Origin of the sequence: Sphingobium sp., assembly GCA_035196065.1 — a bacterium.
GTDB classification, from domain to species: domain Bacteria; phylum Pseudomonadota; class Alphaproteobacteria; order Sphingomonadales; family Sphingomonadaceae; genus Sphingorhabdus_B; species Sphingorhabdus_B rara.
Window position 1 is genome coordinate 902,380 of sequence record CP136575.1, and the last position, 454,024, is coordinate 1,356,403.

At 59.3% G+C, this 454,024-nt stretch carries 454 protein-coding genes, 6 tRNA genes, 4 pseudogenes and 1 riboswitch (2 of these 465 running past the window's edge); of the genes and pseudogenes, 282 read left to right on the top strand and 182 right to left on the bottom strand.

The features are described from left to right. Positions 1-1,137: the 3' portion of a 1-deoxy-D-xylulose-5-phosphate synthase gene (gene dxs, locus RSE16_04300; protein ID WRH76695.1), read on the top strand. Its footprint begins 795 nt before the window's first position; the window shows 1,137 of its 1,932 coding nt (coding positions 796-1,932); its start codon lies beyond the left edge, outside the window; the stop codon is at positions 1,135-1,137. Positions 1,138-1,155: 18 nt separating this feature from the next. Here the strand turns inward: dxs and RSE16_04305 are convergent, their stop codons facing one another. From RSE16_04305 to purE, 10 genes are all read right to left on the bottom strand, one after another. Beyond that, the gene (locus RSE16_04305; protein ID WRH76696.1) at positions 1,156-1,596 is read right to left on the bottom strand and encodes a DUF3035 domain-containing protein; all 441 of its coding nucleotides are present in this window, start codon (positions 1,594-1,596) and stop codon (positions 1,156-1,158) included. 12 nt (positions 1,597-1,608) lie between these two features. Continuing rightward, positions 1,609-1,854, bottom strand: a complete 246-nt coding sequence (locus tag RSE16_04310; protein ID WRH76697.1) for a DUF3035 domain-containing protein — start codon at positions 1,852-1,854, stop codon at positions 1,609-1,611. Then, complete coding sequence (lspA, locus tag RSE16_04315) at positions 1,851-2,381, bottom strand: signal peptidase II (GenBank protein ID WRH76698.1); 531 nt, start codon at positions 2,379-2,381, stop codon at positions 1,851-1,853. The genes RSE16_04310 and lspA overlap by 4 nt, the downstream gene beginning before the upstream one ends. Further along, a complete protein-coding gene (ileS, locus tag RSE16_04320; protein WRH76699.1) occupies positions 2,374-5,136 on the bottom strand; it encodes an isoleucine--tRNA ligase in 2,763 nt (920 codons plus the stop codon). The genes lspA and ileS overlap by 8 nt, the downstream gene beginning before the upstream one ends. A 74-nt stretch (positions 5,137-5,210) precedes the next feature. Further along, positions 5,211-6,047 carry a hypothetical protein gene (locus tag RSE16_04325; protein WRH76700.1) on the bottom strand — a complete coding sequence of 279 codons (837 nt, stop codon included), beginning with the start codon at positions 6,045-6,047 and terminating at the stop codon, positions 5,211-5,213. After that, positions 6,044-6,976 (bottom strand): bifunctional riboflavin kinase/FAD synthetase, encoded by a 933-nt coding sequence (locus RSE16_04330; GenBank protein WRH76701.1) that lies wholly within the window; start codon positions 6,974-6,976, stop codon positions 6,044-6,046. The genes RSE16_04325 and RSE16_04330 overlap by 4 nt, the downstream gene beginning before the upstream one ends. Then, positions 6,973-8,160, bottom strand: coding sequence for a dipeptidase (locus RSE16_04335; protein ID WRH76702.1), 1,188 nt, complete (start codon positions 8,158-8,160; stop codon positions 6,973-6,975). Before RSE16_04335 ends, RSE16_04330 begins: the two co-directional genes overlap by 4 nt. Positions 8,161-8,163: 3 nt before the next feature. Continuing rightward, the gene (locus RSE16_04340) at positions 8,164-8,658 is read right to left on the bottom strand and encodes a dihydrofolate reductase (GenBank protein WRH76703.1); all 495 of its coding nucleotides are present in this window, start codon (positions 8,656-8,658) and stop codon (positions 8,164-8,166) included. Positions 8,659-8,711: 53 nt separating this feature from the next. Next, positions 8,712-9,782: a 5-(carboxyamino)imidazole ribonucleotide synthase gene (locus tag RSE16_04345; protein WRH76704.1), complete on the bottom strand. Its 1,071-nt coding sequence runs from the start codon at positions 9,780-9,782 to the stop codon at positions 8,712-8,714. Continuing rightward, the gene (gene purE, locus RSE16_04350; GenBank protein WRH76705.1) at positions 9,779-10,270 is read right to left on the bottom strand and encodes a 5-(carboxyamino)imidazole ribonucleotide mutase; all 492 of its coding nucleotides are present in this window, start codon (positions 10,268-10,270) and stop codon (positions 9,779-9,781) included. The genes RSE16_04345 and purE overlap by 4 nt, the downstream gene beginning before the upstream one ends. Before the next feature lie 180 nt (positions 10,271-10,450). Here purE and RSE16_04355 point away from each other — a divergent pair, with 180 nt between their 5' ends. After that, entirely contained in the window at positions 10,451-11,044 is a 594-nt protein-coding gene (locus RSE16_04355) for a GGDEF domain-containing protein (protein ID WRH76706.1), read from the top strand. A gap of 30 nt (positions 11,045-11,074) precedes the next feature. Here RSE16_04355 and gpmA read toward each other — a convergent pair whose 3' ends face one another. The 4 genes from gpmA to RSE16_04375 all read right to left on the bottom strand — a co-directional run bounded on the left by gpmA (position 11,075) and on the right by RSE16_04375 (position 14,326). Then, entirely contained in the window at positions 11,075-11,761 is a 687-nt protein-coding gene (gpmA, locus tag RSE16_04360; protein ID WRH76707.1) for a 2,3-diphosphoglycerate-dependent phosphoglycerate mutase, read from the bottom strand. Between the two features lie 277 nt (positions 11,762-12,038). Beyond that, entirely contained in the window at positions 12,039-12,494 is a 456-nt protein-coding gene (locus RSE16_04365) for a GNAT family N-acetyltransferase (GenBank protein ID WRH76708.1), read from the bottom strand. A gap of 10 nt (positions 12,495-12,504) precedes the next feature. Continuing rightward, complete coding sequence (locus RSE16_04370; protein ID WRH76709.1) at positions 12,505-13,641, bottom strand: M14-type cytosolic carboxypeptidase; 1,137 nt, start codon at positions 13,639-13,641, stop codon at positions 12,505-12,507. 103 nt (positions 13,642-13,744) lie between these two features. Beyond that, entirely contained in the window at positions 13,745-14,326 is a 582-nt protein-coding gene (locus tag RSE16_04375; GenBank protein ID WRH76710.1) for a DUF4136 domain-containing protein, read from the bottom strand. 120 nt (positions 14,327-14,446) lie between these two features. On the opposite strand from RSE16_04375, the gene ykgO reads away from it, so the two are divergent. The 7 genes and pseudogenes from ykgO (at position 14,447) to RSE16_04410 (ending at position 20,194) form a co-directional block, all read left to right on the top strand. After that, positions 14,447-14,572, top strand: coding sequence for a type B 50S ribosomal protein L36 (gene ykgO, locus RSE16_04380; protein ID WRH76711.1), 126 nt, complete (start codon positions 14,447-14,449; stop codon positions 14,570-14,572). Positions 14,573-14,671: 99 nt separating this feature from the next. Beyond that, positions 14,672-15,233: pseudogene (locus RSE16_04385) on the top strand (HAD family phosphatase). 89 nt (positions 15,234-15,322) lie between these two features. After that, positions 15,323-16,528 (top strand): ADP-forming succinate--CoA ligase subunit beta, encoded by a 1,206-nt coding sequence (gene sucC / locus RSE16_04390; protein WRH76712.1) that lies wholly within the window; start codon positions 15,323-15,325, stop codon positions 16,526-16,528. Positions 16,529-16,654: 126 nt separating this feature from the next. Further along, on the top strand, positions 16,655-17,401 hold the full coding sequence (locus RSE16_04395; protein ID WRH76713.1) for an electron transfer flavoprotein subunit beta/FixA family protein: 747 nt from the start codon (positions 16,655-16,657) through the stop codon (positions 17,399-17,401). Next, positions 17,398-18,327, top strand: a complete 930-nt coding sequence (locus RSE16_04400; protein WRH76714.1) for an electron transfer flavoprotein subunit alpha/FixB family protein — start codon at positions 17,398-17,400, stop codon at positions 18,325-18,327. Before RSE16_04395 ends, RSE16_04400 begins: the two co-directional genes overlap by 4 nt. A 139-nt stretch (positions 18,328-18,466) precedes the next feature. After that, entirely contained in the window at positions 18,467-19,372 is a 906-nt protein-coding gene (locus RSE16_04405) for an energy transducer TonB (protein WRH76715.1), read from the top strand. 42 nt (positions 19,373-19,414) lie between these two features. Further along, positions 19,415-20,194, top strand: a complete 780-nt coding sequence (locus RSE16_04410) for an enoyl-CoA hydratase (protein ID WRH76716.1) — start codon at positions 19,415-19,417, stop codon at positions 20,192-20,194. Here the strand turns inward: RSE16_04410 and RSE16_04415 are convergent. The 4 genes from RSE16_04415 to RSE16_04430 form a co-directional block, all read right to left on the bottom strand. Beyond that, positions 20,191-21,234, bottom strand: a complete 1,044-nt coding sequence (locus RSE16_04415) for a hypothetical protein (GenBank protein WRH76717.1) — start codon at positions 21,232-21,234, stop codon at positions 20,191-20,193. The genes RSE16_04410 and RSE16_04415 overlap by 4 nt on opposite strands. 82 nt (positions 21,235-21,316) lie before the next feature. After that, on the bottom strand, positions 21,317-21,733 hold the full coding sequence (locus RSE16_04420) for a hypothetical protein (protein ID WRH76718.1): 417 nt from the start codon (positions 21,731-21,733) through the stop codon (positions 21,317-21,319). Between the two features lie 28 nt (positions 21,734-21,761). Next, complete coding sequence (locus RSE16_04425) at positions 21,762-22,142, bottom strand: hypothetical protein (protein WRH76719.1); 381 nt, start codon at positions 22,140-22,142, stop codon at positions 21,762-21,764. A gap of 65 nt (positions 22,143-22,207) precedes the next feature. Beyond that, positions 22,208-22,684: a LuxR C-terminal-related transcriptional regulator gene (locus RSE16_04430; GenBank protein WRH77297.1), complete on the bottom strand. Its 477-nt coding sequence runs from the start codon at positions 22,682-22,684 to the stop codon at positions 22,208-22,210. A gap of 124 nt (positions 22,685-22,808) precedes the next feature. Here RSE16_04430 and RSE16_04435 point away from each other — a divergent pair, with 124 nt between their 5' ends. After that, positions 22,809-23,012: a DUF2093 domain-containing protein gene (locus RSE16_04435; protein ID WRH77298.1), complete on the top strand. Its 204-nt coding sequence runs from the start codon at positions 22,809-22,811 to the stop codon at positions 23,010-23,012. Between the two features lie 10 nt (positions 23,013-23,022). After that, positions 23,023-23,937: a M23 family metallopeptidase gene (locus tag RSE16_04440; protein ID WRH76720.1), complete on the top strand. Its 915-nt coding sequence runs from the start codon at positions 23,023-23,025 to the stop codon at positions 23,935-23,937. Between the two features lie 6 nt (positions 23,938-23,943). Here RSE16_04440 and RSE16_04445 read toward each other — a convergent pair whose 3' ends face one another. Further along, a complete protein-coding gene (locus RSE16_04445; GenBank protein WRH76721.1) occupies positions 23,944-24,474 on the bottom strand; it encodes a hypothetical protein in 531 nt (176 codons plus the stop codon). Between the two features lie 307 nt (positions 24,475-24,781). Here RSE16_04445 and RSE16_04450 point away from each other — a divergent pair, with 307 nt between their 5' ends. The 3 genes from RSE16_04450 to RSE16_04460 all read left to right on the top strand — a co-directional run bounded on the left by RSE16_04450 (position 24,782) and on the right by RSE16_04460 (position 30,499). Further along, positions 24,782-27,745 carry a TonB-dependent receptor gene (locus tag RSE16_04450; GenBank protein ID WRH76722.1) on the top strand — a complete coding sequence of 988 codons (2,964 nt, stop codon included), beginning with the start codon at positions 24,782-24,784 and terminating at the stop codon, positions 27,743-27,745. An 85-nt stretch (positions 27,746-27,830) separates the two neighbouring features. Then, positions 27,831-28,964, top strand: a complete 1,134-nt coding sequence (locus RSE16_04455) for an aspartyl/asparaginyl beta-hydroxylase domain-containing protein (protein ID WRH76723.1) — start codon at positions 27,831-27,833, stop codon at positions 28,962-28,964. After that, complete coding sequence (locus RSE16_04460) at positions 28,961-30,499, top strand: putative 2OG-Fe(II) oxygenase (protein WRH76724.1); 1,539 nt, start codon at positions 28,961-28,963, stop codon at positions 30,497-30,499. The genes RSE16_04455 and RSE16_04460 overlap by 4 nt, the downstream gene beginning before the upstream one ends. Here the strand turns inward: RSE16_04460 and clpB are convergent, their stop codons facing one another. Both clpB and RSE16_04470 read right to left on the bottom strand, forming a co-directional pair. Then, a complete protein-coding gene (clpB, locus tag RSE16_04465; GenBank protein ID WRH76725.1) occupies positions 30,500-33,079 on the bottom strand; it encodes an ATP-dependent chaperone ClpB in 2,580 nt (859 codons plus the stop codon). It lies immediately after the preceding gene. 274 nt (positions 33,080-33,353) lie between these two features. Continuing rightward, positions 33,354-34,916: a leucyl aminopeptidase gene (locus RSE16_04470; GenBank protein ID WRH76726.1), complete on the bottom strand. Its 1,563-nt coding sequence runs from the start codon at positions 34,914-34,916 to the stop codon at positions 33,354-33,356. A gap of 145 nt (positions 34,917-35,061) precedes the next feature. On the opposite strand from RSE16_04470, the gene RSE16_04475 reads away from it, so the two are divergent. The 6 genes from RSE16_04475 to RSE16_04500 all read left to right on the top strand — a co-directional run bounded on the left by RSE16_04475 (position 35,062) and on the right by RSE16_04500 (position 42,134). After that, positions 35,062-37,176: an acylase gene (locus RSE16_04475; protein ID WRH76727.1), complete on the top strand. Its 2,115-nt coding sequence runs from the start codon at positions 35,062-35,064 to the stop codon at positions 37,174-37,176. A gap of 143 nt (positions 37,177-37,319) precedes the next feature. Next, positions 37,320-40,196 carry a pitrilysin family protein gene (locus RSE16_04480; protein WRH76728.1) on the top strand — a complete coding sequence of 959 codons (2,877 nt, stop codon included), beginning with the start codon at positions 37,320-37,322 and terminating at the stop codon, positions 40,194-40,196. Between the two features lie 26 nt (positions 40,197-40,222). Continuing rightward, positions 40,223-40,525 carry a hypothetical protein gene (locus RSE16_04485; protein WRH76729.1) on the top strand — a complete coding sequence of 101 codons (303 nt, stop codon included), beginning with the start codon at positions 40,223-40,225 and terminating at the stop codon, positions 40,523-40,525. A 120-nt stretch (positions 40,526-40,645) separates the two neighbouring features. Continuing rightward, positions 40,646-41,200 (top strand): TspO/MBR family protein, encoded by a 555-nt coding sequence (locus RSE16_04490; GenBank protein WRH76730.1) that lies wholly within the window; start codon positions 40,646-40,648, stop codon positions 41,198-41,200. Positions 41,201-41,203: 3 nt separating this feature from the next. Then, positions 41,204-41,500 carry an accessory factor UbiK family protein gene (locus RSE16_04495; protein WRH76731.1) on the top strand — a complete coding sequence of 99 codons (297 nt, stop codon included), beginning with the start codon at positions 41,204-41,206 and terminating at the stop codon, positions 41,498-41,500. A 121-nt stretch (positions 41,501-41,621) separates the two neighbouring features. Continuing rightward, positions 41,622-42,134, top strand: coding sequence for a YbjN domain-containing protein (locus RSE16_04500; GenBank protein WRH76732.1), 513 nt, complete (start codon positions 41,622-41,624; stop codon positions 42,132-42,134). Positions 42,135-42,161: 27 nt separating this feature from the next. On the opposite strand, the gene RSE16_04505 is transcribed toward RSE16_04500, so the two are convergent. Both RSE16_04505 and RSE16_04510 read right to left on the bottom strand, forming a co-directional pair. Continuing rightward, complete coding sequence (locus RSE16_04505) at positions 42,162-42,575, bottom strand: PaaI family thioesterase (GenBank protein ID WRH76733.1); 414 nt, start codon at positions 42,573-42,575, stop codon at positions 42,162-42,164. Beyond that, a complete protein-coding gene (locus RSE16_04510) occupies positions 42,572-43,039 on the bottom strand; it encodes a PaaI family thioesterase (GenBank protein WRH76734.1) in 468 nt (155 codons plus the stop codon). Before RSE16_04510 ends, RSE16_04505 begins: the two co-directional genes overlap by 4 nt. A gap of 83 nt (positions 43,040-43,122) precedes the next feature. On the opposite strand from RSE16_04510, the gene RSE16_04515 reads away from it, so the two are divergent. Beyond that, positions 43,123-43,608, top strand: a complete 486-nt coding sequence (locus RSE16_04515) for an MmcB family DNA repair protein (GenBank protein ID WRH76735.1) — start codon at positions 43,123-43,125, stop codon at positions 43,606-43,608. Positions 43,609-43,641: 33 nt separating this feature from the next. On the opposite strand, the gene RSE16_04520 is transcribed toward RSE16_04515, so the two are convergent. The 3 genes from RSE16_04520 to RSE16_04530 form a co-directional block, all read right to left on the bottom strand. Continuing rightward, a complete protein-coding gene (locus RSE16_04520; protein ID WRH76736.1) occupies positions 43,642-45,570 on the bottom strand; it encodes a DUF3604 domain-containing protein in 1,929 nt (642 codons plus the stop codon). Positions 45,571-45,646: 76 nt separating this feature from the next. After that, complete coding sequence (locus RSE16_04525; protein ID WRH76737.1) at positions 45,647-46,435, bottom strand: sterol desaturase family protein; 789 nt, start codon at positions 46,433-46,435, stop codon at positions 45,647-45,649. A 3-nt stretch (positions 46,436-46,438) separates the two neighbouring features. After that, positions 46,439-47,533: an alkene reductase gene (locus RSE16_04530; GenBank protein ID WRH76738.1), complete on the bottom strand. Its 1,095-nt coding sequence runs from the start codon at positions 47,531-47,533 to the stop codon at positions 46,439-46,441. 74 nt (positions 47,534-47,607) lie between these two features. On the opposite strand from RSE16_04530, the gene RSE16_04535 reads away from it, so the two are divergent. The 9 genes from RSE16_04535 to RSE16_04575 all read left to right on the top strand — a co-directional run bounded on the left by RSE16_04535 (position 47,608) and on the right by RSE16_04575 (position 56,002). Next, complete coding sequence (locus tag RSE16_04535; GenBank protein WRH76739.1) at positions 47,608-48,495, top strand: DMT family transporter; 888 nt, start codon at positions 47,608-47,610, stop codon at positions 48,493-48,495. 9 nt (positions 48,496-48,504) lie between these two features. Further along, positions 48,505-49,173 (top strand): COQ9 family protein, encoded by a 669-nt coding sequence (locus RSE16_04540; protein ID WRH76740.1) that lies wholly within the window; start codon positions 48,505-48,507, stop codon positions 49,171-49,173. A gap of 88 nt (positions 49,174-49,261) precedes the next feature. Continuing rightward, positions 49,262-49,504 (top strand): FeoA family protein, encoded by a 243-nt coding sequence (locus RSE16_04545; GenBank protein ID WRH76741.1) that lies wholly within the window; start codon positions 49,262-49,264, stop codon positions 49,502-49,504. Further along, positions 49,501-51,354 (top strand): ferrous iron transporter B, encoded by a 1,854-nt coding sequence (locus tag RSE16_04550; GenBank protein WRH76742.1) that lies wholly within the window; start codon positions 49,501-49,503, stop codon positions 51,352-51,354. The genes RSE16_04545 and RSE16_04550 overlap by 4 nt, the downstream gene beginning before the upstream one ends. A 40-nt stretch (positions 51,355-51,394) precedes the next feature. Further along, on the top strand, positions 51,395-51,910 hold the full coding sequence (gene ssb / locus RSE16_04555) for a single-stranded DNA-binding protein (GenBank protein WRH76743.1): 516 nt from the start codon (positions 51,395-51,397) through the stop codon (positions 51,908-51,910). A 28-nt stretch (positions 51,911-51,938) separates the two neighbouring features. After that, positions 51,939-52,619, top strand: a complete 681-nt coding sequence (locus tag RSE16_04560; GenBank protein ID WRH76744.1) for a TVP38/TMEM64 family protein — start codon at positions 51,939-51,941, stop codon at positions 52,617-52,619. Next, the gene (locus RSE16_04565; GenBank protein WRH76745.1) at positions 52,609-54,081 is read left to right on the top strand and encodes an FAD-dependent oxidoreductase; all 1,473 of its coding nucleotides are present in this window, start codon (positions 52,609-52,611) and stop codon (positions 54,079-54,081) included. The genes RSE16_04560 and RSE16_04565 overlap by 11 nt, the downstream gene beginning before the upstream one ends. A gap of 272 nt (positions 54,082-54,353) precedes the next feature. After that, a complete protein-coding gene (locus tag RSE16_04570) occupies positions 54,354-55,538 on the top strand; it encodes an integrase arm-type DNA-binding domain-containing protein (GenBank protein ID WRH76746.1) in 1,185 nt (394 codons plus the stop codon). A gap of 170 nt (positions 55,539-55,708) precedes the next feature. Beyond that, complete coding sequence (locus RSE16_04575) at positions 55,709-56,002, top strand: hypothetical protein (protein WRH76747.1); 294 nt, start codon at positions 55,709-55,711, stop codon at positions 56,000-56,002. A gap of 155 nt (positions 56,003-56,157) precedes the next feature. Here the strand turns inward: RSE16_04575 and RSE16_04580 are convergent, their stop codons facing one another. From RSE16_04580 to copC, 4 genes are all read right to left on the bottom strand, one after another. Continuing rightward, the gene (locus tag RSE16_04580) at positions 56,158-56,370 is read right to left on the bottom strand and encodes a helix-turn-helix domain-containing protein (GenBank protein ID WRH76748.1); all 213 of its coding nucleotides are present in this window, start codon (positions 56,368-56,370) and stop codon (positions 56,158-56,160) included. Further along, entirely contained in the window at positions 56,367-56,573 is a 207-nt protein-coding gene (locus tag RSE16_04585) for an AlpA family phage regulatory protein (GenBank protein WRH76749.1), read from the bottom strand. Before RSE16_04585 ends, RSE16_04580 begins: the two co-directional genes overlap by 4 nt. Positions 56,574-56,932: 359 nt before the next feature. After that, positions 56,933-57,850 (bottom strand): copper homeostasis membrane protein CopD, encoded by a 918-nt coding sequence (gene copD, locus RSE16_04590; GenBank protein WRH76750.1) that lies wholly within the window; start codon positions 57,848-57,850, stop codon positions 56,933-56,935. Between the two features lie 3 nt (positions 57,851-57,853). Beyond that, on the bottom strand, positions 57,854-58,231 hold the full coding sequence (copC, locus tag RSE16_04595) for a copper homeostasis periplasmic binding protein CopC (GenBank protein WRH76751.1): 378 nt from the start codon (positions 58,229-58,231) through the stop codon (positions 57,854-57,856). 129 nt (positions 58,232-58,360) lie between these two features. Here copC and RSE16_04600 point away from each other — a divergent pair, with 129 nt between their 5' ends. The 11 genes from RSE16_04600 (at position 58,361) to RSE16_04650 (ending at position 66,503) form a co-directional block, all read left to right on the top strand. Further along, entirely contained in the window at positions 58,361-58,615 is a 255-nt protein-coding gene (locus RSE16_04600) for a hypothetical protein (protein ID WRH76752.1), read from the top strand. After that, complete coding sequence (locus RSE16_04605) at positions 58,615-59,055, top strand: periplasmic heavy metal sensor (GenBank protein ID WRH76753.1); 441 nt, start codon at positions 58,615-58,617, stop codon at positions 59,053-59,055. The genes RSE16_04600 and RSE16_04605 overlap by 1 nt, the downstream gene beginning before the upstream one ends. Next, positions 59,052-59,615 carry a sigma-70 family RNA polymerase sigma factor gene (locus RSE16_04610; protein WRH76754.1) on the top strand — a complete coding sequence of 188 codons (564 nt, stop codon included), beginning with the start codon at positions 59,052-59,054 and terminating at the stop codon, positions 59,613-59,615. Before RSE16_04605 ends, RSE16_04610 begins: the two co-directional genes overlap by 4 nt. Before the next feature lie 156 nt (positions 59,616-59,771). Next, a complete protein-coding gene (locus RSE16_04615) occupies positions 59,772-61,442 on the top strand; it encodes an SEC-C domain-containing protein (protein ID WRH76755.1) in 1,671 nt (556 codons plus the stop codon). Positions 61,443-61,580: 138 nt separating this feature from the next. Continuing rightward, positions 61,581-63,413 (top strand): copper resistance system multicopper oxidase, encoded by a 1,833-nt coding sequence (locus RSE16_04620; protein WRH76756.1) that lies wholly within the window; start codon positions 61,581-61,583, stop codon positions 63,411-63,413. Beyond that, a complete protein-coding gene (locus RSE16_04625; protein WRH76757.1) occupies positions 63,410-64,498 on the top strand; it encodes a copper resistance protein B in 1,089 nt (362 codons plus the stop codon). The genes RSE16_04620 and RSE16_04625 overlap by 4 nt, the downstream gene beginning before the upstream one ends. After that, a complete protein-coding gene (locus tag RSE16_04630; protein WRH76758.1) occupies positions 64,498-65,217 on the top strand; it encodes a PepSY domain-containing protein in 720 nt (239 codons plus the stop codon). Before RSE16_04625 ends, RSE16_04630 begins: the two co-directional genes overlap by 1 nt. Beyond that, complete coding sequence (locus RSE16_04635) at positions 65,214-65,570, top strand: hypothetical protein (GenBank protein WRH76759.1); 357 nt, start codon at positions 65,214-65,216, stop codon at positions 65,568-65,570. Before RSE16_04630 ends, RSE16_04635 begins: the two co-directional genes overlap by 4 nt. Continuing rightward, positions 65,567-65,770, top strand: a complete 204-nt coding sequence (locus RSE16_04640; GenBank protein WRH76760.1) for a hypothetical protein — start codon at positions 65,567-65,569, stop codon at positions 65,768-65,770. The genes RSE16_04635 and RSE16_04640 overlap by 4 nt, the downstream gene beginning before the upstream one ends. A gap of 61 nt (positions 65,771-65,831) precedes the next feature. Further along, a complete protein-coding gene (locus RSE16_04645) occupies positions 65,832-66,260 on the top strand; it encodes a DUF411 domain-containing protein (GenBank protein ID WRH76761.1) in 429 nt (142 codons plus the stop codon). Positions 66,261-66,350: 90 nt separating this feature from the next. Further along, positions 66,351-66,503: a hypothetical protein gene (locus RSE16_04650; GenBank protein ID WRH76762.1), complete on the top strand. Its 153-nt coding sequence runs from the start codon at positions 66,351-66,353 to the stop codon at positions 66,501-66,503. 72 nt (positions 66,504-66,575) lie between these two features. Here RSE16_04650 and RSE16_04655 read toward each other — a convergent pair whose 3' ends face one another. Beyond that, on the bottom strand, positions 66,576-67,352 hold the full coding sequence (locus tag RSE16_04655; GenBank protein ID WRH76763.1) for a glutaredoxin: 777 nt from the start codon (positions 67,350-67,352) through the stop codon (positions 66,576-66,578). Between the two features lie 71 nt (positions 67,353-67,423). On the opposite strand from RSE16_04655, the gene RSE16_04660 reads away from it, so the two are divergent. From RSE16_04660 to RSE16_04670, 3 genes are all read left to right on the top strand, one after another. Continuing rightward, positions 67,424-67,813 carry a MerR family transcriptional regulator gene (locus RSE16_04660; GenBank protein ID WRH76764.1) on the top strand — a complete coding sequence of 130 codons (390 nt, stop codon included), beginning with the start codon at positions 67,424-67,426 and terminating at the stop codon, positions 67,811-67,813. Positions 67,814-68,366: 553 nt separating this feature from the next. After that, the gene (locus tag RSE16_04665; GenBank protein WRH76765.1) at positions 68,367-68,555 is read left to right on the top strand and encodes a hypothetical protein; all 189 of its coding nucleotides are present in this window, start codon (positions 68,367-68,369) and stop codon (positions 68,553-68,555) included. Then, positions 68,552-68,746: a hypothetical protein gene (locus RSE16_04670; protein ID WRH76766.1), complete on the top strand. Its 195-nt coding sequence runs from the start codon at positions 68,552-68,554 to the stop codon at positions 68,744-68,746. The genes RSE16_04665 and RSE16_04670 overlap by 4 nt, the downstream gene beginning before the upstream one ends. A 10-nt stretch (positions 68,747-68,756) precedes the next feature. Here RSE16_04670 and RSE16_04675 read toward each other — a convergent pair whose 3' ends face one another. Genes RSE16_04675 through RSE16_04690 form a run of 4 tightly spaced genes read right to left on the bottom strand, consistent with a single transcriptional unit; the run spans position 68,757 to position 70,483 of the window. After that, positions 68,757-69,374: a class I SAM-dependent methyltransferase gene (locus tag RSE16_04675; GenBank protein WRH76767.1), complete on the bottom strand. Its 618-nt coding sequence runs from the start codon at positions 69,372-69,374 to the stop codon at positions 68,757-68,759. A 13-nt stretch (positions 69,375-69,387) separates the two neighbouring features. Then, positions 69,388-69,732 carry a YnfA family protein gene (locus tag RSE16_04680; protein WRH76768.1) on the bottom strand — a complete coding sequence of 115 codons (345 nt, stop codon included), beginning with the start codon at positions 69,730-69,732 and terminating at the stop codon, positions 69,388-69,390. Beyond that, a complete protein-coding gene (locus tag RSE16_04685) occupies positions 69,729-70,079 on the bottom strand; it encodes a DUF3147 family protein (protein ID WRH76769.1) in 351 nt (116 codons plus the stop codon). The genes RSE16_04680 and RSE16_04685 overlap by 4 nt, the downstream gene beginning before the upstream one ends. Beyond that, positions 70,079-70,483, bottom strand: coding sequence for a helix-turn-helix domain-containing protein (locus RSE16_04690; GenBank protein WRH76770.1), 405 nt, complete (start codon positions 70,481-70,483; stop codon positions 70,079-70,081). Before RSE16_04690 ends, RSE16_04685 begins: the two co-directional genes overlap by 1 nt. Before the next feature lie 70 nt (positions 70,484-70,553). On the opposite strand from RSE16_04690, the gene RSE16_04695 reads away from it, so the two are divergent. The 11 genes from RSE16_04695 to RSE16_04745 all read left to right on the top strand — a co-directional run bounded on the left by RSE16_04695 (position 70,554) and on the right by RSE16_04745 (position 80,927). Then, the gene (locus RSE16_04695) at positions 70,554-71,180 is read left to right on the top strand and encodes a cation transporter (GenBank protein ID WRH76771.1); all 627 of its coding nucleotides are present in this window, start codon (positions 70,554-70,556) and stop codon (positions 71,178-71,180) included. Beyond that, positions 71,177-71,530 (top strand): DUF3703 domain-containing protein, encoded by a 354-nt coding sequence (locus RSE16_04700; GenBank protein WRH76772.1) that lies wholly within the window; start codon positions 71,177-71,179, stop codon positions 71,528-71,530. Before RSE16_04695 ends, RSE16_04700 begins: the two co-directional genes overlap by 4 nt. Positions 71,531-71,574: 44 nt before the next feature. After that, the gene (locus RSE16_04705; protein ID WRH76773.1) at positions 71,575-71,913 is read left to right on the top strand and encodes a hypothetical protein; all 339 of its coding nucleotides are present in this window, start codon (positions 71,575-71,577) and stop codon (positions 71,911-71,913) included. Between the two features lie 65 nt (positions 71,914-71,978). Next, positions 71,979-73,217, top strand: coding sequence for a TolC family protein (locus tag RSE16_04710; protein ID WRH76774.1), 1,239 nt, complete (start codon positions 71,979-71,981; stop codon positions 73,215-73,217). Beyond that, positions 73,214-74,455, top strand: a complete 1,242-nt coding sequence (locus RSE16_04715; GenBank protein WRH76775.1) for an efflux RND transporter periplasmic adaptor subunit — start codon at positions 73,214-73,216, stop codon at positions 74,453-74,455. The genes RSE16_04710 and RSE16_04715 overlap by 4 nt, the downstream gene beginning before the upstream one ends. Positions 74,456-74,470: 15 nt before the next feature. After that, the gene (locus RSE16_04720) at positions 74,471-77,644 is read left to right on the top strand and encodes a CusA/CzcA family heavy metal efflux RND transporter (protein WRH76776.1); all 3,174 of its coding nucleotides are present in this window, start codon (positions 74,471-74,473) and stop codon (positions 77,642-77,644) included. Continuing rightward, positions 77,644-78,360, top strand: a complete 717-nt coding sequence (locus tag RSE16_04725; GenBank protein WRH76777.1) for a HupE/UreJ family protein — start codon at positions 77,644-77,646, stop codon at positions 78,358-78,360. The genes RSE16_04720 and RSE16_04725 overlap by 1 nt, the downstream gene beginning before the upstream one ends. Before the next feature lie 12 nt (positions 78,361-78,372). Then, complete coding sequence (locus RSE16_04730; GenBank protein ID WRH76778.1) at positions 78,373-78,987, top strand: transmembrane anchor protein; 615 nt, start codon at positions 78,373-78,375, stop codon at positions 78,985-78,987. A gap of 52 nt (positions 78,988-79,039) precedes the next feature. Next, complete coding sequence (locus tag RSE16_04735; protein ID WRH76779.1) at positions 79,040-79,423, top strand: DUF305 domain-containing protein; 384 nt, start codon at positions 79,040-79,042, stop codon at positions 79,421-79,423. Continuing rightward, positions 79,410-80,339, top strand: coding sequence for a cation diffusion facilitator family transporter (locus RSE16_04740; protein ID WRH76780.1), 930 nt, complete (start codon positions 79,410-79,412; stop codon positions 80,337-80,339). The genes RSE16_04735 and RSE16_04740 overlap by 14 nt, the downstream gene beginning before the upstream one ends. 252 nt (positions 80,340-80,591) lie before the next feature. Then, positions 80,592-80,927, top strand: coding sequence for a single-stranded DNA-binding protein (locus RSE16_04745; GenBank protein ID WRH76781.1), 336 nt, complete (start codon positions 80,592-80,594; stop codon positions 80,925-80,927). A 142-nt stretch (positions 80,928-81,069) separates the two neighbouring features. Here RSE16_04745 and RSE16_04750 read toward each other — a convergent pair whose 3' ends face one another. After that, positions 81,070-81,300: a conjugal transfer protein TraD gene (locus RSE16_04750; GenBank protein ID WRH77299.1), complete on the bottom strand. Its 231-nt coding sequence runs from the start codon at positions 81,298-81,300 to the stop codon at positions 81,070-81,072. Between the two features lie 22 nt (positions 81,301-81,322). After that, positions 81,323-81,628, bottom strand: a complete 306-nt coding sequence (locus tag RSE16_04755) for a conjugal transfer protein TraD (GenBank protein ID WRH76782.1) — start codon at positions 81,626-81,628, stop codon at positions 81,323-81,325. Between the two features lie 172 nt (positions 81,629-81,800). Between RSE16_04755 and traA the strand changes: the two genes are divergently transcribed. Together traA and RSE16_04765 are read left to right on the top strand one after the other, a co-directional pair. Continuing rightward, entirely contained in the window at positions 81,801-84,686 is a 2,886-nt protein-coding gene (gene traA / locus RSE16_04760; protein ID WRH76783.1) for a Ti-type conjugative transfer relaxase TraA, read from the top strand. A gap of 10 nt (positions 84,687-84,696) precedes the next feature. Next, complete coding sequence (locus RSE16_04765; GenBank protein ID WRH76784.1) at positions 84,697-85,470, top strand: DUF6118 family protein; 774 nt, start codon at positions 84,697-84,699, stop codon at positions 85,468-85,470. Between the two features lie 147 nt (positions 85,471-85,617). On the opposite strand, the gene RSE16_04770 is transcribed toward RSE16_04765, so the two are convergent. The 8 genes from RSE16_04770 to RSE16_04805 all read right to left on the bottom strand — a co-directional run bounded on the left by RSE16_04770 (position 85,618) and on the right by RSE16_04805 (position 94,855). Continuing rightward, positions 85,618-85,692, bottom strand: a tRNA-Glu gene (locus RSE16_04770). Positions 85,693-85,720: 28 nt separating this feature from the next. After that, positions 85,721-85,795 (bottom strand) — tRNA-Glu (locus tag RSE16_04775). Between the two features lie 69 nt (positions 85,796-85,864). Further along, positions 85,865-87,628 (bottom strand): single-stranded-DNA-specific exonuclease RecJ, encoded by a 1,764-nt coding sequence (gene recJ / locus RSE16_04780; GenBank protein WRH76785.1) that lies wholly within the window; start codon positions 87,626-87,628, stop codon positions 85,865-85,867. Between the two features lie 76 nt (positions 87,629-87,704). Continuing rightward, entirely contained in the window at positions 87,705-88,676 is a 972-nt protein-coding gene (locus RSE16_04785) for a nitronate monooxygenase family protein (GenBank protein ID WRH76786.1), read from the bottom strand. Positions 88,677-88,781: 105 nt separating this feature from the next. After that, positions 88,782-90,464 carry a BamA/TamA family outer membrane protein gene (locus RSE16_04790; protein ID WRH76787.1) on the bottom strand — a complete coding sequence of 561 codons (1,683 nt, stop codon included), beginning with the start codon at positions 90,462-90,464 and terminating at the stop codon, positions 88,782-88,784. A gap of 17 nt (positions 90,465-90,481) precedes the next feature. Beyond that, positions 90,482-91,840: an HlyD family type I secretion periplasmic adaptor subunit gene (locus tag RSE16_04795; protein WRH76788.1), complete on the bottom strand. Its 1,359-nt coding sequence runs from the start codon at positions 91,838-91,840 to the stop codon at positions 90,482-90,484. Then, the gene (locus tag RSE16_04800; protein ID WRH76789.1) at positions 91,837-93,642 is read right to left on the bottom strand and encodes a type I secretion system permease/ATPase; all 1,806 of its coding nucleotides are present in this window, start codon (positions 93,640-93,642) and stop codon (positions 91,837-91,839) included. The genes RSE16_04795 and RSE16_04800 overlap by 4 nt, the downstream gene beginning before the upstream one ends. A gap of 4 nt (positions 93,643-93,646) precedes the next feature. After that, positions 93,647-94,855, bottom strand: a complete 1,209-nt coding sequence (locus tag RSE16_04805) for a sigma-70 region 4 domain-containing protein (GenBank protein ID WRH76790.1) — start codon at positions 94,853-94,855, stop codon at positions 93,647-93,649. A 369-nt stretch (positions 94,856-95,224) separates the two neighbouring features. Here RSE16_04805 and RSE16_04810 point away from each other — a divergent pair, with 369 nt between their 5' ends. From RSE16_04810 to RSE16_04850, 9 genes are all read left to right on the top strand, one after another. Beyond that, the gene (locus RSE16_04810) at positions 95,225-96,790 is read left to right on the top strand and encodes a TolC family protein (GenBank protein ID WRH76791.1); all 1,566 of its coding nucleotides are present in this window, start codon (positions 95,225-95,227) and stop codon (positions 96,788-96,790) included. Positions 96,791-97,047: 257 nt separating this feature from the next. Further along, entirely contained in the window at positions 97,048-99,237 is a 2,190-nt protein-coding gene (locus RSE16_04815; protein WRH76792.1) for a calcium-binding protein, read from the top strand. Positions 99,238-99,544: 307 nt separating this feature from the next. After that, positions 99,545-100,393, top strand: coding sequence for a hypothetical protein (locus RSE16_04820; protein ID WRH76793.1), 849 nt, complete (start codon positions 99,545-99,547; stop codon positions 100,391-100,393). 25 nt (positions 100,394-100,418) lie between these two features. Beyond that, a complete protein-coding gene (locus RSE16_04825) occupies positions 100,419-101,441 on the top strand; it encodes a M23 family metallopeptidase (protein ID WRH76794.1) in 1,023 nt (340 codons plus the stop codon). Between the two features lie 503 nt (positions 101,442-101,944). Next, the gene (locus tag RSE16_04830; protein ID WRH76795.1) at positions 101,945-111,349 is read left to right on the top strand and encodes a DUF5801 repeats-in-toxin domain-containing protein; all 9,405 of its coding nucleotides are present in this window, start codon (positions 101,945-101,947) and stop codon (positions 111,347-111,349) included. 58 nt (positions 111,350-111,407) lie between these two features. Beyond that, positions 111,408-112,805: a TolC family outer membrane protein gene (locus RSE16_04835; protein WRH76796.1), complete on the top strand. Its 1,398-nt coding sequence runs from the start codon at positions 111,408-111,410 to the stop codon at positions 112,803-112,805. Continuing rightward, entirely contained in the window at positions 112,802-114,988 is a 2,187-nt protein-coding gene (locus RSE16_04840) for a type I secretion system permease/ATPase (GenBank protein WRH76797.1), read from the top strand. The genes RSE16_04835 and RSE16_04840 overlap by 4 nt, the downstream gene beginning before the upstream one ends. Further along, positions 114,985-116,070, top strand: a complete 1,086-nt coding sequence (locus RSE16_04845; GenBank protein WRH76798.1) for a cell wall hydrolase — start codon at positions 114,985-114,987, stop codon at positions 116,068-116,070. Before RSE16_04840 ends, RSE16_04845 begins: the two co-directional genes overlap by 4 nt. Continuing rightward, complete coding sequence (locus tag RSE16_04850; GenBank protein WRH76799.1) at positions 116,067-117,335, top strand: HlyD family type I secretion periplasmic adaptor subunit; 1,269 nt, start codon at positions 116,067-116,069, stop codon at positions 117,333-117,335. The genes RSE16_04845 and RSE16_04850 overlap by 4 nt, the downstream gene beginning before the upstream one ends. A 106-nt stretch (positions 117,336-117,441) precedes the next feature. Here the strand turns inward: RSE16_04850 and RSE16_04855 are convergent, their stop codons facing one another. Further along, on the bottom strand, positions 117,442-118,062 hold the full coding sequence (locus RSE16_04855) for a response regulator transcription factor (GenBank protein WRH76800.1): 621 nt from the start codon (positions 118,060-118,062) through the stop codon (positions 117,442-117,444). A 979-nt stretch (positions 118,063-119,041) separates the two neighbouring features. Next, positions 119,042-120,289, bottom strand: a complete 1,248-nt coding sequence (locus RSE16_04860) for a cytochrome P450 (protein ID WRH77300.1) — start codon at positions 120,287-120,289, stop codon at positions 119,042-119,044. 203 nt (positions 120,290-120,492) lie between these two features. Between RSE16_04860 and RSE16_04865 the strand changes: the two genes are divergently transcribed. Together RSE16_04865 and RSE16_04870 are read left to right on the top strand one after the other, a co-directional pair. Further along, on the top strand, positions 120,493-121,845 hold the full coding sequence (locus RSE16_04865) for an LLM class flavin-dependent oxidoreductase (GenBank protein ID WRH76801.1): 1,353 nt from the start codon (positions 120,493-120,495) through the stop codon (positions 121,843-121,845). A gap of 169 nt (positions 121,846-122,014) precedes the next feature. Next, entirely contained in the window at positions 122,015-122,737 is a 723-nt protein-coding gene (locus tag RSE16_04870; GenBank protein WRH76802.1) for a TetR family transcriptional regulator, read from the top strand. A gap of 25 nt (positions 122,738-122,762) precedes the next feature. Here RSE16_04870 and RSE16_04875 read toward each other — a convergent pair whose 3' ends face one another. From RSE16_04875 to RSE16_04940, 14 genes are all read right to left on the bottom strand, one after another. Beyond that, positions 122,763-123,629: a DMT family transporter gene (locus tag RSE16_04875; protein ID WRH76803.1), complete on the bottom strand. Its 867-nt coding sequence runs from the start codon at positions 123,627-123,629 to the stop codon at positions 122,763-122,765. Positions 123,630-123,806: 177 nt separating this feature from the next. Beyond that, the gene (locus RSE16_04880) at positions 123,807-124,031 is read right to left on the bottom strand and encodes a hypothetical protein (GenBank protein WRH76804.1); all 225 of its coding nucleotides are present in this window, start codon (positions 124,029-124,031) and stop codon (positions 123,807-123,809) included. A gap of 183 nt (positions 124,032-124,214) precedes the next feature. Beyond that, positions 124,215-124,337 (bottom strand): hypothetical protein, encoded by a 123-nt coding sequence (locus tag RSE16_04885; protein WRH76805.1) that lies wholly within the window; start codon positions 124,335-124,337, stop codon positions 124,215-124,217. 415 nt (positions 124,338-124,752) lie between these two features. Then, complete coding sequence (locus RSE16_04890; protein WRH76806.1) at positions 124,753-126,171, bottom strand: TolC family protein; 1,419 nt, start codon at positions 126,169-126,171, stop codon at positions 124,753-124,755. A gap of 24 nt (positions 126,172-126,195) precedes the next feature. Next, positions 126,196-129,246: an efflux RND transporter permease subunit gene (locus RSE16_04895; GenBank protein WRH76807.1), complete on the bottom strand. Its 3,051-nt coding sequence runs from the start codon at positions 129,244-129,246 to the stop codon at positions 126,196-126,198. A gap of 32 nt (positions 129,247-129,278) precedes the next feature. Then, positions 129,279-130,349, bottom strand: coding sequence for an efflux RND transporter periplasmic adaptor subunit (locus RSE16_04900; GenBank protein WRH76808.1), 1,071 nt, complete (start codon positions 130,347-130,349; stop codon positions 129,279-129,281). Positions 130,350-130,411: 62 nt separating this feature from the next. After that, the gene (locus RSE16_04905; protein ID WRH76809.1) at positions 130,412-131,053 is read right to left on the bottom strand and encodes a TetR/AcrR family transcriptional regulator; all 642 of its coding nucleotides are present in this window, start codon (positions 131,051-131,053) and stop codon (positions 130,412-130,414) included. A gap of 168 nt (positions 131,054-131,221) precedes the next feature. Beyond that, entirely contained in the window at positions 131,222-132,964 is a 1,743-nt protein-coding gene (locus tag RSE16_04910; protein ID WRH76810.1) for a gamma-glutamyltransferase, read from the bottom strand. Between the two features lie 13 nt (positions 132,965-132,977). Then, on the bottom strand, positions 132,978-134,357 hold the full coding sequence (locus tag RSE16_04915) for an FAD-dependent oxidoreductase (protein ID WRH76811.1): 1,380 nt from the start codon (positions 134,355-134,357) through the stop codon (positions 132,978-132,980). Continuing rightward, a complete protein-coding gene (locus tag RSE16_04920; GenBank protein ID WRH76812.1) occupies positions 134,354-136,528 on the bottom strand; it encodes a DUF6605 domain-containing protein in 2,175 nt (724 codons plus the stop codon). The genes RSE16_04915 and RSE16_04920 overlap by 4 nt, the downstream gene beginning before the upstream one ends. Next, complete coding sequence (locus tag RSE16_04925) at positions 136,525-137,934, bottom strand: aminotransferase class III-fold pyridoxal phosphate-dependent enzyme (protein ID WRH76813.1); 1,410 nt, start codon at positions 137,932-137,934, stop codon at positions 136,525-136,527. Before RSE16_04925 ends, RSE16_04920 begins: the two co-directional genes overlap by 4 nt. A gap of 40 nt (positions 137,935-137,974) precedes the next feature. Then, entirely contained in the window at positions 137,975-139,399 is a 1,425-nt protein-coding gene (locus RSE16_04930; protein ID WRH76814.1) for an MFS transporter, read from the bottom strand. A 62-nt stretch (positions 139,400-139,461) separates the two neighbouring features. Then, entirely contained in the window at positions 139,462-142,062 is a 2,601-nt protein-coding gene (locus RSE16_04935; GenBank protein ID WRH76815.1) for a TonB-dependent receptor, read from the bottom strand. Positions 142,063-142,162: 100 nt separating this feature from the next. Beyond that, positions 142,163-143,353, bottom strand: a complete 1,191-nt coding sequence (locus tag RSE16_04940; GenBank protein ID WRH76816.1) for a saccharopine dehydrogenase NADP-binding domain-containing protein — start codon at positions 143,351-143,353, stop codon at positions 142,163-142,165. 128 nt (positions 143,354-143,481) lie between these two features. On the opposite strand from RSE16_04940, the gene RSE16_04945 reads away from it, so the two are divergent. Further along, a complete protein-coding gene (locus RSE16_04945; GenBank protein WRH76817.1) occupies positions 143,482-144,084 on the top strand; it encodes a TetR/AcrR family transcriptional regulator in 603 nt (200 codons plus the stop codon). 35 nt (positions 144,085-144,119) lie between these two features. Here RSE16_04945 and RSE16_04950 read toward each other — a convergent pair whose 3' ends face one another. Next, entirely contained in the window at positions 144,120-144,437 is a 318-nt protein-coding gene (locus tag RSE16_04950; GenBank protein WRH76818.1) for an SCP2 sterol-binding domain-containing protein, read from the bottom strand. Positions 144,438-144,574: 137 nt separating this feature from the next. On the opposite strand from RSE16_04950, the gene RSE16_04955 reads away from it, so the two are divergent. Further along, positions 144,575-146,038, top strand: coding sequence for an NAD(P)/FAD-dependent oxidoreductase (locus RSE16_04955; protein WRH76819.1), 1,464 nt, complete (start codon positions 144,575-144,577; stop codon positions 146,036-146,038). A gap of 166 nt (positions 146,039-146,204) precedes the next feature. Then, entirely contained in the window at positions 146,205-146,414 is a 210-nt protein-coding gene (locus tag RSE16_04960) for a hypothetical protein (protein ID WRH76820.1), read from the top strand. On the opposite strand, the gene RSE16_04965 is transcribed toward RSE16_04960, so the two are convergent. Then, complete coding sequence (locus RSE16_04965) at positions 146,411-147,127, bottom strand: IS6 family transposase (GenBank protein WRH76821.1); 717 nt, start codon at positions 147,125-147,127, stop codon at positions 146,411-146,413. The genes RSE16_04960 and RSE16_04965 overlap by 4 nt on opposite strands. A 42-nt stretch (positions 147,128-147,169) precedes the next feature. Between RSE16_04965 and RSE16_04970 the strand changes: the two genes are divergently transcribed. Further along, entirely contained in the window at positions 147,170-148,024 is an 855-nt protein-coding gene (locus tag RSE16_04970) for an alpha/beta hydrolase (GenBank protein ID WRH77301.1), read from the top strand. 531 nt (positions 148,025-148,555) lie between these two features. Next, the gene (locus RSE16_04975) at positions 148,556-149,143 is read left to right on the top strand and encodes an integrase family protein (protein WRH76822.1); all 588 of its coding nucleotides are present in this window, start codon (positions 148,556-148,558) and stop codon (positions 149,141-149,143) included. A 302-nt stretch (positions 149,144-149,445) separates the two neighbouring features. Here RSE16_04975 and ald read toward each other — a convergent pair whose 3' ends face one another. The 5 genes from ald to RSE16_05000 form a co-directional block, all read right to left on the bottom strand. Then, the gene (gene ald, locus RSE16_04980; protein WRH76823.1) at positions 149,446-150,558 is read right to left on the bottom strand and encodes an alanine dehydrogenase; all 1,113 of its coding nucleotides are present in this window, start codon (positions 150,556-150,558) and stop codon (positions 149,446-149,448) included. An 87-nt stretch (positions 150,559-150,645) separates the two neighbouring features. Continuing rightward, a complete protein-coding gene (locus RSE16_04985; protein WRH76824.1) occupies positions 150,646-152,028 on the bottom strand; it encodes an MFS transporter in 1,383 nt (460 codons plus the stop codon). Positions 152,029-152,067: 39 nt separating this feature from the next. Beyond that, complete coding sequence (locus tag RSE16_04990; GenBank protein WRH76825.1) at positions 152,068-152,913, bottom strand: fumarylacetoacetate hydrolase family protein; 846 nt, start codon at positions 152,911-152,913, stop codon at positions 152,068-152,070. A 31-nt stretch (positions 152,914-152,944) separates the two neighbouring features. Then, positions 152,945-153,673 (bottom strand): SDR family oxidoreductase, encoded by a 729-nt coding sequence (locus tag RSE16_04995; protein ID WRH76826.1) that lies wholly within the window; start codon positions 153,671-153,673, stop codon positions 152,945-152,947. 35 nt (positions 153,674-153,708) lie between these two features. Next, the gene (locus RSE16_05000; protein ID WRH76827.1) at positions 153,709-155,949 is read right to left on the bottom strand and encodes a TonB-dependent receptor; all 2,241 of its coding nucleotides are present in this window, start codon (positions 155,947-155,949) and stop codon (positions 153,709-153,711) included. Between the two features lie 187 nt (positions 155,950-156,136). Between RSE16_05000 and RSE16_05005 the strand changes: the two genes are divergently transcribed. From RSE16_05005 to RSE16_05020, 4 genes are all read left to right on the top strand, one after another. Then, complete coding sequence (locus tag RSE16_05005; protein ID WRH76828.1) at positions 156,137-157,528, top strand: amidase; 1,392 nt, start codon at positions 156,137-156,139, stop codon at positions 157,526-157,528. Between the two features lie 86 nt (positions 157,529-157,614). Next, the gene (locus RSE16_05010; protein ID WRH76829.1) at positions 157,615-158,373 is read left to right on the top strand and encodes a TetR/AcrR family transcriptional regulator; all 759 of its coding nucleotides are present in this window, start codon (positions 157,615-157,617) and stop codon (positions 158,371-158,373) included. 202 nt (positions 158,374-158,575) lie between these two features. Beyond that, positions 158,576-159,910 carry an aspartate aminotransferase family protein gene (locus RSE16_05015; GenBank protein WRH76830.1) on the top strand — a complete coding sequence of 445 codons (1,335 nt, stop codon included), beginning with the start codon at positions 158,576-158,578 and terminating at the stop codon, positions 159,908-159,910. Continuing rightward, the gene (locus RSE16_05020) at positions 159,907-161,037 is read left to right on the top strand and encodes a P1 family peptidase (GenBank protein WRH76831.1); all 1,131 of its coding nucleotides are present in this window, start codon (positions 159,907-159,909) and stop codon (positions 161,035-161,037) included. Before RSE16_05015 ends, RSE16_05020 begins: the two co-directional genes overlap by 4 nt. A gap of 54 nt (positions 161,038-161,091) precedes the next feature. Here RSE16_05020 and RSE16_05025 read toward each other — a convergent pair whose 3' ends face one another. From RSE16_05025 to RSE16_05035, 3 genes are read right to left on the bottom strand one after another with little or no spacing between them, the layout of a single operon-like run. Then, complete coding sequence (locus tag RSE16_05025; protein WRH76832.1) at positions 161,092-162,198, bottom strand: serine hydrolase domain-containing protein; 1,107 nt, start codon at positions 162,196-162,198, stop codon at positions 161,092-161,094. Positions 162,199-162,225: 27 nt separating this feature from the next. After that, positions 162,226-164,817, bottom strand: a complete 2,592-nt coding sequence (gene pepN / locus RSE16_05030) for an aminopeptidase N (GenBank protein ID WRH76833.1) — start codon at positions 164,815-164,817, stop codon at positions 162,226-162,228. Continuing rightward, positions 164,814-166,235, bottom strand: a complete 1,422-nt coding sequence (locus tag RSE16_05035; GenBank protein ID WRH76834.1) for a serine hydrolase domain-containing protein — start codon at positions 166,233-166,235, stop codon at positions 164,814-164,816. Before RSE16_05035 ends, pepN begins: the two co-directional genes overlap by 4 nt. Positions 166,236-166,340: 105 nt before the next feature. Between RSE16_05035 and RSE16_05040 the strand changes: the two genes are divergently transcribed. Next, positions 166,341-167,921, top strand: a complete 1,581-nt coding sequence (locus RSE16_05040; protein WRH76835.1) for an AMP-binding protein — start codon at positions 166,341-166,343, stop codon at positions 167,919-167,921. Between the two features lie 32 nt (positions 167,922-167,953). On the opposite strand, the gene RSE16_05045 is transcribed toward RSE16_05040, so the two are convergent. Further along, on the bottom strand, positions 167,954-168,247 hold the full coding sequence (locus RSE16_05045; GenBank protein ID WRH76836.1) for a DUF1330 domain-containing protein: 294 nt from the start codon (positions 168,245-168,247) through the stop codon (positions 167,954-167,956). Continuing rightward, positions 168,244-169,479: a pyridoxal phosphate-dependent aminotransferase gene (locus tag RSE16_05050; protein WRH76837.1), complete on the bottom strand. Its 1,236-nt coding sequence runs from the start codon at positions 169,477-169,479 to the stop codon at positions 168,244-168,246. The genes RSE16_05045 and RSE16_05050 overlap by 4 nt, the downstream gene beginning before the upstream one ends. A 109-nt stretch (positions 169,480-169,588) precedes the next feature. Here RSE16_05050 and RSE16_05055 point away from each other — a divergent pair, with 109 nt between their 5' ends. The 8 genes from RSE16_05055 to RSE16_05090 are packed head-to-tail and all read left to right on the top strand — an operon-like array spanning position 169,589 to position 178,231. Beyond that, on the top strand, positions 169,589-170,398 hold the full coding sequence (locus tag RSE16_05055) for an enoyl-CoA hydratase/isomerase family protein (protein WRH76838.1): 810 nt from the start codon (positions 169,589-169,591) through the stop codon (positions 170,396-170,398). 34 nt (positions 170,399-170,432) lie between these two features. Then, positions 170,433-171,614, top strand: coding sequence for an acetyl-CoA C-acyltransferase (locus RSE16_05060; protein ID WRH76839.1), 1,182 nt, complete (start codon positions 170,433-170,435; stop codon positions 171,612-171,614). A gap of 1 nt (position 171,615) precedes the next feature. Then, positions 171,616-172,602 (top strand): dipeptide epimerase, encoded by a 987-nt coding sequence (locus RSE16_05065; GenBank protein ID WRH76840.1) that lies wholly within the window; start codon positions 171,616-171,618, stop codon positions 172,600-172,602. Between the two features lie 36 nt (positions 172,603-172,638). Beyond that, complete coding sequence (locus RSE16_05070; protein ID WRH76841.1) at positions 172,639-173,604, top strand: asparaginase; 966 nt, start codon at positions 172,639-172,641, stop codon at positions 173,602-173,604. A gap of 27 nt (positions 173,605-173,631) precedes the next feature. Then, positions 173,632-174,423, top strand: a complete 792-nt coding sequence (locus RSE16_05075; protein WRH76842.1) for an SDR family oxidoreductase — start codon at positions 173,632-173,634, stop codon at positions 174,421-174,423. Positions 174,424-174,465: 42 nt separating this feature from the next. After that, positions 174,466-175,788, top strand: coding sequence for an aminotransferase class III-fold pyridoxal phosphate-dependent enzyme (locus RSE16_05080; GenBank protein WRH76843.1), 1,323 nt, complete (start codon positions 174,466-174,468; stop codon positions 175,786-175,788). Between the two features lie 10 nt (positions 175,789-175,798). Next, complete coding sequence (locus RSE16_05085; protein ID WRH76844.1) at positions 175,799-176,938, top strand: alpha-hydroxy acid oxidase; 1,140 nt, start codon at positions 175,799-175,801, stop codon at positions 176,936-176,938. Between the two features lie 36 nt (positions 176,939-176,974). Then, entirely contained in the window at positions 176,975-178,231 is a 1,257-nt protein-coding gene (locus RSE16_05090) for a 3-hydroxyacyl-CoA dehydrogenase NAD-binding domain-containing protein (GenBank protein WRH76845.1), read from the top strand. Between the two features lie 26 nt (positions 178,232-178,257). Here the strand turns inward: RSE16_05090 and RSE16_05095 are convergent, their stop codons facing one another. Next, on the bottom strand, positions 178,258-179,679 hold the full coding sequence (locus tag RSE16_05095) for an MFS transporter (protein WRH76846.1): 1,422 nt from the start codon (positions 179,677-179,679) through the stop codon (positions 178,258-178,260). Positions 179,680-179,910: 231 nt separating this feature from the next. On the opposite strand from RSE16_05095, the gene RSE16_05100 reads away from it, so the two are divergent. Next, a complete protein-coding gene (locus tag RSE16_05100) occupies positions 179,911-180,498 on the top strand; it encodes an alpha-hydroxy acid oxidase (GenBank protein ID WRH76847.1) in 588 nt (195 codons plus the stop codon). A 59-nt stretch (positions 180,499-180,557) separates the two neighbouring features. Here the strand turns inward: RSE16_05100 and RSE16_05105 are convergent, their stop codons facing one another. The 4 genes from RSE16_05105 to RSE16_05120 all read right to left on the bottom strand — a co-directional run bounded on the left by RSE16_05105 (position 180,558) and on the right by RSE16_05120 (position 185,083). Then, positions 180,558-181,847 (bottom strand): DUF4147 domain-containing protein, encoded by a 1,290-nt coding sequence (locus RSE16_05105; GenBank protein WRH76848.1) that lies wholly within the window; start codon positions 181,845-181,847, stop codon positions 180,558-180,560. Beyond that, positions 181,844-182,821, bottom strand: coding sequence for a D-glycerate dehydrogenase (locus tag RSE16_05110; GenBank protein WRH76849.1), 978 nt, complete (start codon positions 182,819-182,821; stop codon positions 181,844-181,846). The genes RSE16_05105 and RSE16_05110 overlap by 4 nt, the downstream gene beginning before the upstream one ends. Positions 182,822-182,854: 33 nt before the next feature. Beyond that, positions 182,855-184,165, bottom strand: a complete 1,311-nt coding sequence (hisD, locus tag RSE16_05115) for a histidinol dehydrogenase (GenBank protein WRH76850.1) — start codon at positions 184,163-184,165, stop codon at positions 182,855-182,857. An 81-nt stretch (positions 184,166-184,246) separates the two neighbouring features. Then, complete coding sequence (locus RSE16_05120) at positions 184,247-185,083, bottom strand: acetoacetate decarboxylase family protein (protein ID WRH76851.1); 837 nt, start codon at positions 185,081-185,083, stop codon at positions 184,247-184,249. Between the two features lie 111 nt (positions 185,084-185,194). On the opposite strand from RSE16_05120, the gene RSE16_05125 reads away from it, so the two are divergent. The 10 genes from RSE16_05125 (at position 185,195) to RSE16_05170 (ending at position 193,270) form a co-directional block, all read left to right on the top strand. Next, positions 185,195-185,932 carry an SDR family oxidoreductase gene (locus RSE16_05125; protein WRH76852.1) on the top strand — a complete coding sequence of 246 codons (738 nt, stop codon included), beginning with the start codon at positions 185,195-185,197 and terminating at the stop codon, positions 185,930-185,932. Next, positions 185,917-186,261, top strand: coding sequence for a hypothetical protein (locus RSE16_05130; GenBank protein ID WRH76853.1), 345 nt, complete (start codon positions 185,917-185,919; stop codon positions 186,259-186,261). Before RSE16_05125 ends, RSE16_05130 begins: the two co-directional genes overlap by 16 nt. A gap of 89 nt (positions 186,262-186,350) precedes the next feature. Further along, positions 186,351-187,889, top strand: a complete 1,539-nt coding sequence (gene istA, locus RSE16_05135; protein ID WRH76854.1) for an IS21 family transposase — start codon at positions 186,351-186,353, stop codon at positions 187,887-187,889. After that, positions 187,879-188,658 carry an IS21-like element helper ATPase IstB gene (gene istB, locus RSE16_05140; protein ID WRH76855.1) on the top strand — a complete coding sequence of 260 codons (780 nt, stop codon included), beginning with the start codon at positions 187,879-187,881 and terminating at the stop codon, positions 188,656-188,658. Before istA ends, istB begins: the two co-directional genes overlap by 11 nt. 206 nt (positions 188,659-188,864) lie before the next feature. Continuing rightward, complete coding sequence (locus tag RSE16_05145) at positions 188,865-189,536, top strand: LexA family transcriptional regulator (GenBank protein ID WRH76856.1); 672 nt, start codon at positions 188,865-188,867, stop codon at positions 189,534-189,536. Between the two features lie 15 nt (positions 189,537-189,551). Then, positions 189,552-190,019 carry a hypothetical protein gene (locus RSE16_05150; GenBank protein ID WRH76857.1) on the top strand — a complete coding sequence of 156 codons (468 nt, stop codon included), beginning with the start codon at positions 189,552-189,554 and terminating at the stop codon, positions 190,017-190,019. A 310-nt stretch (positions 190,020-190,329) separates the two neighbouring features. Then, positions 190,330-190,791, top strand: a complete 462-nt coding sequence (locus RSE16_05155; protein ID WRH76858.1) for a DUF2924 domain-containing protein — start codon at positions 190,330-190,332, stop codon at positions 190,789-190,791. Further along, positions 190,788-192,104: a recombinase family protein gene (locus RSE16_05160; GenBank protein ID WRH76859.1), complete on the top strand. Its 1,317-nt coding sequence runs from the start codon at positions 190,788-190,790 to the stop codon at positions 192,102-192,104. The genes RSE16_05155 and RSE16_05160 overlap by 4 nt, the downstream gene beginning before the upstream one ends. Beyond that, positions 192,101-192,502 carry a hypothetical protein gene (locus RSE16_05165; GenBank protein WRH76860.1) on the top strand — a complete coding sequence of 134 codons (402 nt, stop codon included), beginning with the start codon at positions 192,101-192,103 and terminating at the stop codon, positions 192,500-192,502. Before RSE16_05160 ends, RSE16_05165 begins: the two co-directional genes overlap by 4 nt. A 21-nt stretch (positions 192,503-192,523) precedes the next feature. After that, a complete protein-coding gene (locus RSE16_05170; GenBank protein WRH76861.1) occupies positions 192,524-193,270 on the top strand; it encodes an alkylmercury lyase family protein in 747 nt (248 codons plus the stop codon). Between the two features lie 314 nt (positions 193,271-193,584). Here the strand turns inward: RSE16_05170 and RSE16_05175 are convergent. Next, positions 193,585-193,677: transfer RNA gene (locus RSE16_05175), tRNA-Ser, on the bottom strand. A 214-nt stretch (positions 193,678-193,891) separates the two neighbouring features. Between RSE16_05175 and RSE16_05180 the strand changes: the two genes are divergently transcribed. Continuing rightward, positions 193,892-194,596, top strand: coding sequence for a DUF1134 domain-containing protein (locus RSE16_05180; GenBank protein ID WRH77302.1), 705 nt, complete (start codon positions 193,892-193,894; stop codon positions 194,594-194,596). 54 nt (positions 194,597-194,650) lie between these two features. Here RSE16_05180 and RSE16_05185 read toward each other — a convergent pair whose 3' ends face one another. The 5 genes from RSE16_05185 to ppa all read right to left on the bottom strand — a co-directional run bounded on the left by RSE16_05185 (position 194,651) and on the right by ppa (position 197,612). Then, the gene (locus RSE16_05185; protein WRH76862.1) at positions 194,651-195,271 is read right to left on the bottom strand and encodes a riboflavin synthase; all 621 of its coding nucleotides are present in this window, start codon (positions 195,269-195,271) and stop codon (positions 194,651-194,653) included. Then, the gene (ribD, locus tag RSE16_05190; protein ID WRH77303.1) at positions 195,244-196,224 is read right to left on the bottom strand and encodes a bifunctional diaminohydroxyphosphoribosylaminopyrimidine deaminase/5-amino-6-(5-phosphoribosylamino)uracil reductase RibD; all 981 of its coding nucleotides are present in this window, start codon (positions 196,222-196,224) and stop codon (positions 195,244-195,246) included. Before ribD ends, RSE16_05185 begins: the two co-directional genes overlap by 28 nt. 26 nt (positions 196,225-196,250) lie before the next feature. Continuing rightward, a complete protein-coding gene (locus RSE16_05195; protein WRH76863.1) occupies positions 196,251-196,667 on the bottom strand; it encodes a hypothetical protein in 417 nt (138 codons plus the stop codon). A gap of 100 nt (positions 196,668-196,767) precedes the next feature. Beyond that, positions 196,768-197,079 carry a hypothetical protein gene (locus RSE16_05200; GenBank protein ID WRH76864.1) on the bottom strand — a complete coding sequence of 104 codons (312 nt, stop codon included), beginning with the start codon at positions 197,077-197,079 and terminating at the stop codon, positions 196,768-196,770. Then, entirely contained in the window at positions 197,076-197,612 is a 537-nt protein-coding gene (gene ppa / locus RSE16_05205; GenBank protein ID WRH76865.1) for an inorganic diphosphatase, read from the bottom strand. The genes RSE16_05200 and ppa overlap by 4 nt, the downstream gene beginning before the upstream one ends. A gap of 241 nt (positions 197,613-197,853) precedes the next feature. On the opposite strand from ppa, the gene hisS reads away from it, so the two are divergent. From hisS to nadA, 4 genes are all read left to right on the top strand, one after another. Further along, positions 197,854-199,122 carry a histidine--tRNA ligase gene (hisS, locus tag RSE16_05210; GenBank protein ID WRH76866.1) on the top strand — a complete coding sequence of 423 codons (1,269 nt, stop codon included), beginning with the start codon at positions 197,854-197,856 and terminating at the stop codon, positions 199,120-199,122. A 171-nt stretch (positions 199,123-199,293) separates the two neighbouring features. Beyond that, on the top strand, positions 199,294-200,367 hold the full coding sequence (gene prfA, locus RSE16_05215) for a peptide chain release factor 1 (GenBank protein WRH76867.1): 1,074 nt from the start codon (positions 199,294-199,296) through the stop codon (positions 200,365-200,367). Positions 200,368-200,673: 306 nt separating this feature from the next. Beyond that, the gene (locus tag RSE16_05220; protein ID WRH76868.1) at positions 200,674-201,582 is read left to right on the top strand and encodes an MBL fold metallo-hydrolase; all 909 of its coding nucleotides are present in this window, start codon (positions 200,674-200,676) and stop codon (positions 201,580-201,582) included. A 156-nt stretch (positions 201,583-201,738) separates the two neighbouring features. Continuing rightward, positions 201,739-202,752, top strand: a complete 1,014-nt coding sequence (gene nadA, locus RSE16_05225) for a quinolinate synthase NadA (GenBank protein ID WRH76869.1) — start codon at positions 201,739-201,741, stop codon at positions 202,750-202,752. Between the two features lie 54 nt (positions 202,753-202,806). Here nadA and RSE16_05230 read toward each other — a convergent pair whose 3' ends face one another. From RSE16_05230 to RSE16_05240, 3 genes are all read right to left on the bottom strand, one after another. After that, on the bottom strand, positions 202,807-204,195 hold the full coding sequence (locus RSE16_05230; GenBank protein WRH76870.1) for a 50S ribosomal protein L11 methyltransferase: 1,389 nt from the start codon (positions 204,193-204,195) through the stop codon (positions 202,807-202,809). Then, positions 204,192-204,416, bottom strand: coding sequence for a hypothetical protein (locus RSE16_05235; GenBank protein WRH76871.1), 225 nt, complete (start codon positions 204,414-204,416; stop codon positions 204,192-204,194). Before RSE16_05235 ends, RSE16_05230 begins: the two co-directional genes overlap by 4 nt. Before the next feature lie 86 nt (positions 204,417-204,502). Then, on the bottom strand, positions 204,503-206,083 hold the full coding sequence (locus RSE16_05240; GenBank protein ID WRH76872.1) for a hypothetical protein: 1,581 nt from the start codon (positions 206,081-206,083) through the stop codon (positions 204,503-204,505). Between the two features lie 366 nt (positions 206,084-206,449). On the opposite strand from RSE16_05240, the gene nadC reads away from it, so the two are divergent. Continuing rightward, entirely contained in the window at positions 206,450-207,298 is an 849-nt protein-coding gene (gene nadC, locus RSE16_05245; protein WRH76873.1) for a carboxylating nicotinate-nucleotide diphosphorylase, read from the top strand. Further along, entirely contained in the window at positions 207,288-208,028 is a 741-nt protein-coding gene (locus RSE16_05250) for a ribonuclease T (protein WRH76874.1), read from the top strand. The genes nadC and RSE16_05250 overlap by 11 nt, the downstream gene beginning before the upstream one ends. On the opposite strand, the gene RSE16_05255 is transcribed toward RSE16_05250, so the two are convergent. The 8 genes from RSE16_05255 to aroA form a co-directional block, all read right to left on the bottom strand. After that, a complete protein-coding gene (locus RSE16_05255; protein ID WRH76875.1) occupies positions 208,025-208,447 on the bottom strand; it encodes a DUF4112 domain-containing protein in 423 nt (140 codons plus the stop codon). The genes RSE16_05250 and RSE16_05255 overlap by 4 nt on opposite strands. Positions 208,448-208,465: 18 nt before the next feature. Beyond that, a complete protein-coding gene (locus RSE16_05260; GenBank protein ID WRH76876.1) occupies positions 208,466-209,920 on the bottom strand; it encodes an ABC transporter substrate-binding protein in 1,455 nt (484 codons plus the stop codon). Next, the gene (locus tag RSE16_05265; protein ID WRH76877.1) at positions 209,917-211,452 is read right to left on the bottom strand and encodes a peptide ABC transporter substrate-binding protein; all 1,536 of its coding nucleotides are present in this window, start codon (positions 211,450-211,452) and stop codon (positions 209,917-209,919) included. Before RSE16_05265 ends, RSE16_05260 begins: the two co-directional genes overlap by 4 nt. An 82-nt stretch (positions 211,453-211,534) precedes the next feature. Next, a tRNA-Leu gene (locus RSE16_05270) sits at positions 211,535-211,620 on the bottom strand. A 67-nt stretch (positions 211,621-211,687) separates the two neighbouring features. Further along, positions 211,688-211,966, bottom strand: a complete 279-nt coding sequence (locus RSE16_05275) for an integration host factor subunit beta (protein WRH76878.1) — start codon at positions 211,964-211,966, stop codon at positions 211,688-211,690. Between the two features lie 184 nt (positions 211,967-212,150). Continuing rightward, the gene (gene rpsA, locus RSE16_05280) at positions 212,151-213,857 is read right to left on the bottom strand and encodes a 30S ribosomal protein S1 (GenBank protein ID WRH76879.1); all 1,707 of its coding nucleotides are present in this window, start codon (positions 213,855-213,857) and stop codon (positions 212,151-212,153) included. A 246-nt stretch (positions 213,858-214,103) separates the two neighbouring features. Continuing rightward, entirely contained in the window at positions 214,104-214,730 is a 627-nt protein-coding gene (locus RSE16_05285) for a d(CMP) kinase (GenBank protein WRH76880.1), read from the bottom strand. Further along, on the bottom strand, positions 214,727-216,058 hold the full coding sequence (gene aroA, locus RSE16_05290; GenBank protein WRH76881.1) for a 3-phosphoshikimate 1-carboxyvinyltransferase: 1,332 nt from the start codon (positions 216,056-216,058) through the stop codon (positions 214,727-214,729). The genes RSE16_05285 and aroA overlap by 4 nt, the downstream gene beginning before the upstream one ends. A 192-nt stretch (positions 216,059-216,250) precedes the next feature. Here aroA and RSE16_05295 point away from each other — a divergent pair, with 192 nt between their 5' ends. Further along, complete coding sequence (locus tag RSE16_05295; GenBank protein WRH76882.1) at positions 216,251-216,568, top strand: TIGR02300 family protein; 318 nt, start codon at positions 216,251-216,253, stop codon at positions 216,566-216,568. A gap of 112 nt (positions 216,569-216,680) precedes the next feature. Continuing rightward, positions 216,681-216,756, top strand: a tRNA-Ala gene (locus tag RSE16_05300). Positions 216,757-216,820: 64 nt separating this feature from the next. On the opposite strand, the gene RSE16_05305 is transcribed toward RSE16_05300, so the two are convergent. The 3 genes from RSE16_05305 to RSE16_05315 are packed head-to-tail and all read right to left on the bottom strand — an operon-like array spanning position 216,821 to position 218,601. Next, the gene (locus RSE16_05305; GenBank protein ID WRH76883.1) at positions 216,821-217,591 is read right to left on the bottom strand and encodes a SprT family zinc-dependent metalloprotease; all 771 of its coding nucleotides are present in this window, start codon (positions 217,589-217,591) and stop codon (positions 216,821-216,823) included. Next, the gene (locus RSE16_05310; GenBank protein ID WRH76884.1) at positions 217,548-217,982 is read right to left on the bottom strand and encodes a YcgN family cysteine cluster protein; all 435 of its coding nucleotides are present in this window, start codon (positions 217,980-217,982) and stop codon (positions 217,548-217,550) included. Before RSE16_05310 ends, RSE16_05305 begins: the two co-directional genes overlap by 44 nt. Position 217,983: 1 nt before the next feature. Further along, on the bottom strand, positions 217,984-218,601 hold the full coding sequence (locus RSE16_05315; GenBank protein WRH76885.1) for an SCO family protein: 618 nt from the start codon (positions 218,599-218,601) through the stop codon (positions 217,984-217,986). A gap of 69 nt (positions 218,602-218,670) precedes the next feature. On the opposite strand from RSE16_05315, the gene RSE16_05320 reads away from it, so the two are divergent. Next, entirely contained in the window at positions 218,671-219,312 is a 642-nt protein-coding gene (locus RSE16_05320) for an ankyrin repeat domain-containing protein (protein WRH76886.1), read from the top strand. Between the two features lie 6 nt (positions 219,313-219,318). Here the strand turns inward: RSE16_05320 and msrB (RSE16_05325) are convergent, their stop codons facing one another. From msrB (RSE16_05325) to RSE16_05340, 4 genes are all read right to left on the bottom strand, one after another. Further along, a complete protein-coding gene (msrB, locus tag RSE16_05325) occupies positions 219,319-219,792 on the bottom strand; it encodes a peptide-methionine (R)-S-oxide reductase MsrB (GenBank protein WRH76887.1) in 474 nt (157 codons plus the stop codon). Positions 219,793-219,856: 64 nt separating this feature from the next. Further along, the gene (locus RSE16_05330) at positions 219,857-221,149 is read right to left on the bottom strand and encodes a cytochrome P450 (GenBank protein ID WRH76888.1); all 1,293 of its coding nucleotides are present in this window, start codon (positions 221,147-221,149) and stop codon (positions 219,857-219,859) included. An 80-nt stretch (positions 221,150-221,229) separates the two neighbouring features. Further along, positions 221,230-222,465 carry an ABC transporter permease gene (locus RSE16_05335; protein WRH76889.1) on the bottom strand — a complete coding sequence of 412 codons (1,236 nt, stop codon included), beginning with the start codon at positions 222,463-222,465 and terminating at the stop codon, positions 221,230-221,232. Beyond that, positions 222,462-223,394 (bottom strand): ATP-binding cassette domain-containing protein, encoded by a 933-nt coding sequence (locus RSE16_05340; GenBank protein ID WRH76890.1) that lies wholly within the window; start codon positions 223,392-223,394, stop codon positions 222,462-222,464. The genes RSE16_05335 and RSE16_05340 overlap by 4 nt, the downstream gene beginning before the upstream one ends. 68 nt (positions 223,395-223,462) lie before the next feature. Between RSE16_05340 and queG the strand changes: the two genes are divergently transcribed. Further along, complete coding sequence (gene queG, locus RSE16_05345; GenBank protein ID WRH77304.1) at positions 223,463-224,575, top strand: tRNA epoxyqueuosine(34) reductase QueG; 1,113 nt, start codon at positions 223,463-223,465, stop codon at positions 224,573-224,575. On the opposite strand, the gene RSE16_05350 is transcribed toward queG, so the two are convergent. Together RSE16_05350 and RSE16_05355 are read right to left on the bottom strand one after the other, a co-directional pair. Next, positions 224,553-224,948, bottom strand: a complete 396-nt coding sequence (locus RSE16_05350; GenBank protein WRH76891.1) for a hypothetical protein — start codon at positions 224,946-224,948, stop codon at positions 224,553-224,555. The genes queG and RSE16_05350 overlap by 23 nt on opposite strands. After that, a complete protein-coding gene (locus tag RSE16_05355) occupies positions 224,945-225,616 on the bottom strand; it encodes an EI24 domain-containing protein (protein ID WRH76892.1) in 672 nt (223 codons plus the stop codon). Before RSE16_05355 ends, RSE16_05350 begins: the two co-directional genes overlap by 4 nt. A 110-nt stretch (positions 225,617-225,726) precedes the next feature. Here RSE16_05355 and RSE16_05360 point away from each other — a divergent pair, with 110 nt between their 5' ends. Together RSE16_05360 and RSE16_05365 are read left to right on the top strand one after the other, a co-directional pair. Then, positions 225,727-226,725, top strand: a complete 999-nt coding sequence (locus RSE16_05360) for an adenosine kinase (protein ID WRH76893.1) — start codon at positions 225,727-225,729, stop codon at positions 226,723-226,725. A 96-nt stretch (positions 226,726-226,821) separates the two neighbouring features. After that, the gene (locus RSE16_05365; GenBank protein WRH76894.1) at positions 226,822-227,256 is read left to right on the top strand and encodes a hypothetical protein; all 435 of its coding nucleotides are present in this window, start codon (positions 226,822-226,824) and stop codon (positions 227,254-227,256) included. Positions 227,257-227,260: 4 nt separating this feature from the next. Here RSE16_05365 and RSE16_05370 read toward each other — a convergent pair whose 3' ends face one another. Continuing rightward, a complete protein-coding gene (locus tag RSE16_05370) occupies positions 227,261-227,596 on the bottom strand; it encodes a hypothetical protein (protein WRH76895.1) in 336 nt (111 codons plus the stop codon). 237 nt (positions 227,597-227,833) lie between these two features. Beyond that, a complete protein-coding gene (gene uvrA, locus RSE16_05375; GenBank protein ID WRH76896.1) occupies positions 227,834-230,809 on the bottom strand; it encodes an excinuclease ABC subunit UvrA in 2,976 nt (991 codons plus the stop codon). A 155-nt stretch (positions 230,810-230,964) separates the two neighbouring features. Here uvrA and RSE16_05380 point away from each other — a divergent pair, with 155 nt between their 5' ends. Beyond that, positions 230,965-231,831, top strand: a complete 867-nt coding sequence (locus tag RSE16_05380) for a murein L,D-transpeptidase catalytic domain family protein (protein WRH76897.1) — start codon at positions 230,965-230,967, stop codon at positions 231,829-231,831. Here RSE16_05380 and RSE16_05385 read toward each other — a convergent pair. The 3 genes from RSE16_05385 to RSE16_05395 all read right to left on the bottom strand — a co-directional run bounded on the left by RSE16_05385 (position 231,828) and on the right by RSE16_05395 (position 234,009). Then, positions 231,828-232,436 carry a DUF4126 domain-containing protein gene (locus RSE16_05385; protein ID WRH76898.1) on the bottom strand — a complete coding sequence of 203 codons (609 nt, stop codon included), beginning with the start codon at positions 232,434-232,436 and terminating at the stop codon, positions 231,828-231,830. The genes RSE16_05380 and RSE16_05385 overlap by 4 nt on opposite strands. A gap of 74 nt (positions 232,437-232,510) precedes the next feature. Next, on the bottom strand, positions 232,511-233,434 hold the full coding sequence (locus RSE16_05390) for a hypothetical protein (GenBank protein ID WRH76899.1): 924 nt from the start codon (positions 233,432-233,434) through the stop codon (positions 232,511-232,513). Continuing rightward, positions 233,431-234,009 (bottom strand): sigma-70 family RNA polymerase sigma factor, encoded by a 579-nt coding sequence (locus RSE16_05395; GenBank protein ID WRH76900.1) that lies wholly within the window; start codon positions 234,007-234,009, stop codon positions 233,431-233,433. The genes RSE16_05390 and RSE16_05395 overlap by 4 nt, the downstream gene beginning before the upstream one ends. A gap of 95 nt (positions 234,010-234,104) precedes the next feature. On the opposite strand from RSE16_05395, the gene RSE16_05400 reads away from it, so the two are divergent. Both RSE16_05400 and RSE16_05405 read left to right on the top strand, forming a co-directional pair. Continuing rightward, complete coding sequence (locus RSE16_05400) at positions 234,105-234,905, top strand: NUDIX domain-containing protein (protein ID WRH76901.1); 801 nt, start codon at positions 234,105-234,107, stop codon at positions 234,903-234,905. A gap of 4 nt (positions 234,906-234,909) precedes the next feature. Then, positions 234,910-236,175, top strand: coding sequence for a nucleoside transporter C-terminal domain-containing protein (locus RSE16_05405; GenBank protein WRH76902.1), 1,266 nt, complete (start codon positions 234,910-234,912; stop codon positions 236,173-236,175). A 19-nt stretch (positions 236,176-236,194) separates the two neighbouring features. Here RSE16_05405 and RSE16_05410 read toward each other — a convergent pair whose 3' ends face one another. Further along, entirely contained in the window at positions 236,195-236,512 is a 318-nt protein-coding gene (locus RSE16_05410) for a 2Fe-2S iron-sulfur cluster-binding protein (GenBank protein WRH76903.1), read from the bottom strand. A gap of 167 nt (positions 236,513-236,679) precedes the next feature. On the opposite strand from RSE16_05410, the gene trxB reads away from it, so the two are divergent. Both trxB and RSE16_05420 read left to right on the top strand, forming a co-directional pair. Then, on the top strand, positions 236,680-237,630 hold the full coding sequence (gene trxB / locus RSE16_05415) for a thioredoxin-disulfide reductase (protein ID WRH76904.1): 951 nt from the start codon (positions 236,680-236,682) through the stop codon (positions 237,628-237,630). A gap of 72 nt (positions 237,631-237,702) precedes the next feature. Beyond that, positions 237,703-238,872: a M48 family metallopeptidase gene (locus RSE16_05420; GenBank protein WRH76905.1), complete on the top strand. Its 1,170-nt coding sequence runs from the start codon at positions 237,703-237,705 to the stop codon at positions 238,870-238,872. A gap of 3 nt (positions 238,873-238,875) precedes the next feature. Here RSE16_05420 and RSE16_05425 read toward each other — a convergent pair whose 3' ends face one another. Next, a complete protein-coding gene (locus RSE16_05425; protein WRH76906.1) occupies positions 238,876-240,018 on the bottom strand; it encodes a glutathione S-transferase family protein in 1,143 nt (380 codons plus the stop codon). Positions 240,019-240,039: 21 nt separating this feature from the next. Then, a complete protein-coding gene (locus RSE16_05430; GenBank protein WRH76907.1) occupies positions 240,040-242,124 on the bottom strand; it encodes a malate synthase G in 2,085 nt (694 codons plus the stop codon). Between the two features lie 110 nt (positions 242,125-242,234). Here RSE16_05430 and RSE16_05435 point away from each other — a divergent pair, with 110 nt between their 5' ends. Beyond that, positions 242,235-243,032, top strand: a complete 798-nt coding sequence (locus RSE16_05435) for a class I mannose-6-phosphate isomerase (GenBank protein WRH76908.1) — start codon at positions 242,235-242,237, stop codon at positions 243,030-243,032. Positions 243,033-243,147: 115 nt separating this feature from the next. After that, a complete protein-coding gene (locus RSE16_05440) occupies positions 243,148-243,288 on the top strand; it encodes a hypothetical protein (GenBank protein WRH76909.1) in 141 nt (46 codons plus the stop codon). A gap of 7 nt (positions 243,289-243,295) precedes the next feature. Here the strand turns inward: RSE16_05440 and RSE16_05445 are convergent, their stop codons facing one another. Then, positions 243,296-243,724 carry a DUF1801 domain-containing protein gene (locus tag RSE16_05445; protein ID WRH76910.1) on the bottom strand — a complete coding sequence of 143 codons (429 nt, stop codon included), beginning with the start codon at positions 243,722-243,724 and terminating at the stop codon, positions 243,296-243,298. Between the two features lie 33 nt (positions 243,725-243,757). Continuing rightward, positions 243,758-243,953: riboswitch (yybP-ykoY riboswitch) on the top strand. A 12-nt stretch (positions 243,954-243,965) separates the two neighbouring features. On the opposite strand from RSE16_05445, the gene RSE16_05450 reads away from it, so the two are divergent. The 6 genes from RSE16_05450 to RSE16_05475 all read left to right on the top strand — a co-directional run bounded on the left by RSE16_05450 (position 243,966) and on the right by RSE16_05475 (position 251,199). Further along, a complete protein-coding gene (locus RSE16_05450) occupies positions 243,966-244,529 on the top strand; it encodes a TMEM165/GDT1 family protein (protein ID WRH76911.1) in 564 nt (187 codons plus the stop codon). A gap of 171 nt (positions 244,530-244,700) precedes the next feature. Continuing rightward, positions 244,701-246,287: a CHASE domain-containing protein gene (locus RSE16_05455; GenBank protein ID WRH76912.1), complete on the top strand. Its 1,587-nt coding sequence runs from the start codon at positions 244,701-244,703 to the stop codon at positions 246,285-246,287. Positions 246,288-246,357: 70 nt separating this feature from the next. Next, complete coding sequence (locus RSE16_05460) at positions 246,358-247,578, top strand: argininosuccinate synthase (GenBank protein ID WRH76913.1); 1,221 nt, start codon at positions 246,358-246,360, stop codon at positions 247,576-247,578. A gap of 54 nt (positions 247,579-247,632) precedes the next feature. Then, positions 247,633-248,988, top strand: coding sequence for an isoprenylcysteine carboxylmethyltransferase family protein (locus RSE16_05465; protein ID WRH76914.1), 1,356 nt, complete (start codon positions 247,633-247,635; stop codon positions 248,986-248,988). A 67-nt stretch (positions 248,989-249,055) separates the two neighbouring features. Then, the gene (locus tag RSE16_05470) at positions 249,056-250,804 is read left to right on the top strand and encodes a D-aminoacylase (GenBank protein ID WRH76915.1); all 1,749 of its coding nucleotides are present in this window, start codon (positions 249,056-249,058) and stop codon (positions 250,802-250,804) included. 152 nt (positions 250,805-250,956) lie between these two features. Further along, positions 250,957-251,199, top strand: a complete 243-nt coding sequence (locus RSE16_05475; GenBank protein ID WRH76916.1) for a hypothetical protein — start codon at positions 250,957-250,959, stop codon at positions 251,197-251,199. A 122-nt stretch (positions 251,200-251,321) separates the two neighbouring features. Here the strand turns inward: RSE16_05475 and RSE16_05480 are convergent, their stop codons facing one another. Further along, positions 251,322-252,305: a hypothetical protein gene (locus RSE16_05480; GenBank protein WRH76917.1), complete on the bottom strand. Its 984-nt coding sequence runs from the start codon at positions 252,303-252,305 to the stop codon at positions 251,322-251,324. A 230-nt stretch (positions 252,306-252,535) separates the two neighbouring features. Between RSE16_05480 and RSE16_05485 the strand changes: the two genes are divergently transcribed. Then, positions 252,536-253,903: a cytochrome P450 gene (locus RSE16_05485; protein WRH76918.1), complete on the top strand. Its 1,368-nt coding sequence runs from the start codon at positions 252,536-252,538 to the stop codon at positions 253,901-253,903. A gap of 149 nt (positions 253,904-254,052) precedes the next feature. On the opposite strand, the gene RSE16_05490 is transcribed toward RSE16_05485, so the two are convergent. Then, on the bottom strand, positions 254,053-255,885 hold the full coding sequence (locus RSE16_05490; GenBank protein ID WRH76919.1) for a DUF885 domain-containing protein: 1,833 nt from the start codon (positions 255,883-255,885) through the stop codon (positions 254,053-254,055). Positions 255,886-256,054: 169 nt separating this feature from the next. Between RSE16_05490 and RSE16_05495 the strand changes: the two genes are divergently transcribed. After that, on the top strand, positions 256,055-257,161 hold the full coding sequence (locus RSE16_05495; protein WRH76920.1) for a hypothetical protein: 1,107 nt from the start codon (positions 256,055-256,057) through the stop codon (positions 257,159-257,161). On the opposite strand, the gene ppc is transcribed toward RSE16_05495, so the two are convergent. Both ppc and RSE16_05505 read right to left on the bottom strand, forming a co-directional pair. Further along, a complete protein-coding gene (ppc, locus tag RSE16_05500; GenBank protein ID WRH76921.1) occupies positions 257,158-259,839 on the bottom strand; it encodes a phosphoenolpyruvate carboxylase in 2,682 nt (893 codons plus the stop codon). The two genes, RSE16_05495 and ppc, sit on opposite strands and share 4 nt — an antisense overlap. 58 nt (positions 259,840-259,897) lie before the next feature. After that, positions 259,898-260,419: a hypothetical protein gene (locus RSE16_05505; GenBank protein ID WRH76922.1), complete on the bottom strand. Its 522-nt coding sequence runs from the start codon at positions 260,417-260,419 to the stop codon at positions 259,898-259,900. A 238-nt stretch (positions 260,420-260,657) separates the two neighbouring features. Here RSE16_05505 and rplU point away from each other — a divergent pair, with 238 nt between their 5' ends. The 3 genes from rplU to RSE16_05520 all read left to right on the top strand — a co-directional run bounded on the left by rplU (position 260,658) and on the right by RSE16_05520 (position 262,157). Beyond that, positions 260,658-261,065: a 50S ribosomal protein L21 gene (gene rplU, locus RSE16_05510; protein WRH76923.1), complete on the top strand. Its 408-nt coding sequence runs from the start codon at positions 260,658-260,660 to the stop codon at positions 261,063-261,065. Positions 261,066-261,083: 18 nt separating this feature from the next. Continuing rightward, positions 261,084-261,353 carry a 50S ribosomal protein L27 gene (gene rpmA, locus RSE16_05515; GenBank protein WRH76924.1) on the top strand — a complete coding sequence of 90 codons (270 nt, stop codon included), beginning with the start codon at positions 261,084-261,086 and terminating at the stop codon, positions 261,351-261,353. Positions 261,354-261,557: 204 nt separating this feature from the next. Then, a complete protein-coding gene (locus tag RSE16_05520; protein WRH76925.1) occupies positions 261,558-262,157 on the top strand; it encodes a GNAT family N-acetyltransferase in 600 nt (199 codons plus the stop codon). 10 nt (positions 262,158-262,167) lie between these two features. Here the strand turns inward: RSE16_05520 and RSE16_05525 are convergent, their stop codons facing one another. Together RSE16_05525 and RSE16_05530 are read right to left on the bottom strand one after the other, a co-directional pair. Next, positions 262,168-263,070, bottom strand: a complete 903-nt coding sequence (locus RSE16_05525; GenBank protein ID WRH76926.1) for a metal-dependent hydrolase — start codon at positions 263,068-263,070, stop codon at positions 262,168-262,170. Between the two features lie 149 nt (positions 263,071-263,219). Then, positions 263,220-264,110, bottom strand: coding sequence for a metal-dependent hydrolase (locus RSE16_05530; GenBank protein ID WRH76927.1), 891 nt, complete (start codon positions 264,108-264,110; stop codon positions 263,220-263,222). Between the two features lie 59 nt (positions 264,111-264,169). On the opposite strand from RSE16_05530, the gene RSE16_05535 reads away from it, so the two are divergent. Next, a complete protein-coding gene (locus tag RSE16_05535; GenBank protein WRH76928.1) occupies positions 264,170-264,790 on the top strand; it encodes a helix-turn-helix domain-containing protein in 621 nt (206 codons plus the stop codon). A gap of 172 nt (positions 264,791-264,962) precedes the next feature. Here the strand turns inward: RSE16_05535 and RSE16_05540 are convergent, their stop codons facing one another. Next, the gene (locus tag RSE16_05540; protein ID WRH76929.1) at positions 264,963-265,259 is read right to left on the bottom strand and encodes a hypothetical protein; all 297 of its coding nucleotides are present in this window, start codon (positions 265,257-265,259) and stop codon (positions 264,963-264,965) included. Between the two features lie 98 nt (positions 265,260-265,357). Then, the gene (panC, locus tag RSE16_05545) at positions 265,358-266,200 is read right to left on the bottom strand and encodes a pantoate--beta-alanine ligase (protein WRH76930.1); all 843 of its coding nucleotides are present in this window, start codon (positions 266,198-266,200) and stop codon (positions 265,358-265,360) included. 97 nt (positions 266,201-266,297) lie between these two features. Between panC and RSE16_05550 the strand changes: the two genes are divergently transcribed. The 5 genes from RSE16_05550 (at position 266,298) to RSE16_05570 (ending at position 272,548) form a co-directional block, all read left to right on the top strand. Then, on the top strand, positions 266,298-267,080 hold the full coding sequence (locus tag RSE16_05550; GenBank protein WRH76931.1) for a division plane positioning ATPase MipZ: 783 nt from the start codon (positions 266,298-266,300) through the stop codon (positions 267,078-267,080). Positions 267,081-267,088: 8 nt separating this feature from the next. Then, on the top strand, positions 267,089-267,505 hold the full coding sequence (locus tag RSE16_05555; protein ID WRH76932.1) for a hypothetical protein: 417 nt from the start codon (positions 267,089-267,091) through the stop codon (positions 267,503-267,505). Between the two features lie 82 nt (positions 267,506-267,587). Continuing rightward, a complete protein-coding gene (locus RSE16_05560) occupies positions 267,588-268,979 on the top strand; it encodes a phosphomannomutase/phosphoglucomutase (protein ID WRH76933.1) in 1,392 nt (463 codons plus the stop codon). Positions 268,980-268,985: 6 nt separating this feature from the next. Further along, positions 268,986-271,487 (top strand): ligase-associated DNA damage response DEXH box helicase, encoded by a 2,502-nt coding sequence (locus RSE16_05565; GenBank protein WRH76934.1) that lies wholly within the window; start codon positions 268,986-268,988, stop codon positions 271,485-271,487. A gap of 68 nt (positions 271,488-271,555) precedes the next feature. Next, entirely contained in the window at positions 271,556-272,548 is a 993-nt protein-coding gene (locus RSE16_05570; GenBank protein ID WRH76935.1) for a retroviral-like aspartic protease family protein, read from the top strand. Between the two features lie 12 nt (positions 272,549-272,560). Here the strand turns inward: RSE16_05570 and RSE16_05575 are convergent, their stop codons facing one another. Continuing rightward, on the bottom strand, positions 272,561-273,292 hold the full coding sequence (locus tag RSE16_05575; protein ID WRH76936.1) for a rhodanese-related sulfurtransferase: 732 nt from the start codon (positions 273,290-273,292) through the stop codon (positions 272,561-272,563). On the opposite strand from RSE16_05575, the gene pdeM reads away from it, so the two are divergent. Continuing rightward, positions 273,291-274,040 (top strand): ligase-associated DNA damage response endonuclease PdeM, encoded by a 750-nt coding sequence (gene pdeM / locus RSE16_05580; protein WRH76937.1) that lies wholly within the window; start codon positions 273,291-273,293, stop codon positions 274,038-274,040. The genes RSE16_05575 and pdeM overlap by 2 nt on opposite strands. A 9-nt stretch (positions 274,041-274,049) precedes the next feature. Here the strand turns inward: pdeM and RSE16_05585 are convergent, their stop codons facing one another. Then, positions 274,050-274,727 carry a YggS family pyridoxal phosphate-dependent enzyme gene (locus RSE16_05585; protein WRH76938.1) on the bottom strand — a complete coding sequence of 226 codons (678 nt, stop codon included), beginning with the start codon at positions 274,725-274,727 and terminating at the stop codon, positions 274,050-274,052. 71 nt (positions 274,728-274,798) lie between these two features. Between RSE16_05585 and RSE16_05590 the strand changes: the two genes are divergently transcribed. Further along, positions 274,799-275,296: a thiamine phosphate synthase gene (locus tag RSE16_05590; protein WRH76939.1), complete on the top strand. Its 498-nt coding sequence runs from the start codon at positions 274,799-274,801 to the stop codon at positions 275,294-275,296. Positions 275,297-275,309: 13 nt separating this feature from the next. Here the strand turns inward: RSE16_05590 and RSE16_05595 are convergent, their stop codons facing one another. Continuing rightward, positions 275,310-276,059, bottom strand: a complete 750-nt coding sequence (locus tag RSE16_05595; protein WRH76940.1) for a hypothetical protein — start codon at positions 276,057-276,059, stop codon at positions 275,310-275,312. A gap of 254 nt (positions 276,060-276,313) precedes the next feature. Here RSE16_05595 and RSE16_05600 point away from each other — a divergent pair, with 254 nt between their 5' ends. Genes RSE16_05600 through RSE16_05615 form a run of 4 tightly spaced genes read left to right on the top strand, consistent with a single transcriptional unit; the run spans position 276,314 to position 280,838 of the window. Beyond that, positions 276,314-276,742, top strand: a complete 429-nt coding sequence (locus tag RSE16_05600) for a DUF3576 domain-containing protein (protein WRH76941.1) — start codon at positions 276,314-276,316, stop codon at positions 276,740-276,742. A 60-nt stretch (positions 276,743-276,802) separates the two neighbouring features. Next, a complete protein-coding gene (gene leuS / locus RSE16_05605) occupies positions 276,803-279,313 on the top strand; it encodes a leucine--tRNA ligase (GenBank protein ID WRH76942.1) in 2,511 nt (836 codons plus the stop codon). Continuing rightward, complete coding sequence (gene lptE, locus RSE16_05610; GenBank protein WRH76943.1) at positions 279,310-279,804, top strand: LPS assembly lipoprotein LptE; 495 nt, start codon at positions 279,310-279,312, stop codon at positions 279,802-279,804. Before leuS ends, lptE begins: the two co-directional genes overlap by 4 nt. Before the next feature lie 8 nt (positions 279,805-279,812). Then, a complete protein-coding gene (locus tag RSE16_05615; GenBank protein WRH76944.1) occupies positions 279,813-280,838 on the top strand; it encodes a DNA polymerase III subunit delta in 1,026 nt (341 codons plus the stop codon). A 12-nt stretch (positions 280,839-280,850) separates the two neighbouring features. Here the strand turns inward: RSE16_05615 and RSE16_05620 are convergent, their stop codons facing one another. After that, positions 280,851-281,363, bottom strand: coding sequence for a DUF4402 domain-containing protein (locus tag RSE16_05620; protein ID WRH76945.1), 513 nt, complete (start codon positions 281,361-281,363; stop codon positions 280,851-280,853). Between the two features lie 94 nt (positions 281,364-281,457). On the opposite strand from RSE16_05620, the gene msrB (RSE16_05625) reads away from it, so the two are divergent. From msrB (RSE16_05625) to RSE16_05680, 12 genes are all read left to right on the top strand, one after another. Then, positions 281,458-281,850, top strand: a complete 393-nt coding sequence (gene msrB / locus RSE16_05625) for a peptide-methionine (R)-S-oxide reductase MsrB (GenBank protein WRH76946.1) — start codon at positions 281,458-281,460, stop codon at positions 281,848-281,850. Between the two features lie 84 nt (positions 281,851-281,934). Next, positions 281,935-283,965: a PBP1A family penicillin-binding protein gene (locus RSE16_05630; protein WRH76947.1), complete on the top strand. Its 2,031-nt coding sequence runs from the start codon at positions 281,935-281,937 to the stop codon at positions 283,963-283,965. A gap of 120 nt (positions 283,966-284,085) precedes the next feature. Continuing rightward, a complete protein-coding gene (locus RSE16_05635) occupies positions 284,086-284,982 on the top strand; it encodes an AraC family transcriptional regulator (GenBank protein WRH76948.1) in 897 nt (298 codons plus the stop codon). 75 nt (positions 284,983-285,057) lie between these two features. Further along, positions 285,058-285,465: an Rrf2 family transcriptional regulator gene (locus RSE16_05640; GenBank protein WRH76949.1), complete on the top strand. Its 408-nt coding sequence runs from the start codon at positions 285,058-285,060 to the stop codon at positions 285,463-285,465. Next, positions 285,465-286,961 (top strand): Fe-S cluster assembly protein SufB, encoded by a 1,497-nt coding sequence (gene sufB, locus RSE16_05645; protein ID WRH76950.1) that lies wholly within the window; start codon positions 285,465-285,467, stop codon positions 286,959-286,961. Before RSE16_05640 ends, sufB begins: the two co-directional genes overlap by 1 nt. A gap of 114 nt (positions 286,962-287,075) precedes the next feature. Continuing rightward, the gene (locus tag RSE16_05650) at positions 287,076-287,339 is read left to right on the top strand and encodes a hypothetical protein (protein ID WRH76951.1); all 264 of its coding nucleotides are present in this window, start codon (positions 287,076-287,078) and stop codon (positions 287,337-287,339) included. A 90-nt stretch (positions 287,340-287,429) separates the two neighbouring features. Next, on the top strand, positions 287,430-288,173 hold the full coding sequence (sufC, locus tag RSE16_05655; protein ID WRH76952.1) for a Fe-S cluster assembly ATPase SufC: 744 nt from the start codon (positions 287,430-287,432) through the stop codon (positions 288,171-288,173). Then, entirely contained in the window at positions 288,170-288,919 is a 750-nt protein-coding gene (locus tag RSE16_05660) for a SufD family Fe-S cluster assembly protein (protein WRH76953.1), read from the top strand. The genes sufC and RSE16_05660 overlap by 4 nt, the downstream gene beginning before the upstream one ends. A gap of 5 nt (positions 288,920-288,924) precedes the next feature. Then, positions 288,925-290,115 carry a SufS family cysteine desulfurase gene (locus RSE16_05665; protein ID WRH76954.1) on the top strand — a complete coding sequence of 397 codons (1,191 nt, stop codon included), beginning with the start codon at positions 288,925-288,927 and terminating at the stop codon, positions 290,113-290,115. Continuing rightward, entirely contained in the window at positions 290,112-290,579 is a 468-nt protein-coding gene (locus RSE16_05670) for an SUF system Fe-S cluster assembly protein (protein ID WRH76955.1), read from the top strand. Before RSE16_05665 ends, RSE16_05670 begins: the two co-directional genes overlap by 4 nt. Then, the gene (locus tag RSE16_05675; GenBank protein WRH76956.1) at positions 290,579-290,941 is read left to right on the top strand and encodes an iron-sulfur cluster assembly accessory protein; all 363 of its coding nucleotides are present in this window, start codon (positions 290,579-290,581) and stop codon (positions 290,939-290,941) included. The genes RSE16_05670 and RSE16_05675 overlap by 1 nt, the downstream gene beginning before the upstream one ends. A gap of 91 nt (positions 290,942-291,032) precedes the next feature. Then, a complete protein-coding gene (locus tag RSE16_05680) occupies positions 291,033-291,404 on the top strand; it encodes a hypothetical protein (protein WRH76957.1) in 372 nt (123 codons plus the stop codon). 3 nt (positions 291,405-291,407) lie between these two features. Here the strand turns inward: RSE16_05680 and RSE16_05685 are convergent, their stop codons facing one another. Next, positions 291,408-293,735 (bottom strand): S8 family peptidase, encoded by a 2,328-nt coding sequence (locus RSE16_05685; protein ID WRH76958.1) that lies wholly within the window; start codon positions 293,733-293,735, stop codon positions 291,408-291,410. Between the two features lie 112 nt (positions 293,736-293,847). Between RSE16_05685 and RSE16_05690 the strand changes: the two genes are divergently transcribed. The 3 genes from RSE16_05690 to RSE16_05700 all read left to right on the top strand — a co-directional run bounded on the left by RSE16_05690 (position 293,848) and on the right by RSE16_05700 (position 295,790). After that, positions 293,848-294,534 carry a pyrimidine 5'-nucleotidase gene (locus RSE16_05690; protein ID WRH76959.1) on the top strand — a complete coding sequence of 229 codons (687 nt, stop codon included), beginning with the start codon at positions 293,848-293,850 and terminating at the stop codon, positions 294,532-294,534. Continuing rightward, positions 294,531-295,370: a 2,3,4,5-tetrahydropyridine-2,6-dicarboxylate N-succinyltransferase gene (dapD, locus tag RSE16_05695; GenBank protein ID WRH76960.1), complete on the top strand. Its 840-nt coding sequence runs from the start codon at positions 294,531-294,533 to the stop codon at positions 295,368-295,370. Before RSE16_05690 ends, dapD begins: the two co-directional genes overlap by 4 nt. Before the next feature lie 234 nt (positions 295,371-295,604). Then, entirely contained in the window at positions 295,605-295,790 is a 186-nt protein-coding gene (locus tag RSE16_05700) for a YdcH family protein (GenBank protein WRH76961.1), read from the top strand. Between the two features lie 63 nt (positions 295,791-295,853). Here the strand turns inward: RSE16_05700 and RSE16_05705 are convergent, their stop codons facing one another. Genes RSE16_05705 through RSE16_05720 form a run of 4 tightly spaced genes read right to left on the bottom strand, consistent with a single transcriptional unit; the run spans position 295,854 to position 298,430 of the window. Next, positions 295,854-296,177: an HNH endonuclease gene (locus RSE16_05705; protein WRH76962.1), complete on the bottom strand. Its 324-nt coding sequence runs from the start codon at positions 296,175-296,177 to the stop codon at positions 295,854-295,856. Positions 296,178-296,185: 8 nt separating this feature from the next. Further along, positions 296,186-297,325 (bottom strand): serine hydrolase domain-containing protein, encoded by a 1,140-nt coding sequence (locus tag RSE16_05710; protein WRH76963.1) that lies wholly within the window; start codon positions 297,323-297,325, stop codon positions 296,186-296,188. Continuing rightward, complete coding sequence (locus RSE16_05715) at positions 297,322-297,879, bottom strand: DUF3617 domain-containing protein (GenBank protein WRH76964.1); 558 nt, start codon at positions 297,877-297,879, stop codon at positions 297,322-297,324. The genes RSE16_05710 and RSE16_05715 overlap by 4 nt, the downstream gene beginning before the upstream one ends. Further along, positions 297,876-298,430, bottom strand: a complete 555-nt coding sequence (locus RSE16_05720; GenBank protein ID WRH76965.1) for a DUF3617 domain-containing protein — start codon at positions 298,428-298,430, stop codon at positions 297,876-297,878. The genes RSE16_05715 and RSE16_05720 overlap by 4 nt, the downstream gene beginning before the upstream one ends. Positions 298,431-298,586: 156 nt before the next feature. Here RSE16_05720 and RSE16_05725 point away from each other — a divergent pair, with 156 nt between their 5' ends. Together RSE16_05725 and queA are read left to right on the top strand one after the other, a co-directional pair. Further along, positions 298,587-299,237 (top strand): peptidylprolyl isomerase, encoded by a 651-nt coding sequence (locus RSE16_05725; GenBank protein WRH76966.1) that lies wholly within the window; start codon positions 298,587-298,589, stop codon positions 299,235-299,237. A gap of 9 nt (positions 299,238-299,246) precedes the next feature. Then, positions 299,247-300,275 carry a tRNA preQ1(34) S-adenosylmethionine ribosyltransferase-isomerase QueA gene (queA, locus tag RSE16_05730; GenBank protein WRH76967.1) on the top strand — a complete coding sequence of 343 codons (1,029 nt, stop codon included), beginning with the start codon at positions 299,247-299,249 and terminating at the stop codon, positions 300,273-300,275. Between the two features lie 4 nt (positions 300,276-300,279). On the opposite strand, the gene pyk is transcribed toward queA, so the two are convergent. Further along, on the bottom strand, positions 300,280-301,707 hold the full coding sequence (gene pyk / locus RSE16_05735; GenBank protein ID WRH76968.1) for a pyruvate kinase: 1,428 nt from the start codon (positions 301,705-301,707) through the stop codon (positions 300,280-300,282). 106 nt (positions 301,708-301,813) lie between these two features. Between pyk and RSE16_05740 the strand changes: the two genes are divergently transcribed. The 13 genes from RSE16_05740 to pal all read left to right on the top strand — a co-directional run bounded on the left by RSE16_05740 (position 301,814) and on the right by pal (position 310,567). Next, positions 301,814-302,116: a DUF1244 domain-containing protein gene (locus RSE16_05740; GenBank protein WRH76969.1), complete on the top strand. Its 303-nt coding sequence runs from the start codon at positions 301,814-301,816 to the stop codon at positions 302,114-302,116. Positions 302,117-302,171: 55 nt separating this feature from the next. Next, positions 302,172-302,414 (top strand): DUF2312 domain-containing protein, encoded by a 243-nt coding sequence (locus RSE16_05745; protein WRH76970.1) that lies wholly within the window; start codon positions 302,172-302,174, stop codon positions 302,412-302,414. 146 nt (positions 302,415-302,560) lie between these two features. Further along, a complete protein-coding gene (locus tag RSE16_05750) occupies positions 302,561-302,881 on the top strand; it encodes a heavy metal-binding domain-containing protein (GenBank protein ID WRH76971.1) in 321 nt (106 codons plus the stop codon). Positions 302,882-302,956: 75 nt separating this feature from the next. Next, positions 302,957-303,700 (top strand): YebC/PmpR family DNA-binding transcriptional regulator, encoded by a 744-nt coding sequence (locus tag RSE16_05755; GenBank protein ID WRH76972.1) that lies wholly within the window; start codon positions 302,957-302,959, stop codon positions 303,698-303,700. Between the two features lie 95 nt (positions 303,701-303,795). Then, entirely contained in the window at positions 303,796-304,263 is a 468-nt protein-coding gene (ruvC, locus tag RSE16_05760; GenBank protein ID WRH76973.1) for a crossover junction endodeoxyribonuclease RuvC, read from the top strand. Positions 304,264-304,352: 89 nt separating this feature from the next. Continuing rightward, positions 304,353-304,961, top strand: a complete 609-nt coding sequence (ruvA, locus tag RSE16_05765) for a Holliday junction branch migration protein RuvA (GenBank protein ID WRH76974.1) — start codon at positions 304,353-304,355, stop codon at positions 304,959-304,961. After that, positions 304,958-305,980 carry a Holliday junction branch migration DNA helicase RuvB gene (gene ruvB / locus RSE16_05770; protein WRH76975.1) on the top strand — a complete coding sequence of 341 codons (1,023 nt, stop codon included), beginning with the start codon at positions 304,958-304,960 and terminating at the stop codon, positions 305,978-305,980. The genes ruvA and ruvB overlap by 4 nt, the downstream gene beginning before the upstream one ends. Before the next feature lie 144 nt (positions 305,981-306,124). After that, positions 306,125-306,583: a YbgC/FadM family acyl-CoA thioesterase gene (locus tag RSE16_05775; GenBank protein ID WRH76976.1), complete on the top strand. Its 459-nt coding sequence runs from the start codon at positions 306,125-306,127 to the stop codon at positions 306,581-306,583. 10 nt (positions 306,584-306,593) lie between these two features. Then, the gene (gene tolQ, locus RSE16_05780; GenBank protein WRH76977.1) at positions 306,594-307,286 is read left to right on the top strand and encodes a protein TolQ; all 693 of its coding nucleotides are present in this window, start codon (positions 306,594-306,596) and stop codon (positions 307,284-307,286) included. Positions 307,287-307,296: 10 nt separating this feature from the next. Beyond that, entirely contained in the window at positions 307,297-307,773 is a 477-nt protein-coding gene (gene tolR, locus RSE16_05785) for a protein TolR (GenBank protein WRH76978.1), read from the top strand. A gap of 5 nt (positions 307,774-307,778) precedes the next feature. Continuing rightward, positions 307,779-308,627, top strand: a complete 849-nt coding sequence (locus tag RSE16_05790; GenBank protein ID WRH76979.1) for a hypothetical protein — start codon at positions 307,779-307,781, stop codon at positions 308,625-308,627. 14 nt (positions 308,628-308,641) lie between these two features. After that, a complete protein-coding gene (gene tolB / locus RSE16_05795; GenBank protein ID WRH76980.1) occupies positions 308,642-309,994 on the top strand; it encodes a Tol-Pal system beta propeller repeat protein TolB in 1,353 nt (450 codons plus the stop codon). A 42-nt stretch (positions 309,995-310,036) separates the two neighbouring features. Further along, a complete protein-coding gene (gene pal / locus RSE16_05800) occupies positions 310,037-310,567 on the top strand; it encodes a peptidoglycan-associated lipoprotein Pal (protein WRH76981.1) in 531 nt (176 codons plus the stop codon). A gap of 34 nt (positions 310,568-310,601) precedes the next feature. Here pal and RSE16_05805 read toward each other — a convergent pair whose 3' ends face one another. Beyond that, complete coding sequence (locus RSE16_05805; GenBank protein WRH76982.1) at positions 310,602-311,024, bottom strand: DUF6491 family protein; 423 nt, start codon at positions 311,022-311,024, stop codon at positions 310,602-310,604. Between the two features lie 88 nt (positions 311,025-311,112). On the opposite strand from RSE16_05805, the gene RSE16_05810 reads away from it, so the two are divergent. Continuing rightward, entirely contained in the window at positions 311,113-312,294 is a 1,182-nt protein-coding gene (locus RSE16_05810) for a CoA transferase (GenBank protein ID WRH76983.1), read from the top strand. Between the two features lie 33 nt (positions 312,295-312,327). Here RSE16_05810 and RSE16_05815 read toward each other — a convergent pair whose 3' ends face one another. Then, on the bottom strand, positions 312,328-314,085 hold the full coding sequence (locus tag RSE16_05815; GenBank protein ID WRH76984.1) for a DUF885 domain-containing protein: 1,758 nt from the start codon (positions 314,083-314,085) through the stop codon (positions 312,328-312,330). 193 nt (positions 314,086-314,278) lie between these two features. On the opposite strand from RSE16_05815, the gene RSE16_05820 reads away from it, so the two are divergent. Beyond that, positions 314,279-315,448, top strand: coding sequence for an alkaline phosphatase D family protein (locus tag RSE16_05820; protein WRH76985.1), 1,170 nt, complete (start codon positions 314,279-314,281; stop codon positions 315,446-315,448). Positions 315,449-315,458: 10 nt separating this feature from the next. On the opposite strand, the gene RSE16_05825 is transcribed toward RSE16_05820, so the two are convergent. From RSE16_05825 to RSE16_05840, 4 genes are all read right to left on the bottom strand, one after another. Next, the gene (locus RSE16_05825) at positions 315,459-316,997 is read right to left on the bottom strand and encodes a PH domain-containing protein (protein WRH76986.1); all 1,539 of its coding nucleotides are present in this window, start codon (positions 316,995-316,997) and stop codon (positions 315,459-315,461) included. A gap of 71 nt (positions 316,998-317,068) precedes the next feature. Beyond that, positions 317,069-317,536, bottom strand: a complete 468-nt coding sequence (locus tag RSE16_05830; protein WRH76987.1) for a PH domain-containing protein — start codon at positions 317,534-317,536, stop codon at positions 317,069-317,071. 63 nt (positions 317,537-317,599) lie between these two features. Beyond that, positions 317,600-318,598, bottom strand: a complete 999-nt coding sequence (locus RSE16_05835) for a nitronate monooxygenase (protein ID WRH76988.1) — start codon at positions 318,596-318,598, stop codon at positions 317,600-317,602. Positions 318,599-318,632: 34 nt separating this feature from the next. Continuing rightward, on the bottom strand, positions 318,633-319,889 hold the full coding sequence (locus RSE16_05840) for an aspartate kinase (GenBank protein ID WRH76989.1): 1,257 nt from the start codon (positions 319,887-319,889) through the stop codon (positions 318,633-318,635). A gap of 56 nt (positions 319,890-319,945) precedes the next feature. On the opposite strand from RSE16_05840, the gene ubiG reads away from it, so the two are divergent. Beyond that, complete coding sequence (ubiG, locus tag RSE16_05845) at positions 319,946-320,692, top strand: bifunctional 2-polyprenyl-6-hydroxyphenol methylase/3-demethylubiquinol 3-O-methyltransferase UbiG (protein ID WRH76990.1); 747 nt, start codon at positions 319,946-319,948, stop codon at positions 320,690-320,692. Between the two features lie 26 nt (positions 320,693-320,718). Here the strand turns inward: ubiG and RSE16_05850 are convergent, their stop codons facing one another. Next, the gene (locus RSE16_05850) at positions 320,719-322,224 is read right to left on the bottom strand and encodes a replicative DNA helicase (protein WRH77305.1); all 1,506 of its coding nucleotides are present in this window, start codon (positions 322,222-322,224) and stop codon (positions 320,719-320,721) included. A gap of 124 nt (positions 322,225-322,348) precedes the next feature. Here RSE16_05850 and RSE16_05855 point away from each other — a divergent pair, with 124 nt between their 5' ends. The 7 genes from RSE16_05855 to RSE16_05885 all read left to right on the top strand — a co-directional run bounded on the left by RSE16_05855 (position 322,349) and on the right by RSE16_05885 (position 328,021). Continuing rightward, the gene (locus tag RSE16_05855; protein ID WRH76991.1) at positions 322,349-322,831 is read left to right on the top strand and encodes a UPF0262 family protein; all 483 of its coding nucleotides are present in this window, start codon (positions 322,349-322,351) and stop codon (positions 322,829-322,831) included. Positions 322,832-322,859: 28 nt separating this feature from the next. After that, the gene (locus RSE16_05860; GenBank protein WRH76992.1) at positions 322,860-323,546 is read left to right on the top strand and encodes a GH25 family lysozyme; all 687 of its coding nucleotides are present in this window, start codon (positions 322,860-322,862) and stop codon (positions 323,544-323,546) included. Further along, positions 323,543-323,983 carry a cytidine deaminase gene (locus tag RSE16_05865; GenBank protein WRH76993.1) on the top strand — a complete coding sequence of 147 codons (441 nt, stop codon included), beginning with the start codon at positions 323,543-323,545 and terminating at the stop codon, positions 323,981-323,983. The genes RSE16_05860 and RSE16_05865 overlap by 4 nt, the downstream gene beginning before the upstream one ends. 62 nt (positions 323,984-324,045) lie before the next feature. Then, positions 324,046-324,600 carry a dCTP deaminase gene (dcd, locus tag RSE16_05870; GenBank protein ID WRH76994.1) on the top strand — a complete coding sequence of 185 codons (555 nt, stop codon included), beginning with the start codon at positions 324,046-324,048 and terminating at the stop codon, positions 324,598-324,600. Positions 324,601-324,725: 125 nt separating this feature from the next. After that, a complete protein-coding gene (locus tag RSE16_05875; GenBank protein ID WRH76995.1) occupies positions 324,726-325,901 on the top strand; it encodes an acyl-CoA dehydrogenase family protein in 1,176 nt (391 codons plus the stop codon). Positions 325,902-326,005: 104 nt separating this feature from the next. Beyond that, positions 326,006-327,169: a saccharopine dehydrogenase NADP-binding domain-containing protein gene (locus tag RSE16_05880; GenBank protein WRH76996.1), complete on the top strand. Its 1,164-nt coding sequence runs from the start codon at positions 326,006-326,008 to the stop codon at positions 327,167-327,169. An 87-nt stretch (positions 327,170-327,256) separates the two neighbouring features. Next, a complete protein-coding gene (locus RSE16_05885; protein WRH76997.1) occupies positions 327,257-328,021 on the top strand; it encodes a metallophosphoesterase family protein in 765 nt (254 codons plus the stop codon). 95 nt (positions 328,022-328,116) lie between these two features. Here RSE16_05885 and RSE16_05890 read toward each other — a convergent pair whose 3' ends face one another. Then, a complete protein-coding gene (locus tag RSE16_05890; protein WRH76998.1) occupies positions 328,117-328,824 on the bottom strand; it encodes a response regulator transcription factor in 708 nt (235 codons plus the stop codon). Positions 328,825-329,168: 344 nt separating this feature from the next. Between RSE16_05890 and RSE16_05895 the strand changes: the two genes are divergently transcribed. The 4 genes from RSE16_05895 to RSE16_05910 all read left to right on the top strand — a co-directional run bounded on the left by RSE16_05895 (position 329,169) and on the right by RSE16_05910 (position 334,160). Next, a complete protein-coding gene (locus tag RSE16_05895; GenBank protein ID WRH76999.1) occupies positions 329,169-332,141 on the top strand; it encodes a TonB-dependent receptor in 2,973 nt (990 codons plus the stop codon). Then, positions 332,138-333,196, top strand: coding sequence for an LD-carboxypeptidase (locus tag RSE16_05900; protein ID WRH77306.1), 1,059 nt, complete (start codon positions 332,138-332,140; stop codon positions 333,194-333,196). Before RSE16_05895 ends, RSE16_05900 begins: the two co-directional genes overlap by 4 nt. Before the next feature lie 63 nt (positions 333,197-333,259). Further along, positions 333,260-333,661 (top strand): alternative ribosome rescue aminoacyl-tRNA hydrolase ArfB, encoded by a 402-nt coding sequence (gene arfB, locus RSE16_05905; protein WRH77000.1) that lies wholly within the window; start codon positions 333,260-333,262, stop codon positions 333,659-333,661. A 13-nt stretch (positions 333,662-333,674) separates the two neighbouring features. After that, positions 333,675-334,160, top strand: a complete 486-nt coding sequence (locus RSE16_05910; GenBank protein WRH77001.1) for a GAF domain-containing protein — start codon at positions 333,675-333,677, stop codon at positions 334,158-334,160. A gap of 8 nt (positions 334,161-334,168) precedes the next feature. Here RSE16_05910 and RSE16_05915 read toward each other — a convergent pair whose 3' ends face one another. Together RSE16_05915 and RSE16_05920 are read right to left on the bottom strand one after the other, a co-directional pair. After that, a complete protein-coding gene (locus tag RSE16_05915; GenBank protein ID WRH77002.1) occupies positions 334,169-334,480 on the bottom strand; it encodes a hypothetical protein in 312 nt (103 codons plus the stop codon). Continuing rightward, positions 334,477-334,686, bottom strand: coding sequence for a hypothetical protein (locus tag RSE16_05920; GenBank protein ID WRH77003.1), 210 nt, complete (start codon positions 334,684-334,686; stop codon positions 334,477-334,479). Before RSE16_05920 ends, RSE16_05915 begins: the two co-directional genes overlap by 4 nt. 140 nt (positions 334,687-334,826) lie before the next feature. Between RSE16_05920 and RSE16_05925 the strand changes: the two genes are divergently transcribed. Continuing rightward, the gene (locus RSE16_05925; GenBank protein ID WRH77004.1) at positions 334,827-335,471 is read left to right on the top strand and encodes a S24 family peptidase; all 645 of its coding nucleotides are present in this window, start codon (positions 334,827-334,829) and stop codon (positions 335,469-335,471) included. Positions 335,472-335,513: 42 nt separating this feature from the next. After that, positions 335,514-336,194 (top strand): MBL fold metallo-hydrolase, encoded by a 681-nt coding sequence (locus RSE16_05930; GenBank protein ID WRH77005.1) that lies wholly within the window; start codon positions 335,514-335,516, stop codon positions 336,192-336,194. 52 nt (positions 336,195-336,246) lie between these two features. Here RSE16_05930 and RSE16_05935 read toward each other — a convergent pair whose 3' ends face one another. Next, on the bottom strand, positions 336,247-336,642 hold the full coding sequence (locus RSE16_05935) for an MAPEG family protein (protein WRH77006.1): 396 nt from the start codon (positions 336,640-336,642) through the stop codon (positions 336,247-336,249). A gap of 197 nt (positions 336,643-336,839) precedes the next feature. Between RSE16_05935 and rpmF the strand changes: the two genes are divergently transcribed. The 5 genes from rpmF to RSE16_05960 all read left to right on the top strand — a co-directional run bounded on the left by rpmF (position 336,840) and on the right by RSE16_05960 (position 339,837). Then, positions 336,840-337,016, top strand: a complete 177-nt coding sequence (gene rpmF / locus RSE16_05940) for a 50S ribosomal protein L32 (GenBank protein WRH77007.1) — start codon at positions 336,840-336,842, stop codon at positions 337,014-337,016. A gap of 68 nt (positions 337,017-337,084) precedes the next feature. Continuing rightward, positions 337,085-338,092 carry a phosphate acyltransferase PlsX gene (gene plsX, locus RSE16_05945; GenBank protein WRH77307.1) on the top strand — a complete coding sequence of 336 codons (1,008 nt, stop codon included), beginning with the start codon at positions 337,085-337,087 and terminating at the stop codon, positions 338,090-338,092. 8 nt (positions 338,093-338,100) lie between these two features. After that, the gene (locus RSE16_05950) at positions 338,101-339,057 is read left to right on the top strand and encodes a beta-ketoacyl-ACP synthase III (protein ID WRH77308.1); all 957 of its coding nucleotides are present in this window, start codon (positions 338,101-338,103) and stop codon (positions 339,055-339,057) included. A gap of 102 nt (positions 339,058-339,159) precedes the next feature. Then, positions 339,160-339,450 (top strand): integration host factor subunit alpha, encoded by a 291-nt coding sequence (locus RSE16_05955; protein WRH77008.1) that lies wholly within the window; start codon positions 339,160-339,162, stop codon positions 339,448-339,450. Between the two features lie 6 nt (positions 339,451-339,456). Beyond that, positions 339,457-339,837, top strand: a complete 381-nt coding sequence (locus RSE16_05960) for a MerR family transcriptional regulator (protein ID WRH77009.1) — start codon at positions 339,457-339,459, stop codon at positions 339,835-339,837. Here the strand turns inward: RSE16_05960 and RSE16_05965 are convergent, their stop codons facing one another. The 6 genes from RSE16_05965 to RSE16_05990 form a co-directional block, all read right to left on the bottom strand. Further along, positions 339,838-340,572: a proteasome-type protease gene (locus RSE16_05965; GenBank protein WRH77010.1), complete on the bottom strand. Its 735-nt coding sequence runs from the start codon at positions 340,570-340,572 to the stop codon at positions 339,838-339,840. Positions 340,573-340,609: 37 nt separating this feature from the next. Next, on the bottom strand, positions 340,610-341,416 hold the full coding sequence (locus tag RSE16_05970) for a transglutaminase family protein (GenBank protein WRH77011.1): 807 nt from the start codon (positions 341,414-341,416) through the stop codon (positions 340,610-340,612). After that, positions 341,409-342,350: an alpha-E domain-containing protein gene (locus RSE16_05975; GenBank protein WRH77012.1), complete on the bottom strand. Its 942-nt coding sequence runs from the start codon at positions 342,348-342,350 to the stop codon at positions 341,409-341,411. The genes RSE16_05970 and RSE16_05975 overlap by 8 nt, the downstream gene beginning before the upstream one ends. Further along, positions 342,350-343,777 (bottom strand): circularly permuted type 2 ATP-grasp protein, encoded by a 1,428-nt coding sequence (locus RSE16_05980; protein ID WRH77013.1) that lies wholly within the window; start codon positions 343,775-343,777, stop codon positions 342,350-342,352. Before RSE16_05980 ends, RSE16_05975 begins: the two co-directional genes overlap by 1 nt. 80 nt (positions 343,778-343,857) lie before the next feature. Next, positions 343,858-344,403, bottom strand: coding sequence for a histidine phosphatase family protein (locus RSE16_05985; GenBank protein WRH77014.1), 546 nt, complete (start codon positions 344,401-344,403; stop codon positions 343,858-343,860). After that, a complete protein-coding gene (locus RSE16_05990; GenBank protein WRH77015.1) occupies positions 344,400-347,147 on the bottom strand; it encodes an ATP-dependent DNA helicase in 2,748 nt (915 codons plus the stop codon). Before RSE16_05990 ends, RSE16_05985 begins: the two co-directional genes overlap by 4 nt. 45 nt (positions 347,148-347,192) lie before the next feature. Between RSE16_05990 and RSE16_05995 the strand changes: the two genes are divergently transcribed. Genes RSE16_05995 through RSE16_06010 form a run of 4 tightly spaced genes read left to right on the top strand, consistent with a single transcriptional unit; the run spans position 347,193 to position 350,812 of the window. Next, complete coding sequence (locus tag RSE16_05995; GenBank protein ID WRH77016.1) at positions 347,193-348,779, top strand: lysine--tRNA ligase; 1,587 nt, start codon at positions 347,193-347,195, stop codon at positions 348,777-348,779. After that, positions 348,776-349,303 (top strand): DUF1003 domain-containing protein, encoded by a 528-nt coding sequence (locus RSE16_06000; GenBank protein WRH77017.1) that lies wholly within the window; start codon positions 348,776-348,778, stop codon positions 349,301-349,303. Before RSE16_05995 ends, RSE16_06000 begins: the two co-directional genes overlap by 4 nt. A 43-nt stretch (positions 349,304-349,346) precedes the next feature. Beyond that, positions 349,347-349,835, top strand: a complete 489-nt coding sequence (locus RSE16_06005; GenBank protein ID WRH77018.1) for a DUF3291 domain-containing protein — start codon at positions 349,347-349,349, stop codon at positions 349,833-349,835. Next, positions 349,832-350,812 carry a magnesium and cobalt transport protein CorA gene (locus RSE16_06010; protein ID WRH77019.1) on the top strand — a complete coding sequence of 327 codons (981 nt, stop codon included), beginning with the start codon at positions 349,832-349,834 and terminating at the stop codon, positions 350,810-350,812. The genes RSE16_06005 and RSE16_06010 overlap by 4 nt, the downstream gene beginning before the upstream one ends. Here the strand turns inward: RSE16_06010 and RSE16_06015 are convergent. Then, complete coding sequence (locus RSE16_06015) at positions 350,790-351,842, bottom strand: fatty acid desaturase family protein (GenBank protein WRH77020.1); 1,053 nt, start codon at positions 351,840-351,842, stop codon at positions 350,790-350,792. The two genes, RSE16_06010 and RSE16_06015, sit on opposite strands and share 23 nt — an antisense overlap. A 217-nt stretch (positions 351,843-352,059) precedes the next feature. Here RSE16_06015 and RSE16_06020 point away from each other — a divergent pair, with 217 nt between their 5' ends. Continuing rightward, positions 352,060-352,602: a winged helix DNA-binding protein gene (locus tag RSE16_06020; protein ID WRH77021.1), complete on the top strand. Its 543-nt coding sequence runs from the start codon at positions 352,060-352,062 to the stop codon at positions 352,600-352,602. Between the two features lie 36 nt (positions 352,603-352,638). Here RSE16_06020 and RSE16_06025 read toward each other — a convergent pair whose 3' ends face one another. The 7 genes from RSE16_06025 to aroQ form a co-directional block, all read right to left on the bottom strand. Further along, the gene (locus RSE16_06025; protein WRH77022.1) at positions 352,639-354,459 is read right to left on the bottom strand and encodes a DUF885 domain-containing protein; all 1,821 of its coding nucleotides are present in this window, start codon (positions 354,457-354,459) and stop codon (positions 352,639-352,641) included. A 123-nt stretch (positions 354,460-354,582) separates the two neighbouring features. Then, positions 354,583-355,299, bottom strand: a complete 717-nt coding sequence (locus RSE16_06030) for a 2OG-Fe(II) oxygenase (GenBank protein WRH77023.1) — start codon at positions 355,297-355,299, stop codon at positions 354,583-354,585. A gap of 85 nt (positions 355,300-355,384) precedes the next feature. Beyond that, a complete protein-coding gene (locus RSE16_06035; protein ID WRH77024.1) occupies positions 355,385-356,656 on the bottom strand; it encodes an amidohydrolase family protein in 1,272 nt (423 codons plus the stop codon). A gap of 114 nt (positions 356,657-356,770) precedes the next feature. Continuing rightward, complete coding sequence (locus tag RSE16_06040; GenBank protein WRH77025.1) at positions 356,771-357,559, bottom strand: RcnB family protein; 789 nt, start codon at positions 357,557-357,559, stop codon at positions 356,771-356,773. A 137-nt stretch (positions 357,560-357,696) separates the two neighbouring features. Continuing rightward, entirely contained in the window at positions 357,697-359,046 is a 1,350-nt protein-coding gene (accC, locus tag RSE16_06045; protein WRH77026.1) for an acetyl-CoA carboxylase biotin carboxylase subunit, read from the bottom strand. Positions 359,047-359,055: 9 nt separating this feature from the next. Next, positions 359,056-359,517, bottom strand: coding sequence for an acetyl-CoA carboxylase biotin carboxyl carrier protein (gene accB / locus RSE16_06050; GenBank protein WRH77309.1), 462 nt, complete (start codon positions 359,515-359,517; stop codon positions 359,056-359,058). A gap of 39 nt (positions 359,518-359,556) precedes the next feature. Next, complete coding sequence (gene aroQ, locus RSE16_06055; protein WRH77027.1) at positions 359,557-359,997, bottom strand: type II 3-dehydroquinate dehydratase; 441 nt, start codon at positions 359,995-359,997, stop codon at positions 359,557-359,559. A gap of 75 nt (positions 359,998-360,072) precedes the next feature. Between aroQ and thiS the strand changes: the two are divergent. Together thiS and RSE16_06065 are read left to right on the top strand one after the other, a co-directional pair. Further along, positions 360,073-361,088, top strand: a pseudogene (gene thiS / locus RSE16_06060) (sulfur carrier protein ThiS). A 270-nt stretch (positions 361,089-361,358) separates the two neighbouring features. Continuing rightward, positions 361,359-361,676 (top strand): UrcA family protein, encoded by a 318-nt coding sequence (locus RSE16_06065; GenBank protein WRH77028.1) that lies wholly within the window; start codon positions 361,359-361,361, stop codon positions 361,674-361,676. Positions 361,677-361,739: 63 nt separating this feature from the next. On the opposite strand, the gene RSE16_06070 is transcribed toward RSE16_06065, so the two are convergent. Together RSE16_06070 and RSE16_06075 are read right to left on the bottom strand one after the other, a co-directional pair. Further along, positions 361,740-362,486, bottom strand: a complete 747-nt coding sequence (locus RSE16_06070) for a LytTR family DNA-binding domain-containing protein (GenBank protein WRH77029.1) — start codon at positions 362,484-362,486, stop codon at positions 361,740-361,742. Beyond that, positions 362,483-363,640: a histidine kinase gene (locus RSE16_06075; GenBank protein ID WRH77030.1), complete on the bottom strand. Its 1,158-nt coding sequence runs from the start codon at positions 363,638-363,640 to the stop codon at positions 362,483-362,485. Before RSE16_06075 ends, RSE16_06070 begins: the two co-directional genes overlap by 4 nt. 175 nt (positions 363,641-363,815) lie before the next feature. Between RSE16_06075 and RSE16_06080 the strand changes: the two genes are divergently transcribed. Continuing rightward, the gene (locus tag RSE16_06080) at positions 363,816-364,364 is read left to right on the top strand and encodes a hypothetical protein (protein WRH77031.1); all 549 of its coding nucleotides are present in this window, start codon (positions 363,816-363,818) and stop codon (positions 364,362-364,364) included. Here RSE16_06080 and RSE16_06085 read toward each other — a convergent pair whose 3' ends face one another. The 3 genes from RSE16_06085 to lnt form a co-directional block, all read right to left on the bottom strand. Next, complete coding sequence (locus RSE16_06085; GenBank protein ID WRH77032.1) at positions 364,365-365,081, bottom strand: tRNA (guanine(46)-N(7))-methyltransferase TrmB; 717 nt, start codon at positions 365,079-365,081, stop codon at positions 364,365-364,367. Between the two features lie 120 nt (positions 365,082-365,201). Further along, complete coding sequence (gene metK / locus RSE16_06090) at positions 365,202-366,419, bottom strand: methionine adenosyltransferase (protein WRH77033.1); 1,218 nt, start codon at positions 366,417-366,419, stop codon at positions 365,202-365,204. 62 nt (positions 366,420-366,481) lie between these two features. Then, positions 366,482-368,140: an apolipoprotein N-acyltransferase gene (lnt, locus tag RSE16_06095; protein ID WRH77034.1), complete on the bottom strand. Its 1,659-nt coding sequence runs from the start codon at positions 368,138-368,140 to the stop codon at positions 366,482-366,484. Between the two features lie 99 nt (positions 368,141-368,239). Between lnt and RSE16_06100 the strand changes: the two genes are divergently transcribed. Both RSE16_06100 and RSE16_06105 read left to right on the top strand, forming a co-directional pair. Continuing rightward, positions 368,240-368,662 (top strand): hypothetical protein, encoded by a 423-nt coding sequence (locus RSE16_06100; GenBank protein WRH77035.1) that lies wholly within the window; start codon positions 368,240-368,242, stop codon positions 368,660-368,662. After that, positions 368,659-369,078, top strand: a complete 420-nt coding sequence (locus RSE16_06105; protein ID WRH77036.1) for a VOC family protein — start codon at positions 368,659-368,661, stop codon at positions 369,076-369,078. Before RSE16_06100 ends, RSE16_06105 begins: the two co-directional genes overlap by 4 nt. 17 nt (positions 369,079-369,095) lie before the next feature. On the opposite strand, the gene RSE16_06110 is transcribed toward RSE16_06105, so the two are convergent. Then, complete coding sequence (locus RSE16_06110) at positions 369,096-369,746, bottom strand: DedA family protein (GenBank protein ID WRH77037.1); 651 nt, start codon at positions 369,744-369,746, stop codon at positions 369,096-369,098. 235 nt (positions 369,747-369,981) lie between these two features. Here RSE16_06110 and RSE16_06115 point away from each other — a divergent pair, with 235 nt between their 5' ends. The 15 genes and pseudogenes from RSE16_06115 to RSE16_06185 all read left to right on the top strand — a co-directional run bounded on the left by RSE16_06115 (position 369,982) and on the right by RSE16_06185 (position 378,942). Next, positions 369,982-370,620: a glutathione S-transferase family protein gene (locus tag RSE16_06115; GenBank protein WRH77038.1), complete on the top strand. Its 639-nt coding sequence runs from the start codon at positions 369,982-369,984 to the stop codon at positions 370,618-370,620. Positions 370,621-370,783: 163 nt separating this feature from the next. Beyond that, entirely contained in the window at positions 370,784-371,248 is a 465-nt protein-coding gene (locus RSE16_06120; GenBank protein WRH77039.1) for a hypothetical protein, read from the top strand. A gap of 46 nt (positions 371,249-371,294) precedes the next feature. Beyond that, positions 371,295-372,542: pseudogene (locus RSE16_06125) on the top strand (terminase family protein). A 125-nt stretch (positions 372,543-372,667) separates the two neighbouring features. Further along, the gene (locus RSE16_06130; GenBank protein ID WRH77040.1) at positions 372,668-373,768 is read left to right on the top strand and encodes a phage portal protein; all 1,101 of its coding nucleotides are present in this window, start codon (positions 372,668-372,670) and stop codon (positions 373,766-373,768) included. Continuing rightward, positions 373,768-374,028 (top strand): DUF6127 family protein, encoded by a 261-nt coding sequence (locus RSE16_06135; GenBank protein WRH77041.1) that lies wholly within the window; start codon positions 373,768-373,770, stop codon positions 374,026-374,028. Before RSE16_06130 ends, RSE16_06135 begins: the two co-directional genes overlap by 1 nt. Beyond that, the gene (locus RSE16_06140; GenBank protein ID WRH77042.1) at positions 374,025-374,474 is read left to right on the top strand and encodes an HK97 family phage prohead protease; all 450 of its coding nucleotides are present in this window, start codon (positions 374,025-374,027) and stop codon (positions 374,472-374,474) included. The genes RSE16_06135 and RSE16_06140 overlap by 4 nt, the downstream gene beginning before the upstream one ends. After that, positions 374,464-375,531 (top strand): phage major capsid protein, encoded by a 1,068-nt coding sequence (locus RSE16_06145; GenBank protein WRH77043.1) that lies wholly within the window; start codon positions 374,464-374,466, stop codon positions 375,529-375,531. The genes RSE16_06140 and RSE16_06145 overlap by 11 nt, the downstream gene beginning before the upstream one ends. 110 nt (positions 375,532-375,641) lie before the next feature. Continuing rightward, positions 375,642-375,983, top strand: coding sequence for a hypothetical protein (locus RSE16_06150; protein WRH77044.1), 342 nt, complete (start codon positions 375,642-375,644; stop codon positions 375,981-375,983). After that, positions 375,980-376,177: a hypothetical protein gene (locus tag RSE16_06155; protein ID WRH77045.1), complete on the top strand. Its 198-nt coding sequence runs from the start codon at positions 375,980-375,982 to the stop codon at positions 376,175-376,177. The genes RSE16_06150 and RSE16_06155 overlap by 4 nt, the downstream gene beginning before the upstream one ends. Positions 376,178-376,224: 47 nt before the next feature. Continuing rightward, the gene (locus RSE16_06160; protein WRH77046.1) at positions 376,225-376,677 is read left to right on the top strand and encodes a hypothetical protein; all 453 of its coding nucleotides are present in this window, start codon (positions 376,225-376,227) and stop codon (positions 376,675-376,677) included. Positions 376,678-376,757: 80 nt separating this feature from the next. Further along, on the top strand, positions 376,758-377,369 hold the full coding sequence (locus RSE16_06165; protein WRH77047.1) for a hypothetical protein: 612 nt from the start codon (positions 376,758-376,760) through the stop codon (positions 377,367-377,369). Between the two features lie 43 nt (positions 377,370-377,412). Continuing rightward, positions 377,413-377,952 carry a hypothetical protein gene (locus RSE16_06170; protein ID WRH77048.1) on the top strand — a complete coding sequence of 180 codons (540 nt, stop codon included), beginning with the start codon at positions 377,413-377,415 and terminating at the stop codon, positions 377,950-377,952. Between the two features lie 77 nt (positions 377,953-378,029). Beyond that, positions 378,030-378,353, top strand: coding sequence for a head-tail adaptor protein (locus RSE16_06175; protein ID WRH77049.1), 324 nt, complete (start codon positions 378,030-378,032; stop codon positions 378,351-378,353). Further along, entirely contained in the window at positions 378,353-378,547 is a 195-nt protein-coding gene (locus RSE16_06180) for a hypothetical protein (GenBank protein ID WRH77050.1), read from the top strand. The genes RSE16_06175 and RSE16_06180 overlap by 1 nt, the downstream gene beginning before the upstream one ends. Further along, positions 378,544-378,942, top strand: a complete 399-nt coding sequence (locus tag RSE16_06185) for a DUF3168 domain-containing protein (protein WRH77051.1) — start codon at positions 378,544-378,546, stop codon at positions 378,940-378,942. The genes RSE16_06180 and RSE16_06185 overlap by 4 nt, the downstream gene beginning before the upstream one ends. Positions 378,943-378,978: 36 nt before the next feature. Here the strand turns inward: RSE16_06185 and RSE16_06190 are convergent, their stop codons facing one another. Continuing rightward, complete coding sequence (locus RSE16_06190) at positions 378,979-379,236, bottom strand: hypothetical protein (GenBank protein WRH77052.1); 258 nt, start codon at positions 379,234-379,236, stop codon at positions 378,979-378,981. A gap of 50 nt (positions 379,237-379,286) precedes the next feature. On the opposite strand from RSE16_06190, the gene RSE16_06195 reads away from it, so the two are divergent. The 10 genes and pseudogenes from RSE16_06195 (at position 379,287) to RSE16_06240 (ending at position 388,347) form a co-directional block, all read left to right on the top strand. Continuing rightward, entirely contained in the window at positions 379,287-379,694 is a 408-nt protein-coding gene (locus tag RSE16_06195; GenBank protein ID WRH77053.1) for a phage tail protein, read from the top strand. Next, complete coding sequence (locus RSE16_06200) at positions 379,691-379,993, top strand: GTA-gp10 family protein (protein WRH77054.1); 303 nt, start codon at positions 379,691-379,693, stop codon at positions 379,991-379,993. The genes RSE16_06195 and RSE16_06200 overlap by 4 nt, the downstream gene beginning before the upstream one ends. 22 nt (positions 379,994-380,015) lie before the next feature. Next, complete coding sequence (locus RSE16_06205) at positions 380,016-380,228, top strand: phage tail assembly chaperone (GenBank protein WRH77055.1); 213 nt, start codon at positions 380,016-380,018, stop codon at positions 380,226-380,228. Then, complete coding sequence (locus RSE16_06210; GenBank protein ID WRH77056.1) at positions 380,221-380,808, top strand: tail tape measure protein; 588 nt, start codon at positions 380,221-380,223, stop codon at positions 380,806-380,808. Before RSE16_06205 ends, RSE16_06210 begins: the two co-directional genes overlap by 8 nt. Before the next feature lie 3 nt (positions 380,809-380,811). Further along, positions 380,812-383,141: pseudogene (locus RSE16_06215) on the top strand (DUF2460 domain-containing protein). Further along, positions 383,141-383,962 carry a DUF2163 domain-containing protein gene (locus tag RSE16_06220; GenBank protein WRH77057.1) on the top strand — a complete coding sequence of 274 codons (822 nt, stop codon included), beginning with the start codon at positions 383,141-383,143 and terminating at the stop codon, positions 383,960-383,962. Before RSE16_06215 ends, RSE16_06220 begins: the two are co-directional and overlap by 1 nt. Beyond that, positions 383,962-384,381 carry a peptidoglycan endopeptidase gene (locus tag RSE16_06225; GenBank protein WRH77058.1) on the top strand — a complete coding sequence of 140 codons (420 nt, stop codon included), beginning with the start codon at positions 383,962-383,964 and terminating at the stop codon, positions 384,379-384,381. The genes RSE16_06220 and RSE16_06225 overlap by 1 nt, the downstream gene beginning before the upstream one ends. A 1-nt stretch (position 384,382) precedes the next feature. Next, the gene (locus RSE16_06230; protein ID WRH77059.1) at positions 384,383-386,557 is read left to right on the top strand and encodes a phage tail protein; all 2,175 of its coding nucleotides are present in this window, start codon (positions 384,383-384,385) and stop codon (positions 386,555-386,557) included. A 30-nt stretch (positions 386,558-386,587) separates the two neighbouring features. Then, positions 386,588-387,037, top strand: coding sequence for a DUF2793 domain-containing protein (locus RSE16_06235; GenBank protein WRH77060.1), 450 nt, complete (start codon positions 386,588-386,590; stop codon positions 387,035-387,037). A 179-nt stretch (positions 387,038-387,216) separates the two neighbouring features. Further along, entirely contained in the window at positions 387,217-388,347 is a 1,131-nt protein-coding gene (locus RSE16_06240) for an OmpA family protein (protein ID WRH77061.1), read from the top strand. 111 nt (positions 388,348-388,458) lie between these two features. On the opposite strand, the gene RSE16_06245 is transcribed toward RSE16_06240, so the two are convergent. After that, positions 388,459-391,191, bottom strand: a complete 2,733-nt coding sequence (locus tag RSE16_06245) for a [protein-PII] uridylyltransferase (protein WRH77062.1) — start codon at positions 391,189-391,191, stop codon at positions 388,459-388,461. A gap of 39 nt (positions 391,192-391,230) precedes the next feature. Further along, positions 391,231-392,937, bottom strand: coding sequence for a class I adenylate-forming enzyme family protein (locus tag RSE16_06250; GenBank protein ID WRH77063.1), 1,707 nt, complete (start codon positions 392,935-392,937; stop codon positions 391,231-391,233). Positions 392,938-393,015: 78 nt separating this feature from the next. Between RSE16_06250 and lgt the strand changes: the two genes are divergently transcribed. Both lgt and RSE16_06260 read left to right on the top strand, forming a co-directional pair. Next, positions 393,016-393,882, top strand: coding sequence for a prolipoprotein diacylglyceryl transferase (gene lgt / locus RSE16_06255; protein ID WRH77310.1), 867 nt, complete (start codon positions 393,016-393,018; stop codon positions 393,880-393,882). Then, positions 393,872-394,948 (top strand): SAM-dependent methyltransferase, encoded by a 1,077-nt coding sequence (locus RSE16_06260; protein ID WRH77064.1) that lies wholly within the window; start codon positions 393,872-393,874, stop codon positions 394,946-394,948. The genes lgt and RSE16_06260 overlap by 11 nt, the downstream gene beginning before the upstream one ends. Here the strand turns inward: RSE16_06260 and RSE16_06265 are convergent. From RSE16_06265 to RSE16_06280, 4 genes are all read right to left on the bottom strand, one after another. Beyond that, on the bottom strand, positions 394,941-395,444 hold the full coding sequence (locus tag RSE16_06265) for an ABC-type transport auxiliary lipoprotein family protein (protein WRH77065.1): 504 nt from the start codon (positions 395,442-395,444) through the stop codon (positions 394,941-394,943). The two genes, RSE16_06260 and RSE16_06265, sit on opposite strands and share 8 nt — an antisense overlap. Positions 395,445-395,551: 107 nt before the next feature. After that, positions 395,552-396,526 (bottom strand): MlaD family protein, encoded by a 975-nt coding sequence (locus RSE16_06270; GenBank protein ID WRH77066.1) that lies wholly within the window; start codon positions 396,524-396,526, stop codon positions 395,552-395,554. 54 nt (positions 396,527-396,580) lie between these two features. Then, positions 396,581-397,363, bottom strand: coding sequence for an ABC transporter ATP-binding protein (locus RSE16_06275; GenBank protein WRH77067.1), 783 nt, complete (start codon positions 397,361-397,363; stop codon positions 396,581-396,583). Continuing rightward, positions 397,363-398,475 carry an MlaE family lipid ABC transporter permease subunit gene (locus RSE16_06280; protein WRH77068.1) on the bottom strand — a complete coding sequence of 371 codons (1,113 nt, stop codon included), beginning with the start codon at positions 398,473-398,475 and terminating at the stop codon, positions 397,363-397,365. The genes RSE16_06275 and RSE16_06280 overlap by 1 nt, the downstream gene beginning before the upstream one ends. Positions 398,476-398,556: 81 nt before the next feature. Between RSE16_06280 and RSE16_06285 the strand changes: the two genes are divergently transcribed. Beyond that, positions 398,557-399,261, top strand: coding sequence for an HAD-IB family hydrolase (locus RSE16_06285; GenBank protein ID WRH77069.1), 705 nt, complete (start codon positions 398,557-398,559; stop codon positions 399,259-399,261). 122 nt (positions 399,262-399,383) lie between these two features. Here the strand turns inward: RSE16_06285 and RSE16_06290 are convergent, their stop codons facing one another. Then, positions 399,384-400,799 (bottom strand): DASS family sodium-coupled anion symporter, encoded by a 1,416-nt coding sequence (locus tag RSE16_06290; protein WRH77070.1) that lies wholly within the window; start codon positions 400,797-400,799, stop codon positions 399,384-399,386. Between the two features lie 46 nt (positions 400,800-400,845). Further along, complete coding sequence (gene pgeF, locus RSE16_06295; protein ID WRH77071.1) at positions 400,846-401,628, bottom strand: peptidoglycan editing factor PgeF; 783 nt, start codon at positions 401,626-401,628, stop codon at positions 400,846-400,848. A gap of 74 nt (positions 401,629-401,702) precedes the next feature. On the opposite strand from pgeF, the gene RSE16_06300 reads away from it, so the two are divergent. After that, a complete protein-coding gene (locus RSE16_06300; GenBank protein ID WRH77072.1) occupies positions 401,703-402,527 on the top strand; it encodes an SDR family NAD(P)-dependent oxidoreductase in 825 nt (274 codons plus the stop codon). On the opposite strand, the gene RSE16_06305 is transcribed toward RSE16_06300, so the two are convergent. Continuing rightward, the gene (locus tag RSE16_06305; GenBank protein ID WRH77073.1) at positions 402,524-403,447 is read right to left on the bottom strand and encodes a DMT family transporter; all 924 of its coding nucleotides are present in this window, start codon (positions 403,445-403,447) and stop codon (positions 402,524-402,526) included. The two genes, RSE16_06300 and RSE16_06305, sit on opposite strands and share 4 nt — an antisense overlap. Next, on the bottom strand, positions 403,444-404,445 hold the full coding sequence (locus RSE16_06310; GenBank protein ID WRH77074.1) for a beta-eliminating lyase-related protein: 1,002 nt from the start codon (positions 404,443-404,445) through the stop codon (positions 403,444-403,446). Before RSE16_06310 ends, RSE16_06305 begins: the two co-directional genes overlap by 4 nt. A gap of 132 nt (positions 404,446-404,577) precedes the next feature. On the opposite strand from RSE16_06310, the gene RSE16_06315 reads away from it, so the two are divergent. From RSE16_06315 to RSE16_06325, 3 genes are read left to right on the top strand one after another with little or no spacing between them, the layout of a single operon-like run. After that, positions 404,578-405,033 carry a MaoC family dehydratase gene (locus RSE16_06315; GenBank protein ID WRH77075.1) on the top strand — a complete coding sequence of 152 codons (456 nt, stop codon included), beginning with the start codon at positions 404,578-404,580 and terminating at the stop codon, positions 405,031-405,033. Beyond that, entirely contained in the window at positions 405,033-405,929 is an 897-nt protein-coding gene (locus RSE16_06320) for a CoA ester lyase (GenBank protein WRH77076.1), read from the top strand. The genes RSE16_06315 and RSE16_06320 overlap by 1 nt, the downstream gene beginning before the upstream one ends. A 30-nt stretch (positions 405,930-405,959) precedes the next feature. Beyond that, positions 405,960-407,186: an FAD-dependent oxidoreductase gene (locus tag RSE16_06325; protein ID WRH77311.1), complete on the top strand. Its 1,227-nt coding sequence runs from the start codon at positions 405,960-405,962 to the stop codon at positions 407,184-407,186. Between the two features lie 70 nt (positions 407,187-407,256). On the opposite strand, the gene RSE16_06330 is transcribed toward RSE16_06325, so the two are convergent. Further along, positions 407,257-407,331: transfer RNA gene (locus RSE16_06330), tRNA-Thr, on the bottom strand. Positions 407,332-407,361: 30 nt separating this feature from the next. Between RSE16_06330 and RSE16_06335 the strand changes: the two genes are divergently transcribed. From RSE16_06335 to RSE16_06350, 4 genes are all read left to right on the top strand, one after another. Further along, positions 407,362-407,559: a hypothetical protein gene (locus tag RSE16_06335; protein ID WRH77077.1), complete on the top strand. Its 198-nt coding sequence runs from the start codon at positions 407,362-407,364 to the stop codon at positions 407,557-407,559. A gap of 342 nt (positions 407,560-407,901) precedes the next feature. Beyond that, complete coding sequence (locus RSE16_06340) at positions 407,902-408,942, top strand: quinone-dependent dihydroorotate dehydrogenase (protein ID WRH77078.1); 1,041 nt, start codon at positions 407,902-407,904, stop codon at positions 408,940-408,942. A gap of 39 nt (positions 408,943-408,981) precedes the next feature. Beyond that, positions 408,982-410,730 (top strand): gamma-glutamyltransferase, encoded by a 1,749-nt coding sequence (gene ggt / locus RSE16_06345; protein WRH77079.1) that lies wholly within the window; start codon positions 408,982-408,984, stop codon positions 410,728-410,730. A gap of 133 nt (positions 410,731-410,863) precedes the next feature. Then, positions 410,864-412,621, top strand: coding sequence for an AMP-dependent synthetase/ligase (locus RSE16_06350; protein ID WRH77312.1), 1,758 nt, complete (start codon positions 410,864-410,866; stop codon positions 412,619-412,621). Positions 412,622-412,656: 35 nt separating this feature from the next. On the opposite strand, the gene ung is transcribed toward RSE16_06350, so the two are convergent. Together ung and gltX are read right to left on the bottom strand one after the other, a co-directional pair. Next, a complete protein-coding gene (gene ung / locus RSE16_06355) occupies positions 412,657-413,343 on the bottom strand; it encodes a uracil-DNA glycosylase (protein ID WRH77080.1) in 687 nt (228 codons plus the stop codon). Next, positions 413,340-414,854, bottom strand: a complete 1,515-nt coding sequence (gltX, locus tag RSE16_06360; GenBank protein WRH77081.1) for a glutamate--tRNA ligase — start codon at positions 414,852-414,854, stop codon at positions 413,340-413,342. Before gltX ends, ung begins: the two co-directional genes overlap by 4 nt. 128 nt (positions 414,855-414,982) lie before the next feature. Between gltX and RSE16_06365 the strand changes: the two genes are divergently transcribed. Both RSE16_06365 and RSE16_06370 read left to right on the top strand, forming a co-directional pair. After that, positions 414,983-416,335 (top strand): DUF839 domain-containing protein, encoded by a 1,353-nt coding sequence (locus tag RSE16_06365; GenBank protein WRH77082.1) that lies wholly within the window; start codon positions 414,983-414,985, stop codon positions 416,333-416,335. A 61-nt stretch (positions 416,336-416,396) separates the two neighbouring features. After that, a complete protein-coding gene (locus RSE16_06370) occupies positions 416,397-417,014 on the top strand; it encodes an SOS response-associated peptidase family protein (GenBank protein ID WRH77083.1) in 618 nt (205 codons plus the stop codon). 13 nt (positions 417,015-417,027) lie between these two features. On the opposite strand, the gene RSE16_06375 is transcribed toward RSE16_06370, so the two are convergent. Next, on the bottom strand, positions 417,028-418,665 hold the full coding sequence (locus tag RSE16_06375; GenBank protein WRH77084.1) for an alkaline phosphatase D family protein: 1,638 nt from the start codon (positions 418,663-418,665) through the stop codon (positions 417,028-417,030). Further along, positions 418,666-419,769 carry a DUF3667 domain-containing protein gene (locus RSE16_06380; protein WRH77085.1) on the bottom strand — a complete coding sequence of 368 codons (1,104 nt, stop codon included), beginning with the start codon at positions 419,767-419,769 and terminating at the stop codon, positions 418,666-418,668. It abuts the gene before it with no gap. Positions 419,770-419,898: 129 nt separating this feature from the next. Between RSE16_06380 and RSE16_06385 the strand changes: the two genes are divergently transcribed. The 36 genes from RSE16_06385 to rplQ all read left to right on the top strand — a co-directional run bounded on the left by RSE16_06385 (position 419,899) and on the right by rplQ (position 443,765). Beyond that, positions 419,899-420,786 (top strand): alpha/beta hydrolase, encoded by an 888-nt coding sequence (locus tag RSE16_06385; protein ID WRH77086.1) that lies wholly within the window; start codon positions 419,899-419,901, stop codon positions 420,784-420,786. Then, complete coding sequence (locus RSE16_06390) at positions 420,783-421,724, top strand: septation protein IspZ (protein WRH77087.1); 942 nt, start codon at positions 420,783-420,785, stop codon at positions 421,722-421,724. The genes RSE16_06385 and RSE16_06390 overlap by 4 nt, the downstream gene beginning before the upstream one ends. 473 nt (positions 421,725-422,197) lie before the next feature. Next, entirely contained in the window at positions 422,198-422,569 is a 372-nt protein-coding gene (gene rpsL, locus RSE16_06395; GenBank protein ID WRH77088.1) for a 30S ribosomal protein S12, read from the top strand. Between the two features lie 19 nt (positions 422,570-422,588). Then, positions 422,589-423,059: a 30S ribosomal protein S7 gene (gene rpsG / locus RSE16_06400; protein ID WRH77089.1), complete on the top strand. Its 471-nt coding sequence runs from the start codon at positions 422,589-422,591 to the stop codon at positions 423,057-423,059. Positions 423,060-423,168: 109 nt separating this feature from the next. Next, positions 423,169-425,241 carry an elongation factor G gene (gene fusA, locus RSE16_06405; GenBank protein ID WRH77090.1) on the top strand — a complete coding sequence of 691 codons (2,073 nt, stop codon included), beginning with the start codon at positions 423,169-423,171 and terminating at the stop codon, positions 425,239-425,241. 89 nt (positions 425,242-425,330) lie between these two features. Further along, positions 425,331-426,521 (top strand): elongation factor Tu, encoded by a 1,191-nt coding sequence (tuf, locus tag RSE16_06410; GenBank protein ID WRH77091.1) that lies wholly within the window; start codon positions 425,331-425,333, stop codon positions 426,519-426,521. Between the two features lie 167 nt (positions 426,522-426,688). Then, positions 426,689-427,000: a 30S ribosomal protein S10 gene (rpsJ, locus tag RSE16_06415; GenBank protein ID WRH77092.1), complete on the top strand. Its 312-nt coding sequence runs from the start codon at positions 426,689-426,691 to the stop codon at positions 426,998-427,000. 202 nt (positions 427,001-427,202) lie between these two features. Next, positions 427,203-428,024: a 50S ribosomal protein L3 gene (rplC, locus tag RSE16_06420; protein ID WRH77093.1), complete on the top strand. Its 822-nt coding sequence runs from the start codon at positions 427,203-427,205 to the stop codon at positions 428,022-428,024. A 3-nt stretch (positions 428,025-428,027) separates the two neighbouring features. After that, positions 428,028-428,654 (top strand): 50S ribosomal protein L4, encoded by a 627-nt coding sequence (gene rplD, locus RSE16_06425; GenBank protein ID WRH77094.1) that lies wholly within the window; start codon positions 428,028-428,030, stop codon positions 428,652-428,654. Continuing rightward, entirely contained in the window at positions 428,647-428,955 is a 309-nt protein-coding gene (locus tag RSE16_06430; GenBank protein ID WRH77095.1) for a 50S ribosomal protein L23, read from the top strand. Before rplD ends, RSE16_06430 begins: the two co-directional genes overlap by 8 nt. A 10-nt stretch (positions 428,956-428,965) precedes the next feature. Beyond that, a complete protein-coding gene (gene rplB / locus RSE16_06435) occupies positions 428,966-429,802 on the top strand; it encodes a 50S ribosomal protein L2 (GenBank protein ID WRH77096.1) in 837 nt (278 codons plus the stop codon). Positions 429,803-429,805: 3 nt separating this feature from the next. Further along, complete coding sequence (rpsS, locus tag RSE16_06440) at positions 429,806-430,084, top strand: 30S ribosomal protein S19 (protein ID WRH77097.1); 279 nt, start codon at positions 429,806-429,808, stop codon at positions 430,082-430,084. Further along, on the top strand, positions 430,084-430,464 hold the full coding sequence (gene rplV, locus RSE16_06445; GenBank protein WRH77098.1) for a 50S ribosomal protein L22: 381 nt from the start codon (positions 430,084-430,086) through the stop codon (positions 430,462-430,464). Before rpsS ends, rplV begins: the two co-directional genes overlap by 1 nt. A gap of 3 nt (positions 430,465-430,467) precedes the next feature. After that, a complete protein-coding gene (rpsC, locus tag RSE16_06450) occupies positions 430,468-431,172 on the top strand; it encodes a 30S ribosomal protein S3 (GenBank protein WRH77099.1) in 705 nt (234 codons plus the stop codon). Positions 431,173-431,192: 20 nt separating this feature from the next. Then, positions 431,193-431,630 carry a 50S ribosomal protein L16 gene (gene rplP, locus RSE16_06455; GenBank protein ID WRH77100.1) on the top strand — a complete coding sequence of 146 codons (438 nt, stop codon included), beginning with the start codon at positions 431,193-431,195 and terminating at the stop codon, positions 431,628-431,630. Continuing rightward, complete coding sequence (gene rpmC, locus RSE16_06460; GenBank protein ID WRH77101.1) at positions 431,627-431,836, top strand: 50S ribosomal protein L29; 210 nt, start codon at positions 431,627-431,629, stop codon at positions 431,834-431,836. Before rplP ends, rpmC begins: the two co-directional genes overlap by 4 nt. 14 nt (positions 431,837-431,850) lie before the next feature. Then, a complete protein-coding gene (gene rpsQ / locus RSE16_06465; GenBank protein ID WRH77102.1) occupies positions 431,851-432,123 on the top strand; it encodes a 30S ribosomal protein S17 in 273 nt (90 codons plus the stop codon). A 3-nt stretch (positions 432,124-432,126) separates the two neighbouring features. Then, on the top strand, positions 432,127-432,495 hold the full coding sequence (gene rplN, locus RSE16_06470; protein ID WRH77103.1) for a 50S ribosomal protein L14: 369 nt from the start codon (positions 432,127-432,129) through the stop codon (positions 432,493-432,495). 2 nt (positions 432,496-432,497) lie between these two features. Then, positions 432,498-432,821 carry a 50S ribosomal protein L24 gene (gene rplX, locus RSE16_06475; protein WRH77104.1) on the top strand — a complete coding sequence of 108 codons (324 nt, stop codon included), beginning with the start codon at positions 432,498-432,500 and terminating at the stop codon, positions 432,819-432,821. Beyond that, the gene (gene rplE, locus RSE16_06480) at positions 432,814-433,395 is read left to right on the top strand and encodes a 50S ribosomal protein L5 (protein ID WRH77105.1); all 582 of its coding nucleotides are present in this window, start codon (positions 432,814-432,816) and stop codon (positions 433,393-433,395) included. Before rplX ends, rplE begins: the two co-directional genes overlap by 8 nt. Before the next feature lie 44 nt (positions 433,396-433,439). Next, positions 433,440-433,745, top strand: a complete 306-nt coding sequence (gene rpsN, locus RSE16_06485; protein WRH77106.1) for a 30S ribosomal protein S14 — start codon at positions 433,440-433,442, stop codon at positions 433,743-433,745. Between the two features lie 12 nt (positions 433,746-433,757). After that, on the top strand, positions 433,758-434,153 hold the full coding sequence (rpsH, locus tag RSE16_06490; GenBank protein ID WRH77107.1) for a 30S ribosomal protein S8: 396 nt from the start codon (positions 433,758-433,760) through the stop codon (positions 434,151-434,153). Continuing rightward, positions 434,153-434,686, top strand: a complete 534-nt coding sequence (gene rplF, locus RSE16_06495) for a 50S ribosomal protein L6 (protein ID WRH77108.1) — start codon at positions 434,153-434,155, stop codon at positions 434,684-434,686. Before rpsH ends, rplF begins: the two co-directional genes overlap by 1 nt. A 3-nt stretch (positions 434,687-434,689) precedes the next feature. Then, positions 434,690-435,043 carry a 50S ribosomal protein L18 gene (gene rplR / locus RSE16_06500; protein ID WRH77109.1) on the top strand — a complete coding sequence of 118 codons (354 nt, stop codon included), beginning with the start codon at positions 434,690-434,692 and terminating at the stop codon, positions 435,041-435,043. Positions 435,044-435,045: 2 nt separating this feature from the next. Then, on the top strand, positions 435,046-435,735 hold the full coding sequence (rpsE, locus tag RSE16_06505) for a 30S ribosomal protein S5 (GenBank protein ID WRH77313.1): 690 nt from the start codon (positions 435,046-435,048) through the stop codon (positions 435,733-435,735). Positions 435,736-435,741: 6 nt separating this feature from the next. After that, entirely contained in the window at positions 435,742-435,918 is a 177-nt protein-coding gene (gene rpmD, locus RSE16_06510; protein ID WRH77110.1) for a 50S ribosomal protein L30, read from the top strand. Positions 435,919-436,102: 184 nt separating this feature from the next. Further along, positions 436,103-436,618, top strand: a complete 516-nt coding sequence (gene rplO / locus RSE16_06515) for a 50S ribosomal protein L15 (GenBank protein ID WRH77111.1) — start codon at positions 436,103-436,105, stop codon at positions 436,616-436,618. Between the two features lie 167 nt (positions 436,619-436,785). Then, positions 436,786-438,162: a preprotein translocase subunit SecY gene (gene secY / locus RSE16_06520; protein WRH77112.1), complete on the top strand. Its 1,377-nt coding sequence runs from the start codon at positions 436,786-436,788 to the stop codon at positions 438,160-438,162. A 57-nt stretch (positions 438,163-438,219) separates the two neighbouring features. After that, the gene (locus RSE16_06525; protein WRH77314.1) at positions 438,220-438,864 is read left to right on the top strand and encodes an adenylate kinase; all 645 of its coding nucleotides are present in this window, start codon (positions 438,220-438,222) and stop codon (positions 438,862-438,864) included. Positions 438,865-438,925: 61 nt separating this feature from the next. Next, positions 438,926-439,681, top strand: coding sequence for a hypothetical protein (locus RSE16_06530; GenBank protein WRH77113.1), 756 nt, complete (start codon positions 438,926-438,928; stop codon positions 439,679-439,681). Between the two features lie 8 nt (positions 439,682-439,689). Beyond that, positions 439,690-440,181: a RimK/LysX family protein gene (locus RSE16_06535; protein ID WRH77114.1), complete on the top strand. Its 492-nt coding sequence runs from the start codon at positions 439,690-439,692 to the stop codon at positions 440,179-440,181. Further along, positions 440,178-441,083, top strand: coding sequence for a 30S ribosomal protein S6--L-glutamate ligase (rimK, locus tag RSE16_06540; GenBank protein WRH77115.1), 906 nt, complete (start codon positions 440,178-440,180; stop codon positions 441,081-441,083). Before RSE16_06535 ends, rimK begins: the two co-directional genes overlap by 4 nt. 179 nt (positions 441,084-441,262) lie before the next feature. Continuing rightward, positions 441,263-441,631 (top strand): 30S ribosomal protein S13, encoded by a 369-nt coding sequence (gene rpsM, locus RSE16_06545; protein ID WRH77116.1) that lies wholly within the window; start codon positions 441,263-441,265, stop codon positions 441,629-441,631. A gap of 48 nt (positions 441,632-441,679) precedes the next feature. After that, the gene (gene rpsK, locus RSE16_06550) at positions 441,680-442,069 is read left to right on the top strand and encodes a 30S ribosomal protein S11 (GenBank protein WRH77117.1); all 390 of its coding nucleotides are present in this window, start codon (positions 441,680-441,682) and stop codon (positions 442,067-442,069) included. A gap of 103 nt (positions 442,070-442,172) precedes the next feature. Further along, complete coding sequence (locus tag RSE16_06555; GenBank protein ID WRH77118.1) at positions 442,173-443,234, top strand: DNA-directed RNA polymerase subunit alpha; 1,062 nt, start codon at positions 442,173-442,175, stop codon at positions 443,232-443,234. 114 nt (positions 443,235-443,348) lie between these two features. Further along, a complete protein-coding gene (gene rplQ, locus RSE16_06560; GenBank protein ID WRH77119.1) occupies positions 443,349-443,765 on the top strand; it encodes a 50S ribosomal protein L17 in 417 nt (138 codons plus the stop codon). A 62-nt stretch (positions 443,766-443,827) separates the two neighbouring features. Here rplQ and RSE16_06565 read toward each other — a convergent pair whose 3' ends face one another. Together RSE16_06565 and RSE16_06570 are read right to left on the bottom strand one after the other, a co-directional pair. Beyond that, entirely contained in the window at positions 443,828-444,274 is a 447-nt protein-coding gene (locus RSE16_06565) for a hypothetical protein (protein ID WRH77120.1), read from the bottom strand. A gap of 3 nt (positions 444,275-444,277) precedes the next feature. Then, positions 444,278-444,721, bottom strand: a complete 444-nt coding sequence (locus RSE16_06570; protein ID WRH77121.1) for a hypothetical protein — start codon at positions 444,719-444,721, stop codon at positions 444,278-444,280. A gap of 190 nt (positions 444,722-444,911) precedes the next feature. On the opposite strand from RSE16_06570, the gene RSE16_06575 reads away from it, so the two are divergent. From RSE16_06575 to RSE16_06605, 7 genes are all read left to right on the top strand, one after another. Continuing rightward, positions 444,912-446,003 (top strand): transcriptional regulator, encoded by a 1,092-nt coding sequence (locus RSE16_06575; GenBank protein ID WRH77122.1) that lies wholly within the window; start codon positions 444,912-444,914, stop codon positions 446,001-446,003. A 61-nt stretch (positions 446,004-446,064) separates the two neighbouring features. Beyond that, a complete protein-coding gene (locus tag RSE16_06580; GenBank protein ID WRH77123.1) occupies positions 446,065-448,293 on the top strand; it encodes a prolyl oligopeptidase family serine peptidase in 2,229 nt (742 codons plus the stop codon). Positions 448,294-448,330: 37 nt separating this feature from the next. After that, positions 448,331-450,124 (top strand): hypothetical protein, encoded by a 1,794-nt coding sequence (locus tag RSE16_06585; GenBank protein WRH77124.1) that lies wholly within the window; start codon positions 448,331-448,333, stop codon positions 450,122-450,124. Positions 450,125-450,161: 37 nt separating this feature from the next. After that, complete coding sequence (locus RSE16_06590) at positions 450,162-450,818, top strand: class I SAM-dependent methyltransferase (GenBank protein WRH77125.1); 657 nt, start codon at positions 450,162-450,164, stop codon at positions 450,816-450,818. A 36-nt stretch (positions 450,819-450,854) separates the two neighbouring features. After that, entirely contained in the window at positions 450,855-451,709 is an 855-nt protein-coding gene (locus tag RSE16_06595; protein WRH77126.1) for a diacylglycerol kinase family protein, read from the top strand. 135 nt (positions 451,710-451,844) lie between these two features. Then, entirely contained in the window at positions 451,845-452,378 is a 534-nt protein-coding gene (locus RSE16_06600; protein WRH77127.1) for a hypothetical protein, read from the top strand. A gap of 116 nt (positions 452,379-452,494) precedes the next feature. Further along, positions 452,495-453,022, top strand: coding sequence for a hypothetical protein (locus RSE16_06605; GenBank protein ID WRH77128.1), 528 nt, complete (start codon positions 452,495-452,497; stop codon positions 453,020-453,022). A gap of 43 nt (positions 453,023-453,065) precedes the next feature. Here RSE16_06605 and RSE16_06610 read toward each other — a convergent pair whose 3' ends face one another. Further along, positions 453,066-453,950 carry a phosphoadenylyl-sulfate reductase gene (locus RSE16_06610; protein ID WRH77129.1) on the bottom strand — a complete coding sequence of 295 codons (885 nt, stop codon included), beginning with the start codon at positions 453,948-453,950 and terminating at the stop codon, positions 453,066-453,068. Continuing rightward, positions 453,943-454,024, bottom strand: the end of a protein-coding gene (locus RSE16_06615) for a DUF934 domain-containing protein (GenBank protein ID WRH77130.1). It continues 332 nt past the right edge of the window; the window shows 82 of its 414 coding nt (coding positions 333-414); its start codon lies beyond the right edge, outside the window; it ends in the stop codon at positions 453,943-453,945. Before RSE16_06615 ends, RSE16_06610 begins: the two co-directional genes overlap by 8 nt.

Sequence of the window (454,024 nt, forward strand, 5' to 3'; positions counted from 1 at the left end):
CTCGAAAATGTCCGTGATGCCGCAGAAGGCCCGTGCCTGATTCATGTCGTCACCAAAAAGGGCCATGGCTATGCGCCTGCAGAGGCGGCAGCCGACAAATATCATGGCGTCGTCAAATTCGACGTGGTCACCGGCAAGCAGGACAAGGGCCCGGGCGGCGGTCCGCCAGCCTATCAGAATGTCTTTGGCGAAACACTCGCAAAACTGGCCGAGACCGACGACCGGATTGTCGCGATCACCGCCGCCATGCCCAGCGGCACCGGCGTTGACAAATTTGCGCAGGCACACCCCGACCGCGCCTTTGACGTAGGCATTGCCGAACAGCATGGCGTAACCTTTGCCGCTGGCCTTGCCGCACAGGGCATGCGTCCCTTTGCCGCAATTTATTCGACCTTTCTGCAGCGCGCCTATGATCAGGTGGTGCATGATGTCTGCATCCAGAATCTGCCGGTGCGTTTCGCAATTGACCGGGCCGGGCTGGTCGGGGCCGATGGCAGTACCCATGCCGGATCGTTCGACGTTACCTATCTGGCGACACTGCCCAATATGGTGGTGATGGCCGCCGCGGACGAGGCGGAACTGGTGCATATGACCTATACTGCAGCCCTGCATGACAGCGGCCCCATCGCCTTCCGCTATCCGCGCGGAAATGGCGTCGGTGTGCCGCTGCCCGAAGTTCCGCAACAGCTGGAAATCGGCAAGGGCCGGGTCGTCCGCGAAGGCAAGACTGTCGCGATCCTCTCACTCGGCACCCGCTTGGCAGAGGCATTGAAGGCGGCCGACACGCTCGATGCCAAGGGCCTGTCGACGACAGTTGCCGATATGCGCTTTGCAAAGCCATTGGATGAAGAACTGATCCGTCGCCTGATGGCGACCCATGAAGTGGTCGTGACGGTGGAGGAGGCCGCAATTGGCGGGCTCGGCGCGCATGTGCTGACGCTGGCCAGTGATCTTGGCCTGACCGACGCCGGCCTGAAGATCCGCACGATGCGCCTGCCTGACATTTTCCAGGAACATGAAAGCCCGCAACAACAGTATGACGAAGCCGGCCTCAACGCGCTGCATATCGTCGAAACCGTTCTGAAGGCACTGCGCCACAACAGCGCGGGCGTGGAGGAAGCCGGGGTTCGGGCGTAAAGCCCGGACCGCTCAATTTTACTGCGGAATGGCTGCCTGTGCGGCCTGACCATCGCCTTCGGGTGCGGCGATGATGTCACGCGTAACGGCGCCCTTGTTGACTGTTGTCGTTTCGGGGTCACCTACGGTCGAACGGATGCCCATTTCAGCGGCGCCAGCCGCCGCAACCACGGCGCGTTCACCGGCTGACCGTTGCGCCGGGCCACCAAACATTGCTTCCAACACCTGATCAGGTGTGGTGCCATCCTGGCTGCGCGTCAGGGTAATCTGACCTGGCTTCAAGGCAAAATCTGGCGGGACGACAAGCGGTGCAACGCGGCTGGTGGTTGGCTGCGTTGGGGCGCTGTCCCCGCGAACATCGAGGTTGTAAAGCGACTGATAGGCGTTGCCGATCGACTGGCAACCACTGAGCCCTGTGAGCATGATGGCTGCACCAGCGAGCAAATATTTCCGCGACATGGGTAAGGGTCCTTATTGCTTCGGGGCGCCGAACATGGCTTCGAGTACGGCAGCCTTGCTGTCGCCATCCTGCGGGCGGGCAGCACCTGGTTGCGGCGCGGGCAGAGTGGAAAGATCCTGCGGGATGGCAAGCGGCGCTGCACGGCCGACGGCGAATTCATCGGGCCGGTCGCGATCAAAAACGCCACTGGAACCGCAACCCGAAAGCGTGGTCAGCGCCAACAGGCTTGATGAAGCGATGATCAATTTGCGCGTCATGGTCTCTCCGCTATGTCCGCGTCGCTTGACGCAGGCTGAACGTCCTTGCTTTCGCGGATAAGGAAGGCGCGGGCAAGCAATATCAGCACGCCGATGGTGATGCAGGCATCGGCAAGGTTGAAAATCCAGAAAGGCCGAAAGCTGCCGAAATGCAGGTCGGCATAATCGACCACATAACCATAGCGCACCCGGTCGACGATATTGCCGAGCGCCCCGCCCAGCACCATTGAAAGCGCCAGCACATCGCCGCGCAGTTTTTCGCGCCACATCCACATTGCAACCACGCCGGCGATCAGCGCGGTCAGTCCGACCAGCAACCAACGTTCCAGCTCGCTCCCCGCTTCCAGAAAGCCCATCGATACGCCGCGATTTTCGGCATAGGTCAGGTCGAAGAAGGAGACGATGTGGATTTGCCGCCGGCTTTGCAGCGCGAGCGGGCCGAGCATGACATATTTCACCACCTGATCGGTGATGAACAGCAGGCTGGCGAGCATCAGGCCCTGGATGCGATATTTGGGGTTAGCCATTTAATACCTCGTCGCAACGCCCGCACAATGTGCCATCTTCGCTCACGTCAGGCAAATGCCGCCAGCATCGGCCGCATTTGTGGTTGGTTGTCTTCGCAGCTTTGTCCTCCGAACCGCCATGTACTGCCGAGACAATGAACACTTCTGCTAGATCAATGTCGCCGAAGTTGCCTGCATAGGTGTATTCAACTTCAAGGCTGGAGCCGACGATCTTTTCGCGTCGCATCGGCTCAATGATTTCGGTCGCCAAGGTACGCGAAGCGCGAATTTGTAACCAGCGATCGGCCAACTCAGCGTCGGTGGCGGTATCAACCTCCGGCCATTCCAGCAAATGCACACTGCCGGCCTCAGGGTAACGTGTCCCCCACACTTCCTCCGCCGTGAACACCAGCACTGGTGCGGCATAGCGCACCATCGCATGGAACAGCGTGTCGAGCACGGTGCGATAGCTGCGGCGCTTCAAGCTCTCCGGTGCGTCGCAATAGAGGCAATCCTTGCGGATATCGAAGAAGAAGGCCGACAGGTCGTTATTCGCGAAGTCGCTCAGCAGGCGGACATAGCTGTTGAAATCGAAATCATCGACCGCTGTTTTCAGCTTCGCATCCATGTCGGCGAGCAGGTGAAGCACATAACGCTCCAATTCCGGCATGTCCGCCACATTGCTGACTCGTTCCTCCTCGCGGAACCCGTCGAGCGCGCCGAGGAGGTAGCGGAAGGTGTTGCGTAGCTTGCGATACTGGTCGGCCACGCCTTTTAGGATTTCATCGCCGATGCGGTGATCCTCGGTGAAGTCGACCGACAGCGCCCACAGCCGAATGATGTCCGCGCCGTTGGTTTCCATCACCTTCAGCGGGTCGACGGTGTTGCCGACCGACTTGGACATTTTCAGGCCCTTCTGGTCCATGGTGAAGCCATGGGTGAGGACGGCATTGTAAGGCGCGCGGCCGCGTGTGCCGCAGCTTTGCAGCAGTGAGGACTGGAACCAGCCGCGATGCTGGTCACTGCCTTCAAGATAGAGGTCGGCGGGCCAGCTCAGTTCAGGCCAGCGTCCGCTTTCCAGCGTGAAGACATGGGTACAGCCCGAATCGAACCAGACGTCGAGTATGTCGAACACCTGCTCATAATCTTCGGCCTTGTAAGCGTCGCCCAGATATTCCTGCGCGCGGGCGGCTTCCCAGGCATCGACGCCCTCTTCGCGCACCGCAGCAACGATACGGGCATTGACCTCTGCGTCGTTGAGATACTGTCCGGTCTTGCGATCGACAAATAAAGTGATCGGCACGCCCCATGCGCGCTGGCGCGAAAGCACCCAGTCTGGACGGCCTTCGACCATTGAGCCAATGCGGTTGCGGCCCTTTTCGGGCACCCAGCGCGTGTCTGCGATCGCGGTCATGGCCTTTTGACGCAGGCTGTCGTCGCCCTTGTCCATCGGCACAAACCATTGCGGGGTGCAGCGATAGATGACCTTGGCTTTGGAGCGCCAGCTATGCGGATAGCTGTGCTTGTAATCCGCGCTGGCGGCGAGCAGCCCGCCCGCCTCGCGCAGCGCCTCACAGATGGGGCCGTCGGGCGCGTTGAATTTGGGGTTTATGACGCTGCCCTGCCCGCCGAGCCAAGCCCAGTCGGCGCGATATTTGCCATCGCCCTCGACTGCGAATTGCGGCTCCAGCCCGTTGGCTTTGCACAGGTCAAAATCATCCTCGCCATGGTCGGGCGCCATATGGACAAGGCCCGTGCCGCTGTCGGTGGTAACGAAGTCGCCGGGCAGGAAGGGGCGGGGCTTGGCAAAAAAGCCGCCCAGATGGTGCATCGGGTGGCGGGCGACTGCGCCCCTCAATGCAACATCAGATAGTGCAGATTCTAAAGTAAGTTCCAAGCCAGCTCGAGCAGCGAACGCAGAAGCTAGCGCTTGAGACAATATGTATCGGCGACCATCCGAAGCTGCGTAAACTCCGTAACAGGCTTCGTAGCTTAGCTGTTCAAAAGCCGGGTTGTAAGCGATCGCCTGATTAACCGGGATCGTCCAAGGCGTTGTTGTCCAGATTACTGCAAATGCCCCGACTAGCTTTGGAACTTCGGGCGATTCAACAATCTCAAACGCCACATCGATTTGCGTCGAGGTGATATCTTCATATTCGACCTCGGCCTCGGCCAGCGCGGTCTTTTCGACCGGTGACCACATCACCGGCTTCGCTCCACGATAGAGCTGGCCGCTTTCGGCGAATTTCAGCAGTTCGGAAACGATCGTCGCCTCGCTGTCGAAATCCATCGTCAGATAGGGCTTGTCCCAATTGCCCAGAATGCCCAGCCGCTTCACCTGTTCGCGCTGTACATTCACCCAATGCTGGGCATAGGCGCGGCATTCGGCGCGGAATTCCTTGACCGGAACCTCATCCTTGTTCAGCTTTTTCTTGCGATATTGCTCCTCGACTTTCCATTCGATCGGCAGGCCATGGCAATCCCAGCCGGGCACATAAGGCGCGTCTTTGCCGAGCAGGCTTTGCGTGCGGCAGACCATGTCTTTGAGGATATGGTTGAGCGCATGGCCGATATGCATGTCGCCATTGGCATATGGCGGCCCATCATGGAGAATGAACTTCTCCCGCCCGGCGCGTGCTTCGCGCAGCTTATGGTAGAGGTCGTCGGCTTCCCATTTGGCAAGAATGCCCGGCTCCTTCTGCGGCAGGCCAGCCTTCATCGGGAAATCGGTCTTGGGTAAGAAGACGGTGTCTTTATAGTCTTGCTTTTCGGTCATATCGCGCGGGTGCTTAGGGGATTACGCGGCAGGGATAAAGCCCTAGAAGTGCCTCTCCCAAGGGCAGAGGGAATTCACCGCCGCAAGGCGGGGCCCAGTTCCTCGATCTTGTCCACCCAGATATAGCCATTAAAATCTTTGGCGATCTCACCATATTGGCTGGGTTCGGTGAGGCCCTTGATCGTCGCGCCCTCCACGCTCTGCGCGATGATCACCATGGTCTTCGCTTTTGCCATGCGGTCGAGGAAGCGGTTGGGCCAACCCCAGAGCGTGAAGCCAAGATCATCAAGCGTCAGCAGCATCACGCCATTGTTGCAGCTTTCGGGGACCGAACCGAGCAGCGAACCGCGATAGTCCGCCGCGCATTTACGTGCAGCGGCGATGGTGAAGGCGCGCATGGCAGGGCGTTCAGCTTTGGCTGCCTGCACAGCGGCATCATCGCCGATCAGCATATGTCGTAGGTCCCCTGCTGGCAGGGCCGCGACTAGCGCGCGGGCCGCGTCGACACCCTCGGCCTGCCAGAACAGGTCGGGGCGTGAAAGGCTATAGGCGGTGGTGGCAATATCGGGCCGGGGCTGGGCAAGATCGGCGGCGCACTTGCTTTCGAACTGCCGCGCGGGGACCAGCCTGCGGCCTTCGCTTTCGAGGGGAATGTGGATGGCTTGTGCACCCGCGCCTGCCGCAAGTTGCAGCGCGGCAAGATCCGGCCCCACCGCGACCGCGCCATAGCCCGCATTCGCCGCAGAGACGCAGCCATCATTGCCAAGAACCGGCGCAACACCGCGATCAGCGACCAGCCTTGGCCCGCCCGTCGGCGCGTCTGCCCGCCAACTTGCATGGTGCAGCGTGAAGGCAAAGAACAAAGCGACAAGCGCGAGGATGATGATGGTGGTGCGTTTAGAGACTGTCATCTCTGCAAAGCCACCTTCGCATCCGCGCAATCCTGGGCGATTTGCGCAGTCAGCGCCTTTAGGCTTTCATATTTGCCCTCGGGTCGCAGGAAAGCGTGGAATTCGACCTCGATCGTCTGGCCATAAAGGTCCTCGGCGAAATCGAAGAAATGGGGCTCTAGCAATTCCTTGGGCGGCTCGAATTGCGGACGGATGCCGACATTGGCCGCGCCATCGAGCAACCGGCCATCTGGCAGGCGGCCGCGCACCGCATAGACGCCGTAGCGCGGACGCAGATATTTGCCGAGATCCATGTTTGCCGTCGGAAAGCCGAGCAGGCGGCCATTTTTGTCGCCATGCTGGACGGGGGCTTCGACCGCAAAGGGACGGGTGAGCAGGCGGTTTGCACTTGCAAGGTCGCCGCTGCGCAGCGCGTCGCGGATGCGGCTGGAGGAAATCACGCCGCCTGCGTCAGTCACCGGGCCGACCGCAAGGCTTGAAAGGCCCTGTGCCGCGCCGCGTTCGCGCAGCACGCCAATATTGCCGCCGCGCTTTTTTCCAAAGGTGAAGTCTTCGCCAGTAACAACGCCGGCAAGGCCGAGCCGTTCGATCAGCAGCCTGTCGATGAAATCCTCTGCGGATGTGCCCGCAAGCGCCGCATCAAATTCGAACACCAGCATCGCATCGGCCCCAGCCGCTTCAAACAGCCGCTGGCGCTGGTCAAGCGTGGTCAGCCGGAAGGGCGGCGCATCCGGTGTGAAATAGCGCACCGGGTGGGGATCGAAGGTTGCGATGATCGCAGGTCGGCCTTGCGCCTTTGCTTGCGCAATTGCTTCTCCAGCGACCGCCTGATGACCCAAATGGAAACCGTCAAAATTGCCAAGCGCAGCGATGCCGCCACGCAAGGCATCGGGGATAGAGTCACGCGACGAAAGACGGGGAATAGTCATGCGGCAGGTTTGGCCTTCGCCATGGGTTTCAATCCTTCCCGGATCACGCGCAAGGCATTGCTGCCCATGACGGCCCGGATTTCATCATCGGTGAAGCCTGTATCGATCAATGCCTGTGTGACCTGCACCAGTTTCGAGGTGTCGAAACGCACCGTAGTTGCGCCATCATAGTCGGAGCCGAGCGCGACATGGTCGATACCGACAAGGTCGCGCACATGTTTCATTGCCTTCGCAATAGAGGCGGGTGACGTATCGCAGATGGCCGCATCCCAATAACCGATCCCGATAATGCCTCCGGTTTTCGCGACCCCACGAATATGTTCATCCGAAAGATTGCGGTTGACCTTGCAAGTCGCCTGCACCCCGCCATGGCTGGACACGACCGGACGCCGCGCCATCGCCAATATCTCGGTGACGCATTGCTGGCTGCAATGGGCGATGTCGACGATCATGCCGATATCTTCCATTCGCTGAACGACTTCGCGGCCCATAGGCGTCAGCCCGCCTTTTTTGAGGCCGTGCATCGATCCGGCCAGTTCATTGTCGAAGAAATGGGTCAGCCCCGCCATGCGGAAACCGGCGGCGTAGAGCTTGTCGAGGTTCGATGCCTTGCCTTCGAGGTTTTGAAGGCCTTCGATGGAGAGGAGGGCACCCATGGCAGGGCCACCTGCTGCACGCCGCGCCAACATCGCGTCAAGTTCCGCCGGGCCGACTGTTTTGACTAGAGTTGCGTTCGATGCGGCGACTGCATGGTCGAGTTTGGTCGCATGCCAGAGTGAGCGTTCGAGCAGCGACCCCCAAGTCCGCATCGGTTGCAGCTGGGCGATGGTGAGCAGTGTGATATTGTCGCTGTCATCGCTGTTTGCGTCATAATTTTGACCCTTGGGGGTCTTGGTGACGCTGGAAAACACCTGCAGTGTGACATTGCCTTCGGACAGGCGGGGCAGGTCCATATGGCCGCGGTCGGCCCGGTCCATCATATCGCGTTTCCACATCAGCGTATCCGAATGCAGATCGACGATGGTCAGCGTCTCGTGCAGCGCGATCGCCCGATCGCTCACCTTGGGCAGCGGTTTGCCGTCAATCCGGTTCATTGACGATTCGACATAGCCCGGCGCAAAGCCGAAAAAGCCTATCCCTGCCACCAGCAACAGGATGGCCAGCCCCCATAGCCATTTACGCATGCGCTACCCCTCCTTGCGCACCAAGGTTACAAAATCGAACGCGGGCTGGCCGTTTTCGGCCGGGTTCGCAACCCGCATCAATTCCCGCCAGACACTCATGTCGAACGGTTCGAGCACGGTATCGCCCGCAGGATTTGCTTTCACCTCAGTCAGTTCGATCCGGTCTGCATGGGGCAGGAACAGTCGGTAGATTTCGGCTCCGCCGATCACGCATACGTGCGGCCCATTGGCCAGTTTCAGCGCTTCATCGACCGAATGGGCGACTTCCGCTCCCTCTTCTTCCCAGTCAGCATTGCGGGTGAGCACGATATGGCGGCGGCCTTCGAGCAGGCCGGGCAGGCTGTCAAAAGTCTTGCGGCCCATAATCATCGGGCGGCCTTTAGTGATCTGCTTGAAATGGCGAAGGTCGGCAGGGATGCGCCAGGGCAGGTCGCCATCAACGCCGATCACGCCATTGTCGGCCCGTGCAGCTACCATGATAATGACCGGATGATCCATCACGTCCTGCTCTGCCCTAAGCGGGGCCGCCTGACAAGACGCCGATCGCTGCCTTAGCGATAGAGGCGGGTGACATGCCCCATCTTGCGACCCGGTGAGGCTTGGCCCTTGCCGTAAAGATGCACATGGGCGTCATTATCTGCAAAAAGCATGGGCCAGCGATCAGCATCGGCGCCGATTAGATTTGCCATTTCGACGCGCTCAGCCACCAGTTCGGTTGCTCCCAGCGGAAGGTTGCAGACTGCGCGGATATGGTTCTCAAACTGGCTCGTTGCCGCACCCTCGATCGTCCAATGGCCGCTATTATGGACGCGCGGGGCCATTTCGTTGAACAGTGGGCCATCCGCGGTGGCGAAAAATTCCATCGTCATGACGCCGACAAAATCCAGCTTTTCTGCAGCTGCTGCGGCCAATGCCCGCGCAACGCCGACTTGGCTTTCGATCAGCGGGCCTGCCGGTAAGGTCGATTGCGAAAGGATGCCGCCTTCATGGCGGTTGCGCGGGCTATCCCAATAACGGATGTCGCCTGCCGTATTGCGCACCAGGATTACTGAAAACTCGGCGTCGAAATTGACCACCGCCTCGACGATGGACGGCTGGCGGCCAAGCTGGTGCCAGGCTTCGGAAATCTGGCCGGGCTCGGCGACGCGGATCTGGCCCTTGCCGTCATAACCCATGCGGATCGTTTTCAATATTGCGGGAAAGCCGACTTTTTCGAGCGCAGGGCTCGCTTCCTGTCTGTCACCGACAATTTCGAATGATGCCGTGCGGCCGCCCAGTCCAATTGCGAACAGCTTTTCCTCTACCCTGTCCTGCGCAATTTCCAGCGCGCGAATGCCCGGGCGGATCGGCACCAGTGCTTCAATGGCATGCAGCGGGGCAACCGGCACATTTTCAAATTCATAGGTCACGACGTCGCAGCTTTTGGCAAAGGCTGTCAGCGCCTCGACATCGTCATAGTCGGCGCAGGTGAAATGCGCCGACACCTCTGCCGCCACCGATACCGGTTCGGGCGCATAAATGTGGCAGCGATAGCCCATTTGGGCAGCTGCCAGCGCCATCATCTTGCCTAACTGGCCACCGCCCAAAATGCCGATGGTCGAACCGGGAGGCAGCGCGCTCATTCGGGTGTCTCGCTAACCGAATCGCTCTGTTTTTGCCGCCAGGCGTCGAGCCGCTCCGCGAGTGCGGGGTCGCTGGTTGCCAGCATCGCCGCAGCCATCAGGCCCGCATTGGTCGCGCCGGCCTTGCCGATCGCCAATGTACCGACTGGAATGCCGGCAGGCATCTGGACGATAGACAGCAGACTGTCCATGCCATCCAGCGCCTTCGACTGTACGGGGACGCCGAGTACTGGCAATCGCGTCATTGAAGCGACCATACCGGGCAGATGCGCCGCGCCGCCTGCGCCGGCAATGATCGTTTTTAACCCGCGGCCAACCGCGCCTTTGGCATAGGCATATAGCCGTTCGGGGGTGCGGTGCGCGGACACCACCTTGCATTCGTGCGGAACACCGAGCGCCGCGAGTACAGACGATGCCTCGCGCATCGTTTCCCAGTCCGAGCGGCTACCCATGATGATGCCGACCAAAGGTGCCGAATTGTCCACCATTCATCCCCTGTAATGCGCCGCGCGCCTTTCCTGCTCTCTAGCGGCGGTGTGCCGCGCGCGCAATCGCTCGCAGATTTTACCTTTGTTCTCGCGTAAATTGTTGCAATTTTTGGGTAAATCGGATTGAATGCAACAAGAGCCCAAGGCTAACCGGGTCGCGATTGATAAACCGGAGCCGCCATGCTGAAGCTAGAAGATGGGTTTGGAAACGCTGTGTCCGGCGTATCGACACATGATCTTGAATCCGAAAACCGGCGGTTGCGGGGACGGGTAGCCGAGCTTGAACGGCTGGCAACCACGGACACGTTGACCCCGCTTTTCAATCGCCGCTATTTCATGAATGAACTGGATCGCTGGTGCTGGCGCGCCCAACGTTACGGCGGAAGTTACGGGCTCTTGTTCCTCGACATTGATCAACTGAAGCTGATCAATGATACCCATGGCCATGCCGCAGGCGACGCCGTGATTTGCGGCGTCGCACAGGCCATGGCGTCCACCACGCGCAAGTCAGATATCGTTGCACGGGTCGGCGGCGACGAATTTGCAATCCTGCTCGACAACATCTCTGCCGACAAGCTTGGGGACAAAACGGCCGCGATGCAGCAGTTGCTTGCCGACTTGCCGGTGAAGACTGCCGGACCGGTGCTGAAGGTCAATGTATCGATCGGCCATTATCTGATTCAAAGCAGTAGCCGCGCGCCTGATGCGCTCGCCGAAGCCGACCAGTCAATGTATGCAAACAAGCGCGCCAAATATGCCCAAGGCGCGGGCTAGGCCCTGGTTCTGCCGCGCTTGGGTAAGCGATTACCGCTCTGACAGATAATAGCGGTCGGTCGCGTTCAGCGCGTCATCCAATTCATAGACAATCGGCTGGCCGGTCGGGATTTCAAGCCCGGTGATATCCGCATCGGAAATGCCCGACAGATGCTTGACCAGCGCGCGCAAGCTGTTGCCATGTGCTGAAATCAGCACAGTCTTTCCAGCTTTGAGTTCGGGCGCGATCACGCCTTCCCAATAAGGCAGCACGCGGGCGATGGTGTCCTTCAGGCTTTCGGTATTGGGGATGGCGATCCCGGCATAGCGCGGGTCGCCTGAAAGGTCATAGGCTGATCCCGCCTCTAGCGGCGGTGGCGGAATGTCGAAACTGCGGCGCCAGATATGCACCTGCTCATCGCCATGCTTCGCCGCTGTCTCCGCCTTGTCGAGCCCGGTGAGGCCACCATAATGGCGCTCGTTCAGATGCCAGTCCTTGGTCACTGGCAGCCACAGGCGGCCCATCGCCTCCAGCGCGAGATTGAGTGTCTTGATCGCGCGCGTCTGTACGCTGGTGAAGCAGGTGTCAGGCGCGATCCCCTTGGCCTTCATCAATTCGCCCGCTGCCCATGCTTCGGCCGCGCCCTTTTCAGTCACGTCAACATCCCACCAACCGGTGAAGCGGTTTTCGAGATTCCATTGCGACTGGCCGTGGCGGATCAGGATGAGTTGGGGCATTTTCGGTCCTTGCAGTTTTGCTTTGCCTGCGCCTGTAGCGGGGAGAGTGGGGCTGTACAATTGGGGTTGTGCTAGAATGCAAACGACGTGCAATTGGTTTCATACAAAGGCAAAAAGCAAAACAAGACAAAAGAGGCCGAGTCTCTATTTTTCGGCTCATGATTGGCGATGCAATGCCATGCTCTGGTGAAGGGCATGTGCCCTTATTTTCTTGTTTTTCTTCGGGTCTTTGTTTGAAATAAATGGCGCGGCCGCTCCGCTAGGCGCCACTCCTCTGCTACAACTTCAGCGTCATGAAGCGGCTGAAGGGGTCGTCCTTATAGTTGGCAAAGGCTGGGCAATATGTGAAGCCGTGGTGCAGATAGAGCGCATGGGCGGCATCAAAGGCGGTGCTGGATCCGGTTTCGAGGCTCAGCTGCTTAAGCCCGCGTTCGCGCGCGGACGCAATGATATGGACCAGCATTGCGGCACCCGCCCCCTTGCGCAAATGATCGGCGTGGGTGCGCATCGATTTGACCTCGCCCAGATCGGCATCATGCTGCTTCAACGCGCCGCAGCCCATCAGCTCGCCCTTGTCCCAGATCGACCAGAAAGTCACGCCCGGCGCTTTCAGACCTTCAAAATCGAGGAAATGGCAGCTGTCCTTCGGCGAATTGGCAAGCATCCCGGCAAAGTGGGTTTCAAGAAGAGCGCGAATTTCTTTTCCGCTCAGATCGTCCTCGATGATGTGCATCGCCCGGTGCTCAAACCATCTCCGCTAGGGTTGCGAGGCATTCACGTGCAAGCAGCTTGCTCCGTTCGGGCGACCAGCCCTGTTCGGCATCATTGCCGTCGATCGTATCTTTGAACGGCATTTCGAGCGTCATTGAAACGCAGCTATGCGAAGGTCCGAATCGCTCGGCGAGCTGGTTGGTTGACATGGTGAGGTTTGCCTTGCCCGGTGCGGCGATCCCATAGCCCAGCTTCGTCTGGAAATCGGGGGTGCGTTCGGCAAGGCGGGTGATGAAGCGGGTGTAGCGCGCGCCCTGACCGTCGGTCCAACTGGGGATGCCTTCAAAACCCGCCATGAATGCGGCGGGGATGGCTTCATCACCATGCACGTCCATTGCCCAGTGCACGCCCGTCTCGTCCATCGCATTGCGGATGGCGAGCACTTCGGGGCTGCGTTCGGCGCTGGGTTCTGCCCATTCGCGGTTGAGGTTCACGCCGGCATAGTTGGTGCGCAAATGGCCGCGGCAGGACCCGTCCGGATTGCAATTGGGCACGACATGGATACGGCATTTTTCCAGCAAGTGGCGGGTGTGCGGATCGGTGGGATCGGTCAGCATGTCCAATGCGCCCTCCATCCACCATTCGGCCATGCTTTCGCCCGGATGCTGGCGTGCATAGAGCCAGACCTGCACCTCGCCGGTGCCCATCGAAAGACAGTCGATCGGCTGGCCTTCGATGCTGGTGCCAAGGCAGCGATAATCGACGCCCTCGCAAGATGCGGTTTCGGACACCAGGTCGTGGTGGCGTTCGATCGAATAAGGCGCGAAATAGGCAAACCAGGCGATGCCCGAAACACTGGTGTATCGGATGGTCAGCGTGCCGCCATCTTCGGCCTTGTTATAGCTGGTCTCGGCGCGGCCCCAATAATCGCGGTCTTCGGAAACGCAGGCGCGATAATCGGGCCAGCCCCCGGGATAGGCGCTTTTTTCAAGGTCGGTGATGCGTAGCACAAATTCTTCGCCAGCCTCTGCGACGACGCGGAAGTGGAACCATTGGAAGAATTCCGATTCGCGGTCCTTGCGAATTGTCAGCGTGGCGGTGTTGTCGGTGATCGATACGACGTCGATGTTTCCGCTGTCGAAGGCGGCGTTGATGCTGTGGATGCTCATAGACGGCGGGTTAACGCCTAGTTCCGTTCGTGTCGAGCCAAGTCGAATTGCGCGGGGTGCCGCCACAACCTATCGCCTGCGCCTGACGCAAATGGACGTCCAATCAGGGGATCGTCACGGCCTCGCCATTGGCGCCCGGAAAATCCTTGAACAATGCGCCGGCCAGCTTCGAGGCCGCGATTCCGGGTTGGGCAGCGGGCGAATTTGCGGCGCCTCGCTGGCTGGCGGTGCCCTCCCAGATCACCAGATTGTCGCTGCGACGGATGATACGGACGCTTAAAGTTGTGACGATGCCGCGTTGATCGCCGAGTGAATTGAGGTTCACACCCACACCCACGCCGACGCCGGACCCATAGCTGCCGGTCGATCCCCCAACGCCCACCGAGACGGGCCCGCGATTGTCCCCGCGAAATTCGTTACGACTGACTGAAACATCTGCGCGGACATCGCCCTCAGCCAACGCTTGATTATAACCGACTCGCGTCATTTCTCGCTGGACCGCGGCGATATAAGGCGAAAGGGACAGGTTATCGCCCAAGGAGCGGACGTTGAAGCTGCCCTGGCCGTAAACGACGCCCTCTGCCGCGCGATTGAACCGGGTCACCTCGACCGGACCGGTCGGGATCATGCACGCTGAAAGCGAAAGCGGCAGGGCGAGCAGCGCGAAGCGGCGGAAAACATCCATGCAGTAATCTTAAACCCATCGGGCAAAAGCCGCAATGCCGCTTGACTTTGCACCGACTCACCCATAGATGCGCGCCTTCAAATCCGGCCAACGGCCCACAGAAACAAACGGAAAAGTCCGATGAAGATCGTCAACTCCCTGAAGTCCCTGAAGGGCCGCCACCGCGACAACCGCGTGATTCGCCGTCGTGGCCGCACTTATGTAATCAACAAAACCAATCGCCGTTTCAAGGCGCGCCAGGGCTAATTGCTTTTTGGTGTGGCGCATGGGCGCCAGCAGTAACCGCCCCGGTCTTTCCGCGGGCGGTTTTTTGCGTTCAGAGCTGGGGCTGCTGGGGAGGATGAGATGATTCGCGCAGTGGTTTTTGATGTGGGCAGGGTGCTGGTGCAGTGGGATCTGCGCCATCTGTTCGTAAAATTGATCGACGATCCGGAAGAGCTCGAATGGTTCGTGACCCATGTTGTCACCCCTGAATGGCATTTCCAGCATGATGCCGGCCGGCCGCTTGCCGAAATGCTGCCTGAACTGAAGGATCCGGTTCAATGAGACGATTCCTGGCCCAGTGCCGGGATCGTTCGAGATTGTCGAGGAGTTGGCAGCGCGCGCTGTGCCGCTCTATGCGATCACCAATTTCGGTAGTGAATTTTGGTTGCAATTCCGCCCGCGCTATCCGCTGTTCGATCATTTCCGCGATATCGTCGTGTCGGGCGATGAAAAGTTGCTGAAGCCCGATCCTGCGATTTACCGGCTTGCGCTTGCCCGTTTTGGTCTGGCTCCGGGCGAGGGGTTGTTCATTGACGACAACTTGCCCAACATTGTCGCCGCACGGGAAAACGGCTTTCAGGGTCATCATTTTGTCGATGCGCCGACATTGCAGGCCGAGTTGGCAAAGTTGGGGCTGCTCTAGCGAAAAAAGCGGGCCCCAACTACTTCCATTGCGTGCCAAGCTGTGCTTAAGGCCCTTTCGACTCTGCCATCTGGAAGGACGCTTTTTCCATGAATATCCACGAATATCAGGCCAAGGAATTGCTCGCGAAATTTGGCGTAGCGGTGCCCAAGGGCATTGCCGCACTTTCTGTTGAGGAAGCCGTTGCGGCTGCAAAGCAGCTTCCCGGGCCGCTTTATGTGGTGAAATCGCAGATCCATGCTGGTGGCCGCGGCAAGGGCAAGTTCAAGGAACTCGGTCCCGATGCCAAGGGCGGTGTCCGTCTGGCCAAGAGCATCGATGAAGTCGAAGCCCATGCCAAGGAAATGCTCGGCAATACGCTCGTCACGATTCAGACCGGTCCTGACGGCAAGCAGGTCAATCGCCTTTACATCACCGATGGGGCAGACATTAAGAAGGAATTCTACCTCGCTTTGCTCGTCGATCGTGCGACCAGTCGAATCGCTCTGGTGGCTTCGACCGAAGGCGGGATGGACATCGAAGAAGTCGCGCACAACACGCCCGAAAAAATCCACACCATCACTATCGACCCTGCAACCGGTCTTATGCCGCACCATGGCCGCAGTGTTGCCCATGCGCTGGGCCTGACCGGTGATCTTGCGAAGCAGGCGTCAAAGGTTGTTGCTGGCCTTTATGCTGCATTCCTGGGCTGCGATGCCGAACAGATCGAAATCAACCCGCTCGCAGTTTGCGAAGGCACCAATGGTGACGAACTGCTGGTGCTCGACGCAAAGGTCGGCTTCGATGGCAATGCAATGTTCCGCCACAAGGATCTCGCCGAACTGCGCGACCTGACCGAAGAAGACCCGGCAGAGGTTGAGGCCAGCGAATATGACCTCGCTTATATCAAGCTGGACGGCAATATTGGCTGCATGGTCAATGGTGCCGGTCTTGCGATGGCCACGATGGACATCATCAAGTTGAACGGCGAATTCCCGGCGAACTTCCTCGACGTAGGCGGCGGCGCCAACAAGGAAAAGGTAACCGCTGCGTTCAAGATCATCCTCAAAGATCCCGCGGTGAAGGGCATTCTCGTCAATATCTTTGGCGGCATCATGAAGTGCGACATCATCGCCGAGGGCATCGTTGCTGCGGCAAAGGAAGTGAATCTCTCGGTTCCGCTCGTCGTCCGCCTCGAAGGTACCAATGTCCAGCAGGGCAAGGATATTCTCGCGAACAGCGGCCTTCCCATTGTAGCCGCCAACGACCTTGGCGATGCAGCGAAGAAGATCGTCGCGGAAGTGCGCGCGGCTTGAGTAAATGCCCTCTCTCAGCGAGAGAGGGTCTGCGCTTGACGTTAACGTAAACGTCATTCATAGTGCGTCCGTTTTTGGGGGCTATCCTGCCCCAGTTTTAAGTCGGTTAGGAAAGGGAGAGACCCCATGAAGATTCTCGTCCCCGTGAAGCGGGTGATCGACTATAATGTGAAGCCTCGCGTGAAGCCGGATGGCAGCGGTGTTGATTTGTCGAATGTGAAGATGTCGATGAACCCCTTTGACGAGATTGCTGTGGAAGAGGCGATCCGATTGAAGGAGAAGGGTTCAGCGACGGAGATTGTTGCGGTTTCGGTGGGTCCGGACAAGGCGCAGGAAACGCTGCGTACTGCGCTTGCTATGGGTGCGGATCGTGCGATTCTGGTGGTTGCCGAAGATGTTGAGCCTTTGGGCGTTGCCAAGATCCTTGCCAAGATTGTCGAGGAAGAGGCTCCGGGTCTTGTGATCCTTGGCAAGCAGGCGATTGATGATGACAGCAACCAGACCGGCCAGATGCTGGCTGCGCTGACCGGCCGTCCGCAGGGCACATTTGCCAGCGCGGTTGAAGTTGCCGGTGACAGCGTCAAGGTGACGCGTGAAGTTGATGGTGGTCTTGAAACGGTGAGCCTGAAGGCGCCGGCGATTGTTACCACCGATCTTCGTTTGAATGAGCCGCGCTATGCGAGCTTGCCGAACATCATGAAGGCAAAGTCAAAGCCGCTCGCGCAAAAGACGCCTGCCGATTATGGCGTGGATGTCAGCCCGCGTTTGAAGACGTTGAAGGTGTCCGAACCGCCGGTGCGCAGCGCTGGTATCAAGGTTGCCGATGTTGATGCGCTTGTTGCCAAGCTCAAGGAAATGGGAGTCGCAGAATGAAGACGCTCGTTTATGTCGAACATGACAATGCCTCGATGAAGGATGCGACGCTTGCTGTCGTGACTGCTGCTGCGCAGCTTGGCGAAGTGCATGCACTTGTTGCCGGTCATGGTTGCGGCGCGGTTGCCGAGGCAGCGGCCAAGGTTGCCGGTGTCACCAAGGTGCATGTTGCCGATGACGCGGCTTATGCCAACCAGCTTGCGGAAAATGTTGCACCGCTGGTGGCTGATCTGATGGGTCATCATGATGCGGTTCTGTTCCCGGCGACGGCGCATGGCAAGAATATCGCGCCGCGCGTTGCAGCCCAGTTGGATGTGATGCAGATCAGCGATATCCTCAGCATTGAAAGCGCTGATACCTTCACCCGCCCGATCTATGCCGGTAACGCGATTGCGACCGTGCAGTCTTCGGATGCGAAGAACGTGATCACCGTTCGCGGTACCGCCTTTGCCAAGGCGGAAGCAACCGGTGGCAGCGCGGCTGTTGAAGCTGTGTCGGGCCCTGGCGATGCTGGTACCTCGAGCTTTGTCGGTGCGGAAATCGTCAAGCTGGAACGCCCCGAGCTGACCAGTGCCAAGATCATCGTCTCGGGTGGCCGTGCGCTGAAGGACGGCCCGACGTTCGAAGCCACCATCTTCCCGCTGGCGGACAAGCTGGGCGCGGCTGTTGGCGCCTCGCGCGCTGCGGTTGATGCAGGCTATGTGCCCAACGACTATCAGGTCGGCCAGACTGGCAAGATCGTCGCCCCCGAAGTTTATATTGCGGTCGGCATCTCCGGCGCGATCCAACACCTTGCGGGGATGAAGGACTCAAAGACCATCATCGCGATCAACAAGGATGAAGACGCACCGATCTTCCAGGTTGCAGATATCGGTCTCGTCGGCGATCTCTTCAATGTCGTGCCGGAACTGACCGGCAAGCTTTGAGGCGACAGCCCTTGTAACGACAGGAAAGGCGGCCCTTGTGCCGCCTTTTTTGTTGGATGCTTGTTTGCCTAAAGTCAGTTGTCCTTGGGCGAGAGTTGCCGTTAATCTGCATTGTAGTTCATTCGGGGGAGAAATTTCGATGCACCGCCGTTTCGGATGGGCCATTGCCCTGACCTTGGCGCTTTCACCTTCGCTGGTGCTGGCGGCCCGCGAGCCGTTGAAACTGGTTCCGGTATCGAAATGGCATGTTGATTATGCCGAGGAGCGCTGCCGTCTGGCGCGCGAATTTGGTGATGGCACCACAAAAGCGACTGTCTTTTTCGACAAATATGGCCCGGGCGAGAGCTTCCGGATGGTGATTGCGGGCGATCCCGTCAAAACCGATGTGCAGCAGGCCGATATCGCGGTGCGCTTCGGTCCTGGCGAAGCGCAGCAGCAGCTATTCTTTCTCAATGGCAATCTTGGCGGGTCGAGTGCGCTTGTCTTTGGCGGGGATATTCGCATCGCTGGCCCGAGCGCGTCGGAGGTGGCCGCGATCAGGGCGAAAAAGCGAGGCGATCCGTGGATCGATCTCGCACCGATTGCGCCCGAACGCTATTCTGCCGTCCGCTATATGGAATTAGGCTGGCCGTTGCGCCGCCCGGTGCAGCTGGAAACAGGCCCGCTCAAATCCGCCTTTGCTGCGCTTGATAAATGTGTCGACGATCTCGTCACCCGGTGGGGGGTTGATATCGAAAAGCACAAAACTCTGACGCGTAAGGCAACGCCTGTCGATAATCCTGGAAAGTGGGTGGTCTCGTCGGACTATCCGACTGAAATGTTGATGGCGGGGCAACCTGCATTTGTCGATTTCCGGCTGAGCGTCGGTGCGGATGGCAAGCCGACCCAATGCTATATTCAGGCAACGACGCGGCCCAAGGCATTTGACGACGCGGTTTGCCAGTCATTGATGCGCCGCGCGGCCTTCCTGCCGGCGCTTGATGCCGAAGGCCAGCCCATCGCATCCTGGTGGCGCAGCAGGGTCAGGTTTCAGTTGCCACGATAAGCGCCGCTTGCCTGTGGGGAGCGCTCTGGCTAACCGGGAAGTATGACACTCGTTACCACTCAGATCGAAGATGGCATTGCCATTGTTACCTTGAACCGGCCCGAGGCGATGAACGCTTTGTCCCGGGCCTTGCGCGCCGAACTTGCCGCTGCGATGCGTGCAGTGGATGCCGATGATGCCGTGCGTTGCGTGATCCTGACCGGCGCGGGCGAACGGGCATTTACGGCGGGCCTCGACCTCAAGGAATTGGGGACGGATACCAGCAATCTGGGCGCTGCCAATGCGACGAGTGCCGAAGAAAATCCGGTGAAGGCAATTGAGCAATGCCGTAAGCCCGTAATCGGCGCAATCAACGGCGTTGCGATCACTGGCGGTTTTGAAGTCGCGATTGCCTGCGACATATTGATCGCATCAACCAATGCCCGCTTTGCCGACACCCATGCGCGGGTGGGCATATTGCCGGGCTGGGGCCTTTCGCAAAAATTATCGCGGATGATCGGCATTTCGCGGGCCAAGCAATTGTCGTTTAGCGGCAACTTCCTTGATGCCGATACCGCCTGCGCCTGGGGTCTGGTCAATTCCGTCGTCCCGGCTGACGAGCTGATGACGCATGCCAAGGGACTGGCGCGTGATATCGCATCGGTCGATTCCGGGATGGTCGCCACATATAAAAAGCTGATCGATGAAGGCTATGGGATGTCCTTTGGCGATGCGATGGCGCATGAACATGCCTATTCCAGCGCAGCCAACGCTCGCGTCAGCGCTGAAGAAGTCGAAGCCCGTCGCCTTGCCGTGATCGAACGCGGGCGCGGGCAGGGTTAGAATCCCGTTGCTATGGTGAAGGCCGGGCCGCTGCCCGGAAGTGCCGATCCGGCGATCTTTTCGCGCCAATCCAGCCGTAGGTCGAAGGTCATAGAGCCTGCGGGGATTTCAGCAGCGATGCTGGGGCCGATATCGAGACGCTGTGCGCCATCCTGCCCGGCGGCCCAAGCGCCGATGCCCGCGCGCAGCGTCGCCGATCCGATGCGGGCGAGCGGGCGACTGAGGCGGCTTTGCGCATCAAAAAAGGCAGTCGCGTCACGCCCCCCAACCCATCCGGCCTGGGCATAGCCGTCTATCGTGAAATCCAGCGGCAGCGGTTGGGGATCAAAACCTCCCGCGGCATAGGCCGCCCATCGGTCTGGCCCCGCAGGGTCGATGCGCCGTTCGGCGGTCAGGCTGAGCGGCAAGCGTGTCGGTCGTTGCCAGCGCAGGCCGAGGGCGACTTCGGCTTCCTTGCCGCGCGGCGCGAAGGCGGCTCTTCCTTGAAGCGCCATGCCCTCGTTCACGTTACCGCCAAGATCGTAGATCGCCTGCACGCCGGATTGGCTTCCGCCATATTGGCCCGCTGGAGCAATCCCGCTTCGCGCAGATCTGAGGCGCCAGAAGCTATAGCCATATCCGTTGAACCGCCGTCCAGTCGCGGGTGCGGGCGATCCGTTAATGCTGATCGGCGGAGGAAAGGCGAGCGGCTGTGGCGCATCATGCCGACCAGCAGTCCGCTGCTCCGGTAGGAATATCGGCGATATGGAGCCCATGGCCAGCGGGATTGGCCGAGCCGAAGTCGGTGAGGTCGGATTTGTAGGTAGCGGGCGATGCATCCTGGAATGCCGAGCGGGCGCGGTTCGGTTGATTGGCCATGCGCCAATGGATCCAGCCGTGCGCAAAGCGGGTATGACCGCTCCCCCTTCCGCCAAGAGTGCAGTCGGTGCGCGTGTCGGTTCTTCACTGTGGCTGTTGCCCAGGATCGCCGCGCGTCCGACAACCCAGCCCGCGATCAGAATCAACGGGTAATAGAGGGCGCGCCCGCGAATATCAGGCACAGCCCGCCCTTTTGGCAGGACGCAGCGCGCCTGCCATTGGTTTGGAAACCAACGTCATTCCATTCCCCTGTCGCTTTTGAAATCAGCTATGCGCAGTGCGCGACTGGCCACTCCCTGCGATTGAGGCCAGCAGGATCAATGCCAGCATCGGATAGGCCAGATACATGCTCAGCAGCGCATAAGGTTCTGGCAATATGTCGATAAACAATGCGCGCTGCAGATGTGTCAGCACCGCCACCAATTGCCAGCCCGTCACCCAATAGGGCCAGAAACGGTCGCTGGTCAGCGACAACCACCAGAAACTGGCAAGTACCGCGCAATCGATGAGAAACAGTTCGACGGCAAGATAGGCCCAGCTCTGGTTGAGTGCCACCAAGGTTGATCCGATTGACCCGGCCAATGCTGTGACTGCGCCCCATTTCTCAATATCGCGGCCCCGCCAGAATGCGGCTGCGACGGTAATCGCCAGAATGATATAATAGGCAATTTTGTGATCCATGGGGCGCTGTACAGCAGACGGTCCTTAATCAGCCGACCATTGAAATGGGCTCAACATCGGCTTCGGCATTCTGGTTGGTGGGTAGTGGCGCAACAAGGCTGCCTTTTGGCGGTTTGTTCATGCCTGCGCCAAACATGCGGGCACCCAGCCCGACCTGTTTCTGCGTCTCGCTGAGCGCGACATGCGCCTCTGCCAGCATTTGGCGAACTGTCCCGGCAGCGGCGACCGCTTGGGTCACTTTCCCGACCGCATCCTGGCCGACAATGGCCGACATGTTGGTGTCGAACCGCGCGGTGGGCAGGGTGACGGCAAGCTTCGCAATTTTGATGATCGCTTCGTCGATCGCCTTTTCGGCATCATGAAGGTCGGTAGTGATGCGCTTTGCAGCGGCAACTCGTTCTTTAAGCATCAGCGGTTATTCCTGTCATGGGCGATCTTCGCGTCCATCGCGAAGCGCAGTTGGTAATCGCTCTGTCAGGAAAGCATCGCTCCCAGACCGAGCAGGACGGAATAGAGGGCGGCAAATGCCATGATCGTTCCTAAGGCTATCAGTATCGGCCACAAGATCCGCTCCCTCAGGCCATGCATGTTGTATGGCCGTTCGCTCGTCGGAAAAGGTGCGCCAAGGTGAAAAAACCCTGAAGCCCCGGTTTCATCGGAGACAAGGCCACTCTGCGCCGACCTGGATGCCGCTGCCAGTTCCGGGGATTGGTATATCAATGGCTGGTATTCCGCCTCGATCCCGGCTGCGGCGATTACTCGTGCGGCTTCCTGCCGTGAATTCACTCCAAGCGCACGGATTGACGCCTTTATGCGCGCATCGACCGTGTGCGGCGACACGCCCATGATCCGGCCGATTTCCTTGGAATTTCGATGCGCCAAAACATGCCGCAAAGTTTCAACTTGCACGGCGTTCAGTGTGTCAATGCCCTGGCCCTGCGATTTGCCCACAACACTAAAATAGCGCAAAACATTAGTTTATCACTACAGAAATATGTTTAGGCGAATCCGCCCGGATATGGTTGCCCCGATTGCAACCATTGCCGTTTGTCCCTTTTGCGCCCATAATGATGCCATGTTGATGATGAACCGAGGCAAGGCAGCCAAGCTGCATTATATGGCCAATGGCTTTCGCATGTTGTCGAGCGGCGACCATGTCGTCTGCGCAGTTTCGGGTGAACAAATTCCCCTTGATGAATTGCGTTACTGGAGTGTGGTGCGGCAGGAGCCTTATGCCAGTGCCGAAATCTCCACCCGGGCCGCGCTGACGAAAAGGTGATGGCCGGGCCATGCTGCTGAACCGCCCGTCGCTTTTCGGCCTGCTACTAGCTGCAGGCGCAAGTTGCACGGCAAATCCGGCACCGGTTCCGACAGGCGGCACCCAAGCCCCTGTTCAGAGCAAGCAGACAGATGCAGTTCCGCTGAGGCAGCATTCACCGCAAGCAAGGATGCAATTCTGGCTGGCACGGCCAGCGGCGCAAGGCGTGGTGATGATCGCCCGCGCGCCCGAAGGCGCGGTGTCGGTGACGTTCAATGGCGCACCCTTGCCCCTCACGTCCGACGGCTTTTTCCTGCTGGGTTTTGATCGTGATGCTGAAAACAGCGCAAGCCTTGCAGCCACCCTCGCTGATGGCCGTAGCATCGAACAATATGTGCCGGTGTCACCTGGTACATGGGACATCCAGCATGTTGCCGCAAATCCGCTGGGCGGTGCGCGCACAAGTGCGGAATTTCAGGCGCGGCGCGGCGCCGAACTGGCGCAGATCAACGCCGCGCGCGCGCGCCGGATCGAAAGTGACGGCTGGCGACAGGATTTCATCTGGCCGGTCGAGGGACGGATTTCGGGCAAGTTCGGCTCGCAGCGCGTCTATAATGGCACGCCGGGCAGTTATCATAGCGGTCTTGATATTGCGCGTCCCGCCGGCACGCCCTTTGTTGCCCCTGCTGATGGCGTCGTGACGCTGGCGGCGGCAACGCCCTTCACGCTGGAAGGGCATTTGCTGATGATCGACCATGGCATGGGGTTGAGCAGTGCGTTTTTGCACTGTTCAGAGTTGTTGGTCGAAGTTGGTGATTTGGTCCGCCAGGGCCAGGTGATCGGAAAGATCGGCGCAACCGGCCGGGCAAGCGGGCCGCACCTTCATTGGGGCATGAAGTGGAACGCCGCGCGTGTCGATCCGCTGCTGCTGCTTTCGCAGCCCTGATGCGCTTCAGTTCAGCCGCTTCATCCGTATTGCCGGCCCGCCGTCAAAACTGACCAGATAGCTTCCCATCGTCGCTTTGCGGATGCGCGCGACCGAGCCTATGCGCGGTTCGCGATTGAGAACCTTTGTATCGACCTGCTGCCAGCGTGCGCCATCTTCGAGCATCATCAAGATCATGCCCGCGCGCGTAAAGCTGATCGACTTGACCTTGGCCTCGATTTCCTCAACATCCTCGCCATTGCCGAAAATTCGGATCTTCGGCACATCAAAGCCGAACAGACCGCGCTTTGCCTCTTTCACTGCCGCCTTGTCGGTCAGGATGATGTCTTCTTTCTTTGCGGCCTCATCCAGCGCGGCAACCTTTTCGTCGTAACAGGCAAGGCGTGCCAAAGGTTCGGCGATCGATTTGCACGCAACGACATCGTCAAACGCCTTTGGCCGAACCATTTCGGGACCCTTCGGATCAGCCGCAACCAGCGCCGATCCAATCAATGTTGCGACTGAAATCGCGCCCAACATGCGCAAAGATTTTGACATGGTCTGTCCTCCTGCCCGGCGATAATGCCGGGGTTGCCGATTGCAGTGCTGGTAACGCCAGTTGTGCCATTTGGTCAAATTTACCACTGTTGCAAAATGGTGACATTGTGGAAAAAACGGCGCGCGAACGGCGCAAATGCTTTGCTCATCGCGGCAAAATCGGTCAGTCACCGTGCCAATCTGAACCGTCGTGCCTGCTTCGCACCCCTTAAGTGGGGGCGCAAAAGGCTGGTGCAGAGAGGGAAACACAGGCGCAACTCGGCCCTTTGGGCTTGGGGATCGCCTCTTTTTGATAGGGGCTGGAAACGTGAAAATCGCACGTCTAAGCAAATTCAAATATACTGCCGCGCCGGTTGCGCTCGGTCTGGCGCTCATCTCGACGCCGTCTTTCGCTCAGGATAATGCTGGCGAAGAAGCCGACAGCGCACCGATCGTTGTCACCGGTTCGCTCGTCAAGCGTCCCAACGAAGAATCGGCTGCGCCGGTTACCGTCGTTGGCGGCGAAGACTTTAAGGGCCAGGGCGCGACCAAGGTCGAAGACCTTCTGAACTCGCTGCCGCAGGTTCTTGCAACTCAGAACTCGGGCGTTTCGAACGGCGCAGACGGTACTGCTACCGTTTCGCTCCGCGGCCTGGGTACCAGCCGTACGCTGGTTCTCGTTGACGGCCGTCGCCTGATGCCGGGTGGCATTGGCGGTGGCGCTGCTGCCGACTTGAACTTCATCCCTTCGGCGCTGATCTCCAGCGTTGAAATCCTCACCGGTGGCGCTTCGTCGACCTATGGTGCGGACGCTGTTGCCGGTGTCGTCAACTTCAAGATGAACCGCGAATTCCAGGGCGTTCGTGTTGATGGCCAGTACAGCATGTACCAGCACAACAATAACAACGAAGTCCGCAGCATCGTGAACAGCCGCTTCTCGGCGCCTGAAGGTTCGACGATCAATGGCGGCGCCTATGACGTCTCGATCGCAATCGGCTCTTCGCTTGCTGACGATCGCGGCAACATCGTTGCTTATGCCGGTCTGCGTCATGAAACTGCGATCACGCAGGACAAATATGACTACTCGATCTGCACTCTGAACCCGAGCGGCCAGAACACCGGCGGCGTTGCCGACTTCTTCTGCGGCGGTTCGGGCACTCCGGCCGTGACCCGCATCGGCGGCATCTCGGCTGCCAATGCTGCTCTTGCCGGCCTTCCGACTGCCAGCAGCTACACCATCACTTCGACGGGCGCGCGTCCGTTTGTTTCGAGCGACCAGTTCAACTTCGCTCCGGCAAACTACTTCCGTCGTCCTTCGACCCGCTACACAGCGGGCGTGTTTGCGGATTATGAAATCAGCGAGAATTTCAATCCGTATCTCGACGTGATGTTCATGGACTACTCCACCGAAGCTCAGATCGCTCCTTCGGGCGCCTTCTTCGGTCCGCGTACCGTGAACTGCGACAACCCCTTCCTGACGGCGGGCAACCCGACCATCGGCCGCGCGATCTGCGGTACCAATCTGGGTGTTGCTGGTACGACGGCGACTGCTTTGATCGGTAAGCGTAACGTTGAAGGCGGCAACCGCTTTAACGATATCGGTTTCAACCAGTTCCGCGTCATCACCGGTATCAAGGGTGAGATCACCGACAACTGGTCGTACGACCTTTATGGCCAGTTCGGTCAGATTAAGGCTGCTAACACCTATCGTAACGACGTTTCGAGCGCACGTATCAACGACGCTCTGCGCGTTGGCGGCACGCTGGCCAACCCCGTCTGCCTCAGCGGCAACGCGGCTTGCGTTCCTTACAATGTGTTCAGCGTTGGTGGCGTTACCCAAGGTGCTGCCGACTATATCGGCATTCCGCTGGTACTGACCGGCACGACCAAGGAAACGATCGTCAACGGTACCGTGTTCGGTGACCTTGGCTTCACTCTGCCTTGGGCGGCTGATACCGTTGCTTCGGCGTTCGGTTTCGAATGGCGCAAGGAAGAACTCGCTACCCAGCCTGACCTCGCCTACATCAATGGTGACGGTGCTGGCCAGGGCGGCCCGACCCTTCCGATCGACGGTGCCTATTCGGTCCGTGACCTTTTCGGTGAAGTCGTTGTTCCGCTGGTGCAGGACAAGAGCTTCTTCCAGGACCTCAGCCTCGAACTCGGTTTCCGTAATTCGAGCTACTCGGTCCGTGGTGGCGCTGGTTCGAACAGCGAAAACACCTGGAAGATCGCTGCCAACTGGAGCCCCATTGAGCTGCTCAAGCTCCGTGGCTCGGTCAACCGCGCTGTTCGTTCGCCGAACATCGGTGAGCTCTTCTCGAACTCGTCGGTTGGTCTGTTCGCAGGTACCGATCCGTGCGCCGGCGCCACGCCGACCGCGACTCGCGCCCAGTGCGCGCTGACCGGTGTATCTTCTGCGCAGTACGGCACGATCCTGTCGAACTCGGCTCAGCAGTATAACGGCTTCTTTGGTGGTAACCTCGGCCTCAGCCCTGAAAAGGCTGACTCGTGGACTGCAGGCTTCGTACTGACGCCTACCCGCAACATCTCGCTTTCTGTCGACTATTACGACATCAAGGTGAAGAATGCTGTCGGTACCATCGGTGCGCAGGTGATCCTGAACCAGTGTATCGCAACCGCCGATCCGTTCTTCTGCTCGAAGATCAATCGTTCGACTGTGGCAGGTGCCGCTGGCTCGCTCTGGCTTGATGAATCGGGCTTTGTTGACGACCGCACCACCAACACCGGTTCGGTTGCCACCTCGGGTATCGACATCAATGCCGATGCACGCTTCGAACTGGGTACCAACAATGTTCGCGTGTCGCTGGTCGGCAACTATGTGGACAGCTTTGTCTCGCAGCCGATCACTGGTGGTTTCACCTATGATTGCGCTGGCTTCTACGGCCTGACCTGCGGTAACCCGCAGCCGACCTGGAAGCATGCAGCCAAGGTCCGTTTCAGCACTGCGAACGATTTCGCAGCTACGCTGACATGGCGCTATGTTGGCAAGGTGAAGGCTGACTACACCAGCGCCGATCCCGATCTGAACGCTCCGGGTTCGGGTCCGGCAACCGACGATGCTCTGGCAGCCGAAAACTATTTCGACCTGCTCTTCTCGGTTCCGCTGAAGGACACGATCGGTTTCCGTCTGGGTGTGAACAACATCCTCGACAACGATCCGCCGCTGATCAGCCAGTCCTCGCTGGGCGGCTTCGGCAACGGCAACACCTTCCCGGGCTCGTACGATCATCTTGGTCGCTATCTGTTCGTGGGTCTGACCGCCGACTTCTAAGTCGCAGACAGACTGAACCAAATGAAGGCGGCGGGGCGAAAGCTCCGCCGCTTTTCTTTTGCTTACACTATGTTAGTGTATTTTCATGACCGCGGGAGAGCTGGAACAACAGGCAGACACACTGGCTATGAACCGCGATTTTGCGGGCGCGCGCAGGTGCCTTGCAGAAGTGGTTCAGCTTGATCCGAAACGCTTTGCTGCATGGATGAAGCTGGCGGCGATGGCCAATGCCATGGGCGATGCGGCCGCCGCCCTGCGTGCCGCCAATGGCGCGCTTGCCGTGCAGCCGCTCGACTCCACCGCCTTGCTGATGCGCGCGATGCAGCTTCACAATCTGGGCAGTAAAGATGAAGCGGGCATGGCCTATGGCCGCGCGCTCGCGCAATTGCCCGATGCCTATGCGCCACAGATGGAACCGGTAATCGACATTGCGCGTGCCCGCTATCGCGCCTGGCAGCAGCGTCAATATGACGATCTGGCCGCCAAGGTGTCGGCAACAACGCCGATGACGGACAAGTTGGATCGGTTCATTGGATCCGCGCTGCATATCGAACCGTTCGAGCGGGAAGGCCCGACCCATTATTGCTATCCCGGTCTGGGCAATGCCGGCTATTATGACGATGCCCTGTTCAGCTGGATGGCTGAACTGGAGGCCGCGACCGACAGGATTTCCGCCGAATTTGAAGCCGCCATCAGTGCAGAGGCGGCGCAACTCGTTCCCTACATAAACTATCCTGCCGGCGTTCCCCTCGACCAATGGGCAGCGCTTAACAACAACCGCGACTGGACAGCGATCCACCTGCTGCAAAATGGCCGTCGGATAGATGCCAATGCACGCCATTGTCCGGAACTGATGGCATTGTTGGCGCGGATGCCGCAGCCACATGTTACAGGTGCCGGGCCGAATGCGATGTTTTCCCTGCTCGCTCCTAGCGCGCATATCCCGCCCCATACGGGGATCACTAACAGCCGTCTGGTCTGTCATTTGCCGCTGATCGTGCCGGAGGGATGCTGGTTCCGTGTCGGCGATGAAACGCGTTTGTGGCAGCGCGGCAAGGCATGGGTGTTTGACGATACTGTTGATCATGAAGCGATGAACCCTTCGGCGGAACTGCGCGTCGTGATGATCTTTGATATCTGGCACCCAGCGCTCGACCCGGCCGAAAAAGCGGGGATCAAGGCGGCGATCGAAGCTGGCGGACAGTTGCACGGACTATGACTGACACGCCGCTGGAGCGCCGATTCGATCAGTTGCGACAGCAATTGACGGCGATGCCTGCGCTAACCGGCGCGGATGTGGACGCTGCAACCGATTTTGCCATCGATGCCAATGCTGCCCATCGCGCTGACCTGGCCCTTGCGCTGCTGGAGCCGCTTGTTGCCAAGGCGCCCAATGTTGCCAAAATCTGGCAGTTGATTGGCCTCGCCGCGCGCGACGAGCAGGCAATGGAGACGGCAGCCAATGCATTCGCGCGGGCTGCGCAGCTTGCCCCGCAAGATCCGCGCATCGCACTTGGCAAGGCACAGGTCGCGTTTGAAAGCGGAGAGGCTTCTGCCGATCAGTTCATTGCCGTGCGGCGGATCGCTCCGCAGGATGGGGAGCTTGCCTTATCGACCGCAGCGGCATTGGTACAGGAAGGTCGCAGCGGAGATGGCGTCGCGCTTGTGACCGACCTCATTCGGCAAAATCCGGGCTGGCTGCGTGGGCATGAATGGCTGGCAAGCAACCGCTGGATTTCGGGTGACCCTGATTATGCCGGCGAGCTGGAAACCGCGCTGACCCGCTTTCCCGATGATCCTGCTCTGTACCTTGCACTCTACCGTGCCGTGTCGCAGGTCGAGGATTGGTCGCGGGCGCAGGCGATCCTTGCCAGCGCCCGAGCCCGGTTGGGCGATCGCATCGAATGGGATGCGGCAGAGGCGCATATCGCCACCGAAAGCGGCGCCGATGATCGCGCGGAGGCACTGTTCAGCCGGCTTGCCGACCTTGCCGATCCGGGCGTCGCGCTCTCTGAAATTCGCCACTGTCTGCGTACGGGGCGGGTGGATCGTGCCGAAAAGCGGGCGCATGGCTTGTTGGGCGGACCGGCCGCGCGGGCGGCATGGCCCTATATGGGTACGATTTGGCGACTGCTGGGGGATCCACGCGCGGCTTGGCTCGACGGCGATCCGCCGTTCGTTCGCCATTTCGACCTGCCGCTATCGCACACCGAACTTGACCAACTGGCGACATTGCTGCGCCGCCTGCACCTTTCGACTCACGCACCGCCCGAACAATCGCTGCGCGGCGGCACGCAGACGCAGGGGCATCTTTTTCTGCGCACCGAGCCGCAACTGCTGGCGATCCGTGCGCATATTGTCGATGCAGTGCGCGCTTATGTTGATGTCTTGCCGGCGCATGTCGAAGGCCACCCCCTTCTTGGTACATTAAGAGGGGCGGTGCATTTCGAAGGCGCCTGGTCGGTCCGGCTGGGCGCGCAGGGCTTCCATGTCGTCCATACCCACCCGGTCGGCTGGATCAGTTCGGCGCTCTATGTCGCGCTGCCCGACGATCTGGGGGCTGCGCCTGCCGGTTGGCTCGAGCTGGGTGCGCCGCCGCCCGACCTGCGTCTCGATCTTGCGCCTTATCTGCGGATCGAACCCAAGCCCGGACGGCTCGCACTGTTCCCTTCAACAATGTGGCACGGGACGGTGCCGTTTGACGATGGCGAGCGGCTCACCATCGCTTTCGACATCCGCACCCCATCGCGCTGATCAGCTGACCGCAAACTTCAACGCGCCGTCGCCTTCGTCGATGTGAACCATTGATCCATCGGGCACGTCGCCGCGCAGGATCAGGTCGGCCAGCGGATCCTGTACATGACGCTGGATGGCCCGTTTCAATGGCCGCGCGCCATAGACCGGATCATAGCCGACCCGGCCTAGCCAATTGCGCGCAGCTTCGGTCAGTTCGATGACGATCTTGCGATCTTTCAGCAGTTTGCTGACCCGGCCGAGCTGGATGTCGACAATGGGGGCCATATGTTGGGCCGCCAGACGGTGGAACAGGATGATCTCGTCTAGACGGTTCAGGAATTCGGGGCGGAAATGCGCGCGAACGACTTCCATCACCTGCGGCTCGGCTTTTTCGACATCTTCGTCATCGCCCAAGGCGGCCAGATATTGGCTGCCCAGGTTCGAGGTCAGGATGATTAGCGTGTTCGAGAAATCGACCACACGGCCCTGACCATCGGTCAGCCGACCATCGTCAAGCACCTGCAGCAGCACGTTGAAAACGTCGCTATGCGCCTTTTCAACCTCGTCGAACAATATCACCTGATAGGGCCGACGGCGCACAGCTTCGGTCAGCACCCCGCCCTCGTCATAGCCGACATAGCCCGGAGGCGCGCCGATCAGCCGAGAGACGCTGTGCTTTTCCATGAATTCGCTCATGTCGATGCGCACCATCGCATTATCATCGTCGAACATGAATTCGGCGAGCGCCTTGGTCAGCTCGGTCTTGCCGACACCCGTCGGGCCAAGGAAAAGGAAGCTGCCCAGCGGCCGGTTCGGATCCTGCAGGCCCGCGCGCGAACGGCGAACAGCTTTTGCCACGGCCCCGACCGCATCCTGCTGTCCGATCACCCGTGCGCCGAGCCATTCTTCCATCTTGAGCAGTTTTTCGCGCTCGCCCGCCATCATCTTGTCGACTGGGATACCGGTCCAGCGGCTGACCACGGAGGCGATATCCTCAGCGGTTACTTCCTCGCGCAGCATGGCATTGCCGGCAACTGCAACGGCATCAGCAAGCTGCCGTTCAAAGCCCGGGATCGTGCCATATTGCAGCTCGCCCGCCTTGGCGAGATCGCCACTGCGTTGCGCCTGTTCCAACTCGATACGGGCCGCATCGAGTTGTTCCTTGATTTGCGCCTCGGCCGAAATCTTCTCTTTTTCGGCCATCCAGCGGCTGGTTAGGTCGGCCGATTGCTGCTGCAGCACAGCAAGATCTTCTTCGAGCGTCGCCAGACGGTCCTTCGATGCGGCGTCGGTTTCTTTCTGCAGCGCCTCTCGCTCGATCTTCAGCTGGATGATCCGCCGGTCGAGATTTTCGATTTCTTCGGGCTTGGATTCAACTTCCATGCGCAGCCGCGACGCGGCCTCGTCCATCAGGTCTATCGCTTTGTCGGGCAGGAAACGGTCGGAGATATAGCGGTGCGAAAGCGTCGCTGCGCTCACCAGCGCGCCGTCGGTGATCCGTACGCCATGGTGCAGTTCATATTTTTCCTTCAGACCGCGCAGGATTGAAATGGTGTCCTCGACCGTCGGTTCCCCGACAAAAACCGGCTGGAAGCGCCGTTGCAGTGCGGGGTCTTTCTCCACATGCTTCTGATATTCGTCGAGCGTGGTGGCACCAATGCAATGCAGTTCACCGCGCGCCAATGCCGGCTTTAGCAGGTTCGACGCGTCCATCGCGCCCTCGCCCTTGCCGGCACCGACAAGCGTGTGCATCTCGTCGATGAACAGGATGATATCGCCTTCGGCCTGTTTGACCTCGTCCAAAACACCTTTCAGCCGTTCTTCAAACTCGCCGCGATATTTGGCGCCGGCAATCAGGCTGCCCATATCGAGCGCCATCAGCTTGCGGTCCTTCAAGGAATCGGGAACGTCGCCATTGGCGATGCGCAGTGCGAGGCCCTCGGCGATTGCGGTTTTTCCGACACCGGGTTCGCCGATCAGCACGGGGTTATTCTTGGTACGGCGGGCAAGGATCTGGACAGTACGGCGGATTTCCTCGTCACGGCCGATCACCGGGTCGAGCTTGCCCGCGCGTGCCACCTCGGTCAGGTCGCGCGCGAATTTCTTCAGCGCGTCATAGCGATCCTCTGCGCCTGACGTATCTGCGGTGCGGCCGCCGCGCAGTGCATTGATCGCGGCATTCAAACCTTCGGCGCGAACGCCCGCTGCGGCGAGTGCCTTGCCCGCACTGGTCGAGGTCGCTAGCACCAGCGCGAGGAGCATGCGCTCAACGGTGACAAAGCTGTCGCCAGCCTTTTGCGCGACCTGTTCGGCCTGATCGAGTACGCGTACCGCATCATTATCGAGGCCCGGGGGTTGCTGTGCGCCGCCACCGGTGACAGCAGGCACCTTGGCCAGTGCCGCATCGGTTTCCCGCAGCGCCGTTGCGGCGTCGCCGCCCGCCGCGCGGATCAGCCCGGATGCCATGCCCTGCTCATCTTCAAGCAGCGCCTTCAGCAGATGCTCGGGTCCGATCCGTTGGTGGCTCATCCGGATCGCAACTGTCTGCGCCGATTGCAGAAAGCCCTTTGCCCGATCAGTAAATTTTTCGAGATTCATATCTGCCAGTCCCTCATGTCATCGCTTCCCCAAAAACAATTTAGGAAGCCTCCTGCGCAGATGTAATGTTGCATTTATGTCACACAAGGGGGTGGGTTGTCCAAATCCGGCATTTGCGGGATTGGAACTTCAGTTTATTCAGATGTCTTTGCCGATTGAATATCGTCGCGGCTGCTTCGACACGCCGGTCGATAAGACCAATCCCGTCAGCGATCTGTGAGCAATGATCGGGAGATAGGAAGGTCCCCTCCCGCTGGCGGGAGGGGGAAAAGCGTTACTTCGCCGGCTTCCAGTTGCGAGCTAGTTCATCCAAGATGCGAACGCCCCAGCCCGAGGCCCCCTTCGGGGTCAAGGCGTCGCTGCGATCGGCCCAGTTGACGCCGGCAATGTCGAGATGCGCCCAGGGGGTTGCCGGGTCGACAAAAAAGCCGACAAAGTGCGCGCCAAGGCCTGCGCCCGGTCCGCCGCCTTCGACGACATTCTTGATGTCGGCAATGTCGGATTTCATGTCGTCACCATAGTTTTTGTGCAGCGGCATCCGCCACACTTCCTCACCAGTGTTCTTCCCCGCCGTGGCAATTGCACTGGCAAGGCTGTCATCGCGCGCGAAAAGGCCGGCATATTCGTCGTTCAAAGCAGCGACGATGGATCCGGTCAGCGTGGCAATATTGACCAAGCCGGCAGGCTTGCGGGTGCTAATGACATATTCATTGGCGTCGGCAAGCACGAGCCTGCCTTCGGCATCGGTGTTGAGGATTTCGATCGTCTTGCCGCTCATCGTACGAACGACATCGCCGGGCCGCTGGGCGTTGCCGCCGGGCATGTTTTCAGCCAGTGCCGCAACCGCGACCACGTTAACCGGGGCCTTTGACTTGGCGAGCGAGAGTGCCGTACCCATCACCGAAGCGGCGCCGGACATGTCGGCCTTCATTTCCCACATGCCTGCTCCCGGCTTTAATGAAGTGCCGCCCGAATCGAAGGTGATGCCTTTGCCGACCAGCGCGAGGGGTGCACCTTCGCCGCCATTATATTCGACAAGAAGCATGCGAGGTGGGCGACGCGAACCCTGACCGACGCCAGCGATGCTGCCCATGCCGAGACGTCGCATTGCAGCCTCGTCGAGCACTTCGATCTTCACATTGGCAACGCCGGTAAAGGCATCGCGAACACGTGTGACAAATGTTTCGGGATAGAGGACATTGGCAGGCTCTGCCGCCAGATCACGTGACAGTGTTACGCCGTCGACAAGTGCACGACCGCGGTTCTGCCATTCACTATCGGCCGCGCGCGGATCGGCGGTTACGACGGTGACCTTCTGCGTGGGCAGGGGGGTTTTGCCGACCGTCTTGTAACGGTCGAAGCGATATTGACCCAGATTATAGCCCAGTGCGACTGCGGCTGCATCGGAAGACGAAAGGCCACCTGAGATCGAAATTGTGTGCGCTTCGTCTTTCAGATCTTGCGCTGCCTTGCCGCCGGCTTCGCGCATCCGCTTTGCTGCATCGCCGTCACCTGCTGTGCCCATCAGGTAAATGCGCGCATAATTGCCGATGCCGCGCAGTGACAGATGGTTGCCGGCCTTGCCCTCGAACTTGGCTGCAGCCACTGCCGCCTTCACCGAGGCCGCACTAGCGGCATCAAGGCCGGTGTCGGGCAGTTCGGCGCTGCCCATGATGATAGCGAGAACGCCGCCATCGCCGGGCTTGGCAGCAAATTCGACCGGACGGGTCTGACTATTGGCCACGGTTGAAGGTTCGATCCCCGATCCGATGGTCGATTGCGCGGCTGCCGGAATGGCAACTGAGGCCAGCGCAAGCGCGATAATGTGACGACGCATTTTACAAGCTATCCTTTCCCTGAAACTCGGTTATTCCGCGACATGTAAGCGAAGCCGCACTTGATACAAGATCACATTTGCAGGACAGGCATGTTTGCTGCCTTCGAGGTCTCAGTCAGCAAGAGCGGTAATGGGGGAGATGGAAATGAAGCGTAAATGGCTTTTGGGCGGCGCGACTGTGATCGCGACGGCGGCTGCAACGGCAATGTTCTGGGAACCACTGGCAGCCGAACAAACTGCACCGCCCGCCCAGCGCAGCTATGACGTAGAAATTGCACGCGATGCCTTTGGCGTTCCGCACATTAATGGCAAAACCGATGCCGATGCCGCTTATGGCCTTGCCTATGCCCATAGCGAGGATGATTTTGTAACCATTGAGGAGGTCGTTGCGATGACGCGTGGCCGCTATGGTGCGCTTGCCGGCCAGGATGGTGCGAAGGTCGATTATGTCTATCATCTGCTCGGCGTGCGCGACACGGTCGAGCGCCGCTACGCCGAAATCCCTGCCGATGTCCGCGCGGTTCTTGACGCTTATGCCGCCGGTCTGAATCATTATGCCGCCAAGCATCCCGAAGAGGTGCGGCTGTCAAAACTTTTCCCGGTCAACGGCAAGGATATCGTCGCGGGCTTTGTGCTGCGCGCACCCTTTTTCTATGGGCTCGACAATTATATCGGCAAACTCACCGAAGGCGAGGATCCGCCAAAGGAGAGTGCGGCTGCAATGACGCCGATCGGTCGCGATCCGGAAATGAACGGCTCGAACGCTTGGGCGGTCGCGCCCAGTCGCATGGCTGATGGCAAGACCTGGCTTATTTCCAACTCGCACCAGCCGCTGGAGGGGCAAGTCGCCTGGTATGAGGCGGTGATGCATTCGGGTGAGGGGCTCGACATGGCTGGCGCGTTGTTCCCTGGCTCGCCCTTTGTGCTGCTCGGCCATAACCGGCACCTTGGCTGGACCAACACGGTGAACCGCCCTGATCTGGTTGATATTTTCAAACTCGTGCTCAACGATGCAGGCGACAAATACCGCTATGATGGCAAATGGTTGCCACTGCAGGCCGAAAGGGTCTGGCTGCCGGTAAAGTTCGGCTGGTTCACCATTCCGGTACCGCAGACCCTTTACAGGTCGGTCCATGGCCCGGTTATCCGTAACGCAAAGGGAAGCTTTGCAATCCGCTATGCCGGTATCGACAATGTGAAGGCGGTCGAACAATATTATCGCAATACCAAGGCGACCAATTGGGAAGAATGGACCCGGTCTATGTCCATTGGCGGCATTACCGGCACCAATTTCATCTATGCCGACAAGACAGGCCGCATTGCCTATGTCTACAATGCGCTGTTCCCGGACCGGAAACCGGGCTTTGACTATACGAAGATACTGCCCGGCGATACTTCGGCGCCAGTCTGGAAAGGCCCTGTGCCCTTCGAGCGCTATCCGAAGATTGTCGCGCCGGCATCGGGCTTTGTGCAAAATGCGAACAACACCCCTTATCTCGCCGCGGGGCCTGGTTCCGAACTCGATCCCGCGAAGCAATCGCCCTATCTAGGCATCGAATTGGGGATGACCAATCGCGGTATCCAGGGCACAGCGCTGATGATGGCCGACCGCTCGATCACGCCTGAGGAGTTGGTCGCGATCAAGATGGACACGCGCTATGCTAAATCGAGTTGGGTCAAGGGCTGGATGGACAGCCTGCTGGCGGCAGACGTCAAGGATGATCCGAAACTCGCCGAGGCGCAGAAACTGCTCGCCGGCTGGGATTGGTCGAGCGACGGTAAGGGTCGGGCCGATGCGATCGCTGAACGGCTGATCCGCCAGGCTGCCCGATTGAACTGGCGGGGTGAACCGCTTCCCGATCCGCGTGAAACGCTGCAGCAGGTGGTTGATGAATTCAACCAACGTTACGGGCGCATTGATCCGGCATTGGGAGATATCCAGCGGTTGCGGCGCGGCAAGGTGGATCTGCCGATAATGGGCGGCAATGATACGCTGCGCGCGACCACGATGTGGGATGCAGACCAACCTGATGGCAAGATGCGTGTGCGCCATGGCGATAGCTTCGTCATGCTGGTCCGCTGGGACAAGGCGGGTAAGGTCGTGTCGGAATCGATCCAGCCCTATGGCGCGGCTACCAGCCGCCCGGAATCGCCCCATTATACCGACCAGATGAAGCTGTTTGTTGCTGGCAAGTACAAGCCGGTGCATTTCGAATGGGCCGACGCGCTGAAAAATGCAAAGCGGCGCTACCGTCCGTGAAACCGATCATGTGAAAACGATTATCGGTGTTGTTCGCCCATTGGTCGAAAAGGGATTTACCCGCATTGGAATCGCCGCATTCGCAACTATATCCATTCGCATTCGCCTGAAAACGGAAGCAAGTTTCGCTGAGGAGAGCATATATGATCCGTAAATTGACGCTGGCGCTTGCCGCATCCACAATCGCGCTCTCGGGTGCTGCGGTCGCGCAAAAGGTGCCGGCACCTGCACCGGTAGCGGACCTGGTCAAGACCGTGAGCATCCCGCACGAGGTGTTCAAGCTTGACAATGGCCTGACCGTCATTGTCCACGAGGACCGCAAGGCGCCGGTTGTTGCAGTGTCGATCTGGTACGGCGTCGGATCAAAGCATGAGCCCAAGGGCCAGACGGGTTTTGCCCATCTTTTCGAGCATATCATGTTCAACGGCAGCGAAAATGCCCCCGGCGACTATTTCCAATATACCAAGCAGATTGGCGCGACCGACCTGAACGGTACGACCTGGCTTGATCGCACCAATTATTTCCAGACGGTGCCGACCGGCGCACTCGAATCCGCGCTCTTCCTTGAAAGCGACCGTATGGGCCACCTGCTTGGCGGGTTGACCGAAGAAGCGGTGAAGAACCAGATCGGCGTCGTTTCCAACGAAAAACGCCAAGGCGACAATCAGCCCTTTGGTCTTGTCGACTATGCCCGCTCGGCTGCGCTTTTTCCCGAAGGCCACCCCTATCATCATGACACGATCGGCAGCCTTGAGGATCTGTCGGCGGCGAAGCTTGATGATTTCAAACAGTGGTTCAAGGATTTTTACGGGCCCAATAATGCCGTTCTGGTGCTTGCCGGTGATGTAAATGCCGCACAAGCTAAGCCGCTGGTTGAAAAATGGTTCGGCGATATCGCGAAGGGTCGCGATGTACCTCCCGTCAATGCGCCGATCACCACGCTCGACAAGCCTGTCCGTATCGACATGAAGGACAAGGTGCCGACCACACGCATCTACCGCAACTGGGTTGTTCCGGGTCTTGCTGATCCTGAATTCACTGCGTTGCGTGCCGGTGCATCGGTGCTTGGTGGCCTCGCAAGCTCACGTCTCGACAATATTCTTGTGCGTGAAGAACAGAAGGCGGTCTCCGTCTCCTCCTTCGTGCTGCCTTTCGTCCACGGCAGCCTTTTCTGGGTGCAAGCTGATGTGAAGCCCGGCGGCGATGCCGATGCGCTTGCCAAGCGGCTCGATGAAGTCATGGCCGATTTCATCGCCAAGGGTCCGACCGCCGATGAGGTCCAGCGCGTTGCGGCAAGCGAGGCTGCTGATCGGATTGACGGCCTTGAACAGGTTGGCGGTTTTGGCGGCAAGGCCGTCGCTCTGGCTGAAGGTCAACTCTACACGGGCGATTCCAACTATTATAAGAAAGAGCTGGAACGGCTGGCCGCGCTGAAGCCGGAAACCGTTACGGCCGCAATGCAGAAATGGTTGACCCGCCCGGTGCTCGAAATCCGCGTCACCCCGGGTGAGCGCGAAGCCTATAAGGAAGTCGCCTCGGGCGGCGGCGCGCGCACCGGAACGCTCTCTGCGCCGGCCTTTTATGTCGCGCCCGGAAGCGACGGGCCGGCGGCTGGCGGCGCAGTAACCGCTGACCGCAGCAAGATGCCCGCGCCCGGCACAAATCCTCCGCTGGATTTTCCGGCGGTTGAAACCGGCACTCTGAAAAATGGCATCAAGGTGCATTTCGCGCGCCGTGCTGCTGTCCCTGCCGTGCGCGTGGCCGTCAGCTTTAACGCTGGCTATGCCGCCGATCCTGTCGACAAGCGCGGCGTATCGAACATCATGGGCAATCTGCTGACCGAAGGCACCACCAGCCTAACGGCAACCCAGCTGGCCGAAACCGAAGAGCGCCTGGGTGCGGACATCAATGTCAGCTCGACCCAGGATCGCACGATTGCCAGCCTGCGGGCCGTAAAGCCGAACCTTGCTGCGTCGATCGATCTTCTGGCTGATGTCGTCAAGAACCCGGCTTTCGCGCCCAAGGATCTGGAACGGGTGCGCATCCAGCAGTTGACGCGGATCGCTGGCGAAAAGAACCAGCCGCAGGGTATCGCGCTGCGCGCGCTGCCGCAGATGATCTTTGGCAAGGCGCATCCCTATGGCGGACCGCAGACCGGTACCGGCGATGAAGCAGCAGTTCGCCAGCTAACCCGCGAGGATGTCGCCGCATTCCACAATGGCTGGATCCATCCTGCAAAGGCCGAGATTTTCGTGGTCGGCGACACCAGCCTGAAGGAAATCACGCAACTGCTCAACAAGCAGTTCGGAAAGTGGAAGCCTGAAAGCGCAGCTGCACCTGCAAAGAATTTCGACGTGGCTCTGCCCGCTCCCAAGGCTCGGGTGATGCTGATCGACCGGCCCAACTCACCGCAGTCGTTCATCCTTGGTGGCAAGGTGCTTGACGCAAAGGGTAGCGACGACTTGCTCACGCTGCGCAGCGCGAACGAGATTTTCGGCGGCGATTTCACCTCGCGGATCAACATGGACCTGCGTGAAACCAAGGGCTGGTCCTATGGCGTCCGTTCGGGCGTGGGCGGGAATGAGGATCGAGTGTCCTTCGTCATTCAGGCGCCAGTCCAGACCAACCAGACCGGTCCGTCGCTCAAAGTGTTGATTGACCAAGCAAAGGATCTGGCGGGTGCCAAGCCGGTGACGAAGGAAGAGCGCGACACAACGGTTGTCAGCAACATTCTGGAACTGCCCGGTAGCTATGAACAGTCGTCGGCGGTGCTCAACCAGATGCGAGCCGATGCATTGTTCAAGCGTCCGTTCGACTATGCTGAACAGTTGGCTGGCAAGTATCAGGCGATGACGCCCGAGGCCATGACCGAAACGTTCAAGTCGAAGATCGATATCGACAATATGACCTGGGTTGTTGTGGGCGATGCGGCCAAGGTAAAGCCGCAGCTTGAGGCGCTGGGATTGCCGATTGAAATGCAGGGTGAAGCTGCTAAGTCTGCTGACACCAATGCAAATTAACCCCCGAAGCAAATAGGAGAAGGTAAATGGCAGCAGTAGATGGCGACTGGGATGTCACTGTAAAGAGCCCGATGGGCGACCAGAAGTCGGTGCTTACCATCAATAGCGATGGCGGCAGCTTCACCGGCAAGATGGCCGGCAGCCTCGGTTCGATGGACATCGCCAGCGGTAGCGTGGACGGCAATACGATCAGCTGGAAGATGGACATGACCGTGCCCATGCCGATGACGCTCGATTGCACCGCCACTGTTGATGGCGACAGCATCAGCGGCGAAGTAAAGGCAGGTGCCTTTGGTTCGATGGGTCTTTCGGGCAGCCGCAAGGCCTGATCCGCGCCAAGCGTTTGAAAACAGGACAGGCCGCTTGCCCCAAAAGGGCGAGCGGCCTTGTCGTATCGGCGTGCCGTGCGTAAGAATTGCCTTTGCAGATGATTCTGTCGGAGGAGAGAAATGAGCCAGCTTGCATCAGCTTCGCAATTGCGCATGTCATTCGTGCGCTGGGCGCTCGTTGTCGTGCCGGCAATCATGCTGCTTGGGTTTTTGTCGGGAACGGTTTCCGGATCGGGTGAGGATAATGCCTGGTTCGCGGAGTTGGTGAAGCCCGAGGCGCAGCCGCCCGGCTGGCTGTTCGGTGTTGTTTGGCCAATTCTCTATTTGTTGATGGGAATTGCGCTCGCGATCATCCTCAACGCACGTGGTGCGCGGCTGCGCGGCATTGCCATCGGCCTGTTCCTGCTCCAACTCGCGCTGAACCTTTTCTGGTCGCCTTTATTCTTTGGCCGCCACGAAGTCAGCGCTGCCTTTTACCTACTGCTGGCAATCTGGATTTCCGCGCTGGTGACGACGTTGGTTTTCGGCCGTATCCGCGCGCTGGCGGCGTGGCTAATGGTCCCTTATCTCGCCTGGCTTAGCTTTGCCGCGATCCTCAATTACCAGATCGATCAATTGAACCCGGATGCAGAGCGCCTATATGTTCCTGCAGCCTCTTCCGAAATCGGAGTTTGACCCATGCAGAGCGACAAGCGCATTTTTGACGATCTTTCGAAATTCATGAACGGCGTTGCCGGAACGGTTGCGGGTATGGGGCGTGAGGCTGAGGCCGGCTTTCGCGAACGCACGCGCGAATGGGTTGCTGGTATGGATCTTGTTAGCCGCGAAGAATTTGACGCGGTAAAGCAGATGGCGGCAACGGCGCGCGCAGAGTCGGAAGAATTGAAGGGCCGTGTTGCCGCACTGGAGGCTGCGCTCAGCACGGCTTCGGCCGGTTCGGCTGCTCCACGCAAGAAAGCCGCGCCACGCAGCTAAGCCCGCCGCGCGGCCTTATCCACAGATCGCCCACAGACTAATGCGCCGTTTCGGCGCAGGTCTATTGCGCGCGAGTCCGTCGAAGGGCATTTACGGAATATAACATAGTAATAGGGCCGTAATGCGCGATCAGGACGAAGATTTTGCCGAGTTCGAGCGCGAAGAAACCGCGCCGCTCGATATGTTGGCCGCGCTGTTCGATGCCCGCGGCTGGGAATTTGAGCCTGTAAGCGACGAAGAAGTAAGCGCCGAGTTCAAGGGCAGCTGGACCAGCTATCAGATCCGGGCGATCTGGCGTGAAGAAGACAATGCCCTGCAATTACTCGTGATGCCGGACGTCACCGTGCCGAGCGACAAGCGCGACGCCGTTTACAAGGCGCTCGGGCTGATCAACGAACAACTATGGATTGGCCATTTCGATCTCTGGTCATCGAACGGGTTACTGCTTTTCCGCCATGGCAGCCTGTTGCCGCCCAATGGTTTGCTGGGAATCGATCAGGCGCAGACGATCATCGATGTTGCGCTCGATGAATGTGAGCGTTTTTACCCGGTGTTCCAGTTCATCATCTGGGGCGGCAAGACCCCAGAAGAAGCTTTGGTCGCCGCTTTGGTCGAAACCCACGGCGAAGCCTGATCTTCGCTATATTTGGGGCGGTAGCGCTTAATCGCGTTTCAGCAGATAGTGCAGATAGGCCATGGCGGTCGGTTTTGCCGGATCATCCTGCCAAGCGCGGGCTTCGACATTGGCCATCGTCCGGCCAAGTCGTACGATTTCACCCACGGCATAGGTCGTTTGGGGAAGGCCGCCCCGCATGAAATCGATTGTCACATTGACCTGCTTGTAACGGGTATCATGATCGCCGCGCTGGTGCAGCGCATGCTGGACAGCAGCCACCGCTGCCATTTCCAGCAAGCCGGAAATCGCACCTCCATGCAGGAAGCCGGGGCGTCCCTGCACCTTATTGGCAAAAGGCATTTCGATCAGCGGTGCGCCATTATGTAGCCCGATGATCGCCATGTCGAGCGCCCGGGCGTAGGGTGGCAGTTGCGCTCTAGTTAAGGGTTGTGTGCTCATCCTAGACGATCCCCCACCCGAATGAAGGTGCCGCTGACATGGGCCAGAGGCTCGTCAATATTGCCATTATGCGCGACACCGCGGACAAAGCCGACGCTGTGGGTCAGGTGATAGCAGACGCCCCGGCCAAAAACCCGTGCGCCTTTTGGTGATGGACGCAGATAATCGACGCGCAGGTCCATCGTTACCTGCGGCCTGAATTCGTTGAGGCGTGTCCAGATCGCCATGCTCGTCGCATTATCCATCAGGCTGATCACCACGGCTGAGGCGAGAACCCCAGTATCGGGGTCGCCGACCAGTTCCTCGCGCCAATTGAGCGACAGTTCAACCCAATCATTGCCGTGGCCGACATAATCCATGCCAAGGAATCCGCCATGCCCGGCCGTGCCCATGAACCTTATAGCAAGTTCGGGATTGAACCCGCCCTGCTCGGCGGCCAACTCGGCGATTGATTTCTCTTTCATAGCGCTGACCCTATCGGTGCGGCGACATGCTGCCAAGCCAGAAAGGGCTTTATCTTGTTCTTCCTTCGTTCTAATTCGTGGTTATGGCAAGCGTATCCTCCATTCCCGCAATCGATTCGGCAGCGGTCGCCCGCGGAGTCAGCCGCCTATTCCTGCGTAACCAGATCATGGTGCAACCCGAAGTGGCGCTGCGCAACAATCGGCGTGCTGATCTGATGGGGCTTAACGCCAAGGGAGAGGTGATCATTGTCGAGATTAAGGTCTCGCGTTCCGATCTGCTCGGCGACCAGAAATGGCCCGAATATCTGGATTATTGTGACCGTTTCTTCTGGGCGGTGCCCGCAGGTTTCGATCATGCGCCGATCGAGGGCGAGGGATTTTTGCCGGCGCGGACCGGATTGATTGTCGCGGATGCCTATGGCGCTGAAATCATCCGTCCGGCTGCACTTGCGCCGCTGGCACCCGCGCGCCGCAAGGTCGAGGTGCAACGCCTTGCCCATATTGCAATGCGCCGCTTGATGGTCATTGTCGATCCCGACATGGCGTTGAACAAGCAATGGGCGGAGTGAAGCTACCCCGCCCGCTCTTTTCGGTGCGCAGGATTACCCCTTCGGAACATACCAGATAGGCGATGTGTAGGCGCGTTCCTGTGACTTCAGTTCAGCGTTCGCCGGCAATTTGGCGCCATAACGTATGCGATCAAACAGTACCCAGCGCGGGGTCGGGATTTCGAGCACGCGGACATAGTAAAAGGCGCGCTGGGCCGGGTTGAATTCCGGGTCGCTCCAAACGGTCCGCAGTTCAGGTGCGCCAATACTGTTGCTGTAGCTTGCCTTGGTAATATCGACTGTATCACCCACCGGTGTCAGCTTGCCGCCGATCAGCTTGCGCTTTTCGGGTGAAGACCAGCTGACATCGAATATCCGTTCCTGCATTTTGCCTGACGCATCGACCCAGCCTTTGACTACCTGCACCCGATCGAGATTGGCGCCATCGGGGTCTTTCAGTGCAGAAATCAGGAAGCTAGGTTTGCCGCGGCCGGGTTTCAAATCTGCACCCATTGGAACGCCACGGGCATAGCCGTTCTTGACCCAATCGCCCACCCAGTCTTTGCTAGTAAAATCCCATCCACCAAAGACACGCACCTGCATCCGCGGGCCGGTGGTCGCATAGACCTCGCGGCGCATCATCGCATCGAATATCGCTGCGCGAGTGTTCGCAGTTGCCCAGACCGCAGCATAACCACCTGCCAGATAATGCCAGCCAATACGCCCTGCACGGGTGCCCAGATTTTGCGGATCAGATGCACGCCGCGCATTGGGTTCGCCGCCCGAATGCTTGCCGAAAAAATTATCCTCGTCACCTGTGGCGAGTGCGGTGTGACTGTCGGTAGAACCGATCATGCCGAGCTTATATGGATTGACGCCGGTTTTCGCTTCGATTGCCAGTCCGCGCTTCAAGGCTTCACGCACATAATCGCCGCCCAGCATGTTGGGCGTCTTGGCGCGCTGCATGGTCAGATTGCCGGTGTCCCACCCGGCGTCGCCAAATCCTGCAAATTCGTCATTGGGTGAGAGAAAGGGATGGCTTTCGCTGTCGCCCTTGATCTGCGTCACTTCGACCAGCGGTTCACGTGAAGCTCTGCGACGTGCATAATCTGCCGTCATCGGTCCGCCGCCAGGGCCGACCATTTCAAACATCAGTCCGTTCGACACATTGCTATTATGGGGGATAGCCAGCATTTTGCCGCCGGTCTTTTTCTCATAGGTATCCATATAGTCCCACAATTTGTCGACCGTTTCGGTCTCTTCTGCTGTGGGATCATATGGCAGCACCGTGTCGGCGCGCGGCTTTCCATCGCGGAACATGACGACGCGGTGCAAATTGTCGCCATTGGGCATCAGCGTATATTCAAAACCCATGAAGGCAGTGAATTTGCCGGGCGTGTTGTAACGTTCGACAATCGCGGTATGCCCTTGCCAGATCTTGGCCGTGTTCTTTCGTGATTCTTCGCGTGGGAATAATTTCCCAAGACCGCCATCGCCGGCCATGTTGATCAACTCAGCGGTGACGCGCTGCATGCCTTCGGGCCCTTCGTGCATCATGTCATGCCAGCGCAGCAGCGTTTTGTCCTTGATCATGAAACGCGGCGCTTCATAGAGCGCGCGGGTCGCGCCAAGGCCGCCCGAATGGTCCGCGATCACAAGGAAGTCGAGCGGGCGGGATAGCTTCGCCTTGATTCCCCAGGTCGAGGTAACTTCTTCGCCGCGCGCAAAGCGCAGAGCCTCTTCGGGACCAAGCTTCACCCCGAAACCAAAGGCGTCGATCGAATTGGCGGTATGAAGATGTGTGTCGCCCCACAGCAATTTGGTCGCGACGCCAATGGTTACTTCGGCGTCATTTGCAGCTTGGACATCGGCAGCGCGGCCGGCCTCACGGCTCTCCGAAAACTTGCCCCAGCCCCAATAAAGCCCCGCTCCGACCGCAACCGCTGCAACGGTACCGAGCGCAATATGACGAAAAGATGCCATTTTCCTATCTCCCATGCGGGAGAACTGCGCTTTTGTCTGGCGATCGTCAACACACTTTAGCGTTGCCTCTATGACGCTACGTCAACGGAAACCGCAATGCATGAAGGATCCTCGTTGGCTGCGTATCCTGGAGTTCGGCAAGCCCAATTGCTTGCATATCGCGCCCACTTTTTGATTCGATGGCATAGGTCCCGAACACGCGGTCCCACAGGCTTAAGGCAAAGCCGTAATTGCTTTGTTGCTCGCCTAATTCGGTGCTGTGGTGGACAAGATGCATGTCCGGCGTAACCAGCAGACGGCGCAGCCAGCGGTCGAGCCTAGGCGGCAATTCGATATTGCCATGATTGAATGCGGCATTGGCCGTAAGCCACGCCTCGAACGCAAGGATGACGAATGCAGGGGTACCGAGCAGGATGACCCATGCCGCCTTCCAGAGCAATGACACAGCGATTTCGAAAGGGTGAAAGCGGATCGCGGTGGACACATCAAGATCGGGGTCCGCGTGGTGCACCTTGTGCATCCGCCAGAGTATCGGCACGCGGTGCATGAGCAGATGTTGCAGCCACATCGCGAAATCGAGCATGATAAAGGCAAGCCCGACTTCGGCCCAAATTGGCAAGTCGACCAGTCGCAACAGGCCGATCCCTTCGCTTTCGGCCCAGAGCGACGCAGCCGGCAGGGTGACGAGCAGCGAAAGCACTCTGATGGTTGCCCGGTTGCTGACGAAAAGCAGTGCTCCGGTGCTCCAGCGCCACGCCCGGTCAAATCGCAGCACCCGCCGCGGCCAGATAAGTTCGGCCAAGGCGGCGAGCGCAAAAATGGAGGCGGGTCCCAGCAGCAGTGGCAGCAGGCCCGCCTCTGTCATGGATCAGGCCGCAGCCGTTTCTAGCGTTGGATAGTCGGTATAGCCTTCGGGGCCAGGGCTGTACCAGGTCTTGAAATTGTCCGGCGCAACCTGTGCGCCCTGACGCAGACGGCTGACAAGATCGGGGTTCGAAATGAACGGCCTGCCAAAGCTGATGGCATCGGCCAGGCCGCTTGCGATGTCGGCCTGTGCGGTTTCCAATGTATATTCCTGGTTGAGGACCAGCGGATTTGTGAAGACCTTGCGGATCGCGGGCGACACCGGCGGCACGTCGGTTGCGCCGAAATCACCGAAGCTTTTCTGTTCGCGCAGTTCGAGGAACGAGATACCGATTTTCTGCAGAGCAGCGGCGGCTGCGGTGAACAGGGCGACGGGGTCTGAATCGTCGCAACCTTGGGTCTCGCCGTTCGGAGACAAGCGCACCGATGTGCGATCGGCACCAATGGCATCGACGACTGCCTGGGTGACTTCGCTGGTCAGGCGGATACGGTTTTCGACAGGACCACCATAATCATCATCGCGCAGGTTCGAATTTTCGCGCAGGAACTGGTCGAGCAGATAGCCGTTAGCGCTGTGGATCTGCACACCGTCAAAGCCCGCGGCCATCGCATTGCGCGCAGCTTTCGCATAATCTTCGATTAACCGCGGGATTTCATCAAGGCGCAGGGCGCGCGCCTCTACATAGGGCTTTTTGCCTTCATGAGTGTGGGCAAAACCAGGCGCGGTGGTCGCCGAAGCAGAAACCGGCTGACCGCCGCCAAGGAAATCCGAATGCACCAACCGCCCCATATGCCAAAGCTGCAGGATGATGCGGCCATTAGCCTTGTGCACCGCATCGGTCACCGGCTTCCATGCCTCCACCTGTTCGGCAGACCAGATGCCCGGGGCGGAGGGCCAGCCAGAGCCTTCCTGGCTGATGCCGGTTGCTTCGGCGATGAGCAGCCCTGCGTCCGCCCGCTGCGCATAATATTCGGCCTTCAGCGCGCTGATCGGAACATGCACACCTTCGCTGCGTCCGCGCGTCAACGGGGCCATCAATATGCGGTTGGGTGCGTGGATCGCGCCAAGTTGGATCGGATCGAAAAGGCTGGTGGTCATATGATTAGGCTTTCCCTATTTGCTTCGCTTTACGCATACATGCGGATACGGGTTGCAAAACGCAACGGGGGTTTATGACTGCGAAGCAAAACTATCCAGCTGCACCGGTGCTTGCATTTGCAGCGCTTATTGCCGGCAATGTGTGCGTCGCATTCGGGGCACCGCTCGTCCGGCTTGCCGATACCGGTCCGATCGCAACCGGTTTCTGGCGGCTGGCGCTGGCTGTGCCAATCCTTGCCTTTATCGGCTATCGTGCGGGCTTTCGCATCAGGGCGATGCCGCGGCCCATGCTCGGGCTGGTGCTGCTGGCGGGGTTTTTCTTCGCGATCGATATCATCGCCTGGCATTTCGGCATCTTCAAGACGAAGCTCGGCAACGCGACTTTATTGGCGAACTGCGCTAGTCTTTTGCTCGCAATTTATGGCATCATCCTCGCCCGCAAATTACCACAGCCCTTGCAGGCGATGGCGATATTGCTGGCCTTTTCCGGTGCGGCGATGCTGATGGGGCAGAGTTTAGATTTATCGCCTGAACATTTTGAAGGCGATGTGCTTAGCTTGATCGCTGGGCTTTTCTATACCTTCTACCTGCTCGCGATGTTGCGGGTGCGCGGAAGCAGCGAAAGCTGGTCTTCCCTGGCGCTTGCTTCGGCTTCGGCGGCAATGTTTATGTTACCGGTGGCCTGGATCGCCGGCGAACAGATCATGCCCGGCAACTGGCTGCCGCTGATTGCGCTCGCCATATCGAGTCAGGTTCTCGGCCAAGGCTTCCTGACCTATGCGTTGCCGCATTTCAGCCCGTTGATCATCGGTCTCGCGCTGCTGCTTCAACCTGCGTTTGCGGCCTTTGTCGGATGGGCGGCCTTTGATGAAGCGTTGACGCTGCTGGATTATGTAGGCGGGGCGATGGTGATGGCGGCGCTGGTGCTGGTGCGGCTTGCCGATGCACGGTCAAAGCCCTAAATGGGACGCATGTCTCTAGCCCCTCTTCCAGCCGACCCCACGCTCGACGAAATCCGTGACGCAATCGCGCCGCGCCTTGCGGCCAATGCGGCCTTTGATGGCTGGAGCGAAGCGGCCGTCGAATCGTCGGCTTTTGAGGTTGATGTCGATCCGGATCTGGCGAACCTCGCGCTGAAAGGCGGAGCGATGGAATTGATCGATGCATGGATCGGCTCTGTTGACGCAGAAATGGTCCGCCGCTTGCCGCCTGACACACTCAATGCCATGAAAATCCGAAATCGCATCACGTCGCTTATTGCTACCAGGCTCGACATCATGGCACCTGACCGCGAAGGGCTGCGCCGCGCGCAAGCAATAATGGCCATGCCCCAGAATCTTGCACGGGCCTCGCGAATCGGCTGGCGCAGCGCCGACCGCATGTGGCGGCTTGCCGGTGACACGGCCACCGATTTTAACCATTATACGAAGCGCGCGACACTCTCGGCGGTCTATCTCTCGACGCTGCTGACCTTCGTCAACGACGACAGCGATGATTATGCGGACACGCGCGCCTTTCTCGACCGTCGGATCGACAATGTGATGCAGTTCGAAAAGGCCAAGACACAGTTGAAAGGCCGCAGTGAACATCGGCCCAGCCTGTCACGCTTCATCGGACGGTTGCGTTATCCGCCGCGGTGAAAGCCGTTCGCGCGCGTCCCTCGCGATCAAAGTGATATAGTCACATTCCCTGCTTGCTTTTATTGAGAAGCGTTTGCAAAAGGGCGGGGTGAATCTGGATATTCTGCCTCTTGGTGCCAGTGCGCGCATCATCTCGATTGATTGGGAATCGATTCCCGATAGCGAAGGGCACCGCCTGCGTTCGCTCGGCGTTGATGCCGGCGCAACCGTCAGCCCGTTGCATCGCGGTATCCTTTTCTGGCGTGATCCTATTGCGGTGCGCGTTGGCCGGATGACGGTCGCGCTGCGCCGTAAGGTCGCGCAAGCGATTATTTGCGAGATTTCTGCATGACCGCCGCTACGCCGCTTGTCGCCCTCGTCGGCAATCCCAATGCCGGCAAGTCGGCTTTGTTCAATGCGCTGACCGGTGCCCGGCAGAAAATTGCCAATTATCCTGGTGTTACCGTTGAACGAAAGTCGGGGCGTGTTGCGCTTCCCGACGGGCGGCCAGTCGAATTGCTCGACTTGCCCGGTGCTTACAGCCTTCTGCCCGACAGCCTGGACGAGGCTGTTACGCGCGACGTCGTCCGGGGCAATTTCGCAGGTCAGCGTCGTCCCGATGCGCTGGTGATCGTTCTCGATGCCGGTAATCTCGACAACCATCTGCGCTTCGCGATTGAACTGATCGCGGAAGGCCTGCCAGTTGTGGTTGCGCTCAACATGGTCGATCTTGCGCAGCGCGATGGCCTTGAATTGGATGCGGCCGTGCTTTCCGCCGAACTCGGTGTGCCGGTGGTGGAAACCGTCGCGGTGCGCAAACGTGGCCTGAACGATCTACTCTCCGCCTTGGGTGATGTCTTGCGTGGGGCTGCGATGCGTGAGGCGCAGCCGGTGGCAGATCGCAAGGCGATCACACAGCGCGCACATGCGATCGCGCGCAAAGCCATCGTCAGGGAAACCCAGACCCGGCAATGGACCCGCCGTCTCGACAATGTGCTGCTGCACCCTGTCGGTGGCATCGTCGTCCTGCTCGCACTGCTTTTCGTGATGTTTCAGGCGGTCTATGCATGGTCCGAAGCGCCGATCGGCTGGATAGAAGGCGGCTTCGCTGTGCTGACCGAGGTGATCAACGGCTATATGCCTGATAACCTTCTGCGCGCTTTCCTGACTGAAGGAATCATTGCGGGTGTCGGGGCCGTGGTGGTGTTCCTGCCGCAGATTCTTATTCTCTTCCTCTTCATCCTGTTGCTTGAGGCAACTGGCTATATGACGCGCGCGGCGTTCGTCATGGACCGGATGATGGCGGCCGTCGGGTTGTCGGGGCACAGCTTCATTCCGCTGCTTTCCTCCTTTGCCTGCGCCATTCCGGGTATCATGGCGACGCGGACGATCATGGATCAAAAAGAACGGCTGGCGACCATATTGATCGCGCCATTGATGACCTGTTCGGCACGTCTTCCGGTCTATACGCTGATTATCGGGGCCTTCATCCCGGCACGTAGCGTCGGCCCCGGTATCGGTCTGCAGGGACTGGTGCTCTTCATTCTCTATATCGCTGGGATTGTGGGGGCGATGCTGGCTGCTGCAGTTATACAGCGCTTCGTAACGGGTAGTCGCGGTGGCAGCTTCCTCATTGAAATGCCGCGCTACCAATTACCGCGTCTGCGCGACATCGCGCTTGGTCTATGGCAGCGTGCATGGCTCTTCCTTCGCCGCGCCGGTACGATCATCTTTGCAGCAACCGTCATCCTTTGGGTTTTGCTCAGTTTTCCGAAAGTGCCTGTCGGTTCAACCGAAAGCCAGGTTGAGTATTCGGCGGCGGGACGGATTGCCTCGGTCATCGAACCTGTGGTCGAGCCTATTGGTTTCAACCATGACATCGCCTTGGCAATCATCCCGGCGATGGCCGCCCGCGAGGTTGCTGTGGCTGCACTGGGCACCGTCTATGCCGTGAATGCGGCTGACGAAGAAGAAGCTGCTGCCAATCTTGGCCCCCAGTTGGCCACAAACTGGTCGTTGGCAACTGCGCTTGCCTTTCTCGCCTGGTTTGTCTTTGCACCGCAATGCATTTCGACCATCGCGGTTACCCGGCGTGAAACTAATGGATGGAAGTGGCCGATCTTCATGGTCACTTATCTCTTTGCGCTGGCATATGCTGCCGCCGGTATAACCTATTGGACAGCCCGCGCCTTCGGCTTATAGCTGATTGCAGAATCCGAATTTCGAAAGACGAGGGACATTCATGGCGGGCAGCGTCAACAAGGTGATATTGGTAGGCAATCTGGGCGCGGACCCGGAAGTCAAAAGTTTCCAGAATGGCGGCCGCATTGCCAATTTGCGTATCGCTACTTCGGAAGACTGGAAGGATCGCCAGACCGGGGAAAAGAAAGAACGTACCGAATGGCACCAGGTGGTGTTGCAGTCGGACGGGCTGGTAGGTGTCGCCGAACGCTATCTGCGCAAGGGGCAGAAGGTCTATATTGAAGGCCAGCTGCGCACGCGTAAATGGCAGGATCAAAGCGGCAATGATCGCTACACGACCGAAATCTCGGTTGGCGGTTTTGACGGCAAGCTTGTCATGCTCGACCGTCTGGGTGGCGGTGAAGGTGGCGGCGGTTCCGGCGGCGGCTGGGGTGGCGGTGCGCCCTCCGGTGGCGGTGCAGGTGGCGGTCAGGGCGGCGGCAACTGGCAGGGCGGATCTTCCGGCTTTGGCGGCGGCGGTTTTGCCGACGACCTTGACGACGACGTTCCATTCTGACCACTGACAGGACAGGGCGGCGACAGCCATGAACAAGCGATTGGCGCTCCTCGCGCTGCTGGCCGCGGCGATTCTTGCTTATTTCTGGTTCGATCTCGGCCAATATCTTAGCCTTGATCAGTTCAAGGCGCAGCAGGCCGAAATCATCGCAGCAAAGGATGCGGCGCCGGCCTTGTATATAGGCGGGTTCTTTCTGCTTTATGTCGGGGTGACCGCGCTCTCGTTGCCTGGGGCGGCAATCATGTCGCTGATTGCCGGCGCGCTCTTCGGGGTCGTGACGGGAACGATCCTCGTTTCCTTCGCGTCGACGATCGGCGCGACGCTTGCTTTTCTGTCTTCACGTTTCGTGCTGCGGGATTGGGTTCAGGGAAAGTTCGGCGATCGGTTGAAAGCCATTGATGACGGCATCGCCCGCGATGGCGCATTCTACCTGTTTACAATCCGGCTGATCCCGCTCTTTCCCTTTTTCGTCGTCAACCTTGTGATGGGGCTGACACGCATTTCTGCGCGCACCTTTTACTGGATCAGCCAGATCGGGATGCTGCCGGCGACGATCGTTTTCGTCAATGCGGGCACGCAGATTGGCGCGATTGATTCGACCGCAGGATTGCTGTCGCCGACACTGATCGGGTCTTTTGTCCTTCTCGGTCTGTTTCCGTGGATTGCTCGGATGCTGGTTGCGGGCGCAAAGAAAATCCGTGCGCGCTGATTGGAAAAAGCCGCGCCGTTTCGATCGCAACCTAATCGTCATCGGGGCGGGGGCGGCGGGGTTGGTCTCCTCCTACATCGCCGCAATGGCCCAAGCGAAGGTCACACTGGTCGAAGCGCACCAGATGGGGGGCGATTGTCTCAACACCGGTTGCATCCCTTCCAAAGCCCTTTTGAAAAGCGCGAAAATTGCGCAGGCTGCCCGCGATGGCTTACGCTTTGGTGTGACTGCCGGCTCTGTCAGTATCGATTTTCCTGCCGTGATGCGTCGTATTCGGGAGGTGATTGATGCAATTGAGCCGCATGACAGCGTCGAACGATTCACGGGTCTCGGGGTGGAATGCCTTTCGGGCTATGCGCGCTTTATCGATCCATGGACGGTCGATATCGCGCTAAACGATGGTGGCACGCAAAGACTGACGGCGAAATCCTTTGTGATCGCAACTGGCGCGGCCCCGATCATTCCGTCGATACCGGGGATCGAGGATAGCGGTTATCTGACCAGTGAAACATTGTGGGATGCGATGTCCGCACGCACGCAGGTGCCGGGACGCCTTGTGATTCTTGGTGGCGGACCGATAGGGTGCGAACTGGCGCAGGCCTTTCAGCGGCTCGGCAGCCAGGTGACTCTCGTCGAGATGGCTGATCGCCTGATGCTCAAAGAGGATGCAGAGGCGGCCGTAATTGTTGGCGCGGCGTTATCGCAGGAAGGCGTCGATGTGCGTGCCGGGCATAAGGCGGTTCGTTTTGAAGCCGGCAAGCGGCTTATGATCGCAGGTCCAGATGGTGAAATCGAATTGGCGTATGACGATGTGCTTGTCGCCACCGGCCGGCGCGCACGCTTAACCGGTTTCGGCCTTGAAGAACTGGGGTTGGTTGAGAAGGGTCGGATTGCCGTTAATGACAGGTTGGCGACTGCCTTTCCGCACATCTACGTTGCAGGCGACGTTGCCGGTAACCAGCAGTTGACCCATGGCGCCAGCCATGAAGCCTGGTTCGCCACGGTCAACGCGCTTGCCCGCCCGTTCAAAAGCTTCAAGGCGGATTATCGCGTGCTGCCCCGGGTCACTTACACCGACCCTGAAGTTGCGAGCGTCGGCCTGACCGAGGCGGAAGCGAATGCCAGCGGTGTGGCTTATGAACTCACCCGTTATGAGCTTGACGATTTTGATCGCGCAATTGCAGATGGGGAAACAAGCGGTTTCGTGAAGATTTTGACGTCGCCTGGCAAGGACAGCATATTGGGTGCGACCATCGTCGGCGCACATGCAGGCGAGATAATCGCCGAACTGGTCTTTGCGATGCGACATAAAATGCCTCTCGGCAAAGTGTTGTCAGTGATCCACAGTTACCCGACATGGAGCGAGGCAAACAAATTTGCGGCTGGGCAGTACAGGCTCGCGCGAAAGCCAGAACGGCTGCAGCGCTTCGCGCGCCGCTGGTTTGATTGGCAGCGCGGTTGAGCAGACCTGAACGCCACGGGTTCAAGTACAGCCGCAGATGACGTTGGCTGGCCTTACGGTTGGTATTTCAGGATGGTTGGAAGTCCGCCGCAATGTTGGTGACCCCTACGAGTGTAGAACTTAAATCTCAAGCAATATCAGGACGTCCCTAAGTCCCCTGTTAAATCAGAGATTTATGTTGTATACCGTTCGCGGTCGGTCGCCCTGATTTGCCCAAATTCCCATGAATATGTGGGAACGAATGTGGGAACGCAAAACAGGGAATCGAACCGATGGCGCTAACAGCATTAAAGGTGAAGAACGCGAAGGCCGGTCGGCATGTCGATGGCCGTGGGCTGTGTTTGCTGGTTAAGGATACCGGCGCGCGAACTTGGGTGCTGCGGATGCAGAAGGACGGCAGGCGGCGCGACTATGGCTTGGGGTCGGCAGCGGATATGTCGCTTGCAGATGCCCGCGACGCAGCGGCAGCTTTGCGCCGACAGGTTCGTATGGGCGCTGACCCCGTTGCCGAGCGGCGGATGGCGCGCAAAGTCATTCCGAGCTTCGAGACGGCGGCGCGCCACTGTTACGAGGCGTTGAAGGAGGGTTGGAAGAACCGGCGTCACACTAGCTGGATTTCCAGCTTCGAGAACCATGTCTTCCCCATCATTGGAACGAAGCCCGTCGATGCCGTGGACAGCACCGCTGTCCTTGAAGTGCTGTCGCCGATTTGGCTCGAAATTCCCGATACCGCGCGCCGCATCCTGCAACGCATCGGCGCGGTGCTAGACTTCGCGCACATCAAGGGTTGGATTTCGGGTGAGGTATCGTTGCGCTCGGTGAGGAAGGGACTGCCTCGGCAAACGGAGAAGGCGGGACACTTGGCGGCGATGCCTTATGCCGACGTGCCTGCGCTAATTGCGAAGCTGACGGCAGCGTCTCCTACAACAGGCCGGGATGCCCTGCGTTTCACTATCTACAACGCCGTCCGGTCGAACGAGACGCGCTTTGCAGTATGGACAGAGTTCGACCTCGACAAAGCCATCTGGACCATCCCCGGCGAGCGGATGAAGGCGCGCGAGACCCATGTCGTGCCTCTGTCGCCGCCCGCCGTGACGTTGCTTCGCAGGCGATGGAATGAGCGAACGAGCGATGACGGGCTTGTTTTCTCAAATGACGGGGACAAGCCGATCAGCGACATGACAATGACCAAGCTGTTGCGCGATGCCGAGATTACGAGCGTGACGGTTCACGGATTTCGTTCGGCATTCACCGATTGGGCAGCGGAAACCACGGACTTTCCTAAAGAGGTTGCCGACAAGGCGCTGGCGCATAAGCTGCCCAACCGGGTCGAAGCGGCTTACCGCCGCACCGACTTCTTCGACAAGCGCCGCGACTTGATGGCGCAGTGGGCCGCGTATCTCGACACAGGCCGCGCGAGGGAAGTCGAAGTTGCTCCGTTGCACGAAGCCGCATAACGACAGCAATGTCAGTGTTTTGGGGATTCCGGACCTTCTGCCTTTGAGCGATAAGCAGGAAAACGGGCCGGTCAGTCTACTCTGGCACGCTCAAAGTGCTGTATAGCGGTCGGAATTTCAACCCAAGCGTGACGCGTTACTCCCCAAACAGAACGGACCGGCTGCATCGAATGCGGATCGTCAAAGAGGCCTATCGGGACACCCGTCACATCGGGGTTTTTCATGCCCCGCATAAACACAGTCGTACCGCATTCCGGGCAAAAAAATTGATCAAAACTTCCACCAAGATCAGTCGGGCGGCTGAAATGTTTCGATTCCCCTTCAATTTTGACCTGATCGTGAGGATAATAGGCCGCTTCTCCAAAGGGCGACCCGGACCGCTTCTGGCAGGCGAAGCAGTGGCAAGCGACAACAGCCACGGTAGGGCCGGGCACTTCAACGTGCAATTGTCCGCACTGACATGAAGCTCTCATGGAATTAACGTATCAGACGCATCTCAAGCCAGCAATCGCTGTTATATCCCGCCGACATCCGAATTCGATGAGCAAGCGCGATTACGCCAACGGCGCAAACGCTGTCGCCATCTGCCACACATTGCATGCCCGCCCCGGACCAAACTTCATTGCAGGTCGAGCGATAACCGCAAAAGGCGCTGTCGCGCGACCAGCGCGTGCAGACTGGCTGTTGTAACCCGTGTCGATTTGCCAAGTTTCACAACGTCGATCTGGTTTGTCGCAATCAACTCATACAGCTTGGTGCGACCGACGCCGATCATGCGGGCAGCGTCGTCTATCTTCACGCAAATCGGGTCGGGGGGAACCGGCGCGATCATGGCACGGCGCTTTCGTTGCGGAAGCCGACCGGATCGGCGATCCAGCGATTGACGGCGGACTCGCGCCAGCCAGCACCGTGAACACTGATCTTCAACTGACACGGGAAGGTCCCTTCGGCGATCTTGCGATACATGGTCGAACGAGACAGGCCGGTTCGTGCCAAAACGGTTTTCAGTCGGATAATTCTTTCTTGGTCGGACATGGGATGCAATTCCATTCGTTGACAGTCATTGGCTCCCCATGAGCTGAGAATTGGCGAGGGTGTTTGACCGCGCAAGAGCCTTTTCGGGGACAGTGAACGCAGGCGCGCGAAAAGCGGCACAGGGTGGCGAACGACAAAGAACGGCTATGAAAGAATAGAGCCGACTATGGACGGTGGCACTTGGCGGGGAAATACGGGCAAAATTTATGCTGTTTGCGTTGATCTTTCGCCATCATCGACAAATTTCGACACCTCTGGCGCAAAACCCAGTCGGCGGAGGGCGGAATCTTCGCCTGAGTCGGACGTTGCCGCCGAACACGAAGCGCAACCGGCAAATGTGCCGCTTCACTTCGTGCGCATCAGTTTGCAGGCGCGAGCGTCCCCAACCAAGCGACCAGCGCCAAGACAGCAGCACCGGCAGCGGCTTCCAGCGCGACCGAGATGCGCAAGCGCTTCCACGCCCCGTCGGAGTGGTCGCTTGCCGCCGTGCGTTCCAGCGTAGGCGTCAATCTCCAACGATTGTTGGCGGCAAGGCTCAGCATTGCGGCAAATAGCACGAGCTTCGCCCCCAGCAGCAGGCCGTAGGTCGATTGGAACAGCTTAGTGAAGTCCGCACCCAGAATCGCGTAGCCGTTGAACAGGCCGGTGAGCAGGATGATTGCGACTGCTACCGTTCCCACCCGCGCGAATTCTGCAAGCAAACGGGCGGCAAGAGTGACCTGCGCCTCGCCTTGCGCGGGGCGCGCGAGCAACAAGCAAAAGGCCGCTATTCCACCAATCCATAAAGCTGCGGCAATCATGTGCGCGATGTCGCTGATCCGGTGCGCGGCTCCAAGCGGGCCTTCCGTCGCGGCGGCGTGACCGGACCACAACAGCGTCGCCAGCGCAATCGAACCACCGACCATAGCTACGACGTATCGAGGCGTTTGCGTTCGCCGCAGCAGGACGAGCGCGGCGAGGGTCGCTACAAGCGCCGCCATCCGGACGAGGAATGCCGCGCCTTGTTCGGTGTTGCCAGCCATCGACACCAGCATTGGAAAGTCTAGTGCGGTTATTGCCACGCCCATCATGGCGGCGCTGGATATTGCGAAACTCGCTGCCGACAGCGGCAATGCAGCCAACGCCAGCCAAAGCAGCTTTCCGCCAAGCGGCAGGACCACGCCGTCTTCGCGTTCGGAACGGGTAAAGCTGTAGAGCGGAAAAGCCGCCAACCCGACAAGCAGCATCAGGTCCGCGTAAAGCGCGAACCGGATCGCAACCAGCCCCCAATCGGCCACGCCTTACTTGACCTTGAAGGCGAACTCGCTGCCCATCCGGTGGCTGTCCGCGCCCGCCGCCGACCATTTGACGGTGTAGCTGCCCGGAACCAGCGCCTTTTTGAGCAGCAACGTCATCGACTTGCCGTCTTTGCCCATTTGCGAACTGTGCGCCATTTTCATCGGTGCATGATCCTTCATGCCTGGCATTCCGGTCATGATGACTTCGGTCTTGATCGTCGGCGCGATCAGCTTTTCGCTGAACTTCAGTTCGATCCGCGCTGGTTTTGAAACCGTTGCGTTCGCGGCTGGAGTAGAGCCAACAAGCTTCACGTGTGCGAGCGCCACGCCGGGGATGGCGACCAGCAACGCGGCGGCGAGCGGTAGGAAATTGCGACGCATTTTTATCTCCTGAAATGCTATGTGTTTGAGTAGGAATACGCAGGAGCGCCCCACACCCCTCAAACTTATTGAGGGGGAAGCGCGCAGCCCGCGTATATAAAGTCACGAAACATTTTGCTGGATACCTATATGGACGAGACCCTCAGGAAACTTGGCGACGCACCGGTCCCGCGCGCGCTGGCGCAGATCGACGATGCCGTGATGTCCGCCTTTACGCAGCGCCAGAGCGAGGCGCGGGCAAACTCGCGGCTGTTTTCTGCGGCGGCGGTGCTTGCCTTGGGCATCGGTTATGCCGGTGGCAGCATCATGCCCGCGCCCGCCAGTGCAAGCGAACTTGCCCTGTCTGAAACCGCGCTAGCGCCCTCGACGCTGCTGGATTTCTGATGCGGTCGTGGCGCAGACTTACGCTCATTGCCCTGATTGCCTTCGCCGCAGCGGTTGCCGGGGTTTATGTCGCTCGCACGTTCAGCGATCAGCCGCGCAAGAGCGAGAGCGAGCTTCATGCCTTTTTGCACAATGAATTAAAGCTGGACACCGCTCAGGAAGCGAAGATCGAAGCCATAGAGGCGCGCTTTGCGGTGCGCAAAAAGGCGCTCGAACTCGACATGCGCGCTGCCAATGCGCGGCTTGCCGAAGCAATCGAGGCCGAACATGGCTATGGCCCCAAGGTTACGGCGGCGGTCGATCATGTCCATCATGTGATGGGCGAAATGCAGAAATCCACGCTCGAACATCTGTTCGAGATGCGCGCCGTGATGAACCCCGATCAAGCGCGGCGCTTCGACAAGACCGTGGTCAAGGCTTTGACCGCCGAAGCGCGGTGAGTCTCGATCTAAGTCAGTGTAGTGATGGCGAGCTGGCGGCGCTTGCGCTTGGCGGACAGGAGCGGGCGTATCGGGAGTTTTTGCGGCGTTATCGTGAGCCTGTCTATCGGCTGGTGCGAAACACCATCCGCGATGGCGATGAAGCGCTCGATGTGACGCAAGAGACGTTTGTGGCGGCCTTCGCGGCGCTGAAACGCTACGATCCGGAGCGCCCGTTCAAAGTCTGGATCGCCCGCATCGCGCTCAACAAATGCCGCGATTGGGGCAGGCGTCGTGCAGTGCGGTCTTTCTTCACTCGCGCCGCGCCGATTGATGATGCCTTCGATCTCGCCAGCGACGCCGCCTCCCCCGAAACCGAAGCCAGCGACCGCGCTGAACTAAAGCGGGTGAGCGCGGGAATCGCCAAACTGCCCGCCCGCCTGCGCGAAGTCCTGATCCTGCGCGCAATCGAAGACATGGCCCAAGCCGAAGCCGCCGAAGCTTTGGGCGTGACCGAGAAGGCGGTCGAGACACGGCTGTATCGCGCGCGGGGGAGGTTGGCGGAGTTGCTTGGGGGTTGAGGGAGTGCGGTGAGTGTGTGCTACCTGCGGCTGCTAAGTTGGGGAGTCCTGACATGCGGGTTTTGTCGCATCCAGCAGAAAAGCGGACATTAAATGCCAGCGATTCTTGTCGACCTCCTTATTTTTTAAGCGCGTAAGACCTATCTGAAATCAACTATGAAGATCGGCCGCAATAAGCCCTGCCCATGCGGCAGTGGGAAAAAATACAAGCGCTGTCACGGGCAATACGGCCTGTTGCCTTTTGGCGGTGCGGGGTTTGCTGATGCAATTCAGCATTCGCGGGAAAAAATGGTAGCACAAAGACGCGTTCAAGAGGCGCAGCAGGGACGCGGGAAACCAATCATTTCGGCCAAGGTCAAGGAGCATCAAATCGTTGCCGTCGGAAATCAGCTCCTTTCCTCGACGACTTGGAAGACCTTTATAGATTTCCTAGGCGACTACATTCGCACGAAGATGGGTCCAGAGTGGGGCAACGCGGAACTCGCAAAACCGCTGGAGGAACGGCACACAATCTTGCAGTGGTATGATGCTGTATGTCGGCTGCAGAAAGAGTCGATCAAAGCCCCTGGTCAGCCTGCCAGCATGGAAGTTGTTGGCGTGCTGGCCTGTTATTATGGGTTGGCATACGCCCTCTACCTTATTGAACATAACGTAGAACTCCAAAATCGGATGATCTTACGGTTGAAGGATCGGTCGAATTTTCAAGGCGCATATTACGAACTTCTGGTTGCACGCGTATTGATTACGGCAGGGTTCGAACTGACACTTGAAGACGAATCTGATCGGCATTCTAAGCACTGCGAATTCGCGGCTGTTTCGAAGGAGACTGGCAAAAAATTCTGGATCGAAGCGAAAATGCGGTCCGTGGCCGGGTTGCTCGGCAAGAACAGCACCGATGGTGTCAATTCAGAGACTGCCAAAAAGCCGACCTCCGAACTCGTCAAGCACCTAAATGCCGCATTTAAGAAGCCAGCAAACGATCAGCGGATGATATTCATCGATCTAAACGCAGATATGTCGGTGGATGCCAGCGACGAGAACCGACCGGCGTTGGTTAATGCGGTCAATCAGCGACTGCTCAAATACGAGAACGAGTCGCTACAAGCCGATAAGGCCGCCTATGTCTTCGTGACAAACATGACATTCCACCGGGATTTGCTCGGCGCAGCGCAGATGCTGTCGATTCCGTCTGGAATGGGTATCTCTGATTTCAACCGCCCGGGGCATATGAAGCTTTCCGAAATCTATAAGCGCGACAAAAAGCACGCGGACGCAATTCAGGTGTGTGATAGTCTGTCTAAGCTGCTCAGTTTCCCGACCACATTTGATGGCTCCATGGCCGCCACTGCGCTCTTTGGCGAACTTACTCCGGTTCAGATTGGCGAAAAATACAAGTTTGAAGGCGCCGGCGAAGACGGCAGCGACATCATCGGTACCGTAACAGATGCAGTCGTTCTTGAAGCGGAGAAGGAAATCGCAGTTGCGATTCAAACCGATGGCGACAAAGCATACCTCTTAAAGGAGAAAATGACTGACACCCAACTATCCGACTTCAAGGCCCATCCAGATGCTTATTTTGGAAAATTGAAATACGTCCCGAAGAGTATCAAGACGCCCTATGATCTGTTTCTGTTTTTCGTCGAAGGGCAGCAGAAGATGGAGCGTACAAAATTGATTGAGCACCTGCATATGAACGATGTTCAAGCTGAAGGCTCATCAGACGAGGACCTGCTGTTAGAGCTTTGTGAACGGCAGGTCTCGGGAAGTGGTATGTTCAAGGTCGTCGATGGTGTTCTAACGAGCGAACCTAATCCCCAAGCAAATTAGAGAATCTATGCCGTGAACGAACGGCAGCTCCTAGCGGCGGGAACTTTGTAGATAATCGTCCGAAATCTTGTCGCTAGCCGCCTGCGCCCCCCAAAAAACACATTGAGGGATAACGCCGACTCCCGCGTATAAGGCTGCATGACCACAACAACATTAAACCGTCGCGCGCTTATCAGGGGTGGGGCGACGCTGGGTGGCGGGGTTGCGCTCGCATCGTTTTTCCCCGCTTGGGCGCAGCCAGTTTCGGCTGGCATCGTCGCGCCTTTGCCGGTCGTTTCGGGCAATGACATCAGCTTGCGGATCGCGCGGCAGACGATGCGGATTGACGGCAAGCTTAGCAAAGCCATCGGGATAAACGGCACCGTTCCGGGTCCGCTGGTTCGGCTGAAACAGGGGCAGACCGCGCGGCTCAGCGTGCGCAACGATCTTGACGTGGACAGCTCTATCCATTGGCACGGGCTGTTGCTGCCGTTCCAGATGGACGGCGTGCCGGGGGTCAGCTTTCCCGGCATCAAGCCGCGCTCGACTTTTGTCTATGAGTTTCCGGTCATCCAGTCGGGGACTTATTGGTATCACAGCCATTCGGGCTTGCAGGAGCAGCTTGGCCATTACGGGCCTATCGTGGTCGATCCCGAAGGCGTGGACCCCATTGGCTATGACCGCGAGCATGTCATCGTGCTGTCCGACCATAGCCCGCTTTCGCCCGAAGCGATCTTTCGCAAGATGAAGGTCAACCCCGGCCATTTCAACATGCAGCGTCAGACGCTGGGCGGGTTGCTCGCTGGCAAGGACCAGTCGGCAAAGGAAAGGCTCGAATGGGGCAAGATGCGGATGGACCCGACCGACATCGCCGATGCGAACGGCTCCACCTACGATTTTCTGGTCAATGGTTATGGTCCGAAGGACAACTGGACGGCGCTTTTCACGCCGGGCGAGCGGGTGCGGCTGAGGATTATCAATGCGTCGGCGATGACCATTTTCAACGTCCGCATTCCCGGCCTGCGGCTGACCGTCGTTCAGGCCGATGGCCTCAATGTCCGTCCGGTCGAAGTTGATGAATTCCAGATCGCGGTCGCCGAGACTTACGACGTGATCGTGACTCCGACCGAGGATCGCGCCTTCACGCTCGTTGCCGAAGCCAATGACCGCTCAGGAATGGGCCGCGCGACACTCGCCCCGCGAGCCGGGATGGCCGCCGAAGTGCCGCCTTTGCGCGAACGCCCGCTTGCCACAATGAAAGACATGGGCATGGGCGACATGGATATGTCGGGCGGCGCGATGGGTGCGTCCGCCGCTGCCGATTGCCCGCCCGAACATGCCAAGATGGGCCATTGCACCCCCGCTCCTGACTCCGCCGCCGCCGCGCCCGCTGCGGTCGATCACAGCGCGATGGGGCATGGCAGCGGCGGCATGGACCACAGCATGCGCGACTTTAGCGTCGCGCCGCAGGTCAAGCGCGACCCGAGCGTCCAGACGATTTCGCCAATGCCGGTGGACCGAATGGGCGAACCCGGCCAAGGACTCGATAATGTGCCGCACAAGGTGCTGACGTATCACGATCTTGTGGCGCTCGACCGCAACCCCGACGTCCGCGCGCCCGACCGCTCGCTCGATATCCATCTGACCGGCAATATGGAGCGGTTCATGTGGTCGTTCGACGGCATGAAGATGTCCGATCATCACGAGCCGATCCCGTTCCTCGAAGGCGAGCGTGTTCGCATCAACCTCATCAACGATTCGATGATGAGCCATCCGATCCACCTGCACGGCCATTTCTTCGAGCTGGTCACCGGCAAGGGCGATCATGCGCCGCGCAAGCATACCGTGCTGGTCCAGCCCGGCGGCACGGCGTCGTTCGATTTTACCGCCGACGCGCTCGGCGACTGGGCGTTCCACTGCCACATGCTCTATCACATGCACGCCGGGATGATGCGCGTCGTCAGCGTGCGCCCGCGCGGAGAAGCGGCATGACCCGCACCGCATTGTTGCTGGCGAGCGCCGCCGTGCTGAGCTTTGCGACACCTGCCTTTGCACAGTCGATGCAGGGCATGGACCATTCGAAATTGCCCGGAATGGCAAAACCCGAAAAGCCAGCGCCGCCTACGAGTGCGCCGCCGCCTTCGGATTGCACGCCGGAACATGCCCAAATGGGTCACTGCACAATGCAAGCCGATAAGCCGGTCGCAGCCTCGCCGCCACCCGAAGCCGTCGTCGATCCCGACTGCCCACCCGAACACGCCAAAATGGGGCATTGCACACCGAAGGCTGCGGCTGATCCCGTCGCCGAAATGTCAAAGACCGGCACCGACCTGCCACCGGGCGACGCACCGGCTCCCGCACCGCCCGACGACTGGTATGCCGACCGCATTTTTCCCGCAGGCGAAATGGAACACGCGCGGCACGAGATGATGAAGGAGAACGGCGCGCAGACGACGGCCTTCCTTAGCTTCAACCTTGCCGAGTATCAGGTTCGCAAGGGCCGCGACGGTTTCCGCTGGGACGGCGAAGGCTGGTATGGCGGTGACATCAACAAGATAACGGTGAAAAGCGAAGGCGAAGGCGCATTTGGCGAAGGCGTCGAGGATGCCGAAATCCAGCTGCTCTACAGCCGCGCCATCGACCCCTATTTCAACTTGCAGGCAGGTATCCGGCAGGATCTGGGTCCGGGGCCAAAGCGCACACATGCGGCGGTCGGCTTTGAGGGATTGGCCCCTTACTGGTTTGAGGTTGAGGGGGCGCTGTTTGTGTCGAACAAGGGCGATGTGCTGGGACGGCTCGAAGGCTATTACGATCAGCGGATTACGCAGCGGCTGATCCTTCAGCCGCGCGCAGAGTTCAATTTCGCGCTTCAGGATGTTTCGGAGAGCGCAATCGGCTCAGGACTTTCCGATGTCGAATTGGGGCTTCGATTGCGCTATGAGATCGTCAAGGAGTTCGCGCCCTATATCGGCGTCGAATGGGCCAAGAAAACAGGGGACACGGCGCGCTTCGCCCGCGCCGCAGGGGAGGATACAGATGTGACGAGTTTTGTCGCCGGAATCCGTTTCTGGTTTTGATGGGAAGCCGCACGCGTCTGCATCTTGCCGCGAGCCGCGTCCACAAATGGCTGGCGCTGATTATTGGCGCGCAATTGCTGATCTGGTTCACCAGCGGCGTCATCATGAGCTTCTTGCCTATCGACAAGGTGCGCGGCGAGCATCTGGTTGACCGCGAAACCGTCGTCGCTGTCCCTGCCGGAATTGCTCTGGCACCGCCACAGCGGATTATCGCGCAGGCTGGCGCTCCGGTTGAAGCGATGACCTTGCACATGCTCGGCAACAAACCCGTAGCCGAAGTGACGACGGCGAAGGGAATTAGGCTTTTCGACGCGGCGAGCGGCGACAGGCTGCCGCCGGTTGACGCTGCGACCGCCACCAGAATCGCGAAGGCAGCTTGGAAATCGGGAGAAAAGCCCAAATCGACAGTGAGTCTCGTTACCAAAGAAAGCCCCGAATACCGCGCCGCGCTTCCAGCATGGCGCGTGGCCTTTGCCGACCCCGATCATACGAGCGTGTTCGTTGCGCGCGACACCGGGCAGATCGCTGCCGTTCGCACCGGCACATGGCGGCTCTATGATTTCTTCTGGAGCCTCCACATCATGGACTGGAAGAACCACGAGAATTTCAACACATGGTGGCTGCTCGCTTTTGCAATCGGCGGATTGCTTTTAGGTTTGGCCGGGACCGCGCTTCTTGTGATGCGTTGGCCGATCCGCCGAAGACGGCGCACGGCATGAAGACACTCGCTGCCTGTTTTATCGCGATTGCGCTCGTGTTGCGGGTAGCACCGATTTGCGCCGCGCCTGTTCAAACAGAAGCCGTAGCAATGATGGGGCATTGCGAGGAAATTCCCAATCATCATGACGGGAAGGGCGGACAGAAAGGGGACGACGCGGCGCGTTCGTGCCATGCGTGTGCCTTTCCGCCCGTGGCAACCGCCGACTTGGCGCAGCCCTTGCGGGTCATCGCGGCCCAGAATTTTTCGGCTAGCACGCAATTAGCGGGCGGCGTACTCAAGCCGCCAACCCCGCCTCCGCGAAGGCGTAGCGCGCACTATTTTTCTCAATCAACAATCGGAGTTAAATCATGAAAACCAAGTATCTTTTGGGTGCTCTCGCGCTCACCATGTCCACCGCTGCCTTTGCCGCCGAACCGGCACCTACCCCTGAAAAGGAGTGCTGCTGCTGCAAAAAGGATGAACATGGCAAGATGGCCTGTTGCAAGGACAAGGACGCCAAGTCCGGTGACGAGCATAAAGGCCATGACATGGGCGGCATGGATCACAAATAAGTAAGATTGCGCGGAGGGCTGGCGACGGCTCTCCGCGTTTCTTCGTTGAAGGAAATTGAACATGCGAAAGTTCTTTTTGGCAATAGCGCTCGTTGCAACTCCGGCGCTGGCGGCAAGCGATGCTGTGATGCACCGCGACCCTGGCTGTGGATGTTGCGAAAAATGGGCTGCACAAGTCCGCAAGGCGTTCGGACGCAGCGTGAAAGTCATCGACGATGCTAACCGCCCGGCGCTGCAACGGCGGGTCGGATTGCCTGCTGGCCTCGCATCATGCCACACCGCGCTTATCGACGGCATGGCTTTCGAAGGTCATGTGCCTATCGCTGATATGAAGCGGGTATTGGCGGAGAAGCCCCAAGGTGTTCGCGGACTGGCAGTTGCCGGAATGCCATTGGGATCACCGGGCATGGAAGCACCCGGTTATCCGGCAGACCGCTATAATGTCATTGCCTTTGGCTCTGGCAAAACGAGAGTATTTGCCAAGCATTGAAAATTGTAACCGTTGCCGTTGCTGGACCGAATATCATTCATAGCGGCGATATATCGCGACGCTATTCCAGCTACCCGACGGAGAGAGTTTATGACCAAATATTTTGCCGCAGCTGCCGCCTTGCTTTTTGTTACGCCCGCTGCCTTTGCAGCCCAAGCCTCGACTGTTGCAGATGCGGTTGACGCCTGTTGCGCGGCACTTGACGCATGTTGTGAGCAGGCGATGGACTGCTGTGACGACTGAATAACTGCGGTGATAGAAGCGCCCGGCCAACTGGCCGGGCGACTTTTGCGAAACCATCGGCAGACCGCGTGATTAGTGGGCGAAAATCATCCAAACTGCCATCCCGACCATCATCACATTCTCGGTGAGCGAGACAAAGCCCAGAGGCACATTACTGTCGCCGCCGACGCAGGCACATTTGAGTTCGCGCTTTTCGATATAAACCGCCTTGAACACAGACATCGCGCCGATGCCGCCGATGAACAATGCGACCGGAATCGACAGCCAGTTGAGCGCGCCAGAAGCCATCAGGACGCCCGCCAGTCCTTCGGCAAACGGATAGATGCGCGAATAAGGCACCCAGCGTTTTGCGAGCAGGTCGTAATTCAAAAACATCGTCGCAAACCTATCGACATTTTGAAGCTTGAGCATCGCAAGGATACACATGCTGAAAGCGATGAACCATTCGCCCGCGTGGATTGTGAAAGGCGTTCCATAAACCGCGAAACTTGCCGCCAGCGCCATCAGCGCGGTCATTGCGAACAGCGCGATCACTGGCTGATACGTCGTTGCCTTGGGATCGGCGACCGACAAACCGAGATAGCGGCGTAGATCGTCATGTCCGCCGATGCGTTCGCCGCCAATAAAGATTTGCGGCGTGGTCTGGACACCGTGTTTGGCCTTGAATGCGTCGGTTTCCTCGCGCGTAGTAAGCCAGCGGTCCTCCAAGGAAAAGCCCTTGCGCTTGAGTAGATCAAGCGCTTTGAGACCATAGGGGCAGGTGTGTTTTGGCATCACCATACGGTAAATGGTGGCGGTCTTGGCGGCTGTGCTGGCCTGCGCCGGTTTTGAAATTGTGGCTTGAGTCATGGGTGTTTCCTCATTGGAATGTAACGTCACCCGACCTATATAGGTTCCGTAGCATAGTACGGAGTCAAGCGATGAATGCGATGACCATCGGAAAACTTGCAGCGGCGGGCGGCGTGGGCGTGGAGACGGTGCGCTTTTACCAGCGCCGGGGCTTGCTCGCGGAGCCGGATCGCAACGGCGGGGTGCGGCGGTATGACCATACCGATCTCAGCCGTTTGCGTTTCATCCGCGCGGCTCAGGCGGGAGGGTTCACACTATCTGAAATCGGGGAGTTACTCGCGTTGGACGCCACCGAAGAACGGGAGCGCGCGCGGGAGCTTGCGAACAAGCGCATCGTCGAGATTGACGAGAAAATCGAGACTCTCAAAACCGCCCGGCGGTCGCTGAGACGTTTGGCCGATGAATGCGCAGAAGGTGGCGACGGGCGGTGCCCTATTATTGAAGCCTTTGAGCCCCAATGATTTTCACACATGGTGCGCTGCCCTTCGGGCGACCCGCTCTATCCGCTGGTGCGGACCGGGCCTGTAGTCCCGGCCCATCCGGGTGACGATCGGGAGCGGTTATGATGAGCGGGACGTCTGAAGGCGCTCCTGAGGGCGCGGCGTTCTTGAGCTGACCCGCAGGCGCACTCGCCTCTCTCCTTGCCGGATGAGCGCCGGGCGCGCGCTCGCTTCGACGGCGGTGCTGCGCTTCGCGCGGGCGGCCGTGTCGTGAACTCGGCTTGCCGGCACATCACCCGTCTGCGTCGCACCGTTGCGAGGGCGCCGTGGGTGGTGATCCGCTGCACGTCTCTGTGAGCGCCTGACCGGCGCTGTTCGCTTGTTTGAGCGTGAACGCCAAGGGCTTCGCCCTCTCGTTCCCAAACCGGAATAGACACCCCCGTGTGGCGGGCATGGCCCGCTGGTCCGCGCCAGGGCATCGATTTCGGTTTTCCCTCCCCCTCCCATCCTAGCCGGAAGGCAGGCCGCATGTCGCATGTCGATTGCGGCTTTCAGCCGAAGGAAGGATTGGGAAATGACCGATTTGCTGTTGCAGTATCGCGCTTGCGGGGCAGAGTGCCGCGACGATTACTTGCGTCAGGTGGCGCATGACAACGGTTTGCCGCTGGCCTGTGTCCGCAGCATTGCCGACCGGCTTGGCGAGCGCGAGGATTTCGGGGCGCTTGTTCTGATTTGCGAGCAACGCCGAGGGCGTTTGCAATGAGTACGCGAAAGCGTGGCCGCGTCAGGGTGGCGAGCGACACCGACCAGATAATGATGACGGGCATAGAGCCAATCAGTCTTGGCGAGCGGCTGACATGGGCCGCGCAGCAGCCGATGCAGCCCAAGCGGACGCAACGCCCGCTCGACATCGGGTTTTGGGACCCGATGCGCCGCCAGTTGGAATTGTTTTGAGCGGACGTTGCTAGGCCGTTCGGCGAAACGTGCTGAACTGGAATTTCTGCACCGAACCGCCGGGCGTCAAATGCTCGTGGCGTCGTTCGGCTATCAGGTCGAAGTCATCGCCTAATATGGCGGCGATGCTGGCAGCGTTGTGTCGGGCGACCGGCAAGCCGCTGCACTTTTCGGGTCCATCCGGCGCGAACGTGCCGATGACCGCAATGCCGCTGGGGTTGAGAGCGGCGCGCATGGCTTGGGCATATGCTTGCTGTTGCGCCGATTCGGTGAGGAAATGAAACGCCGCGCGGTCGTGCCAGACATCAAAGCGGGTCGCAGCGTGCCACGCCGTCACATCGGCGACGATCCATTCGACAAATTCGGCAGCTTTCCCCAGCTTTGCCTTGGCAACAGCGAGCGCGTTGGCCGACAGGTCGAGAACCGCTACCGGCGCGTAACCCGCCTCAACCAGCGCACCTGCAAGCCGCGAAGCACCGCCGCCGATGTCAATAACACCGCCGCGCCCGTCATAAGCATCGGCAATCAGCTCCAGCGACAGCGCAGGGGATTCCTCAAACCAGCTTACCTTTGCGGCATCCTTGGTCGCATATACATTCTCCCAATGGCTGCTTTGTTCGTTCGTCATCGTTTGTCCTCCGTCATGTCGTCCGCCCGGGCCCGAAAAGAATCAACGCGGCTCCTGCCAAGCAAATTGTCGCGCCGATGAAATCCCATCGGTCGGGCCGAACGCCTTCGACACTCCACAGCCAAAGAAGCGAGGCGGCTATGTAAACGCCGCCATAAGCGGCGAACGCCCGTCCGGCGGCGTCGCTGTCGATGCGGGTGAGCATCAGCGCGAAGATTGCCAACGAGATAACTCCCGGCAGCGTCCACCAAGCCGATTTGTCCAGACGTAGCCATGCCCAGAATGCGAAACAGCCCGCTATCTCCGCGAGGGCCGCAGCAGCGTAAACGAACGCGGTCGAGACGAGGGGCGTGGTCACAGCTTCAAACCAACTCTCGGCCCCGCCCAGACCATTGCCGAATACAGCGCCATCGTAAGGACGCAGCCCGCGACAAGCGCGGGCCAGAAACCGAAGCCGCGTTTGAGCAGCACCGGGATGAACAAAAACATCGGCAGGCTCGGCAACACATACCAGAATGTTGCACCCGAATGCTCGGCCATGCGTTCGATGTCTTGCGTATCGCGCCACAGCCAAATCATGCCCAAAACTGAAATCAGCGGCAGCGATGCTATCAGTGCGCCTGTGCCGGGATTCCGGCGCGCAGTTTCGGAAACGATAACGATGATGATGGCCGAAACGACAGCTTTGATAACCAGATACAGCATTAGGAAATGGCCTTTCCGCGCGGGGCGAGGGTTTCGATGATTTTGCAGTCGCCAATCGTGCCGTGACGGCAAGACCCAAGCACACGGTCTAACTCGCTACGCAGCGCGCTAAGATCGCCTATCTTGCGGTCGATTTCGGTCAGGTGGCTTTGCGCGATGCTATCCACCGCCTCGCACGACTGCGCCTTGTTGTCGGAAAGTGTCAGCAGTTCGCGCACTGCTTCGAGCGTAAAGCCCAGATCGCGGGCGCGGCGGATGAAGGAAAGGCGCGCGAGATGCTCAGCACCATAGGCGCGGTAGTTGGCGGATGTCCGGGCGGGCGGTGGCAGGAGGCCGATTTTTTCATAATAACGCACGGTTTCGACCTTGGTCGCGGTTGCGTTTGCCAGTTCGCCGATTTTCATCTCTTGACCCTGTAGTTGCTACAGGGTGTAGCTAGGCGTCCGACTCGGGATTTGTCGAGAAGGATTTGAGATGGCGGACAATTGCTGCGAAAGTGCCTGCGGGAGCGAGACGGCCAAGGCCGATCCGCGCTGGCGGCGCGTGCTGTGGGCGGCACTGATCGTCAATGCAGGCATGTTTCTCGTAGAGATGGCAGCGGGTGCAGCGGCGGATAGCCGCGCATTGCAAGCCGACGCGCTCGATTTTCTGGGTGATGCAGCGAATTACGCGGTGAGCCTTGCGGTGGTGGGCATGGTGCTGGCTTGGCGCGCGCGGGCCGCGCTGCTGAAATCGCTGTTCATGCTTGGCTTTGGGGGCTGGGTGTTTGGCAGCGCGATGTTCGCTTTCGTAAACGGCACTTCGCCTGATCCCGAAATGATGGGTGCGGTCGGCGCTTTGGCGCTGGTTGCCAATGTCGGCGTGGCGCTGTTGCTTTACCGTTACCGAGCAGGTGACGCCAATATGCGCTCTGTCTGGATATGCTCACGTAACGACGCCATCGGCAATGCTGCGGTCATAGTGGCCGCACTTGGCGTGTTTGGCACAGGAAGCGCGTGGCCGGATTTGATTGTCGCATCCGTCATGGCAGCTTTGGCGTTGACCGGAGGTTTGCAGGTGTTCCGGCAAGCGAAATCAGAATTGCGGACGGTGGCAGTATGAAACGGGCGCACGCGATCATGCTCATCGACAATGAAATGGCGGCATATCGTGCTGCCAAGGCAAGCCAAAATATAACCACGGCTTGGGCAGCGCTGGAACGAGCGCATATAGTCTCTCAGCCTTTTCTTGGCCCGCATATCGCCAATCATTGGTCGATGCTGTGCTTTGCTTTCGAGCAACGCGACCTGCGCGAATTGACAGGACAGATCGTCCGACTTGCGCTTGCGCCGCTCGGCGCACTGACCGGCCGCATTCCCGTTGGCAACACGGGACGCTCGAATGTTAGTGCTTTTCTGCCGATGCCAATCGCCGATGACTTGGCGCGTGCGATGGAAGTCGTCTCCGAATGATGAAAAGATTGCTCCGAGTCGATGCGGTGGCTAAGCGGAAAAGCATGATGCAATTCATTGCCCGTTTGATTCTTGCTTTCGCGTTCGTCGCGAGCACGGCTCATACGCCTGCAATCGCGCATGAAGAACCGGCAAGTCATCACGCCGATCATAAGGCGGCATTCGCCTCTGACGCGATAATGGACCATCATGGTGACGCGCCTTCGTCACCCGAAGGCACGGGCGAGGGTGTCCATCACCACCATTGCCCCTCTGCGCTTGATGCGCGCGCGACCGACGTTGCCCTTGGCGCAATGTCCGGCAAAGCCTTATTGCCATTGCAACGCGCGACAGTGCTGACCTCTTTCAGTCAGGCACCACCCACCGAACCACCCTCTACCTGAACCGCGCCGTTAGGGCGGGCTTTGCGCCCGGCCCTTTAACGTGTCTACGGTTCAGGAGTTTTATCATGTTTCCCAAATTGCGCACCGCCTTGCTGGCGGCGGCGCTGGCCTTTCCGGCTACGGCTGCCTTTGCGGAGCCGATCACGCTGGATGAAGCCATTGCCAAGGCCATTGAGGCCGCGCCGTCGATCCGCGCCAATGAGGCGGCGGTCGCTGCCGCACAAGCTGGCCGTGTCCAAGCGGGCGTCCGCCCCAACCCAACCGTCACCGTCGAAGGCGAAAACCTAGTCGGCAGCGGGCCATACAATGTCTTCGGCCAGGCCGAGATTACTGGCACCTATAGCCAGACAATCGAGCGCGGCGGCAAACGTGACGCGCGTGTCGCCTATGCCGAGCGTGACATCGGCGTTGCAGAAGCCTCATCGCGGGTGGCACGGCTCGAACTTGTCAGCGCCGTCCAGCGCGCATTTCTTGATGTTATTGTCGCCGGATATGTCGTCGAAATCGCAGAAACACGACTTGGCGTAGAAGTGGAAATGCAGCGTGAAGCTCTGCGCCGAGTGCGCGGATATAAGGACCCGCTGTTCGTCGAGACGAGCGCATCGGCGCGGGTCACACAGGCACGGCTTAATCTGATCGAGGCGCAGGCGCGGCAGCAGGGTATGCGCGCGGCGCTGGCCGCATATTGGAACGGTGAGGCAGAGGATGTCGAGACGGTCGGAGAAGTAATGTCTGGCATCCCAGCAGCGCGGGAACTTGCGACCGCCGATGCGGAACTCGCGGAGTCTGAGGTCGCGCGAGCGTCGGCAGCGGTGATATTGGAACAGACACGGGCGCGGCCCGACTACACAGTCAGTGGAGGGGTACGCTTCCTGCGCGGCACCAACGATGTGGCGCTGGTTGCGGGTATCACCATTCCATTGGGACGCTTCGACCGTAACCAAGGCAATATCGCAAAGGCCCATGCCGAAAAGCTGCGGATCGAGTTGACTGCCGAGGCGCAGCGGCTCGACAAGCTCCGCCGTCTTGCCAGCCTTGGCGCAGAAGCTGACGCCGCGCGAGCCCGCGCCGACGCTATCGTTCTTGAGGTCTATCCGCAGACTACCAAGGCGCTCCGGCAGGTGCGAGAGGGCTATGCGCGCGGCGGCTTCAACTTCCGCGACATGCAGGGTGCTGCCGACGCGATCATTCAGGCGCAGGCCGAATGGCTCGATGCCGTCATCCGTTACCGTGACTTACAAACAGAAATCGACCGGCTGACCGGGCGCTTCGACGCCGCTGCCGACAGGGGGACTAATCCATGAGAAACAACATCATCAACCGGCTTGCTGTCGCGCTTTTCATCATCGCGCCTTTGGGAGCCTGTGGCAGTAGCAGCAGCGAGCCTACCGCAGAAAGTGGCGAAGCAGGCGAACCGGAAAAAGGGCCGCACAATGGCCGACTTTTGAAGGATGGCGACTTTGCGCTTGAAATGACCATCTTCGAGGACGGTGTGCCGCCGCAATTCCGGGTCTATCCGACCAAGGACGGCAAGCCAGTCGATGCCAAGACTGTGCAATTGACGGTAACGCTCAAGCGGCTGGGCGGTGAGGTCAACACCTTCCCGTTCAAGGCTGAAAAGGATTATCTGACCGGACAAGGTGTGGTCGAGGAACCGCACAGCTTCGACGTCGAGGTCGTCGCGGTTGAAAGCGGCAAACGTCATGTCTGGAAATATGCCAGCCCCGAAGGTCGCACACGGATTACCGCCGAAGCCGCCAAGGCCGGTGGAATCGAGATCGAAACAGTGGGGCCAGCTACCATCGGCGAGACGCGCGAGCTTTACGGGACAGTCCAGTTGGCGACGACCGCACGGTCCGAAATTCGCGGGCAGTTTCCGGGGCGGATTGTCTCGGTCACAAAGCAAGTCGGCGACACCGTGAAGCGCGGTCAATTGCTCGCGCGGATCGAGTCGAGCGAGTCCTTGCAGGTTTATCCGGTCTATTCGACGGTCAGCGGCGTTGTTGCCGAACGCAATGGCAATCCCGGCGATGTGACCTTCGACCGTGCGCTCTACGTCATTACCGACTCGGCGCAGACGACGGTTGTGTTCAACATCTTCCCCAAGGACCTAGGTGCAATCCAGCCCGGTATGGCGGTGCAGATCGAAACGATGGAAGGCACCGCAATCGCTGCGGCACGTCTGGGTCAGTATCTCCCCGATGGCAATGCCGAGGCAGGCACAGCGCTTGTGCGGGCATCGGTCCCCAATCGAGGTGGGCGGTTGCGTCCCGGTATGGCGCTTCGTGGCCGCGTGACAATCAACGCAGTGCAAGTGCCGCTGGCGGTGCGCACCGAAGCGTTGCAACGTTTCCGTGACTTTACGGTGGTCTTTGCCAATTACGGCCAGGATTACGAGGTCCGCATGTTGGAGTTGGGGCGCAAGTCGCCTGAATGGACCGAGGTGCTTTCGGGCATCAAGCCCGGCACGCCTTATGCCGCCAAAGGAGCCTTCCTCATTCGCGCCGACATCGAAAAGTCGGGCGCGAGCCATGACCATTGATCGGGGATAACTGACATGCTTGCCCGTATCATCGGCTTTTCCATCCGCCAGCGCTGGTTCGTGCTTGCTGTCGTCGCGCTGCTTTGCGCGCTCGGCGTCTATAGCGCGACCCAGCTCCCCATCGACGCTGTTCCCGACATCACCAATGTTCAGGTGCAAATCAACACCGAGGCGGAGGGTTTTTCGCCGCTCGAAGCCGAGCAGCGCATTACCTTCCCCATAGAAACCGCGATCTCTGGCATCCCCAAGCTTTCCTATACCCGGTCGATTTCGCGGTATGGCTTGAGTCAGGTCACCGTCGTCTTCGAGGACGGCACCGATACCTATTTCGCGCGCCAACTCGTCAATGAGCGCATCCAGTCGGCGAAATCGCAACTGCCGCCGGGGATCGAACCGCAGCTTGGCCCGCTTGCGACGGGACTTGGCGAAATCTTCATGTATGCGGTCGAACCTAAACCCGGCGCGCGCAAACCTGATGGTTCGGAATATACGCCAAGCGATTTGCGCACATTGTCCGATTGGGTTGTGCGTCCTCAGATGAGGACAATTCCTGGCGTTGCCGAGGTCAACACAATCGGCGGCTATGCGCGGCAATATCATGTCACGCCCAACCCGCAGCAGCTCGCTTCGCTCAAATTGTCGCTAACAGATATTGTCGAGGCGCTTGAAGCTAATAACGCGAACAAAGGCGCGGGCTATGTCGAGCGTGCAGGCGAACAGATATTGATCCGTGTACCGGGTCAGGCAAAGGACGAAGCTGACCTTTCGCAGATAATCGTCGCGACGCGCGGCGGCGTGCCGATCCGCATTGGCGATGTTGCCGAAGTTGTGATCGGTTCCGAACTGCGCACCGGCGCGGCGACCGAGAATGGGCGCGAGATCGTGCTTGGCACGATTTTCATGCTCACCGGCGAGAACCCCCGCGTCGTGGCGCAAGCCGCCGCCGAACGGCTTCAACAGGCGACAAAATCGCTTCCAGCAGGTGTAGTCGCCCACCCGCTCTACGACCGTACCGAGTTGGTCGACCGCACCATCGCGACCGTCGAGAAAAATCTGGCCGAAGGTGCGTTGCTTGTCGTCGTCGTGCTGTTCCTGCTTTTGGGCAATATCCGCGCAGCGCTCATTACGGCAGCAGTTATCCCTGTCGCCATGCTGATGACGCTGACCGGCATGGTGCAGACACGGACCTCAGCCAATTTGATGAGCCTTGGCGCGCTCGACTTTGGTCTGATCGTCGATGGTGCGGTCATCATCGTCGAGAATTGCCTCCGACGATTGGGTGAGGCGCAGCACCGACTGGGGCGCTTGCTCGACCGTGATGAACGCTTCGGTTTGGTGGCAAGCGCCAGCGCCGAAGTGATGAAACCGAGCATTTTCGGCGTCATCATAATCACCGTCGTCTATCTGCCTATTTTTGCTTTGACAGGTATCGAAGGCAAAACCTTTCATCCGATGGCGATCACTGTCGTCATGGCACTCACCGCAGCCTTGCTTCTCGCGCTGACCCTCGTTCCCGCTGCCATCGCGCAGTTTGTGACAGGCCGGGTCGAGGAGAAAGAAAATCGCGTGATGAGTTGGCTCAACCGCCAGTACGCGCCTTTGCTCGATGCGACGATGAAGCGCGGCAAGCTGATTATCGGCGGCGCGGTCGCATTGGTCTTGCTTGCGGGCCTTGGTGCAACGCGATTGGGTTCGGAGTTTATCCCGAACCTAGATGAAGGCGATATCGCGATGCACGCTTTGCGCATTCCCGGCACAAGCCTGAGCCAGGCAATCAAGATGCAGGAAGCGCTTGAAAACCGCATTCGCAAATTCCCCGAGGTCGAAAGGGTGTTCGCCAAGATCGGCACCGCCGATGTGGCGACCGACCCGATGCCGCCTTCGGTTGCAGACAATTTCATCATGCTGAAAGACCGCGATGAGTGGCCCGACCCGCGCAAATCGCGTGACCAGCTTGTCGCCGAACTGAATGCAGCGGTGCAGCAAATTCCCGGCAACAATTACGAGTTCACGCAGCCGGTACAAATGCGGATGAACGAGCTGATCGCGGGTGTTCGTTCTGACGTTGCAGTCAAGCTGTTCGGTGACGATCTCGACCAGTTGCTCGAAAGCGGCGGCGCGGTGGAGGAAGTCGTTGAATCGGTCCCCGGTGCTGAGGACGTCAAGATCGAGCAAGTCACGGGACTGCCCGTTCTTGCTGTGACACCCAAACGCGACATGCTGGCACGCTACGGTATCAACATGAGCGATGTGCAGGATGCAGTGGCGACTGCAACCGGTGGGCGTGCCGCAGGGCAAGTGTTCGAAGGTGACCGCCGCTTCGATGTGGTCGTCCGGCTTCCCGAAGAACTGCGCAGCAACGTCGATGCGCTTGGCAGCTTGCCTATTCCCGTTGGCGGCGATGGCGCGGCAGGCTTTGTGCCGCTCGCGCAGATTGCTGACATCGAGCTTTCGGTCGGCCCAAACCAGATCAGCCGTGAAAATGGCAAACGCCGGGCAGTTATCACCGCCAACGTGCGCGGTCGCGATCTGGGGTCATTCATCGCCGAGCTGCGGACCAAGATTGATGCCGAGGTGACGCTGCCCGAAGGCTATTATGTCGAATATGGCGGGACGTTTGAACAGTTGCAGTCTGCTGCGACACGGCTCCAGATCGTCGTGCCTCTCGCATTGCTTCTGATTTTCGGACTGCTGTTCACGCTGTTCGCGTCTGCCAAAGACGCTGCCATCGTGTTTTCGGGTGTTCCGCTCGCGCTTACCGGCGGCGTAGCCGCTTTGGCGCTGCGCGACATTCCGATGTCGATTTCGGCAGGGATCGGCTTCATTGCGCTGTCAGGCGTTGCCGTGTTGAACGGCGTTGTCATGCTGTCTTTCATCAAGGACTTGCGCGAACGCGGGATGGATCTTGATGCTGCGATCCGTGAAGGCGCGTTGACCCGGCTGCGTCCGGTTTTGATGACCGCATTGGTCGCGTCATTGGGCTTTGTTCCAATGGCGCTAAATGTGGGGGCAGGGTCCGAAGTGCAACGACCGCTCGCCAGCGTAGTCATTGGCGGCATCATCTCTTCGACCATCCTGACGCTGATCGTGCTGCCCGCGCTCTACCGGCTGATTCATGGTCGTGAAGAGCGTCGCGCAATCGAATCTGAAACCCCTCCATCTTCAAATCTCGCGCAAGGAACAGCCTGATGAATCTTTTGATTGTCAGAAAGGCCCAAACCTCGCTGGCGTGGTGGGCTTTGTCGCTTGTTCTGTTCTTCGCGTTCGGAGCCACGGACGCCTTTGCGCACGGCGTTGCAGAGGGCGACCAAGGCTATGTGCAGGAAGTCAGCGGCGTCCAGTTCATGCCTTTCCTATATCTGGGCGCGAAGCATATGGTCACCGGATACGATCATTTGCTGTTCCTGTTCGGCGTCATATTCTTTCTTTACCGGCTTAAGGATATCGGCCTTTATGTAACGCTATTTGCGGTGGGCCATTCGACGACGATGCTGTTCGGCGTGCTGACTGGCATCAGCGCTAATGCTTATATCATCGACGCGATCATTGGCCTGTCGGTAGTCTATAAAGCACTCGACAATCTGGGCGCATACCGGCGCTGGTTCGGGGTGCAGCCGAATACCAAGGCTGCCACTCTGATCTTCGGTCTGTTCCACGGCTTCGGGCTGGCGACGAAGATTCAGGAGTTCGAATTGTCGCCAGACGGGCTGCTCACCAATCTGATTGCCTTCAACATCGGCGTCGAAATCGGCCAGTTGCTTGCGCTGTCGGCCATCCTCATCCTGATGGGCTATTGGCGCAAAAGCCGCAGCTTCGCGCGCCATGCCTTTGCGGTGAACGTGGTGCTGATGGGTGTCGGATTTTTGCTGGTGGGCTATCAGCTTACCGGACTGATTGTTGCTTAAGGAGCTAGACTGATGTTAAATTCCAAACTTCCCGATATGTCCGAGCTTCCGACGACGCGGCAGCTTGTCGGCTCGACCTTGTTAGCGATGGGCGGCGCGGCGGCGATCCTCGTGGCCGTCGTCATGCCGTCGGAATATGGCATCGACCCGACCGGGTTGGGCGGCGTTCTCGGCCTGACCGAAATGGGCGAAATCAAGACGCAGCTGGCCGAAGAAGCAGCCGCCGACCGGGCCGCCGATGACGGGACGATCACTGGCCCAGCCCAACCAACCCCGGTCATCCCCCAAGCAGCCGTTGCCGCTCGCAACGACACGATGACGGTCACGCTCGCGCCCGGTGAAGCCGCCGAAATAAAGGTCAGCGCGGCCAAAGGTGCCAGCATCAGCTTCGACTGGGCCGTCTCAGGCGGAAACGTGAATTACGACACGCATGGCGATCCGGTCGTCCGGCGCAAGGGCTTCTACCACGGCTATGGCAAGGGCAAGGCGTCGACCGGCGAAAAAGGCACGCTGGTCACCGCATTCGACGGCACACATGGCTGGTATTGGCGCAACCGCTCGGATGGGACGGTGACAGTCGTGCTGAAAACCACCGGTGCCTACACCGACATCAAACGGGTCGTCTGACAGATGATGGCGGCTCGCCGAGCCACCAAGTTCGATTGAAAAAGGAATGACGATGAAAAAATTGATCCTGATAGCTAGCCTAGCCGCTGCCGCCTGTTCGCCCGAACCCAGCACGCAGAAGCAAACCGTAACGGCCAATGACAATCCAGCCACCGCCGCATTCAAGGCCGCGAACGACCGGATGCACAAAGATATGACCATGACCTTCACAGGCAATGCCGATGCAGACTTCATGCGGGCCATGATCCCGCACCATGAGGGAGCTGTCGCGATGGCCAAAGTTGCGCTGGAGCACGGCAAGGACCCCGAGGTCCGCAAACTTGCCGAGGAGGTGATAAAAGCCCAGGAATCGGAAATCGCGATCATGCGGGGCTGGCTGGAGAAGAACGGAACGGATGCTGGCGAAACTGCAAAGCCCGATCATGCCAGCCACTGACCACGCCCTCCAAAACCCTGACGAGGGACATGCTGGACATAACCACGGCGCAGGGGCCAGCACCAAAAGGCTGGCTATCGCCTTGTCGCTTACCACCGTGTTTCTTGTTGCCGAATTGGTGGGCGCGTTTGTGTTCGACAGCCTCGCATTGCTTTCGGATGCGGCGCATATGTTCACTGATAGCGCCGCGCTTGCCATTGCGCTTGCTGCCGTAAAGATTGGCCAGCGCCCGCCCGACGACAAACGCACCTTTGGCTATCGCCGCTTTGAAATTCTCGCCGCCGCGTTCAACGCGATCCTGCTTTTTGCAGTCGCGGGCTACGTGTTGTTCGAGGGCATCACGCGCTTCTTTGATCCCCGACCGGTTGAATCGGTTGGAATGCTGATTGTCGCCACAATCGGACTTGTCGTGAACCTGATTTCAATGCGCGTTCTAGCAGGAGGGAAGGATGACAGTCTCAACGTCAAAGGGGCGTATCTCGAAGTCTGGGCCGACATGCTCGGCTCGCTGGGCGTCATCGCTGCGGCTGTTGCGATTTATCTCACCGGCTACAACTGGATCGACCCCATCGTCGCCATTGCCATTGGCCTGTGGGTGTTGCCGCGCACTTGGACCTTGCTGCGCGATACCACGCATATATTGCTGCAAGGCGTCCCGCGCGGGTTCGACTTGAATGCTATCCGCGCTGCGATGGGCGAGGTCGCTGGCGTGACTGGCGTTCACGATCTTCACCTTTGGTCAGTCGCGGGGGATGACGCCAGCCTGACCGCGCATGTCGCGGTGGCGGATGGCAGAGATGCCGAAGTCACGAGGCGGGCGGTGACCGAGATGCTTGAAGCGCGCTTCGACATCCACCACGCCACTATCCAAACCGAAATCGAACCGTGCGGGGACGAAGAGAGCTTGCACCGCTGACCAAAGCCGAAATTGGCTGACCGGTGGGCAACGAGCGACTTTTATTGTGTTCCGCCTGACCGCGCCAGCCATGTCCTTGATCGACGGACGTTTGGTCGCTTTGCACCGCCCTTGTGCGCGCAAGCAAAAAACCGGCGCGAGCGCCTACGGTTTCCATAAATGGAGCCTCCGTTTTTTGGCTTGCGCGCGGGCGGCGCGCGACCCTTCGATGTCCGTCAGGACATTTCGCCTGACGCGATCAGGAGAAGCACCATGCAGAATATCGCTGAATTTCACATCATCGGGCGCATCGGCAAGATTGACTCCGCCAAGGACGTCACCAACATTTCGGTCGCTGCCAACTACAACCGCCGCGACGGCGACGAGTGGAAGACCGACACCCACTGGAACCGCGTCACGCTCTTCGGCAAATTGCGCGACCGTCTCGCCAAAGCCGACACCGGCGATCTTGTCCGCATTACCGGACGCGTGCGGCAGTCGAGCTACGAAGCCGAGGGTCAGACCCGCTACACCGTCGATTTGCTCGCAGACGGCTTAGCCGTCCTTGCCAAGGCGAACGGCAAACCATCGGACCAAGAGCGCGACTAACGCATCGGGCGGTGGCCTCTGGTCACCGCCTTCACGCTCTTTTGCAATGCGGAAGGTGAGCAATTGGTTTACCGAATTAGCAAAAGGCTAAGCCTGACTTAGCGTTTTTCGAATTTTGTAAACCGGATGAAGGTCTAACCCATCATGTGTTTTCGGTCTCAGCTTCAAACGCACGTTTGCCTCTCCGCTTCCAAATCGCCAGCGCCTGCTCGCGATCCTCGCTGCGCAGCTTGACCGCGACTGTCAGGAATGCTCCGTAGAGAGTGGCGCGGTCATCGTCGGTCAATTCGATCAGCCCGGCCTTCGCGACAAGTCCGCCGAGTTCGATCAGTTGCTTCGTGCGTTCGCGTCTTTTGATCTGCCATTCGCGCATGTCGGTTCGTGCCTTTCGTGCCTCAAGCCGGTGCCGCGCTGCTGTCATCCGTGCGAGCGCCACCCGGCTGGCGTTCAGTTCCCGTGCCGCGTTTGCGCTCCGCCCCTTGAAAGAAGGCTGCCCCGCGTTTGCGCCAGCTCTCCTTTCGGGCTGCGTCGCGGTTTCCAACGATTTCGAGCAGTGCGCCCGCGAGCGTTTCGGCGTCCGTTGTGTCGCCTCCTGTGGCAATGACCAGTTCGCCAAGTTGCTGGACGCGGCGTTCTTTGAGTTGCTTTGCCCTTTCGGCAAGTGCCTTTAATTCCGAATCAATATCACGGGGTTTGCGCATCTTCTTTCTCCATTGAGAGTTGATGCACTCATCATAATATCGCGCTGCTCCTATTGCTGTAGAGTTGTCGAGACAGTCTGACACCACCTAGTCCCGAGCAGGATTTTATCGTGGGAGGGCGCGCTTATACGTCGTGCCGACGTGGCTTTGATGGCGTAGATGGATTGCCATCATGGCGATCTTCCATCTCTCGGTAAAAGTCATCAGCCGCGCCAGCGGGCGCAGTGCTGTTGCCGCGTCTGCCTATCGCGCAGGCGAACGGCTGCACGATGAGCGGCTCGACCGTGATCACGACTTCACTAACAAGGACGGCATTGTTCATTCCGAAGTGTTGCTGCCCGAGGATGCGCCGCCTGAGTTTGCCGACCGGGAAAAACTCTGGAACGCGGTCGAGGCAGCAGAGAAGCGAAAGGACGCGCAGCTTTCGCGCGAGGTCGAGTTCGCAATCCCGCGCGAGATGAACAAGAGCCAAGGCATTGCGCTGGCCCGCGACTTTGTGAAGACTGAGTTCGTCGACAAGGGCATGATTGCCGATCTCAACGTACATTGGGATATCGGCAAGGACGGGCTGGCCAAGCCGCACGCACATGTCATGCTCACCATGCGCGAAGTCGGAAAGGATGGGTTCGGCGCGAAGATGCGCGAGTGGAACAAGGCTGAGCTGGTCGAGCAATGGCGCGAGCGCTGGGCCGATCATGTCAATCAACGGCTCGCCGAACTCGACATCGACGCGCGCGTCGATCATCGCAGCCTTGAAGCGCAGGGTATCGACCTCGAACCGCAAGACAAGATCGGCCCGGCTGCCTCACGCATTGGCGGTCGCGGGCTTGAGGCCGAGCGCATCGAAGAACATCGCGCTATTGCACAGCGCAATGGCGAGCGGATCATCGCCAATCCGAACGTCGCGCTCGATGCCATCACGCACGGCCAAGCCACCTTCACGAACCGCGATCTTGCCGTGTTCGTGCACCGGCACAGCGACGGGAAGGAGCAGTTTGACCGGGTGCTCAGCGCGGTGCGCGGATCGCCCGACTTCATCGCTTTGGGAAAGGACGGGCGCGGTAATGACCGGTTCACGTCGCGGCAGATGATCGAGACCGAGCAGCGCCTTCAAAACGCCTCGGAGCTGATGGCGGCGCGCGAGCAGAACGATGTCGATGCGAACGGCAGGGACGGAGCGTTGGCAGACGCTGCTGCACGCGGGCTTGTACTATCCGGCGAGCAGCGCACGGCGTTCACGCATGTGACCGACAAAAGCGGCCTGAGCATTGTCGTTGGATATGCCGGGACCGGCAAGAGCGCGATGCTTGGCGTCGCGCGTGAGGCTTGGGAGAGTGCGGGCTACGCCGTTCGTGGTGCGGCACTGTCCGGCATCGCTGCCGAAGGACTGGAGCAAGGTTCGGGCATTGCCTCGCGCACCATTGCCAGCCTCGAACATCAATGGGGGCAGGGCCGCGAGCATCTGACTTCTCGCGATGTGCTCGTGATCGACGAAGCTGGCATGGTCGGCACGCGACAGATGGAACGCGTGCTGTCCCATGCCGCCGATACGGGCGCAAAAGTCGTGCTGGTCGGCGACCCGCAACAGTTGCAGGCCATCGAAGCTGGAGCGGCGTTCCGCGCTATCCACGAACGGCACGGCGGCGTCGAGATCAGCGAAGTGCGCCGCCAACATGACGGCTGGCAGCAAGACGCGACCCGGCACCTCGCCACCGGTCGAAATGGCCTCGCCATTCGTGCCTATGACGAAACCGGCATGGTCCATCCCGCCGAGACGCGGTTGGCCGCGCGCGAAGACTTGATTGATCGCTGGGATCGTGACCGGCAGGCCAGCACCGGTGATACACGGATCATCCTCACGCACACCAATGACGAGGTGCGCGAATTGAACGAAGCTGCGCGCGGTCGAATGCGCGCGAGCGGAGAGCTAGGTAACGATGTCACGTTGAAAGCCGAACGCGGCGAACGTGCGTTTGCTTCCGGCGACCGCATCATGTTCCTTCGCAACGAGCGCGGCCTTGGCGTGAAGAATGGTACGCTGGGCATCGTCGAGCAGGTGACCCCGCAGCGTATGGCGGTGCGTACCGACGATGGGCGCGCAGTAACGTTCGACACCAAAGATTATGCGCATGTCGATCACGGTTACGCCGCCACGATCCATAAGGCACAGGGCATGACCGTGGACCGGACGCACGTTCTCGCCACACCCGGCATGGACAGCCACGGTGCTTATGTTGCGCTATCCCGCCACCGCGAGCGCGTGGACCTGCACTATGGCCGCGACGACTTCGCAGATCAGTCGAAACTTGTTCGCACATTAAGCCGCGAGCGCGGCAAAGACATGGCGAGCGACTACAGCCCGGAACAGCGATTCGCCGAGCGGCGAGGGATCACCTTCCGTCAACGCATCATCGAGGTCGCGCGGCAGTTGCCCGAACGGGCGAAGTCAATATTCGCCAACTTCCGACCGCAAACGCAGAAGCTGGAACCGCTGCCAACCGAACAGGCCGACCTGTCGAACCAGCGCCGTGCGGTTGAACGCTTTGCCCGCGCCGCCGACGATATGGCGAAGATGCGCGAGCAGGGTTTGCCGGTCCTGCCTCATCAGCGGGATGCGCTGGAGAAGGCAGGGAAGTCGCTCGACGCGATCAGGCCCTACGCTGCCGCCGATCTTACCAGCGCCTTGCAGCGCCAGCCTGAGCTCACTCGCGAAGCAGCCGATGGCCGCAGCCAGGGCGCGATCCGTGCGATGCAGCTAGAAGCTGAAATCCGCGTCGATCCTGTGCAGCGCGCCGACCGCTTCGTCAACGACTGGCAGCGGCTAGGGCAGGCACGCGCTGTCATGCAGCAGAGCGGTAACGACAATGGCGCACGCGTTGTCGCGGGACGGATGGCCGATATGGCGAAAGGTCTGGAACGCGATCCACAGGTGGAATCGCTGTTGCGCAACCGGACGCGGGAACTCGGTCTCGGCAAGGATATCGGGCGCGACTTGTCCCGCGACCTTGCCGCGTCCGTGTCGTTCGAACGGACCCGCTCGATTGGAATGAGCCTTTAGGAGAAATAAAGTGGATAATGCCGATACCGAAGAAGTGATACTCGACATCGAGGCGGAGGCGGAGGCCGAGCCTCAGCCAAAACCCGCCACGGTCGAGAGCGACCCCGCTACCGAAGCGTTCGCAAGGCTTGAAGGTGAAATGGCCCTAATGCGGCGCGCGGTCCAGCATCTTGCCGCCGAGCGGGCGGACATCATTATCCCCGACTATGGGGCGACCCTGACGGAGATGACAAAGCGGCTCGAAGAGATGGTGGAAAATCTCGATTGCATCGAGGAACACCCGGCCATGCAGGTGACTCCCGATAGCTTTGGCAGGCGGGTCGAAGCCGCAGCAGAGGCGGCGCGGCGCGGCGATCAGGCGCGGATCAACGACGCATATAATGAGCTTCGGCAAGCGGCGCAGGATATGCGCGGTGTCACATCCCACGCCCGCAATAGTGTGGACCAGCGCCGCACGGTGTTTCAGGCGGTCGGAGGCGGAGTGCTGGGCGGCATCCTGCTTTGGTCGTTCCTTCCCGGAACCATCGCCCGTTCCGTACCGGAAAGCTGGCACTGGCCTGAGCGAATGGCAGCAAGGATGGTTGGCGAATCGACGCGCTGGAATGCAGGCACGCGGCTCATGCGGAGCGAAAGCCCTCAGGCTTTGAATGCGCTTGTGCAGGCCGCCGACATGCTGCGCGACAATCGGGATGCGATTGACGTTTGCAGGAAATCTGCCGCAACTTCGCGGCAACCGGTGCAATGCAAAGTCAAGATTCGCGCTGAGAGTGAGCCTCGCAATTGACGCCAAGCGGCCTATTGTCCGATTTTCGGCTCCACCAAGACCCAGCACGGCCCGGTCAGTCCCAATCAAAATGTGGGAACGAATGTGGGATCAATTTTGGAAGTTCCACGATTTATTGTTTAGAAACAACAACATAAACCGCTTGACTGGTGACCCCTACGGGAATCGAACCCGTGTTTCAGCCGTGAAAGGGCCGCGTCCTAACCGCTAGACGAAGGGGCCAGAGCACTGTCGTGCAAGGCGTTCCACCTGGTGACCCCTACGGGAATCGAACCCGTGTTTCAGCCGTGAAAGGGCCGCGTCCTAACCGCTAGACGAAGGGGCCGCCACCGATGGAGCCGCGCCTTTACGGATTCGCCTGTAGCTAGTCAAGGTCGGCATTTGTCCGGTAGGACTAATTTGCCAGCGCTATATCATCGATGTGCAATTCGGCCTTGGGCACCGACCCCCAGTCATCAACCTTTGCCCGACCGGCAAGCATATATTTCTGCCCGCGCTCGCCATGCAGCAGTCTTTGACCCAGTTCGGTTTCACCTTGCCGGAAAGCCATTGCCTTGAACGATGCCCCATCGTCGCCGGAGACAATTGCGCGGACATGATCCTTACCGACAATATCGCATTTGATGATCCGCACTGGGCCTGTAACAATGCGCGGTCCCGGCCAGCCTGTGCCATAAGGGCCTGCGCCGTCCATCGCTTCGATAAAGGCAGGCTGCAGGCCGCGCGGTGTAAGCAGTGCGTCGACAAGCAGCGATTTTTCCGCAGTGGCCCGCGCCACATCGCCCGCTAGCCTTTCATCAAGCCAGTCGGCTAGCCCGTCGACCATTGCCGCATCGATGGTCAACCCCGCCGCCATCGCATGTCCGCCACCCGCAACAAGCAGCCCTGCCTCACGCGCGGATATGATCGCCGCACCCAGATCGACCCCAGATACCGACCGTCCCGATCCCTTTCCGGTTCCGTCGGCATCGAGCGCGATGACGATTGCAGGCTTGCCGGTCTTTTCTTTGATCCTGCCCGCGACAATGCCAATCACGCCGGGATGCCAGCCCTCGCCGGAGACGAGTATGACCGAGCGGTTGTGCTGGCCGGCAAGCTGTAACTCGGCTGCCTCTTGCACGGCGGCTTCGATCGCGCGCCGTTCCTCGTTCAGCCGGTCGAGCTCCATCGCGATTTCGCGCGCCTCTTCCGGATCTTCGGTGGTCAGCAGGCGCACGCCCAAATCTGATTTGCCGACGCGGCCGCCGGCGTTGATCCGCGGGCCGAGAGCAAAGCCAAGGTCCGAACAGACCGGCGCACGGTTGAGACGCGCTGCCGCAGCAAGCGCGTTCAGCCCGATATTGCGCCGCGCCGCCATGACTTTCAGCCCCTGCGCGACAAAGGCGCGGTTGAGCCCTTTTAGTTGGGCAACATCGGCAACTGTACCCAGCGCAACGATATCGAGAAGATCGACGAGCCGTGGCTCTGCCCGTCCATCGAAGAAGCCGCGCCCGCGCAGTTCGCGGACAATAGCTGCCGCCAACAGGAAGGCGACACCGACCGCTGCCAGATGGCCATGTGCGGCGGCATCGTCAATTTCATCGAGCCGGTTCGGGTTTACCAGTGCAAAGGCCTGCGGCAATTCGACGGCGCATTTATGGTGATCGACAACGATCACCTCGATCTCCGCTGCCTTGGCTTGGGCCAGTGCATCATAGGCCATCGCCCCGCAATCGACCGTAACGATCAGCTTGCTGCCGCGCTCACCTAGGCGGACGAGCGCTTCCCCAGACGGGCCATATCCTTCGAGCAGGCGGTCGGGGATATAATAGTCGGCGGTGAGCCCTAATTGGCGGAATAGCCGGATTAGCAATGCTGCGCTGGTTGCGCCGTCAACGTCATAATCGCCGTAAACGGTGAGCGCTTCGCCAGATTCCACCGCGTCGGCCAGTCGAACCGCTGCCCGGTCCATGTCGCGAAAGATCGATGGGTCGGGCATAAAGGCACGCAACGTAGGGTTGCGCTGCCGTTCAAGATCGTCGCGCGCTACTCCGCGGCCCAGCAACAATTGGGTGACAAGGTCATCGGGCGTGAAATCGGGGTCGCGGGCGTCTGCGCCATGCGTCCGCCACAACCACTTCTGCCCCAATATCGAATTTTCTACGATGATCTCGCGCATAAGCCCCTGTTAGCGCGCGTGCATGCATCCCGGCAAGCACGCGTATCGACAGGGGCTATATGTGGTGCGATTTCGATCAGGCAGCAACCCGTTTGCGGACCGATTCTGCCTGCGCCATGATGTTCTTTACCAGATCGGCACATGTAGGAATGTCGTGGATCAGTGCCTGGCTCTGCCCGGTCGTCCAGATGCCGCCATCCAGTTCGCCATCGCGCAACACATTTTCGCGACCGCGCACACCAGCCATCAATTCCTTCACGTCAGCAAAGGTCTTGGTCGGGTCTTTCTGGATTTCTGCCACCTGTTCGGAAATGGCATTGCGCGCGACGCGGGCGGTGTTGCGCAAGGATCGGCCCACCAGAACGGTGTCCAACTCATTATTGTCAACGATCTGCTGTTTCACATTTTGGTGGATCTTCGCTTCCTGCGTGGCGCAGAAGCGCGTGCCCATATTCACGCCATCGGCCCCCAGTGCCAGTGCGGCGACAAGGCTACGGCCATCGGCCATCCCGCCACTTGCGATGATCGGCGTATTGGGCAGGGCGTCGACCGTTGCAGGCAACAAAACCACCAGGCCAACATCATCCTCGCCAGGGTGGCCGGCGCATTCGAATCCGTCGATGCTGATAACGTCGACACCCTTGTTTACTGCCGACACTGAATGGCGCACGCTGGTGCATTTATGGATCACCTTGACCCCATTTTCCTTGAAGCGGGGCAGGTGGTCTGTCGGTGCACGGCCCGCGGTCTCTACGATTTTGACGCCCGATGCGATGATCGCCTCGCGATAATCGTCATAGGGAATGGGGTTGATCGAAGGCAACAGGGTGAGGTTCACGCCGAACGGCTTGTCGGTCAGCTTGCGGGTTTTTTCGATTTCATCGAAAAGCGCCTGCCCGCTTTCGAACATATGCGCGGTGATAAAGCCCAGCGCTCCCGCATTGGCCACAGCCGCAACCAGTTCGCCATAGCCTACACCGGTCATCCCGCCCATAACGATAGGCGTTTCCACCCCAAACATTTCGGTGATGCGTGTCTTGATCGTCATTGTCGCTTTGATCCTCCAATAAAATTCATCCCGCCCTTGGTGCAGGGGCTTTGCGAAAAATGCAAATGCGAACATGCGCGTCCGCTCACAAAGGCGGAGCTAGCGCTAGATCGCTGCGCCAAAGGTCAGGGAAAAGCTCCGTGGCCGGTCACCCGGCTGGCTGGCAATGGGCCGCGCATAATCAAGACGCATCGTGCCACCGGGTGTCTTCATCGTGAGCCCGAAGCCGACCGACACGCGCGGCTTGGCCGAATTACCGGAAATGCTTTCGCCGGGCCGCAATGTGTGGCGATGCACGCCGAAAACCGAGCCTGCATCGACGAACAGGCTGGGCTGCAATCCGTAGCGATCGAATAGTCCGCCAACTGGGCCGGAAACCTCTGCGCGGGCGACATAGTAAGCGCGGCCGCCAATCGCGACATCCTGACCCGATGATGCCATTGCAGGTGACAGTTTTGGTCCGACCCCGCGCAGGTCAAAGCCCCGCAAGCTGGTATCGCCAGCATAAAAGCGATCAAACAATGGAACGGTGCGGCGATCGAGCGATGCCATGTAGCCACCTTCTGCATCCAGCATCAGCGTCCACCGATCCGAGATGCCGATATGTGCGTCGCCGCCGATGCGTGTGCGGGTGAAGGGTGCGCTGCCGCCAAGGCCTACATCCTGCCCCAACCTCAACCGGTAACCGCGCATGACAGGCTGGTTCTGGCTACGCCGGTCATAGGCGGCGGTCAGGCTGAGCAGCGAATTGGTCGTCCAGCCGATTTCATCACACAATACGCTACCTAGCGTCGGAGCGTCGCAGATCGCATTCTTGCCGCGCATTCGGAACATATCACGTGACAGACGATAGCTTGCGCTGGTTGACCAATGATCCCCAAATTTGCGGGACAGTTGAACAATGAGGCCATAGGCACTTTGCGAAAAGGGCGACGTGCGCAGATTCTGGCCAAAGCCCCGCGCGGTGGTCCGGTGCGCGAACAATTTGGGCGCGAATGCGAGGCTGGTACCCAGAAAATTGCCGTCGCCATAGCCAGCCTCGGCAATCTGCCGCAGTTGCGACCAACGGAAACTGGCGGCAAGTTCGCGGTTCATACCGCTGATATTCTGGCGCGAAATCTTTGTGCCGACACTGGCGCCTTCGACTGACGAATATCCCGCCGATAAGGTGATGCCGCCGCGCGACAACAGACTGTCTGGCGTGACATCATAGGCCCCATATTCAAGATCCCGATTGCCGCCTTCCACATCGGCTGCAGATTCGCCCGACAATTTGTCCGCCTCGGTCCCAATGGTTTCACTGCGCGGTAAGGTTGCTGACAATGTCGATTGCACTGGGCGTTCTGCACTGACCGATTGCGCGGCGCCAAAGAACAGATAGCCGCCAATCTTGTAAGTGCCAGCCTCGTTCAACGTGGCAGTATCGGGCAGGGGCACCACCTGTTTCGGCGCATCGACGGCGGCCCATTCAACTGCGCGCGCGCCGGCAGCAGCTGAGCTATGCGGACCGGGAAGGCTAAACCTATTACTGCCATTGTCGATTGCGAAAAACTCGTCGGCTGCCCAAGGCGCAAAGCTGCGTCCGCTAGCTGAGCGGCCGGACATGAGCGGTTCGAGCGCTGCGCCATTTCGCTGGACCGATGCAGTGAAATCGCCACGTGCCTCAATCAGCCTCTCTATCGCACCATGCGGTGGCAGATACTGATGACCACAAACGGCGGCCAGACCGATCGTCGCATTTTGAGCCAATTGGCTGACCCCGCTGACCAGTTCGGTGCAGCCTGGCACGATTACCCCACTTTCGCCTATTGTTCGCGGAAGGCGCGGTTGAAGCTGTCGACCATCGGCTGGAAAAGATAGCGCAGCAGCGAATTTGAACCGAGGTCGATAAAGACTTCGGCAGGCATTCCCGAAACTAGGTGGATATCCGGAAGTTCTTTCAACTCACTCGGTTCAATCTCTACCTTGACCTTGTAATAGAGCTGGTTGTTGGTCTCGTCGAAGGTCGCATCGGGGCTGACCTCGCGGACAACAGCACTTAGCCCGCGCAGTACGCGCGCCTTATAGGGCGTCAGTTTTACCTCGGCCTTCAGTCCGGGGCGGACTACATCTATATCCTCTGCGGCCAAGCGCGCTGCGATTACGATTTTCTCGTTCGACGGCACGATATCCAGAACCGGTTGTCCTTGCCCAATGACCCCGCCGGTGGTGATCAGGCGCAGATTAGCCACCCTGCCGCTGACCGGCGCGACAATCCTTGCGCGACTGCGAATATCTTCGCTGATCTTCAGTTTCTCGCGTGCCTCGGCGATCTGCATCTGCACGTCGCGCTGCTGGGTAGCGGCTTCCGTCGCCATCTGACCGCGTAAGAAGGTCATTTGCGCTTGCGTTTCATCGATGGTCTTGCCGATCCGGTCGAGATTATTCGAGAACTGTCCCTCTTGCCCGGCCGCCGCGGCGCGCTGGCGTTGCAATGTTAACAGCCGGGATTTGCGCTCAAGGCCTTCATCGACCAGCATGCCGACTGCCATTTCCTCATCCTCCAGCAGGCGTTTCTGATCGCCAAGCGCGGTGAGTTGGGCATTGGAGCTGCCTATCTCGGCGCGTGATTGGCCCAGTCGCTGACTCAGTACCTGGGTTTGTTGATAAAGGCTGCGTCGGCGTGCGTTGAACAAAGCATTTGATGCGGCGATTACCGATTTGACTTCGGGGTCGTCCGCCAGTGCAAGCAGCTCGGTCGGATAGCGTATGGTTGAAAGCCCCTGCCGTTCCGCAGTCAGTCGGGCATCCTGGGCCAGAAGGCCGTACAGTGCGCTGCGCACGGCATCATCGCGGGCCTCGGTCTGGGTTGTGTCAAGTTCGACGAGCAGTTGCCCCGCCTTGACCATCTGGCCTTCCTTGACCAGAAAACGGCGAACGATCCCGCCTTCAAGATGCTGCACAGTGCGCCGTCCACCGCCGGCCGCTTCCAATATGCCCGATGCTATCGCAGCGCTGTTCAGCGGCGCGGCCCAGCTCCAGAATGTAAACAAGGCGATAAAGGCACCGATAGCCAGGAAGGCAAATTTCAGTTGGCCTCCAATCCGTGGGGCGGCTGCGGGTGTCACTGAGCCATCGGCAAAGGCGGAAAAGTCGCCGCGCTCAAGACGCATCGGTGCGTTCATTGTCCCATGCCCTCCTTGTTGAACATGACGGGGCGCTGGTTGGCCGCTCCTGTGTTTGCAGTGGCGGCCTTGCTGCGCTGGCCATTGGGCGGCAATTTGCGGCCGGCCATATTGTCGATCACTTCGCGCGCCTCGCCGAATTTCACCAAGCGGCCATCCATCAGCATGGCAATCCTGTCCGCAAGTTGCAGGAGGTTCGCCCGGTGCGAAACGATGACCGTCGTCACCTTCATCGCCTTCAGCCGCTGGATGGTAAGGGCAAGGGCGGCATCGCCGCGCGCATCAAGGCTTGAGTTAGGCTCATCAAGAACCACCAGTCGCGGCGTTCCGAAAAGCGCGCGTGCAAGGCCGATGCGCTGCCTTTGTCCGCCCGATAACTGAAATCCGCCATCGGTCAGCATGCAATCATAGCCGCCTTCCAGTTGCAGGATCATTTCGTGACAATCGGCCAGTTTTGCGGCCGCAATCACATCTGCATCGCTCGCATCGACGCGAAAGCGCGCGATATTCTGGCGTACAGTGCCGGGTAACAACTCGATATCCTGCGGCAAATAGCCGACATGCTGCCCGAAATCGCTGCGCATCCATTCGAACGTGTCAGCCCCGTCGAGCCTGACATGTCCCGAATTGGGTTTGAGCACGCCAACCAGCATCCGCGAAAGTGTTGTCTTTCCAGAAGCCGACGGTCCGACAATAGCCAAGGTCGTGCCGGCATCCACGGCGAAGGTGACGGCCTTGAGGATCGCGCCCTTAACGCCAGGAACCATATAGGTCAGCGCTTCGACCGAAAGCTGTCCCGCAGGTTGCGGCAGCGACATTTCGGATGCACGGGGCAGGGGCAGATCGAAAAATTGCAGCAGGCGCTGAAAACTTTGCCGCGCGATGACAAACTGTTTCCAATAACTCATTGACGCTTCAATCGGAGCGAGCAGGCGTGCGGCGATGATCGAACCGGCGATCATCGCGCCGCCGGTCAGTTGATGGTCCAGCACGAGCAGTGTGCCATAGCCGAGCAGTGCAACCTGCACCGCGTTGCGGACGAATTTGGTTATGGCAACGACATTGGCCGAGAAATTCTGTGACTTGTCGGTGGCTTCACTCTCGCTGAAAAAGCGTTGCGCCCAATGGCCCACCGTTTGCTTGGCCATCCCCATCGCGTCGATGACTTCGCTATTGCGGACCAGACATTCGGCATATTGCATGTTGCGCGCCGATTGGATCTGTGCGTCCTGTATATCGGCGCGTGTAGCCCGTTCATTATACCAAGTCAGGCCGAACAGGATTAGCGCGCCAACGCCGGAGATGATTCCGAACGCGGGATGGAGCAGGAATACGACGATAAGGTATAGCGGCACCCAGAGCATATCGACGACGCTAAAAAGCGTCGGCGAAGCGAGAAAGCTCTTCACCTGCGAAAGTTCGCGTAAGGCCTCCAGCCGGGCATTGGGCGATGCAACTTTCTGTTCGAGTGATCGGATCAGCAGTTCGGGGCCGATCTTCTGTGCAAGCCATGTTCCGAGGCGGTTGGCGACATTCTGTCGCACCGCTTCGAGTACACCTGCCAGAAGAATGGCCATCCCGATCGCAAGCGTCAGGAACATCAGCGTATCCTGGCTTCGGCTCGACATTACCCGGTCGAACAATTGCATCATGTAGAGCGACATAGCGAGTGCCGCGAGATTGCTGATCATCGAGAAAAAGACGAGCAGAAGCGCGACTTTCTTATGGGGTCTTAGGCTTTCCTTCAACAGGTTGGTCTTGCCTGCTACCTGAGGGGAAGCGCGATTGAGCACAGCGGCCATGGCATCACTCTCCTGTCGTCGGCTCGGTCGTGCCGTGCAGCGGCAGAACCAGACCGGAAATGAGCCCGGCAAGCTCCATCTGCCGGTGTACCCCAAGCTTTGCGCGGACGCGTTTGAGGTAGGTTCGCGCGGTTTCTTCCGACAGGCCGCAATCAGTTGCGGCGTCGCAGAGGCTGCTTGCCTTTAGGAAATGGCCCAGAAAGCGCTGTTCCGATGGCAGAAGCCCTAATGCTTCGAGCAATTGTGATGGCGCATCCATCCGTCCGGGCGCGAGAATGAAGAGCAGCGCGCAGCGGGCCGCCGCCGCGCCTGATCGGGAGGTGGCCGAGAGCACATAGGCAAGCCGCCATTCGCCATTACCATCGTCGAGACGATAGACATTCTCGATCGGTGCGTCGGGTTCGGCGGCAGCCGCGTTCCGGATGCTGTCCCGCAGCTTGCGCGCCTGTTTCGGGTTGGTGCAGCTGATCGATCCGTCTGCTGACCGGATCAGCCATTTGCGCTCCTGAAGCGAGGCTCTGGCGGCGCTATTCATGAAGATCGGCTGACTTTCTGCGGAGAGCATCATCATCGACAGCGATACACGGTCAAACATTGCTTCCAGTCTGTTTGAGCGGAGTGCTTGTTCGGCAAGTTGTGCGCCGCGTGCGGCGGAATCGGCCAGCAGGGGCAGGATCAGCTGCAGCGATGCAAGCTCGTTTGCGTTAAAGCGGTCGAGCCCATATTTGCGCAAATATATTGCCTGAACGCAGGTCGCGTTGTGCCGTTGCTGCGCCGCGACACCATGTTCATATCCGGCAAGCAGGGCGGAAACAGGCCCTGCATCATGCCGCGCCGGATCATTGCGCCATCTGCAATCTTCGTTCTGGAACGGAACTGCAGTTCGATCACCCATGCGCGACCAGAGTTTTTCAGAAAAATGCAATAACTGCCTTGTGACCCCAGGGTCATTTCGAACCGGGTCAAAACCAATCAGAAAGGCGTGCCGTTTAGGTGGCGACCCGGCAAGCACGACAGACAGTATTGCCGCAGCCACATTGTGCTGGGCGAGAAATTCGTGCCAGACCTTTCGGGTTGCAGACGGAACGTCAAGCGCGCTTTCCGATGCAAATGCGGCCGGGCAGCTCTGATCGCCGCTATCATCGATAGGGTAGGAGAAGAAACTCCTCGACTCTGCATTTTCTTGTGTCGCGTAGTCCATGTTGATCGACATCTTGGCCCCCAGGGAAACCGAATATAGAAGAATTTAAATCTCTATATATTCAGGAAAAACTCGCGACCATTCATGTCATAAGAATCGTCTTGAAGTAGGGTTCAAAACGAGTCTCTTTCAAGGCTCATTTATTTTTATTAAAGCATCGAAGGTATTGTAGAATTAATACGGAGTAACTCTACATTTGCGTTCAAGTTCCAATGGATTCGAACGAGCTATTGTTCTATTTCGATTCGGCTTCGAGAGTCTATTATCCCCTTGGACATATCCGTTAGGGTAATGTTAACTCTCAAGCGCAGGCTGTATTCGTAAAAGAAAAAGACGGGCTCCCTCCCGCGCCCTTTGGTTGCGCAGACAGGAGTGTCAAAAGTGCAGAGAAAATTGCAGTTATTTGAAGGCGTATCGCTCCTTGCCGCCATTTGTGCCGGCTCGGCTATCGCAGTTGCGCCTGCATGGGGCCAAACACCGGGCAGCGTCACTGCGCCGCACGGGACGATGGAATCGCTTGCGCGCCATGTCGTTGCAACCCATCCCGAAATCGAGGCCCAGCGCCAGCAGATCCGGATCACCAAGGCGCGGCAGCAGGCAGCAGAGGCCGGCTATTTGCCGACAATTGCAGCCAATGGTATCGTGCAAAAGCGCGAGATTGACGTGAAAGGCGGTGGCAAGGGCGATGCCAGTTTCGTCGCCGGCCAAGCATCGGTCGAGGCGCGCGTGCGCTTTTACGATGGCGATCGCACCTATAACGCTGTTCAGGCGGCAAAGGCCGAAGTCGAATCAGCGCAGGCTGTACTTGAAGCGACCACGTCTGACATATTGCTTGAACTTCTGTCTTCCGCCGCGGATGTGCAACTTGATCGGAAGGTACGCCAGTTTTCGGAAATGCAGAGCGAGGCGATCGCAGAGCAACTGCGGTCGGTAGGGCGCAGGCTTGAATTTGGCGAGTCGACCCGCACCGACGAAAATCTGGCCAAGGCCCGATTGGCATCGGCGCAGGCAGGGATATTGGCGGCAACCGAACAATTAAACGTCAACGGATATCGCTTTCGGGCCGTGAGCGGCCAATCTGCCACCGCCGTTCCGCCGCTGCCCACGCTGGCGAATGTGCCGGCGTCATTGGCAGCGGCGCAAGCGATAGCGCTTGAAAACAGCCCGCGACTGCGCGCTGCGCGGTTCAATGTCGAAGCGGCGAGCAAAGGCGTCAATCTTGCAGCGGGCGCGCTCTTGCCGCAAGTTGATGCGGTTGGCGGATATGAATATCTGACTGGCGGCGTTGCCAACCTTTTTACTGGAAAGTTGCCCGATGACCGGTCCGCGCTCTATGGCGGGATCGAAGTGCGCGTCCCGATATTCCAGCCGCGCGACTTTGCCGAAATCCGCCGGTCACGTGCAATCCGGGATCAGCGTCTTGCACAAACCGGTGTTGGATTGCGGACAATAAACGAGGAGGTCTCCTCGAGCTGGACGCGCTGGCAATCGGCGAAAAGCACGATCGAGGCTGCCGAACAGGCTGTCACTGCCATCGAAAAGGCGGCGGAGGGCATTCGTAAGGAATCGATCGAGGGCAACCGCACACTGTCCGACGTGCTTGATGCGCAAAATGAATTGCTGGCTGCGCGGATCACGCTTGAGCGCTCAATACGAAATGAATTTGCCGCACGTGCCGGCCTGCTCGCGGCGATGGGCAGTTTGACAGTCGACGCGATCCGTCCTGGTGGCATGGGCATCAACAACGGTGCAAACAGCCCCGGCAGGTCGGTGCTGGGCGCATTGCCTGCTATTGCTTCCCCGCAAGCTGAAGCCGTTCAGGGTGATGCGCGTCCGGGCGTATCTGCGTTGGGCGCAAGGCGACCGACGCCGGTTGCCATTGCCCTTCCACAAACGCCGAATGCGGTTGTCGACACGCGGCCGCCGACCTCCCGTCTCGGGCGTTAGAGTATCTGACGGGCAAGTTCTTTTTCGAATTTAAATATTTATAATTCAGAATGTTATTCGGTAAGTGGCGCTGTGTCACCGTGCCAAATCAGGACATCGATAAAAACTGATTTCATGTCCCCATGCAGGGATATTCGGCGACTCGCCTCCGGCATATCCAGACCCCGTGGCTTCGAGCAATCGCGGCCATTGGAGTGTCTTCCGATCGACCCTTTGGCGGCACTTCATGCGACCCCAATAATGAAAAGGATAGCGAAATGCCTACTGTAACTCCTTCAAGCGCACCGAATACGCCCAAGGCGGCGGTGTCGCGTGGACAGGTGCTTGGCACCAATGCCGTCGACTTTATCGATCTCAATTCGATCACTTCGACCGCAACTCTGCCGTACAATGCGCGCGGCAATGGCGGTGACGATACCGTCTATGGCAACAACTTCGACAACGACCTGTACGGCGATGCCGGTAATGACGCCGTGATTGGCCGTTCGGGCAATGACCGCATTGATGGCGGCGTTGGCAATGACACGCTGATCGGCGACCAGGCTTCGTTCGTCGTCGTCGGACCGGGCAATGTCGTTTACACCGGCATCGACAATGGCGGAGTTGACGGCAATGATACGCTGCTCGGTGGTCTCGGCAATGACACAGCCTGGGGCGGTGGCGGCAATGATTTCATTCGCGGCGATGCCGGGAATGATACGTTGAACGGCCAGTCGGGTGACGACCGTATCGAAGGCGGCACCGGAACCGACACCATTGATGGCGGATCTGGGCAAGACAATCTGTTCGGCGGCGCCGATGCGGATAACATCTCGGGCGGAACCGGTGACGATTATATCGACGCAGGCACCAACACGGTCGGAATCGATTTCGTCAATGCTGGCGACGGCAACGACGTTGTATTTGGCGACGGCGGCCCCGGCCGCAATGCAGATCCCGACTACGCCTATAACCAGAGCGGTTATGATCCGAGCCTCGGTCAGGCGGACAATCTGTTCGGTGGCGACGGCGATGACCAGATGTTCGGCCAGGGTGGAAATGACTTCCTCGATGGCTGGACTGGCGACGATCTCCTCTGGGGCGATGACGGCAATGACACCCTTTGGGGCTTCACCGGTAATGATGCGATTGACGGCGGAGCTGGGAATGACCAGCTGCTCGGCGAAGACGGCGACGACGAACTGAGTGGTGATACCGGCAACGATTTCATCCGCGGTGGTGCTGGCCTCGACTTCGTTCAGGGCGGTGCCGACAATGATGATATTGGCGGTGGTGCTGATGACGATACGCTCAACGGCAATGACGGCGACGATCTTGTCAACGGCGACGCCGGCAATGACACGATCTGGGGCGAAAGCGGCAACGACTTGCTCAACGGCGGCGACGGCGACGATGTCATCCGTGGCAATGGCGATCCCTTCTTCGATCCCTCGGATCCTTCGACCTTCGACGATGACACGATCAATGGCGGCAACGGCAATGACACGGTCAATGGCGACGAAGGCAATGACGTCATCAATGGCGATGCCGGTGACGACACGCTTTCGGGCGATGACGGGGACGACCTGATCTCGGGTGGCCTCGGCAATGACAATATCTCTGGCGGCAACGGCAATGATACTGTCAGCGGCAATGAAGGTAATGATGTCATCAATGGCAATAGCGGCAATGACAATCTGTCCGGCAATGACGGCGACGATTATATCCTTGGCGGCCTTGGCAACGACACGATCAACGGCAATGCCGGCAATGATGTGCTTGTTGGCGAATTCGGCAGCGATTCGATGTTCGGCGGTGATGGCAATGACTTCATGTCTGGTGACGGTCAGTTCGATGGCCTCGGCGTGCCTGGTGGTGGCAACGACTTCATGTCGGGCGGCAACGGCAATGACTTCATGCAAGGTGGCTTTGGCACCGACACGATGAATGGCGATGCTGGCAATGATACGATGTTCGGCGATACCGGTAACGACACCATGAACGGCGGCGTCGGCGACGATTATATCGAAGGCGAACAGGGCAACGACACCATCACCGGAGGTGAAGGCAATGACCATATGTCGGGTGGAACCGGGCGGGACTTCTTCCGCTTTGACTCGACTGACTCATCGCCGGGCTTTGGCGATGACGTAATCGGTGCTCCCGGATTCCTGGGATCGGGACGCGACTTCAACCTCGCCAACCGCGATACGCTGGTGTTCGATGTTGACGCAGGCTTTGATCCGACAGCCGACATCACTGTGCTGACCGGCGACTGGGACGGCCAAGGCGATGCCCTTGACGTCTTGGTCTTCACTGCGGCAGGTTCGGTCATCATCGAGGATTTCTGGGAGGGTGCTTCGGCTCCGATCGAAGCGCTCGCAGCTGCCGGTGCCTATGATTCGGTTGCTGCGATGAACACCTACAGCCAGGGTAACGCCTCGTACGACATGATCACGTTCGTCTGAGGAAATGCTTCGTACGGGGAAGACATTCCTCGACGGACCTCTGCAAGACTTGGGGGAGCGGGCCGCGGCCCGCTCCCTTTTTTAATGTCCTCGTCATGCCCGCTTTGCGTTAAGGTCGGGTTACCTTCCGGGTGATCCTTTGACGAATTTGCTAGGCCGCCTCACGCCGCTGGCCGGGCATCGGTATTACCCCCTTCAGATGTCCCCATAGGGGAATGTCGGCACGTCCCGATTCATATCAGTTTGCAATTCATGCCGACGCGAAAAGATCGGCAGATCCGAAAACCGAACGCAAAGCAGAGTAAAAATGCAGGACAAATTTGCCATAGGCCCCGTGACAATTGTCCAGCTTGTGGGGTTAAACACCAAGCCCCGCATCGCGTCAGCTCAGGTTGACGCAGCCGTGCGCGCCGCCGACCCTCTACCCCCAACCACGTTGGCGGCCGCCGGCATTGGCTCTGAAATTGAAGTAAAGATTGGCGACACTGTCGTCACCCCGTTCAACATAAAGGCCCCGCCCATGTTGAGCCTGACTGCGCCTGATATGCACAGCGCGATCGCATTTGAAGGCGCAGTTGACAGGCCGGTTTCGAACGAAGGTGATGCAAGCCCGCAGGTCAATTTCCCCGACAATTTGCCGTCAAATATCGACATTGCGGCCTTGATCGCGACATTGCGCAACGGCGGTTCGCCAAGCGCGCCGGCGCCTTCGACGCCGCCGGTGGCTGAGGCGCTGGACAAGATTGTGCCGATCAACGACCCTGCGCCGACAAATTCAGTTGCCGATGTTCCGCCTCCTATGGTGTCGGATGCGGCGCCTGTCGTTCCTATTGCCAGCGATGTGGAGGGAGACTCGATCGATCTGGATGCGATCTTCGACGGCGCCTCGGCTTTTGGCGACGATATGATTCTAGATTTTGAGGCCTATTACGCGGAGGCTGGCGTTGCCGCACTGCCGCCCTCTGCCGAAGCCGTAGGTGCTGCAGAGGCGCAGGTTCTGCTGGATCAGCAAGATATCTTCACGGTCGATCTTGGCGGATATTACATCATCGATGCAGCCGGGCTGCTGTCACCTGAACCGCATAATCTGGGGTCGAATAACTTCGAAGCGCCCCAGCATCAACTTTCCGCCCATGACGGCATCGTAGCAATCTGAGCCTGTCCTGCCTTAAGGGGCGAGCATGGAAGTTATTCGTAAAATGATTCTCACCGGGCCGCTGTTCGCCGCCGCAGCGCTGGCTGCGGTATCGACGGCACATGGGACTGCCGTAGCAGACCGGGCCAACGTACCCCGCTTGATCGTGCCAATGGCCTGCGATGTCGGCAAAACCTGCCTCATCCAGAAACTGGTCGATCATGATTCGGGGCCGGGACGGCGTGACCATCGCTGCGGCACCCTGACCACCGACGGCCATGACGGAATCGATATCCGCCTGCGCACGATGCAGGATATGGCACAGGGCTATGCGGTGCTCGCGGCGGCCGGCGGCGTCGTACTGCGCGTGCGGGATGGCGAACCCGATATTAGCATCCTTGAGCGGGGTAACGCCAATGGTCGTGACGCGGGCAATGGTGTTGTCATTGACCACGGCAATGGCTGGGAAACGCAATATAGCCATTTAAAGCGCGGCAGCCTCATCGTCCGTCCGGGCCAGCGCATTGCCGCAGGTGAGAGGCTGGGCCTAGTTGGCATGTCGGGCAATAGCGAATTTCCCCACCTTCATTTCTCCGTGCGGTTGCATGGAAAGCCGGTCGATCCGTTCACAGGCGCAACCGTTCCGGCTGCATGCGATGCGACCAAAATCCGTCCTGGCCTATGGACAACAGACGCAGCGCGCGCGCTGGCCTATACCCCTACGGCGCCGATCACGCTGGGCTTGGCGTCCCGCGTGCCGCCACGTGCGGTCGCTGATCGGGCTATTCCACCTGCCGTTGAGGGGGCAACATTGCCGTTGCTGATCTGGGTCGACCTGATCGGTGCGCAGGATGGCGACGTCCAGATTTTCGAAATCCAGGGACCGGACGGGACGCTGCTTCACAGCCAGACCCTTCCGGTGTCCAAAGGTGGTCTCAGTTGGTTTGCCTTTAGCGGAAAGCGCGCACCAGCGGCTGGGTGGCCGAAGGGTCGCTATGTTGGAAGTTATATTCTAAAACGCGATGGTGCAGCAATTGTTCAGCAACGGACCTTTGCAACGATGCCATGATTTGCCATTTTCAATATTTTTTCAGAAACTAAACTAAAATTGTAGAATAAATTGGAAATTAATATTGAAATACTTTCAATAAGTATTGAATTTTATTCATAATATCACATTTTTGTGAATACTATCGATAAAATAATACCTTAGATACATAAAATATACCAAGGTATAATTTTAACTATCTGAAATTTCCATTGCCGAATCGGCTGGCTGCGCCTGAAATGCCGGTAAGGGTGATGAAGTTCAGGCAATGGTCGCCAACGAGCACTAAGCACAAATCACACGAGCAGAAATCGAGGTTCCGGGCGCCTTGCGGATACGGGACTGAACGGCTGCTCGCGCCCGGCCAAGGGGGGTCCCCGTAACGACCAATACCCCTTCCAGGCGCGAGGAGCGCATGCAGAGGTGTGAAAGCTATGGAGCTAAAGCTCAGCCAAGCGGGCAATCAGAACGAAGGCAGTCGTGAACATTCGCATGGCGATGTCGGTGCTGAAGCAGCGCACAATATGTCAAAGCCATCCGGCAAGGCCGTAGCCGCCGGGGTAGGTCCGGCGACCACCATTCCTCCCGATGCCACGCGCATTGTTCCCGTCGACGGCAAGATCCAGCTTCCTGCAGGCACCCGGCTTGATGCCATTCGTGCGGTGGGTGCTGATTTGGTTGTGACGCTGCCGAACGGTGAAGTGCTGGTGATCGTTGATGGTGCGCTGCGGATGCCGCAGATCATGATTGGCACGATCAACATCCCGCCGGCGAACCTGGCGGCGCTGCTTGCAGGGCAGGAACCGGAACCTGCAGCAGGTGCACCGCAAAGTTCCGGCGGGAATTTCGATGAGCCCGTTGGCGATATCGGAGATTCTTTCGGCCTTGGCGATCTATTGCCACCGACAGAATTTGCCTTTGGTACCAGTGAGGAGCGCGAGTTCATCCCGGCAGTTGCCGACAATGAACCCGAAATCCTGATAGTCACGCCGGATCAGCCTGCCGGTGCGATCTCGGCTACGGCTTCGGTGTCTGAGGCTGCTTTGCCGGCTCGCGGTTCCGAACCGGCAGGTTCCGACCCGGCCTCCACAGCAGAAACCGTATCGGGCACGATCCAGATCATTGCGCTTGATCAGCCCGCGAGCGTAGCCGTCAACGGCACTATTGTGACTGGGGTAGGGCAGACGATCACCACGCCGCTGGGGTTGATCACGATCACCAGTATCGCGCCGGGCGCGGTCGGATACAGTTATACGCTGACCGACAATTCGACCAATCCGGCCGCGAGCGATATTGTTACCATTACAGTCACCGATCGCGATGGTGATGTCGCAACGGGGACGCTGACGCTGACCGTCCTCGACGATGCACCAGTCGCCCGCGCAGATCGTGAGGATGTGGCACCCAACACTTATTCAGCGCAGACAGGCAATGTCATCACCGGCCAGGGTACGGCCAGCGGTTCGGCTGGTGCGGACACGCAAGGTGCCGACAGCGCAACGGTTACCGGCATCCGTTCGGCAACTGCCATCGCCTTTTCCCCTTCGGGAGCGGCAATCGAGGGGGCCTATGGCCGGCTGCTGATCCAGTCCGACGGAAGCTATAGCTATACGCGCAATGCGGGCACGCCTGGCGGCGTTGCCGACGTTTTCACCTATCAATTGACCGATGGCGACGGTGATGTCGCCATCGCGACCCTCACGGTCAATATTGCCGATAGCGGTGTCGGCTTGCTCGTCCCTTCGGCGGGCGATGATGGCACCCGCGTGGACGAGGCAGGCCTTTCCGAACGCGACGGCGGTACGCCAGGATCGCGCGCGGGCGACGGCTCCGACATCACTGTAGGCGCAGTGTTGTTTGATGCGCCGGATGGTCCGGCAACGATCACGATCAACGGCGTCACATTGACCGGCGGCGATCAGGAAATCGAACTGCCCACCGGCATATTATATATATCCGGCCTGACCAACGGGTCGTTTGAATATGTCTTCGTGCTGACCGAAAATGTCGGCGCCAGTCCGGCAGCTCAGCCGGTCACGATTACTGTTACCGACCGCGACGGCGATAGCATTACGGCGACGTTCGACATCGAAATCATCGATGATGCACCACGCGCCGCCGCCGATACCGACAGCGTTGCGGCGGGGACATATGGCCCGGCGACCGGCAATGTCATCACCGATACCGAAAATGATGGCGGCGCGGATGTGCAGGGTGCCGATGGCGCGACTGTTTCGGCCGTTGCAGGCGCTGGCGGAACTGCACCGCCGGGTGTGCCGCTTGCGGGTCTTTATGGCGTGCTGACGCTCAATGGCGATGGCAGTTACAGCTACATCCGCAATCCGGGTACATCGGGCGGGGTTGTCGATACCTTCACCTATACGTTGCGTGACGGCGATGGCGATATTTCGAGCGCGACGCTTACCGTATCGATCCGCGACAGCGGTGTGACAGTGGTCGTCCCCAGCGGCGCAGGCGACGGACAGCAGGTTTCCGAAGCGGGGCTTCCCACCGGCTCGGATCCTGGAAGCGGCAGTGCGACCAACAATGGCAGTTTCACCTTTACGGCGGCTGACGGTCCGGCGCGCGTGACCATTGGCGGCATAGAGGTCATTGCAGTCGGCCAGACATTTGCAGGCAGCTATGGAACACTGACCATCACCTCAATCGATGCTGGGAAGATCGGTTACAGCTATCAATTGACCGTTTCTGCGCAGGGCGACGCTGCCAGCGACCAGTTCGCGATCCGTGTGACCGATGCCGATGGCGACGGTGTGAACGGCAGCCTCAAAATCGATATCATCGATGATGCGCCGATTGCGTTTGACGATGTTGATTTGGTGGATGCTGATGAGGCTGGGCTATTTGCCGATGGTAATGTGCTGACTGGCGCTGGTGGCAGCGACGCCAATGCCAGCGATGGCGCGGCTGACATCCAAGGTGCAGATGGTGCAATTGTCACCGACGTGGCGTTTGGCGGTAATGCAGGCGTGCTCGGCGGCGCGACCGCGGGAAGCTATGGCACACTGACACTCAACAGCGATGGCAGCTATCGCTATGTGCTCGATGCCGGACATCCCGATATCGTCGCGCTCGACAGCAACGACAGCCTGATCGAAACCTTTGAATATCAGATAACCGACGCCGATGGCGATCCCGCGATTGCGACGCTGACCATCGCGATAAGCGGCCGTGATGATGGCGTGATCATCCGGGAACTTAACTTAGATGGTGTCGAACTCAGCCTAAACGAAGCCAATCTGGCCGATGGCTCTGCCCCCGATCCGGACGCTTTGGTCCGCACCGGCAGCTTCAGCATTGATGCACCTGACGGTTTGGCCAACCTTACTATTGGCGGTGCAACTGTCTTTGATGGTGGCATTGTCGATGGCGTCACCGTGACCACTGATCATGGCGTCTTGACGATTACCGGGTTTGAACCGCTGTTTGATGCCAATGGCGATGTGGTCGGTGGCACGATCCATTACAGCTATGAACTGACCGACAATCTGCTGCTGCATAGCGGTGCCAACGACGATGTGTTGACCGAAAGTTTCGCCATCGTCGTTACTGACAGCGACGGGACCGTCGCAAGCGACAGCCTTGATGTGGCGATCGGCGATGACCGTCCGCTCGCCGAAGCCGATAGCGGTGATATTGGGGAAGGGCAGACGCTGGTCGCGGATGCCAATGCGGGCCTTCTGGCGAACGATATTGCAGGTGCAGATGAAACCGAACTGATTGGTGTGCGCGCCGCCGCCGGCAACCTGACCGCTGCTGTGTCAGGAGGGGTCGGTACAGCGATTGCCGGGCTTTACGGCACACTTACCGTCGCGGCGGACGGCAGCTACAGCTATGCCTCTAACCCCAATGTGGTCCCTGCTGCCGGCGGAACCGACATCTTCGTTTATACTCTTCGCGACGGCGATGGGGACCTGTCAACGACGACGCTGACAATCACGCTTGATGATTCCGGCCTGTCGGCAAGCGCTGTGAGCGCGACGGTATCGGAGGCCGCGCTGTCCGATGGCAGCGATCCCGACAGCGAGGCGGAAACAGTCGCGGGTGACCTCAATGGCCATGTGGCGGGCGGCAACGGGCCATACAGCTTTGCGCTGACTGGCGATGGTATCGGCAAGAATGGCGTGCTGATCATCAATGCCGACGGCAGCTATAGCTACACACTCGGCAGCCCCATAACCGGTTTATCCGCCAATGACGGCGCGAACATCGTCGCGGGTGCTGACAGCTTCACCTACACGGTCACCGACGCATTCGGGAACAGCACGCAAAACAGCATCACCATCGATATCATCGATGATGTGCCGATTGCCCGGGCCGATAGCGCGATCATCATAGCCGAAGATGCAGCGACCCTTGCGGGCGACCTTCTTGCCAATGATACCCCGGGTGCGGATGGCGCAAGCCTGACCTCGGTGGTTATCAACGGCGTCACCGTCGCCATTGCAGCATCGGGCACGACGACGCACAGCAACGCCTTTGGCACTTACAGCTTCGATGCGAGTGGCGCTTGGAGCTTCGATCCCAAGCCGTCGTCTAGCGCGTCGGCGCTCGATGCTGGTTTCAGCTATACCATAACCGATGGCGATGGTGACAAGGCAACCGCCACGCAGGCGATTTCGCTGGTTGACGGCCAGGATCCCCGGGCCAGCACACCAATTACATTGACGCTTGACGATCAGAACCTGCTCGAAGGTTCAACGCCAAATGTGTCGCCCAGCTTCCCGCTGCCGGTGACGAGCGGCACGATCAGCTTCACCGCTGGCTCGGACCCGATCGTCTCGATCGGCTTTGGTGATCTTGCAGGGCTGGGCGGCGGACTGACCTGGACGTTCGATTCGCCGACGACGATCATCGGCTGGTATACCGATATCCCCATCGTGCAACTCGACCTTGCCGTTGTTGGCCTGACCGCGACCGTGACCGCAACGCTGCTCACCAACTACCCCTTCCATGGCGACATCACGGCGGATGATCTTGCCGCCATGGGCTTTGCCAAGATTGTAGCGACCGACAGTGACGGTGACGTCGTCGTCGGGCAGGTCAATGTCGCCATTTCCGACGATGTGCCCTCCATTTCCGGGCGCACCGTGGCAGCCGGCCTGCTCAGCGTTGACGAGACTAATCTCGCACAGGATGCGACCGCCAATTTCCAAGCCCTGTTCAATATCGTCAAGGGTGCCGACCAGCCGGCGACGATGGCATACAGCTTTGCCGTCAATCCGGTATCAGGATTGGTCGACGTCGCCACCGGTTCCAGCATCCTGCTCTTTGCATCGGGCAATGTGGTCGAGGGCCGTGTCGGCGACGCGGCTGGGGCCGTTGTCTTCCGGTTGACTGTCGATGCCAATGGCGTTGCCACGCTGGATCAGATGCGTGCCGTCGCGCACCCGGACGCTGCGGACCCGAATGATCCTGTCACCATGATCGCGATGCGGATCAGCCTGACTGCAACGGTCACCGATTCCGAGGGCGATACCGCCAGCGCGACGGTCGACGTCGGCCATACTCTTGTGTTCCGCGATGACGGGCCCTCGATCGATGTCGGCGCAACTGATGGCAATGCGATAGTGCTTACCACACAGGACGCTGATAGCATCGGCCTCGCATCTGATACGGCTACTGTCAGTTTCGCCGCTGCATTTAGCACAGACAGTTTGTCCTATGGGGCAGACGGCGCGCCCAATGGTGCTACGGTCAGTTGGGCCTATGCGCTGGTGTTGGGTGCCGGAGCCGCTGCGACAAGCCTTACCAGCAATGGTGTGCCCATCACACTCGCGCTGGTTGGCGGGGAGATCATCGGAAGCGCAGCAGGAACGCCAATTTTCTCGGTTGCCGTGAACGCCGCAACCGCTGTTGTCACATTGACCCAATTTGGCGAACTTGATCATCCGTTGCCCGGCGCATCGGGTGCCTATGCTGAGCAGTTGCTGGCCTTGCCTGCCGGTCTGATTGAACTGCGCGGAACTGCGACGATCGTGGACCGTGACGGCGACAGTATCAGCGATAGTGCGACGATCGACCTTGGAGGCAATATCCGCTTTGCCGATGATGGGCCGGCGATTTCGGGCGGAGGCAACGCGCCTCTGCTTGAAACAGACGACAGCATGCTCGCCGTTAATGCCAGTGGAAGCTTCGCCGGGCTGTTCTCGCCGGCGCTCAGCTTTGGTGCCGACGGCCCGGGCACTGTCGCCTATGAACTAGGCGTCACCGCGGGACCGAGCGGCCTTGTCGACTCGCTCAGCGGCGAGGCTGTCACCCTCGCGCTTGTCGGCGGGGTGATTGTCGGGAGCACGTCGACGCATGAGGTTTTCCGCATCAGCGTTGACGCGGCGGGGGTGGTCACCTTCGACCAGTCGCGCGCCGTGCGCCATACGCCTGACAGCGGGCCGGACCAGAGCGTGTCGCTTTCGGGCAGCAGTCTCATCACCCTTACCGCAATCGCTACAGACGGCGATGGCGACACTGCCCGTGCGACAGTGGACATAACCGGCCGCTTTGCGATCCGCGACGATGCACCACAGGCGGTTGCCGATAGCGACAATGTCGCGCGCGACGGCGAAATATTCGCCGATGGCAATGTGCTGACCGGAATTGGCGGCGTCGATACCAATGGCGTTGACGGCGTTGCCGACAGCGCCGGTAGTGACGGCGGGTTGCGTGTGACGGCGATTGCCTATGGCAGCACCGTTGGCGCGCTTGGTTCCGCACTCGCCGGTAATTATGGTTCGATTACTGTCGCTGCCGATGGCAGCTATCGCTACGAACTCGACATTGCCGACCCCGACGTCATCGCTTTGAAAGCGAGCGAAACCCTCGCCGAGACCTTCACTTACAGTATCACCGATACGGATGGCGACATATCGACGGCCACGATCACGATCACGATTACCGGCGCCAATGATTTCCCTGTGGCGCGCGCCGACACCAACTGGGTGCTCGATGGGCCGAGCGGCTCGGATCCTGCGACCAGCGGCAATGTGTTGCAGGATATCAGCCACCCCGGCGCACCGTCGGGAAGCTTTGCCGATGTTGGCGATACTGATCCTGACCTTGAGGCGCTCACGGTCTCGACCGCAGGAACCTATGTTGGGATCTATGGCACGCTGGTGATTGGCGGCAATGGTGCTTACACCTACACGCTCAACGAGGACAATGTAGCGGTCAACGCGCTCGATAGCGGACAGTCCTTGTCCGAAAGCTTCGGCTATACAGTTACCGATGGCGCGCTGTCCGTTAGCTCTGCGCTGACGATTACGGTTTTCGGCACCAATGATGCGCCCACAATCGGATCTTCGGTGGCGCGCATTTCGGAAGAGGGGCTTCCCAATGCCAACCCCGACAGCGCCCCCAATGCGACGCTCGATACAACGGATAGCGGGAGTTTCAGCGGCGTCCTCGCCATTGCTGATGTTGATACAGGTGAGACATTGACCGCAACCCTGGGCAATCCGGGCAATGTGCTAAGTGCAGGCGGTGTGCCGGTGAGTTGGAGCGGCATAGGTACCGGAACACTGATAGGTTCAGTCGGCGGCAATGAGGTGATCCGCGTCACGCTGGCGGCAAACGGTGCCTATTCGGTAACGCTGTCGAAAGCGGTCGACCATGCCGACAGCCTGATTGAGGATCTGCGCGAGTTCACTGTCCCGGTCTCGGTCAGCGATGGTACGACCACCACGACCAACGCCAGTGCTATCCGCATCGTCATAGAAGACGATGCCCCGCGTGCATTTGGTGAAAGCGGTTCGTCGACCCAGCCGACGCAGGATGTGAACTCGCTCTTCATTCTCGATTTCAGCGACAGCATCGACGCCGGTGAACTCGACACGATGCTCGATGCAGTCAAGAATGCGCTGACTCTGCTCGACAATGCAGCATTGGGTCAACTCAACATCAAATTCGTGATCTTCTCGTCGGGCTCGTTCGCCTCTCCCAATTTCACCACCGCGGCAGCCGCCAATGCCTATCTCGATTCGCTTAATCCGGTCGATGGCGGGACGAGGCCTGACACCATCGGGCTCAACACCAATTATACTGGTGCGATCCAGACCGCTCTTGCAAACTGGTCGGCCATTCCCGGCGCAAGCAATCAGGTCTTTTTCCTCAGCGACGGCAATCCGAACCAGCAGACGCAGTTCGGTAGTGGTTTTCCGCCGGCGGTTGTCAATTCGTTGCTCAACGCGACCGCAACGGCCTGGAACAGCTATGTCGATGGCAACAATGTCAATGTCACCGTAATCGGTGTCGACAACAACCCGCTGCAGCCGCTGAACCTGCAAAGGCTCGCCGATGTCGATGTTAACAGCGCACCCGACAATGTTCCCATATTGGTCAACAGCTTCAGCGCGCTGGTCGCAACGCTGATCGCGGTGGTGGTGCCGACGCAGGTCGGCGGCGACCTTGACGCGAATGATCTCTACGGTGCCGATGGCGGGCGACTGCTGTCGATCACAATCGGCGCGGTGACCTATATCTGGGATGGTGGATCGACGATTTCTCTGTCCAGCGGCGGCACGATTTCGGGCACGACGCTCTCCAATATCCTGACGCCGATGGGTGGCGCATTGACCCTCAATTTCGCGACCGGACAGTATAGCTATCAGCCGCCAAGTCCGATCACGGTCACCGCGACGGAGGTTTTCAACTATAGCATCGTCGATACCGACGGCGACCGGGCAAGTGCAGCACTGTCGGTAACGATCACTGCAGCAGCGCCGCCAGTGGTTCTCGACCTCGATGGCGACGGGGTCGAGTTTGTCTCGAGCGCCGCCGGTGTGCGCTTTGATTATGACGGCGATGGCCACGCGGAATTGACTGCCTGGGTCGGCCCCGATGACGGTTTGCTTGTGCTTGATCGCAACGGCGATGGCCGGATCAACGAGGGCAGCGAGCTGGTCTTTGCCGAGAAAGGTCTGACCGACCTGCAAGGCCTTGCAGCAAATTATGACAGCAATGGCGACGGCCAGTTCAACGGCTCCGATGCCGAATTTTCCAGTTTCGGCGTTTGGCGCGATGCCAATGGCAATGGCGTAACCGATCCGGGCGAACTGCAAACGCTTACGGAGGCGGGCATTGTCAGCATCGGGCTTGTTTCAGACAGCCGCGGTTATGTGACCGCCGAAGGACAGGTGATCGTGCGCGGTGAGGCGCTGTATCTGCGCAGCGATGGCAGCACCGCCCGCCTGGCCGACGCAGCCTTTGCGACGAATTTAGCAAATGATGCGCAGCGCGCGCTGCTGTCTGGCAGCACCGCCATGTCGGCAGCGCTCGTCGCAGCGGGGTTGGTTGCGGCATTGCCGCTTGCGGCGGCAGATGTCGAACAAGCGCCGCCTTCTGACATATCGGTGATCGGGGTTGCACAAGCGATTGAAGCCGTCGAAGCCGATCCCTTCATGCCGATGTCCGGCGGTGATGGCGAGGAGCTTTGGCTGGGCGACTATCTGATCGTATCCGAGATGCGCGACACCATCGGTACTGAACCCTCTAGCCATCTTGCTGACCAAATGGCTTCGGCCGTGCCCGAAGACCGGTTCGAGGACACGATCCGCGAGCCCGTTTCGATGGTCGAACGCGTCGAACCCCACTTAGCCCCGGCAACACTGGTCACCGATCTGACCAGTCCATTTGCGGCGCCGGCTGATCAATCGCTAATGCGTGCCGTTGATGCCAAGGTCAGCCTTCCGGTCGAACCCATCAGTGCGATCGTCACCAATGCGCTGGAAGGGCAGATGGTCGATTTGGATGCCCTGCTCGGGCCTCAGCAACTGTCTGAACCGTTGACGCCGTTGCTCGACAACCAAGCGCTTGGCGAGATGGCGATGACCTCGCCAACGCTTTTCATTCCTGAATTCATGCAGGTCCAGATTGCTGCGCAGATGGAGCATTCCGCAGCGACCGGCCACGCCTGAATAAAACCGGCCTCGTCCTTCACACCCGTGGGCGAGGTAAGAAAAAAGGGGAAAGACTATGCAGAGACTGACATTTCGCCATGCGTTGCTGATCGCTACCGCACTCATCGTGGCCCCGCGGCAGGCCCGCAGCGAACAGATCGACCTCAAGGCTGCCGTCGAAGCAGCAATGCAAACGCACCCTGAAATCAACCAAGCGGTCGAAAACAAGGATGCCATCGAATTTGAGCGCGAACAGGCGCAGGGTCTTTTCTATCCGCAAATTTCGGTCGAAGGCTCGGCTGGAGTCCGCCGGCTTGAAAATGCAACGCGCCGTTCCCTGAATATTGCCGATCAGGAACTCTATCCGATGGAGGCGGGCCTGCGCGTCCAGCAAATCATCTATGATGGGGGAAGCCGGCGTAGCGAACTGAAATATCAGGCCTCGCGAACCGATGGTGCCGCCTTTCGGGTGGAGGAACGAGCGCAATTTGTCGCCCTGCAGGTTTCTCGCCAATATCTTGATTTCCTGTTGCAGCAACGGATCGTGGCTGCGTCGGAGGACAATATCGCTTTCCATTCCAAGCTGGTCGATGATCTGAAACAGGGTGTTGCCAAAGGTTCGATCAGCGTCGCCGACCAGCAACAGGCCGAGGAGCGGCTGCAGTCCGCACGTACACGGTTGATTGAGGCGAACCAAGATATGGTCAATACCTCCGCCTCTTTCCGCACATTGACCGGCATGGAACTGGTCGATGGCGCAACGCTGCCGCCGTCGCTGGCGGACAATATTCCTCCCAGCCTTGAAGATTCGATTGCCCGCAGTCGCGAGCAGAATCCGCGCGTGCGTGAGGCACGTGCCGATGTCGATGCAGCCTATGCAATGGTTGCGAAAGCCAAAGCGGATTCGCAACCGACCATGTCATTCGAAGGCAGCGCCCGCGTCGGGGACGATATCGATGGTTTCCGTGGCGAAACCAACGACCTTCAGGCTGGCCTTGTCGTTCGCTGGGATGTTTTCAATGGCGGTTTAAAGCGCGCAAAAATCCAAGAGATGTACCGACGCGAGCGCGAAGCCCGTTTCCGTCTCGACCAGATGACGCGCGAGGCAGAGGAAGATGTGCGGGTTTCTTGGAATGCGTGGGATGCGCAGGGCAAGCTGGTGAAGGAACTGGATCAGCAGGCACAAATTTCTGATGAATTGCTGCGTTCATATCGCGCGCAGTTCAATGTCGGCCGCCGCTCGCTGCTCGACGTGCTTGATGCCCAGAACACCCGTTACAATGTGCAGGTGCGCGCTGAAACTGCCCGTTTCGCGCAGTTTTTCGCCGAGTTCAAAGTGCTAGCTGCATTGGACGGTTTGTTGCAGGCGATGCAGGTCAATCCGCCCAGCGCTGCTCAGGCCAGTGCGCGAACACGGTTCAAGGTGGATAATGCGCCGCTGACCGACAGCCCGTCTATGCGGGAACCGAAATGACCGCGCCCGGCCGGAAACCGCAAGCGCGGGGCTGGGCCGGGCCTGACCCCGCACTCGATTTCGATGTCTGGAACGCGCATGTGCCACAGGATGATGAACTGCTCGCCTGTGTCGCGCAACTTGCCGCCATTTTCGAACGTCCCTTTGTCCCGGCAAGGGTGACCCGCGGACTGGCGCTCGACGAACAGGGGTTTGTCCCGCTTGACCAGATCGACCAGGCATTGGACCGGTTGGGACTGCGCTGTGAAGTTACCAATCGCCCGGTCAGTGACTGGAACCGGCATGATGTCCCGGCGCTGCTTGTGCTGGGCAACGGGCGGCCGGTCCTGCTCAACGCGGTGGACGAGGACAACTGGACAATTTGGCTGCCCGGAACCGCGATGAATGTTGCGATGCCGCGCCAGCGTATCGAGGGAATGGCGCCAGGAGCGACGTTGATCATCCGAAATGATCCTGCGCGTGAAATGGCGCGCGAGCGGCCCTGGGATCTGGCCCACAAAAATCACTGGTTCTGGAGCGAGGTTTGGAAGGAGCGCGATCAGGTCAAATATATTGTGCTCGCGTCGCTGCTGATCAACATGGTCGCCTTCGCATTGCCGTTGTTCACGATGAACGTCTATGATCGGATCATCCCGAACAAGGCGGTAACCAGCCTTTGGGTGATGGCGCTGGGCGTCGCATTTGCCATTTCGGTTGAGTATAGTCTGCGGCTTGCGCGCACCAGCCTGATCGACGAAGTTGGACGCGCGGTCGATGCGCGCCTGTCGCAAAGGCTGCTCGACAAGGTGCTGAACCTGCCGCTGGCGACCCAGCGCGGGAGCACTGGGGCACTTGCGCGGCGCGTGACCGAATATGAACAGGTACGCGATTTTTTCACGTCGACCACAGTCGTTCTCATCACCGACATATTTTTCTTGTTCGTTTTTGTTGCGCTGATTGCGTTTCTCGGCGGCTGGCTCGCGCTTATTCCGGTCGTTGCAATGGCGGTGATGTTTGCTGCGGGCTGGGTTCTACAGCGCAAGATGGGCGATTCGATCGCCGATGCGCAAGTAGACGCGAGCCTTTTGCAGACGACGCTATTCGAGGCGATTGGCAGTCTCGAAACCGTGAAGGCGTGCCGTGCAGAGGGGCGCATGCTCGGCAAGTGGCGGCGCTATGCGGCTTCGAATGCACATACGCAGGAAGAGTTGCGCGGGCTTACAGCCAAGGCTGTGAACCTTGCCACTCTGTGCCAGCAGGGCACCAATGTGGCGTTGGTTATCGGCGGTTTTTACCTTTTCAGTGCCGGCAGCATTTCGATGGGTGCAATTATCGCCATTGTCATGCTGGCCAGCCGTTCGCTTGCGCCTGTAGGGCAGCTCGCCTTCCTCATGACACGCGGCCGGCAGGCCTTTGTCACCCTTGGAAGCCTTCAGACATTGATGGATCAGGCCGATGAGCGCGACAAGGGTAGCCACTCGATCGTGCATGCGATCAGGCAAGGCCATATGCAGCTAGACCATGTTGGCTTCGCCTATCCCGAAGCTGGTGGGGAGTCGCTCAGCGAGATTTCTCTGATGATTGCGCCCGGAGAGCGCATCGGCATCATCGGCCGTGTCGCCTCGGGCAAATCGACGCTCGGCCGACTGATATGCGGCCTTTATGAACCGACCGCAGGCAGCTACCGGATTGATGGCCTCGACAGCCGCCAGCACCAGCCGCACGACATGCGCGCCCAGTTGCGCTTTGTCGGGCAGGATGCCGAGTTGTTCAGCGGCACGATCCGTGAAAACCTGCTGATCGGTTCCGAAAATGCCGGCGACGGCGAGATTGCCCTGGCGATCGAACAATCTGGCGTGGGTGCATTTCTGGGCAAGGATGCGAACGGTTTCGATTTCCACATTGGTGAACGCGGATCGCGGCTTTCGGGCGGGCAGCGCAGTTTTCTGGTGCTGGCCCGGGCGCTGGTTGAGCCTGCGCGGCTGCTGTTCCTTGATGAACCCACCGGCGCCATGGACAGCCATAGCGAGAAGCATTTTGTCGATCATTTGCGCGGTTCGCTTGCGCCGCAACAAACGCTGATCATTGCGACGCATCGCATGGCGGTGCTCGAACTGGTCGACCGGCTGATCGTGATGGATAAGGGGCGTATTGTCGCCGACGGTCCACGCGACCAGATTCTTGCCAAAGCCGGTCTGTCATGACGGCGGCCGCGCTTCCCGTCAGCCGGCCTTTGGGCCTTGCGATCTTCGGTGACCGGACTGCCCGGAAACTGACCATGATTTTTGTGCTGGTGACCATGCTGACATCGGAAACGCTATGGGCACATTTCTTGAAACTTGTGGGTGCCGAAGACACATTTCTGGCGGAGCCCGTTCCTCCGTCCGCCTATTCAGACCGCGAAATTGCGCAGCTTGTAAGGTTGACCGAAAGCCCCAATCAGTTCGCAGATCTCTCTGCTGACGAGGCACAAGAACGCAATGAGGCCATCCCCTTTGTCGAAGTGCCGGCCGTCGGGGCCAAGCCGTTTCGCGCGCTCAGCCTTGAAAGCGGTACCGGGCTGACCGCGCTGCGCTGCCTGACACAGGCAGTCTATTATGAGGCGGCTTATGAGCCACTCCAAGGCCGCCGTGCCGTGGCGCAAGTGGTTTTGAACCGGATGCGCCATTCGGCCTTCCCCAAATCGGTGTGCGGGGTTGTCTATGAAGGCGTCAATCGCCCGGTCTGCCAGTTCAGTTTCACATGCGACGGATCGTTGAAACGCAAGCCAAGTGCAGCGGCCTGGCGTGAGGCGGAGGAAGTTGCCGCAGCGGCCCTCGCCGGATATGTGGAACGCTCAGTCGGCCTCGCGACCCATTATCATGCCAATTATGTGTCGCCTTACTGGGCGCCCAAACTTGCCAAGATCAGCAAGATCGGGGCGCATATATTCTACCGATGGCCCGGCAAATGGGGGATGCCGTCCGCCTTTTCCGGTTTGTATTCGGGGAATGAGGCGATCCCTCATATTCTTCCGCGTGCGTTCCTTTCGGCGAAGGGAGCAACTGGCGCGTCTGTTGTTGAATATGAAGCCGAGGAGGCCGCCCGCGCCTATGTCGCATCGCGCCTTCCGGCCGGCCTCATGCCGGAAAGTCGCGCCGACAATGATGTGGGCGGGCGCCTCGACATCTCAAAGGGCTGGGCTGCGTCGATCCCTGAACCCGAAGACACATATCATTCATCCCGTGCAATTGCCCGGCAGCAGGCTGGCGCGTTTGAAATTTCAGAAAAAGGAGGCGGCTCATGATCAGGACGAAACCTTATATCGGTGCGCGGCGTATCATCCTTGCATCGGGCGTTGCCATGTTCGTCTTTGTCAGTTGGGCGAGCTTCGCCCGTGTGGATGAGGTGACGCGGGGGCAGGGCAGGGTGATCCCGTCAAGCAAAGCCCAGATCGTCCAGTCTGCCGAGCCGGCAACCATCCGCGATATTGTCGTTCGACCTGGGCAAGCGGTGCGCAAGGGGCAATTGCTGGTACGGCTCGACGATACCGAATCGTCTGCGCAACTCGGCCAGATAGAGGCGGAAAATCGTTCATTAGAGGCACGGGCTGCACGGCTCTCGCGCGAGGGCACGGGCGGCATGGGGAACGCGGATTGCGCCACCAACCCGACAGCGGCCTGCAGCGAAGAGGCTGCGCTCCAGTCTGTTCGCGCGGCGGCACAGCGTAGCCGGCAGGCGGCACTGAGTGCTGCGATCGAACAGCGCCGCCGCGACTATGGCGAGGCGCAGGCAACCGTTGCCTCGCTGCAGTCGAGCCTGAAAATCGCGCAAGAACAGGTCAGCATGATCGAGCCGCTTGCGGCCCAGTCAATTGTCCCCAAGACCGAGTTGATGAACGCACAGCGCGAGGCGACTGAACTGCGCGGAAAATTGGCAGCAGCGCAGCAGGCGGTGTCACGCGCGCAGGCAGGGATTAGTGAAGCCCAGGCGCAATCGTCCGAGGCAGGTCTGCAATTCCGGCAGGAAGCCTTGAACGAGCGGAGCCAATTGGTCGCCAAGATGGCTGTGAACAGCGAATCGCTGCGCGGTGCAACGGGCCGATTGCAGCGCAGCGAGATACGCTCGCCGGTTAACGGCATCGTCAATGATGTGCAGGTTACCACTGTCGGGGGTTTTCTGCAGGCCGGCCAGAAGATCATGCAGGTGGTGCCGCTTGGCGATAAACTGCTGGTCGAAGCCCGCGTTTCGCCAAAGGATATTGCCTTCATCAAGGTGAATGACCGAGCGAACGTCAAGGTTACCGCTTATGACTTCGCGGTCTATGGCGGGCTCTCCGGCAAGGTTGTACAGATTTCTGCTGACAGCATTTATGACGAGGCTGCCAAGGAAAGTTATTTCAGCGTCGTCGTGCAGACCGATCGCTCCTACCTTGCCAGTGGCGCACGCCGGTTACCGATTAGCCCGGGCATGATCTGCGATGTCGAGATCGTCACCGGCAAGAAGACTATCTTGAGCTATTTGCTGAAGCCGCTGATCCGTGCTCGCTCCGAAGCGCTGAACGAGCGCTGACCTGTCGAAAACCTGCCGGTCGCCTTGATTCTGAAACAAGTTTGCCCCCGTCTGCATTCTGGCCGACGGGGGCATCTGTTTTGAACTATGGTTGCTGCAACCTGTGTCAGGCTGCCTGACCGTAATTGGGTGATGGGCGAATTTCGGCCAACATAGGAAGTGTGGCCGCGCCGGCAGACTGCATGGGTGCAGAGACACTGTGCTTGACTGCCCAAGTCGCCGCCTGTGTGCGGTTCTCGACGCCCAGCTTGCGCAGGATCGCTTTTACATGAACCTTCACGGTTGCTTCGCAGATATCGAATTTGCGGGCGATTACCTTGTTCGCCATGCCGCCCATGATGCTTTCCAATATATCGATTTCGCGCGCCGACAGGCCAGCATCGGAGGCGTTGCCACGCCAGTCGCCAGTTTCGGATGAAGGCACACAGCTTCCGAGATCATCGGCCAATTGTGACGGGAAAACTTTCTCGCCGAGTGCGACCAGACTGATCGATTCAATCAGGGGTTCGCAAGAGATTTCCTTGATGATGACCGCGTCGACACCAATTTGGAAGGCCAGCGCAACATTTTCGAATTCATATTTCTCTGCGAGCAGAACGAGCCTTGCATCACAGGGGCGCGCAGTGAGTAACCGGCAAGCTTCCAAGCTTTCCTCGATTGAACTGTAATCGATCACCACCACATGGGCATCGGCATTATCCGGTGCCTTACTTGCCAGCTGGCTCATTATAGCCGCATCGCTCAGCGAATTTTTGATAATGAAGTTTTCACTCGAGAGAATCTTGCGAAGCCCCTCGCGTGCTATTTCGTTTTTTCCCAACAAGGAAATATGAACAGTTTTTAGCATCTTCGCCCTTTCTGAATAACCAGTCAAAGGCGACCCCAAATTCACGAGCATGTTACCGATCAGGTTGTTCCCGTCAAAACACCCAACTGTTCCAGATCAGCCCTGCTTTTTACTCAAAACGGCGACATTAATCATTTCTGATAATGTGGCACGTAATCAAACTATACAAATTCCAACAATTTATGCCATTGGAAATACAGCGAATACCCATAAAGGATTACATTCCTTCTAAAGTTCGCTGGTTGCACGACCTCACACAGTGTACACAGTAAATTGTGTAAAAAAGCGTAAATTCATTCACTTGCTAGTGATTGTTGTCGCTATCTTATCAAATCGCGGGCCTTTTCATCAACCTAGCCAAAATGGGTGTAATGTCCGCGGTTGACCGCGACAAAGCGGCTTTTGCGTTAACCTCTAAATCACAGGTCGGTCACTGACAGCACATCGTGCCCGCTTACCGATTCGCGTCCCAACCAAGCGCTTCTTGTCGGCTTTGGAACTGTTCGAACCGGGAAAGCGTCCGTCCGCCAGCAAGTGCGGGGTTGCAAGGCTGTTGACTGAAATCGGGATAATGGCGGGGGGCAGTCGACCGGCGTCGAACCTTCTCTGGGGCGTAAGTTGTTGATTTACATAAACCGTAACGACATTTCGAATCTCATCTCGGGACAATTTGAACCTACATCCAAACGCCCAGCGATGCTTGAGCTGCATTGAGCACTTGAAAGGTGCTCGCTGACGATAATTACACAGATAGGTGGGCCGCGTCGATGAGCGCTACGTCTCGCGGATACCCAAACATGACGCGGCCGTCTGGCCGGATTTCTCATTATTTTTGCGCCCCGCCATTTCCCGACGGCGCTCAATAGTGCTCTAGCGTGACCATCATCTTGCTGTACCCATGAACCCAGCAAGCTGGCACGCGCTCGGGCTCTTCGATTACGTTGACGCGCAGCCTTCGCTTGCTCATTTCCTCTAAGAGAGTGTGCAGCTGCACTTCCGCGATCCTTGCTCCGACGCACCGGTGAATTCCGCAGCCGAAGGCCAGATGCCGCCGCGCGTTTGCGCGGTCGATCTTTAGCGCATAGGGATCGTCAAAGACTGTCTCATCATGATTGGCTGAGATGTACCAGAGGACAACTTTGTCCCCCTTATTCATCTGCACGCCTTCGAATACCGTGTCTTCGACGACCGTGCGCCGCGTGTGCGACAGCGGTGTCTGCCAACGGATCAGCTCTTGCACGGCGTTGGGAATGAGAGACGGGTCCGCTTCCAGCTTGGCGCGCTCCTCGGGGAATTTGTGAAGGCCATAGGCAATGGCCGACATGGAGTTCCGAGTGGTGTCATTGCCGCCGACGATCAGCAGGATCAGATTGCCGATAAATTCCTCGGGGCTCATCTCCTTCATCGCGTCGGACTGCATCATGACCGAGATCAGATCCTGGCCCGGATTGGCGGCCTTTTCCTGCCACAACTGGGCAAAGGCCTGGCCCATTTCGTTCATAGCCGCATTGCGGAGGGCGAGGCCGCCCGGCTCCCGGACTAGTTCAACATCGCCGCCAAGGTCGGACCAGTACGTCAGCTTGTGGCGCTCCTCCCAAGGGAAGTCGAACATGCGCGCAAGCATGCCAGTGGGCAGCTCGACCGACACCTTCTCAACCCAGTCAAACGGGGTGCCAATGGGCAGGGAGTCCAATACTTCGGCAGTACGCTGTTGCACATCAGCCTTCATCGCGGCGACCTGGCTCGGGCCGAATGCCGGTGCAACCATGCGGCGCTGCTCGGTATGGCGCGGCGGGTCCATCGCGATGAACATGGGCAAGCGCACTTCGTCTTCAAGCAGATCGTAAGTGTCAAATGCGATCGTGATGCCGCCATATTCCCAAGACGAAGAGAAGATCTGGGGCAGCGCTTCAATGTCCATGATGTGCTGATAGGTCGAGACCGACCAATAATCGCCAAACTTAGAGCCCGTGCAGCGATAGATCGGCGCTTCGGCACGCAACTGGCTGAACGGCTCGCGCCACGTGTCATTGGCGTAAAATTCCGCTCGGGATACGTCGAGTGGGTCAAAGCGCGTCGGCGAAGTATTGACTGTAAGCTCTTTCATCACGTGGCCTCTCATTCAGGGCTTATTTCGCCCGTCAGGACAGTCACGCCTGTTACAGCGATGCCCATCCCTCAGAGCGAAACGACGATCGCTCAGGTTTCAGCCAGTGGGCACACTTTGATGGCGGCTGACCCAAACTTTAGTCATTTGACTAAAAATCACTAGCAGCCTATTTGTCTGGGAGCAATATGGGAGGAAGGTACGTGACCCGAGAGCTTCGCCTGAATGCATTCGCAATGAACTGTGTAGGCCACCAATCGCATGGTCTGTGGCGTCACCCGCGCGACCGGTCTGCCGACTACAAGCACTCACGGCATTGGGTTGAAATTGCGAGACTGCTCGAGAAAGGCAAATTCGACGGGATCTTCTTTGCCGATGTAGTCGGTGTGTATGATGTCTACGGCGGCGGCCCCGACACTGCACTACGCGAGGCTGCGCAGGTTCCCACCAACGACCCCCTTCTGATCATTCCGCCCATGGCGGATGCGACCCAGCACTTGAGTTTTGCCGTTACCGCGAACCTGACCCAGGAAGCCCCGCTCCCGTTTGCCCGCCGGATGTCGACCCTCGACCATCTGACCGATGGCCGGGTCGGTTGGAACATTGTTACCGGTTACCTCGACAGCGGCGCTAAGGGCGCCGGCCAGGCGAAACAGATCACCCACGATGTTCGGTATGATATCGCCGAAGAGTTCATGAGCATTCAGTACGGTTTCTGGGAAGGCAGTTGGGAAGATAACGCGCTGCGCAAAGATGTCGCAGCCGGCGTGTTTGCCGATCCTGAAAGGATCCACCGTGTTGAGCATGACGGGGAATATTTCAAGGTCAGCGGCATCCATCTCTGCGAGCCATCGCCGCAAAGAACACCGGTCCTTTACCAGGCCGGTTCGTCACCGAAAGGCATGGCCTTCGCAGCCCGGCATGCCGAATGCGTTTTCGTGGCTGGAAGGTCGCGCGCAAAGATGGCGGGAGACGTTGCAAAACTCCGCAAGCTTGCGGTTGATGCAGGCCGCGCGGCGTCAGACATCAAGGTTTTTTGCCTTGCAACCGTCATCACCGGCGCGACGAATGAGGAAGCTCAAGCCAAACTTGCGGACTATCGAAAGTATGTCAGTCCCGAAGGGGGGCTCGCGATCGTTTCTGGCTGGACCGGAATTGACTTCTCCAAACCTGATTTGCTGGCATCCGGTGCTGCAAGCAGCAATGCGATCCAATCCGTTGCGGCAGCTTACGCGGGCGGTGCTGACGATGTCGAGGCAATTGGCAGGTCCATAGCGCTAGGCGGGGGCGGCCTGCTCATTGTCGGTGATGGCAAACATGTTGCTGATGAGCTCGAGGCTTGGGCGAACGAAGCTGATCTGGACGGTTTCAATTTCTGCTACGTTGTGATGCCGGAAACCTTCGAGGATATCGTCGAGCATGTGGTACCTGAATTGCAGCGCCGCGGCTTGTTCAAGACTGAATACGAGCCCGGGACCTACCGCGACAAGCTGTTCGGGGGCGGGCCGCGCTTGAAAGACGTTCACCCAGGCGCGAAGTTCCGCAAAGGCCTCTAGCGATTGGTCGCGGTTCAGGCCCTGCGACAGGCTATTTGTATTCCGGTTATCGGGGAAGGTGGTCACTAGCGCAAAATGCGACAGTCATGATAGGCAAGCGTATATGCAGGATCTACCACGCAAAAGAAGCCGTAAGGGTTCCGGGGTCTATCAGACCGGGAAGGAGAGATTGCTCCAGATCCAGGCAGTGGCACTGGGCATTCTGGTTGAAGAGGGCTTCCCGGCTCTGACCCTGCGAGAAGTTGCCAGACGCTGCAACATTCAGATCGGTGCGGTTAGCTACTACTATAAGAGCCGCGTCGATCTCTTCCAGGACACTATCAGTAATGTCCTGAAAGATTATGCTGAAAATTTCCGCTCGATCGTTCAGGACAAGTCGAAATCCGATGAGGATCGGTTGCATAGCCTTATTGAGCTGTTGCTTGATGATATGCAGTCCAAACAGACCACGCGATTGTTTCCGCATCTGTGGATGTTGGCAAACCACGACGATCTGATCGCGCAGACTGTCGATCGCATCTACATTCTCGAACGCAACACGCTCAACATGCTGATCGCGAGGATCAATCCAAAGCTCAGCAAGCAAGAGCGTGAAACGCTGTCTGTATTCCTCTCGGCCTCGATCGCCGGTTCGACCCTGTTCGTCGGTTTCGAAAAACCGTGGGCGCGAGAGCTCCCGCTCTATCGGGCGATTGCGAGCCGGGCGTTGGTGGAAACTGTTAAGACAATAACCTCCGAGCAACTGGCGGCTTACGGTCACAATCCTCAGAGTTCTCGCCCGGCGTGGCGGGCGCCAACAATGCTGTCTGACGACGAGTACGAGGCCTTGCTCGCCAATGACATCGTTGATCTGTACGACCTTGATGCGACCAGTTGCCCCGCTGGAGGATAGTCTTCATCGAGGATCAGAAGTCATCTTAAAGCTGGGGGCGTCTCCGGCCGATAATGACCAGCGCAATACCTCCAAGAATTGTTACCGAAACCAGCACCAGTCGGAGTGAGATCGTTTCGCCGAGCAGCAATGCGCCAGAAATAGCTGTTATGACCGGAACACTCAGCTGAACCGAAGCGCCTTGGGCAGGCGTCAAGCCGCGCAAAGCAGAATACCAGATTGTATACCCAAGTCCGGAAGCGATTGCCCCTGATGCAACCGCACTAACCGCTCCGTATGCCGAAATCTCTCCATGCGAAAGCAAGGCGATGACCAGCAGAAGCAGCGCTGCCGGGGTGGCCAATGCAAAGTTCCCGGCCGTAACGGCAAGCGGGTCTTCGGCACCTCGGCCAAGAAGCGAATACAGCCCCCAGGCAATACCGGCCGCTACCATCAGTGCTGTACCCAGCGGGGGAGGTGAAGCCGTACTGGGCGCAAGCAGTGCCCCAAGCCCCATAATAGCCAGGGCGAACCCCAACCATTGAAGGATGCGAAGACGCTCTCCGCGCAGCAAGCCCGCTGTCACCATGGTGATCTGAACGGCACCGAACAGCAGCAAGGCACCAGTCCCGGCGGCGAGAGAAATGTAGGCATAGGAAAAGGCCGCTGCATAGACAAACAGGGCTCCAGCTCCCCTCCAGGTCCCGGCTCTGAGAGTCAGCTTTGCGGAACGGGAGTTGATCACCGCCAGGACGGCTGCACCGGAGCCGATCCGAATTGCCGTGAAGATCCCCGGATCGCTCGCCGCATTCGCCAGCGCATATCGGCAAAGCAGCGAATTGGCCGCAAACGCGAACATTGCGATGACCGTAAGTCCGACAGTCGTTGAAAACGCGCGCCGATGCTCAGTCAAGGTGATCGCTCATTCCAGAGAGTATGCCTCGCTCATTCTGAGCGGCTGTCGATCGACCATACATTGATCGCTCAAATTTAGTCAAACGAACAAAATATTGCCGCAGCGGTATCAAAAACATGAGAGATCCAGCATTACGCGATGATACAAATGGTGCACTGGGGCAATTCTTGCCGGCTAGGAGGCACTATCCGCCTGTCCGACCGTGCGCGCCAATTTGGCCTTGAGCCTTGCCAGCCCATTCCCCAGAATTTGACGTACCTCGGCCATCCGTTCTTCTGGCGTCATATCATCGGGATGTGGTCCGCCAGGCGACCAAGCCCGATCCGGTTGCGGCTGATAGACATGCCGGTTGGCAAAGAGATCCTTTACCAGTGAAGGCTTCTGCGCGAGTATCGTCAATAGGACCTGTGCTGGGGCAGGTTACGTTGTGCTCAACGACGTCGTCCTCAACCAAGCGTTGTTCCACGCCAGGAGCAATGCGGAGAACGATAGCGATCTCACTGGTGGTTCGCGGCGGTCTGGACCAGCTTGCCTAAGGCCTAACGCAAGTGTCCCCTTGCAAACTAGCAAGGTGAGCGGCTCTCACACGGTAAGCGCGAACTTGATCAGGCGCTGCTTCGCCGCGCGGAGCGCATCATCTGCGACGATCCTGAGCAATGTCTTGATCACGGTGAGTTGCAGACCATCAGAATGGATGTCAGCCATCTCGAGCGGCTCGGCGACCTCCTGGCGCTTCCGCCCTCCGCTCGACCTAAACACGCGGATGGCGTCACTGTAATTGATCTAACCGGTATCGCTGCACAAGATGTTGCCGTGGCGCAGTGCTGCTGGGTAGCACTAGGCGACGGACTGGCCTGGTAACGTTACAAGCAAAGGCGCGGCCCAACACGAATGCGCTGTCGCAGCGCTTCTGCTATGAATCATGATGCTGTAGCGTGCCCAATAACAGGTGCGGCCAAAGCAGAAGACTGAATGGCGATTCTCGACTTGCGTCGGACCTTGCAACGGCTCTTCAATGTAATAGTCCGCAATGTGGGACTTTACGGTCATTCCCGCTTCACGTATTCTAAGACAAGCCCTCAGCCAAAACCTGTCACCCAGCGAATGTCCGTCCGACCCATTAATCGGGTGTCCAGCCAGCCCCAAGAGCGAGGTGGACGTTAGCCCATGCCTCGCGCTGGTTCGCTTCGGCGGTGATGTTTCCCGCCTCTGCAGCGAGGAGATTAGCCTCGGCCTCGGCCAGTTCGAAGGCGCTGGCCGCGCCCGCCCGAGCGCGGGCGCGGACCGTGGCGGCGGCACGCGCCGCGGCGCTGCGAGCGGCCTCGGCCGAGGCGGCGGCGCTTCGGGCGCTGCGCCATGCGTCGATCGCGCCATCGGCTTCCTCGAGCGCGGCGAGGAGGCTTCCCTGCCAATGCGCGGCCGCCGCCTCGCTCGCGGCATCGGAGGCACGGATACGCGCGCGCACCTGACCGAGGTTGAAGATCCCCCAGTTGATCGACGGCCCGATCGAAAAGCGGAACGCCCCGGCTTCGTCGAGCGCACCCGGCGCTGCCAGCAAACTCGCACCCGCACCCAAGGACAGGCTGGGATAGAGCGCCGCGCGCGAGGCACCGGCGCGCTCGAAGGCGGCGATCAAGCGCGCCTCGGCAATCTGCACGTCGGGGCGCAGACGAAGGAGCTGGCGCGGGTCGCCGACAGTCAGAGCCTGCGGAGTCGCGGGCGCGCGGGGGACGCCTGCCGCCAAGGCCCGCGCGCCGGCGACCGGGTCCTCGCCGGTCAGCACCGCGATCCGCCGCAAGGCGTTGCGGGCGGCAAGGTCGAGCAGCGGCAGCTCGCCCGCGGTCTCGGCGCGAAGGCGTTCAAGCGGGGCGACATCGCTCGCCAGTGCCGCACCCCGGGCAGCCCGGCTGGCACCGATCGCGAGCATCCGGTCCATCGCATCGAGCCGCTGGCGCAGGAGCGATGCGAGCTGCTCCGCCCGCGCAAGATCGAGCCACGCGCGCACCACCTGCGCGGCGACCGCGGCCTCGGTGCGGCGTCGCTCCCACAGGGCCGCGACAGCTTCCGCTCCGGCCGCGCGGGCGTTGGCGGCGCTGCCGCCGGCGAGGTCGATCTCCCAAGCGAAATCGACGCCAAGATTGGCGATGGTCTGATCCGGGAAGGGTTCGGGGGTAATGAACACCGGCGGCTGGGCCTGCGAGGATTCGCGCAGGCGCTGCACCCCGGCGCTCGCCCCGCCGCTTACCCCGCGCGCACGGCGCGCCTCGCCAGCGAGCGCGCGCGCGGCCCTGAGGTTGGCCTCGGCGGCGGCGAGATCGTGATTGGCGGCAAGCGCGCGCGCCACCAGCGTGTCAAGCTCGGGCGATCCGAAGGCGTGCCACCAGTCGAGGCGCACCTCGCCGAGAGCGATGGCCGGGTCATCGACCGACCATGCGGCAGGCGGCGGCGGCGGAGCGGGGAGCGGCGGGGGGGCGCCCGCGCATCCAGCGAGCAGCGCGGTGCCGAGCGAGAGGGCGAGAAGGCGGGACGAGAAAGTCATGACGGTAAACTCCGGATCAGGGCGTCAGGCGGCGCTTGCGGCCTGCCGCTCCCGGAACAGCAGGACGTAGAGGGCGGGGATCAGGACGAGAGTGATGAGCGTGCCCAGGGCGAGCCCGCCGATCATCGCTGCCGCCATCGGCCGCCACAGCGCGCCGCCGAACAGGAACAGGGGGACAAGCCCGGTGATGCAGGTGAGCTTGGTCATCACGATCGGGCGCAGGCGCACGGCGGCGGCAGCGGCGACTGCATCGGCAAGGCCAAGCCCGGCCTCGCGTTCCTCCTGCACCCGCTCGAGCAGCAGCACCGCGTTGTTGACGATGATCCCGGCGAGCGCGAGCAGGCCCAGCGTCGCGGTGAAGCTCATCGCCTCGCCGCTCAGTTTGAGGCCCACCGAGGCGCCGATCAGCACGAAGGGGATCGAGGCCATGATGATCGCGGTCTTTCTGAGCGATCCGAACTGCCACAGGAACAGCCCCGCCATGCCGAGGAGAGCGAGCGGGAAGTATTGCTCGATCCCCGCATTGGCATCGGCCGCCTCCTCGATGTCGCCGCCCAGTTCGAGCCGGTGGCCGGGGGCGAGCTTGAGGTCGTCGATGGCGGGCTGCACCGCATCGACGATCCCCTGCGAGGTCATCCCCGGCGCGCGCGCGGTGACGGTAATGACCGGGCTCTGGTTGCGGCGCAGCAGCACACTCGGCTGGTCGTCGAGGCGGATGTCGGCGATCTCGTGCAGGGCAACCGCGCCTTTGGTGCCGAACACCGGCAGTGCGCCGAGCCGTTCGGGCAGGGTGCGGTCGGCGGCGGGCGCGCGCAGCACCACCGGCACCTGCGCCTCGCCCTGGCGTAGGACGGTGACCGGCAGGCCGCTGGTCGCCGTGTCGAGCGCGCGGGCGACCGCGGCCGAGCTGACCCCTGCAGTGAGCGCGCGGGACTGGTCGATTTCTACCGCGAGGCGCACGATCCGCCCCTCGCCATCGTCGCGCACGTCCTCGGCGTCCGGCACCTTGGCGAGCGCCTGTTTGAGCGCCGCGGCACCGCGTTCGAGTTCGGCGCGGTCGGGGCCGGTCAGGCGGAATACCGCGGTGTTGGCCTCCGAGACGCCGAGCGAGAAGCGCTTGGGCTCGATCCGCGCATCGGGAAAGCGCTCGCCCAGCACCTTGCGCAGCCGTGCCACCACTGCGGGCGCATCGGTCCCCTCGGCAAGGTTGACGATGCCATAGGCCCGGTGCGGTGCGGCGAGCGGCGGGTTGAGGCCGAGGATGAAGCGCGGGCCGCCATCGTTGACATAGACCACGTTGCTGGCGATTTCGGGGAAGGCCTTGCGGTCGGCAAGCAGGGCGGAGGCCTTCTGCGCCACCTCCAGCGTCGCGCGGGTCGAGGCGCCGGGGGCGAGCTCGATCGGCACCTGCACCTGCGGGCGGGCGCTTTCCGAGAGGAGTTCGGACGGGATCGTCGCGAACAGGCCGAACGAGAGCGCCAGCAGCCCGGCCATGGCGCCCGCCACCAGCGAGGGATGGGCAATCACCTGCCGGACCTTGCCTTCATACCAGCCGCGCACCCGCGCGAGCCAGCCGCTATCCTCATGGCTATCGTCATGCGCACCGGCGAACATTTCGGCCATCAGCGGGGTTACGGTAAGCGCCAGCAGCAGCGACAGGAGCAGCGTCACCGCCAGCACGATCGCGAGGCTGCGCATGTATTCGGCCGTATCGCTGACCCCGGCGGCGAGCGGCGCGAAGGCAAAGATGATCGCAAGGCTCGAGGTGAGCAGCGGGGCGGCCATGGTGTGGCCGGCCGCAATCGCCGCCGCGCGCCTGTCTTCGCCGAGCGCCAGGCGGCGCTGGTAATCCTCGACCACCACGATCCCGTTGTCGACGAACAGGCCCAGTGCGATGATCACCGCCGCGATCGAGACCATGTGGAGCTCGATGCCGAGGAGGCGCATCACCAGCAGCGTGCCCATTACCGTGAGCGGCACGATCACGCCGGTCACCAGCCCTGCGCGCCAGCCGAGGAACAGCACCACCACTAGCATCACCACCGCGACGGTCTCGAGGAAGGTCTGGCCGACCTTGGTTAGATCGTGCGCCACCACTTCGGACTGATCGGTGACGTCGCCCAGCTTCATCCCGGCCGGAAGATCGGCGGAGACCTCGGCGATCCGCGCGTCGAGCCGGTCGGCGAAGCTCAGGACGTTGGAACCGGGGCGCATCGAGATGCCGAGCACCACGGCAGGCTCGCCATTGTAGAGCGCGGCGAGCTCGGGCGGATCGGCCGGGCCGCGAGCGATGCTGCCGAGCGCGCTCAGCGGCAGGCTGGTGCCGTCGGGCAGCGCGACGGGAATGGCACCGAGCGCGGTCTCATCGGGCAGATCGCCGCTCGGCTCGATCGCGAGCAGGCGGCGTCCGGTGTCGATCGCCCCTGCCGAGGCGACGATGTTGCGTTCGGCGAGCTGCGCGGCGAGACTGTCATAGGTGAGGCCCGTCGCGGCGAGGCGCTGCGGCGCGACCTCGACGAACACCCGCTCGGGCCGCACCCCGTGGAGCGAGATGCGCTCCACCCCCTCGACCGATTGCAGCCGGTCGCGCGCGGCCTTGGCCCAGTCCTCGAGCTGGCCGGCGCTGTAGCCCTTGCCGGTGAGCGCCAGGCTGCGCACCGCGACGCGGGCGAACTCGTCGTTGATCACGTAGTCGCTGGTGCCCTCGGGCAGCCCGGCGCGGGCTTCGGCGAGCTTGGCGCGCAGCTTCTGCCAGATCGCGGGCATGCGCGCCGCCGGGGTGCCGTCGTGCAGCGTCACCGTGGTGATCAGCGAGCCGGGGCGCACTGTCGTCTCGATCGTCTTGATGTCGGCGATCTCGCGCAGCTTGTCTTCGACGGGACGCGCAACGAGCTGCTCCACCCGCGTGCTGCTGGCGCCGGGCAGATAGGCCTCGACGGTTGCCACCCGCACCTCGACGAAGGGTTCTTCGGTGGCGGGAAAATCGAGCATGGCGACCAGCCCTGCGAGGAACAGGGCGATGGCGGCGGCAAGGGTGAAGCGGCTGCGCTTGAGCGCCGCGGCGGTGATCGGCATGGAGACGGTCCTTAGGAGAGGGAGAGGCAGGCTCAGCGCTGGGCGCGCTGCGGCCGGACGGTGAGACCGGGTTCGAGGAACTCGCCGCCCGCGGCGACCACCAGCTCGCCCGGGGCAAGCTTGCCGGTGACCAGCGCCTGCGATCCGGCAAGGCCTTTGAGTGCGACGGGCGCCTGGCGCAGTCGCTTGTCGGCACCGACCACCAGCACGGCCTTGCTCCCCCCGCGCCCCTTGAGCACGGCCGCGAGCGGAACGCTGACGGCCGCGCCCGGATCGCTGCGCAGGGCAAGGTCGACCACGAGGCCGGGCGCGGGATCGCCCGCAATCACCGTGAGCACCGCCATCCGCCCGCCCCCGCCGCCGTGGGCGCGGGCGCTGATGCCGGTGACCCGCGCCTCGCCCGCGCCACCGGGGTGGCGGAAGGCCACCACATCGCCGGGCTTCAGGGTGCGGGCGAGCGTTTCGGGCAGGGCGGCATCGATCAGGCGTTCGCCCGCGCCCTCGATCGCGAAGGCGATCTCGCCGGGTGCGAGCACCGCGCCAAGGCTGGTGCGGCGCTCGGCAATGACCCCGCTGACGGGCGCGCGCAGCACGCCTTCGGCGGCATCGTGCCGTGCTGCGGCGGCGGCGGCGCGAGCGGCATCGCTGGCAGCGGCCGCAGCGCGGGCCTCGCTGCGGGCCGCTTCGAGTTCGGCGTCGGTGGCGGCAGCGTCGGCCTGGAGCTTGGCGGCGCGCTCGGCGTTGCGTGCGCGTTCCTCGGCGACGATTCCGGCCTGACGGGCCTCGGCCTCGGCCTGGCGGCTGCGCAGCTGCGCCGCTTGGGCATCCAGCCGCGCGAGCACTTGGCCTTGCGTGACGCGCGCGCCGACATCGACGTAGAGAGCCTGGACGCGGCCACCCTGGGCGGCCGCGACCATAGCCTGGTTCTCGCCGCGCACGGTTCCGATCGCGAGCGCTTCGCCGCCTTCGGAGGCAGTCGCCGGGGCAACCAGCACGGTGCGCGGGGGATTGGCAACAGGTTCCTCGCCGCCGCTGCAGGCGGAGACCGCGAAGGCGAGAGCGGAGGCGGCCAAGCCGCTTAATATAAGTGATGGCTTGCTCACATTTAGCTCCAAAAAAAGCCCGCCGGAAAGGCGGGGTAGACAAGAGGCTCGGGGGCGCAGCGTCAGACGCTGGGCTGCGACCCCCGGGTGAAGGCGGCGATGATCATCTGGTTTGCGGCAAGGGTCATCGCGACGGCGTTCTCCGAGGAAAAGACAAGTCTTCCGTAGAGCCCGTCATAAAGCGAAAGAATGAGGTGCGAGATGACGAGCACATCCGCGTCCTTGCGTACCTCCCCCTCGCGCTGACGGCGTTCGAGCAGCGTGGCCATTGCCTTGACCATCTTCGCGTCGGCTTCTTCGACGACCGCTGCGATCAGGGGATTGCGCGCGGCTTCGGCAACGATCTCGAGCTTGAGGTGGGTCTGTTCGACATAGTCCGGGTCTGCCGCAAGCAGAACGCCGATCTTCTCGAGCCCTTCGCGCAGGCTGCCCGCCTCCTCGACCAGCCGCACGAGGGCAAGGTCCTCAGCAAGGTCGTCTTCGATCAGGGCTTTGACGAGATCGTCCTTGGTGGGGAAGTACTGGTAGAGGTTGGCGACGCTGACGCCTGCCTTGGCGCTGATCTCCGCCGTCGTGGCGGCATGGAAGCCCTTGCGCAGGAAGCAGGCACGCGCGCCATCGAGGATCTGCGCCCGTCGCTGCGCGCGCGCTTCGGAGTTGACGGGGCGGCCGAGCGCCTTCTGATTTGTCGATTCGCGTGCCATGGCGACTAAAATAAGCAATCGCTCACTTATGTCAATCGACAAGTCGCAGAGATGCAGCGTGCGCGGCCAACCACCTCGTAAGCATTGGTCTAGATTGCAAAAGGGGGCGTCGATGCGTGCGCAAGCGGCAGGCTAGCGCCCCGCAAACCGGCCGTCGGAGGTGGGCCGTCAGAAGCCTATGGCCTCGCAGGGTCGGATCGCGTCGACCCCGCAGCGCATTACCCCTTCTGGATCACGCGCGATGGCGGTGACATTGGCGAATTCGACCCCCAGCAGGTGATGGTCCTCGCGCACCGCCTTCACGCGATGTCCCTTCTCGGCCAGCGTTCCGGGCAAGGCGTCTCCGAGCCGGTCGGACACGAAGGTCGTGCGCTCGCTCGCGTCGATCCGCCCTGCCTCGCACGCCTGCTGGGGCGAAAGCCCGTGATCGACCACGTCGCTGATGATCTGGACGATGGCGCTGATGATCCTGCGCCCGCCGAACGCGCCGGTGCCCATCACGCCGCCGTCCGCGCCATAGACCATCGCCGGGGCCATGTTGGCGAGCGGACGCTTGCGCGGGGCGATGGCATTAGGCCCGCCGGGGCGAGGCGAGAACCATTGCATCCCGCTGTTGAGCAGCACGCCCGGCCCGGCCATGCACTTGGCGCCGAAGACGTCGCCGATGGTGTGCGTGCAGGTGACCAGCATGCCCGAGGCATCAGCCGCCGTGACGTGCACGGTGCCTTGCGGCGATCCCGGGCCGGTGCCCGGCTGGGATTGCGGCCGCGCCTCACCGCTGTAGACCCACGGGTCATGGAGCGGCGCCTCGCGGAACGCGACCCAGGGCTCGGCCTCGGTCTGGAGCGCCGGGTCAAGCCGCGCCGCATCGATCAGCGCGGCGATTTCGTCGGCATAGGCGTCCGAGAGCATGGTACCCAGCGGCACCGCGCCGAACGCCGGATCACCCGCCCAGGCATAGCGATCGGCAAAGGCGTGGCGCAGCGCCGCGATCACGAGGTGGAACCGTTCTGCGGAGGCGCGTGGCAGGGCGGGCAGATCGAACCTTTCGAGCAGCCGCAATGTCTGGAGCACGGTCCAGCCGCCGCAGGGCGAGGCCGGGACGGCGACCCGGCGGCCGCGGTAGCTGCCCCACAAGGGCTCGCCGACGCGCGGGGCATAGGTCGCAAGGTCATCGAGCGACAGGATCCCGCCGCCCGCTGCGACATCGGCCACGATCGCCCGGGCGACATCGCCGCGATAGAACGATGTGCCGCCATCCGCGCCGATCTCTTCCAGAGCATCGGCGAGCGCGGGTTGGGCGATGCGGTGGCCGTAGAGCGAGACGGGCGGCTCACCGCGATGGAGCAGGTTCGCCGCGGACTTATCGAACATCGCGAGCACGGGTTTGAAGGCCGCCGCCAGCGAATCGTAATAGATGTCGCTCGCAAATCCCTCGCGCGCCACCTTCACCGCCGGGGCGACGAGACGCGCCAAGGGCAGGCGCCCGAACATGCGGTGTGCTTCGACCAGACCGGCAACGCTCGCGGGCACGCCGCAGGACCGGAAACCGAAAGCGTTGGCATTGCCCTCGACCGCCTCGGTCGCAAGCATGCCTGAAGGCGAATCCCCGATCACCTTGAACATGTCGGGCTGCGCGGCGGCGGGGGCCAGCGTCGGAAACTCGATCGACCAGCATTTGCTTCCGGCCGGATCGTGCACCAGCATGAAGCCGCAGCCGCCGATCGAAGTGCTGAAGGGCTCGACCACCGCGGCCATGAACGCCGCGGCAATCGCGGCATCTACCGCCGAGCCGCCTTCCTTCAGGCACTCGGCCCCCGCCTCGGCCTCGAGCGCGCGGGTCGCGGCGACCGCTCCGCCCGTTACGGCCACTTCCTCGCGGCGGACCTGTTGCCGGCTGCGCACCATCATTGCCCGTCTCCCCCTAGTGTGTCGCCGCGATCACTTCGTCGGCCGCCCGCTCGCCCGCGCCGAGCGCGCCCTCGACATAGCCGCACCATTCGAGCGCAGTTTCGGTCCCGGCCCAGTGGATCCGCCCGCAAGGCGTGCGCAGCGCCGAGGCGCAGGCGTTGAGGAGGCCCGGGCCGCCGAACCCGCCGTAGCAGCCGCGCGACCAGCGTTCCTCGGACCAGTCGTGATCGACGTAATCGAGCGGCGACAGGGCCTCTGGCCCATAGGCGCTGGCGAGTTGGCGCAGCGTCTCGGCGCGCCGCGCCTCGGCGCCGCGCGGCGACCACGTGCGGGCGTGGGCAGCATCGAAGAAGCCGACGATCAGGCCTTCCGGACGGCCGGGGCGCGACACGTCGAACCAGGGCGAGAACGGCTTGTCGGCGATAAGGCCGAAGCCGTTGCGTCCCGCCTCGCGCCAGAACGGGCGGGCGTAGGCGATCCACACCTTGATGACGCTGCCCATCGCCATGCGCTGATGCAGCGCATCGCGCTGGTGCGGCAGCAGCGGGTCGTAGGCAATCTGGCCCGCCAGTGTCGGGGGCAGCGCGACGATCACGCGCTTTGCCGCAAAGGTCGCGCCCGCGGCCTCGACCCTGACCCCGGCGGCGTCCTGCGTGATCGTCCGGACGGGGGTGTTGAGCCGCACCGCATCGCCAAGCTCAATTGCCATCCGCTCCGGCACTTCGACCAGCCCGCGTTCATAGGCGAACTGCTGCGCGCCGCCGGGTGCGGCCGAGAAGATCACCTCGGCCCCGTCGCCCGCCAGCATGTAGAACAGGAAGAACCGCATCGAGACATCCTCGGGCTCGGCGCATAGCATCGAGCGGGTGAGGAAGGCGAAGGTGGCTCTGGCCCGGCGGGTGCGGGCGTGGCGGCTGACCCAGGCGGCGACCGACCAGCCATCGAGCCATGCCAGCGCCGGGCCCTGCTGCACCTCTTCGAGCGTCAGCCCCCGCGCCAGTGCGAGCAACTTGCCGAAGGTCGCCTTGTAATCGAGCCCGGCGACGAGGCCGAAGGCCGCATCGACATTCTCGCCCTCGCCCGATGCCGCGCGGCCCTGGAAATCGACGATGTTACGGCCGGCAAGGTTGGTCTCGTAGGTCCTGAGCCCGTAGGCCTCGGTCAGTGCCAGCAGCCGCTTCTGGCTCGGCCCCAGCCACATCCCGCCGAGGTCGACCGGCTGTCCAGCGAGGGTGCCGCGCTTCAGGCGCCCGCCGACCCGCTCGCGCGCCTCGAGCACCATCACGCTGAGCCCCGCAGCCCGCAGCCGGCGTGCCGCCGCGAGGCCCGAGGCGCCGGCGCCCACCACGATGCAGTCGCTGGCGAGCGGCACCACCTTGCGCCGCCCGGTCATCGGCCCGCCTCCGGCCAGGCGAAGGGTTCGGGCGAGCGGAACCGGGCAAGGACATTGCCGGTGATGCGCGCAACGTCGTTGTCATAGCCGCCGGTCGCGAGCGCCCCGGCCCAGCCGATCGAGCCGGTGGCAAACACCGCGCCGCCTGCGCGGGTCTCGAAGAAGGTCAGATCGGCGCGGGTGTCGGCGTCCTGCAACACGGGCATTGTGGCGTGGAACTCCTCTTTGACCTTGAGCATGTCGGGGCCGTGCCCCTTCGATGAGGCGATCACCAGCGCATGCGGGGGCGAGCCCAGAAGGGGGTCCCAGCGGTCGATCTCCTCGGAAGCCGCCCCGCCGCCGCGCTCGCCGTGGGCACCGATCACGCTGCCCTCGACGCCTTCGAGGATGAACTGCGCGCGTGGATCGTCCGCCCCGGGGGCGCGGTGATAGGGGGCACCGGTGATGAAGCCCTGCGCGGCAAAGCCCACTCCGACCAGCCGGTTGGGCGGCCGCCCGCAGCGCCGCCACAGCCCGCCGAGCCTGCCGTCGAACTCCTGATGATATTCGCCCGGCTCCTCGATCCAGGCGCGGGTGCCGTCCTCGGCGCGGCGGATCTCGACCGCGGCGGGGAAATGCGGGCTGAGCGCGGTGCGCCAGTAGAAGCCGTTGCCGCCCATGTAGATCAGCCGCCCGCCGCGGGCGAGGAAGGCCTCGAGAGCGTCGAGCATCTCGTCGCTGACATATTCGGGATGGGTGCCGGTCACCACCACCCGCGCGCCTTCCAGCGCCGCGACGCCGCGGGCGTGGAGGCCGTGATCGGTGACCGTGTCATAGCAGGGGGCGACGCGCTCGAGCCAGGCGGTGATCGCGGTGTCGGCGTTGAACGACCACATCCGGCTCTCGGGCCGCAGGTTGACGAGCGGGCGCAGCCACGAAGAGGTGCGCACGCCCGAGCCGTCGGCGTGGTGCTCATACAGCGATCCGCCGAACTCGGGGTGATTGATCAAAGGCATGTAATCGTCGGGCGGCGGCGGCGTGATCCCGTAGAGCATTTCCGGCAGGCGCAGGAACACCGTCTCATTAGCATAGGCGAGATAGGTCGCCGTGGAGGCAAGGAATACCACCTCGTTGCATGGCCCGTTCGGCTCGACGAAGAAGGTGGCATAGGCGCGGCCGCCATCGGGATCGGTGATCCTGGCGGCATAGGCGCCCGAGCGCAGGTCGGCCGGGACGGCCCAGTCGGTACTGCTCTCCCAGCCCATGTCGTATATGTCGTCGCTCCTGAAATGGGCCGCGCCGTAATGCTCGGGCGCGCGCTGCCAGTCATGGACGGTGCCGTCCCAGCGCAGGCCCTTGACCCCGCGCGAGGGCAGGTTGCGGGTGAGCCCGGTCCAGATCGGCCCGGTCTGGCTCGCCACCACCGGGGTCCCGGTGCCGAGCGCGAAGTCGAGCGCGCAGACCAGCGTCTCACTTTCGGGCGCCGGGTCATGGATCAACGCCTCGATCGCCTCGCGGGGGGAGGCCCCGGCGCGCACCCGCAGGGCATCGATCTTGCCGTCGAAGCTCGGCCCCTCGCCGTCGCTGGCGATCAGCATGCCCGAAAGCGCGAAGGGGACGGGCGTCATCGCCTGCGACACCTCGGCAAGGCCGCAAGGGTCGCCTTGCCCCTCGCCGATGATGCGCACGCCGGCGGTGATCATGCCGGCAGCGGCATCGACCGAAAGGCTCACCAGCGCCCAGCGGCGCAGCGGGAGCGCCAGCGGCAGGCGCAGCGGCGCGGTATCACCTGGTGCCCGCACGGCGATGGACAGGCACCCCTGTGCATCGATCCGCAGCGACACCGCCGCCGTCCCCGTGTCATCCTGCAGCGCCAGCACCCCGGCGCTCCCGGGCGGCAGCCGGGTCGGCATCAGCGCCAGCCCGAGACTGAAACTCTCCAGCATCGCGGGCTGCTGCGGCGTGACATGGGCCGAGGACCCGGCCGCGATGGGCTGCGGGTGGACCGCGATCCGGCCCTCGCCGATGGGCGCCGCCACCGGCAGGTCGAGCGGCAGCGCTGGATCGCCCTGCACGATGCGCACGCAGTCGATGGCGCAGTCGAGCGGTGTGTCGGCGTGGGCGTGAAAGCTTATGTCGTTCCCCGGCTGCACCACCAGCTGCGAGGGGTAGGCCGCGACCAGCCGGCTCACGACGCTGCACTCCGCGCATCGGTAGCAAAGCCGAGGCTGCGCTCCCAGATGTCGAGCGTGCGATCCAGCCGCTCGATAAGCAGATCGATCTCCGCCTCGGTGATGATCAGCGGCGGGGAGACCCACATCGGCAGGCCGCGGCTCATCAGCGGGCGGCGGCGCGGGCCGTAGAGCGTCGAGTAGAACGCAAGGCCGTTCTCGAAGGCGATCTTCTGGAACAGCTGCTCGGCGCCGCGCTCGGGGGCGAAGTAGGTGCGGCTCGCCTTGTCCTCGACCAGCTCGAGCACCATGAACAGGCCCCAGCCCCGGACATCGGCGATGCTCGGGTGGGCGAGCAGCCGCTCGCGGTAGGAGAACAGCCGCTCGTGCTTGGCCGCCACGCTTTCGACGAGGCGGTCTTCCTCGAGGATTCGGATGGTGGCGAGCCCGGCCGCGCAGGCCAGCGCATGGCCGCCATGGGTGAAGCCGTGGACGAAATAGGCGCGCCCCTCGTCGAAGGGCGCGCGGACGCGGTCTGAGACCACCACGCCGCCGAGCGGCATGGCGCAGCCCGACATGCCCTTGGCGATGGTCATGAGGTCGGGAACGACTCCGAAATGCTCCATCGCGAACCACGCGCCGGTACGGCCGAAGCCGGTCACCACCTCGTCGGCGATGAAGAGGATGTCGAAGGCATCGCACAGCGCGCGCACCCCCTCCCAGTAGCGGCGCGGGGCGACGAGGCCGTAGTCCGATCCGCAGCCGTGGGGTGTGGCGATGAAGGCGGCGATGGTGTCTGCGCCCTCGTAATGGAAGCAGCGTTCGATCTGCGCGAGGCTCTGGTCGACCCAGTCGTCGATGGTGACATCGTCCGGGCGGCCCGCGAAGGAGAATTGCGGCACCTTGGGCCAGTGCGGTACCATCGGATCATAGGCGCGCAGCACCCCCGGATTGCCGCTCAACCCCATCGTCGCCAGCGTCATGCCGTGGTAGCTTTCGAAATTGCTGACCACCTTGTGCTTGCCCGGCCGGCCTTCGGCGACCCAGTATTGACGGGCGAGTTTCAGAGCGGTCTCGACCGCCTCCGACCCGCCCGACACGAGATAGACCGCCGACAGGCCCGGCGGCGTGTGGCGGGCGATCGCCGCGGCAAGTTCGGCGCGCGGGCGGTTGGCGAGCATCGGGTGGCAATAGGCGAAGTGATCGAGCTGCGCGGCGATGGCCGCCTTCATGCGCGGGTCGCCGTGCCCGATATTCACGGCCATCGGCCCGCCCGAAGCGTCGATGTAGCGCCGCCCGGCGGTGTCCTGCAGCCAGATGCCGTGGGCGTCGGCGAGCTCGATGTTGAAGGGGTGATAGCCGAACACATGGGCAAAATCGCCCTCGGCGCGCAGCATCCCGATGAGGTCGTCAGAGGCGGTCGTCATGAATCAAGGGTCCTTGTGTGTGCGGGTCCGACAGCGCGGCCTAGCGGACGGTTTCGAGAAGAACTTCGCTCTCCTCGGCGGCATGGGCGGCGGCGCGGGCCTGCCTGCCGATGCGCCGGTCGAGCGCGGCGCGGATCACGCGCTGGCGCGCCTCGGTGATCGGATAGGCAAGGATGAAGGGGATCGCGGCGAGCGCGAAGACCGCCGGCAGCAGCACGTTGACGACAATCAGCGCCCATTGGCCCGCGTCGGTGTGGGCAGTGGCCGGACTGAAGCCCATCGCCTCCATCAGCGGCAGGCCGATCCCCACCCCCACCGCTTCGGACAGCTTCTTGCCGATCCCCCAGAAGGCGATGAACATGGCCCCGCGCTGGAACCCGCTGCGCAGCCATTCGAGATCGATCACGTCGGCCGCCATCGACGCCCCGAGGATCAGCGGCCCGGCATAGGCGAACCCGGTGGCGAGCTGGATCAAAGTGAAGCCGGTGACGTCGCCCGCCGGCACCAGCAGGATCGCGAGCGAGGCGACGAGGGCGATCACCGAGGATATCGCGACGACCCGGTGCTTGGCGAAGTGCCGCCCGACCCACACCCAGAAGAACGATCCCGCAACGGCGGCGAGGAAGAAGTAGAAGATCATCACGTCGGCCTGATCCCCCAATGCCGCGCGATAGCGGTAGTAGTGGATCACCGTGGTCTGGTTCATGCCGGTCGAAAGCCCGGCGAGGAACGTGCCTGCGAGCAGCAGCATGAAGGGCCGGTTGCGCAGCGTCTCGCGGAACAATTGCCGGGTGAAGGGCACGTCCTCGGCCGGCGCGCTGATGACGGGGACGAAGCGGATTAGGATGATCGTGAGCAGCGGAAGCAGGATGATCGTCGCCCAGCCGAGCGCTTCCACGTCCGAGACGATCGCCGCCGTCTCGAGCGCGGCGCGATCGGTGATTTCGGCAAGGCTGTCCGGGCGCACGAACAGCGGGAAGGTCACCGCGAACAGCAGGCCGATGACCGAGAACAGCTCGCGCGATCCGGAAATGCGCGAGCGTTCGTGGTAGTCGGGCGAAAGCTCCGCCCCCCAGGCGGCATAGGGCACCACGATCATCGCCCAGCCGAGGTAGAAGACCGAGAGCCACACGAACAGGCCGAGCGCGCTCGCATCGGGGCCGGGCATGAAGGTCTGCCAGGTGCCCAGCATCATCACCGGCACCCCGGCGAGGATCCACGGCACCCTGCGGCCCCACCGGCTGCGGGTCGAATCGCTCAGCCGCCCGATCAGCGGATCGATCACGATGTCGAGTAGCCGGGTGGCCATGATCGCGAGGCCGACCACGGTGAGCCCGAGCCCGACATGGTCGGTATATACCGGCGCGACATAGATCGCGACCGGCAGGCCGGCGACGCCGAGCGGGATGGTGAAGGCACCATAGGCCGTCAGCCGTGCTTTGCCGAGCCTGCCGGTGCCTGCCACCTTGTGTCTGCCCTGACTTCCGGCGGCACGGCCGGCACCGACCGCCGGGCTCGCCGCAGTGCTCAAAACCGCACCCCTGCCACCGCGATGACCCGGCGCGCCGGGAGCAGGAACAGGTTCGTCGGCAGGCCCGATGAGGCATCCGCGACGAACATCCCGGTCGCCCCCGCGCTGTCGAACAGGTTCGATCCTTCCACGCGCAGATACCAGCGCTCGTCGATGTCGGAGAGCTGCACCGTGCCGTTGACCACGCCCCAACCCTCGAGCCGGTCGATCGGATCACGGTTGAAGATGCGCCCCCAGATGTCGGAGCGCTGGGTCACGTCGGCGCGGATCCGCAAGGCGAGCTTGGACGAGAGCTTCTCGTCGAACTGCGCGCCCACGCGCACCGTCCACTCGGGCGCGTTGGGCAGGCGGTTGCCCTTGAGCGCGACGGCATTGCCCGCCGGCAGGCCCAGTGCGGCGCAATCGCCGAACGGCACCCCGCCGAGGAGAGTAACGAGCTGAGCGAAGGTCGCAACGCAATTGGCCGCTGTGTTGATGTCCTTGACAGCAATGGTGCCGGGCACGCCCCCAGTCGGATCGCGCGGATCGATGACGGAAGCCTCTCCGATACGTGAGCCGAGATAGGCGAAGCTGAGATCGAAAGTCAGCTGGCGCGCCGGGCGCAGCTGCAACTCGATCTCGCCGCCCCACATGTCGGCATCGATGTTCGCGTTGACCGAGGTGCGGTTGACGATGTTCGAGACCTGCAGGCCTCTGTAGTCATAATAGAAGCCGGCGAGGTTAAGCGTCGTCCCGCCGCCGAAACTTGATTTGGAGCCGAGTTCGAAGGCGTTGACCTTTTCGGGGTCGAAGGTCGGCGGCACCGCCACCACGCCTTGCGGGTTGAACCCACCCCCTTTGAACCCGCGCGAATAGCTCGCATAGACCAGCGCGTCCTCGGTGAAATCGAAATCGGGGTTCCATTCGATCACCGCGCGCCCTGTCATGGCGCTCTGGGTGAGAGTGTTGATGTCGAACGGCTGGGGCAGGCTGAAGAGCAGACTACGGTTAGACTGGTCCTTGCGGTCCCGACTCCAGCGCAGACCGCCGGTGAAGCGCAGACTGTCGCTGAGCGACACGTAAGCTTCACCGAACACGGCATAGGACTGGAGGTCGGCGACCGGAGTTTCGAGCCGGAAGAACGGCGGGGCGGCACCGAGCACTTGCCCTAGCGCATCCAGCGGCGAGCTGATCAGGTATAGGTTCTCGCTGCGGTCGAAATCGACGAAGAAGCCCCCAACCAAGAAATTGAAGGCCCCCTCGAACTGGGAAGACAGCCGCGCCTCGGCGAGCCACTGGCGGCTTTTGCCGTCAGCGCGCTCGAAGGTGTAGGGACGGTTGAACCGGCCGAGCACCTGCCCGCCGAGCGAGCCAAGATTGCCGGGATCAGGAAGGCTGGTGGCAACGCCGCCTGGAAACAGCGGGGCAAATTGCCCAGCCGCGACTGCGAAGTCGGTATCGGTGGTATAGAAGCCGTCTTCATCCTGGAAAGTTCCAAGCAGGTTCAGTGTGAAGTCACCGAATTTCTGCTCCAGTTCAACTGAGGCAATCCAAATGTCGGTCCCGATACTGGGATCAAAATCAAGCGAGACCTGACGCGGCCGCGTGGCGATCTGCGACCCAGTGAAAGGATCATCGCCGAACGGCACCAGTCCCACCCCGGCAGCGGCAAGCCCGGTCAGGGTCGCAGCGAAATTGGGAATACCCGGCTCCAAGCGGTCCGGTAGACAACCAAGATTGCCGATCGGATCGCGGTTGCAAAGCCGGCGTTGCGCCTGCAATCCGTCGCCGCGCGCATGGAGGTATGTTGCGGTCAGGTCAACGGTCGTATCGGTACCCGGCTGCCAACGCAGCGCAGCACGGCCAGAGACCGCGTCTGTGCCATTGATCCGGTTCCCGTTGGCGATGTTGCGGATGTCCCCGTCATAGGCCTCGCCATAGCCCGCAAGACGGAACGCAAGTTTCTCCGAAAGCGGCACATTAATCACCGCCTGTCCGCGATAGCTGCCGAGCGAGCCGACGCCGACATCGGCGAAGGCCTTAAAGGCGAAACCTGGGCGACGGGTGCGTAGATTGACCGCGCCGCCCGTTGCATTGCGGCCGAACAGCGTACCCTGCGGCCCGCGGAGCACCTCGACCGCTTCTAAATCGTAGAAGATGTTCGTGCTGCCGCCGCTTTGGAGAAAGGCACCATTGTAGTGGAAGGCAACGCCAGTATCCGCTCCGTCCCCAAGCACGCTCGCTCCGATCCCGCGAATGGTGTAGTTCACGCCACCGTAATTGGTTGCTGTGAAGGAGAGGTTGGGCACATAGGCCTGAAGATCGGAAGCGTTGCGCAGCTGCAGCGTGTCGAGCGACTGCTGATCGAGCGCGGTCACTGCAAGCGGCACGTCCTGGATCGATTGCAAGCGGCGCTGCGCGGTCACGAGAATTTCGTTGGGGGCGGGCGGCGTGGGCTCCGCGCTCCCGGCGGCGGCGTCCTGCGCGGCGGGCTGCTCGGCCGGATCCGCCGAACCTTCCGCACCGGGCGTGGCCCAGGCCGGAAGGCTCCACAACGCCGCGCCGAGCATGAGTGCCTGCCGGATGCCTGCGCAGCTGCGCTTACGGGTCTTGATCATGATTGTTCCTCCCCAATATTGCGCCGCCCCCGCAGCGCCTTGCCGTTGTTGTTGATGCCTGCTCCCTCGGGTGCGTGATGACGGTGCGGTGCCGGGCCGCTCAGCTGTCCTGTTCCTCGCAGGTGACGCTGACCAGCTCGCGGCCCGAGGCGAAGTTGCCCGCGCACAGCGGGGCAAGCCGGTCGAGAAAGTCGTCGGGATCGATGATTTCTTCGGGCGCGAAGACGCCATGGCGCGTGCCAAGCCCGTTGGCGAATAGCGGCAGCACAAGAGCGAAAGGTACGCTGGTTGAGCCAGCCATGCCCCCTGCGGGCATGGAGTGCACTTCGGCAGTAGCAATCGCGGGTCGTCCATTGCGCCGACCGCTCGCCCAGGCGAACAGCGGCGGCGCCACGCCCCGCGCCTTTTGCTCCTGCTGGACCGGCGCGGCGGCCTTTTCCTGCATGCTGGCCAGGATCGCGTCGGCGGCCTGGTGGATGGTCAGCGCGCCGCTGTCGACCAGCTGGGCGATCATCGCGAGACCTTCGAAGCTCTCGGGCGGGCCGACCATCGCGTTGGCGCAGTGGATCAGACCCGGCACCGCGCGCGGCAAGGTCACCGCCTCGGGGTGGCCGACCGACCAGGTGACCACCTCGCCCCGGCCCGGATAGTGGATCGTCCGGCTGGTGAGCGGTTTAACGTCCTGAAAGCCGCCGTCGGCGAGCACCCGAATGGCGCCGGTCAGCTGCTGGACCCAGTGGACGACAGCCGCACTGGCCCCGGTCGCGCGCGGACGCTGGCTGCGCATCGCCTCGAGATCCTCGTCGCTTCCCTCGATCGACCAGCAGGTCAGAAGGTCATCGACCTCGTCGAGCGCGCGCGCGGCTTTGAGCGCGATCATGTTGGTGACGCCGGGACTGGCGCCGATGCCGATCACCGCCGTGACCCCGCGCTCCTCGGCGCGGCGCGAGAGCGCCAGCATGTCGAGCGTCGGCTCCCAGTCGTCGCAGATATCAGCGTAGTGCCGCCCAGCATCGATCACCTGTTCGAGCACCGGCAACCCATGGGTGTAGAACGGCCCCACCGCATTGAGGACCACGTCATGCGCGGTGATCGCCGCGCGCATCGCCGTGCGATCATTGATGTCGAGCCCGATCGCGCCCGCTCGCCCGGGATAGAGCGCCGCCACCTCGGCCGCGTGCTCGGCATGGAGATCGGCGACCGTCACGCTTTCGACGAAATCGAACCGCACTGCTTCACGCACGGCGACCTGCCCCATGCCGCCTGCACCCCCGAGAACCAGCACCTTCATCGAATCGTCCCCATCCCTTGTCCCGCGCCTCATTGCGTCAGGATCGCGATCACATCACAACGGTTGTTATGTTGTCAAGGGGCACATAACACTTGTTGTGAGGTGGCGGTCCGGTGTATGGGGAAATAATGAGCGCCCAACCCACCGCCACCCCTGCCGACAGCCGCCGTGACGAGGTTGTTCAGGCTACCTGTGCCGTGATCGCCCGCGAAGGGCTCGACCGCGCTTCGATGCGCGCGATCGCGCAGGAGCTCGGCAGCACCACCGGGGTGCTCACCCACTATTTCCGCGACAAGAACGATCTGCTCGGCTTCGTTCTCAAGGCGATCATCGCCAAGTTGGAACTCGACCGGATCGACCCGAGCAGCGTCGAGGCGTCGCTGGAAGACGTGCGCAATCTGCTCGGCCGCTATCTTCCGGGGTCGGCGGACAATGAACTGTGGTGGCGGGTGTGGCTCGCCTTCACCGTTGCCGCGCTGTCGGACGGCAAGCAGGCCGAACAGCACCGCTCACTCTATGCCCAGATGCGCTCCATGTGGACGGCGCTGCTCACCGCGATGCAGGTGCGCGGCGAGGTGGCGGCGGAGCTTAATCCGGCGATCGAGGCCGACGTGATCCTGTGTATCGTCGACGGGGTCGGCATCCAGGCGCTGATTTCGCCGGAGCTCTATTCGCACGACTACCAGATGGCGATTGTCGAGGCCGCACTGGCGCGCCTCGCCCCGCGCTGAGGCACGAGGTCAAGGCGCCCAGGCGTTGGGCGCCTTCAGCGACCGCGCGACAGCGCCCCGTCGATCCGCATTGCAAGCCCCATGTCACCTTCGATCTTCAGGCGCGCCGTCATCATCGCCTGCGCGGCGCCGAGGGTGCCCTCGCTCATGGCGGCGAAATCGGCGATGCTCTGCTTGAGCGTGCACTGAGCGGGACGGTCCTCGTTGTCGACGACGTTGGGCACCGCGGTCGCATCGATCACCACGACGCCCTCGGGCCCGAAGTCGAACTTCACCACCGCGCCGAGGCCGCAGTCCTCACCCACCGCGTCCTTCAGCCCGGCGGTCACCTGGGCAAGCGCATCACTTGTCATCTCTTCCACTCCCTATCTGCTCTCCCGCAGCGAATCGCGGGCACCGGGTCTTAACGGCTCCCATTCAATCACAACAGTTGTTATTTTATTCCGGTCAGTCTATCTGTTGGCGAAATCCACACGGGAGAGCCCACAGAATGGCCCAGCATTTCGACGTCCTGATCATCGGCGCAGGCATTTCAGGCATCGGTTCGGCCTGCCATCTCAAGACCCAGCTTCCGGGCAAGAGCTTCGCCGTTCTCGAAGCGCACGAGAGCTTCGGCGGCACCTGGCTGATCCATCGCTATCCTGGCATTCGCTCGGACAGCGACCTGTTCACCTTCGGCTACCGCTTCAAACCGTGGGAGGGGCCGCCGATCGCCAGCGGCGCCGAGATCATGCGCTATCTCGGCGAGGTGATCGAGGAATATGCGCTCGGCCCGCAGATCCGCTATGGTCGCCGTGTGGTCTCGGCCGACTGGCGCAGCGCCGAGCGCCATTGGGTGGTCCGCGTCGCGGTCGCAGGGTCGGAGGAGATCGAAGAATATACCGCCCATTTCCTGTGGTCCTGTGCAGGTTATTATCGCCACGATCAGGGCTATACGCCCGACTGGCCGGGGCTTGCCGACTTCGCCGGACGGCTGATCCATCCGCAGGCCTGGCCCGAGGACATCGACCTTTCGGACAAGCGGGTAGTGGTGGTAGGCTCGGGTGCCACCGCGGCAACGCTGGTTCCGGCGCTCGCCGGCAAGTGCGGCGCGCTCACCATGCTGCAGCGCTCGCCGACCTATTTCTATCCCGGCAGCAACCGCAACGAACTCGCCGAAACGCTGCGCGGGCTCGATGTCGACCCAGCGTGGATCCACGAGATCGTGCGCCGCAAGGTTCTGGCCGACCAGAAGGTCGCGACCGATCTCGCGCTCGCCTATCCCGCTGCGGCCAAGCAGATGCTGATCGAGGGCGTTCGCGAACAGGCAGGGCCCGGCGTCGATATCGAGACCCACTTCACCCCGCGCTATGATCCGTGGCGCCAGCGGATCGCCTTCGTGCCCGACGGCGACCTGTTCAAGGCGCTCAAGAGCGGCGCATTCGAAATCGTCACCGACCGGATCGAAAAGTTCGTGCCCGAGGGCATCGTGCTCGAATCCGGCCGGACACTCGAGGCTGACGTGGTCGTCTCGGCGACCGGATTCAATCTCGCAGTGCTGGGGGATGTCACCCTCCATGTCGACGGCGCAGCGGTCGACATTTCCTCAGAGATGACCTGGCGGGGCGTGATGATGACGGGCGTGCCCAACCTCGTGTGGACCTATGGCTATTTCCGCGCGAGCTGGACGCTGCGGGTCGACCTGCTGGGCGATTTCATGTGCCGCATGCTGCGCCATATGGCGGCGAACGGGTGGCAGACCGTCGAGGCGGGGCCCCGTGCGCACGAGCAGGGCATGGTTCGCACGCCCTGGATGGAAGGGCAGGACTTCGCCCCTGGCTACATGCAGCGCGGCGGACACATCCTTCCCCGCCGCGGCGAAGGGCAGGAATGGACCCACACGCAGGATTACTGGACGGAACGCGACGAGCTTCCAAAAATCGACTTCACCGAGGCACCCCTGACGTTCCGCTGAAGGCCGGGCGCAGGTGAACGAGAGTTTCTTCCCTCACGGGCCCCAAGTGGTGTCCGACCCGGCCACGAGTGCCCGTCTCGCCGCGCTCGCGCCTCGATAGCGGGCTTCATCGTTCATTCATCGCCACTAATGCTCCACTTATTCAAATCATGATGGGATTGCCTTTATGTACTGGTACAAATTGATACTCGGGCTGATGCTCTCTGCACAGTCCATGACCGCATCGGCCGATCCGGCCGACACGCCTCAGAGGGACCTCGTGGTTCGCGGCGGTCAGACCATCGCCATGCAGATCAACGACCAGCCAGGGTGCTGTCAGTCTAATGCGAACCGCTCTCCACTGGATGCAATGATCCTCAACTTTGCAATTCTTTAGTTCACAAGGTTTTGCCACTCGACCAGTGCGGCCGAGCGTCGAAGCTTGAATGTGGTTCGGTCGACGAGGTGGCGTTCCTGGGAAAAGTGGTTGTGGAAGGAAGCATGGACTGAAGCAAATTTCTGTAGGGACTTCATTTGCCGAAATCGCAGCATCGCCCGTTCTCGTCGTCGAAAGGGGAGGTGGCTGTTTTCAGCTCGGTTGTTTAGCCAGCGTCCCATCTCCCGCCGCTCTACATTGCCCAGTTCCTTCATGGCGGCAGGGTAGGAGCGTAGTCCATCAGTAACGATTTCTTCTGCCTGTCCATGGCGTTTCATGGCTTTCTTCAGAAAGCGTAAAGCTGCGGATTTGTCGCGTTTCCGAGTGACGTAGCTTTCCAGAACCTCACCCTCGTGGTCTACAGCACGCCATAAATAAACCATCTCGCCGTTGAGTTTGACGTACATCTCATCAAGGTGCCAACGCCAGTGTTTGAAGCCGCGCATCCGGTTTACCCGCTGGCGCCGGATGTCTGCAGCAAACAGTGGACCAAACCTGTTCCACCACAGCCTCACCGTCTCGTGACACACGTCGATGCCGCGCTCGAATAGTAGGTCTTCAACGTTTCGCAGCGACAACGGAAAGCGGACATACAGCATCACCGCGAGACGGATGATCTCCGGTGACGAGTTGAAATAGCGGAAGGGACTGGCGGATTTGCGGCGTCGAGACATGACGCCGCTTAGCCTTCAAACGCCCTCGCTACCAGCAGGTGCATTTGCTTTGACAGTGCCAGCGAGGCGGGGTTCCGGGTGGTCGCCCCGGACATTCGGGGTTTTGGCGAAAGCGGCAAACCCGATCCCGTCGAGGACTACACCCTGCTGCACAGTGCCGGAGATGTGGTTGCGCTGCTGGCTGCCCTGGACGAGCCAGGTGCGCTTCTGGTCGGGCACGATCTGGGTGCATGGATTGCGGCTTATGCTGCAAGGCTCAGGCCAGACCTGTTTCCGGCCCTGGCCCTGATCAGCACGGTCGTCGGCCCGCGGGAAGCGCAGCGTCCCAGCACGGGCTGGGCAGCGCTGGAGGCGCAGTTTGGTGGCAAGTCGCACCACCACTACTTCCAGCAACCGGGTCTCGCCGAAGCCCAGCTTGATGCTGACATCGCCAAGTCGCTGCGGGGCATTCATTTCGCCATTTCAGGGCAGGCCACGGGAGCCCAGCGCTGGCGGCTGTTCGTGAGGCCCGGTGAAACCGTGCTTGATGTGTTGCCGGATCCCGGCTTTACCCCATCATGGCTGGGCGAAGAGGCGTTCGGTGAATACGTCCGGCAATACAGCAAAGCCGGGTTTGTGGCCCCCTTGGCACACTACCGCTGCCGCGATCGCAATTGGGACCTGACCGCCGCCCTGGCCGGGCAACCCGTGACCCAGCCCGCCATGTTCATCGGCGGCGCGGCCGATCCCGTCATGGATCTGATGCATCCACTTTATGATGCGATGGAGCAGACTTACCCCGGGCTGGTCTCCAAGACCCTGCTGGAAAACATCGGCCACAGCGCGCCGGAAGAAGCCCCGGAAGCCGTTTCGAACGCACTGGTGGCATTCTGCACGGCGTATGGGTTGAAGCATTGAAGGATCGGCCGCCCAGACGATGCGCCCGACGGCAATTGCCACTTCCTGACGTCGGCACACGACGAATCCGCACAATCCGTTCAGCAGATCGCAACCCGATTACCGGTGCGGATCCCGAGGCCAAGCGGGACGGAAAACTGCCATGCGAATGATTGAAAAGGTGGTGAGCCCTGCTGGGTTCGAACCAGCGACCTACTGATTAAAAGTTCATATTCAATAGCTTAGCAGAAATTCGCTCTGCAGCGCTATAGTTCGCAATTTCCGACAGTTGGGCCCATCTTGCCGCCAACACCGGATCGCTAAAACACGCAGCAGTTCGAGGGCTTTTTATCCCTCTTGCTTCCACTGTGCTGACGAAAATTCCGCGTACAACAACTGATATCACTTGGGACTCCAGCGGTTCTCTTGTCTGGGATCTACGCAGAAAATCGCACTTCTTCCTTTCTATACTATAAATCAATATGTTGCTTGACCATCCTGGTTAATCTGAGCAGCTGTCCGTCACGATTACATGGCAACGGCAGGTGCAGAATGCCCAGACTGACCAAACGAATTGTGGAAGGCGCAACGCCCAAGGTCAAAGAGTATTACCTTTGGGATGAGGACATTCCGGGCCTGGGCCTGCGTGTGCTGCCTTCAGGTCGGAAGCAGTACATTGTGCAGTACCGGGCGGGGAGACGATCCCGGCGGATCTCGCTGGGGCCACATACCGTACTGACCGCGGAGCAGGCACGCGCCAACGCCTTGGCTATTCTAAGCGATGCACGGAGCGGAAAAGATCCCGCAGCCGCCTGCGAACTGCTGGAGCATGCCCCTTGCCTGCCCGACAACCCTTGGGTAATCACAGGAATGCTGCCGGGTGCCCGGCTAACTGATCTTCAGCCCTTCTGGCAGAGGGTGCGTGCCCGAGCCGGTCTGTCAGAGGTTCGTATCCATGACCTGCGGCACACGTTCGCCTCGACGGCGATTGCGGCTGGCCATTCATTGCCCATCATCGGGAAGCTGCTGGGGCATACTCAGGTGCAGACTACCGCGCGCTACGCTCATCTTGCCGCTCAGCCGGCCATGCTGGCAGCTGAATCCATCACAAAAGTCCTGGACGGCGCGCTGACGGCTTAACATCGGTGTCGAACTTTTCGAAATGTGCCTGGTGGGGTTGGCAACAAGTGGGACATCACCGGCACTCTGCTGGGCGGTCGCTTGGCCGCCGCTGTAGTCTTCGCCCTGATCCGCCGCAGCTACCTTGCCGATCTTGCACAAATGGCCCCCGCGAAAGTCTGACACATAAACCATATTGCTGAACTAACTTAGGCTTATGTCCCGGTGTCGGCTTGGCGCTCATTCTCGCTGCGGCGGAGACTTTCCTATCCGAAAACCCCGCGAAAAGAAGCCTAAAGAAACGTTTTTTATGATATGCACTTTTACAGAACCGAACTGATCGCGATGTGGTGATAGCCGAGGTCACGGGCGACGGCTTCGTGGATGACTTGGCCTGCGTGTACGTTCAGCCCAGCGGCGAGGTGGGGGTCGCTGCGCAAGGCGGCTTGCCAGCCATGTCCAGCTATCTTCAGGGCGTAAGGCAGCGTCACATTGTTGAGGGCATAGGTGCTGGTGCGAGCGACCGCGCCCGGCATATTCGCGACGCAGTAATGCACAATGTCGTCGACAATGAAGGTTGGATCCGCGTGCGTAGTGGCGCGGCTGGTTTCGAAGCATCCACCCTGGTCAATCGCAACATCGACCAGCACGGCCCCCGGCTTCATGGTCTTGAGCATGTCGCGGGTGACCAGCTTGGGCGCGGCGGCCCCCGGCACAAGCACCGCTCCGATGACCAGATCGGCTTCGGCAACCTGCTGGGCAAGGCTGGCCCGGCCCGAAAATAAAGTCCGTGCGCGCCCGGCGAAATGGGTATCAAGCCGCTCCAGCACGGCGGCGTCCCGGTCCAGAATCGTGACATCGGCGCCCAAACCGACCGCCATTTGAGCGGCATTGAAGCCAACCACGCCGCCACCGATCACCACAACTCTGGCGGGCAAAACGCCCGGCACACCTCCCAAAAGGACGCCGCGGCCGCCGTGCGCCTTTTCGAGCGCCGTTGCCCCGGCCTGGACGGCCATGCGGCCCGCCACCTGGCTCATCGGTTTTAGCAAGGGCAAGGAGTTATCGGGGGCGGTCACGGTTTCATAGGCAATTGCCGTGACCCCGCTTTTGACGAGGTCAGCCGTCTGCTCGGGATCAGGGGCAAGGTGGAGATAGGTGTAAAGGATCTGCCCTTCCCGCAGCATGGCACGTTCGCCCGCCTGGGGTTCCTTCACTTTCACGATCATTTCGCAGGCGGCGAAGATTTCCTGCGCAGTGGCTTTTATCGCAGCGCCAGCAGCGATGTAATCGGCATCGCTGGCACCAATCCCGTTACCAGCACTACATTCGACCCAGACTTCGTGCCCATGCGAAACCAGTTCACGCACGCTTTCCGGCGTCAGGCCAACGCGATACTCGTGATTCTTGATCTCTTTGACTGTACCAACACGCATCGCGCACTCCCTTGTTGCGAACGCTTTTGCGCCGCAGTGAAAAGCCTGAAATTTGCTGTTCCGTGGCTCGTTAACCACACGGTCGGGTCAGTTGGGCACCAGCAGTTCTTCCCGCACGATCTGACGCGATTGCAGGCGGCGGGTGATGATCCCGTGGCGCCGACGATCCAAAGGAAAATTCCATGCCAGCGCAGCCATCGCCAGGTGGAACAACAGCGGAATGCCCAGGAAGATCGCGGCCAGTCCCCAATTGGCAAAATCGGTGTTGGGCTGGTTGACCCGGTATCCGACCAGTTGCAACAGGTTGAAGGCCACCGCGCCGCCCAGCGCCATGGCGATCTTGATCAGGACCATCTGGACCGCAAACAGATTGCCCGCCTTGTTCGTCCCGCTTTTCATGGTGTCATAATCAATGACGTCGCCAAGCACCGCGCCGGGCAGAAAGTTGGCCGGAGCCATCAGGAAAGCCTGCACGATGACCAGCGGAAAAAGATAAGGCAGCGCCTGTTCACCCTTGGGCAGGAGCAGCGCGATCGGAGCCAGCAAGGCTGCTGCGCCAATACAGAAAGCCCAGACCCGGTGACGGTCGTACCGCGGCAGTATCCGCGACCATAGCGGCAGCGCCATCACCTGTATCAGGAACAACAGCCCCATGATCATCGCGAACCATTCGTCCAGCTTCATGTAGTAGCTGTAGAAGATGAAGGCACAACCGACGAACACACCCTGGCCCAGTCCCCAAAGCGTGACGATGGTGAAAAGCCTGCGGGCCGGCAACGAGCGCAAGATCGTCTTGCCGACGCCCCTTAGGGTAGTCGGCTTGTGGTCAAGCTTGCGCCCCTGCGGGACCAGCCACAGGCACAGCAATACGGCAACCGGCATGGAAATCGCATAGACCCAAGAGATCAGGCTCAATGCCGCGCCATCAACCTTGGAACTGCCGCCGAACATGCCCAGCGTGATTGGCACCAGGTAAAAGGTCAATGCACCCGCGATATTGAAACCCCCGACAAACATCCCGATCCGGGCCCGTTCGTTATAGTCCCGGCTTAGTTCCGCCCCCCAAGCAGAACGCGGCACTTCGAACATGGTAAAGCCAGTGTAGAGCACTTGCGACCAGATCAGGAAGTACACCCAGGTAGCATCGCGGGGCGGCGAAAAGAGCTGAAACACGGCAATCACGCAAAAGATGATTGCCGCTGCAATCCAGGGCTTGCGGCTGCCGAACCGGCTTCGCGTGCGATCGGACAAATAGCCCATGACCGGATCATTAAGGGCATCGATCACCCGGCTGAGCCCGGCCACGGTCCCAATCTGGGCTAGGGTGATGGCCGTGTTGGCAGCGTAGTGAGTGGGCAGCACGGTATAGACGGCGCCCGCGACCAGGGCATGTGACATTGCCGGCAAGCCGAAAGCGACCAGCTGCGTGCCGGACAGCGATCTATTGTTGTTACTCTCCCCGCTAGCCACGCTTCACTCCATGCTTGTTTCGTGCGACGCGCGGGCCGTCTATCGTGAGTTCACGACCGTTTGCTGCTGAATTCCGAGACCTTCGATCCCCAACTTAATTCGATCGCCAACCTCTAGAAACAACGGCGGCTTCTGCCCCATTCCAACGCCGGGCGGAGTGCCGGTGGAAATCACGTCGCCGGGCATGAGAGTCATGAACTGGGATACATAACTGATGAGAAAGGCCGGCTTGTAAACCATGGTCGAGGTCGAACCGTCCTGAAAACGCTTCCCGTTGACTTCCAGCCACATATGCAGCGCGGTCGGGTCCGCAATCTCGTCGCGGGTTACCAGCCATGGCCCGATCGGCCCGAAGGTGTCGCAGCCCTTGCCCTTGTCCCAGGTGCCAGACCGGTCCAACTGAAATTCACGTTCGGACACATCGTTGATCAGGCAGTATCCGAACAGATGATCCATGGCCTCGGCTTCGCTGACATATTTGGCGCGACGCCCGATGACCAGGCCCAGTTCGACCTCCCAGTCCAGCTTGGTCGAGCCGCGCGGCTTTTGGATGTCATCGTCCGGCCCGCAGATTGCGGAATTGGCCTTTAGGAAAACCACCGGCTCTGGCGGCACCTCGGCGCCGGTTTCACGCGCGTGGTCAGAATAGTTGAGGCCTATACAGACAAATTTGCTGACACCGGAGACGCAAGGACCAATCCGCGTTCCGGCTTGAACAAGAGGCAGAGATTCCAGGTCAATGGCCCCCAACCCCAGATCATGCCCGCGCTCCAACGCAGCGCCGTCGATGTCGCCGATCAGACCTGATAGATCGCGCATGCCTCCCTGGCCATCCAACACGCCGGGCTTTTCCGAACCCGCAGGTCCATGACGGAAGAATTTCACGCGCAGTTTCCTTTTTCGCTTGTTTGCAGGTTCAGATCGCCCAGCCACCGTCAATGATATACGTCTGCCCGGTGGTGAATGCGGCCTCGTCGCTCGCAAGATAGCGGGCCATCGCTGCGATTTCTTCGGGTCGTCCCAAGCGGCCCATCGGTTGGCGCGCGCGAAAATCGACCAGTGCCTGTTCGTAATTTCCGGTTGCACGTAGTCGCTCTTGCAACGAGGGCGATTCAACCGTTCCGGGGCAGATCGCATTGCAGCGGATACCCCGCCCGACGAAATCGGCAGCGATGGACTTGGTCAGGCCGTTTACCGCAGCTTTTGTGGTGGAGTAGGCAAAGCGGTTCGGCACACCCTTGATCGAACTGGCGACCGAGGAAATGTTGAGGATCACCCCTGCTTGGCGGTCCAGCATGGCGGGTAGGAACGAGCGGATCATTTGGTACATCGAAGTGACGTTGATCCGGATCGCCGCATCCCACTCAGCAGGCTCGCACTCCAGGATCGAGCCAGCGTGAACGAAGCCAACAGCGTTGACTAATATGCCGACATCGGGATTGGCCTGCGCTGCCGCAGCAATTGCCGCGGGATCAGTCGCGTCAAGCTGCAACGGGACTACTCCCGCTAGATCGTCCAGCAAATCGCGGTTGATGTCGGCTGCGATGACCTTAGCACCAGCGGCACAGAATGCAGTGGCGATTGCGCGCCCAATTCCCTGACCTGCTGCTGTAACCAGAGCTACTTTGCCATCCAGAGCCGACATCAACCTTTTCCCTTGTTTCCTAACCGCAGTATTGATCAGAACCGGTGGTTCAGATCGACACTGAAGGTCCGCCCAGACGTTACCGTCTGTGCGCCGTTGTAGAAGTAGAACTGGGGGACATGCTCATCGAGCAGGTTCTTGACCCCAACCGTTAGCCGCGTTTTATCGCGCAGCTCCAAGCCAACTTGCAGGTCGATCTTGTTGTAGGCCGGATAGGTTTTGCTGACCCCCACGTAGTCTCCCAGCATGCCGCCCCATTCAAAACGGAACACACCATTGGCAACGAAATCTACGCTGTCAGACATGGGCGCATCTACTGCAAACATCCCCTGGATCGATCCCCGCCGAGTGTAGGGCAGCATCTTGCCATCGAGGGTGAACGCATTAGGACGGCCTGCATTGACCGTGGCCTTGTCGAACTTTGCATCCAGAAGGCCCAATGAAATGCCGCCGGTGAACCATGAAGTGGGCCGCGCCAGCATTTCTAGCTCAAGTCCCTTGGTCTTGCTGGTGCCAACGTTGGCATAGTAGGACTGCGCCAACGGCGTGGACTGCGTCACCAGGACATTGTCCTGAGGCATATAGAACACCGCACCGTTAATCGAGAGCTTGCCGTTCATCATCTGTGCGCGGAAGCCCGCTTCGTAATTCTTGGCGGTTTCTTCGCGGTATGGAATTGTATCGGCAGAGACTGGCGTAAGGTTAAAGGCGCCTGGTCGGAAACCCGTACCGTAAGTCATGTAGAAGTTGAGTTGTTTGCTAGGCATATAACGCAACGTTACGGTCGGAGAAGTAAAGTTAAACGTTGCTTCCGAATTCAAGTTATACGTGGGGAACGTAGAAGAAAAGGCCGCGTTCGCGATATAAGCCAAGGTCGGATTGGCAATTGGCTTGATACCAGACAAGAAGGTGAGGCGCTTACGGTCGGAATTGTAACGCAAGCCTCCGCTCAAAGTAAGTTTCTCAGTTAGATCGTAGGCAGCGGTAGCGAATACGGACTTTGAATCGGTGTAGATCGTTGTCCCAGGCTTTGGCCCGCCAACAGGAACAGTTTGCACACCAAGTCCAAGTGGCATGCGCGTCACTACATCGACATTGAATGTGTAATCGCTGTTAACATCGTAGCCATAATGCTCGTTGAAATAGGAAGCACCGAGCATCCAGGTAAACGGCCCGTCCTGTTTTGAGGTGACCAAGGCTTCGAGATAAGTATCCTCAACCTTGTCTGTCGGTGAGGCGACGCCCTTTATGTTATAAGGCGGTCCAAGATCTGTTTGGTCAAGATCATAGATCGCGTTGAAGCGATATTCCCGATAACTGCCATTGACTGCAAAGGTTGCGAAACCGGCATCATACTCCGTTTTTACAAAGAAGTACGCATTCGACTTTGCTGAAGTCGATCCAGTATCACGAAAAACCTGCGCAAAGGTTTCCTTCTTCGAAGGCATGAAGGTGAGGCCGTTGCCGGTAATGCCGTTTGGCGCAAAGGAGATCAGCGAAGGTCCGTCGTACTCTTGGTATTCGGCAAGGGCTTCGACGGTGAATTCAGGAGCCAAACTTGCACGAAGAGTTCCGCGCACCCCTTTGTCGGTCATCGCGCCAATGTATTCATTAAGGGTGTCGTTCTTCATTTCAGAGCGTGACTGATTAAAATGCCAGCCCGTTACCCGAAGCGCGACTTTATCTGAGATGGGCAGGTTGATTGCGCCTTCAAATTCGCTGCGGCGATAGCTGCCGTAGGAAGCGCGAATATAACCGCCCAGCTCCGCCTTGGGCATGGTAGCGATGATATCAACCGTGCCGCCCAGCGAACTCCGGCCATAAAATCCACCTTGAGGCCCGCGGAGAACTTCAACCTGTTCGATGTCTACTTGGGCACCGAGGCTTTGGCGATGACCGCCCGCGTAAAGGCCATTGCGATAAACACCCACATTTGGCTCTGCCTGGGTATTGACCAACTGCATGCCGCGAATGTTGATGAACGTGTTGAGCCCGTTCGCGGAGTCTTGAATAACCGCATTCGGCACCAGCCCGACAATCTCGCGAATGTTTGAAATGCCCTGATCGCGCAGCATGGTACCGTCGACAACGCTGACAGTCGCAGGAACTTCTGTCAGGATCTCCGCGCGGCGACGTGCCGTAACGACGATCGCATCCGCGCTTTCGGCCTTTGCCGTATCCGTTGCTTCTTCTGCCCGGGCGCCCGTGCCTGCGAATGCCGAAATGCATGCTGCCGCCAACAGGGACGACCGAAAATTCACCTTCGCCACCATCATCCTCTCCTGTCCCATTTCGTCAGCGAATTCTCAGTTAATGTGATCGCTGATCATTTTGGATGTTGAATGCAGATTCGTTTGATGTCAACACTGATCACACTGAAGGCACCCGGTAACGGTTGCGCCCTTGAAAGAAGGGATGCACGTTTACAGGAATTCGCCGATCCATTTTGCGGGGTGTAAAAACATGCAATCGGTAGTCGAAACAGCTGAACAGGTTCGCCAGGGAAAGCTTAAGGCAGTTGCGCGGACCCGTGATGCACTGGACGCAATCGAACGGCTGAATGCGGCGATAAATGCATTTGTCATGCTCGACCCGGAAAGCGCTCTGGCAGCGGCAGAGCAGATCGACCGCAAGGTCGCCGCGGGCGAAGATCCAGGCCCCTTCGCCGGCGTGCCGATCGGGGTGAAAGACATGGAGGCCTGCGCCGGGTTCAGGATGACCCAGGGCAGCTGGTTCCTGCGCGATGCTCCACCGGAGAAGTCCGACTCCCGCCACGTCGCCCGGCTGAGAAGTGCCGGAGCGATTATCGTCGGGACCACTGCCTGTTCCGAATTCGGGATGGATTCGGCCACGACTTCCAAACTGTGGGGAACCACGCGCAATCCGTGGAACCTGGAGAAGACCCCCGGCGGCAGCAGCGGGGGGTCCTCTGCAGCAGTCGCCGCTGGGATGGTGCCACTGGCTACCGGAACGGACGCCGGCGGATCGATCCGCGAGCCAGCAGCTTTCACCGGCATCATCGGCCTGAAGCCGAGCCACGGCCGTATTCCGAAAATGAACGGCTTTGCCAACTGGTCAGTCCATGGTGCCCTGACCCGCACCGTGGCCGATGCGGCGCGTCACCTTGATGTCGCGGGCGGTCCGCATGATGGAGACCGCCAGTCGCTCCCGGCCTTTCCCGGATCGTTCGAGGCCAGCATTGAAACCTTGGACGTCAAAGGCCTGCGCGCCACCTGGACGCCGGATTACGGCTATGCCCCAGTCGAGCCTGAAGTGATCGAGATTGCCCGCGAAGCGGCTCAGCGCCTGATCCGCAACGCCAAACTGGTCGAACGAGATGTGCCTTTCGCCCCAGTCAACATCTATCGCCATTTCGGCGCGATCATGGGCAGCACGCTGGAGGCGGACTTCATCAGGGACGGCATCCTGCCCGATGGCTTCGAAATGCTGTCAGCACCCGTGCAAAGCCTGATCCGCAAGATCCGCGCCCGGCGCGACGAAATCGATGTCCAGAAATCCTGGCAACAGGTCTATCTGCTGGAGCGGCAGGTTGCCGATCTGTTTGCCGAAACCGATCTACTGATGTCGCCTGCGACCTCTTGCGCACCCTACGGCGCTGATGAATTGGTGCCAGAGGTGATCGACGGGCGAGATGCTTCCGAAACCGGGGCCGAACCGTTTGGAATGCTGGCCAATGCGTGCTGGAATCCATCCATTTCCATCCCCGCAGGGTTTACGGCGGCAGGACTACCGGTCGGCCTGCAGATTACGGCGCGGCGGCACCGTGACGATATCCTGCTGCGGCTTGCCCGGATTGCCGAACTGACGGCACCCTGGCCATTCCCGCAAATGTAAGCACTTTTCACATGACGCGAGGCTATTTCCCGACTAGTCCAGCCTCGCCCGCCGCAGCATCGCGATCGGGCAAAGCTTGAACGCTTGTGCAAGTCGTGCTTGAGGCGTTGTGGGCCCGGGCATCGAAGCTGCAGGGCGGATGGGAAATTGAAGATGCTTTACCGCTACCGCCTGGCCACTGGGTGCACCCCGGCATGACCGGCAAGTCCGCATCCGCTGCGGCCATGAAAAGCAAGGCCGCTGAACCCTATCATAAAGGGAACGTCCCGGCGCGACTGATGGAAGCGGCAGAGCGCATCCTTGAAACCGAGATGGTTGAGGATATTACGGCACGTCGACTGTGCCGGGAAGTCGGCGTTACTTCGGCCAATTTCTACAATCACTATCCCAGCCTGGAATTCCTGCTGCTGGAAATTGCCGCCAAGGGCTTTCAGGCGCGCACCCGCATGATGCGAAAGCTGATCAAGAGCAACCTCTCGCGGGAAGAGGCCATGATCGAATGCGCGGTCAAAACGGTGGAACTCAGCCTCAAGCAACCGCAACTGTTCCGCATCATGTTCGGATACAGCAAGGAACCGACACAAAGCGCAAACTACGTGAAGTACGGAGACGAATCGCTCGCTGTACTAACGCACATCGTCTATGGTGAAGATATCTTCCGCACGGATGATATCGCTTGGTCGCACGAGCATTGTCAGAAGGCCTATGCCTTCTTCTCGTTCATTTACGGCCTCGCCGTGGCCATGTCGACGAAGATGATTTCGAACCCGCATGGCACGCGCAAGTCGATGATCGCGATCATCGAAGACGTTACCCGCGCATACCTGCGCGGTCTGGACGGCTAAGCGCCAAACCGGCTGCCAGAACCGTGATCAAGACGCCGATCGCGCCGGACTGGGGTGCGGACCGGGGTGCGTCTTGCGGTGTTCAGGTTGCGGCAGAGACCGTCATTGCGGACAGCAGGGATTGACCGCACGTCCCCAATATGTACACTGATCACATTGACTCGCTAGAGGTCAGTTCGTTCAGTCAGTTGGAGGATGCCGCATGTTTCCGGATCAAGGTTCAAAATCGAGCAGGCTGTTCGAGCGTGCGCTCAAGGTCATGCCGGGCGGAAATTCGCGGCATACGGTCTATTTCCCGCCCTATCCGATCTATGCGGCGAGCGCGCAGGGCGCGCGGGTAACCGATGTGGACGGCGTGACCCGGCTGGATTTCATCAATAATTACTCGTCCCTGATTCACGGCCACTGCCATCCCGAAGTGACCGAAGCGATCCAGCGCCAGGCCGCGCGGCTGACAGCCATTTCCCTACCCACCGAAAGCGAAATCGAACTGGCCGAAATCATCTGCGAACGCCTCCCTTCGGTCGAGCAGGTTCGCTTTGCCAATTCCGGGACGGAAGGGGTGATGATGGCGATCAAGACCGCCCGCGCCTATACCGGCCGGCGGATCATCGCCAAGATCGAAGGCGCCTATCATGGCGGCGACGACACTGCCGCGGTGAGCACTTATCCCCACCCGGCCAAGCTGGCCGAACCCGAAGCGGGCATTGGCATTCCGGAAGTCGGATCAGGCCCCGGTACGGCAGCAGACGTCCTGGTCCTGCAGATGAACGATGTGGAAGGCGGCCGCAAATTGCTGCGTGCGCATGGCGCGGAGCTGGCGGCGGTTCTGGTTGATCCGCTGGTCAAGAACCTCGCCTATCAGCCCGCGTCGCTCGAATTCCTAACCATGCTGCGCGAAGAAACCCGCGCCCTTGGCGCTCTGCTGATCTTCGATGAAGTATATAGCCTGCGTCTCGGCTATGGCGGTGCACAGGAAGCCATTGGAATAATGGCGGATATTACCGCAATGGGCAAGATCATCGGAGGAGGCCTGCCTGTTGGTGCCGTCGGCGGTTCGGCAGAAATCATGTCGGCGGTTTACGATCAGCGCAAGGGCAAGGCCCGGGTTACACATGGCGGCACCTACAACGCCAACCCGCTGACAATGGCTGCTGGCGTTGTCGCCATGCGCCTGTTTGACCGCGCCGCCTTCGACCGCCTGAGTGGCCTTGGAGACCGGCTCCGCGATGGCCTGAACCAAGCCATTGCCGCGACCGGAGCCCACGCCATGGTGCGCGGGGCCGCCTCAATCGTCGGGCTGTTCCACACCGTAGCGGATGGGGCGACCTATCGCGATCTGATCCGCACCAGCATGGCCAACCCCGGCATGGGGGCGAAAGCCGAAACCTTTTTCCATCATATGCTGAACAACGGCGTCCTGATGGGCGCGCCAGGCTTCTTTGTGCTCTCTACTGCGAATACCGAAGCCGACATCGATCATGTTGTCGAGCAGGCCTACGAAGCGTTCAAGATAATCGGAAAGCAGGCGGCATGAAGCAGGCACACCGACAGACGCCTTCGGGCAAAACGCGGGCGCGGGGAGCGGGCGTTCCGTTTGTCGGCACGCCGGGCGAATTCAATGCGATCACCGATGTGCCGGGCGTGGAAGTGGGTTACCAGACCCTGATCCGGGGCCATGGTCCGCTGGTCGTTGGCCAGGGCCCGGTGCGCACCGGTGTCACAGCCATTTTCCCGCGCGGCTACGCCAATCCGGAAGGCGCGGCCTATGCCGGTTTCTTCAACATGAGCGGCAATGGCGAAATGAGCGGCGCCGCCTTCATCGAGGAACGCGGCCGGTTTGATGGACCGATCACCATCACCAACACCCATTCCTGCGGCCTTACTCGCGATGTCACGGCAAAGTGGCTATATTCCAGGCACAACAGCGCGGAAAAAGTCGACCAGCCATTCTATCTCCCGGTTTCTGCCGAAACCCATGATGGCCCGCTCAACGATATCAATGGGCACCACGTCACCGAAGCAGACGTGATTGCCGCATTTGAAGATGCGCGCGGCGGCTGGATCGAGGAGGGCAGTGTCGGCGGCGGCACAGGCATGCGCTGCTTTGAGTTCAAGGGTGGATCGGGCACGGCATCGCGCGTGGTCAACTATGCCGGGCGCGATTATACCGTGGGCGCTTTCGTCCAGAGCAATTTCGGCAAGCGCCACTTGCTCAAGATCGCTGGTGTCCCGGTTGGCCTGGAACTGCCGATTGTCGATTTCTCGCCGCCGGAATTTGGCTCGATCATCGGGGTCGTTGCCACCGATGCGCCCATGGCGCCGCATCACCTGCGCCGCATTGCGCGCCGCGCGGCCTATGGCATTTCCGCGACTGGGGGGATCGCGTCCAACGAATCCGGCGATCTTTTTCTGGCCTTCTCGACCGCGAACGAAGCAGCCGTGCGGCAGCATGAAGGGCTGGTAACCACCGAATTCGTCGGCGAAGCGGCTATGAGCCGGTTCTATGAAGCAACGATCCAGGCGGTCGAGGAAGCGATCATGAACAGCATGTTCGCCAACGAGACGATGACCGGGATCAACGGCTTCACCGTCCGCGCCCTGCCCATTCCCGAAGTGCAGGAAATCATGAAACGCTACAATCGGCTCGTCCCGGTCGATTGATCGGCAGGCAAACCGGGCCGGCATCGCTTGGCACCGGCTTGCCGACCCCAGCCGCTAAGCGGCGGCGCGCTGCTCTGCCGCCCAGCGGAAGACCAGCGGTTGCCACAGCTCATTGGCGCCTTCGGCATTCATCAGCATGCAGATCCCCGAACCGAGCTGAGGGTAGATCGAATAGATGCTGCGCCAGCCAATCGAGCCACCTGAATGATGAACATTCTTCAGCCCGCCGAAATCGAGCAGAATGTGGCCCAGTCCGGCGCCAGCTTTTAACTCGCCGATATCATCGGCATCGCCATGCGCGGTATGCATCGTCTGGACGGAAGCCGGGGTCAGAACCCCTGCGCCCGGACCGGTGCGCGGAGCATACATTCCCGCCCGGGCAAAGGTGGCAAGATCCTCGATCGAGGCATAGGCCCCGCCCGCAGCCCCGCACAGCCAGCGATAGTCCGGGGTAGGCTCTCCCTGCCGGTCATGCGGCGCGGCATAGGGCAGCCCATCGCGGCGGCCATAGCAGGAATTGGTCATGCCCAGCGGCGCAAAGATAGCCCGCTCGACAATCGTGCCAAAATCTTCACCGGTAATATCCTCGATCGCCAGTTCCAGCAGGCCGAAACCGGCGTTGGAGTAATTCCAGCCTGAGCCAGGTTCGTGCGTCACGGTCACGACAGCATCGTCGCGCGGCAGGTTCCAATAGGCATAGTGCTGCTCTTGCTGCGGAGTGGGCGGAGGCAGCTTGCCCTGCATTGCATCGATCAGGGTAAAGCCGGTTTGGTCCAATGCAACGCCGCGAAAGCCTGCCACGGTCACTCCGCCATGGTGGCTGAGCAACCGGCGCGGGGTGACAAGCGCCAGATCGAACTGCGCCGATGGCGGCAGGGTCCAGCGGCGCAGATAGTCGCCGATGGGCCGATCAAGGTCGATACGGCCCTCTTCGACAAGCTTCAGGACCATCCAGGCGGCTATGGATTTCGAAATCGACTGCAGGCTGAAACGGGTCCTGGGCGTCACCGCCTCATTGGCCAGGCGGTCCGCAGTGCCAAAGCACAGCACATCGGCAAGCTGAAAGTCGCGGATCAGGGCGACTGCGCAACCGGGGACGTTGAATTGGTCCATTGCGCCGGGAATTTCAGCCCGCAATATGTCGGCAAATGCGTCAGCCATGTTGGGCAACTCCCGGTTTGATGAAAATCAGGCGAGCGTGCGCGAGACGACTTCGCGCAGCGTGGGCGAGATGTCCGGGTCTTCTGCGATCCGGACCAGCTCGGCGTGCATCAGCGCCTTGCGCCGATCATCGAACCGCCGCCACTGATCCAGCTGAGCCATGAAGTAGGCCGGATGGCCCCGGCCCATCTTGTCCATCATCAGCAAACGGTCTGCCAGGAACCGATACCCCTTGCCCGACAGGTCATGGAACGTGGCGCGGTTCTGCCGGAACAGGCTGCCGTAAAAGGCCACGGCACGCGAGACGTTCTGGATTTCGAAAGCCGGATGGCCTTCCAGATCGATGATCTCGTCAATCACCCGTGGCGCGCGGGACAGGGCATAAGCCTTGAACCACTTGTCGACCACCAGCGGCTGGTCCTTGTACTGTTCGAGAAACCCGTCGAACGCCGCGCGGCGCTGCGGATGATCATGATGACTGATCAGACACAAGGCGTCGAACTGCTCGGTAATCGACGGCCCGTTCCGCACCTGCGCAAGGCAAAGCTCCGCAGCGTGGTCACTACCCGTCGCCAGAAGCAGATCGAGCAGAACCGAACTCAGGTTGCGCTGGGAAATCGTTCGCGGGCTCCGATCGGCCGGATCAAGGCCATCCAGCGCGCGGTAGACAGAACCAAGCAGGTCGCCAAGCGCCATACCGATTGCGCGCTTCACGGCCTCGCGGGCGGCAAGATGCTCGTCCAGCCGGATCCGGTCGAGGCCTTCGCTCAAAGCCGGCTCATCGGGCAGGGACAGCTTCTGGGCGGTCAGGCCCGGCGCAGATACGGCATTGTTGCGGAGCAGATCGGCGACCAGCGCGATCAGCCTTTGCGGAACGTTGGCCACCATCTCGCTGGCGGGCAAATGGCTGAGCGCCCGGATCGTGCGGGTGAACAATTGCTGCACGCTGTTCCAGCCGACAAACGGATCGGGATCATGCAAGGCAAGCTGCACCAGATCCTCATCCGCCAGATCGCATTCCAGAGTGACCGGAGCGGTAAACCCGCGCAGCAGCGAGGGGACAGGCGCACAGGGCACATCCTCGAACACCAGGGTCTGCGACCAGTCGGTCAGCTCAACCAGGTGTTCATCGCCCATCTGCCCCCCAGCAGGGTTGAGCAAGGCGATACGGATCGGGATGTGCAGCGGTCCGCCCGGGCCAGGCTTGTCCGGCACCGTTTGAGCAAGGGTAATCGTGGCCCGCCGCAGGACCGGATCGTAAGTGCGGGTAACGGTTACGGTCGGCCTGCCAGTCTGGTGCAACCACTTGCGGAACTGCGTCAGGTCCTTGCCGCATTCGCTTTCGATAAGGTCGAACAGATCATCAATCGTGGCTGCCTGCCCGTCGAACCGGCGCAGATAGGCCTTGATCGCCGCAATGAAGCGATCCGGCCCGACCATGGTGCGCAGCATACGAAGCGTTTCGGCGCCTTTTTCGTAGATCGTCGTGGTGTAGAAATTCTCGATCTCGACAAATTCCGCCGGCTGGACCGGATGCGCCGCCGGTCCATCGTCTTCGGGAAACTGGTTGCGCCGCAGGGCCTTGACCGTTTCGATCCGGAATGTGCCCGCCTCCAGTTCATCTTCCATGAACAACTGGTCGCGCAGCCGGGTCAGCCCTTCCTTCAGGCTCAGCTGGAACCAATCGCGGCAGGTAACGCGATTGCCAGTCCAGTTGTGGAAATATTCGTGCGCAATGATGCGCTTGATCAGGGTAAACTCCTCGTCGGTGGTAATCGCGGGATCGGCAATCACCCCATCGGCGCCGAACAGATTCAGCCCCTTGTTCTCCATCGCACCGGAATAGCCGGGCAAGGCAACGACGTTGTAGATCGGCAGATCATACTCAAGGCCGAAAACCTGTTCTTCCCAGGCAAAGGCGGATTTGAGGCTGTCCATGGCAAACCGGCAGCGTTCTCGCTCGCCCGGTTCGGCCAGGATCGCAATGTCGACCGGCTGGCCGCTGGCCGTGACATATTGATCCCGCAAAGCGTCAAAGCGCCCCGCCATGATCGCGAAGATATAGCTGGGCTTGGCATGGGGATCGCGCCAGGTCACCCAGTGCCGCGCGCCCTCTGCTCCTTGATCGCCCGGCTCGCCATTCGACAACAGCATGGGGAATGCATCCCGGTCGGCTTCAAGCCGCACGGTATAGACGGTCAGGACGTCGGGCCGGTCCGGGAAATAGGTGATACGGCGGAAACCTTCCGCTTCGCACTGGGTGGCCAGAACCCCGGCATGGAAGAACAACCCCTTGCGCGACACATTGCGCGCCGGATGGATGGCGACTTGCGTGGTCAGCGCAAAGCTGCGCGGCGGAGCGAAGATCACAAGCCGGTCCGGCGTAGCGGAATATTCATCACCGCGCAGCGCGCGGCCATCCATGCTGATCGCGCGTAGCTCAAGGTCCTTGCCGTCCAGAACAAGATCGGGCGCGCCCTCTTGGGTTTCGGGCAGGTGCACCTGCATGGTGGCCTGCACGATTGTCACTTCCGGATCGAGCGCAACGTCCAGTTGCACCGCTTCGATTATATGCGGATAGGGTTGATAATCGGCCAGCCGGGTAACCGTCTTGCTCATTGCACAGCATCCATGATGCGTTCGGCGCGCAGCAGTTCGATATCCTCTCCGGCATAGGCGATCAGAGTCATCGCGCGGCCTTCTCCGTCATACTCCACCACCGTTTCGCCGGGCACTTGCTGCGAGAAGAAGCGCCCGCCTTCATCCATGTAAATCGGACGCGGAGGCAGGATCAGGCCCTGAATGTGGCTGTGCAATTGGCCGTCCTCTACCCAGATATCGATATGCGGGGCATCGATGCCGGATACGATCCGGTAACGCCCGACATAGCGCTGCATCTCATCCCCGATAATCGGCTTGATCCGGCGCGGCGCGCGCAGGTAGCCCTGCCAGTCAAAGGCGCGCGCCATCCCGTTGAGTACTTCGTAATAGAGGATCAGGCCGCTCAGGCTGTTGGTCAGCACGACGCCGCCCCAGCCTTGCTCAAGGTTGCAGGTGGTATTGCACTGATACCCTTCGTTCGATCCGCCGTGACCAAAGCGGGCAGCCGCGCCCTTGCCGAAAACTTCCCAGCCCAGTCCGAACTGACCGCCTGCCTGGTTCTCCATCATCTGCCGCGCGATCTGCTGGCCCAGCAGAACATTGCCGCGCCCCAGCCACGCGTTGCGGCACTCGATCATGAAGCGGGCATAGTCGGGCGCGGTGGTATAGACCCCGCCTGCCGCCAGTTGCGGCGTGAACGTATATTGCCCGTTGACCACGCGGCCATCGGCATGATGTCCCAATGCCGCCAGAGGGCGCAGCGCGTCCGGCAGCGGCTGGGAAAAGGTGGTGCGGTTCATCCCCAGTGGGGCAAAGATCCTTTCCTGCGCCAGAGATGCAAAGTCCGTTCCCGTCATTTCCTCCAGCAACAGTTGCACGACCTGCGTGCCGCCGCCGGAATAGCGCACGGATTCGCCGGGCAGCTTGTTGACCTCGACCCGCGGCGTTGGCGAAGGTTCGCGGCCGTTCAGCACGTCAAGCAACGTGGGGGCAGCCCGGTCATGCGGATAAGCCCCAAAGCCATGCACCGTGGTACCCGCGCGGTGGCTGAGCAGATGGCGCAGGGTTACCGGGACCTGGCGCGTGAATTCGCTTTCCGGCACCTGCCAGCTGCGCAGGTAATCGTTGATCGGACGATCCAGATCGACCCGGCCCTGATCGACCAGTTGCAGGGCGAGAACCGCAGTCAATGGCTTGCTGATCGATGCTCCGGCAAACACAGTTTCGGCACCGACCGGCGCGCCGCCATGGGTAATCGCGCCAAAGCCCGCCGCATCGACGATATCGCCATCGCGGATGACGCAAACTGCAACACCCGGACAATTGTAATGCGCCAACCGTTCCTCGACGGTCCAGCTCACCTCTTCTCCGGCGACCGGATTGACCGGCAACAGGCCGGCCGCGAACTTGTGCATTTCCGATTCCACGGCAGTCATCCAAGCATTCCTTCCCAAGCGCCGTTTATATGATCGCTGATTACATTACGCCTTGTTGATCGCGGCTTGTCAATGTATTCATCGCTCACTTTCGGGAGATCAAGCATGAAACAGGACAACATGCCAGGGCCAATCCATATGTTCACCGGACAGGACCTGCCCCACCTGCTTGAGGCCCGCGCACAGGATCGCGCGGACCACCCCTTCCTGATCTATTCTCCGCCCAAGGGCCCTGCGCAATCCTGGACCTATCACGGCTTTCGCGATGCGGTTGCCGCATTCGCCGGCGGACTGGCGGAACATGGCGTCAAACGGGGCGATTTCGTGGTCATCCACATGGACAACTGCATCGAATTCCTGCTGGCATGGCACGCCTGCTCGCGCCTAGGCGCAGTGGCGGTGACCACCAATACCCGTTCTTCGCAAGATGAACTGGCCTATTTCATTGATCATTGCGGCGCCCGCCATGCAATCACCCAGCCATGCTTTGCCGAGTTGGTCAGCACTGCCTCTCCGCGCCTGGAATGGCTGTGCGTAACCGAAACCGACTGCGGCTTGGCCCCGGATGCTCCGCGCCCGGCGGGAAGCTTGCCGTTCGAGAAACTCGCCGCTGGCGATGCCGCCCGCGCGCCGCTGCGCCCAGCCGATCCGATGCTGCCCAACAGCGTGCAATATACATCGGGAACGACATCGCGGCCCAAGGGGGTGGTCTGGACCCATGCCAATGCCCTGTGGGGCGCACGCCTGGGGGCCTTGTCCAGCCAGGTTGGCCCGGACGACATCGGCCATACCTGCCTGCCGCTCTATCACACCAATGCCCTGTCCTATTCGCACCTTGCGACCTTGTGGGCGGGGGCAACGCTGGTGTTCCAGATGCGTTTCTCGGCCAGCCGGTACTGGCCCTGCGTGACAGAGCACAACTGCACCTGGGGGGTGCAAATCCCCTTCATGCTGAAAGCGCTGATGGCGCTGCCGGTGCCGCCCAACAGGATCCAGCGCTGGGGCCTTGGCGGGATCGATCCGCCCCCTGTGCTGCAAAAATTCGGCATCCCCTGCATCGGCTGGTTCGGAATGACCGAGACCGTATCGCTGCCGCTGATTTCAACCTGGAACATGCCAGGCCGGATCGGCTCGATGGGGCAGGTCGGCCCTGGTTACGAAATCGAAGTGCGGCGCGAGGACGGTTCGCATGTGAGCGCGGGCGAAAGCGGGATGCTCTGGATCAAGGGGAAGCGCGGGCTTTCGTTGTTCCAGGAATATCTCAACAATCCGGAAGCCACTGCCGAAGCCTTTGACGAGAATGGCTGGTTCAAGACCGGCGACCGCGTTACCCCGCACGCCGATGGCAGCGTGGTCTTCGACGGACGTGACCGCGACATGCTGCGGGTCGGTGCCGAAAATGTGGCCGAGTCCGAAATCGAACGGGTCCTGATGGGCACCGGGCTGGTGGTGGAAGTGGCCGTTGTGGGCAAGCCCCATCCGATGCTGGACGAAGTGCCGGTGGCCTTTGTCATCCCGATGCAGCCGGGCACCGATCCGGTGGAACAATTGCTGGCAGCCTGCCAGGCAAAGCTCGCCTCGTTCAAGGTTCCCGACGAAATCTTCGTGGTCGATGATCTGCCGCGCGTAACCCTGGGCAAGATCGACAAGAAGCAATTGCGCAGCCGCATGGCAGAGCGCCAGTAAGCAATCGCCGCCATGATGCAGGGGTCGTTCGACTAGTCGACCCCTTCGACCACGCACAGCTCGATTTCTGCCGCGTTCAACCGGTGGGCACGGGCGGACTGGTATTCTTCGGAATGCCAGTATTCCATAGCCGTGTCGTAACTGTCGAATTCCAGGATGACATTGCGCGGGCGGGCACCACCCTCCAGTCCGGTGTAGCGCCCGCCGCGCGCCAGAATTCGCGCACCGTATCGTTCCATCGCGCCCCGTGCCAACCCTGCATAGATGGCGTAGGCATCCGGATCGGTCACGCTGACCCGCGCAATGATATAGCCCTTCGCCATCATCCGGTCCCTTTTGTCCGATTGTTGCCCACCCAGTCCGCAAGCCGCGCCAGGCCCTCGTTCAATCCTTCTCCACCCGCGGCGAAGCACCAGCGCAGCCAGCCTTCCCCTTCCGGACCGAATGCCGCACCGGGCGCCAGGCCCAATCCGGCCTCGTGGACGAGCCGCTTGGCCAGGGCGACGGAATCCGGCTGTCCGTGAATCCTGAAGAACGCGTACATCCCGCCCTGCGGCAAGGGCGCGGCGATCCCCTCCATCGCGGTGAGCGCCGCAATCACCTGATCGCGATTGGCGGTAAGTTCCGCCTGCAGGGCACGGATGTGCGGTTCCCCCTGGGTCAGCGCGGCGATCCCGGCAGACTGGATGAAGCCCGGCACGCACGAAGTATTGAATTCAATCACCTTGGCCAGATCGTCCGCCAGTTCGGCCGGAGCGACCAGCCAGCCAAGGCGCCAGCCGGTCATCAACCAGGCCTTGGAAAAGCTGTTGGCCCCGATCAGGCGGTCCTGCGGGTCGGCAAGGGCCAGAAACGACGGCGCAGGCCCGGCTTCTGCCCCCAGCATCAGCCGCTCGTAAACGTCGTCGGCCAGGATCCACACGCCCAGGCGGCGACAGTGATCCAGGATCGCGCGTTGCTGCTCTGCCGGGATGATCCAGCCGGTCGGATTGGCCGGAGAATTGATGATCAGCACTTTCGTGTCGGGCGTGATCGCTGCCAGCAACCGATCGAGATCAAGCCGCCATTGCCCTGACGAACCATCCACGGCCACGCGCTCAACCTGCGCACCCAAGGCAACCGGAATTTGCGCGATGTTTGGCCAGATCGGAGTCACGATCACCACCCGGTCGCCCGGATCGATCAGGGCCTGCAGCGCAATCATCAGCGCAGATACGCCCGAGCTTGTGATCGAGGTCCGCTCCAGCGAAAACGGCTGGCGATGCAGCTGCGTCAGATAGCTGGCCAGCGCCGCCCGCAGGTCTTCGCGGCCATTGTTGTGCGTGTAGAAAACCTCGTCATTGGCAATGCCCGCCATCGCGGCCTGCTTGATATAATCCGGCGTCGGGCGGTTGCTTTCGCCGAACCAGAAACGCAGCAGGTCGGTTCGGCCGAACCCGGCATTGGCAATCTCGCGGATCTTCGACGGCGGCAGGTCAGCCACCACGGGCCGGGCGGCAACCGGCCACCTGCCATTATAATCCGGTTGCCCGGACGCCCTATCGCGCAAGTCATTCATTCGATCAGCATCCCTTGCATTGCCAATCCCGTTATGTAATCAGTGCACACATTGAGAGGGCGAGTCAATTCGTCTGTTGGCGGTTTTTAAGGGAAAGGGTGTGCGCGCGATGAGCAAGGATTCCCGGTCGTTCACCGGGCTTCGCCTGGAGCGTGACGGCAATGTGGTTACGGTCACGATTGACCGTCCTGCCGCGCGCAATGCGATGGACGGCGCGCTGATGGACAGCCTGACCGAAGTCGCCCGCCAGCTGCGCCGCGACCCGACCGTTCGCGCCGTGATCCTGACCGGACAGGCGGAATTCTTCTCTGCGGGCGTCGATCTGCAGATGTCTTCCAGTCGCAGTGCCGCCAGCGCAAGCCTGCTGGAACTGCGCTCGGCGGTCGCCGCTGGCCCGGATATGTGCCAGGCCTGGGAAGACATCGAAGCGGTGACGATCGTTGCCATCGAAGGTTTCTGCGTGGGCGGCGGGCTGGCCCTGGCGCTCTCATGTGACTTCCGGATCATGGGCGAAGGTTCGTTCGTCCGCCTGCCCGAAGTGCCGCTGGGCATGAACATGAGCTGGCGATCCCTGCCCCGCCTGACCGCCCTGGTCGGCCCGTCGCGGGCAAAACGCATCGTCATGTTCGGCGACCCGGTCGATGCCGGAACCTGCGCCACCTGGGGGCTGGCGGAACTGACCTGCGCCAAGGGCCAGGCCCTGAGTGAGGCGCGCGCCTGGGCTACCCGCATTTCCGGGCTTCCCCCGATTCCGGTGCGGATGACCAAGGAAGCCATAAACGCCGCCGCGCTCGCCAATGCCGCAGCGGTCAGCTTCATGGACCGCGACCAGTACCTGCTGGCCGCCCGCTCGAACGACTTCCGCGAAGGTGTCTCCGCCTTCCTGGCAAAGCGCCATCCCGAATTCAAAGGCGACTAAGCCTCGCTCCCGCTCAACCGACAAGGAAATCACGATGAAACTAGCAGCAATCGTTTCAACGGCACGCACTCCCATTGGCCGGGCCTACAAAGGTGCGTTCAACGATCTTGAAGCGCCGACCCTGGCCGGTTTCTCGATTGCCGAAGCCGTGCGCCGCGCTGGCATTGCCGCCGATGAAGTCGAAGATTGCATCATGGGCTGCTCGATCCAGCAGGGCACCCAGACCTTCAACATCGGCCGCCTCTCGGCCCTGGCTGCGGGCCTGCCTGTAACGGTCGCCGGGATGAGCATTGACCGTCAGTGCTCATCCGGACTGATGGCGATTGCCACCGCGTCGCGGCAAGTCGCCTGTGATGGAATGCAGGTGATCGTCGCGGGCGGGGTGGAATCGATCAGTCTGGCCCAGACGCCGGCCATGAATATCTCCCGCGTGCCCGACCCGCGCCTGTTCGCACGCCATCCCGCGATCCACATGCCGATGCTCGACACGGCAGAGATCGTCGCCAACCGTTATGGCATCAGCCGCGAGGCGCAGGACCTTTATGCCCTTTCCAGCCAGCAACGCACGGCAGCGGGCATGGCCGCCGGCAAGTTCGATGATGAGATCGTCGCGGTCACTTGCGAGATGTTGGCGACCGACAAGGCCACGGGCGAGCGGACCAAGCAGGAAGTCACAATTGCCCGCGATGAAGGCGCGCGGGCCGATACGACTCTGGAAGGATTGGCATCGCTGAAGGCGGTGCGCGAAGGCGGTTCGATCACCGCAGGCAATGCCAGCCAGCTTTCCGACGGATCTTCGGCCTGTGTCGTCATGGATGCGGATCTGGCGGCGCGGCGCGGCATTCCGGCCCTGGGCTATTTCCGGGGCATGACCGTGGTCGGCTGCGAGCCGGATGAAATGGGCATCGGCCCGATCTTTGCCATTCCCCGCCTGCTGGAACGCAACGGGCTGAAAATGGACGATATCGGCTTGTGGGAAATCAACGAGGCCTTCGCCTGCCAGGTGCTCTATTGCCGGGATTACCTGGGCATTCCGGACGAGCGGCTGAACGTCAATGGCGGAGCGATCTCCATCGGCCACCCCTATGGGATGAGCGGCGCGCGGATGGTTGGCCACGCCCTGATCGAGGCACGCCGCCGCGGCGAAAAATATGTCGTGATCTCGATGTGCGTGGGCGGCGGGCAAGGCGCTGCCGGCCTGTTCGAGGTGGCCTAGGATGGAGCTTCTGTTCGCCTTTCAGGAATGGCCCTACGCGGAAACGTTCCGCATTTCGCGCAGCGCCAAGACCAATTCCGAACTGTTCACGGTCTATGTCCGCGACGGCGGCCATGTCGGTCGCGGTGAATGCGGTCTGTTGCCGCAGTACGGCCAGACCCGTGAGGATGTCGCCGCTGCCCTGCACGATGCCGCAGACCTGATCGCAGCCGGAGCGAGCCGCGCCGAAATTGCCGAAAAGGTCAGCAACACCTCGGCCCGCAATGCCCTGGACTGCGCCTTGTGGGATCTGGAGTGCAAGCGCAGCGGCCAAAGCATCTGGGAGCGCACAGGGGTGGCGCGCAAGGACGCGATCGAGGTCGACCTGACCATCGGGATAAACCCCACGGCCAAGATGCGCGAAGATGCCTTGGCCGCTTTCGCCAAGGGCTTTCGCATCCTCAAGCTGAAGGCCAACCAGGAAGACGTGCTGGAACGGGTTGAGGCGATTGCCGCCGCCTGCCCCGGGGCCTCGCTGATCGTCGATGCCAATGAAGCCTGGGACATTGCCACGCTGAACCGGCTGACCGGTCCACTCGACAAACTGGGCGTAGCCCTGATCGAACAGCCGCTGCATCATCTGGCCGACGAGCCACTGGCCGGATACACCGGCGAGATTGCCCTGTGCGCGGATGAAAGCTGCAGTTCGCTTGCCGATCTGGACCGTCTGGCCAGGCTTTACCAGGCAATCAACATCAAGCTGGACAAGGTTGGCGGGCTGACCCCGGGGCTGGAACTGGAAGCCGCCGCCCATGCCCGCGGCATGAAAGTGATGCTGGGTTGCAGCGGTCCGACCTCGCTTGGCGCGGCGCCCGCTTATGTGCTTGGCACGCGGTGCGACTTCGTCGACCTCGACGGGCCGGCTCTGCTGCTCGACGACCGGGCCGATGCCATGCACTATTCAGGCGGCAATCTGCACTGCTTCTCATCGGCCCTGTGGGGCGGCTGAGCCACGGCAATGCGCGGGACCCGGCGGAAAATAAGCGTGATCGCCCTTGGCGGCACGATCGCCATGGCAGACGGGCCGGGCGGACTTGCGCCTGCCCTTGATGCGGCGCAGCTCACGGCGGAACTGGCCGCAGAACACGCGGGCCTGGACATCGACTGGACCGATTTCGCCAAGCTGCCCAGTGCCAACATTACTTTTGCCGACCTGATCCGACTGGCCAGAACGATCGAGCGGCTGCACGATGATGGCTATCACGGCGTCGTCATTTCACAGGGGACCGACAGCCTGGAGGAAACCTCCTTTGCGCTGGAACTGCTGGTTTGCCGGCCCATAGACATTGCCTTGACCGGCGCCATGCGCGGCAGCAGCGCGCCGGGCGCCGATGGTCCGGCCAACCTTCTGGGCGCCCTGCACTTTCTGGAGGCATCGCCGGGCCTGGGCGAGGTGGTGGTGGTCCTTGATGATTGCGTCCACGCGACGCGGCACGTGACGAAAAGCCATACCACTGCGCTATCGGCATTCAGCTCGGGCGAAGCTGGCCTGCGCGGCCGGATTCACGAAGGCCGCTTCGTGGCCATCAATCCGCCCCGGGCCTCACTGGCCAAAGTGGCGATCCAGCCCGATGCGCCGCCCGCCCATGTCGAACTGGTCAGCATCGCCATCGATCATTCGCCATGGATTTTTCGCGCGGCGGAGAACGCTTCAGTCGCTGGGTGGGTCATCGCAGCGATGGGCGCCGGACACGTGCCTGAGGCCCTGGTTCCCGAACTGGCCCGGCTTTCCGCAAAAGTGCCGGTCGTGCTCTGCTCGCGCGCCGCCTGGGGTGCGGTCTGCACCGCCACCTATGGCTATCCGGGCGCGGAGATCGACCTGCTGCGGCGCGGCCTGGTCCCAGCGGGGAACCTTTCCCCGCTGAAGGCGCGGGTGCTGCTTACCCTACTGCTGATGTCAGGCACGCACGCCTGGCGCGACGAATTTACCAGAACCGCCAGCGCGGTTTGAACTAACGGATTGAAAAGGAACACACCAATGGCAGATATTTTCGCACCCGGCATCTTCAACGGCAAGCGCGCCTTTGTTGCAGGTGGATCAAGCGGGATCAATCTCGGCATTGCCGCACGCCTGGGCGCGCTGGGGGCAGAAGTCGGAATTTTCAGCCGGTCCCAGGAAAAGATCGACAGCGCCCTGGACCTGTTGCGGGAAGCCGGAATAACCGCATCTGGCTATACCGGGGATGTCCGCCAATACGATACGGTTGCAGCCGCCTTCAGCGAGTTTGCCAGCAGCGGTGGCGGAATCGATTTCGTGGTTTCCGGCGCGGCTGGCAACTTTGTCGCCCCGGCCATGGGGATGTCGCCCAACGCGTTCCGCGCGGTGGTAGAGATCGACCTGCTTGGCACCTATCACGTCATGCGGGCAAGCTATGAGCATCTGCGCCGTCCCGGTGCTTCATTGATCAACATTTCCGCTGTCCAGTCCAGTCAGGCGATCCCGTTTCAGTCCCACGTCTGCTCGGCCAAGGCGGGGATCGATATGCTTACAAAGGCACTGGCCGTCGAATGGGGACCGGCCGGAATCCGCGTCAACGCGATCCTGCCCGGACCGATCAGCGACACCGAAGGCATGCGCCGCCTCTCTTCGACGCCCGAAATGGAAAAGAAAATCACCGGAGCGATCCCGCTGCAACGCTTTGGCACCAAGGAAGAGGTCGCCAACCTGGCCGCATTCCTCTGCTCTGATGCCGCTTCCTACATCAGCGGCGCGGTCATGACCTGCGACGGCGGGCAATTGGCCGGAAACCCGATGGGCTTCGTTGGCTAAGCCCCCTCCCTGCAAGCCCGTCTGAACACAAAGGACAGTCCGATGTCAGCCACCGCCATTCCCAACGACCTGTCTGCCTACTGGTTGCCGTTCACTGCAAACAAGGCCTTCAAGGCAGCACCGCGCCTGATCGTCGGGGCCGAAGGACAGTTCTATCATACTGCGGACGGGCGCCGGATCCGCGACGCCTTTTCCGGAATGTGGTGTTCGATCCTGGGGCATGGCCATCCCGGCATTACCGCGGCTATCGTCCGCCAGGCGCAAACCCTGGATTATTCGCCGGCCTTCAACTTCGCCACGCCCGGCGCCTTCGATCTGGCCAGCCAGGTTGCGGCGCAGTTCCCCGATGGGCTTGAGCATGTGTTCTTCACCAATTCAGGTTCGGAAGCGGTCGATACCGCGCTGAAGATGGCGCTGGCCTATCACCGAGCGCGCGGCGAAGGCACGCGCACGCGGTTCATCGGGCGGGTCAACGGCTATCACGGCGTCGGTTTTGGCGGCATTTCGGTCGGCGGCATGCCCAACAACCGCAAGTTCTTTGGCATGGGCCTGCCCGGCGTGGACCACATGCCCTTCCCCTATGACCCCGCACTGGACGGCTTTACCAGAGGCGAGCCCAGCCGCGATCCGATGACCTACCTGAAGGAGCTGGAGGCGATTATCACGCTACACGATCCTTCCTCTATCGCGGCTGTCATTGTCGAACCAATGATCGGTTCGGCTGGCGTGTTCGTGCCGCCCAGCGGCTATCTGAAAAAGCTGCGCGAGATTACCGAGCGGCATGGCATCCTGCTGATCCTGGATGAAGTGATCACCGGGTTCGGGCGGCTAGGCGCGGCCAACGGCGCGACTTTCTTTGGCGTTACGGCAGACCTGTGCACCATGGCCAAGGGGATCAACAATGCCGCCGTGCCCATGGGCGCGGTGATAGCGCATCAGAAGATCCACGACACCATCATCAATGCGACGCCGACCGGAGTGGAATTCTTCCACGGCTATACCTACTCCGCCCATCCGCTTGCCATCACCTCGGGGCTGGCGGCCCAGCAGGCGATCCGCGAAGAGGGCGTTTACGAAAACGTCCGGCAGCTTGCCCCCGTTTTTGAAGAAGCCATGCACAGTCTGCGCGGCGAACCCTATGTAACTGACATTCGCAACCTCGGCCTGGCCGGGGGCATGACCCTGGCCCCGCACAAGGATGGCCCTGGCCTGCGCGGCTATGAACTGTTCATCAAGGCTTACGAACGCGGGGTTTCGATCCGGGCCAATGGCGACACGATCGCGCTGGCACCGATCCTGACCAGCAACCCGTCCGACCTGGAAGAGATCTTCGACCTGGTCCGCCAAAGCCTGCGCGCATTGTAACGAGGCACCCATGATCATCAATTCCGTCAATGACTTTCGTGAACTTGCCCGGCGGCGCCTGCCCTGGCCGGTATTCGACTATATCGATGGCGCTGCCGACGACGAATTGACCAAGGCCCGCAACACTGCCGCGTTTGACAATGTGGACCTGGTTCCCGATGTCCTTGCCGGGGTTGGCGAGATCGACACCAGTTGCACAATCCTCGGCAAGAAGTCTGCCCTGCCGCTTATCCTGTCGCCCACGGCATTACAGCGGGTATTCCACTGGCAGGGGGAACGCGCTGTTGTACGAGCAGCCGAGAAGTTCGGCGTGTGGTGCGGAATTTCCAGCCTTGCGACGGTTTCCATCGAGGAAATCGGTGCAATGATCTCAACACCAAAGATGTTCCAGCTCTATATCCATAAGGACAAAGGGCTCAATCGCAGCATGATCGAACGGTGCAAGGCTGCCAAGTTCGATGCGATCGCGCTTACTGTGGACACGATCGTGGCTGGCAAGCGCGAGCGCTGCGCGCGTAGCGGTTTCACTTCGCCGCCGCGGCTGACACTCTCGTCCGCCCTGTCTTACGCGGTCAAGCCCGCCTGGGCGTTAAATTATATGCTGCGTGAGAAGTTTGCGCTTCCCAATCTCGACACACATGTCAGTGAGGGAACCGGTGAGGCAGTCTCGATCGCCGACTACTTCAACAAGATGCTCGACCAATCGATGGATTGGCAGGTGGCAGAGCATGTCCGCAATGATTGGGGCGGCAAGTTCATCCTCAAGGGGGTGATGAGCGCGGCCGACGCCCGCCGGGCCGTTGAGATCGGGGCAGATGCAATCATGATTTCCAATCATGGCGGACGCCAGCTTGACGGCAGCCGTGCGCCTTTCGACCAACTGCCCGAAATCGTCGATGCCGTGGGCGGTCAGATCGAGATCATCTGCGACGGCGGCATCAGGCGCGGTACCCATGTCTTAAAAGCGCTGTGCGCAGGCGCTTCAGCAACTTCGGGGGGCAGACTCTACCTCTATGCACTCGCCGCTGCTGGACAGCACGGAGTCGAACAAGCACTTGGAATCCTGAAGGACGAGATTGAGCGCGGTATGAAGCTGATGGGGGTCCCTGCGGTAGACCAGCTCAACCGTGAGCGCCTACGCCGTCGCTGAAGCGGCAAAGCCAGCACAAATACTCTGGAGAGATTGATGCAAGAACCGCTTCCCGGTGTGCTGGAGCACATCGAACAAGCTCGCCGCACTGCAAGCGTCGTTAAAGACATTCCAGCTGACACTCCGCTTCTCCCGATCCGCCGCTTGGGAGTGATTGGCGCAGGCACGATGGGCAGCGGGATCACCATGAATTTCTTGACCGCTGGCCTCCCGGTGACATTGCTGGATAGGTCACAGGATGCTCTCGACAAGGGCGTGGCGATGATTGAGCGAAATTATCAAAGCGCGGTCAAGCGCGGGAAGATAGATACCGCGCAAGCCGAAGCAGCCATGACCAATTTGGCAGCAAGTGTCGATTTTGCGGATCTGGCAAACGCCGATCTGATTATCGAAGCCGTCTACGAAAACATGGACACTAAGAAGGGCGTATTTGCCAAACTGGACAAGATTGCAAAGCCGGACGCAATCTTGGCGAGCAATACCAGCAATCTGGATATCGACGAAATTGCGCTGGCAACATCACGCCCGCAGTCCGTCCTAGGGATGCACTTCTTCTCGCCCGCTCATGTCATGAAACTGCTCGAAGTCGTGCGGGGGAAGGCAACGGGCAAGCAGCAGCTTGCAACAGTGATGGCACTGGCGGTGGCGGTTGGAAAGACCCCGGTCGTCTCTGGAGTTTGCTATGGCTTCATCGGCAACCGGATTTTGCACGCGAGGCAAATACAGGCTCAGGCTCTTATTATGGAAGGCGCAAAGTACTGGGACGTCGATGCGGCGTTACTGGAGTTCGGGTTTCCAATGGGACCATGGCAGATGGCCGATCTTGCCGGCATAGATCTTGGCTGGCACCGCGATGCATGCAGGATCGAAAATCTCCAGGATGCACTTTGTGCAGCAGGGCGCTGGGGACAGAAAACCGGCAAAGGTTTTTACGATTACGATGAAAACCGAAAGCCGAAACCATCACCAGAAGTAGAGGCCCTGATTGAAACTTTTGCCCAAAAGACGGGCAAGCCGCAGCGCGAGATCGGCAAGCAAGAAATTCGCGAACGCCTGCTTTATCCAATGATCAACGAGGCCGCCCTGATTTTGCAGGAAGGGATCGCCCAACGTGCCAGTGACGTCGATACCGTCTGGCTTAGTGGCTATGGCTGGCCTGCATGGACAGGAGGTCCAATGTTCTGGGCACACCACCTTGGCCTAAAGGTTATCGTAAAGGGCCTCGAGAAATATAGTCTTCCGGTTGCGCCACTGCTGGCAGAAAAGGCTGAGGCGGGCACACCCCTCGAGTAAACGCCCTGCACAGCACCAGCACTGCGTCAGTCTTTTGGATTTTGCGCAAAGTGTAAGGCGCCGGCTTGGCCGATTGGACTCTCATCGCCGCCGGACATAGCCACAAGACGGCGGTCCAGAACGCGGCGTATGGCGACGTGGCGTGTCCGGGTGATCGGGTAAAGGAGCATCAACAGGCCAGAGATCAACAACAGCGCCATCGGCAGGAACACTGCAAGCGTGATCAGTCCTTGTGTTGCAGCAGCATCATTGTTCCCGCCTGGATCAAAGCCAATCACTCCCAGCATATAGAATGCAAAAGAACCGCCAATCGCGCCTCCAGCCGGGATCAACATGGTCCGCATCGCAAAATAGGCGCCGAGCCGATTGGAACGGGTCTTGAGTGCATCAAAATCAGCGATGTCCGCGAGCAAGGACGGCGAAAACATCATACTTGGTGTGTTCATACTGGCGACAAATGCAATGAAGCCCAGCAAAACATAGAAATCCGCTTGTCCTGCCGGTTCAAACAACAAGTAAAGCGGCAAAAGCGCGCCGCTGAGGATTTGCCCCCAAGCATAAAGAAGGTGCTTGCCAAAGTGCCCTGCAAGCTTTTCGCACAGCGGAATGGCAACAACCTGGAGCGCGGTTGCGGCGAGCAAAACCATCACAATCGCTTCCGCGAAACCAAAATAGTCATCGAGGACGATAGCCATCAAGGCGTATGTGATCGCCCAGCTGATCGAATTGAGCACCTCGGCAGCCATATAAATCCGAAACGGTCCATTGCTGGTTACGATGGTCCTAAGCTCAAGGACTCCGACGCTGTGACCTCGGGTCACCGTGCCGACTGGAACAACAAGAACCGCAATCAGGACGGCTACGGGCATCAAGACCATGCCTACCAAGCCAAGGATTTCCATTGCGCTGCGGTCCAGCGCGGCAGTCCTCAAAATACCTATGGATGGGTGCGAGAGGATTTCAGGAACTGCCATGAACGCTATTCCGCCAACAAGCATGGCGAGAGCCTGCGCTCCACTGATCCGCGAGCGCTGGGCATAGTCTGTGCTAATCTCACCAGACCATGAATTATAGGGGGTCGAGAGCAGGCTTTGGGCAAGATAGAAAGCCATCATACCACAAAGGAACCAGCGGTTTCCGGCGCCCTGCGGTGGGATGAAAATCACCCAAAATGCAAAGACGGAAACGATTGCTCCTGCCACCAACCACGGCTTTCGCGGTCCGAACCGGCCGGAAGTGCGATCGGAAAGATAGCCGATAGGCAGATCTACTGCGCCATTGAACAGACGAGCAATGAGGATGCCAGTGGCAATCCCTGCAGTCGTTGCCTCGGTGTATTTAGCGTAAAATGCCATCAGCAAGGCTGGAAAAGGCGAATTAAGCAACGATTGCGGAATGGATGGCAGGGCATAGGCCCAAAGCACCTTGCGAGGCAATTTAACGCTCACGCCGTGCCGTTTCGCGCAATTGGATAGATCAGGCGGGTCAGGTCGCCAGCGCAATTTTCAGAAGCACGAGATATCATCTGCAGCCCTCCCACGGCGAGCATCTGGCCGTTATATAATCAGTGTATACATAAGCCAGCCGTGGTCAATCTGGTACCTGGTTGCCGATTTCAGCCGACTGGGCTTATCAGAATTACCCTGAAATCATTGACGTTTGTGAGAGTAGGCCTGGTAATGAGCAAGTCACCCGAGGCTGCGAAAAACGAATGTCTGCTGCGAGAGAAGTTTGCCCTGCCCAACCTGGACACCCAAGTATCCGAAGGCACCGGCGAGGCGGTTTCCATCGCCAACTATTTCAATACGATGCTAGATCAGTCGATGGACTGGAAAGTGGCTGAGCAGGTCCGCAATGACTGGGGCCGCAAGTTCATCCTGAAAGGCGTCATGAGCGTGGCCGATGCCCGGCGTGCGGTCGAAATCGGGGCCGATGCCATCATGATTTCAAACCACGGCGGGCGTCAGCTTGATGGCAGCCGCGCGCCTTTCGACCAGTTGCCGGAAATCGTCGATGCGGTTGGCGGCCAGATCGAGATCATTTGCAACGGCAGCGTGCGGCGCGGCACCCACGCGCTGAAAGCGCTCTGCGCGGGCGCCACTGCTGTTTCCGGAGGACGCCTATATCTTTATGCGCTGGCGGCAGCCGGCCAGGGCGGCGTGGAACAGGCGCTGGCGATCCTGAAAGATGAAATAGAGCGCGGCATGAAGTTGATGGGAGTGACTTCGGTCGACCAACTCACTGCAGACCGTTTGCGCCGTCGTTGATGCTTTCAGGCCCGCCGCGCGCGGGCGTGAATTTTCTTCCGGCAAACGCCGGGGTGGAATCACGCCCGCAACGGCTCGATCAGAATCGCCCGAAAGTCGTTGACGTTGGTATAGGTCGGCCCAGTCAGCAAAAGATCGCCAAGGGAAGCAAAGAAGCCATAGCTGTCGTTTTCGGTAAGACTGTGCGCGGCATCCAGGCGCAGTGCCGCCGCGCGAGCAATGCTGGATGGAAAACCCATCGCGCCGGCGTTGGCCTCGCTCCCGTCGATCCCGTCTGTATCGGCAGCCACAACCGCAATCCCAGGCTGACCGCCAAGTTCCAGCAAGGCGCCCAGAACATATTCGCCGTTGCGCCCGCCGCGCCCTTTTCCTCGCACCGTGACCGTCGTCTCGCCTCCGGATATCAGGCAGACGGGCTTGCCCTTGCGCTGCAGCTGCAATGCCAGCCTTGCATGGGCCGCACCCAATTCACGGGCCTCACCTTCCAGATCGTCGCCAAGGATCATCGGCAAATATCCCGAAACTTTTGCAACGCTCGCCGCTGCCGCCAGGGAATCGGCAGGGCGGATAATCACAAAAGCACTATCCTGCAGCCTGCCCGCAGCAACAGCACGCGGCACCGCCTTTCCGGCACTGGCCAGATGGCGCTCGATCGCCGGTGCAGGCATGATGCCGTAGCGGGCCAGGATTCCGAGCGCGTCGACACGCTTGCCCGCATTCACGATTGTCGGGCCAGAGCCGATCGACTCGATGGCATCTCCTGGAATGTCAGAAACCGCCAATGTAACAACGCGCGCTGAACCGGCGAGCCGCGCAAGCTCGCCACCTTTGACCGTAGAGAGTTGCTGTCGCACCATGTTGATCTCGCGGATCGGTACGCCCGAAGCGAGCAATGCTTTTGTCACTGCCTGCTTGTCGGCCAAACTGACACCATCCGGCAAGCCAACCATAAGCGATGATGCTCCGCCGGAAATCAGTGCCAGAATCAGGTCGTCCTCGCCCAGCCCACGAACCAATGCCCGCATATGTTCGCCAGCCGCTACGCTGCTTTCATCAGGAACCGGGTGGCTGGCTTCGAGCACCTCGATACGGCCAGAGTATCCGGGGATTGCACTGCCGCGAGACGTGACCACCGCTCCTTTCAGCGGCGCGCTCCACACGCGATCGAGTTCCGCCGCCATCGCAGCAGCCGCTTTGCCCCCGCCAATCACGACAGTTCGGCCTATGGGAGGAGGCGGAAGAAAACCAGCAAGCTTGCCTTCGATCCGAGCCGCGCCCAAAGCTGCATCGAACAGCCCGCGCAGCAGCTGCCGTTGTCCGGCTTCTTCGTCGCTAGTGCAGACGGTCATGGTATGACGACCCGCGACGCCAGTGGACGCCCTGCGAAAAACGCATCCACATCGCGCACAAGGCTTAAACCCATGGCCTCCCGCGCGCCTGTCGTGGCGCTGCCGATATGCGGTAAAAGGTAAGTGTTTGGCGCCGCCAGAAGCTCTTCGGATACCTTTGGTTCACCCACAAATACGTCCAGCCCCGCCGCTGCGATCCTGCCGCTTCGCAAGGCGTTGATCAGAGCCGTCTCGTCAATCAACCCGCCGCGCGCGGTGTTGATCACGATTGCCCCCGGCTTCAACAGGGCCAGCCTGTCCGCATTCAACCAGGCGTGTGTTTCCGTTGAAAGCGGCAAGTGCAGAGAAATGAAATCGCTCTCCTGCACAACCTCTTCAAGCGAGCCGCACAGGTGCACATTGTCTGCCAGGCCATTCCCGGCGGGAGAGCGGACATAGGTGCGAACCTGCATTCCAAAGCCGCGCGCCCTTTCAGCCACTGCCCGGCCAATCCGCCCGAACCCAAGGATGCCAAGGGTCTTGCCATAAATGTCAGCACCAAGCAGCTGGGTCGGTTCCCAACCGTGCCATTGCCCTTGACGCAGCATGGCCTGTGCTTCCCAGCCACGCCGGGCGGCGCCAAGCAGCAGCAGCCAGGTCACGTCGGCCGTGGCCTGGGTCAAAACATCCGGGGTATTGACCAACACGATCCCGCGCGCCTTGAGCGCGGCGACATCGACATGATCGAACCCGACAGAATAGGTCGCGACAAGCCGGATCGAAGCGGGAAGCCGGGCAACGAAGTCAGGCGTAATCCGGTTCATCAGAGTGCAGACCAGGGCATCGTGACCTGCGCACCGCGCCAGCACCTGTTCCTGATCGCTGACCCCGTCCAGCACGGTCAGGTCGGCGAACTGGCCGAATTGTTCGACCACCGCCTGCGGCATCGCATAGGTTGCCAGCACCTGCGGGCGAACCGGTTGGCTTTTTGGCATCACGGCCGCCTGACTCCTTGCCTCTGGCGTCTCTCAGGACGCAGCCATTCCGTAGCCAACCTCGCGCCGGCCATAACGCCGCACCCGAAGGTTTGCTTGCTCCGCATGGCCCACAAACCCTTCGAGCATACACAGCCGCGAACAGTAAGCCCCTACCTGCGCAGCGGCTTCATCTGTCAGCACTTTTTGATAACTGTGGGTCTTCAGGAACTTTCCGACCCATAGCCCGCCAGTGTAACGCCCCGCGCGCCGGGTAGGCAGCGTGTGGTTGGTGCCGATTACCTTGTCCCCGTTGGAAACATTGGTGCGCGGACCAAGGAACAGTGCGCCATAAGAATGCATATTCTCAAGATACCAGTCATCCCGGTCGGTCATCACCTGCACGTGTTCAGAGGCGATCTGGTTGGCGATTTGCAGCATTTCTTCATGGTTGTCGCACAGGATCACTTCGCCATAGTCCCGCCAGCTCGCTGCGGCAGTTTCGGCGGTGGGCAGGATGGCCAGCAATCGCTCGACCTCGGCAATGGTCCCCTCGGCCAGGCGGTGCGAGGTGGTTACCAGCACGGCGGGCGAATTGTAGCCATGCTCTGCCTGCCCCAGAAGATCGGTCGCACACATTTCCGCGTCGACCGTCTCATCCGCGATGACCATCGTTTCGGTCGGACCGGCGAACAGGTCGATCCCAACCCGCCCGAACAGCTGCCGCTTTGCCTCCGCAACAAAGGCATTGCCCGGGCCGACCAGCATGTCGACCGGCTGGATCGTCTCTGTACCCAAGGCCATTGCGCCGACCGCCTGAATCCCGCCCAGGACATAGATTTCATGCGCTCCGGCCAGCTTCATTGCGGCGACGATGGCGGGATGCGGCGCTCCACCGTGCGGCGGAGCCGATGCCACGATCCGGGGGACACCGGCCACGGCCGCCGTCAATACCGACATATGTGCCGAAGCAACCATCGGGAACTTGCCGCCAGGGACGTAACACCCCACCGACTGCACGGGGATATTCCGGTGGCCCAGGATCACGCCGGGCAAGGTTTCCATCTCAAGATCCCGCAGGCAAGCACGCTGCGCCTCGGCAAAGCGGCGGATCTGGGTCTGCGCGAACTGGATGTCTTCCATATCCCGGGCCGATACGCGCGACATCGCGCTGTCGATCTCGGAATCGCTCAGCCGGTAGGATGGCCGGGACAGGTTGTCGAACCGTTCCGACAGCGCGCGAACCGCCGCATCCCCGCCCGTTTCGATAGCAGCAAGGGTCGTTTCGACCACCTTGCGGACCTCGGCATTCTCCGCCGCCCGGTCCCCTTCGGGCTTGCCCCGCTTGAGATAGGTAATGGGCATGATCAATCCTCCCGGCGACCGGGCCAGACCATCGGCCGGATCGCTGCTACGTGTGTCAGGGTTGCGCCGCGTTGGCGCCGCTCAATCGACGCGCCGCGTCTCGGCAATGCTGGAACCGCCGATCGTTTCGATCAGATGTGCACCCTGAAAACCATGGTTCTCCAGTTCCGCAAAGGCGTTCACGATATGGTACAGGGTCGGCAATTCGTCCCACGAGCAATGCCGGAACGCGAACTCTCCCTTGCCCACCTGGAAATTGGTGATCGAGATGTTCTGGCGCACAACGTCATGAGGTGAGAGCGTCACATATTCCACATCGGCCTCGCCCCAGGAACCAGTCTTGGGAATGTACTTGTAAGACAGCATTCCATGGTGATCGGGATCGAGCGGCGGACTGGTCACCCCCTGAAGCGTAACCAGATCGCTGACACTCAGGTCAAGGAAGGGACTGTCGAGCCAGCTCAGGCGGAGCGACTGGCGCCCGTCGATGATCCGCGGTTCCGGGATTTCGCAATAGAGTTTGTTATGCCCCAGTTCTTCCCGCCCGCTGAGGATCGGATCGCAGAGGTTTTCCCAGCGGACCAGCACCAGCGTGCCATTGACCGGGCCATCTTTCCCGTGAAAGGTGACCTCGAACTTGACGTCGAACAGGTTGTAGCCACGGCCCGCCAACCAGCCGATTTCGGTCATGTAGTTCGCCTCGACAGTCACCACCGGCGGCCCGCGCAATTCAAACCGATCGGGCAGCATGGCCTGCAACTGATCCGCGTTGGTCAGCATCCTGACGCCGATCATCTTCATCCGGGGTGTATAACGGAAATCGAAGTCTCGCTCGTCAGGCCACTGCCGCGGACCCGGCATGGGGCCGAAGAATACAGGCATCCGATAGAACTGCCCAGCCTTTGGCGCGAACGGCATCGTAATCCTCCCCAAAACAATCTTAGCGATGGAACCTGACACAAGGTCAATGTAAGCACTGTACATATCGTGAAGGATCCGTCAATCACGACGCGAACCAGGGAGGGCAGGATGCCGCAACTCACATTTGAATTGCAGGGCAAGGCCGCAGTCGTAACCGGTGCCAGTCGCGGACTGGGGGCTGAAATAGCGGTGGCGCTTGCAGCTGCTGGCGCACAGGTCCTTGCCGTGGCCCGCGACCATCAGGCCCTGGCCGAACTTGCCGCGCGGCAGAAGGGGATTGAACCGTGGCCGATGGATGTTCTCGACCCCCGGTTCCCGGAGAGTCTGGCCAGCCGGAGCGTCGACATACTGGTCAACAATGTCGGGATGAACCGGCCAATGCCGATGGAGGCGGTTCCGGCCAAAGTGCTCGATGACATGCTGAATCTCAACGTCCGCAGCGTCTATCTGGCATCGCAGGCGGCGGTGCAGGCGATGCTAAGGCAGGGCCGGGGCGGAACGATAATCAACATTACCAGCCAGATGGGCCATGTAGGCAGTCCTCAGCGGACGGTTTACTGCATGACCAAACATGCGCTCGAAGGCCTGACCAAGGCGATGGCTGTCGAGCTTGCTCCGCACGGCATCAGGGTGAACGCCGTTGCCCCGACTTTCATCGAAACGCCGATGACCAAACCGATGTTGGCAGATCCAGCATTCAGGAACTTTGTCGAAACCATGATTCCGCTGGGCCGCCTGGGTAGCCCGGCAGACGTTGCCGCGGCGACGCTCTACCTCGCATCTCCGCTATCCAGAATGGTAACTGGGACTAGTCTTTTAGTTGACGGCGGATGGACAGCACAGTAACCTACGTCCGCCGAAAAAAGGATCTCAATCGAGTGATAAGCTCAAGGCAGCAAATAGCAGATGAAGGCTCACTGACGGTACGCGCTATGGAGGCAGAGGACCTACCTGCGGCTTTGGAACTGCAGGCGCAAAACTATCCGCCATTCCTCATCGAAGATAACCAGGCATTTGCAAGCCGGCTGAATGTTGCCGCGCCGTATTGCCTTGTTGCGTTACTGGATGGCACTCTCGTTGGTTATCTACTGGCACATGGATGGCCGCGAAGATCCCCTCCGCCTGTCGGTAAAGTGCTATCAAATGCAGAGTTGTTGATTGTCGTTGAGAAGTGACCCGTTAGGGGCATAAGTTTTCACTGAGATTTGACCCATGTTTGAACCACACCCTGACCGACCGGTTGGGGGGATGAGGAGTGATCAACATGGATTTATTGAGTGTGATACGTCGCTGGCGTTTTCGGCAAGGGATGCCGATCCGTGAGATTGTACGGCGGACAGGATTGTCGCGGAACACGATCCGCAAGTATTTACGTGCAGACACGTTAGAACCGGTATTCAGGGCCTCTGTTCGGCCGAGCAAGCTTGATCCGTTTGCAGAGAAGCTGTCGGGGTGGCTGCGGATTGAGGTTGGCAAGTCGCGAAAGCAGAAGCGCACAGCCAAGCAGATGCACGCTGATCTTGTGGTATTGGGCTATGACGGTTCCTACGAGCGGGTTGCAGCCTTTGTGCGCGCTTGGAAGGCTGAACGCCAACGCGAGCAGCAGACCAGCGGACGCGGCACTTTTGTGCCCTTGGTGTTTGCGGCGGGTGAAGCCTTCCAGTTCGACTGGAGCGAAGACTGGGCCATTATAGGTGGCAGGCAGACCAAGTTGCAGGTAGCGCATACCAAGCTATCATACAGCCGAGCGTTCATTGTTCGGGCATATCCACTTCAGACCCACGAGATGCTGTTCGACGCGCTTGCTGAGGCGTTCAGGGTGCTGGGCGGTGTTCCCCAGCGGGGTATTTTTGATAATATGAGGACGGCGGTCGATCGCATTGGCCGGGGCAAAGTCAGACAGGTCAATGCGCGCTTTGCCGCTATGGCGAGCCATTACCTGTTCGAAGCAGACTTCTGTAACCCGGCCTCGGGGTGGGAGAAAGGACAGGTCGAGAAGAACGTGCAGGATGCGCGGCGGCGGCTGTGGCAGCCCCTTAGTGCCTCTGGGCCCAGCTTCCCCGATATCGATGCCCTGAACGCTTGGCTGGAGGAACATTGCATTGCGCAATGGGGGCATATCAAGCACGGTAGCCTGCCTGGTACCGTGGCTGATGTGCATGCCGAGGAAGTCGCCAGCTTGATGCCGCAGGGCCGTATCTTCGACGGCTTTGTCGAACACAGCAAGCGGGTATCCCCGACCTGCCTCGTGAACTTTGACCGTAACCGTTATAGCGTGCCGGCATCGTTTGCGAACCAGCGGGTGAGCCTGCGGATATACCCGAACCGGGTCGTTGTTGTTGCCGAAGGGCAGATCGTGTGCGAGCATGTTCGGATTATTGAGCGCTCGCACCATATGCCCGGCCAAACGGTGTATGACTGGCGCCACTATCTGGCAGTAATCCAACGCAAGCCCGGTGCCTTGCGTAACGGGGCACCCTTCACCGAACTGCCGCAAGCGTTCCGGCAGTTGCAAGGGCTGATCCTCAAGCGGCCTGGCGGCGACAGGGAGATGGCCGAGATACTGGCGCTTGTGCTGCATCATGATGAGCAGGCAGTGCTATGCGCGGTCGAGCTTGCCCTTGATGCTGGGGTGGCGACCAAGACCCATGTTCTCAATATCCTGCATCGTTTGACCGATGGCAAAGCTATCCCGCCAACCCCTATAGATGCACCACAGGCTTTGCGCCTTGCGCGCGAGCCTCTAGCCAATGTCGGGCGCTACGATGCCCTCCGGAACAAGGAGGCGCGTCATGCGTCATGATCCCGCCAGCGCCGCGATCGTGGTCATGCTACGCGGCCTCAAGATGTACGGCATGGCTGGCGCCGTCAGCGACCTGATCGAACAGGGTGCCCCTGCGTTCGAAGCGGCTGTGCCGATCCTCTCGCAGCTGCTCAAGGCGGAGATGACCGAACGTGAGGTCAGATCCATCGCTTACCACATTAAGGCAGCCCGGTTCCCGGCCTACAAGGATCTGGCCGGGTTCGACTTTGCAGCCAGCGAGGTGAATGAAGCCCTCATCCGTCAACTCCATCGTGGAGATTTTATAGACGGTGCCGACAATATCGTACTGATCGGCGGTCCCGGGACAGGTAAAAGCCACATGGCTACAGCGCTTGGCGTGCAGGCTGTTGAGCATCACCGCAAAAAGGTCCGCTTCTTCTCCACGGTTGATCTGGTCAATGCGCTGGAACAGGAAAAGGCTATGAATAAAGCTGGCCAGGTTGCCGAGCGCCTGCTGCGCCTTGATCTCGTCATTCTCGACGAGTTAGGCTATCTGCCGTTCAGTCCATCAGGCGGCGCGCTGCTGTTCCATCTGCTCTCCAAGCTTTATGAGCAGACCAGCGTCATCATCACCACCAATCTATCGTTCAGCGAATGGGGCGGTGTGTTCGGTGATGCCAAGATGACGACCGCTTTGCTCGATCGACTTACGCACCACTGCCACATCCTTGAGACCGGGAATGACAGCTTCCGCTTCCGCGCCAGTGCCGCAGCGCCCAAAAACAGAAAGGAAAAACCAACCTCTTGACCCAAAACCCGCAACGCGGGATATACCAACCACCCGGGTCACTTCTCAGTGAAAATAACGGGTCACTTCTCAACGACAATCAACAATAATCCTTCTTGATGCGCCCCATTGACGATTCCCTTTGTTCCGCATCTGTTCCAATATCAGCTTGACACAGCCCTCGCAATCCTGTTCTATCCACACCGATCAGATTTCTGAGGATAGTTATGTCGACAACTTTGCAGGAGCGCCTCCGCGCACGCATCCGCCAGCTGGGCATGAACGTCGCTGACGTTGCCTCACTGGCCGGTGTGAACCGGTCGTTCTTGTACGATATCATCCGCGGCCGATCGCAGACGCCCAATCTGGAGCGTCTCAAGAGCGTGGCTGCTGCGGTGAAGGTCGACGTCGAATGGCTGCTTCACGGGCAGGGAGACGTCCAGGGCGAAACCCCGCTGGATGAAGGCGCGCAGTCTGACTTCATTGGAATTGCTTACGTCAATGCTCGCCCGTCGATGGGGGGCGGGTCCATTCTGGATGAAGAGGCAAAGCCGGGGCGTGATTTCCATTTTCGGCGGTCGTGGATCAAGGAACGACTGAAGGCGGCCCCTTCAATGCTACGTGTCATGCAAGTGGAAGGGGATAGCATGAAGCCAACCCTCGAAGATGGCGACACGGTGCTGGTCGACATGTCGCAGAAGATCCCACAGCCGCCCGGGATCTTTGTACTCCACGACGGCCTCGGGCTGGTGGCCAAGCGCTTGGAGCACGTGCCAATGAGCGATCCGCCGCGCGTTCAGATCATTTCGGACAACACCCGTTATCCGCCCTACGATTGCCTGGCCGACGAGGTAAACATCATCGGGCGCATACGCTGGTACGGGCGGGAGATGTTTTGATGGCTGAGGTGGCCGATGAGTGATGGATACAACTTTGCCCAGCTGAAGACTGAGATCCTGAAGCTGAGTAAGGCGACGGATTGGGAGACAGCTCGTAAAGAATGGAGGCTCGTTAGTATCAGCCAAGCTGATGAACCCGAAGCCTGCCTCTGCGGTCACTTTCCAATCATCGACCTCTGCACAATCAAGAACGGCGTAACTGGCCAGTCGGTCGACGTTGGCAATGTCTGTGTGAAGAGGTTTCTGGGCTTTCGCTCTGATTTGATCTTTGCCTCGATCAAGCGGATCAAAAGCAATCCCGACAAGAGCATAGGCCCTGATGCAGCGGCGCTATTCCACCGCCAGGGGATCATCAACGCCTGGGAGTACCAGTTTCAACAGGACACGCATCGCAAGCGCGATCTTACTGCAAGGCAACTTGCCACACGCCATAGTATCAACCGCAAGGTGTTAGCTGCGATTAGACGTCGCGGGATTACATAACGGTATGCAATTCGCTACCAAAGGGTTCCACTTGGGACGCATCTAGTATGTCATCAGTAGGAGGGTTCATGCCTTTAGAGGACTGAGCCAACATGCACGACATCTCCGCGGGCAGCAGCCCGTCTCCCATCAACACCATGACCGATGACGAGCGCTTCACCGAGTTGGGGCAGATCATCGCGGCAGGCATCATCCGGATGCACGCAAAGTCCAGTTCTATATCTGCAGGGGACGCAGATAGTTCACTCGCTATCTCGCGGCCCAAGAGCGTGTGTCGAACCCGGGGACGCCCCCGAGTTGGAGAACGCTAATGCAGAACTATGACGACCCGCAGGTGCTTGCGCGCCTGTCCGCGCTAAAGACCATGACAATGCCGCAGCTACGGCAAGAGTGGGAGAAGCTATTTGCTGCCGCTACTCCCAACAACAGCCGCCCTTTTCTTGAGCAGCGCCTCGCCCACCGGATCCAGGAGCTAGCCTTCGGTGGCCTTAGCAAACCCGTCATCCGCACCCTGGATATGTTGGCCGACGAGGTCGAGGGCAAGAAGGTCAGGAAGTCGGTGATCTCAGATCCCCGCAACCCAATCATTGGCACGCGCCTGATCCGGGATTGGAAAGGGACCGAGCACACGGTCGTGGTTGCCAAGGATGGGTTCGACTGGAATGGTCGGCGGTACAAATCGCTCTCGGCGATTGCCAAATCTATTACCGGCACCAACTGGAACGGATATCGCTTCTTTGGCCTGCGGGCAGCTGAGGGAGGCGCGCGATGACTGAGGCACGACGCCGCATTCGCTGCGCCATCTACACCCGCAAGTCGTCCGAAGAGGGGCTCGAACAAGAGTTCAACAGCCTCGATGCGCAGCGCGAAGCCTGTGAAGCCTACATCGCGAGCCAGCGTCACGAAGGCTGGCTCACCATGCGCGAAGGCTATGATGACGGCGGGTATTCCGGCGGCAACCTTGATCGCCCCGGCCTGCAGAACCTGCTCGAAGACATCCGTGCAGGCCTGGTCGACGTCATCGTAGTCTACAAGATCGACCGCCTGTCCCGCTCGCTGATGGATTTTGCCCGGCTCGTTGAGGTGTTTGATGAGCACAAGGTGACGTTCGTGTCGGTCACCCAGTCGTTCAACACGACGACCTCGATGGGGCGCCTGACCCTCAACGTGCTCCTGTCATTTGCGCAGTTCGAGCGCGAGGTGACCGGTGAGCGCATTCGCGACAAAATTGCGGCCAGCCGCGCCAAGGGCATGTGGATGGGTGGGTTCGTGCCATGGGGCTACGATGCCGTCGATCGGAAGCTGGTTATCAATGAGGCAGAAGCGGCACAGATCCGCTTCATCTTCGAGCGTTTTGTCGAGTTGGGATCAGCCACCAGGCTCACCCGCGAGCTTGTCCGTAAGGGCATTACCAACAAGCGAGGTCGGCCCATCGACAAGGGGTTCCTCTACAAGCTCTTCCGCAATCGTGTTTATCTTGGTGAAGCGGTTCACAAGGGCACAAGCTACCCTGGCGAGCATCAAGCGATCATTGACCAAGATATCTGGGACAAAGCTCACTCGATCTTGAAGATCAGTCCCCGCGTTCGAGCCAACAACACCCGCGCGCAAACACCGGCTATGCTCAAGGGGCTTATCTTCACCGATACCGGCGTTGCGATGACGCCGACGCATACACGTAAGGGTGAAAAGCTCTATCGCTATTACATTTCGATGGATGCTCTGAAGAACCGAGGCGACGAAGGCCAGGGCTCAATTGTTCGCCTCAACGCTGGCGTAATCGAAAGCGCGGTCGTTCAGAATATCCGCCAGCTGCTGCGCGCACCCGAGATTGCAGCCAAAGCTTGCTCTGCGCTAAAGGCAGCGAGGTCGGGCCTTACCGAGGACGATGTAGCGAGTGCTTTGGCAACCTTCGACAGCTTCTGGGACAATCTGTTCCCGGCAGAGCAGGACCGGACCGCCCGGCTGCTCATTGAACGCGTTGTTGTCAGCAAGGAAGGCATGTCGCTTGATCTGCGGACCAGCGGACTTAGCTCGTTGGTCAGCGACATGTTGCAATTGCCCAAGCTGGACAAAGCTGCATGAGTGAAGCCGCCGGCATCACCACGGTCTTTATCCCGCTCGTAATCCGAAAGCGGAACGGACGGCCGCGCATCGCGCCGCCTGACGACTATGCTGTGAACGACGACAATGGCGGTGTGGATCCCCACATCATGCGAGCACTGGGGCTAGCATGGAGCTGGAAACGTAAGCTAGATGCCGGTGAGTTCTCCTGCAACCAGGACATCGCCACTGCTGAGGGATTTACGGCTGCCTACGTCGGACGGGTTGTGAGGCTGACTTACCTCGCGCCCAATGTGCTGCACAAACTGCTGATCGAGCGGAACGCGCCAGCCGTGCGGCTTAAGGACCTATGGTATGCGATCGATCTTCCTTGGGCTGAGCAGGAGGTCGCGATTTTTCGGACGCCTGGCAGCCACTGAAGGCTTCTGCCATAGGATTTAGTGCGCTTAAGCACTCGAAACTCCTCAGCATTGCCGACAAAAACGGATCGTGCGATGCTAGAAGGCATGGACACCAACGATCTCCTGCCATTCGATCTCAATGTTAGGGGCGAACTTACTCGCGCAATAGCGGAATTAGGCCGCGCACCCAGCAATGAGCAGCTTGCTCAGCGACTTGATGCTGACGTCATTGCAGTCGAGCAATCTCTAAGACAATTGCACGACGCCCACGCACTTCAGCTTCATCCGCACCGCTGTGCCCCTTGGGTAGTTCACCCGTTCGCCCTTTCTCCGGGTTCTTGTTGGGTTGAGACTTCCGGTCGTGGTTGGTGGGCCAACTGCCTCTACTGCGGTATGGGTATCGCAGCGGCGCTCAATGAGGATGTGAGCATCCACACTCGGATTGGCGGGGAGCGAGAACCGATAGTCGTTCACGTTTGTGGAGGCGAGGTACAGGAAACCGAACTCCTCTTCCACCTGTCAACACCGGTTCGAGAGTGGTGGGATAATGTCATTCACGCTTGCGCCAGCTTTCAGCCGTTTCACTCCGAGGTTGACGTTGAGGACTGGTGCGCGCGCCATGGCCTGCCTCGTGGTGCAGTCGTACCCATCCAGCAAATGTGGCGGTTTGCGGCCGACTGGTATGGAAGCTACTTAGAGAAGCAATGGCGGAAACGCTCTGTAGCAGAAACAAAAGCACTCTTCGAGAAGCATGGATTTGAGGGCGATTTCTGGCGACTTAGTTGAAGCAGGATCTCCAATTCGGGCGGGTTCGAATACCCTGCGGCGCCTACTATACTGCCGGTTTTGAGTCTCTCGCGCGCCAAAATTGCGCCCGAACAGAAAAGGCAGGGTAGAAAGCAAAAACCCCAGAAATCTGACATTTTCTTGGCCTAAACCTTTTGGGGCGTGGTTTAGGTGAAAAGAGATGGAAGCCGATCTGAGACAGATCTTGGGGGTCTCGCTAGTCTGAACAGTTTAGGAGTCCACGCGAAAACGGCGCAGAACTGCGCCATTTCGAAGCCCCAATTGGGACTGTTCTTTAATTTTCAATTATATAGTGGCGGAGACGGAGGGATTCGAACCCTCGGTACCGGATTTACCAGTACGACGGTTTAGCAAACCGTTGGTTTCAGCCACTCACCCACGTCTCCGCACTTTTGGTGGCTGTCGGGGCCTATAGCGGTGGGTTTCCCAGCCTGCAATGCCTATTCGCCCAGTTCGTCAGACTCACTTGGACGCGAAAGCGAGTCGGCTCATCGCCCGTTCATTGTGCGCGCTCCAAAGCAGGTTCTAGCTTGTCTCACAGTTTAGGAGGATTGCGAATATATGACCGGATTGTCCCTGCGCAGATGGGGAAATGTGCTGATGCTTGCATTGGCGGCCATGATCCTCACCGGCACGCCTGCCCACGCGCAAATCCAGACGATCGACCCCAATGAGGCGATCGACGCGGATCTTGGCACACCGCCCAAGGCCGAATCGCCGCCGAAATTGGAAACGTCTGCCGATCCCGCGATGGACAGCAGCGTTGCGGAGCCTGCGACCGACGTTCCCGCAACAAGTGTTCCATCGCCGGGAGCCGATAGCGCGACCTATCAACAAGATGACCTGATCGGGGCGGCTGAGGGCGTATTCGGCAAAGGTGCCGAGGGTCTTGCCCGGCTGATCGAGGATGTTTTGAAGAAGCAGGGGCAGCCCAATGGCTATATTGTCGGCCGTGAAGGCGGCGGGGCGCTGCTGGTCGGGTTGCGTTATGGATCGGGTACGCTGCACCACAAGGTTGAAGGGGAGATGCCTGTCTATTGGACCGGACCGTCACTCGGATTTGATGCCGGGGCAAATGCGGGTAACACCTTCGTCCTCGTCTATAATCTTTACGATAGCGAAGATCTGTATCGCCGTTTTCCCAGCGGGGAAGGCGTCGCCTATCTGGTCGGTGGTTTCAATGCCAGTTATCTGCGGCGCGGCGATATCGTACTGATCCCGATTCGCGTTGGTGCAGGCCTGCGTTTGGGCGCCAATGTCGGTTATATGAAGTTTTCGAAGAAGCAGCGTTGGCTGCCCTTCTGACGCCCCGGGTCGCACCGTGGTGGGGCATTGGGCGTCCTTCGGGACGCCCTTTTTTTAACGACTGCGAACCTCTTCCATGCGCTTGAGATAGCGGGCGAGGATATCGATCTCTAGATTGACTTCACGCCCCGGCGCCATCTCGGCGAGGGTTGTGACATCCCAGCTGTGGGGAATGATATTGAGCGCGAAATGCGCGCGGCCATCAGTCGCGTCGATCACTTCATTCACCGTCAGCGACACACCGTCGACCGTGATCGATCCCTTCGCAGCGATATAGGCCGCCAATGATGCGGGCGCTGCAATTACGACTTTGTGCGAATCGCCGACCGGTTCGACCGAAACAACTTGGCCGATACCGTCGACATGGCCGGTCACGATATGGCCACCCAGTTCGTCGCCTACCTTAAGTGCGCGTTCCAGGTTCAGGCGTCGCCCCTCTACCCACATGCCGGCTGCCGTCTTACTGACGGTTTCAGCCGAAGCATCAACGGCAAACCAGCCCTGATCGCCGCTGCGTCCTTTGTCGATCACGGTAAGGCAGCAGCCCGAACAGGCGATCGAAGCGCCAAGGTCGACGCTGCCCATGTCATAGTTGCAATGGATGATGAGCCGAAGGTCGCCGCGCTGTTCGGCGCTGGCGATATGGCCTATGTCGGTGATGATGCCGGTGAACATGCCGCCTCGTATACTTCTAACCGGTTGCCATCAATAGCCTTGCTCCCCAGCATGCGTGCGTCTGCAAGATGCCAGCGCCCATGTGCCTGCGACAGGTCGTCAAGGCCAATATCGCCCAGCGCTGGCCGGCCACCGCCAATCAGGATCGGGGCACGATAGAGCATTAGCCGATCGACAAGCCCTGCGCGCAAAAAGGCACTTGCCGTCTGTGCGCCGCCTTCAACGATCAGGCTGTTGCAACCGAGCGAAGCAATATCTTCCGGGGAACGGATCGCTTCCCATCCGGCAGGCGGCTCCCCGCTGCCGAGCATGATCCGGCGGGGGCTGCGCCGCTCCAGCCCCGGCAGGCGGACGTCAAGCGCTGGCACGTCGGCGCGAACGGTGCCGGCACCGACAAGGATCGCGTCGCACCGCGCCCGCTCGAGATGCGCATGCGCGCGTGCCGCCGGGTTGGTGATCCAGCGGCTGCTGCCATCCGCCATGGCGATGCAGCCATCGAGCGAGGTAGCGAGTTTGAGTGTAACATGCGGGCGGCCCGCCTTGATGCGGGTGACAAAGCCGGCAAGCCCGCGCCGGGCATCGTCGGGCAGCCAATCGCGATCAACCTTGATACCGGCGACCGCAAGCCGGTCATAACCTTTGCCGGCGGTACGCGGGTCCGGATCGGTTAAGGCGCCCACGACGCGGGCCACACCCGCGCTGATCAGCGTGTCGGCGCAGGCATCCCCGCGCGGGCTTTCATGCGCGCAAGGTTCAAGGCTAACATAGGCAGTGGCTCCGCGCGCTGCATTGCCTGCTGCGGCGAGAGCCATCGCCTCTGCATGCGGCCGCCCGCCAGGTTGGGTCCAGCCGCGCCCGACGACAATGCCTTGCGCAACGATGATGCAGCCAACCGACGGGTTGGCGTCCGTGGTTCCTCTGTCGCGCTCGGCCAGAGCGATTGCCGCTGACAGCCAGCGGTGATCATCGTCGAACGCTGTTATTTGCCGGCTCCTACACGTTCCGCTATTTCAGCCTCTGCCTCTGCCCGTTTGCGTTCATCGGCAAGCTGAGCCTCGGCGTCCAGCTTTTCGACGTCCATGCCCACCGCGCGACCCAGCGCCTTATAGGCGTCGCGTTCGCGCTGGCGCATTTCCTCTTTCAGTTTCTGAGATTCACGGATCGCAGCGAGGCTCTCATCGACCGAACGGTCGGCGGGCCAGCTTTCAAAATAGGTGACCTGAGGTGGCGGCGGCTTCGACTTGTCGAGCATGTCGAAATAGAACATCGCAATGATGGTAGCGGTCGGCACACAGGCGGCAAGCAGCACCAGCGGCCGCACGCTCCCGCGCTGCCGCATATAACCGACAAGGTCGGAAAGCCCGCCTTTGACCGACGCGTCATGGAAAAAACTCATGCCCTTGTTTAGGGCCTGTGTTGCGTGAATTCCAGTGGGGATGTTCCCCGCTTCGGCCAGCGCCGGAGGCATCGGTCTTGCTCTGCTTGTTCGGCAATACTCAGCGCGTGATCGCGCAGATCACGCCCGAGGAACTGACGACGCCCAATATTTCGGGATCCTGCAGTGCCTTTGTGCGCTTTACAAACTCTTCGATTGTGATTTTGTTCGCCTTTTTGTCGCGCAGCTTCTCAAGCCCGCGCAGCTTGTTGAGCTGACCCAGCGACAGCCGGTCGACCATCCGCCCTGCCATACAACGTGCAACCGGCTTAGGCAGGCCCGCCTCGATTAACGCATTGCGGATCCGGGTTTCGGGCGTTGCACAGCCGGCAAGCAACGCGGCGCAGGCAATGGCGACCAGCAATTGCTTCATACGTCATGTTCCTTGGCGCGTTCGACGCATTCGATGATTATGCGCTTGGCTTCATCCACGTCACCCCAGCCATTGAGCTTGGCCCATTTTCCGGGTTCAAGGTCTTTGTAATGGGTGAAGAAATGCTCGATCTGTTGCAGCACGATCGGTGGCATGTCCTTATAGGTTGCGACGTCGGCATAATAAGGGAATGTCTCGTTCACCGGAACGCAGAGCAGTTTTTCATCGCCGCCCTTGTCATCTTCCATCAATAGCACGCCGACCGGACGGCATTTTACCACCGCGCCGGCGATGATGGGCGAACGGGCAACGACCAGAGCGTCGAGTGGATCACCATCCTCACCCAGCGTATGCGGGACAAAGCCATAATTGGCGGGATAGCGCATTGGGGTGTGGAGGAAACGGTCGACAAATAGCGCGCCCGACGCCTTGTCAAATTCATATTTCACCGGCTCGCCGCCAATGGGAACTTCGATCAGGACGTTGAGGCTTTCGGGCGGATTGTCGCCGGCGGGGATAAGGTCGATGCGCATGGGAGATGGCCTTTTGCTTGTTGTTTGGCGGGGCCCCTAGTCGAATATCGCGGCTTACGGAAGGCTGAATAGGGGGGCGTCGGTAAAGTCCCCCGCCCGCTTGCGGGAGGGGTTAGGGGAGGGGGCGAGCGAAGCGAGCCTTCGGACGTTTCAGGCCCTCCCCCGGCCCCTCCCGCAAGCGGGCGGGGAGAAATTGCTGCTATTCCCCCTTATCACAAAACCCGCTAGGGAACCGCCCAATATGGCAAAGATTCAGACACCCCAGCCCGTGCGTGGCACACAGGATATGTATGGCGAGACTGAAGAGCGGTTCGCACATGTCGTTTCGACCTTTGAACGTGTGCGGCGGCTTTATGGTTTCAAGGGGTTGCAACTGCCGGTGATCGAACCGACCGCAGTTTTCGCGCGCTCATTGGGTGAGGCGACCGATGTCGTGTCGAAGGAAATGTACACCTTCGAGGATCGCGGCGGGGATTCAATCACGCTGCGCCCTGAATTCACGGCCGGCATTGCGCGCGCCTATCTTACCAATGGCTGGCAACAGCATGCACCGATGAAGGTCACGGCGCATGGCCCGCTGTTCCGTTATGAACGCCCGCAAAAGGGCCGTTATCGCCAGTTCCATCAGATCGACGCTGAAATCATCGGTGCGGCGGAACCGGCAGCAGATGTCGAACTGCTGGTGATGGCCGACCAGTTGCTGCACGAACTGGGCATCAAGGAAGGCGTGACGCTTGAACTCAACACGCTGGGCGATGCGGCAAGCCGCGATGCTTGGCGCGAAGCGCTGATCACCTATTTCAATGATCATAAGGATGTCTTGAGCGAAGACAGCCTGTCGCGGCTTGAGAAAAACCCGCTGCGCATCCTCGACAGTAAAGATCCGGACGATCGCGGCGTCGCCCATGCTGCGCCCAAGATTGACGAATTTCTGAGCAGCGAGGCGCAGGACTTTTTCGGTGCGGTGACAGCGGGATTGGATGCCGCCGGTGTCGCCTGGATGCGCAATGCAAAGCTGGTGCGCGGCCTTGATTATTATCGCCACACCGCGTTTGAATTCACCACCGACCGGCTGGGTGCCCAAGGCACCGTGCTCGGCGGCGGTCGCTATGACGGGCTGATCGAAAATCTGGGTGGGCCGCACACGCCTGCTGTCGGCTGGGCTGCGGGCATTGAACGGTTGGCGATGTTGATTGATGCTCCATCAACTCGCGAGATGACTTTTGCCGTGGTAGCCGATGCGCTCGATCTTGATTTGGAAGCTCAGCGATTTGCAAACAAGCTGCGCCGTGAAGGAGTCCCGGTTTTCCGTTCGTTCAAGACAAGTACGAAGAAGCAGATTGAATCTGCGAGAAAAGCTCAGGTCGACGGTCTGCTGTTTATTCGTCCGGGTAAAGAGTTACACGTTACGCAAGTCTCAGGTTCAGTTTACGCCCTTCGAGATTTGCTCACTAAAGCTCTGGCGCACGCCCCAGAAGGGTATCAGGCTGCCAATGGCGATGGTGAATGATCGCCATGGTTCCAACTTATCACTGTCACCCTGAACTTGTTTCAGGGTCCCTTTCGCCTCTCAACTCTTCGGTTGCAGTGGCGGGATGGATGCTGAAACAAGTTCAGCATGACGATCACTTCAAGGCCGTACCAAGCCTCTTGGTGCCTTCGTGTCTTCGAGTGAACTAAAATGACCGCCATCTCCCCCCAACGCATTGCGCAGATCGAGGCGCGCTTTGCCGAGCTTGAGGCGCGGATGGCGTCTGGCACGCTCGAGGGTGATGCCTTTGTGCAGGCCTCGAAGGAATATGCCGAGTTGGAGCCGGTCGCCAAGGCTGCGGCGGAGATGCGGGCGTTGCGCGATGAACTGGTGGGGCTTGAAGAAATGCTCGCCGGGGATGATGCTGATCTGAAAGCCATGGCGGGTGAGGAAGTCGATGCGGTCCGTGAACGGATCGCAACAGCTGAGCATGGCCTCGCTATCCTCCTTCTTCCCCGCGATGTCGCCGACCAGCGTTCGGCGATGCTCGAAATCCGCGCAGGCACTGGCGGGGACGAGGCGGCGCTGTTCGCGGGCGACCTTTACCGCATGTATGAACGTTATGCCGGCCTGCAGGGCTGGAAGGTCGAGCCAATCTCGATGAGCGCATCCGACGTGGGCGGGTTCAAGGAAATCGTTGCCGCGGTTTCCGGTGCGGGCGTTTTTGCCAAACTGAAGTTTGAAAGCGGCGTGCACCGGGTGCAGCGTGTGCCGGTGACCGAAAGTGGAGGCCGCATCCACACCAGTGCGGCGACCGTCGCAGTGCTGCCCGAACCGACCGAGGTCGATGTCCACATCGAGGATAAGGATCTGAAGATCGACGTCTATCGTGCCTCTGGCGCAGGCGGGCAGCATGTGAACACGACCGATTCCGCGGTGCGCATCACCCATGCGCCCACGGGCATTGTCGTCACCTGTCAGGATGGGCGCAGTCAACACAAGAACAAGGAAAAGGCGATGCAGGTGCTGCGCGCCCGCATATACGAAAAAGAACGCGAAGAGGCGCAGGGGGCCGAGGCCGAGGCGCGCAAGGCGATGGTCGGTTCAGGTGACCGCAGCGAACGCATTCGCACCTATAATTTCCCGCAAGGCCGGGTGACCGATCACCGCATCAACGTGACGCTGCACAAATTGCCGGAAATTTTGGAAGGTGGCGGACTGGCTGAATTGGTCGACGCGCTTATTTCAGAGGATCAGGCCGCACGGTTGGCCGGCCTCGAATAAGGCTGTAGCTCTCTCACGCGTTTTTGAGATTTTCGGATGAAATTGCCTGGACGGGTTGGTGCGAGACCAGATAGCAACCAACCCGTCCATGGCATGTGGGTATGTGTGAACGCTGAATATTATGCAGAGGTCGTGCCAGATTAGCTTTATTATATATTTACAAATACATAAATGGTTCTCGCAGCGTTAATCTTTTGCCGCACTGTCAAAAATGCCGACAGTTTGACACACGCCTGCGCCGACGCCCAAAGTCCCATCTTTGCTTTTCCGTTGCCGCCGCTCCGCCATGCTACCATATAGGCGGGCATGTCCGATTGGCCCGATACTATCCGCGCAGGCGAGACTGAGCAGCATGAGCCGCTGGTGCGCCGTCTGCTTGCGCCCAACCCGTCACCTTACACATTCACTGGCACCCAGACTTGGTTGGTCGGTGCAGGCAGCGATATGGCCGTGATCGATCCCGGCCCTGCTGGCAGCGGAATGAGCGTGGGCGATCCCAAGGATGCGAACGGGGAAGGCCATGTCGAGGCGATCCTGCGCGCTGTTGGTGATAAACGCATTGCGGCAATCCTTTGCACGCATACGCATCGCGATCATTCACCGGCAGCTGCGCCATTGAAGGCGATCACCGGCGCACCGATCATCGGTTGTGCGCCGCTGGCCTTGCGTGATGATGGCCCGCGCGCCGACAGTGCCTTCGATCCCGATTATGCGCCGGATCGCATCCTTGCCGATGGAGAGGCGGTTTCGGGCGATGGTTGGACGTTGCAGGCTGTGGCAACGCCTGGCCATACCAGCAACCATCTTTGCTATGCTCTCGTCGAAAGTGGCGCCTTGTTTACCGGAGACCATGTCATGAAATGGTCGACCAGCGTCGTTTCACCCCCTGATGGTGATATGTCCGCCTATATGGCGAGCCTGCAGAAACTCTATGATCGTGAAGACCGCATCTATTATCCGGCGCACGGCCCCGCGGTTGAAAACCCGAAGCAGCTTGTGCGCGGCATGATCGGTCACAGGCGGATGCGTGAACGGCAGATATTGGGCTTGCTCGAACAGAGTCCGCGAGAGATCCCCGCCATGGTCGCGGAAATGTACAAGGGGCTCGACCCTCGTCTGAATGGAGCAGCCGGCCGGTCGGTGCTCGCGCATCTGGTCGATCTGGAGCGGCAGGGGCGAGCACGGGCAAAGGGGGAGCAATGGTCGCTCGCATGATGCCGCTGAACCAGACTTGAATCATTGCCTGGGGCAGGTGATCGACCTAAAAAGTTCCTTCGCTGAACTTGTCGAACCATTTGGCAAGGTCTACGCCATCTGCTGAAACGCCGCTTCGTCCAACCCGAGGCTGTGGCGAAATATCGGAGTAAGTGAATGAACGTCCCCACTCCCCGCGAATCCTTGCAAGGCGTCGATTTGCTCGCTGAAATCCAGCGGCTGAAGAAAGAGCGCAACGCCGTTATACTCGCGCATTATTACCAGAAAGCCGAAATCCAGGATCTGGCTGATTTTGTGGGCGACAGCCTTGAACTGTCGCGCCGCGCGGCGGAAACCGATGCCGATGTGATAGCCTTTTGTGGGGTGAAGTTCATGGCCGAGACGGCAAAGATTCTCTCGCCCGAAAAGACCGTGATCCTGCCCGATATGGCCGCCGGCTGCAGCCTTGAAGACGCCTGTCCACCGGGCAAATTCAAGGCGTTTCGCGAAAAACACCCCGACCATATCGCACTGACATATATTAATTGTTCGGCAGAGGTGAAGGCGCTGTCAGACATCATCGTCACTTCCTCCAGTGCGGAGACAATCCTTGCCCAGATACCCAAAGAGCAGAAGATTATCTTCGGCCCGGACCGGCATCTGGGTGGTTATCTGTCACGCAAGTTCGGGCGCGAGATGCTGCTCTGGCCGGGTGTGTGCATCGTGCATGAAGCGTTTAGCGAAACCGAACTTTTGAAGCTGAAAGCCCAATATCCGGGTGCACCTGTCGCGGCGCACCCCGAATGTCCCCCGCACATTATCGACCATGCCGATTATGTCGGGTCAACCTCTGGTATTCTTAAATATGCGCAGGAAGTGCCGAGCGACACGGTAATCATCGCGACCGAGCCGCACATCATCCACCAGATGCAAAAGGCGCTTCCTGAAAAGAATTTCATCGGCGCACCCGGTGCAGATGGCAACTGTGCGTGCAACATATGCCCCTATATGGCGCTCAATACGATGGAAAAGCTTTACCTCGCCCTGCGCGACCTGCAGCCGCAGATTGAATTGGACGAAGAGGTTAGGCTGGCGGCGAAGAAAAGCCTCGACCGGATGTTGGAAATGGCATCGAAGACGGTCGGCCAGGGTGATCTGGGCCGCAAGGATCTTGCGTTTCCGAATGGGTGAAATTGGGACCGGTTGACACTTTTATGTCGGCCCGGTCCCAAACTGTTGGTCTGTTTAGTGGCGCTGGTACCACAGGAGCAAGCGACCGCCCTCGGTAACCGACCGACTTTCGACAATTTTTGCGCGGCGCGTGACTGCAGCGATAAAATGATCTTCGCTATAGTCTGGGAAGATATCTTCCCGGTTTGAAAGCAGCCGCTGTACCATTGGATCGGTTTTTGGCGGAAATTCGATAATGCCCGCCGGGGCAAGAGAGATCAGCCAGTCGACCGTCATATCGAGCGGAACATTGCGGCCAATGGCAATGTGGTGGACGAATGCCAGTGCAACCAGTGCTTGCGCCGATGCCCGTCGGCCAAAGCCCATGCGTTCCGCCTGTGCCCAGCCTTGTGATGGGCTTGGGTTGGCGGCATCGAGCCATACTGGCAGAAATGGAAGGCCATGGGCGTCGGCTCGCGCAACTGCGGAATCAAGCGCACCATAATCGAAGTCGAAACCGACTACCGACTTGGCGCCACCTTCTAGGGCCGCGACGCTGTAATCGCCTGAATTGCAGCCGATATCGAACATTTGGTCCGGTTTGACCGCAGAGGCCATTTTCACAATGAAATCCCGTTTTATCTGCGCATCACCCTCCGCATAACTGTTGTGATCCGCATAATCCCCCCAAACGGTTGGTTTGATCGGGTTTTTCAATTTCGCGATGTAGCTGCGTAAGCCTTCGAGAATGCCCTTAAAGGCGATTTTGGATAGCTTGGGTTGCTTGCCCGGAGCGATGCTTGCGTCAGCTTTGATCGCACGGCGCTGAAGCGCCGCCTGTCCAGTGACATGTGTCAAGATGGTCCAACTGAGATTGTCTTTCCAATCCAGCAGTTGCGCCAGATCTTCGGGGGAGATGCCTTCCAAACTGCCGCGATACCATGGCGCGGGGCTAATTCCCTTTTTGCTCCACAAGATCAATGGGTTGAGAAACTGCATGCAAAATTGTCGATGCCCGGTCCAAACTTCACTCTCAACGTAGGGCCGGAATGACAGATGGTCGATAAACACTGGACGGGTTGCCAAAAACTGGATGTTATAGGCAGTGGCATCCGATAGCGTGAAGCCACGATCCAAGGCGGTCAGTTGTAAATCGAGATGGAACAGCGCGGCACGTTGCAGCAGGGCAAACGGCCATTCATAAGGATAGCTCAGAAACGGCAGCCGTTCATGTTCGAGAATATAGACGGGTTCTGGCGCGATGTTCACCTCTGCGGGGTCCAGTTCGCGCGTTGCAACCAGCATGCCGCGGTCGACAAGCTCCTGTAGCAGCCCGCTGTCGCGGACGGCTTCATAATCGGCTGCCGAGCGCTGCCATATTGCCCGGAAAATGCGGCCATCGCGTTCAAAGACGCGGCTGCCGGGGTCGCGAAAGGACCCCGGATTAACGATGGGCGCGCTCATTCTTTTTCTGGCGCCACAGGGCTTTTGCCGGTCAGGCGGGCAATGAAAGTTTTGGATTTTGCCAGAAACATCCTCGAGTAAACGAGCCATGTGCCGACAACTCCGACAACGGCCTGCAAGATGATGCTGCCCGTTGCAGGATCGAGATAGGCAAATGCGGGTGAGGAAAGCGTGGTGTACAGGGCGAATAGCGCGCCCATTCTGCTAAGACGATTGGTCATTTCATCTCCTCTCAGCCGGATGAATCCCGAGAGGAGAAATCCAACTAAGCCGTTGTTAAGAAAAAGATTGGTTTTTAAAGACCATGTTACCACTGCGTCGGTAGTGGTTCTTTTGACCTTGGTTTCCAATCTCTATCATCGATAAAGATGTATGGTTGAGAATTTGTTAATGGCACTGGTGCCGTAAGGTAATCGCGTGCCGACAATTGTTGTAATAGTGAAGCAGCGCTTGCCATGCCTTCGCTGTAACGGCCTTCGCCACCGGATATACGGACCGCGAAGAGAGTGGAGAATGATGCAATCAGATCGGAACTGCGAAATTTACCCCGCCTTTCATAAATCGGGTCAAGGACCGTCAGTCGTGAACCATGATCGCCATGCAATATCATGACATAATTGTTGGCCGCTGGCGATTTTTCCAAGGCTTTGAGCAGAAGCTCGATTTGCAACATCGAACAAGAAACTTGTTCATCATAGGCATTGGCGCGATCTGTTAACGGAATGAAGTCCTTTCGATTTTTCCATTCCGACAGTGGTTTCCGATTGCAATTGGCTTCCGTCACATAGGGATAGTGCGGAAATAGAGAATGCATGAAATAGGCTTCGCCAGGACGAGCCGACTCCAAATCACGCGCAAAGTGTTCGAGCGCCTCAAGCGCGGCGGCGGTTCCCGTTCCTTTTAGCCTGAGGAACGCGTAGAAGCCGGGAAGACCTGCTCGCGCGGAAATAACATCGAGGAAAGAGAGTTTGCGGCCCACATAGTCGGAACCCTGAGACATGCCGATGAACTTTGAAAGGATCAGCGCCGTTCGATCTGCTATACTCATATCATAGGCTAGCAAAGGTTGCATGCTGCTGTTCGCGTAGGAAACGCAACGGGCATTACTGTAACCACTGCAAAAGTCAGCAAAGTCGGACTGGTAGATGTTGAGCTTGTAGCCTAGCGCTTCCAACCGATCAAAATGCGCGTTTCTGCCAATCGTGGTACCTTGCCGGCCTGCTGCGTCAGCTTGCTTTGTACCAAAATTGAGGATGTGCGGGACCGCGTTGACCGTATGCAGATGCTGGCTGTACGCTTTGCCGTAAACCGCAAAGCCGTTGCGGGTATAGAACTCGCGCAGTCTGGCGGCAGTGCGCATGCCGGATTCGGTTTTATGAAAGCCACCGACGCCGATATGTTCATCCAGCAAAATGTGGATGATTGCGGGTCGATTGCTCGCCAAGGCCCCGTCTTTTTGCGTCGGCTTGGTTTCGCTGAGCCAAGGCTGGCGTTCGCCGATGCCAATCATTGACGATATCATCACAAAGCCGCCAAATATTGCCAGAAATTGATGCGGCGCTTCCTTCAGCCGAAGACTGATCAGGAAATAGACGCAAGCGCCCAGAACTGGCCACCAGCCGTTGTCGACATTGAGATCGATGACAAAGGCGATCAGCAATACATCTAAAAGCCGCCGACCCCAGATGCCGACACGCGCGTAAATGAATGCCATCATCGCGCAAAACAGGGCAAGCGCCAGAAAGGCCGCGAAAATCTCGGGCCGCAGCATCGGATATTTATCGTACATCAGAAAGTTGACGAGCGAGGCTGCCAACAACAGAAAGCTTGCGAGAAAGGCGAGCGGTGAACGGCTCGCCATTTTGGCCTCAGCTGCTATGTTTTCCAAGATTTTCCCCTGCCTGACACTCCGAATTTCAAGGTCGGCATGAAACCGAAAAGCCGGTATTGTCTGGAAGAACCGATCTCGCCGAAATTCAAAGTAATAATTCTGTGCGAACGAGAAATAACTGCATTTTTGGAAATGACCATATAGACTTGTAAAATCATATCATCACGAATGATTTATCATTCTGAACACACTATTGTTCAGATCGTGCTTTTCGTTTCTGAACATGACAGTTTTGACCAAAAAAACCGATTTTAGGCAATTTAGCGGCAACAAGGCATCCAGGTATTAGCGTTTTTGCGAACCGCCATATCCCCGCGATAAATGCGTTGGCGAACGGGCACGGGCACCGTTAAAGGCAGGGCTATGGCATTTGAACTTTCCGGTTTCGATCTTGTGCAATTCGTCGCAGCAACGCTGGCGGAGGATTTGGGCCCCACTGGCCGGGATGTGACGTCGGAAAGCGTCATTCCCGCGGATGCCTGCTTTAGTGGCGTCATGGACAGCCGCGATGCCATAACGGTTGCCGGATTGCCGATCGCCGCCGCTTTTTTCCGCCACCTCGATCCCGAAATTGAGATCGAACATCTGATTGAAGACGGGCAACAGGTTTCATCGGGTGCAGACCTGATGCGGATCAGGGGCAAGGCGCGCGCGATGCTAACGGCCGAGCGTTCTGCGCTGAACATAGTGCAGCACCTGTCCGGTGTAGCCACGCTAACCAGGCAATATGTCGATGCCATAGCGGGAACCGGCTGCACGTTGCTCGATACCCGCAAGACAATCCCGGGACTGCGCATATTGGAAAAATACGCAACCCGCATGGGCGGCGCGACGAACCATCGCATGGGGCTTTGGGATGCAGCGATGATCAAGGACAATCATGTCGCTGTGGCGGGCGGCGTGGCCGAGGCGGTGCGTCGTGCCCGCGGCCATGGCGTCGAGCGCATCATCCTTGAGGTCGACCGTTTGAGCCAGATCGAACCAGGACTCGAAGCCGGGGCAACACATTTGTTGCTCGACAATATGGACGCTGCTCAACTGACCGAAGCGGTAAAGCTGGTGGCGGGCCGGGTTCCGACCGAAGCAAGTGGCGGCGTAACGCTGGAGACAATCCGGGCCAAAGCCGAAACGGGCGTAACCTATATTTCGGTCGGGCGTTTGACGCAAAGCGCGCCTGCGGCTGACATCGGGCTTGATTTTGATGTGGTCTAGGCTGGCGCTTGCCGGCCTGCTCGCCGTCGGTTTGGCGGCATCCTCTGCTCATGCGCCTGCCCTCGCTCAGGCATGGCAATGCCGCCCCCCAGCCAGCCTGCCCCAACCGGTGGTCGATCAGAGGCAGAGTGGCGAAGTTCGCCGTACTGCGGTTGATGGCTACATCCTGGCGCTGAGCTGGAGCCGCGAATATTGCCGCGGACGCGAGAATAGTGCGCGTGACGCGCTGCAATGCGGCCGCACGATGGGTGAATTCGGTTTCGTGCTCCATGGTCTATGGCCCGAGGCAAAGGGGCCCGATTATCCGCAATGGTGCCGCACTACAGCCCCGCTTCCGCGCAAAGTGGTGGCGCAGAATATCTGCATGACGCCGTCGGTTCAGTTGCTGCAGCATCAATGGGCAAAGCATGGCACCTGCATGACGCGGCGGCCCGAAAGCTATTTCAATGCGGCGCGCACCCTGTTCAATGCGCTGGAGTTTCCGGATATGGATCGCCTTTCGCGGCGCGGCGAACAGGACGGCACGCTGACGGCAGCGAAACTGACTGAAGAATTTGCCCTTACCAATGATGGCCTTCCCGAAGCGGCTATCCGCGTAAAGACAAACCGGCGTGGCTGGTTGGAAGAGGTGCATATCTGTCTCAACCGCAAGTTCAAGCCGCGCACCTGCCCGACTTTCAACAGGGGTGCACCCGGTAATGCGCAAATCAGGATTTGGCGCGGATCCTAAACGTTGATCGTGCGGGTGCCCGGGTGGTGCTTGTCGAGGTGGCGTTTAATGATCCGCAAATTCTTGCTGTTCGACCGCCAGATAAAGTCGAAGGCATCGCCGACAAAGGGGATTGCGCCCAAGGCTGTGTCGATACCAACATTCGCGGTCATCCGCGCCAGCTGGAATTTGCTCATCCCCAGATTGCGGCCTTCCCACACAATATAAGCCCCCATTGCGGCGGTGATCAGGTCGCCGACGACGGGAATAAGGCCAACAATCGAATCAAGCCCTACCGGTACTTTCGTGCCAGGAATATGGAAGCTGCGTTCCAGCAGTTGTTCAAGCGCCTCAACCCTTTGGCGCACCGAATGGGGATCGCGGCCCATCGAGGGAAGCGCTTTTGAGAGTTGGTCAAGTTGATCGGGCGATATCGGCATGGGACGTTCCTTTGCCTATCATGTCGGTTCGCGTCCCAGATATTGCAAGGGATGCCAGCCGCGCGGGTTTTGGGCAAAGCCATTAAGGCCGTCGCGGACCAGTGACCAGCGCACCGGATTGGCAATGGGGATGAAGTTGCGCGTTGCCATCAATTCGACCTCCGCCGCTGCCCACAGGCGAATGCGTTCGTCACGTGCGGCGGCCTGGCGGGCTTCGTTCAGCAGATCGTCGGCCTTCGGACTGCAGATTGGCGTTGCCGAGCAGGAAAGCTGTTCCAGATACCAGGCCGGGCTGGAGATTTCTGCAACACGATCAATTAACAGCAAATCGGCTGCGCTGGCGTTGGTCACGCGCTCAACCACAATCCCGATGCTCGCCATATCTGCACGAATGCGTGCGAACAAGATGCGGCTGCCTGTGCCGCGCGGCATGGCAATGCGCAGCGGACGCATTTCACCATTTGCGTTTTTCCATTGGGCGATTGTCGCGCGTGCTGCCTCTTTGCGGGCGGCCACATTGTCACCCGCCCAATCGGGCCGCGGCAGTTGCGCCCGGTTGCTGAGGGTTTCAGGAGCAAGTGTCAGCGTTTCGCGCCAGTCGGTTATGCCAAAAGATGTGAGCGCTCTTGGGCGGTCAATGGCTTTCGCGATTGCTTCCCTGTTGGCCGTTTGAGAGAGGAATGGACCGTTACCTACGATTAGCAAACCGAACATGCCGGGTACCGCATCAAAGCGGGTTGCGGCAGCATTACCCTTGGTGGCCGTAAGCAATGGCAGATGTTCGAAGCGTCCGTTGAGCACAAGATCGGTCTGGCCGAGGGCATAACGGGCCAGCGCCCGCGAGGGGGTATTGGCCGCCAGTCGCACCCGGCTATCTTCAAGGATGATGTTGCCGCTCGCATCTTCCTCGCGCCGCCGAACGAACAGGTTGCTGCCCGACCGTTCGGCAATCATCGGCCCACTGCCATTGCCTTTTTGCAGAAGCCCGAATTCAGGTTGAGCGAGCAATTCCAGAAGGTTCGGCGCTGGTCCTTTTAGACGGATCTCCACGACCTTGCCGGTCATTGGCAGGATGCGGTCTATATTGGCCAATTCGCGGCGAAAGCGGCTGTTGCGCATTTCGGCGAGCCGAGCGCGCAAGGCGTTGGCAACCTCAACCGAACTCACTTCGCGGCCATTGTTCCAGCGTGTCTTTTGGAGCCGGAAGATATAGCCGCGCTCATCATCGGTGACGATCCAGCGTGCGGCAAGGGCGGGTACGACGCGTCCTTCGGCATCGAACGCGACCAGCCCCTGTGCTGTTGCGCCCCGAAGATAGGCGGATGCCGGCGACAGCGGCGCGCGGGCGACGCTCATCTCGCGCGGACGATCCTCGATCACATCAACGCGCAGGCGGCTATTGTCGATGCCCTGCGAACATGCGGCAAGCATCGCCGCCGCGCCCAATGCAAAGCTGGTTCGGGCCCGCATCATGGTGTGCGCCATAACGTACGGCTGGGATGGATGTTGCCGGGGTTATCCTGCCACCCACGGATATCCGGGCGGACGAGCGCGCGAGATGCGTAGAAATAGAGCGGTAGGATTGGCATGTCCGCCAACAATATCGCCTCTGCCTTGCGCATCAAGGCTGAACGCCGAGCAGGATCTGCCTCTGCCAGCGCCGCGTCGAGTGCAGCGTCATATTGCGGATTGGCATAGCCGGAGTAATTTTGCGCGCCGGCATCGCTGCGGTGGACCGCAAGGAAATTTTCCGGCGCGGGCAGATCGGCAATCCATCCCGAACGGGCAAATTCGAAATCGGCGCGCTTCAGGCTGTCAAAATGCAGGCTGGCTTCGCTGTTAAGCAGTCGTGCATCCACGCCCAACTGCCGCCACATGGTCGCCATCGCAACTGCGGCCCGCCGATGCTCGGTAGAACTGTTGAAGCGGATCTCGAATCGTAGCGGCCGTTGAGGGCCATAGCCTGCCTCTGCCAGCAGTGCGCGAGCCTGCTGCAGCCGCGCCGCCGGGGCGGTCTCTGCCCAAGTCGGACGGTAAGGGGTGCCGCCATCGAGCCCAGGCGGCAATAATCCCCATGCAGGCTGGTTGCCCGCATTGACCATCTTGCGCGCCATCCACTCGCGATCGATAGCCATAGAAAGAGCCCGGCGAACACGTGCGTCGTCAAAGGGAGGCTGGCGCGTGTTGAAGGCAAAGTAGTAGGTTCCCAAATAGGGGCTATTGCGCACCAGATCGGGATGATGCTGGCGCAGCCAGTGATGGCGGCCAGGAGTATATTCTCCGACAGAATCAGCCCCGCCAGATAGAACAAGTCGCATCGCCGAGTTGAGATTGTCCATGGGCTGCCAGAAAATCCGTTTCGTGCGTGGCCGACCGTCATGCCATTGGGGATTGCCGTCCAGCGTCAACCGCTGGTTCAGCCGCCATTCGGTCAGGCGGTAAGCGCCGCTCGACACCAGCGGCCGGTCAGCCGTCCATTCTTGCCCTTTCGTGTCGATACGGTGAAAGGGCAGCGCCGCCATGGCAGGATGTGCTAGCAATGCCGGCAACTGCGGAAAAGGGCTTTTCAGGCTGACCACAACGGTGCGATCATCAGGGGCGGCGATTTTCTCAATAATGCCGAAAAGCGCACTATGGGGCGATCCGCTCTTCTCATCGATGATCCGGTCAAAGGCGCGCGGGAAAACCGATGCGGCGATTGGGCTGCCGTCGGAAAATTTCAGCGCCGGTCGCAACTGGAATGTCCAGCGCAGTCCGTCCGCGCTGACGGCCCATTTTTCGGCAAGGCCCGCCTCTGCACTGCCGCTGGCGTTGAAACGGGTCAGGCCTTCAAACAGGTCTGCGGCGATTCGGATTGATGCAAGGTCGGATACCATCTGCGGATCCAGACTACGCGAATCGGCTTCCGTTAGGCGGATTATTGTTTGGGGATCGCGCTGGCTTATGCCGGTGCCGCCACATGCTGTCAGCATCAGGGCAAGGAATGGAAGCAACCAGCGCATCATTGCGCATGACTAGGCTGAGGCTGGCTTGAGGGCAACTGCGCAATCATTTTGGCAGCACCTCTGCATTGCGTTTTGCAAAAAATGGTGCGGACGGCGGGACTTGAACCCGCACGCCCAAAGGGCGACAGATTTTAAGTCTGTTGCGTCTACCGGTTTCGCCACGTCCGCACGCCGTCGCAAATGGCACAAGGCGTCATCAGATGCCAGTGCTGTATTTGCAGTTGGTCGGAAGGCCTTATTTGTTCAGGCGTTCCCGGATTTCCTTGCCGGGTTTGAAATAGGGAACGCGTTTTGCCGGAACATCAACGGCGGTGCCGGTGCGCGGGTTGCGTCCTTTGCGGGGGTTGCGGCTGCGGGTGGAGAAAGCGCCAAAACCGCGAATCTCGACTCGCCCGCCATCAGCCAGCCTTTGACTGACCTGGCTGAAAAACAGGTCGACGATACGTTCGATTTCATCACCCGTCATTCCCGGGTTTTCTGCTTCCAGTTTTTTGACCAGTTCTGATCGGATCACGGCATTTGCCTCCATTGCGAACCGCGCCCATCCAGACTCGGTTCCATTTCCCCATCACCCTTAAAAAGGTGGCAGAAAAACAGTTCGGTATCAATGCCATTCTCATCAAATGTAACATTGCCCGCACATGAAAAAGGGGGCCGTTTCAGAACGAAACAGCCCCCCTTTTGTTATTTGGATGCGATTATTTCTTCGCGCTCTTCAGGGCTTCCCCAAGGATGTCGCCAAGCGATGCGCCCGAATCCGACGAACCATATTGCTCGACGGCCTGCTTCTCTTCGGCGAGTTGCAGCGCCTTGATCGAGAAGTTCGGCTTTTTCGAACGGTCGAAACCGGTGATCATCGCGTCAAACTTCTGACCAACCTGGAAGCGGTCGGGGCGCTGTTCGTCGCGGTCGCGGCCAAGGTCGGCGCGCTTGATGAAGCCGGTGGCACCATCTTCGCCAGCCTGAACTTCAAGGCCGCCGTCGCGCACTTCAAGAACGGAGACGGTAACCGTCGCGCCCTTCTTCAGGCCGCTTGCCGAAGCTGCACCACCAGCGGACGGGGCGCCCTTTTCAAGCTGCTTGATACCAAGGCTGATACGCTCTTTTTCCGAATCGATGTCGAGGACAATGGCCTTGACGGTTTCGCCCTTGCGGTGAAGGTGAAGCGCGTCTTCGCCCGAAATGCCCCATGCGATATCTGACATGTGGACCATGCCGTCGACATCGCCATCGAGACCGATGAACAGGCCGAATTCGGTCGCATTCTTGACTTCGCCTTCGACGGTCGAGCCGACCGGGTGCTTTTCTGCAAAAGCTTCCCAGGGGTTGGACTGCGCCTGCTTGATGCCAAGGCTGATGCGGCGCTTGTCCATATCGACGTCGAGAACGACAACATCGACTTCCTGGCTGGTCGATACGATCTTGCCAGGGTGGACGTTCTTTTTGGTCCAGGACATTTCCGAAACATGGACCAAGCCTTCGATGCCAGGTTCGAGTTCGATGAATGCACCATATTCGGTGATGTTGGTGACAGCGCCCGACAGACGTGCGCCGACCGGATATTTCGCGATCGCGCCTTCCCAAGGATCCGATTCGAGCTGCTTCATGCCAAGGCTGATGCGCTGCGTATCCTTGTTGATGCGGACGATCTGTACCTTCACCGTGTCGCCGATGTTGATCATCTCGGACGGATGGTTGATCCGCTTGTAGCTGATGTCGGTGACGTGCAACAGACCGTCGATGCCGCCCAAGTCAACAAACGCACCATAATCGGTGATGTTCTTGACGACGCCCTCGATGATCTGGCCTTCGGCGAGATTTTGGATCAGGCCCGAACGCTGTTCAGCGCGGGTCTCTTCAAGGATAGCGCGGCGCGAAACGACGATATTGCCGCGGCGACGATCCATCTTCAAGATCTGGAACGGCTGCGCGATATCCATCAGCGGGCCAACGTCGCGCACGGGGCGAACGTCAACCTGGCTGCCGGGAAGGAACGCAACGGCGCCGCCAAGGTCGACAGTGAAGCCACCCTTGACGCGGCCAAAGATGACGCCTTCGACGCGATTGCCAGCGGCGAATTCGCCTTCCAGCTTGTCCCATGCGGCTTCGCGGCGCGCGCGGTCGCGCGACAGCACGGCTTCACCGTTCATGTTTTCAACGCGGTCGACATAGACTTCGACTTCGTCGCCGACGTTCAGGTCAGCCTTCTGGCCGGGCATCGAGAATTCGCGCAGGGCCACGCGGCCTTCGCTCTTGAGGCCGACGTCGATCATCGCGAAGTCGTTTTCGATTGCGGTTACGGTGCCCTTGACGACGCGGCCTTCAAAACCGCCTTCTGCACCACCGAGTGATTCGTTGAGCAACGCTTCAAAATCGTTGCGTGTAGGGTTCGGCGAACTTGCCATAATTTGGGTGTCCTTGCTTACGCTTTATCCGGCCAATCGGTTGGTTCCGATGGTCTTTGACCAGAATGCCTTATTGACCCCATGCCAATAAAGCGTTCGTTTTAAGAGGGTTAGCGTCTTGCATCATCGTCGTGCTGAACCTGTTTCAGCATCCATCGTGCCACACAGACCAAAGGGTGCAGAGGCGAAATAGACCCTAAAACAAGTTCAGGGCGACGGCGTTGTGCAATGGCAACGCCCCTCCGCTTAGCTGCGTTGGAGGCGAGCCTCCACAGCGGCAATTGCGGCTTGAACGGCTGCGCCTATAGTCAAGTTGCCATTATCTAGCAAGACCGCGTCTTCCGCGGCTTTCAGGGGGGCGTCGGTGCGTTCGCTGTCACGTTTGTCGCGCGCCTTTATATCGGCCAATATGGTTTCATAATTTGCCGCGATCCCGCGTCCACGCATCTCGTCATACCGTCGCGTTGCCCGCACCTCTGCAGAGGCGGTGACGAACAGTTTTGCATCGGCATTTGGTGCGATCACTGTGCCGATATCGCGCCCGTCGAGCACCGCGCCGCCCGGCTGGTTGGCAAAATCAACCTGTCGCTGGTTTAGGGCCGCGCGGACCCGGGGGTGGATCGATACGCGGCTGGCCAGCCCACCGGTTGCTTCGTCGCGCAAGACGGGATCGTCGAGCAGGCTGTCCGGAAAGACACAGGCGGCGAGTGCATCGGCCGGATCATCGGCATTGCCGCCGTTCAGTTCGACCTGTCGGCCGACCGCACGATACAGCAATCCGGTGTCGAGCCAGGGCAAGTCATAATGCGCGGCTAGTGCCCGTGATATCGTACCTTTGCCCGATGCAGTGGGGCCATCGACCGCGATGATCATTGGCCCGAGAGCTCCGCTAACATTGCCTCGAATGTCGGAAAACTGGTCGCAATTGGCGACACATCGTCCACCGTTACGCTATGATAACAATGCCGCCCCGACACCGCAAAGCTCATTGCGATGCGGTGATCGAGCGCGCTGGCGATGGTTGTTCCGCCCTCAAGCGGTTCGCCGCCGCTGCCGTCGATCACAAGGCCGTCCTCACGCTCCTCGACCTTTGCGCCAATCGCGATCAGCCCTGCCGCCATTAACGCAAGCCGATCGCTTTCCTTGACGCGCAGTTCGTCGAGCCCGCTGGTAATGGTGCGCCCCTGCGCCATGCTGGCCGCCACAAAGAAAACGGGGAATTCGTCGATCATGCTCGGTGCGACATCGGGAGGAACTTCGATGCCCGTCAGCGCCGAATGCCGTGCGGTGATGTCGGCGACTGGTTCGCCGCCAACTATACGTTCGTTTGAATAGGTTAGGTCGGCGCCCATCGCCTCCAGCATCTGGAATATACCGGTGCGGGTCGGGTTCATGCCGACATGGGTGACGGTGACTTCGCTGCCCGGGGTGATCAGCGCGGCAACAACCGGGAAAGCAGCGCTGGATGGATCGCCGGGAACCTCGATCACCTGCGGTTTCAGTTCGGCCTCGCCGACAAGGCGGATATGGCGGATGCCTTTCGCATCGGTTTCGACCGAGAGTTCTGCGCCAAAGCCTGCCAGCATCCGCTCGCTATGATCGCGCGTCGGGACTGGTTCGATCACTTCAGTAATGCCGGGGGTATTGAGACCTGCAAGCAGCACCGCCGACTTCACCTGTGCGCTGGCAACCGGAAGGCGATAGCTGATCGGCACCGCGGGGCAGATGCCGCGCACCATCAGCGGCAGTCGGCCACCGGGGCTCGCGGTGAATTCCGCGCCGGTCAGCGACAGCGGATCGATGACCCGCCCCATCGGGCGCTTTGAAAGGCTGGCATCGCCGATAAAGGTGGCGCTGATTGCGTGACTCGCGACCAGACCCATCAACAGCCGGGTCGATGTGCCGCTATTGCCCATGTCGAGCGCGTTTTGCGGCTGCAACAACCCGCCCACGCCGACCCCGTGAATGCGCCATTCGCCTTCGCCAAGGCGCTCGATCGTCGCACCCATGGCGCGCATCGCGGCGGCGGTGGCAAGGACGTCTTCGCCCTCCAGCAGTCCCGTTACCCGGCTTTCGCCAACCGCCAGTGCTGAAAGCATCAGCGAACGGTGACTGATCGATTTGTCGCCGGGCACGCGCACGGTTCCGCGCAACGGGCCGGATGGTGCGAATGAGCGAGGTTGGGGCGTGTTTGCGTGCATTGTCCGGTGCTTTGCTGCGGCTTCACGATCAAGTCAACAATCCCGCTTGCTCAACACAGCAAGCGCTTTCGCCGGCGGAGGAAGAACTCAGATTTTGACAGCCGCGCCAACATGTGGCAGGGGCGGCGCCGATTTGTCGCGAGTCTGATTGACCCGCATCATCAGAAATTTTGAAAGGACAAGAGGCCCACCATGGTGAAGGCTGAATGGGGAACGAAGCGCACCTGCCCGAAATGCGGCACGCGATTCTACGATCTGACCAAAGATGAACCGGTTGAGTGCATTGAGTGCGGCAACCAGTGGCACCCCGAACCTGTGCTGAAATCGAAGCAGCCGCTTCCGTTCGAAGAAGTCGAAAAGAAGCAGGACGATGCCGATCTTGCCGATGACGATCTCGATATCGATGTGGATGCTGTAGATGGCGACGTTTCGCCCGACAATGATGTCGATCTTGGCGGCGACGACGACCTCGGTGTTGCAGGCACTGACGACGACGGCGACGAGCAGTAAGAAATCTGGCGGGGGAATGGTGGCAAAGCCATTTTCCCGCTTGCAAATCAGGGTGCAGTCCGCCTAAAGGCGCGCCTCTAAAATACACATAGCCGCCTTGCTTGCGGCAGATGGGGCCTTAGCTCAGTTGGTAGAGCGCTTGCATGGCATGCAAGAGGTCAGGGGTTCGACTCCCCTAGGCTCCACCATTTCCCATCGAAAAACTGGACTCCGGATCTGAACCCTATTGTGCGAAGGATCCCTTCTGTCCGGTCAGTGCTGTGAACGGCCGACAAGCTGCAATGCGGTACCGTGCATTTTGAGCCAACGGTCAGCAGCCTTGCGGTCGCCTTCAAATATCTCTTCAAACCATCGGTAAAAGGCGGGGCTGTGATCCATGTGGCGCATATGTGCGACTTCATGCGCGATGACGGATCGGCGGACCGACGCGGGGGCCATGATCAGTCGCCAGCTCATCGAGATCGTGCCGCGTGACGAACAGCTGCCCCAACGGCTGCGCTGATCGCCGAGGGACAGCCTGGGCGGAGCCTCTCCTGCTTTGGCGCAATATTCAGCCAAGTCGTCGGTCATGGCGCGGCGCGCCTCTTCCTTCAGCCAGCGGAGCACTCGTGCCCCTGCCATGTCTTCAGGGCCGCCTACGCGCAGCGCGGCACCATCATTGCCGATATAACGCTCTACCCGGCGCGGCGCATCGGCCGACCAGTCGATGCGGTGAGGTTCTCCTTCAAATGCGATCGTCGATCCAGCGGCAATGGGTGCCGCAGCCGGTGCGCTTTCCAGCCGCGCAGCAATCCACTGTTTCTTCGCCTCGACAAATTCGAGCGCGGTCTGGGTCGGTGCATAGACCGGCATTGTGATTCGGATTTCACGCCGCACGGCATCTGCGCGCAGCGAAATGCGCCGCGCTTGTGCCGACCTGCGGATGCGGATCGGCACCTGCTGCCCTTCAATATCGATCAGTGGGTCACCGCCCCGCGGGTCAGAGAGGCTGCTCGACAATATGGTTTTCAAGAGGTCCAGCATGGAGTTCGGACACTGCCCGACCTTTCACCGAAATGCCAGCGCGATGCACAGCATCGCGATCGCCACAGACCAGATAATGCCAATCCTGCAGTGGTTCGCCACGGCTGCGCAGCACATAGGCGCAGCTTTCAGGCAGCCAGGGATATTGATCGATGCTGCGCGGCGTCAGCCGGATGCAATCGGGAACATGCATACGCCGGTGCCGATAATCGGCGCAGCGGCAACTTTCGATATCGAGCAATTTGCAGGCGACATTGGTCGGATAGATGCGGCCTGAATCTTCATCCTCGACCTTGTGCAGACAGCATTTGCCACAGCCGTCGCACAATGCCTCCCATTGCTCACGCGTCAGGCTGGCAACTGGCTTTTCCCAGAAGGGGGTTTCGGTCAAATCAGCGCACCCATTTGGCGAGTTCGGCAGCAACCAGCTCGGGTGCTCCTTCATTGGCCTCGCTGTTCGGGGTGTCGGCAGGGATCAACGCCAGTGGCTTGCCATCCGGGCCCATCAGATAGGGTGTCTGGCTATGGCTCATCAGATAGTTTTCCGGTGATGACCCTTCTACCTGTGCGGCATAGATCGCAAAGGATTTGGTCGCGGCGGCGATCTGTTCTTCGTTGCCGGTCAGGCCGATCAAGCGGGGGTGAAAGGACGAAACAAATTGCTTGAGCACGGCCGGCGTGTCGCGCTTGGGATCGACAGTGATGAACAGCGGTTGCACCTTGGCCCCAAGTTCCGGATTTGCTTTTTCGAACGCCTTCAGACCTGCCATCATGTTCTGCATGTCGGGGGTGCAGATATCCGGGCATTGGGTATAACCGAAATAGACGAGGCGATACTTGCCTTGGAATTCATCATAGCTGCGCTGCTTGCCATCCTGATCGTTCAAGGTGAACGGTCCGCCGATGGCGGCGCCGGCCAAGGGCGCATCAGTCAATGGTGGCTGGCTGGTTTCGGCGTTACAGGCCGAAAGCGCGAGGGCGGCAAGGCAGGGAAGAAAAATTTTGTTCATGACGTAGCCATGAATGGTCTGTTAGGGGCATGTTTTCAAGCTGCGACTTAAAGAAATAGGACAGGGGTTATGGGAAATACCGGTTGGAAACGCATAAGTGTGACGATCGCTGCGTTGACCGTGGCTGTTTTTGCACAGCCAGCGATGGCCCAATTTTCCGATAGCTATAATTTCCTCAAGGCGGTCGAAGATCGCAAGGGTGAGGATGTCGAGCGTTTCATCAACGAGCCTGGATCGGGCGCAGTGATCATCAACACAAAGCGCGATGGCAGCGGTGAGACTGCATTGCATATCGTGACCGCGCGGCGCGACGATGTCTGGCTCACCTATTTGCTCGCAAAGGGCGCAAACCCCAATATTGCCGACAGGCGCGGTACCACGCCGTTGATGGTCGCGACCCAGCTGGGCTTCAGCGAGGGCGTGGAAAAGCTGATCAAATATAAGGCTGTGGTAGATGCCACCAATCGCAGCGGCGAAACCGCGCTGATCCGTGCGGTGCAGCTACGCAATGCAGATATGGTGCGTATCTTGATGCGCGCAGGCGCCAATCCGGACAAGCGCGATACCGTTGCCGGGCTCAGCGCGCGCGAATATGCAGCGCAAGACGGGCGAGCCAGCGCCATCTTGGGTATTATCGAGCGCGGCGGAAAAGCCGAAGAGCCCAAAAAGCCCGCTGAGCTGGATTTTTCGGGTATTGGCGAACCCAAATAAGGCCGGTCAGACCGGCTCGAACTTCATCGCGACGCCGTTCATGCAATAGCGCTTGCCAGTGGGTTTTGGCCCGTCATCAAAGACATGGCCGATATGGCCGCCGCAGTTGGAACAATGCACCTCAACCCGGGGAAGGTGCAGCCCATAATCCATCTTGGTGCCGATCCCGCCGCGGATAGGGGCATAGAAACTTGGCCAGCCAGTTCCGCTTTCATATTTTGTGGCTGAGTTAAAGAGTTTCTGCCCACAGCCGGCACACAGGAAATTGCCGCGGCGCTTTTCCTTGTTCAGCGGGCTGGAAAATGGAGGTTCCGTATCTTCCTCGCGCAATACCCGATAGGCGGCAGGCGGCAGAATCCGCCGCCATTCCGCATCGCTCTTTGTAACCGGAAAGGCGTTGCGCGCGAACGCAGCTGCGCCTGAGGTCAAGGCCAGCGTTGAAGCCAATCCCCATTTGAGGAAATCGCGTTTGCTTAGCATCTCTAATATCCTCTCGCCGTCCTAACCAGACTGGGCAGGACAACCAAAAGCTCTCAGTCGCGGGTCAATATTTGGTCAGTTCGGCCTGCATCGAGCGGTAGCCATGTACGAAGCAGCCGGCGACCCGCACCGGTTCGCCTATCACATTAACGCGCAGGCGGCGGGCAGCCATCTCTTCCAGCAGCACACGGATCTGCAATTCGGCAAGGCGCGCACCGACGCAGCGGTGGATGCCATAACCGAATGACAGGTGGCGACGGGCATTTTCGCGATCGACGACCAGCTTGTCCGGATTGTCGAACACGCTCTCGTCACGATTGGCAGAAAGATACCACATGCCAATCTTGTCGCCCTTCTTGATGGGCGCACCGAACAGGTCATGATCGCGCAGCGCAGTGCGGCGCATATGGGCGAGTGGCGTCTGCCACCGGATGATTTCCGAAACCGCATTGGGGATCAGCGCCGGGTTCTGTTCCAATTTTTCGCGTTCGTCATGATATTGCTCCAGACCATAGGCATAGCCGGACATTGAGTTGCGCGTCGTATCATTGCCGCCGACGATCAGTAGGATCAAATTGCCCATATATTCGAGCTGACTCATGTCCTTCATCGGCGAATGGATCATACGGCTGATAAGGTCAGGTGCTTCGCCCCGATTTTTGCGCTCGTTCCAGAGGTTCTGGAAATAGGCGCCCATTTCGAACATCTTGGCAAGCCGTGCTTTGCGCGTTTCCTCAGTGCGGAACAGTTCAACATCACCTGCCCAGTCAGACCATTCAGTCAGTTTGCGCCGATCTTCCCAAGGAAAATCGAAAAGGATCGCAAGCATTTGTGTCGTCAGTTCGATCGATACCTTGTCGACCCAATCAAAACTTTGGCCCACCGGCAGCGAGTCGAGCAATTCGCTTGTGCGGCGGCGGATATCGATCGCCGTGCGTTCCATTTCACCAGGGGTGAAGGCGGGCGCGATAACGCGCCGTTCCTCTGTATGCTTTGGCCGGTCCATCGCGATGAACATCGGCATGATCACTCGCTCTTCCTCGGGGATTTTGGCGTCTTCATCGCCGATCAGTGTGATCCCGCCATGTTCAAACGACGAGGAATAGATATCTGGCAACGCCTCAACGTGCTGAATTGCCTTCAGCGTGGTAATGTTCCAGAAATCGCCGAAATCGGACCCGACAATCTTATTGATCGGTGCGCGTTCGCGCATCGATTTGAAGATCGGATGCCAGCGGTCCTCGACATAGATTTCAGGTCGCGAAACATCCCATTCGTGGGGTGCCTGGTTGATTTCCCAAGGCAGTTGTTCGGCATTTTCGGTTGCAGGCGTATCGATTGCAGGGGCAGTGGCCATGATTCTGGGATCCTCTTCTCAACATCAAAATTGGCATTGCTGACAACAATGTCAATCCCGTTTCGATAAGCAACCTATCTTTACCTGCCCGACGCGCCCGGCAACCGGACCAGACCGAAAAGCTTACGTCCTTTCGATTCCTTGATGCGCCCTGCACTGCCCGATTTCATGACATTGCGGCGGAACAGAAAAACGCCCAGTCGCAGGATGAGAAGCGCAAACAGTCCCTGTCCGACCAGCGCAACCAGATGATACCAAAGCGTGGCATCCTGCGCGGCGCGGGCGATCATCGCAAAAGGCGAGGTGAAGGGGAAGATGCAGGCGAAGATCTCGATCGGCTGGCCCATTTTCGCAACAGTGTACATTGCGAAAAAGAAGTTGATCAACTGCAGCATCGTGACCGGCATCGAGAGCGTCTGCACCTCGCGCACCGTGGCTGCCATCGCGCCAATTCCCAGAAATAGTGAGCCGAGGATCAGATAGGCGGTCGTAAAATAGGCGATGCCGAGAAGGATGAACATCGGCCAGCCGACTGCGGGCGCAGGGAAATTGGGTAGAGCAGTCTGTGACAAGCTGGACAGCCCGAAACCGACTATCGTCCACACGGTGATGCCTACGAACGCCATGGCGAGCATCGCGAACAGCTTGCCAAGGAAAACCGCGTCCATCGGAACCGAGGCGGCGAGTATCTCGATTATCTTGTTTGCCTTCTCCTCGACCAGGTTCGAAAGGACCATGCCGGCAAGCAATATGGTGAGCATGAAAAGGATCATTTGCGATCCCTGCGCCGTGATCAGCCGTTGCTGTTTTTCATTGCCCGCACTTTGCTGAACAAGGCGCGTTTCCAACTTGGGTAAGGCCAGGGCATCGCCGCTACGCGCATGGGCGCTGAGCAGGGCGACTTCGCCGCGCCAATTGTCAACAGGCCCAGATGTGCCGGTCAAAATCGGTTGGTCTAGATTGCCGCTTAGAACCGCAGCAAGACCGTTGGACTTATCACGCAGCAGCGACTCCGGATCGGTCGCAGCGGTTGCCGGATCGAGCAGCTTCATTTCGGGCAGGCGCCGCTGGCCCATTTCGGTGGCGAGCATCTCCCGCGCGGCAATCAGCTTTTCGCCTTCAGACGCATTCATCGCGATACCGATAACCGGTCGGTCGATATCCCGCGCTACTTGTCCGCCGACCAGCCCCGCGGCTCCGCCGACGAGAAGCGGAAATAGGGGGCCGAGCAAGAAGAAGAAAAAGGCTTTGGAAAAGATGATCGCATTGAAATCCCTGCGACCAATCACGAAAGCAGCGCGAATGGTTTCGATCACAGCAGTTCCTCCGCCGTCGGTTGGTTCATTTCAGCGGCGGCATCCTCGCCGGCAATGGCGACAAAAGCGTCGTGCAGGCCGGGCCGTTCGATTGATAACGACCGAACCCCGGCCTTGCCCTCGACCAGCGCGGTCAGCAGGGGCTCGACGCCGCTATCGGGCAAAGTGAAGTGCCACCAATTGCCTTCATGGCGCGCATCATCGGGCAATGCCTTGCGCCAAGGCCCGTCGGCATTTTCGGTTTCCAGATGCACCTGCGGCTTTAACCGGTCGCGGGCGGTGGATACTAGCCCTTCGAAACTGACTTTGCCCTTTGCGATGATTGCGATCCGCTCACATAATCGTTCGGCATGGGCGATGACATGGGTTGAAAAGATGACGGTGACGCCGCGTTCCGCCTGCGCCCGGATCATCCGTTCCAACTTGGCTTGATTAAGCGCGTCGAGACCGGAGAAGGGTTCGTCTAGGACAATCAATCGCGGATTGTGAACGATCGTGCCCAACAACTGCACTGTTTGCGCCATGCCTTTTGACAATTGCCGGATTTGCCGGTCTGCGGCATAGCCCAGCCCCGCATCCTCCATTAACTGCCGTCCGCGTGCGGCTCCTTCCTTCAGCGGCAGCCCGCGCAGGGCACCCATAAAGGCGATGGTGTCGACCGCGCGCATCGACTGATACAGTCCGCGTTCCTCTGGAAGATAGCCCACGAGTTTCGACTGGCTGAGCGGCCTGTCTGAACCGAGCAGCATGCGTGTGCCTTCATCGGGGTCGATAATCCCCAGCAGCATGCGGATCGTCGTCGTCTTGCCCGCTCCGTTTGGTCCCAATATGCCGTAGATGCTGCCTTCCGGGACGTTCAGGTCGATCCCGTCAACCGCGCGAAAATCGTCGAACTTCTTGACAAGCCCGCGTGCCTCGATTGCATGCATATCGATAACTCATCCTGAAAGTGATGGACCCCAATTAGGGACGGCGCGTGAAAAGACACAAGACAAATATGGTTAACGCGCTGAAGGAGAGGGCGGCGGCCGAAGGCTTTGCCGATTGCCGGATCGCGCCCGGCAGTCTGGCACCGGTCGCCGGCGAACGGCTGCGCCAATGGCTTTCCGAAGGTCGGCATGGCGATATGCTCTGGATGGCTGACCGTGTGGATCAGCGTGCCAGCCCAGACGGCCTTTGGCCCGAAGTGCGCTCGGTGATTATGCTGGGGATGAGCTATGCCCCCGAAACCGATCCGCTGGCTGATGTGCAAGGTGCCGGGCGTATCTCTGTCTATGCCCAGCGCAAAGATTATCACGATGTCGTGAAAGGCGCACTCAAGCGGCTGGCGCAATGGTTTGTCGGGCAGACAGGCGATCAGGTGAAGGTATTTGTCGATACCGCGCCGGTGCTTGAAAAGGCAGTGGCGCAGGCTGCAGGTCTGGGCTGGCAGGGCAAGCACAGCAATTTGGTGAGCCGCGATCATGGCAGCTGGCTGTTGCTGGGTGCGATCTACACCACCGCCGAGCTGGAACCCGATGTTCCGGGCAGCGACCGCTGCGGATCTTGCAACGCCTGCCAGTCTGCCTGCCCGACCGATGCCTTTCCGGCGCCCTATCGGGTCGATGCCCGGCGCTGCGTTTCCTATCTGACGATCGAGCATAAGGGGCCGATCCCGCACGAATTTCGAAAGCCGATGGGTAACCGCATCTATGGTTGTGACGATTGCCTTGCGGTCTGCCCCTGGAACAAATTTGCGCAAACTGCCTCTGTCCATAAGGCGCTGGCGCAGCGACTGGAGCTGTCGAACATGCCGCTATCGGCGCTTCTCGCGCTTGACGATCCTGCGTTCCGCGCGCTCTTTGCAGGGACGCCGATCAAGCGGACAGGGCGAGATCGTTTCGTCCGCAATGCGGTGATCGCGGCAGGCAATAGTGGAGATTCGCGGTTGACCGAGCCATTGACGAGCTTGCTCGATGATGCGAGCCCGCTTGTCCGCGGCGCCGCGATCTGGGCATTGGCGCAGCTTGATTCCGTCCGGTTTGAAAAGGAGCGCGATGTGCGCCGCGCCGCGGAAACGGATCAGTCCGTGTGCGAGGAATGGAGGATCAGCGCGCCATCAGCGCATTGACGCATTGGGCGCGGTCAACCTCGGCGCCATCGCTGCGCCGGGCATCGATATGGGTGACGATTTCGGCACCATTGCGACCATCGGGATAGAGATAGGCGTCAAGAATGCACGCCCGCCCGCTAAATTGCAGCTTGCGGCCCTGCACTTCGATCACATCCAGTCGCGGCTGGCCGAACAAGCGGATCAGCGCATTGGCATCCTTGCCTATCACCGCCTCCAGCCCGCGGGTCGACAGCATCGGTCGGGGCGCTGGGGCCGCGCTGGCGGGCTTGTCGATCGGCACGGGCACAGCCTGCGGACGCGCTTGCGGAGCCGCCCCGCCACAGGCGGAGAGCAGCAGAGTTGCCGCAACCAGGATCATACGCTGTTTCATCGGGCCATGCTCCTCTGCTTTCCATGCGCCAGATGCACAGCGGCGCTGGTGGCCACTACGGGTACCACAAATTGCAGCAGTGGCACCATCATCCCCGCCGATCCGGCAAGCCCGAGCAGCAGCCTTTCGCCTTTGGTAAAGCCGGCAAGGTGGTGGCCGTGCCGGGCGGTCAGCATATCCTCCAGATCGCGGCCCAGCAGGATCGCGTTAACGCCTAGGAACATCAGGGGCGCGCCAAATCCGGTGATCAGCAACATCAGGTAAAAGGGCAAGGCGAGGAGGTTATAACCCAGCGCCCGCGCCGCAGAGCGCAGCCCCATGCGCAGCGATTGGATATTGGTCGGCCGCTTCCCCCGCGCCGCTTCGAACGGGTAATGGCGCGCCTCGATGATATCGATAATATCGTCGGAAAAGACCCAGGTGATTGCTACCGCGATACTGCGAAACAACACCAGCCCCGCAATCGCCATCACCGCAAATGTCGCCACCGCGCTTAACAGGTTGGAATCGGAAAGGCCCAGCGCCTCAACGGCTTGATCGATCCCGAACCACAGGCCGATGCCCAGCACGATCAGCAGCAACAGCGTCAGCACCATCACCGTCAGCAGGATCGACAGAATCCGCCTTTCAGACAGGCTCGCAAAGCCGAGCGAGATTGCACGCAACATGGGTCAGGGGAATAGTCGAGCTGTATTATGGATGCAAGTCACTCCTTGCCCGACTTGCGCAATTCCGGCCGCCGCACTAGGGCGCGACAAACGCTTTTCAGGGATGTTCCATGACCCAGCCGAAATATGATGTCCTCGCCATTGGTAACGCCATTGTGGATGTAATTTCCGACGCCGACGACGCCTTCATCGCCGCACAGGCGCTGAACAAGGGCGGGATGACGCTGATCGATGCCGATCAGGCACAGGCATTATATGACGCGATGGGCCCCGGCCGCGAGGTCAGCGGCGGCAGCGCGGCGAACACGCTGGCAGGGCTTGCCCGCCTTGGCCACAAGACCGCCTTTATCGGGCAGGTTGCCGACGACCAGTTGGGTGAGGTGTTCGCGCATGACATTCGCGCCACCGGCATCGATTTCACCGTGCCTGCCCGCCCCGGCCAGCCGCCGACCGCGCGCTGCCTGATTCTGGTGACGCCCGATGCGCAGCGCACGATGAACACCTTCCTTGGCGCGTCGCAATTTCTGCCCGCGCAACTGATCGACCCCGAATTGATCCAGAGCGCCGCGATCCTCTATCTCGAAGGCTATCTCTGGGATCCGGAAGAACCGCGCGCCGCGATGCGCAGCGCGATCGATCTGGCCCGCGCCGCCGGGCGCAAGGTAGCGCTGACCCTGTCTGACGCATTTGTCATCGCGCGCCACGGCCCCGATTTCCTGGCGGAGATGGATGCAGGGCGGATCGACATTTTGTTCGCCAATGAGGTGGAGATAAAGGCGCTTGCCGGTACCGAAGATTTTGAAGCGGCAGTGGCGCAAATTGCCGCCAAGGTGCCCTTGCTGGTCTGCACTCGTGGCGAAGATGGCGCGATTGCCGTGCAGGGCGGCGAACGGGCCGAGGTCGCGGCGGAACCGGTTGACCGGCTGGTCGATACCACTGGCGCAGGGGACCTGTTTGCCGCGGGCGTCTTTGCCGGCCTTGCGCAGGGCCGTGATCTGCAGGCCTGCCTTACCATGGGCGCTGTCTGCGCGGCAGAGGTGATCAGCCATTATGGCGCCCGGCCAGAGGCCGACATCAAGGCCTTGGTCGACGCACGGCTTGGCAACTGACGCGCCGCACCACCGCGCGGGCGTTGATTGATATCAATTCCCGCATGCGGTGCACTGTGCCACACGGGTTTCGAGGCGGAGGGGCGCAGGCAGGCGATGGATGACAGGCAGGCGAAACGGGCGCTGGTCGAACGCGGACTGGAGCGCGCGGGCGATGCGATTGGCGATATCACTGCGCCGCTAATGGAGCGTTTCTATGCCGCCTATCCCGATGCAGAGGCTAGTTTTGATCATCATGGCCTTGGCCGCCGCGCGCTGCTGGAGGCCGAGATGGTGGGCAATGTCGTCTATTGCCTGATGACCTGGTTTGAACGGCCAGAGGAAATCCGTATCATCCTTTATGATTCGATCCCGCACCATGCCGAAACGCTGAAAGTCGGGGCGGATTGGTATGCAGGGATGATCTGGGCCGGGATCGACCTGATTGAGGTGACTCTGCCAGAGGATGCCGTCGACGAACGCGCGGCATGGGCGGAGATGCGCGCCGGAATGGCAGAGGCCATCGCAAAAGCGCGCAGCTTTATCGGTTAGCCGATCACCCCTCCGGCGCAGGGGCGACGGTGACGGGGCCGATTTCACTTAGGCATTCCTTGATCGGGGCAAGATCCTCGACGCTGGTCGGCGGGTTGGCGACCAGTTCCTGCACGCTCTTGCCCGCCATCAACTTGTCGGCGGCGCAATCGCACAGCTTATCCAGATCGACATTGACGCCCTCCGGCACTTGACCCTCTGCCGTCGCCGCGCAGCTGGAAACGATCGACTGGCGCACGGTTGATTTGAGATTCTCATCCACCATCCCGCCTTCACCACAGGCAGAAAGCGCGAGCAGCGCGACGGGGGCAAAAGCAAGCGAGAAACGGATATGGCGCATCGGGGGGAACCTCCTGTCATTGTTGCGGGCTATATGGGGCGGCGCGGCGCGATGTGAAGGGGGGCTTTCCCTCTCTCCTTCAGGGGAGAGGTGCGAAGTCTTATTGCTGCAAGCAATTAGACGACGTGGAGGGGGCTGGGCATCGCCTCACAGTTTCAGCCCCTCTCCGCTGCGACTAAGCACCTTCGCTAAAGCTAAGGCGCCAAGTCTCGCTCCTCTCCCCTGAAGGAGAGAGGGTTATTTTGATTTGTCGAGCAACGGCTTCAAATAATGCCCCGTATAGCTGCGCGGCTCCTTGACCACCGCTTCCGGCGTGCCCTCCGCTACAATCTCTCCGCCTTTGACACCGCCTTCGGGGCCAAGGTCGATGATCCAGTCGGCGGTTTTGATGACGTCCAGATTATGCTCGATCACCACCACGCTGTTGCCTTGCTCGACCAGCCGGTGGAGCACCTCCAGCAATTTGCGCACATCCTCAAAATGCAGGCCGGTGGTGGGCTCATCCAATATGTAGAGCGTCTGGCCGGTGCTGCGGCGGCTGAGTTCCTTGGCGAGCTTTACGCGCTGCGCTTCGCCACCGGATAGGGTCGTTGCCTGCTGGCCGACCTTGACATAGCCGAGGCCGACCTCTGCCAGCATCGCCATCTTGTCGCGGATCGGCGGCACGGCCTTGAACACCTCCACGGCATCCTCAACCGTCATGTCGAGCACGTCGGCGATCGACAGGCCCTTCCACTTCACCTCCAGCGTTTCACGGTTATAGCGTTTGCCGTGGCATTCCTCGCACGTCACATAGACGTCGGGCAGGAAGTGCATCTCGATCTTGATCAGGCCATCGCCGCTGCAGGTTTCGCAGCGCCCGCCCTTTACGTTGAAGCTGAAACGGCCGGGTTTGTACCCACGCGCGGCGGATTCGGGCAGGCCGGCAAACCAATCACGGATATTGGTGAAGGCGCCGGTATAGGTGGCGGGGTTTGATCGCGGGGTGCGGCCGATGGGCGATTGGTCGATGTCGATCACCTTGTCGCAATGTTCAAGGCCGGTGACCTTGTCATGCGCGCCCGCAATCACCCGCGCGCCGTTCAATGTGCGCGCCGCGGCGGCATAGAGCGTGTCGATGGTGAAGCTGGATTTGCCGCTGCCCGATACGCCGGTGATGCAGCAGAATGTTCCCAAGGGAATGGATGCCGTGACATTTTTCAGATTGTTGGCGCGGGCGCCGTGCAGCGTCAATTTCTTGCCATTGCCCTTGCGCCGCTTTTTCGGAACGGCGATTTCGCGCGTACCGTTCAGATAATCGGCAGTCAGGCTGCCCTTAGCCTTCAGGATTTTTTTCAGCGGGCCTTCGGCAATCACTTCGCCGCCATGCACGCCCGCGCCGGGGCCCAGATCGACGATCCAGTCGGCGGTGCGGATTGCATCTTCATCATGTTCGACAACGATCACTGTGTTGCCCAGATCGCGCAGCCGGCGCAGCGTGGCCAGCAGCCGGTCATTATCCTTTTGGTGCAGGCCGATGCTGGGTTCATCGAGCACATAGAGCACGCCCGACAGGCCCGATCCGATCTGGCTGGCAAGGCGGATGCGCTGGCTCTCCCCCCCGCTCAAGGTGCCGCTGGTGCGATCAAGGTTCAGATAATCGAGCCCGACATTGTTGAGGAAGCCGAGGCGTTCGTTGATCTCTTTCAGGATCGCCTTGGCAATCTGGCTTTGCGTCGGGGTCAATTGCGCGTCGAGATTGCTGAACCAGCCGAGCGCGTCGGCAACGCTCATCCGCGTGGGTTCGGATATGTTCGCGCCGCCCACCCGCACGCTCAGCGCCTCCGGCTTCAGTCTTGCACCATGGCAGGTCTCGCACGGCTGGCTGGTCTGGAACTTGCCCAGTTCCTCCCGCATCCAGGCGCTGTCGGTTTGCAACATGCGGCGGTTCAAATTGCCGATCACGCCTTCAAAGGCCTTGCGCACGGTATATTCTTTGCGCCCGTCGATGAAGGTCAGCTCCACCGGCATGCCGCCGGTGCCGTATAGGATGATCAGCCGCTGGTCGGGCTCCAGTTTCATCCACGGCGTTGTCAGGTCAAAACCATAGGCTTTCGCTAGCGAGCTGAGCACCTGCATATAATAGGGGCTGGGTGGGTTGGATTTCGCCCATGGCACAACCGCCCCCTGCTTCAGGCTCAGCGCTTCATTGGGGACGACCAGCTGCGGATCAAATTCCAGCCGCTCGCCCAGCCCGTCACAATCGGGGCAGGCACCCTGCGGCGCGTTAAAGCTGAACAGCCGGGGCTCAATCTCCGCCAGGGTAAAGCCGCTGACCGGGCAGGCGAATTTCTCGCTGAATACGATGCGGTTGGGCGGCAGGCCGGTGCCTTTCATCGCGCCCCCAGTCACGTTCGTGGTGACGTTGGTAGGGGCAGGAGTGAAGGTCGCCCGTGCCTCGCCGAACGCTGTCGGCACGGCATCTGCGGCGCCCGTCGCCTCTGCAACGGTGGTGTCGGCCAGATCGACATAGGCTAGCCCTTCGGCCAGTTTCAGCGCCTGTTCAAACGAGTCCGCTAGACGCGTCTGAATCCCGTCCTTCACGACGATGCGGTCGACGACGACCTCAATGTCATGCTTATACTTCTTGTCGAGCGCGGGGGCTTCCTCAATGGCGTAAAATTCGCCGTCGATGCGCACACGGGTATAGCCCGCTTTCTGCCATTCGAGCAGTTCCTTGCGATATTCGCCCTTGCGCCCGCGAACCGCCGGGGCGAGCAGATAGGCGCGCGTGCCTTCGGGCAATTGCATCACCCGATCGACCATCTGCGTCACCGTCTGCGCGGTGATCGGCAGGCCGGTGGCCGGCGAATAGGGCACGCCGACCCGCGCCCATAACAGGCGCATATAGTCATAGATTTCGGTGACCGTTGCGACGGTCGAGCGGGGATTGCGCGACGTGGTTTTCTGCTCGATGCTGATCGCGGGGGAAAGGCCTTCGATATGCTCAACATCGGGCTTTTGCATCATTTCCAGGAACTGGCGTGCATAGGCGCTCAGGCTCTCGACATAGCGGCGCTGACCTTCGGCGTAGATGGTGTCGAACGCCAGGCTTGATTTGCCGCTGCCCGACAGGCCGGTGATCACGATTAATTGATCGCGCGGCAGATCGATATCCACGCCTTTGAGATTATGTTCACGCGCACCGCGCACACGGATGTGGGTCAGACTCATGGGATGGGTATGTTCCAGATTTGTTCGCTGCGCGCAAGAGGGCGCCCCTGTTCGCCGCTGAAATGGAACCCGCGAGGGGGTTTGGCAACCCCGCGCTTTTGCTGTAACCTGCGGACATGCATCGTGGGGCAAGATTCGCCGCTTCGTTCGGCGCAATGTTGGTAGCCTTTGGCGCGCCGGTTGACGCGCAACCATTGCCTGCGCAATCCGAAATTCAGTTCGTGCCCGGCACGGGAGAACCTGCCGCCGTTATAACCCCCATGCCGCGACGCCTTGCCTGCCCTGCGCTGCCCGAGCGGCGCCAAAAGTTAGCGCTGCTTTACCTTGAAATGCCGGCTACGCCTGCGACCTCTGCCGAAATGTCCGTGCCCGCCCCCCCGCCCCGCCGCCTTGACCGTGCGTTGCTGGAAGAGGCGCTGGCAAGTTATGACCTGCACGTCTGCCAGCGCGGCAGCGGCATCGGCCCTGCGGAAATAGTCGTGGTCGATTTCGCACGGCACAGCACCGAACCCCGGCTCTACATTGTCGATCTCGAAAAGGGCGATGGCATCGATACGCCGATTGTCGTCGCACATGGAATCGGATCAGACCCCGATGATGATGGCTATGCTACCGCCTTCGGCAATGCCCAAGAAAGCTGGATGTCCTCGCTCGGAGCGGCGCGCGGTGCCGAACTGTATCGCGGTCGCAACGGCCTGTCGTTGCGGCTTGACGGGTTGGACCCTTCGAACAGCGCGATGCGGCCACGCGACATTGTCGTCCACAGCTATGCCCCCGAAAGGCGGCGCTATTTCCATTACAGCCATGTCGCGGCACGCGGCGGTAAGCCGGGGACGAGCGAAGGCTGTTTTGTCGTTGAACCGCACCATCGTGACCGGCTTTATGATCGGCTGCGCGATGGCGGATTCCTCTATGCGGGGCTGGGCAAGGACAGCGCCGCCTGGCGGCAGCAGTTTCTGCCCGTAAGGCCGATCACACCATGGCAGGGCGAAGTGATTTTCGCCCCCGGGACCGGGAACTAGATATCAGGTAATCGCGCTGCCGATCCGCGCGATAGCAATTTTTGGAACATCCGCCGCGCCGCGAACAACCCCCAGATCGACAAGCCAAGCAGCGTGATCCCGATGACCGCTGCGGCAACCGGATTGGCAAAGGCCAGCGCAAGCAAGCTGCCGGTGGCGACGTCCTCTACGGTGGATAGCACGATGTTGCTGACCGGTTCGGGGCTGGTGTTCACCGCTGCGCGCGCGGTTGCCTTGGTCGCATGGCTGGCAAAGGCTGCCCCACCGCCCAAAAGGAAAACGATCACTTGCCAGACGGGATCACCGGCATCGACAACCGCGAGGGCAAGTAGCGCGCCGCCGAGCGGACGGATCAATGTGTTCAGCCCGTCCCAGATCGAGTCGAGCCAGAGGATCTTGTCGGCGAAAAATTCGGCAACCGCCCCGACACCTGCGGTCCCGATCACCCAGGGATTGGCGAGTGCCTCCAGCATTTTCAGATTTTCGGGTAGGTCAACATAACCAAAGTGCATCGCAAGGCCGGTGGCGAACACGGTGAGGTACAGCCGCCACCCGGATAACAGGCTGACGCTGGCTGCAAGGCCAAGCAGTTCGACAATTCCCATCCGGCCTCTCCCTGAAACAAGGTCTGGATCGGGCAATGGTGCCATTATGCCAATCAACTAGCAACCTAGGGACGTTACCGATATTCGGTTTCCGGCATTTCAGCGGACGCCTCCGGCAGCAACGCATCCCTGTTTAGGGTACTTTGCCAGATTTGTCGCATCTCGCGCCGGATCGCCGGGCGCTCGGCAGGCGGTGCATCGCGCAACTGTGCGCGCAGTTCCCGCAGCCGTTGCTGCGCATCGACAGGCATCGCCTGCCACGCCGCCTGCCGCGCAGCCACCCGCTCTGGATCAGGACGCAGGCGAGGCGTTGGATCGATCAGCGACGATGATGACTGGGCGGATGTCGCCCGGCGTTCGGCCATTGAGTTGCGCCGTGCCTCGATCACCTCTGCCCGCCGTGCCTGCATCATAGCCGCGCTGGCCTTGAGGTCATCAATGCTAATTTCGCCACGGTCGATCATCGCGCGCACTTCCTGCCTTGCCATTGCGCGCCGTTCATCGGGCGGCAGTCGGCGGAATTCGGGATTGGCGCGCAAACGCTTGTGCAGATCGCGCAGTGCGTGTCGTGCCTTGATCGGATCGGCTACCGGAATTTGCGCTACGTCCCTAGCCGGCGCTGGGGCTTTGATCGTTTTGCTTTCCACTTTTGGCGCAGCGGCGACTTGTGATGGTAGTTCGACGAATTTTGCCTTTGCCAGCGTCTCGCTGACGACCGGGACATAGATCGGATCGCCAAAGGCGCCGGAGGCAGAGGCGGTCGCAGAGGCGATCCCCAGCGCGGTGACGGCCATCACCAATCGGCCCGAACGCCGCCAGACGCCGGCAGCATGGCGGCGCGAGAACGGTGGAGGCGTGCTGCCTACTTCGACGTTTGCGGGAAGGTCGCCTGCCTCGATCCGTGCAACCAGTCGGTCGGCAAAGCCCCGGGGCAGTGGAGGTGGCGACAACCGGTCAAGCGCGGCGGTGATATGTGATGGGAAAGCGGCATCGCTCATGCGGTGACGCCTTTGCCTTCGATGCAGCTGCGCAGGCTGGCGCGCGCCCGGAACAGTAGCGATTCAAATGCTTTCAACTGCATCGCCAAAACCTCTGCCGCGATGCGGTTCTGTTGTTCCTCATAATAGGTCAGCACCACCGCCGCGCGCTGGCGATCGGGCAGTGCTTCAATACAAGCAGCAACCGCAGCGCGCAGTTGGTTGGTTTCGATTGCGCTATCGGCCAACGGGCTTTCATCGCGGCGTTCTGGCAACGCCCCGTCAGATACGAAGCGCCGCCGCCGCAACCTGTCGAGACTGGCATTGGTGGCAATGCGGGTCAGCCATGCGGCAACGCCAGGGCCGCCGGGCTGCCACCGGTCGGCAAATTGCCACAGTCGCAAAAGTGCATCTTGCGCTACATCCTCTGCCTCCGTCGGGTCTGCCAGCATGCGGTATGCGATACGCCAGGGCAGCTCTGCATGGCGTTCGGCCAGCTGGCGCAGCGCATCCCTATCACGCGCCTCTACGCGCGCCATCAGCGCGTCGTCGCTTTCATGTGCCGATGCCGGCACGGGGGCTGCTTTACTCGTCATGGCCTGTCACCTCCTATAACGCGCGGATTGCCAAAACCCTTCGTGTAAAAAATCATGGCTTGTCAGCGCGTCCTTTTAGTGTTGCAAGGCGTTCGATGTCCGATGAAAAACTGATCCATCCCGTTACTGGCGAAGTGTTGTCGCCTGCGACTCCCGCTGCCACCATGGTGATTTTCCGCAACAATCCCGAGGGGGGTCCGCCATTGATTCTGATGGTCGAACGGGTGAAATCGATGGTCTTTGCCGGGGGAGCGGTCGTCTTTCCGGGCGGCAAGGTAGACGATCATGACCGCGCCTTTGCCGGCATTCTCGATCATGGCCTAGATCTGCATGAAGCCGCAGCGCGGTTGGCAGTCATCCGCGAAACAATCGAGGAGGCAGGGCTTGCCCTCGCGTTGGACGGGGTCAGCAATCCTGCCGATTGCGCCGAAGCACGGGCAGCGTTGCACGATGGCGCGAGCCTCAAGGAAATCTGTGACGACTATGGCTGGACGCCACGGCTGGACCAACTCGTCCCCTGGGCGCGCTGGCGTCCGCCGAGCATGGAAACGCGGGTGTTCGACACGCGTTTTTACCTGCTCGATGCAGGCGACACGCATTTGCCCGCAGTGGTCGATAATACCGAAAACCGGATGCTGTTTTGGGATAGCGCCCAGGGCGTGCTCGATCGGTTGGCGCGCAAGGAGGTGAAGGCGATCTTTCCCACGGTGCGCAACCTTGAACGATTGGCGCTGTTCCAAAGCTTTGCCGAAACGGCAGCCCATGCTGCGGAATATCCTTCCGAACTCATGCTCACTTATGTCGAGGAACGCGACGGGGTGACGCATATCTGCATTCCCGAAGGCTTCGGCTATCCGGTAACGGCTGAGGCAATAACCTCCGCACTGCGCGGTTAAAGGGGTGGGCTGGCTGCTGCAATTTCAGGGGCTGATCGGCATTGCGCTTGTTCTGCTGCTTGCTTGGGGCCTTTCCGAAGACCGGACCGCGCGGCCGGGTTGGCGCTGGATTGCAGGTGCCTTGGCGCTGCAGATCGGGCTGGCGTTGCTGATCGTGCGCGTGCCCTTTGTCTGGGACATGATTGGCTTTGCCAATCATGCGGTGCAGGCGATCGAAAAGGCGACGCTTGTCGGATCGAGCTATATGTTCGGTTATTTGGGCGGCGCGCCCATACCGTTCGATCTGAAAGATGGTGTGCAACCGCCGCTGATTATCGCCTTCCAGATATTGCCGCTGGTGATCGTCTTTTCGGCAATCTCGGCGCTGCTGTGGCATTGGCGCATCCTTGACTGGATCGTGCGGGGGCTTAGCTGGGCGATGCAGCGAACCATGGGGGTCAGCGGCGTTGTCGGGTTGGGCGGTGGGGCCAATATCTTCCTTGGTGTGGTCGAAGCACCGATGGTGCTGCGCGCCTATTTCGAACGGATGAGCCGCGCCGAACTGTTCATGGTGATGGCGCTAACCATGTCGACCATTTCGGGCGCGATCTTGATCCTCTATGCGACGACCTTGTCGAAGACCGTACCTGATGCTGTTGGCCATATGATTTCAGCCTCGCTCATCTCGTTGCCAGCAGCCGTTCTGATTGCGCGATTGATGGTACCGGGCGATGACAAGACCGCGACCAACCCGCAAGACAGCAGTCTGCGTTATGACAGCAGTATCGATGCGATCATCCGCGGCACGATGGATGGTGTGCAGCTGTTCCTCGCGGTGATCGGGGTGATCATTGTGGTGTTTGCGCTGGTTGCGCTTGTTGATCAGATGCTCTCCATCTTGCCGCTCGTGGGTGGAGAGGAATTGACGCTGCGCCGTATCTTCGGTTGGCTGTTCGCGCCGTTGATGTGGGCAATCGGCGTGCCATGGGAAGAGGCTGGAACCGCTGGGGCGCTGATGGGCACCAAGGCGGTTCTCAACGAATATGTCGCCTATCTGGATCTTGCGGCATTGCCTGCGGGCACGCTTGGCTCGCGTTCGATGCTGATTGTCACTTATGCGCTGTGCGGCGTCGCCAACCTGGCGAGCCTCGGCCTGCTGGTTTCAACTATCGGCACGCTCTGCCCCGAACGGCGCGGCGAAGCGGCTGCGCTTGGCATGAAAAGCTGGATTGCAGGCAATTTGGGGTCAGCCATGACCGGCGCCGTCATCGGACTGGTGACGGCGGTTTAGGTCTGCTGAAAAACTGCGATCAATCCTCTGGCGCGATGGTGACGGTCAGGCCGTCAAGCGCATCGCTGACTGGGATCTGGCACGACAGGCGCGACTGGTCGTTCCGGCTGTCGGTCGAATCGAGCAGGTCGTTTTCGTCCTCGCTCATCGTCGGCACTTTGTCGGCAAAACCAGCATCGATAAAGACGTGGCAAGTCGCGCAGCTGCAGCAGCCGCCGCACAGCGCCATCAGTTCGTCAAAGCCATTGTCGCGAATCACTTCCATTAGTGACAGACCATTTTCGGCCTGGACGTCGCGGGCTTCACCGTTGCGGGCAATGACGGTAATGGTGGGCATGCTTTAACTCCCCTGTTCGATCACGGATTTGGCGGCCTGATATAAGGCGCTTGTCGGGAAGGGAAGCCTCTTTTTGGTGTGACTTATTGTGGATAGTTTTAGGCAGGGCTTGGCCGCAGCCGCTGCGCTGCCTATGTGCTGTCGCCAATCAGCAAGGAATCGCCCAAATGTCCGATCGTCACGCCTCCGTCATCATCATCGGCTCCGGCCCGGCAGGCTACACCGCCGCCGTCTATGCGGCGCGTGCCAATCTCTCGCCGATGATCATCACCGGGGTAGAAGTCGGTGGACAGTTGATGACGACCACAGAGGTCGACAACTGGCCAGGTGACGATGCAGGCGTAATGGGCCCTGAACTGATGGAGCGGATGAAGAAGCACGCCGAACGCTTCGGAACACGGATTGAGCATGACTATATCGAAAAGGTCGATTTCTCGAAGCGGCCTCTCGTGCTCACCGGAGGTGCAGGCGACTATACTGCCGACGCCATAATCATCGCGACAGGCGCAAGCGCCCAATATTTGGGGCTGCCATCAGAACAGGCCTTCATGGGCAAGGGCGTGTCGGCCTGTGCGACCTGCGACGGCTTTTTCTATCGCGGAAAGCCGGTGGCGGTGATCGGCGGCGGAAATACTGCGGTTGAAGAAGCGCTCTACCTTGCCAATATCGCCAGCCATGTGACGCTGGTGCACCGCCGCGACAAGTTGAAAGCCGAAAAGATCCTGCAGGATCGCCTCTTTGCGCGCGAAGCCGAAGGCAAGGTCACGATCAAGTGGAACCACAGGCTTGATGAAGTGCTAGGTGATGCAACCGGGGTAACCGGCATGCGTATCGCCGCGACCGACGGCAGCGGGACAGAGGATATTGATCTCCACGGTGTCTTCATCGCCATTGGGCACAAGCCCAACACCCAGATTTTCGAAGGTCATCTCGATATGGCCGGCGGCTATATCAAGGTGCGCGGCGGCGCCGAACAGCAGGCCACGGAAACCAGCGTGCCCGGCGTCTTTGCCTGTGGCGATGTGATGGACCATGTCTATCGCCAGGCGGTCACCAGTGCGGGTACGGGCTGCATGGCTGCGCTTGATGCTGAACGGTTTATCGACGCATTGGGCTGACCGCGCCAACAGGCTTGACTTTATCACCCCTGCTGTATTGTATCGGCAATACAGTTTAAATGGGGGAAGCAAATGGCATTCAATCCGGCAGCGGAAACCGCGCGCTATATCGATAGTCTTGGGCCTGAGGCGCTGCAAAAGGCGGCAGACTATACCAGCGCAAGTCATTGGATGCTGCTCTGGGGCTTCTTTGTCTCGGCAGTTGTTACCTGGATTATTGTCCGCACCGGTATCCTCGACAGAGTAGCGGTCAGGCTTGAAAAGCGCGGCTGGTCGCTGCGCATTTGGCTGGTCGGCCTTACCTATTTCCTTACCTCTGCGATTATCGGTCTGCCTTGGGGCATCTATCAAGAATGGGGTTTTGAGAAATCCTATGGTCGCACTAGCCAGCCGCTTTCCGACTTTCTGATGCAGGATGCGATCGGAACCGTGATTTCCAGCCTGCTTGGCGCGCTGTTCTTTCTCGGCATTTATGCGCTGATCCGCAAGGCCGGAAAACGCTGGTGGCTATGGTCAGGCGGGCTGGCGGCTTTTGCAGGGGCAGCAACGATGATCCTATCACCGGTACTGATAGAACCCTTGTTTAACGAATATAAACCGCTGCAGGATGGCCCGGTAAAAGCCGCGCTGGTCGACATGGCGGCAGAGGCGGGCATCCCTGCCGACCGGATTTTTGTCTATGACGGCTCGCGCCAGTCGAACAATTTCACTGCCAATGTCTCTGGCCTTTTTGGATCAAAACGCATCGCGATTTCCGACGTTGCGCTGAAAGGCGCCTCGCTGGACGAGGTGAAGGCCGTGACCGGTCATGAAATCGGGCATTATGTCAGCGGCCATATCTGGCGGATGGTCGGTGTGCTTGTGCTGCTCTCCATTGCCTTCTTCTTCCTTGCCGACCGGTTGTTCCCGCGTTTTGCGAGGGCGTTTGGCAGCAATGCTGGCATTGGTGACCCACAGGGCTTGCCGGTGCTCATTTTCATAGTCGGCTTGCTGTCGCTGCTCGCCCAGCCGGTGATGAACGCCGTCGTCCGCCAAGGCGAGCGCGAGGCAGACAATTACTCGCTGCGCCATGTTAACCTGCCCGATGCGCTGGCCAGCGCCTTGGTCAAAACCGCCGAATATCGCTACCCACGGCCCAGTGCGCTGCAGGAAGCAATCTTTTACACCCATCCCAGCGTTGAATGGCGCGTGCGCAATGCAATGGAATGGAAGGCGAAGGCGATGGAGAAGTCCGGCAATTAACGGCTAGTCGGCCAGAACAAGTACATTCGCCCGTCGTTCCATCGACCGGTTTAGCTTGAGTGCGAGCACGTCGGATCCTCCTGTCCGGTTCAACAGGGCGTCGGCGGAAGCGCGGTCTGCTGGCGTCATGGCGCGATAATGTTCTTGCGCGGCTGCCAGCATCCAAAGCATATGTGGCTGGCTGCCGCGACGGTAGGTTATACCGCGCCATGAAAACTCGACCGAACCTATATTGGGGTGGACCTGGCGCTTGCCGCTACCCGACACAATCTCGCCCTTCGGCTTGTCGGCTGACCAATCATTGAAACAATGTGCGTCGACAATCAGGCCGGGCAGCCAATCGGCAAAGACGATCTTCATGACCGCTTCCAGCGTTTCCGGAACCGTATCAGATTCGGTATATCTATCGTTATAACTCGGGTACTCACCATCGGTGATCGGAGCGCTATTCATGCGCTCGGTCCAACGGAACAGGTTCGGCGCTTTGGCTTTCATAATCCCTGCCGGAACCGGATCCCGCCCCAGATGCGCGAACAATGGTGCCATCATCCCGAAATCTGCACAGCTTGGACGTCCGCCCAGAAGATAGGGGTGCCATTGAAAATGTTCGTCCAAGGCCTCGATCATATCCAGATAGGCCGCTTCGATTGCAGGAGCGGTTTCCGGAAAAACTCCGAGATTTGGTAAGAAGCCGTTGAAAAAGGACATGGTCCGGGCTGCTGCCTCGCGGCGTTCGGCACGTCCGACATCGGCTTTCATTGTCCGGCCAAATTCGGCACGCAGAAACTCTTCTTGTTCCGCGCGGTAGGACCAGCGGTAGTGCATGGCGGTGGGTAACAAATGTTCTGAGCCAAAGGCATCGAACAGCAACGAAACCAGCTTTTGGACGGGCGTTACAGGGTCGACCTGCGGTTCGGGTAGATATTCTTCGAGCCGAGCGATCATTGCACCGCTATCCTGGATCAGCTCGCCCTGCGGGGTTTCAAGAACCGGTATCACCGCCAATCCGACCTTTGGACCGACATGCGCCGCAAAGTCAGGGTCAGAGGGGCAGCGCTCGCGATAGGGCACGCCCTTCTTGATCAAATAAGAACGGATCTTTCCGGTATAAAGCGAATGGGGTGATCCCCACAGAATATAGGTCATTCATTTCCTCTCCTTGGATTTTCAGGCCATTGCCTTCTTTTCCAGCCGGTATTTGTGCAGCAGTGGTTCGGTATAGCCGCTGGGCTGGACGACGCCTTCATAGACTAACGCCCGCGCGGCCTTCAGGGCGATGCTATCGCCTTCCAACTTCTCGTAGAGCAGGTCGCCAGCATTTTGCGCATCTACCTTGGCGGCCATCTTGGCGAAGGCGGCATCAACCTGATCGGGCGTGCACACGCCATGGAGCAGCCAGTTGGTGATATGCTGCGATGAAATGCGCAGCGTCGCCCGGTCTTCCATCAGGCCGATGTCGTGGATGTCGGGAACCTTCGAACATCCGACGCCCTGATCGATCCAGCGCACGACATAGCCCAATATGCCCTGCGCATTGTTTTCCAGTTCTTCGCGCACTTCCTCGTCAGTCCAGTTATGGCCGCGCGGTGCGGCAGGAATGGTCAGCAGGGCATCGAGCGACGGGGTTTCCCTGTCTGCCAGTTCCCGTTGCACTTCGAACACATCAACCTTGTGATAGTGCATTGCGTGCAGGGTCGCGGCGGTAGGTGAGGGGACCCATGCGGTGTTGGCACCCGATTTGGGATGGCCGATTTTCTGCTCCATCATTGCGCGCATCAGATCAGGCATTGCCCACATGCCCTTGCCGATCTGCGCCTTACCTGAAAGCCCGCATTCAAGGCCGATGGCTACATTGCGTGCTTCATAGGAGTGGATCCAGGCGCTTGCTTTCATGTCGGCCTTGCGGATCATCGGGCCGGCCTGCATCGCACTGTGCATTTCATCACCGGTGCGATCAAGGAAGCCGGTGTTAATGAAGACGATCCGGTCGCGCACGGCATATATGCAAGCAGCCAGATTGGCGCTGGTGCGCCGTTCTTCATCCATCACGCCAACCTTGATCGTGTGGCGATCAAGACCGAGCAGGTCTTCGACAGCATCGAAAAGATCGTTCGTGAAGGCGCATTCATCGGGGCCGTGTTGTTTCGGTTTAACGATATAGATGCTGCCCGCGCGGCTGTTGCGATATTTGCCGAGCCCGAGCAGGTCATGCATCGCGCAGAGCGAGGTGAAAACCGCGTCGAGTATCCCCTCGGGCGCTTCGCTGCCGTCGGGCAGGAGCACCGCCGGATTGGTCATCAAATGTCCGACATTGCGCACAAACATCACCGAACGGCCGTGGAGCAGTTCCTCGTCCCACTCGCGATCATCCTCCAGCGCGCGGGTCATGGTGGAACCACCCTTGTCGAAGCTGGCGGTCAAATCGCCCCGCATCAGACCGAGCCAGTTGCTATAGCCCTTCACCTTGTCTTCAGCATCGACGGCAGCGACCGAATCCTCCAAATCGATAATGGTGGTAAGTGCAGCTTCGAGGATGACGTCTGCAATCCCGGCCTTGTCGGTTTTGCCAACCGGATGGTTGCGGTCGATGCGAATCTCGATGCCAAGACCATTGTTACGCAGCAAAATATCGCTGCCGCGGCGCAAGATGGGGATGGCAGGGTTGGCCAGTTGCAAATCGCCGCCGTCCCAGTCGGCCCACTTGCCGCAAGCAAGTGGCACGGCATCATCAAGGAACGCCTTGGCATAGGCGATCACGGCGTCACCGCGTGCCGTGTCGTACCCGCCGGGTCGCGCAGGCGGCGCGTCCAGCACATCGGTGCCGTAAAGGGCGTCATAAAGGCTACCCCAGCGGGCATTGGCGGCGTTAAGGACGAAGCGGTCGTTGAGCGCCGGAACGACGAGTTGAGGCCCGGCCATGGTCGCGATTTCGGCATCGACATTCTGCGTACCAATCTTGAAGCCCACAGGTGCGGGAGCAAGATACCCGATCTCGGTCAGGAATTTCTGATAGGCCGTCATGTCGGTAATCGGACCGGGATTTGCCTTGTGCCAGTTATCAAGCTGCGTCTGGATTTCGTCGCGCCGGGCCAGCAGCGCCCGGTTGACAGGCGCGCAACGCTCGAGGATGTCGGCAACACCCTGCCAGAAACGGCTTGCTTCGACGCCGGTGCCGGGCAGCGCCGTTTCCTCTGCAAAGCGGACGAGCGCTTCTGCAACCTGAAGGCCGGCGCGGTTGGTATATGCTGTCATTTATTTGGCTCCAATGTGAACAATGGCGCCTGGGGAGAGTTATTTTATGCCAATCCCCTAGCGTTAGTTTGGGCGGTGCAAAAGCGGAAAATCTTTGTTAGGCGAAGGTCATGAAACTCGACAAGCATTTCGTGGAAAAGCCCTGGGGACGCATCGATGTTCCCGCAACCTTTGGTGATTTGGGCGGACGCCAGATTGGCGAGATCTGGTATGAGGCTCCCGATGGCGCGCCGCTGCCGATCCTTGTCAAATGGTTGTTTACATCGGAAAAGCTCTCGATTCAGGTGCATCCTTCCGATGCGCAGGCACAGCAGCGCGGCCTGCCTTCGGGCAAGGAGGAATGCTGGTATATCGTTGATGCAAAGCCCGGTGCAGTACTCGGCATGGGCACATTGCAGCCTATGTCGGCTGACGAATTGCGTGCCGCGTCGCTTGCGGGCGAGATTGAGCAGTTGATGGACTGGAAACCGGTGCGGCCGGGGGATTTCTTTTACATCCCGGCAGGAACCGTCCATGCGATCGGCGCGGGCATCACTTTGGTCGAGGTGCAGCAATATGCCGACATCACTTATCGGCTGTATGATTATGGCCGTCCGCGCGAACTTCATCTGGATGATGGGGTCGCGGTGTCGAAGGCGACGCCTTATGCCGATGCCCGGTCTGGACGGGCAGAAGGGAATATGCGGCTGGTCGATGGACCGTTTTTCGAACTTGACCATGTCAACAGCACATCTGCACTTGCCCGGATCAACGGCGATGGTCCTTTTTGGGTTATCCCGATCAAGGGTGAAACGCAAATTGGTGGTGTGGCGGCAGGGCCAGGGGAATGCCTTTTGCTCGATAGCCTTGCACCGGTTGTCCCCGGCCCGAATGCAACATTGCTGGTCGCACGTGCGGCTGAGGCTTGATCCTTGGGAATTATATGCATTTTGAATACTTGATCGGTCAGCAGGCGTGACCTAAGTGCCTTGAATATACAAAGGTCGGCAAATGACCTGCCACTCATCGGGTAAACGAGTTTAGATGGAAAATCGCGAAATTGTTGGGTTCGCTATTTTGGGCGCAATGGCACTCATTGGCATCGTCATTTATGCACGTTGGGCAAGCAAGAAGCGCGCCTTCCAACGGCGGCAAGCCGGACGCGGCAAGAGTGACGTCAACTGATCGTTAATCAGCTCTCCGGATATTCCGCCGCCATATAGGCAAGCGAAGACCGGCACATGTCTTCGAGCACCACCAGATCGATATCCGAGAGCCGTTTCACATAGAGGCACGACTTACCGGTCTTGTGCTTGCCGAGTTTGGCCATCAGTTCAGCATGGCCTTTAAAGCCGTCAATCAGATACAGCACCGTCTGTCCCTTGCGCGGCGAAAATCCGATCCGGCACATTTCGCCTTCCCGGCCGCTGTTGTAGCGGTAACGGTAGCGGCCGAAACCGATGATCGACGGCCCCCACATTGTCGCAGGTTCACCGCTTAACCGCGTCATCAGTGCGATCAGGCTGCGCGCATCCGCGCGTTGATTTTCGTCCGCTATGCCTGTGACAAAATCTTCGACGCGCGCCACAGTCGCTTGCGTCTTGTTTTCCGCCTTTGTCATGGCTTGCCTCCTTTCAGCCGCTCGACTAGAGGCTAGCGCGTCAACTGGGGAGTAGCCAGCCGTTTTTGGGAACGGGTTGTGTGTCAACATATTTGGCCGAGAGGTCATGGCGCATAAGGGGCGGCGACTGTCGAAAGGCTTGTCGCTCAAGGCGAGACCAATGGCATTGGCGACCTGTTCCGGCCGGACAGGGGTGGCCGGTGACATTGTGTCTGTTTCCTGTCCGGCCCGGAGAATCCGAATGGAAGCCTTTCTTGCCTCGACCGCGGTCGTCACCTTTGCCGAAATCGGTGACAAGACGATGCTGCTCGCCATCGTACTGGCGACACGCTTTCGCGCGCCGCTGCCCATTATCGCGGGGATATTTGCAGCAACACTGCTCAACCACGCGTTGGCGGCCTTTGCCGGGCAGCAGGTGGCGGGCCTGCTTGACGCGCCCTGGTTCCGCTGGGCGGTGGCATTGGGTTTTGTCGCAATGGCGTTGTGGACGCTGGTTCCTGACACAATTGATGAGGATGAAGGCGATGTCGCGCATAGGGGTAGCGTGTTTCTGACCACCGCGATTGCCTTTTTCATTGTCGAAATGGGTGACAAGACACAGGTCGCGACCATCGCACTGGGCGCGCAATATCAATCGGTTTTGTGGGTTGCCGCCGGGACGACACTTGGCATGATGATCGCCAATGTGCCCGCCGTCTATCTGGGCGAGGAACTGGTGAAGCGTGTGCCGCTCCACATCATGCGCTGGACGGCAGCTTTGCTTTTCCTTGTGCTCGGGCTTTGGCAGATCGCTGCCTTGATCTGATGCGCGCAGGACGCGTTGCCCTCTGCTCTGCTGTTTGCCTACCAGCGCCAGTTTCCTGACCGCCCGAACCAAGCGCGGCCCTAAAGCCGGTAACGACCTCACTTGCACGGCGTTCCTTCAACTCGGCGAACTTCGATTGCATAGCCAAGGTGATGAGTTCATACTTTGTCGATGCGGCCGGACATAGTTGCTCCCAAACCCGTCTGGGCCACTTCGCTGTGGCTGTGGTTGGGTATCACCATCTTGGTCATATCGTTCGCGGTAGGCTACCGTGAATATCGCGAAGCACAGGCACTCAACCGGATCAAATTCGAACGGGCAGTCGATAGCAGTGCGTCGACGCTGCGGATCAGCCTGCGCATGCGAGAAAGCATTACCGAGGCCGCTGCGGCTGCCTATCGTCCGGCTGCGCTGCTATTTGATGGTGAACTTGAAACGATCGACGAGAGGCTTCTAGACTATATCGGCAACGTCTATTCGTTTGTTTGGGCGCCGCTGATTACGCCTGCAGACCAAGCGTCGGCCGTTCCCGTGCTTGCGGAAAATGCAGGGCGTCCTGTCCAGCTTTTTGGCGGTCAGCGCAGATCGTTGACACCGGCCGAGCAGAACAAGCCACTGGTCGTGATCGCCGATATCATTCCGCGAACTTATGCCAACCGCTCCTCTATCGGGCTGGCGCTGAACAGCATGCCAATCCCCAGCGCTGCTTTGGCCGATGCACGCAAAAGCGGCAGGGTCACGGCAACCGCGCCGCTGTCTTTGGTTCAACTGCCTGGCGAAAAATCTGTGGTGCTCTATGCGCCGGTGCGGGATCAGCGCAGCCTGATCGGCTATATTGGCATATCCTATCGGGTGAAGGATCTACTCGGCGGTGTGCAGGAGTCCGGCCCAACCGGGTTGCTGCGCATATCCGATGTCGGCCCGGGAACAGGTGGTGGCCTGCTTTTTGAAAGCGACAGCTGGGCACCAATGCGCGCGGTTTCGACCCGGCAGGTCAAATTTGGCGGCCGGATCTGGGAAGTCGCCTATGCCCGTCCCGCGCAGGACGATGCCGCCATCCAGCGGGGTTTTGCGGCGGGCATGGCCGCCATGCTGCTGCTGCTGGCGATTGTTGGCATCGCGCTATATCTGATTGATCGCAACCGACGGTTGCAGAAGGCTTTGATCGCACATGGCGAGGCTGAGGAACAGCTGAAGATCATCGCCGGTGAACTCGCGCACAGGGTGAAAAACGCCTATATGGTTGCGCTTGCGTTGGCTTCGCAAACATTGGGGCGCGATGATCAGGAAGGGCTGCGCAGCTTTTCGGGCCGGATGCGCGCATTGGCAAAGGCTGCCGATGCCCTGACCGACGGGCGCCAACAATCCGCGTCGCTGCGCGCCGTGTTGGAGGCTGAACTTCCGGCAAGCGACCAGATTGCCTGCAATGGCCCAGACATTTCTATGCCTGCGGACGCAGTGCAGAACATCCATTTGATGTTTCACGAACTTGCGACAAATGCCGCAAAACATGGCGCGCTGGCGACGGCCGATGGCAGGGTCAGGGTGGACTGGCAATTGATCGACGGTTCGATCGATTTGGTCTGGCAGGAAGTCTGCGCCTCGGCACCGGCGGATCTCCCATCGCAAAAGGGCTTTGGGCGCAGCCTTTTGGAAACCATGGTGCCCGAACAGTTGCTTGGCACAGGCGAACTTTCGATGACGGCTGAAGGATTGCGCTATGCGATCCGCTTTCCCTTTCCGCACCCTGTGCCTTAGCGCCAGCCTTGCACGGCGCCGCGCCCCCTGCTAGCCGCGCCGCAACAGTGGCTCGCGCAAAGGTTCCCCCATGAAAGATTCGATCAAACGTGTCGTCCTCGCTTATTCCGGAGGGCTCGACACCAGCGTCATCCTGAAATGGCTGCAGGTTGAATATGGCTGTGAGGTTGTGACTTTCACCGCCGATCTTGGGCAGGGCGAAGAACTGGAACCCGCGCGCCAGAAGGCTGTGCTGATGGGTATCCCTGATCACCATATCTATATCGACGATCTGCGTGAGGAGTTTGTTCGCGACTTCGTCTTCCCGATGATGCGCGCCAACGCCCGTTATGAAGGCGATTACCTGCTCGGCACATCGATCGCACGGCCGCTGATTTCAAAACGGCTGATCGAAATTGCTCAGGAAACTGGCGCCGATGCCGTCGCCCATGGCGCAACCGGCAAGGGCAATGACCAGGTGCGGTTCGAATTGTCTGCCTATGCGCTCAACCCCGATATCAAGGTTATCGCCCCTTGGCGCGAATGGGATCTTACCAGCCGCACCCGCCTGATCGAATGGGCCGAACAGCATCAGATTCCGGTGCCCAAGGATAAGCGCGGCGAGAGCCCCTTTTCGACAGACGCGAACCTGCTTCATACTTCGTCCGAAGGCAAATGCCTTGAGGATCCGTGGGAAGAAACCCCCGACTATGTCTATTCGCGCACCGTCAATCCCGAAGATGCGCCGGACAGCCCTGAATACATCACCATCGATTTCGAAAAGGGCGACGGTGTCGCGCTGAATGGTGAGGCGATGAGCCCCGCGACTCTGCTGGCGGCGTTGAACGATCTGGGCCGCAAACATGGCATTGGCCGGCTCGATCTGGTCGAGAACCGCTTTGTCGGCATGAAGTCACGCGGCATGTATGAGACGCCCGGTGGTGAAATCTATGCGCGTGCACATCGCGGTATTGAAAGCATCACATTGGATCGCGGCGCAGCGCATCTGAAAGATGAACTGATGCCCAAATATGCCGAGCTGATTTACAACGGTTTCTGGTTCTCGCCCGAACGCGAAATGCTGCAGGCGGCGATCGATCATAGCCAAGCCAATGTTTCAGGTACCGTCCGGTTGAAGCTTTACAAGGGCAATGCCTCAGTCGTCGGGCGCAAGTCGCCTTATAGCCTGTACAGCGAAAAGGTTGTGACATTCGAGGATGATGCCGGTGCCTATGACCAGAAGGATGCGGCAGGCTTTATCAAACTGAACGCCCTGCGCCTGCGCTTGCTGGCGCGGCAGGGACGCGACTGACGCTGCTGGCAAGGCAATCGCTTTCTTAACCAATTTGCGCTAGGCGCGGTTGCTGTGACACAGCCTGAAACAGCGCCGCACGATCCGCGCCCGATATCTGCCGTCAGTTCGGCGGTCGGGTTGGCGGGGCTTGCCGGATTGGCGCTGGCGATTGTTGTTGCGCGCAATTTCGGCGCGATGATGAATGGCCTTGGCTTTCCGGGTTGGCCCGAACGTGCCGATGGTCCGCTTTCCGCTCTGGTGGCCGTTGCGGCTTGCTGCCTGCCGATGGTGTTTTGGTCGCTTTGGGTTGAAAAAGTGCACCGCCGCGCATCGACCGGGATTGATTGGTCGCTTGCCCGGCCAGTGGCTGAGGTGCTCGACACGAGCATCGTCAAGATTGCCGGGTTATGGGCAACATGGTCCGGGATTGCCGCGCTCTATGCGCTGTGCCGCTGGTATTGGGACGGGCAATATCTGTTTTCGATGGAGATTTTCTCCGCCGCAGCAATTCCGCTGGTGATTGCGTCAGTGCCTTATGTGATCTGGCTCGATCGCTACCTCGTCGATCCGCGCGACGGCAGTTGGCATTTCGGTGCTTGGATTGCCGGCCGTAACGATTGGGATGGAGAGGAAATCCGCCACCATTTGCGGGCGTGGGCCGTTAAAGGATTTTTCCTTGCCTTCATGATCTCGATCGTTCCTGGCGGGTTCAAGGAACTGGTCAATCTGGATGTGGCGGCGGTGCTCGGCAATCCTGTCTTGCTGGCCAGTGCGCTGATCGCCGCGATGTTTGTTGTCGACGTGCAATTTGCAACTGTCGGTTACATGCTGACGATGAAGCCGCTCGACGCGCATATCCGCACTGCCAACCCCTATCTGTCGGGTTGGGTCGCGGCGCTGATTTGCTATCCACCCTTCATTCTGATGAACAATGGCGGGCCATTGGATTATCATGTTGCGACCAGCGATTGGGCCTATTGGTTCGAGGGGCAAACGCTATTGCTCTGGGTCTGGGGCGCGATCCTTGTCCTCCTCACCGCCATCTATGCCTGGGCGACCGTCGCCTTCGGGCTGCGATTTTCGAACCTCACCCATCGCGGCATTTTGACGCATGGTCCCTATCGCTGGACGAAACATCCCGCGTATTTGTCCAAAAATGCTTATTGGTGGCTGGCGACGTTACCTTTTCTTGTTACCAGTGGCAGCATGACCGACATGATCCGCAATACCGCGCTGCTCATCATGGTTAGCGCTGTTTATTACTGGCGCGCAAAGACCGAGGAGAAGCATCTGCTTTCTGATCCGGCCTATGCCGAATATGCCGCATGGATGGATCGCAACGCGCCGGTCACACGTGGCTTCAATCGTTTGCGGGTGTTATTGCGCGCGCGCATCCGGCCCCAATCTGGACCGCATCCAGCCGAATAGGGCTTTAACCGCACGATTAATATGATAGCTTCTCCGCTTGAAATCGAGCGAGGAGGAGAGTCGCGCCATGCATGATATGGTCATTCGCGGCGGTACCATTGTCGATGGTACTGGTGCTGCACGTTTCACCGGCGATATCGCCATTGATAATGGCCTGATTTCGCAGGTCGGCAAAGTCAGTGGCAGTGGTAAGGAAGAGATTGACGCCGCGGGCATGATTGTCGCGCCGGGCTGGGTAGATGTGCATACCCATTATGACGGGCAGGCGACCTGGGATCAGGAAATGGCGCCGTCCAGCTGGCACGGGGTGACAACGGTGATTATGGGTAATTGCGGCGTCGGCTTTGCCCCTGCAAAACCCGACCGGCATGAATGGCTGATCAGCCTGATGGAAGGGGTTGAGGATATCCCCGGGACCGCCCTTGCCGAAGGGATGACCTGGAATTGGGAAACCTTCCCCGAATATCTTGATGAACTGGAGAGGTTGCCACGTACCGTCGATGTTGGCACCCATGTGCCGCATGGCGCAGTGCGCGCCTATGTGCTGGGCGACCGCGAAAAGCCCGGTGCTGTTCCGACGCAGCATGATATTAGCGAAATGTCGCGCATCGTCGAGGAAGGCGTGCGCGCCGGCGCGCTTGGTTTTTCGACATCGCGCACCGTCCTCCATCGCTCGGTCGATGGCGAACTGGTGCCCGGAACCACGGCGACGGCAGAGGAACTGATTGAGATTGGCCGCGGCATGGGCCGTGTCGGCTATGGCGTGTTCGAAATGGCGTCGGACCTGATGCGCGATTGGGACGAATTTGGCTGGATGGGCAAAATGAGCCGCGAAACGGGTCTTCCCGTAACCTTCGCTGCGCTCCAGTCGATTGCCAAGGAACAGCCACTCGATGAGCAGATTCAGCGGATGCGCGCCGAAAATGACAATGGTGCCAATATCGTTGCGCAGATTGCGCTGCGCGGCAATGGCATCATCATGGCATGGCAGGGTACCGTCCATCCCTTCCGCCTTCGTCCCAGTTGGAAGGCGATCGCTGACCTGCCCTGGGCTGAGCAAAAGGCAAAGCTGCTCGATCCGGCTTTCCGCGCACAAATGCTCGCCGATCCGAATGATTTCAGCGAAGTACCCGATGACCTGAAAGGCGTTGCCTTCATAATCGGTGCGGGCTGGACGATGCAGTTCGAAATGGATGATGATTTCGATTATGAACCGCAGGCTGATGCCAGCATCCAGACGCGCGCCGCCGCAAAGGGGATCAGCGCCGATGAATATGCCTATGATCTGCTGTGTCAGAATGATGGCTCTGGCTTCATCTACCTACCGCTTTTGAATTATGCCGACGGAAATCTCGACTTCCTCGAAGCGCTTCAGGAATCGGATGATACGGTGAACTCGCTTTCTGATGGCGGCGCGCACTGCGGCACCATCTGCGACGCTGCCTCGCCCACGTTCATGCTTCAGCATTGGGTGCGTGATCGCAAGCGCGGCAAGCGGATCAGTCTTGAAAATGCCGTCAAGCGCCAGTGCCGGGATACGGCGGTGCTTTACGGTCTTGAAGATCGAGGCGTTATCGCGCCCGGATATCTTGCCGACCTCAACATCATCGACCTGGACCGTCTGAAACTGGGCAAGCCCTGGCTCGCCTTTGACCTTCCGGCAGGTGGCAAGCGGCTGCTGCAAAAAGCGGATGGCTATGTCGCGACGATCAAGACGGGTCAGGTGACATTCCGCGATGGAAAGTGTCAGGGGGCCTATCCCGGTGGTCTCATCCGCGGCCCGCAGCGTGTAGAAATGGCGATAGCCGCCGAATAGGTGATCGGTACCATGCAAAGTTCAGATGGGCGCCCGCGTGGCGCCCATTTTTTTGCTTACTGCCGCGTTAACCCCATCCCTAGGCGGCAAGTTAACTGCAGTCGGCGATAAATTTGTTCATCAGCAAATAGGTCATTGCCGAGGAGGAAGACATGTCGCCCGATTCCACACTGATCGCCGTCACTGCTTTGAGCTTTGCCACGGTGTTTCTCGCGCTCGTCATCGGCATGTCGGGCGGCGACGCCAAGGCGCTGGCTTCCTCGGTTTCGAAGATGACTCCTGCCGCCCGCAAGCAGGCGCGGATAGATCATCTGAATTACCTTACCGAGATTGCCGATGAAGCGATCGAAGCCCGACGAAACGGCAAGAAATTGGGTCGTTGGGACGGCGAATAAGACATTAATCCCTGGGGCCTTGGTCCACGATCCCAGCGGTTTGGCAATTCACGCCACCACCGTTTTTCCCCAGGTATTGGCGGCCGCACGATCCCCCGGTGCGGCCGCCTTTTTTCGAAAGATCAATCTTCCTGACGTCGATCCGGTTCGTCCCGCATGCTGGGCTGTTCGCTGACGGCCCGGTTGGGTCTTGGTGCCCGGGGTTGCGGTGCCGGGGCGGCATTACCCTGCGGTGCCTGCGGGGTCGGCGGTGCTTGCCAGTTGCTGCGATTGCCTTCGCGCATCCGTGGGCGCGGTGCAGCATCGCTGCCTTCATTCATTCCGCCACGGCGCCAACGACCGGGCGAAGGGGGCGCATCGGTTTGTCCGCTGACGGGCGGCGGGGTGGGGATGGCGTTGTTGCCACTGCCTTGCCAGCCATTGTCCTGCCAATTGCGGCGGCCTTCACGCCGGCGATCCTCTCCACGCCGCTGGCGGTCACCATTCCAGCGCGGGGGTGTCGTGCCGACAGCAGGCGCCGCCTGCGCGTCGGGCATGGCCTCCGGTTGCGGAACAGGGATCCCGCCGCGCAGCCGCTCGCCATCGCGCCCGCGATCCCCGCGACCGTCTCCGCGTCTGCGATCGTCGCCGCGCCAGCTTTCACGCCGGTTATCGTCATTGCGCCAACCATCACGCCTACGCTCGCCATCGCGACGATTATCGTCGCCGTTTCGCCAGCCATAGCCACCGCCGCGCCGTTTGTTATGATCACGATACCATTCATAACGGCGGCCGGCCCAGTAGCGACGGTGATTGTCGTACATCTTGTAGCGGCGTCCGCCGCGATCGAAGATGTAGAAGCCATAGCCCGGATACCAGTAATCCTGATACCAGCCGCCGCGATAGCCTATATTGTAAAAGCCGCCGCGATAGTCACAGTCATAATAGCGGTCGAAGGGGCTATAGGGATCGCAGTCATAGCGGCCATAGTCATAGCCGCCATAATCATAACCATCGTCATAATAACCAAGGCCGGCACCAGCGTCGTAATAGCAGGCCGATAGGGCCATCGTTGCGGCACCCAGTGCCGCTATTCGCGCGATCAGCTTTCCACGCCATCCAGCCATGTCATTCACCCCTTATTCCTTGTGCCTGTCCGACATGTTTGGCTTGTCGATTCGAAGGCACTGTCCATCGTAGAATCGGAATTGGACCCCGCCAGTTGAATTCTGTCTGAATGCACCTGTTGGCTGGCGTTCAGCTTCGTAAAGTATTTTATCGTTTGCTTGCCCCTTGTTAACATCAATGGCAGTAAGCATTTTAATCAAATAATTAAATTCGACCGGAGACATGCCCGATGGCCCTTGCCAGCAGTGAAGCCGCAAACCCGCATTGGACGCCCCGTGCAACGCCGCAATCGCTGGACCATATACCCGGCGAAAATGGCCCGCCGATTATTGGCAATACCTTCCGCATTTTGCGGGATCCGCCGGCATTCAATCGTTATATGATCGAAAAATATGGCAGGGTGTATCGCTCCAAAGCCTTTGGCGCTGTCAACCTGACGCTTATCGGGGCAGAGGCGAATGAGCTGATGCTGTTCGATCGGGACAAGCTGTTTTCATCCGAACAGGGATGGGGCCCGGTTCTCAACCTGCTCTTCCCGCGCGGTCTGATGCTTATGGATTTTGATCACCACCGCATGGATCGTCGCGCGCTCGGCATCGCTTTCAAGCCGGAGCCGATGCGCGGCTACGTCGCCGACATGAACCGCATCTTTGCCGAACAATTGCCTAAATGGCGCGGCGATATGCTCTTCTATCCGGCGATCAAGCAATTGACCCTTGATGTTGCCGCCGATGCTTTCCTTGGCGTGCCGCTGGGTCCCGAGGCGGACCGGATCAACACGGCCTTTGTCGATATGGTCGCAGCGTCGGTTTCTCCCGTCCGCCGGCCGCTGCCCTTCACGCAAATGGGTCGAGGTGTTGCGGGGCGCAATTATCTGATCAACTATTTCGGCCCGCAGATCGAAGAACGGCGCCGCAACCCCAATCGGCAGGATATGTTTAGCCAATTCTGCCGCGCCACCCGCGACGACGGCGAATATATGACTGATGGCGAAATTATCGACCATATGAACTTCCTGATGATGGCTGCGCACGACACCATCACTTCGTCGGTGACATCGATGGTCTGGCTGCTCGCTAAGAACCCCGAATGGCAGGAAAGGCTGCGCGCCGAATGTCTGTCGATTGCCCCTGCCGGAAGTGCCATCCCCTCTGATAAACTAGACGATTTTGTGCTTGCGGAATATGCTTTCAAGGAATCGCTGCGGATGATCCCGCCAGTGCCCTCGATCCCGCGTCGCGCGCTGCGCGATTTTGAGTTCATGGGCTACAAGATACCGAAGGGCACAACCGTGAGCATCAACCCGACGGTCACGCACATGATGTCGGAATATTGGGAAAATCCTGAAATATTCGATCCGATGCGCTTCACGCCAGAAAATTCAAAGGGGCGGCACAAATATGCCTGGGTCCCCTTTGGCGGTGGCGCGCATATGTGCCTTGGCTTGCACTTTGCCTATATGCAGATGAAGCTATTCATGCACCATTTGCTGACGCAGGTGCGCGTCGAGATTGCAGATGGCTATACCCCCGAATGGCAGGCTTGGCCGATCCCGAAGCCCAAGGATGGCCTGCGGGTTCGGTTCACGGAACTCTAATTGCTGTTATTCCCGCGAAAGCGGGGATCCATGGTTTCAGATAGCTGCGCCAAAAACGTCGCCAGTCTAAATTCGAATGTCAGGTCATGGATCCCCGATCAAGTCGGGGATCACAGAGATTGCGTTTTAAACTGGAACATCTGACTTTGTTATTTCTGAGCAGCGATCCAAGCGTCCACCTGTTCTTCGAGCACATCAAGCGGCACGGGGCCGGATTTTAGAACGGTGTCGTGGAAACCGCGCACATCGAAACGCTTGCCCAGCGCCTTTTGCGCCTTGTCGCGCAGTTCGCTGATTTTCAGCCGGCCGACCATATAGGCGGTCGCCTGACCTGGATAGACGATATAGCGTTCGATCGCCTTCACGATCCCGCCCGGTGCATCGGCGCTGTTATCCTCGACATATTTGATAGCCTGCTCGCGCGTCCACCGCTTATGGTGCAGACCTGAATCGACGACCAGACGGATCGCACGGTGCAGTTCGAGCTGCAAACGGCCGAAATCGCGTGCCGGATCAGTGTAGAGCCCCATATCCTTGGCAAGCTTCTCGGAATAGAGGCCCCAGCCTTCCGAATAGGCGGTAACGCCGCCAAATTTGCGGAATGCCGGCACGTCTTTCAGTTCGGTCTGGATCGCGAGCTGCAGATGGTGGCCGGGTATGCCTTCATGATAGAACAGCGCGTCGACCTCTGTTAGTGGCATGTCTGACATGCGATAGAGGTTGGCATAATAGGTGCCGGGGCGCGAACCATCGGGGGCAGGGCGCTGGTAAAAGGCCTTGCCGGCCGATTTCTCGCGAAACTCCTCGACGCGTTTCACGACCAGCGGCGCCTGCGGCAGCACGCCGAACCATTGCGGTAGCAGCGGTTTAACCGCGTCATAGGCCTTTTGCGTCTCGGCGAGGTAAAGTGCCCGGCCCTCATCATTCTCAGGTGCGTAGAACTTCTTGTCCTCGCGCATATATTTGAAAAAGGCCTGCAAATTGCCCTTGAAGCCCATTTTCTTGGCGACGCCTTGCATCTCGCGATGGATGCGCGCGACCTGGGCTAGACCAAGTTCATGGATTTGGTCGGCGGTCATGCCGGTGGTGGTGTAATTGGTCAGTCGTTCCGCATAATAATCGGCGCCATCCTTGAACCGCCACACACCGTCATCGCTGCTGGCGACCTTTTCCTGGGTGGCCATTTCCGCGATCAGTGCCTCATAGGCAGGTTTGACGGCGGCATTCAGTGCATCTGCAGCTTCGGCGACCAGAAGTTCCTTTTCGACGTCGCTGATCTTAAGCTTTGTGACCTTGGCCTTGAAATCGGCAAACAGGGGTGCGTCGGGCCCTTCCCCAAATGGCGCCCCGCTGATCACGTTGCGCGCATCGCTGATCACATAGGGATAGACCCATTTGGGCGGCATCACGCCGTTCGCTGCGCGCGCCTTGGATGTCGCGACCGCCTGCGCAAGTGCAGGGCCGATGCCATAAAGGCGATTGATATAGGCCCGGGCGTCGGCCTTGCTGTCGATCCGGTGGATGTTGATCAGAAACGCCGGAATCTGGCTTTGCGCGCCATTCATCTGGTCAAACACATAACCATTATGGTTGAACGCATAGGCCGCGATCCTGCGTTCGGCCTGCTTTTCGTAAAGGTCGAAGGACAGCCGGTTTTCAGGGCTCAGCTTTGCCGGATCGAAACGGGCGCGCAGTTCCTTCAGTGCGGCGACCGTGGCGGCATAGGCGCGGGCGTCGGCTGCCTCGCTATTGTCGTCCCATCGGCCATAATCGGCGTCCTTGATGCCGCGATAGGATTTGGACAGCGGTGAACGGGCAAGCTGCTCTGCATCCTGTTCCTCGAAAAAGGCCGTGATTGCGGCGTTCTGGTCAATTTCGGTAGCAACTGCACTGCTAGCCTTCTGGGCAAATGCAGGCGCGTTCAGGCCCAGACTGGCAACAACCATTGCGGCAGCAGAAAGAGCAGTTCTCGAGATACGCATATAAGTCTCTCCGGATCATTCACTATGCCGTTGCTGTAACAGCGACGGGACCAAGGTGAAGATGTTATCTTACGCCTTGTTACAGTATCTGTGCACGCGATGCGAAAATCCACCTTGTGGGGTGAAAGCGAAATTGCGACACGCCTCCAATGTTTATGGACCAAATCACGTGAGTCTATTTTTCTGGCTCGCTTCAATTGGATCGTTCACCCAGATGGTCAACGATCGGGAGGAAATGCGCTTCTGCGCGGTCGGGACGGAAATTTTCGCAGAAGCTGCGCGCAAACGGGATGGCGCGACAAGCGACGATGCGCAATTTTTTGACATCATCGGTTACCGCTATTCGAACCGACTCGTCGAACTTGGGGGTGCCGACCCTGAAGCGAACCAGCGTCTGAAGGCGCAATTGACCGGACCATTGGCCGGTTTCTTTGCGGATGAGACGGCGACAGAAACCTTCTCGCCGGAAGTTCAGCGCTTTTCAAAATGCCTCAATCTGGCGTTCGGGGCGATGGAGAATGAGGCGATTGTCGAAACCGCAAGGAATCTCGACGCGAATGAGGTCGCGAAATTGCAACCCTCTTTGGAGGCGGCAGATGGAGATATCGTCAAACTTGGCTTTAACCCGATTGAACTGCTTGCGCTTGCAAGTATCGGCGAGGCACGAAAGTTCGAATTGCGCTGCGCGGTATTTGCGCAGGCCTATGTGAATGATCCGAATGCCGTTCCACAACTGGCCCCAGCCGGATTGACGACCGGCAAGGTGGCCGCATTGCGTGACCAGCTTTCAAAGCTGATCATTACAGAAAGCGGCGTCAGCCAGGCGGGTATCGACGGCTTGTTTGCCATGATAGTCAAGGATGTCGGCGCAATTCCGGATGAGGAAGCCAAAGTTTGCACGCCTCTATTCCGGAGCATCGCAACCAGCCCTGAAGGCCTGACAACTATCGCACTTTCGCCTGCCGTGCCACCAGATCAGCCAACCTTGCCGCGCTGCTATGCCATTTTGACGCGGAATGCGGACGGATTGATAGGCGAAGCTGGCGCAGATGCGGAACGGGAGTCGGATTATCGTCTAGCCGAGAGACTGGCCGATGCCTTTCTGATGCAAAATGCAGCCGATCCGGAGCGGGCGGGAGCGGAAATCGGCCTGGCTGTGGCCCATCTGAATGACAATGCGCATAAGGGAATTGTTGATCCCGACCTGCAAACCCGGCTCAATGCATGCCGGACCATCGCCTCTGCTGTGCCCGATGTAGAAGCTGTTTCGAACTAGCCGCTGTTGCGCAGAGCCGTCGCGATGGCATTGATCGTGAGTTGAATGCCTTCACCGATGCGGGCGTCATCCTCACCCGCACGGTGGCGTTTCATCAGTTCGATCTGCAGATGGTTGAGCGGTTCGATATAAGGCATCCGCAACCGGATCGAATTGTTGAGCGCAGGGCTGGCTTCGAGCAGCGCCGACTGGCCGGTCGCGGCGAGCAGTTCGTCATGCGCCGCGCCCCAACCGCTGCGGATCGTCCCGAAAAGTCGGTCGGCCAGCGCGCGATCTTCGACAAGGTCGGCATAATGGGCGGCAATCTCCATGTCCGATTTTGCCAGCACCATTTCCATATTGCTTAGGATCGTCTGGAAAAAGGGCCAGCTTTGCGCCATCGCTCGGGTCAGCCCCTTGTCCTCAAAAGCTGAAAGCGCATGCCCTGCACCATACCAACCGGGCAGCATCACTCGCGCCTGAGCCCAGCTGAACACCCAGGGGATGGCGCGCAGATCCTCGATCCGCTGGCTTTTGGCTCTGCTCGATGGACGCGATCCGATCTTGAGCGTGGCAATTTCCGATATTGGTGTCATTTGTCGGAAGAAAGTTGTGAATCCGTCGGTTTCGTAAACCAGTCCGCGATAGGCGGCAAAGGCTGTGGCCGACAGTTCATCCATCGCGGCGGCAAATCGTTTGGCATCGGCTGCGGGCAGCGGGTCCGGCTCCAGCGAGGCGAGCAAGGTTGCCGCTGCGATCGTCTCCAGATTGGCGACGGCATTGTCGACCGTTCCATATTTCGCCGCGATAACCTCGCCCTGTTCGGTGATGCGGATGCGGCCGTTGACGGTGCCGCGCGGTTGCGCCTGAATCGCGCCAAAGGCAGAGCCGCCGCCGCGTCCCACTGCTCCGCCCCGGCCATGGAACAACTGCATGGTCACGCCTGCTGCGGCAAATACCGGGGCAAGTGCGAGAGAGGCCTGCTGCAGACCCCATGTCGAGGTGAGATAGCCGCCATCCTTGTTCGAATCGGAATAGCCGATCATCACTTCTTGATGGCCGCGCGCTCTGGCCAATGCATGCATCGCGGGTAGCGCAAAAAAGGCCGACATGATCGCCGGCGCGGCTTCAAGATCGCCGATCGTCTCGAACAGAGGCACGACCATGATCGGCGCGTGTGGAGTGCCGTCGCTGCTGATCCGGTACAGTCCCGCTTCCTTCAGTAGGATATAGACTTCTAGCAGATCGGACAGGCTGGTCGTCTTGCTGATGATATAGGTCGTGATCGCTGCGGACCCGAACGTTTCATGCGCTTGCGCCGCGGCACGGATGATGGCTAGTTCGTGCGTGCTTTCTTCGCCCAGTTCGCTGGCGGCACCCACTAGCGGCCGATTATTCCCCAGCTCGCTGCATAGCAGCGCAACCCTTGCGTCTTCGCTCAGCCCGGCATAATCGGCCTCAACGGCTGCGTTGCGGAGCAGTTCGCCGACAACCCGTTCATGCACGTCGCTATTCTGGCGAAGGTCAAGCGTTGCCAGATGGAAACCAAAGGTTTCGACGGTGCGGATCAGCCGGCCAAGCGCGCCGCCGCTGGCCAATGCCCCCTCTCCGGCAGAGGCGAGGGCCGAAGCGATGGTGACCAAGTCGTGGCGAAAGGCTTCGGGCGTTGCATAGGCGTCGCCGTGCTGCCGTGCAGGCCTAGGCGGCGAATCGCCTGCAATTCCGCGAAAAGTGGCATCGAGCCGTGCATAAATGCCCGACAGCGCCCGGCGGTAGGGTTCATCGCTGCGGCTGGCCGCATTGTCGCCGCTTGCATCGGCAAGGTCGAGCACCGCTTGCGGGACGATTGCGAGCTCTGACGAAATCGATATCTCCGCCCCCAATTGGTGGACTGCTTCGAGATAATGACCCAGCACCGTTGCCGCCCCGCGGGTGAGCGCATTCTTGAGAGTGTCTGCATTGACAAAGGGGTTGCCGTCGCGGTCCCCGCCGATCCAACTGCCCAGCCGCAGGAAGGATGGCGGGCGTTGTCCCAGATCACGTTCCCAGCGGGCATATAGCTTGGGCAGGGCGATAAGGAACACATCTTCCATATAGGCGCGTGCATTTTCGATCTCGTCAGCAACGACCAGTTTTTCGCGGCGCAGCGGCCGGGTTTGCCATAAAAGCGCGATCTGCCGGTAAATGGCATTATCGACCTGGTCGCCGGCTTCGGTTACTTCGACCCCGGCATCGCGCATCCGCATCAGTGCCGCGATGCGGTTCTTGTGGTCGATCATGCTCTTGCGCCGCACCTCGGTGGGGTGTGCGGTCAGCACGGGCACGATCAGGCTTTCGCCTAGTAGTTGACCGACCGTGCTTGGCTCAATCCCTTCGGCCTTGAGGCGCGCGACTGCCTCGGCAAGGGTTGCGCCATTCTCCTTCAGATTCGTCTGCCGATCCTCAGCAAGGTTGGCGAGCAGTGAGAACAGCATGAAGCCCCTTACAAAGGCGATTGTATCGTCAAGGTTTAGCGCCTCCAGGCCGGTGTCAACAGGCCCACCCAGCCCGCGATGGCGATCGACGCTGGTCGCGCGGATATATTCAGTCTGGCGGAACAGTTTTTCGCCGCCATAGGCCCGGATCACATCGCCGAGCATCTTGCCGAGGAAGCGTATGTCCGGGTTTTGCTGGATCGGCTGGGGCGCGGTGCGGTTCATGATGCAAAGGATTGTGGGGTGCAGCACCACCCGTCAAGCGGCATAGCTATGCCGAAGCTCAGCCGATCCGGTTGGTCAATTCCATGATGACTGCTGTTTGCGCCTCAACTGCACGCTGCACGCGCTGCTGGTATGCCTCCATCAGGCCAATCACGCCTGCATCGCTGCCGCGCAGGCGCTCGGCTGCGATCAGCTTGTCGATATCGGCAAGCGCCGCCGTCGAATCGGCGCGCATTTTTTCAAGGCGGGTTACCTGGAGGTGCGCATTGACCCAGCTTTCGCTTCCAGTCGCGGCTCCTGCCGCAGCGTTCGCACTTTCGCGTGCTCCGGTTAGCGCGGCTCGAAATGCGGAATCAGCGGCATTATGGCGTGATTCGAGTGCTAGCAGTTGGTTTCGCAGATCATCAGCTAGGCTGGTGCTGAGCTGGGCCGGCTCTGCCGCAGCTTCTGCTATCGGATCGCTGTTCTCATAGGGGCGTTTGGCAAGCGAGGGAAAATCGCCCTTGGGCAGCGAACAGCCACTGGTAAGAAGGCTGCAGCCAGCAAGCAGGGCGAGGGGGATGCGGTTGACGCGATGCATCGGACAGGTTTAGTCGGCACGGACAGCGCAGGCAAGCATCGCGGCATATTTCGGCTGAAACCCGCTTTAAATGCCGATTGGCACGTTGACAAAGCCGACTCAATCAACTAGCTGCGCGCCTTCCAATGCGGGCCTGTGGGACTCGCGTCTTATTGTTGCGCATTGGAAACGGCCCTATTCCTCGGATTAATTCAGGGAAATGGGCGAGAAGCAGATATAAAGAGATTGAGACAAAGCCATGTTCGCTATCGTGCGCACAGGCGGCAAGCAATATCGCGTCGCCGCCGGAGACAAGATTGCAGTTGAAAAGCTGCCCGGAAACGCTGGTGACACCGTGTCGCTGGACGATGTGTTGCTCGCGGGCGACGGTGGCGAGGTCAAGGACGCAAAGGGCCTTGTAGTCTCTGCTGAAATCATCGCGCAGGAGCGCGGCGAGAAGGTGATCGTTTTCAAAAAGCGTCGCCGTCACAATTATCGCCGTAAGCAGGGTCACCGCCAGTCGCTGACTTTGCTCCGCATCACCGCTGTTGGTGGCGCTGCGCCCAAAAAGGCTGCAGCCAAGGCTGAAAAGGCAGATGATGCCGTCGAAGCCGCCCCCGCTAAAAAGGCCGCGCCTAAAAAGGCCGCAGCCAAGACCGCAGAATAAGTTTCAGGAGTTTAGACCATGGCACATAAAAAAGCAGGTGGTTCCAGCCGCAACGGTCGCGACTCAGCCGGCCGTCGCCTTGGCGTGAAGAAGTTCGGCGGTCAGGAAGTGATCGGCGGCAATATCATTATTCGTCAGCGCGGAACCAAGGTGTATCCGGGTGCCAATGTCGGCATGGGCAAGGATCACACCCTGTTTGCGCTGACCGAAGGCCGCGTCCGATTCCATGCCGGCAAACTCGGTCGCAAATATGTCTCGGTAGACATGATGGCCGAAGCCGCAGAATAACATAGGACAACCAACAAGGGGTTGTCCGTCTGGACGACCCGGGGAGAGTGGCAACACCTCCCATCACGCAAGGGAGACGGGTCATCCGGCTCCCTTTTTCTTTTTGTCCCATTCTCCCTGCAATCCGTCCCGACGGGGTGGCGTGTTTCACAAGGCTGTCACTAAAACCCTTCAAGGGGCGGCCAGACGAACAGGAGAAACAGAATGTTCGCAAGGACCGAAAGACTATTGCTCCGGCCCAGCTGGCCCGAAGATGCGAGCGCAATTCATCAAGCGGTCGCGGACGAGGGCATTGTGCGCAACCTTGCGTTGGTGCCTTGGCCCTATACGCAAGATGATGCGGCTGAATTCGCTGCGCTTGACCATGACTTTGACTATCCCAATTTCATGCTGATGCTGCGCACCAATGGCGCGCCAAAGCTGATCGGATCGTGCGGACTGGCTCGGCGCGACGGCGCGGTAGAATTGGGCTACTGGATTTCCCGGCCATTTTGGGGTCAGGGCTTGGCGACAGAGGCCGGCCGGGCGGTTATCGATGTTGCGCGTGCGCTCGGGCACAGGCGACTGGTGTCAGGGCATTTTACTGACAACCCCGCGTCGGGAAGGGTGCTGCGCAAGCTGGGTTTCCGACCGACCGGCCGGATCGAGCAACGCTTCAGCGTGGGGCGGGGCCGTTATGTCAGCTGCGCGTTGTTCGAACGGCAATTGGCTGCAGACAGCGATGCGCTTTCAGGCACCCAATCGGCTATTGCCATGCCGACCCGAACAGGAATAGCCGACCCGATTATGCCGCGCGCTGCCTGAGCGTATTGCGTCAGGCTGCGACTGCGGCCGAGGCAGTGTCTGTCTCGCCACGGTTGGCGATAGAGCCTGCCGAGCCTTCGGTTACCAGTTTGATCGCGGCGAGCATATTTTCTCCGCGGACCAGCAGTTCGCGGTCGTCGATCTGGTTCGGGTGAAACCCGGGCATGAAAAAATGGGTCCACGGCCCCAGGACATTGCGTCCGATTGATCCCTTGGCAAAGCCGCGCCTTATGCTCAGCGCCCAGCCGCGCCATTTGGGCAGGCCATCCTGACGGAGTAGTTCGACCTGACCGCGCGTGCGGTTGATGAAAAAGCTGATGGTGACGGCGAGCAGGAGCGTGCTGCGGGTCAGCCAGCGGCGCGTGCCGCTCCATTCGCGGGTGGCGAACATCCACACGTCAAAGGCCACTGCCTTATGCTCGACCTCTTCGATTGCATGCCATAGCCACAATTTGCGCAGTTCAAGGTCGGTGCCTTCCAGATGCGACCGGTTCTTGAGCATTTCGGCAGCAACGATCGCCGTCAGATGCTCGATGCACATCGTGGCACCCAGCTTGGTGACTTCGCCGCAGCCCGAAAAGAAGGAAACAAACTGGCGGATCGCCCGATCGAGCGATTCGATGTCATAGCCGGCGTTGATGATCGCCCGGTTGAAACCGATATGTTCGCGGCTATGTGCTGCTTCCTGCGCGATAAAAGCGGCGACGTCCTTGGCAAGCTGCCCCTCGGTGCGATTGCGCCAAGGGTGCAGCGCCTCGATCATGAATGTTTCGCCGCGCGGAAAAACAACCGAAAGTGCGTTGAGGAAAGCGGTAGCAAACATGTCTCCGCGAACCCAATGGCGTGTCGTCAGCTTTGCGTTATTCCCCCGAAACGGGCGCACGTTCATACGTTGTGCGGTGCCGGTTTCCATCGGTGCCGTTGTTGCGGTTGCTGGGTTCGACCTTTGCTTCATCCGCCAAGTGGTAAGCGCGCAGCGATAATTTGCCGCTAACGGTCAAGGTTAACAAATTTCAATTGGTTTCATTTTTGCTGTTTTGACAGCTATTTGCGCGCTTAATGCTATGTTGCCGCCGGTTGCGGATGCGATGCTTCATAGGCCGTGATCAGATGGCGTTCATCGCTGTTCCACGGATGGAAGCCAGGCAGGAAATAAGACGCCCAAGCGCCCAATATCGTGCGGAACATCCCGGGCTTGCCAAAGGCATACCAGAGGATGCCGCGCCGCGCCTTCCAGCCGGTGATCCCATCTTGTTCAAGCAGGTTGAGCATGCCCTTGATGCGTTCGGGAATGAATTTTATGGTGATGATCAACATCATCAGTGATTTCAGTTTCCACCGGCGCCAGCGGCTCCAGCCCTTGGTTGCGTGCAGCCAAGTGTCATAGGCGACCGCCTTATGTTCAATTTCTTCGACCGCGTGCCAGCGCCACAAATTTGCGGCCTCGGTCTCCGCGCCGTTCAGGTGCGCGGGATTTTCCAGCAATTCGCGCGCGAGGATCGCTGTGAAATGTTCAAGCGCCATGGTTGCGGCCAGATTGACAATGGCAGGGCGCGTCTTGATCAGCCCCAGCACATGATCGACCTGTGCATCGAGGAAGCTGACGTCATAGCCGCTGTCGATGACCCGCCGATTGAACGCGACATGTTCACGTGAATGAATCACTTCCTGCATCGTAAACGCTCGGATTTCCTCGGCAAGCTTGGGCGGCGTGCCATTGCGAAATGCCTTTACGCTATCGATGAAAAACGCTTCGCCCTTGGGAAAGGTGCTCGACAGCGCATTGTAAAAGGCGGTCGCAAGGGGATCCCCGCCATGCCACCAGCGATGCTGCACATGATCTTCGCTGCGACCGAAACGGCGATCACGCGGCGTGATGACAAGCTCCACCGGCACCGGGCTAGGTGCTGCTTCGTGCAATTCAGACGTTTCAAACTTGACAGGGGCGTTCATGGCATGTCCCTATGACATCGGGGAAATAGGGCAACAGCAATACAGGGTAACTGACATTTATGTCAATATTGAACTTTCCATCCGAGGCAGCGGGCCGTAAACGCCTGTCGCCCGAAGCAAGCCGCCTTGCCGCGCTCGAGGCTGCGCGCGAACTGTTGATTGAGGCAGGGCCGCAGGCGGTGACATTGAAGGCGGTCGGTGCGCGTATCGGGCGCACCCATGCCAATCTGCTCCACCATTTCGGTTCGGCGTCGGGGTTGCAGCGGGCGTTGGCGGCGCATCATGCAGAACAGATTTGTTCGATCATCGGCGACCAGATTTTCCGGATGCGTGAAGGCGCGATCAGCGCGCGTGAAATGGTCGACCTGATCTTTGATTCGTTCGACAGGGATGGCGCGGGCGCTCTTGCTGCATGGATGCTGCTCAGTGGGAATGAAGATGCGCTCAATCCGGTGGTAGAGGCGATCCACCGCCTGGTCGACAAGGTGGGTGAAGGCGGCCACGAGGACAGCAACCTCCATTATTTGACGATGGAATTGGTGCTTCTTGCGCTCGGGGATTCGCTGCTTGGCGGGCCGCTTGCGGCATCGCTCGGCCTTAATCGCAGTGCCGGCCGGGAAATTGCGGCTGAACGTCTGGCGCAATCCTTCGCGCAGTGGACGCTGCGCAGCGCCGAATAGGCGCTAGGCAAGCCAACAAGGCGTTTTGCACCATTTGCTTACGCAAAAGCGGTCGTAGCTCAGTTGGCAGAACGGAGCTTTTGCAATGATGAGGTCGCGGGTTCTTTAGCCCTTCGACTCGACGAGCCTTTACCCCTTAAAATCTTCGGCTGTTTCGTCTGCCCGCAGGTTATTATGCCGCGCGGCGTTGGGTGGCATTGAGCCAGGCGCGGGCGGCTTTTTGCGCCTCAGCAATTTCGCGCGCGGTCATCTCGTCCGATATTTCTGCACGGCAGTGAACAGCTTCTTCATTGCCATTCAGCGCGGCAAGGTTGAACCATTTATGCGCCTCGATCAGATCGACATCGATGCCCCCGCTGCCGGTTGAATAGGCGACACCCAGATCAAACAGCGCCTGCACATTGCCCCGCGCCGCGTCCGCAAGTCGGCTGTCCATAAGAAAGGCTGCGCTTTTCAGACTGTTGGCCATGATCAAACTTCCCCTTTGTTGATGGGACAGTGATCACCCGAGTATGGCTAACAAATGGTTAACGGAAATCGAACTTTTTTAAACCATATCGGCGGAAATCATCCTACGGCGAGATTGTCGATCAACCTTGTTTTACCGATTTTGGCCGCTGCAAGCAGCCTTAACGGCTGTTGGCTCACCATATCGATCTCAACCAGCGTCGTGGCGTCAACAAGTGTAAAATAATCCACATTGGTAAAGCCAGCGTCGAGAATGGCCTTTTTCGAGTCCGCAAGAATCATCTTAACCTCGCCGCCTGTCAGGACCGCGCGGCGTGCTTCCTGCAGGGCACGGGGCAGTGCCAGTGCGGCTTCGCGCTCGGCAGGCGAAAGATAGGCGTTGCGTGAAGACAAGGCGAGCCCGTCTGCATCACGAACGATCGGAACGCCGACAATGTCGATATCGATATCCAGATCGCGCACAAATTGCCGGATGACGGCGAGTTGCTGGAAATCCTTTTCGCCGAACAGCGCAACATCGGGTTCGACCTGGTTAAACAATTTGGTCACGACCAGTGCGACACCATCAAAATGGCCGGGCCGCGTTCCCCCGCAATAGCCGATGCTCGGCCCTCCCACATGAATGCTGGTCGCAAAGCCTGTCGGATAGACCTCGGCCACCTCCGGCGTCCAAAGCAGGTCTGCGCCGATATCGCGCAATTTTGCCGCATCATCCTCCAGCATACGGGGATAGGCGTCCAGATCCTCATTAGGGCCGAATTGGGTCGGGTTGACGAAGATCGACACCGCCACTGCATCTGCGCGGGCTTTTGCCTCTTCCACCAGCTTTAGATGGCCGGCATGCAGCGCACCCATTGTCGGAACTAGTGCAAGTGACTTATCCGCAGCTTTCAGCATTGCGACAGCGGATCGTAGCTCGGTGAGCCGATTGATGATTTGCACGGACTGGGGGCCTTGTTTATTGCATTCGGATAATGAGGGGGAGATAGCAGCCCCTGCCGTCAAGCTGAACCATTTTTGCAAGGGACGACGCCGCCATATGGCTAAAGCGCATCATATCGTATTTGCCAATGAAAAGGGCGGAACCGGCAAATCAACCACCGCGATCCATGTCGCCATCGCGCTCGCTTCGCGCGGCGCGCGAGTCGCTTGCCTTGATCTCGATTCCCGCCAGCGCACGCTCTACCGCTATCTGGAAAACCGGCGCGATACGATGGCACGCCGCGATATCAGTCTGCCGCTCCCTGCGTTCGATGTGTTCGAACAGGAATCGCAAGCGCGATTGGAAGAGCAGATCGCCGCGATGGAGGCCGACGCCGACTTTCTGGTTTTTGACACCCCCGGCCGTGACGATCCCTATGCCCGTTATGTGGCAACGCGCGCCAATACACTAATTACGCCGATCAATGACAGCTTCATAGATTTTGACCTGATGGGCCGGGTCGATGCTGAAAACTTCAAGGTCAAGAAACTGAGTTTTTATGCCGAGCTGATGTGGGAAGCCCGCATGGCGCGCGCCCGGGCCGACGGTGCGACCATCGACTGGGTGGTGCTGCGCAACCGGCTTCATAACATGGAGGCCCGCAACCAGCAGCGCATGACAGAAGCGATTGCCGAACTGTCCAAGCGCGCCGGTTTCCGCGTTGTTCCCGGCCTGAATGAACGCGTCATCTATCGCGAACTTTTCCCTTCGGGGCTGACGCTGGTCGACAAGGGATATCTCGGCAATCTGGGCACGGCGCATATCGTTGCCCGGCAGGAATTGCGCGAGTTGGTCTCTGCGCTTACCCTTCCCGAATTCAACCAGCCGGCCCTGGTCTAGGCCGCTTCATGGTGGCCGTCCTCATCCTGCTTGCTGCAATTGCCGGAATCGGCTGGGGTCTCTGGTCGGGTAAGCTGATGCCCAAACAGATTCTGCCGCTGGTACTGATGATTGCTGGCGCAGGGGTTGCGCTGCGCGGCGGCTGGTTGCTCGGATTGCCCGCAATCGCGATCGGCTTTTTCTGGTATCGCGGGATCACCGCGCGCCTTTCCAGGATTCCGCATATTGCTAGCAGCGAATATGAACTTGCCGCTGCGCGCTGGATGCTGGGTGTGTCTGCCAATGATGATGCCGAACGGATCAAAATACGCCACAAAGAGTTGATGGCAAAAGACGACCCGGCGCGGGGCGACAAAGGAGAGCGGATCCGCAAGCTTAATGAAGCGCGCGATCTGCTGCTCGCCGATCTCAAGCGGAAAAAATAATAGTTTTACCGATCGTTTGAGAATAAGCCGGCGCTGACTTTCAGGCGGCGGCAATCAAGAACAACACAATCGGAGATGTAACTTGCCCTCTTCCCATAATTTTCATCCAACATCACTGCGCGAATATGATATTCGTGGGATTATTGGCGAAACATTGGGTGAGGCGGATGCCTATGCCATTGGGCGCGGTTTTGCGACTTTGCTGGGTCGCGCCGGCGGGCGCAAAGTCGCCGTCGGCTATGATGGCCGCATCAGTTCACCGATGCTTGAAGCTGCATTGATGAAGGGGATTACTGATAGTGGGCTCGACGCAGTCTCTATCGGCCTCGGCCCGACACCGATGTTATATTATGCCGAAGCCGTGCTGGATGACGTTGATGGCGGCATACAGATAACCGGCAGCCACAACCCCGCCAATTATAACGGCTTCAAGATGGTCTTCCAGGGACGTCCCTTTTTCGGGGCTGATATCCAGAAGTTGGGGACGATGGCGGCGGCAGGGGATTGGGCCGAGGGTGCGGGCAGCACCTCCACCCTTGACATCATGGATACCTATGTCGCGCGCATTGCCGAAGCGGCGCCCGACAAGCCGTTCCGCATTGCTTGGGACGCGGGCAATGGGGCTGCCGGCCCGGTGATCGAACGGCTGGTGAAATTGTTGCCGGGTGAACATTATCTGCTGTTTACCGACGTTGATGGCAATTTTCCAAATCATCATCCTGATCCCACTGAAGAAAAAAACCTTGTCGATCTGAAACGGCTTGTCGCGGAAAAGAGCCTCGATTTCGGACTGGCTTTTGACGGGGATGGCGACCGGATTGGCGCGATCGATGGCGAAGGTCGGGTGATCTGGGGTGATCAGTTGTTGCAGATCTTTGCCGAAGATGTGCTTGCCGAAGTGCCGGGGGCGGTGATTATTGCCGATGTGAAGGCGTCACAGGCGCTGTTTGATCGGGTCACTGCCCTGGGCGGTAAACCGCTGATGTGGAAGACCGGGCACAGCCTGATAAAATCCAAAATGAAGGAGGTTGGTTCTCCGCTTGCAGGCGAGATGAGCGGGCATATCTTCTTCAAGCATGATTATTATGGTTTTGACGACGCGATCTATGCCGGCCTTCGGTTGATGCGCGCATCGGCTCGGCTCGGTAAAAGCGTCACCGAATTGCGCTCTGCGATGCCCGAAATGATCAATACCCCCGAAATGCGCTTCCAAGTTGATGAGAGTCGCAAATTCGCAGTGATCGACGAAGTGCTGGCGCGGCTGTCAGCCGATGGGGCCGATGTGAACGCCACCGATGGTGCGCGGGTGAACACCGCCGATGGCTGGTGGTTGCTTCGCGCATCAAACACGCAGGATGTGCTGGTCGCCCGGGCGGAGGCGTCGAGCGAGGCTGGGCTTGAACGCCTGATGGCACAGATCGACGCGCAGCTTGCAGCAAGCGGGCTTGAGCGTGGGGAGCAGGCGGGGCATTAAGCCCCGGTGACGCTCCCTCCCATCATCACTGACTGGTTCGCCTCACGCGGTTGGGTGCCGCGGCGGCATCAGCTGGAGATGGTCGACGCGGCGGCGGAAGGGCGGCACGCCCTGCTCGTCGCGGCAACTGGCGCGGGAAAGACACTGGCCGGCTTTTTGCCGACTTTGGCGGAGCTGATTTCTGACCCCGATTTTGACGGTCTCCAGACCCTCTACATCTCTCCGTTAAAAGCGCTTGCGGTCGATGTGCGGCGCAACCTTCTGATGCCGGTCGAGGAAATGGGTCTGCCGATCCGGATCGAGACACGCACCGGCGATACATCGTCGGACAAAAAGGCGCGGCAACGGGCGCGGCCGCCGCATATCTTGCTGACCACGCCAGAATCGCTGTCGCTGCTGCTGAGCCATGAAGACAGCCTGCTGATGTTTGCGGGGTTGAAGCGGGTGATCATCGACGAGGTCCACGCCTTTGCCAATTCAAAGCGTGGCGACTTGCTGTCTCTCAGCCTGGCACGGCTGCAGGCGATCAGCCCGAAAATGCAGCGCGTCGGCCTGTCCGCAACGATATCCGATCCCGATGCCTATCGCGGCTGGCTCGCACCCTATGGCGATATCGATGCCGTGCGGCCGGTTGAAGGCGAGGCTGCGGCTGATCCCGATTTGCAGATATTGCTGCCCGAGGGCCGGGTGCCCTGGTCGGGGCATAGCGGCCATTATGCGATCCCGCAGCTGATCGAGGAAATTGGCCGCAACCGCACGACGCTGATTTTCTGCAACACGCGCTTCCTTGCCGAATTCATCTTCCAGAAATTATGGGATGCGAATGATCCCAAATATCCGATCGGGATCCATCATGGATCGCTGTCGGTAGAGGCGCGGCGTAAGGTTGAGAGCGCGATGGCAGCTGGCGAGCTACGCGCCCTTGTTTGCACCGCCAGCCTCGATCTCGGCGTTGACTGGGGCGATGTCGATTGCGTGATTCAGATGGGGGCGCCCAAGGGAAGCTCGCGGTTGTTGCAGCGTATCGGCCGGTCGAACCACCGGATGGACGAACCGAGCAAGGCGCTTCTCGTTCCCGGCAACCGTTTCGAATATCTTGAGGCGCAGGCGGCGTTCGATGCGGTGGAGGAGGGCGTGCGCGATGGCGAAGTCTTCCGCCCCGGTGCCTATGATGTCCTGGCGCAACATGTCATGGCCTGTGCTTGTGCCGCGCCATTTAACGAGGCCGATCTGCTTGACGAAGTGCGTTCGGCCATGCCCTATAGCGCGATCAATGCCGAAACCTTTGCCCGGGTGATCGAATTTGTCGCAACCGGTGGTTATGCGCTGAAAGCCTATGATAAGTTCCGCAAGCTTATTCCGTTCTCTTCCCTCCCGCTTGCGGGAGGAGGCGGGGGAGGGCCTGAGGGCGCACAAAGCCCGCTTCGCTCGCTCGCTCCCCTAACCCCTCCCGCAAGCGGGACAGGGATGTCGTGGCGGCTCTCCCACCCCAAATTTGCCGCGCAGCATCGCTTCAACGCCGGGATTATCGTTGATGCGCCGATGCTCGATGTCCGCTTCAAAAATGGCCGCACTCTCGGGCGAGTCGAGGAAAATTTCGCATCGCAGCTGCGCCCCGGCAATGCCTTTATCTTTGCAGGGATTGCGGTCGAGGTGGAGGCTATCCGTGACCTTGATCTGATCGTGCGCGCCGCAAAAAAGGCGACGCAAATCCCATCCTATATGGGCGCACGGATGCCGCTGACGACGCATCTCGCAAGCCGGGTGCGCGCCTTCCTGACGGACCGGGCAGGATGGGCGCGTTTCCCCGACGATGTACGCGAATGGCTGGAAATGCAGGATTGGCGCAGCGCGCTTCCCGAACCGGGGCAATTGCTTGCCGAAACCTTCCCGCATGAAGGACGGCATTATCTGGTGGTTTATCCCTTTGAAGGGTGGAATGCACACCAGTCGCTCGGGATGTTGGTCACCAAAAGGATGGAGATGCGCGGGCTGAAGCCGATGGGTTTTGTCGCCAATGATTATGCTCTCGGCGTCTGGGGGCTGGAAGAGATCAGCGATCCCGCCGCGCTCTTTTCTGCCGATATCCTTGCCGACGAATTTGTTGAATGGGTAGAAAATAGCTACCTGTTAAAGCGTGCCTTTCGCGAGGTTGCCGTCATTTCGGGGCTGGTGGAGCGCCAGCACCCGGGCAAGCGTAAATCGGGCAAGCAGGTCACTTTTTCGACCGACCTGATTTATGATGTGCTGCGCAAATATGAACCCGATCATCTGCTGCTCGAAGCCGCATGGGCTGATGCGCGCGAACGCTTGACCGATGTCGGCAGGCTTGGCGACCTGCTTGATCGGGCGGCTGACACGATGCTGCACATGCAGCTTGAAAAGGTCAGCCCGATGGCGGTGCCGCTGATGGTGATGATCGGGCGCGAAAGCGTGGCGCAAGGCTCGGTTGACGATGCACTCCTCGCCGAGGCGGAGAGCCTTGCCGGGATTGCGATGACGCCCTGATCATTTCGTCGAAAAGCCCTTTGCAGTGGCGCAGGTGCGCTTACTATGCAGGGCAGGAGGAGAGGCCGATGATGCGACGGGCTCTGGTTTCTGCGGTGATAATCGGTTCCATGCTGTTTGCAGCAACGGCAATGTCTGCGCCGACTGGTGGCCCAGCACCTGCGGAGGGGGAGGATATTGCCGTCATCCCTTCCTCCTTTGTGCAGGAATTCGAGGTTGACCGGTCGGACCGGATGACGGTGCCGGTGCGGATTAATGGCAGTGAACCTTATCCCTTCATCGTCGATACCGGCGCTGAACGCACGGTGATTGCCACCGATCTGGCCCGGCGACTTGCGCTTGCGCCCGGTCCGAAGCTGACGCTTGCAACGATCACCGGGCGCACTGTCTCTGAATCCTTCCTGATCGAAAATCTGGCGATGAACACGATCAAGGTGGAGATGATCGAGGCACCGGGGCTCGAACGCGGGAATCTGGGCGCTTATGGCCTGCTGGGGATCGACAGCCTTGAGGACCATAAACTGCTGCTCGATTTTGCGGCGCAGAAAATGGATGTGCTCGCCTCGCCACGCCGATCGCGCCCGGGACGCGAGGAAGCGGGGATGATCATTGTAACTGCCAAGCGCAAGGCCGGCCGGATGATCCTATCCAACGCGGAAATTGGTGGGCTGAAAGTCGACATCATCCTTGATACCGGCGCGCAATCGAGCATGGGCAATTTCGCTTTGCGCGACAGGATGCGTAAACGCGACCGCCGGTTTGACTATATGCCGGTGCAGATGCGTAGCGTCACCGGCGACATATTGCTTGGTGATTTCACGCAGATCCGCACGATCAAGATTGGCGGGGTCGACATTAACGACCTGCCGATTACCTTTGCCGATAATTATGCCTTCAAGGCCCTCAATCTGGATCGGAAGCCTGCGATCCTGCTTGGCATGGACGCGATGAAACTGTTTGATCGGATATTGATCGATTTCACGAATCGCCGTGTTGGCTTTGATCTGCCGCGCGGCGCTCAGCGCAAGGTACCTGTTCTGCTGGCGTTTAACGGGCAATAAGCGGCTACGGCTTTATTTGGGAGCGATCTCCAGCCCTTCGATCAGGCCCTCCCGCTCGTCAAAGACGAAGCAGCTGCCGTGCCATCGGCTTTCTTCGGTGGGGATTTCCTCCAGATATTTGAGGATGCCGCCCTTCAGATGATACACCTCATCAAATCCTTTTGAACGCACATAGGCGGTCGCCTTTTCGCAGCGAATGCCGCCGGTGCAGAACATCGCGAATTTGGGAGTCCGGCCTTCGGCAAGCAGTTTTTCCGCTTCGGCATCGAACCATGCAGGGAATTGGCGAAAGGAGAGGGTGTGTGGATTGACGGCATTTTCAAACGTTCCCGCCTGCACTTCGAAATCATTGCGCGTATCGATGACGATCGCGTCGGGATCGCTGATCAGCGCATTCCAGTCCTTTGCCTCGACATAATGGCCCGCGTCGGAGCGCGGATCGATGCCCTCGACGCCCATAGTGACAATTTCACGCTTCACCTTCACCTTCATGCGCCCGAACGGCATGGTTTCGGCGTGCGAATATTTGACCTCTGTCGCCGCAAAGCCTGGCCAGCTGCGGATATGCTCTACAATTGCGTCCAGCCCGGCGCGGCGGCCCGCAATCGTCCCATTCAGCCCTTCGTGAGCGAGCAGCAAAGTGCCTTTGATTTTTTGCGCTTCGCAGAGCGCAAAAAGCGGTTCGCGCAGCCCATGGGGATCTTCGATCGGGGCAAAATGGTAAAGAGCGACGACAGACAGCATGATGGCCCGCCCCATAAGGCAAAGCAGCGCGCTTGTCAGCCTGCGCAGCGATCTCCATAGCAGCAGCGTGACGGCAGTGATCCAGTTTGGCGGCCAGGATTTCGCATTGGCAGGGGAGGCAGCGCTTTTCTGGCCTGCGCAGCGCGCGCTGCTGGTTGCGGATCTGCATCTGGAAAAGGCATCAAGCTATGCACTGGGCGGGCAATTCCTGCCGCCCTATGACAGCCGCGCAACTTTGGAAGAACTGACGGCGCTGGCGCAGAAATTTGATGTCGAGACGATTTACTGCCTCGGCGACAATTTTCACGATAGCGAAGGCGAAACCCGCCTCGAAGGCGTGGCAGCCGACATGCTGTTCCAATTGGCGCGCAATTATGACTGGCGTTGGATCGTTGGAAACCATGATCCGGGGATTGGTGCGCGCTGGGGCGGCTGTGTACATGAAGAGGCTGAGGTCGCCGGAATCACGCTTCGCCATGAAGCGCAGTTGGCCTTTGCCGGGCCTGAAATGTCGGGCCATTTCCATCCGAAATTCCGCCAACAGATTCGCGGGCGAATGGTATCGCGTCGCTGTTTTGTGCGCAGCGCATCGAAACTGATTCTGCCGGCTTTTGGCGCGCTGACGGGCGGGCTCGACGCCGAAGACCCGGCGATCTGCCGTGCCTTGGGTGATACGCAAACCCAAGCGTTGGTTTATGCGGGCGGGCGTGCACTATGCTTTCCGCTCGCGCGTATTGCGCTGTCCTAATCTGCCGGGCTAGGCGCGGGGCCCGAACAGGGCGGTGCCAATCCGAACATGCGTCGCGCCAAGCTGTATGGCGGTGGCAAAATCATCGGACATGCCCATGCTGAGCTGATCAATCCCTTGCCGCGCGGCCAACTCGGCTAGCAGCGCGAAATAAGGCGCTGGTTCGACATCTGCAGGCGGCAGGCACATCAGACCGCATACCTTTATGCCCTTTTCCTTTGCTGCGACCAGTAATGTGGGAAGTTCGGCGATTGCGCAGCCGCCTTTCTGATCCTCGGAACCGATATTGACTTGGATGAAGCAAGGAATGGAGCGCCCGCTTTTCGCCATGGCCCTGGCCAAAGCCTCGAGGAGTGACATCCGGTCGAGCGAATGGATGCAGTCGAACAGCGCCACCGCCTCTTCAGCCTTGTTCGACTGCAACTGGCCGATGAGGTGCAATTCGACATCAGGATAGTCGGCCCGCAGCTCGGGCCATTTGGCGGCGGCCTCCTGCACACGATTTTCACCGAAGATGCGATGGCCCGATTCAAGTAGCGGCCGAATCTCATCTGCACTGCGTGTCTTGGACACAGCGATCAAAGCCACATCGTTGTTTTTGCGGCCGGCAATCGCGCAGGCCTTTGCCATTTCGGCCTTTATTGCATCCAGGCGCTGGGCGGAATTTTGGGGAGTCGCATCGGGCATGGTCGGGCGCTATAGCGGCTGCCATGCCTGCCCGCCAGCCATCGCGAAAGCCAGTCCCACGCATCTGGCTTATGACAGATCCCAGACTGGATGACCGGTTGCTCGCCGCAATCCGGAAATTGCCGCAGGGTTCAGGCGTTATCTTTCGCCATTATGGCTTGCCAGCGGACCAAAGGCGACTGCTGTTTGCTAAGGTCCGCCATGTCTGTCGCCAGCGTGGTCACCGGCTTTTGCTTGCGGACGACGCGGCGACCGCGCGACGCTGGGGCGCCGATGGCGTGCACCGGCGCGGTCGTTCGCATGGCGCCGCATTGCATAGCGCCCCAGTTCATGATGTGCGCGAAATTGGCGAAGCCTTGCGGACAGGCGCAACGTTGCTGTTTCTTTCACCATTGCGCGCGACGCGCAGCCATCCGGGGCAGCGCCCGCTTGGCCCGACGCGGTTTGCGATGCTGGCGCGGCTATGCCGGCCAGCGAAGGTAATCGCGCTGGGCGGGATGAACCGCGCGCATGTCGGCAAATGGTCACGCAGCATCGTCCATGGCTGGGCTGCCATCGACGCATTCTAACAATCGAGGAATATCAGAAGCGGATCTTGGTTCCGACGTAAACGGCTTCGCTATCCGGCTGAGTCGGCGCAGCGGGCGTCAGACGGTCACGCTCGCTGGCGTAACGCACCCCAGCTGTCACGTCGATACGACGCGAGATTGTGAAGCTACCGCCGACATTGAAGGCATAATCGCCGGCTGCTGCGGCGCCGCGCGGATTGGGCGCGGCATTGCCAACACGGGCTACACGAACGTCCGGATTAAATCGGCTCGGCTTGGCACTGGATGCACCATCGAGGCGGAAATCGCCCTTGCCGACCATTGCCGATAGACGGGGCTGTTCAACCTGCACGGCGTTGGCCGGTAGCCTGAAACCTTGCCAGCCACGAGCTGCGGTGAGCTGATAATTAGAATTGGCCAAACGGACGGTCGAGCGGTTTCCGGCTTCGATCTGTGCGATTGCCGAGCGAATCGAAACGGCATCCGCCGAATCGGCACGGGCCGCGACTGTCATCACCTTGGGTCCGCGACCGTCGAGGCCAGCGGGGGTGAAACGAAATGCTTCGTTGCTGGCTACAGCTTTGCGTTCGATTTTGGATACGAGCCGGCTATCGACCCCTGCGGGGGTGAAGCGGCTCATCCAGTCGGACGATGTCGTTGAAACCGAAGCAAACTGGGCCGCGAATGCGGGAACGATAACAGGCGATAGCAACAAGCCCGCGCCCGCCAAAATGGCGGCGAAACGGCGTCCCGAACGGGCCGTTTTGGCTTTACCCCGTTGCATGTCGGTCTTTCTCGACTCCTTTATCTTGTGAATATAGGCAGGGCTTTCCCTGACATAAAGGCTTTTATCCGTATCCGAACGATTTTTATAACATTGTTGCAAAGACTCAACAGCCGCCTTTGATTGCCATCGGTCGCATCGTTTCAAACAGGCTTTTTCGAACGCAAAATCGGTTCAGTTTCGCGAAAGCTTGCCCGCGCCAACAAAGCCGCATAGAGACAGCGGAAATCACAGCGAATTCGCGAGGGAATATCATGCGTTTTAACCGGTTCGTCCTGGTAACGGCCTCTGTTCTGGCTCTGGCTGCCTGTGGCGGCAAGGAGCGTCCGAAGACCGATCTGGCTGCTAGCCAAGTGACTACGATCGGCGTGAACAGTTATTTGTGGCGCGCGTCACTCGATGCGCTGTCCTTCATGCCGTTGGTTCAGACTGACAGTGCAGGAGGCGTGATTGTGACCGACTGGTATGTCAATCCGAACAGCCCCGGCGAACGTATGAAGCTGACCGTGTCGATCCTCGACCAGGATCTGCGTGCGGATGCCCTGCGCGTTGCCGCAAGCCGGCAGGTGTTGCAGGATGGGCAGTGGGTGGCAGCGTCGACACGCGCGGCCACCGTGCAAAAGCTTGAAGGCATCATCCTAACCAAGGCGCGCGACCTTCGTCGCAGTGCGATTGCCGACTAATCTACATATTCCTGCGTCTTCGCGTTGAAGGCGCGAAGACAAACAGGGAAACAGCCGGTCATGGCGTCACGATTCAACCCGTTCAAGGCGGACGGGCATTGGCAGAAAATATGGGAAGAGCGGGGGGTGTTCAACGCACCGCCTGCCACCGATCCGCGCCCGAAAAGCTATATCTTGGAGATGTTCCCCTATCCGTCGGGGCGCATTCATATGGGCCATGTGCGCAACTACACCATGGGTGATGTGCTTGCGCGCTACAAGGCGATGACTGGCCATGCCGTGCTGCATCCGATGGGCTGGGACAGTTTCGGGATGCCCGCCGAAAATGCCGCCATGGAAAAGAAGGTGCATCCCGGTGCCTGGACGCGTTCCAACATCGAGGCGATGAAGAAGCAGTTGAAGCGCCTCGGTCTTGCTATTGACTGGAGCAGGGAGCTTTCGACCTGCGAGCCCGAATATTACGGCCATGAGCAGGCACTGTTTCTTGATTTCTACAAGGCGGGCCTCGTCTATCGCAAAGAAAGCGAGGTCAATTGGGATCCGGTCGACATGACTGTGCTGGCCAACGAACAGGTGATCGACGGGCGAGGCTGGCGTTCGGGCGCGCTGGTTGAGCGTAAGAAACTGAACCAGTGGTTCCTGAAGATCACCGATTTTGCCGAGGAATTGCTTGAAGGCCTCGATAGCCTCGACAAATGGCCCGACAAGGTGCGGCTGATGCAGGAAAACTGGATCGGCAAGTCCAAGGGTTTGCGTCTGACTTTCAACCTTGCCGGATCGCATGACGGCATTGATGTGTTCACGACGCGGCCCGACACGCTTTACGGTGCCAGCTTTGTTGCGATTGCTGCCGACCATCCGCTGGCGCAGAGCCTTTCAGAAAACGCGCCCGCGCTGCAGGATTTCATCGCCGAGTGCAAAAGGGGCGGGACGACTGCAGCCGAACTTGAGACCGCCGAGAAAATGGGTTTCAATACCGGGCTTTCGGTAGAACATCCGCTTGATCCCGATTGGCATCTGCCGGTCTATGTCGCCAATTTCGTGCTGATGGATTATGGTACCGGCGCCGTCTTTGGTTGTCCGGCACACGACCAGCGCGACCTTGATTTTGCCCGTAAATATGACCTGCCGGTGCGCCGCGTGGTTGCCGATGGTGATCATGCCGCCTCTGAATTTGAAGGCGATACCGCTTACACCGGGCCGGGGCAGATCGTGAATTCGCGCTGGATGGACGGGATGAGCGTCGACGAGGCGAAGGCTGCGATCATCGCCAAGGCTGAAAATGAAGGCTGGGGCGAGGGGCAGACGCAATATCGCCTGCGCGACTGGGGCGTTTCGCGCCAGCGTTACTGGGGTACGCCGATACCGATCATTCATTGCCAGTTCTGCGGCGTATTGCCGGTCCCACGCCCCCAATTGCCGGTAAAGTTACCCGATGATGTCAGCTTTGATGTTCCCGGAAATCCGCTCGACCGGCATCCAACATGGAAGCATGTCGATTGCCCCAATTGCGGCGAGCCTGCGCAGCGCGAGACTGACACGCTCGATACCTTTGCAGATTCGAGCTGGTATTTTATCCGCTTCGCCAGCCAACCCGACGACAAGCCGTTCGACAAGGCAGAGGCCGAAGCATGGCTTCCCGTCGGCCAATATATTGGCGGCATCGAACATGCGATCCTTCATCTGCTCTATGCCCGGTTCTGGACGCGCGCCTTGCAAAAGGTCGGCAAGATCGACTTGGCCGAACCGTTTGGTGCGCTGTTCACCCAGGGGATGGTGACGCATGAAACCTACAAATCGACCGAGGGCGCCTGGCTGTCGCCCGAAGATGTGAAGTTTGACGGGGACGTGGTGACAACGCTCGATGGCGCGCCGGTTACCCGCGGCCGTATTGAGAAAATGTCGAAATCAAAGAAGAATGTTGTCGATCCCGATCCGATGTTCGACCAATATGGTGCCGACGCCGTGCGCTGGTTCATGCTGTCTGACAGTCCGCCCGAGCGCGACCTTGAATGGTCCGAAAGTGGCATCGAGGGAACCTGGCGTTTCGTGAACCGCGTATGGCGGTTGATCGATGGCTTGCAGCCCGGTGAGGGTGCGGACAAGGCGCTCGACAAGAGCCTGCACCGTGCGATTGCCGGAATTGCGACCGATATCGAGGCGCTACACTTCAACAAGGCGGTGGCGAAGGTCCATGGCCTCGTCAACGATATCGAAAAGGCTCAGCCTTCCGCTTCCCGGGAACATGCGATCCGCACCTTGCCTCTGCTCGTTGCGCCGATGCTGCCGCATCTGGCCGAAGAGGCCTGGGCAGCACTGGGCCATGATGGGTTGATTGCTGGCCAGCCCTGGCCTGCACATGACACGGCGCTGCTCGTTGATGATGAAGTCACCGTTGCGGTTCAGGTGATGGGCAAGCTGCGCGATACGCTGACCGTTGCCAAGGGTACAGCGAAAGACAGCCTCGAAGCGCTTGCGCTGGGAAGCGAGAAGGTGCAGCGTGCTATGGACGGCGCAAGCCCGAAGAAGATCATCGTCGTACCCGACCGGTTGGTGAATATCGTTATATGATGCGACTGTTGCCCCTGTTCCTTGCTTCGCTGCTGCTTTCGGCATGCGGTCTCAAGCCGATGTACAGCGGCGGATCGCAGGGACAGGTTTCCGCTTTGCTGGGTTCGATCACGGTGGAGCCGATCGAAGGTAAAAATGGCTGGCTGATGCGCAATGCGCTCAACGACCGCCTCGCGGTTGGCAGCAGCGGTAATGGTGTACGCTACCGGCTGGTGGTCAAACTTGATGACCAGATTGAAGGTTTTGGCGTGCGCGCAGACGATACCGTTACGCGTGAACGACGCACCTTACGGGCGCGTTACCAGTTGATTGACCTCAACAATGGCGAAACCGTGCTTGATGCGACTGCTGGCTGGGATGCTGGCATCGATGTTGTCAGTTCGGAATATGCCACAATTTCTGCGGAAAATAGTGCGCTTGAAAATCTGACGCAGAAGATAGCTGAACAGATCGTCACGCGCATATCGCTTTACGCGCCGTCGGCGCGGTAGGTTCCCATATGAGCGGCAAGCTGCGTGAGCAGGATTTCATCGCCGCAGCCGGCAGCCGGCAGGATATCCGGCTGTTCCTAGTTTTCGGGCAGGATGAATCGGCGATAGCCTCGATCGCTTCGGCGATGGTCGTCCGGCTGGGTGACAGTGAAGCCATCGAAATCGATAGCAGCAAGTTGCGCTCCGATCCTGCTCTGCTCGCCGATGAGGCGGCCTCGCAATCACTTTTCGGGGGTACCCGCCATATTCGCCTTACCTTCGCGCGGGAAGAGGCGCTGGATGCAGTCGCCAACCTTCTGTCGGCCGAACATGCCGGCAACCCCGTTATTGCGACAGCTGGTGATTTGAAAAAGGGCAGCAAGCTGCGTACGCTCGTCGAAGGATCTCAGCGCGCATTAAGTTATGTCTGCTACCCGCCCAGCGAGGGTGAAGCGATCGACCAGGCGGTTGCGATGGCGTCAGGGCTTGGTCTGCGGCTTGATCGAACGCTTGCGGCCCACATCGTGCGTTATACCGGGCAGGATCGGCGGCTGGCGGCCATGGAACTGGAAAAGCTGTCGCTCTATTATGATGCGGGGCCTGACCGTATGATGACTGTCGAGCGCGATGCGCTTGGTGCACTTGCCGCCGAAACTGCGGAGGAAGATATTGGCGCGCTCGTCAACCAGTTGATGAACGGCGACATCAAACTGCTGGGCCGCAATATTGTTGAGGCGCGGGCAGTGGGTATCGAGGGGATCCGGGTCGTGCGCGCCCTCCAGCGCCGCGTCGCCCAGCTTACCGGTCTTCGCGCCAAGGTTGAGGCGGGCGCTGATGCTGGCGCGGTCGTGCGCGGCAATAGGACGATTTTCTGGAAAGAACAGGAGGTTTTCATCCGCCAGGTGCGGCAGTGGAATTCGGTCCGGCTCGCCGGCTTGAATGCGCATCTGATCGAGCTGGAAGCGCGTCTGATGGCGGCAGGCGCCGACCTGGGCGAAACGATGATCGAACAGGAAATGGTGCGCGTGGCGCGTGCCGCCGGGCGCAGCCGTTAAGCCGCTGCGCTTTTATTCATATTCGGCTGTAATCGGTATCCGTCCACGAAAATTGCCGGCCATGGCACCCTTGATAAGTAGGTCGCCGCCAAAGGCAAATTCGAGCCGCCCGGTCAGGTCCAGTCGCGGCGCAGGCGGTAAATTGGTGCGCAGGTTGACGATTTGCACCGAACCGCCGGTGATGCTGGCAAGCCGGATTGACGGCGGCATTTCAATGCGCACGGCACGCCCCGGTTCGCCCGTCACGATGGCGCTGCCGGCAAAGGCCGAACCGCCAAGGTCGATAATGTCGCCGCTGACCGAGCGTGCGCCACTATCGGGATCAATTGCAATTTGCCCGCCATTGGCGCCGGTCGCGGTAGCGCGACTGAAATTGAGCGAGCTGCGAATTTCGATATCCAGCGGCCTTTCGGTGCCGCTCCCTTGTCGTCCAAACGCACCCGACGACAGGCTTTGTGCTGCTGTCGGTCCGACAGCTGCAAGGCAAAGCCCAAGTCCGAACAGCCATGAAAGACGGGGATACATGCTGTGCGTATCTGCTCGACATGGTTAAATTCTGGTGAAGGCGCGTTATCACGCCGGACTTGACCGCTCCGACGGCTGCGCCCACATTGGAAACATGGACAAGATTGAATTGAACGAAGAAGAATGGCGGCAGCGCCTTTCGCCGGTGCAATATCATGTTTTGCGTGAGGCGGGCACTGAGCGGGCGTTTAGCGGGTCTTTGAATCTGGAAAAGCGCGACGGTGAATTTCTGTGCGGCGGATGCGGCGGGTTGCTGTTCCGTTCTGCCGACAAATATGACAGCGGTTCGGGCTGGCCCAGCTTTACCGAACCTGCCAGCCCTGACGCGATAACTGAACGCCGCGATGTATCGCACGGGATGGTCCGGATTGAGGTATGCTGCGCGCGCTGCGACGGGCATTTGGGGCATGTGTTTCCCGATGGCCCAGGACCCACCGGCTTGCGCTATTGCATCAATAGTGTGTCGTTGGATTTCGAACCCGATTGATCGAAATGCCCCTGCAAGTGCAAAGGCAGCGGCAAGGCTGTTTCGCGCTTGTTCGACTTGGGTCAAAAAGCTAACAGGCTGGCGATGGCAAAAGCTCGAAAAACGGGTGCACAAGGATCGCGCTTCAAACGCTGGACGATCAGTGCGCTAAAACTCGGCTCGATTGCCGCGCTTCTGGGACTAATGGTCATTACGATTTTTGTGGTGATTGCGCGCGGCGAGATCGACAGTTTCGAAAATCTGAAGGCATCGCCCAACGGGCAGATGATCCGCGTTCGCGCGGTGGACGGCACAGTGATCCAGTCGCTTGGCCCCAGTTTCGGGCGCTGGATCCCGATTGATGAAATCCCTGGCGACATGAAAGACGCGATGGTCGCTGTCGAGGACCGGCGTTACTACATGCATCCTGGGGTAGATCCCATCGGTATTGCCCGTTCGCTTTGGGTGCGGGTGCAGCGCGGCTATTGGGCGCAGGGCGGATCGACGATCACGCAGCAATTGGCGCGTAATGTTTACCTCAACAATAATCGTGAATTCGGCCGCAAGGTGCGCGAAATCATCCTTGCGATGGCGATCGAGACAAAGTTCAGCAAGGAGGAAATACTCGAACTTTATCTGAACAAGGTGTATTTCGGCGGCGGTGCCTATGGGGTAGACGCTGCGTCGCGCCTGTTCTTTGATCATGGCGCCGAGGACATCAGCCTTGCCGAGGCAACAATCATCGCAGGCCTTGTAAAGGCACCTTCGCGCTATTCGCCAACTGCCGACGCCAAGGCCGCCATCGGCCGCGCGGGTGTGGTGCTCGAAGTGATGCAGGATGCCGGCATGATCACTGCCGAGCAGGCAGCCATGGTGGAGCCTGCAAAGGTGAAGCTGGCCCCCGAACCGAGGCAGGATAGTGTCCGCTATTTCACCGACTGGGCCTTGCCGCAGTTGGATAATTTGATCGACGAGACCGAAAAGGCAATTGACGTCTGGACGACGATCGATCTGGGAATGCAGCGCGCCGCCAACACGGCGATCCAGCAGAATGTGCCGGGCGGTGCGCAAGGCGCGCTCGTCTCAATCGACCGTGACGGTGCAGTGCGGGCGATGGTTGGCGGCACCGATTATGCAAGCAGCAATTATAACCGGGCGGTCACTGCGGTGCGCCAGCCGGGGTCGGCATGGAAATTGTTCGTTTATCTGGCCGCGCTTGAGGCCGGCTATCGCCCCGAAGACAAGGTTGTCGACGAGCCGGTGACGATTGGCGGATGGACTCCGCGCAACAGCGGCGGCAGTTTTGCCGGCGAAATCACCTTGCGCACCGCCTTTGCCTACTCGAAAAACACGGTCGCCGCGACCTTGGGTGAGGAGATCGGCACCAGCAGCATTGCGAGCATGGCACGCCGTTTTGGCATTACCACACCAATCAGCACGACGCCGTCGATGGTGCTCGGCACATCCGACGTTCGCGTGATTGATATGACCCGCGCCTTTGCCGCGGTTTCGGCGCGCGGGCGCAGCGTCACGCCCTATGCGATCACCAAAGTGACCACGATCGATGGCGACGTGATCTATCGCCACAAGCCACCCCGCGAGGTGCAATTGGTCGAGGAATATGTGGCAGGCGCGATGACTGACTTGATGCAGAGTGCGGTGGCGACGGGCACGGGCCGTGCGGCTGCAATCGGCCGTCCGGTTGCGGGCAAGACCGGCACCACCAGCAGCAATAAGGATGGCTGGTTCCTCGGTTTTTCCTCGGGTCTAACTACCGGCGTCTGGATGGGACGTGATGATGCGCGGGCGGTCGGCAATTTGCAGGGGGGAACAGCACCTGCGCGCGCATGGTCCAATTTCATGCAGGTCGCGGTCGCGCGTCGGCCAGTGGAGCAGTTCGACACCGAAGTGACCTTCCCCGAACGGCTCGATGAAGAGGAAATATTGATCGGCGAAGATGGCGAACCGATCCTGTTTGATGAAAATGGCAATCCTATTGGCGGCGCTCCGATTGGTGATGCAGGGGGCGTGCCTTCAGAACTGACCGAACCCGAGGCTTTGGACGAGGCATGGGTCGATCGTGCTCTGGGCCGAAGCGGCGATGGAGAAGGCTCCGACGCGCCGCAGCCCCGATAATCCTTTACTTTTCCGATATCCCATTCAAATTGCAAGGAATGGACCGGGGCATAAGGCCGGCAAAAACAAGAACAGAGTCGGATCGTGACGATAAATGGGGTCGAAACAGCAGGCGGATTAGTGGGAGCGGATTCCCTTTCGTTCGGCCTTGTCGCGCCCGCCCAAATTGAGGTGGCACAATTTCCCCCGCCACCAGCGCTCGCCCCCTTCGTGACCCAGATTTATCATTTCCGGTGCGAAGAGGCCCGGATACGGGACACATTGCCGGCCGCACTCGGACATCTAATTTTCTACCTTCGCGGCTGCGGCACTTTGCGGTTCGAAGATGGTAAAACCTATGCGACGACGCCGTCGGCATTGTTCGGGCCTGGAATGGCGCATGGCGAGTTTGACCTTGAGGGGCCGTTCGAAAATCTGGGCCTTGCACTGTCACCTCTGGGTTTTGTTGCACTGACCGGAAAGCATGCCTTCGACTATTCGGATCGCATGGTCGATGCGGCGAGCCTGTTCGGCCCGAACATAAACGGTCTTGCTCGCGAATTTCAGGCAGCTCGGGCAGATGGTACAATAAGCGTAAGGGAAATGGTTGAAAGGGTGGCCCACTTCCTCGGGCGCTTTGTCCGTCCCGTTCCGCCCAGTCATCTTGCCGTGATCCAGGCGGTCAGCCAGTGGCTTTCCAGCGGCTTTGATCCTGATGTCGAAGAGCTTTTCGCACACATCGACAAGTCGCGCAGCACGGCAACCCGGATCATCCGCCAATATTTTGGTGCCTCGCCCAAGCAGTTGACGCGCAAATATCGGGCGTTGCGTGCTGCGATCGTGCTGGTCGATCCAGAGGCTTCGGCGGACTTGAAGGCGATGGTTGAATCGCTGTTTTACGACCAGTCACATATGATTCGCGAAATCCGTCATTTTACCGGCCGGACCCCCGGTGCGCTCGACAGCGACGACAGCAAAATCCTTCGTATCTGGCTTTCAAAGGATAATTTGCGCCAACTTGAGGCCTATCCGGGTTGATCTTTTACGTAAATGCGCGCATATAAATCGGAGTAATCTAATCCGATTATGTGGGAAACAGGCTGGAGCGCGTAAATGCGGCTTTCGAATATGGCTGACTATGCCGTCGTCGTGATGGGTGCTGCTGCGCGCCATTGCGGCGGTGTGCGCACGTCTGCCACGGCACTTTCAGAGGAAACAGGCATTGCGCTGCCCACGGTCCAGAAACTGGTCAGTATCTTGACCAAGGGCGGGCTTTTGCGCTCGGTACGCGGAGCGGGTGGAGGGATCCAGCTTTCTCGTCCGGCGGCGGCGATCACTTTGGCGGATATTATCGAGGCGGTCGAAGGTCCGATAGCAATGACCAGTTGCGTTAATGCAACTAGCTGCAACTGCGTGATTGAGCCTGATTGCAACGTCAAGCCGCATTGGACTGCGGTGAACCAAGCCATACGCGGAGCGCTCGCCGACGTTTCCCTCAGCAGCCTTGCAGCAGGACGATAATGACCGACGAAATCGACATCAGGGCCGGTGGAGGCCGGGATTTGGCTGCGCGCGAGGCCGCGGATCGGGTTGCCGACTATGAACATGGCTGGTCGGCGGACATCGACACGGAATTTGCGCCCAAAGGACTGAGCGAAGATACTGTACGCTTCATCAGCGCGAAGAAGAACGAGCCTGAATGGATGCTCGAATGGCGGCTAAAGGCCTTTGCCATGTGGCAGAAAATGACGCCGCCCGACTGGGCGAAGCTCAACGTGCCGCCAATCGACTATCAGGACGCCTATTATTACGCCGCACCCAAGGCCAAGAAGAAGCTGGAGAGCCTAGACGAGGTTGATCCGGAGATTCTGCGGGTCTACGAAAAGCTCGGTATTCCCATTGAAGAGCAAAAGGTCCTTGCCGGAGTAGAGGGTGCGCGCAAGGTTGCGGTCGATGCAGTGTTTGACTCGGTTTCGGTTGCGACGACCTTTCGTGCCGAGTTGGAACGCGCTGGGGTAATTTTCCGTTCGATCAGCGAGGCGATCAAGGAATATCCGGAGCTGGTGAAGAAGTGGCTCGGCAAGGTTGTGCCGATGCACGACAATTATTTTGCAACACTGAACTGCGCGGTCTTCAGCGATGGCACCTTCGTCTATATCCCCGAAGGCGTGCGCTGCCCTATGGAGCTGAGCACATATTTCCGCATAAATGCAGAGAATACGGGGCAGTTTGAACGCACCTTGATCGTCGCCGACAAGGGCTCTTACGTCAGCTATCTCGAAGGCTGCACCGCGCCGATGCGCGATGAAAACCAGCTGCACGCAGCCGTCGTTGAACTGGTCGCATTGGACGATGCGGAGATCAAGTACAGCACCGTACAGAATTGGTATCCCGGCGATGCAGAAGGGCGCGGAGGGATCTACAATTTTGTGACCAAGCGCGCGCTTTGCCAGGGGCGCAACAGCAAGGTTAGTTGGACACAGGTTGAAACCGGCAGTGCCGTCACTTGGAAATATCCCAGCTGCGTCCTGAACGGCGAAAACAGCGTTGGCGAATTTTATTCGGTCGCGGTCACGAACAATTACCAGCAGGCCGATACCGGCACCAAGATGATCCACAATGGCAAGGGATCGCGTAGTACAATCATCTCCAAGGGCATCAGCGCCGGAAAAAGCAACAACACCTATCGCGGGCTGGTGCGCGTGGCACCCAACGCCGATGGCGTGCGCAATTTCACCCAGTGCGATAGCCTGCTGCTCGGTGACAAATGTGGCGCGCATACCGTGCCCTATATCGAGGTGCGCAATCCCGGCGCGCAGATCGAGCATGAGGCGACCACAAGCAAGATTTCCGACGACCAACTTTTCTATGCGATGCAGCGTGGCTTGGGCCAGGAAGAAGCGGTGGCGCTGATCGTCAACGGCTTTGCCAAGGAAGTGCTGCAGAAACTCCCGATGGAATTTGCTGTCGAAGCGCAGAAATTGCTCGGTATCAGCCTTGAAGGCAGCGTTGGCTGATGGCGCGCATACCTCGCCTTTTTATTGCATCAAGACCGCATCGGGGGACATGTGGCGCGCCCGCTTTGCGATATCCTTTGCCCGAATCGGATTTGGGTGACGGGAGAGCGCAAGATGGCAAGAGTGATCGAATTCAACTGGGCCGAGGCGGATATCGTCGTGCACCCGGTGCAGGCAGTTGCGGTCTATCCGGGGCAGGCGGGCGTGATCATTCGCCAGCAAAAGTCATCGGAACGCGATCGGGACGATTTGATCACTATCCCGCATCATGCGCTGGGTCTGTTCATCGGCCGGCTGCAATCGATCCATTATGGCAACACGATCGAGGCGGTGCCCGATACCAGTTCCGAACTGATCGACGTTTACGCGGTCGACTGACTTCCATTTTCTTTGAACGCGCGGCCCTTGGGCTGTGCAAGGGTCCTGTCGTTCGCGGCCGGGGCCCATTTGCCATGTCGAAAGTCTCCCATGCTCCAAATAAATAACCTCCACGCCAATGTTGGCGACAAGCCCATCCTTAAGGGTCTCACGCTCTCGCTTAAAGCCGGAGAGGTCCATGCGATCATGGGGCCCAATGGCGCTGGCAAATCGACCCTAGGCTATGTGCTTTCGGGGCGCCCCGGTTATGAGGTGACTGAGGGGTCGGCGACCTTCAACGGGGAAGATCTGCTCGCCATGGACCCGCATGAACGGGCGGCGGCCGGATTGTTCCTCGGTTTCCAATATCCTGTCGAGATTCCGGGTGTATCCAACGTCCAGTTTCTGCGCGAGGCATTGAACGCGCAGCGTGGTGCTCGGGGGGAGGAGCCACTGTCAGGTGCGGATTTCCTCAAACTTGCCCGGGCACAGGCGGATGCGATGGGTATGGATATGGAAATGCTCAAGCGGCCGGTGAATGTCGGTTTTTCGGGCGGCGAGAAGAAGCGCAACGAGATGGTGCAGATGGGCATCCTCAATCCCGCGCTCGCGCTGCTCGATGAAACCGATAGCGGTCTCGATATCGATGCGCTGCGGATCGTTGGCGATGGCATCAACCGGATCATGCGCAAGCCGGACAAGGCAGTGCTGCTGATAACCCATTACCAGCGTCTGCTCGACTATGTGCGGCCCGATTTCGTCCACGTCCTCGCCGATGGCCGCATTACGCGCAGCGGCGGCCCCGAACTCGCGCTCGAACTGGAGCGCGAGGGATATAAGGAATTGGCGGCGTGACAGCGCTACCCACCCGCCACGATGAGGAATGGCGCTATGCGCCGGCAGGGGTGCTCGCCGCGCTGAAGGCGCTGCCAGAGGCGGAAAATATCGCCGTCGCCGCGGGAGTGACTCATCCGCTGTACACTTGCATTTCGACTGGGGCTGAAAGCAAGGTCGAGATCCAGCGTTATAAGATCGATATTGCTGAGGGCGCGCGCTGTGAGGCGTTTTTCCTTCTGACCGGTAGCGGCTACAAACGGCTGGATATTGATGTGACGCTCGCTGAAGGTGCGCATTTTGAGTTGGGTGCAGTCGGCATCGGGCGTGGTGACGAGGTGACCGAAATCGTGACCCGTTTGCGCCATGTTGCGCCGCGCGCGACATCGAACCAGATCATGCGTGGCATCGCGATGGACCGCGCGACACTGACGATGATTGGACGGATCGATGTCGCCAAAGATGCACAGCAGACCGATGCGGCATTGGGGGCAAAGGGCCTGTTGCTGGATCGTACCGCGACGATCAACGCCAAGCCTGAACTCGAAATCTATGCCGATGACGTCAAATGCGCGCATGGTTGCGCGATCGGCCAGCTTGATGAAATGGCGCTTTTTTATGCGCAGCAACGCGGGCTCCCCTTGGCCGAGGCACGCAACCTTTTGATGCAGGCCTTTGTCGCCGAAGCCTATGGCGCAATTGACGATGCTGAATGGCGCGAGCGGATGATCGGTCATGCCGAAGCCGCGCTGAGGGGCACGTCTTGATGGACATGGCAGCAATCAGAAGCCAATTTCCGGGCCTTGCCAATGATTGGCGCTATCTGGATACGGCCGCGACCGCGCAAAAGCCGCAGGTCGTGCTGGACGCTATGATGCGTGCCGGGGGAACTGATTACGCCACCGTACATCGCGGCGTTTATGCGCGTTCGGCCAATATGACGCTGGCTTTTGAGGCAGCACGCGAACGTGCCGCCCGTTTTATCGGTGCAGCGTCGCCCAATGAGATCATCTTCGTGCGCGGCGCGACCGAGGGCATCAACCTTGTCGCACAAAGCTGGGGGGCAGCGAACCTGAAGGCTGGCGACCGTATCATGCTGTCCCAGCTTGAACATCACAGCAATATCGTGCCTTGGCAGATGTTGGCGGAAAAGGTTGGAGCGCATATCGATGTGTGTCCATTGACCGGTGACGGCCTGATCGACCTTGATTGGCTGGAGGCGCATCTGACGCCCGCGCACAAGCTGGTCGCGCTGGCGCATGTTTCCAATGTGCTTGGGTCCATCCTTGGGGCAAAGCGTGCAGCGAAGGCGGCCCATGCCGTGGGTGCCAAGCTTTTGCTCGACGGCTGCCAGGCTGCGCCGCGGATGCGGCTCAACATGGCCGAACTTGGCTGCGACTTTTATGTGCTATCCGCTCACAAGCTTTACGGGCCGACCGGGGTCGGCGTCTTGTGGGCAAAGGCGGAGACGCTGGATGCCATGCCGCCATGGCAGGGCGGCGGCGCAATGATCGACCGGGTGACATTTGGAAAGACGACCTATGCGCCGGCCCCTGCGCGCTTTGAGGCGGGCACGCCCATGATCATCGAGGTGATCGGCTTGCATGCCGCTATGGATTTTGTCGACAGCTTTGGTCCTGAGGAAATCTTCGCCCATGAAAGCGCCCTTGCTGCGCAAACGCGGGATGCCTTGAGCACGATCAACTCGATCACGCTATACGGGCCGGAAAAATCGGCCGGGATTGTCTCTTTCACAATGGAAGGGGTGCATCCGCACGACATCGGCACCATATTGGACGAAGAGGGCGTCGCGATCCGCGCCGGCCATCATTGCGCCCAGCCGCTGATGGAGCATCTGGGCGTTGCCGCAACGGCGCGCGCCAGTTTTGGTATCTACAATGATGAACAGGATGTTGCGGCGTTGGTTCGCGGCCTGGAACGGGTAAAAAGGATCTTCGGATGAGCGAAGAACAGAAAATTATCGTCGAGGAAGTTGACAGCGTGGAGACGCCGCCGCGCGCGCGCGTTGAAGATATGGAAAGCCCTGCTGAAAAGCTGGAGCGGAAAAAGGATTATCTCGAAGGTTTTCTTGCCCAAAAGCCGCAGCCCGTCGTCGCAGAAGGCGATGAGGCGTTGCACTTGGCTGTGATCGAAGCGCTGAAGGAAATCTACGATCCCGAAATCCCGGTGAATATCTACGACCTTGGCCTCATCTATAATGTCGAGATCAATCAGGGCCATGCGCTGGTAACGATGACATTGACGACCCCGCACTGCCCGGTCGCTGAAAGCATGCCCGGCGAGGTTGAACTGCGCGTCGGGGCTGTCCCCGGGATAGGGGATGCTGAGGTCAATCTGGTCTGGGATCCGCCATGGGGCCCAGACAAGATGACCGACGAAGCGCGCCTCGAACTGGGAATGTTGTGATGACAACCGAGACAAAGACTCGCCGACCGCTGCCCGCCGCCGTCACGCTGACGCCATCGGCAGAGGCGCGCATTGCAGAGTTGATGAAGAGCGCCCCTGAAGATGCGATCGGCGTCAAACTGTCAACCCCGCGACGCGGCTGTTCGGGGCTGGCCTATTCGGTCGATTATGTGAACGAGGCTAGTGCATTTGACGAACGGATCGAAACGCCCGGTGGCACATTCTTCATCGATGGCGGCTCGGTGCTCTATCTCGTCGGCTCTGTGATGGACTGGCAGGAAGATGATTTCACTGCCGGTTTCGTCTTCAATAATCCCAACGCAACCGGCAGCTGCGGTTGCGGAGAGAGCTTTACCGTCTAGTCTGGTGCGGACCGTCGAGTTATCTGTTTATCTCGGTGCATCGCCCGAAACGATTTGGGATCATGTCCAGAATTCCAAATTGCTCCATTATGTGGCGCGCGGCCTGATCCGTTTTGTTCCGCAGGGACAGGCCTTTCCGGAACGATGGGTACCTGGTGAGTATCGGACGTGGATGTTTCTTTTCGGCATCCTGCCGCTTGGCTGGCAGGCTGTAGGCATTGAAATGCCGGAACAGCTGGCAGGGCGCTATGTTTTGCGTGACAATGGTTACGGCCCCTTGATCAAGCGATGGGACCACTGGATTGAAATCTACGCAGAAGGCACCGGCACTCGATATGTCGACCGCGTTCATATTGATGCCGGCGTTCTCACACCCCTGATCTGTGGCTTTGCCAGATTATTTTATGCCCATCGTCAACGGCGTTGGCGTCAATTTGTGGCCCGCAATTTTGATTATCGCTGAAGGCTAGAATTTCCGCAGGAAGCGCAGCGTGACGCCGACATCGTTATCGGCGCGCTCGATATGACCCGGTTCCTGCCGCCAAAAGGCATTGGCCGATAGCGAACCGCCTGCCCAAGGTGTGGCATAGGCAGCCTCCATGTCCATTTCGCGACCGGTTGGAGCAAGTGATACAAATTGGCGGCCAAATTCTGCGCTCAGCGTCGAATAACTATAACCGACCGGAAGTGTCAGGTTCAGGCCGCCGCTGCGCACCCGCAAGGGCTGCGAGACACGCAGGGCGAAGCTATCGTGCAGCGAGAACAGGCCAATGCGGGTAACATCGGCAGACCATGCGTCGGTCTGCAGCCAATCTGCGCCGTCGCGAAGGCCGGCCGCGCCTATGCGTGTCCAGCCGCGGCGATAAGCTGCACTCCATTGCCAGTGGCCGTCGGGTGCAAAACGCAGCCTTGCATCGGCAAACCAACTCGACGCGCCGACGGTACCGGTCCATATGTTCGAAGCTCCGCCAAGGATCGTCTCGCGTTCTTCAAGCGCCGTGCCGGCAAATTCGGCTTTCCATGCGCCAATCGCCCGGTCGACCCCGACACGCGCTAAGGTATAGCCATGGCCTTGATAACGGCTACGCAGCGGGTCTCCGGCATAGTCTTGCCATAGCCGCACATCGCCATTTTCGCCGCTGACGGTCAAACCAAAGTCGCCGCGCGTCTGCCGATAGGCAAAGGCGGTGGCGGGGCGCGCGAAAAAGCCGAGCGAATCCTGCGCGGCATCGGCCGCGATAAAGGCCGCGGCGCGATCGACCGTCATCTGGCCGACCAAGGCACCGCTGCTGCGCGCTATGCCGATCCCCGCCTGCCGGTCCTGACCCAGCCGGGCGATGACTGCGCCTGCAACCGCGCGCGCCTGAACGCGTTCCCGCGGGCTGAGATCGAGCCGATCGGGACCGACGCCGTCACGGCGTTGCGCGACCGAAAGGGTGACCGCGAAATTTGAGTTGGCGGCGATCTGTGTGTTCATCCCGATGGCCAGCGCGGGAGCGAGCTTGGGCGTTGCCCGCGCCGCGCGCATCGTTCCGCTGAAGTCGACGTTGAAGGCGCGGCCATAACTGTCGAGGATGATCGACTTGGGCCCTTGGTTGCCGCCTGCATCGCCCAGCGGTCCGCCCAAGGTGCCGGTGGCGCCAGTGAGGACGGGAATGGGTGTGCCTGCGATCGACGCCGACCCGACAGGTTGGAATGCCTTGGCAATGTTCAGTTCGCCTCGGCCATAGATATTGTCGATGCCAGACGTGCCCAGGTCCGTCGCCGTGGTCAGCAAAAGGTTGACGATCTGCTGGCTGGTCAGATTGGGAAATGCCTGGGCGAGCAAGGCGACCGCGCCGGCGATGATTGGTGCCGAAAAGCTGGTGCCGCTCCATAGGAATTGGGCTCCGGTCTCATCAGGCGCGCGCACGCGCACGCCCAATGCGGTCAGATAGAAATTCTGGCCCGTGCCGGCACGGTTGGAAAAGGCCGAAATCGCCTGTGTGGAATCGGTCGCGCCGGCGATGATAATCTGGCCGCGCGCAATCGGATCGATCGCGATCATCGCCATCGGATCGGGGTTTATGGCAGTGGCTGGTTCGGTATCAAAATCATTGCCTGCCGATATGACGAATATGATGCCTGCGGCTGTCGCTCTGTCGACTGCAGCACGCAGCGTCGCATTCATGGGCGATCCGCCGAGCGACATGTTGATGACCTTGGCACCGGCCTGCACCGCGCGGTCGACGGCACGCGCCATGTTGTTGTCGCTATGAGTGCAGCCCTTGTCCGGTTCTGTCGTGGCGCAAGTTCCCGCCGTATCAGTGCGCAGTACCAGCAATGTTGCGCCAAAGGCGATGCCATGCGTGTCGGTATCATTTTTTGCGGCCAGCAGTACGGCCGACACTGCGCTGCCATGTCCGCCTTCATCCTGAAGGCCACGGTTTCCAGCGAAATCGCCCGAAAGCGGGTGGATCTTGCCTGAAAATTCGGGGCTGTCGACGTTAATGCCGCTATCGATGACGCCGGCGATCACTCCCGCACCGGTTGCGCCTGCATTATAGGCGGTAATTGCCTGTGCCTGCACCGCGCCGTTCGACCGCTGATATTCGAGCGTGTTGAAATTGGCCGGCGGAGGAGGCGGAGGTGGCGGCGGCGGAGGCGGAGGCGGAGGCGGCGCTGGCGGGGTCACCGCTGGGGGGACGGGGGTTGAACCCACGCCGCCGCCTCCACCGCCGCAGGCAGACAGCGTCAGTGCGAAAACCAGCGATGTACCAATGGCAATGTTACGACCCTTGCCCTGTTCGGCCATTTTGATTCTATCCTCTTTTAGGCCCCTGCTCTTAATGTGGTCGCAATGCTTGCACCAGTCTTAACGCAGATGATGGTTGCGCCTTTTACCCGCGCTGGTTAACGCGGCGGCCATGTCAGCAGCGCTCTTTCCCGATCTCGATCATGTCGACACTTGGATTTTCGACCTTGATCTGACGCTATATGCGCCCGAACATAATATCATGGAGCAGGTGCGCGATCGCATCGCGCTCTATGTCGAAGATTGTTTCAAGGTCGATGCAAAGCGGGCGCATGAAATCCGCTATAATTACTGGCGCAGCCATGGCACCACGTTGGGCGGGTTGATGGCTGAACATGGCGTTGATCCGCATGGCTATCTCGATTTTGTCCATGATGTCGACATGTCTCTCCTGCAACCCTGCGCGCAGCTTCGTGCAGGGATCGAAGCATTGCCGGGACGAAAGTTGATCTTCACCAACGCCGATGCCCCTTACGCGCGGCGCGTGCTGACCGCGCGCGGCCTTGATGGCCTGTTCGAGGATATGTTCGATATCCACCAGATGCAGCATCGGCCCAAGCCTGACCTGCGCAGCTATCACAGCCTATGCGAACGGCACGCTATCGATCCGGCCCGGGCAATCTTTTTTGAAGATTCGGTTCATAATCTTCAACCGGCAAAAACACTGGGCATGACAACTGCCTGGATCAACCATAGCGACGACCATGAAGGTAGTGGCGAATGCCCCGAATTTGTGGATCATGAAATCAGCGATCTGGCCAAATGGTTGGGCATCTTGAAGGAACGGGAACTGGCATGAGCAGCGATTTGCAGGCAATTATCGAAAAGGCTTGGGATGAACGCGATGCCATCACCATTGGCACCGGCGGCGAAGTGCGCGCGGCCGTGGTCGAGGCGCTTAATCTTCTCGATAGCGGCGACCGCCGCGTCGCCGAGAAGGTTGATGGCAACTGGCAGGTCAATCAATGGCTGAAAAAGGCGGTTCTGCTCTCTTTCCGCCTGAACGACATGGAGACGATTCCGGGTGGACCGGGTGGTGCGCACTGGTGGGATAAGGTGCCCTCGAAATTTGCCAACTGGGACGAAAACCGGTTTCGCGCAGCGGGCTTTCGGGCCGTTCCGGGTAGCATTGTCCGCCACAGCGCTCATATCGGCAAGGGCGTCGTCCTCATGCCCAGCTTTGTCAATCTGGGGGCCTATGTTGACGAAGGCACGATGGTCGATACCTGGGCGACGGTAGGTAGTTGTGCGCAGATCGGCAAGAATGTCCATCTGTCGGGCGGCGTCGGCATTGGCGGCGTACTCGAACCTCTTCAAGCGGGACCGGTGATCATTGAGGACGATTGTTTCATCGGTGCTCGGTCCGAAGTCGTCGAAGGTGTTGTGGTTGAACAGGGAGCCGTGCTGGCGATGGGTGTGTTCCTTTCTTCGACCACCAAAATCGTTGATCGCGCCACGGGCGAGGTCTTTGTCGGCCGCGTCCCTGCCTATTCGGTGGTGGTGCCGGGATCGTTGCCGGGCAAGCCATTGCCTGACGGTTCGCCCGGTCCCGGCCTTGCTTGTGCGGTCATCGTTAAGCGTGTCGATGCGCAAACGCGCAGTAAAACAGCGATTAACGAGCTTTTGCGCGACTAAGCGCCGCGCATTGGCGACGAACCGAATTCCGGTTTCGCTTGCATATAAGAACGAATCGCTCTAATTTGCTTGTGCGGACCGGGCCCCTCTGGCGCTCGCTTCTTCGGAAGGAACGTGATGTCGGCCGCATCGGATCTCCGGTGCTAGGTTTTGCGGTCCCTGTTTCCCCCGAATACCCTCGCCTGGCATCGGAGCATCCGATTGAGCAAAACATTGTTCAAGAGGAGCTTTATCATGTCGGAACGCGATTTCCGTCTATTGCAATATCACCAGAAACTCGATGATGAGCTGCGGTCTGAAATCCGGCGCGCTTGGCCCAGCTTTGACCGCATCCAGCGATTGAAGCGTATGAAGCTCGCCGTAAAGGACAAGCTGCAACACGTCGTGACAAAAGGCCGAAAGCGCCCTGAGCCCGCCTGATATCGTTGCTCAGGCGGTAGCTGCAGGGACGGATATCAGGTGATACCGTCCCTGCATTGCTGCTCACCGTCGGTCTTTGGTCGGCACGTAGAAATCCGGATCCTTGTTCGCGACCCAATCGACGAAACGGCGGATTTCGGTATGGCCGAGCAATGCCACTGCCGTTGAATAGCGCCGTTCCAGTTCGCTGTTGGTGAAATTGGCGTGGATTGTCCGGTGGCAGATCGGGTGGATCGGCTCGCGTGACCGCCCACCCCTGCTCTTCGGTATCGGATGATGCCATTCGACGGTTTCACCGATCGTGCGGCTGCATAGCCAGCAGGTCTGCACGACCACTGCCTCATCCGCCGCTTCATCGGCATCCTCCCATCTCTGTTTCCGGGCCATGCGATGCTCTAAGGGCAGGTTTCAAGGCAATGGCCAACCGGCGTTTCCGCTGGGACCATCGTCACAAACTGGGCAAAGCCGCGCCGCGTCTTCGGGTTGACCCAAAGGCCGGCGCGCAAGGCATAGGCCTCACCTACATGGCCGATCCATCGCGTGCCCTTGCTATCCTGGTGGATGTGCACGCCAAGGCCATAGGCGTTGAAATAGCCGCGATCATCGTCCCCGTTGGCGCCATTGAACCGCCATTGCATCTTTGTCATTTCGGCAAAGGCCTTGCTCGACAAAAGCGGACGACCGCCATTGATCAGCACCTGCCCGATCTTGGACAAGCCCTGAGCTGAAATCCGCAGGCCGCCCTGCGGGCTGAAGGATGAGCCATTTTCTCCTATCCGGTAACGACCAAGATCGCAGCTGCCATCACTAGCTGCAAGCACAGGGCAAGGATCGGCACCCTGAATTGCCGCATCACGAGCAAGATCGCCATTGGTCCGCAGCAAGGTGACTGCTTGGCTCCGCCTTTGCGGAGAACAGCCCGAGCCCCAATTGAAGCAGGCGTCTAGCCTTAGCGGGGCCAGTACCTGCTTTGCGACAATGCGGTCAAACCGCTCGCGCGTGGCCGCTTCTATGGTCGCCGCGATGACCGGCGAATTGAGGTTGGCATAGCTGAAATAGTCGCCCGGTTCATGGATCGGGTTCCATGCGTCGGGATTTGCGAGAACGGTTGCGAGCTTGCCATCAAGCGGGATCAGATAATCGATGTTGTCGCGTATGCCCGATGTGTGCGCCAGCAAATGGCGCAGCGTGATCTTGCGGTCGGGAAAGGCCGGGTTGCGGATACTGTAACCCAAATAGTCGTTTATATCGCGATCAAGATCGATACGCCTCTGATCGACCAACCGCATTACCGCCAAGGCACCCACCAGTTTCGAGATTGATGCAACGCGCGCCGGATCGTTGATGGTCACGGGTCGTCCGACAACGCCGGCTTCGCCTGTCGCAGAATGTGCGGTGATTGCCGTCGCGCTGAAATCGACCCGCACTTGGGCCGGCTCGGGCAAACGCGAAGGGCTTTCGGCCATGGCCGGCGGTCCAGCCAGGAACGTTATGGTCGCGGAGATCAGCGCGCGCCGGGCAAAGCTGATGCTCACTCGTCGCCCCGGCATTCGCCTTCATGCGTGCCCTGCATCGTGCCCTTTAGCGTGATCTTGCCTGCCATAGGGACATGCACCTGCAGATCGGTATCGAACGCGAAATCTCGATCGCCGACGGTGCCGTTCAGATCTATGTTCGCTTTGCCAAGATCGCCCATGCCACACACCAGTTTCATCGTGACCCTGTTGCCGGCAATGTCGAATTGTTGGTAGCTGCAGTCTTCCGCGCCTTTGCCGCCGAAGAAATCGGGGCCGGGCTTTGCCGCTTCTGTTTTGCTGAGGCAGGATGCGCCCGATGCGCCTTTGGCGAGTTCGGACTTGATACTGGCTTTTTCATCATTGCCCAACCGCGGCACGTCGATTTCGGTAAAGGCAAAGGCCATGCGCCAACGGCCTGGTTCCATGGCCAGATAGCCATCGCGCTGCATTTCGGTGGCCCGCTCCTGACGGGAAACGACGCCGTCGCCATTGGTGTCTGCATTGTCGGCGCATCCTGTAATGGTCAACAACAGGGCGACGGGTGCGAAAGTTTTCAAAGCGGTTTTCATCATGACTGTGCCGGGCACTCCCCGATGCGCTTGCCTTCGACTTTGCCCTTCATCGTCAGATCCCCCATCGGCGTTCCGCCACTTTTCTGTTCCATGGTCATTGTGTAGCTTTCCTTGGCAAAGCTGCCATCCATCTTGCTGGCGATGGTCATTCCGCCTTGCGGTTTGCAGGTCATTTCGACTGCGATATTGTTACCGTTGCGGTCCAGTTTGGCAAATGTGCAATTGCTTTGTTCGTCGCCGCCAAAAAAATCGACGCCGGGATTTTCAGCCTGCTCCTTGGTGAGGCAGGATTGCACCGACATGCCGTTGCCCATTGCCTTCAGCATCTGGTCCTTGACTTCGGCCGGCAATTTGGGGGCGTCGATGCTGCTAAAGCTGATCTTCACTTCCCAAAGCCCGGGCTGCATTGCCATGGCCCCGTCTTGCGCCAGTTCGGCCTGAGCCTCTGCCGTGCTGACTTTGCCGTCACCATCCGAATCAGCCCCTTTGTTGGAACAACCCGACAGCGCAACCAATGCCGTTACCATTCCGATCGCCAGTAAAGGCTTCATAACTTGTCTCTCCTGGTCCCAAATACTCTTGAGAGCCCATGTTGTCGCCAAATATTCATGTTGGCAACCGTTTTACAGGAACGTCGCTTCGTTCATGACAAGGACAGTTCGGCTCGCTAAGGAGGCGCAATTGAGATCAAGGGAGTGTGCCCCAGCATGTTGCGTTTTTTGGCTTATCTGATGATTTCGCTGTTCGGTCTGTCAGCGGCATATGCGCAGGATGCGGTTCCCGCGCCTGTTGCCCCGGCTGCGGATCCAGCGGAAAATACGCTGCATCTCGACCTGTCTACTGGCGGGCGCGTGACAATTTTGATGTTCCCCGATGTTGCGCCTGCGCATGTTGAGCGGATCAAGACGCTGGCGCGCCAGGGCTTTTACAATGGCGTGGTCTTCCACCGCGTAATTGAAGGGTTTATGGCGCAGACCGGCGATCCGACAGGCACCGGCACAGGTGGTTCGCCGCTCCCTGACCTTAAGGCGGAATTCAATGATCGTGCGCATTTGCGCGGCACGGTTTCTATGGCGCGCGCGCAGGGTGATGACAGCGCAAACAGCCAGTTCTTCATCTGCTTTCTGCCGCGTTTTGGCCTCGACAAGAAATATACGGTTTTCGGTCGGGTGATCTCGGGGATGCAGTTTGTCGATGCGATCCAGCGCGGCGAGCCGCCGGCAACCCCGGACCGCATCGTGCAGGCGTCGATCGCTGCTGACAAATTGCCCCCGCCCGATTTTGCGGCTCTGGCGAAACCTGCCGCACCGGCAGCCCCCCAGATCAGCGTCTCTGACCTCAACCGGCCGCTTAACTGATCCACAAAAATGCGCGTAGACCTATTTGATTTCGAGCTCCCTCCGGAGCGCATTGCGCTGCGTCCGGTTTCTCCGCGCGATGCGGCGCGAATGTTATGTGTTTCCGGTGATGGCCCGATGGAGGATGCGCATGTGCGCGACCTTCCGTTGCGACTGCGCAAAGGTGACTGCCTTGTGTTCAACGACACCCGCGTGATCCCGGCACAGCTTGAAGGGCGGCGCGGAGCCGCCGGAATTGGCGCAACGCTTCACAAACGCATCGATCTGCGCCGCTGGCAGGCATTCATCCGCAACGCCAAACGGCTGAAGCCGGGGGACGAGATCATCTTCGGCGGCGGCGTGACCGTGACGGCGGAAGAACGGCTGGAGGACGGCAGCTTCATCCTCCTCTTCCATGGCGAGGAGGCGGTAGAAATTTTGCTTGATAGGGCGGGCACGATGCCGCTGCCGCCCTATATCGCCAGCAAGCGCGCAATCGATGAAGCCGACAAGAGCGATTATCAGACGATGTTCGCACAAAAGGACGGGGCGGTTGCTGCGCCTACGGCATCGCTGCACTTCACTCCTAAATTGATGGATGCACTTGCTGGCGCGGGCATCGGCCATGAAACACTGACGCTCCATGTTGGCGCGGGTACTTTTCTGCCGGTGAAGGCGGATGATACCGAAGAGCATAAGATGCATAGCGAATGGGGCCGGATCGATCCGGCGACTGCCGACCGGTTGAATGCTGTGCGCGATGCCGGTGGGCGGATCATCGCAGTCGGCACTACGGTGCTGCGCCTATTGGAAAGCGCGGCGAGCGAGGATCGACGCATACTTCCGTTCGAAGGTGATACCGACATCTTCATCACGCCAGGCTATCGCTTCAAGGGCGTTGACGGTCTGATGACCAATTTTCACTTGCCCAAATCGACACTGTTCATGCTGGTCAGTGCGTTGATGGGGCTCGATAGGATGCGCGCTGCTTATGCGCACGCAATCGAGACGGAATATCGTTTCTACAGCTATGGGGATTCGAGTCTGCTGATCCCTTAAGGGATCAATGGCCCTTCAACTCGTCCCCGGTCAGCCGCACGACGTGGAGCACGTTGGTTGAACCCGGCGTGCCGAAGGGAACGCCTGCCATCATGATCAATCGTGCACCGGCGCTGCCTAGATGATAGCGTAGCGCCATACGCTTGCCCTTCGCGACCATGTCTTCAAAACTGTCAATATCGCGGGTGCGCACGGCAAAGGCACCCCATAACAGTCCGAGCCGACGCGCAGTCTGTTGCGACGCGGTCAGCACCAACAACGGCACGGAGGGGCGCTCACGTGAAATGCGGCGCGCGGTCGAGCCTGACGATGTGAAGCAGACGATCGCGCTTGTTTCCACTGTATCGGCAATACGGCCGCTTGCCTCGGCCAAGGCATCGGCAGTGGTCGCATCGGCCGGGGTTTCGGTAAAGTGGATACGCTTGAAGAAATCCGGGTCGCTTTCGACCTGCTGCGCGATCCGGTCCATGATCGACACGGCCTCGATCGGCCATGCGCCCGCGGCGGTTTCAGCGGACAGCATCACCGCGTCAGCGCCATCGTAGATTGCAGTCGCTACGTCGGAGACTTCGGCGCGCGTCGGGGTCGGCGATACGATCATCGATTCCAGCATCTGCGTTGCGACAACAACCGGCTTGCCCATTTGCCGCGCGGTCGAGACAATCTTTTTCTGCAGCGGCGGCACCTGTTCGGGCGGCAGTTCTACGCCCAAATCGCCGCGCGCGACCATCACGCCATCGGCAAGCTCAAGGATTTCCTCCAGCCGGTGGATTGCCGCAGGCTTTTCGATTTTGGCCAGCAGCGATGCCTTGCCGCCGATCAACTTCTTGCCCTCGGCGACGTCTTCGGGTCGCTGCACGAAAGACATGGCAACCCAATCGACACCTTGCGCCAGCGCAAAGGCAAGATCCGACCGGTCCTTTTCGGTTAACGCCGCAATCGGCACGACAACATCGGGAACATTCAGCCCCTTGCGATCTGACAGCGCCCCGCCAACTTCGACGCGGGTGTCGATATGGTCGGGGCCGATATCGGTGACGCGCAGCACAACCTTGCCATCGTCAAGCAGCAAGCGCGTGCCTATTTCGAGCGCGGCATAGATTTCGGGGTGCGGTAAATGCACTCGGGTCGCGTCACCCGGCGTCTTGTTGGTATCAAGCCGAAAGGGAGCGCCGGTTTCCAGTGCAACCTTGCCGCCGGTAAAAGTGCCGACGCGCAGTTTGGGCCCTTGCAGGTCGACAAGGATCGTCGTCGGCCGGTTATAGGCCTTTTCCAGCGCCCGGATATTGGCGATCAGCTTCGCTTTGTCGGCCTGTTCGCCATGGCTCATATTGACGCGAAACGCATCGGCGCCGTTGCGGAACAGCTTCTCGATCATCTCTGGCGTATCGCTTGCCGGGCCTAATGTCGCGAGGATGCGGACCTTGCGCATGCGCGGCTTATGATATTGCATAGGGGAAAGCTCTCTTGCGGCTCTGGAATTTACGTCTTCGGCCCCCCATAACGATCAACGTCTGCAACGGGAAGGGAACATAGCTATGCCAAACGACAAATCCATCAGCGACGCCGCCGCGGCATCTGCCTTTCGCCGGCTGGTCGCGCACTTGCAGCATCGCCATGACGCGGAAAATATCGACCTGATGGGCCTTGCCGGTTTCTGCCGCAACTGTCTGGCCGACTGGGTGATGGAAGCGCAACCGGAATTGAACAAGGAAGAGGCGCGCACATTGATCCACGGCATGCCGTCTGCTGAATGGAAAGCGCAATACCAATCAGAGGCGACGCCGGCGCAGTTGCAGCGCATGCAGGAGAGTGTGGCGAAGAACGCGCCAAGCCACTAAGCGGGACGCATTCTGATTCGGGCCATGTCCGGCCCACAACCAACCGGAGAATATCATGTCCGAAGGCAATATCGCCGCAGACCAGTTGCGCCTGTTCATCGAACGCATCGAACGGCTTGAGGAAGAGAAAAAGGGCATCGCCGACGATATCCGTGACGTCTATTCCGAGGCGAAAAGCCAAGGCTATGACACCAAGATCATGCGCCAGATCGTTCGCCTGCGCAAAATGGAAACCCATGACAGGCAGGAAATGGAAGCGATCCTCGAAACCTATAAGTCGGCACTCGGGCTGGCGTAACTGCTGCCTTTCCCAGCAACGGCGCCCTGAACTTGTTTCAGGATGCCTTGTCCGCGATGTAAATTTTGCGGGTCCGCTATGTATTAGGGCCTTCGCGCCAAAGGCGTTTTCGATTAGATATCGGGGTGACCAGTAGGAGAGCCACGATGCTGCTTACCACCACCTCCACCGTCGAGGGGCGCCCCGTCGTCCAGTATCTGGGCGTTTTGACCGGCGAAGTCATTGTCGGCGCGAATATTTTCAAGGATCTGTTTGCAGGTATCCGCGACATTGTTGGCGGCCGATCAGGCGCATATGAAAACTCGCTGCGCGATGCCCGCGAAACCGCATTGAAGGAACTGGCCGACGAAGCCCGCGCACTGGGCGCAGACGGCGTGATCGGCATCGACCTTGATTATGAGGTTATGGGTCAGGGCGGCTCGATGTTGATGGTGAGCGCGTCAGGGACTGCGGTGAAGCTGGGGTAATCTGTGTGGCTTGCCGAAGGCGCGGTCCCTGATGTAAGGGCGCGCCTTCAGTTTCTTACAGCCGGGAAGAGAGCCATGGCAGGCCATAGCAAATTCAAGAATATCATGCACCGCAAGGGCGCGCAGGATAAGAAGCGCTCCGCGATGTTTTCCAAGCTAAGCCGCGAAATTACCGTCGCGGCAAAAATGGGGATGCCCGACCCCGATATGAACCCGCGCCTGCGGCTCGCGGTCAATGCGGCCAAGGCGCAGTCGATGCCCAAGGACAATATCCAGCGCGCCATCGACAAGGCGAGCGGCGGCGATGCTGAAAATTACGAAGAAATCCGCTATGAAGGCTATGGCCCGGGCGGCGTTGCCGTGATCGTCGAAGCGTTGACTGACAATCGCAATCGCACCGCCACCAATGTGCGCACTGCGTTCAGCAAGAATGGCGGCAATTTGGGCGCGTCAGGTGCAGTGAGCCACGGTTTTGACCGTATGGGCCTGATCACCTATCCAGCCAGCGCGGGCGATGCCGACGCCATGTTTGAAGCTGCGCTGGAGGCGGGTGCCGAGGATGTTGAAAGCGGCGAGGAAGAGCACAGCATCTGGACTGCGATGGACGCGCTGCACGAAGTTTCCAAGGCACTAGAAGCTACGCTGGGCGCGGCCGATAGTGCGAAGCTTGCCTGGCGCCCCCAAACGCAGGTCGAGGTGGACGAAGCCAATGCCGCAACCTTGCTCAAGATGATCGACACGCTTGAAGACGATGATGATGTCCAGACTGTCTGGGGCAATTATGATGTTTCCGACGAAGTGATGGCGAAGCTGGGTTAAGTCAGTCCCCCTCCCGCATGCGGGAGGGCCTATAACCCTCGATCGTCCTTGGGACAGGCCCTCCCCAGGCCCTCCCGCAAGTGGGAGAGGAAGCTATGATCATTTTGGGCCTCGACCCCGGCCTTGGCACCACAGGCTGGGGCGTCATCGCAAAGGATGGCAACCGCCTCAGCCATATCGACAATGGCGAGATCAGCACCGATGCGAAATTGCCGCTGGCGAACCGGCTGGTGCTACTCGACGAAAAACTGCGCGCGGTGATTGAGCATTTCCGTCCTGAACAGGCGGCGGTTGAGGAAGTGTTCGTCAACAAGAATGCGCAATCGACGCTGAAGTTGGGGCAGGCGCGCGGGGTGGTGCTGCTTGGTGCAGCGCGCAGCCGCATTCCCGTTACGGAATATGCAGCCCGGCTGGTCAAGAAATCGGTTGTCGGCACCGGCAAGGCCGACAAGGCGCAGATCGCGGCGATGCTGCGCGTCTTGATGCCCGGGCTGAAACTGGCCGGCGAGGATGCGGCGGATGCGCTCGCCGTGGCAGTGACGCACGCGCATCATACTCGCTGATATTGCGCTCCTGTGGGAGAGGGACATAATCGTTCTTACGATGTTCTCTTTTGCTTGCCGATTGCCTGCACCGGCGCTAACCAAATGATATGATCGCGAAACTTAATGGCCGCATCGATGAAACGGGCGTCGACAGCCTGGTGATCGACGTGAACGGCGTCGGCTATCTGGTGCAGGCAAGCGCGCGGACGCTGGCGGCATTGGGCTGTGCCGGTGATTTTGCCACAGTCTTCACCGAAATGCTGGTGAGCGAAAATGACCAGCGGCTGATCGGCTTTGCCAGCCGAGAGGAACGTGACTGGTTTCGCTTGCTGATCGGGGTGCAGGGCGTGGGTGCCAAGGTCGCGCTGGCCATTCTTTCAGCGCTGGAGGCGGACGATCTGACCATCGCGATTGCCAATGGCGACAGCGCGATGGTTGCGCGCGCCAACGGCGTCGGCCCGAAACTTGCCAGCCGCATTGTCAATGAATTGCGCGACAAGGTCGGCGCGCTGGCCGGAATCGGTGGCGGCGCGAAGCTGGCGGCGGCCGCCAAGGCCGGGAACAACAATGTGTCGGATGCCGTTGCTGCGCTCACCGGCCTCGGCTTCAAACCCGGTGAGGCGCAGGGTGCAGTCGCGCTGGCGCTGGAAGAATTGGGTGATGGCGCGACATTGGATGCGCTGGTGCGGCTGGCGCTGAAGAGAGCGGCGAAGTGACCGATAACCCCCACCTTACCCCGATGCGCAAGCCTGAAGATGTTGACGCCGCGCTGCGTCCCAAATCGCTGACCGAATTTATCGGGCAGCAGGCGGCGCGAGAGAATTTGCGCGTCTTTATCGAGGCGGCAAAATCGCGGGGCGATGCGCTTGACCATGTGCTCTTCTTCGGCCCGCCTGGCTTGGGCAAGACCACGCTGGCGCAGATTGTCGCAAAGGAAATGGGCGTCGGGTTCCGCTCGACCTCGGGCCCCGTCATCGCCAAGTCGGGCGACCTTGCGGCCTTGTTGACAACATTGGAAGAAGGCGACGTCCTGTTCATCGACGAGATTCACAGGCTCAATCCGGTGGTTGAGGAAATCCTCTATCCGGCGATGGAGGACCGCGCGCTCGATATCATGATCGGCGAAGGGCCGTCGGCGCGCTCAGTGCGCATCGACCTGCCTGCTTTCACGCTGGTCGGTGCGACGACGCGGCAGGGATTGCTGACCACGCCGCTGCGGGACCGTTTCGGCATTCCGGTGCGATTGAATTTCTACACGCATGACGAACTGGAGCTAGTCGTTACGCGAGCGGCGAAACTGCTCGGCCTCGAGATCGCCCCCGATGGTGCGCGCGAGGTTGCGAAGCGCTCACGCGGCACGCCACGTATCGCCGGGCGATTGCTGCGCCGCGTGCGCGATTTTGCAAATGTAGCGGGTGAAGAACTGGTTACGGCGAGCATCGCCGATGCCGCGCTGAACCGGCTTGAGGTCGACAGCCTTGGCCTTGATGCGATGGACCGCCGCTATCTGATGATGATCGCCGATATCTATCGCGGCGGGCCGGTGGGGGTAGAGGCGTTGGCGGCGGGGCTTTCGGAGCCGCGCGATACGATCGAGGATGTGGTGGAGCCCTATCTGCTCCAGCTTGGTCTGATCGCTCGCACCGCTCGCGGTCGGCAGTTGAACGGGCCGGGGTGGAAGCATCTGGGTATCACGCCGCCATCGGCTGTGCAGGACGGGTTGTTTGATAAATAGTCGCGCGGTTGTTTTTGATTTGTCATTCCGGTCGGGGGTGACACTTAAATTCTTGGACAGCCCGAGTCATTTCATCGGCCAACGGAGTCTCTGCCGGTATAACCCCCTTCCGATACGAGAATCCTTGCGTTAAGCCACTGGAGTATGAGCGGCACGCAACCCTATCACGGCCATTTCGCCAAATCCGAAGATGGGGTGCGCCGCCACCTGTTTGCAGTGCGGGTCTATTTCGAGGACACTGACTTTTCCGGTGTCGTCTATCACAGCCGCTACCTCCATTTCATGGAACGCGCCCGATCCGACATGCTGACCGTCGCGGGCATTGACCAGCGCAGCGCCTATGCAGGTGGGGAGGGTGTTTATGCGGTCGCTGACCTCCACATCAAATATCGTGCGCCGGCGCATTTTGACGACGCGCTCCTCGTCGTCTCGACGGTTGAAGAAATTCGGGGCGCAAGCGTTGTTATTCATCAGGCAGTCATGCGCGGCGACCAAATCCTGACCGAGGCAGAAGTCACCGCCGCATTCCTGACACCAGAGGGCCGTCCGCGTCGGCAACCCAAGGCGTGGCTCGAATTATTTGAAGCGATCAAGGCAAGGTAGAAAGACATTTATGGATTTACCGATTCTGGCCCAGGGCGCGAGTTTCTCTCCGATGCACCTCTTCCTTCAGGCCGATTGGGTCGTGAAGGCGGTGATGATCGGGCTAGCGGTCGCCAGCGTCTGGGTATGGACGATCATCATCAGTTTCGTTTTGAAGATGCGCGGCATAGTGAAGGAGAGCGAAGCCTTTGAACGTGAATTCTGGCGCACCGAGGATGTCGACGCCTATGTAAAGGCGCATGGGAAATCCGATCTGCCACTCGCCCGGGTCTTTGCGGCCGGGATCAGTGAGTGGCGCCGTTCGACCAGCGGCAAGTCGGTTGACCGTCAGGGTACCCGCGACCGCCTGGCGACCGCGATGGACGCAACGATTGCGGCCGAAAGCGAAAAGCTTTCGAACCGATTGAACTTTCTTGCCACCACCGGCGCGGTTGCCCCCTTTGTCGGACTGTTCGGCACTGTGTGGGGCATTATGCGCAGTTTTTCCGCCATCGCCGCCGAGCAGAATAGCAGCCTTGCCGTTGTTGCCCCCGGCATTGCCGAGGCGCTGTTTGCCACCGCAATCGGCCTGTTTGCAGCTATCCCGGCGGTGATCGCCTATAACCGTTTTTCACACCGCCTGAACCAGTATGAAGCGCGCATGGGCCGCTTTGCCGACGGGTTTCATGGGATGCTGAGCCGCGAATTGGAGCGGGAAGGCTGATCGCGTGGCAATGAACCTCAACTCCGGCGGTTCCGCCCGCCGCGGTCGTCGCGGGACGCGCCGCGCGCCCATGGCGGAGATCAATGTTACGCCTTTTGTCGATGTGATGCTGGTTCTGCTGATCATTTTCATGGTCACTGCGCCGTTGCTTGTTTCGGGTGTGCCGGTCGAACTGCCCGAAAGCAGCGCGAAGCCGCTCGACCAGAAAGCGGAACCGATCGATATTTCGATCGACAAGGAAGGTCAGGTCTTCCTCGACAGCGAACCCGTCAGTGATGGCGAGCTCTCGGCGCGGCTTGAGCAAATTGCGGGCGAACAGGATCCCGACAATCCGCGCCAGATCATGCTGCGCGGCGATGCCGCGATCAGCTATGGCGAGATGATGAAGGTGATGGGCGAGTTGAACCGGGTCGGGCTGAATTCGGTCAGCCTGCTGACGACCGCGGCATCCGCGCCGGTCACCGAAGGTTCATCTGAGGAGCAATAGCCATCATGGCGATGGACCGTGCGGAAAGGATAGGGCTGGGAACTGCCGTCGGCGGCCATGCATTACTGCTTGGCGCGTTCGCGATTGCGGGCTTGTTAACGGCCGACCGCATCGTCAAGCCGCAGCCAATTTCGGTCACGCTCGATGGCCCGGTCGCCGATGTCTCGACTGCCCCCGATCCAGTGCAGGAAGAACCCACCCCCGCTGCGGCTGCCGCCGAGCCGGAACCTGCCGAGGCTGAACCGGCACCGGCAATGAAGATCGAAAAGCCTACCCCCAAACCGCTTCCCAAGGCGGTTGAAAAGCAGAAGCCGGCACCGCAAGCGAAGCCAGCCCCCAAGCCTTTGCACAAGCAGGCGGCGACCCCGCCCAGGCAGAAAACCGCTACACAGCCCACCCCCAAACAGGCGACCCCGAAACAGGCTAACCCGCGCCCATTCAGCAAAAGTTTCGAAGATGCGGTGCGCGGAACGGGAAGCAACCCCCAGCCGACACAGGGTACGGCCCAGCAGGCGGGCACGGTTGCGCGCAAAGCCGGGCCGGAAGTCCGGCGCGAGGTCAACGCCGCGCTAGGCCCGCAGATTCGTGACAAGATTGAACGCTGCGCTCCAACGGGCCTTGATATTCGCCAGATCGAAACCTTCGTAACCCTCAATCTCGACGCGACCGGCAGGCTGATCGATGTGCGGGTGGACAAGCAGACCGGGATTAACGATAATAATCGCCCGCAAGCGGAGCCGTTGAAGCGGTGCATCATTCAGGCGGTGCGTGCCGCATCGCCTTTCCGGGGGCTCGACCCCGAATATCACGACGTGTGGAAGACGCATGCAATGCGGCTGCGTGCCACGGGCTGAACAGGAAGAGCGATATGAAAGCGAAACGATCGATACTGTCTTTCCTGCTGGCGTTGATGGGGTTGGTCGCAATTGCGCCGATAGCCGCTGCGCAGGATGCAGCGCCCGACGATGAACCGGAACTGGTCGAATTTGATACCGCTAAGGCTCGCCGCATCGCTGTCCCTGCTCTGGTCGCGCCGAACCCGGCCGATACCCCCGCCGGCAACAGCGCCAATCTGGGCCGGCAGATCGCCGAGGTCATCGCTGCCAATTTGCGCAACAGCGGACTGTTCGAGCCGCAGGGCCCTGCCGGAATCCGCCCGATCACCCTGGCCGAGGTAACCACACCGCAATATGATTATTGGAAAGGCCGGAATGTCGAACAGTTGATCGAAGGCTTTGTCCGTGTCGGCGGCGACGGCCAATTGACCGTCGGATGTTATCTGTATGACGTAAATTTTGGACAGGAATTGACGCGGCTCGGTTTCGTTGTCGCCCCGCGCGACTGGCGGCGGGCGGCGCATAAATGTTCGGATGCGATCTATTCGAAACTAACTGGCGAACTGCCCTTTTTCGACAGCCGCATTGCTTACATCGCGGAGACTGGGCCGAAGGGCAAACGCGTGAAGCGGCTGGCAATCATGGATTCGGATGGGGCGAACCACCGTTTCATCACCAATGGGCAGTCGACCGCGCTGACCCCGCGTTTCTCGCCCAACTACAAGTCGATCCTCTATCTCAGCTATCAGGATGGGAACCCGCGCATTTATGTCTATGATATCGACAGCGGGCGGCAACGGCTGATCACCCAGTCGCGCAATCCCACCTTTGCTCCGCGCTGGTCACCCGACGGGCAGACGATCCTTTATTCAATGGCCGTTGCAGGCAATACCGATGTGTACAAGGTATCAGCAAGTGGCGGCGCGCCAGTGAGGTTGACGACCGCGCCCGGCATCGATGTGGGCGGCAGTTTCTCTCCGGATGGCCGACAGATCGTGTTCGAAAGCGATCGGGGCGGCAGCCAGCAGATCTACATCATGAACACGGATGGATCGAGCCAGCGCCGGATCAGCTATGGCGGCGGGCGTTATGCGACACCGGAATGGAGCCCGCGCGGGGACCTGATCGCCTATACCCGCATTGCGGGCGATTTCCGTGTTGGGGTGATGCGCCCCGATGGATCGGGCGAACGTCTGCTCACCGACAGCTGGCAGGATGAGGCGCCGACCTGGGCACCCAATGGCCGAGTGATCCAGTTCTTTCGCACGGAGAGAAACAGTGGTAAAACAAGTGTCTGGCAGGTCGATCTGACCGGGCGCAACGAAAGAAAGTTGCCCACCCCGGTTGATGGTTCGGATCCCGCTTGGGGGCCTGTGCTTCCATAAGCGCGTTTAAACTTGGGGGCGTTAGGAAAGGAAAAGAATAAGATGACGAAAACGGCACGCACCATGGCCCTGCTGCTTCTCGCCTGCACCGCGCTTGCGGCTTGCGGCAAGAAGGAGATCAAGGATTTGCCGCCCGTTGCGGACAATACTACGGGCACATCTAATCCCGATATGAACAGCCAGCCGACCGAACCGACGATCGTGCCTGGCAGCCAGGAAGATTTCATCCGTTCGGTTGGAGATATGGGCGATCGCATCTTCTTTGACACCGACCGGTTCAACATCGATACCGCCGATCAGGCGACTTTGCAGACCCAGGCGCAATGGTTGGCGCGCTATCCTAATGCGATGGTCACTATCGAGGGGCATGCCGACGAACGCGGCACCCGCGACTATAACCTCGCGCTGGGTGAACGTCGTGCCAATGCCGCAAAAAACTATCTGGCTTCGCTGGGCGTCGACGCCTCGCGGATACAGACCGTCAGCTATGGCAAGGAACGCCCACAGGCACTCGGATCGAACGAGGAAGCCTGGGCGCAAAATCGCCGCGCTGTGACGCTGGTTATCCGGTAAGTAATCTCGCCCCTGCCTGCGCAGGGGCGACCTCTCAATCGGCCTTCGTGCGATAGGGCACAAATTCGCCCAAGCTACATACCGGGCCGGGCATCCCACTGGTGCGATCGACAAGGCGCACAATATCGCCGCGGCACAATTGCCCGCCAAAGCTTTCAGTCACCAGAACATCGGAATCGCGCGCCAAGCCGGGGCAGGGCGAACGCAGCTTGTTCTGATAGACCAGTCGGCCCGACTGACGGTAGAGCACCATATCATCGCTGATCCGGATCATGTTTTCGCGGCCCAATGTCGAGATGCAGTTTTGCGGTTCTCCGGCAACCTTGCCCTTCAATTCCTTGGCGAGGATCTTTGCTTCACGGTCGCGGATTGGCGCCGGGCTATTCTCGGCGTCGCCATAGCTACAGCCCGAAAGCAGCACGGTACCGGCCAGTGCGAGCATAAGGGTAATGCGCATATCATCCTCCGCGATCAAATGTCGTATCGACATTGAACGATAGCCGATTATCCAGAAATGAACGAGACAGAAATAAGGGGAGATGAAGGTGGCAGCATGGCCCGTACTTGAATGGGATGGCGAACGCACCGGCCCGCTAAAGGGTATCAAGGTGCTGGACATGTCGACCGTAGTCCTTGGACCGTTCGCAACGTTGCAACTGGCCGATCTCGGCGCAGAGGTGATCAAGATCGAAAATGCGGCTGGCGGCGGCGATATCATGCGCAGGGCCGGAGACAATCCTACCGGTGACCTTGGCCCGATCTTTGCCAGCCTCAACCGAAACAAGAAATCGGTCGCGCTGGATGCTTCAATCGCAGAGGACAAGGCGGCTATCCTTGCTATGGCGGCAGAAGCCGATGTCTTTTTCCATAATGTGCGTATGGCCGGGATGGAGCGGCTTGGCCTTGGTTATGAGGCGCTGAAGGCGGTGAACCCCGAAATTGTCTATGTTCATTGCGCAGGCTTTGGCGCGGATGGCCCCTATGCCAAAAGGCAGGCTTATGACGACATCATCCAGGCAGCATCGGGCTTTGCCGCACTGTTCGAGATGCGCGATGCCGGCCGGCCACAATATGCGCCGACGCTTGTGGCGGACAAAGTCAGCGGGCTGTTTGCCGCCAATGCCGTGACGGCGGCATTGCTCGCGCGCGCCAACGGGCATGGCGGACAATTTGTGCAGGTGCCGATGTTCGAATGCTTCACATGGTTTAACATGGTCGAAAATTTGTGGGGCAACACCTACATACCAGGGAATGGAAAGCTGGCCTATACCCGCTCAGTTAACCCCCGGCGCCGGCCTTATCCGACCAAGGATGGCTATATCGCGATCGTCCCTTATGTGGACAATCAATGGGAACGCTTTTTCGAATTGGCTGGCCGACCTAACATTTTTCAGGATCCGCGCTTCTCGACCTATGAAGCGAGGCTGGTGAACACGGCCGAGCTATATGCGACGATCGAAGAATCGACTGCGATCAAGACCACCGACCAATGGCTTGAACTGCTCGATGCCAACAACATTCCTGCGATGCGTTACAACCGCATGGCCGATATGTTCGACGACCCGCATCTGAAAGCAGTCGACTTTTTCGAAGAGCGTGAAGCTAAAGCAGGCTATCGTTACCGCTCGATGCGCCATCCGGTGCATTATTCGGCAACCCCCGCCTCAATTTATGGTGATCCGCCCAGCCTTGATGCCGACCGCGATGAGGTCCTGGGATCGGAATAAGAATGTCCCTTGACGCGCGTAGGGTCGGCGGGTTCAATCCTTCGCCTTCTCCGCCTCGATCCAATCCTTCACTATGGTTTCAAGGACATCCAGCGGGACCGATCCCTGACCCAGCACAGTATCATGGAATGCGGCAAGGTCGAATTTCGAGCCCAGTTCCCGTGTTGCAAGTTCACGCAGTTCGCGGATCTTGAGTTCGCCGATCTTGTAGGCAAGCGCCTGTCCGGGCCAACTGATATAGCGGTTCACTTCCGCCTCGATATTGGCATCGGTCAGCGCGCTGTTATCGCGCATGAACGCCATGGCCTGTGCCTTGCTCCAGCCTTTGGCATGGATGCCGGTATCGACGACAAGCCGGCAGGCGCGCCACATTTCGTAAGACAGGCGGCCCATATCCTTGGCCGGTGTGTCATACAGCCCCATTTCGATCCCGAGCCGTTCGGAATAGAGGCCCCAGCCTTCGGTAAAGGCTGTGAAAAAGGCACCGTGCTTGCGGAAATCGGAAAGGTCGAGCTCCTGCTGGAGCGCGATCTGATGATGATGTCCCGGTACTGCTTCATGCACCGAAAGCGCAGGGATTTCCCAGAAGGGCCGCTGATCCAGCTTTGACGTGTTCACATAATAAAATCCGGCAACGCCAATGGCTGGCGATCCCGGGCTGTAAAAGGCGGTCGTTGTGCCTTCCGCAATCTCTGCCGGAATTTCCTTGATGCCATAAGGCAAGCGCGGCAGGCGGTGGAATAAGCTGGGCATCTTCCCGTCGATGGTTTTGGTAACGCGTGCGACCTTTTCCATCAGCTCTTCGGGCGTTTTCGCATAGTAGCGGGGATCGGTGCGCAGATGCTCGATAAAGGCTTCGCGGCTTTCAAAACCGGCCTTTTTTGCAACCTCGACCATTTCGGCACGAATGCGCGCGACTTCCTTCAGGCCCAGATTATGGATCTGGTCGGCGTTCAAGTTCGTCGTCGTTTCCTGCCGGATGCGGAAACTATAATAGGCCATGCCGCCTGGCTGGGCAGAAACGCCCGGTGATTTGGCACAGGCGGGCTTGTAGCTTTTGGTAAACCAGTGGAGATGCTTGTTAAGCGCAGGATAGATGATGTTAGAGATTGCCGCGACAGCTTCTGTCTGGAGCGCACTCCATTCGGTTTCGCTGATGCTGTCTGGGCGGGTCCGGGTGAAGGGCTGGAAATAGCGCGACTGTCGCGGATCGGCGACGATCAGCCCCGAAATTCCCTTTTCGTAACCGGGCAAGATTTCGCAAGGCAGGGTATATCTGCCCTTGATAGCGGCGTCGGCCACGGCCAGCGCCTCGTCATTTGCCCGGCCATATTGGCCAAGGCGGGCGATATAGCTGCGATAATGGGAAAGCCTGCGGAACGGCAGATTGTTGGCCATTCCGGCAAAGCTTTGATGCCATCCCGAATAGGTCGAGAAATTCATTGTGCGCTGGCCATAGCCATTGCCCTCGATTGACCCTTCGAGCGTCCGTCTCAATATGCCATATTCGATCCGCTGCTTTGCGCTTAACTGCGCCTCTGGGATCGCCTGCAGCCGCGTCAGATAATCGGCACTCGCCTTTGCAAAACGGTCCATTCCTGCAAGGCTGTAATCACCCAGTTTGCCGGCATAGCTGTCATTGCCGAGCGAGCTTGCCATCACCGGCGATTCTTCGACTACATAAGCCCAATAATCATCGACCAGCGCCTTGAGGTCGCTGCCCGGGTCGGCCCATGCAGGCGAGGGTGCCAGCGCCAATGCAGCAAGCGAACACAACAATGACTTGCGCATCTATTTCCTCCCGAAACGCTTTGGATGATCGGTGCCGGAAAGCCTGACCCTGTGTCAAGCACGGGGTGACGAAGCCCACGGCCATGTTTTTCCGTGTATGACGACTGGCGGGAATATCTCCATGCCGACGTCACCATATTGACTTGTCCGGCTGGCAGCGCATGGCGTTGAGTGAATGATTGGGAGATTTACCATGACGATGCGTCGGTCCTTTGCTGTTTCACTGCTTGGCGGATTGCTTCTCGCTGGTTGCGCGTCAAAACAGGGCGTTGCGCCTGTCTCTGCGCCTACCACTCCTGCGAGCGCGCAAGAAGCATTGCGCCCCTATTACGCGTCGTTGGCGGCTAAGCTGCCGGTTGCGCCGGCCAATCCCGCGCTGGCGGATGACACCACGCTCACCCGGATCGCATTTGGCAGTTGCGTCAATGAAAACCGGGCGATGGCCTTCTGGGATGTGATCGCCGCGCAGAAACCGCAGGCCTTCCTGCTGATTGGCGACAATGTCTATGGCGATACAGGAGCGACCGGTGCGGCCGACATCCCGACCCTGTCGGCCAGCTACCGCAAATTGTCGAGCCGGCAGGAGTTTGACCGTTTCCGCCGCAGCGTGCCGATGATGACGACATGGGATGACCATGATTTTGGTGAGAATGATGTCGGCGGCAGCTTTGCCTTCAAGGAATGGGCAGAAAAGGCTTATGAAAGCTATTGGAGCAGCAGCGAAGAGGTGCGCGGGCGGCCGGGCGTCTATGAAAGCCGCATCGTCGGACCTGAAGGAAAGCGCGTGCAGTTCATCATCCTCGACACACGCTTCTTCCGGTCTGACCTTGTCCGTATGCCCTATCGCGATCCGGGGCCGTCGCTCGGCTGGTATCTGCCCAATGTCGATCCAAAGGCTACCATGTTGGGCGATGCACAATGGCAATGGCTGGAAGGTGAACTTGCTAAACCCGCTGAACTGCGGTTCATCATCTCCTCGATGCAGGTGGTGACGAGTGCGCATAATTTCGAAGGCTGGACCAACTTTCCCAAGGAACGCGACCGGCTTTATCGCCTGCTTGCAGACAAAGGTGTGAACAATGCGCTGTTTCTGTCGGGCGATCGCCATGCCGGTGGTTTCTACAAGGCAGACGTGCCCGGGCTGTCGCGACCGGTCTGGGACTTTACCTCAAGTTCGTTAAACTTCGCTTTTGGCCGCGGCAACAATGCTGACCGCGAACCCGATCCGGCGCGGACAGGCGGTTTTTGGGCGATCCCCAATTTCGGCCAGATCGATATCGACTGGAGCGCAAAGAAGGTGAAGCTAAGCCTGCGTCGCGACGATGGCAGCGTGATCGAGGAGCAGCTGGTCTCACCGTTCTGATGGCGGAGGCTTAACCGCGCCGGTTAATTTCCGAAAAGTCGACCGGCGCGACAGCTGCCATCACCTGATCGCGGATGGCGCGGGCTTCATCAGGGCGAAGCGCAACAAAGCGCAGCGTGCCGCCGGCGATTCCGAAATGCAGCGTCACCAGCCCGAAGAGGCGGGCGATCGGTCCTTGAGAGATTTTTGTGCTTTGCACCCGCACTTGCGGGGCAATCGTCAATCGCCGGTTCCACCAATTCTCGCGCGCATAAAGCTGGCGGTCATCGACCAACCACCCCGAATGCCGCCATTGGAGCCAGACCATAGGTAGAAAGATCAACGGTACGGCCAGCATCCATCCGGCGTGCCGGAATGGAGCGTCGGCAAAAGTTATCGTCGCTACAGTCGCAATCGCCATCGCGAGCGCAAGCAGGATGATCCCTCCAAACCACCAGCGTAATGGCCCGCGGCGGAAAAGGGAATCTGCGGCAGGTGGGTCTATCCCCGCCACGGCCATGATCGGCGCGATTTCATCAAGCGTAGCGAGTGGTGCGACCATATGATCGCCTTCTTCCTTGCTTTCCTGCGCGAGGCTAACAAATTTCAGCGCGTGCCACCCGCTGCGCACCCGGATTGGACCCGTTCCTATCACTGCCGTCTGCACCCGCGCAACGGGCATCACCACATCGGTCAGCGTCAACAATCCGCGCCGCCGCCGAAAGCCCTTGGCTGTACGGTCCAACCGAAAGCCATAATCGCGCACGACGGTGCGAACGATGCCGGTTGCAACGCCGATGCCGACCAACGCTGCGAGTGCCGCCACTGCACCGCCGATTTGCACCGTGCGGTCGATATGGCGGATATCGACACCATTCTCCTCCGCCATGCCGATCCAGCGCCGCACATCCCAGACATCGCCGGGCAACAGGAAATCAAATTGCTGAGCCAGTCCGCCTAGTATCGCAAAGATCACCAGACTGAATGAATAGACGCCCAGCGTCAGCAAGCGTTGGAGCGGCATCGTGAAAACTGGCAAGGAGTCGGTTTCGGCGATTGTGTTGGAGCCACCGACTGTTGGCGCGGAATCGGTCTTGCGCGCGCGGATTGTCTCGCGCAAACGCTCGGCCTCCCCGACCGAAACAAAGCTCAGCTTGGCGTCTTCGCCTTCGCCGCCGCCGGTTTCGAACTTCACCTCGCCGAGCCCCATCAGCCGGGCGAGCGGTTTCTGCTCGATGCTGACATCCTGGATGCGGTCATAGGGGATGGATCTTGTGGTACGGCTGATAATGCCCCTTTCGATGCGGATATCATCGTCGGCAATATGATAATGGGTGCGCAGCCATGCCAGCCAGCGGAAGAATAGGCTGACCAGCAACACGGCGAAAATCACCAGCGGGATCAGTTCGGGCCGGTCGCGACTGCCCGATCCGAAAATGACTGCGACGATGGGAAAGAAAAGTTGCGGCAGGCCGGTAACGAACCCGACGAGCAGACCCACCGGGTGGAGGCGCTGGCCTTCCTGTTGCTCTCCGCCCGCTTGCGGGTGGGGGAGGTCTTGCGGAAGCACTGAATTCGCTTCGCTCGGGCCCTCGCCTAACCCCTCTCGCTCGCGGGAGGGGACTGTTTCCTCGATCCCGTTCACCCCTGCGCCACCTTGATATACTCCCGGATCGCCTCGCGCATTGCGACAGCATCGTCATGGCGCAAGCCAGGCAGGCTGACGCTCGCGCCATGATTTCCGGCGGTGTGCACGGTCAGTGTTGCAAGATCATAGCGCCGCATGATCGGTCCCTGATCGACATCAATATGCTGAACCCGGCCGAGCGGAACCACTGTATCGCTGTAAAAGAGATAGCCGCGTTCGACCCGCAGCCGGTCTTCGTCCAGCGCATAGCCCCAATGCCCATAGCGTCTGGCGGGCAGCACAAGCACGAACCAAGCGGTCAGTAAGACGGCGGGGATGATGAACAGCCCGGTGACGGTCAATTGCGCAAATTCGAGGATGAGCGCGCCGGCCAGCGGGATAGCTGCGAAAAGCGCGCTGCCGATCCGCATAACCTGAATATAAGCGGGGTCGAGCGGCTTCAGCGTTTCTTTGGCATCCATGCCCTTTTTATGCGGCCACTGTGTTGGCCTGACAAGACAGTAATTCCTGTCAGCGGCAAGGATTTACCGAGCCAGCGCTTCCTCGGCTTCGGCGAGCAAGGTCGCGATGATCTCTGCCACCGGCTCTTCTTTTTCGACCATGCCGACTGACTGCCCCGCCATAAGCGATCCGCTTTCGACATCGCCCTCGATCGCGGCGCGGCGCAGTGCACCTGCCCAATAATGTTCAATCTGGAATTGGGCTTCGGCCATGTCGATCTCGCCCTTGTCCAGCTTTGCGGCCACCTCGACCTGCTTCCTGGTGAATTCTTCGGTGCCCTTGTTCTTCAGTGCGCGCACCGGAATGACGGGCAGGCGCGGGTCGATTTGGACACTCGCAACTGCATCCCGGGCATTGGCTCGGAAAAAGGCTTTCTTGAATTCCGGATGCGCGATGCTCTCGGTCGCGCAGGCAAAACGGGTACCCAATTGCACGCCGGCCGCGCCCATTTCCAGATAGCTGGCAATCATTCCGCCCTTGCCGATGCCGCCCGCGACAAACACTGGTACTTGATCGCACACTTCGGGTAAGATTTCCTGCGCCAGCACGCTGGTTGCCACCGGTCCGATATGGCCGCCTGCCTCCATCCCTTCGATAATGAGCGCATCGACGCCTGATCGGATCAGCTTTTTGGCAAGCGAGAGTACGGGCGCAAAGCAGATCGCCTTGGCACCGCTTTCCTTGATTGCCTCGAGTGCGCCCTTGGGCGGCAGGCCGCCGGCTAGCACGATATGGCTGACGCGGTGCTTTGCGCATATCGCGATCAATTCCATGATCTGCGGGTGCATAGTGATCAGATTGACGCCGAACGGCTTCGTGGTGAGTGCCTTTGTCGCGGCAATTTCGGCATCTAGCAATTCGGGTGTCATTGCTCCGCAGGCAATCACTCCAAATCCGCCCGCATTACTGATCGCCGAAACCAGATTGCGCTCCGACACCCAGGACATGGCACCGCACAATATTGCGGTTTCACAGCCAAGAAATTCGGTTCCGCGCTGCATCAGATGTGCGAGTTTGGTCATTGGTCAGCTCAATCTCTTTACCGTCGTTCGACGTTCACTCCGCGTCCAGCCCATAGGCTGTGTGCAGCACGCGCACGGCCAGTTCGGTCTCGTCCTCGTCGATTAGGACAGAAACCTTGATCTCGCTGGTTGAGATTGCCTGAATGTTGATCTTGCGGTCGGCCAGTGCAGAGAACATCGTCGAGGCAACCCCCGCATGGCTCTTCATGCCAACGCCGACGACACTGATCTTGGCGACCTTGGTGTCCGGGATCAGCCGGTTATAGCCGATCTTTTCCCGCTGGTTCTGCAACACGTCGCTTGCACGGGCGAGGTCTGCCTGCGGCACGGTGAAGGTTACGTCGGTTTCGCCCTTGTCGCGACCGACATTCTGGATGATCATGTCGACATTGATATTGGCTTCGGCCAGCGGACCAAAGATGTGCGCAACCGCGCCCGGACGGTCGGGGACGCGGGTCAGGGTGACCTTGGCCTCATTCTTGTCGGCGGCGATGCCGGTGATCAGTTGGCGTTCCACGTGGGCTTTCTCCAATTCTTCGTCGGTCACGATCAATGTACCGGGGATGCTGTCAGCGTCGGGTGCGTTTTCGTCGATGAAGGAACTGAGGACCTGCACGCGCACGCCTTCTTTCATCGCAAGCCCGACCGACCGTGTCTGCAGTACTTTCGAACCCACCGAGGCGAGTTCGAGCATTTCTTCGTAAGTGACCGCTTTCAACTTGCGCGCACGGGTGACGATCCGAGGGTCGGTGGTATAGACGCCGTCAACGTCGGTATAGATGTCGCAGCGGTCGGCTTTGATCGCCGCAGCAACTGCAACCGCAGAAGTATCCGATCCGCCGCGCCCCAGCGTGGTTACGCGATTGTCATCTGTCAGTCCCTGAAAACCGGGGATTACGGCAATTGTGCCCTCTGCCATCGAAGCGATCAATTCTTCGCTGTCGATTGTGCCGATGCGCGCCTTGGCATGGGCGGCGTCGGTGTGGATCGGCAATTGCCATCCGAGCCAGCTGCGCGCCTTGCAGCCCAAGGCTTGCAAAGTGATCGCAAGGAGGCCCGAGGTGACCTGTTCGCCGCTGGCAACGACGACATCATATTCGGCAGGATCGTATAGAGGGTTCGCTTCGCGGCAGAAGGTCACCAGACGGTCGGTCTCGCCAGCCATGGCGGATACAACCACGGCGACCTGGTCACCACGTTCGGCCTGACGTTTCACGATTTGGGCGACCCGACGGATACGTTCTGTTCCCGCCATCGAGGTGCCGCCAAATTTCATTACGATCCGGGCCATGAAAACCTGCGCTATTGGGGCTATATTGCGAACGGGCGCCCTGATAGGGACAGGATATGTCAAACGCAAGCACCGCTCCGTCAACAAAAACTACTATCGACCCAAATGAAGCCGCCCATTTCGGTGCGCTTGCCGCGGACTGGTGGGATCCCAGAGGTTCAAGTGCGATGCTGCACAAGCTTAATCCGGTGCGCCTCGGGTTTATCCGCCAGCAGATCGATTTGCATTTCGGTAGCGATGAAAAAGCGATGAAACCGTTGTCGGGAAAGACTGCTCTTGATGTCGGGTGCGGTGCGGGTCTGTTGTGCGAACCGCTGGCGCGCCTGGGGGCGGCGGTCACGGGCGTCGATGCAGCTTTGGAGAATATCGCGGCTGCCAAGGCCCATGCGGCCCAGTCGGGGCTGGATATCAATTATCACGCTGGCGAACTGGCGGCGCAGAATTTGGGCCAGTTTGATCTGGTCAGTTCGATGGAAGTGATTGAGCATGTCACCGACCCTGCGGCCTTTGTTGGTGGGCTGGCAGCGCGGCTGAAGCCGGACGGGCTGCTGATCCTGTCGACCCCGAACCGGACCACTGCGTCGAAACTGTTACTGGTCGAGGCCGCCGAACGGCTGGGGCAGGTGCCGCGGGGCACGCATGATTGGGACAAGTTCCTGAACCCGGATGAGGTCACCGCATTGCTTGCCGATGCTGGGTTGGCTGTGGCGGCGATCGAAGGAATTGCCGTTTCGCCGCTATCGGGCCTGCATCTCAGCGAGAACAAGGCGCTGAATTATATATTGGCGGCGCGGTTTTCTTGATCCTCTCCTAACAGGAGAGGAGCCCCTCAATCATATCCCTGATCAGCGTAGCTATCGTCGGCAAGGTCGCTGAACCGGGTGATCTTCGCTTCAAACTTCATGCGCACCTTGCCGGTTGAGCCGTGGCGTTGTTTGGCAACGATCAGTTCGGCGGTACCGAAGACGCGCTCCATTTCCTGGCGCCACTTTTCATATTCCTCGGTGGCTTTCGCATCACCCTCGCTGCCATGCTTGGGCTCACGCGCCGCGACATAATAATCCTCGCGAAATACGAACCAAACCATGTCGGCGTCCTGCTCGATCGATCCGGATTCGCGCAAGTCCGAAAGCTGCGGGCGCTTGTCTTCGCGCTGTTCGACCGCACGTGAAAGCTGCGATAGTGCGATCACCGGGACCTGCAATTCCTTTGCCAGCGTCTTCAGGCCGCGCGAAATTTCTGAGATTTCGTTCACGCGGTTGTCGCTGCTGCGCGACGAACCCTGCAACAACTGCAGATAATCGATCACGATCAGGCCGATGCCATGCTTGCGCTGCAGGCGACGCGCGCGGGTGCGCAGTGCGGCAATTGTCAGCGCAGGCGTATCGTCGATGTAGAGCGGCAGTTCCTGCAACTCGCGGCTAGCGCGCGAAAGCTCGCGAAAATCCTCGCGGCTGATCTTGCCCATGCGCAACGCTTCGGAACTGATGCCTGATTGCTCAGCAAGGATACGCGTCGCCAGCTGGTCCGCAGACATTTCAAGACTGAAAAAGGCGGTCTTGGCGCCAACACCCTTTTCCTCAGGGATGCCATCCTCCCGGTCACGCAGCCAGCGCTGCGCCGCATTGAAGGCGATGTTGGTGGCAAGCGAGGTCTTGCCCATGCCCGGGCGTCCGGCAAGGATGATAAGGTCGGAATTATGCAGGCCGCCGCATTTGGCGTTTATGCTGTCGAGGCCTGTGGTCACGCCCGAAAGATGTCCACCCGAATTCAGGGCCTTTTCGACATTTTTGATCGCCTCGGTCGATGCGGCAAGGAAGCTTTTCATGCTTCCGGTTTCACCTTCGCCCTCGGCAACCTTGTAAAGCTGCGCCTCTGCCTGTTCGATCTGCGCCTTGGGGTCGACAACATCGCTGGTGTCGAGCGCTCCCGCCACTAGCCCGCGCCCGACGCTTACCAATTCGCGCAACAGGGCAAGGTCGTAAATCTGCTGGGCAAAATCCCGCGCGCCGATCAGGCCAGAGCCGTCGGCCGTCAACCGGACGAGATAGCCGGGGCCGCCCAGCTCCTTCATAGTCTCGTCGCTTTCGAACAGCGGCTTCAGCGTCACCGGCGTCACAAGCATATTGCGGTCGATCAGCCGCAATATCTGGTCATAGATGCGCCCATGTAGCGGTTCGAAGAAATGTTCTGGGCGCAGCTTGATCGAGACATCTTCAAGGATGCGGTTGTCGATCATCAGCGCGCCAAGGAAGGCCGCCTCTGCCTCTACATTGCGCGGCAGGCGCTGCTCCTCTCCATCATTGGAGGCGGCAAGTCGGATCGGTTCGGCCATGGTGATGCTATCGAATAGCATGGCGTTGTAGGCAAGGGGGACAAAAAATTGTTCCGGGGACAGGCCTGTGGACAATTTACCGGACGGCTCTTGCCCCTGCCGTTGCATAGGTTAGAGGAAAGTCATGGCAGACCCGCGTATCATTTCCGTCGATCTTGACGAAGCGACCATCTTGCGTCGCAACGCTGATATCGAACAGGAACGGCGGGTGGCGATCTTCGATCTGATCGAGGAAAATCATTTCAAGCCTCTGCGCGATATGGGCGGCGGCTATGAAGGGCCTTTTCGCCTCAAGCTCAGCGTTACCGAAGGCCGACTGATCATCGATATCGCCCGCGAAGACGGGACGCCGCATGAGGCACTTATCCTTGGTCTTGGCCGTTTCCAGCGGCCGGTTCGCGAGTATTTCGCGATTTGTGACAGCTATTATCAGGCGATTCGCAAGGCGACAGCTGCGGAAATCGAGACGATTGATATGGCTCGGCGCGGGGTCCACAATGCTGCCGCCGAACTGCTGATCGAACGGCTCGAAGGCAAGATCGAGGTCGATTTTGCAACCGCGCGGCGATTGTTTACGTTGATTTGCGTCCTCCATATCAAGCAATAGGCGTTCGGGGACAATCAGGATTGTATGAATGGCCAGCGCTAATTTCCGGACGTGGCGAAACGTCGCAATCGTGCTTGCCCTGCTTCTGGGCGTGTTTGTCGCCTGGCGCGCGGCGGGGGGTTATGCCCCATCGCGCAACGAATTTGCGGTGCAGGGCATTGTGGTCGATTCGCAGGTTGGCCCCATAAATTGGCCGACGCTGGCAGCGACGGGCGTTGATTTCGCCTATATCGCTGCGACCGATGGGGTGAAGCCGCGCGACAGCCGCTTTGCCGCTAACATGGCAGGCGCAGCCGATGCAGGCGTGCGCTATGGTGCGCTTCACCGTTTTGATTTGTGCCGATTGGCGAGTGATCAGGCGACCAGCTTTATCACCACCGTTCCACGCAGTGAAACGGCGTTGCCTGCGGCGGTCGAATTCCATTTCAGCGAGAGCTGCGCTGCCCGGCCGGACCGGGCGCTGGTTTTGTCCGAGGTTGCAACCTTTCTCGGGCAGGTAGAGGCCCATCTTGGAAAGCCCGCAATCCTGAAACTTTCTCAGGAGTTTGAGGAACATTACCGGCTGACAACTGCAATTGACCGCAATGTCTGGCTTGAAAAGACTTGGCTGCTGCCTGATTACGCCGCCCGCCCCTGGGTGATGTGGACCGCGAATCTGTCGCGCCGTGTAGAGGGCGTTGATCAAACTGTGGAATGGGCGGTGGTGCGCGAATGACGATGAATGCAGAAAAATTGGTTGCGGCGGCAGTCGCCGCTGCGAAAAATGCCTATGCGCCTTACTCCAACTTCCATGTCGGCGCGGCGTTGCTTCTTGATAATGGCGATGTCGTGACTGGCGCTAATTTCGAAAATGCCAGCTACGGAATGACGCTGTGTGCGGAAACTGTCGCGATTGCCAAGGCGAACAGTGATGGTCAGATGCGCCGGATCGTCGCAATCGCGGTTGCCGGCGGGCCCAAGGCGGGCGACGGCGGCACAACATTAGGGGCTGAGGCAATCACCCCCTGCGGCCGCTGCCGCCAAGTAATCAAGGAAGTTGCCGATGAAGTCGCAATCGATCTGCCCGTCTATTGCGCCAAGCAAGGCGGGCATGACACGCATTTGCTGTCGGAATTGCTGCCTTATGGATTCGGCCCTGCAAGTTTGAAGTAAAAATCGCGCCTTGCGCTTGCTTGGCAAAGCGGCAAAAGCTTTGCGCCATACAGGGAGGCTTCATGGCAATTCTTTCGGACAAGTGGATCAGGCAGCAAGCTAAAGAAAACGGGATGATCGAACCGTTCGTAGAGGCGCAGCGCCGCGACGGTTGTATCAGCTATGGCCTGTCCTCCTATGGTTATGACGCGCGCGTTGCGCCTGAGTTCAAGATTTTCACAAATGTCGATTCGAGCGTTGTCGATCCGAAGGAATTCGATCCCAAAAGCTTTGTCGACCGCGAAACCGATGTCTGCATCATCCCGCCCAACAGCTTTGCGCTTGCCCGCACCGTTGAATATTTTCGCGTGCCGCGCGACGTGCTCGTCATCTGCCTCGGCAAGAGCACCTACGCCCGTTGCGGGATTATCGTCAACGTAACCCCGCTCGAGCCGGGCTGGGAAGGCCATGTCACGCTGGAATTTTCCAACACCACGCCGCTGCCCGCGAAGATCTATGCCAATGAAGGCGCGTGCCAGTTCCTCTTCCTGCAGGGCAATGAGCCCTGCGAGACCAGCTATGCCGACCGTGCGGGCAAATATATGGGACAGAAGGGCGTTACGCTGCCCCGGTTGTGATCTTGGAATTCGGCTAAATCATTACCCTCCCGCATGCGGCAAGGAAGGAAGCAGTCGACGTCCCGTCTTGCCCAATTTAATCGATCAATTAAACATGGCGCCCATACAGCCAGAGGAGAGGCCCCATGACCACCCCGCTTTTTGACCAATGGCGCAGCCGATCCCCGCATTATGACGAAAGCCATGAGGCAGTGTGTGATACTGTGCGCCGCTTTGTTGAGCGCGAGATTACACCCCATGTTGATGCTTGGGAGGCTGCAGGCGAATTGCCCCGCAGCTTGCACAAAAAGGCAGCCGAGGCCGGCATATTGGGCCTTGGCTATCCAGCCGAATTTGGCGGCACCGGACGTGCGGATTTCGATATCTTCCACTCGCTGGTCCAATCAGAGGAACTGTGCCGGCCTGGCGCGGGCGGTATCCCCGCTTCGCTGATGACGCACGGCATCGGCCTGCCGCCGATCCTGGCCATGGGTAGCGAAACGATGAAGGCGCGGATTGCGCCAGAAGTGCTGAGCGGCGAGAAGATCATTGCGCTCGGCATCACCGAGCCGTCTGGCGGATCGGATGTCGCGAACATCCGGACCAAGGCAGAGCGCAAGGGCGCAAGCTATATCGTCAACGGCAGCAAAACCTATATCACCAGCGGCATGCGGGCCGATTATGTGACGCTGGCGGTGCGCACTGGCGGGCCGGGCATGGGTGGCATTTCGTTGCTACTGGTGGAGACAAACCAGCCCGGTTTCACCCGCACCCCGCTTGCCAAAATGGGCTGGCATGCCTCGGACACCGCAACATTGCATTTCGACGATGTCGAGGTGCCTGCAGAAAATTTGATCGGCCCCGAAAATGGGGGGTTCATGGGCATCATGCGCAATTTTAATGGCGAACGGCTTGGCATGGCGCAGCAGGCGGCGGCCTATGCCCGCGTCTGTTTCGAGGATGCTCTGGAATGGGCACAGCAACGAGAGGTGTTCGGCAAGCCGCTGGTTCGTAATCAGGCGATCCGGCACAAGCTGGCCGACATGATCCGCCAGATTAACGCGACCCAGGCTTTTATCGACCAATGTGCGTGGAGCGCGAGAGCGGACAAGGCCTTTCCCGGCGACTTCGCATTGCTGAAGGTGCAGGCCACCCGCACCATGGAATTTTGCGCGCGTGAGGCCTGCCAGATATTGGGCGGCGCAAGCTTCATGCGCGGCTGCCGCGTCGAACGCATCTATCGTGAGGTGCGCGTGATGGCGATTGGCGGGGGTAGCGAGGAGATTATGTTCGACCTGGCAGGGCGGCAGTACAATTTCTGACGGCGCATAGGTCGCGCGCACATGAGGCCACCGCGAAAACACTGTTTTGACTTCGACCGGCCATGGGCGCATCTGCTGGACCAACATAGAATCAGGAGAGAGCAATGTCCAAGGATGCCCGCGAATTTGACATCATCGTCTATGGAGCCACCGGCTATACAGGCCGGCTTGTCGCCGAATATCTGAAGGACAAGGCGGGCCTGAAATGGGCGATGGCGGGGCGCAGCCAAGCGAAGCTGGAGGAGGTGCGTGATCTGATCGGTGCGCCGGCGGATACACCGCTGGTCGTTGCCGATGCCTCTGATCCGGCATCGCTCGACGCGATGGCAAAGCGCACCAAGGTGGTGCTGACCACGGTTGGCCCCTATCAGCTTTACGGCAATGAACTGGTCGCGGCCTGTGTGGCCAATGGCACCGATTATACCGACCTGTGCGGCGAACCTGCATGGATGCGCCAGAAAATCGACGAACATCATGAAGCCGCCAAGGCGAGCGGAGCGCGGATTGTGTTTTCGGCCGGTTTCGATTCGATCCCTTTCGACCTTGGCGTGCTGATGCTGCAACGCCATGCGACGGAAAAATTCGGTACGCCTGCTCCGCGCGTAAAAGGCCGGGTGCGTGCGATGCAGGGCAAATTTTCGGGTGGGACGGCTGCCAGCCTGAAGGCGACGATGGCGGCCGCGGCAAAGGATCGCGCGGTGATCGGCTATCTCACCCACCCGTTCAGTCTTGCGGGCGGCTTTGAAGGGCCGGCCCAGCCGGCGGGCAATGCGCCCGAATATGACGAGGGGCTGGACAGCTGGGCGACCAGTTTCATCATGGCGCCGATTAACACCAAGAATGTCCACCGCACCAATGCGTTGCTCGGCCATCCTTATGGCACCGACTTTGTTTATGATGAAATGATGCTGACCGGTCCGGGAGATGCGGGAAAGCAGGCCGCCGACTTTGTTGCCAAGACGCCGATGATTGGCACGGCAAACGATCCCAAGCCGGGCGAGGGGCCGACCAAGGAAGAACGCGACACCGGCTTTTACGATGTGCTGTTTGTCGGTGAATATCCCGATGGCCGGCGTGCGCTCTATTCGGTAAAGGGTGATCGCGATCCGGGCTATGGCTCGACGTCGAAGATGATCGCTGAAACCGCCATCGCCCTGGTTGAAAATGACGGACCTGGCGGGGTTACTACCCCCGGTGCGGCCTTGGGGGCGAAGCTGGTCGATCGGCTGCAGGCGCATGCCGGGCTGACCTTTACGGTTGAAGGCTAGGCGTCACTTCCTCCTCGCTTGCGGGAGGGACGTTGGTTTTCTGCTATTCACTTCCCCTTCAGCATGCCGCTCCCTATATGGCGCGTCATGCTGGGACGTCTGTTCAAAAAAGCCATTCCTTTCCGTCCGCTTGATACGGCGCGCGTGCCTGATGGCGTGCGCGTGTATGCGATCGGCGACATTCATGGGCGCCATGACCTGTTGACGGCGCTGCTCGCCAAAATCGAAGCCGATGATGCGGCGCGCGGTGCGGCAGAGACGCAGATTGTGTTTCTCGGCGACCTTGTGGATCGGGGGCCGGACAGTGCGGCCGTGGTTGAAACGGCGATGGCGCTGAAAGCAGCGGGACGGAATGTTCGTTTCCTCGCCGGCAACCATGAGGAAGTGTTCATCAAGGCTTGCCGCGAACGCGATTCAAAGACGCTGCGTTTCTTCCTGAAGATTGGCGGCGACGCGACGCTACAAAGCTATCCGATCACCCGCTCTGAATATGTCGAGCTGGATATTGAACAGCTTGCAGAACGGCTCGAAACGCTGGTGCCGGAGGCGCACCTTGCCTTCCTCGAAGGTTTCGAGGACATGATCATCGTCGGCGATTATGCCTTTGTTCATGCCGGCGTCCGTCCCGGCGTGCCGCTGGATCAGCAGAAAACGAGCGATCTGCGCTGGATTCGCGACGAATTTGTTGGCCAGCGGGGCGATCTGGAAAAGGTCATCATCTATGGCCACACGATTTATGAGGATGTCGACGAGCGCGGATCACGGATCGGTATTGATACCGGGGCCTATGACAGCGGCAAACTGACGGCGATCGGCCTTGAGGGCGGTGAGCGCTGGTATCTGCAGACCTGAAACGACAATGTGCCGGTGCGGCGACTGAATGTCATGATAAAGGGCGGTGCCTTGCGGACCGCCCCTATCAATTTTTTGCCGGTTCAGGTTTGTTGTCAGGCGACCTGCGCCTCATCATATTCCATGTCTTCCAGATCGCGCAGCACATAGCCGCGGCCCCAGACGGTTTCGATGTAGTTTTCCCCGCCACAGGCCAACGCCAGTTTCTTGCGCAGCTTGCAAATGAAGACATCGATGATCTTGAGTTCGGGTTCGTCCATGCCGCCATAAAGGTGGTTGAGGAACATTTCTTTGGTCAGCGTGGTGCCCTTGCGCAGCGAGAGTAACTCGAGCATCGCATATTCTTTGCCGGTCAGGTGCACGCGGGCACCATCGACTTCGACGGTTTTGGCGTCGAGGTTCACAGCCAGCTTTCCAGTGCGGATCACCGACTGGCTGTGGCCTTTTGAACGGCGCACAACTGCGTGGATACGGGCAACCAGTTCTTCACGGTGGAACGGCTTGGTCACATAATCGTCGGCACCAAAACCAAAGCTGCGTACCTTGCTGTCCATTTCGGAAATGCCCGAAAGGATCAGAACCGGCGTCTGCACCTTGGCGACACGCAATTTCTTCAGCACGTCATAGCCGTGCATGTCGGGCAGGTTGAGATCGAGCAGGATGATATCGTAATCATACAACTTACCCAGATCGAGGCCTTCTTCGCCCAGATCCGTCGAATAGACATTGAATCCCTCGGTCGCGAGCATCATCTCGATAGCTTTCGCGGTGGTAGGTTCGTCTTCAATCAGCAACACGCGCATGCGGCTCGCCCCTTTTGCTTAATGCAACCCCCGATAAACCGCTGCCCGGAATGGCAACGCGCCCATCGGCTGTAATTAACCATAAGGGAAATGAACTGAAAAGGTTAATTTGGTGTTAACGCGCAGAAATCCACGAGTCGCGAGTATCGGAATGCGCGAAAGTGACTCAAATCCTTGGGTTTTTGAAAATCCCTGACGGAAAAAATTTTCGGCGCCCCCTGCTTTGTGCAGTCATTTTGGTTCATTGCGGCTTTGCAAAGCTTCGATCTCGCGTTAGCAATGCCGCAGCTATCGCGCGCTTCGACCGGTAAATGTCGGCGAAGCGCTCAATGAGGGGACTATTCATGAAGCTGCATAAACTCGCTCTGTTTCTGACCGTGTCAAGCCTGGCCGTGCCCGGGTTCGCGCAGGATGCAGGCCTGCCCGACGATGCCAATAAGGTCACTGACACGGCCGAGCAGTCGATCGTCGTTACCGGATCGCGGATCAAGCGTGACCCGAATGACAGCTCGCTGCCGGTTACCGTGATCACGCCTGACGATATTTCGCGTGAAGGCATCAATAGCCCCGAACAGCTCATCTCCTTCCTGACCAGCAACGGCAATGGTGCCGACAATTTGGCGTCTAACTCCGACGTAACCAGCGGTGCTCAGCGCGGCACCAACGGTCTTTCTGCTGCGAACCTGCGCGGTCAGGGTTCGGCGTCGACGCTTGTTCTTCTGAACGGTCGCCGCGTGGCTGCTCACGGCCTTACCGGTGCAGCGGTTGACGTAAACCAGATCCCCTTCGCTGCGATCGAGCGTATCGAAGTGCTGAAAGATGGCGCCTCGGCCATTTACGGCACCGACGCGATTGGCGGTGTGATCAACTTCATCACGAAGAACAATTTTCAGGGTCTTGCCTTGAATGGCTTTGTTGACATCGCTGAAGCGGGTGACAGCCCGATCTACCGCCTTTCGGGTACGGTCGGTTATGGCGACATCAATGACGATGGTTTCAACGTCATGGCCGCGGTCAGCAAAAGCTGGAACGGTGTGCTCTATGGTAAGGATCGCGATTTCGTAAACGGAAATCAGCCGAATCGCGGCCTTTCGGTCGATACGCGTGGTACCCCGATCGCCACTATGTTCCCTGCCAATCCGAACAGCATTTTTGCGCCCACAGGTTCGCTGCTCGGCGGAACCACCGGTGCGACTGTGCTGTCCGGACTTGTGATCCCCGGTACGACGACACTGGCAAATGGCGGAATCAACTTCCTTGATCTTCCCGGCGGCGCAGGTTGTGCAAGCATGGAAGGCGGCATGGCTTATGATGAAGTACTCTGGGCTATCCCTGGCGCGCGTTTCGCCTGTTCGTGGGATACCGGTCGTGCGGCCACGCTGCAGCAGCCGCTGGAAACACTGACCTATTATGGCAAGGCAACGTTGGCTTTGGGCGATCATCGCATCGCTGCCGAAGTGACCGGATCGGACGCCGATTCATCGAAGCGTTTCTCGAACAACCAATATTCGATCAACGCGACCTCGTTGCCGCTTTACTATCCGCTCAATGCGACGACGGCTTCGACCTATAACGACATCTACAATCGCCTGCTTGCGGTTTTCCCGGCAATCGCGCCGAATTATGGAAAGCCGATTGCCTATCGCTGGCGCAACGTGGCGGGTGACCGTCGTGAATATGAAACCAACACCAAGACGCTCCGCGCTGGCCTGAATATCGAAGGTCCGCTGGCCAAGGGCTGGGATTATCGCGCTGGTGGTTCCTATGCGAAGAGCGAATCCTCCTCGGTCCTCGGAACCGGTTATCATTATCGCGGCGTATTCCCCAATGCGGCTTCGGCTGTGGCATCGGGTATTGCTGGCGCGGTCTCGGGCGGTCTCGATACGCGTGCCCCGATTGCACCGGGCGCAACTGCTCCCGGCATTGTCGGCCTACTGAACAGCGGTATCCTCAACCCCTTCTCGCTCACCCAGTCGGAGGCAGCGCTGGCAGCCCTTGCCGCAATTTCAGCTGAAGGCACCACGCTCTATGGCGGTCAATATGAGGTGAAGCAGTTCGACGCGTCGATTTCGGGTTCGCTTTTCGACCTTCCCGGCGGCGCGGTGCAGGTTGCCCTGGGGGCTGACTATCGGAAGGAAACTTACAGCTTCAACGGCTCGCCCGCCGCAGCTGCAAACCAGCCCGATATCTTTAACGTCGCTTTCGACAATGTGAACGCGCTGACACCGAAGAACCGCACGGTGAAGGCGGTTTATGGCGAAGTTCTGCTTCCGGTCTTTGACATGCTTGAAGTAACCGGTGCCGTCCGTCTCGACGATTATAGCGGCTTCGGCTCGACCGTGAATCCGAAGGTCTCTGCGAAATTCCGTCCCGTCGACTGGCTGATGTTCCGCGGTTCGTATAACACCGGCTTCCGCGTGCCTGCGTTTAACCAGATCTTCAACGGCGTGACGCAGTCGCCTAACCCAGGCAACAACCTTACCGATCCGACGACCTGCCCGGCAGGCGGCGTGATTAACGTAACCCCCGGTTGTGCAGCCATCACCCCGGATTCGCTGTCTGGCGGCAACCTGAATTTGGGCCCTGAAACGTCCGAGCAATATTCGCTCGGCGTGGTGTTCCAGCCCAGCTCGCGGCTCAGCGCGTCGTTCGATTTCTGGTCGATCGCGGTTGACGATACGATCGGGTCGCTGACCATCCGTCAGCTTCTGGACAACATTCGCGACTTCCCGGATCGCGTGGTTCGCACCAACAACATCATCACCCTGCTTGACCTGCGCGCCGACAATATCGGTTCGCGCCGTACAGAGGGCCTTGAAGTGTCGCTACGTGCTGGTGCCGATGTGCTTGGTGGAGAGCTTACCGCGGGTCTTGATGGCACCTATCTGCTGAAAAAGCGTGAAAAGTTCCTGCCTGCATCGCCCTTTGGCCCGAGCCTGATCGGTATCTTTACCTATGCCGGCGACCTTGGTCTCAAGTGGAAGCATAATGCGTTCCTTAATTACTCGAAGGACGATTTCACCCTCACGCTGTCGCAGCTTTTCCGCAACGGCTACAAGAACAACGCGCTGCCTGCGTCGGCCACACGGCCTGACTATAATGCGCGGGTGAAGAGCTATGTGATCTACAATATGTCAGCCAGCTATGCGTTTGATGAACGTTTCAAGCTGACCGGTGGTATCAAGAACTTGTTCGACACCGATCCGCCGTTCGCGATCACCTATGACAGCAACACCGGTGCCGGCAGCAGCTGGGAACCGCGCGTTGCCGACCCGCGTGGACGTTCGTTCACCCTGGGTGTGGAGGCAAAGTTCTGACGCCAACACGTCGCCATTTGATCGCAGGGCTGGGGGCGCTGGTTGCGGCCCCAGCCCTGCCGCTTTTCGAAGCAACAGCAGCGCCTTCTGCTGTGACAAAGCGTGTTGCAGGGCCGCGGCTGCGCCCCGGCGATACCATTGGCCTGATAGAGCCAGCCTCGGCTAGCGACGATCCGTTTGACCTGACGCTGGTTGAAGAGGCGGTTCGGGCGATGGGACTGGTTCCCAAGCGCGCGCCCAATCTTGCAAAGCGCTACGGCTATCTTGCGGGGCAGGACCAGGAACGGGGCAGCGACATCACCACGATGTTCGCTGACAAGGATGTGCGTGCGATCTTTGCTGTCCGCGGCGGCTGGGGATCGGCCCGTGCCCTGCCTTATGTCGACTGGGATGTCGTACGCGCCAACCCGAAATTCCTGTTGGGCTTCAGCGACATTACTGCGCTGCATATGGCGATTGCGGCCAAGGGTGGCGCCTATACGCTGCATGGACCTAACGCTGGTAGTGCATGGGGTAAATCGTCGTTGGCGTCGTTCAAAGAGATCGCCTTTGACGGCGGAACGCCCTTGTTGGTCAATCCGCCTGCCAATGAAGACAGGTTGGTGCAGCGGCGTTGGCGCACCGTTAAGATCAGGGGCGGCAAGGCACAAGGCCGTTTGCTTGGCGGCAATCTGACTGTGCTGACGGCGCTGGCCGGGACGCCTTATTTGCCTGATTTTACCGGCGCGATCCTGTTTCTCGAAGACGTCGACGAGGCTGAATATCGAATCGACCGGATGTTGACCCAATTGGGGCAAGCTGGCGTGCTTAAGGCGCTTGCCGGTGTTGTGTTCGGTCAATGTACCACTTGCCGCGATCCTGACGGCAGCGGCCCGGGCGGCGGCTTCACACTGAATTCGATCCTGCGACAGCATTTTGGGCCGCTCGGTATTCCTGCCTTTGAAGGCAGTTGGTTCGGCCATATCGCCGACCAGTTTACGATACCACAGGGCGTAATGGCCGAAATCGATGCCGATGCAGGAACGCTGAAGATCATGGAGCCGGCGGTTGCCTGATCTTACCAGAACGGGCTGACAGCTTTTCTGGCGGTTGCCTTCGGGCGGTGCTAAACGAACCGCATGCCGTTTGAACTGCCTGAAGACCTGCTGGAAGAGAACTTTCTCGCCGCAACCGGCCCGGGTGGCCAGAATGTCAACAAGGTCGCGACCGCGTGTCAGTTGCGCGTGAATATATTCGGATTGGGATTGCCGCCCTTTGCCTTTCGCAAACTGAAGATGTTGGCGGGCAGCAAGATGACAGCCGCAGGCGAATTGATCGTCACTGCGCGCAACCATCGCACCCGCGAAGCCAACCGTGCAGAGGCACGTGCGCGGATCGTCGAACTGGTCGATCAGGCGTTTGTGCGTGAAGCACCCCGGATCAAGACCAAGCCGTCACGCGCGGCTAAGGCGCGGCGGGTCGATGCCAAGAAAGAGCGCGGAGAGATCAAGAAGAATCGTGGCAAAATCAGTTTCGACTGATTAACGCAGTGCCATGTACGCATTTGATATCGCGAGCGATGCTCCCAAGTCCGAACTTTATGCCAATCTTCTGTCTGCTGCTGATGCGCTGACGGGTGGTGAATCTGATGGCATCGCCAACATGGCGAATATCTCCGCTTTGCTTTGGCAATTCCTGCCTGATCTGAATTGGGCGGGTTTCTATCGCATGGTGGATGATGAACTTGTCCTCGGTCCCTTTCAGGGTAAGGCGGCCTGCATCCGCATTCCGCTCGATAAAGGCGTGTGCGGCGCGGCTGCGCGCGAAGCGAAAACGCAGCGGGTTGACGACGTCCATGCCTTTCCGGGGCACATCGCCTGCGATGCAGACAGCAGATCCGAGCTGGTCGTGCCTATACTGCGGGGCAGCGCCGTTATCGCTGTCATTGACCTCGATAGCCCGCGTCCCGCACGTTTCGACGAAGAGGATGCGCAAGGCATTGAGGCGTTGGCACGGCTTCTCGCTGATCGGATTGGATAACCATTCGCTCAGGCGATGTCCTCAAGGACGAGCGCCTCGATGGAAAGTCGCGCGCTGTCCTTCGAAGGTTCGACAGCATAAGCCATGATGTCCGCGACGAACATGCCGGGCAGGTTAAATTCGATATCGGGAAGGGCATTGGCAAGGACTGAAAGTCGTGCTGCGGCATCTTCGCCCTCCAATGCGATCAACATATTGAGCCTCGCTCCGGAAAAGGTTGCGCTGTGCCAGTCGCGCAGCGTCCAATCGTTACATTGGGCGCCTTCGATCCGTTGAAGCAGCGCGGGGATAAGGGCGCGCGGCGCTTGACGACCTGTCATGCCGCATGCCGAGCATCGATTTCGGCAGCATGCGGCGCGTAGGCCGCCATGAACGCCTCGGCCTGCGCGACCATTTTAGGCCGCAGGCTGCGTCCGTTTCGCATATCCAGCACCAGCCTGGGATCCCGCGCGACATGGCGTCCAAAAGTGGTAGGAGCCATCGCATGAAGGCGCAGGAATCTCTCAATCTTGCGGTTGATGTGCATTTGTTGCTTTCCTTTCCATTCACACCACCCAGTTCGATTTCATGCCGCCACCCGACGAATCGGACGAGAACATAATAAAAACATTATTCATAGGAAAAATCCTACTTGTCTAGGAAAATTCCTATCTGTATAGCTTGAGTATGAAAATCGCCGATCCGCGCGCTGAACTGGAAAGGCTTACCCGCCAGCATGGGGCGGATTATGCCGCGCTGTCACGGCTTGTCGGCCGCAATCCTGCCTATATCCAGCAGTTCATCAAACGTGGCAGCCCGCGAAACCTTCCCGAGCGCGAACGGGCGATATTGGCGCGCTATTTCGGTGTCGATGCCCGGTTGTTGGGGGCACCTGACGATGACGGCGCAGTGCAGCCGGACGGGTTGCATCTCGTACCCAAACTGGCTGTGGGGGCTTCGGCTGGCGCAGGCGCTTGGGCCGAGGGAGAGGCGCTGGCCGGACGTGTCGGCTTTGATGAGGCCTGGCTGCGCAAATTGGGAGTCGACCCGAAGCAGGTGTCGCTGATCCGCGTCGAGGGCGATTCGATGCAACCTGTGCTGAACGACGGCGATGACATCATGGTTGATCGGGCGGCGGCGTTCCGGACGCTGCGCGATGGTATTCATGTGATCCGGCTTGACGGCGTTCTGATGGTGAAGCGATTGGCTCGGGCACCTGGCGGGCTCTTATCGGTGCTGTCGGACAATCCCGCCTATCCCAGCTGGCCCGAACGCGATCCGACCGAGGTGGAACTGGTCGGACGGGTCGTCTGGGTGGGGCGCCGGTTGTGATCAGTCTTGCGTTCGCGCCGCTGCCTCGCCACATAGCTAGTCATGTCGAACATCACATCCAGCATGAACGCTCAGCCGCCCTTGAAGGCGGTGATCATCCCTGTCACGCCACTTGAACAGAATTGTACCCTGTTCTGGTGCACCGAAACCAACAAGGGTGCGCTGGTCGATCCCGGCGGCGACTTGCACAAGCTGAAGGATGCAGTGGCAAAAACGGGGGTGCAGCTGGAAAAGCTGCTCGTCACCCACGGCCATCTTGATCATTGCGGCCAGACAGGGATGCTGGCGCAGGAACTCGGCCTGAAAATCGAAGGTCCGCATGAGGAAGACCGCTTCTGGATCGCCCAGTTGGACAATGATGGCAAGCGCTGGGGGATGGAAGCGAAGACCTTTGAGCCTGATCGTTGGCTGAAGGATGGTGATACTGTGACCGTCGGTAATCTGACTCTAGATGTTATTCACTGCCCAGGACACACGCCGGGGCATGTGGTTTTCTACCACGGTCCGAGCCGCCTCGCGATTGTTGGCGATGTGCTGTTCCAGGGGTCAATTGGCCGCACCGATTTTCCACGCGGCAACCATCAGGATCTGATCGATTCGATCACTCAAAAGCTTTGGCCGCTGGGCGACGATGTGACCTTCATTCCCGGCCACGGCCCGACCAGCAATTTCGGCCATGAACGCAAGGTCAACGCTTATGTGTCGGATTATGCGTTAAGCTGATTTCGTTACCCCCTCTCCCCCATCCTTGTGGGATGGGGGAGCAAGGAAATCATCAAAGGGCGGCGTAAACGCTCCACAGCGCATAACCACCAAGGCCCAGCAAGGTCAGCATGGTGATCAGCGTACCGACCATCCGGCCCTTGCCAAGCGTGCCGCCATCCATGCCGAGGCCATGGGCCAGACGGCCAATGATGAAGGCAATGCCTACCCACCACAACCATTGCGGGCTGCCTTGGGTTGCTTCGATTGCCGCGATCAGGATCAGCGCAAAGGGTGCGCTTTCGACAAAATTGGCATGGGCGCGCATGCGGCGGATCAGAAATTCATCGCCGCCGTCACCGATCGAGACGCTTGCTTTGCCGCGGGCTTGGCCGCAGCGGATCATGAGCCAGATATTGACCAGTGCGGCGCCCGCAGCGATCGTGAGCGTAATAGGTAATGTAAGCATGTTTGTCCTCCCGTTGTTCGAAAGCATTGCTAACAGCCATCTGCAACCTTGCAAAGCACGGAAAAATCGCTAATAGCCGCCCCTCATCCGCAGCTTCTGGGTGTATGGGCGCCGCTTCCGGCCTTGCTTGCCAGTGTCGCCAACATGCTCTAGAGCCGCAGAAACACTATATATTTTGAAATGGAACAGGTGCCGAGATGGCTGTCCCCAAGAGAAAAACTTCGCCGTCCAAGCGCGGCATGCGTCGCAGCCATGATTCGCTGAAGGTAGAAGCCTTTCAGGAATGCTCGAACTGCGGTGAACTGAAGCGTCCGCACCATGTGTGCACGGCGTGCGGCCATTATAACGGCCGTGAGGTTCTGGCTGTAGCCTAATTCGGTCGCTCTCTGACCAATCGGGAGACGATATTGTGACCAATTCGCCGCGTATCGCCATTGATGCGATGGGCGGAGATGAAGGTGTGCGCGTGATGGTCGCAGGAGCCGCACTCGCGCGGCACCGCCACGACCGCTTCAAATTTCTTCTCGTTGGTGATGAGGCTCAGATCAAGGCGGCGCTGGACGAGCATCCCAATCTGCGTGCTGCGTCCGATATTCTGCACACGACAGAAATTGTGACTGGGGACGATAAGCCCAGCCAGGCGCTGCGCAAATCGCGTAACAGTTCGATGGGGCTGGCAATTAACGCCGTAAAGTCCGGCGATGCTGCTGCAGCGGTAAGCGCCGGGAACACCGGCGCGCTGATGGCGATGTCAAAACTCGCATTGCGCACCATGCCGGGCATTGATCGCCCAGCGCTGGCCGCACTCCTGCCAACGCTCGGCGATACAGATGTGGTAATGCTTGACCTGGGCGCCAATACCGAATGCGATGCGCGCAATCTCGTGCAGTTCGCTGTAATGGGGGCTGCCTATTCGCGGATCCTTTACGGTTCGGAAAAGCCGCGTGTACGCCTGCTCAATATTGGTACCGAAGAATTGAAGGGCACCGACTCGCTGCGCTTTGCGGCGCAGCATCTGCGCGGCTCGCCCGAACTGCACATGAATTTTGAAGGCTTTATCGAGGCCGACAAGATCAACCGAGGCGATTGCGATGTTGTCGTCTGCGACGGCTTCTCCGGCAATATCGCATTGAAATCGATTGAGGGTGCGGCGCGCTTTGTCACCGACCTGTTGCGGCGCGCCTTTACCAGTTCGATCCGGTCGAAATTTGGATTTCTGGTTTCGCGTCCGGCAACAGAATTGCTGCGCCATCATCTCGATCCGAACAACCATAATGGTGCGGTGTTTCTGGGCCTGAACGGCGTCGTCGTGAAAAGCCATGGCAGTGCCAGCATCAAGGGTGTGGCCAATGCTGTCGAAGTGGCTGCTCGTTTAGTCGAGGAAGATATCACCACCCGCATCGTTCAGGATCTGGAGCAGGTTTCCAGCAAGGAAGTGATCGAAGAATGACGGGGACGATGCTGCGCGCAGTCATCAAAGGTACCGGTTCGGCGCTTCCGAAGGAGCGGGTTTCCAATGCCGATCTGGCCGAAAAGGTCGACACTTCCGACGAATGGATCACCGAGCGCACCGGAATAAAATTCCGTCATATCGCAGGGCCGGATGAAACGACTGCGACGTTAGGCGCAGAGGCAGCGCGCAATGCGCTTGATGCTGCGGGAATGACGGCGGCGGATATCGACCTGATCATCGTGGCCACTTGCACCCCCGATCAGACTTTCCCGGCAGCGGCAACTAAGGTTCAGGACATGCTGGGCCACCATGGCGGCGTGGCGTTTGATGTTGCTGCGGTTTGTTCGGGCTTTCTCTACGCTTTTTCAGTCGCCGAGAGCATGATTCGCGCGGGTTCTGCGAAAAATGCGCTGGTCATTGGCAGCGAAACGATGACGCGTCTGCTCGATTGGGAAGATCGCGGCACCTGCGTGTTGTTCGGGGATGGTGCCGGCGCGGTCGTGCTGTCGGGTGAAATCGGTGAAGCCGGTGTGCTTGCGACCCGGCTGCATGCCGATGGCCGCCATAATGAATTGCTCTATGTCGACGGAGGGCCTTCGACAACCGGTACAGTTGGAAAGTTGCGGATGCAGGGGCGTGAAGTATTCCGCCATGCCGTGACCAACCTTGCAGGCGTGATGCACGAAGTTTTGGCCGAAGCGGGCATGGAGGCCAGCGAGATTGACTGGGTCGTTCCGCATCAGGCCAATGCCCGCATCATTGATGCCACCGTGCGCAAATTGGGATTGCCTGCCGAACGCGTTGTTCTGACCGTATCCGAACATGCCAACACCTCGGCCGCGTCGGTACCTTTGGCGTTGGATGTTGCGGTTCGGGATGGGCGAATCAAGAAGGGTGATATCGTGGTTCTGGAGGCCATGGGCGGCGGATTTACCTGGGGGGCATCGGTTGTGCGAATGTGATAAACAGGCGCGTGGGGAAATCTTCGCCAACTGTTTTACATCCATCTGATATTGCACTATGTTCCGAGGAATCACGGTCGCGCTTGAATCGAGGAGTATTCGATGGCTGATGCTGGAACTTTGACGCGTGCGGACATTGCAGAGGCTATCAACCGCCAGGTCGGTCTCTCGCGCGCAGACGCGTCGGCTATGATTGAATCGATTCTTGACCATATGATTGACGCGCTGGTCGCGGGCGAAAATGTGAAAATTTCCGGTTTTGGTACCTTTGTTCTGCGCGACAAGGCGCAGCGAGTTGGCCGCAATCCGAAAACCGGCGTTGAAGTGCCGATCACACCACGCCGCGTCCTTACCTTCCGCGCCAGCCAGGGGCTGCGGCAAAAGGTCAAGTAACCGCTGATGGACAAGGCTCCGGAAGCGTTCCTGACCATCGGCGAAGTTGCCGAACGGCTGGGCATCAAAACCCACATATTGCGCTATTGGGAAGAGCAGTTTCCCATGCTGAGACCGCTGAAACGCGCGGGCGGCCGCCGGCTTTACCGGCCAGACGATGTCGGGCTGGTCGAACGGATACGCGATCTGCTCGACCGGCAGGGGTACACGATAAAGGGGGCACGGTCGTTTCTGGCGAGTGGCGCACCAATGATTGGGGCCCAGGCAGTGGCTACCCCGTCGCCAGAAGCAAGAACCGACCTGTTCATGCCCAAGGTCGATGCAGGGCTGCAGGCTGAACTGTCGGCAATCCGGGCGACGCTTGCCCGTGCGCTGGCAGCCGCCTGATCAATCAATCACATAATCAGGTAGCGAATAAAATGCGTTGCGCAGCGCGGCTGACCAACTGTCCGATATCCGGTTGAAATAGGTATCGTCCTCGTCGATCCGCCGTTGCTGCATCGGTTCGAATCGGTCACGCGGCAAGAGCAGCATATCGAGCGGCAATGCCACCGATAAATTGGCCGCCATGGTGGAATCAAACGAGACCATCAGCAACTTAACCGCACTTTCAAAGCTCATGTCCGGCTGGAAACCGCGGACAAGAATCGGGCGGCCATATTTGGTCTCGCCAATCTGGAAAAACGGGGTGTCCTCCGATGCTTCGATGAAATTGCCCTCGGGGTAGATCATGAACAAGCGGGGTTCCATGCCCTTGATCTGGCCGCCAACGATCAGGGTCGCATTGAAGGTGGTTTCGGCATCAAGTCCCGTCATCTCCCGCGACCGGATCGTCTCGCGCAGCAAATCCCCCACAATCTGGGCCACTTGAAACATCGAGGGTGCGGCTAGAATCGAAGGGTTGCGGTCTTCAGGGGCCTTGGCGCGTTCGGCGAGCAGGCTGATCACCGCCTGTGTCGTAGCCAGATTGCCTGCGGTCAGGATGGTGATGAATCGTTCGCCGGGTTTTGAAAACACGTGCATCTTGCGAAAGGTCGAAATGTTGTCGACGCCGGAATTGGTTCGAGTGTCGGACATGAAGACCAGCCCCGAATCCAGCTTCATGCCAACGCAATAGGTCATTTCTGCTTCACCCCCAGATTACCCGTTCGCGCCTGCGTTACTGTTCGACAGACAGGCTGACAACCATCTGCTGCTCTCCGCCGCCATAAGAAAGCCCGGAAATGGGTGCTGCTTCGGAATAATCCGTTCCGGTCGCGATCCGTACATAGCGTGTGTCGGGGCTGATCCCGTTGGAAACGTCAAAACCGACCCACCCCAGACCATCGACATGCGCCTCCGCCCAGGCGTGGCTCGCCTCTTGCTCTACCCGGTCGGTCAGCATCAGATAGCCGCTGACATATCGCGCCGGAAAGCCGAGCGAACGCGCGGCTGCGATAAAGATATGGGCATGATCTTGGCAAACGCCGTGCCCGGCGGCGAGCGCGGCATCGGCCGTTGTCGCGGTGTCGGTATGGCCGACATCATAACGCACGGTTTCAAGAACGCGCGCTGCCAGCCTATGGAGTACCTGAAGCTGGTCGTCACCAGCCACGGATCTGGCGAGCGCCTGTAATTCGCGCCCTGCCTCGGTCAGTCGGGTTGGCTGCAGGAAATACCAGAGCGGCACATGCCCGCCATGGCGGCCCAGCACTCCGGCGGTGTCGATTGTCTCGACTTCGCCATCGCATCGCACTGAGATTTCCTGTGCGCCCTCGTTTATCCGGACGAGGAGGACATGGTTGTTGTGATAGTCGAAATAATCGGCCTCGACTGTGCCGCCTTCGATTTCCGTCGACCAGTTCAGGATATGCTGGGCCGCATTCTCTTTCGGGATCAGCCGCAGTCTTTGAAGGCCATAGGGCACGGCCTGTTCAAATTTGTAATGGGTATGATGGCAAATCTTCAAAAGCATCGGGTCAGCCATAAAAGCGATAATCGGTTTCGATCTGCTGTGCGAGATTGCCGTTGCACGTCATGAAATCGGTCAGGAATTCGTGCAACCCGCTTTCGAAAACCGCGTCAATCGAGCGTCGGGTAAGGCCATCATGGATTTCTCGCGCCAAATCATGCGACGGCATGCGGATGCCATAATCCTCTTCAAGGTAGCAGAGATTGCCGAACAGTTTTTGGTAACAAAATGCCAGCGATCGGGGGAAGCGCTGGTCGAGGATCAGAAATTCTGCGACGCCCACCGGCCGCGTATCACCTGCGTTCAGCCAACGGAACGCATGCTCTGCCGATACTGACCGCAAAATTGTTTCCCACTGCACATTGTCGAGCGGTTGCCCAACAAAGGACAGCGAAGGCAGCAGCACATAATATTTCACGTCCAGGATGCGCGCCGTGTTGTCCGCACGCTCGACGAATGTGCCGAGGCGCGCGAAATTGTAAATGTCTATCCGAAGCATCGATCCGTGAAGCGCGCCGCGGACCTGTGCCGATTGCTGACGGATCAGCGCGATTAGCCCCGGCAGGTCGGCTTCACGGATCGGGCGCTGCACAGCATCGCCGACACGCATCCAGAAAATGTTAGTTGCCTCCCAAACCTCCCGGGTCAACGCCGTCCGTGTCATCCGGGCGTTGTGGCGCGCGGTGTCGAGCATCGCCTGCACCGAGGCCGGATTGGATTTGTCGCGCAGCAGGAAATTGACAACATGCTGTGGAGCATAGTTGTCATGCCGTGCTTCATAGGCAGCCTGCAGCCCCGCGGTGATCACGACCGAGCGCCATTCTTCGTCCGAGCCAGTTCCGCGTGTCAGCGCCATGCGATGGCCAGCCTCGACAAGACGCGCCATATTTTCGGCCCGCTCAAGATAACGGAACATCCAGAATACACCGCCTGCGGTCCGCCCCAGCATCAGTCTTCCAGCACCCAGCTATCCTTGGTGCCGCCTCCTTGGCTGCTATTGACCACAAGCGAGCCTTTCTTGAGGGCAACACGCGTCAGGCCACCCGGCGTGATTTCAATGCCATTGGGTGAGACGAGAACAAAGGGACGCAGATCGACATGGCGTGGGGCCAACCCGGCGCGGGTGAGCACTGGCACAGTGGACAAGGCAAGCGTGGGCTGCGCGATGTAATTTGCAGGGCGCGCCTTCAGTTTCCGTCGAAAGAGCTCGATCTCCGCCTTGCTGGCCGCCGGACCGACCAACATGCCATAGCCGCCCGATCCGTGCACTTCCTTGACGACCAGTTCTGACAGATGCGCCAGCACATATTTGAGCGCTTCCGGCTCGGCACAGCGCCAGGTCGGTACATTGGCCAGCAAAGGTTTTTCGCCGGTGTAGAATTCGATGATCTCCGGCATATAGCTATAGATCGCCTTGTCGTCGGCAATCCCGGTGCCGGGTGCATTGGCGATCGTAATCTTGCCGGCGCGGTACAAATCCATGATGCCGGGAACGCCCAACTGTGAATCGGGGCGAAAACTCATCGGGTCGAGAAAATCATCATCGACCCGGCGATATAGCACGTCGATCGGGCGATAACCTTGGGTCGTGCGCATTGCGACCCGGCCTTCGACGATACGTAGATCATGGCCTTCGACCAGTTCCGCGCCCATCTGGTCTGCAAGAAATGCGTGTTCGAAATAGGCACTATTGTAAATGCCCGGCGTCAGCACTGCGACCACCGGTTTGCCATCGCAGCCATCGGGCGCACACGCCTCCAGCGACCGGCGCAAATTCTTTGGGTAACTGCCGACTTCACGTACGCGGATCGCACTGAACAGTTCGGGGAACATGTTCATCATCGTTTCCCGGTTTTCCAGCATATAGGATACGCCCGATGGCGTTCGGGCATTATCTTCAAGCACATAGAATTCGTCACGCTCGGTTCGGACGAGGTCGATGCCGACAATATGGGTATAGATATGCCCGGGTGGCGTGAAGCCGATCATTGCCGGCAGGAAAGCCCGGTTATTGGCAATCAGTGCTTCCGGAATGCGGCCGGCGCGGATGATTTCCTGCCGGTGATAAATATCGTGAAGAAAGGCGTTGATCGCACGGACACGCTGCTCGATCCCGCGCGACAGCCGTGCCCATTCCTTCGCCCCGATTATACGTGGGACGATATCGAAGGGAATGAGCCGCTCTTCGGCCTCGGTTGCGCCATAGACGTTGAAGGTGATTCCGGTGCGGCGGAACAGCGCATCGGCCTCTTCCGTTTTGCGGCGCAATCGAGTGAGTTCCTGATTTTCGAACCAGAGCGCATAATCGGCATAATCAGGCCGGGCCTCGCCATCGAGGCAGAACATTTCGTCAAAGGCCGGCGCGGGCAACTCCATATCCAAGGAAGCTGACAAAATTTAAGGCAGCGCACAAGCGCTTTTCGCAACTGCACAATTTTTGGGCAACTGCCCGAAAATCATTCGTCTTCTGGACCCAGTTCCGGGTCGAGATCGCGAGGCCGGACAAAGCGCTTCAAATGGCCTGTGCGCTTGCCGATATCCGCCCAATGGTCGATCGGCAGGTCAAGCTGGGCAAGGGCCGCTGTAGGATATTTGATCTCCACTTCTTCGCGCAGCGGTGAACTGCCATCGTCGGGGACGAGATCGAAAACGACATCTTCCATCCCCGGATTGTGCCCCACCATCAGGATCGAATCATGCGCATCGCTCGCTTCGCGCAACACGTCGAGGAGTGTTGCTGAAGAGGCAAGATAGACGCGACGATCCCAGGTCGGTTCCATCTTTCGGCCATAGCCTGCCCATATGCCATGAAGTGTGTCGATCACGCGAACGGCAGGGCTTGCGATCACCTGTTCGAAAACGATACCGTTCGATGCCATCCACTGTCCGATGACGCGCGCGGCCTTTTCCCCCCGCTTGTTTAGCGGGCGATCAAAATCGCGGGCCACTGGGTCATCCCAACCCGATTTGGCATGGCGCAGCAGATAGAGCGTTTTCGTCAAAAGGGGATATCCTCGTCCGCAATCAGTTCGTCGTTGCCCTGCCCCATATTCGTTGCCGACGAAAGACCGGATTTAATTCTTCTTACAGCTTCATCCAGCGTCACCCGGTGAATGGGTGTGCCTTGCGGAAAGGCGGTCAGCAGCCGTGATGGCGTGGCAGGGGACAGCAGCACGAAATGGCCGCGATCATCAGTTTTGCGGATCAGTCGCCCAAATGCCTGCGCCAGCCGCGCGCGAATGATGCGGTCGTCATAGGCCGTGCCGCCGCCGGCAAGCCGTCGCGCCTTGTGCAAAATGTCCGGTCGGGGCCAGGGAACCTGTTCCATGATCACCAATCGCAGCGAATGGCCGGGCACATCCACGCCGTCGCGCAGCGCGTCGGTTCCGATCAGGCTGGCATGCGGATCGTCGCGGAAGATATCGACGAGCGTTCCAGTATCCATCGGATCGACATGCTGCGCATAAAGCGGTAAGCCGTCGCGGGCGAGCCGGTCGGCAATGCGGGCATGAACGCTTTTCAGGCGGCGGATTGCGGTAAACAGGCCGAGCGCGCCGCCCTGCGACGCCGAAATAAGTGCGGCATAGGCTCCGGCAAGCGCTGGCATGTCGCCTTTTGCTATGTCGGTGACGATCAGAACTTCGGCCTGCCGGGCATAGTCGAACGGGCTGAGCGCGGAAAAATGCTCGACCGGATGGTCAAAATGTACCGCGCCGGTGCGCGCTTCGGCATTGTCCCAATCGCCGCCGCTGCGCAGCGTGGCGGACGTCGTCAAGACGCCGTGCGCGGGTTTCAGAACGATACGGGACACCGGTTGGGTTGGGTCGAGCCAGTGGCGATAAATGCCGATGTCATATTCGCGGCCTTCGCCGCGATCTACGGCCAGCCAGTCGACAAATTCGGGATCGGCAGGGCCCCCACCGCGCCCCAGAAGTGCAATCCAGCCGCGCAATGTATCGACCCGCCAGCCAAGGCTGGCCATCGCACCTTCGATCCGCGCTCGGGCCGCACCATCCAGCCAGTCGGGCGCGTCTTCGACAATCATTTCCAGCCGTTGGCCCAATATCGTCAGCGGTTTGACCAGCGCCTCCAGCGCCTTCATCAGTTCGGCAATCGATTCAATCAGTGGCGCGTCAAGATTGGCATATTCGGTTTCCAGTGCGTAACCGCTCTCCGCCTGCCCTTCGTCGCGGGCAAACACTGTTCGCCTGACGGCCGACAGCATCTGTTCTGCAGGGCCCGAAGCGACGCCTTCCTGAATTCGGCCCAGCCATCCCTCTGCGGGCAGGGCTTCGGCCGCAACGCGTGCTGCTTCGATCGCAAGTCCGCCCTCGTCATCATAGCTGGCAACATCGGCAAGCCGCGCGGAAAGGCCACGCCGCCGGCCGCGCGCTTTGCCCTCGGGCCCGATAACCCAGCGGCGGATCTCGATCATTTCAGTGCCAGTCAAAGCTGCGGCAAAGGTGGAATCTGCAGCGTCGAAAAGATGATGGCCTTCGTCAAAGATGATGCGGCTGGGCCGGCTGGCCTCTTCGCGTCCGCGCGCTGCGTTGACCATCATCAGCGCATGGTTGGCAATCACAAGATCGGCTTGCGCCGACGCGCGCGATGCGCGTTCGATGAAGCATTTGCGATAATGCGGGCAACCGGCATAGATGCACTCCCCCCGCCGGTCGGTCAGGGCCGTGCTGCCGTTGCGGCGGAACAGCGTGGGTAACCAGCCGGGTAGGTCGCCGCCCACCATGTCACCGTCGGCCGTGTAGGCTGCCCAGCGCGCCACCAGATGTCCAAGGATAGCCGCACGCCCGGCAAACCCGCCCTGCAGTGCGTCTTCAAGGTTGAGCAGGCACAGATAGTTTTCGCGGCCCTTGCGCACCACTACCTTGTCGCGAAATTCTTGGTCGTCAGGATAGATTCGGCGTGCCTCGCTGACCAATTGGCGTTGCAAGGCCTTTGTGTAGGTTGAAATCCAGACGGCACCATCAGCCTCTTTCGCCCAAAGCGAGGAGGGCGCGAGATAGCCCAGCGTCTTGCCGATCCCGGTGCCGGCCTCGGCCAGCAACATATTGGGTTCGCCCTTGCGGCGGCGCGGATCGAAAATGGTGGCTGCAGCTTGTGCAAAAGCGCGCTGGCCTTCGCGCACTTCCGCGCCTTGCCCCGTCAGCCGTGCAAGTTGTGCTTCGACCGCGCTCCGATCCAGTTGGACCGATCGCGGTGGCGTGCGCGGCGGTGCCTCATCCCATTCCGGCAATCTGGAAAACAGCCAAGCTTCCTTGCTTTGGGGACGCGGCACCTGGTCGCAGACCACGCGACCCCAACTCCAGTGGAGACGCGCCAAGGCCTGCGCCGCATCCCATGCGCCTTCGCGTTCGGGCCACGCAGTCTCACTGAGGGCTGTGAGGAGTTTGCTGGCGGCAGCGACCAGCAGTTGGGGAACAGTTTCGTCGCGCAGGTCTTCCCCGGAACTGCGCGAAATCTGCAGCGCCTCCGCAAAGCCTTTAGCCGTCGGAACGACGAAGCGGGCAGGGTGTACAAAGGCAAACAGTTCTAGCAAATCCAGCCCCGACAATTCGGGGTAGCCCAATCGTTGGGCAACCAGCGGAGCGTTGAGCAAAATGTGCGGCGTATCTGCTGCACGGGAAACAGCCTCTGCCTTACCCACGCGCCGCGTTTCGCCATCAGGCGTTGCTATCCAGATACCGGCATGGCTTGCATGCAGCGCAGGAAAGGCTAGGGGATAGGCCATTATCCAGCCTATTTGGCAATTCCGGAACGAAAAGGAAACATGTAAATGAGCGTCGACCCCGCCCTTCGCACGGCAGCCTTGGCAAGCAAGGCATGGCCCTATGAAGAGGCGCGCAAGGTGTTGAAACGTTATCCGCAAGGCAAGGCTGGCGGCGCTCCGATCCTCTTTGAAACCGGTTATGGCCCGTCCGGCCTGCCACATATCGGGACTTTCAACGAAGTGCTCCGCACGACGATGGTGCGCCGCGCGCTTGAGGAACTGACCGATATGCCGACCCGGCTTGTTGCTTTTTCAGACGATATGGATGGCCTGCGCAAGGTTCCGGACAATGTGCCCAATCAGGCTATGCTCGCTGAACATCTGGGAAAGCCGCTGACGCGTATTCCCGATCCCTTCGGCAAATTTGAGAGTTTTGCGCATCACAACAACGCGATGCTGCGCGAATTTCTCGACCGCTTCGGCTTTGACTATGAATTCGTCTCCTCTACGACCATGTATGAAGGCGGACAGTTCGACGAAGCGCTGAAGGGCGTTTTGCGCAATTATCAGGCGATCATGGACATCATGCTGCCGACGCTGCGCGCGGAACGTGCCGCCACTTATTCCCCAGTGCTTCCGGTTAGTCCCAAATCGGGCATCGTGCTGCAGGTGCCTATCACAGTCATAGATGCCGAGGCTGGATTGGTGTCCTTTGAAGATGAGGGCGAAACTATCACCCAGTCGATCTTGGGCGGGCAGGCGAAGTTGCAATGGAAGGTTGACTGGGCGATGCGCTGGGTCGCGTTGGGCGTCGACTATGAAATGTACGGCAAGGATCTGACCGATAGCGGTATCCAGTCGGGTAAGATTGCGCAGGTGCTCGGCGGGCGCAAGCCGGATGGACTGATCTATGAAATGTTCCTCGATGAAAAAGGCGAGAAGATTTCGAAGTCGAAGGGCAATGGCCTCAGCCTCGAAGATTGGCTGTCCTATGGCAGCGAGGAAAGCTTGGCCTTTTACGCCTATCGCGAACCGAAAAGCGCAAAGCAGCTGCATCTTGGCGTGATCCCGCGCGCGGTTGACGAATATTTTCAATTCCGCACCACCTATGGCGGACAGGAGATTGAGAAGAAGCTGGGTAACCCTGTCCACCATATCCACAACGGCCCTGATGGCTCGAAAGTGCCGGCAGAGGTTCCGCCGGTCACATTCGGGTTGCTGCTCAATCTGGCGGGCGTGATGGGCCCGCATGCAACTGCGCCCCAAGTCTGGGGCTATCTCGCCAATTATGCGCCCGATGCGACCGCCGCCACGCATCCCGAACTGGCGAACCTGATTAATTTGGCGCTGGCCTATAACCGCGATCATGTCGCGCCGACGCTGCAACGTCGTACGGCGGAAGGGATCGAGATTGACGCGCTGAAGCGTCTCGATGCGGCCCTTGCGCAACTGGCAGCGGACACGCCGGCCGAGGATATCCAGAATATCGTCTATGAAATCGGCAAGACCGCCGGTTTTGAAAATCTTCGCGACTGGTTCAAGGCATTGTATGAGACGTTGCTCGGGTCGAGTGCCGGCCCTCGCATGGGCAGCTTTATCGCGCTATATGGCATCACCAACAGTCGCAAACTGATTGCGGAGGCGCTTGGATGACGAATGGCATTTCGGTCGATGAATTGGCTGTCCAGCTACTGGGCAAAACCGCAGACAGCCTTTCGCGTGCCGAACGCCGCGTTCTTGAAAGCATCCACCACCGCGAGATAACGAGCCGCAATCTCGATGTGCCGCATGGCGAAGATTCGACCTTTGGCCAGCGGCTGGCAGATCATGTTGCCGCCGTGGGCGGCAGTTGGGGCTTCATCATCGCTTTCGCAGTGGTGTTGTTCGGCTGGATGTTGATCAACAGCCGATTATTCGAATCGCTCGACATTGGCTTTGATCCGTACCCGTTCATATTTCTCAACCTGATGCTTTCGATGCTGGCAGCAATTCAGGCGCCGATCATCATGATGAGCCAGAACCGGCAGGGACAAAAGGACAGACAGGCGGCGGCGCATGACTATGAGGTGAATCTGCGCGCGGAACTGGAAATCATCCGGCTGCACGAAAAGATAAACCTGTTGCAACGCGACGTCGCGCGACTGGTCGAGGTGCGTCCCGCAGGAGACGCAAAATGATCTCGTCGATCAAGATCGGAACAGGATAGTCGGAAGGAATGGCATGAGCAGCTATCACATTGCGCAGATCAACATCGCGCGCTTCGTGCAGCCAAAAGACCATCCCGATAATGCAGGTTTCATGGATGCGCTTGACCATGTCAATGCGCAGGCCGACGCTGCCCCCGGCTTTGTCTGGCGGCTAATTGGCGAAGGCAATGATGCGATCAGCATCGACGCCATTCCTGACGACCCAAGATTGGCGGTCAATATGTCGGTATGGACCGACATCGATTCGCTTGCCGCATTCGTCTATCGCAATCCGGATCATCTGGCGATCATGCGCCGACGCCGCGAATGGCTGGAACAGATGGACATATATCAGGCACTTTGGTGGGTGCCTGCCGGGCACATTCCTTCGGTGGCGGAAGGTATGGGGGCGATCGAACTTCTTCGTGCCAATGGTTCCACGCAGCAAGCATTTACATTCAAACAAAATTTCGATGCACCCGATGGGACGCCTGTCCGGCCGGTGCTGGATGAATGTGCATGAGCATCATCGCCGCCCGCATCTATCGCGACGGCCGGCTGCTGACGGAACTTGATCTCGCCAAGCCCATCCCCAAGCTGGAACGCAAGGAGGATTTCGTCTGGATCGGACTGCATGATCCCGACGCTGCGACAATCAAGGCGATCCAAGAGCATTTCGGTCTCCACCCGCTCGCGGTTGAGGACGCGCTGGATCCGCGGCATCTGCCAAAGATGGAAAGCTATGGCGAAACATTATTCATTGTGGCGCGCACCATCCATTTGGAAGGGACGGACGGGGAAGCGCGCATCGCCTATGGCAACACTGCGATCTTTCTCGGTCGGCAGTTCATCATCACTGTCCGTCACGGTTCGATCCGCGGCCATGCTCCAATCCGCAAACAGTTGGAGGCGACGCCTTGGCTCTTGAAGCATGGCCCGGACTATGTCCTCCACGCGCTGCTGGATTTCATCGTCGATGGCTATTTTGAGGTGATCGATCTGTTGGACGAACAGGTGCTCACGATGGAAGACAAGGCGCTCGAAAACTTCCTCGACCGGGCGCAGACTGCACGTTTGTTCACGCTGCGTCGTGACCTGTTCCGGCTGCAGCGAATCCTCGGCCCGATGGAAGATCTTGCAATCCGCTTCGTCAACATTGACCTGCCGCAGTTGGACAATGATATCGATCCCTATTTCCGCGACCTTGCAGACCATGTCCGGCGTGTGAATTACCGCGTTGCTGGTTTGCGCGATACGCTGACCAGTGTGATTGAGACCAGCGGTCTTTTGGAACAACAAAGACAAGGTGTGATTACACGCCAACTCGCAGCTTGGGCTGCGATCCTCGCGGTGCCGACTGCAATCGCGGGAATTTACGGGATGAACTTCGCATTCATGCCCGAACTGGAAAGCCGCTATGGCTATTTCATCGTTGTGGGCGCGATGCTGACCATCTGCACCGGGTTGTTCATCAGGTTCAAGCGGCTGGGATGGCTGTGACCCGACGCAACACCGCCAAATAGTCGGGTTCGATCGTCATTTTCTCATGATAGCCACTTGCGCCCAGCAAGGCATGGGCGTCCGGCAGATTGTAACAGGGCAGGCCCATGAACAGATGATGTTCGCTATGATAGTTGACCCAGTAGGGTGCCACTGTGGTGCGCTCAATCAACCCGGCATAGGTCGTTCGGGCGTGGCTGAACGGATCGTCGCTGCCGGTCGTGGTGCATGCATGTTCGGCGATGTTGCGGATGCGCAGGAAAAGCTGGAAGGTTGTTGCCAACGCAGCGAACCACAACAGAAACGGCGTCCAGCCCCAAAGGGCGAGCGAGACCGCCAAGACGATGGTCTGCACCAGGAGAAAACGCGCTACCGTGCGCGCGGTAGTTTTCGCGCCGTCGATGTTTGAGACAGGCGCATCCATGCCATTGCGGCTCTGCAGGTTGAAGGCGCGACCGGCGCTGGTGTCACGCCCACCTGAGCTGCTTTCGCGGCGCAACATGGCCTTTAATCCGCGCCAAGCCGCGGCGAATTGGTGGCTGCGCTGCTTGAAAAAGGTCTGACCGGAAAGATCGCGTATTACCTTGCGGCGCAGGCTCGCTCCACTTGTCGGGAAGGGCTTGGATAGCGATAGATCAGGGTCCTCGGGCTGCTGTGTGAATTTATGGTGGGTGAGGTGATAGGCGCGATAGGCGTAGAGGTCGCTGCCCGTGGCAGCGCCTGATGGCCATTGGCCCAGCCAGTTGTTGATCTTGCGGTCGGGGTGCAGCAATCCGTGCGCGCCCTCGTGCATCAGGATCGACAGCCCCAGTTGCCGGCCGCCGATAATGGCGAGCGCAATCGGTGTTGCAAACAGCCCGGCAATCCAGTGGAATTGCCATGCCCATGCGCCGCCAAAGGCTGCGAGTGCGGCAACAAGCCAGCCATGGACGACCAGCCATGGCCCCCTGAACGGCGATATGGCGGTAAGCGCTGCCCATTCCTCTGGCGCAAAAATTTTGCGGGGATTGGCGGCTTTCACTGCGGGCATCTAATCTGCATACATCATGGTTACCGGGCTGCCAATTCCATAACGAAGGTCTGAAGGCAGGATTTTCCTCGGCTGGATCGGACAGAACTTTGAATTAAACTAATGTAGAATAATGTAAAAGTTGCCGCATGAATCGATTAACGAATCTTTTGTATCGTATCAGGAAAATCAATGTTGTCGGGGAAACAGGGGCCGCATCGACGAAGGAAGACGGAGGATGTTGCACCAAGGTCGATGGGAAAAGAGGCTTGACGCACTGGATCGCGAAGTTTCCACTTTGCGTGCAGTTGTGGAGGCTCAGGCTGATTGGATCAGGCGCGAACTGCTTGGCGGAGCCGAAAATCACGCGCCTCTATTCAAAGCGATCGATTCGATTGCGCCGGCGGCGCTTGATCGAGATGCGTCGCATAAATTGCCGGACGCACGCCATTTGCGCTGGTTAATCCGGCAACGACGCAAACGGGCCTCGCTTTTCGGTGCGGATCTGTTTTCGGATCCTGCATGGGACATGCTGCTCGATCTCGCTGCGGCTAGGCTGGAAAATGAACGGGTCTCGATCAGCTCACTCTGCCTTGCCTTGGGTGCACCGCAAACAACGGCGTTGCGTTGGATTGCAATGCTCCAAGATGCCGGGCTTGTGGTTCGCCGGGCTGACCCGTTAGACGGCCGCCGTGCCTATATTGAACTGACCGAAAAGGCGATTACGGCCATGGGCTGGCATTTTTCCGAGGTGGAATCCCAATTTGGCATATCATGCTGATTGCCGGGAAGGCCAACGCCTTCCCGGCGGAGCGGTTTACTTTTTTGATGCGATCCAGTCATCGATCTTCTTTTCCAACACGGTCAGCGGCAAGGCGCCGGTGTTGAGCACTTCGTTATGGAATTCGCGAACGTCGAATTTCGCGCCCAGTTCGGTCTTGGCCTTTTCCTTCAGTCGCGAAATCGTCAGCGCGCCGATCTTATATGCCAGCGCTTGGCTGGGTATTGCGATGTAACGTTCGACCTCTGCGGTCGCATCGGTCCGACCCATGTCGCTGTTGGCGAGCATATAGTCGATCGCCTGTTCGCGGCTCCAGCCCTTCGAATGGATGCCGGTGTCAACGACGAGCCGCATCGCCCGCAACATCTCGTCCGACAGGGTGCCGAACCGCTGATAGGGATCGGTATAGAGCCCCATTTCATAACCGAGCGTCTCTGCATAGAGTGCCCAGCCCTCTACATAGGCGGTGTTGCCGCCAAAGCGCATGAAGGCGGGTAGCTTTTCATTTTCCTGTGCGATGCTGATCTGGAAATGGTGCCCCGGTGCGCCCTCGTGCAGGTAAAGCGTGGTCATGCCCGGCGTGGTCCGGCTTGGCAGGTCATATGCATTAAAATAAAAAATGCCCGGTCGTGAACCGTCGGGGGTGCCTTGCTGATAGCTTCCGCCTGCCTCATATTTCTCGCGGAATTCTTCATAGGGCCGGATTTCGAGCGGGGCCTTGGGCAGATATTTGAATTGCGTTCCGATGACCGCATCGACCGTTTTGCCGATGTCATAATAGCCTTGGGTCAGTGCCTCGCGGCTGGCCATTTTGAATTTGGGATCATGCCGCAGATGGTCGAAAAATTCGGGCAATGTGCCCTTGAAGTTCACTTCGGTCCGCACCTTTTCCATCTCGCCCTTGATGCGGGCAACTTCGGATAGGCCGATATTGTGGATTTCGTCGGCGCGCATCGGCAGGGTGACGGTTGACTCGATGAGATAGCTGTAAAGCTGATCTCCGTCCTTCATATATTTCAGGCCATGCCCTTCGCGTGCAACGGGCAGATAGTCATTTTTCAGAAAGTCGCGCAGGCGCGTGTAGGCAGGGTAAATGTCCTTTTCTATCGCGTCGCGATACTGCCCCGTAAATGCTGCCTTTTCCGCATCGGTAAAGTCCGCGGGGAAATTCTTGGTCGGACCGAAATAGGGTGATTCTTCCGCCGGCTGCTTCAACTGGGTATTAAGCTGGTCAATGACGTTCGAGACGGTCATTTTGGTCTCGACCACGCCGGACGCCATCCCTTCGCGGAAACGGCCGATCGCGCGATCGAGCATCACGACAAATTCCTTGTGGCGCTTCAGATTATTTTCATAGTCCACGCGGGTCTTGAACGGGGCTGCGCCTTGGCCGCTGGCGAAATTGGGATAGAAGGTGTGAAAGCCGAAGAAATGATTGATCGGTCGCACCACTGAGAGTTCAAAATAAGGCGATGAAAGTCCCTTGATCGCGTCCTTCTGGTTACGCATGAAAACATCATAGGCGATCTTGTCGGTCGGGCTGAGTTTGGCCCGGTCGATATTGCCCAGTGCCGCGATATTATCATTTGCTGCCTTGCGCTCGGCGTCGAAATAGGCGTCGCTCATGAAGTCGCCCAGCCGGTCGGCATAGCGCATGTCGCCGCGGAACAGCGCGTTCAACGGGTTCCGCTTGAGGCTCGCCTCATCGTCATCGGCAAAGACCTTGGCAAGCTTCTCACCCTCGGTCAGCTGCGCTGCTTCGGCCTTGATCGTATCCTGCGCCATGGCCGGCACGGCGACCGGGACAGCGAGCGCGACAAGCGCCACGGAAAGCAGAAATTTCGGGGTCAATTTCATGGCAAATGCTCCTTGGGCGGCAACTATGCCGCAATGATGTATGTGCAATGTCGCGCCAGAGGCGGAGCTTTGGAACAAGTCAGTTTCGACAGAGGCCCTAGCCCTGTCCGCAAACGCCTAAGGTCACGCCGTCGCGGTGTTGAGTTCGAGCCAGTTATTCTGTCTATACCATTTGGTGATCACATGTTTCACCCCCTGCTTTACGGGGCTCCCTGTGTGCAGGGACTTGTAATTGGGCGTGCCATCCAGCTTCATGTTATTCCAGATCAGCATCGTACCCGCTTGAGGACGTACGCCGATGCTGACATGCGGAAATTCGGTCGCACCGCCATCGTCGGGTTCGTTGAGATAGATCATCGCCGTCCAACTGCGCTGCCCGCCCCGCGGCCCTTCGTGAAGCCAATAGTCCTGGCTGGGATGGAAGAAATCATGATGCGATTTGAATTCCTGACCAACTGTATAACGCTGCCCCTGCATCGTTTCAGCATAATCATTTTCGATGCCGAGCGTGTCGCTCATCCGTGCCTCGACACGGGCAACATCGGCATCCCAGCGGTTGAGATGGCAGCTATAGCTGGTCCGAAATCCGGCCTGTTCGGTGCCCTTGTACAAGGTGGAGGGAACGGCATCGGCATCAATTTTGCGGATGAGTAGATTGCACTCCCTTTTGCCGAGGAAGCCCTGGTAGATGTATAGCTGCAGTTCCGGCACGTCGACCTTCTGGACCAACGGATTGGAATCAAGTCGGCGCGTTACAAATGCGCCAATCTTGGCAAGCTTTGCCGGATCATTGTTCGGATCGAACTTTGTTGGGGTGCCAGATTCAACTTCGGCAAACATTCAAACGCAGCTCCCGATCATGCGATTCGCCTATCCGATAGCACCGCCACCCGGTGATAATCGAGTGGCGGTGCGGCGTTGAGAGTTATTTTGTGCGTCCGCGGGCCATGACCCACTCGACCTTTTCCAGCAAGGTGACATCCTGCAACGGGTTGCCCGAAACGGCGATCAGGTCCGCAGAATAGCCTGGTGCAATTCGGCCGATTTCATTTTCCATGCCCAGCGTTTTTGCCGCAACGGTCGTGGCGCTGGCGACAGCTTCTACGGGCGTCAGCCCGTTCTTGACGAGCAATGCGAATTCGCCCGCATTGCGGCCATGTTCGAAAACGCCCGCATCGGTGCCGAATGCGACCGTTACGCCCATGGCCTTGGACTGCTGCACCTGACGGCCGGCAGCCTCCAGCGCCTCGCGCGCCTTAACCTCGACCGTCGGGGTATAGATGCCCCTACCAATGCGCGCCCGCACGCCTTCAAGCGCCATCAATGTAGGGACCAGCGCTGTACCTCTGGCCTTCATGGCCTTCAGCGCAGCTTCGTCTGCGAAGGTCGCATGGTCGATGGTGTCGATACCGGCAACAGCTGACGCCTCGATCCCGCGGGCGCCGTGTGCGTGTGCCATGACCTTTAGGCCAAGCGAGTGGGCCGTATCGGCGATGGCCTTCAATTCGTCATTGTTAAAATGCGCCTCAAGACCGCGTCCTTGCTGCGACAAAACGCCGCCTGTCGCCGTGATTTTGATGATGTCCGCACCCATTTTCGATGCCTTACGCACTTTTTCGGAACATTGATCCGCGCCGGTGCAGGTGTAGCCAGAATCAAGCGCGATCAGCACTTCCGGGCGAAAACCGCTGACATCGGCATGTCCGCCGACGATCGACAACGCCGGTCCTGCAGCGACAATCCTGGGCCCCCAGAGGATCCCTTCATTGGTGCCGCGGCGCAAGGCAAAGGCAGTGTTCTGTGCCGATCCTGCCTCACGTACGGTGGTGAAGCCGGCATTGAGCGTGAGCGCGGCATTTTTGACGCCGATCAGCGTCGCCCATTCATCGCTGTCGACGGCCTCACTGCGATAATCACCGCCGGGGTCGCTCGTCAGATGGACATGGAGGTCGATAAGGCCTGGAAGAACGGTTTTGGTCGACAGGTCCACGACTTCAGCACCTGCAACAGCTGCGGGATTAATGCCTTTTTCGACCTTGACGATACGACCGTCGGTCACAGTGATCGTTGCGGGGCCGGTCGCACCTTGCGCTGGATCACTGATCAGGTTGCCCGCAAGAACCACCTTGGTGTCGGCAAGAGCCGGCGTAGTGAGAGCAATGCAAGCGGTTGCAGCAAACAGAAGCGTGCGGATCATATATTCCTCCCGAAGATTTACATCCGTCTGCGCCGCCGAGACTGGCTGTTCAAGCAAAAAAATTGGGCCCGGGAAACAGGTTCCCCGAGCCCGCAACTTCTGGAAGGATCAGGATTACCAGAAGAAGTTGTTAATCACATCGACGACATATCCGCGGCGGACATCAACCAGCAGAACGTCGTCATAATAGCGCACCCAGCGATAGGGTCCCTGCGCCGGGGGAAGGCGATAACGCCAAGGGTCGGCTATCCGGTAACGGCTTGAGTAAAATGGCGCGCCGATATGGATGCCGATGTTGAGACGGCGATAACGGTCGCTGCGATAGGGCGCATAATAACGTCCGGGTCGATAATAGCTGCCATAGCGTTCGCGATGTCCGCGCCAGTCATAACGCCGTTCGTTCCGCCAACCTTGATCCCAACGATCATTGTCGTGCCGGTCATAACGGCCATCGCGGCCATAACGATCCCACCGCCCGTCATCGTCGCGCCGATCATTGTCATCGCGATAGCGCCAGCTGTCATCGTCACCGCGCCGGTTCCGCTGGTTGTCATTGCTCCGGTCATCGTCATGGCCTGCCTCGCGCCGCTCTTCGCCGCGGTTCCAACTGCCGCTTGGCGGTATCTGTGGGCTCGCCTGACCATTCCAGCCGCCGCGCCGGTTGTCATCATCGTCGCGCTGGTCATCTTCGCTGCGCCAGCCGCGCTGGCGCTGCCCTTTTTGCGCATCCTGTCCGTCGGCTTGACGTTGCCCTCTCGACCAGCCGTCTTTGCGGCCTTCGCTGCGTTTATACTCGGCCGAATCCTCCGCAGATGTGGCGCTACCGGCACGGTCCTTCATCGCATGAGCTGCCGGAGTCAGCGCGAGCGCGGTGGCAAGGCTGGTCAGCAAAATTGTCTTCATCTCAAATTCCCAGTTCGCGGCGGCTATATGCCATCGCTTAACTGGGCTTATTGCGCAGGTTTGCTGTCTTGAGGCTGAATGAAGCAGTAATGTTCAGGAAAGGTGGCGTTTAGATGAACAGCAATCAGTGCCGTCGATCAGCCTTCCTGTCGCGCGAGCCAGTCTTCGAGCCATTTGATGCTATAGTCGCCATTGATGACGTCGGGATCGCGCAGCAGATCTTGATGCAACGGGATGTTCGTCTTGACGCCGTCAATCACCATTTCCTCAAGCGCGCGGCGCATACGCATCATACAGCTTTCGCGGGTGCGGCCATAGACGATTAGCTTGGCGATCATGCTGTCATAATAAGGCGGCACGCGATAGCCGGTGTACATGCCGCTATCGACGCGGACATGCATCCCGCCTGCTGCATGATAATATTTTATCTCACCGGGTGAAGGAATGAATGTGCGCGGGTCTTCGGCATTGATGCGGCATTCGATCGAATGGCCGCGAAATTCAAGCATATCCTGTGTTACAGACAGGCCGCGGCCTTCGGCAACGCGAATCTGTTCGCGGACAAGATCGAAACCGGTGATCATTTCGGTGACCGGATGTTCGACCTGGATGCGCGTGTTCATTTCGATGAAATAGAATTCGCCATTTTCCCAAAGGAACTCGATCGTGCCTGCTCCACGATAGCCCATATCGGCCATCGCCTTGGAGACGATACCGCCCATGCGCGCCCTTTCGGCGGCGCTAATCACGGGTGAGGGGGCTTCCTCCAGCACTTTCTGGTGGCGGCGCTGCAGCGAACAATCGCGTTCGCCCAGATGGATTGCATTGCCTTCGCCATCGCCGAAAATCTGAAATTCGATATGTCGCGGGTTGCCCAGATATTTTTCGATATACACCGTCGCGTCGCCAAAGGCGGCTTTGGCCTCGCTGCCCGCTTGTTGCATCAGCGTTTCGAGATCGTCGGGGCTGTTGCACACTTTCATCCCGCGACCACCGCCGCCGGATGCAGCCTTGATGATCACCGGATAGCCGACGGCTTCGGCAATGGCCTTTGCTTCGCCGATTTCCGAAACTGCACCGTCCGACCCTGGAACCAATGGCAGACCAAGCGCGCCGGCCGTCTTCTTGGCCATGACCTTGTCGCCCATTGTGCGGATATGTTCGGGCTTGGGACCGATAAAGGCCAGTCCGTGGCTTTCGACAATCTCGGCAAACTGTGCATTTTCAGACAGGAAGCCATAGCCGGGATGGATCGCGTCTGCGTCGCTGATTTCCGCTGCCGAAATGATCGCCGGGATATTGAGATAGCTATCCTTTGCAGCCGGCGGGCCGATGCAGATCGCCTCATCGGCTAGACGCACATGCATGGCATCAGCGTCTGCGGTTGAGTGCACAGCGACGGTCTTGATGCCCATTTCATGGGCCGCACGATGGATACGAAGCGCAATTTCGCCGCGATTGGCGATCAGGATTTTCTCGATGCCCATGGTCTGCGCTTACTCAATAACCATCAGCGGTTGGTCGAATTCGACCGGCTGGCCGCTCTCGACAAAGACGGCTTTCACCGTGCCTCCATTGGGCGCGGTGATCGGGTTCATTACCTTCATTGCTTCGACAATGAGCAGTGTTGCACCAGCGGAGACTTTGTCACCTACGCTGACAAAGGGCGCTGCACCGGGCTCCGGTGTCAGATAGGCGGTACCGACCATCGGCGATTTGACCGCATTTGCCGGAATAGCGGCAGGCGCGGCTTCGGCCGGAAGGACCGGCGCGGGCGCTGCTGCGGGCCCGGCCACGGCAACCGGTGCGGCCGCCACTGCGTTGATGGTGCGCGCGACCTTGATCTTGCGATCGCCATCCTCGACCTCGATTTCGGACAGGCCGGTATCGTTCAGCAATTCGGCCAGTTCGCGCACCAATTTGGTATCGACCTGCATGCCGCCGGTTTTGCCGTTCATCATTTTACTCCTGAAACCCTTATTGTTGGGGCGCTTTAATCAGAGACGCGCCGCTACGTCCAGCGCGAGTTCATAGCTTTTTGCACCATGCCCCGCGATGCAACTGTGTGCCACCATGCCAACATAGCTCAAATGACGGAATTCCTCGCGCTTTTTCGGGTCGGAAAGATGCACCTCGATCACCGGCACCTTGATCGATTTAATGGCATCATGCAGCGCAATCGAGGTGTGGGTATAGGCGCCTGCGTTCAAAAGCACAGCTTTTGCGCCCACCGCCTGCGCTTCATGTAGCCAGTCGATCAGATGGCCTTCATGGTTCGATTGGCGAAAATCGATTTCCAGCCCCAGCGCCTGTGCCTGGTCGTCAAGACGGCCTGCAATATCGTCCAGCGTGTCTGTGCCGTAGATTTCCGGCTCTCGCGTTCCGAGAAGGTTGAGATTGGGGCCATTAAGAATATAGACCAGCGCTGTGTCCGACACGCGATTTTCCCCGGAGGTGCTTGCGTTGAAATACGGTTGGTCCCTATATGCCGCCTACGCAAAAAGCGAGATGAAATGACTGAAGCCGCAACCCTTCCGATTCTGACGATCCAGCTCAATGGTGAACCCCGCCGCGTGGCTGCGGGCATGACAGTCGCCGATCTGGTTGATGAACTCGGGCTCAACCCGAAGAAGGTTGCTGTCGAACGCAATCTGGAGATTGTGCCGCGTTCAACCTATCCGATGGTGACGCTTGTTGACGGCGACCAATTGGAAATTGTCCATTTCGTTGGTGGCGGCTAAGGCGCATGGCCATGAGCAATAATGACAGCTGGACCGTTGCCGGTCGTACCTTCACTTCGCGCCTGATTGTCGGAACCGGCAAGTATAAGGATTTCGAACAGAACGCCGCAGCGCTTGTCGCTTCGGGGGCGGAGATCATCACCGTTGCCGTGCGGCGTGTAAATGTGTCCGATCCAAAGGCGCCGATGCTCACCGACTATATCGATCCCGCGAAATATACGTATCTGCCGAACACGGCCGGCTGTTTCACGGCGGAAGATGCGATCCGCACGCTCCGCCTTGCGCGTGAGGCCGGCGGCTGGGATCTGGTCAAGCTTGAAGTGCTTGGCGAAGCAAAGACGCTTTATCCCGATATGCGCGAAACGCTGCGCGCGACCGAGATTTTGGCGAAGGAGGGCTTCCTCCCGATGGTATATTGCGTCGATGATCCGATCGCTGCCAAGCAGTTGGAGGATGCCGGCGCAGTTGCTGTGATGCCTCTGGGCGCGCCGATCGGGTCGGGTCTGGGCATCCAGAACCGGGTCACAATCCGTCTGATTGTCGAAGGCGCCAAGGTGCCGGTGCTGGTCGATGCTGGCGTCGGCACGGCATCCGATGCGGCCGTCGGCATGGAACTGGGCTGTGACGGTATATTGATGAACACCGCGATTGCCGAAGCCAAGGATCCTGTTCGTATGGCGCGCGCGATGAAACTGGCGGTCGAGGGAGGTCGTGAGGCTTATCTGGCCGGTCGCATGGGACGCCGCATGTATGCCGATCCATCGAGCCCGCTTGCCGGTTTGATCTAGGCAAAGACGAACGACATCGTCAGGCCAACGTGCCGACAAACAGCCTGTAATTGTGATTCATCATCGTCCGACTGCTTTTGGTCTTGCCGTTGGTCGAATGGTAACCCGGCAGAACCTGCCGGTCGAAGCGCTGATGAAGCGCAGCACGAAGCTTGTCATATCAATGGGGCAGGCCGAATTTCGGAGCTCCCCAGCAGCAAAATCTCGGCCTGCACCTCTCCCAAGGGCCCGAAAAAACGAAAAGGGCCTGAACATGATAGGAGCCCTGATATGGCACAGTCCTATAAGTGGAAACAGGTGGCCATGGCCGCTGCAACTTTCATCTTCGCATCCTCCGCAAGCGCAGGCGAACGCCAGCGGTCGGTCGACCATAGTGATTTGGACCTTTCGACGCAGATGGGGCAGGCGACGCTCAAAAAGCGCGTGAACAGCGCGGTTATCGGTGTTTGCGCATTCCCTTCGGCAAAGACGGCCGCTGAACGCAATGACCAAAAGCGTTGCGAAGCCCGCGCCCGCACCTCTGCAATGCGCCAGGCTGCAGAAAAAATTGCCCGCAACGGCACGAGCATCAAGGTCGCATTTGATTAGCTATTGATACAGCGCCTCCCTTTTTCTCAAGCAGAGATTGGGAGGCGTGCTTGCACGGGCGGTTTATTTTCCGGCCAGCTTTTTCACTTCGGCCAGATATTTGCGGCCGATGCGCATTGCCTCCCCGTTTTTCAAAACAGCATGCCACACGCCGCCGCCTTCGTGGCGCAGTCCGGCGATCAGATCATGCCGGACGATATGGCTGCGATGGATGCGCTGGAAACGTCCCGGATCCAGCCGCTGTTCAAGCGTCGAAATCGTCTGATGGAGTAGATAGCTGCGCCCGCCCGTATGCAGCCGCATATAGTCCCGTTCCGCCTCGACCCGTTCGATATCGGGCGCTGCAATGCGGATCAATTCGGAACGGTGCGATACCCAGAATTCGGAAGCATAACCGGATGCGCTTTCGCTCTCGGTTGAGGGCGTGGGTGCAGCCGTTTCGCTGTTTGCCGCCACCGCACGTGCGATGGCGCGCGACAGCCGGTCAGCGGCAACCGGTTTCAGCATATAGTCGATCACATCGAGGTCGAATGCCTCGACCGCAAAATTGTCAAATGCGGTGATAAAGATGATCGCGGGCTTCTTTTCCATTAACGCGACGGCTCGGGCCACGCTGATCCCGTCCATTTTCGGCATCCCAATGTCGAGCAGGATGAGATCGGGCGAAAGCGATTGGGCAAGGCGCAGCGCCGCGGCGCCATCGCCGGCAGTGCCGACAAGGTCGATCATGCTTTCGGCGGCGCACATTATCTGCAGGCGTTCAACGGCCAAGGGTTCATCATCGACAATGATCGTACGCAACCGGTTCATGCGTTGAACTCCCTTGCTTCGACCGGGATATCGATACGTGCTTCATAACCACCTGAGGGCGAGGGTGCAGCCACCAGACGAGCGGCATTACCATAGCGCGCCTCCAGTCGGTCGCGTACATTCGCAAGGCCAATGCCGCCGCCATTACTATGCGCTTGCTGATCGATTTTGGGTAGCGCTTCACCATCATCGCAAACGCGCAGCACCAAATGGCCTTTTTCGCATTCGGCGCTGATGCGGATGGTGACCGGGCGGGTCGAACGCGATACGCCATATTTGATTGCGTTTTCGACAAGAGGCTGGAGAATCAACGCCGGGACGCGGGCATTTTCCAGTTCTTCCGGCAACAGGAATTCGGTGCGCAGCCGTTCTGGGAAACGGATTTTCTCAATCGCGAGATATTGTTTCTGGAACTCGACCTCCTCGGTCAATGTCACCTCTTCCAACGGATCGCTGGAAAGGCTGGTCCGGTAAAAGGTCGAGAGGTTCTGGATCATTTCCTCGGCCTTGTCCTTTTCTCCCTTTATCACGAGGCTGGAGAGCGAATTCAGCGTGTTGAACAGGAAATGGGGGTTCACCTGATAGCGCAGCGATCGCAGTTCGGCATCCTGTGCGGCCTGTGCGTAACGCGATGCCGTGCGTTCGGCTTCGCGGATTTCGCGGGCATAGCCGATTGCCAGATACATGGCAGCCCAGGCAAGGATTGAGAAATAGCGCACAATCGCATTATCGATCATTTCCGGCCAAGGCGCTTTGCCAACGGCCTCGCGAACCTCGTTAATATGATCACGCAGGATTGAATCGTCGAAATAGCCCTGTGCTTCATACAGGTAGAAAACATAGTAATTGACCCAAGCGATCGCTGCCGCGACGGGGATCGCCCCGATTGCGGCAACGCTGAATTTGACACTCAGTCGCTGATGATCGAACGCCCGCAGCACGAGATAGAGCAGCCAGGTCAGGATGATGCCAATCAGCGTTACTGCTGCCCGCCGCCACGCCAGTTCATCTTGGGCAGGGAAATCCAGGATCGCCGCCCGAAGCGATACGATCACCGAGTTTAGCACCCAGAAGCCGATGATCGTCACAAATGCCAGCCGGTGGCCGATCAAAGGCCCCTTATGCTGCACCGATCGCTGGATTGCCGCTCTCATGGTCCCTCTATAGGCGAAACAGGCCCGCCATGCCCCCCTTTGTGCAGGCACTTGTCGAATGACGGCGGACTTTGATCGAAGTCATGCAGCAAAATGGCCTATCTGTAAAAATGTTAACGGCCCGGTAACCATGTCGTGCCACTTTTCACCCTTGGCTGATACAGGGGGCCGAAATATGGGTGAACATGCTGGTAGCGCGTCGGGCAATCTGGCGCTTGCAGAAATCAGGGAATTTGCGAGTTTTTCGCCGGGCAGCCAGCGCTACATCCGACGCGCACTCGATGTGGCGTTCGACCGGAAGGACGCGGTTGAGCTTTGGTCGCGCGACGCGGTCGAGGCTGCGAGCATCAAGGCCCAATATCGTTTTTACGAACGCCTGCCTGCATTGCGGGCGCTCATTCCCGATAGCAGCGCGATCGAGGAAGCCGAGCTGTTTATGGCGACGCTGATCTCGATTTCCGCTTTCGACCTAGGGCAGGGTCGGCTCGATGGTTTCGCCGATTATCGTTTTCTCTATGAACGGCTTGTTGGACCGGAATCGCGTCCATGGTTGCCGGCAGTCTTTTGCGCAGCAGCATCGATGCCGCATCTGCAGCCTGAACGGCGCAAGAAATTGCTGCAGTCGATCAGCGAAGCTGTCGCCACTGCGCCAGGTTGGTCGAGACGGGCACCCCGCTTTTTCCCCGAATGGGTCGACAAGGTTGAAGTTGCCGTTGGCCGTTAATCACTCTTTGCGGCGATAGCGGAAATACCAGACTTCATGGCCATAGACGTTTCGGGCCTTGGCTTCGTAACGTGTTTCCGGCCAGCCGCCTGGGCGGACCAGGAAATCCGTGGATTTTTCGCATAGCCAGTCAAACTGGTGCCTATGTCTTTGCATCACCATCAGTGCATGGCGCAGATAGATGGCATGATCGGTGCCAAAGCGAAATTCTCCGCCGGGCCGCAATTTCGAGGCGATCAGTTTGACCGGCCCGTCATTCATCATCCGACGTTTGGCGTGCCTCGCCTTTGGCCAAGGGTCGGGATGCAGCAGATAGACAAAGCTGAGTGCGCCATCGGGGATGCGCGCCAGCACTTCAAGTGCGTCGCCCATATGAATGCGGATATTGGGCAGTGGCCCAAAGTCGTTATAGTTTTCGATCTGGCTCAGCGCTTGCGCCACGCCATTTTCAAAGGGCTCGCACCCGATAAAGCCATGGTCTGGCAGCATGTCGGCACGATAGGCCATATGTTCGCCGCCGCCGAAGCCGATTTCAAAATGTAGTGGCCGCTCATATCCGAACAAGCTTTCGGCTGTGACGGGGCCTTCGTCGGGTACAGCGATCTGCGGCAGCAGATTGTCGATCAATTCCTGCTGGTGCGCGCGCAGCTTCTTGCCCTTTGACCGCCCATATAGGCGGTTGAGGGTTGTGGGGTCTCCGGGTTTATGGGCTGTCATCCGGGTGCCGATAATCGCTTGCGTTCCTTGCGCAAGACTTTTGCAGAAAAAGGCAGCGCGCGAGCACTGCCTTTTTCAATTTTCTGTTTGTGTTTTTGGCTGTGAGGCCGCCCGGCTGGTTTACGCCAGCGCAGCCTTCAGTTTGTCGGCAAGGTCGGTGCGTTCCCAAGGGAAGGCATCGCCTCCAGCCTGACGACCGAAATGGCCATAGGCGGCGGTCTTGCGATAGATCGGCTTGTTAAGGCCCAGATGGGTGCGAATTCCCTTGGGCGTCAGGCGCACGAGCGCGGGGATCGCAGCCTCCAGTTTGCCTTCGTCAACGGTGCCGGTGCCGTGCAGGTCGACATAGACCGACAGCGGCTCGGCGACGCCAATCGCATAGGAAAGCTGGATCGTGCAACGCCGGGCAAGGCCAGCGGCGACGATATTCTTCGCCAGATAGCGGGTTATATAAGCGGCCGAGCGGTCAACCTTGGTCGGGTCCTTGCCGCTGAATGCGCCGCCGCCATGCGGGGCTGCCCCGCCATAAGTGTCGACGATGATCTTGCGGCCGGTAAGACCGGCATCGCCATCGGGACCGCCGATTTCGAAACGGCCGGTCGGGTTGATGTGATAGACCGTGTTTGCCGTCAGCAATTCGGCAGGCAGCACATCGGCAATCACGCCCTTCACATAATCGCGAAGCTGATTGTACTTTGCCTCATCGCCTTCGCCGCCGTGCCAGAAATAGCCGGGTGCATGCTGGGTTGATACCACGATAGCGGTCGCCTCTACAGGGCGTTCATTGGCATAGCGCAGCGTGACCTGGCTTTTCGCGTCGGGTTCGAGGAACGGTGCCGCTCCAGACTTGCGATCGGCAGCCATGCGCTCAAGAATCTTGTGGCTGTAGTCGAGCGTCGCCGGCATCAGGTCAGGGGTTTCGTCCGACGCATAGCCGAACATGATGCCCTGGTCGCCTGCACCCTCATCTTTATTTTCGCCAGCATCAACGCCCTGTGCAATATGTGCCGACTGGCCGTGGAGATTGTTTTCAAAGCGGAAACTCTCCCAGTGAAAGCCCGACTGTTCATAGCCGATATCCTTCACCGTGGCGCGCACTGCGGCCTCGATTTCTTCCTTGGCGCCGGGGGCCCATGCGCCGTTTTCGTATACGCCCTTGCAACGGATTTCTCCGGCCAGGACGACAAGCTGTGTCGTGGTTAGCGTTTCACAGGCGATGCGTGCTTCGGGATCTTTTGAGAGGAAGAGGTCGACAATCGTGTCACTGATCTGGTCGGCAACCTTGTCAGGATGGCCTTCGGAAACGGATTCAGAGGTAAAGAGGAAAGAGTTACGCATGGTTGTTCCAGTTCGAGTTGCTGTATCTGCGTATAAAGAAATCTTTATATCGTTTGATCGCCCTAGCGCGAAAGGCGCGTCCTCGCAAGTGGCAACAGCGCGCAGACCAGCAACAGCAATGCAAAGCCGAGCGGCAGGATATTGCCGAAGCTTGCGAATAGTGTCGGCGATTTTGCCAAGGGAAGCTGCGCGTCGATCCGGCCGGCGATGCCCGGCGGCAGGTTTTTGACGATACGGCCATCGGCATCGATCACCGCACTAATCCCAGTCGGCGTCGAACGGACGACGGGCAGTCCCTCCTCAATTGCACGCAGTCGCGCTTGCGCCAGATGTTGCGGCGGGCCCCAATGGCCGAACCATGCGTCATTCGATGGATTGAAGATGAAATCGGGGCGGTTGGCGTGATCGGTCACCTTGCCCGAAAAGATCATTTCATAGCAGATCTGCATGCCGACCTTCACCCGCCTGCCGTCGAACGGCAGGTCGAGCGTGCGCGGCCCAGGACCGGACCAGAAGTCGATCGTGCCGGGCACTAGCCGGGTTGCACCCAGCGGCTCAAGCAGCCAGCGCAGCGCTAGATATTCGCCAAAGGGGACAAGATGAGCCTTGTCATAATGACCGAGCAAATTGCCGGTGCCTGTCATTACATGCACGCTGTTGCGCGCGCCGACGAGCTGGCCCTTGCTGTCAAATTCCAGGCGGTCAGCGCCGGTCAGCAGAATGTCGGCCGGGTTCATCAATTGCGACAACATCGTCCGCGCTCCGGCGGCGCTTTCGCCCGGCTGGAACTGATAAAAGCGGAAAGGATAACCTTCCTCCAACCGCCAGGGGATGGCAGCTTCGGGCCAGAGAATGAGGCGCGGACGCGGCCGTTGCGGCAGGCTGCTTTCTGCAAGCCGCTGAAAATTCACCGCGTCATAGCCAGGCTTATACTTGTCGATCTGGCTAATGTTCGGCTGCACGATGGTCAGCGAAGTTGGCGAAGTCGGCGGCGCGTCTTTCGGTGCGGGCAACAAAAGGTTTGGAAATAATGCTGCACCGAGCAACGGCAGCGCGAAAATCGCGATGAAGCCGATGCCGACGACACTGCCCGATTGGAGCGGCGCGCCCGAACGCAAACCCCGTCTCATTGCGGTAAAGCCCATCAGCAACAAGCCAGCGGCCAGAGCGAAAATGCCCGAGAAACCGTAAGTGCCGAACGTCGGCAGCCAGAATTGCGCGAACAGCGTATCAACCCATGCGGCGGCAATCGGGTTCCAGGCGAAGCCGGTAAAAACCCAACTGCGAAGCCACTCGGCGATGATCCAGCAGCCTGCAAAAGCTAGGATGAAGGGCGTTCCGGCGGAGCTAGTCTGTGTAGGCGCCGCGATCTTCGTGATCCGCCACGCACCCCAGGCTGCCAGTCCGGGATAGAGCGCCAGATACAGCGCCAGTAATGGCACAGCGAGCCAGCCAAGCCATGCGGGCATGTTTGCCTGATAGGTGAAGGCCGTGGCGATCCAGTTGTTGCCGATGGTGAAATGGCCCAGCCCGAACAGCCAGCCCAGCCAGAAGGCACGTCGCCCACTATCCGCACGCGCAACGAGATGCATCAGCAACATGAGGCCGAGCAATGTCAGCGGCCAGAGATTAAGCGGTGCAAACCCCGTCGCCGAAATTCCGCCCATGACCAGCAGCGCCCAGCCGCCCCGTCGCTCTACCAATGCCAGCGCTTTATTCATCGTCTGCGGACATGGCGATCTGATGGTGCAAATGCAATCGACAGTTCGTGCCGATTTTGTTGCTTGCTGTTCAGACGCTCGCTGCTAGCAGTTGCGCCCATGAACGTCCCGATCCTGCTACTCGTCCTCGCAGCGGCTGCCCCGCCGGCGCCACTTGGGCCTATGACCCCGGCGACACCTATGACCGAGGTGCATAGGCAAGACATCGGCTGCGTGGCCCTGTTGGGGTTGGTTGCCGACCTTCAGCGGCGCGGCGCGCCCTATGCGGCGGACTATCCCGATGTCCGCGAAATCGGCAAGCGTTGGGCGGGAATTGTAGGTCAACGGGTCATGGACGAAAGCGGTCAGCCACGTGAACTGGTTGCCATAGCGATCCAACAATCGGTAACTGATTGGCAGGCGGAGATGACCCGAACCGCCGATGCGCGCTGGCTTGCCTCCCGGATCGAACAATGCCAGCAGCGCATGGCGGCCGATCTCGCCGCTGATCAACCATTGCCAAAGCCGGAAACCGCCCAATGAGCCTGCGCCCTTTTCATCTTGCCTTTCCCGTTCATGATCTGGCCGCTGCGCGCAGCTTTTACGGCAATTTGCTCGGCTGCCGCGAAGGGCGTTCATCCGATCACTGGATAGACTTCGACCTTTATGGCCACCAGATTGTGGCGCATCTTGACCCTGCCATGGAGCCGCGGCCGGTGCATAATTCGGTGGACGGCCATGATGTGCCGGTGCCGCATTTCGGGATTGTCCTGACAATGCCGCAATGGGAAGACTTGGCGGGGCGGCTGAAAGCGGCAGGCATTGCTTTCGGCATTGAGCCCCACGTCCGCTTCAAGGGGCAGGTTGGCGAACAGGCGACGATGTTCTTCACCGATCCCAGCGGAAACGCGCTCGAATTCAAGGCTTTTGGCGACGACAGCCAGATTTTCGCGACTTGAACGGCACGCTGGTGCGGTCAGCTCCGCTCGAACACCTGCTCCATGGTGGTAACGCCCGAGCATTTGTCTCCGGCCTTCTCTCCGCCGCCGCCGATAAGCGATATGGCGAAGATGCCACTGGCGACAAGGACAAGGAAACCGGCGGAGACCCATGCGAGGTAACGGTCGATAAACGCCTTGATCGGCGCGCCAAATTTCCAGAACAGCACGCCGACCAGAATGAACTGGAAACCGCGACTTAGGATGCTCGACCAGAGAAAGTCGAACAGCGGCATGTGAATGAAGCCTGCGGTAAGCGTAAGCAGCTTGAACGGTATGGGTGTTGCGCCCTTGATCAGGATGATCTCCGCACCATAATCTCGAAGATAACAGGCGGCGGCTGGGAAATGGTCCCACAAGCCGATCGCCTTTAGCAGTGCGATGCCTATGGTCTGATAGGCGAAATATCCGATCGCATAGCCCAATAATCCGCCGAGCACTGAGGCAAGCGTGCAGACGATGCCGTAACGGATCGCCCGGTCTGGCCGGGCAAGGCACATCAGTCCGAGCAGTGGGTGCGGCGGGATGGGGAAAAAGCTCGATTCCACGAAGGAAAAAAAGAACAGCCAGCGTTCGGCATGCGGATGCGCGGCCTTGTCGACCATCCAATCATATAATTTCTGCAGCATAAATTTTCCTGTTTCCCGAAGACTGCTTAGCCAAACTGGGAAAACAGGCAAGTGTGGAGGCGATATAACCAAATAGGATATTAATTGTGGCGATGTAATTCCATATGGTGGCATCGGCTCCTTCTGCCTCCCGTGCTTTTTCTGCGTGCGTTAGTCAGCGACAATCGTAGATTATCAGTTGCAATGCGAAACTTATATGGCAGACAGGGCCAAACGCATTGAAAGGAAATATCGCATGATTCTGTATGGGGCCCCTCTGTCTCCCTTTGTCCGCAAGGTTTCGGCCTTTGCCGCAGAAAAGGGTGTCGAACTGGAAAAGGTGGCTGTCGGGCTTGGTGATCCCAACCCGGATTTCCTGGCGTGCAGCCCGTTTCGTAAGATGCCGGGCTTTGCCGATGGCGATTTCCGCATCTCGGATTCGAGTGCTATCGTCACCTATCTGGAGGCGAAATTTCCCGAGCCCGCTTTAATTCCTGCTGACCCCGCAGATCGGGCGCGCACCATCTGGTTCGATGAATTTGCCGATACGATCCTTGCCCCGGCAGGTGGCAAGATTTTCTTCAACCGCATCGTCGCTCCCAAATTCATGGGTAAGTACGGTGACGAGGAAGCGGCCAAACAGGGCGAGGCCGAACTGCTGCCAATTTATGGCTATCTGGAGAGCGTCATCCCTGCGTCCAATTTTCTTGTCGCCGACCGGATCACCCTTGCTGACATTTCCGTCGCCGGCACCTGCGTCAACGCTGCCCATTGTGGTGTGGTGCCCGATGCCGCCGCCTATCCCAAGCTGAGCGCTTATCTGGCTGCTATCCTTGGGCGCGCCAGTTTCGCGGCCGGCATTGGAAAAGAACGGCGGATGCTTGGCTTGGATTAACCTGATTTTCGCCCAAATATAACCAAATAGGAATTTTTATATTGACATTGTAACGCCAATATGGCAAATATTGCGATATTGGGAAAATGTGATTCGGGCCGGGGCGGTCTTCCATTTGGGGGAGCTGCCGCCGGCCCTTTTTGTTGCGTGAAAGGATTGGCGGATGGCTCTTGGAAAGATGGGGCAGGCAAGGGCACGGACCTTTCCGCCTGCCGCGCAAAGGATGTTTCTGGCCCAGCTTGCACAAACGGCGAATGTTTCTGCATCAGCACGTGCCGCCGGGGTCAGTACCGGGCCGGTATATGATCTGCGGCGCAAGTCGCCCGACTTTTGCGAAAAATGGCTCGCAGCATTGGCCGAGGGCTATGCCCGGCTCGAAGCAAATCTTCTGGCAGAGGCACTTGCACCGCCTGCTTCCAATTTGAAGGACAGCACGCTGAAGCAAAAGCAGTTGAAGACGCGGATCGGCATGGCCTTGCACGCAGCCCATAAGGCAACGATACGCGGCACCCCGCAGGCACAGCTTCCATCGCGTTCGCGCGATCCGAAATCGGTACAGGCGCGGCTTGAGGCGCGCTTTGCCGCCATGCACAAAAGGTTGACCGATGAACTGCGGCCCGAACAGTGAGGCCGAACAAATCGCGAGCCTGCCGCTTGAACAGCGGCTGGCATGGATGAAAGGGCAAAAGCAGGAAACGCTATGGGAATATGAATATCGCTGGCGTTTCTGGGCGCGCGCCGACCAACTTCCCCCGCAGGACGATTGGCGTACCTGGTTTGTCATGGCCGGGCGCGGTTTTGGAAAAACCCGCATGGCCGCAGAATTTATCCGCGCCGCCGCGGAGGCAGACGGCAGTCTGCGGATAGCCTTGGTCGCGGCAACATTGCACGAAGCCCGCAGTATCATGATCGAGGGTGAAAGCGGCCTTTTGGCCATTGCACCGGATGAACATCGACCTGTCTGGGAACCATCGCTGAAACGGCTAGTGTGGCCGAACGGTGCGATTGCCCATGTCTTTGCAGCGTCAGAACCGGAGGCGATGCGCGGCCCTGAACATCATCTGGCCTGGGCAGACGAGATCGCCAAATGGGACAAGGGGATCGATGCTTGGGATAATCTGATGATGACGATGCGGTTGGGTGAAAATCCGCGCATAGTGGCGACCACAACGCCGCGCTCGGTCGCCCTGGTCCGCCGGTTGCTGCAGGAAAACGGTGTCACGGTCACCCGGGGCGCTATGGCCGCCAACCGGTCAAATCTGCCCGACAATTTTCGGGCATCGATGCAGGAAATTTACGGCAGTTCGCGCATCGGGCGGCAGGAATTGCTCGGCGAGTATCTGGAGGATGCCGAAGACGCACTTTGGACAAGGGATTTGATCGAACGGTGCCGCCAGCGCGCCGCGCCGGAAATGCGTCGTGTGGTCATCGGTGTCGATCCGCCCGCCAGTGCTGGCGGTGACGCATGCGGGATCATCGCCGTGGGCAGGGGCGCCGACGGCAAGGCCTATGTGCTTGCCGATCACAGCGTGAAGGGCCGGTCGCCCGAAGGCTGGGCGCGGGCGGTTGCAGCTGCGGCGCTTGCCTAGGGCGCAGACCGAGTGGTCGCAGAGGCGAATAATGGCGGCGATATGGTGGTTTCCACCTTGCGTGCCGCCGATGTGGCGATGCCGGTGAAGAAAGTCTCGGCATCACGGGGCAAGGTTGCCCGTGCCGAACCGGTTGCAGCGCTTTATGAGGCAGGTAAGGCATTTCATGCAGGCTGCTTTCCCGACCTTGAAGACGAAATGTGCGGCCTGATTTCGGGCGGCCGATATGAAGGGCCCGGCCGATCGCCCGACCGCGCCGATGCCCTGGTCTGGGCACTGAGTGAATTGATGCTCGGTAAAAGCGGCAATGAACCGAGGGTGCGGGTGCTTTAGTCAATCACGTGGCATTCCGGTGAAAGCCGGAAGCCATGGTCTGGCATGGAGGTTTAGACCGATGCCTCAGACCATGGACCCCCGATCAAGTCGGGGGTGACACGTTATTTTTTGGAAGGTTTGGAATGAAACTATTCGGCTGGAAATCGGCCGGGCGCGGGGTGCTGCGTCCGGCCAAAACGCATGTCTCGTTGATGCGCGCCTTTGCGGGTGGGGCGTTGGGCGAATGGCCACGATCCTATGAGGCGCAATTGCGTGAAGGCTATCTCAACAATGTCGTGGCGCAGCGCGCGGTTCGGCTTGTCGCCGAAGGGGTGGCCGCGGTTCCGCTTGCGACATTGGATGAGGCCGCGCTCGCACTGATCCAGACAACCAGCGGCGGTCAGTCGCTCATTGAAACATTGGCCGCGCAACTGTTGCTGCACGGCAATGGTTATGTGCAATTGCTCAGCGCGCCCGATGGTGCATTGGCCGAACTTTATGCGCTTCGTCCCGAACGGGTTTGGATCGAGGCTGACTCGCATGGTTGGCCTGCGGCCTTTCGCTACAAAGCGGGGGAGGCAGTCACACGGCTGGCATCGAACGAGCTGATCCATATCCGCAGCCACCATCCATTGGATGACCATTATGGGCTGGGCTGCCTCGGGGCCGCGTCGGGCGCGATTGCGATCCACAATGCCTCGACACGCTGGAACAAGGCGCTGCTCGACAATGCGGCGCGGCCGTCGGGCGCGCTGGTGCATGAGGCGTCAGAGGCGCTTTCTAGCGAACAATTTGATCGACTGCGCGAGGAACTGGCGACGCAATTTTCGGGTCAGTCCAATGCTGGCAGGCCGATGCTGCTCGAAGGTGGCCTCAAATGGCAGCCACTGTCTTTGTCGCCAGCGGACATGGATTTTGCAGCGCTGAAAGCAGCATCTGCGCGTGAGATCGCGCTCGCCTTTGGCGTGCCGCCGATGCTTCTCGGCCTGCCGGGCGATGCGACCTATGCCAATTATCGGGAGGCGAACAAGGCCTTGTGGCGGCAGGCGATCCTGCCGCTGGCAGGAAAGATTTTGGACGCGCTGTCTGAAGGATTGCGGCCCTGGTTTCCGGAGCTCAGCCTAAAGGTCAATGCCGACCAAGTGGCGGCACTAAGCGAAGATCGCGAGAGGCTGTGGGCGCAGGTCAGTGCAGCGGATTTTCTGACGCCTGATGAGAAGCGCTCAATTGTGGGGATATCCTGATGACCGTTGAAACCGAAACCTTGTTGTTGCTGGAAAAGGCATCGGAACAAGGTGCAGTCCGTGCCCTTGCGCATCTGGGTCTTGCCGATGAAAGCGCGGCAAAGGACATGGCCGACCTGCGCGAACTGCTCTCCGCCTGGCGCGATGCCAAACGCTCTGCCCGAAAGGCAGTGATTGAATGGCTGGTGCGCGGCTGTTTGGCCCTGTTGCTGATCGGGCTGGCGGTGAAGCTGGGCCTAGGCACGCTGGTGATCAAATGAATGCCGGCGACCTGCAGCCACGCCGCTTCGCTGGCTATGCCGCCATTTTCGATCATCCCGACCGGGGCGGCGATATAGTACGCAAGGGGGCGTTCGGGCGCGCCGCCAAGGCTGGGCTGCCGTTGCTCTGGCAGCATGATCGGGCCCGACGGATCGGTTTTATCGAACGGCTTGAAGAAGATGATCGCGGCCTTCGCGTCGTCGCCATGATGGATGCAGACGCACCACCCGTCGCAGACGGGGCGGGGCTTTCCTTCGGCTACCGCGTGCGCGCCGCCGGGACAGTAAAAAAGACGAATGGAACATATCGTGAACTTACCGACCTCGACCTGATCGAGGTCTCGATCGTCAACCACCCCATGCAGCCGCTTGCGCGGGTGCTCAAGACATCCCCCCTCCCGCAAGCGGGCGGCGGATTCATCCAAGGAGAAACAGATGGATTATGAAGTGAAAGCCGACCCGCTTGAGGCGGCATTTGATGCGGTGGCGATTGCGCCGGCCGTAGTGCGTCCGCCGCTTTCGGGCGCGACTATTGCCGATCCTGCACGCGCGGCCTTTGTTGACGGTTTTCTGCGTCTTGGTCGTGAGGTCGAACTGAAAAGCTTTGCGGGCAATGTGGCTGCTGATGGCGGCTTTGCCGTGCCGCGGGAGATTGACGAGATTATCGACAAGACCCTCAAGGCAGCATCGCCCATTCGCAGCGTCGCCAATGTCGTGCGCGTCGGGTCGGCCGGTTATCGCAAGCTGGTGACGACCAATGGTGTTGCGTCGGGCTGGGCCTCCGAAGTGGCAGCACGGCCAACCACCAACACGCCGACATTCAACGAAATCGTACCCAGCTTTGGCGAACTTTATGCCAATCCGGCAGCGACGCAGGCTATGCTCGACGATGCGCAATTTGATGTCGAAGCCTGGCTTGCAGATGAAATCGCGATGCAATTTGCCAAGGCCGAAGGCACGGCGTTCGTCAATGGTGATGGTGTCGACAAGCCCAGAGGCTTTCTGACCTACACCTCTGCCATTGCAGGCGATGCGACGCGTGCCTTTGGCCAATTGCAATATGTGCCGTCCGGTGTTGCCGCAGCGCTTCCGACGACTAATCCGGAAAACAAGCTGCTCGATCTCGTCCATGCGCTGCGGGCGCCTTATCGGCAGGGCGCGGTGTGGGTGATGAATTCAACCACGCTGGCAACGATCCGCAAGTTCAAGACCGCCGACGGTGCTTTCATCTGGACACCGGGCCTTGTGACCGGCCAGCCTGATACGCTGCTCGGTTATCCAGTGATCGAAAGCGAGGATATGCCCGATATCGCCGCCAACAGCACGCCGATTGCCTTTGGCAATTTCAAGGCCGGATATCTGATCGCGGAGCGCAGCGAAACGAACATCCTGCGCGATCCTTACTCGAACAAGCCCTATGTCAATTTCTACGCGACCAAGCGGCTGGGCGGGGCGGTTTCGAACAGTGAGGCGATCAAGCTGTTAAGGGTCTCGGTTTCGTAACTCGCCTCTCCCGCTTGCGGGAGGGGCCGGGGGAGGGTCTGTCCCCGGTGCGAAAATCTTGGACCCTCCCCTAACCCCTCCCGCAAGTGGGAGGGGAACAGGAGCATATCATGACCCCTTACACTTTCCAACGTGGCGAAACCATCAGCCTGGCACTGGACGCGGTTACAGGCGATCCCGCCCAAGTTACCGCGATCGTCGCAGCGATGAAGGCCGTTCCGCCGGGGCGCAGTGAAGCCCCGGCCAGCGCTTCGGTCGCCGCCAATTTCGCGATCACGCCGCGCCCGGCAGCGGGCACCATTCCGCCCGGCTGGACGCTTACCGTCGCAGCACCTGTGTCGGCCAGTCTGGCACCCGGCGCCTATGTTGCCGATGCACGACTGGAGGTAGGCGGCGGGGTGATCGTGACCTCAAGCGTTGCGATCCGCCTCAAGCAATCGGTGTCGTCATGATCGCGCTTCGCTGGCGGCAGCCTGATCCGGTCCTTGTCCTGCGCTGGCGCGGGCCTGATCAGGCGATGGCGGAGCGCGCGGTGGTGACCCCACCTTTACCAGTCGCCACTTTGATTGGCCCGCCAGGCGTGCCGGGACCGCAAGGGCCAGCAGGGCCGCTACCCGACATCATCGACGGCGGAACATTCGCCTGACCGTCCTTTCCACCAATCGCGGAAGGGACTTCGCATAAGGAACCCACATGCCCAGAATACAGATCAAACGCGGCCTCAAGGCCAATTTGCCATCGGCGGCGATGCTTGCCGGCGAACCCCATTTCACCACTGACCGCGGCACGTTACATGTCTCGACAGGCGCAACTACCCGCTTGCCAGTGGTTCCCGCGATTGATGATCTGACTACCGTTGCGGCAGTCGACGGTGCGGCCGACTTTCTGATCCTGCATGATGCATCTGCAATCGGTCAGAAGGAAGGTAAGATCAGCGTCAATGCCTTTCGTGCCGCGCTGAACATTCCGGCGTCAGATCTTGATGAAAGGGTTGCGGTCGCCGCTGGCGGCACCGCCGGATACATCTGGGGGACCAACGGTACCGATGGTGTTGTGCGCATGAATGTCTCGATGGCGTGGACCAAGGATGCCGGCAACGGTTTCGTGACGCTGGCCGTAGGCGATGTCGATTGCGGCACATTCTGATTTCCCAGGCCCTGCCAGTTTCTCACCCGTCCGCCCGCCCATGCGGGCGTAGATGATAGCATCGACAAAGGAGAATGGTTGTGCCCAGTCTAGCGCATAAGCGTGGCACACGCGCGCAGATCAATGCCGCTGCAGCGGCAAGCCAGCTTCGTGCCGGTGAGGTCTATCTCATCACCGATGAGGCCCGACTTACCGTCGGCACAGCGGCCAATGCGCATCAGGCGGCTGCAAAGCAGGGGGAGGGCAGCTCCGATCCCTGGACGTGGTTGAAACTGTCTGCGGATGTGGCCAATTCAACCATAACGCTGGCATCGGTGACCGGCCTGTCGTTCACCGCCGCGCCAAATACGACCTATATTGTCGAACTGGCCGGTGCATTTCAATCGGCAGCGACAACAACGGGGATCGCGCTCGCGCTCGCGCTGCCTGCGGGTGCTGGGGTGGCGGGCCTTGCCCAACATGCAATCTCACTGACCGCCTTAAGTCCGGTCGAACAGATTGCGGCCGGTGCCTCTGTAGGGGTGACGAGCGGGGTGCGTGCTGCAGCCACCAATATACCAATTTCAGGCCGCTGGATCGTCCAGGCCGGCGCGACCGGCGGAACAGTCCAACTGCAGTTTCGGAGCGAAATTGCCGCATCGGCCGTCACGATGCGCGCCGGGCTCACCGCGCTCGGTTTTCGAGTGATTTAGCATTGCCCCCTCCATCTGGGGGTAAACCAATAAGGAAAACCATATGCTGACGACTCAAGCAGTCGCGCTCACCGCTGATGCGGTGGATGCGGCCCGAACCTATTTGCGCGTCGAAAATGACGAAGAGGATACCGCAATTGCGGCGCTGGTGGCTGCAGCTGTCGTCTATGCCGAAGGATATCTCGGCCAGTTGTTGATCGAGCGCGATGTTACAGAGCGCTTGCCCGTGACGACTGCATGGCAGCGCCTAGCGGGAACGCCCGTGCGCATCATTTCCAGCGTAACCGGCATCCCTGCAGAGGGGGCGGCATTCACGCTCGCGCATGGCAGCTATCAGGTCGATATCAACCGCCATCAGGATGGCTGGATCCGCATCCCCTATCCGGGCGGCGCCGGCCGGGTCGATATCGACTATCGTGCCGGACTGGTGCCTGGCTGGCCTGATCTGCCGGAGCCCGTCTCCATCGCAGTGCTGCGCATCGCTGCCCATCTGCATGCCCATCGCGACGCACCTGACGATCAGGGCCCCCCGCCGGCCATCCGCTCGCTGCTGCGACCATGGCGGCGGATGCGGCTGGCCTGAAGCGCGCAACCACATCGTCCGTAACAGCCGAGAGCCCTGCGCTGCGGCTTTCTTTTTCCGCCAAATCGGAGGGTGATATGCCCGAATTCGCAGGCACGTTGCGCGAACGTGTCACCATCGAACAGCGTCTTGGAAACCGCGATGCGCTTGGCGCAGCTGTTGGCGCCTATGCCTATGGCGGACAGGTCTGGGCGGCGGTAAGCCCGCTGATCCCCGCCGATCTGGCCGCAGCTGACAGCCTGTCCGCAATGCCGCGCTGGCAGGTGACTATGCGGAAGCGGGAGGGTATCGACCTTCGCACACGGCTTGTCTGGCGCGGCCGTTTCCTTGGTGTGCGCGGGGTTGTCAGCGATCCGCGTGACCCTGCGCGCATGGTGCTAACCTGTGAGGAGAAACGCTGATGTTTGCAAAGCTCCAGGCCGCCGCCAACAGACTGGCGGACAAATTGCTGATGCGGGCGATCCGCAGGCTTGCCGCGAAGCCCATGCCTCCGGGCGTTGTCGTAAAGGCCCGCCCTGATGGCATTGAGCTTTCGGGAAAGCGCCTGAAGATACGCATGATCAACGATATCGAGCTTAGGAATATCGGCAAATGACTGACGCTGTCCAAGCCCTGCAGACGGCACTGGTCGCGGCTCTAGGTTCGCATCCCGTGCTGGCCGAGGAGCTCAACGGAATATTCGATGGCCCGCCGCCGCGCACTGCGTTTCCCTATGTCTCAATTGGCGAAGGGCTTTCATCCGATTGGAGCACGAAAACCGCCGTGGGCCGTGAAATCCGTATCGGCCTGACGATCTGGGACGATGGTGAGACCGCGACGCGGCTGCACCAGCTTTCTGGCCATGCCGAAGATGCAGTTGCGGCTTTGCCGCGCGACATTGCCGGCTGGCGAATTGCAAGCTGTGTGTTCGTGCGCTCACTGGTTGCGCGCAATCCAGCCTCAGCCTGGGCCGCCTTGATCGAATATAGGGTGCGCATGCTGGCAATCTGACCGGCCTCACCTGCCATAACGGGCGGGCTTTTGCGATCAGGCCAACGGATAATCGTTTTTGCGCTTGCGGCGTTTGACCGGTTCTTCCCTGCATTCGGGAAGGGCCTGTGCCGGATCGCGGTTTTGCGGCCGGGTCGTCGGTAAAGCAGGCTTTGCAGCCGGCGCCTTGCCGTCAGGCTTTATTTCAAAAGACACCGCGACCGGAGCGGCAAGGCAAGCCTGCGAGGCAGCATTTTGCTGCACGGGCTGCGGTGCAGCAATCAGGGCTGATCCAGCCATAATCATCAAAAGCATGGCGACCTCCTCTCCCCAGATTGAGTCGTCTTGAACAGGAGACAGTAATAATGCCCGCAGAAAAGGGAAGTGCCTTCTTGCTGAAGGTTGGCGACGGAGCAGAGCCCCCCGTTTACGCGACGATCGCCGGGCTGCGGACGACGCAGCTGACCATTAACGGCGACGCCGTGGTGATCACCAACAAGGGATCGGGTGCCTGGCGCGAATTGTTGTCGGGTGCTGGTGTGCGTTCAGTTTCGGTTTCCGGTGCCGGGGTGTTTACGGGTTCGATGGCCGAAAACCGCATAAAGACCAATGCCTTGTCCGGGGTTCTCGACGATTATGAACTTAGCTTTGAAAGCGGTGAACGCATGCGCGGCAAATTCCTTGTCGCGCGTCTGGATTATGCTGGCGATTTCAATGGCGAACGCAGTTACACGCTCGCGCTTGAAAGCTCGGGTCAGGTGACGACATTATGACCCGTGTCGCAAATCGCGCACGTGGCGAGGCGATGGTTGCAGGAATTTTGCTGCGCCCGACATTTGCAGCATTGGTTGCGGCAGAAGAAGAATTGGGGCCGTTGTTCGCGTTGCTTGAACGGGCAGCTGCAGGGCAATTGACCCTTTCGGAAATGGCAACGCTGTTATGGCATTGCCGCTTTGATGCACCCGAAGAACTCAATCGTGATGCCTTTGGTGAAATGATCGCTGCCGCCGGCCTGTCGCAAGTGACGCCGGCGCTGAAAATTCTGTTCGGCCAGATTCTGGCAGGGCGGTGAGGTGGAGGTGCGGCACGGGGCCGTGGCCGAAGTTCAGAGCGGCGATCACTTTTCTGCCAAAGTACTCACACTGAGCGGCCAGTCCGCGTTGCTTCTAGGGTGGCGACCCGATGATTTCTGGAATGCCACACCCGCCGAACTGGCGACAGTGTTGCAGGCATTCCGCCCTTCAATCGAAGCTGGCGCTGACGGCGATATGCTCAAAACATTGATGGAGCTGTTTCCAGATGGATGAAGAGATCGAAAGATTGGTTGTCGCGGTGCGCGCTGACACTCAAGGTTTTGCACGCGATGTCGCGGCGATGCGTGCTGAACTGGATGGCCCTTTTGCAAATGGGTTGGATCGGGCCGGTCGCATGCTGGAAAGCAGCCTCACGCGTGCCCTGCAAAGCGGCAGGTTCGGTTTTGAAGACCTGCGCCGCGTTGCGATGTCCGTCTTGTCGGAAATCGCGGGTGCGGCGATCCGCAGCGGGATCGACAGTCTGGCGGGCGGCGGCGGGCAAAGCGGGTCCGGCGGCTTGCTGTCCTCGCTCGGATCGATCCTTGGCGGTGCCTTGGGTCTGCCAGGCAGGGCGACGGGCGGCCCAGTTTCGCCAGGGCGCGCCTACCGTGTTGGCGAGCACGGGCCTGAAGTGTTCGTGCCGACCAGCAGCGGCAGGATTGAGAATGCTTCCGGTCGCAGTGGCGCGCCTGCGATAAACCTCACCATACGTGTTTCTGACAATGGCCGGATGAGCGCGCCGCAAGCTTTGCAGCGATCCGGCCGTCAGGTTGCCCGCGCTGTTCGTGACGCTCTGCTGCAGGCCGGTGATTGACCCATGGCTTATTGGTTGTGCAACAAAAGGCGGAGCCAAGCGAGCCGACCGGTGATGCGGTTTGATCCGCGTTTCTGGACGCTGAATTTTCCTCGCCCGATGATGGCATCGGTGGTGACGACCGGCCCGGAATCGCTGCGCGTTGACACCGTTTTCTATCGTAGCGACGATCTGGCTGGTCTGATCTGGGACAGTGAGGATCGCTGGGATCATCCCCTACTCGCTTATAAAACAGGCGTGATTATCGCCGGCTGACACTCCGCTTTCGCTGGCGTTCTGGCGGGGTGATGCCACTTGACGCTGTTAACGGGCCAACTCTGACGATCGAAGGTCGCACTGCTGCAGGTGAGCCCAAGAGCTGGTACGTCCGCTTGTGGAATTATGCACAGGGCACGCCCGAGAATGCAGAAATCAACCTGAATTTTAGCGCGCTTGAGGGCGGCTTCTTGTTGCCGGATGAAGCGCAACCGGTGTTTGCCGGCGATATTGATCGCATGTTCATTTCGATGGTGCCGCCCAGCTATTCTTCGGAGGGATCGGTTTTTCCGGCTGGCGCCGAAGGCTGGGTTGAGCTGGACCAGATCCGCTGTGACGGTGCAGGGGTGATGCTCGATACCGGCGATGTCGTTTTGCCCGAGCATGATCTGAAAATGGCGACGGGATATGACGATGCTTACAACCAGACGCCGGAACGTCTGCTGCGGCAGATAGAGGCGCTCGGATATCGGGACACGATCAACCATTATGTCGGAATGAGCCATTATTTCCGGCTCGAGCCGCTGGGTGAGGGGCATTATGTGAGCCTCGCCGGCGGGGCGCTAAACACTCCTTGCCGCAACTGGCATATTGATTTTGCGAACCGCGCAAAATCCTATGGCTATGATCTGATATTCTCGCTCAGCTACGAATTGTTCGATGCCCATTGCTGGAACGATTGGAAGCAGCGCGCTGCAAATGGCGATCCGGCGCTGACGGGCTGGTCGCCGCCTTCGACCTTGCTTTCGCCCGCTCATGCTGGCGCGATGGAATATTTGCAGGCGATAGGTCGCGCCTTTGGTTATATTCAGAAACTGGCAGGCTTGCCGGTAAAGTTCCAGGTCGGCGAACCATGGTGGTGGATCACGACCGATCATCGGATCTGCCTCTATGATGCCGCCGCAACCGCCGCCTTCGGGCCGCTTTCCGTACCGATCAGCGATATTCGCGGGACAAAGTCGGCCGCACAGCAGGCCATGCTGGATAAGGCAGGGGAAATGCTTGCCACGTCAACAGCAGGGCTGGTCGCGGCGGTGAGGGACGAAGCGGGATCTGTGCCCTTCACCAGCTATGTACTGGTCTATTTACCGACAGTGCTCGATCCCCTCGCGCCAGATGCGCAACGCGCCAATGTGCCGATCGGCTGGGCCGCGCCTGCTTTCGACGTGTTGCAGCTTGAAGATTATGACTGGGTCATCGCCGGAAATCATGGCGCGACCGAAAGGGGTGTCGCGCTTGCGACCGTGCGGCTTGGCTATCCGATAGAGGAGCAGCATTATTTTTCCGGCTTTGTGTTGAGGCCGCAGGATCGGGCTCAATGGCGCGACATTGAATTCGCCGCCGCCGGCGCAGCCAGGCGCGGTACGGCGCAGACCTATATCTGGGCGCTACCGCAAATCGCACGCGACGGCTTCACGCATTTCCGGATCGGCCAAGAAAGCGAGGACGATGTGCAGGCATTTGAGGATATTTTGTTTCCGGTCGAAATCGGTCGTGAGGCAGAGGCTATCGCAGAATTTTCGACTCAGATCGTGACAACCAAATCAGGGCATGAGCGCCGCAACAGCGACTGGTCGGATGCGCGCATGTCATACGATGTTGCCCCGGGCGTGCGATCCGAGGACGAACTTGCAGAATTGATCCAATTCTTCCGCGCGCGCCGCGGCAGCGCGATTGCATTTCGTTTTTCTGACCCGTTTGACGACAGCTCGAACGGGATGCTCGGTCAGCCGACGCCGCTCGACCAGCCATTGGCGATCGGAGATGGCATCCGCACCCGCTTTTCACTGGTAAAATCTTATGGTGTCGGCCCAGATCAGCAGGTGCGGCATATCACGCGGCCAAGGCCCGGTTCGATCAGTGTGGCAATTAATGGCTTACCCTCGACCAACTGGTCGCTCGGCGACCAGGGTGAGATTATCTTTGCTGATCCGCCTGCAACCGGCGCTGTTATTACTGCAGGTTTCCGCTTCGATGTTCCGGTACGCTTCGTCGATGACCGTATTGAGGTGAACCGCGCAACCTTCGGTGCTGGAGCCATGCCATCGGTGATGCTGGTTGAGGTTAAGGAAGGCTGATGGCGGACCAATGGCTGGAGGGGCCGGTTACCAGTTCGGCATTTGGCTGGCGGCTCGAGCGAAGTGACGGTGTCACGATCGGTTTCACCTCCCATGACCAAGATGTGATGCTGGACGGGCTGCGATATCGCGCAAGCCCCGGGCTTGTTCCAACTTCCATTACTGAAAGATCGGGGCTCGAAGATGGTGGGCTTGATCTCAAAGGGGCGCTAAGTTCGGATGCCATTCGTGCCGACGATCTGAGGGCCGGCAAATGGGATGGCGCCATGCTGGAAATCTTCCTTTTCGACTGGGCGCATGTGAATGCGGGGCGCAGGCCGCTTGCAACCGGCTGGCTGGGATCGGTGGAGTTTGATGCAAGCGGATTTTCAGTCGAGGTCGACGGGCCAGCGTCGCGGCTTCTCACGCCTGTTGCACCATTTACCTCCCCGACATGCCGGGCGCATTTTTGCGATGCGAAATGCGGCCTGAATGGCCAGCGCTTCCGACATCGCGCCTTGCTATCGGCAATTGAAGATGTCGAAATCGTGATCAACGGGCTTGCTTCTGCCGATCTGGCAAAGTTCGACCAAGGTGAAATGCGATGGCAAAGCGGCGCCAATTGCGGGTTTCGTCATTCCATTCTGGGCACGACGGCTACTGCGTTGATTCTTGACAGACCACCCCCTGAAATTGCGGAGCCGGGTGCTGTGATCGAACTTTATGAGGGTTGCGACAAACGTTTTTCCACCTGCGCGGAACGTTTTGGCAATGCCGTCAATTTTCGTGGGGAACCGTATTTGCCGGGCAATGACTTGCTTACGCGCTTTCCTGGTTTTTGATGGAAATCGATGACGCGCGGCGCGCGATTGCGAACCGTGCCCTAGCTGAGCTTGGTACACCGTTTCGCCTTTTTGGTCAGACGAGCAAGGTTGGGCTTGATTGCGTCGGCCTTGCATTGATCGCGTTGGGGCCGTTGCTGCCTGACCGCATGGTCATGCGGCCCTATCACCTCAGGGGAGAGCAACTTGAAACCGTTCGTCAGAGCCTGGCAGGGACGGCTCTTGTCGAGTTGGATTGCCCTGACGAGCGTCTACCCGGCGACCTCGCTTTAGTGTCGCCGTCGCCGTCGCAGCTTCACTTCATGATCGCCGCTCTCGGCGGATGGGTTCACGCTGACGCTGCGCTCCGCCGCGTCGTCTTGCGTCCCGGACGTTTGCCTTGGCAGCTGCGATCTCTTTGGCGACTAGGTAGGATTTGATATGGCAACCTTGGTTTTTACCGCAATTGGCAGCGCGATTGCCGGGCCTGTCGGCGGTCTCGTGGGCAGCCTGATTGGACAGCGAGCAGATTCCGTATTTTTTGGCGCAACGAGGCGAAGTGAAGGGCCGCGTATCAAGGAGCTTGCTGTCCAAACCTCAAGCTATGGCACGCAATTGCCAGCCATTTTCGGCGCAATGCGTGTTGCCGGAACGGTTATATGGTCGACAGACCTAATCGAAAAACGGACCACAACTTCTGGCGGCAAGAGCAGGCCGTCGAGTGTAAATTACAGCTATTCGGTCAGTCTTGCGATCGCACTTTCCAGCCGCCCCGTTGCCCGCTTGGGGCGCATTTGGGCGGAAGGTAATCTGCTGCGCGGCGATGCGGGTGATTTCAAGGTTGAAACGGGATTCCGTTTCCATTCAGGGTATGCGGATCAAGTCCCAGATCCATTAATCGCTTCGGCTGAAGGCGGCGGGCAAAGCCCTGCTTATCGTGATATTTGCTATGCGGTTTTTGAAAATCTGCAACTGGCCGATTTCGGCAATCGAATTCCGTCAATGACGTTTGAGTTATTCGAACGTGATGGATCGGTACTGCTGGCCGATATCTGCGCAACGGCCAGTGAAGGGGCACTGTCGGGGACGGCGGAAGACGCGGTCACGGGATATGCCCTTCAGGGCAGCAATATCCGGACGGCGCTTTCCACCTTGATTGAAACCAGTGCAGCGCAGGTAAGACCCGACGGCGAAAATCTCGAACTGTTTACGCCTGACCCCGAGATTATTTTTGACGGTGATACCCGGGAGGTGTTGGTTCAAGGTGAGGAATCCGAAAGGAATTTCACTGACAGTCGCGCAGGTGCGCGGGGTCATCCATCTGCATTGTCCTTGCGCTATTACGATCAGGATCGCGACTATCAGGCCGGGGTGCAAAGCGGCGGTTGGTCACCAAAGGGCATTGCCGAAGATCAATTGGATTTACCTGCCGTTTTGCGGGCAAGTGATGCTCGGCAGATTGTCCGAAACCTGCAAGCCCGGCGTCATGCGGGCCGGGATCGCCGGCATATTGCGCTGGCTATCGGGCCGAAGACCCTATCGATCGGCCAAGCTGTCGGATCGACCAGCATTCGTATTAGCGCCATTGAACATCATGCAGGCTATGCAATCGTGGACTGCCCCCGTTGGGCCTTCCCCCGTTTAACACAGGCCCAGCCGGTCGATCCCGGAAGGCACCAGCCACCGCCAGACCTCTTGCCAGGGCAGACAGTTTTGAAGCTGATCGAACTGCCGTCGGTGGGTTCAACAGCGGCAACGGCCCCTATCCTCGCCGTTGCGGCGGGCGGAACTGAGGCTGGATGGCGACGGGCAGCGATTTCGCAACGTATCGACGATTCCTATCTCGACGCGGGGTCGGTAGTCCGGCCCGCAGCGATCGGAGAGCTACTCCTGCCCATAGGCGCGCATCCCGCGCAGTTGATCGACCGTGCGAGCACGATGCGCATAAGGGTTGATACCAATGCTGCGCCGCCAGAATTCAACGCCGGAACTCCGCTGCATCCCGATGCGCCCTATGTGATGATTGGTGACGAGTTGATGCGTGTTGGCTCGATCGAACCGCAGGGCGGTGACGTCTATGCAGTGCGGATGCTGCTGCGCGATTGCGCGAAAATAGGCGTTGCGACGGCACATCCGGCGGGAAGCGCGGCGGTTTTTGTCGACCGCGACAATCTCGCTTTTCCCGACCTTCGGGCGCTTACAATCGGAAATGTTATTGAAATCGCTGCTACAGCTATGGGCGATGATATGGCAGTAACAGCATCCCGGCAGGTTGATGGCATGGCGGTTTTGCCTTGCGCACCGGTGCATGGTCGCGCCCAAAGTCGGTCCGATGGATCACTCGTGATCAATTGGATTTGGCGCGCACGGCATGATCCAGGCTGGCTCGACTGGGTTGATATGCCAGTGGCGGAATCCGGCCTTGTCTTCGAGGTCATGGTATCTAGCGATAGCGAGACTTTATTGAACGCAACAACAACAGAAGAAGCTCTGGAAATCGACGCCGCCACATTATCGGCCTGGCCGGTCGGGCCTGGGGACCAACTGGACATTGCCCTTCGTCAGCTTGGAGATTTCGGCCGATCGCTGCCGTATGTCTTTACATTAATCCTGTGACGCTGAGCCATTTTTTCGATCGGGAGTATCATGGAATTGGAAACGCATCGATTTGCGCTGCCGCAACTTGTAGTTGCGCAGGCCCATAAGGAAATCACGCATAATGAGGCACTTGTTCTTGTGGATGCGCTCTTGCATCCGCTGGTCGAGGGGGTGGCGACAGCTCCGCCTGCATTGTCCATAAACGATGCCGGCAAATGCTGGCTTGTCGGCAATGCGTCTTCGGATAGTTTTGCCGGGAAAGAAGACCATCTGGCCTATTGGACGGGTGGTTCCTGGCGATTTACTGGCCCTATACTTGGAATGCGCGTCTGGCATCGGCCAGGGGGGTACATGATCAATTATACCGGTCAAGGTTGGGTGTCTTTCGCTACTGTAGCATCGCCTTCCGGTGGCGCGGTCGTAGACGCGGAATGTCGGGCTGCCATGAGCGAATTGATCTCGAGGCTGAGCGATGCGGGGATATTGCGCACGACATGAAGACATGGCGCTATGCCTATCCGGACGAGGTAAAATCAAGCAGTTGCAGCAGACTGAATCTTTTGAAAGGCGACATTTTAGCAACAGTTTAGCCCCAAAGTTAGCTTGCATGCTGCCAATAGAATCGGTAGGAACTATTCACCGATTTTCATTCCTAAGAAAGAAGAAGGGGAAAGTTGATGCGTAAGTTAGCCATAGGCTTGGCACTCGCTTCCACCGCTCTGGCAACACCGTCAATGGCCCGTGATGGCCAATGGTATGTCGGAGTCGACGGCGGTGCGATGCTTGTTGAAGACCTCGATTATAACATCGGCGCTGCGCCGATCGATGCAACCGGAAACGCCGATACCGGTTATGACTTTGGTGGCGTTGTCGGCTATGACTTTGGCGGTTTCCGTCTTGAAGCTGAAGTTGGCTATCGCGAAACCGATCTCAAGAGCTTCGCCAGCGCGCTCTCGGCAATTCCGAGCGGTGCCGGCGCTGCACTTGCTCGTGGCGGTGTCTATGATACCGGCGGTGATGCCAATGCACTGAGCTTCATGGTCAACGGCGTGCTCGATTTCGGCGACGATGATGGCCTGCAGGGCTTTGTTGGCGGTGGCGCAGGCGTTGCCCGCGTTGACGTCAATCAAGTTTTTGCTGCTCCGGCATGGCTCGATGATTCGGATACGGGTTTTGCATGGCAGGCTCTTGCCGGCGTTCGTGCTCCGCTCAGCGACAGCTGGGACGTGGGTCTGAAGTATCGCTTCTTCAATGCTGCTGGCGTTGATCTTGTCGATCGCCTTGGCCGCGATGTCAGCACGAAGTTCCGTTCGCACTCGCTGATGGGTAGCTTGGTCTACAACTTTGGTGGCGCACCTGAGCCGGAGCCCGCTCCGCCGCCGCCGCCGCCGGTTGTAGCTCCGCCGCCGCCGCCGCCGCCACCCCCGCCGCCGCCGCCGCCGCCGCGTCCGCCGGTTTGCCAGACTGGCCCGTACATCGTGTTCTTCGATTGGGATAAGTCCAATCTGCGTCCCGACGCAGCTTCGACCCTCGATAACGCGGTTGCACAATATGCCAATTGCGGCAACGCTCGCGTCATGCTTGCCGGTCACGCCGACAAGTCGGGTTCGGATCGTTACAATGTCGGCCTGTCGCAGCGCCGCAACGCAACGGTTCGCGCCTATCTTGAATCGAAGGGTGTCCCCGGTGGCGTAATCGCAACCGAAGCATTCGGCGAGTCGAAGCCGCTTGTTGATACCGCTGACGGTGTCCGCGAAGCGCAGAACCGCCGCGTTGAAGTGACCTACGGCCCGGGTTCGGGAATGTAATCACTTCACCTTGAGTGAATAAGGAAGGGGCCGGCTTTGCCGGCCCTTTTTTTATCTGCAGATGAAGCGATGCCGCTGTTATGGTCCGTCTGCGCGCAATGGTCTGCCAGTTTATTTTCCCGTGGCTGCATCCAGAAGCTTGTTTTCCAATGTCTTCAGCCGAGCCTTGTTTTCGATCTTACCGCCGAAAAGGTCAGTCATATAAAATGTATCCACCGCACGTTCGCCATAAGTCGCAATATGGGCGCTGTGCAGCGTCACCTTTGACTGGAAAAGTGCGAGCGCGAGATTGTTGAGCAGTGCCGGCCGGTCGCCCGCCGACACTTCGATCACCGTAAAACGGTTCGATGCGCGATTATCGATCAGCACTGACGGGGCGATCTCAAACGCCTCCGCACGCCGCAACGCTATAGGCTTCGCCATAAGACGGGGCGTTAGTTTATCCTTGTTGGCCAGTGCGTCGCCGATTGAATGGCGCAGCCTCTCAATCTGGCTTGCCTCTTGGAATGGCCGCCCCAAGGGATCCTGAACAAGGAAGTTATCGACCGCGAGGCCATCGGTACTTGTATGAATACGCGCGTCAATAATGCTGCCCCCTGCCAGATGAATCGCTCCCGCAATTCGGTAGAAGAGGCCTGGATGGTCTGCAGCTAGCACCGTTATCAGGGTTGCGCCGCGCTCAGGGTAATAGCAGGCATCAATCGCCAGCTGTTCGCTGTCATTGGAGAGCAGCAACCGCATATTGCGCTCGATGATATCATCCGGTTCAGCAATCCAATACGCCTCTGGCATTCTGCGCGCCAACTTGTTGAACCGTTCATCAGAGAGCTGCAAGGCAGATCGGAGAGCAGCTTTCTTCGCATTGATCCGCTCTTCCCGGCCGCGCTGCTTGTGTCCAAGACGGAGGACTTCCTCGGTTGCCTCGAATAGGTCGGACAGCAGCTGCCGTTTCCAGCTGTTCCAGACGCCTGGACCTACGGCGCGGATATCGACTACGGTCAATACGAGCAGCAGTCGAAGCCGCTCAGCCGATGTGACCGTCTGCGCGAAATCCAATATGGTCTTAAAGTCAGAAAGGTCGCGCTTGAATGCCGTGGCAGACATCAGCAGATGATGGCGCACCAGCCAAGCGACAGTATCGGTTTCCGCAGATGTCAGGCCGAACCGCGGACAAAGCTGTCGCGCGATATCCGCGCCCAGAATACTGTGATCGCCGCCGCGCCCCTTTGCGATGTCGTGGAGAAGCACTGCTGCATATAGGACCCGTCTGCTGACAATCTGTTTGAATATGGCCGTCGACAGCGGGTGATCGGCTTTATGGTCACCGCGCTCTATTTCCGCGAGTAAGCCGATGGCGCGGATCGAATGTTCATCCACCGTATAGTGATGATACATGTCGAATTGCATCTGCGCCACGACCCTACCGAAATCGGGGACAAAGGCGCCAAATACCGTGGCTTCGTTCATCCACCGCAGGACAGCTTCAGGGTTGCGCGGCGACGTCAGAATATCGAGAAAAAGCTGATTGGCCCGTTCGCTATTGCGTACTTTGAGTCCGATTAGCCGGGCATCGCGGCGGGCAATACGCATGGCCTGCGGGTGGATTTCTAACGAATATTGATCTGCGAGATGAAACAGCTCGATCAGTCGAACCGGGTCATCTTGAAAAAACGCGTCATCCGGCAACGCAAGACGTCCGCGTTCTAGAACGAAACCGTTTAGCTTCCGCGGCCGGCGCGAGAAAGATGGGATAAAACGCCGACCTTTGCGAGCGAGTGTCTCGTCAAGATGCGCAAGGAAAAGTCCGGTAAGATCGCCAACCGTTTTGGCATTCAGGAAATAGAGCTGCATAAAGCGCTCAACAGCGGAGCGGCCCTTTCGCGACGCGAAGCGCATGCGTTCCGCCACTTCGCGCTGCAGATCAAAGGTCAGCCGGTCTTCGGCGCGTCCGGCGATATCGTGCATTTGACAGCGAACTGACCAGAGGAAATTTTCCGCCTTTTCAAATTTCCGATATTCCGCCGCGGTCAGCAGACCGACGTCGACCAATGCGGCTGGCGAACGGACCCGGTGTACATATTTGCCAATCCAGTAAAGCGTATGCAGATCGCGTAATCCGCCTTTTCCGTCCTTGATATTGGGTTCGACGACATAGCGGCTATCACCCATCTTTTTGTGCCTTAGGTCGCGCTCGACCATTTTCTTGGCTACGAAGTCGGCACCCGTCTTCGCGGCGACCTCGTTCCAGAACCGCGCGGCGGCTTCCTCATATACATCGCGGTCGCCCCACACGAAGCGACCCTCCAAAAGCGATGTCCGGATTGTGAGATCCTCGAGCGCCATTTTGACGGTCTCATCGATGGATCGGCTTGATTGGCCAACCTTCAGGCCCAAATCCCAAAGCAGATAGAGAATGGCTTCGACGACCTGTTCCGACCATGGCGTGCGCTTGTACGGCGTCACGAAAGCAATATCGACGTCGCTATGCGGAGCCATCTCCCCGCGTCCATAACCACCAACAGCCACCACAGCGATGCGTTCCGCCGCAGAGGGATTTGCCACAGGATATGCAATCTTCGTTGCATAATCAAAGGCAAGGCGGACGATCTGGTCGATCAAAAATGCTTGATCGCGCGCGCAGCTGCGCCCCTGCGAAGGCTTTTCAACCAAGCGCCTTCCAATTTCTGCGCGGCCCTTGCGCAGGGCATCTTGCAGCAATTCCAGAAATCGGGCGCGGCGCTCTGCTTCGGGGGCCGCAGCAATTGCATGGGTAACGGTTTCGGCCAACAAGTTGCGGTCGATAATGTCGCGCTGACGCACTTTGATACCGGCCGAAGCGTTCATGGGTTGCCATCTAGTCGATGGCAACCCGTTGCGAAAGGTTCAATATTCAAGCTCTTTCGCTTTCGCGTTATATTCCCTGCGCAATGTCACGCGGTCGATCTTTTGCGTTCCAAGCCTCGGCAGCGGTTCGTGTACACGCCAGAAATGGACCGGTACTTTGAACGGCGCGAGTTTCGCTTGCAGAAATGCTTTCAGTTCGTCGGGTGAAAGGTCCATTCCCGTTTTGGTGAAATAGACCAATCCCGGCACCTCGCCATAACGGTCGTCGGCAATGCCGAACACGGAGAGTTCGGCAATCGCAGCATGTTCATAGGCTGCTGCTTCGACTTCAGGGCAGCTGATGTTTTCGCCGCCACGGATGATGATGTCCTTCTTGCGGTCGACGATATACAGGTAGCCGTCCTCGTCCAGATAGCCGATGTCCCCCGTGCGAAAATAGCCATCGGATGTAAAGGCCGCCGCAGTCGCTGCCTCATTTTCCCAATAACCATTGAAGTTTGCGATGGTGCGAAGGCAAACCTCACCTCGTTCACCCTGCGGCATCTTGTTACCGGCATCGTCAAGAATTGCCAGATCGACAAGAGGTTTGGTTGCCGGGCCGGTGCTGTCGGGCTTGGCAAGATAGTTTTCGGTGAAGTTGCCGCAGCCCACACCGTTCGTCTCGGTAAGGCCATAGCCTAGCAGCGGGAAGCTCCACTCCATCTCTTGTTTGATCCGCTTCACATGCTCGACGGGGCGCGGCGCGCCGCCGGCGGCAAATGCGGTGCAAGAGGTCAGGTCATATTTCAACCGGTTCGGATGGGTCGCGATTTCGATACTCATCAAAGGCACGCCGACAAAATAGGTGATTTTTTCCTTTTCTATGAGTTGCATGGCATGTTCCGCATCCCATTTGGGCATCATCACTAGCTTGCGGCCGATAACGAAGCTTTGCAGCAACACGGGTACAGCCGCAGTAACGTGGAAGAGTGGTACGTTAAGCAGCGTGGATGGCTGCATCGTCGGGCCGTTGCCCATCGCAGTCATGATTTCAAAAAAGACGAGCGTCTGGCCCACATAGCTCATTGCGCCTTGAACAACGGCACGATGATCGGACCATGCGCCCTTGGACTGACCGGTAGAGCCCGACGTGTAGAGGATGGTCGCAGCGTCGAGTGGATCAAGCGCCGACAATTCGGTATTCGCATCGCCGCCTTTTTCCATCAGCACTGAAAGCCCTTCAAGCGGCAGCTTGTCATGCTCGAACAGCAGCAGTTCTGCGCCGCCAATGTCCTCGCCTTCAAGACGAGCGGCGCGTTGCGCATCGGTGAGCACATAACGGCATCCGACCATACGGATGCCTTCCGCCAGTTCCCCACCTTGCCACCATCCGTTGAGAAGCGTCGCAACGCCGCCGGCCATGATTACGGCCATATAGGCGATGATCCAATTGGCTGAATTACGGGCTGCTATGCCCACCCTGTCGCCTACCTGCAGGCCATGGCCTTGAACCAGGCCGCCGGCTAGCGCGCGCGCTGCGCTATGGCTTTCGGCAAAAGTCAGGCGAATATCGCCATCGACCAGAAATTCCTTGTCGGCGTTCAATGCGCAAAACATTTGAAAATAGTCACGCAGATTGGCCGGGGCCTTTGCAAGCATGGGCAATTGCTGACCGAATTTTTCGGCATGGGTAACCGACAAGGGGCCATCATTCTCCATCAGCCGCGCTACGGTGGCATCAATGGCTTGGTCTAGGGCAGTGGGCATGTCAGACTCTCCTTTATTCTTTTTTATGCCGCCTATGTGGCTATATAGGGACGCAAATCCAAGAGGGGATATATCTTGATAATTGCATCTGTCGCCGCGTCTGCAGGCGAGTATCTTCGCTATACCGATCTGGGCATTGGCCCGGTGGCGCTCGACATCGGTTTTTTCCAGATAAAATGGTATTCGCTGGGGTATCTCTTCGGCATCCTTCTGGGTTACTGGCTGTTGTTGAAGCTGATCCGCAAGCCTGGTTCGCCGATGTCGCGCCAGCATGCCGATGATATGATCCTCTACGCAACGCTCGGAATCATCTTAGGCGGGCGGCTCGGATATGTGCTTTTTTACCAGCCCGGAATGCTGGCAACACCGCTGGAGGTGTTGAAGCTATGGGAAGGTGGCATGTCGTTGCACGGCGGTACGCTCGGTACGCTGTTTGCCATCTGGTTGATGGCGCGCGCGAACAACCTCTCCTTCCTGCGCGTGTGCGATTATATCGCATGCTGCGTTCCTTTCGGGCTGTTCTTGGTGCGCCTAGCGAACTTCGCCAACAGCGAATTGTGGGGCCGTCCTACCGACGTCAGTTGGGGGATGATCTTCCCCAATGGCGGCGATGTGGCGCGCCATCCGAGCCAGCTTTATGAAGCAGGTGCCGAAGGACTGCTAATGGCGATCATTTTGTGGTTCATGTTCTGGAAGACTGACGCACGTTACAAGCCGGGCCTACTTTTCGGGTCTGCAGCGCTCATTTACGGTGTCTCCCGCTTCGTAATCGAGTATTTCCGCGAACCTGATGCCCATCTGCAACATTTGGTTGAACAAACCGGGCTTAGCATGGGTCAGTACCTGACCATGCCGATGATCATTGTCGGACTTTATCTGGTGTTGACTGCTGCCGGTCGGCGGCAACGGGTTGAGCCTGTTGCCGGACCGAACAGTGTCGTCTGAAACCAACCATCTGGCAGCGCAATTGGCTCGCCAGATTGAAAGTGGCGGCCCGATCAGTGTGCAGGAATTCATGCGTGTCGCCAACGCCGCTTATTATGGCCGGGGCGATGTGTTCGGCGCGCAAGGCGATTTCATCACTGCGCCCGAGATCAGCCAGATGTTTGGCGAACTGGTTGGACTATGGCTTGCTGATATCTGGTTGCGCTGGGGCAAGCCGGGCCGGGCCTATTATGTCGAACTTGGCCCGGGGCGAGGGACGCTAGCGGCCGATGCCCTGCGGACAACGCGCACATTCGGTTTTGAGCCTTCGCCGGTTTTTGTCGAGCAGAGCGCTGCGCTGCGCGCGCTGCAGTCCGAAAAGATAGCCGGTGTCGAATTTGCACCCTCGCTCGATGACCTTCCAGAGGACGGCCCGCTCTTTATTGTCGCCAATGAATTTTTCGATGCGTTGCCGGTGCAACAACTGGTTTGCACACATGCCGGATGGCGTGAGCGGGTAGTCATCCGCGACCGGGGAGAGAGGTTTGCGGCAGTGCCCGGTTCCCAGCCGATGGATCATTTGGTGCCTCCCGATTTCCGCAATACCTCCAGCCCGAGCATCTATGAAACCTGCCCTGACGCCGGTGGGATCATGTATGAGCTGTCGGGCCGATTGGCGGTACAGGGCGGAGCCATGCTGGTAGTCGATTATGGCTATAGTTTGCCGGGACTGGGAGACACGCTTCAGGCGGTCAAAAGCCACAAATTTGCCGATCCGTTCGAAAATCCGGGCGAGCATGATCTGACCGCGCATGTCAATTTTCTCGAGCTCGCCAACATTGCTAGGATACGCGGGCTTCGTGTTAGCGGTCCTGTACAGCAGGGCGAGTGGTTGGTGTCACTGGGTATTGATGCGCGCACTGCGGCATTAGCCAGATCCGTTCCTGATCGGGAAGAAGAGTTGCGGGCCGCGCGGCACCGGCTTGTCGACTCATCGGAAATGGGCGGTTTGTTTAAGGTGCTCGCCGTCTCGTCTGCAGAAAGCCCGCCACCAGCGGGCTTTGCGCCGTCAAAGGTTGTCAGTTAGCGATAACCCAGTCGGCAATTTCCAGCGCAAGCTGGTTTGCGGCTTGGTTCAATGCAACCCCTGCGTTACGGGCATCGACCTTGGTGACCGGAACGCGCACTTCAAAACGTCGCTTGATGATCGGGGTTCCTCTGCTCGAGCGAACTGCGTCGAAGCTTGCTACTGCCTCCATCGTTGCAGCATCAATTCCGAACTCCAAAAGCTGCCCGGACAGAGAACTGTCGGCGCGGCCTGCAGATTCGTTTTCGGTCAATATCAATCGAGGGCTGCGGGCGGACAGCGTTTCCGTGACGAGCTGTTGTATCAAAACGGTGGGTTTGTCAGACCAGATTGCGTCTTTCAGGTAGGCGATGTTGCTGACATCGACTTGAACGGCAACCCGATTGGTATCAAGCTTTCTTGGCGCTTCCGGCGCCATGATGACCAGCGCATCTTTCACTTCGCCGCTTTTCACGTTGCCGGCGGAAACGACGAAATCGGCTTTCAGCACCAGCATTGTTGGCGGCGCGTCAGTCCCGAAGCTGACACAACCCGAAAGCAGCACAAGGGGAGCAACCAACACTGCCTTTCGGATCAACGCAAAACCCATTGTCTGTCCGGTCATCATTTGCTTCTCCCCGGTTCATAGTCCGGAAGTTTCGGGGTTGAAATCAATCCCCCCACGCCTTGCTGATCCAACCGGTCGGTAACCGACTGCAGTGATGTCGAGAGTCGCCGCAAATCGCGCGCCAATTGGTTGATTTCCGGAAGCGTCTGGGCGTTCAGCGTTTCGAGTGCAGGGCTGGCGCTGTTGAGTGAGGTTTCCAGTGCAGTGAGGCTGCCATTGGCGGAGCGCAGCGTCTTGCGCAATTCGGTCAACATCGGGCGACCTTCGCTATCGAGCAGGCTGTTTGCGTTAGCGGACAATGCGCTCAGTTGTTCAGCGGCCTGACCCGCCTTGGCGAGGGTCGCTCGCGATTCTACAATCGCTGCCTGAAGATCTGGCGCCTGCATCGCTAGCGATCCAGATAGCGATTCGACATTGTTCAAGATCTGCTCGATCGATTGCTGATTTTTGTCGGACAGCACAGTGTTGAGGCGTTCCGTGAGTGTCGACAGCCTTTCGATCAACAGCGGAGCATTGTTCAATAACTCGCCCAACGGGCCAGGCTTTGTCGGAATGACGGGCCGGCCAGCTGGGCAGGCGCTTCTGGGATTTTCCTTGGGGCATCCTATCGGCGGCGCATTCTTCACGGCCCCGTCGAGCTGGATTTCGGACACCCCTGTGAAGCCCACGCCGCTGATTGTTGCGGTGGTACCCTGCAAAATGGCCGTATCAGAATTGATTGAAATGCGCACACGGACAAAATCCGGATCAGGCCGCCACAGCTTGATGTCCCTCACCTCACCTACGGGAACACCGGCAAAGGTGACCGCAGATCCTTTGGCAATGCCGTTGACTGACTGCTGGAAAAACACGTCATACTCGACTTTGTTTCCGTCGCTGAAACGCGAAAGCCACACTGTAAAACCTGCCAGAACCAGCAGGAGGATCAGCGTAACCGCGCCCACGAGCACATAATTAGAACGGGTTTCCATCGCTCGTCTTATGGCCTCCCTGAACTGGGCTTGTCCATTGGCTATTTCGGCCAATCATGTGTGTTGATGCCCCAGCTTTGCCGCACGGCCGCGCGGGCCGGAGAAATACTCCCGAATCCAGGGGTGATCGGTTGCCAGCAATTCGTCGATTTTGCCGATGGCGATGATCCTCTGATCGGCGATTACGGCAACGCGGTCGCAAATGGCGTAAAGCGTATCAAGATCGTGTGTGATCAGAAACACTGTCAGGCTGAGTGTTTCCTGCAATTCCTTTGTCAACTCGTCGAATTTAGATGCGCCGATCGGATCTAGGCCAGCGGTGGGCTCATCAAGGAACAGCAATTCGGGGTCCATCGCGAGCGCCCGCGCCAAACCTGCCCGCTTCTTCATACCGCCCGATAGCTCGGACGGATATTTATGCGCAGCCTCTGGCGGCAAGCCACTGAGATAAATCTTGTACCGCGCAATCTCGTCCAGCAAGGCATCGCTGAAATCTGGATAATATTCGCGCAGCGGCACCTGCACATTTTCCGCGACGGTGAGCGTGGAAAACAACGCACCTCCCTGGAACATGACGCCCCAGCGCCGGCGCACCTCCAGCGCTTCATCCTCTTCCTTGCCGCGCATTGACGTGCCCAACACTTCAATTTCCCCAGCCTCGGGCTCTTGCAGGCCGATGATCGCGCGCATCAGAACCGACTTTCCTGTCCCCGATCCTCCGACAACACCCAGTATTTCGCCCGGGCGAACATCGAGGTTGAGATTGTCGTGGATCACCTGCGAGCCAAAGGCTGTGCGCAGGCCGCGAACGGAAATGACGGGGGCGGCGTCGGGCATCAATTCCAGCCAATCTCAGTGAAGAATACGGCGAAGAAGGCATCGAGGACGATAACAAGAAAGATTGCCTGAACGACCGCAGAGGTTGTCTTCCTACCAACCTCCTCTGAATTGCCGTGTACGCGCATCCCCTGAAAACATCCTGCCATCGCAATGATCGCGCCAAACACCGGCGCCTTGACCATGCCGACGTAAAAATCGGTGATTGGTGTCACTTCGCGAATGCGTTCAATGAAGGTCGCAGGCGGGATATCCAGCGACACCCAGCACAGCAGGCCGCCACCAGCGATAGCGACCAGCGATGCATAAATCCCCAGCAGCGGCATCATGATGACCGTCGCAATGATCCGCGGTATGACCAGTGCTTCGACCGGGACTACGCCGATTGTCCGCATGGCATCGACTTCCTCGGTGATTTTCATCGTCCCGATCTGGGCAGCAAATGCCGAACCCGAACGGCCTGCGACCATGATCGCCGTCATCAGCACGCCCAGTTCGCGCAGCGTCAGTCGTCCGATCAGATTGACTGTCCAGACCTCCGCGCCGAATTGCCGCAACTGGACGGCCCCCTGTTGTGCGATCACGATTCCGATCAGAAAGCTCATAAGGCCAACAATGCCGAGCGCGCGGACGCCGACCGAATCGAAATGCTGCACCACTGAATGAAAGCGCAAACGGCGAGGGTGCAAGATCAGGTTGAAAATGGCTTTCACGCATTGCCCGATAAAGCCGATAAACTCGATAAAGGTCCGGAAAATATCAACAGTTGCTAGGCCGACATCGTTCAATAGGCGATAGAAGGGCGGCAGTTGCGATGCCGCCGGCGCGGGTGCAGAATCGCTACCGCTAACTGCCTCGATCAGCCGATGTGCATCACTATGAGCGCCCGTAATTGTCCCGTCATGATTGCGTGCGGTGCGGTAGATCAGCCATGCGCCAACCGTGTCGATATGTTCGACGGCAGAGATATCGATTTGCGAAACTGGGCCAGATATCTGCCGCAACTGATTGTCGATGTCGGCAATATGCGCAATTGTCAGCGTTCCTTCGAGGCGAAGTTGCAGCGTCCCGTCGGGCCGTGTTTCTTCGATCAGCTTCGCAAATTCCTCCATATACCGATAATTGGCTCATTCCTGCCCGCATAACAAGCGTCAACACTTTGCAAATTTTTGTGTGCCGTTATGGACGGTTCGATGACGCGCGCCCGCAAATGCCTGATTGCGATTTACGACATGGATAAAACCATAACGAGACGCGCGACCTACAACGGCTTCCTGATCCACATGGCGTGGCACAAATCGCCCCTGCGGCTCTTTCTTTTGCCCCTCCTGCCCTTTGGCTTGCTGCTATACGCGCTGCATGTCTGGGATCGGTCGAGGCTCAAACAATTTGCTCAGCGCCTGCTGATTGGCAGCAGGGTGCCCAAATCCCAATTTGCTCGACATCTTGAACGGCATGCAGACATTGTGCTTGGCAGCAATGTTTATGCTGAGGCGAAAATGCGCATCGATGGCGAGAAGGCGGAGGGCTATCGCCATGTTATTGCAACCGCATCCTACCGTCTTTACGTCGAGGCGATCGCCGCGCGGCTGGGTTTTGATTTTGTAATCGCAACCGAACTTGCCACCGATGATAGTGGGCATGTGCTTGCCCGGATCGATGGCCATAACTGTTACGACAATGCCAAGCTCGACCGGGTCAAGGCGTGGATGGCCCAAGAAGGTCTAAGCCGCGAGGATTGCCATGTTCGCGCTTATTCCGATCATATCTCTGACGCGCCTTTGCTGGACTTTGCTGATGAGGCCTTTGCCACCAATCCGCATCAACCATTGGCACAATTGGCGCGCGAACGCGGCTGGCCGATACTCGACTGGCGCGACGGCAATCCTGCAACTTAAAATCAGAGGCTGTCCAGTTCTTGCTTGAAATCAGCGATCAGGTCTTTGATCCCAATTGATATCCGCGCCCGATTATCGGCTCCAGCTAGAACCGTCCACACCATGGATTGCTTCGATTGAAACTAGATTGCCGTGCTGTGGAAGCTGGCGACTAACCAAACGACACCGACAATTAGCGGGATGCCGAACAGATCGATCAGGAACCCCGATTTGAGCATTTTGGGCAATGCGACATGCCCCGTTGACCAGGCAATGGCATTGGGCCCGGTTCCCGAAGGCATCATGAATCCCCAACTGGCAGCGATCGACGCGCACATCGCTAGCAGCCAAGGATCGGAACCCGTCGCGGCAACAAGGCCTGCCACCACCGGCATGACGCCGCTTGCTGTAGCGACATTGCTGGCAAATTCGGTGATCAAGATGACCAGCGCGGTGATCGCGAAAGCGATGATCAGCGGGTGCACGCCTGCCAGCGGCTTGAGCGCTTCGCCCAGCCATGCAGCGAGGCCGGATTCTGCGATGCCGGCTGCAAGCGCAAGGCCGCCGCCAAACATCATGATCACGCCCCAGGGCGCCCTGTCGGCTTCCTTCCAGTTCAGCAGCGGCCGGTCGCTGCCATCAGGTATCACAAACAGCAGCAGGGCGCAGGCAATGGCGATTGTGCCATCGGTAACCGAACCTTTGGGCAGCGCGCTTTCCAACTGCGGCTGCATCAACCATAATGCGATGACAACCAGGATCAGCGGAAGAAGGCGCTTTTCGGCTTTGCTCCAATTGCCTGCAGACCCGATCGCACTTTTTGCGGCTTGGGGATCGAACGGTTTCGCATCGATGCGTTGCACCTTTGCGAGAATCCATGCGGTCAATGGCACCGCGACGAGCAATATCGGCACGCCAAAGCTCATCCAGGCGACGAAGCTAATCTCGAGCGACAGTTGTTTTTCAATCAACCCGGCAGAAATGGCATTGGTCGGCGATCCTACCAATGTGCCCAGACCGCCGAGCGATGCGGCAAAGGCAACGCCAAGCACGAGCGCGCCTGCCATACCCTCGCTATCATCTTCAGTGATCCCGCCCGCCGCGATCACGGCAAGAGCAATGGGCATCATGATCAGCGACGTTGACGTGTTCGATATCCACATCGACAGGAAAGCCGTTGCGGCCATGAAGGCGAGCAACAGGCCGAAGCTGCTTTTCCCGGCAAAGCTCAGGATTGCAAGCGCGACACGTCTATGCATCCCTGTCCGTTCAATCGCGAGCGCGAAAAAGGCTCCGCCAAGGATAAGGAACAGGATCGGTGAATAATATTCCTTGGCTACGTCCCCCGCGCTCATAATTCCCATGAAAGGTAGCGCCAGAAATGGAAGCAATGCCGTTGCCGTTAGCGGCAAGGCTTCGGTCATCCACCAGATCGCCATCAGCACGGTCAGCGCGGCGACATGCCACGCGCTCACGGCCATGGATGCGGGCGGCCCAAGGACAAGCATCACCATGAAGACGGCAATGCCGCCCCACAATCCTGCCGTTTTTGCAGTCACTCAGTCTCTCCCCTTGCGCGCCGATTATGATGGCACCCCCAAACGGTCAAATGGCCTTTAATCCGATCAACGAAATCTGACGGCCATATCCCGCTTCATTTTTGTGGCAGCTGCGGCGGTAGCTGTAAAACCGCTCTGGCTGCGAATAGGTGTCTTCGCTCAAGCATGCGATCCGTCTGATACCGGCACTTGCTAGCCTGGCGGCGACATAGCCTTCGATATCGAACTGGTAATGCTGCGCTTTGCCATCTGCAAAGAAGCGTTCATTGGCCTCATCCGCCTCGACAAAGCGACGAAAGAAACCTTCGTCCACCTCATAGCTTTTCTGCAAGATGCACGGACCGATCGCACATACAATGCGATCGCGGTGCGCGCCCAGTTTTTCCATCGCGGCGATGGTGTTGTCGGTGATGCCATTGATCGCACCCTTCCAGCCTGCGTGCGCCGCGCCCACCACCCCCGCTTCGCTATCGGCAAACAGCACGGGAACGCAATCCGCTGTGACGATACCGAGCAACAGGCCGGGGCGGTCGGTCGCGAGAGCATCGGCCCGGGGTGGATCGTCGCCCAAGGCTGCCGCATCTGCGATGATAACATCTGCAGAGTGTATCTGATAGACCCGCGCAAGTTTCGCACCGGGCAGAACAGCATCGGCAGCGCGCCGACGGTTTTCTATGACCGCTGCCCGTTCGTCTTCCGAACCGAGCCCGACATTCAGACCTGCATAGATGCCAGTTGATACGCCGCCCCGCCTGCCTAGAAATGCATGTGGAACAGAAGCGAGAGCATCGCTGCGCAATGTTTCAGGTTGCAAGCTGACTTCGGCCATAGCCCTTCTTTGCAGCACGCCTGCGGCTTGGCAATAAGCTTGACGTGACTGGCGGCAGTGTCAATGGAGGCACAATGACCGGCACGATGCTGATTTTCGGAATGGGCTACACGTCAAGTCACCTCGCCGAGCGGCTTCGGAAGGATGGCTGGCAGGTTGCCGGCACGAGGCGCGCAGCCGGGCAGGGCGCGATTGCTTTCGATGACCGCGAGGCGGTCCTTGCGGCGATTGCGAAGTCCAGTCACATCCTGTCCAGCGTGCCACCCATGCAGGCCGGTGGTGATCCTGTGATCGACCTTTATGGAGATGTCATCGCCGCAAGCGAAGCGGAATGGGTAGGCTATCTTTCGTCAACCGGCGTGTATGGGGATACTAGTGGCGCCTGGGTGGATGAAAGCGGCGCCGTTGGGATTGGACGACGCATCGCGCGGGCCGATGCGGATAAGGCATGGCAGCGCCTTCGCACCGATGTTTGTGTGTTCCGACTGCCGGGGATCTACGGGCCGGGCCGATCGGCGCTGGACCGGGTGCGGGAAGGCAAGGCGCATCGCATCGACCTTCCGGAGCAGGTATTCAGCCGTGTGCATGTCGACGATATCGTCTCGGGTGTTATCGCGAGCTTCCGGCAGAGGGCCGGCGTTTATAATCTTTCGGACAATCTGCCCTGCCATCAGAACGCTGTAATCGAATATGCCGCTGCCTTGCTTGGGCTAGAATTGCCACCAATGCAGTCGATTGACGAGGCAGGTCTCTCGCCGATGGCACGCGGCTTTTACGCAGAGAACCGGCGCATATCGAATGGCAAGGCACAACGGCTTCTGGAATGGCGGCCAGCCTATGGCGACTACCGCCAGGGCCTCGAAGCGATCCTGTCAGCCGAAAAGGCCGAACATATTTAACGCGCGCGCATCGCGATGATGAGGCCTAGCGAGGCTAGCAGCGCGCCGCTTGCAGCTATTGCTGTCCATTGATAGCCTTCGAACAATGTCGAGAGCAGCATGGCAACTACCGGAATCAACACGCTGGTATAGGCAGCCTTTCCCGGACCTATCTGGCGGATCAAGCCGAAATAAAGCGGGAAGGTGACCACCGACCCGATAATGGCGAGATAAAGCACCCCGCTGAGATAGCCGGCGCGCAATTCGATCACAGGGGGGCCATGGATTGCAAAGGACCATGCGGCGTTAAACAGTGCGCCCCAAAGCATTGACCAGGCCAATACCGTCATTGTCGGAAAGCGGCTGACGGAGGGTGCGACTTGAAGCACGTTGGAAACAGACGCGCATAAAACTGCCAATAGCGTCAGCCCAGCGCCGATTAGCACTTCTTCACCGCCTACTGGTGCTGCTCGATATTCCTGAAGCATCAACAGCGCCACACCCGCTGATGCAATGGCCGAGCCAATGACGAAATTCCGGCTGAAGTCGCGGCCAAGCCACCATTTTCCGAGCAAGGCGTTCGGCACGATCAACAGCGCGAAAATGACCGCGACCAGTCCTGACGTGATATGATGCTCCGCCGCATAGACAAAGTTGAAGTTCAACGCGAACTGCATCAGGCCAAGCAGGATAGTCCATTTCAGGCCATTGGCATCGAGCCGAAGGGACTGCCTGCTAAAGGCAGCCAGGACGAACATGCCTGCTGCAGCAACACCAAAGCGGTAACAGACCGACCAGCTGGCCGGCACGGTGCCTAACTGGTCACGAATGACCAGCCAGGTCGAACCCCAGATCAGCGATACGATTAGAAAAGGGATGGCTACCCGCGCGCTCAAAAGGCCAGGCTCTGCGGCCACTGTCGGAGAATGTGCGTTTGTCATAGTGCGGCAATCGCTTCTGCCAGCGGCTGGACATCTTCTTCGCGATGGTGCCAACTCGTGACCAGCCGTGCGGCGTCCGTCCCCCAGTCATAGAAATCATATCCCTGCGCACGCAGTGCCGCTGCCTCGGCTGCACTTAGTCGGATGAAGATTTCATTGGCTTCGACAGGGTGCAACAGGCGTTCGGGGGCGCTTTGTGCGATGATCGCGGCGGCTTCATTGGCGGTGCGTGCATTTCTCAGCCATAGATTGTCGTCAAGGAAAGCAAGAAGCTGCGCGGCGAGAAAGCGGCCCTTTGACAGCAGATGCCCAGCCCGCTTGCGCCGATAGCGTGCCGCATCAGCCACGGCGGGATCGAAATAGATCAACGCTTCGGCGTTCATCCCTCCATTTTTGGCAAAGCCGAAGCTCAATGCATCGACACCGGCGCGCCAGGTAATGTCGGCCAGCGGGCAGCCCAGTGCGGCAACTGCATTGCCGAAGCGTGCGCCATCCATGTGCAGCCCAAGGTGCCTTTGCGCGCAAAGGTTTCCGAGCGCGCCGACTTCTTCCGGTCGATAAGCGAGGCCATACTCGGTTGCGTTGGTGATCGATACAGCAGCTGGCTGGACTTGATGCACATCATCGCGAATTGTTGCGAGCAATGCTTCGATCGTGGTCGGCGTGATCTTCGCGCCTTCGCCCTCGATTAACATCAGCTTTGCCCCGCCGGTGTAGAAGCCCGGCGCGCCGCATTCATCTACTTCTATATGAGCTTCGCGGTGGCAGATCACGCCCTGATGCGGCTGGACAAGTGAGGCAAGCGCGAGGCAGTTTGCCGCCGTCCCAGTAGATACCCAAAGCACAGCTACATCATGTTCGAAAAGTTCGGAGAAAGCTGCGTCCAGCCTTTGGCTTAGCTGGTCACCGTCATAGGCAGTATCGACCTGATTGGCATCGGCGATTGCTGTCATGACCTTTGGGTGCACGGGAGCGGCATTGTCGGAGAAGAAGCGCATGGCATCGCACAAGGGCAAAAGCTCTGTCCGGTCAAGACGGTTCAGTTACGAGACGACTATCCTGTCTCACACAAATGGGTGGATTATTCTTCGATTTGCTGGTTGAGAGGCCCGCAGTTGAAAGGAAATGCAATGGCCGGGCTTTGGTTTGACGAATTGTCTGTCGGACAGGTTTTTGATCATCCCATACGTCGAACTGTGACGGAAACCGACAATCTGCTGTTCAGCACGATGACCCACAATCCGGCACAATTGCACCTGGACGAAGAATATATGAAGCACAGCGATTATGGTCAGCGGATCGTAAACAGTTGCTTCACATTGGGGCTGATGGTCGGGATATCGGTGGGCGATACGACGCTTGGTACTGCTATCGCCAACCTGGGGTGGGATGAGGTGCGCTTTCCAAAACCTGTGTTCATCGGGGATACATTGAATATTCGCACCACGGTGCTTGAATTGCGGCAATCAAAGTCGCGGTCTGATGCTGGCATCGTTACCTTCCTGCATGAAGCGTTCAACCAAAAGGCCGACCTTGTGGCGTCGTGTAAGCGGTCTGGCCTGCAACGGCGAAAGCCTGAGGTATAATGATGCTCCCGATACGCTCCTTCCTGTTTATTCCGGGCGACAGTGAAAAGAAACTGTCCAAGGTTGCTGATTGCGGCGCAGATGCGGTGATTCTCGATCTCGAAGATGCAGTCGCGCCTGCGAACAAGGTCGCCGCGCGATCGCTGATCACACAATTCCTGATGGAGCGCACAGGGCGGCGGTCGCCGCAAATTTGGGTGCGCATCAATCCGCTTGATACGGGATTGACCGAGGGAGATCTGGCCGCCGTTGTAGGCGGCAGGCCGGATGGCATTATCCAGCCCAAGACGGATCGACCTGCCGACGTGGCCTTGGTGTCGGCCATGCTCGATTCACTTGAGGTCGATCTTGCGCTTCCATTCGGAGGCATACCTATCATTCCGGTTGCCACCGAAACGGCCATTGCGCCCTTTCATCTTGGCGAATATGCCACGGCGGGTCTGTCACGGCTCGCCGGCCTGACATGGGGTGCCGAAGACCTTGCAACAGCAATCGGGGCCACCGGTAATCGCGCGGCAGACGGGCAATGGCACTTCACTTTCCAGCTGGCGCGCTCGCTGACCTTGCTCGCCGCACACGCATCAGGCGTACAGGCCATCGAAACCCTGCATGCCGATTTCCGCGACGATGAGGGCTTGCGGCGCAGCTCACTCTTGGCGCGGCAGGAAGGCTTTAGCGGGCGGCTCGCGATCCATCCGGCGCAGGTTGCTATCATCAACGAATGCTTCACGCCTTCGCCAGCCGAGGTCGATCATGCCCAAGAAATCCTTGCGGCTTTTGCGGCCAATCCGGGGGCAGGAACGGTGGGGCTCGGCGGTAAGATGATCGATATCCCACATCGCAAGCAAGCAGAACGGATGGTTGCAGAGGCCAAGGCTTTCGGCTTGCTGAAATGATTATGAAACCCAAAAGCACAGGTGGATGAGTTGGTTGAAAATGTGATCATCGTAGGCGGTGGACATGGCGGCGCACAGGCTGCCATCGCCCTGAGGCAAAACGGATTTGACGGTGATGTGACCATCATCGGACGCGAGGTTGAAATTCCCTACGAGCGCCCTCCCTTGTCCAAAGAATATATGGCGGGTGAAAAGTCGTTCGAGCGCATCTGCATTCGTCCGGCAGCGTTTTGGGCAGAGAAGAATGTTGAATTGCTGCTGGGCCGCACCGTCGTCAGTGTCGATGCGCAGGCCAGAAAGGTTGTATTGGATGATGGGAGCAGCCGGACCTATGGCGCATTGATCTGGGCCACTGGGGGCGATCCCCGCCGGCTGGATTGTCCGGGTAGCGACCTCGCCGGCGTGCACGGCGTCAGAAATCGTGCAGATGCGGATGCGATCATGGCGGAACTGGCTGACGTCAACCAGGTCGCCGTTATCGGGGGCGGCTATATCGGATTGGAGGCTGCCGCAGTCCTTACCAAGTTCGGGAAGAAGGTTGTGTTGCTGGAGGCTTTGCCGCGCGTGCTGGCTCGCGTTGCCGGCCCGGAACTGTCTGCATTTTACGAGTTCGAGCATCGGGGACATGGTGTTGATTTGCGTACCGGTGTGGGCGTCACAGCCATTGAAGGCAAGGGCGGCCGTGTGTGCGGTGTACAGCTTGTCGATGGCAGCGTGGTCGAGGCGCAGATGGCCATTGTCGGCATCGGTATCATCCCTGCGGTCGAACCTTTGATCACCGCTGGCGCCGCGGGTGCAAATGGCATTGATGTCGATGAATTTTGCCGGACAAGCCTACCTGACGTTTATGCGATCGGGGACTGTGCGGCGCATGTGAACGCCTTTGCTGGCGGCGCTCGGATCCGCCTCGAATCGGTGCAGAATGCCAACGATCATGCAACTACCGCAGCGAAGGCGATTTGTGGCGATCCAAGCCCCTATCGCGCCACGCCATGGTTCTGGTCCAATCAATATGATCTAAAGCTGCAGACAGTAGGCCTGTCATCGGGGTATGACCAAAGCGTTCTGCGCGGCGATCCTGCCTCGCGCAGCTTTTCGGTGATCTATCTGAAGGAAGGGCGGGTAATTGCGCTCGACTGCGTCAATATGGTGAAGGATTATGTCCAGGGGCGTAAGCTGGTGGAGGCGTCAGCCATGATTGCCCCGGCCATGCTTAGTGATAGCGGAACCCCGTTGAAAGACATGATGGCCCAATAAGGTCATTGCAGCGCTGCCAGTGCTGGCCCTTAACCGCTCTGCCTCGGCGCGAAATATCGATTTAGGGAAATGGTGCTGCTGAGTGGGATTGAACCACCGACCTCTCCCTTACCAAGGGAGTGCTCTACCACTGAGCTACAGCAGCGCCGAGAGAGGCGGCCCTATGCGAAGCTGCGTGGCGCTTGTCAACCCGCTTGCAAGCATTTCGCTGCTTTGGCATCGCGATAAAATGACAAAGTCACAAAACAAATCGCGAGAAGATCGTTTGGCAGAGGCGCTGCGTGCAAATTTGCGTCGTCGCAAGCGCCCCGACGCCGACAACAAGCCGGCCCTGGTCGCGACCGAGCCCAGCTCTGAAGTGTCGCCAGAATGAGCGGTGCTGCGTCGGCGGCCTTTCACTGCGCAGCGCCAGTTTACATCTGTTACGCCTAATGTTGCTTCTTTTGCAGCCCTGGTCCAATCTGAACTGCAGGAGATGGGCAAAAAAAGGCCTGCCACAAGGACAGGCCTTCAAAGGTCAAGAACTCTGGTCTTTCGACGTCGAGCCCTTCGGGTCGCAAGAACTGTATGCACCATTTATGTTACAATTTCTTGCAAGAAATCGTCATTGTCGCAAGTTACATTTGACATTTATGGCCAATGTTACGCCTCGTTGCACCATAAAAGGACGTGATAGGGATTGCGCATTAATCGACATCGCTGTCATACCGAATCAGTGTCTTATTCCCTTTTCCGCCCTCTTTTGTTCGCCTTTGACGCAGAGACTGCGCACGGCCTGTCGATCGCACTGTTGCGGCGAATGCCCTTCGGTCAGCAAAAATTCCATTGTCCAGAATTGGCGACGCAGCTTGCCGGGCTGACTTTCACCTCTCCGGTGGGACTAGCGCCTGGATATGATAAAAATGCCGAAGTCTTTTCGAAAGCGGGACGGCTGGGCTTTGGTTTTGCCGAGGTGGGCACAATTACTCCGCGACCACAGGAGGGTAATCCGCGTCCGCGCCTCTTCCGTCTCGTAGAAGACGCTGCCGTTATCAATCGAATGGGCTTCAACAATGCGGGAATGGAAGTTGCTGCAGGCAGGATCGCGGCAGTGCCACGGGTCCAGCGGACCGGGCCGTTGGGAATCAACATCGGCGCAAATAAGGACAGCGAGGATCGGATAGCGGATTATGTGGAGGCAATGGCGCGGTTAGCGCCCTTGGCCGATTATGTAACGGTGAACATTAGTTCGCCCAACACGCCCGGCCTGCGCGCACTGCAGGATAAGGCTGCGCTTGACGATTTGCTGTTACGCGTCCGCGCGGCTGGCGAGGGCGGACCGCCGCTTTTCCTGAAAGTGGCACCCGATCTTGAGCCAGCAGATATTGACGATATTGCATCAGTCGCGATGGATCGAGAGATCGACGCTTTGATCGTTAGTAACACGACCATTTCCCGCCCAGCCTTAAAATCGAACCATGCCGGCGAGGCAGGCGGGCTTTCGGGTGCGCCTTTAAAGGTGCTCGCCCAGCAACGCCTTGCAGATTTCCGAAAGGCCACCGGTGCAAAATTGCCGCTAATCGGGGTAGGCGGCATTGCGAATGCGGAGGATGCCTATGCGCGCATCCGGGCCGGCGCGTCGTTGGTTCAACTTTACAGTGCGCTTGTCTTTGAAGGACCGTTTCTGGCGCAGCGAATCAACGCAGGGCTTGTCGATCTGCTTCGCCGCGACGGGCTTTCGCATATGAGCGAGGCTGTTGGCATCGACGTTGATTGAGGTCTTGCGCGACCGGCATTGGCCGTTACCTAGGACAACATGAAAAAAGCCAGCCTTATCGCGTTATTTTTTGCCGTTCTGATGACTGTACCAACGACTGCCCGGTCGGAAGCGGTCGCGACATCGGCCGATCCCCGGGCAACTGCAGCGGGTGCCGAAATATTGGCGAAGGGCGGCTCTGCCGCTGATGCGGCGATGGCGATGATGCTGGCATTGACCGTTGTTGAACCACAGTCGAGCGGGATTGGGGGTGGCGGTTTTCTTGTGCATTTCGACGCCAAAGATGGCGAATTGAGCACGATCAATGGTCGGGAAACCGCTCCGGCAACTGCACGTCCTGACCGCTTCATGGGGCTCGATGGCAAGCCGATGCCCTTTGTGCAGGCTTGGCAGGGCGGACATTCGGCCGGCGTTCCCGGCAATATCCGGCTGTTGGCGGACGCGCATCGCAACTGGGGCAGGCTGAAATGGGCGGAATTGTTCAAGCCGGCGATCCGGCTCGCCGAAAAAGGGTTCGTCGTGAACAAGACGCTGGAATCGAGACTTGAGGGTGTCGCGCGTTTCTGGCCGAATTTTGACGCAGCGCGTTCGATCTATTGGATTGATGGAAAACCGGCAAAGGCAGGCGATGTCATCCGTAACCCGGCGCTCGCCACGACGTTAAAGACAATCGCGCGCAAAGGGCCCGATGCCTTTTACACGGGAGCTATTGCGAACCAGATTGTCGACGCTGTTGCCACCAGCAAGGTCAGCCCCGGTGACATGACGCTTGCGGATCTGGCGGCTTACAAGGCTGTTGAGCAAAATGCGGTTTGTGCGCCCTACCGGGTTTATGTCGTCTGCGGAATGGCCCCGCCATCGTCAGGCGCGACCACGGTGCTCCAGATCCTGGGCACGATCGAGCAGTTTGATCTCAAGGCGCTGGGCAAGGATGATGCCAAAAGCTGGCACTTGATCGGTCAGGCCATGCAGCTCGCTTATGCGGACCGTGAAGCTTATCTTGCGGATCCCGCCTTTGTTGACGTGCCGGTGGAGGGCCTTCTTGACCGTAGCTACATTGCCGAGCGATCCGCGATGATTGATCCCTTGAAAGCACGTGCAGATTATCCGGCGGGAAATCCGCCGGGGGCAAAACCTCGCACTGCGGCAATTTCCGGCGAACGTTATGGTACGACCCATTTCGCAGCCGTCGATGCCAATGGCAACATTGCAAACATGACGTCGACAATTGAATCGGTGTTCGGCAATCAGGTGGTCGCAGGTGGTTTCTTCCTCAACAATGAACTGACGGATTTCACTTTTGCGCCGGAAAAGGATGGCGCGCCAGTTGCCAACCGCGTCGAGCCCGGAAAGCGCCCGCTTTCGTCAATGGCCCCGACCGTCGTCTTTGACCGGGATGGAAAGGCCATATTGGCGCTCGGCTCTGCAGGGGGCAAACGCATCATCATGCATGTCACCAAGACTCTAATTGGTGTGCTTGATTTCGGACTGCCGCTGAAAGAGGCGATCGGGCTTCCCAACATCTTTTTTGGCAGTGGTGCTTTGCTGGTCGAGGAAAACACCCCGCTGGCGCAAAAAATCGATGCGCTGGCAGCATTTGGCCAGCCGGTAAAGCCAGGTGACTTGGGCTCCAAAGTAAATGCCGTGCAACTGGTCGACGGCAAATGGATTGGCGCAGCCGACCCCCGCAGTGAAGGCACGGCGATGGCGGTTGATGGCAAGCGCAGGTTGCGTCTAATCGATGGCGGTGCAATCGAAGGAAGCGCGCCTTCTGCAAGCGTCCATTGACCTGCCGCTTGCGCATACCCATCTGACGCGATAGCAAAATTCAGAATCAGAAGTCCGGGTCACCGGACCTCCTCGGGAGAGCCAAGTGTCAGATAATTTCAATGATTTCGAATCGATCCCCAATCTGGTGAGCATGTTCCTGTCGCGCGCGGCGTTGCGCGGCGACCGGCCCTTCCTTGGTTATAAGGACGGCAGCGAATGGTGCACGATAAGCTGGGCCGAAACCGTGCGCCGCGTGGCGGGGCTTGCTAAAAACCTGAAAGCGATGGGCCTGAAAAAGGGCGATCGCGTGATGCTGGTTTCTGAAAACCGGCCCGAATGGTGCATAGCCGATCTGGGCATCATGGCCGCCGGCTGCGTTACCGTGCCAACCTACATCACCAACACTGAACGCGACCATCAGCATATCCTCGACAACAGCCAATCTCGCGCGGTGATCGTATCGACGGCCAAGCTTGGTCAGATGCTTATGCCGGCGGTGATCCGTTCGTCCGAATGCGAATTTGTTATCGGAATGGAACCGCTGAAGGTCAGCCAAGCAGGCGACCAGAAATATCGCGATTGGGCAGATATGGTGCAAGGCAGCGATGCCGATGTTGCCGAGTTGACCGAGGAAATGGCCAAGGTCGGCCGCGACGAGCTTGCCTGCATCATCTACACTAGCGGCACAGGCGGTGCGCCGCGCGGCGTGATGCTGCATCATGGGTCGATCATCTGCAATGTCGACGGCGCAGCACAGGTGTTGCGCGAGGATTTTGGCCTCGACAATGAACGCTTCCTCTCTTTCCTGCCTCTGTCGCACGCTTATGAACATTCTGGGGGACAATTCCTGCCGATCGGTGTCGGTGCAGAAATCTATTATGCCGAGGGTCTCGAAAAACTGGCGAGCAATATTGAGGAGACCCAGCCTTCGATCATGGTTGTCGTACCGCGCCTGTTTGAGGTGCTACGCCAGCGGATGATCAAAACTGTCGAGAAGCAGGGCAAGTTCCCGAGCTATCTTCTCGACAAGGCGCTGACCATTGGTGAGCGTGATTATGAAGGCAAGGGCAGGCTGGTGGATGCACCGATGAAGCTCTTGCTGTCCCGCACATTGAAGCCGAAGATTCGCGCCAAGTTCGGTGGACGGATGAAGGCGATGGTTTCGGGTGGGGCGCCGCTGAATCCCGATATCGGCATCTTCTTCCAGTCGCTCGGGATCACGCTGCTTCAAGGCTATGGCCAGACCGAAAGCGGCCCGGTTGTGAGCTGCAACAGGCCGCGCGTCGGGATCAAGATGGATACAGTGGGCCCGCCGCTGAAGGGCGTTGAGGTCAAGATTGCCGAGGATGGCGAAATCCTTGTGCGCGGGGAACTTGTCATGCTCGGCTATTGGAACAATGAAGCCGAAACGGACCGTGTCATCAAGGATGGCTGGCTTCATACCGGCGACATCGGCCATCTTGACGAAAAAGGTCGGATAAAGATCACCGACCGCAAGAAGGACATTATTGTCAATGACAAGGGCGACAATGTAGCGCCGCAACGGGTCGAAGGCATGCTCACATTGCAGCCCGAGATTTTGCAGGCCATGGTGTCCGGTGACAAGCGGCCCTATATTGTCGGCCTGATCGTTCCCGATCCCGAATGGGCGTTGGAATGGGCCCGCGAACAGAACGTGAAGTACGACTTTGCCGCGCTGCAAGACAATCCGCAATTCCGGGCGGCTGTTCGTGCCGCTGTTGACCGGGTCAACAAGGATTTGTCGGTTGTCGAAAAGGTTCGCCAATTCGAATTTGCCGATGAACCTTTTACCATCGAAAATGGCGAGATGACCCCCAGTATGAAGATCCGCCGCCACATGATCCGTGACCGGTACACGGATCGGATCGGTGGCATGTACAAGGGCTAGTTGTGGCATCGCCCCGGTTTGCGCCGGGGCGTCGGCTATAGTTCGGGCAGTGCCCAGTCGATGGGCGGCAATCCCTTATTTTCAAGAAATGCATTACATTGCGAGAAATGTCGACACCCCAGAAAGCCGTTATGTGCCGAGAGTGGTGAGGGATGCGCGGCCTTCAATATAAGATGCCTTGCGCTATCCACAAAATCGGCTTTTTTCTGAGCATAATTGCCCCAAAGCATGAAAACCACGGGGTCGGTCTTGGCGTTGACGAGACGGATCACTGCGTCGGTGAATTTTTCCCACCCCTTGCTGCGATGTGACGCGGCCTTGGTCATTTCGACAGTGAGCACGCTGTTCAACAGAAGCACGCCTTGTGTTGCCCAATGTTCAAGGAAGCCGTGGTGCGGGCGCGATATGCCCAAATCGGTTTGCAGTTCCTTGTAAATGTTGACGAGGCTGGGCGGCGGCCGCACTCCGGGTTGCACGCTGAAGCAAAGTCCATGTGCTTGTCCTGGACCATGATAGGGATCCTGCCCAAGGATCACGACCCGGACTTTTTCGAGCGGCGTCAGTTCAAGCGCACGAAACCATTCTTCACTGTTGGGGAAGATCTGTTTCCCCGCCGCTTTTTCGCCCAGAAGGAATGCCTCTAACCGGGCCATGTAATCGGCCTCGAATTCGGGCAGCAATGGCGCCTTCCAGCTTTCGTGAAGAGCGATCGTTGCGTTCATCCAGCCGAAGTTTCAGCCTGTGCCAGCAAAGCACTCCAGGCTTCGGTCTCCTTCTTGCTGGCCGGGCCAAGCAGTTCCATTGCGTGGCGCAGGCGCTCGCGCAAAATGTCGCGGCCAAGATGGGTGATCGCATCGAACAGCGGCACACCTTGTGGGGTGCCCAAAACTGCAAGATAGAAAGCGCGGATCATGTCTTTCAGTTTGATTTCGAGCGCCACCGCAGTTTTGCGCAGCGCGGCATCGACGCCATCTTTGTTCCATTCGATCATTGTATCGAACTGTTGCAGCGCAAGCGTATAAGCTGCGCGCTGCTGGTCTGTTTCGATCTTGACGCCATCGCGAAGTTTTTCGGCGGAAAGGCTGTCGATACGGTTCATGAAAAAGGGTGCGACCAATGCGCCCAGATCGCCCATTTTGACGATCCGGCTTTGCGCCATTTCCGCGATCGGCAGCAGATATTCGTCGTTCAATGCCCATTTGCGAACTTCGCCAAGAAACTGTTCGGTTGAAAGTTCCTCGCGCATGTAACGGCCATTCAGCCAGTCGAGTTTCGAGGTGTCGAACACAGGGCCACCCAGAGAGATATGAGCTACGTCAAAGCCTTCGATCAGCTCCTGCATGCTGGTCTTCTCATCCTCCTCACTGGAAGATTTAATGAATAATCCCAAGAAGTTAAGCATAGCCGCAGGCAGATATCCCGCCCGCTGGTAATAGAGAATGCTCGTCGGGTTCTTGCGCTTCGATAATTTCGACTTGTCGGCATTGCGCAAGAGCGGCAAGTGCGTCAGCACCGGCGGTTCCCAACCGAAATATTGGTAGAGCAACAGATGCTTTGGCGCGGACGAAATCCATTCCTCGCCGCGCATGACATGGGTGATGCCCATCAGATGATCGTCGACGACATTGGCGAGGTGATAGGTCGGAAGGCCATCCGATTTCATCAACACCTGCATGTCGACAACCGAATATTCAAACTCGATCGGCCCGCGCAGCGTATCCTGCACCACGCAAACGCCTTCGCTAGGCACGATCATGCGGACCACATGGCTCATGCCCTTGGCGTCGCGCTCGGCGCATTCGGCCTGGGTTAGCTTTGCGCAGCGGCCGTCATATTTCGGCGGCTGCTTTGCGGCCATTTGCTGCGCGCGCATGCTCGCCAGTTCTTCGGATGTGCAATAGCATTTGAAGGCATGGCCATCGTTGAGCAGTCGGTTGCAATGTTCGGTATAGATCGCGCTGCGTTCCGACTGGCGGTAGGGGCCGTGCGGGCCGCCAACATCGGGGCCTTCATCCCAACTGAGGCCAAGCCAGCGCAATGAATCGAGGATCTTCTCTTCGGATTCGCGGGTCGAGCGCACCTGATCGGTATCCTCGATACGCAGCAGAAATTGCCCGCCATGCTTTTTGGCAAAGCAATAGTTGATCAGGGCAATATAGGCCGTTCCGACATGCGGATCGCCAGTCGGTGAGGGGGCAACACGGGTGCGAACGGGTCTTGAGATTTCAGTCATGCCGCGCGCCCTATCAAGCTAAGCCAATCGTGCCAAGCTATCCTGCTCCTTAAGGCAGGTCCGCGATGCAACGATCTTGTCATCTGCGCGTGGCATGGCCATCTGGTTCGCATCAATTCCGGGAGGTTATGATGGAAGTCAGCCGTCGTCAGTTCAATTTCGGTCTGGGCAGTCTTGCCTTTGCAGGCATTGCCGAGCGCGCCTGTGCGCAAATACCGCCACCGGCGGTGAATGAGGTCCATGGCTATGGCCCGTTGCTGCGCGATCCGAACAATCTGATCGATCTGCCAAAGGGCTTTTCCTATCGGGTCATCTCACGCTTCGGCAATTTGATGGACGACGGCTTTGTTGTGCCGAGCGCGGGGGACGGCATGGGTGCCTTTGCCATGGGGCGCGGCAAGGTCGCGCTGGTGCGCAACCATGAACTTAATTTCCGCGATAGCCGTTTCGGCCCCTTTACCGGCGATGCCCCTGCCCAGATCAAGACATATGATCGCTTGGCCGGCGGCGGCAAAGCCCCTTTGCCCGGTGGTACCACCACCTTGATTTATGATCTGAAATCCGGCCGGGTGGAAAGCCAGTATCTGAGCCTTGTGGGTACTATTCGCAACTGCGCCGGCGGCGTTACGCCTTGGGGAAGCTGGCTTTCCTGCGAGGAGAATGTGACCCGCGCCGGTGATAATGTCGGCATGGATCATGGCTATATTTTTGAAGTGCCCGCAAGCCATAAGGGGTTGGTCGATCCAGTCCCGCTAAAGGCCATGGGGCGGTTCAACCATGAAGCCGCCTGCGTCGATCCGCGCACTGGCATCGTCTATCTGACCGAAGACCGCGACGACGGCCTGCTCTATCGCTTCCTGCCCGATGCCAAGGGAGAACTTGCCAAGGGCGGCCGCCTTGAAGCTTTGGCAATCAATGGCGTTGCCGATAGCCGTAACTGGGATGGTGTTGCAGTCGAACGCGGCAAGCCATTGTCGCTGCGCTGGATCCCGCTCGACAATCCCGAAGCCCCTGAAGATGATTTGCGGCAGCGCGGTGCTGCCAAGGGCGCGACCCTTTTTGCCCGCGGCGAAGGGATATGGTGGGGCAAGGATGAACTCTATTTCACCTGTACCGATGGCGGCGCGATCAAGCATGGCCAGATCTATCGCCTGCGTCCCGGCGCGGGCGTGGCGGCTGACAGCATCGACCTTTTCTATGAATCGAAAAATGCCGCCGCCTATAGTTATGGCGACAATCTGTGCGTGATGCCGACGGGCCATTTGATGGTCTGCGAAGACCAATATACGGACATAACCGACAATCACCTGCGCGGCATTACCCCTGCCGGCAAGGCCTATCAGTTCGCAAAGAGCCGGGTGCAGACCGAATTTGCCGGCGCCTGCTTCTCGCCCGATGGCTCGACTTTATTCGTTAACCTGATGTGGCCAACGATGACGCTGGCCATCACTGGGCCATGGGGGCAGGTGCGGGCTGGCTGAGTTCAGCCAAGAGCCATTTCTCTCCTCTTGCCCTGCCATATATCGGTTCTAAATTCGGGCTATGTGCAACCATTATGCGAACCGGCCCGGTTTCCAGTCCGAGGTGTCTACATGGCGCGAATTCATCGGCTGGAGCCTTAAGGCGCCGATGCCCGCCGATGCAGCCGAGGTTCAGGAAGATGTCTGGCCGCGGCGCAAGGCTTGGGTTGTGCGGCAGGCAGATGAGGGTGCCTTTGTCGATGTGATGGCCTGGGGCCTGCCACTTTCGCTGCCGGGTAAAAAGCCGGGAACGCAGGTGACGAAATATGTCACTAATGTGCGCAATCTTGCTAGCCCGTTTTGGCGTTCGATGCTGGCCCGGCCCGAACAGCGATGTCTTGTTCCCTTCACCCGTTTTGCCGAGCCGAAAATCGGTGCTGGCCGGGAGGAACATTGGTTCAGCTTGCGCGATCGCAGTTTGGGCGCCTTTGCCGGTATTTGGCGCATCGAAGCCGGTGCGAAAGTTTTCGCATTTCTGACGTGCGATCCCAATCCGCTGGTCGCGCCGCTGCACCCAAAGGCGATGCCGGTGATCCTTCAAGAGGCAGATTATGCCACATGGCTCCAAGGCGGCGGGGCTGAGGCAGCGGCGCTCGCCATGCCTTTCCCGTCGCAGTTGATGACCATAAGCGGCGCGTAGGCAGCCGTCAGGTTCAACCCAATTGACGTCTGCCCTTTTGGGTCGACATGCGGTGCAGGCCGGAGAGCCGCGGCGTGCGTTCCTTCACCGTTTCGACAAAGCGCCATTCGCTTGTCGCGCGGTCCGGCGTTAGTTCGACCAGCATATAGCCGCGGCGGCTGGTATCCGCCCATTTGAGGCCGGGGTTGGTCTGGCGCAGCGCGTTGGCGATGCTTTGCGGCGATGCGCCGGTGAAATAGGCTTCATAACCGGGTGAAGATACGCTTTGCCCTGCAAATTCGACGCCGGCCCGCTTGCCGTCATTGGACAGGTCAAACGCCCAGCCATTGTGGCTGTCACCGGTCAGGACAATCAGATCGGCATTGGCCTGTTGTGCGGCCCCCAATGAACGGGCGCGGGCGAGCGGATAGCCATCCCATGCGTCAAGACTGGTCGGGATGCCGGCCTTTGCCGCGATTGCGCCGCGGGCAACACGCTGGCGGATAAAGGCAGGGGTTTCGGGCGGCAGCCAGCTTGGCGTATCTTCGGGCTGGCGGACGGTGCCCATGATCGTTTGCTGCGCCCAGATGTTCCAGCTTTTGCCCGTGCGGCCAAATCCGTCGGCAAGCCATTTTTCCTGTGCGTCGCCCAGCATGGTGCGGGCAGGCGATTGCCAATCGCCACTGACGAAATCCTTCATTGCGGCCATCGTTGCGGCGCTGTCGGCGCCGCGCGGGACATCCATTTCGGCTGGCTTTGAACGGGCGCTGATGCGGCTTTCGGTGAGGAATATTTCACCCAGATCGCCAAGACGATAGCTGGACCAATAGGGGGTGTCGCCAAGGTCGCGGACCGGCATCCATTCGCGCCATGCCTGTTCGGCGATACGCTTGCGCATTTGCCAGTCGCCTTCGTGCGGCTGATGGTTTTGCGCACCATCGGCATAGGCGTCATTGGTGAATTCATGGTCGTCCCACATGCACAGCATCGGCACGCGTGCGTGCAGCGCCTGCAAATCCGGATCGGCGCGATAGCTGGCATAACGCAGGCGATAATCGGCCAGGCTGACAATTTCATTTGCCGGCTCGATCAGTCGGCCTGCCACAGCATCCTTGGTGGAGGGGTAATTGCCGCGCTGATATTCATAGATATAGTCGCCAAGGTGCAAAGCGAGATCGAAATCGCCCACCTGCGCTGCATGGGCATAGGCGTTGAACCAGCCAAAGGGCATGTTCGAACAGGAAAAGACCGCCATGCGGCAGCGGTCGACCTTGCCTGTCGGAAGGGTGCGTGTCTGCCCGGTCGGCGATACACTGCCATTGGCCGCGACAAAGCGATAATGATAGCGTTGACCGGGGGAAAGGCCGCCCAGAACGACCTTGGCAATATGATCGCGGGCGGGTGTGGCGCGCACTTCGGCAGCCGACAGGATTTTCCGGAAATCGGGCGTTTCGCTGATCTCTGCAATCAGTCTGGTTTCCGACTGTTCGGCGACAAAGCGTGTCCAGAGCAGGATTGAATCGGGGCCGGGTTCGCCGCTGGCAACACCATGGCTGAATCCCGGAGTGAGCGCGGCCTGCATCGCAGCGAGTGCGCCGCCGGGAAGGCTGATCGCGCCAAGGCCCAAAGTCCCGGTTTTGAGGAGCAGGCGGCGATCGAAAACAGAGGTCATTTATCCAAGAATCCCGAGAAAGAGCAAAATGGAGGCGAACAGTGCCAGCACAATCCAGATGAAAAGTGACAGGATCATTAAACGTAGCACGGCACTTGGCCGGCCAAAGCCATAAGCGTGGCGAAGTTGCTTGTAGAGGTGCAGCGGCGGAATCACGAAAAAGGCGAGGACCAGCCAGCCTTCGGATAGGCCGATCTTCGCCAATATCGCGACCGTCAGGAACAACAGGCTCATGAACGAGATTGAATAGGTGGCGAATACCGCATGGTCGTAGAAACGATGCCCGCGCACGCCAAGCGTCGCGAGCCACAGGAAGGGAAGTGAAAGCGGGATGAGCAGCCAAGCAAATTTATAGCCGTTCGACTGGAGTTTGTAGAGAGCCAGGCTGGGGTTGGCGACCGTCTTTTCAGCGGCATTGCGCACCCCTTCATCCAGCCATTTGATGCCGGTGACAGGGCCATTGAGCGCGGAGACGCTGATATTGCCATCGCGCGCGACGCTGTCGGCATCGCGATATTTGACCTTGCCGGTCTGGATCAGGGCGATGCCATTCCTTTCGCCTTTCAGATCTTGCAACTTGGCTTTCAGTCCAATTTTGTCTGCGGCAGCGACGTCAGGGTCGGCGATCTGATTCTGCGTGACCGCGATTTCGCTATCCAATTGCTTGGCCTGTTGCGCGATGTCGCGCTGCAGGTCGGGGCCGTTCGGACCGGAAAAAGGGCTGCCGATGAAGCTGAAGACTGCGAACATCAGGAATATCGAGAACAGGAACAACGCCATGGGCGATACGAATTTCGCGCGCTCGCCTGCGATATAGCGGCGTGTCAACTCGCCCGGGCGAAGTGCGAGCAGGGGGAGCGTGCGCCAGAATTTGCCATCGAAATGGAGGACCGAATGCAGGATATCGTGCCAGATGGCGGCAAGCGTACGGTGGACATGGGCGTGTTGCCCGCATTGGACGCAAAAGGGCCCGGAAAGCTGCGCGCCGCAATTGAGGCATGCCCCGCCCGCCGCGCCGCTGCCGGCGTTGCCCGCATTGTCTATCGCCGCGCCAAGCAGCGCGCCCTCTATCGCCGTTCCGGCGGCCTCCAATTCCCCTGACATGGCATGCGTTTAACAAAGCCTGTCCGGTGATGAAAGCAGGCTTTCGATACAGGCATTGTGACCGCTTGCCTTTTGCGCGCAATGCGGCACTGTGCGCCCAACAATTGTCAAACGCTTCAAAGAAATGCCATGCCTAGCCTGACTGCCCGCCTGATTTCTACCCTGCTTCGCACCACCGGTGTTGTGCGAAGGCGCTTTTCCGATGGCCCGGGTTTCGAAGGGCGGATCGCCGAAAGCCGGGAGAAGCAGCCATTTCCCACGGCCAAGATGCGCGCGCGCCTGGACGTTCGCGAAAGCCTGTTTGATGGCCGCAAGGTTTTTCGCATCGCCCCCAAAAACCGCCCGGTGACCGGCCAGATGCTCTTTTGGCATGGCGGCGGCTATGTCTATCCGGCAGCGGATATTCACTGGCAATTTTATGCGCATATGGCCGAAAAGCATGGCATCGTGACCACGGCGCCGCTCTATCCGCTCGCACCGGAGGCTGACGCCAAGGTCACTGTCGACTGGGCGCTGCGTTTCTATCGTGAATTCACGCCCGAAAGGGCAGGGCCGTTCGTCATGGGCGGTGACAGTGCAGGCGCGGGGCTGTGCGCGGCGGTTGCACATGCAGCCCGCGATGAGGCCGGGGTGCTGCCCAAAGCGCTCATCCTCATCTGTCCTTGGCTTGATGTTGCCATGACGCATCCTGACCAGAAGGTGATCGAACCGCGTGATGGCGTGCTGACCATTTCCGGCGCGCAGACTGCGGGACGCGTTTATGCTGGCGAATTGCCGCTCAACGACCCGCGCGTTGCGCCAATCCACGGCAATTGGGAAGGGCTGCCGCCCATTCTCTCCTTTGGCGGCGGCGACGATATATTGGTGCCCGATGCCCGGGCGCTAAAGGCGAAGGTGCCGACGACCGAATATGTGGAAGAGGCCGGGCTGATGCACGACTGGCCGATTTTTTTCCTGCCGGAAAGCCGCGTTGCGCAGGCGCGCATGGCCGAATTTATCGGGAAGCATCATAAATGAGTCCACCGGATACGGGGCTGCGCATCTGGTCCTATCGCTGCAAATTTGAAGTTGATGGCCTGCCTTGCCAGCTTGATTTCCGGTCCGGTTTCAAGGGTTCGCTCAGCCTGCTTTCGATCGCCGGCATAGAGCATGGCTGGGACAATACGCCCGTGCAGGGGCCCGAAGCCGCTCGCAACCACAAGATCCGGGCGCAATTGCCAAGCGGCAAGCAGATCGAGGTTGAAGCCGGATGTTTCAACTGGTGGAGCATTGCCATCGCGGTCCGCGTCGATGGCGAACTGGTGCACGAAAGCCACCCAGGACAGAAAATCGAAATGCCGGAACGGGCGCGCAAGATGCTGGTTTCCGAAAGCGGTGATGGCGAGCAGGATCCGGCCTATGATCTCGACAAGCTGAAGGCGAACCGCATTCCGATCGGCGTGGACATCATCCTTGGTCTGCTGTTCTTCGTCATCGGCAAATATGTCGGTTTGACAGAGGCAGCGCTGTTTGGTGCAGCGGCGGGGATCACTCTGATGATCGTGCAGCGCATTACGAAGATCGACCTTCTCGGCGGGCTTGCCAGTTTCGGGATCATCATGCTGTTGCTGTCGGCCGGTTTTGCTTGGTTCTTCCAAGATGACCAATGGGTGAAGCAACGCTCCACCATTGTTGGCCTGATCGGGGCGACTGCCTTTGTCACCGATGGATTGTTGGGCGGCAAATGGCTGGGCAAGGGCCTTTCGCGCTATGTGGCCTATAGCGACATCATTCCGGCGCGGCTTTCGCTGGCAATGGGAGTTGTCGGCGTGGTGATGGCGGCGCTAAACTGGATGGTAGCGCGGACATTCTCGACCGATATCTGGCTGTTCTACACCACATTCCTCGACTTTCTGCTGGTTTTCCTGATGGCGTTGGTCGCAGTGCAATGGTCGAGAGGGAGAAAGCTTATCTAGTTGCATAAAATGCAATTCAACTGATTTAGTTGACAATTGCATTGCGAGGCTTTGTCCTCTAATAGCGCCTGATAACGATAATATAAGGATGTCCGTTGGGTAATTCCTGACCTGCAGCCGGCATGCATAGCTGGCAAGGTCCAATAAGAAAGGACACCCCATGGAAAAGCTCTTCTCCCTCGTCGCTTCGCTGATGCTGAGCACGATGCTTTTCTCGGTCACGATCGTCTGATCGATTGACTGAAGCGCCCGCGGTAACCGCGCATGTCGTCCGTCACTGAGACTTGACGATATGCCAGGTTGCCGCTAAGCGCGCGCCTTCCTTGGGATAGCCTGCGAATCAGGCATCATGCCGAGGAAAATCTACATAGGCTGAACATCATGTATCAGGCCGGGCGGATCAAAGGCTGAGCCTCCGTCGCACCAACGGCTTGTATATGTGGAGTAACCGCTTGTCTTTTTAAGGTGAAGATATGCCGACTATTAACCAGCTGGTCCGCAAGGGCCGCGTTCCGCAGAAGGCCAAGTCAAAGGTCCCTGCAATGGATCAGAACCCGCAAAAGCGTGGTGTCTGCACCCGTGTTTATACCACGACTCCGAAAAAGCCGAACTCGGCGCTTCGTAAGGTTGCCAAGATCCGTCTGACCAACCAGCGCGAAGTCATTTCCTACATCCCGGGCGAAGGCCACAACCTGCAGGAGCACAGCGTTGTGCTTATCCGCGGTGGCCGTGTTCGCGACCTTCCCGGTGTCCGTTACCACGTCCTGCGCGGCGTGCTCGACACCCAGGGCGTTAAGGATCGCAAGCAGTCGCGTTCGAAATATGGCGCGAAGCGTCCTAAGTAAGATCGGGAGAACATAAGAAATGTCACGTCGTCGTCGTCCCGAAAAGCGCGTTATCCTTCCCGATCCCAAGTTCGGTGATATCGTCCTTTCCAAATTCATGAACAACCTGATGCTCGACGGGAAAAAGTCGGTTGCAGAGCGTATCGTCTATGGCGCGCTTGAAACCGTCGAAACCCGCGCCAAGAAGGATCCGGTTCAGCTCTTCCATGATGCGCTGAACAATGTGAAGCCCGGCATCGAAGTGCGCAGCCGCCGCGTCGGTGGTGCGACCTATCAGGTCCCCTGCGAAGTCCGTCCGGAACGTGCGCAGGCTCTTGCTATCCGCTGGCTGATCACGGCCGCGCGCAACCGCAGCGAAACCACTATGGCAGCTCGTCTGTCGGGTGAACTGATGGATGCCGCCAGCAACCGTGGAAACGCTGTCAAGAAGCGCGAAGACACGCACCGCATGGCAGAAGCCAACCGCGCCTTCGCACACTATCGCTGGTAAGCTGGCCTCGGCCAGTCAACGATAGCGTCATAAGCGAATATAGGGGGCCGGTTTCTGACCGGCCCCCGCAACTATAGGGCCCTACCGCCCTCTCACTGGAGTGAAGACCATGGCACGCAGCCATCCGTTGGAAAAATATCGCAATTTCGGCATCATGGCGCACATCGATGCCGGTAAGACCACGACGACCGAGCGTATCCTTTACTACACCGGCAAGTCCTACAAGATCGGCGAAGTCCATGACGGCGCTGCGACCATGGACTGGATGGAGCAGGAGCAGGAGCGTGGCATCACGATCACTTCAGCAGCAACCACCTGCTTCTGGAACGAACATCGCCTGAACATCATCGACACGCCGGGTCACGTTGACTTCACGATTGAAGTCGAACGTTCGCTGCGCGTGCTTGACGGCGCGGTTGCCGCGTTTGACGGCGTTGCCGGCGTTGAGCCGCAGTCGGAAACCGTTTGGCGCCAGGCTGACAAATATGGCGTTCCGCGGATGTGCTTCATCAACAAGCTCGACCGTACCGGTGCAAACTTCTATTATTGCGTACAGACGATCATCGACCGTCTGGGTGCAACCCCGGCTGTTCTTTATCTGCCCATCGGCGCAGAAAGCGATTTCAAGGGCCTGGTCGATCTGGTCGAAAACCGCGGTATCATCTGGAAGGATGAAAGCCTTGGCGCGGAATTCGAATATGTCGCAATTCCCGACGATCTTGCTGACAAGGCAGCCGAATATCGCGAAAAGCTGATCGAACTTGCCGTCGAGCAGGACGATGCCGCGATGGAAGCCTATCTGGATGGCAATGAACCCGACGTTGCAACGCTGAAGGCGCTGATCCGCAAGGGCACGCTGAACCAGTCGTTCGTCCCCGTTCTTTGCGGTTCGGCGTTCAAGAACAAGGGCGTGCAGCCGCTGCTCGACGCCGTTGTCGACTATCTGCCTTCGCCGCTCGACATTCCCGACGTACAGGGCGTGAAGATGGACAGCGACGAAAAGGATAGCCGTAAGGCTGCCGACGATGCGTCCTTTTCGGCACTCGCATTCAAGGTCATGAACGATCCGTTCGTGGGCTCGCTCACCTTCATCCGCATCTATTCGGGTACGCTCACCAAGGGCACCTACCTGAACTCGGTGAAGGACAAGAAGGAAAAGGTCGGCCGTATGCTCGAAATGCATGCGAACGAGCGTAAGGATATTGATGAAGCCTTTGCTGGCGACATCATCGCGCTTGCCGGCATGAAGGAAACCACCACCGGTGATACGCTGTGTGCCGAACGCGATCCGATCGTGCTTGAGCGCATGGAATTCCCCGAGCCGGTTATTGAATTGTCGGTTGAACCCAAAACCAAGGCTGACCAGGAAAAGATGGGCATCGCGCTCAACCGCCTGTCGGCTGAAGATCCCTCGTTCCGCGTTTCGACCGATCATGAATCGGGCCAGACGATCATCAAGGGCATGGGCGAACTTCACCTCGACATCATCGTCGATCGTATGCGTCGTGAATTCAAGGTCGAAGCCAATGTCGGCGCGCCGCAGGTTGCGTATCGCGAATATCTCGCTCGCCCTGTCGACGTTGACTATACCCACAAGAAGCAGTCGGGTGGTTCGGGCCAGTTCGGTCGCATCAAGTTCAAGGTGACTCCGGGCGAACGTGGCGCGGGCATCACCTTCACCGATGCGGTCAAGGGTGGTAACATTCCGAAGGAATATATCCCCGCCGTTGAAAAGGGCATGCGCGAAACCGCTGAAAGCGGTTCGCTTATCGGCTTCCCGATCATCGACTTTGACATCGAACTGTATGACGGCGCCTATCACGATGTCGACTCGTCGGCTCTGGCCTTCGAAATTGCAGGTCGTGCCGGTATGCGTGAAGCCGCGCAGAAGGCAGGCATCAAGCTTCTCGAACCGATCATGAAGGTCGAAGTCGTAACCCCGGAAGAATATCTGGGTGACGTCATCGGCGACATGAACTCGCGTCGCGGCATGATCCAGGGCACCGACACCCGCGGTAACGCACAGGTTGTCGAGTCCATGGTGCCGCTGGCCAACATGTTCGGCTATGTGAACCAGCTCCGCTCGTTCACACAGGGACGTGCCAACTACTCGATGCACTTTTCGCATTACGACGAAGTGCCGGCGAACGTCGCGGCCGAAGTCAAAGAGAAGCTTGCTTGACCGGCAATTAGAGACTAATGGCGGCGCCTGATTCAGCAGGCGTCGTCCCAACTGATCAACATACCAAATCGAAAAAGAAGGTTTGAAAAATGGCTAAAGCTAAATTTGAGCGGACGAAACCGCACTGCAACATCGGCACCATCGGTCACGTTGACCATGGCAAGACCACGCTGACCGCCGCGATCACCAAGGTGCTCGCTGAAACCGGTGGCGCTACTTTCACCGACTATGCCAACATCGACAAGGCTCCCGAAGAGCGCGAGCGCGGCATCACCATCTCGACCGCACACGTCGAGTATGAAACCGCCAACCGTCACTATGCGCACGTCGATTGCCCGGGTCACGCTGACTATGTGAAGAACATGATCACCGGTGCTGCCCAGATGGACGGCGCGATCCTCGTTGTGAACGCTGCTGACGGCCCGATGCCCCAGACCCGTGAGCACATCCTGCTTGCTCGTCAGGTCGGCGTTCCCGCACTCGTCGTTTACATGAACAAGGTCGACCAGGTCGATGACGCCGAAATCCTCGAGCTCGTCGAACTCGAAATCCGCGAACTGCTCAGCAGCTATGGCTTCGACGGCGACAGCATCCCCGTCATTCCGGGTTCGGCTCTTGCCGCTCTCGAAGGCCGTGACGACGCAATCGGCAAGGATTCGATCAACAAGCTGATGGCTGCTGTTGACGAATTCATCCCGCAGCCGCCGCGCCCGACCGACAAGCCGTTCCTGATGCCCGTCGAGGACGTGTTCTCGATCTCGGGTCGTGGTACCGTTGTGACCGGCCGTATCGAAACCGGCATCATCAAGGTTGGTGAAGAAGTCGAAATCGTCGGCATCAAGGACACCAAGAAGACGACCGTTACCGGCGTTGAAATGTTCCGCAAGCTGCTCGATCAGGGTGAAGCTGGCGACAACGTTGGCGCGCTGATCCGTGGCGTTGGCCGTGAAGAAGTCGAGCGTGGCCAGGTTCTGGCAAAGCCGGGTTCGGTTACGCCGCACACCGAATTTGCCGCTGAAGTTTATGTCCTTTCGAAGGACGAAGGCGGCCGTCACACGCCGTTCTTTGCGAACTATCGTCCGCAGTTCTACTTCCGCACCACCGACGTGACCGGCGAAGTGATCCTTCCCGAAGGCACCGAAATGGTCATGCCGGGCGACAACATCGCTCTCTCGGTCAAGCTGATCGCTCCGATCGCCATGGACGAAGGTCTCCGCTTCGCAATTCGCGAAGGCGGCCGCACCGTCGGTTCGGGGGTTGTCAGCAAGATCACGAAGTAATATAGGCCGCGCAGCCCGCCCGGTATCCTGATTCGTTCAGGGGACCGGGCGGGCCGGTTTATTTGAAATTCACAAACAGCTGTCCCGGCTTCCCGCTAAACCTTGGGTGGGTTGGGTTGGCTGTTTTCGCTCTTTGATATTGGTAGAAACAGGAATTGGGTCCATTTATGGAAACGCAGAATATTCGCATCCGTCTGAAAGCATTTGACCACCGCGTCCTCGATCAGGCGACCGGCGATATCGCAGACACTGCTCGCCGCACCGGCGCGCTTATCCGCGGCCCGATCCCCCTTCCTACCCGTATCGAAAAGTTCACCGTCAACCGTGGCCCGCACATCGACAAAAAGTCGCGCGAGCAGTTTGAGGTGCGCACCTACAAGCGGCTGCTCGACATTGTGCAGCCCACGCCGGCAACCGTCGATGCTCTGATGAAGCTTGACCTTGCAGCTGGCGTCGACGTCCAGATCAAGCTGGCCTAAGGGTCAGCACGACAAGGAATACCGCCGGGCACATCCGCAAGGAACAGCCCGGGCCGCGTTCCCCGTCTTGCCGAAATGCCTCTCAAGGCAGTCGGCTCCCAGCCCGGACGGGGCAATGCTTGAAAATTTGGGTTGGAACAGGCGTCACGCCCTCCTGGCAATAGTGCCAGCCGGGCCTCTGACATAAAGTGGAGTATGGATCATGCGTACTGGCGTGATCGCTAAAAAGATGGGCATGATGCGCCTCTTCAATGAAGATGGCCGCCACGTTCCCGTCACCGTGCTGGCGCTGGAAGGCTGCCAGGTGGTCGGTGCTCGCCGCGAAGAGAAGGATGGCTATTTTGCTGTCCGTCTTGGTGCAGGCGCCCGTAAAGCGAAAAATGTGAACAAGCCGCAACGCGGCGAATTTGCCAAGGCACAGGTTGAGCCCAAGGCTCGCGTTGCCGAATTCCGTGTCGAGAATGAAGATGGCCTGCTGCCCGTTGGCGCAACCATTTCGGCCGAGCATTTCATTGCTGGCCAGTTGGTGGACATCACCGGTCACACCCAGGGTAAGGGCTTTGCCGGCGCTATGAAGCGTTGGGGCTTCGGCGGTATGCGCGCCAGCCACGGTGTCTCGATCTCTCACCGTGCTCATGGTTCGACGGGTAACCGCCAGGATCCGGGTAAGGTTTTCAAGAACAAGAAGATGGCCGGTCACATGGGTGATCGCCAGCGCACGCAGCAGAACCTTGAAGTGGTTCGCACCGACGTTGCGCGCGGCCTGATCTTCGTCAAGGGCTCGGTCCCCGGTGCGAAGAATGCATGGTTGCTCGTGAAGGATGCCGTGAAGGTTTCAACGCCTGAGGGCGTCCCCTTCCCCGGAGCGCTTAAGAACGACAATGAAGTGGCGATCGAGGAAGAAACCATCGTCGCTGCCGTCGAAACCCCGGAAGCTGAAGTAGCTGCCGAGGCGCCCGCTGTCGAAACCGCTGCTGCAGAGGCTCCCGCCGCTGACGCAGGCGAAGAGAAGAAGGAGGGCTAAGCCATGAAGCTCAAGGTTCAAACCCTCGACGCCAAGGCAAAGGGTGACATCGAAGTCAGCGAAGCCGTGTTCGGTCTGGAACCGCGCGCGGACATCCTGCACCGTGTTGTTACCTGGCAGCGCGAAAAGGCACGCGGTACGGCTCGTCCGACCCGCGAGCGTTCGGAAGTTGCCCGCACCGGCAAGAAATTCGGTCGCCAGAAGGGCGGCGGTACGGCACGTCACGGCGACCGTGCAGCTCCGATCTTCATCGGCGGCGGTAAGGCCCATGGTGCCCGCCTGCGCGACTTTAACCCGTCGCTTAACAAGAAGATCCGTGCTCTTGGTCTCAAGATGGCGCTGTCGAGCAAGGCGAAGGCCGGCTCGCTGATCGTCCTCGAAGATCTGGACGTCAAGGACGGCAAGACCAAGGTTCTTGTTGAAAGCCTTGCAAAGCTCGGCTTCGGCAAGACCACGCTCGTCATCGACGGTGAAGGCGTGAACGACAATTTCCGCAAGGCTTCGGCAAATATCGTCGGCGTCAATGTGCTCCCCGCTGTGGGCGCCAACGTCTATGACATTCTGAAGCATGAAACGCTGGTCCTGACCCGCGCCGCGGTTGAGAAACTGGAGGCCCGTTTCAATGGCTAAGGATAAAGCAATCGACATCCGTCATTATGACGTGATCGTTGCGCCGCACATCACCGAGAAGGCGACGCTGCTCTCTGAAAACAACGCTGTTGTTTTCAAGGTGGCTGCTGACGCGACCAAGCCGCAGATCAAGGCGGCCGTCGAGGCGCTGTTCGACGTGAAGGTCAAGGGTGTGAACACCCTGGTGCAGAAGGGCAAGACCAAGCGCTGGCGCGGTAAGCCTTATGTGCGTTCAGACGTTAAAAAAGCCGTTGTGACGCTGGCCGAAGGCCAGTCGATCGACGTCACCACCGGTATCTAAGGGCAGGAAAATGGCACTCAAGAGCTACAAACCAACCAGCCCGGCGCGTCGCGGCCTCGTGCTTGTCGACCGTTCGAGCCTTTTCAAGGGCAAGCCCGTCAAGGCGCTGACCGAAGGCAAGAATAAGACCGGCGGACGCAACAACAAGGGTCACGTTACCTCGCGCGGTATCGGCGGCGGTCACAAGCAGCGTTATCGCATCGTCGATTTCAAGCGCCGCAAATGGGACATGCCGGCGGTGGTCGAGCGTCTGGAATATGACCCCAACCGCACCGCGTTCATCGCGCTGGTGAAATATGAAGATGGCGAAGTTGCCTACATCCTCGCGCCGCAGCGCCTGAATGTCGGTGACACCATCGTCGCAGGCGAAAAGACCGACGTAAAGCCGGGCAATGCGATGCTCCTGTCGCAGATGCCGGTTGGCACCATCTGTCACAATGTCGAGATGAAGCCGGGCAAGGGTGGCCAGATCGCCCGTTCGGCAGGCACTTATGTGCAGCTCGTCGGTCGTGATGGCGGCAAGGTCATCGTCCGTCTGAACTCGGGCGAACAGCGCTACATTCTGGGCAGCTGCATGGGCACGGTTGGCGCGGTTTCGAACCCCGACAACTCGAACCAGACGCTGGCCAAGGCAGGCCGCAACCGCTGGAAGGGCATCAAGCCGCTTACCCGCGGTGTTGCCAAGAACCCGGTCGACCACCCGCACGGCGGTGGTGAAGGCCGGACCTCGGGCGGTCGCCATCCGGTGACGCCATGGGGCAAGCCGACCAAGGGTGCACGCACCCGTTCGAACAAATCGACTGACAAGATGATCATCCGGTCACGTCATGCGAAGAAGAAGAGGTAAGTCATGGCTCGTTCCGTCTGGAAAGGTCCGTTCGTCGACCTTTATCTGCTGAAAAAGGCAGAAACCGCACAGGATGCCGGTGCAAAGGCTGGTCCGATCAAGACCTGGTCGCGCCGCTCGACCATCCTCCCGCAATTCGTTGGCCTGACGTTCAACGTCTATAATGGCCACAAGTTCGTGCCCGTCGCTGTCAATGAAGACATGGTCGGCCACAAGCTCGGCGAATTCGCTCCCACCCGTACCTATCATGGTCACGGCGCAGACAAGAAGGGCAAACGCTAATGGGTAAGCAAGCCGCCCCCCGTCGCGTTGGCGACAAGGAAGCTTTGGCTGTCGGCACCACCATTCGTGGTTCCGCCCAGAAGCTGAACCTGGTTGCTGCGCTGATCCGTGGCCGCAAGGTCGAAGAAGCGCTCAACATCCTCAGCTTCTCGAAGCGTGCGATGGCTGTTGATGCGAAGAAGGTGCTGGCTTCGGCCATCGCCAATGCGGAAAACAACCACAACCTTGACGTCGACAGCCTTGTCGTTGCCGAGGCCAGTGTTGGCAAGGCGCTGACCATGAAGCGTTTCCACGCTCGTGGTCGCGGTAAGTCGACCCGCATCATCAAACCTTTCAGCCGCCTGCGCATCGTCGTTCGCGAACAGCAAGAAGAGGCATAAGTCATGGGTCAGAAGAGCAATCCGATCGGCCTCCGCCTGCAGATCAACCGCACGTGGGACAGCCGCTGGTTCGCCGAAGGTGCGGACTATGGCCGCATGCTGCTGGAAGACATCAACATCCGCAAGTTCATCATGAAGACGCTGCCCCAGGCTGCGATTTCGAAGGTGGTGATCGAGCGTCCGGCCAAGCTGTGCCGCGTTTCGATCTATGCGGCGCGCCCCGGCGTGATCATCGGCAAAAAGGGTGCCGACATTGAGAAGCTGAAGAAAGCGATCGGCAAATATACCGACGCCGACGTCAGCCTCAACATTGTCGAAATCCGCAAGCCGGAAATCGACGCCAAGCTCGTTGCCCAGGGTGTTGCAGATCAGCTGATCCGCCGTATCGCATTCCGTCGTGCCATGAAGCGCGCGGTGCAGTCGGCGCTTCGCCTCGGTGCAGAAGGCATCAAGATCACCTGCGGTGGTCGTTTGGGCGGCGCGGAAATCGCCCGTACCGAATGGTATCGCGAAGGCCGCGTTCCGCTGCATACACTGCGTGCGAATGTCGACTATGCCGAAGCCGAAGCGCTCACCGCTTATGGCATCATCGGTATCAAGGTCTGGATCTTCAAGGGTGAAATCCTTGGCCATGATCCGATGGCGACCGATCGCTTGATGATGGAAGCTCAGACCTCGGGCGTTCGCCCGCAGTCTGACCGCCGCTGATAAGAGAATAGGCAAGCATCATGTTGCAACCTAAGAAAACCAAATTCCGCAAGCAGTTCAAGGGCCGCATCTCTGGCAATGCCAAGGGTGGAACCGAACTGAACTTCGGCAGCTATGGCCTGAAGGCCCTTGAGCCGGAGCGGATCACCGCGCGTCAGATCGAAGCTGCGCGTCGTGCCATCACCCGTCACATCAAGCGTCAGGGTCGTCTCTGGATCCGCGTGTTCCCCGACGTGCCTGTATCGAAAAAGCCTGCCGAAGTTCGTCAGGGTAAAGGTAAGGGCTCGGTCGAATATTGGGCAGCCAAGGTTAAGCCTGGCCGCATCCTGTTCGAACTCGATGGCGTTCCCGGCCAGATCGCTGCCGTGGCATTCAGCCGTGCGGCAATGAAGCTGCCGATCAAGACCAAGGTCGTTGCCCGTCTGGGTGACACCTCGCACCTGGGAGCCGAAGGATGAGCAAGACCGAAGACCTGCGCGTCAAGACTGACGACCAGCTCGCTGCGCAGTTGAGCGAACTGAAGCGTGAGCAGTTTAACCTGCGCTTTCAGGGTGCCACCGGCCAGCTTGAAAAGCCGGCTCGCATCCGCGAAGTGCGCCGCGACATCGCGCGTATCAAAACCCTGCAGGGCGAGCGTTCCAACGCTGCCAAGCAATCGGCATAAGGAGGCAACAACCGATGCCTAAACGTATTCTTACCGGCACTGTGGTGTCCGACAAGAACGACAAGACGGTCGTTGTGCTCGTCGAGCGCAAGGTGAAGCACCCGCTTTACGGCAAGATCATCCGTCGTTCGAAGAAATATCATGCGCATGACGAGTCGAACTCGGCTGTTGCGGGTGAAGTGGTTCGCATTCAGGAATGCGCGCCTATTTCGAAGAACAAGACCTGGAAGCTGGTTGAGCGGGTTACCGCTGCTGCCACTCCGGCTGCTGAACTCGCGGAAGGTTAAGCCATGATCCAGATGCAATCCAATCTCGATGTGGCTGACAACAGCGGCGCCAAGCGCGTCCAGTGCATCAAGGTTCTCGGCGGTTCCAAGCGTCGTACTGCTGGCGTTGGCGACATCATCGTGGTGTCGATCAAGGAAGCCCAGCCGCGCGGCAAGGTGAAGAAGGGCGACGTCCACAAGGCCGTCATCGTTCGCACCCGCAAGGACATCCGTCGCGCCGATGGTTCGGTCATCCGTTTCGATACCAATGCTGCCGTTCTGATCGGTAACAACAAGGAACCGATCGGTACGCGTATCTTTGGCCCCGTTGTTCGTGAACTGCGTGCCAAGAACCACATGAAAATCATCAGCTTGGCACCGGAGGTGCTGTAATCATGGCTATGGCAAAGATCAAAAAGGGTGACACGGTTGTCGTGCTCGCCGGCAAGGACAAGGGCAAGACTGGCGAAGTCACCCGCGTCGACCCCAAGGCGTCGAAAGTCGTCGTCGCGGGCGTCAATGTTGCCGTGCGTCATCGCAAGCCGACCCAGGCTAACCCGCAGGGCGGCCTCGACCGGTTCGAAGCTCCGCTGCACGTCTCGAACGTAGCGCTTGCCGACCCCAAGTCGGGCAAGGCGACCCGCGTTCGTATTGAAACCGGCACCGACGGCAAGAAGGTTCGCGTCGCCGTGAAGTCCGGGGAGAAGATCGATGGCTGACAAATATACGCCGCGCCTTAAGCAGCGTTATGAAGAGGTGATCGCTGCGGCGATGACCGAGAAATTCGGCTACGCCAATCGCTTGGCAGTGCCGAAGATCGAAAAGATCACGCTCAACATGGGTGTGGGCGAGGGTTCGCAAGACAAGAAGAAGGTTACGACCGCACTTGAGGAAATGAAGCTGATCGCTGGCCAGCAGCCGGTTGTCACGCGTGCCCGCAAGTCGATCGCCGGCTTCAAGCTGCGCGAAGGCATGCCGATCGGTGTCAAGGTGACACTGCGCGGCGCCCGCATGTATGAATTTCTGGATCGTCTCGTCACGATCGCGATGCCCCGCATCCGCGACTTCCGTGGCCTGAACCCGAACAGCTTTGACGGCCGTGGCAACTTCGCCATGGGTCTGAAAGAGCAGATCATCTTTCCGGAAATCAGCTATGACGCAATCGATACCGTCCGCGGTATGGATGTCATCGTAACCACCACCGCCAACAGCGACGACGAAGCCCGTGAGCTTCTCCGCCTGTTCGGCTTCCCCTTCCCGCAAGAACAAGCAGAGGAAAAGGAAGCGGCATAATGTCCGCTTTCGCCCTCTTGTCAGAAAGGACGAGAACTTAAGTCATGGCGAAACTGAGTTCCATTAATAAGAATGAGCGTCGCAAGAAGCTCGTCAAGAAATATGCAGGGCAATATGCCCGGCTGAAGGCAATTGCCAATGACGAGTCGAAAGACGACAGCGAGCGCCTGATCGCGCGCCTGAAACTGGCCGAGATCCCGCGCAACGGAAACCCGACCCGCGTTCGCAATCGTTGCGAAACCACGGGCCGCCCCCGCGCTTATTACCGCAAATTCCGGCTCTGCCGTATCCAGTTGCGCGATCTGGCCAATAAGGGCCTGATCCCCGGCGTGACGAAATCGAGCTGGTAAGGGATAGAGAAAATGGCATTGACCGATCCTTTGGGTGATATGCTCACCCGTATCCGCAACGGCCAGCGCGCGAAGAAAGACTCTGTCGTTTCGCCCGCTTCGAAGTTGCGTACCCGCGTCCTCGACGTGTTGCAGCGCGAAGGCTACATCCGTGGCTATAGCGAAGAAGATCTGGGCGCCCACAAGGGCCTGCGCATCGAACTGAAATATTTCGAGGGCCAGCCCGCGATCCAGCATGTTGCCCGCGTTTCAAAGCCGGGGCGCCGTGTCTATTCGGGCAGCTCGGAACTTCCGATCGTCCGCAACGGTCTCGGTATCACCATCGTTTCGACCCCTAAGGGCGTGCTTTCGGATGCCGAAGCGCGCGCACAGAATGTGGGCGGCGAAATCCTGGCGGAGGTGTTCTAATGAGCCGCATTGGTAAGAAACCCGTTGCCATTCCTGCTGGCGTAACTGCCAGCACGGCTGATGGCGTGCTTTCGGTGAAGGGCCCCAAGGGCCAACTCACCATGCCGATGAGCGACCTGATCTCTTATGAGATCAAGGACGAGGGCGTGTCGGTGCAGCCTGCTAACAAGAGCAAGGAAGCACGTGCATTCTGGGGCATGCAGCGTACGCTGGTGCAGAACCTGGTGACCGGCGTGACCGAAGGCTTCACAAAGGTCCTCGAAATCACCGGCGTCGGCTATCGCGCGACGGCTCAGGGTGCGACCCTGAAGCTGCAGCTTGGCTACAGCCATGATGTGAACTTCGACGTTCCGGAAGGCATCGAAATCAAGACTCCCGATAACACCACGGTGGAAATCACGGGAATCGACAAGCAGAAGGTTGGGCAGGTTGCTGCCGAAATCCGCCGCTGGAGGAAGCCGGAGCCTTATAAGGGCAAGGGCATCAAATATCGCGGCGAATATATCTTCCGCAAAGAAGGGAAGAAGAAATAAGCCATGCCGAAACTGTCTCTCTTTGAAAAGCGCCGTCAGCGCGTTCGTTCGAAACTGCGTGCGCAGGTTGCCGGACGTCCCCGTTTGTCGGTGCACCGCACTGGCCGTCACATCTACGCCCAGGTCATTGACGACGCGAAAGGTGTTACGCTGGCTTCGGCTTCCACCAACGACAAGAGTGCCAAGGCAACGACTGGCGCGACTGCGGCTGCTGCAGCCGAAGTCGGCAAGCGCGTCGCTGAAGCTGCGAAGAAGGCCGGCGTCACCAGCGTCGTGTTCGATCGCGGCGGTTTCCTCTTCCATGGCCGCGTGAAGGCGCTGGCCGATGCTGCCCGTGAAGGCGGGCTGGAGTTCTGATGATGGCTGACGAAAACAACACAAGCGAAGAAGTCGTCGCCGTTGACGCAAGCGGTGCTGCACCCGAGGGTGAAGCACGCCGTGGCCGCGGTGGTCGTGGGCGCGGTGAAGGTGGTGGCCGTGGCCGCCGCGAAGACCGCAAGCCGCGCGAAGAAAAAGAAGATGATGGCACGATCGAAAAGCTCGTCCACATCAACCGCGTTTCGAAGACTGTAAAGGGCGGTAAGCGCTTCGGTTTTGCAGCACTCGTCGTTGTCGGCGATGGTCAGGGCCGTGTCGGCTTTGGTCATGGTAAGGCTCGCGAAGTGCCTGAAGCGATCAACAAGGCAACTGCCGCTGCCAAGAAGAAAATGGTCCGCGTTCCGTTGAAGGACGGCCGCACCCTGCACCATGATGGCACTGGCCGTTTTGGCGCTGGCAAGGTCTATGTCCGCTCGGCTCCTGCCGGTACCGGCATCATCGCCGGTGGTCCGATGCGCGCCGTGTTCGAAAGCCTTGGCGTTGCAGACGTGGTGACCAAGTCGATCGGTACATCGAACCCCTACAACATGATCCGCGCTACCTTTGCGGCTCTGGTCGATCAGACCAGCCCGAAATCGGTGGCGCAGCGTCGCGGCAAGAAAATCGCCGACCTTCTGGGTCGCGGTGGCAGCAAGACTGCCGAAGCCGACGCCGAAGCGATTGCGGAGTAAGCGATAATGGCAAAGATCAAAATCAAGCAGACCGGTTCGCCGATCCGCCGCCCCGCCGTTCAGCGCAAGACGCTGCAGGGCCTGGGCCTCGACAAGATGCACAAGGTGGTCGAACTGGAAGACACCCCCGAAGTGCGCGGCATGATCCGCACTGTGCGGCACATGGTTGAGGTTGTCGGCTAATAGATAGCCCCTCTCCCGCCTGCGGGAGAGGATTAGGAAGGCTTGCCAATTTGCTGGCTAGCTGGACTTGGAGGGGGTATATGCCCTCTCCGTTGCGACTAGGTGTTGCTTTACCAACCCTAGTCTCATTGCCTCTCCCGGTCGCGGGAGAGGGCGCGAAACAAAGCGAAAGCGAGTGCAAGACATGAAACTGAACGATATCCGTGATAATGAAGGCGCACGTCACCGCAAGATGCGGGTCGGGCGCGGCATCGGCTCTGGCAAGGGCAAGACCGCAGGACGCGGCCAAAAGGGTGCGAAATCGCGCTCGGGCGTGTCGATCAACGGCTTTGAAGGTGGTCAGATGCCCCTTCACATGCGCATTCCGAAGCGTGGCTTCAACAACATCTTCGCCAAGGATTACGCCGAAGTGAATCTGGGCATGATCCAGAAGTTCATCGACGCAAAGAAACTGGACGCTGGTGCAACCATCGACCATGCGGCCCTCAAGGCTGCCGGTCTCGCCCGTGGCGGCAAGGATGGCGTTCGCCTTCTTGCCAAGGGTTCGTTGACCGCGAAAGTGACGCTTTCGGTTGCCGGTGCATCGAAGGCAGCCATCGAAGCAGTCGAGAAAGCTGGCGGTAAGGTTGACGTGCTGGTCGTCAAGCCGGCAGCTGAAAAGGCCGCCGAGAAAAAGGGTAGCGCCAAAAAGGCAAAGTGACAAAGGCCGAAAGGCACTTGTCGAACCGGCCCCGCGGTCCAATATTGGCTTTCGGCCGATATGGGCCAGCGGGGCTTGTCGTTTCAGGATGAGCTGAAAAATTCGGGGTAGATTGCACGGGCGCTTATCGCTAGCGCAGCAATCGGGATTTAAGGGAAAGACACCTCATGGCATCGCGAGCCGACAAGCTGGCATCGAGCATCAATTTTTCCAACTTTGGAAAAGCAACCGATTTGAAGAACCGCATCTGGTTCACGATTGGCGCGCTGATCGTTTTCCGGCTTTTGAGCTTCGTGCCGCTGCCTGGTGTCGATCCGGTGGCGCAGGCCGCGCTTTATGCGAATAATGCGGCAGGCGGTGTCCTCGACATTTTCAATACCTTCTCGGGCGGTTCGCTTGAACGTATGAGCCTCATCGCGCTGGGCGTGATGCCCTATATCACCGCGTCTATCGTGGTGCAGCTTGCGGCTTCACTGTCGCCAACGCTCGCCGCGATCAAGAAAGAGGGTGAAAGCGGGCGCAAGAAGCTCAACCAATATACCCGCTATGGCACGGTGTTGCTGACTGCGGTGCAGGGTTATTTCCTTGCTGCGGGGCTTGAATCGCTCGCAGCTGCAAACGGCATTCGCGCGGTTGTCGAACCCGGTATGATGTTCCGTCTGGTCGCAACGATCAGCCTTATCGGTGGCACGCTGTTCCTGATGTGGCTGGGTGAGCAGATCACCAGCCGCGGTATCGGCAATGGTATTTCGCTGATCATCATGGCGGGCATCGTCGCCCAGATGCCGCGACTGATCGCCAACCTTCTCGAAGGCGGCCGCACCGGCTCGATCAGCGGCTATATCGTTGTGGGCTTCATCGCGATGTTCGTCGGACTGACGCTTTTGATCTGCTTTGTCGAAAGGGCGCAGCGGCGTGTGCTTGTGCAATATCCAAAACGCGCAACGCAGCGCGGGATGATGCAGGCCGACCGCAGCCACTTGCCGCTGAAGCTCAACACCGCAGGCGTTATCCCGCCGATATTCGCAAGCTCGCTGCTACTGCTGCCTGTCACGATCAGCCAGCTTGGCGGCAATCAGGTTGCCGGTGAAAGTGCGAGCGGCGATTTCATGATCCAGTTGCTGCAATGGTTGCAGCATGGCCAGCCCGTCTATCTGGCGCTGTATGGCCTTGGCATTGTCTTCTTCTGCTTCTTCTACACCGCGGTTGTGTTCAATCCGGAAGAAACTGCGGAAAATCTCAAAAAAGCTGGTGGCTTCATTCCGGGCATCCGCCCTGGCAAGAACACCCAGGATTATCTCGATTATGTGCTGACGCGCATTACCGTGCTGGGCGCTGCTTATTTGACGTTGGTCTGCCTTCTTCCTGATTTCATGATGGGGCAAACTGGGCAAACGCAGTTCTTCGTGCTTGGCGGCACCAGCCTGCTGATCCTGGTCAATGTGACGGTCGACACGATCGCACAGATCCAGGGTCATATGATGGCGCACCAATATGGCGATCTGTTGAAAAAAGCGAAATTGAAGGGCAATCGCGGGCGCTAAGTCGCCGCATCGCGGTGCCGGATTAAACGGGCGGGGAACAACAAGGTGGGCAAGACGCTGAACATCATCCTTCTGGGGCCTCCGGGCGCGGGCAAGGGAACGCAGGCAGGTCTGTTGGTTGACACACGCGGCATGGTGCAATTGTCGACCGGCGACATGTTGCGCGCTGCGGTCAAGGCGGGAACGCCGATTGGCCTGAAGGCAAAGGCCGTGATGGATGCAGGCGAACTGGTTTCGGACGAAATCGTCTCCGGCATCATCGGGGAGGCGCTCGATGCGCTGTCGGCCGACACCGGCGTGATCTTCGACGGCTATCCGCGCACTGAGGCGCAGGCCCATTCGCTTGACGAAATTCTTGAACAACGTGGCCGCACCCTTGATCATGTGATCGAACTGGTCGTCGATGAAGACGCGCTGGTCGAACGCATCGTTGGCCGTTTCACCTGCGCCAATTGCGGCGAAGGTTATCACGACCATTTCAAGAAGCCTGCGCAGGATGGCGTTTGCGACAAATGCGGATCGACCGAATTTAAGCGCCGTCCCGACGATAATGAAGAAACCGTGCGCACCCGCATGGGTGAGTATCGCGCCAAGACCGAGCCCATCCTGCCGATTTACGAGGCGCGCGGATTGGTCAGCAAAGTTGATGGCATGGCCGACATTGGTGACGTGACCACCGGCATTGCCGCCATTCTCGGTTGATTTTGTCGCAGCGTCCGCAATCGCGATTGCCGAGCTGAGGCTCGGTCGGCTAAAGGGGCGCATGAGCAAATATCTGTTATCGGGCGCCGCATTGTTGGCGCTCATCACGACCCCGGCGCAGGCCGAGGTCAAAACACTTACCGAACAGGGTTTTTCCACTCTCCACGCCGCCGACGTGCTCGGCACGCCTGATGATGTTTGGAAAAAGCTGATGTCGCCCAAGGATTGGTGGAACCCCGCGCACAGCTGGTCTGGTAGCGTTGAGGGTTTCTACATCGATCCGCAGGCCGGCGGCTGCTTTTGCGAACTGATCCAAGAAAAGGACGCAGACGGCAAGATCACGCCCAAGGGCAGCGTCGAACATATGCGGGTGCTTTTTGCCCAGCCGGGCAGGGTGCTGCGTATGTCGGGAGGGCTTGGTCCATTGCAGGCTGAGGCGGCAACCGGTACGCTGACCATCGCCATGGAACCGCTGAAAAGCGGCGGCGGTACGCGGATCAGCTTCTCTTATGTTGTTGGCGGCTATATGCGCTTCAAGACATCGGATATCGCACCAGCGGTCGATAATGTTCTGCGCGAACAGTTTGAACGGATGATCCGCCCATTGGGCAAGGTCATCGGGAATGAAAGCGCCGAACCCGCCAAAGTTGAAGACAAGGCAAAGGACGAAGCCGCGAAGGCCGAGGCGGCGGAGCAGCCGGCGCCCAAGCTTGATGTTGCGCGCCCCGATCTTGGCGCGATTGTCGAATCGATCGAAGTCGAAAAAAGCGGAAAGCCTGAAGCGGTAGAGCCTGATAGCCCGCCGCAGCCGGAATAATCCGGGCAATGTCCCGGCAGGATGTGGTGCGACCCGCGCAACGCAAGATGCGGGTGCGGAGTAAGACCGAGATTGGCTGGTGCGAACTAGTCGACCTTCCCGGATTGGACCTGCGTGAAATCCATGCCAAAATGGATACCGGGGCAGCGACCAGTTCTATCCATGCCACCGGCATCCGCGCCTTTGAACGCGAAGGCAGGGAATGGGTGGAATTCTGGTTTCGACCTTTTCCGGGGCAGAAGGCCCGCCGCTTTGAAGCGCCGGTGGTCGACCGGCGGCAGGTGCGCAGTTCGAATGGGGAACAGCAGTACCGTCATGTAATCGAAACGCAGATTTGCTTAGGCAAATATTGCTGGAAATCTCAGCTGACGCTGGCGAACCGCGCGTCGATGGCCTTTCCCGTCCTGATCGGACGGCGGGCATTGCGCCGCGGTCTCTTGCTGGTCAACAGCGGACGAAAATGGGTGCTAGGCAAGCCTGCACCATCGGAGGACAAATGAAAATCGCAATGCTCGCGCGCAATGCCGGGCTTTATTCACACCAGCGTCTTGCCGAAGCGGCTCGGGCGCGGGGCCATGATGTCGACATATTGAACACGCTGCGCGTGACGATGAACATCACATCACACCGGCCAGAGGCCTTTTACCAAGGTGAGAAGATCAAGCGCTATGATGCCGTTATCCCGCGCATCGGCGCGTCGGTGACATTTTATGGCCTGGCCGTGCTGCGCCAGTTCGAGATGATGAAGATCTGGCCGCTCAATGAAAGCGTCGCCATCGGCCGCAGCCGCGACAAGCTGCGGTCATTGCAGATCCTTGCGCGCAAGGGGCTGGGTCTGCCGGTGACCGCCTTCGCCCATGATCCGCGACAGACCGGCGAGGTGATCCAGATGGTCGGCGGCGCCCCTGTGGTGATCAAACTGCTTGAAGGAACGCAAGGCATCGGCGTCGTTCTTGCCGAAACAGAGAATAGTGCACGATCGGTGATTGAGGCGTTTCGCGGTGCGAATGTGAACATCTTGGTGCAGGAATTCATCAAGGAAGCCAATGGCAGCGATATCCGGGCCTTTGTTATCGGCAACAGGGTTGTTGCCGCAATGGAGCGGCAAGGCGCAGATGGCGACTTCCGGTCGAACCTGCATCGTGGCGGAAGCGCGAGCGCGATCAAGATCACGCCGGAGGAGCGCTCGACGGCGGTGCGCGCGGCACGGGCGCTGGGGCTGAATGTCGCAGGGGTTGATATGTTGCGATCAAACCATGGTCCGGTGATCATGGAAGTGAACAGTTCGCCCGGGCTGGAAGGGATTGAAAAAGCCACCAACAAGGATATTGCAACGAAGATTATCCAGTTCATCGAGGATAATGCCGTCGCCGGTAAGACCGGGACCAAGGGCAAGGGATAAGGCCGAGATCCGCGGCTTGACACCCTTTGCGACTCACATTAGAGGAACGTCATCCGTCACACTGGTAAAGCCAGCAGCGCTCTTGTGCGCGAGCTGGTTTTTTCTGCGTTGTCGGATCCATCACTTTCGCGTTGAGATAGGGTGGCCATTGGCGGCCCTGTGGAGCAAGGAGCAAGAAATTGGCACGTATTGCCGGGGTTAACCTACCGACCAACAAGCGCGTAATCATCGCGCTCACCTACATCCATGGCATTGGCCGCACCAAAGCGGTCGAAATTGCAAATACGCTGGGAATCGACCACGCTCGCCGGGTCCAGGATCTTTCGGACGCCGAAGTCCTGAAGATTCGTGAAACGATCGACGCCGGTTACACCGTCGAAGGCGATCTTCGTCGCAACACCGCGATGAACATCAAGCGCCTGATGGATCTCGCCTGCTATCGCGGCCTGCGCCATCGCAAGGGCCTTCCCGTCCGTGGCCAGCGCACGCATACCAATGCGCGCACTCGCAAGGGCAAGGCAAAGCCGATCGCCGGCAAGAAGAAGTAAGCGCGGTTTTACCGCAGCTTCTCCCAGATACAGACAGGATAGAGCAAAATGGCACGCGAACCTCAGCGCATCAAACGGCGCGAACGCAAGAACATTTCGGCGGGTGTTGCCCATGTCAACGCCAGCTTCAACAACACGATGATCACCATCACCGACGCCCAGGGCAATGCGATCAGCTGGTCCAGCGCCGGCATGATGGGCTTCAAGGGCAGCCGCAAGTCGACCCCTTATGCCGCGCAGGTCGCAGCAGAAGATGCCGGCAAGAAGGCAGCGGAGCATGGCGTTCGCACCCTCGAAGTCGAAGTCAAAGGTCCGGGTTCGGGCCGCGAAAGCGCGTTGCGCGCACTGCAGGCTGTTGGTTTCACCATCACCTCGATCCGCGACGTAACCCCGATCCCGCACAATGGTGTGCGTCCGTCGAAGCGCCGCCGCGTCTGAACCGTTTTAAGGGCGTGGGCGTTATCGCCCACATCCTTCTTTTTTCAGGCGGTCCGGTACGGTGCACCCAACTGGCCGGTCCCGCCCAACCTAGGGGAAATCCATGTCCGTCAACATGAAGAACTGGCAGGAACTGAAAAAGCCCATGGGCCTCGAAACGAAGCCCGTAGGCGACGGTCGCCGCAAGGCAACTTTCGTCGCCGAACCTTTGGAGCGCGGTTTTGGCCTGACGCTCGGCAACGCGCTGCGCCGCGTTCTGCTCTCCTCATTGCAGGGTGCGGCCATCACCTCGATCAAGATCGAGAATGTGCTGCACGAATTCAGCTCGCTCGCCGGCGTGCGTGAGGATGTCACCGACATCGTCCTCAACATCAAGCAGGTCGCGCTGCGCATGGAAGGCGAAGGCCCGAAGCGCATGCAGCTCTCGGCTACCGGCCCTGCCACTGTGAAGGCAGGTGACATTGCTGTCACTGGCGACATCCAGGTGATGAACCCGGATCTCGTGATCTGCCACCTCGACGATGGCGCGACGCTCAACATGGAAATCACGGCTGACACCGGCAAGGGTTATGTCCCTGCTGTTGCCAACCGTCCGGCTGACGCGCCGATCGGCCTGATCCCGGTGGACTCGCTCTATTCGCCGGTTCGCCAGGTCGCCTACAAGGTCGACAATGCGCGCATCGGTCAGGAGCTGGATTATGACAAGCTCAACCTGACGATCGAAACCGATGGCACCGTGACCCCGGAAGACGCTGTGGCTTATGCCGCACGCATCCTTCAGGATCAGTTGCAGGTGTTCGTCCACTTCGAAGAAGCCATGGCTGCAAGTTCGCCGATGATCGGCCTTGCCGCTGCACCTGCTTCGAGCGACGAATCGGATGCCAACCAGCTCAACCGTTACCTCCTCAAGAAGGTCGACGAGTTGGAACTGTCGGTCCGTTCGGCCAACTGCCTCAAGAACGACAACATCATCTATATCGGCGACCTCGTTCAGAAGAGCGAAGCCGAGATGCTGCGTACGCCGAATTTTGGCCGCAAGTCACTCAACGAAATCAAGGAAGTCCTCAGCTCGATGGGCCTGCGCCTCGGCATGGACATTCCTGGCTGGCCGCCCGAGAATATCGAGGAAATGGCCAAGAAGCTTGAGCAGGAACTGCTGGGCTGAACCTAATAAACCTCTCCCCTTCAGGGGAGAGGAAAAGGGCAACTGGCAGCGGCCCGAATTGCTGCCTGGACTGGGGTACCTTGCACGGCCCTCTTACGAACGAAGGAAAAGATCATGCGCCATAAGGTTGGCCAACGTAAACTGAACCGCACCGGCAGCCATCGCATTGCGATGCTGCGCAACATGGCGGCTTCGCTCATCAAGCATGAACAGATCACCACCGGCGTTGCCAAGGCGAAAGAACTTCGCCCCTATGTCGAAAAGCTGATCACGCTTGCAAAGAAGGGCGGCCTTTCCAACCGTCGCCTCGCGCACAGCCGCCTGATGGACGATGCGCAGCTTGCCAAGCTGTTTGATGTGCTTGCGACCCGCTATGCTGATCGCAACGGCGGTTACACCCGCATCATCAAGGCCGGTTACCGCGCCTCGGACGCATCGCCGATGGCGATCATCGAACTGGTTGATCGCGACACCAGCGCCAAGGGTCAGGACTCTGGCCCGGTTGAAGCGGATCTGGAAGAAGCGGCCTGATCGCTTTCTTCGACTGAAATGCAAAAGGGCGGTCCCGGCTGGGGCCGCCCTTTTTCGTTTGTTTATGGTGATCTCGGCAATTGCCCTATGACGACAGCCCGCATCGCCAAAAACCAGACCGCCCAAAAAAATAGGTAGATGGCCAGCATATGTTCATACCACGCATAGGCCGTTCCCAAATCGATCATCGACAATGCCATAAAGGCGATTGCGCATCCGCCCAATGTGATGCTGGCGGTGCTTGAACGAATAGGCCGGCACCTATCCCATGCAAAGAAGCGGTTATTGGGATTGTACCGACCTAACATCAGCCATGTGAAAAAAAGCAGAAAAGGAGCCACAATCATCCAAACTACGAGATTGCCGATTATAGGGATGCCAATTGAATCCCCGTCCGCGGGCAACCGGCCGGATATTCCCAGATTCCAGAAAAAAATGTGGATGATGATCGGTTGGGTGATCACCAGTGCCCAAGTGGAAAGCCATAAAGGTGTTGGCGTCTTCGGCATGCATTAAGTCTCCCGGCTGGCGTGGAACAATGTTGCCGAGAAGAACCACAGGCTCGACAGGATCAGAGTGAAGATGCCGCCGCGCATGTCTGCGCCCAGCACGCCGAAGCCGAAGCCGATGGCTGCCTGTGCCAAACCAGCAAGCAGCATGGCCCGTGCCAGTGCCGTGTTGCGAAAGCGGCCCAGAATTGCACCGCCCAATGCAATCAGCAACACGGCGATGAACAGCAGGTTGATCGGGTTATTCTCATTTCCGATCATGCCTATGGCGAGGTTTGACCAGACGACCACGAAGCCGGAAAAAGTCCCGAAAAAGGCACCGATGCGGTAGAACCAGTTTGATGATAGCCGCACGGCCAGTTCGACAAGGCCGCCGACGATGGAAAAGATAAGGCCTGCGACGATGAAATCGGTTTCGTCCCAATTGACCTCATCGGTGAATTGCATTGCTACCGCTGGAAGCAGGAGCAAACAGCCCAATCCCCCCCAGCCGATGATTCGCCCGGGGGAAGTGCCGGATTTTTTTGCGTCCAGATTCTGCTGTTGCATTGCTTTTGCCTCGATACATGAATGAAATAGCGGGCTAAGTCAGGACGGCATGCAAAGGCATGAGCAACTTGTGAGTAATTGGTGAAAAATGCAGGTTGAAGCTTATCGGTTCGGCGAATTCCGGCTTGATCCTGCCAACCGGACGGTCAGCCGTGCCGGCGAACAGATCGATCTCTCTGGACGTTATTTTGATGCGCTGGCTCTTTTGGTGGCCGAGCCGGGGCAGTTGATCGCCAAGGAACGTTTCTTTGATGAGGTCTGGCACGGGGTTCCGGTAACCGATGAAGCCTTGACCCAGTGCATCAAGGAACTGCGTAAAGCGCTGGGCGATAATGCCGGAAGTCCCGATTTCATCCAGACCGTTCCCAAATATGGCTATCGCTTTGTAGCCGTTGTCGAAAGGGCGTTCGACGCACCCCTTTTTGCAATCGCAACCGCGGGCAGATTAACGCCGTTGCAACGGTTTTTGGTGACGGGACTTGCGGGAATGGCAGGCGGCGCAGTCGCAGGCTTTGTCGGCGGTTTGATCTACGGTTTTGCCGCTGCTGCCAATGTTGCTGCCGGTAGCGCGGCTTTATCAAGTTTTGTGATTTTGTGGCTTCTGACATTGCTGCTCGCCACATTGGGCGGCGCAGGGGTGGGCTTTGGCATTGCCGCGGCACGGCATTTTGCCGGCAGCGGTTGGGCCAGCGATCTGGCAGGAGGTGCCTTGGGAGGAATAATCCTCGGCGGCTTGGCCCGCCTGTTGGGGCATGATGCCTTCATTTTGTTATTCGGATCGGCACCGACGCATTTTACCGGCGCCTTTGAAGGTGCACTTCTCGGCGCCGCGGCAGCGGTGGCGGTCCGTTTTTCGCAGTTACTGTCGTTCCGCCGCGGGCTGTTTCTCGCGCTGGTCATTGGTCAGCTTGCAGGTTTGGCAATCATTCTTGCTGGAGGACATCTTCTCAGCGGCAGTCTGACAGCATTGGCAAAGCAGTTTCCACAGGCTCGGCTGCGGCTGGATGGCATGGGTGCGCTTTTCGGGGAGGCCGGGCTTGGCCCTGTCACCCAAGCCGTGACGACAGCGGCGGAGGCCGGGCTGTTCTGCCTTGCGGTCGCTGCGGCTTTGACCCTTGCGGGCCGCCATTTCGCGTTGGTCGAAAATCGGCGTGATGCTCATCCAAAAGCATTGGCTTGATCCTCCTGACGCATTAGGCAGTCCTCCTGTTTGATTGCATCGAAGAGAGGTTGATGCCCCCATGCGTTTCACTTTGTTGCTTGGCGTTGCTGCCATGACCTTGGCGCCTGCCGCTTATGCCGGCGAAACCGCTGCGACACCCGCGGCGCAGCTGGCCTATCCGGGAACCCGCAAGGTTGATCTGGTAGAAGAACAGTTTGGTGTGAAGGTCGCTGACCCTTATCGCTGGCTGGAGGATGACGTCCGCAACAGCAAGGATGTCGCCGATTGGGTTGCCGCGCAAAAGGCCGTCGCGGATGGCTATCTGGATAGCATGCCGGGTAAGGAAGCGCTGGCTGCAAAGATGAAGGCACTGTTCAACTATGAACGGTACAGCCTGCCGGAAAAAGCGGGTGGCTATTATTTCTTTACGAAGAATGATGGGCTGCAGAACCAGTCGGTGCTCTATGTGCGCAAGGGGCTTAAGGGTGCCGACCGCATCCTGATCGACCCGAACACATGGGCCAAGGATGGGGCGACCGCGCTTGATGCCTGGGTGCCATCGCAGAATGGAAAGCTGCTTGCTTATTCGATCCAGGATGGCGGGTCGGACTGGCGGACGATCCGCGTGCTGGATGTTGCAACCGGCAAACCGGTTGGCGATGACATCAAATGGGCAAAGTTCACCAATATCGCCTGGGTCGGTAATGAAGGCTTCCTCTATTCGCGCTTTGCCGAACCAAAGGAGGGCCAAGCGTTCCAACAGCTGAATTTCAACCAGACGGTCTATTTCCACAAGATCGGCACGGCGCAGAGCGAGGATCAGCTGGTCTATGCGACGCCAGACCGAAAGGAGTTGGGGCATTCGGCGCAAGTAACGCAAGATGGGCGCTGGGTGCTGCTGACCAGTTCGTCGGGGACCGACGAGAAATATGAGCTCAACCTGATTCCGCTCGGCAAGAAACGCGAATGGAAGGCACAGTCGCTGGTCGCCGGGTTGGACTATGACTGGCAACTGGTCGAGGGCATTGGCGACACGCTCTATTTCGTCACCAACAAGGGCGCACCCAAGCTGAAAGTGGTCAAGGCCAACCTGAAATCGCGGGTGCTGAACCGCGTTGCATGCGAAGATATGTCCGATCCCAACAATGTTTGCATGGGTGAGGCATATGAATTTACCGATGTCATCCCCGAACGGGCCGAAACCCTCGCCAGTGCGCAGATTGTCGGTGACCGGCTGGTGCTGTCCTATCTGAAGGACGCGGCGTCGATGGCGCTGATGACCGACTTGAACGGCAAACCGGTGCAGCAGATCAGCCTCAACAGCATCGGCACAGCCTCAGGCTTTTCGGGCAAGCCGGGCGATTCCGAAACCTTCTACGCTTTTTCCAGCTTTAACCAGCCGGGGGCGATTTACCGTTTCGATTCGCGCACAGGCAAATCGACGCCCTTTGCGCTGCCTAAGCTCGCCTTCAAGCCAGAGGATGTTACGCTCACCCAAATATTCTATCCCAGCAAGGATGGTACAAAAATCCCGATGTTCATCGTCCACAAAAAGGGACTGGATATCAGCAAGGGCGCGCCGACCTTGCTCTATGCTTATGGCGGGTTTAACATCTCTTCGCTGCCGGGTTACAGCCCGACGCGGATGGCGTGGATCCAGTCGGGCGGCGTATTTGCGCTCGCCAATATCCGCGGCGGCGGCGAATATGGCAAACCGTGGCACGATGCCGGGCGACTGCTCAACAAGCAGAATGTCTTTGATGATTTCATCGCAGCAGGCGAATATCTGGTGCAGCAAGGCATCACCACCAAGGACAAGCTGGCGATCGAAGGCCGTTCCAATGGCGGGCTCTTGGTCGGCGCGGTCGTCAACCAGCGGCCTGATCTGTTCGCCGCCGGCCATGCCGCGGTAGGCGTGATGGACATGTTGCGTTTCGACCGTTTCACCGCGGGCCGTTACTGGGTCGACGATTATGGCTATCCAAATAAGGAAGCCGATTTCCGCAATCTTTTGACCTATTCGCCCTATCACAACATCAAGTCGGGCGTGAATTATCCGGCGGTGATCGTATCGACTGCTGACACCGATGACCGCGTGGTGCCGGGGCATAGCTTCAAATATACCGCAGCCTTGCAGGCAGCGGATACCGGCAGCAAGCCGAAAATCATCCGCATCGAAAGCCGGGCTGGTCATGGCAGCGGCAAGCCGACAGACAAGCTGATTGAGGAATATAGCGAAATTTACGCCTTCCTCGCAAAATGGACGGGGCTTGATTTGGCGGCCGATGATAAGGTGAAGGTCAACTGATTTAGCCGGTAGGGCGGTGTTTCAAACGGGGGATATTATGGGTGCGGGTTTAAGGTCGCGGCAGGCAATTGCCGCCGCCGCGCTGTTGCTTGGCGGTGCGGGCAGCGTTGGTGCTGCGCAGGATGCAGTGGTGGCGCAGGGAGAAGGAGCGGTGCTGTCGCCTCCGCCGCCTGCTATGGCGATGCCACCATCGCTGACACCTGTGGAACCTGAACCCAAGGATTATGGCCCGCCCCCTGAGGCGAAGCCCATGGATCTTACCGATCCGAAAGTGCGCAAGCAGTTGAAAAAGGATCGCCGCGCGGCGCTGGCAAGCTGTTTCGGACTGCCATCGCGTTTGCCGGCGTCCAATCAAAAGGCGCTGGAAGCGTGCGACAAGCTCCTCGCTGTAACGGCCGATGAAGACGATGATTGGGATATGCGCGCCCGGCTTTTGCAACGGCGCGCGGTCTATCTCATTGCGCTCAAGGATCTTGATCAGGCAATCGCCGATCTCTCTGCGTCGGATGCAATCGGAGCAGCAGCAGCCGATCCGCTGTTCGACGGCGGCATTGCTATCGGCAATGGTATGTTGCGCGCAATTGCGTTGGGGCGCAGCGACAAGATTGAAGCGGCCAATGCGGAGCTGGACAGGATTGCTGTAATACGGCCACATGCAATCGCGCTGGGCGGGGCGATCGATCGTATCCGATTCCATTTCAGCAAGGATATTGACGCGATGCTGGCGCGCAATGCCGGCAAGGTGCGTTGGCAGCCTGATGTGATGCGGTTAATTGTGCCGCTCTATATCTGGCGCGGCAACCTTGAGGCGGCGAGCCGTTTTGCAGACGAAGTCTCACTGATCGATCCCAAACCGCAAAGCGGATGGGTGATGAGCGGGACGGGCGGCCTGGGCAGCGATGTTCAGAAGAAAATCGAACTCGATATGCAGCGCGCCTATATTTGGTCGGGGCTGGGGCAAAGCGGAAAGGGCGTAAGCCTGATTACAGATGCCCGCGCCGATGTGACCGAATTCGTCGGGGAAGCTCCGGTTGCGCTGAAAGGCGAGAAAATCTCCAAAGGGAAATTGCGCGATTATGAAGCGCGCAAGGCAAAGGGCGCGCAGCTTTCGGATCTGATCGGCCGATGGGAAAAGGCGATTGCACTGCGTGCAGATGCGCTGACCAAGTTCGCCGAGGAATTGACCGAACGTGATAGCACCGCGCTTGGCGTGGGTACTGTTGCCGGGATCGATATCATGCGCCAACTGAAGTTCAGGGGCGCAGACGAAGGTGCCGAGGTTGCCAAACTGATCAAGAATCTTGACGAGGCAATCGCCAATGACCTGTTCCGGATTGAAAATGCCGATCTCTCGAGGATGTTGCCCGAGGCGGAATATCTGAAAGATGTGCCCAATTTCGGTTGGGGCGGCAGTGAATGGCTGTTCGGCAATGGTAAGGGCTATTCGCAGGCGCGTGAAAAGGGCAGCGACATTAGCACGGTCCGCTTTGGCACGTTTAGCGGCACCGGCCCGATGGCTGACGAATTGGCGCTGCTGGCGGCGGCGCAATATACCGAGAAGGAAGGCAAGGACAGTTTCATCCTGCTCGCGCGCCGGTCGATCAAGCGGACGCAGACGATCAGCTATGGTTATGGCTGGGGTGGCAATGCCATGGATGCCGGTTTTGAATCGCAGCTGCGGATCGTGATGCTCGACAGTGCAAACCTGCCTGCGGAATGGGCCGCCAAAAAGAGCCGACTGATCAGCGTGAAAGAGGTGCGCGATGCGTTGAAACCGGGCTATGATGCAATTGAGGCACGTAAGGCGGCGGCGAAGGCAGCAAAAAAATAGGCTGACCTAGGTCGCTGGGGCAAGAGAGGACTTGGCGATGCAAGATGATGCACAGGCATGGCAACCACGGCCGGCAAGCTGGTGGGAGCGGCATATGGTGCCGCGCCTGATCGGTTGCGCCTGTGCCCAGCCGCAGATCATGAAGGCGCGCAGCCGGATCGTTCCGCAAGCGTCGGGCGACGTGCTCGAACTAGGCTGTGGTGGCGGGATCAACATGGCCTTTTACGATGCCACGAAAATCACAAGCTTTGCAGGGGTCGATCCATCGGCTGCCTTGCTCGACCGCAGCCGTGAAGCGGCGCAGGCCAAGGGCATGGTCGCCGATATTCGGGGCGGTGTGGGTGAGGCGATCCCCTTTGCCGATGCCAGTTTCGATACAGTGCTTGTCACTTTCACCCTCTGTTCGGTCGATGATCAGCGGCAGGTCTTGTCTGAAATGCGCCGCGTGCTGCGCCCCGGTGGCAAGGCGCTGTTCCTGGAACATGGCCGCGCCCCCGATGCGCCGGTGCAGACATGGCAGCGCCGCATCGAACCGGTCTGGAAGCGGATTGGCGGCAATTGCCACCTGACCCGCCCGATCACCGATGCCTATGCGGATGCGGGCTTTGCCATTGCGGCATCGGAAAAGGGCTATATGCCCAAAACGCCCCGGCCGTTTGGCTGGATCGAATGGGGTGAGGCCCGGGTGGGTTAACCTTATTTTTGCCGGTGGCGGCTACGCCTTCGGGCAATGGTATCGCGACCGATCGTCCAGCTTGTATGCAACCCCGATGCGGGGGGCTATTCGTCCCGCCGGATCGATGGGCTGCGTGCCGCTTGGGCTGCGCATGGCTTTGATACGCTGGTCTGCGAAAGTTCGCCGCGCAACGGTTTCACACTCGTTGATGATGTAGCGCGGATCTGCATAGCTGGCGGCGACGGCACGGTGCGCCATGTGCTAACCGATCCGGCGCTGCGCAATGCCGGCAAGCCCGTTGATATCTTCCCTGCTGGAACGATCAACCTCGCGGCACGCGAATGGCGGACAAGCCGGCAGCCCGGACGTTTTGTCAAAAGAGCGATCAGGCGTGAACCGCGCCCCGTCTATCCCGGCACCGTCAATGGTACTGCATTTCTGGTATGCGCGAGTATCGGGCCCGATGCGCGCGCGGTGGCGAATGTCTCGCTTGCGCTCAAGAAACATATTGGCCGTCTGGCCTATGGCGCATCGATGATACGCAGCTGGCTGAACTGGCAACGACCGCAACTGAACGTCGAGGTCGATGGCGAGACGGTAATTTGCGAGGCAGTGTATATCGCCAAAGGGCGTTTCTACGCCGGGCCATGGAGCTTTGCGCCCGATGCGCGCCTCGACTCGCCGTTGCTTCATGTCGTGGCGCTGCGCCGTGCGCGGCGGCGCGATTATTTGGCGTTCGTGCTGGCCATGGTGCTAGGGCGACCCTCGGCAATGGCAAATATATGCTGCCTGCAGGGGCGCAATGTCTGCGTCGAAAGCGACCAGGAAGAGCTTGTGCAGGTTGATGGTGATATCGCCGCGTCGCTGCCTGCCAGATTTCAGGTGAGCGGTGCTCCGATACTCGCCTGACTTGGCAATTGTTCATGCAAACGGCAATTTTTATGAACAATAGCTGACAAGTCGATTCAGCAAAGCATCAGGTCGAATCGCATAATCCTCCTTTTGACGGCGGGAATAATCCCGCTGCCGTTCAGGAGAAGACAGATGAGCTTTTTGACCAAAAGCGTGCTTGGCGCAGGTGCTGCAGCAGCCATGGTCTCGCTCGCCGCCCCTGCGCAGGCGCGCGATCGCTATCGCGACAATGACGGGATCAGCGCGGGTGAAGTTATTGCCGGGGCGCTGGTGATTGGCGGCCTTGCCGCGATCCTTTCAAGCGGCGACGATGACTATCGTGGCCGTGATCGCGACGATCGCTATGACCGCGGTCGCTATAATGGCGGCTATGATTACAACTATAGCCGGGGTGGCAGCCGTGCTGCGGTGAACCAGTGCGTCAATGCCGTTGAGCGTTGGGGCAGCCGTTACAGCCGTTCGGATGTGACGCGGATCTTCGATATCGACCGCACCCGTTATGGCTATCGCGTTTCGGGCAATGTAGTCGTCAAGGATGGCTGGCGCGGGCGCGACCGTTATGACCGCGGCTATGATCGTGGTTACGACAAGGGCCGCTTTACCTGCTATGTCGAACGTGGACGTGTGGTTGACGTCGATTATCGCGGGCTTGATCGCTGGCGCTAGGGCCATGGGGCAGACCCACCATTGAATGACGCAGGACGGTTCAGCCTGGCGACAGGCTGGACCGTTCATGGTGACAAAAAACGGGGTGTGACCCCTCCTTTGTGCAGGAGGTTTTAATGAAAATGACGATCAAGGCCGCATTGGCCACTGGCTTGGCCGCTATGGTGGTGACAACGCCATTACCGGTTATGGCTGCAACCGGCGTGCGCGAACATGTGCGCGTCCAGCATGCAGGCATTGCCGATGCCTCTGTTGCCGAATATCGCCGCCGCTATGGGCGCGACCGCCGGCTCGACGTTGATGCGGGTGATGTCATCCTTGGAATCGGGCTGATTGCAGCCATTGCGGCGATTGCAGGATCGGCCAACAAGGATCGAGCGCCCCAACGGGATTATGACAACGATTATCGGGGCCGCGACACGGATGAGCGCCCGGAAAGCGACCGTGACGATGTCAGCAGCGCGGTGCGCGCCTGTACCGATGCCGCAGAAGGTCGCGCCAATGATCGTGTTGACGAGATCGGATCGGTCGTGCGCGACGGCAATGGCTGGCAGGTGACCGGCTCTGTTGGCGCAGACAATTTCACGTGCGAAGTGAATGATGGCCGGGTCGAAACGATCCGCTTCGGCGACCGCGAAATCTAGGAAAAAAAGGCATGGCGGTGGGCCATTTCCGCCGCCGCCCGTTTCAGAACATCGGTTGGTTTGCGGGATCGTCGGGGTCAGCGACCGGGGTGTGGATGCCGCATTCGGTCTTGTCCCAGCCTTTCCAGCGGCCCGAACGGGGATCTTCACCCGGCGCGACCTTGGTTGTGCAGGGCGAACAACCGATGGAGGGATAGCCTTGCTCGACCAGTGGATGGGCGGGCAGGCCATGCTCTGCCGCATAGGCGTCGATACGCTCCTTAGACCAGTCGGCGAGCGGATTGACCTTCAATCGTCCGTCTTCGATCTCAAAACGGGGCAGTGCCGTGCGCGTTGCAGATTGGAACGCCTTGCGGCCGGTAAACTGTGCATCAAAACCGGCAAGGGCATGTTTCAGCGGCAAGACTTTGCGGATTTCGCAGCAGCCATCCGGATCATAGGACCAGCGCAGGCCGTTACCGTCTTTCTGCGCAAGCAGATCGGTATCAGGGGTCAGTGTGCGCAAATCGGTCAACCCCAGCCCTGTGCGCAATTCTTCCTTATAGGTGATTGTTTCCGGAAAATGCTTTCCGGTGTCGAGGAACAGTACCGGCACCGAAGGGTCGATGCTGGCAATGAGATGCAGCAACACCGCACTTTCCGCTCCAAAGCTGGAAACGATGGCGGCATCGCCCAGCATATTTTCCTTCAGAAGGATTTCCAGCATCTCGACTGTATCGCGGCCGCGAAACATATGGTTGAGCCGGATAGCGTCGGTTTCGCTGTAGCGCGGCCCGGTGTCGATACGGTCAGGCGAGCGCTGTTCCTCACCCACAGGGGATGCCGAAGCGAGCCTGAAGCCGCTTTCACGACCATCGCCGGCAGCTGCTGCTTCGCCAAGCGTGGGGCTCCCCGCAAGCGGGAAGGGGGATTTCCCCCGATCAGCCATGCCGTAACTTCCACACGGGGACAGCGGCGTCGGCCGCACCCTGATAGACATGGTCATAACGCGATAGCGCCGCA

Bases quoted from the DNA above. Each gene is read 5' to 3' on its own strand.
- RSE16_04305 (WRH76696.1), bottom strand. From the start codon at position 1,596: ATGTCGCGGAAATATTTGCTCGCTGGTGCAGCCATCATGCTCACAGGG.
- RSE16_04310 (WRH76697.1), bottom strand. From the start codon at position 1,854: ATGACGCGCAAATTGATCATCGCTTCATCAAGCCTGTTGGCGCTGACC.
- lspA (WRH76698.1), bottom strand. From the start codon at position 2,381: ATGGCTAACCCCAAATATCGCATCCAGGGCCTGATGCTCGCCAGCCTG.
- ileS (WRH76699.1), bottom strand. From the start codon at position 5,136: ATGACCGAAAAGCAAGACTATAAAGACACCGTCTTCTTACCCAAGACC.
- RSE16_04325 (WRH76700.1), bottom strand. From the start codon at position 6,047: ATGACAGTCTCTAAACGCACCACCATCATCATCCTCGCGCTTGTCGCT.
- RSE16_04330 (WRH76701.1), bottom strand. From the start codon at position 6,976: ATGACTATTCCCCGTCTTTCGTCGCGTGACTCTATCCCCGATGCCTTG.
- RSE16_04335 (WRH76702.1), bottom strand. From the start codon at position 8,160: ATGCGTAAATGGCTATGGGGGCTGGCCATCCTGTTGCTGGTGGCAGGG.
- RSE16_04340 (WRH76703.1), bottom strand. From the start codon at position 8,658: ATGGATCATCCGGTCATTATCATGGTAGCTGCACGGGCCGACAATGGC.
- RSE16_04345 (WRH76704.1), bottom strand. From the start codon at position 9,782: ATGAGCGCGCTGCCTCCCGGTTCGACCATCGGCATTTTGGGCGGTGGC.
- purE (WRH76705.1), bottom strand. From the start codon at position 10,270: ATGGTGGACAATTCGGCACCTTTGGTCGGCATCATCATGGGTAGCCGC.
- RSE16_04355 (WRH76706.1), top strand. From the start codon at position 10,451: ATGCTGAAGCTAGAAGATGGGTTTGGAAACGCTGTGTCCGGCGTATCG.
- gpmA (WRH76707.1), bottom strand. From the start codon at position 11,761: ATGCCCCAACTCATCCTGATCCGCCACGGCCAGTCGCAATGGAATCTC.
- RSE16_04365 (WRH76708.1), bottom strand. From the start codon at position 12,494: ATGCACATCATCGAGGACGATCTGAGCGGAAAAGAAATTCGCGCTCTT.
- RSE16_04370 (WRH76709.1), bottom strand. From the start codon at position 13,641: ATGAGCATCCACAGCATCAACGCCGCCTTCGACAGCGGAAACATCGAC.
- RSE16_04375 (WRH76710.1), bottom strand. From the start codon at position 14,326: ATGGATGTTTTCCGCCGCTTCGCGCTGCTCGCCCTGCCGCTTTCGCTT.
- ykgO (WRH76711.1), top strand. From the start codon at position 14,447: ATGAAGATCGTCAACTCCCTGAAGTCCCTGAAGGGCCGCCACCGCGAC.
- sucC (WRH76712.1), top strand. From the start codon at position 15,323: ATGAATATCCACGAATATCAGGCCAAGGAATTGCTCGCGAAATTTGGC.
- RSE16_04395 (WRH76713.1), top strand. From the start codon at position 16,655: ATGAAGATTCTCGTCCCCGTGAAGCGGGTGATCGACTATAATGTGAAG.
- RSE16_04400 (WRH76714.1), top strand. From the start codon at position 17,398: ATGAAGACGCTCGTTTATGTCGAACATGACAATGCCTCGATGAAGGAT.
- RSE16_04405 (WRH76715.1), top strand. From the start codon at position 18,467: ATGCACCGCCGTTTCGGATGGGCCATTGCCCTGACCTTGGCGCTTTCA.
- RSE16_04410 (WRH76716.1), top strand. From the start codon at position 19,415: ATGACACTCGTTACCACTCAGATCGAAGATGGCATTGCCATTGTTACC.
- RSE16_04420 (WRH76718.1), bottom strand. From the start codon at position 21,733: ATGGATCACAAAATTGCCTATTATATCATTCTGGCGATTACCGTCGCA.
- RSE16_04425 (WRH76719.1), bottom strand. From the start codon at position 22,142: ATGCTTAAAGAACGAGTTGCCGCTGCAAAGCGCATCACTACCGACCTT.
- RSE16_04435 (WRH77298.1), top strand. From the start codon at position 22,809: ATGTTGATGATGAACCGAGGCAAGGCAGCCAAGCTGCATTATATGGCC.
- RSE16_04440 (WRH76720.1), top strand. From the start codon at position 23,023: ATGCTGCTGAACCGCCCGTCGCTTTTCGGCCTGCTACTAGCTGCAGGC.
- RSE16_04445 (WRH76721.1), bottom strand. From the start codon at position 24,474: ATGTCAAAATCTTTGCGCATGTTGGGCGCGATTTCAGTCGCAACATTG.
- RSE16_04455 (WRH76723.1), top strand. From the start codon at position 27,831: ATGACCGCGGGAGAGCTGGAACAACAGGCAGACACACTGGCTATGAAC.
- RSE16_04460 (WRH76724.1), top strand. From the start codon at position 28,961: ATGACTGACACGCCGCTGGAGCGCCGATTCGATCAGTTGCGACAGCAA.
- clpB (WRH76725.1), bottom strand. From the start codon at position 33,079: ATGAATCTCGAAAAATTTACTGATCGGGCAAAGGGCTTTCTGCAATCG.
- RSE16_04470 (WRH76726.1), bottom strand. From the start codon at position 34,916: ATGCGTCGTCACATTATCGCGCTTGCGCTGGCCTCAGTTGCCATTCCG.
- RSE16_04475 (WRH76727.1), top strand. From the start codon at position 35,062: ATGAAGCGTAAATGGCTTTTGGGCGGCGCGACTGTGATCGCGACGGCG.
- RSE16_04480 (WRH76728.1), top strand. From the start codon at position 37,320: ATGATCCGTAAATTGACGCTGGCGCTTGCCGCATCCACAATCGCGCTC.
- RSE16_04485 (WRH76729.1), top strand. From the start codon at position 40,223: ATGGCAGCAGTAGATGGCGACTGGGATGTCACTGTAAAGAGCCCGATG.
- RSE16_04490 (WRH76730.1), top strand. From the start codon at position 40,646: ATGAGCCAGCTTGCATCAGCTTCGCAATTGCGCATGTCATTCGTGCGC.
- RSE16_04495 (WRH76731.1), top strand. From the start codon at position 41,204: ATGCAGAGCGACAAGCGCATTTTTGACGATCTTTCGAAATTCATGAAC.
- RSE16_04500 (WRH76732.1), top strand. From the start codon at position 41,622: ATGCGCGATCAGGACGAAGATTTTGCCGAGTTCGAGCGCGAAGAAACC.
- RSE16_04505 (WRH76733.1), bottom strand. From the start codon at position 42,575: ATGAGCACACAACCCTTAACTAGAGCGCAACTGCCACCCTACGCCCGG.
- RSE16_04510 (WRH76734.1), bottom strand. From the start codon at position 43,039: ATGAAAGAGAAATCAATCGCCGAGTTGGCCGCCGAGCAGGGCGGGTTC.
- RSE16_04515 (WRH76735.1), top strand. From the start codon at position 43,123: ATGGCAAGCGTATCCTCCATTCCCGCAATCGATTCGGCAGCGGTCGCC.
- RSE16_04520 (WRH76736.1), bottom strand. From the start codon at position 45,570: ATGGCATCTTTTCGTCATATTGCGCTCGGTACCGTTGCAGCGGTTGCG.
- RSE16_04525 (WRH76737.1), bottom strand. From the start codon at position 46,435: ATGACAGAGGCGGGCCTGCTGCCACTGCTGCTGGGACCCGCCTCCATT.
- RSE16_04530 (WRH76738.1), bottom strand. From the start codon at position 47,533: ATGACCACCAGCCTTTTCGATCCGATCCAACTTGGCGCGATCCACGCA.
- RSE16_04535 (WRH76739.1), top strand. From the start codon at position 47,608: ATGACTGCGAAGCAAAACTATCCAGCTGCACCGGTGCTTGCATTTGCA.
- RSE16_04540 (WRH76740.1), top strand. From the start codon at position 48,505: ATGTCTCTAGCCCCTCTTCCAGCCGACCCCACGCTCGACGAAATCCGT.
- RSE16_04550 (WRH76742.1), top strand. From the start codon at position 49,501: ATGACCGCCGCTACGCCGCTTGTCGCCCTCGTCGGCAATCCCAATGCC.
- ssb (WRH76743.1), top strand. From the start codon at position 51,395: ATGGCGGGCAGCGTCAACAAGGTGATATTGGTAGGCAATCTGGGCGCG.
- RSE16_04560 (WRH76744.1), top strand. From the start codon at position 51,939: ATGAACAAGCGATTGGCGCTCCTCGCGCTGCTGGCCGCGGCGATTCTT.
- RSE16_04570 (WRH76746.1), top strand. From the start codon at position 54,354: ATGGCGCTAACAGCATTAAAGGTGAAGAACGCGAAGGCCGGTCGGCAT.
- RSE16_04575 (WRH76747.1), top strand. From the start codon at position 55,709: ATGCGGATCGTCAAAGAGGCCTATCGGGACACCCGTCACATCGGGGTT.
- RSE16_04580 (WRH76748.1), bottom strand. From the start codon at position 56,370: ATGATCGCGCCGGTTCCCCCCGACCCGATTTGCGTGAAGATAGACGAC.
- RSE16_04585 (WRH76749.1), bottom strand. From the start codon at position 56,573: ATGTCCGACCAAGAAAGAATTATCCGACTGAAAACCGTTTTGGCACGA.
- copC (WRH76751.1), bottom strand. From the start codon at position 58,231: ATGCGTCGCAATTTCCTACCGCTCGCCGCCGCGTTGCTGGTCGCCATC.
- RSE16_04600 (WRH76752.1), top strand. From the start codon at position 58,361: ATGGACGAGACCCTCAGGAAACTTGGCGACGCACCGGTCCCGCGCGCG.
- RSE16_04605 (WRH76753.1), top strand. From the start codon at position 58,615: ATGCGGTCGTGGCGCAGACTTACGCTCATTGCCCTGATTGCCTTCGCC.
- RSE16_04615 (WRH76755.1), top strand. From the start codon at position 59,772: ATGAAGATCGGCCGCAATAAGCCCTGCCCATGCGGCAGTGGGAAAAAA.
- RSE16_04620 (WRH76756.1), top strand. From the start codon at position 61,581: ATGACCACAACAACATTAAACCGTCGCGCGCTTATCAGGGGTGGGGCG.
- RSE16_04625 (WRH76757.1), top strand. From the start codon at position 63,410: ATGACCCGCACCGCATTGTTGCTGGCGAGCGCCGCCGTGCTGAGCTTT.
- RSE16_04630 (WRH76758.1), top strand. From the start codon at position 64,498: ATGGGAAGCCGCACGCGTCTGCATCTTGCCGCGAGCCGCGTCCACAAA.
- RSE16_04635 (WRH76759.1), top strand. From the start codon at position 65,214: ATGAAGACACTCGCTGCCTGTTTTATCGCGATTGCGCTCGTGTTGCGG.
- RSE16_04640 (WRH76760.1), top strand. From the start codon at position 65,567: ATGAAAACCAAGTATCTTTTGGGTGCTCTCGCGCTCACCATGTCCACC.
- RSE16_04645 (WRH76761.1), top strand. From the start codon at position 65,832: ATGCGAAAGTTCTTTTTGGCAATAGCGCTCGTTGCAACTCCGGCGCTG.
- RSE16_04650 (WRH76762.1), top strand. From the start codon at position 66,351: ATGACCAAATATTTTGCCGCAGCTGCCGCCTTGCTTTTTGTTACGCCC.
- RSE16_04655 (WRH76763.1), bottom strand. From the start codon at position 67,352: ATGACTCAAGCCACAATTTCAAAACCGGCGCAGGCCAGCACAGCCGCC.
- RSE16_04660 (WRH76764.1), top strand. From the start codon at position 67,424: ATGAATGCGATGACCATCGGAAAACTTGCAGCGGCGGGCGGCGTGGGC.
- RSE16_04665 (WRH76765.1), top strand. From the start codon at position 68,367: ATGACCGATTTGCTGTTGCAGTATCGCGCTTGCGGGGCAGAGTGCCGC.
- RSE16_04670 (WRH76766.1), top strand. From the start codon at position 68,552: ATGAGTACGCGAAAGCGTGGCCGCGTCAGGGTGGCGAGCGACACCGAC.
- RSE16_04675 (WRH76767.1), bottom strand. From the start codon at position 69,374: ATGACGAACGAACAAAGCAGCCATTGGGAGAATGTATATGCGACCAAG.
- RSE16_04685 (WRH76769.1), bottom strand. From the start codon at position 70,079: ATGCTGTATCTGGTTATCAAAGCTGTCGTTTCGGCCATCATCATCGTT.
- RSE16_04690 (WRH76770.1), bottom strand. From the start codon at position 70,483: ATGAAAATCGGCGAACTGGCAAACGCAACCGCGACCAAGGTCGAAACC.
- RSE16_04695 (WRH76771.1), top strand. From the start codon at position 70,554: ATGGCGGACAATTGCTGCGAAAGTGCCTGCGGGAGCGAGACGGCCAAG.
- RSE16_04700 (WRH76772.1), top strand. From the start codon at position 71,177: ATGAAACGGGCGCACGCGATCATGCTCATCGACAATGAAATGGCGGCA.
- RSE16_04705 (WRH76773.1), top strand. From the start codon at position 71,575: ATGATGCAATTCATTGCCCGTTTGATTCTTGCTTTCGCGTTCGTCGCG.
- RSE16_04710 (WRH76774.1), top strand. From the start codon at position 71,979: ATGTTTCCCAAATTGCGCACCGCCTTGCTGGCGGCGGCGCTGGCCTTT.
- RSE16_04715 (WRH76775.1), top strand. From the start codon at position 73,214: ATGAGAAACAACATCATCAACCGGCTTGCTGTCGCGCTTTTCATCATC.
- RSE16_04720 (WRH76776.1), top strand. From the start codon at position 74,471: ATGCTTGCCCGTATCATCGGCTTTTCCATCCGCCAGCGCTGGTTCGTG.
- RSE16_04725 (WRH76777.1), top strand. From the start codon at position 77,644: ATGAATCTTTTGATTGTCAGAAAGGCCCAAACCTCGCTGGCGTGGTGG.
- RSE16_04730 (WRH76778.1), top strand. From the start codon at position 78,373: ATGTTAAATTCCAAACTTCCCGATATGTCCGAGCTTCCGACGACGCGG.
- RSE16_04735 (WRH76779.1), top strand. From the start codon at position 79,040: ATGAAAAAATTGATCCTGATAGCTAGCCTAGCCGCTGCCGCCTGTTCG.
- RSE16_04740 (WRH76780.1), top strand. From the start codon at position 79,410: ATGCCAGCCACTGACCACGCCCTCCAAAACCCTGACGAGGGACATGCT.
- RSE16_04745 (WRH76781.1), top strand. From the start codon at position 80,592: ATGCAGAATATCGCTGAATTTCACATCATCGGGCGCATCGGCAAGATT.
- RSE16_04750 (WRH77299.1), bottom strand. From the start codon at position 81,300: ATGCGCGAATGGCAGATCAAAAGACGCGAACGCACGAAGCAACTGATC.
- RSE16_04755 (WRH76782.1), bottom strand. From the start codon at position 81,628: ATGCGCAAACCCCGTGATATTGATTCGGAATTAAAGGCACTTGCCGAA.
- traA (WRH76783.1), top strand. From the start codon at position 81,801: ATGGCGATCTTCCATCTCTCGGTAAAAGTCATCAGCCGCGCCAGCGGG.
- recJ (WRH76785.1), bottom strand. From the start codon at position 87,628: ATGCGCGAGATCATCGTAGAAAATTCGATATTGGGGCAGAAGTGGTTG.
- RSE16_04785 (WRH76786.1), bottom strand. From the start codon at position 88,676: ATGACGATCAAGACACGCATCACCGAAATGTTTGGGGTGGAAACGCCT.
- RSE16_04795 (WRH76788.1), bottom strand. From the start codon at position 91,840: ATGAACGCACCGATGCGTCTTGAGCGCGGCGACTTTTCCGCCTTTGCC.
- RSE16_04800 (WRH76789.1), bottom strand. From the start codon at position 93,642: ATGGCCGCTGTGCTCAATCGCGCTTCCCCTCAGGTAGCAGGCAAGACC.
- RSE16_04805 (WRH76790.1), bottom strand. From the start codon at position 94,855: ATGTCGATCAACATGGACTACGCGACACAAGAAAATGCAGAGTCGAGG.
- RSE16_04815 (WRH76792.1), top strand. From the start codon at position 97,048: ATGCCTACTGTAACTCCTTCAAGCGCACCGAATACGCCCAAGGCGGCG.
- RSE16_04820 (WRH76793.1), top strand. From the start codon at position 99,545: ATGCAGGACAAATTTGCCATAGGCCCCGTGACAATTGTCCAGCTTGTG.
- RSE16_04825 (WRH76794.1), top strand. From the start codon at position 100,419: ATGGAAGTTATTCGTAAAATGATTCTCACCGGGCCGCTGTTCGCCGCC.
- RSE16_04830 (WRH76795.1), top strand. From the start codon at position 101,945: ATGTCAAAGCCATCCGGCAAGGCCGTAGCCGCCGGGGTAGGTCCGGCG.
- RSE16_04835 (WRH76796.1), top strand. From the start codon at position 111,408: ATGCAGAGACTGACATTTCGCCATGCGTTGCTGATCGCTACCGCACTC.
- RSE16_04840 (WRH76797.1), top strand. From the start codon at position 112,802: ATGACCGCGCCCGGCCGGAAACCGCAAGCGCGGGGCTGGGCCGGGCCT.
- RSE16_04845 (WRH76798.1), top strand. From the start codon at position 114,985: ATGACGGCGGCCGCGCTTCCCGTCAGCCGGCCTTTGGGCCTTGCGATC.
- RSE16_04850 (WRH76799.1), top strand. From the start codon at position 116,067: ATGATCAGGACGAAACCTTATATCGGTGCGCGGCGTATCATCCTTGCA.
- RSE16_04855 (WRH76800.1), bottom strand. From the start codon at position 118,062: ATGAGCCAGCTGGCAAGTAAGGCACCGGATAATGCCGATGCCCATGTG.
- RSE16_04860 (WRH77300.1), bottom strand. From the start codon at position 120,289: ATGAAAGAGCTTACAGTCAATACTTCGCCGACGCGCTTTGACCCACTC.
- RSE16_04885 (WRH76805.1), bottom strand. From the start codon at position 124,337: ATGGCTGACATCCATTCTGATGGTCTGCAACTCACCGTGATCAAGACA.
- RSE16_04890 (WRH76806.1), bottom strand. From the start codon at position 126,171: ATGACTTTCTCGTCCCGCCTTCTCGCCCTCTCGCTCGGCACCGCGCTG.
- RSE16_04895 (WRH76807.1), bottom strand. From the start codon at position 129,246: ATGCCGATCACCGCCGCGGCGCTCAAGCGCAGCCGCTTCACCCTTGCC.
- RSE16_04905 (WRH76809.1), bottom strand. From the start codon at position 131,053: ATGGCACGCGAATCGACAAATCAGAAGGCGCTCGGCCGCCCCGTCAAC.
- RSE16_04910 (WRH76810.1), bottom strand. From the start codon at position 132,964: ATGATGGTGCGCAGCCGGCAACAGGTCCGCCGCGAGGAAGTGGCCGTA.
- RSE16_04915 (WRH76811.1), bottom strand. From the start codon at position 134,357: ATGACCGGGCGGCGCAAGGTGGTGCCGCTCGCCAGCGACTGCATCGTG.
- RSE16_04925 (WRH76813.1), bottom strand. From the start codon at position 137,934: ATGACGACCGCCTCTGACGACCTCATCGGGATGCTGCGCGCCGAGGGC.
- RSE16_04935 (WRH76815.1), bottom strand. From the start codon at position 142,062: ATGATCAAGACCCGTAAGCGCAGCTGCGCAGGCATCCGGCAGGCACTC.
- RSE16_04940 (WRH76816.1), bottom strand. From the start codon at position 143,353: ATGAAGGTGCTGGTTCTCGGGGGTGCAGGCGGCATGGGGCAGGTCGCC.
- RSE16_04945 (WRH76817.1), top strand. From the start codon at position 143,482: ATGAGCGCCCAACCCACCGCCACCCCTGCCGACAGCCGCCGTGACGAG.
- RSE16_04950 (WRH76818.1), bottom strand. From the start codon at position 144,437: ATGACAAGTGATGCGCTTGCCCAGGTGACCGCCGGGCTGAAGGACGCG.
- RSE16_04955 (WRH76819.1), top strand. From the start codon at position 144,575: ATGGCCCAGCATTTCGACGTCCTGATCATCGGCGCAGGCATTTCAGGC.
- RSE16_04960 (WRH76820.1), top strand. From the start codon at position 146,205: ATGTACTGGTACAAATTGATACTCGGGCTGATGCTCTCTGCACAGTCC.
- RSE16_04965 (WRH76821.1), bottom strand. From the start codon at position 147,127: ATGTCTCGACGCCGCAAATCCGCCAGTCCCTTCCGCTATTTCAACTCG.
- RSE16_04975 (WRH76822.1), top strand. From the start codon at position 148,556: ATGCCCAGACTGACCAAACGAATTGTGGAAGGCGCAACGCCCAAGGTC.
- ald (WRH76823.1), bottom strand. From the start codon at position 150,558: ATGCGTGTTGGTACAGTCAAAGAGATCAAGAATCACGAGTATCGCGTT.
- RSE16_04995 (WRH76826.1), bottom strand. From the start codon at position 153,673: ATGTCGGCTCTGGATGGCAAAGTAGCTCTGGTTACAGCAGCAGGTCAG.
- RSE16_05000 (WRH76827.1), bottom strand. From the start codon at position 155,949: ATGATGGTGGCGAAGGTGAATTTTCGGTCGTCCCTGTTGGCGGCAGCA.
- RSE16_05005 (WRH76828.1), top strand. From the start codon at position 156,137: ATGCAATCGGTAGTCGAAACAGCTGAACAGGTTCGCCAGGGAAAGCTT.
- RSE16_05015 (WRH76830.1), top strand. From the start codon at position 158,576: ATGTTTCCGGATCAAGGTTCAAAATCGAGCAGGCTGTTCGAGCGTGCG.
- RSE16_05020 (WRH76831.1), top strand. From the start codon at position 159,907: ATGAAGCAGGCACACCGACAGACGCCTTCGGGCAAAACGCGGGCGCGG.
- RSE16_05025 (WRH76832.1), bottom strand. From the start codon at position 162,198: ATGGCTGACGCATTTGCCGACATATTGCGGGCTGAAATTCCCGGCGCA.
- pepN (WRH76833.1), bottom strand. From the start codon at position 164,817: ATGAGCAAGACGGTTACCCGGCTGGCCGATTATCAACCCTATCCGCAT.
- RSE16_05035 (WRH76834.1), bottom strand. From the start codon at position 166,235: ATGACTGCCGTGGAATCGGAAATGCACAAGTTCGCGGCCGGCCTGTTG.
- RSE16_05040 (WRH76835.1), top strand. From the start codon at position 166,341: ATGAAACAGGACAACATGCCAGGGCCAATCCATATGTTCACCGGACAG.
- RSE16_05045 (WRH76836.1), bottom strand. From the start codon at position 168,247: ATGATGGCGAAGGGCTATATCATTGCGCGGGTCAGCGTGACCGATCCG.
- RSE16_05050 (WRH76837.1), bottom strand. From the start codon at position 169,479: ATGAATGACTTGCGCGATAGGGCGTCCGGGCAACCGGATTATAATGGC.
- RSE16_05055 (WRH76838.1), top strand. From the start codon at position 169,589: ATGAGCAAGGATTCCCGGTCGTTCACCGGGCTTCGCCTGGAGCGTGAC.
- RSE16_05060 (WRH76839.1), top strand. From the start codon at position 170,433: ATGAAACTAGCAGCAATCGTTTCAACGGCACGCACTCCCATTGGCCGG.
- RSE16_05065 (WRH76840.1), top strand. From the start codon at position 171,616: ATGGAGCTTCTGTTCGCCTTTCAGGAATGGCCCTACGCGGAAACGTTC.
- RSE16_05075 (WRH76842.1), top strand. From the start codon at position 173,632: ATGGCAGATATTTTCGCACCCGGCATCTTCAACGGCAAGCGCGCCTTT.
- RSE16_05080 (WRH76843.1), top strand. From the start codon at position 174,466: ATGTCAGCCACCGCCATTCCCAACGACCTGTCTGCCTACTGGTTGCCG.
- RSE16_05085 (WRH76844.1), top strand. From the start codon at position 175,799: ATGATCATCAATTCCGTCAATGACTTTCGTGAACTTGCCCGGCGGCGC.
- RSE16_05090 (WRH76845.1), top strand. From the start codon at position 176,975: ATGCAAGAACCGCTTCCCGGTGTGCTGGAGCACATCGAACAAGCTCGC.
- RSE16_05100 (WRH76847.1), top strand. From the start codon at position 179,911: ATGAGCAAGTCACCCGAGGCTGCGAAAAACGAATGTCTGCTGCGAGAG.
- RSE16_05105 (WRH76848.1), bottom strand. From the start codon at position 181,847: ATGACCGTCTGCACTAGCGACGAAGAAGCCGGACAACGGCAGCTGCTG.
- RSE16_05110 (WRH76849.1), bottom strand. From the start codon at position 182,821: ATGCCAAAAAGCCAACCGGTTCGCCCGCAGGTGCTGGCAACCTATGCG.
- hisD (WRH76850.1), bottom strand. From the start codon at position 184,165: ATGCCCATTACCTATCTCAAGCGGGGCAAGCCCGAAGGGGACCGGGCG.
- RSE16_05120 (WRH76851.1), bottom strand. From the start codon at position 185,083: ATGCCGTTCGCGCCAAAGGCTGGGCAGTTCTATCGGATGCCTGTATTC.
- RSE16_05125 (WRH76852.1), top strand. From the start codon at position 185,195: ATGCCGCAACTCACATTTGAATTGCAGGGCAAGGCCGCAGTCGTAACC.
- RSE16_05130 (WRH76853.1), top strand. From the start codon at position 185,917: ATGGACAGCACAGTAACCTACGTCCGCCGAAAAAAGGATCTCAATCGA.
- istA (WRH76854.1), top strand. From the start codon at position 186,351: ATGGATTTATTGAGTGTGATACGTCGCTGGCGTTTTCGGCAAGGGATG.
- istB (WRH76855.1), top strand. From the start codon at position 187,879: ATGCGTCATGATCCCGCCAGCGCCGCGATCGTGGTCATGCTACGCGGC.
- RSE16_05145 (WRH76856.1), top strand. From the start codon at position 188,865: ATGTCGACAACTTTGCAGGAGCGCCTCCGCGCACGCATCCGCCAGCTG.
- RSE16_05150 (WRH76857.1), top strand. From the start codon at position 189,552: ATGAGTGATGGATACAACTTTGCCCAGCTGAAGACTGAGATCCTGAAG.
- RSE16_05155 (WRH76858.1), top strand. From the start codon at position 190,330: ATGCAGAACTATGACGACCCGCAGGTGCTTGCGCGCCTGTCCGCGCTA.
- RSE16_05160 (WRH76859.1), top strand. From the start codon at position 190,788: ATGACTGAGGCACGACGCCGCATTCGCTGCGCCATCTACACCCGCAAG.
- RSE16_05165 (WRH76860.1), top strand. From the start codon at position 192,101: ATGAGTGAAGCCGCCGGCATCACCACGGTCTTTATCCCGCTCGTAATC.
- RSE16_05180 (WRH77302.1), top strand. From the start codon at position 193,892: ATGCTTGCATTGGCGGCCATGATCCTCACCGGCACGCCTGCCCACGCG.
- RSE16_05185 (WRH76862.1), bottom strand. From the start codon at position 195,271: ATGTTCACCGGCATCATCACCGACATAGGCCATATCGCCAGCGCCGAA.
- RSE16_05195 (WRH76863.1), bottom strand. From the start codon at position 196,667: ATGAGTTTTTTCCATGACGCGTCGGTCAAAGGCGGGCTTTCCGACCTT.
- RSE16_05200 (WRH76864.1), bottom strand. From the start codon at position 197,079: ATGAAGCAATTGCTGGTCGCCATTGCCTGCGCCGCGTTGCTTGCCGGC.
- ppa (WRH76865.1), bottom strand. From the start codon at position 197,612: ATGCGCATCGACCTTATCCCCGCCGGCGACAATCCGCCCGAAAGCCTC.
- hisS (WRH76866.1), top strand. From the start codon at position 197,854: ATGGCAAAGATTCAGACACCCCAGCCCGTGCGTGGCACACAGGATATG.
- prfA (WRH76867.1), top strand. From the start codon at position 199,294: ATGACCGCCATCTCCCCCCAACGCATTGCGCAGATCGAGGCGCGCTTT.
- RSE16_05220 (WRH76868.1), top strand. From the start codon at position 200,674: ATGTCCGATTGGCCCGATACTATCCGCGCAGGCGAGACTGAGCAGCAT.
- nadA (WRH76869.1), top strand. From the start codon at position 201,739: ATGAACGTCCCCACTCCCCGCGAATCCTTGCAAGGCGTCGATTTGCTC.
- RSE16_05230 (WRH76870.1), bottom strand. From the start codon at position 204,195: ATGAGCGCGCCCATCGTTAATCCGGGGTCCTTTCGCGACCCCGGCAGC.
- RSE16_05235 (WRH76871.1), bottom strand. From the start codon at position 204,416: ATGACCAATCGTCTTAGCAGAATGGGCGCGCTATTCGCCCTGTACACC.
- nadC (WRH76873.1), top strand. From the start codon at position 206,450: ATGGCATTTGAACTTTCCGGTTTCGATCTTGTGCAATTCGTCGCAGCA.
- RSE16_05250 (WRH76874.1), top strand. From the start codon at position 207,288: ATGTGGTCTAGGCTGGCGCTTGCCGGCCTGCTCGCCGTCGGTTTGGCG.
- RSE16_05255 (WRH76875.1), bottom strand. From the start codon at position 208,447: ATGCCGATATCGCCCGATCAACTTGACCAACTCTCAAAAGCGCTTCCC.
- RSE16_05260 (WRH76876.1), bottom strand. From the start codon at position 209,920: ATGATGCGGGCCCGAACCAGCTTTGCATTGGGCGCGGCGGCGATGCTT.
- RSE16_05265 (WRH76877.1), bottom strand. From the start codon at position 211,452: ATGATGCGCTGGTTGCTTCCATTCCTTGCCCTGATGCTGACAGCATGT.
- rpsA (WRH76879.1), bottom strand. From the start codon at position 213,857: ATGGCAAGTTCGCCGAACCCTACACGCAACGATTTTGAAGCGTTGCTC.
- RSE16_05285 (WRH76880.1), bottom strand. From the start codon at position 214,730: ATGATCATCGCGGTCGATGGCCCCACTGCATCGGGCAAAGGTACGATA.
- aroA (WRH76881.1), bottom strand. From the start codon at position 216,058: ATGCACGCAAACACGCCCCAACCTCGCTCATTCGCACCATCCGGCCCG.
- RSE16_05295 (WRH76882.1), top strand. From the start codon at position 216,251: ATGGTGAAGGCTGAATGGGGAACGAAGCGCACCTGCCCGAAATGCGGC.
- RSE16_05305 (WRH76883.1), bottom strand. From the start codon at position 217,591: ATGCTGGACCTCTTGAAAACCATATTGTCGAGCAGCCTCTCTGACCCG.
- RSE16_05315 (WRH76885.1), bottom strand. From the start codon at position 218,601: ATGAACAAAATTTTTCTTCCCTGCCTTGCCGCCCTCGCGCTTTCGGCC.
- RSE16_05320 (WRH76886.1), top strand. From the start codon at position 218,671: ATGGGAAATACCGGTTGGAAACGCATAAGTGTGACGATCGCTGCGTTG.
- msrB (WRH76887.1), bottom strand. From the start codon at position 219,792: ATGCTAAGCAAACGCGATTTCCTCAAATGGGGATTGGCTTCAACGCTG.
- RSE16_05330 (WRH76888.1), bottom strand. From the start codon at position 221,149: ATGGCCACTGCCCCTGCAATCGATACGCCTGCAACCGAAAATGCCGAA.
- RSE16_05340 (WRH76890.1), bottom strand. From the start codon at position 223,394: ATGCATGCAATCGAGGCACGCGGGCTTGTCAAGAAGTTCGACGATTTT.
- queG (WRH77304.1), top strand. From the start codon at position 223,463: ATGGTTAACGCGCTGAAGGAGAGGGCGGCGGCCGAAGGCTTTGCCGAT.
- RSE16_05350 (WRH76891.1), bottom strand. From the start codon at position 224,948: ATGAAACAGCGTATGATCCTGGTTGCGGCAACTCTGCTGCTCTCCGCC.
- RSE16_05355 (WRH76892.1), bottom strand. From the start codon at position 225,616: ATGTTGCGTGCAATCTCGCTCGGCTTTGCGAGCCTGTCTGAAAGGCGG.
- RSE16_05360 (WRH76893.1), top strand. From the start codon at position 225,727: ATGACCCAGCCGAAATATGATGTCCTCGCCATTGGTAACGCCATTGTG.
- RSE16_05365 (WRH76894.1), top strand. From the start codon at position 226,822: ATGGATGACAGGCAGGCGAAACGGGCGCTGGTCGAACGCGGACTGGAG.
- RSE16_05370 (WRH76895.1), bottom strand. From the start codon at position 227,596: ATGCGCCATATCCGTTTCTCGCTTGCTTTTGCCCCCGTCGCGCTGCTC.
- uvrA (WRH76896.1), bottom strand. From the start codon at position 230,809: ATGAGTCTGACCCACATCCGTGTGCGCGGTGCGCGTGAACATAATCTC.
- RSE16_05380 (WRH76897.1), top strand. From the start codon at position 230,965: ATGTTGGTAGCCTTTGGCGCGCCGGTTGACGCGCAACCATTGCCTGCG.
- RSE16_05385 (WRH76898.1), bottom strand. From the start codon at position 232,436: ATGGGAATTGTCGAACTGCTTGGCCTTGCAGCCAGCGTCAGCCTGTTA.
- RSE16_05390 (WRH76899.1), bottom strand. From the start codon at position 233,434: ATGAGCGATGCCGCTTTCCCATCACATATCACCGCCGCGCTTGACCGG.
- RSE16_05395 (WRH76900.1), bottom strand. From the start codon at position 234,009: ATGACGAGTAAAGCAGCCCCCGTGCCGGCATCGGCACATGAAAGCGAC.
- RSE16_05400 (WRH76901.1), top strand. From the start codon at position 234,105: ATGTCCGATGAAAAACTGATCCATCCCGTTACTGGCGAAGTGTTGTCG.
- RSE16_05410 (WRH76903.1), bottom strand. From the start codon at position 236,512: ATGCCCACCATTACCGTCATTGCCCGCAACGGTGAAGCCCGCGACGTC.
- trxB (WRH76904.1), top strand. From the start codon at position 236,680: ATGTCCGATCGTCACGCCTCCGTCATCATCATCGGCTCCGGCCCGGCA.
- RSE16_05420 (WRH76905.1), top strand. From the start codon at position 237,703: ATGGCATTCAATCCGGCAGCGGAAACCGCGCGCTATATCGATAGTCTT.
- RSE16_05425 (WRH76906.1), bottom strand. From the start codon at position 240,018: ATGACCTATATTCTGTGGGGATCACCCCATTCGCTTTATACCGGAAAG.
- RSE16_05430 (WRH76907.1), bottom strand. From the start codon at position 242,124: ATGACAGCATATACCAACCGCGCCGGCCTTCAGGTTGCAGAAGCGCTC.
- RSE16_05435 (WRH76908.1), top strand. From the start codon at position 242,235: ATGAAACTCGACAAGCATTTCGTGGAAAAGCCCTGGGGACGCATCGAT.
- RSE16_05440 (WRH76909.1), top strand. From the start codon at position 243,148: ATGGAAAATCGCGAAATTGTTGGGTTCGCTATTTTGGGCGCAATGGCA.
- RSE16_05445 (WRH76910.1), bottom strand. From the start codon at position 243,724: ATGACAAAGGCGGAAAACAAGACGCAAGCGACTGTGGCGCGCGTCGAA.
- RSE16_05450 (WRH76911.1), top strand. From the start codon at position 243,966: ATGGAAGCCTTTCTTGCCTCGACCGCGGTCGTCACCTTTGCCGAAATC.
- RSE16_05455 (WRH76912.1), top strand. From the start codon at position 244,701: ATGCGGCCGGACATAGTTGCTCCCAAACCCGTCTGGGCCACTTCGCTG.
- RSE16_05460 (WRH76913.1), top strand. From the start codon at position 246,358: ATGAAAGATTCGATCAAACGTGTCGTCCTCGCTTATTCCGGAGGGCTC.
- RSE16_05470 (WRH76915.1), top strand. From the start codon at position 249,056: ATGCATGATATGGTCATTCGCGGCGGTACCATTGTCGATGGTACTGGT.
- RSE16_05475 (WRH76916.1), top strand. From the start codon at position 250,957: ATGTCGCCCGATTCCACACTGATCGCCGTCACTGCTTTGAGCTTTGCC.
- RSE16_05480 (WRH76917.1), bottom strand. From the start codon at position 252,305: ATGGCTGGATGGCGTGGAAAGCTGATCGCGCGAATAGCGGCACTGGGT.
- RSE16_05485 (WRH76918.1), top strand. From the start codon at position 252,536: ATGGCCCTTGCCAGCAGTGAAGCCGCAAACCCGCATTGGACGCCCCGT.
- RSE16_05490 (WRH76919.1), bottom strand. From the start codon at position 255,885: ATGCGTATCTCGAGAACTGCTCTTTCTGCTGCCGCAATGGTTGTTGCC.
- ppc (WRH76921.1), bottom strand. From the start codon at position 259,839: ATGAACCGCACCGCGCCCCAGCCGATCCAGCAAAACCCGGACATACGC.
- RSE16_05505 (WRH76922.1), bottom strand. From the start codon at position 260,419: ATGCATCGCGTCAACCGCATCCCCCTCGCCCTGCTTGCTGGCTGCAGC.
- rplU (WRH76923.1), top strand. From the start codon at position 260,658: ATGTTCGCTATCGTGCGCACAGGCGGCAAGCAATATCGCGTCGCCGCC.
- rpmA (WRH76924.1), top strand. From the start codon at position 261,084: ATGGCACATAAAAAAGCAGGTGGTTCCAGCCGCAACGGTCGCGACTCA.
- RSE16_05520 (WRH76925.1), top strand. From the start codon at position 261,558: ATGTTCGCAAGGACCGAAAGACTATTGCTCCGGCCCAGCTGGCCCGAA.
- RSE16_05525 (WRH76926.1), bottom strand. From the start codon at position 263,070: ATGGAAACCGGCACCGCACAACGTATGAACGTGCGCCCGTTTCGGGGG.
- RSE16_05530 (WRH76927.1), bottom strand. From the start codon at position 264,110: ATGAACGCCCCTGTCAAGTTTGAAACGTCTGAATTGCACGAAGCAGCA.
- RSE16_05535 (WRH76928.1), top strand. From the start codon at position 264,170: ATGTCAATATTGAACTTTCCATCCGAGGCAGCGGGCCGTAAACGCCTG.
- RSE16_05540 (WRH76929.1), bottom strand. From the start codon at position 265,259: ATGGCCAACAGTCTGAAAAGCGCAGCCTTTCTTATGGACAGCCGACTT.
- RSE16_05550 (WRH76931.1), top strand. From the start codon at position 266,298: ATGGCTAAAGCGCATCATATCGTATTTGCCAATGAAAAGGGCGGAACC.
- RSE16_05555 (WRH76932.1), top strand. From the start codon at position 267,089: ATGGTGGCCGTCCTCATCCTGCTTGCTGCAATTGCCGGAATCGGCTGG.
- RSE16_05570 (WRH76935.1), top strand. From the start codon at position 271,556: ATGATGCGACGGGCTCTGGTTTCTGCGGTGATAATCGGTTCCATGCTG.
- pdeM (WRH76937.1), top strand. From the start codon at position 273,291: ATGATGGCCCGCCCCATAAGGCAAAGCAGCGCGCTTGTCAGCCTGCGC.
- RSE16_05575 (WRH76936.1), bottom strand. From the start codon at position 273,292: ATGCTGTCTGTCGTCGCTCTTTACCATTTTGCCCCGATCGAAGATCCC.
- RSE16_05585 (WRH76938.1), bottom strand. From the start codon at position 274,727: ATGCCCGATGCGACTCCCCAAAATTCCGCCCAGCGCCTGGATGCAATA.
- RSE16_05590 (WRH76939.1), top strand. From the start codon at position 274,799: ATGACAGATCCCAGACTGGATGACCGGTTGCTCGCCGCAATCCGGAAA.
- RSE16_05595 (WRH76940.1), bottom strand. From the start codon at position 276,059: ATGCAACGGGGTAAAGCCAAAACGGCCCGTTCGGGACGCCGTTTCGCC.
- RSE16_05600 (WRH76941.1), top strand. From the start codon at position 276,314: ATGCGTTTTAACCGGTTCGTCCTGGTAACGGCCTCTGTTCTGGCTCTG.
- leuS (WRH76942.1), top strand. From the start codon at position 276,803: ATGGCGTCACGATTCAACCCGTTCAAGGCGGACGGGCATTGGCAGAAA.
- lptE (WRH76943.1), top strand. From the start codon at position 279,310: ATGATGCGACTGTTGCCCCTGTTCCTTGCTTCGCTGCTGCTTTCGGCA.
- RSE16_05615 (WRH76944.1), top strand. From the start codon at position 279,813: ATGAGCGGCAAGCTGCGTGAGCAGGATTTCATCGCCGCAGCCGGCAGC.
- RSE16_05620 (WRH76945.1), bottom strand. From the start codon at position 281,363: ATGTATCCCCGTCTTTCATGGCTGTTCGGACTTGGGCTTTGCCTTGCA.
- msrB (WRH76946.1), top strand. From the start codon at position 281,458: ATGGACAAGATTGAATTGAACGAAGAAGAATGGCGGCAGCGCCTTTCG.
- RSE16_05630 (WRH76947.1), top strand. From the start codon at position 281,935: ATGGCAAAAGCTCGAAAAACGGGTGCACAAGGATCGCGCTTCAAACGC.
- RSE16_05640 (WRH76949.1), top strand. From the start codon at position 285,058: ATGCGGCTTTCGAATATGGCTGACTATGCCGTCGTCGTGATGGGTGCT.
- sufB (WRH76950.1), top strand. From the start codon at position 285,465: ATGACCGACGAAATCGACATCAGGGCCGGTGGAGGCCGGGATTTGGCT.
- RSE16_05650 (WRH76951.1), top strand. From the start codon at position 287,076: ATGGCAAGAGTGATCGAATTCAACTGGGCCGAGGCGGATATCGTCGTG.
- sufC (WRH76952.1), top strand. From the start codon at position 287,430: ATGCTCCAAATAAATAACCTCCACGCCAATGTTGGCGACAAGCCCATC.
- RSE16_05665 (WRH76954.1), top strand. From the start codon at position 288,925: ATGGCAGCAATCAGAAGCCAATTTCCGGGCCTTGCCAATGATTGGCGC.
- RSE16_05670 (WRH76955.1), top strand. From the start codon at position 290,112: ATGAGCGAAGAACAGAAAATTATCGTCGAGGAAGTTGACAGCGTGGAG.
- RSE16_05675 (WRH76956.1), top strand. From the start codon at position 290,579: ATGACAACCGAGACAAAGACTCGCCGACCGCTGCCCGCCGCCGTCACG.
- RSE16_05685 (WRH76958.1), bottom strand. From the start codon at position 293,735: ATGGCCGAACAGGGCAAGGGTCGTAACATTGCCATTGGTACATCGCTG.
- RSE16_05690 (WRH76959.1), top strand. From the start codon at position 293,848: ATGTCAGCAGCGCTCTTTCCCGATCTCGATCATGTCGACACTTGGATT.
- dapD (WRH76960.1), top strand. From the start codon at position 294,531: ATGAGCAGCGATTTGCAGGCAATTATCGAAAAGGCTTGGGATGAACGC.
- RSE16_05700 (WRH76961.1), top strand. From the start codon at position 295,605: ATGTCGGAACGCGATTTCCGTCTATTGCAATATCACCAGAAACTCGAT.
- RSE16_05705 (WRH76962.1), bottom strand. From the start codon at position 296,177: ATGGCCCGGAAACAGAGATGGGAGGATGCCGATGAAGCGGCGGATGAG.
- RSE16_05715 (WRH76964.1), bottom strand. From the start codon at position 297,879: ATGATGAAAACCGCTTTGAAAACTTTCGCACCCGTCGCCCTGTTGTTG.
- RSE16_05720 (WRH76965.1), bottom strand. From the start codon at position 298,430: ATGAAGCCTTTACTGGCGATCGGAATGGTAACGGCATTGGTTGCGCTG.
- RSE16_05725 (WRH76966.1), top strand. From the start codon at position 298,587: ATGTTGCGTTTTTTGGCTTATCTGATGATTTCGCTGTTCGGTCTGTCA.
- queA (WRH76967.1), top strand. From the start codon at position 299,247: ATGCGCGTAGACCTATTTGATTTCGAGCTCCCTCCGGAGCGCATTGCG.
- pyk (WRH76968.1), bottom strand. From the start codon at position 301,707: ATGCGCAAGGTCCGCATCCTCGCGACATTAGGCCCGGCAAGCGATACG.
- RSE16_05740 (WRH76969.1), top strand. From the start codon at position 301,814: ATGCCAAACGACAAATCCATCAGCGACGCCGCCGCGGCATCTGCCTTT.
- RSE16_05745 (WRH76970.1), top strand. From the start codon at position 302,172: ATGTCCGAAGGCAATATCGCCGCAGACCAGTTGCGCCTGTTCATCGAA.
- RSE16_05750 (WRH76971.1), top strand. From the start codon at position 302,561: ATGCTGCTTACCACCACCTCCACCGTCGAGGGGCGCCCCGTCGTCCAG.
- RSE16_05755 (WRH76972.1), top strand. From the start codon at position 302,957: ATGGCAGGCCATAGCAAATTCAAGAATATCATGCACCGCAAGGGCGCG.
- ruvC (WRH76973.1), top strand. From the start codon at position 303,796: ATGATCATTTTGGGCCTCGACCCCGGCCTTGGCACCACAGGCTGGGGC.
- ruvA (WRH76974.1), top strand. From the start codon at position 304,353: ATGATCGCGAAACTTAATGGCCGCATCGATGAAACGGGCGTCGACAGC.
- RSE16_05775 (WRH76976.1), top strand. From the start codon at position 306,125: ATGAGCGGCACGCAACCCTATCACGGCCATTTCGCCAAATCCGAAGAT.
- tolQ (WRH76977.1), top strand. From the start codon at position 306,594: ATGGATTTACCGATTCTGGCCCAGGGCGCGAGTTTCTCTCCGATGCAC.
- tolR (WRH76978.1), top strand. From the start codon at position 307,297: ATGAACCTCAACTCCGGCGGTTCCGCCCGCCGCGGTCGTCGCGGGACG.
- RSE16_05790 (WRH76979.1), top strand. From the start codon at position 307,779: ATGGCGATGGACCGTGCGGAAAGGATAGGGCTGGGAACTGCCGTCGGC.
- tolB (WRH76980.1), top strand. From the start codon at position 308,642: ATGAAAGCGAAACGATCGATACTGTCTTTCCTGCTGGCGTTGATGGGG.
- pal (WRH76981.1), top strand. From the start codon at position 310,037: ATGACGAAAACGGCACGCACCATGGCCCTGCTGCTTCTCGCCTGCACC.
- RSE16_05805 (WRH76982.1), bottom strand. From the start codon at position 311,024: ATGCGCATTACCCTTATGCTCGCACTGGCCGGTACCGTGCTGCTTTCG.
- RSE16_05815 (WRH76984.1), bottom strand. From the start codon at position 314,085: ATGCGCAAGTCATTGTTGTGTTCGCTTGCTGCATTGGCGCTGGCACCC.
- RSE16_05820 (WRH76985.1), top strand. From the start codon at position 314,279: ATGACGATGCGTCGGTCCTTTGCTGTTTCACTGCTTGGCGGATTGCTT.
- RSE16_05830 (WRH76987.1), bottom strand. From the start codon at position 317,536: ATGGATGCCAAAGAAACGCTGAAGCCGCTCGACCCCGCTTATATTCAG.
- RSE16_05835 (WRH76988.1), bottom strand. From the start codon at position 318,598: ATGACCAAACTCGCACATCTGATGCAGCGCGGAACCGAATTTCTTGGC.
- RSE16_05840 (WRH76989.1), bottom strand. From the start codon at position 319,889: ATGGCCCGGATCGTAATGAAATTTGGCGGCACCTCGATGGCGGGAACA.
- ubiG (WRH76990.1), top strand. From the start codon at position 319,946: ATGTCAAACGCAAGCACCGCTCCGTCAACAAAAACTACTATCGACCCA.
- RSE16_05850 (WRH77305.1), bottom strand. From the start codon at position 322,224: ATGGCCGAACCGATCCGACTTGCCGCCTCCAATGATGGAGAGGAGCAG.
- RSE16_05855 (WRH76991.1), top strand. From the start codon at position 322,349: ATGGCAGACCCGCGTATCATTTCCGTCGATCTTGACGAAGCGACCATC.
- RSE16_05860 (WRH76992.1), top strand. From the start codon at position 322,860: ATGGCCAGCGCTAATTTCCGGACGTGGCGAAACGTCGCAATCGTGCTT.
- RSE16_05865 (WRH76993.1), top strand. From the start codon at position 323,543: ATGACGATGAATGCAGAAAAATTGGTTGCGGCGGCAGTCGCCGCTGCG.
- dcd (WRH76994.1), top strand. From the start codon at position 324,046: ATGGCAATTCTTTCGGACAAGTGGATCAGGCAGCAAGCTAAAGAAAAC.
- RSE16_05875 (WRH76995.1), top strand. From the start codon at position 324,726: ATGACCACCCCGCTTTTTGACCAATGGCGCAGCCGATCCCCGCATTAT.
- RSE16_05880 (WRH76996.1), top strand. From the start codon at position 326,006: ATGTCCAAGGATGCCCGCGAATTTGACATCATCGTCTATGGAGCCACC.
- RSE16_05885 (WRH76997.1), top strand. From the start codon at position 327,257: ATGCTGGGACGTCTGTTCAAAAAAGCCATTCCTTTCCGTCCGCTTGAT.
- RSE16_05890 (WRH76998.1), bottom strand. From the start codon at position 328,824: ATGCGCGTGTTGCTGATTGAAGACGAACCTACCACCGCGAAAGCTATC.
- RSE16_05895 (WRH76999.1), top strand. From the start codon at position 329,169: ATGAAGCTGCATAAACTCGCTCTGTTTCTGACCGTGTCAAGCCTGGCC.
- arfB (WRH77000.1), top strand. From the start codon at position 333,260: ATGCCGTTTGAACTGCCTGAAGACCTGCTGGAAGAGAACTTTCTCGCC.
- RSE16_05910 (WRH77001.1), top strand. From the start codon at position 333,675: ATGTACGCATTTGATATCGCGAGCGATGCTCCCAAGTCCGAACTTTAT.
- RSE16_05915 (WRH77002.1), bottom strand. From the start codon at position 334,480: ATGACAGGTCGTCAAGCGCCGCGCGCCCTTATCCCCGCGCTGCTTCAA.
- RSE16_05920 (WRH77003.1), bottom strand. From the start codon at position 334,686: ATGCACATCAACCGCAAGATTGAGAGATTCCTGCGCCTTCATGCGATG.
- RSE16_05925 (WRH77004.1), top strand. From the start codon at position 334,827: ATGAAAATCGCCGATCCGCGCGCTGAACTGGAAAGGCTTACCCGCCAG.
- RSE16_05930 (WRH77005.1), top strand. From the start codon at position 335,514: ATGTCGAACATCACATCCAGCATGAACGCTCAGCCGCCCTTGAAGGCG.
- RSE16_05935 (WRH77006.1), bottom strand. From the start codon at position 336,642: ATGCTTACATTACCTATTACGCTCACGATCGCTGCGGGCGCCGCACTG.
- rpmF (WRH77007.1), top strand. From the start codon at position 336,840: ATGGCTGTCCCCAAGAGAAAAACTTCGCCGTCCAAGCGCGGCATGCGT.
- plsX (WRH77307.1), top strand. From the start codon at position 337,085: ATGGGCGGAGATGAAGGTGTGCGCGTGATGGTCGCAGGAGCCGCACTC.
- RSE16_05950 (WRH77308.1), top strand. From the start codon at position 338,101: ATGCTGCGCGCAGTCATCAAAGGTACCGGTTCGGCGCTTCCGAAGGAG.
- RSE16_05955 (WRH77008.1), top strand. From the start codon at position 339,160: ATGGCTGATGCTGGAACTTTGACGCGTGCGGACATTGCAGAGGCTATC.
- RSE16_05960 (WRH77009.1), top strand. From the start codon at position 339,457: ATGGACAAGGCTCCGGAAGCGTTCCTGACCATCGGCGAAGTTGCCGAA.
- RSE16_05965 (WRH77010.1), bottom strand. From the start codon at position 340,572: ATGACCTATTGCGTTGGCATGAAGCTGGATTCGGGGCTGGTCTTCATG.
- RSE16_05970 (WRH77011.1), bottom strand. From the start codon at position 341,416: ATGGCTGACCCGATGCTTTTGAAGATTTGCCATCATACCCATTACAAA.
- RSE16_05975 (WRH77012.1), bottom strand. From the start codon at position 342,350: ATGCTGGGGCGGACCGCAGGCGGTGTATTCTGGATGTTCCGTTATCTT.
- RSE16_05980 (WRH77013.1), bottom strand. From the start codon at position 343,777: ATGGAGTTGCCCGCGCCGGCCTTTGACGAAATGTTCTGCCTCGATGGC.
- RSE16_05990 (WRH77015.1), bottom strand. From the start codon at position 347,147: ATGGCCTATCCCCTAGCCTTTCCTGCGCTGCATGCAAGCCATGCCGGT.
- RSE16_05995 (WRH77016.1), top strand. From the start codon at position 347,193: ATGAGCGTCGACCCCGCCCTTCGCACGGCAGCCTTGGCAAGCAAGGCA.
- RSE16_06000 (WRH77017.1), top strand. From the start codon at position 348,776: ATGACGAATGGCATTTCGGTCGATGAATTGGCTGTCCAGCTACTGGGC.
- RSE16_06005 (WRH77018.1), top strand. From the start codon at position 349,347: ATGAGCAGCTATCACATTGCGCAGATCAACATCGCGCGCTTCGTGCAG.
- RSE16_06010 (WRH77019.1), top strand. From the start codon at position 349,832: ATGAGCATCATCGCCGCCCGCATCTATCGCGACGGCCGGCTGCTGACG.
- RSE16_06015 (WRH77020.1), bottom strand. From the start codon at position 351,842: ATGCCCGCAGTGAAAGCCGCCAATCCCCGCAAAATTTTTGCGCCAGAG.
- RSE16_06020 (WRH77021.1), top strand. From the start codon at position 352,060: ATGTTGCACCAAGGTCGATGGGAAAAGAGGCTTGACGCACTGGATCGC.
- RSE16_06025 (WRH77022.1), bottom strand. From the start codon at position 354,459: ATGAAATTGACCCCGAAATTTCTGCTTTCCGTGGCGCTTGTCGCGCTC.
- RSE16_06030 (WRH77023.1), bottom strand. From the start codon at position 355,299: ATGTTTGCCGAAGTTGAATCTGGCACCCCAACAAAGTTCGATCCGAAC.
- RSE16_06035 (WRH77024.1), bottom strand. From the start codon at position 356,656: ATGATCCGCACGCTTCTGTTTGCTGCAACCGCTTGCATTGCTCTCACT.
- RSE16_06040 (WRH77025.1), bottom strand. From the start codon at position 357,559: ATGAAGACAATTTTGCTGACCAGCCTTGCCACCGCGCTCGCGCTGACT.
- accC (WRH77026.1), bottom strand. From the start codon at position 359,046: ATGGGCATCGAGAAAATCCTGATCGCCAATCGCGGCGAAATTGCGCTT.
- accB (WRH77309.1), bottom strand. From the start codon at position 359,517: ATGAACGGCAAAACCGGCGGCATGCAGGTCGATACCAAATTGGTGCGC.
- RSE16_06065 (WRH77028.1), top strand. From the start codon at position 361,359: ATGGCACAGTCCTATAAGTGGAAACAGGTGGCCATGGCCGCTGCAACT.
- RSE16_06070 (WRH77029.1), bottom strand. From the start codon at position 362,486: ATGAACCGGTTGCGTACGATCATTGTCGATGATGAACCCTTGGCCGTT.
- RSE16_06075 (WRH77030.1), bottom strand. From the start codon at position 363,640: ATGAGAGCGGCAATCCAGCGATCGGTGCAGCATAAGGGGCCTTTGATC.
- RSE16_06080 (WRH77031.1), top strand. From the start codon at position 363,816: ATGGGTGAACATGCTGGTAGCGCGTCGGGCAATCTGGCGCTTGCAGAA.
- RSE16_06085 (WRH77032.1), bottom strand. From the start codon at position 365,081: ATGACAGCCCATAAACCCGGAGACCCCACAACCCTCAACCGCCTATAT.
- metK (WRH77033.1), bottom strand. From the start codon at position 366,419: ATGCGTAACTCTTTCCTCTTTACCTCTGAATCCGTTTCCGAAGGCCAT.
- lnt (WRH77034.1), bottom strand. From the start codon at position 368,140: ATGAATAAAGCGCTGGCATTGGTAGAGCGACGGGGCGGCTGGGCGCTG.
- RSE16_06100 (WRH77035.1), top strand. From the start codon at position 368,240: ATGAACGTCCCGATCCTGCTACTCGTCCTCGCAGCGGCTGCCCCGCCG.
- RSE16_06105 (WRH77036.1), top strand. From the start codon at position 368,659: ATGAGCCTGCGCCCTTTTCATCTTGCCTTTCCCGTTCATGATCTGGCC.
- RSE16_06110 (WRH77037.1), bottom strand. From the start codon at position 369,746: ATGCTGCAGAAATTATATGATTGGATGGTCGACAAGGCCGCGCATCCG.
- RSE16_06115 (WRH77038.1), top strand. From the start codon at position 369,982: ATGATTCTGTATGGGGCCCCTCTGTCTCCCTTTGTCCGCAAGGTTTCG.
- RSE16_06120 (WRH77039.1), top strand. From the start codon at position 370,784: ATGGCTCTTGGAAAGATGGGGCAGGCAAGGGCACGGACCTTTCCGCCT.
- RSE16_06130 (WRH77040.1), top strand. From the start codon at position 372,668: ATGAAACTATTCGGCTGGAAATCGGCCGGGCGCGGGGTGCTGCGTCCG.
- RSE16_06135 (WRH77041.1), top strand. From the start codon at position 373,768: ATGACCGTTGAAACCGAAACCTTGTTGTTGCTGGAAAAGGCATCGGAA.
- RSE16_06140 (WRH77042.1), top strand. From the start codon at position 374,025: ATGAATGCCGGCGACCTGCAGCCACGCCGCTTCGCTGGCTATGCCGCC.
- RSE16_06145 (WRH77043.1), top strand. From the start codon at position 374,464: ATGGATTATGAAGTGAAAGCCGACCCGCTTGAGGCGGCATTTGATGCG.
- RSE16_06150 (WRH77044.1), top strand. From the start codon at position 375,642: ATGACCCCTTACACTTTCCAACGTGGCGAAACCATCAGCCTGGCACTG.
- RSE16_06155 (WRH77045.1), top strand. From the start codon at position 375,980: ATGATCGCGCTTCGCTGGCGGCAGCCTGATCCGGTCCTTGTCCTGCGC.
- RSE16_06160 (WRH77046.1), top strand. From the start codon at position 376,225: ATGCCCAGAATACAGATCAAACGCGGCCTCAAGGCCAATTTGCCATCG.
- RSE16_06170 (WRH77048.1), top strand. From the start codon at position 377,413: ATGCTGACGACTCAAGCAGTCGCGCTCACCGCTGATGCGGTGGATGCG.
- RSE16_06175 (WRH77049.1), top strand. From the start codon at position 378,030: ATGCCCGAATTCGCAGGCACGTTGCGCGAACGTGTCACCATCGAACAG.
- RSE16_06180 (WRH77050.1), top strand. From the start codon at position 378,353: ATGTTTGCAAAGCTCCAGGCCGCCGCCAACAGACTGGCGGACAAATTG.
- RSE16_06185 (WRH77051.1), top strand. From the start codon at position 378,544: ATGACTGACGCTGTCCAAGCCCTGCAGACGGCACTGGTCGCGGCTCTA.
- RSE16_06190 (WRH77052.1), bottom strand. From the start codon at position 379,236: ATGCTTTTGATGATTATGGCTGGATCAGCCCTGATTGCTGCACCGCAG.
- RSE16_06195 (WRH77053.1), top strand. From the start codon at position 379,287: ATGCCCGCAGAAAAGGGAAGTGCCTTCTTGCTGAAGGTTGGCGACGGA.
- RSE16_06200 (WRH77054.1), top strand. From the start codon at position 379,691: ATGACCCGTGTCGCAAATCGCGCACGTGGCGAGGCGATGGTTGCAGGA.
- RSE16_06210 (WRH77056.1), top strand. From the start codon at position 380,221: ATGGATGAAGAGATCGAAAGATTGGTTGTCGCGGTGCGCGCTGACACT.
- RSE16_06220 (WRH77057.1), top strand. From the start codon at position 383,141: ATGGCGGACCAATGGCTGGAGGGGCCGGTTACCAGTTCGGCATTTGGC.
- RSE16_06225 (WRH77058.1), top strand. From the start codon at position 383,962: ATGGAAATCGATGACGCGCGGCGCGCGATTGCGAACCGTGCCCTAGCT.
- RSE16_06230 (WRH77059.1), top strand. From the start codon at position 384,383: ATGGCAACCTTGGTTTTTACCGCAATTGGCAGCGCGATTGCCGGGCCT.
- RSE16_06235 (WRH77060.1), top strand. From the start codon at position 386,588: ATGGAATTGGAAACGCATCGATTTGCGCTGCCGCAACTTGTAGTTGCG.
- RSE16_06240 (WRH77061.1), top strand. From the start codon at position 387,217: ATGCGTAAGTTAGCCATAGGCTTGGCACTCGCTTCCACCGCTCTGGCA.
- RSE16_06245 (WRH77062.1), bottom strand. From the start codon at position 391,191: ATGAACGCTTCGGCCGGTATCAAAGTGCGTCAGCGCGACATTATCGAC.
- RSE16_06250 (WRH77063.1), bottom strand. From the start codon at position 392,937: ATGCCCACTGCCCTAGACCAAGCCATTGATGCCACCGTAGCGCGGCTG.
- RSE16_06265 (WRH77065.1), bottom strand. From the start codon at position 395,444: ATGCTGGTGCTGAAAGCCGATTTCGTCGTTTCCGCCGGCAACGTGAAA.
- RSE16_06270 (WRH77066.1), bottom strand. From the start codon at position 396,526: ATGGAAACCCGTTCTAATTATGTGCTCGTGGGCGCGGTTACGCTGATC.
- RSE16_06275 (WRH77067.1), bottom strand. From the start codon at position 397,363: ATGCCCGACGCCGCCCCCGTCATTTCCGTTCGCGGCCTGCGCACAGCC.
- RSE16_06280 (WRH77068.1), bottom strand. From the start codon at position 398,475: ATGGAGGAATTTGCGAAGCTGATCGAAGAAACACGGCCCGACGGGACG.
- RSE16_06285 (WRH77069.1), top strand. From the start codon at position 398,557: ATGACGCGCGCCCGCAAATGCCTGATTGCGATTTACGACATGGATAAA.
- pgeF (WRH77071.1), bottom strand. From the start codon at position 401,628: ATGGCCGAAGTCAGCTTGCAACCTGAAACATTGCGCAGCGATGCTCTC.
- RSE16_06300 (WRH77072.1), top strand. From the start codon at position 401,703: ATGACCGGCACGATGCTGATTTTCGGAATGGGCTACACGTCAAGTCAC.
- RSE16_06305 (WRH77073.1), bottom strand. From the start codon at position 403,447: ATGACAAACGCACATTCTCCGACAGTGGCCGCAGAGCCTGGCCTTTTG.
- RSE16_06310 (WRH77074.1), bottom strand. From the start codon at position 404,445: ATGCGCTTCTTCTCCGACAATGCCGCTCCCGTGCACCCAAAGGTCATG.
- RSE16_06315 (WRH77075.1), top strand. From the start codon at position 404,578: ATGGCCGGGCTTTGGTTTGACGAATTGTCTGTCGGACAGGTTTTTGAT.
- RSE16_06320 (WRH77076.1), top strand. From the start codon at position 405,033: ATGATGCTCCCGATACGCTCCTTCCTGTTTATTCCGGGCGACAGTGAA.
- ggt (WRH77079.1), top strand. From the start codon at position 408,982: ATGAAAAAAGCCAGCCTTATCGCGTTATTTTTTGCCGTTCTGATGACT.
- RSE16_06350 (WRH77312.1), top strand. From the start codon at position 410,864: ATGTTCCTGTCGCGCGCGGCGTTGCGCGGCGACCGGCCCTTCCTTGGT.
- ung (WRH77080.1), bottom strand. From the start codon at position 413,343: ATGAACGCAACGATCGCTCTTCACGAAAGCTGGAAGGCGCCATTGCTG.
- gltX (WRH77081.1), bottom strand. From the start codon at position 414,854: ATGACTGAAATCTCAAGACCCGTTCGCACCCGTGTTGCCCCCTCACCG.
- RSE16_06365 (WRH77082.1), top strand. From the start codon at position 414,983: ATGATGGAAGTCAGCCGTCGTCAGTTCAATTTCGGTCTGGGCAGTCTT.
- RSE16_06370 (WRH77083.1), top strand. From the start codon at position 416,397: ATGTGCAACCATTATGCGAACCGGCCCGGTTTCCAGTCCGAGGTGTCT.
- RSE16_06375 (WRH77084.1), bottom strand. From the start codon at position 418,665: ATGACCTCTGTTTTCGATCGCCGCCTGCTCCTCAAAACCGGGACTTTG.
- RSE16_06380 (WRH77085.1), bottom strand. From the start codon at position 419,769: ATGTCAGGGGAATTGGAGGCCGCCGGAACGGCGATAGAGGGCGCGCTG.
- RSE16_06385 (WRH77086.1), top strand. From the start codon at position 419,899: ATGCCTAGCCTGACTGCCCGCCTGATTTCTACCCTGCTTCGCACCACC.
- RSE16_06390 (WRH77087.1), top strand. From the start codon at position 420,783: ATGAGTCCACCGGATACGGGGCTGCGCATCTGGTCCTATCGCTGCAAA.
- rpsL (WRH77088.1), top strand. From the start codon at position 422,198: ATGCCGACTATTAACCAGCTGGTCCGCAAGGGCCGCGTTCCGCAGAAG.
- rpsG (WRH77089.1), top strand. From the start codon at position 422,589: ATGTCACGTCGTCGTCGTCCCGAAAAGCGCGTTATCCTTCCCGATCCC.
- fusA (WRH77090.1), top strand. From the start codon at position 423,169: ATGGCACGCAGCCATCCGTTGGAAAAATATCGCAATTTCGGCATCATG.
- tuf (WRH77091.1), top strand. From the start codon at position 425,331: ATGGCTAAAGCTAAATTTGAGCGGACGAAACCGCACTGCAACATCGGC.
- rpsJ (WRH77092.1), top strand. From the start codon at position 426,689: ATGGAAACGCAGAATATTCGCATCCGTCTGAAAGCATTTGACCACCGC.
- rplC (WRH77093.1), top strand. From the start codon at position 427,203: ATGCGTACTGGCGTGATCGCTAAAAAGATGGGCATGATGCGCCTCTTC.
- rplD (WRH77094.1), top strand. From the start codon at position 428,028: ATGAAGCTCAAGGTTCAAACCCTCGACGCCAAGGCAAAGGGTGACATC.
- RSE16_06430 (WRH77095.1), top strand. From the start codon at position 428,647: ATGGCTAAGGATAAAGCAATCGACATCCGTCATTATGACGTGATCGTT.
- rplB (WRH77096.1), top strand. From the start codon at position 428,966: ATGGCACTCAAGAGCTACAAACCAACCAGCCCGGCGCGTCGCGGCCTC.
- rpsS (WRH77097.1), top strand. From the start codon at position 429,806: ATGGCTCGTTCCGTCTGGAAAGGTCCGTTCGTCGACCTTTATCTGCTG.
- rplV (WRH77098.1), top strand. From the start codon at position 430,084: ATGGGTAAGCAAGCCGCCCCCCGTCGCGTTGGCGACAAGGAAGCTTTG.
- rpsC (WRH77099.1), top strand. From the start codon at position 430,468: ATGGGTCAGAAGAGCAATCCGATCGGCCTCCGCCTGCAGATCAACCGC.
- rplP (WRH77100.1), top strand. From the start codon at position 431,193: ATGTTGCAACCTAAGAAAACCAAATTCCGCAAGCAGTTCAAGGGCCGC.
- rpmC (WRH77101.1), top strand. From the start codon at position 431,627: ATGAGCAAGACCGAAGACCTGCGCGTCAAGACTGACGACCAGCTCGCT.
- rpsQ (WRH77102.1), top strand. From the start codon at position 431,851: ATGCCTAAACGTATTCTTACCGGCACTGTGGTGTCCGACAAGAACGAC.
- rplN (WRH77103.1), top strand. From the start codon at position 432,127: ATGATCCAGATGCAATCCAATCTCGATGTGGCTGACAACAGCGGCGCC.
- rplX (WRH77104.1), top strand. From the start codon at position 432,498: ATGGCTATGGCAAAGATCAAAAAGGGTGACACGGTTGTCGTGCTCGCC.
- rplE (WRH77105.1), top strand. From the start codon at position 432,814: ATGGCTGACAAATATACGCCGCGCCTTAAGCAGCGTTATGAAGAGGTG.
- rpsN (WRH77106.1), top strand. From the start codon at position 433,440: ATGGCGAAACTGAGTTCCATTAATAAGAATGAGCGTCGCAAGAAGCTC.
- rpsH (WRH77107.1), top strand. From the start codon at position 433,758: ATGGCATTGACCGATCCTTTGGGTGATATGCTCACCCGTATCCGCAAC.
- rplF (WRH77108.1), top strand. From the start codon at position 434,153: ATGAGCCGCATTGGTAAGAAACCCGTTGCCATTCCTGCTGGCGTAACT.
- rplR (WRH77109.1), top strand. From the start codon at position 434,690: ATGCCGAAACTGTCTCTCTTTGAAAAGCGCCGTCAGCGCGTTCGTTCG.
- rpsE (WRH77313.1), top strand. From the start codon at position 435,046: ATGGCTGACGAAAACAACACAAGCGAAGAAGTCGTCGCCGTTGACGCA.
- rpmD (WRH77110.1), top strand. From the start codon at position 435,742: ATGGCAAAGATCAAAATCAAGCAGACCGGTTCGCCGATCCGCCGCCCC.
- rplO (WRH77111.1), top strand. From the start codon at position 436,103: ATGAAACTGAACGATATCCGTGATAATGAAGGCGCACGTCACCGCAAG.
- secY (WRH77112.1), top strand. From the start codon at position 436,786: ATGGCATCGCGAGCCGACAAGCTGGCATCGAGCATCAATTTTTCCAAC.
- RSE16_06530 (WRH77113.1), top strand. From the start codon at position 438,926: ATGAGCAAATATCTGTTATCGGGCGCCGCATTGTTGGCGCTCATCACG.
- RSE16_06535 (WRH77114.1), top strand. From the start codon at position 439,690: ATGTCCCGGCAGGATGTGGTGCGACCCGCGCAACGCAAGATGCGGGTG.
- rimK (WRH77115.1), top strand. From the start codon at position 440,178: ATGAAAATCGCAATGCTCGCGCGCAATGCCGGGCTTTATTCACACCAG.
- rpsK (WRH77117.1), top strand. From the start codon at position 441,680: ATGGCACGCGAACCTCAGCGCATCAAACGGCGCGAACGCAAGAACATT.
- RSE16_06555 (WRH77118.1), top strand. From the start codon at position 442,173: ATGTCCGTCAACATGAAGAACTGGCAGGAACTGAAAAAGCCCATGGGC.
- rplQ (WRH77119.1), top strand. From the start codon at position 443,349: ATGCGCCATAAGGTTGGCCAACGTAAACTGAACCGCACCGGCAGCCAT.
- RSE16_06565 (WRH77120.1), bottom strand. From the start codon at position 444,274: ATGCCGAAGACGCCAACACCTTTATGGCTTTCCACTTGGGCACTGGTG.
- RSE16_06570 (WRH77121.1), bottom strand. From the start codon at position 444,721: ATGCAATTCACCGATGAGGTCAATTGGGACGAAACCGATTTCATCGTC.
- RSE16_06575 (WRH77122.1), top strand. From the start codon at position 444,912: ATGCAGGTTGAAGCTTATCGGTTCGGCGAATTCCGGCTTGATCCTGCC.
- RSE16_06580 (WRH77123.1), top strand. From the start codon at position 446,065: ATGCGTTTCACTTTGTTGCTTGGCGTTGCTGCCATGACCTTGGCGCCT.
- RSE16_06585 (WRH77124.1), top strand. From the start codon at position 448,331: ATGGGTGCGGGTTTAAGGTCGCGGCAGGCAATTGCCGCCGCCGCGCTG.
- RSE16_06590 (WRH77125.1), top strand. From the start codon at position 450,162: ATGCAAGATGATGCACAGGCATGGCAACCACGGCCGGCAAGCTGGTGG.
- RSE16_06595 (WRH77126.1), top strand. From the start codon at position 450,855: ATGGTATCGCGACCGATCGTCCAGCTTGTATGCAACCCCGATGCGGGG.
- RSE16_06600 (WRH77127.1), top strand. From the start codon at position 451,845: ATGAGCTTTTTGACCAAAAGCGTGCTTGGCGCAGGTGCTGCAGCAGCC.
- RSE16_06605 (WRH77128.1), top strand. From the start codon at position 452,495: ATGAAAATGACGATCAAGGCCGCATTGGCCACTGGCTTGGCCGCTATG.
- RSE16_06610 (WRH77129.1), bottom strand. From the start codon at position 453,950: ATGGCTGATCGGGGGAAATCCCCCTTCCCGCTTGCGGGGAGCCCCACG.